The following is a 372604-nucleotide window of genomic DNA, read 5'->3' as shown; positions in this document are numbered from 1 at the left end:
GAGCCGGTCGGTGACGGCGGAGCCGCTGTGGAACGGCGGGTTCAGCGCGATGAACGACGCGCTGCCGTCGGGTCGGCGCGCGAGGGCATCGTCGCGCACGACCGTGATACGGTCGGCGACCTCGCTCGCGATCGCGGTCTCGCGAGCGGAGCGGACGGCCGCGGCGGACTGGTCGCTCGCGTAGACGAAGGCGGACGGATGCCGCAGGGCGAGGTGCGTCGCGACGGCGCCGCTGCCGCACGCGAGGTCGATGAGCGGGTCGTCGGCCGAGCCGCCGGAGAGGTCGGCCGGGAGGTGCGCGAGCAGGAGGCGCGTGCCGATGTCGAGCCCGGCACCGGCGAACACGCCGCCGTAGGCGCGGAGGAAGAGATCGCCCTCCTGCGCGGCGGCGGCGACGGGGTCGGCTCCCCCGGTCGGCGCGGTGGCGATGAGGACGCGGGACTTCTGCCGCGCGTGGGTGACGTCGACCCGCGCGAAATGCGCGCCGAGCACGTCGTTCATCGCGAGCGTCATGTGCTTGATGCGCCCGCCGGCGAAGACCCGTACGGCGGGGTCGGCGTGCGCGGCGACGAGACCGGCGATGTCGCGGAGGGCATCGAGGGACCGGGGCAGGCGCAGCAGCACGACGCGCGCGCCGGCCACGAGCTCGGCCGTCAGGGGGAGCGGGGTCGTGCGGCCGGCGAGACCGAGGCGGTCGGCGTTCGCGGCGAGGGCGCGCTCGCCCAGCAGCGCATCCTGGTGCACGCGGACGCGCTCGGCCCCGTCGGCGACGGCGCCCAGCGCGAGCGCGCCGTACGCGTCGCCGACGACGACGACCTCGTCCGGCCCCGCTCCGGCGCGCGCCGCCGCCGACTCGTCGAGGATCAGCCGGTCCGCGGCATCCACCGCCGCGAGATCCGGCGCCTCGACGTCCGGCCAGCGGCGCAGCTGCTCGAAGGGGATGCTCATTCGTCGTCGTCCCCGTCGTCCGCGTAGCGCAGCCGTGCGTCGGCGGCGTCGCACTCGTCGCCGATCCGGATGCCGTCCGCCAGGCGCCCCTCGGCGCGCAGCTGTGCGAGGGCGGCGACGGCGCGCCGTCGCAGCTCCCACGGGTCGATCGTGTTGACGTACACCTTCGTGCCGCCCTCGAAGCCGGCGGGCGTGGAGATCCGCCATTTCAGGACCACGCGCCAGGGCATCGGCCACGGTGCGCCGGGCGGCCGGTAGTGCCACTCCTCGTTCGTCGGCACGTGGACGCCGGTCGCGGCGTGCAGCGCGTGCACGAGGTCGGAGACGGCGCGGATGCCGGCATCCGAATGCTGCTGCGGCAGGTTCGCGGCGCTCGTGGAGAACACCTCGAACGCGGGATAGCGGTGTCCGATGCCCGCGAACGCGACGGCGCCGTCGTTCGCGGCCACGACGAGCCGCTCCGCGACGGCGAGGTCGGCGATCTCGTGCTGGTAGAGGCGCCGATCGGATGCCAGCATCCGCAGTTCGCGGTCGACCTGCGGGCCGGACTCGTCGATCGCGACGAGCTGCTTGTGCAGATGCTCGAAGGAAGCCCCGGCGGGGCGGAGCCAGTTCTGGAAGACGGCGACGTACGCGGCGTGCGGCTGCGCGGACTGGATCTCCGCGAGCGAGCGGACGGTGAAGGCCATGTAGGCGGCGTGCTCCCCGGGGGTCAGCGCGCCGGAGGAGACGAGCTGATCGTCGGTCTCGGCGCCGTCGACGACGTGGCGGCGCGCGACCACGACGTCGTGCGAGCCGCCGAGGAGGTCGAGGGCGGCCTCCTCGATCGAGGTCGCCTCGCCGGAGGCCTGCGCCCGGATGGCGGCGAGCCGCTCGATGTGGGCGCGCCCCACCGGGTCGGAGAGGTACGCGCGGGCCCACTCGAACACCGAGGCGGGCTGGCGGAAGCCGTGGTTCTCCCGCCAGTACTCCGCCGAGACGATCTCGAACAGGTTGCCGAAGCGGCGGAACTCGGCGACCGTGTCGCCGAGCTCCGCGGCGGGGACGCGGCGAAGCTCGGTGAAGTCGGGGCCGACGAGCCGCGCCTTCTCCGGCGTGGTCTCCAGCTGCCGGTCGGCGCAGAACCCGCACAGCCGGTGCTCCTCACCGCGCGCCAGGCGGCGGGGTGCGGCGGGCGGCACGTCGATGGGCCGTCCGGCGCGGCCGGGGACCGTCCAGACGCGGGTCCCCGTCAGGGGACCGACCTGTTTCACGGTGCCGTCCGGCATCCGCACGATCGCCCGTGCTTCGCTCACCTCGCCAGCCTACTCAGCCCGGCACAATGGACGGCATGCGCATCGTCGTGCTCACGGGGGCGGGCATCTCCGCGGAGAGCGGGGTGCCGACCTTCCGCGACGCGGACGGCCTCTGGGAGGGGCACCGCGTCGAGGACGTCGCGACGCCCGAGGGGTTCGCGCGGGATCCGGACCGGGTGCAGCGCTTCTACGACGAGCGGCGCCGCGCCCTGGCGGCCGTCGAGCCGAACGCCGCCCACCGGGCGCTCGCGCGGCTGGAGGGCGCGCTCGGCGACGATGTCCTGGTCGTGACCCAGAACGTCGACGACCTGCACGAGCGCGCCGGGTCGGTGAACCTCGTGCACATGCACGGCGAGCTGCGCCGTGCCCGGTGCGCGGCGTGCGGGGCGCGGCCCGCGTGGGAGGGCGATCTCGTCGGGCGGCCCGCGTGCCCGGCGTGCGGGCGCCGGGAGCTGCGGCCGGATGTCGTGTGGTTCGGCGAGCTGCCGTACGAGCTCGACCGCATCGAGAGCGCCGTCCTGGCGTGCGATGCGTTCGCCGCGATCGGGACCTCCGGCGCCGTCTATCCGGCCGCCGGCTATGCCGCGCTGGCGGCGGCGTTCGGCGCGCGGACGATGGAGCTCAATCTCCTGCCGACGGCCGCGGACGTGCCGTTCGACGAGGTGCGCGCCGGCCCCGCGAGCGTGATCGTCCCGCGCTGGGTCGATGACCTCCTGTCCTGACCGCCGCCGCGGCGCGGCGTGACCCATACTCGGATGATGAAGACCACCGCTCGCTGGATCCTCGCCGCCGCCATGATGTTCGCCGGAACCAGTCACCTGTTCTGGGCCGGCGAGGAGTTCCAGGCGCAGGTCCCGGATCTCGTCACGGAGGTCCTCCCGATCGACAAGGACGCCGTGGTCGTGGCGTCCGGCGCCGTGGAGATCATGCTGGGCGCCGCGCTCATCGCGCTGCCGAAGGAGCGCCACCGCGTCGGCGCGATCCTCGCCGCGTTCTTCGTCGCGATCTTCCCCGGCAACATCGCGCAGGCCCTCGGCAAGCGGAAGGGCTTCGGCCTCGACGACGACCGGGCGCGGTTCGTCCGCCTCGCGTTCCAGCCCGTCCTCGTGGCCTGGGCGCTGTGGAGCACGCGCCGTTAGGTGCGGATACCGCCGCCGCGCAGCCGCGAGACGGCATCCACCGTCGCCGCGAGGATGAGGACGCCGCCCGTGACGATGAGGTAGACGCCCGCGTCCAGGCGCAGGAGCGCCAGGCCGTTGATGATCGTCGCGATCATGAGCGCCCCGATCGCGGCATGCACGAGCCGGCCGCGTCCGCCGAAGAGGCTGACGCCGCCGACGACGGCCGCCGCCACGCCGGAGAGGACGATGTCGCGTCCGGCCGCGCCGTCCACCGACCCCAGGCGCGTCTGCGCGAAGAGGCCCGCCACGACGGCGAGGCCGGAGCAGATCACGAAGCAGCCCCACTTCACCCACCGCACCTTGATGCCCGCGCGGCGCGCCGCCTCGGCGTTGCCGCCGATCGCGTAGACGTAGCGTCCGAACGTCGTCCGGTCGAGCACGAACGTGCCGACCCACAGGATCGCCAGGACGATCGGCACGATGATCGGCACGCCCTCGATCGGGATGACCGACTGCGAGCGGTTGAGGTTGAGGATCGCCACGGCGATGCCGCCGAGGATCGCGATCGCGGCGAGCTTGATCCACACGAGAGAGATCGCCCGGTTGGGGACACCGGCGCGCGTGCGGCGGCGACGGTCCCAGAACGACATGCCGCCGGAGATCGCGAGGATGACGGCGAGCATGACCCAGCCGCCCCAGACGGGGAGCCGGCCGTTCTGCAGGGCGATGAGCTCCGGCGCGTTGATCGGATACAGCCCGCCGGCGCCGATGATGAGGAGCGCCAGACCCTGATAGCCGAGGAACAGCCCCAGCGTGACGACGAACGACGGGATGCCGACCCGCGCGACGAGGAAGCCGATCAGCGCGCCGGTCGCGAGGCCCACACCGAACCCGATCAGGAGGGCGAGCGGCCACGGGTAGCCCTGCTTGACGTTGAGCACGACGAAGGTCGCCATCGCGACGCCGCCCGTGACGCCGGCGGACAGGTCGATCTCGCCGAGCAGCAGCACGAACACGAGCGCCATGCCCAGGACGACGAGCGGCGCCGCCTGGTTCATGAGGTTCGCGAAGTTGATGGGCGTGAGGAAGAACCGGTTCAGAATGCCGAACAGGATGACGAGGACGATGAGACCGGCGATCGCGGGGAGAGCGCCCATCTCGCCGCCGCGCACGCGCTGCAGCCACGCGCCGATCTGATCGCCGAGCCCGCCTTCGACGCCGGAGCCGATCGCGTCGCCGGCGAGCGGGTCGGGCCCCGCCGCCGTCCGGGTGCTGGTGTCCACGCTCACAGGTCGCCTCCGGTCGGGATGGTGCTGGTGCCGACGAGTTCGACGCCGGGCGGGGTCTTGGTTCCGGTGATGTAGCCGACGATCTCGTCGCGGTCGGTCTCCGCGGTCGGGACCTGCGCGACCATCTGGCCGAGATAGAGGACGGCGATGTCGTCCGCGACGGCGAAGACGTCCGCGAGGTTGTGGCTGATCAGCACGACCGCGACGCCCTGCTCGGACAGCCGGGTGACGAGGTTCAGCACCTGCTCGGTCTGCGCGACGCCGAGCGCGGCGGTCGGCTCGTCGAGGATCACGACCCGCGCCTTCTTCAGGACGGCGCGCGCGATCGCGACGGTCTGGCGCTGCCCGCCGGAGAGGCTCGAGACCTTCTGCCGGACGGACTTGACGGTGCGCACGGAGAGCGAGCGCAGCGTGTCGGACGCGTCGCGCTCCATACGGCCCTCGTCGAAGGTGCCCCCGGAGGTCTCCTCCCGGCCGAGGAACATGTTCTGGACGATGTCGAGGTTGTCGCACAGCGCGAGGTCCTGGTAGACGACCTCGATGCCGAGGTGGGACGCGTCGCGCGGCGTGTGCAGGACGGCGGGCTCCCCGTCGAAGAGGACCTCGCCCTCGTCGTAGGGCTGGACGCCCGCAAGGCCCTTGATGAGGGTGGACTTGCCGGCGCCGTTGTCGCCGACGAGCGCGGTGACCCTGCCGGGGTGGACCTTGAGGCCCACGCCGCGGAGGACGCTGACCGGACCGAAGGACTTCTTCACGTCCCGCAGTTCGATGATCGGTTGTGTCATGTTCGCTTCCTTGCGCTGGATGGTGTGCCCTCTGCACCGGTGCGCGCGTGGGGCGCCGCGTCGGTGAGGACGCGACGCCCCGGCGCCGGGACGGGTTACTCGACCCCGAACTCCGCGCACTTGTCGGCCATGCTGACCCCGGCGATGTCGCCGGAGCAGATCTCCGACGCGGACGCGTCACCGGCGGCGACGACATCCTTCACCTGCTCCGGACCGACCAGCTGAGGCGTGACGGCGATGTAGGGCGTGCCGTCCTCGAGCTCCTGGTCGGCGGTCGGCGTCTCGCCCTTCAGCAGGGCGACGGCGATCTCGACGGCCTTGTCGGCCTCGAGCTTGACCGGCTTGTAGACCGTCGCGGTCTGCCAGCCGGCGAGGATGTTGCGGAGCCCCTCGAGGTTCGCATCCTGACCGGAGACGGCCACTCCCGTGATGCTCTTGTCCTGCAGGACCTTGATGACGCCGTCGGCGTTGGTGTCGTTGGCCGCCCACACGCCGTCGACCTTTCCGTCGTTGGCCGTGAGCGCCTGCTCGAAGTTGGTCTGGGTGACGCCACCGTCCCAGACGCCCTTGGGCTCGGCGACCGCCTTGACGCCCGCCGCCTCCATGACCTCGACGGCGCCGTCGTGGAACATCTTCGCGTTGCCGTCGGTCGGGTCGCCGCCCATGTAGAACACCTGCGCCGTCTTCGGGTCCTTGCCGGCGGCCTCGAGGCCGTCGAGCACCGTCTGGCCCTGCAGGCGACCCACCTCGACGTTGTCGAAGGACACGTAGTAGTCGGCGCCCTCGAACGGGCGGTCGTACGCGATGACCGGGATGCCCTGGCCCTTGGCCTTGGCGGCGACGCCCTTGGCCGCGCCGTTGTAGTCGACGAGCAGCATGACGCCGCAGCCCTGCGTGAGCTGCTGGTCCGCGATCGTGGCGTACTTCGAGGCGTCACCCTGGGCGTTCTGGATGTCGACGTCGAAGCCGGCGCCCTCCAGGCCCTCCTGCAGGTACTTGCGGTCGAAGTTCTCCCAGCGCGGCGAGGACGCGGCGTCGGGCAGGATCACGCAGGCGCGCTGCGCGTCAGCGGGCTCTTCGGGATCGCCGCTGCCGGTGGGGGTCGTGCTGCCGGAACAGCCGGCCAGGAGGAGGGCCGCGGCGCTGCTGAGGGCAGCCACCGCGAGCAGGGAGCTCTTCTTCATGATTCGCCTTTCGTCATCGAATTGCGTTCGGCTAGTGCACCATCGCGCTGTGGATGATCATTCATCCGTTCACGTCTTGTCGTCAAGACTTGAACATAACGGATTGGCATCCGTGCCGAGACGTCCGCGACGTGGATACCGGGTCGGTGCCGCCTCAGGCTCGTCCGGCGGCCACCCGCGTGCGGCGGGAGAGCGAATCGACCGTGACGGCGAGGACCAGCACCACGCCCGTGACCATGAACTGCACCGAGGAGTTGAGGTTCAGCAGGGTCAGTCCCGACGAGATCGACTGGATGACGATGACGCCGAGGAGCGCCGCGAAGGCCGTGCCACGGCCGCCGAAGAGCGACGCTCCGCCGATGACGGCGGCCGCGATGGCGTTGAGGTTCGTGTCGCCCGCGCCGGAGCTCTGATTGGCTGCGGCGAGCCGGGCGGCGGCGAGCACGCCGCCCACGGCGGCCAGGCTCGAGCACAGGGCGAACACCGAGAGGTAGATCCGCTCGACGCGGATGCCGGCACGCCGGGCCGCCTCGACGGAGCCGCCGACCGCATAGACGGCGCGCCCCCAGCGGGTGCGCGTCAGGGCGAGGTGCAGCAGCACGACGAGGGCGAGGAAGAGCAGGAACATGACCCCGACGCCGCGGGACTGGTTGAGGTACCACGCGGCGGGGAGCAGGACGGCGAGCAGCAGTGCCCCGCGCAGCGCGATGGCCCGGTAGCTCTGGCTGTCGAGGTTCGCCGCCGCCCGCCGCCGCGACCGCCCGGCGAGCGTCCAGGCGAACGCGGCGGTCGCCGCGACGACGAGCGCGTACGAGGCCCAGTCCGGCAGGAAGGCGTGCTGGGCGAACTGGACGATCCACGAATCGAACGGGAGGTTGATCGATCCGGCATCCCCGAGCACCCACAGCTGCAGGCCCAGGAAGCCCAGGAGCCCCGCGAGGGTGATGACGAAGCTCGGCAGCCCGAACCGCGTGTACAGCAGCCCGCACAGGATGCCGACGACGCACCCCGCGGCGACGGCGATGAGCACGGCGACCAGGAGCGGCCAGCGCAGCTGCACGAACGCGACGGCGAGGATCGCGGCGGCGAGCCCGGACACCGACCCGACCGACAGGTCGATCTCGCCGAGGAGCAGCACGACGACGATGCCGAGCGCGATCGTGCCGATCGCGGCGCACTGCATCGTCAGGTCGACGAGATTGCGGCTGGAGAGGAACACCGGGTTCAGGATCTGGAAGACGGTCCAGATGAGGGCGAGGCCCACGATGACGGGGAGCGCGCCGAGGTCACCGCCGCGGACGCGGCCCCACACCCGGACCGCCGCGGCGCGGACGCCTTCGCGCTCCGGCTCGTCGAGGCTCACGGGGCGCCGCCGTCCGGGCGGCGACGGCCCCGCGGGGTCAGCGGGGTCACGGTGGCGTCCGTCGTCGTCGCCGGCTCCTCGCGCCGCAGCGCCTGCCTCCGGCTGACGGAGTTGTCCACCGCGCCCGTGATCGCCGCGATGAGCAGCTCGCTCGTCACGTCCGCCGCGTGATACTCGCCGTTGTTGCGCCCGAGCCGCAGCACGACGACGCGGTCCGCCACCGCCATGACGTCGGCCATGTTGTGGCTGATGAGCACGACCCCGTGCCCGCGTTCGCGGAGCCGCTCGATGAGGTTCAGGACCTCGGCGGTCTGCGCGACGCCGAGCGCGGCGGTCGGCTCGTCCAGGATCACGACGCGCGGCTCCCCGACGAGGGACCGCGCGATCGCGACGGTCTGCCGCTGTCCGCCGCTGAGCGAGGCGACCGGGGTCCGGACGGAGGGGATCTTCGCGGCGAGTTCGCGCAGCAGCGCCCACGTGCGCTGCTCCATGCCGACCTCGTCGAGCCGGCCCTCGGTCGTGAGCTCGCGCCCGAGCCAGAGGTTCGCGACGACGTCGAGGTTGTCGCACAGGGCGAGGTCCTGGAACACCGTCGCGATGCCGAGTTCCTGCGCGTCGGCGGGGCTCGTGATGTGGACGGGGTCGCCGTCGAAGAGGATCTCGCCGGCATCCGGGGGGTGCACCCCCGCGAGGACCTTCACGAGCGTCGACTTGCCGGCGCCGTTGTCGCCGACGAGCGCGACGACCTCGCCCTCGCTGACCCAGAAGTCGACGTCGGTGAGGGCCTTCACGGCGCCGAAGTGCTTGTCGATGCCGCGCATGGTCAGGACGCGGTCGCGGGGTCGGCCGCTGCGCGGCGGGGTCACGGTGCTCAGCGTCGGATCCTCACTGGAGGCCGGCGGCGGCGCACGCGGCCGCGTAGTCCGGCGTACAGATATCCTCGACGCTCCAGAACCCGTCCGCAACGACGGTGTCGAGGATATCGGCGACGGTGACCGCGACGGGGGTCAGCAGCGTCGCGGGCGTCCCGTCGACCTCGATCTCCCCGGTCACCGTGCGCCCGTGCAGGAGGTCGACGGCGACCTCGGCGGCGCGCTCCGCCTGCGGCTTCAAAGCCTTGTAGACCGTCATGTACTGGTCTCCGGCCACGATCCGCTGCAGCGCCGACAGCTCGGCATCCTGTCCCGTCACGACGGGGAACGGGGAGACGTCGGCCGCGCGCAGCGCCGCTACGGCGCCGCTGGCGGTGCCGTCGTTGGCGGCGTAGACGCCGGCGATGTCGGCGCCGTACTGCGAGATCTGGCCCGCGACCCAGGACTGGGCCTTGTCGGGGCTCCAGTCCGGGGTGTCGTACTCGGCGAGGACGCGCAGCCCGCTCTCGTCGAGGATGCGCCGCGCGCCGGCGCGGAAGAGGGCCGCGTTGCTGTCGGTGGGGGAGCCGTTGACCATGAGGATGCCGGCATCCGCCTGCCCCCGGTCGGCGAGCGCCGTGACGAGGGCGGTGGCCTGCAGCTCGCCGACCCGCTCGTTGTCGAAGGAGATGTAGTACGCCAGGCCTCCGCCGGAGATGAGGCGGTCGTACGCGATGACCGGGACGTCCTGGGCCCGGGCGGCGGCGACGATCGTCGCCGCGGCGCGCGCGTCGACCGGGTCCAGGACGAGCACCTCGGCGCCGGCCGCGAGGGCGGACTCCGCCTGCTGCTGCTGGCGCGCGGCATCCTGGTCGGCGTTGGCGTAGAGCACGTCGTAGTCGCCGAGCTCGGCGACCCGCGCCTCGAAAAGGGGGCGGTCGAACGTCTCGTAGCGGGCGGTCTTCTTGTCCGGCAGGAGCATCGCGATGGGGCCGTGCGCGCTCGTGGAACCGGGGACGCAGGCGGTGAGCGCGCCCGCGAGGACGCACAGCCCGAGCAGCAGGATCGGCAGGCGCCTCATGCCGTGATGGACAGGACGTCGGCGTCGACGCGGACGTGGTCCAGGGCCGTCGCGATGGCGCCGCGGCACTCGGCCCATTCGCCGAAGGACGCGCCGACGATCTCGGGCAGGCCGCCGGTCGCGGCGAGGGCGGAGCGCTCCAGCGCATGCCGCATCGGCGCCATGAGGATCTCGCCGGCCTGCGCGAGCTCGCCGCCCACGACGATGAGCTCCGGGTCGAAGAGGTTGCAGAGGCTCGCCGCCGCGATGCCGATGTGCCGGCCCGCATCGGCGATCACCCGCTGCGCACCGCCCACGCCGTCCTCGGCCGCGGCGATGAGGTCGCCCAGTCGCTGCATCCCCTCGCTCTCCGGGAAGAGGGCGAGCAGCGCGGGACCCGCGGCGTACGTCTCGAGGCAGCCGCGGTTGCTGCACCGGCAGAGCGGGCCGTTCTCGTCGATCGTGACGTGGCCGATCTGCCCCGTCTTGCCGCTCGCCCCGCGGAAGAGGTCGCCGCCGACGATGAGGCCCGCGCTGATCGTGTGCCCGACGCGGATGTAGACGGAGGACGACGCGCTGCGACCGCTGCCCTCGCGCGCCTCGGCGAGGCCGCCCAGATTGGCCTCGCTGTCGACGTAGACGGGCCGGTCGATGCGGGCGCTGAGGCTTTCGGCGATGTCGATGCCCTCCCAGCCGGGCAGGAGTCCCGGCGTGGAGACCATCCCGGTGCGCGGGTCGATCGGGGCGGGGACGGCGAGCCCGACGGCGAGGAGGTCGGCGAGCGTGCCGCCGAGGGTGTCCATCATGTCGCCGAGGATGATGCTCAGGCGGTCGAGTTCGGCGTCATGGCGGTGACCCGGCGCGAGCGGCACGGTGTTCTCGGCGACGATCGTGCGCGTCGCATCGGCGATCGCGATGCGCAGCTGACGGCTGGAGAAGTGCACGCCCGCGACGAGGCCGACCTGCCGGGCGAAGGAGACGAGGGTCGCGCGGCGGCCGCTGCGCGACGTGAAGGACGTGTGCAGGATGCCGGATGCCGTGAGCTCCTTGACGATGTTCGACACCGTCGCGGGCGAGAGCCCGGTGTTCCCGGCCAGCTCGATCTGGGTCAGCCGCCCATGGCGCTTGAGCGAATCGAGCAGGCGGGCTCGGTTCGCCTCTCGCAGCGAGGACTGCGATCCGGGTGGGGTGCTCCGGCGTACCACGATCGCCACTGTACCCGTTCGCACCCCACCCGGCCCCCTGTTCGTCAGCGCGTGCGGGCGACGGTGACCGTGCCGGTCTCCTCGTCCAGGCGCGCGCGGTCGACCTCGTCGACGTCGTGCAGCGAGATGCCCCGCGTCTCGCGCAGCGAGATGACGGCCACGAACGTGATGGCGGCGGCGATCGCGAGGTAGATCGCGATCGGCACCCAGCTCCCGAAGCCCTGCAGCAGCGCGGTGGCGATGACGGGCGCCAGCGAGCCGGCGACGATCGACGTCACCTGGTAGCCCAGCGAGACGCCGGAGTACCGCATCCGGGTCGGGAACATCTCCGACATGATCGACGGCTGCGGCGCGTACATGAACCCGTGGATGACGAGACCCAGGCAGATCGCCAGGATGATGATCAGCGGCTCCTTCGTGTTGAACATCGGGAACGCGATGAAGCCCCACCCGGCGGCGAGGATCGTGCCGATCATGTACACGGGGCGCCGGCCGATCCGGTCGGTGAGCCCGCCGAGGAGCGGCACGACGATCATGTGCACGATGTGCGCGATGACGAGCCAGCTGAGGATGGCGGTGGTGTCCATCTCGAGCGCGAGCTTGAGGTAGGTGATCGAGAACGTCACGACGAGGTAGTACATGATGTTCTCCGCGAACCGCAGGCCCATGGCCGTGATGACCAGGCGGGGGTAGCGGCGGAGCACCTCGAAGACGCCCACGCGCACCTCGGGGCGCTGCGCGACCTCCTGCTTGGACTGCTCGAAGATCGGGGCATCCGTGATGCGGGTGCGGACGTAGTACCCGATGGCGACGATGACGACCGACAGCCAGAAGCCGATGCGCCAGCCCCACGAGAGGAAGTCCTCGGCGGAGAGCACGCTGTTGAGCACGAGGAGCACGATCGTGGCGAGCAGGTTCCCGATCGGGACGGCGGCCTGCGGCCAGGATGCCCAGAAGCCGCGGCTGTGGTCGGGGGAGTGCTCCGCGACGAGCAGGACGCCGCCGCCCCATTCGCCGCCGACCGCGAAGCCCTGCGCGAAGCGGAGCACGACGAGGAGCACGGTGGCCCAGATGCCGATCTGGTCGTAGGTGGGCAGGCATCCCATGAGGAAGGTGGCGACGCCGACCAGGATGATGGCCAGCTGAAGCAGCTTCTTCCGGCCGTACTTGTCGCCGAAGTGGCCGAAGACGATGCCGCCGAGCGGACGCGCGACGAAGCCGACGGCGTAGGTGAGGAAGGCCTGGATGACGGGCGTGTACGGGTTGTCCGCCGGCGGGAACATGATCAGGTTGAACACGAGCGTCGCCGCGGTGGCGAAGAGGAAGAACTCGTACCATTCGACGACGGTGCCGGCCATCGATGCGGTGACGACGCGGCGCAGACCCGAGTCCTTGGACCGGGGATTCTGTGCGGTGGGGGTGGCAGATGCCATGGCGCTGTTACCTCCTTGTAGAGCGCGGAATACGGCAGGGGGCTGCCGCGCGCCAGGAACGCTACCTGAGAGTTGATTCAGGTACAAGGAGGGTCTGTGCACAGAGAGTGTGCGTTCACGCACACCGCGTTTCAGGCGGGGTCGGCGGGATCCGTCCGCAGCCGGACGCGCACGATGTTCGTGGACTCGTCGAGTTCGGCGACCGTCGGGTGCGCCTTGACGAAGTCGGAGAAGGAGCGGTGCCCGAGGGCCTTCTCGCTGAACGACGGGTCCATGCGCTTGAGGAGGTTCTTGACGGCCGAGAGGTGCACCCAGTCCTCGTCGGTGCGCTCCTGCTCGAGGCGCAGCGCGCGGCCCAGCAGCTCGGGGGTCGGGTCGTCGGCCTTCTTCGCGCGTCGCCGACCCGTCGTGGTCGCCGTCTCCGCCTTCTTCTCCGTCACGGGCGCGGAGACGCCGGGAAGGCCGTCGTAGGAGTCGAACTGGTCGCACGCCGCCGCGAGCGACTTCGCGGTCGAGCCGGCCACGCCCACACCGACGACGAAGCGCCCGAGCCGCTTGCAGCGCTGCGCGAGCGGCACGTAGTCACTGTCGCCGCCGACGATCACGACGTGCGTGAGGTCGGGCAGGCGGAACATGTCCTCGACGGTGTCCACGGCGAGGCGGATGTCTGCGCCGTTCTTCGCGTACGCGGCGGCCGGGAACAGCTGCACGAGGTCGACGGCGCGTGCGACGACCTGCGGCCGGTACACGGCGTTGACGGGGGAGGACCAGTCGGCGTACGCGCGGGTGAGCACGAGCGTGCCGAACGAGGCGGCGTAGTCGATGATCGCGCCGACGTCGATCATGGCCGCGGAGAGGCGCTCCGCGATCTCCGGCTCCGCGGGGTTCTCCGCGATGCGCTGGCGATCGCGGGAATAGGAGTTTCGACCGTGCACGCGGTCGTACCAGGACATGACGATGTTGTCGAAGTCGAGGTAGACGGCGACGCGGGGGTTCTGCAGGTCGGGCATCTCCCCAGTGTGTCAGTCCCGGGGGCGCTCAGCGCTCCTTCGGGTAGGTCACGCCGACCTGTGCGCGCACCTCGTCGAGGGTGCCCATGATCAGCACGCTCTGCTCGAAGGTCAGCAGGTCGCTGTCGGTGCGGCCGTCGGCGATGATCTGCTCCGCGGCGAGGGCCTGGTACTGCATGCCGCGCCCGTCGACCTCGGAGCGGTACTCCTCCCGCACGGTGCCGTCCGGGGCGATGAGCCGGAACGATGTCGGCGTGTACCAGACGCTGTCGATCTCGATCCGGGCCTCCGTGCCGATCAGGTGCGCGGTGTTCGGCCCGGCGGCGCGGGAGGAGGTGAGGAGCGAGGAGACCGCTCCCGACGCGTGCGTCAGGGCGATCGAGACCTCCGTGTCGGCGCCCGTCTCGCCGAGGCGTCCGAGCGCGCGCACCTCGACGGGTGCGCCGAGGATGTCCCACGCGAACGACACCGGGTAGATCCCGAGGTCCAGGAGCGCTCCGCCGCCCAGCTCGAGCGCGTTCAGGCGGTGGGCGGGGTCGGCGGAGATCTGCTGCGTGTGGTCGGCGGCGAGCGCCCGCACCTCGCCGAGCGCGCCGGAGCGCACGAGCTCTCGGATGCGGATCATGTGCGGCAGGTAGCGGGTCCACATCGCCTCCATGGCGAGCAGTCCCCGACCGGCGGCGACGTCGCGGATGGCGGCGGCCTCATCGGCGTCCAGGGTGACGGGCTTCTCGATCAGCACGTGCTTGCCGGCCTCGAGCGCGGCGACGGCGGGCTCGAGGTGATGGCTGTGCGGTGTGGCGATGTAGAGGATGTCGACCTCGGGGTCGGCGATGAGGTCCGCATACGAGCCGTGGGCGCGCGGGATGCCGAACTCGTCGGCGAAGGCCTGCGCCGACGCGGTGCTGCGCGAGCCGACCGCGGCGACGTCGAGGCCCGCGGTGCGCAGGTCGGAGGTGAAGGCGTGGGCGATGCCGCCCGTGGCGAGGATGCCCCAGCGAAGTCCGGTCATGGCCCGAGCCTAGCCGGGCCCGGGATGCGTCTCGGCGCCGTGCGCGGCCGGGTCGTAGGCTCGGGGCGTGGCACCCGAGAACACGACCGACCCCGCGGCCTCCGTCGCGCGCTTCCGCGAGCTCCTGCGCATCCCGACCGTCTCGGATGCCGACGACAGTCGCACCGATCCCGCGCCGTTCGACGAGTTCCACGCGGCCCTCGCGCGCCTCTACCCGGGCCTGCACGGGGTGCTCGAGCGGGAGGTCGTGGCGCGGCACTCGCTCCTCTACCGCTGGCGCGGGACGACGGACGGCGATCCCCTCGTCCTCGTGGCCCACATCGACGTCGTGCCCGTCGTCGAAGCCGAGTGGGATCACCCGCCCTTCGCCGCTGAGCTCATCGGCGCCGGCGCCGACGCCGCGATCCACGCCCGCGGAGCGATCGACGACAAGGGGTCGCTCGTCGCGATCCTCGAAGCGGTCGAACAGCTCGTCGCGGAGGGCTTCACCCCGGTCCGCGACGTCTACCTCGCGTTCGGGCACAACGAGGAGACGGCCGGCGACGGTGCGCAGCAGATCGTGGCCGTGCTCGAACGCCGCGGCGTCCGCCCCGCACTCGTGCTCGACGAGGGCGGCGCCGTCGTCGACGGCGTCGTCCCCGGGGTCGCCGTGCCGACCGCGATGGTCGGGGTCGCCGAACGCGGCGTCATGACCCTGCTGCTGACGGCCCGCGAGGCCGGCGGGCACGCCTCGACGCCCCCGGCGACCCCCGCGACGGCGCGCCTCGCCCGCGCGATCGACCGGCTGCACCGGCATCCGTTCCCCACCCGGATCGCCCCGCCCGTCCGCGCCCTGTTCGCCACGATCGCCCCGTACGCGCAGCCGCCGCTGCGCTGGGTGTTCGGCAACCTGGCCGTCACGGGCCCGCTGCTGGCGAAGGTGTTCCCGCACCTGGGGCCGGAGATGAACGCGATGGTCCGCACGACCGCGGTCGCCACGTCGCTCTCCGGGGCCCCCGGGGAGAACGTCCTCGCGACGACGGCGCAGGCGGCCGTCAACATCCGCCTCCTCACCGGCGACACCGTCGCGTCCGTCACGGCCCGCGTCCGCCGGGTCGTCGCCGATCCGGAGGTGGAGATCGAGGTGCGGCACGCATCCGACCCGTCGCCGGTGTCGCCGTGGAAGGGAGAGGCGTGGCGGCGCATCGCGTCCGCCGTCGCCGAGGGCCTCTCCGGAGACATCGTCACGACCCCGTACATCCAGCTGGGCGCGAGCGACAGCCGATGGTTCACGCGGATCAGCGGGCACGTCTACCGCTTCACCCCGTTCCATCTCACCCGGTCCGAGCGCGATGCGCTGCACGCGCACAACGAGCGCATCCGCGTCGAGGTGTGGCTGCGCGGCATCGGGTTCTACCGCGCACTGCTCCGCGCGAGCTAAGGTGGCGATGTGACCGGTAACATCATTGATTCCGCCCGCATCGCCTCGGCGATCGAGACCGTGCGCCGCGACGTCGCGGCGCTGCACGGGGAGCTCGTGCGCTCCGGGCTCGTCGTGTGGACCGGCGGCAACGTCTCGGGCCGTGTTCCCGGCGCCGACCTCTTCGTCATCAAGCCGTCCGGTGTCTCGTACGACGACCTGGCGCCGGAGAACATGATCCTCTGCGACCTCGACGGCAACGTCATCCCCGGCACGCCCGGCAGCGAGCGGTCGCCGTCGAGCGACACCGCCGCCCACGCGTACGTGTACCGGCACATGCCCGAGGTCGGCGGCGTCGTGCACACGCACTCCACCTACGCCGTCGCATGGGCCGCGCGCGGCGAGGAGATCCCGTGCGTCATCACGGCGATGGCCGACGAGTTCGGCGGACCCATCCCCGTGGGACCGTTCGCGATCATCGGCGACGACTCGATCGGCCGCGGCATCGTCGAGACGCTGAGCGGCCACCGCTCGCCCGCCGTCCTCATGCAGAACCATGGCCCGTTCACGATCGGCCGGACCGCGAAGGATGCCGTGAAGGCGGCCGTCATGCTGGAGGACGTCGCGCGCACCGTGCACATCGCCCGGCAGGGCGGCACGGTGGTCCCGATCCCGCAGGAGAAGATCGACGCCCTCTACGACCGGTACCAGAACGTCTACGGCCAGCCCGCGGACGACCGGGACTGAGCCGGCTCAGGGCAGCAGCACGACCTTCCCGTCCACCCCCGCCTCCACGAGAAGGTGCGCCGCGGCGGCGTCGGCGAGCGGCAGCCGGGGGCCGACCTCCACGGCGAAGCGGCCCGCCGCCATGAGATGCAGGGCCACCGGGATCGCCTCGGCGCGCCACGCCTGCTCCTGCGCGTTCAGGGGGCGGGGGCTCCCGCCCAGGAACGCGCGGATGCCGAGGCCGGCGGCGTCCTTGCCGCGGACGAGGGTCACGATGCGGTGCCGGTCGGCGACGAGGTCGAGGGAGGTCTGGATCGCCTCGTCGGTGCCGGCGATGTCGATGACGGCGGTGACCCCGCCGGGCGCCGCCGCGCGCACCCGCTCAGTGAGCGTGCCGCCCTCCGGGTCGTCGTAGCGCAGGGCGGTGCCGCCGAGCGCCGTCACCCGCTCCGCACGGCGGGTGCTCGTCGTCGCGAGGACCGTGACCCCCCACAGGACGGCGAACTGGATGACGGCCTGACCCACGGAGCCGGACCCGCCGTGCACGAGCAGCGTGTCGCCCGCGCGCACGTCGAGGGAGCGCAGCGTCTGGTAGGCCGTGCCGATCGGGACGCCGAGCGCGGCGCCCTCGGCCGCGGACACCTGCGGAGGGCGCGGCGCGAGCTGGGCGGCGGGGACGACGATGTCGGAGGCGTAGACGCCGGCGGCACCGAAGACGACGACCTCGTCGCCGGCGCGGAAGCCCTCGACGTCCGCGCCGACGGCCGTGACGACACCCGCGCCGTCGCTGCCGACGCGGCGCGGATCCGTGATGGGTCCGGACGCACGGGCGCCGGAGCGCAGCTTGTGGTCGAGCGGATTGACGCCCGCCGCCGTGACGCGCACCGCGACCTCGTCCGCCGCGGGTGCGGGCACCTGGATCTCGGTGAGGGTGAGGACCTCGGGTCCTCCGAACGCGGTGTAGGTGATCGCCGTCGCCATGGCGGGTCCTCTCGGTCGTCAGTCCTTGCCGGACAGGGCCTTCGTGATGCGCTGGATCGACACCGGCTGCGCCGTGCCGAGCTGCTGCGCGAACAGGCTGACACGGTACTCCTCGAGAAGCCAGCGCGCGGCGTGCAGGGTCGCAGGGGCGTCCGGGTCGAGCGGGATCGTGCCGCCGGCATCCGTGTAGAGAGCGGCGGCGCGTTCGTACTCGGTCTGCCGCTGCCGGTCGCGGCCAGGGTTGTCGCCGAGCCCGCGGACACGCTCGAGCGCCCCCTGCAGATACCGGGGCAGGTGCGCGAGCCGCGCCGTGCCGGTCCGGGAGAGGAAGGCGGGATGCAGCAGGCCCGCGACCTGCGCCTTCACATCGCCGAGGGCGGAGAGGAGCGTCATCGAGTTCTGCGCGCGGACGGCCCGGTCGACGTCACGCTGCAGCGTGAGGATGCGGGCGGCCAGTGACACGGTCCGGAACAGGTCGTTGACGATCACGGCCGACAGGCGGTCGCGGGTGGCCTCGAAGGCGGCGGTCGTGCGCACCTCGGCTCCCGCCAGGACGGCGTCGGCGACGGCGACGCGGGCGTCCTCGATGAGCGCCTTCGCGGACGGGTAGGGAGAGGTCGCGAGGGCGAGCTTCTCCGCCGCGGTGAGGTGCTCGAGCACGTACGCGGCGGGCGAGGGGACGGCCAGCAGCAGGAGGCGGCGGACGCCGTCGTGCGAGAGGCGCGCGGCGCGCTCGGCCGTCGCCTCGATCCGCAGGGCGACGCCTGCGCCCTCGTCGACGAGGGCCGGGTAGCCGCGGACGACGCCGCCGGCGACCTTCGTGTCGACGACGGCGGGGAGGTCGCCGACGTCCCATGTCGTCACGCCCGAGCGCTCCAGCGGCGCGGCGGCCGCCGGTGCCGCGGGTGAGGGTCGCGCGGTCCGCGCCGGGGCGCTCAGCGACCGCGCGACGGATTCCCGCGCGCGACCGGACAGCCGGTCCTGCAGTTCGCGGAGGTCCCGCCCGGAGCCGACGGCGCGCCCGCGCTGGTCGACGGCGCGGAACGAGACCATCAGGTGCGGGGGCACGCGGGAGAGGTCGAAGTCGGCCGCCGACACGCGCTGGTTCGCGACCGGCTGGATGCGGGCGGCGAGGGCCTCGAGGAGACTGGCCGGGGGAAGCCCGTCGTGCGACTCCGGACCGGCGCCGGCGAGCTCGTCGCCGAGCTTGGCGGCCCAGTCCGCGGCCGGGACGACGTGCCGGCGGATCGCCTTCGGCAGCGCCCGGAGGAGCGCTGTGATGAGCTCGCCGCGGAGTCCCGGCACCTGCCAGTCGAAGCCATCCGGGCGCAGCTGGGCGAGGAGGGCGAGCGGCACGACGACGCTGACGCCGTCGTCCGGCGCTCCCGGCTCGAACCGGTAGGCCAGGGAGAGCACCTGATCGCCCTGCGTCCAGCGGGTCGGGAAGTCGCGCTCGTCCGCGCGGGAGGCGTCGTCGATGAGGTCGGCCGCGGTCATGTCCAGGAGCCGCGGCGTCCGCGCCGAGGTCTCCCGCCACCACGTCTCGAAGGACCGGACGTCGAAGACGTCGCGGGGCACCCGCGCGGCGTAGAACGCGTACACGGCCTCGTCGCCGACGAGGATGTCGCGTCGGCGCTCCCGCTCCTCGACCTTCTCCAGGTTCCGGCGGAGCTCGAGGTTCCGGCGCTCGAACGCCGTCAGCTTCTTGTCCAGGTGGTGCGTGTTCCACTCGCCGTCGACGAGCGCGTGCCGCAGGAACAGCTCACGGGCGAGGTCCCGGTCGATCCGCGCGAGCTGCACGCGGCGGCGCGGGATGATCTCGACCCCGAAGAGCGTGACCTTCTCCGCGGCGACGGCGGCGCCGGCATCCTTCGACCAGTGCGGGTCGCTGATGCTGCGGTGCGCGAGGTCGCCGGCGAGCTCCTCGGCCCACGCCGGGTCGATCGCGGCGACCGTCCGGGCGAACAGGCGCGAGGTCTCCACGAGCTCGGCCGCCATGACGGCATCCGGTGACGCCTTCCGCAGCCCCGAGCCGGGGAAGATCGCGAACCTCCCCCCGCGCGCGCCGCGGTACTCCGCGAGGGGCCGCCGCTTCGGATCGGGCTTCGCGCCACCGGTCTTCCCGGCGCTGCGCGTGTCGAGGATGCCGATGTGCGAGAGCAGCCCGGAGAGGATCGCGCGGTGCACGGCGGCCGGGTCGGCGGCGGCCCCCTCCGTCGTGGCGCTCCGCCGCTCCCCGTCGCGCCCGCCGCGACGCTCCCCGCTCAGCTGGCGCAGCTGGCGGTGCACGTCGAACCACTCCCGCACCCGCACGTAGTTGAGGTGCTCCGCGCGGCACAGGCGCCGGAAGGCGCTCGAGCCGAGTTCGGCCTGCTGCTCCTGCAGGTGGTTCCACAGGTTCAGCAGCGTGAGGAAGTCGCTCGTCGGGTCGGTGAACCGGGCGTGGAGGCGGTCGGCCTCCTCGCGTCGCTCCTCGGGGCGCTCCCGGACGTCCTGGATCGAGAGCCCGGCGACGATCGCGAGGACGTCGGGAGTGACGTTCAGGCGCCGCGCCTCCAGCAGCATCCGGGCGAACCGCGGGTCGATGGGGAGGCGCGCGATCTCCCGGCCCATCTTCGTCAGCTTCGGGGTCGAGCCGCCGGTGATCGCCTGCAGCTCGGTGAGGAGTTCGAGCGCCGCCTTGACGCCGCGGGAGTCGGGCGGGGTGAGGAAGGGGAACTCCGAGATGTCGCCGAAGCCGAGCGCGAGCATCTGCAGGATGACGGAGGCCAGCGATGTGCGGAGGATCTCCGGCTCGGTGAACTCCGGCCGGGCAGCGAAGTCCTCCTCGGCGTAGAGGCGGATGGCGATGCCGGGCGAGGTGCGCCCCGCGCGGCCGGAGCGCTGCTGCGCCGACGCCTGCGAGATCGCCTCGATCGGGAGCCGCTGGATCTTCGAGCGTGCGCTGTACCGCGAGATGCGCGCGGTGCCGGCGTCGACCACGTATCGGATGCCGGGGACGGTGAGGCTCGTCTCGGCGACGTTCGTCGCGAGGATGATGCGGCGGCGGACGCCCCGCACGGTCGACGGCTCGAACACGCGGTGCTGCTCGGCGGCGGAGAGCCGGCCGAACAGGGGCAGGACCTCGGTGGGCCGCGCGTCCTTCGCGTACCGGCCGCGGACGGCATCCATCGCGTCGCGGATCTCCGCCTCGCCGGGCAGGAAGACGAGTACGTCGCCGTCGGACTCGCGGTCGAGCTCCCCGAGCGCGCCGAGCAGGGCATCCACGTCGTCGTCTGTGTCGTCGTGCGCGCGGTAGCGGATCTCGACGGGGTAGGTCCGGCCGGACACCTCGATGACCGGGGCGGGCGTGCCGTCGGGCGCGGCGAAGTGGCGCGCGAAGCTCTCCGGGTCGATCGTCGCGGACGTCACGATGACCTTGAGGTCGGGGCGCTCGGGGAGGATCCGCGAGAGGTACCCGATGAGGAAGTCGACGTTGAGCGAGCGCTCGTGCGCCTCGTCGATGATGATCGTGTCGTAGCGGCGCAGCAGCCGGTCGCGGTGGATCTCGTTGAGGAGGATGCCGTCGGTCAGCAGCGCGACCTTCGTGTCGGCGGAGACCTGGTCGGTGAAGCGGACCTTGAAGCCCACGGTCGAGCCGAGCGGCACATCCATCTCCTGCGCGATGCGCTCGGCGATCGTCCGGGCGGCGATGCGGCGCGGCTGCGTGTGCGCGATGGACTGCCGGCCGAGCTCGAGGCAGATCTTCGGCAGCTGCGTCGTCTTGCCCGACCCCGTGGCGCCGGCCACGATGACGACCTGGTGCTCCGCGATGGCGCGCGCGATCTCCTCCCGCGCGGCGCTGACGGGCAGCTCCGGCGGGTAGAGGATGCGGGGTTCCGGCGCGGGCATAGCGTTCCATCGTATGACGGTCCGGGCCGCGGCCGGGTTCCTTAGGCTGGACCCATGACGATCCCCGCGCTCACGCTCAACGACGGCCACACCATCCCCCAGCTCGGCTTCGGCGTCTTCAAGGTCGACCCCGCCGAGACCGAGCGGATCGTCTCGGAGGCCCTCGCCGCCGGCTACCGGCACATCGACACCGCCGCGATCTACGGCAACGAGGAGGGCGTCGGCCGCGCGATCGCCGCGAGCGGCATCCCGCGCGAGGAGCTCTTCGTCACGACGAAGCTGTGGTTCGAGGACCAGGCCGGCGACAAGCCGCTCGCCGCGATCGATACGAGCCTGGACAAGCTCGGCCTCGACCGCGTCGACCTGTACCTCTCGCACTGGCCGGCACCGAAGAACGGCCACTTCGTCAACGCCTGGGAGCGCATGATCGAGATCCGGGATGCCGGGAAGGCCACGAGCATCGGCGTCTCCAACCACCTGCCCGAGCACCTCGAGAAGGTCATCGCGGCCACCGGCGTGACGCCCGCCGTCGACCAGATCGAGCTGCACCCCGCCTATCAGCAGCGCGACGTGACGAGCTTCGCCGCCGGCCGCGGCATCCTCATCGAGGCGTGGGGGCCGCTCGGCCAGGGCAAGTACCCGCTGTTCGAGGAGGAGCCCGTCGCCGCGGCGGCCGCCGCGCACGGCAAGACCCCCGCGCAGGTCGTGCTGCGCTGGCACCTGCAGCAGGGCCACATCGTGTTCCCGAAGTCGAGCACGCCGGAGCGCATCCGGGAGAACCTCGACGTCTTCGGGTTCGCGCTCACCGACGACGAGCAGGCCGCCATCACGGCGCTCGAGCGGGGCGGGCGGGTCTCCGCGCACCCCGACGAGGTGAACTAGACCCAGCCCTGCATCCAGTTGTGCAGGCGGTAGAACTCGTACGGCACCTGCATCGCCGACCACAGCGGATACCAGAAGACCGAGAGCGCGAGGGCGACCGCCAGCACCACCAGGACGACCCGCTGCCCCGCGAGCCGCCGTGCCGCCGAGGCGTGGGCGGGCCCGGCGATGTCGCGGAGCGCGAAGGTCAGCGCGAGGAGCAGGAAGGGCAGCAGGGCGATCGTGTAGAACTGGAACACCGTGCGCTCCGGGAAGAGCAGCCACGGCAGCCAGGTCGCCGCGATCGCGGTGAGGAGCACGGCGTACCGCCAGTCGCGGACCACGACGAAGCGGTACCCGATCCACACCGTCGCGGCGACGCTCGCGTACCAGAGCAGCGGGTTGGGCATCGAGTAGAGGATCTGCAGGCAGCCCTGCGCGCTCGCGCAGCCGTCCTGGCCGTCCGGGACGCTGCCGGTGAACATCGCCGTCGGGCGCCAGAGGAACGGCCATGCCCACGCCGGCGACATGTAGCTGTGCGGCGTCGACATGCCGGCCATCGAGGTGTAGATCGTCTCGTGGTAGCGCCAGAGGCTCTGCAGCGACAGGGGGACCCAGCTCCAGACGCCCGTCGCGGGCTGCGCGTCCGCGTCGTGGCGGCCGTAGCCGCCGTCGGTCAGCAGCCACCCCGCCCAGGAGGACAGGTAGACGACGAACGCGACGGGGACGAGCAGGACGAAGGATGCCGCGCCCTGGCGGACGGCGTCCATCGGCCAGAACGCGACGCCGAGGCGCCGCCGCTCGAGGGCATCGGTGATGACGAGGTAGAGGCCGACGGCCGCGAGCACCCAGACGCCGGACCACTTCACGGCGCACGCGGCGCCCGCTGCCGCGCCGGCCGCGACGACCCACGGCCGGTTCCAGCGCACCGGGCCCCACCGCGGGGGTGCACCACCGTCGGTGCGCGCGCGCACGATCCCGGCGAGCCGGTCGAGGTGCGCGCGGCGGTCGAGGACCATGAACCACACCGCCAGCAGGATGAAGAACGCCAGGAAGATGTCCAGCAGGGAGACGCGGCTCATGACGATCGCCTGGCCGTCGATCGCCAGGAGCCCCGCGGCGATCGTCGCGAAGACGACCGAGGGCACGAGCGCCTTGGCGAGGAAGTACAGCACGAGCACGCATGCCGTGCCGATGAGGGCCGCCGCGATCCGCCAGCCGAACGACGAGTCCGCGCCGAACAGCGCCATTCCCGCGCCGATGAGGTACTTCCCGAGCGGCGGGTGCACGACGAAGCTCGGGTCCGTCGTGAAGATGTCGGTCTCCCCGGCGGCGAACCGCGCGTTGGCGTCCTCCGGCCACGTCGCGGCGTACCCCAGGACCCACTGCGACCAGGCGTCCTTCACGTAGTAGGTCTCGTCGAAGACGAGGGCGTGCGGGTGGCCGAGGTTCACGAGCCGCAGCACGGCGGCGAGCAGGGTGACGAGCAGGGGAGCGAGCCACCCGGCGACGCGGCGGAGGCGGGGCTCGCCGGACAGCCGGGCGCGCCAGCGCTCGTAGGGGGTCGGGGGTGCCGTCGGCAGGAGGGTCTCGACCGTCGTCGTCACGTCGACCAGCCTATGCTGGGGCGGGTGATCATCCTCGCCGCGACGCCCATCGGCAACCTGGGGGATGCCTCGCCCCGCCTCGTCGCGGCGCTCGAAGCCGCCACCGTGATCGCGGCGGAGGACACCCGCACGGCGCAGCGGCTCCTGCAGGCGCTCGGCGTCGACAACCGGCCGCGGCTCGTCGCCCTCCACGAGCACAACGAGCGCCAGCGCGCCGCCGACCTCGTGGAGCGGGCGCGGGAGGAGGACCTCCTGGTCCTCAGCGACGCCGGCATGCCGACCGTGAGCGACCCCGGCTACGCGCTGGTCGTGGAGGCCGTCTCGCAGGGCGTAGCGGTCACCGCGATCCCCGGCCCGAGCGCCGTCGTCACGGCGCTCGCCGTCGCGGGACTGCCCACGGACCGCTTCACTTTCGAGGGGTTCCTCCCACGCAAGGCCGGAGACCGGCGATCGACGCTCGCCCCACTGTCCGCAGAGCGGCGCACCATGGTCTTCTTCGAGGCCCCGTCGCGCATCGCGGAGAGCCTCGCCGCAATGGCGGGCGCCTTCGGCGCCGACCGGCCCGCGGCCGTCTGCCGCGAGCTGACGAAGCTGCACGAGGAGGTCGTGCGCGGACCGCTCGGCGAGCTCGCGACGTGGGCAGAGGGCGGCGTGCGCGGTGAGATCGTCGTCGTCGTCGCCGGGGCCCCGGCGCGCGAGGTGTCCGCCGAGGATGCCGTCGCCGAAGTGCAGCGGCTCGTCGCCGACGGCATCCGTCTCAAGGATGCCGCCGCCGAGGTGTCGGCGCAGACGGGCCTGTCGTCGCGGACGCTGTACCAGGCGGCTCTCGCCGCCCGGTCAGCGACCTCCTGAGGCGCGCCCGATCAGCCCTTGACGGAGCCGGCGGTCAGGCCGCCGATGATGTAGCGCTGCAGCGCGAGGAACAGCACGAGCACCGGGATGGCGGCGAGGATCGCTCCGGCCGCGAACAGCCCCCAGTTGCTGGAGAGCTGGTTGGACACCCACTGGAACATGCCGACGGCGAGCGTCCAGTTGTCCTCGGAGACCAGGATGATCTTCGAGATGATGTAGTCCCCGAACGCCGAGATGAACGCCAGCAGCGCCACGACCGCGAGAATCGGAGTCACGAGCGGGAAGATCAGCCGCCAGAAGATCACGGCGTGCGAGGCGCCGTCGATCTTCGCGGACTCGTCGATCTCGATCGGGACCGTGTTGAAGAACCCGTACATGAGGAACGTGTTCACGCCCAGGGCGCCGCCGAGGTACACGCAGATCAGGGCGATCTTCGAGTTCAGGCCGAGGGCGGGGAAGACCTCGCCGAGAGCCAGCAGCATGAGGAAGATCGCGACGAACGCGAGCGCCTGCGGGAACATCTGGATGATGAGCAGCGCGGTGAGGCTCGTCCGGCGGCCCTTGAAGCGGAACCGGGAGAACGCGTAGGCCGCCGCGGCGCCCATCATGACGGCGCCGATCGCCGAGACGCCGCCGACCAGCAGCGTGTTGCCGTACCAGGTCCAGTAGCGGGTCTCCGACAGGGCGGCGTAGTTCCCGAGGTCCAGCACGCTGAAGATGGCGTTGCTGGCGGCCAGGTTGCCGTTGGGGTTCAGCGACGCGGACAGCACGTACACGAGCGGGAAGATCGCGTAGAAGAGGATCACGAGGGCGACGAGGTACTTCCAGCCGACCTCGGTCAGCCAGCGTCGCCGCCGGGCCCTCGTCCGGTCCTGGGCCGGGCCGTGGTCCGAGGTCGTCGCGGTCGACGCGCGCGTCTGAGTGGGAGCGGACATCACTGGTACTCCTCGAGCTTCTTGGTCTGGCGGAACGCCAGGGCGGAGATGAGGCCGACGACGATGAACACGAGGATCGACAGGGCGCTGGCGAGGCCGTAGTCCGCCTTGCCGCCGGAGACCCCCGAGATGTCCCAGATCGCGGAGATCAGGATGTCGGTGGATCCGAGCGCGTACGGGGCGCCGGGTATCGCGGGGCCGCCGTTGTTGAACATGTAGATGATGGTGAAGTTGTTGAAGCTGAAGGCGAAGGACGAGATCAGCAGCGGCGCCGTCGCGACGAGCACGAGCGGAAGGATGATGGAGCGCAGCTGCCGGAAGCGGCCCGCCCCGTCGATCGACGCGGCCTCCAGGGCGTCCGCGGGCAGCGCCTGGATCGCGCCGGTGCAGACGAGGAAGTAGTACGGGTAGGTCAGCCACACGTTGACGAACAGCACGGCCCCCCGGGCGAGCCAGGGGTCGCCGAGCCAGTCGATGTTCGCCCCGCCGAAGAAGAACTCGTTGATGACGCCGAACTCGGCGTTGAACATGCCCCGGAACAGCAGCGCCGACATGAACGCCGGGAAGGCGTAGGGGAGGATGAACAAGGTCCGCAGGATCTTCCGGCCCTTGACCCGTTCGTCGTTGAAGATGATCGCGAAGACGAGCCCCATCGCGAAGGGGATCAGCACCGAGAGGATCGCCCACGCGAACGTCCACACGGTCACGAGGCCGAGCGGCTCGAAGAGGTCCGGATCGGTGAAGAGGCGGACGAAGTTTGCGAAGCCGACGTTCGCGGTCCAGCCCGTGGCGAGGGTCGTCCCGTCCTCGGCGGCGAAGGTGCCGTCCGCGGTGGCGGAGTAGACCGTGCCCGTCGCCGTGTCGGTGATCGTCTGCGCGTCCGGGTTCCACTCCATCGTGGAGAGGTAGACGGCGCCCGTCGTGCCTTCACGCGTGCGGATCGAGCCGTCGTTGGGGTCGTCGGAGATGGGCACCCGCAGCTCGACGACGGCGTCCTGCATGGCCGGGTCGCTGATGAGCGTGTTGCGCGGCACGACGTTCCAGCCGGGCACCTCGGTGGCGGCGCCCGATCCGGACGCGTCGCCGACGACCTGCAGCGGCTGGTCGGCGGTGCCGGCCTTGATCTCGCCGTCCTCGACGATCGCGAACCCGAGTTCGCCGTTCTGCTCGATGACGGTGAGCGGGTAGGAGGGGGAGCCCTCGACGCGGCGCTCGCCCTGGCTGAGCGCGGCGTTGACGGCCTGCTCCTGCGAGCCGACGTGGCCGGCGCCGTAGTTGGTGAAGGCGATGTACGCCGTGTAGCCGAAGATGAAGACCTGGAAGATCAGCAGGAACGTCAGTCCCGGCAGGAGGTACTTCAGCGGCAGAGCGCGCTTGGTGAAGTAGATGATGTCGGCTGCCACCAGGACGAGGACCGCGGCGGCGAAGATCAGCCACGCTTCCGCCCGGAACGCGGCGACGATGCCCATCAGCCCGAAGGCGTTGATCACGGCCATGATGGCGAGCTTCACGAGGAAGCCCCAGCCGAGGCCGCGCCAGTCGCGGCCGTGGGGTTCCTTCGAGGGGGCCGGTGACAGCGGCGCCTTCGGCGGCGTCGTGTCAGCGGCGATCGTGCCCTGCGGGACCGACATGTTCATCTCCTTCGACGAGGCGAATGGTTCCGGGGGCGGGCGGCGTGCGCCGCCCGCCCCCGGAGGGGATCAGCCGATCGTGGCCTCGAGGTCGGCGACCATCTTGTCCCACGTCGACACGGGGTCGGCGCCCTTGATGATCTGCACCTGAGCGGCGTTCCACAGGTCCCAGACGGAGCCCATCTGGGGGATGTTCGGCATCGGGACGCCGTTCTGCGACGACGCGAGGAAGCCGGCGATCACCGGGTCGGCCGAGACCTCTTCGGCGATGGTCGACCACGCGGGGATGCGGGGGTCAGCCTCGTAGAGGGCGCGCTGCGCGTCCTCGGTGGCGAGGTAGTTCACCAGGAACTCCTGCGCGACGAGGGCGTTCTCGCTCTCCGCGCTCAGGTAGAAGCCCTGCACGCCGACGAACGGCGATGCGGTCTCGCCACCCGCGGACGGGATCGGGTTGACCTTGACGTTCGCGCCGTTCGCGGTGAGCGCCTCGATGGCCCAGGGACCCTGGATCGTGTAGGCGGCCTTGCCGGAGGCGAACAGCTCGTTGTTCGTGTCGTAGTCGACCGTGGTCGAGATGTTCCCGGTGCCAGTCTCGCCCTTCTCGCCGAGCCACGTCGCGAAGGCCTGGCCGGCCTCGCCGCCCATGCCGACCTCGGTCGTGTAGCTGCCCGAGTCGTCCTGGACGAACACCGGCGCGCCGAACGAGGTCTGGAAGCCGTACATCGTGTACGCGTCACCGGTCTGACCGGCCGTGTTGATCACGAACGGGCGCTCGGCGCCGGACGCGGTGCCGGCGGCGATCATGTCGTCCCACGTCGCGGGGGCGTCCTCACCGACGAGGTCGGTGTTCTGCACGAGCGCGATGGTCTCGAGGGAGTAGGGCAGCGCGTAGAGCTGGCCGTCGTAGCTGAACGCGTCCAGCGCGACCTGCTCGAACTCGCCCGCCACGTCGCCGAGGTCGAGCGTGGAGACGACACCGGCTTCGACGAGGCCGCCGAGCCAGTCGTGTGCGCCGATCGTGATGTCGGGGCCCTCGCCGGTCGGGACCTGGTTGGTGAAGTCGGTGCGGATGTCGTCGAAGTTCTTCTCGACGAGCTCGATGGTCGCGCCCGTCTCCTCTTCGAACGTCGCGGCGGCCGCCTCGATGGCCGGCTGGCGGTTGGCGTCCGTCCAGATGGTGAGCGTGACGCCGCTGGCGTCGATGGGCCCGGCGTCGGTCTCGTCCGGGGCCGGGGTGTTGCCGCCGCCGGAGCAGCCGGCGAGGAGGATGGTGGTCGCGGCGAGTGCGGCGACTCCGATTCCCAACTTGCGCATGGATTTTCCTTCCATAGGGTGGTCGATCCTGCGGGGCCTCTTACGAGGTCGCGCCCTTACGACCGATGGTGGTTGCTGCGGCCAGCCGGCCGCAACGGGTGTTTCTCAGTGCGATGTGCGCGGGAGGGTGCCCGCACACGGTGTGGTGATGTGGAGTGTCAGGACTGCGCACTCCGATCTGCTGTGTGCGGCGAGCGGATGACGGCGACGTCGCCGCCCGCAAGCTCCAGCATGCCGTCGGTTGCGGTCTGCGTCAGCAGATCCACCCCCGAAACTGACAACGAAACGGTCACGGCGGAATGGTTGATCGCGACGAGGAAGTCGGCGTCCGCACTCGTGCGCCGGACGACCTCGACGCCGGCCGGGAGACCGGCGGGGGTGATGCCGGCGTCGGCGTAGACCTCGGCCATGACGGCCGCGAGGCCCTCGGCATCCGGGCGGGTGCTGATGTACCAGCCGGTGCCGGCCCCGTGACGGTTTCGCGTGATGGCCGGCTCACCGGCGGCGGGGCCGTCGACGTACACGCCGCGGACGTCGGCCCCGGAGAGGACGAGGTCCTCCTGCCAGACGTCGGCCGTGACGGGGCGGCCGGCGAAGTCGACGGTGCACGTCGCGCCTTCGCGCAGCGGCAGGTGCTCCTCGACGCGCAGCCCGAGCGCGGGCTCGAGGGGAGCGGCGAAGCCGCCCGCGTGCACGGCGTCGTTCTCGTCGACGACGGCGGAGAAGAACGAGACGACGAGTGTGCCGCCCTGCGCCACGTAGCGGTTGAGGTTGTCGGCATCCGCGGTGCGCAGCATGTACTGGGCCGGCGCGAGGACGAGCTTGTAGCCGGAGAGGTCGTGGCCCGGCAGCGCGAAGTCGGCGGTGATGCCGTCGCGCCACAGGCGCTCGTAGAAGGCGCGGATGCGCTCGCCGTGGTCGACGTCCTCGGAGGGGCGCCATTCGAGGTCCTGCGCCCAGAACGACTCGAAGTCCCACAGGATCGCGACATCGGCCTGCACGCGCGAGCCGCGGACCTCGTTCAGCGTCGCCAGCTTGTCGCCGAGGTCGACGACCTCGCGCCAGACGCGGGAGGTCGTGCCGGCATGGGGGAGCATCGCGGAGTGGAACTTCTCCGCGCCGGAGCGGGAGGCGCGCCACTGGAAGAACAGGATGCCGTCGGCGCCGCGCCCGAGGTGGGAGAGCGAGTTGCGTGCCATCTCGCCGGGGCGCTTCGCGACGTTGCGGGGCTGCCAGTTCACGGCCGAGGTGGAGTGCTCCATGAGGATCCACGGCGCGCCGCCGCCGACCGATCGGGTGAGGTCCGCGGCGATGGCGAGGCCGATCTCGCCCTCCTCGTCCGCCGCCCAGAGGTAGTGGTCGTCCGAGACGATGTCCACCTCCCGCGCCCACGCCCACAGGTCGCAGCCGTTGTGCTGGTTGGCCATGAAGTTCGTCGTGATCGGGCGGTCGCTGTGCGCGCGGATGGCGTCGCGCTCGGCGATGTAGCACTGGCGCAGCTGGTGGTCGGTGAAGCGCGCGAAGTCGAGGCGCTGTGCGGGGTTCACGACGCTGGGCGCGGCGGCGGGGGCGCCGACGTGCTCCCAGTCGCCGTAGTGCTGGCCCCAGAACGCGGTGCCCCACGCGGCGTTGAGCGCGTCGAGCGACCCGTAGCGCTCCTGCAGCCAGAGCCGCCAGGCGCGGACGGCGTTCGGGGAGTAGTCCTCGCCGACCGGGACGCCGTACTCGTTGTGCACGTGCCACAGCACGACGGCCGGGTGGTTCCCATAGCGACGGGCGAGCTCGGTCGCGATGCGGACGGCGGCCGCGCGGTACGCGGGGGAGGAGTGCGACGCCATGCCGCGCGCGCCGAAGCCCATCGTGACGCCCTCGCGCGTGAGGACGCGGGCGTCGGGGTGGTTCGCGAAGAACCAGGCCGGCGGGGAGGCCGTCGGGGTCCCCATGTCGACGGAGATGCCGTTCTCGTGCAGGAGCTCGACCACCTCGTCGAGCCACGTGAAGTCGAAGACGCCCTCGCTCGTCTCGATGAGCGCCCAGGCGAAGATGCCGATGCTCACGAGGTTGACGCCTGCCTCGCGCATGAGCGCGACGTCCTCGCGCCAGGTCTCGCGGGACCACTGCTCCGGCGTGTAGTCGCCGCCGAACGCGATCGCGTCGAGCTTCGGCCAGCTGGGAGCGGTCATTGCTTCGGGTCCTCGAGAGTCTCGGGGGCTGTGACCGGTCACAGCCTGTGCCGTCAGTTTACGTGCCCGAAACATGCGCCGCGGGGACTCGTTACCGAACTGTGACCGGTCCCATCTTCATGCGCGCCGGGCCGGGCGGCGTGGAGGCGCAGGGGTAGAGTCTCGACCGTGGCATCCCCCGACAGCGTGCGAAAGCCGACGATCCGTGACGTCGCGCGCGTCGCGGGCGTCTCGCACGGGACGGTGTCCCGGGTCATCAACGGCGGTCACTGGGTCTCGCCGGAGGCGCGGACCGCCGTCGAGGAGGCCATCGCCCGCACCGGGTACACCGTCAGTCACGCCGCGCGGAGCCTCGCGACGGGCCGGGCGAACTCGGTCGCGTTCCTGCTCACCGAGCCGCACCACCTGCTCTTCAGCGACCCGACCTTCGCCCTGCTGCTGCGCGGGGCCACCGAGACGCTCGCGCAGCGCTCGATGACGCTCGTGCTGCTCGTGGCGGACACGGCCGCGGAGCGGGCGAACATCGAGCACTACGTCCGCGCCGGTCACGTCGACGGTGTCCTCCTCATCTCCTCGCACGAATCCAACCCGCTGCTCGCCTCGCTCATCGCGGCCGGCATCCCGACCGTCTGCAGCGGCGTCCCGCTCGGCGATCGCGCGCATGTGCCGACGGTCTCCGTCGACGAGGAGGGCTCGGCGCGGGAGATGACGCGGTACCTGATGACGCGGGGATACCGGAAGATCGCCGTCATCACCGGCCCCGACGACACCCCGGGCGGTCGCTTCCGGCTCATCGGGTTCCGCGAGGAGATGGGCGACGGTTTCGACCCGGATCTCGTCGAGCAGGACGTCTACTCGAGCGAGGCGGGCGCCGCAGCCATGACGCGGCTGCTGGAGCGCGCCCCCGACATCGACGCCGTCTTCGCGGCATCCGACGTCATGGCCGTCGGCGCGATCGCCGCGATCCGCCGCGCCGGCAAGCGCGTGCCCGAGGACATCGCCGTCGCCGGCTTCGACGACTCCGGGCTCGCCGAGACGCACGACCCTCCCCTCACGACGATGCGCCAGCCCTGGGCGGACATCTCCCGCACGATGGTCGACATGGTGCTGGACGTGATCAGCGGCACCCCGCGCGAGTCGGTCGTGCTCCCGACGACCCTCGTGGTGCGCGAGAGCGCCTGAGCGTCGGCGCGGTCCGGGTCGTCCGGGTCTGCCCGCGTCTGCCGGCGGCGTGTCACACCACCGGCGGGTGACCTGCGACCGCATTCGCCGTTCCTGTGACACGGCACGAGGGCGTGTCACACTACGCGCGGGTAGCCCCTGCCCGGACCCGCAGATTCTGTGACACCCCGGAACGGTGGGGAACGCCGGACGGTGACGGCGGCGGGTGCGGGCGGCGCCGGCGGAGGACGAGAAGGGGTGGGCGTCATCTGACCCTGCGGCATCCGGCGCCCCGCCTAGAATCGACGGGTGACTTCCGGCGGCTCGTTCTACATCACCACCCCGATCTACTACCCCTCCGACCTGCCCCACATCGGACACGGGTACACGACGGTGGCCGTCGACGCGCTCGCGCGCTGGCACCGGCAGGCCGGCGACGACACCTGGATGCTGACCGGCACCGACGAGCACGGTCAGAAGATGCTGCGCGCCGCGGCCGCCAACGGCGTGACGCCGCAGGAGTGGGTCGACAAGCTGGTTCAGGAGTCGTGGTTCCCGCTGCTGGAGACCCTCGACGTCGCCAACGACGACTTCATCCGCACGACGCAGCCGCGCCACGAGGAGCGCGTCCAGCAGTTCGTGCAGGCACTGTACGACCGCGGTTACATCTACGCGGGCGAGTACGAGGCGCTGTACTGCGTCGGCTGCGAGGAGTTCAAGCCCGAGTCCGAGATCGTCGACGGCACCGGCGCGTTCGAGGGTCTCAAGGTCTGCGCCATCCACTCCAAGCCCCTGGAGCTGCTGCAGGAGAAGAACTACTTCTTCAAGCTCAGCGAGTTCCAGGACCGCCTCCTGGAGCTCTACAAGACCGAGCCGGACTTCGTCCGTCCCGACTCCGCGCGGAACGAAGTCGTCTCCTTCGTCCGCAGCGGCCTGAAGGATCTGTCGATCTCCCGGTCCGCGTTCGACTGGGGGATCCCGCTGCCGTGGGACCCGTCGCACGTCATCTACGTCTGGGTCGACGCCCTCCTGAACTACGCCACCGCCGTCGGCTACGGCACCGACCCGGAGCAGTTCGACCGCCGCTGGCCCGCGTACCACGTGGTCGGCAAGGACATCCTCCGCTTCCACGCCGTCATCTGGCCCGCCATGCTCATGGCGCTGGGTCTCGACGTGCCGCGCGGCGTGTTCGCGCACGGCTGGCTCCTCGTCGGCGGCGAGAAGATGTCCAAGTCCAAGCTGACCGGTATCGCGCCCACGGAGATCACCGACGTGTTCGGCTCCGACGCGTACCGCTTCTACTTCCTCTCCGCCATCCCGTTCGGGCACGACGGCTCGTTCTCTTGGGAGGACCTGTCCGCGCGCTACCAGGCCGAGCTCGCCAACGGCTTCGGCAACCTGGCATCCCGCACCACGGCGATGATCGCGCGCTACTTCGACGGCGTGGTCCCCGCGCCCGGCGAGGAGAACGACGACGACCGCCGCATCCGGCAGGTCGTCGCGGATGCCGCCACCGCCGCCGACGCGGCGATGGCCCGCTTCCGCCCGGACGAGGCCATCGCCGCGATCTGGACGATCGTCGACGCCCTCAACGGATACATCACCGACAACGAGCCGTGGGCGCTGGCGAAGGATGACGCGCAGCGCGCGCGCCTCGGCACCGTCCTGTACACGGCCGCCGAAGGTCTCCGCGCGCTCGCCGTGCTGCTCTCGCCGATCATGCCGGAGGCGACGCGGAAGCTCTGGACGGCGCTCGGCTCGACCGAGGCGCTCGAAGGCCAGCTGCTCCGCGAGGCCGGCCGCTGGGGACGCCTGCAGCCCGGCACGACCGTGAGCGCGCTCGCGCCGCTCTTCCCCCGCGTCGAGCAGACCGCCTGACGCGCGCGGAGCGAGAACGCATGGCCCTGCCCGCCGAGAACACCGATCCCAGCCAGTACGTGCGTCAGCGCGAGAAGGGGTCGCGTGACGTCAGCTATCCGGATGCGCCGGAGGCACTGCGCATCCCGGTCTACGACAACCACGCCCACCTCGAGATCGAGGACGGCGAGGAGGGGCTGAGCCTCGACGAGCAGCTCGACCGCGCGGCCGCCGTCGGTGTGCACGGCGTCGTGCAGGCCGGCGGTGACATCGAGTCGAGCCGCTGGTCGGCGTGGGCGGCGGCCAGTCATCCGCGCGTGCTCGCTGCCGTCGCCATCCACCCGAACGAAGCGCCGGCGTATGCCGAGAGCGGCATGCTGCCGCAGGCGATCGAGGCGATCGACGAGCTCGCGGCGCAGCCACGCGTCCGCGCGATCGGGGAGACCGGCCTCGACTTCTTCCGCACCGACGAGGCCGGCCGCCCCGCGCAGTTCGAGGCGTTCGAGGCCCACATCGCGCTCGCGAAGGAGCACGACATCGCGATGCAGATCCACGACCGCGACGCGCACGACGCGGTCCTGGAGACCCTCGAGCGGGTCGGGGCGCCGGCGCGCACCGTGTTCCACTGCTTCTCCGGCGACGAGGCCATGGCGCGGTACACCGCGGAGCGCGGCTACTGGCTGAGCTTCGCCGGCAACATCACGTTCAAGAACGCCCAGAACCTCCGCGACGCCCTCGCCGTGACGCCGCTCGAGCGCATCCTCGTCGAGACGGACGCGCCGTTCCTGACCCCGGTGCCGCACCGCGGCCGGCCGAACGCGCCGTACCTCATCCCGGTGACGGTGCGATTCATGGCCGCCGAGCTCGGCCTCGATGTGGACGAGCTCTCCGCGCAGCTGGCGGCGAACACCCTCGAGGTCTACGGCTCGTTCGACTGACCCCGCCGTCCCCGCACCGGGAGGACCGGGCTCAGCGGGTCGTCGACCCGCGCACGAGCTCCCACGGCAGGTCGACGACGGTCGTGCCGACGAGGCCGCCGATCCGGCCCAGCGTCTCGAAGACCGCCTCGGCCGCCTGCTCGGGGTGCACGCACACGTGCGTCACGCCGAGCCGGGAGTTCAGGGCGCACTCCGTCGTGCAGAGCGCGATGAGCTGGATGTCGCGCGGGATCACGAGCGACGTGGCCTCGAGCTGCAGATAGATCTCCGGGCCTTCCTCGCAGAACGCGAAGACGGCGTCCGCGCCGGCGTCGACGACCTCGCGCAGGCGACGGTTCAGCGAACGGCGCCCGGCGTCGACGCGGGCGATCCGCCCGTCGAGGCCGCGCACCGTCATCCACGCGCGGTAGGCGGTCTCGCCGATCTCGTCGCGCGGGTGGCCGCCCTCGTCCACGAGGAAGGCGATCCGCTCCGCGCCGCCCGCGGCGAGGAGGTCGAGCCCGGCGCGGACGGCGGCGTCGTAGCCGGTGCGGATGCTGAGACCGCGGTCGGTGTCGATGAGGAGGTCGTTCGCGACGATCGGGATGCCGCGGGCCACCGCCTCCCGCAGGACGGCGTGCGTGCCGTGCGCGTCCGGGAAGTAGAGGACGTCGATGTGCGCGCCGGCGAGGAGGTCGGGGCGCGACTCCGGCAGCACCGTGACGGTGAACCCGTGCGCGGCCGACGCGCGGACGAGGGCGTTGAGCTGGCGGGTCCGGTGCAGCGCCCAGCGCTTCGCGGAGTCGTCGTCGGCATCCTCGGCCATGACGAATCCGACCGACATCGTCCGCCCGCTGCGCAGGGCCGCGGCATACTTGTTCGGGACGTAGCCGAGTTCGGCGGCGACGGCCTTGATGCGGTCCCGCGTCTCGGGGCGGAGGTTCCCGCGGTCGTTGAGGGCCTGGCTGATGGCGGCCGTGGAGACACCCGCCTTCAGGGCGATGTCCTTCAGGGTCACCGTGCGGCTCACTGTCCGGGCGCCCCTTCGCCGCGGTCATCGGATGCCGTAGCCCGGTCGGGGAAGACGGTCCGCACCGACTCGGCCCAGGCCGTGCCCGACCCGGTCGAAGCGAGCGTGTGGCCCTGCGCGATGAGGTGGTGCAGGACGACGCCGGAGAAGTGCCGGAGCGCCGACTCGACCTCGGCCGCGGCGTCGCTGCGGCGCGCGCGGGCCAGCTCCTCCTCGAGAATCCCCTGCACATAGGTGCGCATGCGCACGACCTCCGGCGACACCTCGTGCACCCGTCGCGCGGCCGCGTGCCGCTGCGCCGCGCTGTGCACGATCTCGCGTGCCTCGCCGATGAGCGTGAACTCGTCGACCGGCGCGTGCACGCGGATCGTGTCGAGGTCGAGCAGCTCGATGCCGGGCAGGTCGGCGATGCGGGGGTCGACGTTGCGGGGGAGGCCCAGGTCGATGATGATCTGCCGCCGGGTGCCCTCACCGCGTGCCGCGGCGTGGGAGTCCGCCGCCAGGACGAACGCGTCGGTCGTCGAGGTGCACGTGACGATGAGGTCCGCCGCGGCGGCCTCGGCCTCGTAGTCCTCGATCGGGACGGAGATGAGGTGCTCCTGCCGGGCGAAGCGCTTGCGGCCCGACCGGGAGTGCACGCGGATGTCCTCGGCGCCCGCGGCGCGGAGGGCGGCGAGGGCTGCGGCGGCATACCGGCCGGTGCCGACCAGCAGCACCCGGGCCGTCGCCCACTCGAGGCGCGAGGAGACGAGATCGACGGCGAGGCGGACGAGCGAGCGCCCGGACTCGCCGAGCCGCGTCTCGTTCTTCACGGTGCGGGAGGTCTCCGTCGCGCGCTGGAAGAGGTGCTCCAGCGAGGTCGTCGTGGAGCCCTGCGTCCGCGCGGCGTCGAGCGCGCGCTTGACCTGGCCGGCGATCTCGTCCTCGCCGACGGCGACGGAGTCCAGGCCCGCGGCGACGGAGAACAGGTGCTGCGCGACCCGGTTCCCGTGCGCGAAGTCCACCGCGTCGCGGACGTCGCGGTAGGACAGGTCGGCGAGGTCGGAGATCTGCTCCATCGCGGCATCCATCGCCGGAATGGGGGAGGGCAGGTCGGGGTCGTCGTGCAGGTCGAAGTACGCCTCGAAGCGGTTGCAGGTCGCGAGGACCACGGCGCCGCGGATGGACTCGTGGGCGTCGCGCAGCCGTACCGCGACGTCGTCGCCGATGAGCGACAGGCGCTCGAGCGATTCGAACGGCGTGGTGCGCTGATGCGCGGTCAGGCAGACGAGCACGGTGCGGGAACCCCCTCGGATCAACGGCTAGTATAACGATTAACTGATTCGAGGAGCGTCACCATCTCCACGTCCACGCACCCCCTCACCGCGCACGGCACGGCCCAGTCCCGGCTCGTGCGCGCGCTGCTCGGCGACCGTCCCGCCGTGACCCCCGTCTGGTTCATGCGCCAGGCCGGGCGCTCCCTGCCGGAGTACCGCGCGCTCCGCTCGCAGGGCACGATGCTCCAGGCGTGCCTCGACCCGGCGCTCGCGAGCGAGATCACGATGCAGCCGGTGCGCCGGCACGGCGTCGACGCCGCGATCTTCTTCAGCGACATCATCGTGCCGCTCGCGCTCCTCGGCATCGAGGTCGAGATCGCGCCGGGGCGCGGACCGGTGTTCTCCCAGCCGCTGCGCACGTCCGCGGACATCGCCGCCGCCGTCCGCATCGACCCGGCCGGCGTGCGGGAGCGGGGCGAGGCGATCGCGGATGCCGTCGGCCGGACCACCGCGATGCTCGCCGACCTGTCCGCCGAGCGCGGCGAGGCGATCCCGCTCATCGGCTTCGCCGGCGCCCCGTTCACCCTCGCCGCGTACCTCGTCGAGGGCGGTCCCTCGAAGGACCACATGGCCGCGCGCCGCCTCATCCACGAGGACCCCGCCGCGTGGGAGGCCCTCACGATGTGGCTCGCCGAGGTGACCGGCCAGTTCCTGGCGCTGCAGGTCTCCGCCGGGGCGAGCGCCGCGCAGCTGTTCGACTCGTGGGCGGGCGGCCTCGCGCCGGCCGACTACCGCAACAGCGTCCTGCCCGCCTCGGCCGCGGCGCTGGACGCCGTGCGCGCGCTGCCGGTGCCGGACGGCGTCGACCACATCCCGCTCGTGCACTTCGGCGTCGGCACCGGCGAGATCCTCGCCGACATGGCGACCCTCGACATCGACGCGCTCGGCGTCGACTACCGCGTGCCGCTCGATGAGGCCCGCCGCCGCATCGGCCGCGACCTCACGATGCAGGGCAATCTCGACCCCGCCCTCCTCTTCGCGCCGGAAGCGGTGCGCCGGGCTGCGGTGGAGCGGATCCTCGATGAGGGCCGCCTCTCCCGCGCCCACGTGTTCAACCTCGGCCACGGCGTGCCGATGGATGCCGACCCCGACGCGATCTCGTCGGTCGTGCGCATGGTCCACGAGTGGCAGGCCGCCTGACGATGGTCCCCGTCACGGCTTCCGCCAGCGACATCATCGTGGTCGGCGGCGGGATCGCCGGCCTCGTGATCGCGTGGGAGGCCGCGCGCGCCGGCCGTCGCGTCATCGTCTGCGAGAGCGGCGACGATACCGGCGGGATGCTGCGCCGCGGCCGCGTGGCAGGCGTCGACGTCGACCTCGGCGCCGAGTCGTTCGCGATCCGCACGAGCGGTGTCGCCGACCTCGTCGCCGACGCGGCCCTGCCCCTGCAGATCGTGGAGCCGCGGCCGGAAGGAGCCCACCTCGTCCTCCCCGGCGCGTTCGGACGGGTGCGCCGGATGCCGCTGCCCCGCCGCGCCGTCGTGGGGATGCCCGCCGAGCCCGAGGCCGGCGACGTCGTGCGGGCCATCGGGCGCGCCGGGGCGCGGCGTGCGGCGCAGGAGCGCGACCTTCCCGCCGGCATCGGCAGGGAGTCCGGCGTCGAACCCTCGCTGTTCGACCTCGCGACGGCCCGCTACGGCCGGCGGGTCGCGGAGCGCCTCGTCGACCCGCTCTGCCAGAGCGTCTACTCGCAGCCGTCCTCCGCCGTCCGCCTCTCCGCCGTGCACCCGAGCCTGTGGGCAGAGTTCGAGCGGCGCGGGTCGCTGACCGCCGCGGCCGGCGCGGTCGCGCCGGCCGCCCGCGCGGGCTCGGCCGTCCGCGGCATCGACGGCGGCATGTGGCGCCTCGCGGCGGCCCTGCGCGACGCCGCAGAGGCCGCCGGCGCCATCATCCGCACCGGGGCGGCCGTGCAGGCGCTCCGACCCGCGGCTTACGGCGTCGAGGTCGTGCTCGCCGGCGAGACCCTCCGTGCCGGGCACGTCGTCGTCGCGACCGGACCGGCCGCGGCCGGGGCCCTCCTGCGCGTGGACGCCGCCGCGCCCGTCGGCGGCGCCGTGCGCCTCGTCACGGCCGAGGTCGTCTCCCGCGCCCTCGACGCGCGTCCGGTCGGGTCGGGCGTCATCGTCCCGCCCGCTGCCGGCGGCCCCGCGAAGGCGCTCACCCACGTCGACGCGAAGTGGGAGTGGGCAGCCCGCGCCCTCCCGGTGCACACCCACGTCGTGCGCCTCTCCGCCCGCGACGCCGACGCCCCCGGGCTGGACACGCCCGCCGCCGTTGCCGGGGAGCTGCGCCGACTCACCGGCGCGCGGATCCGTCCCGCCGACGTGTGGGCGCTGACCGAGACCCGCTGGACCGACGCGGTCACGTCCGCGTCCGCCGCAGCCGCCGCGTGGCGCACCGCCGCGCGCGCAGCGACCCCCGCCGGCATCCACCTCGCCGGTGCGACCGTCGCCGGGACGGGGCTCGCCTCCGTCATCCCGCACGCCCGTGAGCTCGCCCGCGAGCTCGTCGCCCGCACGTCCCACCCCGCCACCGCCTGAAGGAGCACCCCATGTCCGACGACACCGCGCTCGGCTACACCCTCTTCGCGATCCTCGCCGGCCCGCGCCCCCGCGGGGCCGCCCCGACGCCCGCCGACCTCGACGCTCTGACCGCCGTGACCACGTCGCTCCCCGGCGACGGCGTGACCCTCCGCGGTCTCTACGACGTCACGGGCATGCGCGCCGACGCCGACCTCATGGTGTGGCTGCACGGGGAGGACCCCACCGCCCTGCAGCGCGCGCTCCGCGCGCTCCGCCGCACGCCCGTCCTCGCGGGCTTCGACAACATCTGGAGCGCCATGGGCGTGCACCGGGAGGCGGAGTTCAACAAGCGCCACGTGCCCGGCTACCTCCGCGGCGAGCACGCCCGCGGGTGGCTGTGCCTGTACCCGTTCGTCCGCAGCTACGAGTGGTACCTGCTGCCCGAGGAGGAGCGCTCCCGCATGCTCGCCGAACACGGGCGCAAGGGGGCGAGGTTCACCGACGTCGTCGCCAACACGGTGTCGACCTTCGGGCTGAGCGACTACGAGTGGCTGCTGCCGCTGGAGAGCGACGAGCTCATCAGCCTCGTCGACATGATGCGCGACCTCCGCGCCACCGACGCGCGCCGTCACGTGCGCGAGGAGGTGCCGTTCTACACCGGACGGCGCATCGAGGTCGCCGAGCTCGCCGAGGTGCTGTCCTGATGAGCGAGCAGTTCCGTCCCAAGCCCCCGCGGGCGGCGAGCGCCGAGTTCGCACCGGGCTGCGCGGTCGCCGGTGCGACGGCGGCGACGTGCGGCGGCGACGCCTACGCGACGCAGCCGATCGCGTACGACGGCATCCTGCTGCTCGGCTTCGGGGGACCCGAGGGCCAGGACGACGTCATCCCATTCCTCCGCAACGTCACTGCCGGCCGCGGCATCCCGGACGAGCGTCTCGAGGAGGTCGCGCACCACTACCGGCACTTCGGCGGCGTCTCGCCGATCAACGAGCACAACCGCGAGCTGAAGGCGGCCCTGGATGCCGAGCTGTCCGCGCGGGGCCTCGACCTGCCGGTGTACTGGGGCAACCGCAACTGGATGCCGTACGTCACCGACGCGCTGACGGCCGCGCACGACGCCGGGAACACGACCCTGCTCGCGATCGCGACGAGCGCGTACAGCTCCTACTCCTCCTGCCGGCAGTACCGCGAAGACCTCGCCGACGCCGTCGCCGCGACGGGACTGTCCGGACAGGTGCAGATCGACAAGGTCCGCCAGTTCTTCGACCACCCCGGCTTCGTGGCGCCCTTCGTCGACGGCATCCGGTCCGCGCTCGCCGAGCTCGCGGAGCGCGGCGTCACCGACCTGGAGCGGGACGTCGAGATCCTCTTCTCGACGCACTCCATCCCCACCGCCGACGCCGACCGCTCCGGCCCGCCCGAGCGCGGGTTCGGTCCCGGCGGCGCGTACGTCGCGCAGCACACCGCGGTCGCGACCGAGATCATGGCGCAGCTCGGGATCGGGAGCGCCTGGCAGCTCGTGTACCAGAGCCGGTCCGGCCCGCCCTCCGTGCCGTGGCTCGAGCCCGACATCAACGACGCGATGCAGGAGCTGCCCGCCCGTGGCCGCCGCGCCGTGCTCATCGTGCCGCTCGGGTTCGTGAGCGATCATATGGAGGTGCTCTGGGACCTCGACACCGAGGCGCTCGAGACCGCGGAAGGGCTCGGTCTCGTCGCGCTGCGGACGGCGACGCCCAGCACGCACCCCGCCTACGTGAGCGGCCTCGTCGACCTCATCGAGGAGCGCCTGCGGGCGACACCCGCGGCAGACCGCCCGCGCGCGACGGACCTGGGACCCTGGTACGACGTCTGCCGGCCGGGATGCTGCGAGAACAAGCGCCTCGGCTTCCAGCCCGCCCTCGCCGGGGTCGCGCCGTGACCCGTACGGCTCTGCGCCTCGGCACCCGGGCGAGCCTGCTCGCCACGACCCAGTCCCAGCTCGTCGCCGACGCGATCACCGCGGCGACCGGCGTGCCCGTCGAGCTCGTCCGCATCACGAGCGAGGGCGACGTGCTCACCGGGTCCCTCGCGCAGATGGGCGGCACGGGAGTCTTCGCGACGGCGCTCCGCGACGCGCTGCTGCGCGGGGAGTGCGACCTGCTGGTGCACTCCATGAAGGACCTGCCGACCGCGCCGTTCGCCGGCATCGTCGTCGGCGCCGTGCCCGTCCGCGCCCCGCAGCGCGACGTGCTGTGCGCGCGGGACGGGCTGACCCTGGCGACCCTCCCGCCGGGCGCGCGGGTCGGCACCGGTTCGCCCCGCCGCGTCGCGCAGCTGCGCGCCCGCCGCCCCGACCTCGACGTCCGCGACATCCGCGGCAACGTCGACAGCCGGCTGCGGAAGGTCACCGACGGCGAGCTGGATGCCGTCGTCCTCGCCGAGGCGGGCCTCCGCCGCATCGGGCGGGACGCCGCGATCACCGAGATCCTCGACTGGCCGACCTCCGCCGCACAGGGGGCTCTCGCCGTCGAAGTGCGCGCCGAGGATGCCGAGGGGGAGATCGGCCGCGCCGTCCGTGCCGTGAACGACGCCGACACGCAGCTGTGCGCCGAGCTGGAGCGCGCCGTCCTCCGCAGCCTGGAGGCCGGGTGCGCCGCACCCGTCGCGATCGACGCCGTCCGCGTCGGCGACGAGGTGACCCTCGTCGCCGACGTGCACGCCCCGGACGGCGCCCGCTCGGTGCGCGCCGAGCGCCGCGTCGCGATGGCTGACGCCGGCTCCGACGACGCACGCGCGGCCGTGGCCGCCGACGTCGTCGCCGAACTCCTCGCCGGCGGCGCCGCCGACTTCGCCGACCTGCCCGGGACGGCCCGGTGAGCCTCGCGGGAGCCCGCGTCCTGGTCCCGCGCGCGGGAGCCTGGGGGGAGCGCGTCCGTGCCGACCTCGTCCGCCGCGGCGCCGAGGGCGTCATCGCCCCGCTGATCGCCTCCGCCCCGCCCCGCGACACCGAGGCGCGCGACCGCGCCTTCGCGGCGCTCGCGGCGGGGGAGTACGCGTGGCTCTTCGTCACGAGCGCGGCGAGCGTCGAGCAGCTCGTCGCGCACGGGGTCCGCATCCCCGCCGCCACCCGCATCGCCGCCGTCGGCCGAGCCACGGCGCGCGCCGTCGCCGACGCCGGGTTCGAGGTCGAGTTCGTCCCCGTCGGGACGTCGTCGGCCGCCACGATGATCACCCAGTGGGTCGCCGGCCGCACGGCCGCCGGCACCGGACGCTGCCTCGTCCTCCGCTCCGACCTCGCCCAGGCCGTCATCAGCGACGAGCTCGAGCTGCAGGGCTACGCCGTCGACGTCTGCATCGGCTACCGCACCGTCGGCATCGACATCGACCCGGCCGTCGCCGAGGACCTCCGCGCCGGCCGGATCGACGTCGTCCTCCTCACCTCGCTCAGCGTCGGCCGCGAGCTGCGCCGCCAGGTCGGCGCCCTGCCGCCCACGACCCTCGTCGCCACGATCGGCCCCGGCACGACCCGCGACGCCATCGCGCTCGGCTTCACGGTCGGGTACACCGCCCTCACCCAGAGCGTCGACGCGCTCCTCGCCGAGCTCGACGACGCCGACATCCGCACCCTCACGCGTCAGGAGACCCCGTGACCGCCGCCTTCCCCACCCGCCGCCTCCGCCGCCTCCGCGCGACCCCGGCGCTGCGCCGCCTCGCCGCCGAGCACGCCCTCGTGCCGGCGCAGCTCGTCCTCCCCGTGTTCGTGAAGGAGGGGATCACCGCAGCGCAGCCCATCGCGAGCATGCCCGGCGTCAGCCAGCATCCGCTCGAGGCGCTGGCCGGCGTCGTCGACGAGGCCGTCGCCGCCGGGATCGGCGGCATCATGCTGTTCGGCGTCCCCGCCACCCGCGACGCCGTCGGCTCGGGCGCCGTCGACCCGGACGGCATCCTCAACCGCGCCATCACGCTCGCACGGGATGCCGCGGCCGGACGCCTCACGGTGCAGGCCGACCTGTGCCTGGACGAGTTCACCGACCACGGCCACTGCGGCGTGCTCGCCGGCGACGGGTCGGTCGACAACGACGCGACCGTCGACGTGTACGCGCAGATGGGCGTCGCGCAGGCGCGCGCGGGCGCCCACATCCTGGGACTGTCCGGCATGATGGACGGTCAGGTGGCCGCCGTCCGCGCCGCGCTGGATGCGGCGGGCTTCGCGCACGTCGTGATCCTCGCGTACTCCGCGAAGTACGCCTCCGCGTTCTACGGGCCGTTCCGGGATGCCGTCGAATCGACCCTGCAGGGCGACCGCCGCACCTACCAGATGTCGCCCGCGAACGCCCGGGAGGGCATCGAGGAGGCGCTCTCGGACATCGACGAGGGCGCCGACGTCGTCATGGTCAAGCCCGCGGGGCCGTACCTCGACATCCTCGCCCGCGTCGCGGACGTCTCGAGCGTCCCCGTGTGGGCCTACCAGGTGTCGGGGGAGTACGCGCTCATCGAGACCGCCGCCGCGGCGGGTCTCATCGACCGGGAGCGCGCCATCGGGGAGTCGCTGCTCGGCATCCGGCGCGCCGGCGCCGACGCCATCCTCACCTACTGGGCCCTCGAGGCGGCCGGCTGGCTGCAGGACGGGAAGGACCTCGCATGACCGGCAACGACGACCTCTTCGCCCGCGCGCAGGCTGTCATCCCGGGCGGCGTGGACTCGCCGGTCCGCGCCTACGGCTCGGTCGGCGGGACGCCGCGGTTCATCGCGTCGGCCTCCGGCCCGTACATCACCGACGTCGAAGGGCGCGAGTACGTCGACCTCGTCGCGAGCTGGGGCCCGGCGCTCGTCGGGCATGCCCACCCCGTCGTCGTCGACGCCGTCATCGAGGCGGCCCGGCGCGGCCTGTCCTTCGGCGCCCCGACGCGCGGCGAGACCGAGCTCGCCGAGGAGATCCGCCGCCGCGTCCCGGCCGTGCAGAAGCTCCGCCTCGTCTCCACCGGCACCGAGGCGACCATGACCGCGATCCGGCTCGCGCGCGGCGCGACCGGCCGCGACCTGCTCGTGAAGTTCGCCGGCCACTACCACGGGCACTCCGATGGGCTGCTCGCGCAGGCCGGCTCCGGCCTCGCGACGCTCGCGCTGCCCGGCTCGGCCGGCGTCCCCGCGGCGATCGCCGCGCAGACCCTCGTGATCGGCTACAACGACCGCGCCGCCGTCGAGGCGGTCTTCGCCGCCCACCCCGGCCGGATCGCCGCGATCATCACGGAGGCCGCCGGAGCCAACATGGGCGTCGTGCCTCCGCATCCCGGGTTCACGGCGTTCCTCGCCGAGATCGCGCACCGCGAGGGCGCGCTCCTCATCAGCGACGAGGTGCTCACCGGCTTCCGCGCCTCGGCGTCCGGCTACGCGGGCGTCCTCTCCGCCGCGGGGGAGGACGTCACGCCCGACCTCGTCACCTTCGGCAAGGTCATCGGCGGCGGGCTTCCCGTCGCCGCCGTCGGCGGTCGCGCCGACATCATGGACCTCCTCGCCCCGATCGGCCCGGTCTACCAGGCCGGGACCCTGTCCGGGAACCCGGTCGCCGTCGCGGCAGGCCTTGCGACCCTCCGGCTGGCCGACGCGGACGTGTACCGGCGGATCGACGCCGCAGCGCACGTCGTCGCCGACGCGACGTCGGCGGCGCTCGCAGAAGCCGGTGTGCCGCACGTCCTGCAGTGGGCGGGGACGCTGTTCAGCGTCTTCTTCGGGGACGCCGTCGCGGCCGGCGTGCCGGACTATGCGACCGCGGTGACCCAGGACGCGGCGGCGTACGGACGCTTCTTCCACGCGATGCTCGATGCGGGGGTGTCGTTGCCGCCGTCCTCGTTCGAGGCGTGGTTCCTCACCGCCGCGCACGATGAGGCGGCCCTCGCGCGGATCGTCGAGGCGCTGCCGCGGGCTGCGCGGGCGGCAGCTGCGTCGGTGTGATGGACATACGAATGTGAGTAGCATCCCCCTCCGACATCCGTACCGCTCGGAGGGTCGCGTCTCCCCAGAAAATCGCCGGTGAGGATGAGAAAATCCTCATGATGCGTTCGTAGCTTTGTTCGAAGGTGGGCGCTAGAATCGACGCATGAGCAGCACTCTCCCCGACCTCACCGCCGCGGTGGCGACGGTGTGCGAGCTGTGGCCGGGAGAGCACGTCGAGGGCACGGACGCCGCCCGGCTGGTGGCGCTGAACGACGCGCTGGGGAAGGTGCGGCGGCTCGCGGATGCCGCCACGGTCCAGGTGGCCGCGGAGATCTCCCGTCAGTCCCGCCCCGAACTGGGCGCGGACTCGCTGGCGAAGAAGCAGGGGTTCCGCAACGCCAACGTGCTGCTGGCCAGCGAACTCGGCATCGCCAACGGCGAGGCCGCCCGGCTCGTGGAGGTCGGTGAAGCGACCGCTCCGCGGGTGCTGCTGACAGGTGAGCACGCCCCGGCGAAGCACCCGCACGTCGGCGACGCTGTGGCGGCAGGACGGATCGGGATGCCGGCGGCGTCCGCGATCATCCGGATGCTCGACCGCGTCGTGATGACAGCCGGTCGCGCCGCGACGGATGCGGCCGAGCGGACGCTCGTCGACCAGGCGCCCGGGCTGACACCGGACGCCCTGCTCAAGGTGCTCGCGCGTGCCGAGGCCCACCTCGATCCCGACGGCGTCGCGCTGCGGGAGGACGAGATGCGCTCGAAGGAGTCGCTGCGGATGCGCGAGGATCGCGACGGGATGCTGCACCTCACCGCGGTGTTCGGCCCCGAGCGCGGCGCACCGATCAAGGCGGCCCTCGAGGGCTACGTCACCGCCCGGCTCTCGGCCCAGCGTGACGCCAGGGTGACCCGCGAGACAGTCGACGCCGGCCGCGAGGCCCTCGGCTCCCGTCATGAGAGCGTCGACGGTGCGGCAGGCGAGGCTGCGCCGGAGAGCGCGGGCCCATCGGGAGAGGCCCGGTTCGCCGACGACGTCGACGCGCCGCGACCGTCGATCCCGCAGCTGCACGCGGAGGCCCTCGCGCTGATCTGCGAGCACCTGCTGGGCTGCACGGACAAGGACGTCCCCGTCCAGGGCGCGACCGTCGTGGTCCGCCTCAGCCTCGACGACCTCCACAACGGCACCGGGCAGGCTCTCATCGACGGCCTGACCGCCCCGGTCTCGGTCGGCACCGCCCGTCGCATGGCCGCCGACGCCGGGATCATCCCGTGCGTCCTCGGCGGCGAGAGCGAGATCCTCGACTGGGGGCGGCAGAAGCGCCTCTTCACGGCGGCGCAGCGCCTCGCGCTCGGCGAACGCGACGGCGGCTGCGCCGGCTGCGGCGCACCGCCCGCGCACTGCAAGGTCCATCACATCGACTGGTGGAAACGCGACCGCGGCCCGACCGATCTGTCCAACGGGATCCTGCTGTGCACGTCCTGCCACCATCGGATTCACGACAGCGGCTGGACGATCCGCATCGACGGTCCCGGTGTCACCGCGCGGGTGTGGTTCATCCCGCCGCCCTGGATCGACGCCGCCCAGACGCCGCGGCTCGGAGCCCGCCGCAGATTCGACTACATCGCCGCGTGACCCCGCCGCGGCGGCCGTGCGCCGGCAGCCGGGCGTGCAGGCAGGCGGGCGCCGAGCAGGCGGGCATGCACGACCTCGCCGGTCATCCGCTCCGGAGCCGGACCGCAGCCAGCCACGCGAGCGCGGCCGAACGGGAGAGGCCGTCATCCCACGACGCACGCTCCCGCGCCAGCTCCTCCGCGCGGTCGAGCGCGGCGGGACCGGCCAGCGCCGAGTACAGCAGCACGTAGTCACCCAACGGGCCGCCGAACGCCGACTCACCGCCGGCACCCGCCACGTTCAGCGCCACGCGTCGCGGGTCCCCGGCCAGATACTGCAGACCGATCGGGGAGACCGGCAGCAACTGGATGCCCAAGATCGCCGACGGCTCGTCGCTGAACCACGTGGCATGGTCGCGCTTGGCCCCCCACGTCAGCGAGACGACGGTGTGCGCGTAGCCGTCGGGGAGCCCCGTCGGCTCGAGCCACAGCCGGCGGGCGCTGTCGGCCTCGCCCGACAACAGCCACTCCGCACGCTCACGCAGGTCGGCATTGCCCGCCGCCGCCGCCCACAGCGCGAGGCCGTTCCACGCGGCCACGGCCTCGGAGCTGGACTCCTGGTTGTTGCCGTCCGCGAACGGCGACAGTCCCGACGCCCACGAGTGCCCGCGGTACGGGTCGAACACCCGCAGACCCGGCAGGGGATCTCCGCCGGCCGCGATGTCCGCGGCGAGCAGGTCCATGACCGGACGCAGCATCTCGACCGCCTCGGGACGCTCCTCGGCCAGCACCCCCGCAGCGAAGAGGAAGTGGCCGTAGTGGAAGTGATGGTCGTTGCCCTCCTCCGAGCCGAACGAGGGCTCCCTGCCGACGACCGTGTGCAGCCGGGCGTCGTAGGCGAAACAGCGCTCGTCTCGCGCCGCGCAGCCATCGACCTGGGCCCACGGTCCCAGGCCCGCCTCGAGCAGATCGGCGGCCCGCTCGGCGAGGTCGTCCTCACCCAGCGAGCGGGCGAGGGCCAGCAGGGTGGCGAGGCGTGCCAAGGCCTTCCCCCCGAAGTACGTGTCCTCCGGAGCGTCGCCCGTCCCTGCGAGATCAGCCGACAGCTGGTCCACCAGCTCCCCGTGCGCCTCGCCGTCGAGGCCGGTCAGGTCGAACGACGCGCGGGGCGAGATCCGCGCCACGCGGCGCTCCAGCGTCGTGCCGCGACAGGCGTCGACCTGCCCGTAGGCGGTGTCGTACGAGCCGAGATCGCACGCACCCGCCGCCGCCATGCCCGGGAACGGCACAAGGACGGTCCCGGCCGTTCCCGTGTACTCCAGCCGGGTCGAGGCGGCCTCGCCGCCGCGGGTTGCGGAGGCCTCGAACGAGGTGACCGCTCCGGCCACCGGGTCGCCGAACGCCGCGATCCAGGTCGCCGGTTCCGCATCGACCGGCAGGGCGGACACCTGTGCGCTCTCGCCCGCCGGGATCTCCAGCGCATCGCCCCGCGCCTCGGCGTTCGCGGCGACGACCGCGAACGCCGTGCCGTCGGCTTTCATCGTCCATGCGCCGTCGCCCGCGGAGGCCAGGCTGCCGCCGAAGGCGATGGGGAGAGCACGTCGCGCCGTCACCCCGACCGCCGGCCAGCCCTCCGCGATCGTCACATCCGCGATCGCCGCCCCGTCGGCGTCGGCATACGTCAGCGTCACGGCCACCTCGTCGTAGGCGGTCACCGTGAACGTCGCCGCACCGAGGTCGACCGCCAGGCCGCCCGAGAACGGGGTCGCGATCGAATCCGCGGTCACCGCGACCGTGGGCAGGTCGAGCGAGAAGCCCGTCGGGGTGGGCGCGAACGCGAGCGGGAACGGGAACACCGGCAGGGGAACCTCGGAGAACACCAGGCTGGAGAACCAGCGGTTCGTCGGGGGGATCAGATCCTCCGCAAGACGCAGGGGTGCGGCGGCCGGGTTCCGTTCCGCCGGCAGCAGCTCCACCGCGGCCGGCGTCGTGGCGGCGACCGGCGGGGGCGCGGACGCGGTGCAGCCGGTGAGCGCCGCCACCACGACGACCAGTGCGGCGATGAAGGGCCGCCGCGTCATAGACCCACCTGGCGCAGCAGGTCGCCGAACGCGTCGGCGACCCCCGCCCACGGTCCGTCGTCACGCAGGTGCAGCGTGGCGACGACGGGCGTACCGGGCCGGTGCAGCCCTCCGATGGGGCGCGCCGCCAGGACGGCGCTGTCGATCGTGATGACCGAGGTGGCCTCTCCCGCGACGGTGTCGACATCGATCTGCACCACCTTCCCGGCGATCGTTCGGTCGTCGGGAAGGCGGAGGTCCACGGTCGCGCCGGAGACGATCCGGCCGTAATCGCGTGCCGTGAGGGTGAACTCCGCGGTCGCCCCCATGGTGTCGTCCCGATCGATCCGCGAGAGCACTTCGCCGGCCTGCACGAAGTCGCCGACCGGCGCGAGGCTCTCCGCCACCGTGCCGTCGACCGGCGCGGTCACGACGAAGGTGCCCTCGGCGGTCACGGCGACTCCCAGATCGTCGGCGGTCACCGACTCGGTGGCCAGGTCGCGGGCCAGAAGGGGGCTCCGGATCTCGAAGAGCACGTCGCCCGCGCGCACAGCAGCGCCTGGCGTCACGTTCGACGCACTCACGATGCCGGGATACGGGGCACCCACCGCGAACTGCTCGGCCGTGATGGCGGCGGTGTCGCTTTCGACACGTGCCTGCCGCTGCGTGAAGACGAGCGTGCCGCCGCCGACGAGGGCGAGGACCGCGAGAAGTCCGACGAACAGCCGGATCCGGTTCGGCCAGGTCATCGGGCGTCCTCCGCCCGGAGTCCTGAGGGCGCGGGCGACCTCGAGGAATCGGATGCCGGCAGCGGCCGGGCCACCACGGTGATCGGACGGGGCGCGTCCGCCGTGGGGAGCGCGGCGAGAGGCCGCGGCGGCCGACGCCGTTCGCGGAAGGCGGCACCGATGAACGCCGCGAGGATCAGCGTGTTCGTGAGGTTCCAGGCCGTCGCCAGCGCGAGGGTGCCGTTGTGCACGTCGCGCGCGATCGCCACGACCGACGTGAGGCCGAGGAACGCGAAGAACAGCAGCTGCGGCACGATGAAGTCGAACGGCGACCGGCGGGAGCCCGAGCCCGTCACATGCCACCCGACATCCCGCCCGCAGATGACGTTCCACAGTGCCTTCGCGTAGATCGGGAAGGACACCGTCGCGAGGGTCAGCGTCTCCCAGCGGAAGGATCCGACGACGAACCAGGCGAGCACGACCTGCACGAGGTAGAAGCCGGCGTAGAAGACCGCCCAGGTGACGGCCGTGACGCCGATGTTCATCGGCCGGAGGTCGAAGTAGATCTCCAGAGGCGGCACGAGCAGCAGCAGCGCGGGGACGATCCCGGTGAGATAGAAGGTCGCGGTGACCAGGTACTGGATGCGCTGGTCACCCGTCAGGCGGCGCCGCGGGCTGAGCGGGTTGTGGGTCAGAAGGATCTCGAATCCGCCGGTCGCCCAGCGCAGCTGCTGCTTGCTGTACGCCTCGATGGTCTCCGGTGCGTCGCCGACCGCGAGGATGTCGGCGATGTAGACCGAACGCCATCCCCGTTCGTGCAGGGTGAGGGCGGTCCACACGTCCTCGGACTTCGAGTCGGTGTGGATGCCGCCGATCTCGTCGACGGCTGCCCGCCGGAAGATGACGTTCGTCCCGACGCAGAACGCCGCGTTGAACCGGTTGCGGCCGCGCTGGATGAATCGGTAGAACACCGACTGCATGTAGGCGGCGCCACGCGAGATGACCGTGTGCAGGTTGTTGTACGCCTGGGGCGTCTGCACGAAGGCGACGTTGCTGTCCGTGAAGAACGGCACGGTCTCGATCAGGAAGTCGGGGTCGGGGGTGAAATCGGCGTCGAAGACCGCGAACAGCTCGCCCTTCGCGATCGTCAGCGCATGGTTGATGTTACCCGCCTTGGCGCCGTGGGAGCTCAGTCGTCGCACGTACCATGCCCCGTGCTCCGCGGCGATCCGGCGGATCTCATCGGACTGGCCGTCGTCGAGCACCCACGTGCGGTGCGCTCCCCGCAGTGCGACGGCGGCGAGGACCGTCCGGGCGACCACGTCCGGCGCCTCCCCGTAGACGGTGATGAACACGTCGATGAGCAGCGGGCGAGAATCCAGGTGCAGGGTGTCGTCGCCGCGGCCGTCATCCCGGGCCATCAGTTGCCGCTTCGCCTCGTGGTAGGCGAAGTCGCGCGGCTCGTATCCCGAGGCGAGGATCGTCCACATCGACAGGAGCGCCTGGAGCACGAGGACGGACTCGGCGACGATCACCATCCCGTACGGCAGCAGGTCGCCCCGGTTGGCCGGATTGAGCAGGAAGAGCATGTAGGCGATGACGCCGATGGTCGCGCACACCGCGACCAGGACGAACAGTGCGGAGGTCTCGGCCGCGCGCACCGCGTGCCCGCGGCCGTCGAGCCTCGTGAGATTGCTGGGCAACGCCGAAATCGTCATGCGGACCCCCCGGACCGTTCATGGACGCGTACACGTGTGCGGCGACGGCGGCGCGACATCCAGTCTCCGCCGCGCGCGCGACGGGGTCGTTCCGAGCCCGTGAACAGCGTGTGACGATCGCCTGGATGCCGCTCGGTACTGTTGAGGCATGCCCGTCACGCTCCTCGGCGCCACCGAGATCCGCTCGCTCGCCGCCGACCTCGACGTGACCCCGACGAAGAAGCTCGGTCAGAACTTCGTCGTCGACGCCAACACCGTCCGCAAGATCGTGCACACCGCGCGCGTGACCGGCGCCGACCGCGTCGTGGAGGTCGGGCCCGGCCTCGGCTCGCTGACGCTCGCCATCCTGGAGACCGGAGCGATCGTCACGGCGGTCGAGATCGACCACCGGCTCGCCGCGCGCCTGCCCGGCACGGCCGCCGCGCACGGCGTCCCCGACGGCGCCCTCACCGTCGTCGACGCCGATGCGCTCCGCGTCACGGACCTTCCCGGTGACCCGAACGTCCTCGTGGCGAACCTGCCGTACAACGTCAGCGTGCCGGTCCTCCTCCACTTCATGGAGACGTTCCCGCACCTCGCGCGCGGTGTCGTCATGGTGCAGGCGGAGGTCGGCGAGCGCCTCGCCGCCCCACCCGGATCGAAGGTCTACGGCGCCCCCAGTGCGAAGGCGGCCTGGTACGGCCGCTGGCGTCTCGCCGGCACGGTCTCGCGTCAGGTGTTCTGGCCCGTCCCCAACGTCGACAGCGTCCTCGTCGCCTTCGAACGCGATCCGCAGCCACGGGGGAGCGAGGAGGAGCGCCTCGCGACCTTCCGCATCGTCGACGCGGCCTTCCAGCAGCGTCGCAAGATGCTCCGGCAGGCCCTCGCCGCCGTCCTCGGCGGCACCGCCGCCGACGCCGTCACAGTGCTGGAGGCCGCGGGGGTCGCACCCACGGCGCGCGGGGAAGAGCTCAGCATCGACGACTTCACGCGTATCGCAATCGCCGCGTGGCGTTCACCCGGCGTACAGGAAACCTCCCGGTAACATTGGCGCGACCGCGGATCGGCCCGCTCGATCCGTCCCGACGGGAAGGGAACCCATGCGCCGCGCCGAGCACCCGGCTGCCGAACGCATCCTGCTGCACATCAGCGACACCCATCTGCGGGCGGGAATCCCGCACCTGTTCGACAGCGTCGACGGGGCCGCCAGCCTGACGAGGGCCCTTGACGGGATCGAGGCCTCGGGTCTCCGTCCCGACGCGGTCGTCTTCACCGGCGACCTCGCCGACCTCGGCGAGCCTGCCGCGTACGGCGTCCTCCGCGCGCTCGTCGAACCGTTCGCGCAGCGCCTCGGCGCCCGCCTTCTCTGGGTGATGGGCAACCACGACGACCGCGCCGCGTTCCGGGCGCGCCTCCTCGACGACGACGGCAGCGCCGACCCGCTGCGTCCCGTCGACCGCGTCGACGAGCTCGACGGCCTCCGCGTCGTGACGCTCGACACCAGCGTCCCCGGACACCATCACGGCGAGGTCACGCCCGCGCAGCGGGAATGGCTGCGCGATGTGCTGGCCACCCCGGCTCCGCTCGGCACCATCCTCGCGATGCACCACCCGCCGATCCCCAGCGTCCTTCCGCTGGCCTCCACCGTCGAGCTGCGCGATCAGGCCGGCCTGGCCGAGATCATCCGCGGCACCGACGTGCGCGGCATCATCGCGGGTCACCTGCATTACTCCACGTTCGCGACGTTCGCCGGTGTCCCCGTGTCGGTCGCCTCCTCGACCTGCTACGCGCAGGACCTCACGGTCCCCGTCGGCGGCACGAGGCCGCAGGACGGTGCGCAGGCGTTCAACCTCGTGCACGTCTACGACGACACGATCGTGCACTCTGTCGTACCGATCGACGCGCCCCGGCCGCTCGAGCACATCGACGCGGGCGAAGCCCTCCGGCGCCTTCAGGCCGCCGGCATCCAGACGTCGCTCAGCGCGTCGCGGATTGCTCCGCCGACCGAGCCGCTGACCGTGCTGCGCTGACGTCCGCGGCCTCCCACGGCGGCCGCGCCGGGAACAGGCGCTCCAGGAGCGACGTGACCGCGCGCACCCGCACCTTCTCGGGCACCTCGGTCTCGCCCCCGTCGTTGAGGCAGAACATGTCGACGTCCTTGCGGTTCGCGAGGCGCTCCATGCGGCCGAGCGACGCCGCGGCGGTCGTCTGGTAGTACCGCACGCGCGGCGCCGTCGACGCGATCGCGCGCCCGGTCGCCTGCGCGTAGTAGTGGTACAGGCAGTTCGTCACCGACACGTCGGTGGCCGACCGGAACCGGGATGCCGCCGTGCGGGCGATCTCCTCCGGGAATTCCCGCTCGAGTTCGAACATGACGCTCCGCCGCAGCGGCGCCGCGCAGTGCTCCAGGTCGCGCACGATCGTCCGGCCGAACCGCTCCTGCAGCAGCGCGCGGTTCACGCGCAGCGCATTGTCGTGGCCGCTGCGCGCGACGCGGGTCGGACCCGTCCCGATGCGCACGTCGCACTCGACGAACGACGAGATCCCCGCGGGGGAGAAGAACAGCTCCGGCGCGACGGGACGACCGAAGAACATGTCGTCGTTGGAGTACAGGAAGTGCTCCGACAGCCCCTCGATGCGGTGCAGCTGCGATTCGACGGCGTGCGAGTTGTGCGTGGGCAGCACCGACGGGTCGGCGAAGAACTCCTCGCTCCGCACGATCGTCACGCGCGGGTGGTCCACGAGCCACGCCGGGGCGGGGGAGTCGGTCGCGATGAAGATGCGGCGCACCCACGGGGCGTACATGTAGACGCTGCGCAGGGCGTAGCGCAGCTCGTCGACATGGCGGTAGCGGGCGGGCCCGGCATCGCCCTCGCCGACGACGTACTCGGACAGCTGCGCCGCCCGCTGACGCTGGAAGTCCGTCGACGACCCGTCGACCCAGGAGAAGACCATGTCGATCTCCCCGGTGAACTCGCCCGGGTGCGGGTCGAACATGCCGCCGACGGTCCGCCACGTGCGGCCGTAGCGCTCCACGGTGCCGGCGGAGAGGTCTTCGGCGGGGAAGGTGCGGCGCGTGAGCGCGTTCGCGTGCGGGGCCTCGACGAGCTCCTCGCCGAACCGCCAGAACTCCAGCCGCGCACCGTACGACGCGCCGTACCGGAGCCCGCCGGTGCGCGCGACGCGCGGCCGGAAGACGCGGACCGCGGAGGGCCCGGTCGCTGTGCCGGCGAACTCCATCGCGGGAACGGCCGAACCGGTCGTGGGCTTGATGTAGAGCGGCTCGTCCGCGCCGCGCGCCGCCAGGGCCGTCATGGCCCGGTCGCGGTCGGCGATGTCGACGACGAGGGCGGGCACATCGGAGGTGTGCCGGATGAGGAGGTGCGCCACACCGGCGCCGTCGAGGGCGTCTGCCGTCAGCAGCAGGTCGGCGATGCGCGCCTGACCGGGGGTGACGTCGTCGTGCGCGAGGTGCAGCATCCCGCGGTGCAGGACGATGTCGTCGCGTTCGAGCAGAGCCGCCCAGAGGTCGGGCTGGGCGGGAAGGGCGGAAAGACGCGCCATGGATGCCTCCGTTCGATGTATCGGGTTCACATGCGGAACCACGGGGTTACGGTGACGTTTCCGGGACACGCGTATGGGACGGCGGATACGCTGGGACGGTGACCGACGATGACCGCTTCCCGCCTACGCGGGGAGGAGACCTGCACCGACCCTACACCGCCGCAGACGGGCGCTACCTGGGAGCTTCCTTCCGACAGGTGGGCGACAGCGGCCTGTATCTGCCGCCGATCTCGCTCGGTCTGTGGTGGAACTTCGGTGACAACATCCCGTTCGACGACCAGCGCGCGCTGCTCCGCCACGCGTTCGATCGGGGCATCACGCACTTCGACCTGGCGAACAACTACGGACCCCCGTACGGGTCGGCGGAGACGAACTTCGGCCGCATGATGCGGGAGGACTTCGCCCCCTACCGCGACGAGCTGATCGTCTCGTCCAAGGCCGGCTGGGACATGTGGCCCGGCCCGTACGGGACGCAGGGGTCGCGCAAGTACCTGCTTGCGAGCGCCGACCAGTCACTGCAGCGGATGGGCCTGGACTACGTCGACATCTTCTACTCGCACCGCGTCGACACCGTCACGCCGATCGAGGAGACCATCGGCGCCCTCGACACCCTCGTACGGCAGGGGAAGGCCCTCTACGTCGGCATCTCCTCGTACAGCGCCGAGCGCACGGCCGCGGCCAAGGCCGTCGCCCGTGACCTCGGCACGCCGCTCGTCATCCACCAGCCGGCGTACTCGATCCTCAACCGCTGGGTCGAGGACGGCCTGACCGGCGTGCTCCGCCAGGAGGGGATGGGCGCGATCGCGTTCACGCCGCTCGCGCAGGGCCTCCTCACCGACAAGTACCTCGGCGACGGCACCGCCGAGCGCGCCCAGCAGCGCTCCTCGCTGCCGGGCGGCCGGCTCAGCGACCACGGCCTGTCGGCGCTGCGCAGCCTCGACGTCATCGCGAAGGAGCGCGGGCAGACCCTCGCGCAGATGGCGATCCAGTGGGTGCTCCGCGACCCGGTGGTCGCCTCGGCCCTCATCGGCGCATCCCGCCCGGCGCAGCTGGACGAGAACCTCGCGGCCCTGCACGGCCCCGCGTTCGACACGGCGGAGCTCGAGCGGATCGACGCCCTCTCGGACAGCATCGAGGTCGACCTCTGGGCGGACTCGGCGACCGCGTGAGCCTCCTCGGTGTCCGCGACCGGGTGCACGTGCGTGCCCCCGGAAAGCTCAACGTCTTCTTCGACGTCGGCGACGTGCAGGACGACGGGTACCACGACGTCGCGTCGGTCTACCAGGCCGTCTCGGCCTACGAGGATGTCATCGCCACCCCGGCCGACGACTTCCGCGTCACCGTGACCGGCGCCGTGGACGTCCGCGATGTGCCGCTGGATGACCGGAACCTCGCCGTCCGCGCCGCGCGGATGGTCGCCCGCGAGCTCGACCAGCCCGGCGGCGTGCACCTCGAGCTGCGCAAGGGCGTGCCGGTCGCCGGCGGCATGGGCGGCGGGTCCGCGGACGCGGCCGCGGCCCTCGTCGCGTGCGACGCGCTGTGGGACGGGGGCCTGTCGTCGGCCCGCCTGCACGAGTTCGCCGCCCGGCTCGGCGCCGACGTCCCCTTCGCCCTCCTGGGCGGCACCGCCGTCGGCACGGGTCGCGGCGACGAGCTCGCCCCCGCGCTCGCCCGCGGCCGGTTCGACTGGGTCCTCGTGACGAACGCGGAGGGTCTGTCCACGCCGACCGTCTACGCCGAGCTCGACCGTCTGCGGGCGCAGCCCGACATCACGCCGCCGCGCGGGACGCCCGCCGTCGACCCTGCGGTGCTGCAGGCGCTGCGCGCCGGCGACCCGGTCGCCCTGGCCGCCGCGGTCCGCAACGACCTGCAGGCCGCGGCCTGCCACCTGCGTCCCGAGCTGAACACGCTCATCGAGACCGGCGTCGGCTACGGCGCGCTCGCCGGTCTCGTGTCCGGCTCCGGCCCCACGGTCGCCTTCCTCGCGGCCTCCGACGCCGCGGCCCGCGACCTCCGCGCCGACCTCGTCGCGGCCGGTCACGACGTCCTGCATGTCCACGGCCCCGTGGCCGGAGCGAAGGTGGTGTCCTTCACATGACCGATACCTGGCAGCAGGCCCCCGTCGACGAGGCGTCCCGCCAAGGCCTCCACGACCGCGGCCTGGACTACCGCACCGTCGCCGGAGACGAGGTCGACGGCTGGCTGCAGTCCGTGGCCCGAGGTTTCCAGGACGGCGAGCGCACCGCCGCCCACATCGCGGCCGGCCGCGACCGCAACGCCGGCAAGCGACTCACCGGCGTGTACGACCCCGCCGCCCCGGCCGCCGCATCCGCCGGGCCCGTCGCGACGATCGCGTCCTGGATCGGCGACCTCACCCTCCCCGGGGAGACGGCGGTCCCGGCGTGTGCGATCAGCGCCGTCACCGTCTCCCCGACGCATCGTCGTCGCGGCGTCGCCCGTGCGCTGCTGGAGGGCGAGCTGCGCACGGCCGCCGCGCAGGGGCTTCCCGCCGCGATGCTCACCGTGTCCGAATCCACGCTCTACGGGCGGTACGGCTTCGGCGTCGCGACGGAGAGCGCCGACCTGAAGATCGACACCAAGCGGGCGAACTGGATCGGACCCCGCCCGGAGGGGCGCGTCGACTTCGTCACCCGCGCCCACGCGAAGGACCTCATCGCGCGGCTGCACGAGCGCACCCGCCGGGAGGCCCCCGGCGAGATCGCGCTGCCGCCGGGGCACGAGGACCGCTTCACCGGCACGGCACCCGACGCGCACGAGGGCGGGGACGTGCGCTGCGTGCAGTACACCGACCCGTCCGGCGCCGTCCGCGGCGTCCTCGCGTACCGCATCCGCTCCCACCAGGACGATTTCACGAAGGGCACCGCGGTGCTCTCCCGGCTCGTTGCCGACGGTGCCGACGCGTACGCGGCCCTCTGGCGGTTCGTCCTCGAGCTCGACCTCGTCGGCGAGGTGCACGCGGATCTCGCCGCCACCGACGAGCCGGTGCTGTGGATGATCGACGACCGGCGCGCGGCCACCGTGACCGTCCGCGACCACCAGTACGTCCGCATCCTGGACATCCCGGCCGTCCTCGGCTCGCGGCGCTACGACGCGCCCGGCGCCGTCCTGCTCGACGTCGAAGACCCGCTCGACCTCGCCGGCGGGCGGTTCCTCCTCGAGGTCGACGCCGACGGCCGCGGCGCGGTCTCCCGGGCGGAGGGCGCCGCGCCCGCGGGCGTCCCGCACGTGCGGCTCGGCATCGCAGAGCTGTCCGCAGCCTGCCTGGGCGGCGTGTCGCTGCTGACGCTTTCCCGCGCCGGACGCGTGCAGGGGGCGGATGCCGCCGCCGCGCGTCTGCTGTCCTGGCACGTCGCACCGCGACTGAGCATCTGGTATTGACCCGCCCGGTTCAGGCTTCCAGGCGGTCGCCGAGCTCCAGCCACTCGTCCTCGAGCCGGCCGATCTCCTCGGTCAGCTCGTCGCGCCGCCGGTACAGCCCGGTCAGGTGGTCGTACCCGGCATCCTGACTCGACGTCAGCTCGACGTCCAGCGTCCCGATCTCCTTCTGCAGCCGCGCGATCCGTCGCTCGAGGGCGGACTGCTCCTTCTCCGCCAGGCGGCGATCCGCGCCGGACAGGCCGGGCGCCGACGCCGAGGACGCAGCGGAGGCGACGGGGGTGACGCTGTCCTGCGCGCGGCGCAGCCGCAGGTACTCGTCGACGCCGCCGGGCAGGTGCCGGAGACGTCCGTCGAGGATCGCGAACTGCTGGTCGGTGACGCGCTCGAGGAAGTACCGGTCGTGCGAGACGACGAGGAGGGTCCCCGCCCACGAGTCCAGCAGGTCCTCGATCGCGCCGAGCATGTCGGTGTCGAGGTCGTTGGTGGGCTCGTCGAGGATGAGCACGTTCGGCTGGTCGAGCAGGATCAGCAGCAGCTGCAGGCGTCGCTTCTGCCCACCGGAGAGGTCCTTCACGGGCGTGGACAGCTGCTCCGAGGAGAACCCCATCCGCTCCAGCAGCTGACCGGGGGTGAGGTCCTGCGCCTTCGAGCCCGTCCCGATCGTATAGCTCGTGCGGAGCCGGGAGATGACGACGCGCACCGGGTCTGCCATGTGCTCGTCGAGCTCGTCCATCCGCTGCGTGAGAGTCGCGACCTTCACCGTCTTGCCGCGCTTCACGCGGCCGGCGGTCGGCTCGACGGTGCCGGAGACAAGACCCAGGAGCGTCGACTTGCCGGCCCCGTTCACGCCCAGGATGCCGGTGCGCTCGCCGGGCGCGATCCGCCACTCGACATCCCGCAGCACCGCGCGCTCGCCGTAGGAGACGCCGACGTCGAGGAGGTCCACGACATCCTTGCCCAGCCGCGAGACGGCGAGGGACTGCAGCGACACGCGGTCGCGGATCTCCGGCACATCCGCGATGAGCGCGTTGGCCGCGTCGATCCGGAACTTCGGCTTCGACGTGCGGGCGGGCGCCCCGCGCCGCAGCCAGGCGAGCTCCTTGCGGGCGATGTTCTGCCGGCGCGCCTCGATCGTGGCGGCCTGCCGGTCGCGCTCGACGCGCTGCAGGATGTACGCGGCGTACCCGCCCTCGAACGGCTCCACGAGACGGTCGTGCACCTCCCACGTCGCGGTGCACACCTCGTCGAGGAACCACCGGTCGTGCGTGACGACGAGGAGCCCCCCGGAGCCCGCGCTCCACCGGCGCTTCAGGTGCTCCGCGAGCCAGGCGATGCCCTCGACGTCGAGATGGTTCGTCGGCTCGTCGAGGAACAGCACATCCCAGTCGCCGGTGAGGAGGCGCGCCAGCGCGACGCGGCGCCGCTGCCCGCCGGAGAGCGAGGAGAGCGGCGCATCCCACGGCAGGTCGCCGACGAGCCCCGAGATGACCTCGCGCACGCGGGCGTCCCCGGCCCACTCGTGCTCGGGGATGTCGCCGACGACCGCGTTGCCGACGGTGTCGTCGTCGTCGAGCGTCTCGGCCTGGTCGAGGACGCCGACGGTCACCCCGCCGCGCACCGTCACGCGGCCGGCGTCCGGTGCCTGCAGGCCCGCGAGCATGCGCAGCAGGCTGGACTTGCCGTCGCCGTTGCGGCCGACGACCCCGATGCGGTCGCCTTCGTCCACGCCCAGCGAGACGGAGTCGAAGACGACGCGGGTCGGAAATTCGAGGTGCAGGGCCTCGGCCCCCAGAAGATGCGCCATGTCCCTCCCAGCGTAGAGGGCGCTCAGGTGTCGAAGCTGAGACTCAGCTTCCGCAGGAGGCCCGCGAGGCGGTCGCTGTCCGAGCGCGACAGGACGCCGAGCAGCAGCGCCTCGGCGTCGACGAGGCGCGTGATCGCGGCATCCACGCGCGTGCGGCCCTCCTCGGTGAGGGTCACGAGGATGCTGCGCCCGTCGCCGGGATCGGCTTCGCGGCGCACGAGCCGGCGGCCCACGAGCCGGTCGATGCGGTTCGTCATGGTGCCGCTGGAGACGAGCGTCTGCTGCAGCAGCTGCTTCGGGCTCAGCTGATACGGCTCCCCGGCGCGGCGGAGCGCCGAGAGCACATCCCACTCCCACGGCTCCAGGTCGCTGCGCCGGAACGCCTCGCGGCGCGCACGGTCGAGGTGCCGGGAGAGCCGGTCGACGCGGGAGAGGACCTCGAGCGGGGAGAAGTCCAGGTCGGGGCGCTGCCGGCCCCATGCCTCGACGATCCGGTCGACTTCGTCATGCTCGCTGGTCACCCGGCCATTATCGCGAAGGGGCATGGACCTCCGCGCCGACGCCTGTTACTGTGACCGGTAACAGGCGGGGTGGACGGTGGCGTCGACCCGCGATCGAAGGGGATCGACAGCATGCGCGCACGACTCACATGGCGGATGACGGCCGTCACGGCCGCCCTCGCACTCGGGCTCGGGACGCTCGCGGCGCCCGCCGCGGCAGACGACGGGCCGGTCCAGGCCGGCATCGTCGTGCAGAAGGTCGAGAATCTCCCCGCCGACTTCATCAACGGCGTCGACGTGTCGTCCGTGCTGTCGCTGGAGGAGTCCGGCGTGGTGTTCCGGGATGACGCGGGGCAGCCCGCCGACCTGTTCGACGTGCTGGCCGATCACGGCATCACCGACGTGCGCGTGCGCGTGTGGAACGATCCCTTCGACGCGGACGGGAACGGCTACGGCGGCGGGAACGTCGGCGTCGACCGCGCCGTGCAGATCGGGGAGCGCGCGACGGCCGCGGGACTGGGCGTCCTCGTCGACTTCCACTACTCCGACTTCTGGGCCGACCCCGGCAAGCAGAAGGCGCCCAAGGCGTGGGCCGGGCTGTCCGTGGCGGACACCGCCGCCGCCGTCGGGGCGTTCACGACCGACGCGCTCGAGCAGTTCGCCGCCGCCGGCGTGGACGTGCGGATGGTGCAGGTCGGCAACGAGACCAACAACGCCGTCGCCGGGGTCACGGGCTTCGCGAACATGGCGCAGATCTTCTCGGCGGGCTCCGCCGCCGTCCGCGCCGTCTTCGCGGACGCCCTCGTCGCCGTGCACTTCACCAACCCCGAGACGACCGGGCGCTACGCCGGGTACGCCGCGAACCTGCAGACCTACGGCGTGGACTACGACGTCTTCGCGTCGTCGTACTACCCGTACTGGCACGGCACGCTCGGCAACCTCACGCGCGTCCTGTCCCAGGTGGCATCCACGTACGGCAAGAAGGTCATGGTCGCCGAGACCTCGTGGGCGCGCACGCTGGAGGAGGGCGACGGGCACGGCAACACGATCGACCTGCCGGGCGAGGCCACGCAGTACCCCCTCAGCGTCCAGGGGCAGGCGACCGCCGTCCGTGACGTCATCCAGGCCGTCGTCGACGTCGGCGCGGCCGGCATCGGCGTCTTCTACTGGGAGCCGGCGTGGCTGCCGGTCGGCCCGGCCGCACAGCTCGAGCAGAACAGGCTGCTGTGGGAGGAGTTCGGCTCCGGCTGGGCATCCAGCTACGCGGCCGAATACGACCCCGACGACGCCGGCGAATGGTACGGCGGCTCCGCGTGGGAGAACCAGGCCATCTTCGCGTACGACGGCACGCCCGTGGAGTCCCTCAACGTCTTCGCCTACGCCCGCACCGGCGCCGTCGCGCCGCGCGAGGTGACCGCGGTCGAGAACCCCGCCGTCGATCTCGTCGACGGCGCCCCCATCACGCTGCCGGCCACCGTGGGGATCACCTACAACGACGGCTCCACCGAGCAGGAGGCGGTGACGTGGTCGGAGGCCGCCGCGTACATCTCCGGCCAGGGCGTCTACGAGATCTCCGGCGAGACGGCATCCGGTCACGCCACGACCGCCACCGTCACCGTCCGCGCCGTCAACCATCTTCGGAACCCCGGCTTCGAGGACGCCGACGTGTCGATGTGGACGCGCACGGGCGCCGCCCTCACGCTGCGCGCCACGGACGACCCGCACTCCGGCACGCGCTCCGCGCACTTCTACTCCGGCTCGGCGTACTCCTTCACGCTGTCGCAGCAGGTCACCGGGCTCGACGCCGGGTCGTACACGGCATCCGTCGCAGTCCAGGGCGACGGGGAGGATGCCGCCAGCACGCTGCGCCTGAGCCTCGCCGCGACCGGCGGTGCCACCGCGACGACGCCGCTCGAGCTCAACGGGTGGCGCACCTGGCACACGCCGACAACGGATGCCGTGACGGTCCCGGCCGGCGGCACCGCCACCGTGACGATCACCGCCACCCTGCCCGCCGGTGCGTGGGGGACGGTCGATGACATCGTGCTGTCGCGCGCCGCCGCCGCTCCGGCGGACACGTCGGCACTGCAGGCCGCCGTCGACCGGGCGGAGGCACTGGACCGCAGCATCATCACGCCCGCCTCGCTCGCCGGGCTCGACGACGCCCTCGAGATCGCCGGCGTCGTGCTGGCCTCGGCGGCCCCCGCCGCGGACAAGGTCGCCGCCGCGCTCGCCCGCCTGGAAGGAGCCCTCGACGACCTCGAGCTGGTGGGGGAGGAGCCGGCGCCCGTCGTCCTCCCCGTCGAGGTCACGGTCGTGGAGGGCGAGCCGGTCGACCTTCCCGCCACCGTCCAGGTGCGTCGCTGGAACGGCGCCCTCGACGAGCAGGACGTCCGGTGGTCGGACGCGGTGGACTGGATCCACGGCGCCGGCGCCTACACCGTCACGGGGACGACCGAGGACGGCCTCGCCGCCCGCGCCACGGTGACCGTGACGCCCCGCCAGTGGGTGCAGAACCCCGGCTTCGAGGCCGCGGACACGTCCATGTGGGAGGTCACCGGCACGGGCGCCTCCATCGGGGCGACGGCCGACGCGGCCGCCGGCGCGCGCGCCGTCAGCTTCTGGAGCGACACGCCCTACACGTTCGCGGTCACGCAGCGGATCACCGGCGTCACCCCGGGCACCTACGCGCTCTCCGCCACGACGCAGGGCGACGGGGAAGCCGCCGGCGACCGGCTGACACTCGCCGCTACCACCACGGCCGGCACCGCGACGGCGCCGCTGGCGCTGGACGGCTGGCAGGCGTCGCGGACGGGCACGACGCCCGCGGTCACGGTCGAGGCCGACGGCTCCCTCACGGTCGCGGTCCGGGGCACCCTGTCCGCCGGCGCGTGGGGCACGATCGACGAGGTGCGGCTCACCCGCGCCGGCGACCGGGTCGACACCGCCGCCCTCGCCGCCGCCGCCGATGCGCTCGCCGCGCTCGACGCCGCCGACTACACCGACTGGTCCTACGCCCCCGTCGGCGCAGCCCTCGAGAAGGCCCGGATCGTCGTGGCCGCCGACTGGCCGAGCGCACAGCTCGTCGCCGACGCCACGGCGCTCCTCGCCGAGGTGCGGGCGGGACTGGTCCGGACGGATGCCGACACGGCCACCGCGGCGCCGGCGAAGGGCGTCCTCTCGCACGACAACGGGTGGGACACCGGTCTCCTGGACGGCGACTACCGCATCACCATGAACCTGTGGTGGGGACAGAACGCCTCGTCGCTCCGCCTCTACGAGAACGGCGTGTTCGTCACGGCGGTGCCGCTGACCTATAACGGGATGACGGCGCAGAAGGCCGTCATCCCGGTCACGGGCCGCGGCAACGGCACCTACCGGTACACCGCGGTGCTCGCCAACACGGCGGGGGAGACCACCCTCGCCCCCCTCACCGTCACGGTGACGGCGGCGAACCCCGGCACCCCCGTGCTCAGCCACGACAACCACGACCGGGACGGCGCGTACACCGTGACGGCGAACATGTGGTGGGGGACCAACGCGACCTCGTACCGCTTCTACGCCGACGGGGTCCTCGTGTCCGAGGGGACGCTCACCGCACGGACCCCCGCCGCGCAGACGGCGAACCTCGCCGTCACCGGCGCCACGCAGGGCACGCACGTGTACCGCGTCGAGTTCCGCAATGCCGCCGGGGCCACCTCCAGCGCCCCGCTGACGGTGAAGGTCACCCGGTAGCGCGCCGGGTGCATGGCAGACTTGACGGGCGGTCCCGGGCAGAGTCCGGGGTCGTGGTCCGCCGTGGTGTAATGGCAGCACGACAGCCTTTGGAGCTGTGAGGTTCAGGTTCGAGTCCTGGCGGCGGAGCATGACGGAGAACACACTCGACGACGCGCTCGCCGTGGTCATCCTCGCCGCGGGGCAGGGCACGCGGATGAAGTCCGCCCTTCCGAAGGTCCTGCACCGCATCGGCGGTCGCCCGCTCGTCGGGCACGTGCTCGACACGGCGCGCGACCTCGCCCCCGCCCACGTCCTCGTCGTCGTGCGCCACGAGCGCGACCAGGTCGCCGACGCCGTCCTCGGAGTCTCGCCGGAGGTCGTGGTCGTCGACCAGGACGAGATCCCCGGCACCGGCCGTGCCGTCGAGGTGGCACTGGACCGTCTCCCCGGCTTCACCGGCGACGTCCTGGTCCTCAGCGGCGATGTCCCGCTGCTGGACTACGACACGCTCGAGGCGCTCGTCCGCAGCCACCGGGACGGCGCCGCCGCGGCGACGCTCATGACCGCCATCGTGGAGGACCCCACCGGCTACGGACGCGTCATCCGCGACGCCGAGGGCGGCGTCGACCGGATCGTCGAGCAGAAGGATGCTACCGCGGACGAGGCCGCCACCCGTGAGATCAACGCGGGTGTCTACGTCTTCCAGGCGACGGCGCTGCGCACCCAGCTGGCCCGCGTCGGCACCGACAACCTGCAGGGGGAGAAGTACCTCACCGACGTCATCGGCCTGCTCCGCCGCGACGCGCTGGCCGTCGCCGCCTCCATCGCCCCCGATGTGTCGCTGACCCTCGGCGTCAACGACCGCGCCCAGCTCGCCGAGGCCGGTCGTCTTCTGAACGCGCGCACCGTCCGCCGCTGGCAGCTCGAGGGCGTCACGATCCAGGACCCCGCCACGACCTGGATCGACGTCACCGCGACGCTCGCCGCGGACGTCACGGTGCTCCCCAACACCCACATCCTGCGCGCGACCGTCGTCGCCGCCGGCGCGACGATCGGACCCGACACGAGCCTTGTGGACTGCGAGGTCGGCGAGGGCGCCACGGTCCGGCGCACCGACGCGACGCTCGCCGTGATCGGCGCCGCGGCGACCGTGGGTCCCTTCGCCTACCTCCGCCCGGGCACGCAGCTGGCCGCAGGCGGCAAGATCGGCACGTTCGTGGAGACCAAGAACGCGACCATCGGCGAGGGCAGCAAGGTCCCGCACCTGAGCTACATCGGCGACACGACGATCGGCCGCGGAGTGAACCTCGGCGCCGGCGCCATCACGGCGAACTACGACGACATCGCCAAGCACCGCACCGAGATCGGCGACGAGGTGCACTCCGGGTCGCACAACGTGTTCGTGGCGCCCGTTAGGATCGGAGATGGCGCGAAGACAGGCGCCGGTGCGGTCATCCGCAAGGATGTTCCGCCCGGAGCGCTCGCTTTGAGCGTCGCCCCTCAGCGCAATGTCGAGGGGTGGGTCGAGAACCACCGACCGGGGACGGGCGCTGCGGATGCGGCGGCCCGGGCTCGCTCAGCACAGGAAGCGGACGATGTCGCGCAAGAAGAACAAGGTTGATCTCGACGTGGAACGCGGAATCGCCCCCGGCCTCGTCGCCAAGACCAAGAAGCGCCTCGTCGTCGCCTCGGGACGCTCGCACGAGGCGCTCTCCGTGGCCGTCGCCGACGCCCTCGGCACGGAGCTCGTCCCCACGGAGCACCGCACGTTCGCGTCCGGGGAGATCCTGACCCGGTTCGAGGTCTCCATCCGCGGCTGCGACTTCTTCCTCATCCAGTCGTTCGGCCCGCCGGTCAACGAGTGGCTCATGGAGACGCTCATCATGCTCGACGCCGCCAAGCGCGCGTCGGCGAAGCGCATCACCGTCGTCGCCCCGTACTACCCGTACTCCCGACAGGACAAGAAGGGCCGCGGCCGCGAGCCGATCAGCGCGCGCCTCGTCGCCGACCTGCTGCGCACCGCCGGCGCCGACCGCGTCATGAGCGTCGACCTGCACGCCGCGCAGATCCAGGGCTTCTTCGACGGCCCCGTCGACCACCTCTTCGCCAAGCCCGTGCTGCTGGAGTACTTCCAGAAGAACCTGTCCGCGGCCGACCGCGCCAAGCTCACCGTCGTCTCTCCCGACACCGGCCGCGTGCGCGTGGCCGACACGTGGTCGGACAGCCTCGATGCGCCGCTCGCGATCATCCACAAGCGCCGCGACCCGAACGTCGCCAACCAGGTCACCGTGAACGAGATCGTCGGCGACGTGCAGGGGCGCGTGTGCCTGCTCGTGGACGACATGATCGACACCGGCGGGACGATCGTGAAGGCGGCGCAGGCGCTGAAGGCGAACGGCGCCGACCGTGTCATCGTCGCCGCGACCCACGCGATCTTCAGCGACCCGGCCGTCGAGCGTCTCCAGGATGAGGCCATCGACGAGGTCGTCGTCACCGATACGGTGCCGATCCCGGACGAGAAGATCTTCCCCGGCCTCACGATCCTCCCGATCGCACCGCTGCTGGCGCGCGCGATCAAGGAGGTCTTCGAGGACGGCTCCGTCACGAGCATGTTCGACGGCGCCGCGTAGCCGGTCCTAGACTCCGGGCATGGCCACGGTCCCCACCGACCTCTCTCTCACCAGAGCCCACGCCCGCCCGATCGCCGACGTCCTCACCTCCCTGCGGGCGGAGGACACCGGGCTCACCGGCGACGAGGCCGCCGCGCGCCTCGAGGCGGTCGGCCGCAACGTCCTGCCGGAGCCGAAGCGCACGCCCGCGTGGCTGCGGTTCCTCGGACACTTCAACGACACCCTGATCTACATCCTGCTGGCCGCCGCCGCGATCAAGGCCATCATGGGCGACTGGCTGGACTTCTGGGTCATCGTCTCCGTCGCGATCATCAACGCCGTCATCGGGTACGTGCAGGAGGGGCGCGCCGAGAAGGCGCTCGCCGGCATCCGCGGGATGCTGTCGGCCGACGCGAGCGTCCGCCGCGACGGCGGGTGGACGACGATCCCCGCCGCGGAGCTCGTCCCGGGAGACCTCGTACGGCTCGCGCCGGGCGACAAGGTCCCCGCCGACCTCCGGCTCACGCAGGCGCACCAGCTGCGGATCGACGAATCCGCGCTGACCGGCGAATCGGTGCCGTCCTCGAAGCAGGACGAGCCGGTCGCGGAGTCCGCCGGCATCGGCGACCGCGCCTGCATGGCCTTCTCCGGCACGATCGTCTCGGGCGGTCAGGGGCGGGGCATCGTCACGGGCACCGGCGCCGGCACCGAGATCGGGAAGATCCAGGCCCTCGTCGGCGACGCCGGCAGCCTCGCGACGCCGCTCACCAAGCAGCTGGCCGCGTTCGGGAAGGTGCTGACGCTCGTCATCCTCGGGATGGCGGTCGTCATGCTGCTCATCGGCAAGTACCTCCACGGCATGGAGCTCGGCGAGCTGACGTCCGCGACCATCGGCTTCGCGGTCGCCGCGATCCCGGAGGGCCTGCCGGCTCTCGTCACGATCACGCTCGCGATCGGCGTGCAGCAGATGGCGCGCCGCCGCGCCATCACCCGCAAGCTCCCCGCCGTCGAGACCCTCGGCTCCGTCACGACGGTGTGCTCGGACAAGACCGGGACGCTCACGAAGAACGAGATGACGGTGCGCCGCCTCGTCACCCCGCTCGGCCGGTACGAGACGACCGGTCTCGGCTACCAGCCCGACGGCGACATCCTCGACGAGGACGGCGACCTCGCCTCCGGGCGCGACCTCGCCGCACTCCTGGCAGCCGGAACCCTCTGCAACGACGCGCACATCGTGGCGGACGGCGAGGGCTGGATGCTGGTCGGCGAGCCGACGGAAGGGGCGCTGAAGGTCGTCGCGCTCAAGGGCGGCGCCACCGGGGAGGCCGCGCGCCGCATCGGCGTCGTCCCGTTCGACTCCGCGCACAAGTTCATGGCGACCCTCAACGAGTCGCCGGACGGCGCGCGCGCCATCCTCGTCAAGGGCGCGCCCGACCGGCTGCTGGATCGCTCGCTCACCCAGCGCGGCGCCGACGGCTCCGCGCCCCTGGACCGTGCGTTCTGGGAGCAGGCCGTCGACGAGCTCAGCGCGCAGGGCCTCCGTGTGCTCGCGGGCGCCCGCAAACCCACCCGCGCGGCGGAGGTCGCGATGGACGACCTGCAGGACCTGGAGTTCCTGGGGTTGTGGGGGATCCTCGACCCGCCGCGACCGGAGGCCATCGAGGCGATCGCGGACTGCCACGCCGCCGGCATCCGGGTCAAGATGATCACCGGCGACCACGCCGGCACGGCGCTCGCGATCAGCCGGGAGATGGGCCTGGTCGGCGCGGAGGGCGACGTGCGCGTCCTCACCGGCGGGGAGCTGGAGGCCCTCAGCCAGGAACAGCTCAAGGATGTCGTCCGGGACGTCGACGTGTACGCCCGCACGAGCCCGGAGCATAAGATCCGAATCGTCCGCGCGCTGCAGTCGCACGGCGAGGTCGTCGCGATGACCGGCGACGGCGTGAACGACGCCCCCGCCCTGACCCGGGCCGACGTCGGCGTCGCGATGGGCATCAAGGGAACCGAGGCGACGAAGGAGGCGGCGGAGATCGTCCTGGCCGACGACAACTTCGCCACCATCCGCAGCGCCATCCGCGAGGGCCGGCGCATCTACGACAACCTCCGCAAGTCGGTGGTGTTCATCCTCCCGACCAACGGCGCGCAGTCCCTCGTCATCCTCATCGCCGTCGTCTTCGGACTCACCCTGCCGCTGACCCCGGTCCAGGTGCTGTGGGTCAACATGGTCACCGCCGTGACCCTGTCGCTCGCCCTCGCCTACGAGCCCGCCGAGGCGGGCATCATGACCCGCCCGCCCCGCCGCCCCGGCGGCTCGATCATCTCGATGCGGGAGCTCGGCTTCGTGCTCGCGGTGTCCTTCCTCATCGGCGGGGCGACGCTCGCGATCTTCGGGATCGTCGTCGCGGCCGGCCACGACGTCGTCTACGCCCGCACGGAGGCCGTGACGATGCTCGCCCTCGGGCAGCTGGCGTTCCTCTTCAACTGCCGGTTCCTGTCGCGCTCCAGCCTCACGACACAGGTGCTCCGCGGCAACCCGGTGATCTGGTGGTCGGCGTTGGCGCTCATCGTCTTCCAGCTGATCTACACCTACGTCCCGTTCATGAACGCGCTGTTCGACTCCCGGCCGCTCGCGGCACAGGACTGGCTCCTGCCGCTCGCGCTGTCCGTCGTGATCTTCCTCGTCGTCGAAGTGCTGAAGTGGCTCCGCCGGCGGTGACCGCCGCCGACCTCGCCGCGTCCGCGTTCCGAGGAACCGCATAGGTTGGTCCGTGAGGATGCCGGAACCGCCTGCCGAGAGGACCGCCATGATCCGTACCACCGCTCTGCCCCGCCGCGCCGCCGTCGCCGCAGCCGTCTCCGTCGCCGGCCTCGCCGCACTCGCGGGCTGCGCCGGCACGACCTCCGCCGCGACGGACGACCCGAGCGACGCCGGGAGCACCCCGCGGGAGACCGGCAGCGCCGGCGCCGCGACGTACGCCGACGGCACCTACTCCGCGGACGGTTCCTACATCGACGGGGGCGGGACGCTGGAGACCATCGCCGTCACCGTCACCCTCGCCGGCGACGTCATCACGGACGTGGAGGTGACGGGCGACCCGCAGAACCCGGAGTCCGGGCGGTACCAGTCCGAGTTCATCGGCGGCATCGCCGACGAGGTGCTCGGCAAGGACATCGACGAGATCTCCGTCGACCGCGTCGCCGGCTCGTCCCTCACCAGCGGCGGTTTCAACGACGCGCTGGAGGCCATCCGGTCCGAAGCGTCGGCGTGACGCCGGGCGCCTCCTCCGGCTGGGAGTTCGAGGCGATCGGCACGCGGTGGCACGTGCAGACCGCTGCGCCCGTCCCGGAGGCGGTGCGCGCCGAGGTGCGCGCGCTCATCGAGGAGTTCGACCGCGCGTGGTCGCGGTTCCGCGCCGATTCGCTCGTGACGGCGCTGGCCCGCGGGGCCGGAGCCGTCCCGCTCCCACCGGACGGCCCCGCGATGCTCGACCTCTACGCGGCGCTCTCCGCGACGACCGCCGGCGCCGTGAACCCGCTCGTCGGCGCCGCGCTCGCTCGGCGCGGCTACGACGCGTCGTACGGCTTCGACGACGCGGGGGCGGAGGCGGCGCCGGCCGACTGGACCGACCGGCTCGGGTGGGCGGACGGGATGCTGACCCTCACCGTGCCGGCAATCGTCGACGTCGGCGCGCTCGGGAAGGGCCGCCTCGTCGACCTCGTGGCGGCGGCCGTCGACGGCCCCGTCGTCGTCGACGCGAGCGGCGATCTCGCCGTGCGGGGGACGGCCCAGCGGATCGCGCTCGAGCATCCCTACGACCCCGCCCGCGCCATCGGCGTGTGGGAGGTGACCGATGCCGCGCTCTGCGCGTCGGCCGTCAACCGGCGCGCGTGGGGCGCGGGCCTGCACCACGTGCTGGATGCGCGGACGGGGGAGCCGGTCCGGACGATCGCGGCGACGTGGGCGGTCGCCGGTGCGGCGATGACGGCGGATGCCGCGGCGACGGCGCTGTTCTTCGACGGCGGGCCCGCGTTCGCCGCCGCACAGGACGTGTCCTGGGTGCGGATGACGACCGACGGGCGCGTCGAATGGTCGCCGGGATGCCGCGCCGAGCTGTTCCTGAGGGCCGATAGCGTGGACTCATGAGCGGACTGACTGCCCTGTGGAACCGTGCGTTCGCCGTCATCGGACGCGTGTCGATGTATCGCCTCGTCGTGTTCGCGCTCGCCGCCCTGGGCGCCATCGCCCTCGTCCTGACGTTCTTCGGCGTCGTGGCCCCGACGCCGCTCGAGCTCGTCGTGACGTGGCTCGTGCTGGGTGCGGCCTGCGCCGCCACCGACGCCGTCGCGCACCGCATCCTGCACCGCTCGTGGCGGTGGGAGTCCTCGCTCATCACCGTCCTCATCCTGCTGTTCGTGCTGCGCCCGACGCTCGAGCCGTGGGAGCTCGTCGGAATCGCGATCGCGGGGATCGTCGCCTCCGCCTCGAAGTACGTCCTCGCCTGGCAGGGCCGGCACATCTTCAACCCCGCCGCCGTCGGCGCGGCGTTCCTGACGATCCTCAGCGTGTGGCTCCCCGCGCTCGGTGCATCCTCGTGGTGGGTGGGGTCGCCGTTCCTCGCCGGTCCCGTCATCGTCTTCGGGCTGATCGTGCTGCTGCGCACCGAGAAGATCCGCGTCATCGCCGTCTTCCTCGTCGTCGCGGTCGCCGTCGCCGTGATCCGGGCGTCCGCCGAGTTCCAGCAGGCCGGGCTCGCCTTCGACCTCGGCACCGTGTTCTGGCAGATCCTGTGGTCCTCGCCGTTCCTGTTCCTCGGCGCCTTCATGCTCTCCGAGCCCCTCACCCTGCCGCCCCGCCGGAGGCAGCAGTTCCTCGTCGCGGCGGTCGTCGGTGTGCTCGCCGGCTGGCCCCTGGCGATCGGCGAGGTCACGCTCGGGCAGGAGCGGGCGCTCCTGGTCGGCAACCTGGTCGCGTTCGCCTTCGCCGTCCGCTCGGCCGTGCGCCTCACCCTCGTGGAGCGTCGCGCCCTGACCCCGACCGTCCGGGAGCTGACGTTCCAGGCCAAGCGAGGGCTGCGGTTCGCGCCGGGTCAGTACCTCGAGCTGGAGGTGCCGCACCCCCACCCGGATGCCCGCGGGACGCGCCGGGAGTTCAGCATCGTCAGCTCCCCGGAGGAGCTGCCGCTCGTGAAGATCGCACTCCGCGAAGGGTCGCAGTCCAGCTACAAGAAGGCCCTCGCCGCCCTCGGGACGGGGGAGACCCTGTCGGTGACGGGGGTGTGGGGTGACTTCGTGCTGCCGCAGCGCGCCGGCGCGCCCGTGCTCATGGTCGCCGCCGGCATCGGCGTCACGCCGTTCGTCTCGCAGCTGCGACACACGCGGCTCGCTCAGGAGGACCGGGACATCGTGTTCGTGTACGTCGCGTCGGATGCCGAGGAGCTGGCGTTCCGCGACGATCTCGAGGCCTCCGGGGTCCCCGTCATCGTGTTCACCCGCACCGAGCCGGCGCACCTCCCCGCGCACTGGCGCTGGGCGAAGGGCGTGCGGCTGGACGCCGACGGACTGCTGCAGGTCGTGCCGGACATCGCCGCCCGGCACGCCTACATCTCCGGCCCGCCCGCGCTCATCGCCGACCTGGCGCCGGCGCTGGAGAAGGCCCGGTCGATCACGACCGACGCGTTCTCCGGCTACTGACCGGCTGACCGGGCGGTCAGGCGGGCGGGTCGGCGGGACGCGCCGGGAGGCGCACCTCGAACGTCGTCGATCCCGGGACGCTCTGGACCGTGATGGTGCCGTGATGGGCGTCCACGATCGCCTTGGCGATGGAGAGCCCGAGACCCGTGCCGCCGGTCTGCCGGGCGCGGGAGGCGTCGGCGCGGGCGAACCGCTCGAACAGGCCGCCGGCGAACGCCGGATCGATGCCGGGCCCGTCGTCGTGCACGCGGAGCACGGCGCTGCCGCCGGAGGCCGTGACGGTCGTCGTGACGTGCGTGCCGGCCGGCGTGTGCACGCGCGCGTTCGCGAGGAGGTTCGCGGTCACCTGATGCAGCCGTGCGGCGTCGCCGGCGACGACCACCGGCGCGTCGTCGACCTCCAGCGCCCACTCGTGGTCGGGGCCGGCGGCCCGTGCGTCCGCGACGGATTCCACGGCGAGACGCGTGAGGTCCACGGCCCCGTACACGAGCTCCTTCCCCTCGTCCAGGCGCGCCAGCAGCAGCAGGTCCTCCACGAGCGTCGTCATCCGCAGCGACTGCGCCTGGATGCGCTCGAGCGCCTGCTCGGTGTTCTGCGCCGCGGCCTCCGCGAGGGCGCGGCTCTCGCCGGTGGCCTCGCGGCTCTGCCGGATGCCGCGCAGCGACAGCTCCGAGTAGCCGCGGATGGAGGCGAGGGGCGTCCGCAGCTCATGACTGGCGTCTGCGACGAACGCCCGCATCCGCTCCTCGTTGCGCTGGCGCGCCGTCAGTGACGAGCCGACGTGGTCCAGGAGCGTGTTCAGCGCGGCGCCCACCCGCCCGATCTCGGTGCGGTCGTCGGCCTCCTCCGCGGGCACCCGCTCGGCGATCGTGACGTCGCCTTCGGCCAGCGGCAGCGCCGCGACCCGCGTCGCGGTGTCGGCGACGGCGCGCAACGGCGCGAGCGAGCGCCGGATGACGAGGGCCACCGCGACGGCGAGCAGCAGGAGGCCGCCGATCGTGACGAGGAGGATCGTCGTCAGGATCTCCGCGAGGGTCGATTCCAGCTCGCTGAGGGGGAGCCCCGCGATCCCGGTCACCGTTCCCGCCGTGAACGGGGTGACCCGGTAGCTGCCCAGTCCGGGGACCCGCACGGTGGAGAACCCGCGCGTGGCGGCCTCCGCTCGGAGCGCGTGGATCTGGGTGGAGGTGAGGGGCGCGACCTCTAGGTCGTCGTCGGCGACGATGACGGCGCCGGAGACCCCGTCGAACGGCGAGTCCACGAGGAGCAGGTAGCCGTCGGTCTGGGGGCCCTGTGAGAGGGCCTCGTCGGCGCGGCGCACGTTCTGCAGGGGGCCGGGCTCGAACAGCTGCAGCTGGCGGGTTGTGGCCTCCAGGTTGGCGTTCAGCGACTTCGACAGCGCGTCGCCCACGCCGGCGCCGATCGCGACGGCGCTCCCCACGAGGATGAGGGCGACGATGCCGATCACCGTCGCCATGAGACGCGCCTGCAGGCTCCAGGGCCGGCGCGGCGTCCTCGTGCGGGTCCGCTCGCTGACCGGGTCGTTCACTGCGGCGCTTTGATCATGTAGCCGACGCCGCGCACCGTGTGGATGAGCGGCTCCCGGCCGGCATCCAGCTTCTTGCGCAGGTAGGAGATGTACAGCTCGACGACGCTCGAGCGTCCGCCGAAGTCGTAGTTCCAGACCCGGTCGAGGATCTGCGCCTTGGATACGACGCGACGCTGATTGCGCATGAGGAAGCGCAGCAGCTCGAACTCGGTGGCCGTCAGCTCGATCTCGGTGCCGGCGCGTTCGACCTCGTGCGAGTCCTCGTTGAGGGACAGGTCGCCGACGCGCAGGATCGGGTCGGCCCCGCCGGCGGTCGCGGTGCCGGCGCGGCGCATGAGGCCGCGGAGGCGCGCGACGACCTCCTCGAGGCTGAACGGCTTCGTGACGTAGTCGTCGCCGCCGGCCGTGAGACCGGCGACCCGGTCGGCGACGGCATCCTTGGCGGTGAGGAAGAGCACCGGCACGTCGTTGCCGGAGTGGCGCAGCCGCTGCAGGACCGCCATCCCGTCGAGGTCCGGCATCATGATGTCGAGCACCATGGCGTCCGGGTCGAACTCCCGCGCGGCAGCCAGCGCCTCGAACCCGGAACCGGCCGCCTTGACCTCCCAGCCCTCCATCCGCAGCGCCATGGAGAGCAGGTCGGTGAGCATCTGCTCGTCGTCGACCACGAGGACGCGGAGGGCGGAGCCGTCGGCGCGGCGGAGGGCAGGGGCGGCGGTGGTCATGTCCTCCATTGTGACCGCGACGCTATGGGGTTCCTATGGGCGTCGCTATGCGCTCACTGTGAATCTCGGGTTCCCCACCGGGATTTCCATAGGCGGTTCATGAAATGCGCTGGGGGATCCCATGAACGCCGTCCCTAGCGTCGTCCCGGCGGCGTGCGGTGCGCCGAGAAGGAGACCCATGTACTGGACGTATCTGCGCCGGGAGCTGTCCGGCCGGAAGAAGCAGACCGTGATCGTCGCGACCGGACTCGCGATCGCGATCGCGCTCGTCATCCTCGTCAACGCCCTGTCGGCGGGCGTGCGGGACGCGCAGGCCGAGGCGTTGGCGTCGGTCTACGGCGTCGGCACCGACCTCACCGTCACGGGCGCGCCGACCGAGCCCGGAGAGGGCGGCCGCGGCGGTCCGCAGTTCGACTTCGACGAGGATGCCGGCGCGACCGGGGAGGACGGGACGACGAACCTCCGTCAGTCGCGGCTGAGCGTCGGGTTCGGTCGCAGCACACTGGACGCGGCCACGCTCGACACCGCCGCCGGCGTGGACGGCGTGGCGGCCGTCGCGGGGGCGCTCAGCCTCACGAACTCGACGTTCTCCGGGGAGCTTCCGCAGCGGCCCGCCGACGGCGCCGACGCGGGGCAGGCCCCGGCCGAGGGAGACCAGCCGCCGGCGCAGGACGGCGGGGGCGGCTTCGGCGGCGGCTCCTTCGGCGTCGACTCGTTCAGCGTGCTCGGCGTGGACGCATCCACGGCCGTCGTCGGCCCGCTGTCGGCCGTGACGGCGACGGACGGGCGGATGCTGGACGCCGGTGACGACGGTCAGAACGTCGCCGTCGTCGACGCGACGTACGCGGCGTCGGCCGACCTGGCCGTCGGCGACACGATCGACGTGGCCGGCAGCGAGGTCGAGATCGTCGGCATCGTGTCATCGTCCACCTCCGCGGCCGACACCGCCGCGAACGTCTACCTCCCGCTCGATGTCGCGCAGGAGCTCGCAGGCGCCGGCGACGTCGTCTCCACGATCTACCTGCAGGCCGCCTCGTCGGAGGACATCTCCGGCGTCCAGGAGGCGCTGCAGGAGGCACTGCCGGACGCGACGGTCAGTTCCCAGTCCGACCTGGCCGCCACCGTGTCGGGGTCCCTCGCCAGTGCCGGGTCCCTCATCTCGAGCCTCGGCACGTGGCTATCCGTCATCGTCCTGGCCGTCGCCGTCGCACTCGCCGTGCTGCTGACCCTCTCCGGCATCTCCCGCCGCACGCGGGAGATCGGCACGCTCAAGGCCATCGGCTGGTCCGACCGGCGCGTCATCGGACAGATCGCGGGGGAATCCCTCGTCCAATCGCTCATCGGTGGGGCAGCGGGCATCGTGCTCGGACTCGCCGGGGTCGCCGCCGTCAACCTCCTCGCGCCGACCATCTCCTCGGCGCCGGCCGCGACCGGTATGGCCGGGGGACCGGGAGGGATGCCCGGCGGTCCGGGCGGCGCGATGCCGGGCGGGGCCGCGCTCACCCAGGGGGCGAGCGACATCGTCCTGTCGGCCCCGCTGTCGCTCGGCATCATCCTCGTCGCCCTGGGGCTGGCGGTCGCCGGCGGCCTCGTCGCCGGCGCCGTCGGCGGCTGGCGCGCCGCACGGCTCCGCCCCGCCGAAGCGCTCCGCGCGATCGCCTGACCCCTCGCATCCCCGAAGAAGGAACAGCACATGACCAGCACCGACACCGTCGAACCCGCACCGGCGTACCGCCTGACCGGCGTCACGAAGACCTACCGCGCGAAGGGACGCATCGTGCACGCGCTCACGGGCGTGGACGTGGAGATCGCCACCGGCGACTTCGTCGCGATCCTGGGTCCGACAGGCGGGGGCAAGTCCACCCTCCTGCAGCTGCTCGGCGCGCTCGACACCCCCACCGACGGCCACGTCCTCCTGGACGGCACCGACCTCGCCGCCGCCCGGCCCGGGGCGCTCGGCGCTGTGCGCGCGGCAGAGATCGGCTTCGTCTTCCAGGGGTTCAACCTCATGCCCACGCTCACGGCTGCGGAGAACGTCGACATGGGACTGGAGCCGCTGCGGCTGGACCGCGCGGAGCGCGACGAGCGTGTGCGGGAGGCGCTCGCCCGCGTCGGTCTCGCCGACCGCGCCGATCACCGGCCGGGGGAGCTCTCCGGCGGGCAGCAGCAGCGCGTCGCGATCGCCCGCGCGATCGCCAAGCGCCCGCGGGTGCTCCTGGCCGACGAGCCGACCGGCAACCTCGACGAGTCGATGCGCGACGAGATCCTGACCGTCCTGGAGCAGCTGAACGCGGAGGGCCTCACCCTCGTCGTCGTGACGCACGACTCCGCCGTCGCGCGGCGTGCGCGGCGCCGGCTGCGGCTGGACCGCGGGACGCTCACCGACATCACGCGCTGACGCGCGGACCGCCCTCGCCCCGCGCGTAGGGTGTGCGTATGGCGACAGCGCGCACCGTGGTCTACGTCCGCGGCGAGCGGGTCCGGGAGGGGATCTCCCCGGCGGAGGGTCTCGCCCTCGCCCGGGAGCAGGACGGGATGCTGTGGGTCGGCCTGCAGGGGCCGACGCCCGAGGAGGTCGTCGCCCTCGGCGAGGAGCTGGGCCTGGACCGTCTCGGCATCACGGAGATGACCCGTACGCACCAGCGCTCCAAGCTCGACCACTTCGGCGACCTGCTGTTCCTCGTCCTGCAGCCGGCGGAGTACGCCGACCGCACCGAGAGTGTGCACTGCCACGAGGTGGATGTCGTCGTCGGCGACCATCTCGTCTTCGCGGTCTCCGCACATCCCGCCGTGGACCTCGAGCGCATGCGGGCTCTCCTCGAGCAGTACCCGGACATCGTCACGCGGGGGCCGTACGCGGTCCTCTGGGCGGTCTGCGAGTACGTCACCCGCGGGTACCGCGACGTCATGGACGGCATCGAGAACGACATCGACGAGATCGAGGAGGAGCTCTTCGGCGACGAGGAGGATGTCTCCCACCGGATCTTCGCGCTCCAGCGCGAGGTGATCGACCTCCACCATGCGACGGCGCCTCTCGCCGAGATCATCGAGCGCCTCGGACGCGTCGTCGCGAAGAAGCAGGGTGTCTCGTCGGTCGCACCGTTCGCCGAGGTCGCCGACCGCGCCCGCTACATCGACGGACGCGTCGCGGCCTTCCGCAGCACCCTGGACAGCGCGCTCACGATCCACGCGACGCTCGTCGAGCAGCGCCGCAACGAGCAGATGCGCGAGATGACCCGGGTCAGCCTCGAGCAGAACGACCAGGTCAAGAAGGTCTCCTCGTGGGCCGCCATCGGGTTCGCGCCCACGCTCATCGCCGGGGTGTACGGCATGAACTTCCGCTTCATGCCGGAGATCGACCAGCCCTGGGGCTATCCGTTCGCCCTCGCGCTCATGGTCGGCGTGAGCGTGGCCCTGTACGTCGTCTTCAAGAAGCGCGACTGGCTCTGACGCCGGCGGTCACCGTCGCCTTCTCGCGGGAGCGCTCGTGAGCAGGAACCACAGGAAGACCATGGCGGCCGCGCCGAGGACGGCCCCCGTCGTGTTCGCGACGAGGTCGCGCGGATCGGCGAACCGCGACGGCAGGAGCTGCAGCTGCGCGATCTCGATCGCCGCGCTCAGGGCGAAGCCGGTGGGCGGCGCGAGCCACCAGCGCCGGACGCCGAACCACAGCACCACGAACACGCCCAGCGGCACGAACATCGCGATATTGGCGAAGAACTCCAGCCACCGGAACGTCACCCACTCGGTGACCGGGCGTCGCGACAGCCATTCCAGGAGCCGGTCCACGACGCCGCCGATGTCCTCGCCGTATGGACGCACGCTCAGCGTCATCCACCCGACCGCGACGAGATAGCCCAGCGACAGCGGAGCCAACAGCAGGCGCGCGATCACCGTGCGCGCCTGCAGGCTCGTCGTCAGTGCGTGTCCTCGGCTTCGACCTCGGTGCGGTCGCCGGACCACTGGGTGTGGAAGGTGCGGGGCTTGTCGGTGCGCTGGTAGGTGTGTGCGCCGAAGAAGTCGCGTTGGCCTTGGATGAGGGCGGCGGGGAGGCGTTCGGCGCGGAGTCCGTCGTAGTAGGCGAGGGAGGAGGAGAACGCGGGGGCGGGGATGCCGGAGGCGGCGGCGGTGGCGACGATGCGCCGCCAGGCTCCTTGGGCGCGGGTGAGGGCGTCGACGAAGTACGGGGCGGTGAGCAGGACGGGCAGGTCGGGGGTGGTCTGGTAGGCGTCGGAGATGCGGTTGAGGAATTGGGCGCGGATGATGCAGCCGCCGCGCCAGATCTTCGCGATCGCGCCGAGGTCGATGGTCCAGTCGTATGCGGCGGCGCCGGCGCGGATCTCGTCGAACCCCTGCGAGTACGCGACGATCTTCGATGCGTACAGGGCGAGGCGGACGTCTTCGATGAACGCGTCGGCGTCCTCGACCTCGAGGTCCTCTTCCGCGCCGGGCAGGTCCCGGGACACGGCCCGCTGTTCCGGGTGGGAGGACAGCGACCGGGCGAACACGGCTTCGGCGATCCCGGAGACCGGGACCCCGAGGTTCAGGGCGGTCTGCACGGTCCAGGCGCCGGTGCCCTTCGCGCCGGCCTGGTCGAGGATCACGTCCACGAGGGGGAGCCCGGTGGCGGCGTCGGTCTGGCGGAGCACCTCCGCGGTGATCTCGATCAGGTAGGACTCCAGTTCGCCGCGGTTCCACTCCGCGAACACGTCGGCGATCTCGGCGGGGGTCTTGGAGGTGCCGCGGCGGATCAGGTCGTAGGCCTCGGCGATGAGCTGCATGTCGGCGTACTCGATGCCGTTGTGCACCATCTTCACGAAGTGCCCGGCGCCGTCGTGTCCGACGTGCGTGACGCACGGCTCACCCTCCGCGACCGCGGCGATCGAGCGGAGGATCGGGCCCAGGGTCACCCAGGACTCATCCGACCCGCCGGGCATGATGGACGGGCCGGTCAGGGCGCCCTCCTCCCCGCCGGAGATCCCCGCGCCGACGAAGTTGATCCCCGTCGCCCGGACGGCCTTCTCCCGGCGGATCGTGTCGGTGAACAACGCGTTCCCGCCGTCGACGATGATGTCACCCGGCTCGAACACCCCCGTCAGCGCATCGATCACCGCATCCGTGCCGGCCCCGGCCTTGACCATGATGATCGCCGTCCGCGGCTTCTGCAGCGACGCGGCGAACTCCTCGTAGCTGAACGCGGGGACGAACTCCGCCTCCGGGTGCGCCGCCACCAGCTCATCCGTCTTGGACCGCGACCGGTTGAACACCGCGACCGTGTTCCCCTCCCGGGACGCAAGATTGCGGGCCAGGTTCGAACCCATGACGGCCAGACCGACCACTCCGATGTTCGCGCTTGCTTCGGGCACTGTGAGACTCCTCGAGGTGTGCGGGGGACCGTTTCAGCGTACCCGTGCTGCCGGATCGCCCGCCGCCGCGTGACAGGATGCGATCATGCGGATCGTCGTCATGGGGCCCAGCGGCTCGGGGAAATCGCTCGTCGGAGCGGCCTTGGCCGCGCAGGTGCGTGCGCGATTCGTCGACGGCGACGACCTGCACCCCGCGGCCAACGTCGCCAAGATGGCGGCCGGGATCCCGCTGACGGATGCCGACCGGGAGCCGTGGCTGGACGTCGTGGGCCGCGTCCTCGCGCGGGAGTCGCACCTCGTCGTGGCCTGCTCCGCGCTGCGCCGCGTCTACCGCGACCGGATCCGGGTCGCTGCCCCGGATGCCGTGTTCGTCGAGCTCGTCGTGCCGGTGACCGAGCTCGCGCACCGCATGTCCCGCCGCGACCACTTCATGCCGCCGGCGCTCCTGGACTCGCAGCTCGCGGTGCTCGAGCCGCTCGCGGCGGACGAGCAGGGCGTCCGGATCGCCAACGATGCCGACCTCGTGGCGGTCGTCGATCGTGCGGCGTCGCTGCTCAAGCGCCGCCTCGGCGGCGAGGCCGCCGGCTGACCGGGGCTCAGTCCTTGCGGTAGGCGGTGCGGCCCATCGAGAACAGGGCGCCCGCGGCGCCCAGGGTGGCGGCGACGGTCATGATGCCGATGATCCAGCCCAGCGCGTGCGACATCCAGCCGTATTCCATGGGTTCCTCCGTCGTCCGATGTGACGTCCTCATCGTATCGGGCGCGCTGATAGACTGAGGGACAACTTCGGCGAGGGGTGCAGCAGGCATCCGTGATCGACGCGGTGATGCAGGCTTCGCGGCTTTCCTCACGCGCATGCGTTCGAGTCGAAACACAGACCACATCTGGGCCGCGAAGGCCCCGCAAGGAGAACAACCATGTCGACCGAGACCGACACCAAGGTCCTCGCCGAGCTGCGCGACAGCTTCGGCAAGGGCTACGCCCGCCGCCTCCGCGCCGCCGGCAAGATCCCCGCCGTCATCTACGGCCACGGCACCGACCCCGTCCACGTCGCCCTGCCCGGCCACCAGGTCGCGCTGCTCATCCGCCGCGCCAACGCGGTCCTGGAGCTCGAGGTCGACGGCACGCAGCAGCTCACGCTGGTCAAGGACGTCCAGAAGGACCCGGTGCACCAGATCATCGAGCACATCGACCTCCTCGTCGTGAAGAAGGGCGAGAAGATCCAGGTCGACGTGCCCATCGTCGTCACGGGTGAGTCCTTCGCCGGCACGATCGTCAACCTCGACAACACCACGGTGCTGCTCGAGGTCGAGGCCACGCACATCCCGCAGCACATCGAGGTCGACATCGAGGGCCTCCAGGAGGGCGCGCACATCACCGCCGCCGACCTGAAGCTGCCCAAGGGCTCCTCGCTCGTCACCGACGCGGAGACCCTGATCGTCGCGATCACGACCCCCTCCGGCCCGTCCGCCGACGACGAGGCCGCCGACGCCGCCTCCGCCGCGGCAGGCGAAGAGGCCGGCGCCGAGTCCGGCGACGCGGCCGCCGAGTAATCCGCACCGCACGTCCCGGGGCCCGTCTCCACCGATACTGGTGGCGGCGGGCTCCGTCGTCGAAGGGAGAGGGCGCCATGGCCGACACCTGGCTGGTCGTGGGACTGGGCAACCCCGGTCCGCGGTACGAGATGACCCGGCACAACGTGGGCCAGATGGTCGTGGACGAACTCGCCGCGCGACGGTCGGAGACCCTCCGCGCGCACAAGGCCAACGCCCGGGTCGCGGAGACCTGGCTGCGTCCCGGCGCCGCGAAGATCGTGCTGGCCAAGCCCAACTCGTTCATGAACGTCTCCGGCGGCCCGGTCTCCGCGCTGGCATCGTTCTACGGCGTCCCCGCCGAGCGCGTCGTCGTCATCCACGATGAGCTCGACATCCCGTTCGACTCGCTCAAGCTCAAGGTGGGCGGCGGTCACGGCGGTCACAACGGCGTCCGCGACGTCGCGAAAGCGCTCGGCACCGCCGACTTCCCGCGCGTCCGGGTCGGCATCGGGCGTCCGCCCGGTCGGCAGGACCCCGCCGACTGGGTCCTCGACGCGTTCGGCGGGAGCGAGCGGAAAGACCTTCTCCTCGTCCTGTCGGACGCGGCGGACGCCGTCGAGCAGCTGATCGCCGAGGGCCTCGTCGCCGCGCAGCAGAAGCACCACGCGCCCCGCCCGTGAGGCCCGTGTCCGCACCCGGGCATAGACTCATCCGGTGACAGTTCCCGGGATCGTGCGCGCCCTCGAGCAGGCGGAATCCTTCCGGGATGCCATGGGCGATGCCGTCGTCGACGGCGAGTTCTCCCTCACTCCGGGCCTGGACGCCCCCGTGCTCGCGGGCCTCCTCGATCGCCGCCGCGCGGCCGGCCTGCCGGCATCCCTCCTCGTCATCGCCCCGACCGGTCGCCGGGCCGAGAGCGTGGGGACGGCGCTGGAGTGCCTCGTGCCCGGGGCCCTCGTCCTGCACTTCCCGGCGTGGGAGACGCTCCCGCACGAGCGGCTGAGCCCGAGCGCCGAGACCGTCGGCAAGCGCCTCGAGGTGCTCCGGCAGGTCGCCGCCTGGGACGGCACGGTGCCCCTCATCGTGACGGCCTCGGTCCGCTCGGCCACCCAGCCCCTCGCGTCCGGTCTCGACCATGCCGGCGTCGTCGAGCTGTCCGTCGGCGGGCGCGGCCATGACCTGGATGCCGTCATCCGGCGCCTCGTCGAGCTCGCCTATCACCGCGTCGACATGGTCTCGCGGCGCGGCGAGTTCGCCGTCCGCGGCGGCATCCTCGATGTCTTCCCGCCCGTCGCCGACCACCCGTACCGGGTGGAGTTCTTCGGCGACGAGATCGACCAGATCCGCGCGTTCTCCGTCGCCGATCAGCGCTCGCTTCCCGGCGAGATCTCCCACGTCCTCATGACGGCGAGCCGCGAGCTGCTGCTGACCCCCGAGGTGCGCCGCCGCGCCGCGGAGCTCCGGGACCGTTTCCCCGGCCTGCGCGGCATGCTGGAGAAGATGTCCGAAGGCATCCCCGTCGAGGGGATGGAATCGCTCCTCACGGCGGTCGCCGACGCCGTCGTCCCGCTGGTGGACTACCTGCCCGCCCGCACCGCCGTCGGCCTCGTCGACCCGGAGCGCGCCGTCGCACGCGCCGTGACCCTCACCGAGACCAACCGGGAGTTCCTGGAGGCGGCGTGGAGCGCCGCGACCGCCGGCGCCGACACGCCCATCGACCTGGGGGAGGGTGACTTCCTCACCCTGCCCGCCCTCCGCGAGGCCTCCGCCGCCCGCGGCGGCGTGTGGTGGAGCTTCAGCACCTTCGACTCCGGCTCGGCGGAGATCGCCGCCGACGGCGTCGAAGGTGCGCCGGACGGCGCCGTGCGCGTCGCCGGGTCGGCCGTGCCGTCCTTCCACGGGAACGTCGACGGCGCGTCCGGGCACATCGCCACGCTCCTCGCGGATGGGTGGCGCGTCGTCGTCGCCGCGTCCGGCACCGGGCTCGTCGACCGCGCGCGGGATGTCCTCGCCGAACGCGGCATCGCCGCCCGCACCGTCGAGCGGGTCGAGGAGCCGCCGCCGCCCGGCATCGCGGTCGCCGTCGTCGCGACCCTGGAGAACGGGTTCCAGGCACCGGACGCGAAGCTCGCCGTCTTCACCGAGAGCGACTTCTACGGGCGCACGATCGGGTCGGACTCCCGGGTCGTGAAGAAGCTCGCCTCCCGCCGTCGCAACGTCGTGGACCCGCTGCAGCTGAAGGCCGGCGACTTCGTCGTGCACACGACGCACGGCATCGGGCGCTTCGTGGAGCTCGTGCAGCGCGAGGTCTCCACGGGCGGCCGGAACGCCGTCAAGACGACCCGCGAATACCTCGTGCTGGAGTACGCGCCGTCCAAGCGCGGGTACCCCGGCGACAAGCTCTTCGTCCCCACCGACCAGCTCGACCTGCTCTCCCGGTACGTCGGCGGGGAGGCCCCGACCCTGTCGAAGATGGGCGGCAGCGACTGGGCGGCCACCAAGGGCAAGGCCCGCCGCGCCGTGCGGGACATCGCCGTCGAGCTCGTCAAGCTGTACTCGGCGCGCATGGCCGCGAAGGGGCACGCGTTCGGGCCGGACACGCCGTGGCAGCGTGAGCTGGAGGAGGCGTTCCCGTTCGCGGAGACGCCGGACCAGCTGCAGACGATCGACGAGATCAAGGCCGATATGGAACGCCCGATCCCGATGGACCGGCTGCTGTCCGGCGACGTCGGGTTCGGCAAGACCGAAGTGGCCGTCCGTGCGGCATTCAAGGCGATCCAGGACGGCAAGCAGGTCGCCATGCTCGTGCCGACGACGCTGCTCGTCAAGCAGCACCTCGAGACCTTCACGGAGCGGTTCGCGGGTTTCCCCGTCAAGGTCCGGCCGCTGTCGCGCTTCCAGACCGACAAGGAGGCGCGCGACACGCTCGACGGCGTCCTGGACGGCACCGTCGACATGGTCATCGGCACCCACCGCATCCTGACCGACCAGGTGATCTTCAAGGACCTCGGCCTTCTCATCATCGACGAGGAGCAGCGCTTCGGCGTCGAGCACAAGGACAAGCTGAAGAAGCTGAAGATGAACGTCGACATCCTCGCGATGAGCGCGACGCCGATCCCGCGGACGTTGGAGATGGCGGTCACCGGCATCCGGGAGATGTCGTCACTGCAGACGCCGCCGGAGGACCGGCATCCGATCCTCACCTACGTCGGGCCCCGCAGCGACAAGCAGGTCGCCGCCGCGATCCGTCGCGAGCTGCTGCGCGAGGGGCAGATCTTCTACGTGCACAACCGGGTGCAGTCGATCCAGCGCGTCGCCGCGCAGCTGGCCGAGCTCGTCCCGGAGGCGCGCATCGCCGTCGCGCACGGCCGGATGGGGGAGCACGCGCTCGAGCAGGTCGTCGACGACTTCTGGGAGCGCCGCGCCGACGTGCTCGTCTCGACGACGATCATCGAGACCGGCCTCGACATCGCCAACGCGAACACCATCATCATCGACCGCGCCGACAAGTACGGGCTCAGCCAGCTGCACCAGCTGCGGGGCCGTGTCGGACGCGCCCGGGAGCGCGCGTACGCGTACTTCCTCTACGACGAGATGAAGCCGCTCAGCGAGACGGCCGCCGACCGCCTGGAGACCATCGCGGTCAACAACGATCTCGGCAGCGGCATGCAGGTGGCGCTGAAGGACCTCGAGATCCGCGGCGCCGGCAACATGCTCGGCGCCGAGCAGGCCGGGCACATCGCCGGCGTGGGCTTCGACCTGTACCTGCGGATGATCGGGGAGGCCGTCTCCACGTTCCGCGGGGAGGAGACCGAGGGGCCCGCCGAGCTGCGGCTCGAGCTGCCCGTGGACGCCCGCATCCCGGAGTCGTACATCGACAGTGAGCGCCTGCGCCTGGAGGCCTACCAGAAGCTCTCCGGCGCGGCCTCCGCCACCGCGAAGGACGAGACCATCGACCTCGTCGTGGAGGAGCTCGTCGACCGCTACGGCGACCTGCCGCGCGAGGTCGAGGGCCTCATCGCGGTGGCCCGCCTGCGGCGCCGCGCCGCACGCTCCGGCCTGACCGACGTCGTCGCGATGGGACCGAACCTGCGGATCGCCCCCGCGCACCTGCCCGACTCGCTTCGCGTGCGGATGCAGCGCCTGCACCCCAAGGCGAAGATCCTCTCCGGCGGGGAGGCCATGATCGTCCCGCTCCCGACCGCCGGCGGGGAGAGCGTCGTGGACGCCGACCTCATCACCTGGACGGCGCAGCTGCTCGACCAGCTCTTCCCCCTGCCGGCCGCCGAGACACCGGCACCCGCGGACGGGGCGACCGGCTCCTGAGCCTCAGAGCCCGAGGGCCCCGGTCGCCAGCAGCGCCGCCGCGGTGACCGCCCCGGCGACGGCGAGCGCGAACACGACCCACTCGGCCGGCGTGAACACCCGCTCGCCGCGCTCCCGCTTCGCCGCCGCGAACAGGGCGGTCGCGGGCACCAGCACGATGAGCGAGAGCAGCACGTACGTCGCCCCGGCGGCCAGGAGCAGGAACGCCGTGTACGCCGTCGCGAGCGCCGCGACCACCACGGCGCCCACGCGCACCGGGCCGGGCGTCGTCAGCGCGAGCTTGAGACCGAACGCCGCGGACAGGACGTACGGGATGAGGATGAGCGCGCTCGTGAGGTCCAGCGCGATGTCGAACGCGTTGTCGGAGAAGAGCACGACGATGAGCATGAGCTGCGCGATCGCCGTCGTGATGGTGAGCGCCCCGACCGGCACGTCCTTCGCGTCGACGCGCCGCAGCGGGCGCGGAAGCACCCCGGCGCGCGCAGCCACGAGGAGCACCTCGGCGGCCATGAGCGTCCAGGCGAGGTAGGCGCCCAGCACGGCGACGATGAGGGCCACCCCGACGAACACGGAGCCCCATGGGCCGACCGCCTCCTCGAGGATCGCCGCCATCGAGGGTTGCCGGAGCTGCGCGATCTCGGCGCGCGGCAGGACGCCGTAGGACACGAGCGTCACCGATGCGAAGACCGCGAGGACGCTCAGGAACCCGAACAGCGTCGCACGCCCGACATCCCGTCGGCGCCGCGCGTGGCGCGAGTACACGCTCGCCCCCTCGATGCCGATGAAGACGAACACGGTGACGAGCAGGGTCGAGGTGACCTGGTCCCACAGCGGCGGGGCGTCGATGCCGCCCGTCCAGTTCGCGGCGAACACGGCCGGGTCGAAGACGAACAGGCACAGCACGACGAACAGCACGATCGGGGCGACCTTGGCGATCGTCACGACGCGGTTCAGGGCCGCGGCCTGCGTCACGCCGCGGCGGATGAGGGCGTAGAACAGCCACAGCCCCGCCGAGGCCACGAGGATCGCGGCCGGGGTATCGCCCTCGCCGAGGGCGGGGAAGACGGCGCCGAGCGTCGTGGTCACGAACACCCAGTAGAAGACGTTGCCCGCGACGGCGCTCGCCCAGTACCCGAACGCGGAGACGAAGCCGAGGTAGTCGCCGAAGCCGGCTTTCGCGTACGCGAACACGCCCGCGTCCAGGTGCGGGGCCTGCACGGCGAGACGCTGGAAGACGAGCGCCAGCATGAGGGTGCCGGTGCCGGCGAGCGCCCAGGCCAGCAGGGCGCCCGCAACGCCCGCCGAGCCGGCGAACTGCCCGGGCAGGGAGAAGACGCCGGCCCCGACCATCGACCCGACGACGAACGTCGAGAGGGTGAGGGTGGAGACCTTGGCGGGCGAGCCGGCCGCGGTGGGCGTGGTGGTCACGCTGTCATCCTGCGCTTCAGATGACGCCCTGCGCGAGCATGGCGTGCGCGACGCGCTCGAACCCGGCCGAGTTGGCTCCCACGACGTAGTCGCCGGGAGCGCCGTAGCGCTCGGCGGCCTGGAACGAGGCGCGGTGCACATCCCGCATGATGGCGTGAAGCTTCCCCTCGCTGTCCTCGAAGCCCCAGCGCTGGCGCGCCGCGTTCTGGCTCATCTCCAGCGCGGACGTCGCGACGCCGCCGGCGTTGGCCGCCTTGCCGGGCCCGAACAGCACGCCGGCGGCCTGCAGGGCGGCGACGGCGGCGGGCGTGGAGGGCATGTTCGCGCCCTCGGCGACGGCTCGGACGCCGCCGTCGATCAGGGCGCGGGCGTCGTGCTCGTCGAGCTCGTTCTGTGTCGCCGACGGGATGGCGATGTCCACCGGCACCTCCCACGGGCGGGCGCCCTCGACGAAGCGGGCCTGCGGGCGGTGGGTGACGTACTCGGAGATCCGGAGGCGGTTCTCCTCCTTCAGGTGACGGAGGAGATCCAGGTCGATCCCGGCGTCGTCGACGATGTAGCCGGAGGAATCGGATGCCGTGACGGGCGTCGCGCCGAGCTGGCGGGCCTTCGCGATCGCGTAGATCGCGACGTTGCCCGAGCCGGAGACCGCGACGCGCTTGCCGTCGAGGCGCTCGCCGTGCACCGCGAGCATCTCCTGCGCGAAGAAGACGGCGCCGTACCCGGTCGCCTCGGTGCGCACCTCCGCGCCGCCCCACTGGACGCCCTTGCCGGTGAACATGCCGGACTCGTGCCGGTTCGTGATCTTGCGGTACTGGCCGAACAGGTAGCCGATCTCCCGCGCGCCGACGCCGATGTCTCCGGCCGGCACGTCGGTGTGCTCGCCGAGGTGGCGGTACAGCTCGTTCATGAACGACTGGCAGAACCGCATGATCTCGCCGTCGGAGCGCCCGTGCGGGTCGAAGTCGCTGCCGCCCTTGCCGCCGCCGATGCCCTGCCCGGTGAGGGCGTTCTTGAAGATCTGCTCGAAGCCGAGGAACTTGATGATCGAGAGGTTGACCGACGGGTGGAACCGGAGGCCGCCCTTGTACGGGCCGAGGACGGAGGAGAACTGGATGCGGTAGCCGCGGTTGACCTGCAGCTTCCCGCCGTCGTCGACCCACGGCACGCGGAACATGATCTGCCGTTCCGGCTCGACGATGCGCTCGAGGATGCCGCCCGCCACGAACTGCGGGTGCGCCTCCAGGACCGGGGTGATGGAGTGCAGCACCTCGTGCACCGCCTGCTGGAACTCGGGCTCGTGCGGGTTGCGGGCCACGACCCCCTCGAAGACGGAGCGCACCGAGTCGGGCAGCGGGGAGAGGGGGGTTTCAGGCACAGCGGTTTCGGACACAGCGGTTTCAGGCACAGTGGAGCTTCCTGCCGGGAGAGGGAATGTCGGCGCGAGCGGCCACTACAACTTTAGTCCCGGTCGCGCGGGCTTCCGTCCAGATGACGGGCCGATACGCTGGCGGGGACGCGAGGGAGCAGCCATGCGATTCGAGCACCTCGGGGCGCAGCCCCGCATCCACCCGGACGCCGTCGTGGCGCCCACGGCCGTCATCTCCGGCGATGTCACGATCGGCGCGGGCAGCCAGGTGCTGCACGGCGCCGTCATCACGGCGGAGGGCGGACCCGTCATCCTGGGCGAGAACGTCATCGTCATGGAGAACGCCCTCATCCGGGCGACGTCCGTGAATGCGGTGCGCATCGGCTCGCACGTGCTGGTGGGGCCCATGGCGAGCATCTCGGGCGCCACGATCGCCGACGAGGTGTTCCTGGCCACCGGGACCCGCGTCTTCAACGGGGCGCGGGTGGGGGAGCGCTGCGAGGTCCGCATCAACGCGGTCGTGCACCTGCGCACGGTGCTGCCGCCGGAGACCGTCGTGCCCATCGGCTGGGTGGCGGTGGGCGACCCTGCCCGGCTCCTCTCCCCGGACCGGCATGAGGAGATCTGGGAGCTGCAGCACGACCTGGACTTCCCCGGCTACGTCTTCGGCCTGGACCGGGAGACCCCCGACCTCATGATGCAGCTCACGGAGCGGTACGGCTCCTCGCTCGCGCGGCACGCCGACGACCGGCGCGTCGACTGACGGCGCTCAGGTCCAGCTGAGGCCGCACTCCCGGCACGCGAAGTCGATGTGCTCCGCCCACCCGCGGTCGAGTTCCGGGCGCCGGTCGATGTCGACCTGGAACCACCGGGGCTCGATCGCCCGTACGTCGAAGGAGCCGCACGAGGGGCAGACCTCCGCGGATACCGCCGTCTTCCCGTCCATGCGCACACGATAACCCCGCGTGGGCCCGCCGGGCGGCTGATCAGCCCGTGTTCTGCAGGCCGGCCGCGACCCCGCTGACGGACAGCAGCAGCAGGCGCTGCCAGCCCTGCACGTCCTGACCCTCCGGGGCGGTCCGCAGGGCCCGGAGCGCCCGCAGCTGCAGGAGCGACAGCGCGTCCACGTACGGGTCGCGCATCTTCACGGCCCGCTGCAGGACCGGCTTGTTCGCGAGCAGGTCGCCGCCGCCGGTGATCCGCACGACCCATCCGCGGGTGAGCGCCATCTCCGCCATCACGAGGTCGGCGAGATCCGGGCGGTCGCCGAGGGCGAGGTAGCGGCGCGCGATGCGCTGATCGGCCTTGGCGAGGCTCATCCCGACGTTGTCGATGACGGTCCGCAGCAGCGGCCACTCCTCGTAGGCGCGGCGGAGGAGGTCCTCGTCGCCGACGGCGTCCAGCGCCGTGCCCAGCCCGAACCAGCCGGCGAGGTTGATGCGGGCCTGCGACCACGCGAACACCCACGGGATCGCGCGGAGGTCCTCGAGGGACTCCACCGACAACCCGCGGCGGGCGGGCCGGGAGCCGAGCGCGAGCAGCCCGATCTCCTCCATGGGGGTGACGGTCGCGAACCAGGGGGCGAAGCCGGGCGCTTTCACGAGCGAGAAGAACCGGTGCCGCGACGCGGTGTCCATCGTCGCGGCGATCTCCGCGTACCGCTCGGCGGCGGCGCGGTTGCGGTTCTCGATCGAGGGCGCCGATGCCAGGAGCGTGGCCGCGGCGACCTGGTCGATGTGCCGCATGGCGATCGCGGGGTCGCCGTAGCGCGCGAAGATGACCTCGCCCTGCTCGGTCAGCTTGAACCGGCCGTCGACCGAGTGCGGGGGCTGCGCGAGGATCGCGGAGTTCGCCGGTCCGCCGCCGCGGCCGAGCGCGCCGCCCCGGCCGTGGAAGAGGGTCAGCGCGATGGCGTTGTCCTGCGCCCACGCGGCGATCTTCGCCTGCGCCTCGTAGAGGGCGAGGTTCGCCGCGACCGGGCCGACGTCCTTCGACGAGTCGGAGTAGCCGAGCATGACCTCCAGCCGCCGGCCGGTCGCCTCCAGGCGGGCCGCGAAATCGGGGTGCTGCACGATCTCGGCGAGCACTCCGGGGGCTGCCTGAAGGTCGGCGAACGTCTCGAACAGCGGGATGACGTCGAGCACCGGCATCCGGCCGGACGGGCCGACGGCGTGCCGGGCCAGCGCATGCACGGCGGCGAGGTCGGCGGCAGTGCGGGTGAACGAGACGATGTAGCGCCCCGCGGCGCCGGGGCCGTAGCGCTTCTGGATCTGCGCGATGGCGCGGAAGACCTCGAGCACCTCCTCGGCCTGCGCGCTGAGGGTGCCGCCGGCCTCGCATTCCGCGAGGACCTTCTCGTGCACGGCGGAGTGCTGACGCACCTCCAGCTCGGCGAGATGGAAGCCGAACGTCTCGACCTGCCACAGCAGCTGCTGCAGGCCGCCGTAGGCCTGCCGGGCGGCGCCGGCGGCCACGAGCGAGCCCTGGACGACCCGGAGGTCCGCGAGGAGATCGGCGGGATCCTGGTAGGCGAGGTCCGCGTCCCGGGCGCGCGTCGCGGCGATCCGGCGGGCGAGGAGCATGAGGACGCGCTTGTGCGGCTCGGCGGCGGCGCGCTTGAGGGCATCGGCGGCGCCGTCCTCGTCGGCGGCGGCGAGCCGCTGCCACAGGGCGGTGAGCTCGGCGCTCGGCGGCGTCGTCTCCGCCGACAGCGTGAGCGCGCGCGCCACGGTGTCCGCCGTGCGCTCCAAGCCCCGCAGGATGTGCTCGGAGGCGATGGCGGCGGCCTTCTTCGTGACGGCGGCGGTCACGAACGGGTTGCCGTCACGGTCGCCGCCGACCCACGTGCCGAGCCGCACGAACGGGCGGACGACGGGCGCCCGGCCGCCGGCGGCGGGACCCTGCAGGGCGTCGTCGACGCGTCGGTACACGTGCGGCACCGCGGTGTAGAGCGTCTCGTCGAACACCGCCATGATGGCGCGCACCTCGTCGGTGGGCGAGGGCTTCTCGGCGCGGAGGGGAGCGGTTCGCCAGAGGATGTCGATCTCCTCCAGCATCCGGCGGCCGGCGCGGCGCTCATCGGCCCCGCCGCGCAGCGAGGCGTCGTACTCGCGCAGGAGTCCCGCGAGGCGCCGGATGCTCGTGGACACCGCTCGGCGGCGGGCCTCCGTCGGATGCGCCGTGAAGACGGGGTGGAAGCGCAGGGCCTGCAGGCGCCGGAGCGCCGTGTCGTCGCCGACCTCCGCGGCGAGGCGGACGAACGCGGCGGCGACGGAGTCGGTGGCGTCCTCCCGGTCGGGGCGTCCGTCGCGCTCACGCAGCACGCGCACGCGCTGGAACTCCTCGGCGAGGTTCACGAGGTGGAAGTACACCGTGAAGGCGCGAGCGACCTCGTCGGCGCGCTCGACCGTGAACGACTCGGCGATCTCCGCCGCGCGTGCGTAGGCCTCCGGCGACTCGTCCGTGTAGGCCGCGATCGTCGCGAGGCGCAGCCGCTCCACGTCGTCGTACAGGCCCGGCGAGCCGCTTTCGCGCAGCACCTGCCCCAGGAGACCGCCGAGCAGCCGGACGTCGGCCCGCATCTGCTCGGGAAGCTCCTGCTCGGCGTCGGCCCGGCCGACCAGATCGATGGCTTCGGTGCGCGTGGGTTCTCGCATCCTTTTACGCTAACGGCCCGGCGCGCCCGTCGTGACGCGTATAGGATCGCGGGCAGGTGAGCCGGGAAGTCTGGTCGGCGCTCATCAGCCGACCCCCGAAAGGCCCGCATGCCACTGCTGCGCTCTGCACGCTTCCCCGCCGTCCTCCTCCTCGCCGCCGCGGCGGCAGGACTGCTCCTGGCCAACAGCCCGCTCGGCGACGCGGCGTTCGCCGTGCAGGGCGCGCATCTCGGCATCCCCGGCACGCCGCTGGACCTGTCCGTCGGGCACTGGATCTCCGACGGCCTCCTCGCCGTGTTCTTCTTCACCGTCTCCGTCGAGCTGCAGTACGAGCTGACGCAGGGGGAGCTCGCCGACAAGCGCCGCGCCGTGCAACCGGCGATCGCGGCGGCCGGCGGCGTGCTCGTGCCGATCGCCGTGTACCTCGCCGTCGTCGCCGCGAGCGGTCAGAGCGGCCAGGCCGCAGGATGGCCCATCCCCACCGCCACCGACGTCGCCTTCGCGCTCGGCGTGCTGGCGGTCTTCGGGCGAGGGCTGCCGAGCGGGGTGCGCGTCTTCCTCCTCGCCCTGGCGATCCTCGACGACATCATCGGCATCGTCTTCATCGCGGTGCTCTTCGCCGACGGAGTGCAGGCCGGCTGGCTCCTCGGAGCGCTTCTCGCTGCCGCCGCCGTGGCCGTGCTCACCCGGGCACGGGACGACCGGATGACGGTGGGCGTATGGGCCGTCGTCGTCGTGCTGTCGGTCGCGACCTGGGTGTTCGTGCTGGCCTCGGGGGTGCATGCGACGATCGCCGGCGTCCTCCTGGGCCTCGCGATGGCGCAGCTGCCGGCACTGCGTGCCCGGCACATGCTCGAGCCCGCGGTCAACGGGCTCATCCTCCCGCTGTTCGCGCTCTCCGCGGCGCTCGTCGTGATCCCCGCGGTCGGCGGCGCGCTGTCGGCATCCTTCTGGGCCGTCACCCTCGCGCTGCCCGTCGGCAAGCTGATCGGCATCGTCGGCGGCGGGCTCCTCGCCCAGCGGCTGTTCGGCGGGGGGTCGGACCGGCTCTCGTTCGGCGACTTCGCGGCGGCGGGCGCGCTGGGCGGCATCGGCTTCACGGTGTCCCTGCTGCTGGCCGGGCTGGCGTTCGCGGGGGACGCCGCCGTCCGCGATCACGCGACCCTCGGCGTGCTCGCCGGATCCGCAATCGCGCTCGTCGCCTCGTCGGCCCTCGTCGCCTGGCGGGCCGCGTACCATCGTCGCCTGAAGGCCACCGCCGCCTGACGATCGAGGGAGCCGCCGCATGACCGACGCCGCCGCCGACCCGCTGCGCGCCGCCGCCGACCCGCTGCGCGCCGCCGCAGACACGATGCGCGCGGTCCGCGACCGGTGCGTCTGGTCGCAGCAGATCGACCATCGCGCGCTCGTGCCGTACCTCGTGGAGGAGGCGGCCGAGCTCATCGACGCCGTCGAGGGCGGCACGCGCGCCGAGCTCCGCGAAGAGCTCGGCGATCTGCTGTGGCAGGTGCTGTTCCACGCCGAGATCGCGTCGCGCGACGAGGCGGAGCCCTTCGGCATCGACGACGTCGCACGCGGGCTCACCGAGAAGATGGTGCGCCGGCATCCGCACGTCTTCGGCGACGCCGTCGCGCGCACGCCGGAAGAGGTGCTCGTGCACTGGAACGCGGCGAAGGCGGCGGAGAAGAGTGCGCGCACGAGCGTTCTGGACGGCGTCTCGCCGCACATGCCCGCCCTCGCGCTGGCGCAGAAGATGCTCGGCAAGGCCGCTCAGGCGCGCGTGCCCGCACCGCCGGTCGCGGACGGCGCGGAACCGGTGCTTGCAGACGAATCCGCGCTCGGCGATGCCCTCCTCGCCCTCGTTGCGACGGCCCGCGCGCAGGGCTGGGACGCCGAGCGGGCGCTGCGCGAGCGGCTGCGGATCCTGGAGGCGGAGATCAGGGAGACCGAGGCCTCTTCCGCCACCTGAGAGAATCATCCTGTGGCATCCGTGAACCCGCCGCGCGGCATGCGCGACTTCCTCCCCGCCGACAAGGCCCGCCGCGAGCGCGTACTCGCCGTCATCCGGGAGCGCTACCGCGCGCACGGGTTCGACGAGATCGAGACGCCTGTCGTCGAGGACTACGCGAAGCTGCACGCCGGCATCGGCGGCGACAACGAGAAGCTGGCCTTCAACCTGCTGCGCCGGGGCCTGGATGCCGACGGCATCCGCGCCGCCGCCGAGGACCCGGCCGCGCTCAGCGACCTGGGGCTGCGCTACGACCTGACGGTGCCGCTCGCCCGGTTCTACGCGACGCACCGCGGCGAGCTGCCGACGGTCTTCCGTTCCATCCAGATCGCGCCGGTGTGGCGCGCCGAGCGCCCGCAGAAGGGCCGCTACCGGCAGTTCGTGCAGTGCGACATCGACATCATCGGGGATGCCACGGCCCGCGCGGAGGCGGAGCTCATCGTCGCGAGCCTCGACACCCTCGACGCGCTGGGGTTGACGGGCGGCAGCATCCGGATCAACGACCGCCGGGTGCTGGACGGGATGCTGGACGGCTTCGGCTTCACCGGTGACGAGCGGCCCGGCGTCCTCATCACGATCGACAAGCTCGACAAGATCGGCCCCGACGGGGTCATCGCCGAGCTCGCCGAGCGCGGCGCGACCGCGGACGCCGTCGCCGCATTCGGGGAGTTCCTGCGCCGCCCGCAGACCCGCGAGTTCCTCCCGTACGGCGAGGCGCAGATCCGCAGGGCGCTGCCCGAGGGCGCCGCCGACGACGTCGTCGCGCACCTCGTCGGCATCGGCGAGGCCGCGGCCGCCGCACGCGGTGGAGCGGACGAGATCCCGCTGGTCTTCGACCCGTTCCTCGTCCGGGGCATGGGGTACTACACCGGCACGATCTTCGAGCTCGCGCACCCCTCGGTGGAGTACTCGCTCGGCGGCGGAGGCCGGTACGACGGGATGATCGGCCGCTTCCTCGGCCAGGATGTGCCCGCCGTCGGCTTCTCGATCGGCTTCGAGCGGATCGTCGACCTCGTCCCGGACGCCGCGGACGCCGGCGCGTCCGCCGTCGTCCTCGTGCACGACCGCGACGTGCCGGTCGCCGAGCTCGTCGCGCTCAAGGCCGCCCTCGTGGCAGACGGCGCACGCGTGCGCCTGGAGCAGCGCACCAAGAACCTCAAGGCGCTCCTGGAGCGCGCGGCATCCGATGGGTACACCTCGTTCGCGACCGTCGCCGCCGGAACGCCCCGCGACGCGGTGGAGCTCAAGCCGCTCTCCTGAGGCCGCCCCTCCCGGGTCGGGGTCTCCAAGGCGCCCGGGCCGAGCCCGCCCGCGCTTCGCGCTGCCGAAAGCGGCACGCGCTGCGGAAAGTTCGACAGCGTGTGCTGCTTTCGACCGCACGACGGGCTGCACCGGCGGTTTGGTGGATGCGGTCAGGGCCGCGTCGAGGCCGTGACGCGACGCTTCTCGCGGACATAGACCTCGCGCCGCACCCGTGCGACGACCGTGCCGGAGCGATCGGTGATCTCCGTCTCGAACCACTCCAGCACCTTCACGCCGCCCCGGGCGCGCTCGCGCAGCTCCTCGGCCTTCTCCCGCGACACCGCGAACTCGGCGGTGAGCACGCCGCGCCCCGGCGTCAGGAACTCGATCTCCCCGCGCGTGTCCCACACGACGTAGTCGCGTCCGAGCTGGTGCATGACGAGCATGAAGAAGTACGGGTCGGTCATCGCCGACAGCGACCCGCCGAACGCCGTTCCCACGTAGTTGCGCGTGAGCACGTTGACGTGCAGCTCGACGCGCGCGTGCGTCCAGTCCTCGGAGAACTCGCGCACGCGGATGCCGCTGAAGAGGTTCGGGAACCACAGGCTCATGCCCAGGGCCAATCGGCGGGGAGTCACACGCATGCCCGGCAGTGTGCCGGAACCTCACAGTCCCGCGCACATCGCTTGTCTGCATCCGACAATCGCATCCGCCTCTGGCGCGCGGCGCGGCGGTGCGGTTGGCTGGGCGGATGACCGATCCGCTGCCCCGCCGCGACGCCTGGCTCGCCGTCGACGGCTACCTCGCCGACGAACTGGTCGGCCACGACCCCGCCCTGGAGGAGGCCGTGCGGCGTCAGAACGCCGCCGACCTCCCCGCCATCGAGGTCGCGCCCGTCAACGGCAAGCTCCTCCACCTCCTCGCCCGGATCGCCGGCGCCCGCCGCGTGCTCGAGATCGGCACGCTCGGCGCGTACTCGACGATCTGGCTGGCCCGCGCCCTGCCTGACGACGGGCGGGTCGTGACGATCGAAGCCGAGCCGCGCATCGCCGCGCTCGCGCGGGAGAACCTCGACCGTGCCGGCGTCGGCAGCAGAGTCGAGATCAAACTCGGCCGGGCGGCAGAGGTCCTCCCGACCCTCGCGGGGGAGGAGCCCTTCGATCTCGTCTTCATCGACGCCGACAAGGAGTCGAACACGATCTACCTCGACTGGGCCGCGCGGCTCGGCCGCCCGGGCACCGTCGTCGTCGTGGACAATGTCGTCCGATCGGGTCGCATCGCGGATGCCGGGGACGAGGACCCCCAGATCGTCGGCGTGCGGGCGGGGCTCCGGATGCTGGGGTCCGATCCGCGGTTCGACGCGACGGCGCTGCAGACGCTGGACGCGAAGGGGTGGGACGGCATCGCCGTCGCCCTCGTCGTTTGATCCGGCCGGTGCCCTGTGGCCCCGGCACCGGCATCACTAGACTCGACCACGGACCGACGACGCTCCGTGATCCATCCTCCACAAGCAAGGAGTACCCCTGTGGCACTGATCGAGGCTGTAGGCGCACGCGAGATCCTGGATTCGCGTGGCAACCCGACCGTCGAAGTGGAGGTGCTGCTCGACGACGGAATCGTCCAGCGTGCGGCTGTCCCCTCCGGCGCATCAACCGGAGCGTTCGAAGCGTATGAGCTGCGCGACGGCGACAAGAGCCGGTACGGCGGCAAGGGGGTCCTCAAGGCCGTCGCGGCCGTCATCGACGAGCTCGGCCCTGCCATCGAAGGCGTCGAGGCTGCCGAGCAGCGCATCATCGACGAGATCCTCATCGAGACCGACGGCACGGAGAACAAGTCGCGCACGGGCGCGAACGCCATCCTCGGCGTGTCCCTCGCCGTCGCGAAGGCCGCTGCCGACAGCGCCGACCTCCCGCTGTTCCGCTACCTGGGCGGCCCGAACGCGCACATCCTGCCGGTCCCGCTGTTCAACGTCATCAACGGCGGCGAGCACGCCGACAACGGCATCGACATGCAGGAGTTCTTCCTCGCCCCCCTCGGCGCGGAGAGCTTCTCCGAGGCGCTGCGCTGGGGCGCCGAGGTCTACCAGGTCCTCAAGGGCGAGCTGAAGGCCGCGGGCTACGCGACCGGCCTCGGCGACGAGGGCGGCTTCGCCCCCGACCTGCCCAGCAACCGCGAGGGCCTCGAGTTCCTCGTCAAGGCGATCGAGAAGGCCGGCTTCACGCCCGGCACCGACATCGCCCTGGGCCTCGACGTCGCCGCGACGGAGTTCTTCAACGACGGCGTGTACCGCCTCGACAAGAAGGACTGGAACGCCGACCAGCTCACCGACTACTACATCGACCTCGTCGACTCGTTCCCGATCGTCACGATCGAGGACGCCCTCGCCGAGGACGACTGGGAGAACTGGACCGCCCTCACCGAGAAGCTCGGCAAGCGCGTGCAGCTCGTCGGCGACGACCTGTTCGTCACCAACCCGGAGCGCCTCGCGCGCGGCATCGAGCTCGGCGCCGCCAACTCGCTGCTGGTGAAGGTGAACCAGATCGGCACGCTGTCCGAGACGCTGGATGCCATCGACCTCGCGCACCGCTCGGGCTACACGACGATGCTCTCGCACCGTTCCGGTGAGACCGAGGACACCACGATCGCCGACCTCGCGGTCGCGGTCAACTCGGGTCAGATCAAGAGCGGCGCGCCCGCTCGCAGCGAGCGCGTCGCGAAATACAATCAGCTTCTGCGCATCGAAGAGGAGCTGGGTGACGCGGCGGAGTTCATCGGCCGCGCCGCCTTCCCGCGCTACAAGGCCTGACAGATCGAGGAGAGGGGGAGCCGTGCGCAACACGACGGCTCCCCCTTCCCCTGCCCGCCGCACGGTCGACGTCCGCGACTGGGTCGGGGGAGTGCGCCTCTCGGCGTTCTCCGGCATAATGCTGGGGCTCGTCGTGCTGGCCGCGTTCGCACTCGTCCCGACCCTCGGCACGTACCTCGATCAGCGGCAGCAGATCGCCGCGCTGCAGGAGAGCGTGCGGTTGAGCGAGGAGCAGGTGGTGGCCCTCGAGGCCGAGCGCGACCGGTGGGCGGACCCCGCCTACATCACCTCCCAGGCGCGTGAGCGGCTCTACTACGTCCAGCCCGGCGACGTCGTCTACCTCGTGGACGACGACCTGCCGCAGGGCGTGATCCCGCCCGAGCAGGCCCCCGTCAGCGAGGACGTCGAAGAGACGACGGGCGACTGGATGACGCAGTTCGTGCGCTCCGTCGCGAACGCCGGCCTCGCCCGCACCGTCGCCGTCGGCGGCTGACCTCGCCGGCCGGCGCGGCGTGCGCGACCCAGCGTCCCGCCAGGCGACGGCCGGTACCCTGGAGGGGTGCCCCCTCTGACGCCTGCGACACCCGCCGACCTCGACGTCATGCGGGAGCAGCTGGGTCGCCCCATGCGCGGTGTCGTCGGCATCGCGGCGCGGTGCGTGTGCGGCAATCCCACGGTCGTGGCCACGGAGCCGCGGCTTCCGGACGGCACCCCGTTCCCGACGTTCTACTACCTGACGCACCCCGGGGCGACCGCGGCGATGTCCGCCCTCGAGGCCACGCAGGTCATGCGGGAACTGGCCGACGAGCTGGCCGGTGATGAGCAGCTGCAGGCGGAGTACGCGGCCGCGCACGCCGCGTACCTCGCCGATCGTGCCGCCTACGGAGAGGTGGAGGAGATCGCGGGCATCTCCGCCGGCGGGATGCCGACCCGCGTGAAGTGCCTGCACGCGCTCGCGGGTCACGCGCTGGCCGCGGGCCCCGGGGTGAACCCGATCGGGGACCGCGCGCTGGCCCGCGGCGACTGGTCACCGGAGCGCTGCACATGCGCCCACCCGCGGACGGCGACGTGACGGGGCGCCTCACGCGGCTCGCCGCCGCGCTCGTCGTGTCGCTCGCCCTGGGTGTCACGACCGTCGGGGCGACCGCCGCCGCCGCCGCGCCGGTCGGCGAGCGGCCCGGGACCGCCCAGACCGACCCGATCCGCGCGGCCGAGTACTGGCTCGACGACTACGGCGTGCGCGAGGCCTGGAAGACCTCCCGGGGCAAGGGCGTCACGATCGCCGTCATCGACACCGGCATCGGCCGCACGCCGGTCGAGTTCGCCGGTGCCGTCACCGGCGGCAAGGACTTCTCCGGCGTCGGCTCGCCCGACGGCCGCACGCCCGTCGGCGCCGTCGACGCGAACCACGGCAGCTGGGTGGCGTCCCTCGCGGCGGGGCGCGGCACGAGTGCGGATGCCGGCATGATCGGCGTCGCGCCGGAGGCGAGCCTGCTGTCGCTGTCGATCGGCTTCGGCGCGTCGGCATCCGTGCCCTTCGTCGACCAGGTCGCCGACGCGATCCGCTGGGCCGTCGACAACGGCGCCGACATCATCAACATGTCGTTCACGACGAACACGCTGGACTGGGACGAGAGCTGGGATGACGCGTTCCTCTACGCGTTCGAGCACGACGTCGTCGTGGTCGTCGCCGCCGGCAACAAGGGGAGCGGCACCGACATCGTCGGCGCTCCCGCGACCATCCCGGGCGTGCTCACGGTCGCCGGCGTCGACAAGGCCGGCAACGCCAGCCGCGAAGCCTCGACGCAGGGCATCACGATCGGCATTGCGGCGCCCAGCGAAGAGCTCCTCGGCGTCTCCGCCGATGGCCAGATGGTGCTGTGGAACGGCACGAGCGGCGCGGCACCCATCGTCGCGGGGATCGCCGCGCTCGTCCGCTCCGCACACCCCGACCTGGACGCCCCCAACGTCATCAACCGGCTCATCCGCACCGCCAAGCAGGTGCCCGGGGTGACGCGGCTTCCGAGCGCGCTGTACGGGTACGGGCTCATCGACGCCGCCGCCGCCGTGGAGACGCCGGTCGCGGCCGTGAGCGCCAACCCGATGGGCAGCCTCAGCGAATGGATCCGGGTGTTCCGGAGGGCGGAGGCAGCACCGGCGCCGACACCCACGGTCGCCCCCGTGGAGATCCCGCCGCTGCCCGCCGCGGACCCCGTCGCACAGCCCCGTTCACCGCTGCTGCCGAGCCCCGAGACGCTTCGCTACGGGACGGTCCCGCTCGTGGCCGGAACCCTGGCGGCTATAATGGTGGCGCTCGGCGTCACCGCTGCTGTCCGACGCATCAGATCGGCGCGCGACTCGCGTACGCCGAGCCGTTGATACAAGGAGTTCTTCCGACTGTGACTAGCACTGTGCCCAAGATTCTCATCGTCGGAGGCGGCTATGCGGGGTTCTACACCGCCTGGAAGCTCGAGAAGCACCTGCGCAAGGGCGAGGCCGAGGTCACGATCGTCGACCCGCTCTCGTACATGACCTACCAGCCGTTCCTGCCGGAGGTCGCGGCCGGTGAGATCGAGGCGCGCCACGTCATCGTCGGGCTGCGCCGTCACCTGAAGAAGACCCGTGTCGTCACGGCGAAGGTGACCGGGATCGACCACGCGAACCGCGTCGCGACGATCACGCCTGAGATCGGCGACTCCTGGGAGGAGCCGTACGACCAGATCGTCGTCACGGCCGGTGCCGTCTCGCGCACCTTCCCGATTCCCGGCATCGCCGACAACGCGATCGGCCTCAAGACGATCGAGGAGGCCGTCGCGATCCGCGACCGCATCCTCACGAACTTCGAGCGCGCCTCCAACCTGCCCGCGGGCCCCGAGCGCGACCGCCTCCTCACCGTCGTCGTCGTGGGCGGCGGTTTCGCCGGCATCGAGGTGTTCGCCGAGGTCCGTGCGCTGGCATCCTCGCTGCTGAAGGACTACCCGCAGCTGCGCTTCGAGGACACGCACTTCCACCTCATCGAGGCGATGGGGCGCATCATGCCCGAGGTCTCGCTGAAGACGAGCGAGTGGGTCCTGAAGGACCTCGCCAAGCGCGGCGCGTACGTTCACCTGGACACGCAGGTCACCGGCGCCGTCGACGGCAACGTCGAGCTCTCCACGGGCGAGGTGCTGCCGACCGACCTCATCATCTGGACCGCGGGCGTCATGGCCAACCCCACCGTCGTGCGCGGCAGCGACCTGCCCGTCGAGGAGCGCGGCCGCATCCGCACCCGCGCCGACCTGCGGGTCGGCACGCCGGAGGAGATCGTCGAGGGCGCCTGGGCGGCCGGCGACGTCTCCGCCGTCCCCGACCTCACCGGCGGCGGCGTCGGCGGGTACTGCGTGCCGAACGCCCAGCACGCCGTACGCCAGGCGAAGCTTCTCGCGAAGAACCTCGTCGCCGTCCTCCGCGACGAGCTGCCCAACGAGTACGTCCACAAGAACCTCGGCGCCGTGGCCGGCCTCGGGCTCTACAACGGCGTCTTCCAGTCCGGCAAGCTCGCGCTCAAGGGCTTCATCGCGTGGGTCGCGCACCGCGGCTACCACGGCCTGGCGATGCCGTCGTGGGAGCGCAAGTTCCGCGTCGTCGGCGACTGGTGGCAGAACTTCTGGCTGACGCGCGACAACGTGTCGCTGCAGACGGTGCAGAACCCCCGGTACGTCTTCGAGGAGTTCGCCGCGCGTCCGCGTCCGGCGGCGCCCGAGGCTCCGGCCGTCGCGCCGGAGAAGAGCAGCCCGGCCAAGAAGGCCCCCGCCGGGAAGCTCCCCGCCACGGCGAAGTCCGCCGGCTGACCGGCTAGCGTGGTGGCGTGACCGGCGGTGACGCCACCACGCCCCCATAGCCCAATGGCAGAGGCAGGCGACTTAAAATCGCTTCAGTCTGGGTTCGAGTCCCAGTGGGGGCACGTCGCCGCCTGAGGATCCGTTCGCGCGGCGGGACTGTCCGACTCCTGACGCCCGGAGTACCCTCACGACCATGGTCGATGAGGATCCCGTGTCGACGAACCCCGAGCATTACCGCACGCTGTTCGAGAACGACGTCGTCCGCGTCCTGGAGTACCGGGACGAGCCGGGGGATCGGACGACGCCCCATGTCCATCCGAACAGCGTCATGGTGACGCTCAGCGAGGTCCGGCGCCGGCTCACGACGGAGGCCGGTCAGCGAGACGTCGACATTCCCGCGCATCGGGCGGTCTGGCTCGCGGCTCAGCGTCATGCGGGCGAGAACATCGGGCAGACGACGACGCACGCGATCTTCGTAGAGCTGAAGGGCTCCGCCGCCGGCGACGCCGGGCCAAGTGCCCTCGGGCCGGATCTCTGAGCGGGGAGCTCATCGACACGGGTGACCGGCATCCCCGACGCACGGTCCGAGATCATCATGCGGCGCCTACGAGGGCGTGTGGCGGATGGCGTACGTGCGCGGCCGCGAGGGGATCATCGTGGCGCTCGCGGAGCGCCTCGGCTGACGGGCGGCGCTCAGTCGTACCCGAGGACGACGCACACGGCCGTTTCGGTCGAGGGCTCCTGGGATCGCGGGGGGTCGGTCTGGTCCACGAGTGCGACGATACCGGGCGGTCCCCCTTGGATGCGGGATGCACGCGCCGTGCAAATGGCCCCGCCGCGCCGTCCCGCCCGGGCGGTAGTGTGGCCGCACGGACATGTCCGACACCCGGAACCATCGCGGGTGGGACCCGGTCCGACCCGCACCCCACCGCCGCACCGCCGAGGAGCCCCCCGCCATGAGCCTCGACCTCCTCGGCCGACCCGCCGGCGCCGAGCCGTGGACGCAGCCCGCGGACTACTGGGCGGCCCGGACGGCGGCGATCTCCGACCTGTCCGGACCCATCGCGACGATCGATCTCGACGCGCTGCGCTACAACGCCCTGGACCTCGTGATCCGCTCCAGCGGCGTTCCCATCCGGGTGGCGAGCAAGTCCATCCGGGTGCGTGAGGTGCTCGCCGCGACGCTCGCCCTCGCCGGGTACCGCGGCATCCTCGCGTTCACGCTGCCGGAGGCGCTCTGGCTCGCCGAGACGCACGACGACGTCGTGCTGGGCTACCCGAGCGTCGATCGCGCCGCGATCGCCGCGCTGGCCGCCGACGAGGTCGCGGCCGCCCGCATCACGCTCATGGTCGACGACCTCGCCCAGCTCGACCTCATCGACGCCGTCGTGCCGGCGGGGCGGCGCCCGGCGCTCCGGGTCGCGATCGACGTCGACGCGTCCTGGCGGGCCCCGATCCTGGGGCACATCGGCGTCCGGCGCTCGCCCGTGCACGATGTCGCCGACGTGCAGCGCCTCGCGCGCGCGATCGTCCGGCGGGAGGGGTTCTCGCTCGTCGGCCTCATGATGTACGAGGCGCAGATCGCCGGACAGCCGGATGCCGCAGGCTCCGGTGACACCGTCGTGCGGTGGATGCAGCGGCGCTCCGGCCGCGAACTCGGCGAACGGCGCGGGGAGATCGTCGCGGCGCTGCGGGGCATCGCGCCGCTCGCTTTCGTCAACGGCGGCGGCACGGGCTCCCTCGAATCCACGGCATCCGACCTCGCCGTCACCGAGACGACGGCCGGCAGCGGCCTGCTCGCGGGGCACCTCTTCGACGGCTACCGCGCCTTCACGCCGGCGCCCGCCGCGGCGTTCGCCCTCGAGGTCGTCCGCAAGCCCGCGCCGGACATCGTCACGGTCCTCGGCGGCGGCTGGATCGCCTCCGGCCCGGCGCTCGCCTCCCGCCAACCGCTTCCGGTCTGGCCGGAGGGCCTGCAGACCCTCGGCCGGGAGGGCGCCGGCGAAGTGCAGACGCCGCTCCGCGGCGAGGCGGCCCGGGGGCTCACCGTCGGCGACCGCGTGTGGTTCCGGCACGCCAAGAGCGGAGAGCTGTCGGAGCGCGTCGACCGGTTCCACCTGGTGGCCGGCGGCGCACGCGTCGGCGAGGTCCCCACGTATCGAGGCGAAGGGAAGAGCTTCCTGTGACACGACCCGGCGGCACCTGGGAGAACTGGGGGCGCACCGAACGGGTCCGCCCGGTGCGCGTGGAATTCCCCTCCACGGTGGCCGCGGTGCGCCGCTCGGTGAGCGCCGCGGCGGCGCGGGGACTGCCGCTCAAGGCCATCGGCGCGGGGCACAGCTTCAGCGGCATCGCGGTGGCGCCGGGCGTCCTGCTCGACCTGGCCGACCTCTCCGGCCTCGTGCACGTCGACCGTGAGCGCGCCCGCGTGCGCCTCCTCGCCGGCACGCGGCTGCACCGCATCCCGGCGCTGCTGAAGCCGTACGGGCTCGCCATGCCGAATCTCGGCGACATCGACCGCCAGTCGATCTCCGGCGCCATCTCGACCGGCACGCACGGGACGGGGCTGGGCTTCGGCGGCATCGCCACGCAGGTCGTGGCCGCGACCCTCGTGACAGCCGACGGCGCGCTGCTCACGGTCTCCGAGGACGAGAACGGCGAGTTCCTCCCCGCCGTCGCACTGAGCCTCGGCGCCCTCGGCGTGCTCGTGGACGTCACGCTGCAGTGCGTCCCCGCGTTCGGCCTGCGCGCCGTGGAGCGGCCCGAGCCGATGGCCGACGTCCTGGGCGCCCTACCCGCGCGGGCTGCGGCTGCAGACCACTTCGAGTTCTACTGGTTCCCGCACACGGATGCCGCGCTCACGAAGACCAACACGCGGCTGCCCGGTGACGAGCCGGTGGCCCCGCAGCATCCCGTGCGCGCGTGGATCGACGACACCCTGCTCGGCAACACCCTCCATCAGGCCGTCTGCTCCCTGGGGCGAGCGCTGCCCCCGCTCGTCCCCACGATCAACCGCGTCTCCGCCTCGGTATGGGGGAACCGCACCTACTCCGACCGTTCGCACCGCGTGTTCGCCACCTCACGTGGCGTCCGATTCCGCGAGATGGAGTACGCCGTCCCGCTGGACCGGCTGCCCGACGCCTTCCGGGCTGTGCAGCGCGTCATCGCCGACAACGGCTGGCGGATCGAATTCCCTGTCGAGGTGCGCACGGCCGCCGCCGACGACCTGTGGCTGTCGACGGCGCACGGCCGCGCGTCCGGGTACATCGCCGTGCACCGCTACGCGAAGGTGGACCCGGCCGCCTACTTCACCGCCGTCGAGGAGGTCCTCTTCGCCCACGAGGGACGTCCGCACTGGGGCAAGATGCACACCCTCGACGCCGCCGCGCTGCGGGATCGCTACCCCCGGTTCGACGACTTCGTGGCGCTCCGCGACCGCCTCGATCCCGCCCGCCTCTTCCGCAACGTCTACCTCGACCGCGTCCTCGGTGGGTAACGCCTGGGAGTACCCGGGCGGGAGTGGGGCGCCTGTCGTCCCGGTGGCTAGGATGAACAACATATCGATGGGAGTGCTATGGAATGGCTGATCCCGGTAGTCATCGTCGTCGGTCTGATCGTGATCGTCGGGATCTACCTGTGGGCCACGTACAACTCGCTGGTCGCGCTCAACGTGCGCGTGGACGAGGCGTGGAGCGACATCACGGTGCAGCTCAAGCGTCGCGCCGACCTGCTGCCCAACCTCATCGAGACCGTGAAGGGCTACGCGGCTCATGAGAAGGCCGTCTTCGAGAACGTGACCCGTGCCCGCGCGGAGACCCTCGCCGCCGGCTCACCGGCCGACGCGGGCGTCGCCGAGGGCCACATGCAGCAGGCCCTGAAGTCGCTGTTCGCGGTCGCCGAGGCGTACCCGCAGCTCCAGGCCAGCCAGAACTTCCTTCAGCTCCAGCAGTCGGTCGTCGACACGGAGGACAAGATCCAGGCCTCGCGCCGGTTCTACAACGGCGGCGTGCGCGAGCTGAACACGAAGATCAAGGTCTTCCCGAACAACCTGTTCGCCCGCAACCTCGGATTCTCCGAGCGGGAGTTCTTCGAGGTCGTCGACGGCGCCGCCATCGCGGAGCCGCCCCGCATCCAGTTCTGACGCCGGCGCGGCGGAGTCCGGGTCGGGATGCGGCACCTCACCGCCGTCGATGCGCGGCGGATCGCCGTCGCGGCGCAGCTGCTCGACGATCACCGGCCCGCCGGGATCGTGGAGACAATCTACGCGCTCACGTCGGTCAACATCGACCCGGCCGCCACCATCGCGCCCAGCGCCGACCACATCCTGTGGAGCCGCCTGGGGTGGCCCTATCAGCACGCCGATCTCGTGCGCGCCGTCGAGGTCGACCGGGACGTGTTCGAGTGGCGCGGGGCCTACCGCATCATGAGCGATCTGCCGCTCCTCCGCCACGAGATGGCGGCGTACCCGCGCTATGCGCAGCCGCGGGAGTGGCTGAGGGTGAACGAGTCGTTCCGCCGCGAGGTGCTCGCGCGCCTGCGCGACGAGGGTCCCCTCCGCGCCGCGCAGATCCCGGACACCGCGCAGGTCTCGTGGCGCTCGACCGGCTGGACGCACAGCCGCAACAGCACGCAGATGCTCGAGATCCTCGTCGCGAACGGGCAGGTCGCGGTGTCCTCCCGGGACGCGAAGGGCCGCGTGTTCGACCTCGCCGAGCGCGTGTATCCGGCCGGGCTCCCGGACATCCCACCCGCCGACGCCGCCCGCGAGCGGGTGGAGCGCCGGCTCGGCGCCCTCGGCATCGCCCGTGCGAAGGCGCTCGTCACGGCGGAGGAGGACGTCGATCCCGCGACTGTGGGGGAGGAGGCGGTCGTCGACGGAGTCGACGGGACGTGGCGTGTGGATGGCGCAGCGCTCGAGCGCCTCGACGGCTTCGCCCCGCGCACCGCCCTCCTCTCGCCGATGGATGCGCTCGTCTTCGACCGCGAGCGCCTGCAGGCCCTCTTCGGCTACGAGTACCTCCTGGAGATGTACAAGCCCGCCGCGCAGCGCCGCTGGGGCTCCTTCGCCCTCCCGATCCTGCACGGCGACCGCTTCGTCGGGAAGCTCGACGCCAAGACCGATCGCCGAGCGGGCGTGCTCCGCGTCCATGCCGTGCACGAGGACACGCCCTTCGACACGGCCACGGCCGAGGCCGTGGACGCCGAGATCGCCGAGCTCGCCCGGTGGCTCGGGGTCGAGGTCGTCGGTCGCTGACCCCGGCCCGGCGGGGCATCCCGCATTCCCGACAGGGAACGTGAGCACGCCTAGACTGACGAGGTGACCGGTCCAGAAGACAAGCCCCGCGGCGGATTCTTCGATGCTCTGCGCCCCCGGACCGTGATCTCCGACGCCGCCGACAGCGTCCCCCGGGGTCTCCGCGTCGCATCCGCCTACTCCTGGCGCTTCCTCCTCATCGCCGGCGCGATCGGCGTCGCGATCTGGCTCGTCATCCAGCTGAAGCTCCTCGTCATCCCGCTCCTCGTCGCGATCCTCGTGACGGCGCTCGTGTGGCCCGCGTTCGGCTTCCTGCTGCGGGCGCGCTTCCCGCGCTGGCTCGCCATCGTCATCACGGTCCTCGGCACGCTCGCCATCGTCACGGGCCTCATCTGGCTCGCCGTGTGGCAGATCACACGGGAATGGTCCGCCGTCCAGGCCCGCACGGTCGGCGCCGTCGCCGATTTCCGCCAGTACCTCATCGCCGGACCACTGCACCTCACGCCCGCGCAGATCGACGACCTCCTCGATCAGGGCTGGGCCCTCCTGCAGGAGCAGGCATCCCTCCTCTGGTCGGGGGCGCTCGCGATCGGCTCGACCGTGGGTCACGTCGCGACCGGTGCGCTGCTGACGCTCTTCATCCTGCTGTGCGTGCTCGCCGACGGCGCCGGGATCTGGCGCTGGACCGTGCGCCTCTTCCCCCAGCGGGCGCGGCCGGCCGTCGACGGCGCCGGCCGGGAGGGCTGGGTCACGGTCGTCAACTACGCCCGCACGCAGCTGCTCGTCGCGACGATCGACGCCACCGGCATCGGCCTCGGCGCGTTCCTCCTCGGCGTGCCGCTGGCGATCCCCGTCGCCGTCCTGGTGTTCCTCGGCGCGTTCATCCCGTTCGTCGGCGCCGTCATCACCGGCGCCCTCGCCGTCTTCCTCGCCCTCGTCTACAACGGGCCGTGGATCGCCCTGTGGATGCTGATCATCGTGCTCGGCGTGCAGCAGATCGAGGGTCACATCCTGCAGCCGCTCCTCATGGGATCCGCCGTCAAGGTTCACCCGCTCGCTGTCGTGCTCGTCGTCGCCGGCGGCGCCATGATCGCCGGCATCCCCGGCGCCCTCTTCGCCGTGCCGCTGGCCGCCTTCTTCAACGTCGTCTGGATCTACCTGTCCCGCCGCGGGTGGGAGACGGGCCTGCGGCCACCCCCGGACGACCTCATCTGGAGCACCGTTCCGCGCAGCAGAAAGGCCCCCGCGTGACGGAGGTAGTGAACATGACCCATCCCACCCTGGCGGAGTTCGAGGACGCGGCCGCGCTGCTGCGCGACGTCATCGTGCACACGCCCCTGGAGGATTCCGAGCACCTCTCCGACGTGCTCGGGGCCCCCGTGCACCTCAAGCTCGAGAACCTGCAGCGCACCGGTTCGTTCAAGATCCGCGGCGCCGTCTACCGGCTCTCCCGCCTGACACCGGAGGAGATGGCGCGCGGCGTCGTGGCGGCGTCCGCGGGCAACCACGCGCAGGGGGTCGCCCTGGCGGCGCAGAAGCTCGGCATCCCCGCGACGATCTTCATGCCGCTCGGCGTGCCCGTGCCGAAGCTGCTCGCGACCCGGGGGTACGGCGCGGAGGTGATCCTCGAGGGTGCGACGGTGGAGACCCCGCTGCGGCTCGCGGCGGAGTTCGCGGAGCGCACCGGCGCGATCCTCATCCCGCCGTACGACCACCGCGACATCATCATCGGCCAGGGGACGCTCGGCCTCGAGCTCATGGACGAGGTGCCGGGCCTCGACACCCTCGTCGTGGGAATCGGCGGCGGGGGACTCATCGCCGGGGTCGCGGCGGCCGTGAAGGCCCGCGCCGCACAGGAGGGCCGCACCGTCCGTGTCATCGGCGTGCAGGCGGAGAACTCCGCCGCCTACCCGGCCTCGCTCGCCGCCGGCACCCCGCTGGAGGTCGCGACGACACCGACGATCGCCGACGGCATCGCCGTCGCCCGCCCCGGCGACATCCCGTTCGAGATCATCCGGGATCTCGTCGACGAGGTCGTCACGGTCACCGACGACGACATCGCCCGGGCCCTGCTCGTGCTCCTGGAGCGCGCCAAGCAGGTCGTCGAGCCGGCCGGCGCCGTCGGGGTCGCGGCGATCCTCGCCGGCAAGGTGACGGCGACCGGACCCACCGTCGCCATCCTCTCCGGCGGCAACATCGACCCCCTGCTGCTGCAGCGGGTCGTCGCGCACGGCCTCGCGGCATCCGGTCGGTACATGACGCTGCAGGTGCCGCTGCCCGATCGTCCCGGTCAGCTCGCGCGTGTGTCGGAGCTGCTCGCGATCGCCGGCGCGAACGTCATCGAGGTGCTGCACACGCGGCACGGCCAGGGGATGCAGATCAGCGAGGTCATCCTGCAGCTGAGCGTGGAGACGCGCGGCGAGGAGCACCGCGCGCAGGTGATCTCGATCCTGCAGGATGCCGGCTACGCGCCGCGCGTCGTGCGGGACTGACGCCTACTGCCCGGTGTAGGTCTCGACCTTGACGACCTCGACGGCGATCTCCCGGCCGTTGGGCGCCGTGTAGGACGTCTTCTCGCCCTCCTTGAGCCCGAGGATCGCGGCGCCCAGCGGGGAGGCCTCGCTGTAGACGTCGAGGTCGGAGACGCTCGCGATCTCCCGGCTGCCGAGGAGGAAGACCTCCTCGCCGCCGGCGACGACGGCGGTGACGACGGTGCCGGGCTGCACGACACCGCCCGCCTCGGGGGCCTCGCCGACCTTCGCGTCCTTCAGGAGCTGCTGGAGCGTCCGGATGCGGGCCTCCTGCTTGCCCTGCTCGTCCTTCGCGGCGTGGTAGCCGCCGTTCTCCTTGAGGTCGCCCTCCTCGCGGGCGGACTCGATGCGCTTGGCGATCTCCTCGCGGCCCGTCGTCGACAGGTGCTCGAGCTCGGCGGCGAGCCGGTCGTAGGCGTCCTGAGTGAGGAAGGGGGCGTTGCTGTCGCTGGACACGTCATCTCCTTGCGTCGCGGGGCGTAAACCGAACGCCCCGGCAAGCAGCCGGGGCGCGAAGGTGGGTCTCAGACTACGGGATCCAGCAGGAGGTCGCCAATCCCGTCGTCGCCTCGGCGGTCGTCGGGATGTCCTCGCTGAAGGCGCGGCTGCGGGTCGGCTCCGCGGCGTATTCGATCACCCGCCAGCCGACGACGCCGTGCTCCTCGTCGCGTGCCTCCACGGCGCAGGCGAAGGCGGTGTCGGGGTCGGCCGTCACCTGGAACGTCACCGTGACGCGGTGGGCGTCATGCACGACGAAGCCGGTCGTGTCGTAGTCGACCGAGCCGGCGGCGCTGCTCCAGGTCGTCCACGCGACGTAGCCGAACAGCGCCGCGGCCACGAGCCCGATGACGACCCAGCGGGCGCGCCGCGACCCCGGGCGGGAGCGCCCGTAGCGGTCGGCGAGCTTGCGGTCGATCGCGGCGGTGGTCATGCGGCATCCGATCTAGGCTGGGATTCCAGGCTATTCGCTTGCGACGAGGAACGAGGACCCATGGACGTGCTGATGTGGCTGGCGACGACTCCGACGCCGTCGGGGACCTCGGGCGTCGACCCGGAGGACGTCACCCCCGGTTTCATCGGCTTCGTCGCCATCGCGGTGATCGCGGTCGCCGTGGTCTTCCTGCTGATCGACATGCTGCGCCGGATCCGCCGCGCGGGGTACCGTGCCGACGTCAACGAGCAGCTGGATGCCGAGGAGCAGGCCGCTGCGGAGGGCCGCGCCGCCGACCGCGCCACCGACGTCGACGACCAGGACGTCGACCCCGCCCGCTGACGGCGGGGTCAGCCGCCGAGCGACGGGACGACCGGGTCCAGCGCGATGAGCAGGCTCGCGGTCCAGTGGCACAGGAACGCGAGCACCGTGCAGACATGGAAGATCTCGTGGAAGCCGAAATGGCCGGGCCACGGGTTCGGCTTCTTCAGGGCGTAGACGATGGCCCCGGCCGTGTAGAGCAGGCCGCCGACGACCACGAGGAGCATCATCGCGACGTTCGCCTGCAACAGGTCGCCCGTGTACATGACGGCCGCCCAGCCGAGCAGCAGGTACAGCGCGACGTACAGCCAGCGGGGCGCGCCGATCCAGAAGACGCGGAAGAGGATGCCGGCCAGCGCACCCGACCAGACGAGGGTCAGCAGCAGGCTGCCCTTCTCGGGCGGCAGGGCCAGCACGGACAGCGGCGTGTACGTCCCGGCGATGAGCAGCAGGATGTTCGCGTGGTCGATGCGCTTGAGGATCGCCTTGGTACGGGGGCCCCAGTCGAAGCGGTGGTAGAGGGCGGAGTTGCCGAACAGCAGGAGCGAGGACACCGCGAACACGACGCACGCCCAGGTCGCGGCGGCGCCTTCCGCAGCGAAGACGAGGACGATGCCCGCGACGATCGCGACGGGGAACGTGCCGGCGTGGATCCAGCCGCGCCAGGTCGGCCGCAGCTCGACCTGGGCATCGACGGCCGCGGCTTCGATGAGCGGAAGCTCCGGCATCTCGGCGCCGGCGTCCGATGCAGGTCGGGTCACGGCCCGACTCTACGCGTCGGCGTATGCCTGCCACTACATACGGCGGACGGCGCGATAGCGTAGGGGGGTGACACGCTCAGGCGCTGCAGACGGACGGGGACTGCTCTACCGTCTCTACAGTTCCCGCCTGCGGCGCAGGCTCACGCCGGAGACCGTCCCGCACCACGTCGCGATGATGATCGACGGCAACCGCCGCTGGGCCCGCCAGGCCGGGTACCCCACCGCCGCCGACGGGCACCGCGCCGGCGCGGCCAAGATGCACGACTTCCTGCGGTGGTGCGATGACCTCGGCGTCCGCGTCGTCTCGCTCTACCTCCTCTCGACGGACAACCTCAGCAAGCGCGACTCGAAGGAGCTCGCCGATCTCATCGAGATCATCGCGGAGCTCGCCGACGAGCTCTCGCACGAACCGGGCTGGCGCGTCCAGCACGTGGGACGCGCCGAGATCCTGCCCGCGGAGCTGGCCCGCGTGCTCGCGACGGCGCAGGAGCGCACCCGGGAGAACACCGGCCTGCACGTGAACCTCGCGGTCGGCTACGGCGGGCGCAGCGAGATCGTCGACGCCGTGCGGAGCATCCTCGCGCAGCACCACGAGAACGGCGGATCGCTCGAAGACCTCGCGGCGAACCTCACCCCCGAGCAGATCGGCGAACACCTGTACACGGTCGGCCAGGCCGATCCCGATCTCGTCATCCGCACGTCGGGGGAGCAGCGGCTCAGCGACTTCCTCCTCTGGCAGTCGGCGCACTCCGAGTTCTACTTCGTGGAGGCCCTGGGGCCCGACCTGCGGAAGGTCGACTTCCTCCGCGCCATCAGGGATTATGCCTCCCGCGACCGCCGCTACGGGGGCTGATCGCCGGACTCCGCGTGCCAGAATGGACATGTGAACGACCTGGAGCCCTACCTCGAGACCTTCGACGCGGAATCCGGGTATCTCAACTGGGCGTCCTTCGGCCCGCTCTCGCCCGCGGTCCGCGCCGAGGCGCAGGCCGACGCCGAGCTGCTCGGGACGGGCCGGCGCAGCGGCATCGACCTCGTCTCGTCCCGCGTCCCGGAGGCGCAGGGGCTCCTCGCCGCCCTGCTCGGCGTCGCCGCCGACGAGGTCACGCTGCAGCCGTCCACGACGCACGGCCTCATGCAGGCGCTGTACGGCGTCACCGGCGAACTGCTCCTCTCGCCGCGGGAGTTCCCCGCGCTGACCGTCACGGCTCGGCGCGCCGCCGACGCCCGCGGCATGCTCCGTGTGCACGACCTGCCGGGCGGCCCGGTCACGGCGGATGCCGTGCGCGAGGCGCTGACCGAGGAGACCACGGCCGTCGCGGTCAGCCTCGTGGACTACCGGACCGGCTACCTCGCCGACCTGGCCGCGCTGCGCGACGTCATCGGCGACCGGCTCCTCATCGTCGACGCCGTGCAGGCCTTCGGCGTCGTGGAGGCCGACTGGACGGCCGCGGACGTCGTCTGCGGGAACGGCTACAAGTGGCTGCGCGCCGGCCGCGGAACGGGCTTCGCCTGGTTCTCCGCGCGCGCCCGAGAGCGCATCGAGCCGGTCCTGTCCGGGGTGGCCGGCATGGACGGCGATCTGTCCACCATCGGCGTCCCGGCTCCGCTGGGCACCGCCGCCGCGTACACCGTCTCGCCCGCTGACCCGCTCGCCGCCGCACGGCTCGCGACCGCGCTGCGCGAGATCCAGACCGCCGGGGTCGCCGGGATCGCGGCGCAGCTGCGGGAGCGGGCGCGCGACATCATGGCCCTCGCCGACCGCTACGGCGTGCCCGTCCTCACCGACCGCGAGCGTCACGCCGGCATCGTCGCGCTGGAACCCGAGCCGGCCGAGGCCGGGCATCTCGCCGCGGCGCTCGCCAACCACGGCGTCACGGCCACGGCGCGCGGCGGCACGATCCGCCTCTCCCCGCACATCGGCACCGGCGCGGACACGTTCCTGCTGCTGGGCGACGCGCTGGCCGAGGCCTCCGCGGCCCGCATGGCGCTGGAGGCGACCTCCGGCGCGACGGACGTCGTCGTCTCCGGAAGTTAACCTGCGCGCCACACGGCGCGGCGTGTCGCTTGCGCTGCGCGTCGCACCCCGGACGTACGGTCATCACATCGGGCATGGTGCCCGGTCGGGTCGGCCTCTCCACTGACTCGTGGCCAACGGTCGACTCGTGACTGCCGGGTGAAACCACCCGGGGCGGGAGTGGGTTGTGACCACACGAGCACCAGAGAAGCAGCGCCGTGTCACTCAGGAAGGCGCGTCCGCACACGGACGGGCCGCCGACCAGGATCTCCGCACGTATGTGCTGGACACCTCGGTCCTGCTGAGCGATCCGCGGGCCTTCTTCCGTTTCGCCGAGCACTCCGTCGTGGTCCCCGTCGTGGTGATCACGGAACTGGAGGGCAAGCGCCACGACCCGGAGATCGGGTACTTCGCGCGCCAGGCGCTGCGGCACCTCGACGAACTCCGGGTCGAGCACGGGCGCCTCGACTTCCCCGTCCCGGTGGGGGAGGACGGGACGCTCCGCGTCGAGCTCACCAACACCGATCCGACGGTCCTCCCCGCCGGCATGCGCCTGGGCGACAACGACACGCGCATCCTCTCCGTCGCGATGCACCTCTCCCAGGAGGGGCAGTCGGTCACGGTCGTCTCCAAGGACCTTCCCATGCGCGTGAAGGCCGCCTCGCTCGGCCTGCACGCGGAGGAGTACCTCGCCGAGCAGGCCGTGGACTCCGGGTGGACCGGGATCGCGGCGATCGACGTGTCGGGCGACGACGTCAGCGACCTGTACGAGAGCGAGGTGGCCTCCAGCGCCGACGTCATCGGGCTGCCGGTGAACACCGGCCTCGTGATCCACTCCGAACGGGGATCGGCCCTGGGCCGGGTGACCGGCGACGGGGAGTACCGGCTGGTCCGGGGGGATCGCGACGTCTTCGGGCTGCACGGCCGCTCGGCCGAGCAGCGCATCGCGATCGACCTGCTGCTGGACCCCGAGGTCGGCATCGTCTCGCTCGGCGGGCGCGCCGGGACCGGCAAGTCCGCCCTCGCCCTGTGCGCCGGGCTCGAGGCGGTCCTGGAACGTCAGCAGCAGAAGCGGATCCTGGTGTTCCGCCCCCTGTTCGCCGTCGGCGGCCAGGAGCTCGGCTACCTGCCCGGCGACGCCCAGGAGAAGATGAACCCGTGGGGTCAGGCGGTCTTCGACACGCTCGGCTCCGTCGTCTCCGGCAACGTCGTCGAGGAGATCGTCGACCGGGGCCTCCTCGAGGTGCTGCCGCTGACCCACATCCGCGGACGCTCCCTGCACGATGCGTTCGTCATCGTCGACGAGGCGCAGTCGCTGGAGCGGAACGTGCTGCTGACGGTGCTGAGCCGCATCGGCCAGAACTCGCGGGTCGTGCTCACGCACGACGTGGGCCAGCGCGACAACCTCCGCGTCGGTCGCCACGACGGCATCGCGTCGGTCATCGAGACGCTCAAGGGCCACGGTCTGTTCGGGCACGTGACGCTCATGCGCTCGGAGCGCTCCGCCATCGCGGCGCTCGTGACCGAACTCCTCGAGGCCGCCGAGCTCAGCTGACCATCGGGAAGGCGGGATCCCCGGGGCGCCGCCCCGGGGATCCTTCCGTCAGTCCCAGCGGTATCCCTCGCCGCGAACCGTGACGATGTTGTCGGCGCCGAGCTTGGAGCGCAGGTACCGCACGTACACGTCCACGACGTTCGAGCCGGGGTCGAAGTCGAGCCCCCATACGCGGCTCAGCAGGACCTCGCGGGTGAGGACCTCACCGGGGTGGCGGAGGAACTGCTCCGCCAGCGCGAACTCGCGGGCGGACAGGTCGACGTCGCGGCCGCCGACGCTCGCGTGCCGGCCGAGGATGTCGAGGGTCACGTTGCCGCGCGTGAGGATGACGGGCGCCGTCGAGGACGTGCGCTCCCGGAGCCGTGAGCGCACGCGGGCGAGGAGCTCGGCGACCGCGAACGGCTTCGGCACGTAGTCGCTCGCGCCGGCATCCAGCCCCTCGATCGCGTCGCGTGTCGAGCTGCGCGCCGTCAGCATGATCACCGGGATGCCGCTGCCCCGGGCGCGCAGGTGCCGCAGCACCTCGAAGCCGTCCATGCTCGGCAGGCCGACGTCCAGCACGATGAGGTCGATGTCGCCCTCCAGGGCGCGGTCGAGGGCGGCCTGACCGTCGTCGGCGGTCACCGTCTCATACCCCTCGACGTGGAGGCCGCGCGTGACGAGCGAGACGATGTGCGGTTCGTCGTCGACGACGAGGATGCGTGTCATCCGGTGGCCTCTCTCTGCATGACGACGTCCCCCGCGCGCACGGGCGTCGGCAGTGCCGCCCGCGTGCCGATGGGGACCTCGAGGGTGAAGGTGGCTCCGCCGCCGGGGGTGTCCGAGACGGCGCAGTGCCCGCCGTGCGCCTTCGCGATCGCGTCGACGATCGCGAGGCCCAGGCCGGAGCCCCCGACGGTGCGCTTGCCCGACCCGCGGTCGAACCGGCGGAAGATGCGATGCCGCATGGACGGCGGGATGCCGGGCCCGTGGTCGCGGACCCACAGCTGCGCGCCGCCGGCGTTGACGGCGCTGCCGAGCTCGATGGCGGTGCCGACCGGGGTGTACTTCGCCGCGTTGTCGGCCAGCTGCAGCCAGGCCTGCAGCAGCCGATCGGAGTTCCCCCGGATGACGGCGTCCGCCGTGCTCTCGATCCGCCAGACGTGACCGGGGATGACGCCGACGAGCTCGGAGATGCGCTGCGTCATCGTCGCCACGTCGACCTCCCCCATGGGCAGGCGATCCATCTCGACGTCGGCGAGCAGGTCGATGTCGCCGATGAGGCGGGTCATCCGGTCGAGCTCGGCGATGCCGATCTCCCGGATCGCGGCGACGTCCTCCGCGTCGGTGGGGTCCATCACCTCGAGGTGGCCGCGCACGATCGTGATCGGCGTCTTCAGCTCGTGCCGGACGTCGTCCAGCAGCCGGCGCTGCGCGTCGAAGAAGGTCTCCGCCGAGTCCCCGCCGCCGGTGTCGGCGGGATCGGCGGCGAAGACGGTCCAGCCGACGATCCCGACCACCAGCACGCTGAGCGCGGCGATCAGCGCGTACACCGCGACGACGCTCCAGCTGATCGGCTGCCCGATCACGGCATGGACGACCCCCACGCCGAGCGCGGCCACGGCGTAGCCGGCGCACACGACGGCGAGGACCAGGCCGAGGGTGCGGGAGCGACGGGATTCGTCCGCCGGTGAGCGGTTCACACCTTGATTATCAACCCGGGTGGGTCATCGAGAGGAGATCCAGCTTCTCATCCAGCTGCGCCTCGGTCAGTTCGCCTCGCTCGAGGTAGCCGAGATCGATGACCGCCTCGCGGACGGTGATGCCGCGGGCGACCGAGTGCTTGGCGATCTTCGCCGCCGCCTCGTAGCCGATGAGCTTGTTCAGCGGCGTCACGATGGACGGCGACATGCCCGCGTACGCGGCGCTGCGTTCGAGGTTCGCCTCGAGGCCGTCGACGGTCTTGTCGGCGAGGACGCGCATGGCGTTGGAGAGCAGGCGGATGGACTCCAGGAGCGCCGTGCCCATGACGGGGATGGCCACGTTGAGCTCGAACGAGCCGGAGGCGCCGGCCCACGCGACCGTCGCGTCGTTGCCTATCACGCGCGCGCAGACCATGAGGGTCGCCTCGGGCACGACGGGGTTGACCTTGCCCGGCATGATCGAGGAGCCGGGCTGCAGGTCGGGGATGTGCAGTTCGCCGAGACCGGTGTTGGGGCCCGAGCCCATCCAGCGGATGTCGTTGTTGATCTTCGTGAGCGACACGGCGATGGTGCGGAGAGCTCCGGACGCCTCGACGAGGCCGTCGCGGTTGGCCTGCGCCTCGAAGTGGTCCTTGGCCTCCGTGATCGGCAGCTCCGTCTCCGCCGCGAGCAGGGCGATGACCTTCTGCGGGAAGCCGAGCGGGGTGTTGATGCCGGTGCCGACGGCCGTGCCGCCGAGCGGCACCTCGCCGACGCGGGGGAGGACGGACTGCACGCGCTCGATGCCGAGGCGCATCTGGCGGGCGTAGCCGCCGAACTCCTGCCCGAGGGTGACCGGGGTGGCGTCCATCAGGTGGGTGCGCCCGGACTTCACGGCGTCCTTCCACAGCTCCGCCTTGGCCTCCAGGGCCACCGCGAGGTGGTCGAGCGCGGGGATCAGGTCGTCGATGAGCGCCTGGGTCACGGCGATGTGCACCGACGTCGGGAACACGTCGTTGGAGGACTGCGAGGCGTTGACGTGGTCGTTCGGGTGCACGGGGGCGCCGAGCTTCTGCGTCGCGAGGTTCGCGAGGACCTCGTTCATGTTCATGTTCGACGACGTGCCGGAGCCGGTCTGATACGTGTCGACGGGGAAGTGCTCGTCGTACCGCCCGGTGACGACGTCGTCCGCGGCCGCGGCGATGGCATCGGCGATGGCGCCGTCGAGGGTGCCGAGCTCCTTGTTCGCGAGGGCCGCGGCCTTCTTGATGCGCGCGAGCGCCGCGATCTGCGTCGACTCCAGGCCGGTGCCCGAGATGGGGAAGTTCTCCACGGCCCGCTGCGTCTGCGCGGCGTACAGCGCATCCTTGGGAACGCGCACCTCTCCCATCGTGTCGTGTTCGATGCGGTACTCGATCTCGGCCATGGCGGTCACGTCCTCGTTTCCTGGGGGTGGGTGGGATGAAAAAAGCGGTCAGGCGGCGGAGTCGGAGATCCCGACCATCACGTCCGGCACGGCGGTGCCCTCCGCGAGGCGGTAGTTGGCCCCGACGATGCCCACGCGCCCGGCGGCGACGGCGTCGCTGATGAGCTCGGAGGAGTGCAGCAGCTCGGTCACCGTGTCCCGGAGGTGCTCGCGGCCCACCTCCTCGGCATCCACCGAGGCGGTCGTCACGTCCTGGTCGGCGCCCGCGCGCAGCACGCGGCGGACGGCGGGGACGATGGGCGCGATCTGGCGCCAGATGGCGGCCGGGAGATCGGGGGCATCCAGCGACGTCGAGTCGATCGCGGCGCGGACGGCGCCGCACTCGTCATGGCCGAGCACGACGATGAGGGGCACGTCGAGCACGGCGACCGCGTACTCGAGGCTGCCGACGACGGAGTCGGAGATGACCTGGCCGGCGTTGCGGATGACGAAGAGGTCGCCGAGGCCCTCGTCGAAGATGATCTCCGCCGCCAGGCGCGAGTCGGCGCAGCCGAAGAGGGCGGCCCGCGGCGTCTGGGTGTGCGCGAGCTCGTGACGGCGCTCGACATCCTGGCGGGGATGCCGCGGCTCGCCCGCGACGAAGCGCGCATTGCCGCGCTGCATTTCGGACCAGACCTGGGCGGGGGTGTGGCGATCGCTCACGGCGTCTTCTCCTGCAGTCGGCGGATCTGGTCGGCGACGCCCTCCGCGGCGAGGGCGGCCGTGTCGGCGTCCGTCGCGCCGTAGATGAGGACGGTGTCGTCTCCGGCGCGGGTGGCGAGGGCATAGGAGATGTTGTCGGCGCGGGCCGACGCGGGGATCTCGTACACCTCCCAGTCGATGTCGTCGATCGCGATGTCGCCGGACGGGGCGAAGCCGCCGAGCGTCTGCGACACCCAGGCTTCGTCGACGCCGATGCCCTGCGCGACGCGCACGAACCCCTTCTCCGGCGCGTAGACGACCCGCCACGCGCTGCCCTCCATGCGCGCGGAGTTGGCGCGCCAGTCGTCCGGCACCTCCGGGACGAGGAGGGCATGACCCACCCGCTCCTCCGCCTGGGCGGCGGCCGCCGCCACATCGACCGGCTCCGGCTCGGCGAGCGACCCGCGCGGGACGGCGAGGATGATGACGACGACGACGGCGAGGGTGACCAGGAGCGCCGTGATGAGGTTGCGGAAGGTCTTGCTGGAGCGGTAGGCCTGCGAGGAGGCGGCTTTGCGGTCCGTGGTCTCCTGGGGCGTCTCGGGGCGGCCCAGCTCGGCCACGATGCGTGGTGTCGTGGCCATCACGACACCGCGTCGGCGGCGGGGCGGGACTCGTCGAGGCGGCGCTTGGCGCCGCGCAGCCACTCTTCGCAGCGGGCCGCGAGGGCTTCTCCGCGCGTCCACAGCAGGAGCGATTCCTCGAGCGTCGGAGCGCCCTGCTCGAGCTCGGCGACAACGCGCACGAGCTCGTCGCGGGCCTGCTCGAACGTGAGGCTCGAGACGTCGGCGGCGCCTTCGCTGGTCATGTCTTCCATCCTAGAGCGGCCTCGCGGACGCCTCGTCGACGGCGGCGGGGGTCGCGGACTCGGCGACCTCCCCCTCGGAGCGGGCGGCGAACGACCCGCGCGCGACCGTCACGACGACCGGCGCACCCGCCGGTGCCTGCGCCGCGTCGCGCAGGATGACGCCGTCACCGATGTGCGCGATGGCGTACCCGCGGGCGAGGGTCGCACCGGGGGAGAGCGCCCGCAGCGACGCGCGCAGCTCCGCCGTCGCCCGGGTGGCGGCATCCATCCGCCGGCGCGACTGGTCGCGGCCGCGGCTGAGCAGCGTCCACACCTCCTGTGCGCGGGCGGAGAGCATCGACTCCGGGTCGCGGAGGACCGGACGGGAGCGCAGCTGCTCGAGCTGGGCGATGTCGTGCGCGACGCGCTGCGTCAAGCGCGTCCGGGCGCGGCTGCGCAGCTGCTGCACGAGGGCGCGCTGCTCCGACACGTCCGGCACGACCCGTTTCGCGGCATCCGTCGGGGTCGACGCGCGGACGTCGGCGACGTCGTCGAGGAGGGGATGGTCGTTCTCGTGGCCGATGGCCGAGACGACGGGGGTGGATGCCGCGGCCACCGCGCGGAGGAGGCGTTCGTCGCTGAAGCCGAGCAGGGTCTGCGGGTCGCCGCCGCCGCGCGCGATGACGATGACGTCGACCTCGGGATCGGCATCCAGCGCGGCGAGGGCCGCGAGGGTCTCCGGGACGCACCGGTCGCCCTGCACGGCCGCGTGGATGGTGCGGAACCGCACCTCCGGCCAGCGCAGCTCGGCATTGCGGTGCACGTCCTTCTCGGCGTCGCTGCGTTCGCCCGTGATGAGGCCGATGACGTGCGGGAGGAAGGGCAGGGGACGCTTGCGGGCGGGGTCGAACAGCCCCTCGGCGCGCAGTGTCGCGCGCAGTCGCTCGAGCCGCTCCAGCTGATCGCCGAGCCCCGTGTGCCGCATCGCGGAGACGGTGTAGCTGAACTCGCCGCTCTTGACGTAGTAGTCGCCCTTGACGCACGCGATGACGCGATCACCGACCGCGAGGTCGTCGGGGAGGCGCTGCAGCGTCGAGGACCAGAGCCGGAAGGAGATCGAGGCGTCGCCGGTGGCGTCCTTCAGACGGCCGAAGACGTGACCGCCGCGCTTGTTCCACGCCGTGATCTCCCCCTCGACCCACACCGCGCCCCAGCGCTGCACGAAGTCCCGGACCGTCTCGCCGAGACGCGAGACCGACGTCGGCGTCTGCGGTGACGAGTCGCGCGGGTGCACGGCATCCGGCGGCGGGGTCTCCCCGGCGGCAGCCTGGAACGACGTCATGAGCACCCTTCGGCCCGCGCTCAGCGGGGCATCCGTAGAATCGACGTGTGAGCACAACCGCCGTCCGTCTGCCTTCGCCCCGTATCCCGGGGCCCCGCGGGCGGCTCCAGGATAACCCCGTCAACGGACACAAGAAGATCCTGCTCGCCGCCCCGCGCGGCTACTGCGCAGGCGTGGACCGGGCGGTGATCGCGGTGGAGAAGGCCCTCGAGCGGTTCGGCGCGCCCGTCTACGTGCGCAAGCAGATCGTCCACAACATCCACGTCGTCACGGAACTGGAGGCGCAGGGCGCCATCTTCGTCGAAGAGGTGGATGAGGTGCCGCCGGGCGCGCATGTCGTCTTCAGCGCCCACGGGGTCTCGCCCGCCGTCGTGACGGCCGCCGCCGACCGCGGACTGCAGGCGATCGATGCGACCTGCCCGCTCGTGACGAAGGTGCACCGCGAGGCCGTCCGCTTCGCACGGGACGATTTCGAGATCCTGCTGATCGGGCACGACGGCCACGAAGAGGTGGAGGGGACAGCCGGTGAGGCGCCCGAGCACATCACGGTCGTCAACTCTCCCGATCACGCCGATGTCGTCGAGGTGAAGGACCCCTCGAAGGTCGTCTGGCTCTCGCAGACCACGCTGTCCGTCGACGAGACCATGGAGACGGTGCGCCGGCTCCGGGTCCGCTTCCCGCAGCTGCAGGATCCGCCGTCCGACGACATCTGCTACGCGACGCAGAACCGTCAGGTCGCGATCAAGAAGGTCGCGAAGGATGCCGACCTCGTGATCGTCGTCGGCTCCGCCAACTCCTCGAACAGCGTCCGGCTCGTCGAGGTCGCCCTGGAGTACGGCGCCCAGGCGGCGTACCGCGTCGACTACGCGCACGAGATCCAGCAGTCCTGGCTCGACGGCGTCGAGACCGTCGGCGTCACGTCGGGCGCCTCGGTCCCCGAGGTCCTCGTGCGCGAAGTGCTCGACGAGCTCGGCGGCGCCGGCTACCGCGATGTCGAGGAGATCCGCACCGCGGAGGAGGACCTTCTGTTCTCCCTGCCCAAGGAGCTGCGGCAGGACTCGTCCGGGCGCCGTGACGAACGCGCCCTCGGCGGGCGGGTCAGCGGCCGTGCAGGCGAGGGAGAGGCCCCGGCGTGAGCACGCCGGAGGAGCCGCGCCCGCGCCCCCAGTACGGCGAGTACGCCACCCCGGAGGAGCAGCGGGCGCGCATCCGCCGACCCGAGCCCGCCGCGGTGCCGCAGGCGCCCGCGCCTGACCAAGCCCCCTACGTCCCGCACCCGCCGACCCCGCGTCCCACCACGACGGCGGCGCGGCCCTCGCGGACGGCGGACCGGGCCATCACCCTGGCGCTCCTCGCCTACGGTCTCGTGACGGTGCTGACCGCCGTGCCGCAGCTGCTCGATTTCGCGGCGTTCGCGGAGGCGTGGATGGAGATGGCGGGGATCGAGGAGGAGTTCAGCAACACGGCGCAGGGCGCCCAGTTCGGCGCGATCGGCGCGGTCGTGTTCGCGGCCGGGTGGGTGCTGACGGCGCTGATCTCGTGGCGGTCGCTCTCCCGTCGCCGGCTGACCTGGTGGATCCCGCTCGTCGGCGCGATCGTCACCTTCCTCGCGGTGAGTTCCCTGCTGACGGTCCCGCTGCTCGGCGACCCGGCGATCGCGCGGCACTTCTCCGGCCTCGGCGGCTGAGCCGCGACCTCGAACAGGACGGAGCGCTGATCCGATGGCACATCTCCTCGCCGTGTGCGCCGTGCACCGGCTGCACCCCGACAGCGGGACCAACGGGGTGACCGCGATCGACAAGCGGCCCCTGGAGACGCCCGTGCGGATCGGACCCTACGGCGTCCGCAGCGATGTGCAGGCGAACCGCAAGCACCACGGAGGACTCGACAAGGCGCTCTACGCGTACGCGCAGGAGGACGCCGAGTACTGGGAGCGGGAGCTCGGCCGCGATGTGCCGCCGGGTTTCTTCGGCGAGAACCTGCGCACGACGGGCATCGACGTCAACGCCGCCCGCATCGGGGAGATCTGGCGGATCGGCGCGGTCGTGCGGGTCGAGGTCACGATGCCGCGCACCCCCTGCCAGACCTTCGCGCGCTGGATGGGCGGCGCCGAGCAGCGCGGCTGGGTCAAGCGCTTCTTCGCGGCGCAGCGACCGGGGCCGTACCTGCGGGTCGTCAAGGGCGGCACCGTGCAGGCGGGCGATGAGATCGTCGTCGAGCACCGGCCCGACGAAGCACCGGCCCTCCTGGACGGCTATCGCGCGCCGTAGCGGACCGGACACGACGATGCCCCGACCGCCGGGGCCGGGGCATCGAGGTGGTGCGGGTCAGGCGCTGATCGAGTGCCCCGCCGAGCCGAGCTGCTGCGTCGCCTCGACGACGCGGGCCGCCATCGCCGTCTCGGCGATCTTGCCCCAGGCGCGCGGGTCGTAGGCCTTCTTGTTCCCGACCTCGCCGTCGACCTTCAGGACGCCGTCGTAGTTCTGGAACATGAAGCCCGCCACCGAGCGCGTGAAGGCGTACTGGGTGTCGGTGTCGATGTTCATCTTCACGACGCCGTTCGCGACCGCAAGGGCGATCTCCTCGGGGGTCGAGCCGCTGCCGCCGTGGAAGACGAGGTCGAGGGGCTTCTCGCCCGTGCCGAACCGCTGGGCGATGCCGGCCTGGATCTCGCCGAGCAGCTCCGGGCGGAGCTTGACGTTGCCGGGCTTGTACACGCCGTGCACGTTGCCGAACGTGAGCGCCGCGATCCAGCGACCCTGGTCGCCGAGGCCGAGCGCCTCGACGGCCTTCGCGACGTCTGCGGTCGTCGTGTAGAGCGCCTCGTTGGAGCCTTCGTGCTTGACGCCGTCCTCCTCGCCGCCGACGACGCCGATCTCGACCTCGAGGATGGCGTTGATGGCCTTCAGGCGGGGGAGCAGGTCCTTCGCGATGGCGATGTTCTCGTCGAGGGGTACGGCCGAGCCGTCCCACATGTGCGACTGGAAGAGGGGCTCGCGACCGGCCTTGACCTCTTCCTCGGATGCCGCGACGAGCGGCAGGACGAAGTCCTCGAGGGCGGGCTTCGGGCAGTGGTCGGTGTGCAGGGCCACCGTGATGGGGTAGTTCTTGGCGACCTCGGTCGCGAACTTCGCGAATGCGATGGCGCCGCGCGCGCGACCCTTGACGGTGTGGCCGGCGAAGTAGTCGGCGCCGCCGGTCGTGACCTGGATGATGCCGTCGGATCCGGCCTCGGTGAGTCCCTGGAGGACGGCGTTGATCGACTGCGAGCTCGCCGCGTTGATCGCCGGGAACGCGAAGCCACCGGCCTTCGCGCGGTCCAGCATCTCGGCGTACTGATCGGGGGTTGCGACGGGCATGTCAGCTCCTCATATGGGCATTGCGTGCGGTTCGGTGTTCCACGGTCACTCTAGCGAAGCGGGGTTGCCCGGGTCAGCGGGGGAGCCGTGCAAACCCCCACCGCGGTCCTGCCGATCTGGCAAGAATCGCGAATCCTTCGCACCGGCGGGGCACGAATCCTCCGTTCCGCGTCGCGGCGGGTCGTAGGCTGACGACATGGTGAGCCTGACTGCAGACATGAGTCCCCTTCATCCGGACCGCAACCTGGCTCTCGAGCTCGTGCGTGCGACGGAGGCCGCGGCGATCCGCTCGGTTCCGTTCATCGGACGGGGCAAGAAGGAGCTCGCCGACGGAGCCGCCGTGGACGCGATGCGTGCGTTCCTGTCGACGGTGAACTTCGACGGCGTCATCGTGATCGGCGAGGGCGAGAAGGACAACGCGCCCATGCTCTACAACGGCGAGCATGTCGGCACGGGGCGCGGCCCGCAGTGCGACATCGCCGTCGACCCCATCGACGGGACGACCCTGACGGCCGAGGGCCGCAACAACGCGCTGTCGGTGCTCGCGGTCTCGGACCGCGGGACGATGCTCGACGCGTCCGCCGTCTTCTACATGGACAAGCTCGTGACAGGCCCCGCCGGGGTCGGCGTCGTCGACATCCGCCTGCCGATCGGGGAGAACATCCGCCGCCTCGCGAAGGCGCTCGACAAGCCCGTCGATGAGCTCGTCGTGTCCGTCCTGAACCGTCCGCGGCACGCGAAGCTCATCGATGAGATCCGCGAGGCCGGCGCCGGCACCCGTCTCATGAGCGACGGCGACGTCGCCGGTGGGATCAACGCGGCGCGCTACAACGCCCGCACGGACATGTGCGTCGGGATCGGCGGCAGCCCCGAGGGCATCGTCACGGCGTGCGCCATCAAGGCGCTCGGCGGGCACATCCAGGGCCGGCTGTGGGCGCGGGACGACGAGGAGAAGCAGCGCGGTATCGACGCGGGACTCAAGCTCGACGACCACGTCTACGAGGCCGACGACCTCGTGAAGGGCAGCAACACGATCTTCGTCGCGACGGGCGTCACCAACGGCGAGCTCGTCGCCGGCGTGCGGCGCGCCGGCGCGGACTACCTCTTCACCGAGAGCGTCGTGCTGCGCGGGGCTTCGGGCACGATGCGACGGATCACCTCGGAGCACCTCACGTCGAAGTGGCTGTAGCCCCGACGCGGTGATCCTCGTTCCGTGATCGGATCGAGACGACCGCCTGCGTGCCGACACAGGGAATGTGCATCCGCCTCTGGCACAATGGTCAGCGTGTCAGCGGCGACATTGTTCGCCGTCCATGCACATCGGGAGACCTAATGACCGCAGCTTCGAGCAGTCCGAGGACCGGGCAGCTGACCGTCCCCATCGACCCGGCGCGTCGTCCCGACGTCCTGCTGCGCCGCCGTGCTCCCGAGGGTCACCAGGTCAGTGCATGGTGGATGATCGGCGCCTTCGTCGTCGTCTCGGCCGCCGTCGTCGGTCTCATGAACTTCTTCCCGGGCGGCTGAGCCCCTCCTCTTTCTCGAGCCGGGCCCGCAGTTCGCCCACATCCGCGACGAGCGAGGGCTCCTCCACGGTTGTCTCGGGCATCGTCAGCTCCGGCGCCGTGACGCGCTTCGGCGTCTTCTCCACGAACGCCGGCGCCGCCACGGCATCCAGCTTCGTCTCATCGATCCCCGGGAACCGGCGGGCGCTGACGAGCACCCGCGTCTCGAGCGACCCGACGAGCCGGTTGTAGCTGTCGACCGTGCGCTCCAGCGCGCGGCGCAGGTCCTCCGCATGTCCGGCGAGCCCGCCCAGGCGGTGGTACAGCTCGTTGCCGAGCTCGAAGAGGGTCCGGGCCTCGTCGCTGACGTCCTGCTGGGTCCACGTGTAGGCGACGGTCTTCAGCACCGCCCACAGGTTCACCGGCGACGCGAGCGCCACGCGACGCCCGAACGCGTAGTCCAGGAGTGACGGGTCTTCCTCCAGCGCCGCGGCGAGGAGCGACTCGCTCGGGATGAAGCAGACGACGAACTCGGGGCTCGAACGCAGCCCCGCCCAGTACGACTTCTTCGCGAGCGCGTCCACGTGCGCGCGCACCGCCTTCACATGCTTCTCCAGGAGCGTCTTGCGCCGCGCGCCCTCCTCGCCCTGCGCCGTCACGGGGATGGCGCTCGCCTCGAGGTAGGCGTCCAGCGGCACCTTCGCGTCGACCGCGAGCGCCTTGTCGCCGGGAAGGCGCACGACGAGGTCGGGGCGGCCCGCGCCGGCATCCGAGCTGATCGAGGACTGCGTCTCGAAGTCGACGAAGCGCGTGAGGCCGGCGGACTCGACGATGCGCCGCAGCTGCGTCTCGCCCCAGACGCCCCGCGCGGAGCTCGAGCGCAGCGCGCCGGCGAGCGATTCCGTCGTCGCCCGCAGGGCCTCGTCGGACTGCTGTGCGCGGCGCAGCTGCTCGGCGATGGACCCGTACTGCGACTGCCGTTCGCGCTCGAGCTCGTCGACCTTCTGCTGCATGGTCTGCAGGGTCTCCTGGACGGGCGCGAGGGCCCGCAGCACCAGCTGCTCCCGCCGCTCCCGCTCCTGCGCCGCCAGCTGGTCGGCGCGGGACTGGGCGCCGAGCTCCCGATGCAGCGCGCGCTGCTGATCCAGCTGCGCAGCCAGGGCCTCGCGCGCCGCCTCCGCGGCGGCGAGGCGCGCGGTCAGCGTTTCGCGGGCGGCGGCGGAGCGCTCTGCGGTGCGCGCGCCGCCGGCGAACCAGCCCGCGAGCAGCCCGGCGACCAGGCACGCGATCGCGACGACGGTGAACATGGCGGCATCCATACCGTCAGGATGCCGTGGGGGTGCGACACCGGCCGTGCGACACTCAGACCGCGGCGGGGAGCAGCGCCTGGACCGGCGCCTCGGCGGGCACCGGGATCTGCGGGACGCGCAGGCCCAGCAGCATGGCGAGCTCGACGACATCCACGGCGCCGGCACGCTGCGCGGCGTCGATCATGATGTGCGCGCATGCGGCGGCATCGGCCGTCGCGTCGTGGTGCGCGAAGTCGAGGTAGCCGGCGGCGGAGGCGACGAGGGGGAGCCGGTAGGACGGGAGGTCGTAGCTCTTGCGGGCGACCTGCAGGCTGCACACGTAGCGGTAGGGGGCCACGGTGTCGCCGGTGACGTCGCAGGCGCGCCGGAGGACGGCCATGTCGAAGCCGGCGTTGTGCGCCACGAGCACGTCGTCGCCGACGAACGCGGCGAGATCGGGCAGCTGCTCGCTCCACGTCTTCGCGCCGACGACGTCCTCCGCCCGGATGCCGTGGATGCCGGTGTTCAGCTCGAAGAAGCGATCGTGGCCGGCGGGAGGCCGGATGAGCCAGCCCGTCGTCGCGACGATGCGACCGTCACGGACCCGGGCGAGCCCGACGGCGCAGGCCGAGGCGCTGGAGGAGTTCGCCGTCTCGAAGTCGATCGCGGTGAAATCCAGGGCCACGACTTCACCCTCGCCCCGGTCGGGCGCCCCGGCCGGGAGGCGCGCCGAGGTCGCGCCACGTAGGGTCGGATGGTGACCAGCGATCGGGAGATGTCGACCTCGTTCGGCCGTGCCGCCGGAGCGTACGAGCAGGGCCGTCCGGAGTACCCGTCCGCCGCCGTGACGTGGATGCTGGCGCCCGCCGCCCGGGACGGACGGGCGACGCGCGTGGCGGATGTGGGCGCGGGGACCGGGAAGCTCACGCGCGCGCTCGTCGAGCTGGGTGCCGAGGTCGTGGCCGTGGATCCCGACCCCGAGATGCTCGCGGCCCTGCGGGGCGCCGTGCGGGGCGTGCCGACCTTCACCGGCACGGCCGAGCAGCTCCCGCTCCCGGAGGCGTCCGTCGACGCCGTCGTCCTCGGCCAGGCATGGCACTGGGTGGAGCCCGTCGCGGCCTCGGCCGAGGTCGCCCGCGTGCTGCGCGCCGGCGGCGTGCTGGGCCTCATCTGGAACATCCGCGACGAGAGCGTTCCCTGGGTGGCGCGCCTGACGGCCATCATGCAGGGCAGCAATGCGGAGAAGATGCTCGCGGCGGGCGATCCGCCCGTCGCGGCGCCGTTCACCGGACTCGAGGCGCAGGAGTGGCGGTGGTCCCGCCCGATGACGCGGGCGACCCTGACGGCGATGGTGCGCTCGCGGAGCTACATCATCACGGCGGGCGAGGAGGAGCGCGCCCGCATCGATCGCGGGATCGCCGAACTGTTCGACGACATCGGAGCGGTGGGGGATGCCGCCGTCGAGCTGCCGTACGTGACCCGTGCGTATCGGGCGGTCCGTCCGTAGCGACGGATCGGGCGGTCCGTCCGTAGGGACGGGGCGGGGCCGCGCGATCCCGCCACGTAGACTGGATGCCCGTGGCTCTTACCATCGGAATCGTCGGTCTCCCCAACGTCGGCAAGTCGACGCTCTTCAACGCCCTGACCAAGAATCAGGTGCTCGCGGCGAACTACCCGTTCGCGACGATCGAGCCGAACATCGGGGTCGTGAACCTCCCCGACCCCCGGCTGGAGAAGCTCGCCGAGATCTTCGGCAGCGAGCGGATCCTGCCCGCCGCCGTCTCGTTCGTCGACATCGCCGGCATCGTGCGCGGCGCGAGCGAGGGTGAGGGTCTCGGCAACAAGTTCCTCGCGAACATCCGTGAGGCGGATGCCATCGCGCAGGTCGTCCGCGGCTTCTCCGACGCCGACGTCGTGCACGTCGAGGGCGCCGTGAACCCGCGCAACGACATGGAGACCATCAACGCCGAGCTGCAGCTGGCCGACCTCGAGACGCTCGAGAAGGCGATCACGCGGTACGAGAAGGAGGTCAAGGGCCGCAAGCTCGACCCGTCCGTCCTCGAGGCCGCCGTCGCCGCGCGCGACGCGCTGCAGCGCGGCGAGCTGCTGTCGGCGTCCACGCTCGACCTCGCCCCCATCAAGGAGCTGGGCCTGCTGACGGCGAAGCCGTTCATCTTCGTCTTCAACGTCGACGAGGCCGTTCTCACCGATCCGGCGCGCAAGGCCGAGCTGGAGGCGCTCGTCGCGCCCGCGAAGGCCGTGTTCCTGGACGCGAAGATCGAGTCGGAGCTCATCGACCTCGACCCGGCGGATGCCGCCGAGCTCCTGGCATCCACGGGTCAGGAGGAGTCGGGACTCGACCAGCTCGCCCGCATCGGCTTCGACACCCTCGGCCTGCAGACGTACCTGACCGCCGGCCCCAAGGAGTCGCGCGCGTGGACGATCGGCAAGGGCTGGAAGGCGCCGCAGGCGGCCGGCGTCATCCACACCGACTTCGAGAAGGGCTTCATCAAGGCCGAGGTCATCTCGTTCGAGGACCTCGTCGCGACCGGCTCGGTCGTCGAGGCCCGCGCGAAGGGCAAGGCGCGCCTGGAGGGCAAGGACTACGTCATGCAGGACGGCGACGTCGTGGAGTTCCGCTTCAACGTGTGACGCCGCGGATCGGCGAAGGCCCGGTGCGGGGCCGGCGTCCGGCTCCCGCACCGGGCCTTCGATGAGGCCCTAAAGACCGGCTCCGCTGGGCGAGACGAGGATCTTCACCGCGGTCTCGTTGTGGTGGATCAGCGTGTCGAAGCCCTTGGACACCAGATCGTCGAGGCCGATCTTCCCGGTGATGAACGGCTTGAGGTCGATCTTGCCGTCTTCCACCAGCTTGATCGTGGCGGGGTGGTCGTTCACGTAGGCGATCGTGCCGCGGACGTCGATCTCCTTGAGCACGAGCTTCTGCATGTCCAGGCTCGCCGGGTGCCCCCAGATCGAGATCACCACGACCACGCCCTGCGGGCGCACCGCGTCGAGCAGGGTGTCGAACACCGCCTGCACGCTCGTCGCCTCGAAGGCGACGTCCGCGCCGCGACCGTCGGTGAGCCGCTTGACCTCGGTCACCACGTCCACCTCGAGCGGGTTCAGCGCGACGTCGGCGACACCGGCATCGAGCGCCTTCTGGCGGCGGAGCGAACTGATCTCCGAGATGACGACGTTCACCCCCTCCGCCTTCAGCACGGCAGCGGTGAGCAGGCCGATCGGGCCGGCACCCCCGACGAGTGCCCACTGGCCGGCGCGCGCCCCCGAGCGGATGACCGCATGGTGCGCGACCGAGAGGGGCTCGATGAGCGCGGCTTCGTCCAGCGGAACAGAGCTGTCGACCGGATGCACCCAGCGGCGCTCGACGACGATGTTCTCCGAGAGGCCGCCCCCGCGTCCGCCGAGACCGATGAAGTTCATGTTCTCCGACAGGTGGTAGTCCGTGCTCTCCGGGCCGGTGTCGACTGCGGAATCGATGATGTACGGCTCGACGACGACATGCTGGCCGACCTCGAGGTCGGTGACGCCCTCGCCGAGCTCACGGACGACGCCCGGGAACTCGTGTCCGAGGGTGATCGGGGCCGATTCGCCCGAGATCGGGTGGGGATGGCCTGCCGGCGGCACGAAGATCGGACCGTCGAGATACTCGTGCAGGTCGCTCCCGCAGATCCCCGTCCAGGCGACGTCGATGCGCACGGTGCCGGGCTGCAGCGGCTGCTGCTCGATGTCCTCGATGCGAATGTCCTCGCGACCGTAATATCTCGCGGCTTTCATGGGTTCTTCCTCTCTCGAACGGAAGACGGCGTCTCCGGTCGATTCCGAGTTCGTTCACCCGTCCTCCGTTCCCAGCCTAAACCTCGGCGGGTCGTCCCATCCGGGGTTGTACTCTGGCGTGAGGCAGGAGGTCTGAGGATGCCGTTCAATCTCACCGGACCCGGCCACAGCGAACTCCTCGTCAAGCGGAGTCGCTTCCTCGGATGCGTCGAGCCCGTCTCCGGTCGGGACCAGGCCGTCGCGCGCGTCGCCGGGCTGCGCGCCGAGCACCCGGGTGCGCGGCACGTCTGCTGGGCGCTCATGGCAGGCGGGCACTCGGCGGCCCACGACGATGGCGAGCCGAGCGGCACCGCGGGGCGGCCCATGCTCGAGGTGCTGCGGCATCAGGAACTCGAGGGCGTCCTCGCGACGGTCGTGCGCTATTTCGGGGGAGTGAAGCTCGGCGCGGGCGGGCTTGTCCGCGCCTACACGGATGCGGTGGCGCAGGCGCTACGGGGCGCCGACCGCGTGCCGCTCATCCGGATGCGGATGGTGCGGATCACGGTGCCGTACTCCGTCGAGGGGGCGGTGCGCCGCGAGCTGGAGGCGCACGCCGCGACGCTCGAAGCCGTGCAGCACGGCACCGAGGCGGGGATGACCGTGCAGGTCGCCGAAGACCGCGCCGCGGCGCTAATCGCGCGCGTGAACGACGCATCGCTGGGGCGGGCGGTCTTCGGCTGAGCCGCTCGCGCCGGAACCCGCACACGGCCGTCGCTCGCGCACTACCGTGGAGTGGAGCGCGTGCAGCGACGGAGGTACAGACATGACCACGAAGAAGACGGACCTTTCCCCTGCGGCGAAGGTCGGGCTCGGCATCATCGGCGTCGCGCAGATCGCGTTCGCCTTCCTCGCGTTCTGGGATCTGGCCCTGCGCTCGGCCGCCGACGTGCGCGGGCCGAAGCCGGCCTGGATCCCGGCGATCCTCGTCAACTGGATCGGGTCGGCCGCGTACTTCGTGTTCGGCATCCGGCACCGCCGCTGACTGTCGGTGCCGCGACCTACGCTGGCACCATGCCCTCCCTCGACGACGTCCGGCGCATCGCGGCGACGCTTCCCGGGAGCGAGGAGCGGTCGACCACGGGCGGGGCGGCATGGTTCGTGCGCGGCAAGCTCTACGCCTGGGAGTGCCACCCGTGGCCGAGCATCGCGCCCGAGGTCCGTGCGGTCATCTCCGCCGAGCTCGTCGTCGGCGTGAAGGTCGCCGACCCGCTCGATGCGCTCGCGCTCCGCGAGATGGCGCCCGAGGTCTTCCTGCCGCGCACGACGGGCTGGGGCGAGCCGAAGATCGCGTTCCGCATGGCCGCCATCGACGCGGACCATCTCGGCGAGCTCGTGACGGAGGCGTGGCGTTCGCAGGCGCCGAAGTACCTGCGCGCCGGGATCGACGAGGCTGGCTGAGGCCGCCTCATGCCCGGCCCTGCAGGATCAGGTGCCAGTAGACCTGCGGGAAGACGTAGCGGTCGATGATCCAGTTCCGCCGGCTCTCCCGGTACGACGTGCGCCACAGGGTGGGGGTCAGGCGACGCTGGCCGTCGAACTCGGCGAAGACCGCGGTGGAGCGGGTGACCGTGAACGGGCAGACGCCGTACCCGTCGTAGCGTGCCTCCGGCTCCCGACCGCGCAGCACGGCGACGAGGTTCCGGGCGAGCACCTTCGTCTGCGGGCGGAGGGCGCCGCCGGACTTCGAGTTCGTCGTGCCCGCCGCATCGCCGAGCGCCCAGACGTTCGAGAACCGCGCGTGCCGCAGCGTCCGCACATCGACGTCCACGAACCCGCCGGAGTCCGTGCCCGCGAGCCCGCTCTCCGCGATGAAGGGCGGTGCCGACTGCGGCGGCTCGACGAGCAGCGCGTCATAGGCGATGGTCTGCGCGTGGCCGGCGCCGGTCGTGAAGATGAGGGAGCGGGCCTCCGCGTCGATCTCGGTCACCCGCGCCGCGGTGTGCACCTCGATGCCGTACTCGGCGACCTTGCGCTCGAGCTCGGCATCGATCTCCGGGATGCCGAAGATCGTCGGGTCCGGAACGAGGAGGACGACCCGGATGCCGGGCAGCACGCCGAGGCGCTGCCAGTACGCGCACGCCTGGTACATCGGCTTCTGGGCGGCACCCGCGCAGGAGGCGGGGCCGGGCGGCTGGACGAAGACGACCGTCCCCGCGCGGAGATCGCGCAGGAGAGGGGATGCCTTCGCGGCGAGGTCGAACAGGTAGTTGGAGGCACCGGCGGGGGAGAGCATGGCGGCCGCGAGCCCGGGAACGGCATCCCAGTCCTGCCGGATTCCCGCCGCGACGATGAGGTGCTCGTATTGCAGGCGGCCGCCGTGGCCGAGGGTCACCTGGTTCTCCTCGGGCAGGACGGAGGCGACGGCATCCTGCACCCACTCCACGCCGCGTGGCGTGACATCTGCCTGCGGGCGCACCGCCTCGCTCGCGCGGGCCGTGCCGCCGGCGACATGCGAGAAGAGGGGCTTGTAGTAGTGGTCGGTCTGCGGTTCGACCACGACGATGTCCGTCACGCCGGCGCGCCGGAGGCGCCCGGCGACCGACAGGCCGCCGTTGCCGCCCCCGATCACGACGACGTTCACGCGGCGGGCAGGGGTCGTGCCGGAATCATCCATGCCGGTGAGGGTAGGTCGCCGCTCCGCCCAGCGCGCCCGCCTTGACAGGCGGGGGCGGGGATGGCAGGGCCGCGCCACCCTCGATGGGAGGATGGAGGGATGTCCGCAACACTCGTGGCGCAGAGCCTGGCCGGCGGGTACGGTCACCGCACTCTCTTCGACCGGCTCGACCTCACGGTCGCCCCCGGCGACGTCATCGGGGTCGTCGGCGCGAACGGAGCCGGCAAGTCCACGCTGCTGCGCCTGCTGGGCGGCGTCGACGAGCCGCAGGGCGGCACGGTGTCACTCGCCCCGGCGGACGCGTTCGTCGGCTGGCTTCCCCAGGAGCACGAGCGCCTCGCGGGAGAGACCGTCGCGGCCTACATCGCGCGCCGGACGGGCTGCGCGGACGCGACGAAGGACATGGATGCCGCAGCGGCGGCACTCGGCGACCCCGCCCTGACCGCGCCCGGTGTCGACCCCGCGGACGCCTACTCGACGGCGCTGGACCGATGGCTCGCGAGCGGTGCCGCCGACCTCGACGAACGCCTCCCCGTCGTGCTGGCCGACCTCGGGCTCGACCTCGGCGACGACCCGGCCGACGCGCTCATGACCTCCCTCTCCGGCGGAGAGGCGGCCCGCGTGGGTCTCGCCGCCCTCCTTCTCTCCCGCTTCGACATCGTCCTCCTCGACGAGCCCACCAACGACCTCGACCTCGACGGGCTCGAGCGCCTCGAAGCGTTCGTGCGCGGACTCCGCGGCGGGGTCGTGCTCGTCAGCCATGACCGCGAGTTCCTCGCCCGGTGCGTCACGCGCGTCCTGGAACTCGATCTCGCCCAGGGCTCGAACCGCGTCTTCGGGGGTGGCTACGACTCGTACCTGGAGGAGCGCGCGACGCTCCGCCGGCACGCCCGGGAGAAGTACGACGAGTTCGCCGACAAGAAGGCCGACCTCGTGGCGCGTGCGCGGGTGCAGCGGGAATGGTCGAGCCAGGGCGTGCGCAACGCGATGAAGAAGTCGCCGGACAACGACAAGATCCGCCGCAAGGCCGCGACGGAATCCAGCGAGAAGCAGGCGCAGAAGGTGCGCCAGATGGAGAGCCGCATCGCCCGCCTCGACGAGGTGGACGAACCGCGCAAGGAGTGGCAGCTCCAGTTCACGATCGGCTCCGCGCCGCGTTCCAGCTCGGTCGTCTCGACGCTGAGCGGCGCCGTGCTCCGGCAGGGCTCCTTCACGCTCGGCCCCGTCTCGCTGCAGGTCAACGCGGGGGAGCGCATCGGCATCACCGGGCCCAACGGCGCCGGCAAGTCGACCCTGCTGCGGGCGCTCCTCGGCCAGCAGGCGCCGGAGGAGGGAACGGCGGGTCTCGGCGCGAGCGTGCAGATCGGCGAGATCGACCAGGCCCGCTCCCTGCTGGCCGGCGCCCGGCCGCTCGCCGACGCGTTCGAGGCCGCCGTCCCCGAGATGCCCTCCGCCGAGGTGCGCACCCTGCTGGCGAAGTTCGGGCTCAAGGCCGACCATGTGACCCGGCCGGTCGACGAGCTGTCGCCGGGGGAGCGGACGCGGGCGGGACTGGCCCTCCTGCAGGCGCGCGGCGTCAATCTGCTGGTGCTCGACGAGCCCACGAACCACCTCGATCTCCCGGCGATCGAGCAGCTCGAAGAGGCGCTGGAGACGTACGAGGGGACGCTGCTGCTCGTCACGCACGACCGGCGGATGCTGGAGACCGTGCGCACCGACCGCCACTGGCGCGTCGAGTCCGGGCGGGTGACCGAGCTGTAGGCGGTCAGCGCCCCTGGCGCTTCTTGTACGGCTTCGGCTGTCCCTTGACGACCGGTGCGCGCCCCTTCCCCTTCGACGCCTTCGCCTTCCCGCCTGCGGGCGCGGTCGGCTTCTGCTCCGGTGCGGGCTCCGCCGCGATCCGCTCCTTCGCCTCGACGAGGAGGAGCGTGCCGGCGGGGGTCAGCCGCGGGGTGGCGCCGTCCCGCGTGAAGAGGGCGTGGCCGACCTCCGCCTCGAGCTTGTCGATCGAGGAGTAGAGCGCGGGCAGGGGGATGCCGAGGGCCTGCGCCGCGCGCGGGAAGTGCAGCTCCTCGGCGGCGGCGACGAAACGCGTGAGCGCGGTGATGTTCACGGGGCGTTCCTCGGGTCGGCGGTCGTCACCTGCTCAGGATAGGCGTTCCCACGGCGGGCGATTCCGCTCCCGGCTCGGACGGTCCGCCGGGGAACAGGCGCGGACGCAGCCACAGCGCGACGTAGACGAGCCCGACGAGCACCGGCACCTCGATGAGCGGACCCACGATCCCGGCGAGCGCCTGGCCGCTCGTGGCGCCGAAGGTGCCGATCGCCACCGCGATGGCGAGCTCGAAGTTGTTCCCCGCTGCGGTGAAGGCGAGGGTCGCGGTGCGCTCGTAGCCGAGACCGGCGAGCCGACCCGTGAGGAATCCGACGAGGAACATGGCCGCGAAGTACGCCAGCAGGGGCAGCGCGATGCGCGCGACGTCGAGCGGCCGCGCGATCACCTGCTCGCCCTGCAGCGCGAAGAGCATCACGATCGTGAAGAGCAGCCCGCCGAGGGCCAGCGGGGTCACCCGCGGCAGGAACACCGATTCGTACCAGTCGCGACCGCGCCGGCGCTCGCCGAGGGTCCGGGACAGGTACCCCGCGAGGAGCGGAACACCCAGGAAGACGAGGACGCTGACGGTGATCGCCCACACCGAGAACTCCGCGCTCGTCGTCGGCAGGCCGAGCCAGGTCGGGAGCACCTGAAGGTAGAACCAGCCCAGCGCCGAGAACGCGAGCACCTGGAAGACGGAGTTGAGCGCGACGAGGAACGCCGCCGCCTCACGGTCGCCGCACGCGAGATCGTTCCAGATCAGCACCATCGCGATGCACCGCGCGAGCCCCACGATGATGAGGCCCGTGCGGTACTCGGGCAGGTCGGGCAGGAGCAGCCACGCGAGGGCGAACATGAGGGCCGGCCCGATGAGCCAGTTCAGGACGAGCGAGGTGACGAGCAGCCGACGGTCGCGGGCGATCACGCCGGCATCCGAGTACCGCACCTTCGCGAGCACGGGGTACATCATGACCAGTAGGCCGATGGCGATCGGGATGCTGACCGACCCGATGGATGCCGCGTGCAGCAGGTCGCCGAAACCCGGCGCGAAGACGGCCAGGGCGATGCCGACGCCCATCGCGAGGAGGATCCAGACCGGCAGGAAACGGTCCAGCGGTCCGAGGCGCGCCGGACGGGCGGAGGTCGTGCTCATCGCCCGCACCTCAGGCCGGCGTCGACAGCACGTGCGCCACGCGGTCGATGGCACCCGGCACGAGGGCGAAGTAGGCCCACGTGCCGCGCTTGCTGCGCGTGAGGAACCCGGCGGTCGTGAGGATCTTGAGGTGGTGCGAGACCGTCGGCTGGCTGAGCCCGAGCGGCTCGATGAGATCGCACACGCACGCCTCGGCGTCCTTCGACGCGGCCACGATCGACAGGAGGCGCAACCGGGCGGGGTCGGCGAGGGCCTTCATCGTCTTCGCGAGCGTCTCCGCCTCGTCGGCTGACAGCGGCTCCCGCAGCAGCGGAGCGCTGCACGTCGCCGCGGTGATGTCCGTCAATTCGAGGGTGACCATGCATTGATGCTAGTCGATATTGACAACTGTCGATACCCCGGGTAGAACTGGACATCGAAGACCATCGATGTCCTCTTCCTGTCCCTTTCCCGTCTTTTCGGAGTCCGCATGACCCTGCTCGATCTCACCCCCCGTGTCGCCACCGGCGACCGGCTGGCGACCCTTCCCGTCGCGGTCATCGGCGCCGGGCCGATCGGCCTCGCCGCGGCCGCGAACCTCCTCGAGCGCGGAATCGACGTCGTCGTGTACGAGGCGGGCGACGACGTCGCCGCGAGCATCCGCGCGTGGTGTCACATCCGGCTCTTCTCGCCGTGGAAGCACCTCGTCGACCCGGCATCGCATCGCCTGCTCGCGGCCGGCGGATGGGTGCTCCCGACACCGGAACGGGCACCCACCGGGACGGAGCTCGTCGAGCAGTACCTCGTCCCGCTCTCCCAGGTCGACGAGATGAAGCGCCGCATCCGCACCGGCGTCGAGGTCGTCGCCGTCGCCCGCGAGGGGATGGACCGCACCCGTACCCGCGCCCGCGCGGCGACGCCGTTCGTGCTCCGGCTGCGCGACGCATCCGGAGCGGTCACCGAGGAGACGGCGCGCGCCGTGATCGACGCGTCGGGGACGTACACCTCACCGAACCCGCTGTCCTCGAACGGACTCGACCTGCTGGGGTTGGACGCGATCGCCGACCGCGTCACGGCGGCGCTGCCCGACGTGCTCGACGGCGACCGCGCGACGTTCGCCGGCCGCCGCGTCACGGTCGTGGGCGCCGGGCACTCCGCCGCCAACACGCTGCTCGCCCTCGTGAGGCTGGCGCGCGACGAGCCGGGGACGACGGTGACGTGGCTCATCCGGGGCGCACGGGCGGTGCGCGTGTCGTCCTCGCCCGACGACGAGCTCGCCGGGCGTGCCCACCTCGGCAGCCGGGTCGACCGGGCGGCGGCGCGCGGGGAGATCGCGGTGCTGGACGGGTTCGAGATCCTCCGCGCGGAGCGCGACGGCGACGCCGCCGTGCTGATCGGACGCCGACGCGGTGAACTCGTGCGGCACCAGACCGACGTCATCGTGAACGCGACGGGCTTCCGCCCCGATCTGGATATGCTCCGCGAGGTCCGGCTCGACCTCGACGACATCGTCGAGGCGCCGAAGCGCCTGGCTCCGCTCATCGACCCGAACGTGCACTCGTGCGGCACCGTCGAGCCGCACGGATTCCGTGAGCTCACGCACCCCGAGCGGGGGTTCTTCATCGTGGGGATGAAGTCCTACGGGCGGGCGCCGACCTTCCTGCTGGCCACGGGGTACGAGCAGGTGCGCTCCGTCGTCGCATGGCTCGCCGGCGACACCGCCGCGGCATCCACCGTGACGCTGACGCTCCCCGCGACCGGCGTGTGCTCCACCGACCAGGCCGGGGGATGCTGCTCGTGATCCGTGTGCGGACGATGAGGCGTGCGGACTGGGAACGCGTCGAAGACATCTACCGGCAGGGGATCGAGGAGGGCGAGGCGACGTTCGAGTCGGACCCCCCGACGTGGGACGACTTCGATGCCGGCCGGCTGGCGGCGCCCCGCCTCGTCGCCGTCGACGAACACGACCGCGTGCAGGGCTGGGCGGCGGCGTCCGTCGTCTCGGCCCGCGAGGCGTACCGCGGCGTGATCGAGCACTCCGTCTACGTTGATCGCGCTGCCCGCGGGCAGGGGGTCGGGCGGCTCCTGCTGGCAGCGTTCGTCGCGGCGGCGGAGGAGTTGGGCGTATGGACGATCCAGTCGAGCATCTTCCCCGAGAACGCAGCGAGTCTGCGACTGCACGAGTCCGCCGGGTTCCGCGTGGTGGGCCGGCGCGATCGGATCGCCCGCTCCGTACGCGGCCCCCACGCCGGGACGTGGCGGGACACCATCCTCATCGAACGCCGCCGCGCCGAACAGCGCACCGACCCTCACCAGGAGACCTCATGACCGACAAGCCCACCGTCCTCTTCGTCTGCGTCCACAACGCCGGTCGCTCGCAGATGGCCGCCGGCTACCTGCGCGCGCTCGCCGGCGACGACGTCGAGGTGCTGTCCGCCGGCTCGGAGCCGAAGGACCAGATCAACCCCGTCGCCGTGCAGGCGATGGCCGAGGAGGGGATCGACATCGCCGGGCAGGCGCCGAAGATCCTGACGGTGGATGCCGTCCGCGAATCGGACGTCGTCATCACGATGGGCTGCGGCGACGCGTGCCCGATCTTCCCCGGCAAGCGCTACGAGGACTGGGAGCTCGACGACCCCGCCGGACAGGGGATCGACGCCGTCCGCCCGATCCGCGACGAGATCCGCCGGCGCGTCGAGGCGCTCATCGCGGAGGTGCGATCGGGAGGATGATGGGGGTATGCCCCGCACCCCCTACGCCGACCGGCCGTGGCTCTCCGCGTATGCCGACGGTGTTCCCGCCGACATCGACGAGCCGTCGCAGACCCTTCCCGAGATGATCGCGCTGAGCGCGAGCGCGTACGGCAAGCGCACGGCGCTGGAGTACTTCGGCGCCACGACGACCTACGCCCGTCTCGGTGAGCAGATCGAGCGCGCCGCGGAAGGACTGCGGCGTCTGGGCGTCGTGAAGGGCGACCGCGTCGCGATCGTCCTGCCGAACTGCCCGCAGCACGTCGTCGCGTTCTACGCCGTGCTGCGCCTGGGAGCGATCGTCGTGGAGCACAACCCCCTCTACACGGCACGGGAGCTGCGCCACCAGTTCGAGGATCACGGCGCACGGCATGCCATCGTGTGGGACAAGACGGCGGATGTGGTGGCCGGCTTCCCCGACGACGTGCGACCGGCGCACATCATCAGCGTCGACCTCACGACGGCGCTGCCGCTCGGGATGCGTCTCGCGCTGCGCCTGCCGGTGCCGAAGGCGCGGACCGCTCGGGCGCAGCTCACCACCCGACCGCGTGCGAAGCACCTGCACGCGTGGAGCGGGGTCGTCGACCAGCGGCGGCTGTCGCGCCGTGTCCGCGGGCCCGTGCTCTCCGACATCGCGGTGCTGCAGTACACGAGCGGGACGACCGGGATGCCGAAGGGTGCGATCCTCACGCACGCGAACCTCCTCGCGAACGCGATGCAGGGGCGGGCGTGGGTGCCGGGCCTCGTCGACGGCGAGGAGACCTTCTACGCCGTGCTGCCGCTGTTCCACGCGTACGGGATGACGCTCTGCCTTACGTTCGCGATGAGCATCGGCGCCAAGCTCGTGCTGTTCCCGAAGTTCGACCTCGACCTCATGATCGACGCGGCGCGGACGAGCCCGCCGACGTTCCTCCCGGCGGTGCCGCCGATCTACGACCAGCTGGCGCGCGCGGCGTCCCGTGGGAAGATCGACCTCTCCGGCGTCCGGTTCGCGATCTCCGGCGCCATGAGCCTGCCCGTGTCGACCGTGACCCGGTGGGAGGAGGCGACCGGAGGTCTGCTCGTCGAGGGGTACGGGATGACGGAGACCTCGCCGGTCGCCGTCGGCAACCCCATGGGCCCGTCACGCCGCCCCGGCACGGTGGGTGTGCCGTTCCCGAGCACGGAGATCCGCGTCGTCGACCCCGAGAACCCCACCGTGGACCGGCCCCTGGGGGAGACCGGCGAGCTCCTGGTCCGCGGGCCGCAGGTGTTCCAGGGGTATTGGCAGCGCGAGGAGGAGACCAAGGCGGCCCTGATCGACGGCGGATGGCTGCGCACGGGCGACATCGCCTCGGTGTCGCCGGACGGCTTCGTCACGATCGTCGACCGGCTCAAGGAGCTCATCATCACGGGCGGATTCAACGTGTCGCCGAGCGAGGTGGAGGCGACGCTCGATTCGCATCCGGACGTCACGGCCGCCGCCGTCGTCGCGCTCCCGCGGTCGAGCGGAGGCGAGGAGGTCGCCGCCGCGGTCGTCCTGCGCGAGGGCGCCGTCCTCGACGTCGAAGCGCTGCGCGACTTCTGCCGCACCCGCCTGGCCGCCTATAAGGTCCCGCGCCGGATCGTGGCGATGGACGACCTGCCGCGCTCGCTCATCGGCAAGGTGCTGCGCCGCGAAGTGCGGGACCGGATGCTGGAGGGTCAGGCGAAGGGCGGCGGCGGGGGAGCCTAGAACGGCGGCGGATCCACGCCGGCCCGAAGCCCGCTGGGACTGACCCAGACGAGATCGCCGGATTCCTCCTCGCAACGCCACAGCGTCTCGTGCTTCACGCGATGATGGCTCCGGCAGAGCGGTGCGGTGTTGTCGGCCGCGGTCCGTCCGCCGTGGGCCCAGGCCTGTCGGTGATCGATGTCGCAGTCGGCGGACGGGCGCCCGCATCCGGGGAAGATGCAGACCGGATCGCGGACGCCGAGCCATCGCCGGAGCGCGACGGGGACCCGGTACGTCGTGCGGTCGAGGTCGAGGACCGTGCCGTCGATCGGGTGGGTGAGGATGCGGGTCCACGAGGTCGCCTCGCCGGCGAGGCGTCGCGCGGTGTCGAGATCAATCGGTCCGTAGCCGTCGAGCGTCGCGGGTTCGTCGGAGGCGCCCAGCAGGGTCAGCACCGGCACCGTCACCGACACGGCGGGCTTGCCGGGGCCGGCGGGTGCGTCCGGTGACGTGAGGTCGCACAGTACGTCGGCCCGCAGCTGGGCGAGGGTGCGCGTCTCTCCGTCGACGCCCGCGAGGTGCGCGGCGGCGGTGTCGAGCGTATGCAGGAGGTGCTCGCCCTTGTCGGCCGGAACAAGGGCCGTGAGTTGCGACATCCCGTCCAGCAGCGGAGTCAGCCTGACGTCGCGGTCTTCGCGTGCCCGCGCATGCCGTTCCTCCAGGGATTCAGGATGCACGCGCTCACGGATCGTCCGAGCGCGCATGCGGAAGCGGCCCGGAGCGAGTGAGACGGCGGCGGGCGACGCGGTGGAGTCGAACGCTGCCCACGTTTCCGGGGCGTCGGGCGGGAGGGTATCGGCGAGCACTGCGGCCGCCGCCATGTTCTGCTCGGAGACCGTGCCCGCCACGCACAGCGACCACAGCTGCGGGCAGCGCTCCTGCAGCACGCTCGCGCGGTGTCCGCGGCCGCGCACGCCCAGCTCCGAGAGGCGGAGTCGGACGGCGATGTCGGCGACCGCGGCACGTACGGCGAACTCGCGACGTCGCGCGCGGAAAGCGTGGACGGTGTCGTGCGGCGGCAGCTTGAAGGCGGGGTCGAGGGTCGGATCCGGTCCGACCCACGGGCCGGGATCCGCGGCCGCGTCATCCAGGATCGCGGCGATCGCCTGGTCCTGCGCGGCGCTCAGGGCCCGTGCCCGCATCGCGGCATCCTCCAGAAGAGCCAGCGCCGATCCCTCCGCGGGCGAGTCGCATACCTCGTCGAAGACGCCGTCGTCCGGTTCACCGAGGACGCGGGCCTGGCCGGCGAACCGGCCGTCGGCCTCGTCGCACAGCGCGGCGAGGTACTCGTCGACGAACGCGGGGTCGCTCCACAGGTCGCCCTGCGGATCCACGTCGGTCGAAGAGAACTTCATATCCCAACGGTAGGGAGGGCCTCCGACATTCCGACGTCTATCCGTCGTGCGAGGACCGCTCGGACCTCAGGCCGGCGCGTCCTCGTCTTCCTCCGGCTCGAATGTCGAGGTCACCCCCGTGTGACCGGCCGCGACGCCGTCCGCCTCTGCGGGGATCGTCCCGTCCTCGCCGAGACCGCCGGCCTTCGGCTCGGCGGTGTCCCGCTCCGCATCCGAGGCGTTCTCCAGTTCGTGATCCTGCTCGTTGTCGTGGTGCATCTTCCGATCCCTTCTCGATGCCCCGAGCGTAAGCACGGTCCCCGCCGCACAGCGAGGGGTTGACAGCGCCGCGTCAACCCCCTTCGCCGCGCCACCGGCGACGCCTAGCGTGAACATCCGGACCACCCCGGCCACCCCCGACCACAGGAGAACGCCCATGAGCACCCCCGCCGGCGACACCCCGCAGGACCCCCGCACGAAGTACCCCGAGGGCGGCTTCCCCGCGCAGGAGCAGGAGCAGCCCGGCCTCACCGACGAGACGATGCCCGAACCCGACCACGGCGAGACCAGTTACACCGGCTCGGGGCGCCTCGAGGGCCGGCGGGCCCTCATCACCGGCGGCGACTCGGGAATCGGCCGCGCCGTCGCGATCGCCTTCGCGCGCGAGGGAGCCGACGTCGCGATCGTGCACCTCCCGGAAGAAGCGGAGGATGCCGCCGACACGGTCGCGCTCGTCGAGGCCGAGGGGCGGCGGGGGCTGGCTCTCGCCGGCGACATCCAGGACGAGTCGTTCGCGACGCGGATCGTCACCGACACGGTCGATGCGCTCGGCGGCCTCGACATCGTCGTGCTCAACGCCGCGTACCAGAAGGACCGGGACAGCCTCGAGAGCCTCGAGACGGCGGAGTTCGACCGCGTCTTCCGCACCAACCTGTACGGCATGATCTTCACGGCCCGCGCGGCGGTCCCGCACCTGGCCCCCGGAGCGTCCATCATCGTCACGTCCTCCATCCAGGCCTTCGACCCGTCGCCCGGTCTCATCGACTACGCCATGACGAAGGCCGCCCAGGTCGCCTTCGTCAAGGCGCTCGCGCAGCAGCTCGGCGAGCAGGGTATCCGCGTGAACGCCGTCGCGCCGGGCCCGATCTGGACGCCGCTCATCCCGGCGACGGGCTGGGACGCGGAGCGCATCGCGAGCTTCGGGAAGGACACGCCGCTCGGCCGCCCCGGCCAGCCCGCCGAGCTCGCGGGCGCCTACGTCTACCTCGCGTCCGAGGCCGCGTCGTATGTGTCCGGCGCCGTCCTCCCCGTCACGGGCGGAAAGGGGCTGTAGCCGCCGTGCCGCGTGTGCTGCGCATTCTCGCCGTCGCCTCCCTGGCGCTCGCCCTGACCGGGTGCGGCATCCCCACCGACCCGGAGGGCACGCTCGCGCGCATCGACGCGGACGGGACGCTCCGCGCGGGCGCCTCGCCCAGCGGCGCGCTCGTCCGGGTCTCCGGCGACGATGTCGCGGGGAGCCTCGTCGACCTCGTCGAGGGATTCGCGCGCTCACGCGGCGCGGAGGTGACGTGGGAGGTGGACAGCGAGGAGGCGCTCGTGGACGCCCTAGAGTCCGGCGCGCTCGACCTCGCGGTCGGGGGGATGACCGACCAGACGCCGTGGAGCGACCGCGTGTCGGTCACGCGTGGCTTCACCGGCATCGACGGTGCCGAGGACACGCCGGTCGTGTTCCTCCTCCCGATGGGGGAGAACGCGACGCAATCGGCGCTCGAGGCGTATCTGGATGAGGAGCTCCGGCGATGAAGAGCATGGGGCGCACCGATCTTCCCCCCGAGCAGCAGCGGGCTCTGCGCTCGGCGGTCCGCTGGGAGTGGTTCACGATCGGGTACACGGTCGTCACGATCGTGCTGATCGCCTTCGTCGTCGGCGGCTCTCAGGCGATGAAGACGGCCTGGATCGAGGACATGCTCTCCCTCATCCCGCAGATCTCCTTCCTCGTCGCCCTCCTCCTCATCCGCCGCAAGCCCACCCGCGCGTTCCCCTACGGCCTCCACCGTGCGATGGGCGTCGGGCACCTCGTCGCGGGCGTCGCCCTGCTCGCGATCGGCGGCAGCCTCGCCGTCGAGTCGGTCCTGGGGCTCCTGCGCGCCGAGCACCCCGCGATCGGCACCGTCTACCTCTTCGGCCAGACGATCTGGCTCGGCTGGTTCATGGTCGCCGTCATGACCCTGATCGTCGTGGGGCCGTTCTTCTACGGACATGCCAAGGCCAAGCTCGCCCCGACCCTTCACAACAAGGTCCTGTTCGCGGATGCCGACATGGCCAAAGCGGACTGGACGACCACGGTCGCGTCGGTCGTCGGCGTCCTCGGGATCGGCCTCGGGTGGTGGTGGCTCGACGGCGCGGCGGCCCTGTTCATCTCGGCCGGGATCGTGTGGGACGGGTACAAGAACGCGCGCTCCGCGATCCTCGACCTCATCGACCAGCGGGCGCGCACGCACGACGACGCCGAGGCGCAGCCGCTCATCGGGCGGATCGTCGACGCGCTCGAGGCGCAGCCGTGGATCGGCGAGGCCGGCGTGCGGATGCGCGACATGGGCCAGGTCTTCCATGTGGAGGCCTTCGTCGTGCCGCACCGACGGAAGGTCACCGTCGCGCAGCTGGAGGCCGCACGGCATGCGATCAGCGAGATGGACTGGAAGATGCAGGACGTCGTCGTCATCCCCGTCACCGACCTCCCGGACGAGACCGAACGTCGCAGCCGCGTGGCAGGATGACGGCATGCCGGAGTCGCCGGAGGTCCAGGCGCTCGCCGAGTTCCTCGCCGAGCACGCGGTCTCACGCCGCATCGAGACCGTCGACCTCGACGAGTTCCGCGCGCTGAAGACGCGTGACCGTCCCCTCACGGAGCTCTCGGGTGCCACGATCACGGGCGTCCGGCGGTTCGGGAAGCACCTCGACCTCCAGACCGACGCCGCGCATCTCGTGATCAGCTTCGGCCGCGCCGGCTGGGCGCGCTGGGATGGGGAGGCGGCGCCCGATGAGGCACCCGTCATCGCCCGTCTGCCGCTCGACGGCGCGCTGCTGGAACTCACCGACGCGGGTGACTGGCTCTCCCTCGGCCTGTCCGTCGTGGACGATCCGCTCTCCGTGCCGGCGCTCGCCAAGCTCGGTCCCGACCCGCTCGACCCCGCGTTCGGCCAGGCCGACCTCGACCGCGCGGTCTCGGGGCGACGCAAGCAGCTCAAGGCCCTCCTGCAGGAGCAGGAGACGCTGGCCGGCATCGGCAACGCCTACTCCGACGAGATCCTGCACGCCGCGAAGCTGTCCCCGCTGGGCCACGGCTCCGCGCTCGACGAGGGAGAACGGGAACGCCTCTTCGGCGCGGTCACGACGACACTCCGGGACGCCGCCGCGGCACGCCGCGGCGTTCCGCCGCACCGCCTGAAAGAGGCGAAGGTCGCCGCCATGCGGGTACACGGCCGCGGCGGACAGACGTGTCCGGTGTGCGGCGACACGATCCTCGACCACGATGCCGCGGCCTCGTGGCAGTACTGCCCGACGTGCGAAGCGACCCGATGACCGGATCGCCGGGTAGCATCGAGACATGGCCACTTCGAACCTCCCGACTCCGACCCTGCAGCCCGTGCCGGACGAGAAGAACCTCCTGACGGTCGCCGAAGAGGGCGCCTCCTGCTGCGGCGGCGGCTGCTGCAGCTGACGCAGACCGCGTGATGCGACCCGCTCAGCGGGTCAGCGGCGACAGCAGCGCGTCCGTCACCCGCCCGGTCAGTCCGGGCACCTCGTCGACGTCGACCGACAGCGCCAGCAGGGCCCGGCTGAAGTAGTTCCGCGCCGCGGCCGCCAGCGTGATGTCGACGATCTGCCGGTCCGTGAAGCCTGCATCCCGCAGCTCCTGGCTGTCGGCATCCGTCATCTCGCCCGCAGCCGTCGACAGCTTGACGGCGAAGCGCATGACGGCGACCTCCGCGGGGTCCAGTCCCGCGTCCTCGGGATCACGCGCGAGCCGGATGAGCTCCTCCTCGTCGATCACCCCGCCGCGCAGCGCCTTCCGGCCGTGCGCCAGCAGGCAGTGCGGCGACCCGATCGCGCCGGCGGCCGCAAGGGTCACGAGCTCGTAGATGCGCGGTCCGATCGAGGGCGTGATCGCATGGACGAGATCCTCGAACGCGGCATGCGCCTCCGGGTTCACGGCCATCGCCCGCGTGTGCCGGTAGACGAATCCGTCGGTCTCGATATCGCCCGCGTACATCGCCGCCACGTGGCCGACGGCGCTTTCCGGTGCCGGTGTCGTGATGATCATCGCCTGCCCCTCCCTGATCGGTGGGACTCAGGATGCCACCGCCGCCGCCCGGCGTCGAGGGAGCGTCAGTGCATCGCGGGTGTCGCGCCCTCGAGGTCGTCGGCGGGCTTGCGGATGAGGAACGCGCCGATCAGGAGCGGCAGCGCGACACAGGCGGAGAGCAGGAACGCGGCGTGCGCGCCGGCGGCGCCGGCGACCTGCTCGGCGACCCCCGCCTCGCGCTGGGCGGCCGTGACACCGGCCATGACGGTCACCAGGACCGCGATGCCGGCGGCGCCGGCGACCTGCTGCACCGTGCCGAGGATCGCCGAGCCGTACGCGTAGAACTTCGGCGTGAGCGAGGCCAGCGACGCGGTGAAGAGGGGCGTGAACGACAGTGCGAGGCCGAGGGACAGGGCGGTCTGGGCGGGGATGATACTCCACAGTGTCGTGTTCTCGTCGAACGTCGTGAACACCCACAGCATCGAGATCGCGATGATAGATCCGGGCACCAGCAGGACGCGGGTGCCCTTGGCGTCGTAGATGCGGCCGATGACCGGACCGGCGAGTCCCATCAGCAAAGACCCGGGGAGGACGGCGAGCCCGGTCTCCAGCGGGGAGATGCCCAGGACGCTCTGCATGTACAGCGGCAGCACCGTGATGGTCCCGAAGAACGCCATCGACAGCAGCGTCATCTGCGCGATGGAGAGGGAGAAATTGCCGCTGCGGAAGACGCGGAGATCCAGCAGGGCATCGTCCACGCGCTGCAGGAGCAGCTGACGCCACACGAAGAGCGCGAGCGCGAGCACCCCGACGCTCAGCGACACGACGAGCGACACGGTGGACAGGCTCTGCGCGGCCGCCTCGGCCGCCGTCCCGCCGTGCGTCTGCGCCCCGCCGATCTGGCTGAGCCCGTAGACGAGTCCGCCGAACCCGAATGCGGAGAGGATGATCGAGAGCACGTCGATGGGTGCCCGCGTCGCCTGGCCGAGGTTGTGGATCCACCGCGCCCCCATCGCGAGCGCGACGAGCGCGATCGGCAGCACGATCCCGAAGATCCACCGCCAGCTGAGGGTGTCCAGCAGGAAGCCGGACATCGTCGGCCCGATCGCCGGCGCGAGCGACATGACGATCGAGACGCGGCCCATCATCCGGCCGCGGGCGTGCGGCGGGACGATCGTCATGAGCGTCGTCATCAGCAGCGGCATCATGATCGCCGTGCCGGAGGCCTGCACGACACGGGCGACCAGCAGCACCTCGAAACCGGGGGACAGGAGCGCCGTCAGCGTCCCGAGCGAGAACAGGCTCATCGCGGCGATGAACACCTGACGCGTCGTGAACCGGCGCAGCAGGAACCCCGTGATCGGGATGACGACGGCCATCGTCAGCATGAACGCCGTCGTCAGCCACTGCGCCGCGACGGCCGTGATGCCGAGGTCACCGATCAGGTGCGGGATCGCGACACCCATCGTCGTCTCGTTCAGGATCGCGACGAACGCCGCCGCCAGCAGCAGCCAGACGACGCGCCCCTCCTCGGGACTCAGCACACCCTGCGATGGGCGGGCGGTGTCGGTGTCGGTCGCCAAAAGGGCCTCCCAGTCGGGCGGAAAGTGCGGGGATCCCTGCCGTATCCGGCACGGGTTCTCACGATAACCGCCGGGTCGGACGTCGCATTCCCGTACCGGGTGCCACCATTCGGTCATGGCGCATCCGGCCCGTCGTTCTCCCGCGCTCGTCCGCGGTCTCATCGCCCTCGCCGTCGGCGCGGCCGCCGCCGTCCTGCTGGTCCCCGTGCTCGGCTGGGCGGGTGCGCTCCTGGCGGGCTGGTCGGTGCTGGCCCTCACCGACGTGATCTGGGTGCTCGTGCTGATCTGGCCGATGGATGCCGTGCGCACGCGGGCGCACGCGACCGCGGAGGATCCGGGCCGCCCGATCGCACGTCTCGTCGTCCTCGTCGGCGGGTTCGCGAGCCTCGGCGCGGTCGTCATCGTTCTGTTGCAGACCGGCTCGGCGCATCCCGCCCGCGCCTTCGTGCTCGCGGGCGTCGCGGTGATCGCGGTCGCCGCGTCGTGGGCGCTCATCCAGGTGGACTACCTGCTGCGCTACGCGCACGTCTACTACACCCCGCCCGAGGGCGGCATCGACTTCAACCAGGACGAGGACCCCGTCTACTCCGACTTCGTGTACTTCTCCGTGGGGCTCGGCATGACCTACCAGGTCGCGGACACGAGCGTCCGCACGAACGCCATCCGGCGCATCGTCGTCGCCCAGACCCTCCTGGCGTACCTGTTCGGCGCCGTCATCCTCGCCACCGTGATCAATCTCGTCACGAGCCTGCGCTGACGCCGGTCGCCTAGGCTGACCGGATGAGCATGGGAGGCCCCGGCGGTCGCGGCGCCGGATTCCGCGGTGTCGACGAGGCGGCGCAGAAGAAGCTCAACGCCGACGCGCCGCACGTGCCCGATCTCGGGCCGCGTGTCATCGCCCTCTTCCGCCCCTACCTCGGGCGCATCGCCGTCACGGCGGTGCTCGTCATCCTGGGCGCCGCCATCGCCGTCATCCCGCCGCTCATCGTGCAGCGGATCTTCGACGACGCGCTCTTCCCCGTCGACGACTCCGGGCCGGACCTGCCGCTCCTCATCCGCCTCGTGCTCCTCATGATCGGGTTGTTCCTGCTCTCGGCCGGGCTCGGCGTCGCGCAGACGTGGTTCACCTCGACCGTCGGCAACCGCGTCACGGGCGACCTGCGGGTGCGCCTCTTCGAGCACCTGCAGTCGATGGAACTCGGCTTCTTCACGCGCACGAAGACGGGCGTGATCCAATCCCGCCTGCAGAACGACGTGGGCGGCGTCTCCGGCGTGCTCACGAACACGGTGACGAGCATCCTCGGCAACGCCGTGACCGTCGCGTCGGCCCTCGTCGCGATGATCATCATCGACTGGCGGCTGACGATCATCGCCGTCATCCTCATGCCGTTCCTCATCGTCGTGCAGCGACGCGTCGGCCAGGTGCGCGCCCGCATCGCCGGGCAGACGCAGGAGTCGCTCTCGGAACTGACCTCCATCACGCAGGAGACGCTGAGCGTGTCCGGCATCCTGTTGTCCAAGGCGTTCAACCGGCAGCGGGCGGAGTCGGCCCGCTACCAGGACGAGAACGCCAACCAGGTCGTCCTGCAGGTGCGCCGCGCGATGAGCGGCCAGGGCTTCTTCGCCGTCGTGCAGGTGCTCATGGCCTCGGTCCCCGCGATCATCTACCTGGTCGCCGGCTACCTCATCGCCGGGGGCGAGGGCGCCGTGACGGCCGGCACCGTCGTCGCCTTCACGACCGTGCAGGCGCGGCTCCTCATGCCCCTGATGGGACTCATGCGCGTGGCCCTGGACCTCCAGACCTCGGCCGCGCTCTTCGCCCGCATCTTCGAGTACCTCGACCTCGTCCCCGCCATCCAGGAGCGCCCGGGCGCGATCCCGGTCGCCCGCGCGCCCGGGCCGATCGGACGGATCGAGTTCCGGGATGTCGTGTTCCGCTACCCGGATGCCGCCCCGGAGACGCGCCCGACGCTCGGCGGGGTCTCGTTCACGGCCGAGCCCGGCGAGCACATCGCGTTCGTGGGACCGTCCGGCGCAGGCAAGACGACGATCCTCTATCTCGCGCCGCGACTGTACGAGGCGTCGGAGGGCGCCGTCCTCTTCGCGGGTGCCGACGTCCGCGACCTCACGCAGGAGTCGATCATCGACCACATCGGGATCGTGTCGCAGGAGACGTACCTCTTCCACGCCACGATCCGCGAGAACCTCCGCTACGCCAAGCCCGATGCGACCGACGCGGAGCTGGAGGCCGCGTGCACCGCGGCGAACATCCACCACATCATCGCCGGGTTCGAGCGCGGCTACGACACCGTCGTGGGGGAGCGCGGCTACCGGCTCTCCGGTGGGGAGAAGCAGCGCATCGCGATCGCCCGCGTCCTGCTGAAGGACCCTCCGGTCCTGCTGCTGGATGAGGCCACCTCGGCCCTGGACACGGTCTCGGAGCGGGTCGTGCAGGACGCACTGGAGGAGGCCGCCCGGGGACGGACGACCCTCTCGATCGCGCACCGCCTGTCCACGGTGATCGGCGCCGACGTCATCCACGTCATCGAGGCGGGCGAGATCGTCGAGTCCGGCACGCACGCCGAACTCCTCGAGCGGGGCGGCCTGTACGCCGAGCTCGCCGCGCAGCAGATGGCGGCCTCGCGCATCGAGGGCTACGAGGAGACCGCCCCGGCGCCCCCGCATCCCGAGCGCCGCGCCGACAAGGCGCCCGACGACGGCGCCGCGGCCCCCGCCGTCCGGCTCGCGGCCGATCCGCTGCCCGGGCGGGTCTGGCCCGACCTCAGTTGAGGGAGCCGGTCACCACAGTCGCGCGGCGGCGAGGGCCGCAGCGGACGCGTCCGCGAGGGTGACGGACTCCTCCTCGGCGCGGTCGTCCAGCTCGCGGATGAACGCCCCCAGCAGGCGCCGGTACGCCGCGTCCGGGTGCGTGCGGGCGATCTCGATGAGCGGCGGCACATCCATGTCGAGGATGAGACGCACGCGCGCCCGCGCGGCGGCGCGCTGACCCGCCGCGTCGAGGACGGCGATCCCGTTCCGCATCGCCGCCAGGTAGTCCGTCAGCACGCCGAGATAGTCCTTGTGCTGCGTGATCGACGAGCCGTCGGCGCGCTCGCGCCACAGCACGACGACATCCGGCACGACATCGAACGCCCGTGCGCCGCTGTACATCTGCTGGGCGACGACCTGGTCCTCGTAGGCGCGCCCCTCCGGGAAGCGCAGGCCGTGCCGGCGCCAGAACTCGATCCGGCTGACCTTCGACCACGCGACGATGTTGCCGGATGCCTCCGGATGCTCCGCGAGCGTCGTCCCCTGGCGCGCCGGCGACGTGGATGCCGCCACCCACGGCTGCACGACGCCCGGGGTGTACCCGCCGTCGTCGTCCGGCCGGAGCCGCACGTACGCCCCGACGGCGAAGTCGCTGCCGCTCGCGGTGAGGGAGCCGACGAGCACCTCGAGCGCGGTCGCGGTGAGGACGTCGTCGGCGTCGAGGAACGCGACGAGAGGCGTGTCGACGAGGTCGAGCGCGGCGTTGCGCGCGGCGCCGAGCCCGCGGGACCGCTCGTGCCGGACGAGCCGGAACCGGGGGTCCGTGTCCGCCGCCGCCGCGAAGATGCCGGTGGTGGCATCCGCCGACCCGTCGTCGACGAGGATCGCGCGCCAGTGCGGGAAGGTCTGGGCGCGGAGGGAGTCCAGCGCCTCCGCCGCGTAGGCGGCGACGTCGCGGCCGGGGACGATGACGGTGACCGTTGCGGGGACGGCGGGCGAGCTCACCTGCCCGATCGTACCGTCGCGACGGAGGCGGCCACCGCGTCGGCCAGCGGCGCGGCGAGGTCGCCCGGTGCCGCCGCGTGCCCGAACGTGAAGCGCACGGCGGTCTGGGCCACCTGCGGCGGGATGCCGAGCGCGAGGAGCACGTGCGAGGGCTCGTCGCTGCCCGCGGCGCACGCCGAGCCGCTCGAGGACACCACGCCGCGCCGTTCGAGCTCGAGGAGCACCGCCTCCCCGCTCGTCCCCTCGAAGGTGAAGCTCGCGGTCCCGGGCAGCCGCCGCACCGGGTCGCCGGTGAGCCGCGCCTGCGGGACGAGGTCGAGCACCCGCGCGATGAACGCCGTCGTCAGCGCGCCGACGCGTGCGGCGTCCGCGGCCCGCTCGCGCTCGGCCGCCTCCAGCGCGACGGCGAACCCCACGGCGCCGGCGACGTTCTCCGTGCCGCTGCGGCGCTCGCGCTCCTGCCCGCCCCCGTGCAGCAGTGGCTCGAGGGGGATCCGTCCGCGCACCGCGAGCACGCCGATGCCCGGCGGGGCACCGATCTTGTGTCCCGCGATGGACAGGGCGTCGGCGCCGGTGCCGGCGAGCGGCAGCGAGCCGGCCGCCTGCACGGCATCCAGATGCAGCGGAACGCGTCCCCCGGTGGCGACGGCGGCGAGACCCGCGACGTCCTGCACCGTCCCGATCTCGTTGTTGGCGTACCCGACGGTGAGGAGGGCGGTGTCATCCCGGAGCGCCCCCGCGACCTCGTCCGGGTCGACGCGGCCGTGCCCGTCGACGGGCACGCGCGTCACCGCGAAGCCGTGCACCCGCTCCAGGTAGGCGCAGGAGGCGAGCACCGACTCATGCTCGATGGGCGTCGTGACGACGTGCGCCGGTCTGCCGGACCGCAGCGCCGCGGCGATCGCGATCCCCTTCACGGCGAGGTTGTTTGCCTCCGTGCCGCCGGAGGTGAACACGACGTCGCCCGCGCGCATCCCGAGCAGCGCCGCGACGCGCGCGCGGGCGTCCGCGAGGGCCGCCGCGGCCGCCTCGCCCACCGTGTGGTGGCTCGACGGGTTGCCGAACCGCTCGCCCAGGTAGGGGAGCATCGCGTCCCGCACTTCGGGGCGGACCGGTGTCGTCGCGGCGTGGTCGAGGTAGAGCATCACGCCTCGATGCGCACGTCCAGGCCGAGGTCGAGGGCCGGTGCGGAGTGCGTCAGCGCGCCGACGGAGATGACGTCGACGCCCGTCTCGGCGATCGCGCGGACCGTCGCCAGCGACACCCCGCCGGACGCCTCGACCGTCGCGCGTCCTGCGATCCGCTCCACACCGGTGCGGAGGTCCGCCAGGGAGAAGTTGTCGAGCATGATCGTCCCCACCCCCGCCGCGAGGACGGCGTCGATCTGGTCGAGCCGGTCGACCTCCACCTCGACGTGCGTCGTGTGCGGCAGGCGCGCGATGGCGGCCTGCAGGGCCTGCGTCACCGACGCCCCGCGCGCCGTGAGCACCGCGAGGTGGTTGTCCTTGGCCATCACGGCGTCCGACAGCGAGTGTCGATGGTTGTGCCCCCCGCCGGAGCGCACGGCGTGCCGCTCGAACGCCCGCAGTCCGGGCGTCGTCTTGCGGGTGTCGGCGATGCGTGCGCCGGTGTGCGCGACCTCCGCGACGTAGCGCGTCGTCAGCGTCGCGATGCCGCTCATCCGCTGCGTGAAGTTCAGCGCGACACGCTCGGCCGTGAGGACCGCGCGGGCGGGGCCGTGCACGGAGGCGAGCCGGTCGCCGGCGGCGAACGCGTCGCCGTCCCGCACCGCGAGCTCGACCCGCGTCGCCGGATCGGTGAGCGTGAAGGCGGCCGTGAACACCTCGCCGCCGCTGAAGACGCCGGCCTCGCGGGCGACGAGCTCCGCGGTCGCGACCGCGTCCTCGGGGATGAGGTACGCACTCGTGACGTCGCCCCACGGGGCGTCCTCCTCGAGGGCGGCGGCCACGGCGCGCTCGATCTGCACCCGGGCGAGCATCAGGCGGCCCCCTCCAGGACGACGGCTTCGAGGACGGTGTCGCGCCGGAAATGGGCGCCGACGCTCTCCCGCCGCGCGCCGGCCGCGGCGACGAGGTGCTCGGCGACGAGCAGGAGGTTCTCGTCCTCCAGCTCGGCCTCGGTGCGCGCGGCGCGGTGCTCCCCGCGCCAGCTCGCCAGGACGGATGCCGCATGTGCGAGCCCGTCGGCATCCCGCACGAGGCCGGCGTCCTCCCACAGCAGGTGCTGCAGCGCCGCGCGGGAGAACGGCGGCGCGGAGCGGGCCGGGGCCGTGGCGCCGACGGCCGCCGGTACAGCGGCGGGGCGGACGGGCCAGGCGCCGCCCGCGGCATCCGCGGCGATCACGTCGCCCGTGCGCGCCCCGAACACGGCGCCCTCCAGGAGCGAGTTCGACGCGAGGCGATTCGCGCCGTGCACGCCGGTGCGGGCGACCTCGCCCACGGCGTAGAGGCCCGGCAGGCTCGCCCGGCCGGCGAGGTCGGTGGCGACGCCGCCCATCAGGTAATGCGCCGCCGGGACGACGGGGATCGGCTCCCGCGCCCAGTCGAGGCCACGCGCGCGGACGGCGGCATCGATCGTGGGGAACCGTCGGGCCAGGAAGGCGGCGGTCTGCTCCGGGTCCGCGCGCAGGTGCGTCGCGTCCAGGCGCACCGGGCGCCCGTCCTGTCGCTCCATCTGCTCCGCGATGGCGCGCGCGACGACGTCGCGCGGCGCGAGCTCGCCGTCGGGGTGCGCGTCGAGGGCGAAGCGGCGCCCGGCGTCGTCGAGCAGGGTCGCGCCTTCGCCGCGCACGGCCTCGGACACGAGGAACGCCTCGTCGCCGGGGAGGACCGTGGGGTGGAACTGCATGAACTCGAGGTCGGCCACCGCCGCCCCGGCCCGCAGCGCCGCCGCGATCCCGTCTCCGGTCGCGACCGGCGGGTTCGTCGTGTGCGCGTAGAGCTGCCCCGCGCCCCCGGTGGCGAGGACGACCGCGTCGGCGTCGATACGCGCACGCGCACCCGCCCGGCCGGGCGCCTCGCCGACGAGGAGGTCGACCCCCGCGACGCGGCCGCCGGTCACGACGAGATCGACGAGGAACGCGTGCTCGATGACGCGCAGGCCGCCGTCCTGGGCGCCGCGGAGGCGGGCCACGAGCGCCTTCTCGATCGCCGTCCCGGTCGCGTCGCCACCGGCGTGCAGGATGCGCGGGTAGGAGTGCGCCGCCTCCAGGCCCTTCACCCACTCGCCGTCCGCCCCCCGGTCGAAGGCGACGCCGAGCGCGACGAGTTCGCGGATCCGCGCGGGCCCCTCCTCGACGAGCACCCGCACGGCGGCGGGGTCGCCGAGGCCCGCGCCGGCGGTGAGGGTGTCGCGCTCGTGGTCCTCCGCGCGGTCGTCGGAGAACATGACGCCCGCGATGCCGCCCTGCGCGAAGCGCGTGTTGGCGTGCTCGAGGACGTCCTTCGTGACGAGCGTCACGCGGCAGCCGGCGTCCGCGGCGTGCAGCGCCGCCGTGAGCCCGGCGATCCCGGAGCCCACCACGACGACGTGCACGCTCATGACGCGTTCTCCCAGCCGGCGGCCGGCGCTGCCGGGGGCTTGGCGGCCAGCATCCGCTCGAGGGCGACGCGGGCGGGCTCGGCGACGTCCGCGGGGACGGTGATGCGGTTGCGCACCTCGCCGGCGACGAGCCCTTCCAGCACCCACGCCAGGTAGCCGGGATGGATGCGGTACATCGTCGAGCAGGGGCAGACGACGGGGTCGAGGCAGAAGATGGTGTGCTGCGGGTGGGCGGCGGCGAGGCGCTGCACGAGGTTCACCTCGGTGCCGATCGCGAACGTCGTCGGCTCCGTCGCGGCCTCGATGGCCTTCCGGATGTAGTCGGTCGACCCGGACTCGTCGGCCGCGTCGACGACGGCCATGGGGCACTCGGGGTGCACGATGACGCGGACCCCGGGGTGCTCGGCGCGCGCCTGGTCGATCTGGTCCACGGTGAACCGGCGGTGCACGGAGCAGAACCCGTGCCACAGGATCACGCGGCTGTCCGCGAGCTCCTCCGGCGTGCTCCCGCCGAACGGCTTCCGCGGGTTCCACATCGGCATCTGCTCGAGCGGCACGCCCATGGCCTTCGCGCTGTTCCGGCCGAGGTGCTGGTCGGGGAAGAACAGCACCCGGCGGCCGCGCGCGAACGCCCACTCCAGCACCGTCCGGGCGTTCGAGGACGTGCAGACGATGCCGCCGTGCCGCCCGACGAAGCCCTTGATGGCGGCCGAGGAGTTCATGTAGGTGACGGGGATGACGGGCAGGAGCCCCTCGGCATCCGGCGTGTCGAGGTCGCCGAGCGCATCGGCGAGCTGCTCCCAGCACTCCTCGACCTGGTCGATGTCGGCCATGTCCGCCATCGAGCAGCCGGCGGCGAGGTTCGGCAGGATGACGGCCTGTTCGGCGCCGGAGAGCAGATCGGCGGTCTCGGCCATGAAGTGCACGCCGCAGAAGACGATGGCCTCCGCCTCGGGATGCGCCTTCGCGGCGTTCGCGAGCTGGAAGGAGTCGCCGACGTAGTCGGCGTGCACGATGACCTCTTCGCGCTGGTAGAAGTGGCCGAGCACGACGACGCGGTTGCCGAGGAGCGCCTTCGCGGCCCGGATGCGCTCCGCGAGCTCGGGTTCGGAGGCCTCGCGGTAGGCGGCGGGCAGCTCGCCTTGGCGGGGCGCGCCGGTGGGGATGACGTCGCCCATGGACGAGCCGGGACCGTAGCCGGGCCGCGCGTCGAAGGTCCAGGGCGCGGCGGCCAGATCGGTGTTGCAGGTCGCGCCGAGCGTGCTGCCGGCCACGATGGCCTGGATCTCGTGGTCGACGCTGGGGTCGGGGGCGCTCCCCGGACGGCGGTCGAGGGTGAGGGGTGTCGTGGTCATGACGGTTCCTTCAGGAAAACGCGGTGGGGGAGCGGGCCGCGATCGGCCAGCTCGACGTCGTGGTTGTAGCGGTAGAGGCGGGCGGGCCGGTGGCTGCCGGTGCGGAAGGCCTCGGTGGGGATGAGGGTGCCGGAGTTCTCGACCTGGCGTCGGAAGTTCGCCGGGTCGAGGCGCCGGTCGAGGATCGCCTCGTACACCTCGCGCAGCTCTGCGAGGCTGAACTCGTCATCGAGCAGGCCGTGCGCGATGCGGCTGTAGCCGACCTTGTTGCGCAGCCGCCAGAGCGCGTACTCGACGATCTGGTTGTGGTCGAACGCGAGCCGGGGGAGCGCGGTGGCGTCGAACCATGCGACGTTGTGCGGGGAGGCGGTGCGGGAGATGTCCTCCCGCACGAGCGCCCAGTACACGATCGACACGACCCGCGAGGGGGAGCGGTCGGCGTCGCCGAACGCGTACAGCTGCTCGAGGTAGCTGGGCGAGAGGTCGGTCGTCTCGCGGAGGGTGCGGGAGGCGGCGACCTCGAGGTTCTCCTCCGCGCCCAGCCAGCCGCCGGGGAGCGCCCAGCGGCCCTCGTGCGGGTCGCGCGTGCGGCGGACGAGCGGCAGGACGACGGTGGGTCGCGTGTCGCCGCCGTGGCGGCGCAGGCTGAAGATCACCGTCGAGACGGCCAGGCGGATGCCGGTTTGTGTCATGGTGACCCTAACTGATCGCCGCCATCTTATAGTCACGCTGACACGAAGCGCAAGAAGAGCTCGCAATCAGGTGCACCCCCTACGCTGGCGGCGTGGTCGACATCCTCATCGTGCTCGTGCTGATCGTGGCGCTGCTCGCCGGCATCCTGCGCGGCTTCGTCGCCACCGCCGGCACGATCGCGGGAATCGTCGCGGGCGCCGTCGGGGCCCTCCTGCTGGTGCCCCTCCTCGGCAGGGTGATCCGGGTCGCGGAGTGGCGCGGCGCCGCCCTCGCCGCAGCGGCCGTGGGCATCGTGGTGCTCGGCGGCGTGGCGGGATCCGCCGTCGGGCGGGCGCTGCGTCGCGGCGTGGAGCGGTCGAAGCTGCGGATCCTCGACCGCGGGCTCGGCGCCGTCCTCAACGTGCTGGCGGCGACCGTCGTGCTGCTGCTCGTGTCGGCGTCGGTGACGGCGGCCGGCATCCCCGGCCTCTCCTCCGCGGTCGCCTCCTCCCGCGTGCTCGACCTCATCGACCGCATCACGCCGCCGGCCGTGGATCAGGCCGTCGCGCAGCTGCGCTCCCTCGTGATCGACGAGGGCATCCCGCGGGTCGGCGAGCAGCTGGCCGAGCTCATCGGCCCGACCGTCGCGCCCACGGCGCCGGCGGTCGCCCTCGACGACCCGGAGCTCCAGGCGGCCGCCGCCTCCGTCGCGCGGATCAGCGGCACCGCGTACGCGTGCGGCGTCAGCGTCACCGGCTCGGGGTTCGTCGCGGAGGACGGGCTCGTCATCACGAACGCGCACGTCGTCGCGGGGGTCGACGCGCCGCTCGTGCAGCTTCCCGGCGGTGCCGCCCGCGACGCGCGCGTCGTCTACTTCGACCCCGTCGACGACCTCGCCGCCCTCGCCGTGGAGGGGCTCGACGCCGCGCCGCTGCCGACGGTCGAGACGCTGGCGGCCGGGTCTGCCGCCGTCGTGCAGGGCTACCCGCTCGGCGGACCGTTCACGAGCACCCCCGCCCACGTCCTCTCCGCCGGCGTCGTCCCCGTGCTCGACATCTACGAGGAGGCCGCGACCCCCCGCGAGATCTTCGCTCTCCAGGCCGCGGTGCAGCCGGGCAACTCCGGCGGCCCGCTCCTCACGGCGGACGGTCAGGTCGCCGGCGTCGTCTTCGCCCGCGGCGACGACGGCAGCGGCCGCGGATTCGCCATGACGAACGCCGAGCTGCTGCCGGTCCTCGACCGCGTCTCGAGCGCGGACGATGCCGTCTCCACGGGGCGGTGTCTGGGGTGATCCCTGCCGCTATGCTGAGCAGGTAACTGAAGACAGGCCGCATGACGTGTGCGGGAGAGCCCCGCACCGCCGCGCACGCGGGTCGGGCACCGAAGGAGCAAGCCTCCCCGCCAATCTCTCAGGTCCGCGTACCGCCCACGTCCGGCCGCTCTGAAAAGCGATTCTTCGAATCCGCCGACGGTGAAAGCCGGGCCTGTGCGCCCGGTGAAGCTCTCAGGCCCATGACAGAGGGGGAGTTCACGGATGCCGATCCCGGCGTCCGCCCGTCCGCGTCGGGAGAACTCATGACATCGCCCCGCAGTACACCGCTCCGCGAGCGCCACGAGGCGCTCGGCGCGTCCTTCACCGACTTCGGCGGGTGGGAGATGCCCGTCCGGTACACCTCCGACCTCGCAGAGCACCACGCCGTCCGCACCGCCGCGGGCCTCTTCGACATCTCGCACATGGCCGAGTTCATCGTCGAAGGCCCCGACGCCGGAGCGTTCCTGGACTACGCGCTCGCCGGACGGCTTTCCACCCTCGCCCTCGGCAAGGCGAAGTACAGCCTCGTCCTCGCCGAATCCGGCGGCATCCTCGACGACGTCATCGTCTACCGCCTCGACGAGGGCTGGTACCTCGTCATCGCCAACGCCGGCAACCGCGAGCCCGTCGCCGCGGCGCTCGCCGAGCGGGCGCAGGCGTTCGCCGGAAGCGTCGCGGTCGAGGACGCGAGCGACAGCTTCGCCCTCCTCGCCGTGCAGGGTCCGCTCGCCCGCTCGGTCGTGGAGGCCACGGCGGGGATCGAGGGGTGGGAGTCGCCGCTGGCCGACCTGCCGTACTACGCCGCCGTCCGCGCGACGTTCGAGGGCGAGCCGCTGCTCGTCGCCCGCACCGGCTACACCGGCGAGGACGGGTTCGAGCTGCTCGTCCCGGCGGCCGCCGCCGTGGCGCTCTGGGACGCGCTGCGCGCCGCCGGGGCCGACCGCGGACTCGTCCCCGCCGGGCTCGCCTCCCGCGACACGCTCCGCCTCGAGGCCGGCATGCCGTTGTACGGCCATGAGCTGTCCCTCGACGTCCGCCCCGCACAGGCCGGCCTCGGCCGCGTCGTCGCCGCCGGCAAGGAGTCCTTCGTCGGGCAGAGCGGCCTCGCCGCACCGCTCCCCGAGGACGCGCCCGTCCTCGTCGGCCTCGTCTCCGAGGGCCGCCGCGCCGGCCGTGCCGGCTACCCGGTCCGCAGCGCCGACGCCGTCGTCGGTGAGGTCACGAGCGGGGCCCTCAGCCCGACGCTCGGCCACCCGATCGCGATGGCCTACGTCGCGCCGGGCCTCAGCGCGCCGGGCACCGAACTGACCATCGACGTGCGGGGGACCGCCATCCCCGCCACCGTGACCGCCCTTCCCTTCTACCGGAGGACAACATGACCGATCTCACCGCCCTGAAGTACACCGCCGAGCACGAGTGGGTCGCCGTCGACGGCGACATCGCGACCGTCGGCATCACCGATTACGCCGCCGACAAGCTCGGCGACGTCGTCTACGTCGACCTGCCCGCCGTGGGTGCGACCGTCACCGCCGACTCGGTGTGCGGCGAGATTGAGTCGACGAAGTCGGTCGGCGAGCTCTACGCGCCGCTGACCGGCGAGGTCGTGGAGATCAACGACGCCGCCGTGGACGACCCGTCGCTCGTGAACGCCGCGCCGTACGAGGCCGGCTGGCTCATCAAGGTCAGGGTCGACGCGGCCGCCGTCGACGCCCTCCTGGACCGCGCCGCCTACGTCGCGCTCACGGGCGGCGATCAGTGACCGTCCCCTTCACCGCCCGGCACATCGGCACCGACGCCGCCGCGCAGCGGCAGATGCTCGACGGTCTCGGGTACGACAGCCTCGACGCGCTCGTGCAGCGCGCGGTCCCGGCATCCATCCACGTCGCGCCCGTGCGCGACAGCGTCATCCCGCCGGCGGCGAGCGAAGCCGAGGCGCTCGCCGAGCTCCGCGGTCTCGCCGCGCTCAACCGGCCCGCCCGCAGCCTCATCGGCCTGGGCTATTACGACACCGTCACGCCGTCGGTGATCGCCCGGAACGTGTTGGAGAACCCCTCCTGGTACACCGCGTACACGCCGTACCAGCCGGAGATCTCGCAGGGGCGCCTGGAGGCGCTCATCAACTTCCAGACCATGGTCACCGACCTGACCGGTCTCGCGACGGCGGGCGCGTCGATGCTCGACGAGTCCACGGCCGTCGTGGAGGGGATGCTGCTCGCCCGCCGGGCGTCGAAGTCGCGCTCGGACGTCTTCCTCGTCGACGCCGATGCGCTCCCGCAGACGAAGGCCCTCCTCGCGCACCGGGCGGCGGCCCTCGGCATCCGGCTGCACGAGACGGCGTACGACCAGTCGCCGCCGCCGGAGGACATCGACGTGTTCGGCGCGTTCGTGCAGTACCCCGGCGCCACCGGCCGCGTGTGGGACCCCTCCGAGGTCATCGCCGCCGTGCAGGCGCAGGGCGGACTCGTCGTGGTCGCCGCGGACCTGCTCGCACTGACGCTCCTGCGCTCGCCCGGATCGCTCGGCGCCGACATCGCCGTCGGCACGACGCAGCGCTTCGGCGTGCCGATGGGCTTCGGCGGCCCGCACGCCGGCTACCTCGCCGTCCGTGCGGGTCTCGAGCGCCAGCTGCCCGGCCGCCTCGTCGGCGTCTCGCAGGACGCCGCAGGCCACCCCGCCTACCGTCTGTCGCTGCAGACCCGCGAGCAGCACATCCGCCGCGAGAAGGCCACGAGCAACATCTGCACGGCGCAGGTGCTGCTGGCCGTCATGGCGTCGATGTACGCCGTGTACCACGGCCCGGACGGGCTCCGCGCAATCGCGCAGGACGTCGCCGGCAAGGCGGTCCTGCTGCGCGACTGGCTCGTCGCGGCGGGCCACGAGGTGCTGCACGACGACTTCTTCGACACCGTCGTCGTCCGTGCGCCCGGACGCGCGGGGGAGCTCGTCGAGCTCGCCCGCGGCCGCGGTTTCCAGCTGTGGTTCCGCGACAGCGACTCCGTCGGCATCTCGGTCGACGAGACGACGACGACCGACGAGCTGCACGTCCTCGTGCAGGCGTTCGACGGCCAGGACATGCGGGCGTTCGCCGTCGCCACGGAGACGGCCGTGCCGGCGAACCTGCGCCGCGACGACGAGTACCTCACGCATCCCGTCTTCAACACCCACCGCTCCGAGACGGCGATGATGCGCTATCTCAAGCAGCTCGCCGACCGCGACTACGCGCTGGACCGCGGCATGATCCCGCTCGGGTCCTGCACCATGAAGCTCAACGCCGCCACCGAGATGGCGGCGGTGTCGTGGCCCGAGTTCGCCCGCGTGCACCCGTTCGCGCCCGCCGAGGACGTCGCGGGCTACCTCGTCATGATCGAGCAGCTCGAGTCCTGGCTCGCCGAGGTCACCGGCTACGACGCCGTCTCGCTGCAGCCCAACGCCGGCTCGCAGGGCGAGCTCGCCGGACTCCTCGCGATCCGCGGCTTCCATCACGCACGCGGCGAAGCGCACCGGGACGTGTGCCTCATCCCGTCGTCCGCGCACGGCACGAACGCGGCGTCGGCCGTGCTGGCCGGCATGAGCGTCGTCGTCGTCGCCTGCGACGAGGCGGGCAACGTCGACCTCGCCGACCTGCGCGCGAAGATCGCGGCGCACGCGGACCGTCTCGCGGCGCTCATGATCACCTACCCGTCCACGCACGGCGTGTACGAGCACGACGTGCTGGAGATCACCGGCGCCGTCCACGACGCCGGCGGCCAGGTCTACGTCGACGGCGCGAACCTCAACGCCCTCCTCGGCTTCGCGCGCTTCGGCGACCTGGGCGGCGACGTGTCGCACCTCAACCTGCACAAGACGTTCGCGATCCCGCACGGCGGCGGCGGCCCGGGCGTCGGCCCCGTCGCGGCCAAGGCGCACCTCGCGCCGTACCTGCCGAGCCACCCGCTCGCGCAGCGCGCCGAGCACGCCGGCGGGTTCGTCTTCGACGGCGGACCCGTCTCGGCGGCGCCCTACGGCTCCGCATCCATCCTGCCGATCTCGTGGGCGTACGTGCGGATGATGGGGGCGGACGGACTGCGGGACGCGACCGGCGCCGCCGTGCTCGCCGCCAACCACATCGCGCACCGCCTGCAGGCGCACTACCCCGTGCTGTACGCCGGTGCGGGCGGGCTCGTGGCGCACGAGTGCATCCTCGATCTCCGGCCGCTCAAGGAGCAGACCGGCATCACCGTCGACGACGTCGCGAAGCGGCTCATCGACTACGGCTTCCACGCGCCGACGATGTCGTTCCCGGTCGCCGGTACGCTCATGGTGGAGCCCACCGAATCGGAGAACCTCGGCGAGATCGAGCGGTTCATCGAGGCGATGATCGCGATCCGCGCGGAAGCGGATGCCGTCGCCGCCGGCGAGTGGCCCGCGGATGACAACCCGCTCGTGAACGCCCCGCACACGGCGGAATCCGTCGTCGTGGGGGAGTGGGCGCACCCGTACAGCCGCGAGCGCGCCGTCTTCCCCGTGCGGGCCCAGATGCGGTCGAAGTACTGGCCGCCCGTCCGCCGCATCGACAACGCGTACGGCGACCGGAACCTCGTCTGCGCCTGCCCCCCGCCGGAGGCCTTCGCGTAGTCGCGGCGCCGGCGGGTTTGACGCGGCGCGGAATCCTGTGTGCAATACATCGCATGCCCATCCCCGCGACGTCCGGCTCGCTCGGCCGCTCCCTCCTCCGTGACGACGTGTACACCCGCCTCCGGGACGCGATCGTCGACGGCACCTTCGCGCCGGGGGAGAACCTCAAGGACGGCGACCTCGCGGAGTGGCTCGGCGTGAGCCGCACGCCCGTCCGGGAGGCGCTGCTGCGTCTCGCCGAGAGTGGGCTCATCGTCGCGCGCCCCGGCCGGTCGACGGCCGTCGCGGAACTCGAGGAGGACGCCGTCCGCGACGCCCGCGACGTCGTCGCGGCGATGCATGCCCTCGCCGCCCGCACCGCCGTCCCCGCCCTGTCGGAGGAGCACCTCGACCGGATGCGGGACGCCAACGCCCGGTTCCGCGCGGCGCTCGCGGCGGAGGACGCCGTCGCGGCCGTGGCCGCCGACGACGACTTCCATGACGTGCTCGTGCGGGCGTCCGGCAACGACGCGCTCGTCGCCGTCCTCGACCGGTACAGCCCGGTCCTCCGCCGCGCCGAGGTGCTGCGCTTCGTGTCGCTGGACCGCTTCACGTCGCTCGAGCGCCACGAGCAGCTGATCGCGGTGTGCGCCGCCCGTGACGCCGATGCGGCATCCGCGCTGGTGTTCCGAACGTGGCACAGCCTGCCGGTGCCCGGCGGGGGCTCAGGAGGATGACGGCGTCGGGGACGGTGTGGGGCCGACCGGCGGAGCGAACACGCCGGGCAGCAGCGCGGCGGCGAGGGGATACCCCACGAAGGCGACGACGTCGATGACGACGTGTGCGATCACCAGCGGCATGACCCGGCCCCAGCGCTGGTAGGCCCATCCGAACACGATGCCCATCGCGGCGTTGCCGATGATCGAGCCGAACCCTTGGTACGCGTGGTAGGCGCCGCGCAGCGCCGCCGTGGACAGGATGATCGTCCACGTGCCCCAGCCGAGGCGTCGCAGCCGATCGAAGAGGTAGCCGAGGAGGATCACCTCCTCCGTGAGGCCCGCCCGGAGCGCGGCCAGCAGCAGCAGCGGGATGGTCCACCACGAGGGGTCGAGCGGTGACGCGTCGACCTGCACCGTGATCCCGAGCGCACGACCCGCCGCGTAGAGCGCGAGCCCTGGCACCCCGATCACGAGGACGAACAGGAGGCCGGCCCCCAGATCGCGCCCGAACATGCGGAAGTCGAGCCCGATCCGGCGCAGCGCCGAGACGCCGGGCTCCCACAGCAGGTAGACGGCGAGCACGATGGGCGCGAACGCGAAGAGCTGGCTGAGGAACTGGGAGAGCACATCCCAGAACTCCTGCGCGCTCGCCCCCGGGTTCAGCGAGGTCTGCTGATCGCCCAGGGCGACGTCGCGCGTGAGGGCCTGGACGAGCGCGACGACCGAGTAGACCGCCGAGCGCCCGATCGAGAGCGCGAGGACGATCGCGATCTCCCACCACAGCCGCGTCCGGCCGGTACCGACGGGCCAGGCGGGGGCGAACGGCGGTGCGGGCACGTTGTCAGATTGCCACATCATGCGCACGCTGAGTAAAGAGCATGTAACGCTTTGCGCTTTGGTTTTGATCAGTGATGCCGCTTTGCCTATGGTTTCCTCATCCGTGTTCAGCGAATGCCACAGGCCTTCGCAGAGAACACATATCCCTGCACAGGAGGAATCAGAGTGAAGATCACACGTCTGGTCGCGGGTGTGGGCGTTGTGGCTGTGGGAGCTCTCGTGCTCTCCGGCTGCACCCCGCCGCGCGAGTCGGAGGTCATCGAGGGGACGAGCATCACCGTCGCCTGGAACGACTTCTATTACGCATGGAACGACGGGCTCGCCGACACCAACGCGACGTCGAACGCCGTCGTCAACTACATGGCCAAGTCGGGCTTCTCGTACTACGACGCCGACAGCGAACTGGTGCAGGACACCGAGTTCGGCACGTACGAGCTCGTCTCCGAGGACCCGCTGACGGTCAAGTACACGATCAACGACGGCGTGAAGTGGACCGACGGCACCCCCGTCGACGCCGCCGACCTCCTCCTGCAGTGGGCCGCCAACACGACCCACCTCCAGGACGGCGAAGGCACCATCGACGAGGAGACCGGTGAGCTCACCGGCCAGAGCGGCACGTTCTGGAACACGGGCGCGTCCGAGGACTACGGCCTGGACCTCGTCTCGGAGACCCCGGAGATCGGTGACGACGGCCGCTCGCTGACCACGGTCTACGACGAGTTCTACGTCGACTGGGAGCTCGCCCTCACCGGCGCCGAGGTCGCCGCGCACGGCACCGTCATGCTCGCCTACCCGGACGAGTACAAGGAGGGCGACGAGCAGAAGGCCAAGGACGACCTCGTCAAGGCCATCCAGGAGAAGGACCTCGAGTGGCTCGCGCCGGTCTCGAAGTCGTACAACCAGGACTACAAGTTCTCCTCCGGCACGCCGGAGAACCCGCTGCAGCTCCTCGGCAACGGCCCGTACATGATCACCGAGATCAACGCGACGGACGGCTACACGACCCTCGAGGCGAACCCCGACTACACGTGGGGCCCGTCGCCGAAGTACGAAACCATCACGGTCCGTGTCATCCCCGACATGCAGGCGCAGATCACGGCGCTGGAGAACGGCGAGATCTCGATCGCGTCCGGCCAGCCCACCGCTGACATCGCCAGCCTGCTCGAGGCCGGCGTCCCCGGCGTCGAGTACGAAGGCTCCCCGGAGGGCACCTACGAGCACATCGACCTCCAGGTCACCAACGGCGGCCCGTTCGACCCGGCCACCTACGGCGGCGACGCTGAGAAGGCCCTCAAGGTCCGTCAGGCGTTCCTCTCGATCATCCCCCGCCAGGAGATCCTCGAGAAGCTCATCCAGCCGCTGCAGCCGGACGCCGAGCTGCGCAACTCGCAGATCTTCCTCCCGGGCACGCCCGGTGCGGAGGCCGCTGCCGAGGTCAACGGCTACCCGGAGATGACCGAGCCCGACGTCGACGGCGCGAAGGCGCTGCTGGCTGAGGCCGGCGCCACCAACCCGACCGTCCGTCTGCTGTTCTCGAACACCAACGAGCGCCGCAAGCAGGAGTTCCTGCTCATCCAGCCGTACGCCGAGGCAGCGGGCTTCACGCTCGTCGACGCGTCGCGTCAGGACTGGGGTTCGGCGCTCGGCACCGCGACGAGCGAGTACGACGCAGCCCTGTTCGGCTGGCAGTCCACCTCGACCGCCGTGGGCGAGTCGGCGGCGAACTACCAGACCGGTGGCCTGAACAACTACTACGGCTGGTCGGTCCCCGAGCTCGACGACATCTTCGACGAGCTCGCCGGCACGGCGGACGTGGACAAGCAGGTCGAGCTGCAGGCCGAGGCCGAGCGCATCATCGGCGAGCAGGCCTGGTCGGTTCCGATCTTCCAGTTCCCCGGCATCACCGCCTGGAGCGAAGAGACGACCGGCGTGGTTCCCGGCTTCCTGAGCCCGACCTACTTCTGGAACTTCTGGGAGTGGGCTCCGGCGGACGCCGCAGCGGAGTAAATCCTGAGGACCATCAGGTAAAACCCCTACAGGAGGGGGCGCCGGCACGCCGGCGCCCCCTTCCCCTGGGCATGAGGCATCGCGACCCGGTGCCGTAATGTCTTACGTTGGGCCTTCACCCGGGCTCACGAGAGAGGGAACCACTCGAACGTGTTCAGCTACATCGTCCGCCGCCTCATCGCAGCGGTGCTCATCGTCTTCGCGGCGAGCTATCTCATCTACATCCTCGCCGCCTACGCCGGCGACCCCCTCGAGGACCTGCGCCAGTCCACCGCGCCGAACCGTGACGCGCTCATCGCGGCGAAGATCTCGCAGCTCAACCTCGACGTGCCACCCCCGCTCCGCTACTTCATCTGGCTGGGCGGCGTCCTGAAGATGTTCGTCGGCGACATCGACCTCGGATTCAACATCAAGGGCCAGGAAGTGGCGGCCCAGGTCGGCATCGGCATCGGCCAGACCGTCCAGCTCGTGACCGCGGCAACGGTGCTCGCGATCCTGCTGGGCATCTCGATCGGCATGGCCACGGCCCTGCGGCAGTACAGCGGCTTCGACTACTCGGTCACCTTCGTCGCGTTCCTCTTCTTCTCCCTCCCCGTCTTCTGGGTCGCGCAGCTGCTGAAGATGTACGTCGCCATCGGCTTCAACAACTTCCTCGCAGATCCCGTCCTCGCGCCATGGGTCGTGGTCATAGCGGCGGTGGTGCTCGGATTCGTCTGGGCGAGCATCGTCGGCGGGGCGGCGCGGAAGTACTTCCTCAACTTCGGCGTCGCGACCCTCGTCGTCGGTGCCGGCCTGTTCTTCGTCCTGTACACCGGCTGGCTCGACACGCCGCAGCTCGGCATCCTCGGCATCCTGCTGATCGGCGTCGCGGCCGCGTTCGCCGTCGTGTTCGTGACGGCCGGCTTCTCCAACCGCAAGGTGATCTACACGGCGCTGACCGTCGCGGTGGCCGGCGCCGCCCTGTGGTTCCCCTTCAACTACCTCTTCTTCTACGTCCCGAACTACCTGTCGTGGCTCATCGTGTTCGCCGTCATGATCGGCATCGCGATCGGCGCGGCCTACATCTTCGGCGGCGACGAACGCGCGTCCTCGGTCCGCGCGGGCATCATCACGGCGGTCGTGTCGTCGATCCTGATCCTCGTCGACCGGATCATGCAGTACTGGCCGGACTACGTCTCGCTCACCAAGGGGCGTCCGATCGCGACGATCGGGGCCTCGACCCCGAACCTCAAGGGGTCGGTCTGGATCCAGACGCTCGACCAGTTCACGCACCTGCTGCTGCCGACCCTCGCGCTCATGCTGCTGTCGCTGGCCGCGTGGAGCCGCTACTCCCGCGCGAGCCTGCTGGAGGTCATGAACCAGGACTACGTGCGCACGGCGCGGGCCAAGGGCCTGAGCGAGCGCACCGTCATCATGCGGCACGCCTTCCGCAACGCCATGATCCCGATCACGACGCTCATCGCGTTCGAGATCGGCGGCATCATCGGCGGTGCGGCGATCACGGAGACGGTGTTCGGCTGGAACGGCGTCGGACGCATGTTCGTGCAGGCGATCCTCCAGGTCGACCTCAACACCGTGATGGCGATCTTCCTCATCACGAGCATCGTGACGATCGTCTTCAACCTCATCGCCGACCTCACGTACTCGGCGCTCGACCCCCGGATCCGGGTGAACTGACATGGCACGCAAAGAACCGACTCCCACGTCCTCGATCAACGAGGTCCTGACGATCGAGCAGCGCGAGGTCGAAGGCCTCAGCCAGGGCACGATCGTCCGCCGCCGCTTCTTCCGGCACCGCGGCGCGCTGTCCGCGATGGTGGCGCTCGGCCTCATGGCGATCCTCATCTACTCGTCCGTCGGATTCGACATCTTCGGCCTGAAGATCCCGGGCTGGTACCCGCACACCTACCTCGACCGCTTCGACGTCGCCCTGCCGGGTGGGGCGCCGACCTGGGTGCTCCCGTTCGACTTCGGCGCGTTCCCGTTCGGTCAGGATGAGATCGGCCGCGACATCTTCGCGCTCGTCATGCGCGGGGCGCAGCAGTCCATCATCGTGATGCTCCTGTACGGGCTCGTCGCCGGCGTCCTCGGCATCGTCATCGGCGCCGTCGCCGGCTTCTACCGGGGCTGGGTCGACGCGGTCCTGATGCGCTTCACCGACATCATCATCATCGTCCCGTTCCTCATCCTCGCCGCAGTCATCGGCCGCGCCACGGGTGAGTTCGGCGCCCCCGTCCTCGCGATCGCGCTGGGCCTGTTCGGCTGGACGGCGCTCGCGCGACTCGTCCGCGGCGAGTTCCTCTCGCTCCGCGAGCGCGAGTTCGTCGACGCGGCCCGGGTCGCCGGCGCCGCGAACACGCACATCCTGTTCAAGCACATCCTGCCCAACGCCATGGGCGTCGTGATCGTCGCCATCTCGCTGCTCATGTCCGGCGCCATCCTCACCGAGGCGGCCCTGAGCTTCCTCGGCGTCGGCGTGAAGAGCCCCGACGTGTCGCTCGGCCAGATCCTCAACCAGTACCAGGGCGCCTTCGCCTCGCGGCCGTGGCTGTTCTGGTGGCCGGGTCTGTTCATCATCGCGATCGCGCTGTGCGTCAACTTCATCGGCGACGGCCTCCGCGACGCGTTCGACCCGCGTCAGCGCCGCATGCCCGGGAAGAAGGGCCCGTACCGCCAGGTCTTCGACAAGGTCTTCCGCCGCGACGCGGATGCCGTCGAGCCGGACGCCGACGCGGCGGAGCCCGTGCTCGGTGCGAAGGGGCGGGGCTAGTGTCAGCCGCCCAGCAGCACCGCGGCGGCGGCGAGCACCAGCACGACCGCGCTGACGGCCGTCAGCACGGGATGCCGCGTCACCGTGACGCGCGCGGTCTCGTCGCGGCGGATGCCGTGGCGCTCGCGACGCTCCAATTCCCGGCGGATCACCGTGGCGGGCGCGCCGGAAGCCGTCGTCACGGCGTCGCCGGCGCGAGCCGACCCGGCCTCGCGCACCGCGCGGGGAGTGTCGCGCCACGACTCGAGGTCGCCGGCGCGCGGACGCCGCGTGCCGGAGCGGATGGCGGACGCGCCGCCCGGCGCGGGTGCGCCCCACGCCGACCAGACGCGGCCGTCGGCGCGCACCTGCAGCGAGTAGCGCGTGTCGACGTCCTCGATCGCATCGAACGGGATGTCCACGTCGCTCAGCAGGTTCCGCAGGACCACGCCGCGCGCATCGGTCACGACGCACGGCCGCCAGTAGGCGAGCCACACGAACCAGGCCAGGGCGCCCAGCAGGGCGACGGGGACCGCACCCGCGCCGGTGAGCACCGAGGCGACGATCCCCGCGGCGGCGATCGCCCACATCACCACCGTCAGCACGATGCCGAACGTCGATCGGAAGACGATGGGCTCGGCCGGCTGCTGCACACTCATGACTTCATGCTTTCACGACCCACGGGAGAGGACGGTGCCTCGGTATGAGCACGGTCGACATCACTGACGAGCTCGCGCACACCACGGAGAAGGATGCGCCGATCATCGAGGTCTCCGGCCTCGCGGTCGACTTCTGGGTCAACGGCGAATGGGTCAATGCGGTCCGCGACATGGACTACGTCGTGCACCCCGGCGAGGTGCTCGCCATCGTCGGCGAGTCCGGCTCCGGCAAGTCGGTCAGCAGCATGTCCCTCCTGGGGCTGCTTCCCCCGAACTCCCGCTCGCGCGGCAGCGTCAAGCTCAACGGGCGCGAGATCCTCAACGCCCCGACGGAGAACCTCCGGAAGGTGCGCGGCAACAAGATCGCCGTCATCTTCCAGGAGCCCATGACGGCGCTGAACCCGGTGTACCGGATCGGGTTCCAGATCGTCGAGTCGATCCGCGTGCACAGCCACATGCCGCCGCACCAGGCGAAGGAGCGCGCGCTCGAGCTGCTGCGCCTCGTGGAGATGCCCGACCCGCAGAAGGCGTTCGACTCCTTCCCGCACCAGCTCTCCGGCGGCCAGCGCCAGCGCGCCATGATCGCGCAGGCCATCTCGTGCGACCCCGACCTGCTCATCGCGGACGAGCCGACGACGGCGCTCGACGTCACGATCCAGGCCGAGATCCTCGAGCTGCTGCGCAACCTCCACAAGCGCCTCAACAGCGCCATCGTGATCATCACGCACGACCTCGGCGTCGTCGCCGACCTCGCCGACAACGTCATCGTCATGCGCACCGGCGACGTCGTCGAGCGCGGCACCGTGCACAAGATCTTCGACGAGCCCGAGCACCCGTACACGCAGGAGCTGCTCGCCGCGGTCCCGCGCCTGGGCTACACGAGCGAGGGCAAGACGGTCCGCGCCGGCGCCCCCGTCCTCGAGCTGCGCGACGCGGTCATCGAGTACCCGGGCCGCCGCCGCGTCCCCGCCTTCCGCGCGGTCGACCAGGTCAGCTTCTCCATCCACCCCGGCGAGATCGTCGGCCTCGTGGGGGAGTCGGGCTCCGGGAAGACCACGGTCGCCCGCGGCGCCATCGGCCTGCTGCCCTTCAAGGAGGGTTCGGCGAAGGTCGAGGGCGTGGAGATGGTGGGCATCAAGCCCGGCGACCTCCGCGAGCTCCGCAAGAACATCGGCATCGTCTTCCAGGACCCGGGCTCGTCGCTGAACCCGCGCTGGCCCGTCGGGGAGTCCATCGGCGAGCCGCTGAAGCTCCTCGGGGACTTCACCGACAAGGAGATCGGCGTCCGGGTGGAGGAGCTGCTCGACCAGGTCGAGCTGCCCCGCTCCTTCCGCAACCGCTACCCGCACGAGCTGTCCGGCGGCCAGCGTCAGCGCATCGGCATCGCCCGGGCGCTCGCGCTCAAGCCGAACCTGCTCATCGCCGACGAGCCCACGAGCGCGCTGGACGTGTCGGTGCAGGCGCGCGTGCTCGACCTCCTCGAGGAGATCCAGGCCGAACTCGGCTTCGCGTGCCTGTTCGTCAGCCACGACCTCGCCGTCGTCGACCGCCTGGCCGACCGCATCGTGGTGATGAACCACGGCAAGCTCGTCGAGGAGGGGACGCCCGACCAGATCCTCCGGAACCCGCAGCAGGCGTACACGAAGCGCCTCATCGCGGCGATCCCGGTCCCGGACCCGACCGAGCAGGCCGTGCGCCGCGAGGAGCGGCGCCGCGTGCTGGACGAGCTGAAGGCCTCCGGGGTGCAGGTCGATGACGACGAGACGCCCTCGCGGCCCGTCGCCGGCGGCGTGTCGGGAGAGCCCGGTCTGCCGCCGGAGCTGCCGCACGCGTAGTCGCTGACGGCGGATTCAGCATCGCCGAGTAGAATGGAACGTCGGCATCCCGGCGCACCCCCATTCTGCTTAGGAACATCTTCATGGCGCATGCCCTCCGTCCGGACCTCCGCAACGTCGCAATCGTCGCGCACGTCGACCACGGCAAGACGACCCTCGTCGACGCCATGCTGCGCCAGACGGGCTCCTTCGGCTCGCACGAGCACATGGAGGAGCGCGCCATGGACTCCAACGACCTCGAGCGCGAAAAGGGCATCACGATCCTCGCCAAGAACACGGCGATCACCTACTCCGGCCTCCACGCGACCGACGGCCCCGTCACGATCAACGTGATCGACACGCCCGGTCACGCCGACTTCGGCGGCGAGGTCGAGCGCGGCCTGTCCATGGTCGACGGCGTCGTGCTGCTCGTCGACGCCAGCGAGGGTCCGCTGCCGCAGACCCGCTTCGTGCTGCGCAAGGCCCTCGAGGCGAAGCTCCCCGTCATCCTGCTGGTCAACAAGACGGACCGCCCCGACGCCCGCATCGCCGAGGTCGAGGAGGAGGCGCACGACCTGCTGCTGGGCCTCGCGTCCGACCTCGTCGACGACGTGCCCGACCTCGACGTCGACGCGCTGCTCGACGTGCCCGTCGTGTACGCGTCGGGCCGCGCCGGCGCCGCATCGCGCAACCGCCCCGCCAACGGCGAGCTGCCCGACAACGGCGACCTCGAGCCGCTGTTCGAGGCGATCCTCCAGCACGTGCCGGCTCCCGCGTACGACGACGAGGCGCCGCTGCAGGCGTGGGTCACGAACCTCGACTCCTCGCCGTTCCTCGGCCGCCTCGCGCTGCTGCGCGTCTTCAACGGCACCCTCAAGAAGGGCCAGACCGTCGCCTGGGTGCGCTCGGACGGCACGACCAGCAACGCCCGCATCACGGAGCTGCTGAAGACCCGTGCCCTGGACCGCTACCCGGCGGAGAGCGCCGGCCCCGGCGACATCGTCGCGATCGCCGGCTTCGAGGACATCACGATCGGCGAGACCATCGCCGACCCCGACGACATCCGTCCCCTCCCGGCCATCACCGTCGACGACCCCGCCATCTCCATGACGATCGGGACGAACACCTCCCCGCTCGTCGGGAAGGTGAAGGGCCACAAGCTCACGGCGCGCATGGTGAAGGACCGCCTCGACCGGGAGCTCATCGGCAACGTCTCGCTCAAGGTCGTCGACATCGGCCGTCCGGACGCGTGGGAGGTGCAGGGCCGCGGCGAGCTCGCCCTCGCGATCCTCGTCGAGAACATGCGCCGCGAGGGCTTCGAGCTCACCGTCGGCAAGCCGCAGGTGGTCACGAAGAAGGTCGACGGCAAGACCTACGAGCCGTTCGAGCACCTCACGATCGACGCGCCCGAGGAGTACCTCGGCGCCATCACGCAGCTGCTCGCCGCCCGCAAGGGCCGCATGGAGAACATGACGAACCACGGCACCGGCTGGGTGCGCATGGAGTTCGTCGTCCCCTCCCGCGGCCTCATCGGCTTCCGCACGGAGTTCCTCACGACCACGCGCGGCACCGGCATCGCCAACGCCATCTCGCACGGCTACGAGCCGTGGGCAGGTCAGATCGTGACGCGCCAGAACGGCTCGATCGTCGCCGACCGCAGCGGCGTCGTCACCCCGTTCGCGATCATCGCGCTGCAGGAGCGCATGTCGTTCTTCGTGCAGCCCACGCAGGAGGTCTACGAGGGCATGGTCATCGGCGAGAACTCCCGCGCCGACGACATGGACGTCAACACCACGAAGGAGAAGAAGCTCACCAACATGCGCTCTTCCACCTCGGACTCCTTCGAGTCGATGACGCCCCCGCGGCAGCTGTCCCTCGAGGAGAGCCTCGAGTTCGCCCGCGACGACGAGTGCGTCGAGGTGACCCCGGAGATCGTGCGCATCCGCAAGGTCGAGCTCGACGCGACCGCCCGCGGCCGCGCCACGGCGCGGCTGAAGCGCCAGGACGCGAACGCCTGATCGGGGATGCCGGCCGAACGCGACGAGGCACGCCGCGCCTGGCGTGACGGTCTCGGCGTGGCGCTCGCCACGAGCGCGTACGGCGTGTCCTTCGGCGCGCTCGCGGTGGCATCCGGACTCGATGTCTGGCAGACCTGCGTCCTGAGCCTCCTCATGTTCACGGGAGGGTCGCAGTTCGCCTTCGTCGGCGTCATCGGCGCGGGCGGCCTCGCCGCCGCGCCCGCCGCGATCGCGTCGGCGGGTCTCCTGGGGGCCCGCAACATCGCCTACGGGCTGCGGATGTCGCCGGTCGTCGGGGAGGGCTTCTGGCGGCGCGCGGCCGCGGCGCAGTTCACGATCGACGAGTCCACGGCGGTCTCCCTCGCGCAGGTCTCGCTCCCCGCCCGGCGGATCGGGTTCTGGGTCACCGGCATCGGGATCTACCTCGGCTGGAACCTCTCGACCCTCGCCGGCGCCCTCCTCGGCGACGTGCTGGGCGATGTGCGCGCGTACGGATTGGATGCCGCCGCCGCGGCGGCCTTCCTCGCGCTGCTCTGGCCGCGCCTCCGACGCCGGCAGGCGATCGCCGTCGGGGTCGCCGCGGCCGTCGTCGCGACGGCCGTGACGCCCGTGCTGATGCCCGGGCTGCCGGTCCTCCTCGCCGCCGTCGTCGCCGTCGTCGTCGGCTGGACGAACTGGCTGGGAGCGGGGGAGCCGCCCGGCGCCGAGCCGGACGACGTCCCGGAGCGGGAGGGGCTGCCGTGACCCTCTGGAACGCCGTCCTCGTGGCGTCCATCGTGTGCGTCGCCCTCAAGACGCTCGGCTACCTCATCCCGCCGCGCTGGTTCGAGGCGCCGACGCCGTCGCGCATCACCGACCTGCTCACCGTCGCCCTCCTCGCGGCCCTCGTGGCCGTCCAGACCCTCGGCGCCGGCCAGGACGTCGTCGTCGACGCGCGCGTCCCTGCCCTGCTGGCCGCGGCGGGCCTCCTCCTGCTGCGGGCGCCCTTCCTCGTCGTCGTGATCGCCGCCGCCGTCGTCGCGGCGCTCCTGCGGCTGTGGGGATGGGCGGCCTGAGCGCCGCCTAGACTGACGCGGTGGGTGTGTCGATGAACGGGTCGGTGGCGCGTGTGGGGACCTGGGCCGTCGCCCTCCTGACCGGCGCGGTGTACGGCGTGGCGGGCACCGTCGGCCAGGCCGCGCAGTGGGGCTGGTTCCCGCTCGGACTCCTCGTCGCCGTGCTCGGCATCGGCGCGCTCCTGCTCGCGGTGCGTCTGCTGACTTCCGACCGCTGGGCGGCGCTCGCGACCGGCCTCGGGGCCATGGTCGCGACGCTCGTCTTCTCCGGGCGCGGTCCGGGGGGCTCCGTCGTCGTCCCCGCGCCGGAGGACGGGCAGCTCTCCACCGGCATCGTCTGGACCCTCGCCGTGCCGATCATCGTCGCGATCGTCGTCGCGTGGCCGTCGACGACCCGCCCCTCGACCACGAACTAGACTGGTCCCCGTGACGTATGTGATCGCCCTCCCGTGCGTGGATGTCAAGGACCGAGCCTGCATCGACGAGTGCCCCGTCGACTGCATCTACGAAGGCGAACGGTCGCTGTACATCCACCCCGACGAGTGCGTCGACTGCGGCGCCTGCGAGCCCGTGTGCCCCGTCGAGGCGATCTACTACGAGGACGACCTGCCCGACGAGTGGCAGGACTACTACACCGCCAACGTCGAGTTCTTCCAGGACATCGGCTCGCCGGGCGGCGCCGCCAAGGTCGGCGTCATCGCGAAGGATCACCCCGTGATCGCCGCGCTCCCTCCGCAGAGCCACTGAGTCCCGCCGTGGCCGTCAGCGACCTCGCCGACTATCCGTGGGATGCCGTCGCCCCCTACGCCCGCACCGCGCAGGCGCACCCGGACGGCATCGTCGACCTCTCGATCGGCTCACCCGTCGACCCGACACCGGATGTCGTGGCGGGCGCCCTGCGCGCGGCCACCGACGCGCACGCCTATCCGCAGACCGTCGGCACGCCCGCCCTGCGTGAAGCCGTCGTCGCCTGGTACGCGCGGCGCCGCGGCGTCCCCGGGCTGAGCGTCGACCAGGTCCTGCCCACGGTCGGATCGAAGGAGCTCGTCGCGCTCCTGCCGCTCCTCCTCGGGCTCGGCGCCGGCGACGTCGTCGTGCACCCCCGTGCCGCCTACCCGACCTACGAGGTGGGTGCGCGTCTCGTCGGCGCGACGCCCCTCCCCGGCGACGACCCTGCCGACTGGCCCGCCGGCACGCGCCTCGTGTGGCTGAACTCCCCGGGCAACCCCGACGGCCGGGTCCTCGGCGTGGCGGACCTCCGCGCGGCCGTCCGACGTGCGCGGGAACTCGGCGCGGTGCTGGCCTCCGACGAGTGCTATGCCGAACTCGGCTGGGACGGGGAGTGGGCGCGGACGCCGGTCCCGAGCATCCTCGACCCGCGCGTCACGGACGGCGATGCCACCGGCATCCTGTCGGTCTACTCGCTCAGCAAGCAGTCGAACCTGGCCGGCTACCGCGCGGCCTTCCTCGCCGGCGACCGCGCCATCGTCGCGCGCCTGCTGACGGCCCGCAAGCACCTCGGACTCATGCTGCCGGCGCCCGTGCAGGCCGCCATGACGGCGGCGCTCGGCGACGACGCCCACGTCGCGGCGCAGAAGGAGCTGTACCGCGCCCGCCGCGCCGTCCTCCGCCCCGCCGTCGAGGCCACGGGGCTGCGCATCGACCACAGCGAGGGCGGGCTGTACCTCTGGGCGACCGCGGGGGAGGATGCCTGGGCCACCATGGGGCGCCTCGCCGAGCGCGGCATCCTCGCCGGCCCCGGCCACTTCTACGGCACCGGCTTCCCGCAGCACGTGCGCTTCTCGCTGACCGCGAGCGACGAGCGGATCGCCGCGGCAGCGGCGCGGCTGACCGCATCACCCCTCCGCGATTCGTAGGGAATCCACTACGCAATCGGCGTTCCTTTGGCGCCGAACGGAGTAGGCCCGCACGCGGACTAGGCTGTAATGAACCCCATCGGACGATCCAAGGAGGCTGCGTGAGCAACGCGGACACCCCTCAGATGGTCACCGTCACCGTCGGTGACCGGACCGCGCAGCTGCCGGTCCTGCCGGGTACCGCGGGTGTCCCGAGCGTCGACTTCTCCACCTTCACGAAGCAGACCGGGCACACGACCCTCGACTACGGGTTCGTGAACACCTCGGCCACGAAGTCGGCCATCACCTACATCGACGGTGATCAGGGGATCCTCCGCTACCGCGGCTACCCGATCGAGCAGCTCGCGAAGAACTCGACCTACCTCGAGATCGCCTGGCTGCTGCTGTACGGCGAGCTGCCGACGGCCGACGAGCTCGGCGAGTTCGACGAGAAGATCCGGCGCCACACCCTGCTGCACGAGGACCTGAAGCGCTTCTTCTCCGCCCTCCCGCACACGGCCCACCCCATGTCGATGCTGTCCGCCGCGACCGCCGCCCTCTCCACGTACTACGAGGGCCAGTCCGACCCGAACAACCCCGAGCACGTCGAGCTGAACACCATCCGCCTGCTCGCGAAGCTGCCGGTGATCGCCGCCTACGCGCACAAGAAGAGCATCGGCCAGGCGTTCCTGTACCCGGACAACTCGATGAGCTTCGTGGACAACTTCCTCAAGCTCAACTTCGGCGTCCTCGCCGAGCCGTACGAGGTCGACCCGGTCATGTCCCGCGCCCTGGAGCGCCTCCTCATCCTGCACGAGGACCACGAGCAGAACGCGTCGACGTCGACCGTGCGGCTCGTCGGCTCCACCGGCGCGAACCAGTTCTCCTCCGTCTCGGCCGGCATCAACGCCCTGTACGGCCCGCTGCACGGCGGCGCCAACGAGGCCGTGCTCGACATGCTCGCGCGCATCCGCGACTCCGGCGAGAGCGTCCAGCGCTTCGTCGAGCGGGTCAAGAACAAGGAGGACGGGGTCAAGCTCATGGGCTTCGGCCACCGCGTCTACAAGAACTACGACCCGCGCGCGAAGCTCGTCAAGGAGTCCGCCGACGAGGTCCTCGAAGCCCTCGGCGTCAACGACCCGCTGCTGGACCTGGCGAAGGAACTCGAGGAGCTCGCGCTCAGCGACGACTACTTCAAGGAGCGCCGGCTGTACCCCAACGTCGATTTCTACACCGGCGTGATCTACAAGGCGATGGGCTTCCCCACGCGCATGTTCACGGTGCTCTTCGCGATCGGCCGGCTCCCGGGCTGGCTCGCGCACTGGCGCGAGATGCAGTACGACCCGCAGACGAAGATCGGCCGCCCGCAGCAGCTCTACGTGGGCGCGCCCGCCCGGGACTACCCCGGCGCGGTCTGACTCAGTCCGCCGCGGCGTCGCCCCGCAGGAGCGCCGCCCGGTCCGGGACGTAGCCGGACAGCTCGATGGGCGGCCGCACGTAGCCCCGCGGCTCGGGGCGTGGCGGGATCTCGATCGGCGGCCGGGTGACCTCGCGGTACGGGATCTGGTCCAGCAGGTGCGTGATCATGTTGATCCGTCCGCGCCGCTTGTCCTCGTTGTCGACCTCGTGCCAGGGGGCCTCGGGGATGTCGGTGTGCACGAACATGGCGTCCTTCGCCCGCGAGTAGTCCTCCCACTTCGTGATCGACAGGACGTCGTTCGGGCTCAGCTTCCAGCGGCGCATCGGGTCGTCGTTGCGCGAGCGGAACCGGCGCTCCTGCTCGACGTCGGAGACGCTGAACCAGTACTTCAGCAGCAGGATGCCGTCCTCGATGAGCATCCGCTCGAAGATCGGCGCCTGGTGGAGGAACCGGTGGTACTCGGCGTCGGTGCAGAACCCCATGACGCGCTCGACACCGGCCCGGTTGTACCAGGACCGGTCCATCAGCACGATCTCGCCGGCGGCGGGCAGGTGCGCGATGTAGCGCTGGAAGTACCACTGCGTCCGCTCCCGCTCGGTGGGGGTCGGGAGCGCGACGATCCGGGTGACGCGCGGATTGAGGTACTGCGCGACGCGGCTGATCGTCGAGCCCTTGCCGGCGGCATCGCGTCCTTCGAAGATCACCACGACGCGCGCGCCGGTGTCCTGGACCCAGGCCTGCATGTCCACCAGGCGGGCCTGCAGGCGCGCCAGCTCCGCCTCGTACAGGCGCTTGGGCAGCCGTCGTCTGGTGGTCATGCCCCGAGCATAGGGCGGGGCGGCTCAGGCGTGCAGGGCCTCGTTGAGCGTGACGCCCACGCCCTCGCGGCGCACCGCCTCGACGGCGCCGGTCAGCGAGTTGCGGCGGAACAGCAGGCCGTTCTGCCCGGACAGCTGCGCGCCCTTGACGACGGGCCGGGAGCCGTCGTGCAGCGGCGGCTCGGCGCTCAGCACGATCTTCGTGCCGGCCGTGACGTACAGCCCCGCCTCCACGACGCAGTCGTCGCCGAGGGAGATGCCGATGCCGGCGTTCGCGCCGAGGAGCGTCCGGGCGCCGATCGACACGCGGTGCGCGCCCCCGCCGGAGAGCGTCCCCATGATGGATGCGCCGCCGCCGATGTCGCTGCCGTCGCCGACGACGACGCCCTGCGAGATGCGTCCCTCGACCATGGAGGCCCCGAGCGTCCCGGCGTTGAAGTTGACGAAGCCCTCGTGCATGACGGTCGTGCCGGGGGAGAGGTGGGCGCCCAGGCGCACGCGCGAGGCGTCGGCGATGCGCACGCCCGGGGGCGTCACGTAGTCGGTGAGGCGCGGGAACTTGTCCAGCCCCTGCACCTGGATGCCGGCGCGCTGCAGCCGCGGGCGCAGGCGCGCGGCGTCGTCGGGGTGCACGGGTCCCGCATTGGTCCACGCGATGTTCGGCAGGTGCCCGAAGATGCCGTCGAGGTTGACCTCGTTCGGGCGGACGAGGAGGTGCGAGAGGGCGTGCAGCCGGAGGTAGGCATCGCTCGTGCCCGCGGGCGCGGCATCCAGGTCGATCTCCAGGACGACGACCTCGGTGACGACGGCGCGGCGCTCATCCGGCCCCGCGAGCGCCGCGAGGGAGGCCGTGTCGACGTCGGCGGGGGCGCGGCCGGCGGCGGGCTCCGGGAACCACGTGTCCAGGACGGTGCCGTTCGCACCGATCGTCGCCAGTCCCGCGCCCCACACCCAACGTCCCTCGCTCATCCCTCCAGGGTATCGGCCGCGGGAGCCGGGCACGCCCTCGGTAGACTCGACGCCATGCCCCGGCTCGACCTCACCGCCTCCTCCGTCGACCTGACGCGCGCGATCTGCGACATCCCGAGCGTGTCGGGGGAGGAGACCCCCCTCGCTGACGCGATCTTCGACGCCGTGAGCGCACTGGGGCACCTCGACGTCTTCCGCGACGGCGACACGATCGTGGCGCGCACGCAGCTCGGGCGGGCCCGGCGGGTCGTGATCGCCGGTCACATCGACACCGTCCCGATCAACGCGAACGTCCCCACGCGCGACGTGACGGAGGACGGCACCGCGTACCTCTGGGGCCGCGGCACCGTCGACATGAAGGCGGGCGTCGCCGTGCAGCTGAAGCTCGCCGCCGAGCTCGCCGCGCCGCGCGTCGACCTCACCTGGATGTGGTACGACCACGAGGAGGTGGATGCCGACCTGAACGGCCTCACCCGCCTCGCCCGCACGCGGCCGGACCTGTTCGAGGGCGACTTCGCGATCCTCGGCGAGCCCTCGAACGGTCAGGTCGAAGGCGGCTGCAACGGCAACCTGCGCGCCCTCGTGCGCACGACGGGCGTGCGCTCGCACAGCGCCCGCGCGTGGATCGGCGAGAACGCCATCCACAAGGCCGCCCCCATCCTCGCCCGTCTCGCCGAATACCACCCGCGCGAGGTCGAGGTGGAGGGCCTCGTCTACCGCGAGGGCCTGAACGCCGTCCGCATCTCCGGCGGGGTGGCCGGCAACGTCATCCCCGACCTCTGCGAGGTGGAGGTCAACTACCGCTTCGCCCCGAGTCGCAGCGGCGAGGAGGCCGAAGCGCACGTCCGGGACGTGTTCGCCGGCTTCGACGTCGAGATCACCGACCTCGCCGCCGGCGCGCGCCCGGGCCTGGACGCGCCGCTCGCGCAGGAGTTCGTGGCCGCCGTCGGGGCCGAGCCGCGCCCGAAGTACGGCTGGACCGATGTCGCGCGGTTCTCCGCCATGGGCGTTCCCGCCGTCAACTACGGCCCGGGCGACCCGCACCTCGCGCACCACGACGAGGAGCGGGTGCCGCTCGCGCAGATCGAGGACGTCGAGCGGGGCCTGCGGGCGTGGCTGACGGCGCCCTGACGGCGTCGCCCCCCGCCGGGACCCGGCCGGCGCTGCGCATCGCGATCGTCTACCTCGCGGCGCGGGCGCTCACGACCCTCTTCTTCCTCCTCGCCGCGGAGATCTCCGGCCCGGCATCCCGGTTCGGCGCGGACGCCACCGTCGGCTCCCTCTCGATGGGCTGGGACGCGCAGTGGTACTGGCTCGTCGCGACAGGCGGGTACCCGTCCGAGCTGCCGCGCGACGAGTCCGGCGCCGTCGCGGAGAACGCCTGGGCGTTCATGCCGGTCTACCCGGCGCTGGCCCGCATTCTCGGGCTCGTCACCGGCTACCCCGTCGCGGCCGTCCTCATCTCGCTCGTCGCGGGCTACCTCGCGTGCCTCGCGCTGCACGCACTGCTCCGCGGCCGCCTCGACAGCACCGCCGCGCTGTGGGCCGTCGCGCTCTTCGCGAGCGGCCCCCTCGCCGCCCTCTTCCAGATGGGCTACGCCGAGTCGCTGTTCCTGCTCTGGCTGCTCCTCGCGCTGCGGGCGCTGCAGCGGCGCCGGTTCGGGTGGCTGTACCTGCTCATTCCGCTGATGGGATACACCCGGCCGGGCGTGCTCGCGTTCGCGCTGCTGCTGGCCCTGTACGGCATCGCCCGGTGGGCGCGCCGCCGCCGCGATGCCCTCGGAGCCCGCGAGATCGTGCACATCGTCGCGCTCGGGCTCCTCGCCGCCGCCGTCGGGTTCTCCTGGCAGGCGATCGCGGGACTCGTCACGGGCGAGCCGGGGGCGTATCTGGAGACGGAGCTGTCCTGGCGCCGGTCCTGGACAGGTGACCCGGACGCCGCGTTCCGGCCGTTCGACGGCTTCGTGCAGGCCTCGGCGCTCTGGTTCCGGCTGTGGGGGCTGCCGGAGTGGTGGGGCTGGATAGCCCTGGCGGCATGCGTTCTCGCGGTGGCCGCGGCGCTGCTGTTCGCGCCGCAGGTGCGCGTTCTCGGCACGGAGATCCGGCTGTGGTCGGCGGCGTACCTCGTCTATCTGCTGGCGGTCTTCTTCCCGCAGTCGAGCCTCTTCCGCCTCCTCCTGCCGCTCGCGCCGCTGTACGGCGCCCTCGCCGTCCCCCGATCGTGGGCATGGCGGGGCGGGATGCTGGCGCTCGGCCTTGTCGGGCAGTGGTGGTGGATCTACAACATGCTGGCGCTCGGGAACACCTACTACCAGATCCCCTGACGGCCCGCAGAGCGGCTGCCCGGGTACCCCGCGCGGCCGGTGTCCGCCATTCCCGCTAAACTTGACTGGGTAGTCCTACGACGAAAGGGAGCCGCAATGGCAGCCATGAAGCCGCGAACCGGTGACGGACCGATGGAGGCCGTGAAGGAGGGGCGCCTCATCATCGTGCGCGTCCCGCTCGAAGGCGGCGGCCGTCTGGTCGTGTCGGTGAACGACGAAGAGGCACGCGAGCTCCACGGCGTACTGGGTGGCGTCGTCGGAGCCGTCTGACAGAATCCGCACGCGACGGCCGGTCCTCGGACCGGCCGTTTCGTCATTCCCGGAGGTGCTTCCGGGATGCCGGTCAGCGCGGCGTCGTGGTCGTCAGCTGCAGGAGACCCTCGCCGACGATCGACAGGGCGCCCAGGACGGCGGGCGAGGACTGCGTCTCCTGGATGAGCGAGCGGTAGGCGCTCGTCAGCGGGTCGCGCTTGACGGGGTCGGCGACGGCGCCGCCGGCGAGGACGCGCGGGACCAGCACGGTGCCGCCGGCGCGCACGAGGCGCAGGCCGTGCTCGACGTACTCGATGACCCCGTCCGCGTCGGCGTCGACCAGGACGATGTCGTAGGACGCCTCGTTCATGCGGGGGAGGACCTCCGCGGCGCGGCCCGTGATGAACCGCGCGCGGGCGGGCGGGATCTTCGCGTCCGCGAACGCGGCGCGGGCGAGCGCCAGGTGCTCCGGCTCCTTGTCGATCGTCGTCAGGGTCGCGCGCGGCGAGCCGTGCAGGAGCCACAGTCCCGACACGCCGCCGCCGGTGCCGATCTCCACGATGTTGAGGGCGTTCGTCGCTGCCGCGATCACGGCGATCTGTGCGCCGACGGGTGCGCTGATCGGGTCGGCGCCGATCTCGAGGGCGTGCGCACGCGCCCGCCCGATCGCGTCGGGTTCGATCGTCGCCTCTTCGGCGAACCTGCGGATCGCGTCGTTCTCGGCCATGCCTGGACCTCCGTGTTCAGCCTATGGCGCGCGCGGCGCTCGGGCCGAGAGGCGCACGGGTAACCTGGAGGCATGTTCTTCGGGCTCGACTGGGAGAAGTTCCTCCTCATCCTGGTCGTCGCCGCGCTCCTGGTCGGGCCGGAGCGGCTGCCGCGCTACGCCGAGGCGCTCGCCCGCCTGACGATGCGCGTGCGCGAGTGGCTGCAGGGCGCGAAGACCCGCGTCAAGGAGGAGATGGGCGAGGAGTTCGACGACGTCGAGTGGCGCAAGCTCGACCCGCGGCAGTACGACCCGCGACGCATCATCCGCGATGCCCTGCTCGAGGACGCGCCCGTCCCGACCGTCAAGGCGGTCAGCGCGGGGGCCGCGATCGCGGCCACCGCGCCCGCGCGCCCCGTGTCGGAGGTCACCGGCGACGTGCCGTTCGACTCCGAAGCGACCTGATCAGCGCGGCGCGACCGGCAGGGAGCGTCCCGCGAGCCCGCGCGGCGTCGCGGCGAGGACGGCGGCGATGCGGGTGATCTCCTGCGCGGCCGGATCGTCGGGGTCGGAGGCCACGACGGGTCTGCCGGCGTCGCCGCCCGCGCGGAGGGCCGGGCTCAGGGGGACCGAGCCGAGGAGCGGCACCGTCTCGGCATCCGTCGACAGCGCCGCCGCGACGGCGTCCCCGCCGCCCGAGCCGAAGAGGTCCAGCCGCGACCCGTCCGGGAGCGTCAGGGCGGCCATGTTCTCCACGACCCCGACGACCCGCTGGCCGGTCTGACGGGCCACGACACCGCTCCGCACCGCGACGTCGGAGGCCGCCGCCTGCGGCGTCGTGACGACGAGGACGTCGGCGTGCGGGAGGAGCTGGCCGACCGAGATGGCGACGTCGCCGGTCCCGGGCGGCATGTCCAGGAGCAGGATGTCGAGGTCGCCGAAGAAGACGTCGGTGAGGAACTGGTTGACGGTGCGGTGCAGCATGGGCCCGCGCCACGCGACGGCGCCGGAGGCGGCGGGGGAGTCGCGGGGCAGGAACATGCCGATCGAGATGGTCTTCACGCCGTACGCCACCGGCGGCAGCATGAGGTCGTCGATCCGCGTCGGCTGCGGGGGGCGGCCGTCGTCGCCGACGAGGCCGAGCAGGGCGGGGATGGAGAAGCCGTGCAGGTCGGCGTCGATGAGCCCGACCGCGAGCCCCCGGGCGGCCAGCGCGACAGCGAGGTTCGCCGTGAGGGTGGACTTGCCGACGCCGCCTTTGCCGCTCGTCACGGCGACGACCCGGGTCAGGGAGTCCGGGCCGAACGGCATGGCCCGCGCCGGCCGGCCGGCGCGGAGGCGCTCCGTGAGCGCGGAGCGCTCGGCGGGCGTCATGACGCCCAGCGCCACCTCGACCTCGTCGATCCCCGGGACCGCGGCCGCGGCGGCGCGGACGTCGCGCTCGATGCGGTCCGAGGCCGGGCAGCCCACGATCGTCAGCGCGACCTCGACGCGGGCCCGGGTGCCGGTCACGGCGACGCCGCGGATCATGTCGAGCTCCCCGAGCGGACGGCGCAGCTCCGGGTCGATGACCGCGGCCACCGCGCGCCGGACGGCGTCGCCGGGCGCCGTCATGGCCGCGCGGGGCGTTCGGTGCGCCCCGGCGCCGCGTCGCGCTCGTCCAGCTGCTCGAGGAGGCTCCGCAGCTCCTGGCGGAGGGTGTCCTTCGTGACGAGCTCGTTCGTCAGATCGCTGAGGCCCATGCGCAGCGCCACGACCTCGCGGGCCAGGTACTCCGTGTCGGCGAGGTTGCGCTCCGCGCGCTGGCGGTCCTGCTCGATCTGCACGCGGTCGCGGTCGTCCTGGCGGTTCTGCGCGAGGAGGATGAGGGGCGCGGCGTAGGAGGCCTGCAGCGACAGGATGAGGGTCAGCAGCGTGAAATTCGTCTCCGCCGGGTCGAACTGGTACGCGCGCGGCATGAGGATGTTCCATGCCAGCCACACCACGACGAAGAGCGTCATCCCGATGAGGAACCCGGACGTGCCCATGCCGCGTGCGAACGCCTCGGAGAAGCGACCGAACCGGTCGCGGGAGGGCTGCGACGAGCGGGTCAGCATCCCGGTGCGCCCGCGCGGCGCGTCCAGCGACACCTGACGGGGGTTGCGGGCCATCAGCGCCTCCTCGCCTTCGCGGCGGTGGTCCTCGGCGGCGTCGTCGCGGGGGCGAGGGCCTCCTCGTCGCCGTCGTGCGACCGCCAGTCCTCGGGCAGCAGGTAGTCCAGCACGTCGTCGACGCTCACGGCGCCGACGAGGCGGTGCGCCGGATCGACGACGGGCACCGAGACGAGGTTGTAGCTCGCGAGCAGACGTGCCACCTCCGCGGCGGAGGCCGTCGAGGGCACCGCGTCGAGGCTGTCGTCGATGATCGCGCCCAGCCGCTCGTGCGGCGGGTAGCGCAGCATCTTCTGGAAGTGCACCGTCCCCAGCAGCCGGCCGGTGGGCGTCTCGTACGGCGGGAGCGTCACGAAGACGGCGGCGGCGAGGGCGGGATGCAGCTCGTGCCGGCGGATGAGCGCGAGCGCCTCGGCGACCGTCGCGTCGGCGGAGAGCACGATGGGCTCGCTCGTCATGAGACCGCCCGCGGTCTCCGGGGCGTACTTCAGGAGGGCGCGGACGTCCTCGGCCTCCTCGGGCTCCATGAGCTCGAGGAGCTCCTCGCGCTGCTCCTCGGTGAGCTGGGCGAGCACGTCGGCGGCGTCGTCGGGCTCCATGGCATCGAGGATGTCGGCGGCGCGCTCCTCGCCCAGGGCTTCCAGGATGTGCACCTGATCGTCCTCGGGCATCTCCTCCAGCGCGTCCGCGAGCCGGTCGTCCGGGAGCTCCTCGGCCACTTCGAGCAGCCGCTCCTCCGGGAGGTCGAGAAGCGTGTTGGCGAGGTCGGCGGGCTTCAGCTCGGAGTAGGTCGCGACGAGCTGCTCGGCGGACTGGGCTTCGCCGGGCACCTGGCTCTCCCGGACGTCGGACCAGGCCGCGAACGTCGTGGGGCCCTTCGCGAAGGGGGAGGCGCTCGTCTTGGGCTTGCGCAGGAACAGCTGGCCGATGTCCCACTCGCCGAGGCGGTCGCGCTCGATCCCGACGTCCTCGATGACGGCCTCGCCGGACCCGTCGGTGAAATACACGCGGCGCCCCAGCAGTTCGGACATGACGCGCACCTCGCCGCCGCGCTGCTGGAAGCGGCGCACGTTGATGAGGCCGGTCGTGATGACCTGACCCGTCGCGATCGAGGTGACGCGTCCGATGGAGAGGAAGACGTGCCGGCGGCCGGGGATCTCCACGACGAGCCCGACGACGCGCGGCGGATCGTCGCGGCGATAGATCACCACGACGTCGCGGACCTTGCCGAGCCGGTCGCCCGCAGGGTCGAAGACGGTGCAGCCGGTCAGGCGCGCCACGAAAACCCTCTGCGTACTCACCTCACCAGCGTAGACCGCCGCACCCGGTGAGCACCGGCGGGGCGCGTGACAAGATGGACCCCGTGAGCATGATGGGCGGGACCCCGCAGCAGCACGGCGAGACGATCGCGGACTACCCCTCCTACGAGGGTGCCCAGAAGGCGGTGTCGAAGCTCATCGAGGCCGAGATCCCGGCGAAGGACATCGCGATCGTCGGCCGGGGGCTGCGCTCCGTCGAGACGATCACGGGCCGGCTCGGCTACGCCGCGGCGGCTCGCACGGGCGCGATCAACGGCATCCTGCTGGGTCTGCTGTTCTCCGCGATCTTCGTGCTCGGCAACCCCAGCGCCGTCATCCAGCTGTTCATCGGCGTCATGCTCGTGGGCATCGCGATCGGGATGCTGATGAGCATCATCAGCTACTCGATCCTGCGCCGCCGGCGCGACTACACGTCGGTCACGCAGGTCGTCGCCGACCACTACGAGGTGACGGTCCTGCCGCGGAGCCTGCAGAAGGCGCGCGAGGCGTCCGGCCGTGCCGCGTCGTCGGTGACGACCCTGCCCGCGCCGGTCGCGGGCACGGCGGTCATCCCGCCCGCCGTGCCGCCGCAGTCGCCGCCGCATGTCTCCCCGGCGGAGCCGCCGCGGTACGGGGAGCGCGTCGACCCGGCACCGGACCCCACCGCCGAGCCCGCGCCGCCCGCCCCGGCACCTGAGCCGCCCGCCGACCCCCCGCTCGCCCCCCGACCATGAGCGGCATCCGCGTCGCGCTGCCCGCCGGTGAGGTCGAGGTCTCGGCCGCGTTCGAGAGCCCCGACGAACCGTGGGCGGCGGTCGCGATCGCGCACGGCGCCGGCGCCGGCATGGACCACCCGTTCCTCGCGGGCCTCGCCGCGGGACTCGTGGAGGCCGGCATCGCCGCCCTGCGGTTCACCTTCCCCTACCGGGAGGCGGGACGGCGGATGCCGGGACCCGCGCCGCACGCGATCGCGACATGGGGCGCCGCCCTGGCCGACCTCGCCGAGCGTGCGCCCGAGCTGCCGCGGTTCGCCGCCGGCAAGTCCTACGGCGGCCGGATGGCGTCGACGGCGGCCGCGGCCTCCACCATCAGCCCGGCCGGGCTCGTGTACCTCGGCTACCCGCTGCACCCGCCGGGGGAGCCCGCGAAGGCCCGCACGGCGCACCTGCCGCACGTCGTGCCGCCGCAGCTGTTCGTCGCCGGCACCGGCGACCCGTTCATCCACCCGCTGACGCAGCTGGAGGAGGCCGTCGCGTCCTGCCAGGACGCCGAGATCGCGTGGATCACCGGCGGCGGTCACTCGTTCGAGATCAAGGGCGCCAAGCGCCCCGCCGACGAGGTCGGCGCGGGACTGGCACCCCTCCTGGCCGAGTGGATGCGCGGCGTGATTCAGCGCCCGGTGGCGTAGCCCTGCATCCCGCGGGGGTTCGCGGCCGCCCACACGGTGTCGCCGTCGACGCCCACGGCCGAGAGGCGCCCGAGCGACCAGTCCCCGGCCCGCAGGACGTCGTGCCCCCGGGCGCCGAGACCCGCGATCGCCTCCTCGCCCACGCGGTCCTCGACCACGACGCCCGCCGGCGTCCAGGTGCGCGGCCAGAACGAATCGACGAGCGCCGTCGTGTGCAGGGTGGGCGCGTCGATGGCTTCCTGCGCCGAATAGCCGCCCGCGAGCATCCGCAGCAGCATCGGCAGCTGCCACTGGTCCTGCTGGTCGCCGCCGGGCGTCCCCATCGCGATGACCGCCGTGCCGCCGCGCAGCACGAGCGTGGGGCTCAGCGTCGTCCGCGGCCGGATGCCGGGACGGAGGGCCCCGGGCGACGCCTCGTCCAGCCAGCACATCTGCAGCCGCGTCCCGAGGCAGAAGCCCAGTTCCGGGATGGCCGGCGAGGACTGCAGCCAGCCGCCGGACGGGGTCACCGCCACGATGTTGCCCCAGCGGTCCACGACGTCGATGTGGCAGGTGTCCCCGCGGGTCTGTCCCGTCCGGCTCACGGTGGGCTCGCCCGTGCCGGCGACGGGCGCGGGGGTGCCGTCCTCGGTGTGCAGCGGCGGGCGGAACGGGGTGCGGCCGGGGAGTGAGCCGGGGCGCCAGGCGCGGGATGCCGTCTCGCCGATCTCGCCGCGGCGCTGCGCGGCGTAGTCCTCGGTGAGGAGTGCCGCGACGTCGGCCCCGTCGCCGAAGTAGGCGTCGCGGTCGGCGAGGACGAGCTTGAGCGTCTCGACGATCGTGTGCGCGCCGAGCGGCGTCTGCGGATCCAGGTGCTCGTCGTCGAACGGCTCGAGGATGCGCAGCGCCTCCAGCAGCGCCGGCCCCTGGCACCACGCGCCCGCCTTCGCGACGGTGTGCCCGCGGAACGGGACGGTCAGAGGCTCCTCGTAGCCGGCGTCGAACGCCGCGAAGTCCGCCGCCGTGATGACGCCGGCGTGGTCGGTGCCGGTCGCGTGCCGGTGCGGCTGGGACAGGAAGTCCGCAGCGGCGTGCGCCACGAGGCCGGTCTTCCATTCCACGCGCGCCGCGTCGATGCGTCCCTCGCGGGAGGCGGCGCCGCGGCCGGCGGCGACGAGCGAGTCCAGGACGGCGGCGTACGCCGGGTTCCGCACGAGCGCTCCGGCATCCGGGACCTCGCCCTCCGGCATCCACAGCGCCGCCGACGACGGCCAGGCCTCCCGGAAGAGGCCCGCGACGCGCCCGATCGTGGCGGCGGCGGCTGCGAGGAGCGGGTGCCCGTCGCGCGCGTACCCGATCGCGTAGCCCAGGACGTCGGCGAGCTCCCACGTCCCGTGGTCGCGGAGGAGCAGAAGCCAGGCGTCGACGGCGCCGGGGACGGCGGCGGCGAGGCCCCCCGCGCCCGGGACGAGGTCGAGGCCCTCCGCCTGGAAGTGGGCGATCGTCGCGCCGGCCGGCGCCGGGCCCTGCCCCGCGAGCACCGTCGCGGGGCCGCCGGCGGCCTGGAAGAGGCCCACGAGATCCCCGCCCGGGCCGTTGAGGTGGGGTTCGACGATGTGCAGCACGAACCCGCCCGCCACGACGGCGTCGAATGCGTTGCCGCCGCGTTCCAGCACGGCCTGCGCGGTCGCCGTGGCCGTGGCATGCGTGGACGCCGCCATGCCGAACGTGCCGGTCAGCTGCGGGCGGGTCGTGAACGCCGGCGGCGGCGTGAAGGCCGTCACCGCGCGCTGCGCGCGATCCAGGCCTCGACCTCGTCCGCCGTCCGCGGGATGTCCGCGGAGAGGTTGACGGGGCCGTCCTCGGTCATGAGGATGTCGTCCTCGATCCGCACGCCGATGCCGCGGTACTCCTCGGGGACCGTGAGGTCGTCGATCTGGAAGTACAGGCCCGGTTCGATCGTGAACACCATGCCGGGTTCGAGGAGGCCGTCGTAGTACATCTCCCGCCGCGCCTGCGCGCAGTCGTGCACGTCGATGCCGAGGTGGTGGCTCGTGCCGTGGACCATGTACCGGCGGTGCTGGCCGCCGGTGTCGGCATCCAGTGCCTCTTCGGCCGTCACCGGCAGCAGGCCCCACTCGGCGGTGCGTCGCGCGATGACGGCCATCGCGGCCTCGTGCACGGCGCGGAACTTCACACCCGGATGGGCCGCCGCGAATGCCGCGTCGGCGGCTTCGCGCACCGTCTCATAGATCTTCCGCTGGATGTCGGTGAACGTGCCGGAGACCGGGAGCGTGCGCGTGATGTCGGCGGTGTAGAGGCTGTCGACCTCCACTCCCGCGTCGATGAGGATGAGGTCGCCGGGGACCACGGCGCCGTCGTTGCGGGTCCAGTGCAGGTAGCACGCGTGCGGCCCGGAGGCCGCGATCGTGTCGTACCCCTCGCCGTTGCCCTCGGTGCGGGCCCGCAGGTGGAAGACGCCCTCGACGGCGCGCTCTCCGCGCGGCGTGGCGATGATGCGGGGCAGGTCGGCGACGATGTCGTCGAACCCGCGCGCGGTCACCTCGACGGCGAGGCGCATCTGCGCGATCTCGTACTCGTCCTTCACGAGTCGCATCTCCGACACGAAGCGCGTCAGGTCGGCGTCCTCGTCGAGGACGAGCTCGCCGTCCACGTGCGCGAACGCGTCGATGTGCGCGGTCGCGATGCCCACCTCGGCCGCGACGCCGGCCAGCGCGGGCCGCGGGCCGATCCAGAACTCGCCGATCGACGCGTCGCCGTAGAACTCCGCCGTCGTGCGGTCGGCGCGCTCGCGGAGGTAGAGGGTGACGTCATGGCCCGTGTCGGTCGGCTCGAACACCAGCACCGAGTCGGGGACGGCGTCGCTGGCCCAGCCGGTCAGGTGCGAGAACGCCGAGTGCGCGCGGAACGGGTAGTCGGTGTCGTTGGAACGCTGCTTGTACGACCCCGCCGGGAACACGAGCCGGCGGCCGGGGAAGGCGGCGGACACGACCTCGCGCCGGGCCGCGGCGTACGGCGCGGCGTCCCGCTGCGGCGGATGCTGGTCGGGGCGCTCGGCCCAGCCCGTGGAGATCGTGTCGAGGAAGCCCTTCGGGAAGGGCTGCTTGCGGTTCGTGGTCGCCTCGGTCTCGGCGATCGTGTCGCTGTCGCTCATACGACCAGTCTCCCACCGTCGCGGCGCGGCGTCGCCCCTCAGCCTGCGGGCTCGAGCTGGACGACGAGCGGACGGTGGTCGCCGCCGGCGCCGTCGAGCGAACGCAACACGACGGAGCCCGTCGCGCGCCACGCGTCCGTCGCCATGACGTGGTCGATGGGGGTGCCGAGGAGGCTCGGGTACGCGGCGGACCACGTGCCCACGGCGCCGTTCCCCGTCGCGACGGCTGCATCGTGGCAGCGTCCGAGCGTGCCGCCGTCGACGCCCAGGCGGCCCATGTTGTCCACCGTCGCGTTGAAGTCGCCCGCCATGATCACGCTGTCGGCGGCGCACTGGTCGGCGAGCCAGGTGAGGTCCGCGCGCCACTCGGCCGTGTCGTCGCGGCGGGGTGCGATGGCGTGCGCGCCGACCACGACCGGGCCGGAGCCGTCCACCGGCATCGCCACGACGGTGGGCACCGTCGTGGTGTTGGTGGTACCTCCCGCGTTGGACTCCACGACGGAGTACTCGCCGAGGTCGGGGGAGATCAGCAGGGTCGTGGAGTTGGCATCCCAGCCGTCGAACTCCTCGTGGTGCGCCCACATCGGCCGGCCCATCTCGCGCATCGCGATCGCGACCTTCTCGCCCGTCTCGATCGTCGTCTCCGGCAACGACACGATGTCGGCCTGCATCGCGACGGCGGTCTTCGCGACGAGCTGCGGGTCGGTCGCCGCGCCGGCGGTGTTCCAGGTCATGACCCGCACGGCGGACGCCGTCTTGGCGGGCAGCGTGTCGGTGCCGAGCCCCCGCACCGTGAGGACGCCGGCGTTGGCCACGGCGCCCAGCAGGGCGATGACGGCGAGGGATGCCGCGAACGCGCGCATCGGACGGATGAGGCACAGCAGCAGCGCCACGGCGAGGAGCACGAGGAAGGCGAGGACCACGACGCCGCGGAGCGAGACGACCTGCGCGAACGGGAACGTGCGCTCGAGGCGGAAGAACTGCGGCCATGTCACGACGGCGGTCGCGATCGCCACCAGGAGGGTGACGAGGATCCCGAGCAGGCGCAGCACGTCGGCGACTCTATGACAGCTGTCTGGGAGTTCTCGGCGCCGCGCGCGCCCGCTCCGGCATCCGGACGCGCGCTACCCTCGGAGCATGGCGGCGGGAGCATACGGCGGGCGCGGCGGGGCCGATCTGCACCTGCACTCCGACCACTCCGACGGCACCGAGCCCCCCGCGATGGTCATGGCCGCCGCGCACCGGCATGGCCTGCGCACCGTCGCCCTCACCGACCACGACACGACGTCGGGGTGGACGGAGGCCGCCGAGGCGGCATCCTCCCTCGGCATGACCCTGCTGCCGGGCATGGAGCTCTCCGCGAAGCACGAATGGCGGAGCATCCACGTGCTCGGGTACCTCTTCGACCCGGACGACGAGGGCCTGCGCGCGCTCACGGACCGCATCCGCTCCTCGCGCGTCACCCGGGCCCGCACGATGGCGGATCGCATCGGGCAGGACTACGACCTGGAGTGGGACGACATCGTCGCGCAGACGGCGGTCGGGGCGACGGTGGGGCGGCCGCACATCGCGGACGCCCTCGTGGAGAAGGGGCTCGTGCGCGACCGGGGCGAGGCGTTCGCCGGCATCCTGAGTCCGCAGAGCGACTACTACGTGTCCCTGTACGCGCCGGACCCCGTGACGGCGGTCGCGGCGATCGCGGACGCCGGGGGCGTGCCGATCATCGCCCACCCGGCGGGGCGGGCGGGGCTGCTGCCGGACCGCCTCGTCGAGCGGATGCTGGACGCCGGTCTCGCCGGCTTCGAGCTCGGGCACCGGGAGAACGTGGAGCCCGCGCTCGGGACCCTCCGCGACCTCGTGCGACGCCGGGGCCTCATCGCGACGGGATCGAGCGACTACCACGGGCTCGGCAAGCCGAACCTGCCGGGCGAGAACACCACGAGCCCCGAGATGGTCGCCCGCATCATCGCGCGGGCGACGGGCAGCGAGCCCGTCTACCCGTGAGCTGAGCCGAGCTGGGCTGAGCCGACGACCCGGCGGGTCAGGCGCCCGCGACGGGAGCGCCCGCGCCGGAGCCGCCGCGGCGGCGGCGGCGACGGCGGGCCGGGGCCGGCTTGCCGTCGTGGTGTTCCTTGCCGGCGCCGTCGTGCGTGCCCGCGCCGTCGGCCTCGCGCGACTCCCCGCCGGTGGCGGATGCGGCGGCCGGCGCCGCGGCGTCTTCCGCGCCGTCCGCGAAGGTCGCCCCGACGCGGTCCTCGCCCGAGCGACGACGGCGACGGCGGCGCGTGCCGCCCTCGGTCGTGTCGCCGCTTGCGACATCCGCCGCGCGGGCGGGCGGCTGCGTGCGGACCGTCTGGGTCTTCGGGGCCGTCACGATGCGACCCTTCGTGCCGGCCGGGATGTCCAGGTCCGTGTACAGGTGCGGGCTCGACGAGTAGGTCTCGACGGGCTCGGGCTGGCCGAACTCGAGGGCGCGGTTGATGAGCGCCCACTTGTGCATGTCGTCCCAGTCCACGAACGTCACGGCGATGCCGGTCTTGCCGGCACGGCCGGTGCGGCCCGCGCGGTGCAGGTACGCGTGGTCGTCGTCGGGGATGGTGTGGTTGATGACGTGGGTGACGTCGTCCACGTCGATGCCGCGCGCGGCGACGTCGGTGGCGATGAGGACGTCCTTCTTGCCGGCCTTGAACCCGGCCATCGAGCGCTCGCGCGCCTCCTGGCTCATGTCGCCGTGCACCGCGCCGGCGTTGAAGCCGCGGTCGTTGAGCTCGTCGACGAGCTTCTGCGCGGCCCGCTTGGTGCGCGTGAAGACGACGGTCTTGCCGCGGCCCTCGGCCTGCAGGATGCGGGCGATGATCTCGTCCTTGTCCAGCGAGTGCGCGCGGTAGACGAGGTGCTTGATGTTCGCCTGCGTGAGCCCCTCGTCGGGGTCGGTGGCGCGGATGTGGATGGGGTTCGACATGAACCGCCGCGCGAGCGCCACGATCGGGCCGGGCATCGTCGCGGAGAACAGCTGCGTATGCCGGACGGCGGGAAGCTTGGAGAAGATCTTCTCGATGTCGGGGAGGAACCCGAGGTCGAGCATCTTGTCGGCCTCGTCCAGGACCACCTCGGTCGCGTGGGAGAGGTCGAGCAGGCGCTGGTTGTTCAGGTCGATGAGCCGGCCGGGGGTGCCGACGACGATCTGGGCGCCGGCCTTGAGCTGGTCGATCTGCCCCTCGTACGCCTTGCCGCCGTAGATCGCGACGATGCTCGTGGAGCGGTTGGAGGTGAGCATGTCCATGTCCTCATAGACCTGGACGGCGAGCTCGCGCGTGGGGACGACGATGAGCGCCTTGACGCCGGGCTCGGGGTTCAGCCCGAGTCGCTGGACGACGGGGATGCCGAACCCGAACGTCTTGCCGGTGCCGGTCTTGGCCTGGCCGATGATGTCCTGGCCGGGAAGGCCGAGCGGGATCGTCTGCTCCTGGATGGGGAACGAGTCGACGATGCCCTTGGCGGCGAGGGCGTCGACGATGTCCTGATCGACTCCGAGGTCGGTGAAGGTCGTCACGATGAAAGCCTGTCTGGCGGTGAGAGCCGCCGGGGGTGAGAGGGTCCACGCCCTTTACTCAGCCACAGGCGCGGTGGTCCCGATCCGTCGCCGGGACCCGACCAGCCTACCCGAGCCGACCCGCGCTTCCCGGATGGCGATGCCCGCGCCTCTAGGCTGGGGGCGTGGTCACCTGGTTCTGGCAGCGCAGCTCGCCCGCCGCACGCACCCTCAAGGTGCGCTCCCGCGGGGATCACGGCGATGTGCGCCGGGTCGACTTCGAAGAGCTCGCGCCGGACATCGACACGTTCCTCGGTCAGGCCGCGTACCTGCAGCTCGGCTACTTCGAGACCCTCAGCGAGCTGATCGCGCCGACGCCGGAGCTCTCCCAGAAGGAGTCGCTGTCCCTCGCCGCCGGCGCAGCGCTGAACAAGCATCGTGAGCTCGTCGGGCTCATCCGCGATCGCGGCGACGACCCGCTCGGCCTCATGCTCCCGTTCCGGGAGCCGCTGGACGCGTTCCGCCGCGCGACGCACGGCGCGCGGCAGCTGGAGACGATGCTGTCGGTGCACATCACTGCGGGCATGCTCGACGACTTCTACCTCGCGCTCTCGGCGAGCTACGGGTCGACGGGGAGCCGGGTCGCCGGCATCCTGCGCGGGGACGACGACCGGCAGGCGATCGTGGAGATCGTCACGGCCGCCCTCGCGGCGGATGCCGAGTGGAAGTCGCTGCTGAGCATGTGGGGGCGCCGGCTCGTCGGTGACACGCTGCTCATCGCCCGCGCGGCGCTGCGCCCCCTGTCCCTCGACGCGGCGGGGGAGAAGAAGGTCGAGCCGGTGTTCACCGACCTGCTGGCCGCGCACTCGCGCCGCATGGCGCAGATGGGCCTCGACGCCTGAACCGGGCGCCGCGACGTGCTCCGAGCGCCGATCGGGGTCGGTCCGCGTCGCTTCGGCGCGCCTGAGGCGGCGCGAAGCGCCCCCGATTCGCGGCTTCGCAGCCCGCGGCGCGGGATGGGGGTCGGTTCGCGTCGCTTCGGCGCGCCCGAGGCGGCGCGAAGCGCCACCAAGACGGGATGCCGCGGGCGCCGACCCGGGACGCCGCCGGCGCGGTCAGCTCAGGCGCAGGCGGGCGCGCTCGTGCGCGTCGTGCGCGGTGCGGCGGCGCGACAGCAGCGTGAGGACCAGCGGCACGACGAGCGCCGTGACGGCGATCGTGGCGAGCCAGATCCAGACGGTCTCGGCCAGGCCCGCCCACGTCAGGACGGCGTACACCAGCCCGGCGGCCACGGTCCCCAGGAGCGGCGCCAGCGCCACGCCGCGCGAGGCGCGCCCGCGCATCGTGAAGTGCAGCACCGCCCCGTACACCGCCCCGAAGATGAGGGCCAGCAGGATCAGCACGTCACGCCACGAAGCCGATGCGGCGGGACTCCTCGGTCCCGATCTCGATGAACGCGATGCCGGCCGTCGGGACGACGTAGCTGTTGCCCTTCGTGTCGGCGAAGGTCACGATGGCCGCGCCCTCGGCGAACGCGTCGGCGACGGTCTTCTTCAGGATGTCGGCCGACTGGTCGGACTCGAAGTTGAGCTCTCGTGCGGTGTTCGTGATGCCGATGCGGATGTCCACGGATGACTGCCTTTCCGGCCCGCAGGGCGGGCGCATCTCGATGCTACGACACCGTGCACAGGGGTCGACGCGCGGCGCGGGCGCTGCTGCACGCTGTCGGCGAACGGTGTCCGCGGCGGCCGCTAGCGTGAAGGGCATGGGTCATCCGCCGCTCCCCGTCGACACCGACGAGGCGCAGCGCACCGTGCTGACCCTTCCGCCCGAGGCGTCCGGCGTCGTGGTGGGCGCGCCGGGCACGGGCAAGACCCGCACGATCGTGGAGCGGGTCGCCCGGCTCGTCGCCGACGGGATGCCCCCCGAGGCGCTGATCGTGCTCACACCGACCCGGCAGGCGGCCACCTCCCTGCGCGACCGGCTCGCCCTCGCCGTCGGGGTCGCCACGACAGGACCGCTCGCCCGCTCCGTCGCCGCATTCGCGTATCAGCTCGTGCGCGCCGAGACGGTCCGCACGGCCGCGGAGCCTCCGCAGCTGCTGACGGGACCCGACGAGGATCAGCTCGTCGCCGACCTCCTCGCCGGCGACGCGGAGGACGAGCAGGCGGGCCCGTCCCGCTGGCCCGACTGGCTGCCCGCCGAGGTCCGCGCGACCCGCGGGTTCCGCACCGAGGTGCGGGCGTTCCTCGCGGAGTGCACGACGCTCGGGATCGAGCCGGACGCGCTCGCGGCGCGGGCCGCCGCGGAGGAACGGCCGGTCTGGGCGTCGATGGCGTCGTTCGCACGGGAGTACCACCGCGTCCGCGCCGACATGCGCGGCGCGCACCGGGATGCCGCGGGCCTCGTGCGCGAGGCCGTGGGTCTCGCGCGGGCGGGCGGCGCGCAGGGCGCGTTCGCGCAGCTCCGCGCGATCCTCGTCGACGACGCACAGGAGCTGACCCTCGGCGGCGTGGAGCTGCTCGAGGCCTGCCGCGACCGCGGCATCGCCGTGCTCGCCTTCGGCGACCCCGACGTCGGATCGGGCGCGTTCCGCGGCGCGACGCCGGAGAACTTCGCGCGGCTCGCGGCATCCGGTCGGGTCCGCGTCCTCCCCGTGGTGCACCGCGGCACTCCCGGGCAGCGCGACCTGACCGCCGAGGTGACATCGCGGATCGGGGCGGCGGGCGTCGTCGCGCACCGGCAGCGCCCGACGGCCGCGGAACCGGACGGCACGGTGCGAGCCCTCGCGCTGCGATCCCCGGCCGAGGAGCACGACGCCATCGCGCGGCTGCTCCGCGAACGGCACGTGCACGCCGGGGTCCCGTGGTCGGACTGCGTCGTCATCGCCCACGACACGCGGCAGGTGCTGACCCTGGAGGCCGAGCTCGCGGCACGCGAGGTGCCCACCCGCGCGACGGGACAGGGGGCACCGCTGGCCGGCGCCCGCGCCGTCCGCGACCTGCTGCGCCTGGTCCTCCTCGCCGCCCGCGACAGCGCCGAGTGGACGAACGACGAGGTCGGCGATGCGCTGCGCGGCGCGGGCCTGGACCCCGTCGAGCTGCGGCGCCTGCGCACCGCCCTGCGTCATCAGACCCTGCGTCATCAGACCCTGCGCCAGGCCTCGGGCGCTCCGGCGGCGCCCGGCACCGTCGAACCGACCGGAGCGGCGCTCCTCGCGTCCGCGCTCGCGCACCCTGCCGAGTTCGCGCTCGTCGACACGCGCGAGGCGCGGCGCGCCGCGCGCATCGGCACCGCCATCGCGGCGCTGCGCGCACAGCTCGAGTCCGACGCCACCGCGCACGAGCTGCTGTGGACGGCGTGGGAGAGCCTCGACGGGCAGCGCGCCTGGCAGGCCGCGGCAGCCGGGCACGGTCCGCTCGCCGAGCAGGCCGGGCGCGAGCTCGACGCCGTCGTGGCCCTGTTCCAGGCCGCGAAGCGGCACGGCGAACGCGACGACGGCACCGCGCCGCTGGCCTTCCTCCGCGGCGTCCTCGACTCCGACGTCGCGGAGGACCGCCTCGGCGGCCCCGCCCCGGACGGGGTCGTGCAGGTGCTGACGCCCGCGGCCGCGCTCGGCACCGAGTTCGACACCGTCGTCGTGGCCGGCGTGCAGGACGGCGTGTGGCCGAACCTGCGGGCGCGCGGCAGCCTCCTGGAGACGTGGCGGCTGTCGGCGCCGGGGGATGCGGATGCCGTCGACCGGCGCCGCGGCGTGCTGCACGACGAGCTGCGGCTCTTCGCTCGTGCCGTCTCGCGGGCCCGCGCGTTCCTGGTCGTCACGGCCGTGGACGACGACGACACGGGACCGAGCGCCCTGTTCGAGCTGCTGCCGCCCGCGGACGGCGTCGGCCCCGAGCACCCGCTGTCGCTGCGGGGCCTCGTCGCCCAGCATCGCCGCGTCCTCACCGAGCCGCGGTCGAGCGCCGCGGCGCAGACGCATGCCGCGGGGCAGCTCGCGCTCCTCGCCGCAGCCGGCGTCGCCGGCGCCGACCCCGCGGAGTGGTACGGCATCCGGCCCCCCACCTCCACGGCGCCGCTGCGCGATCTCGACCGGGAAGACGTGCGGGTCTCGCCGTCCCGCCTGCACACGCTCGACGAGTGCGAGCTGAACTGGGTCATCGGCGACCTCGGCGGCGACAGCGGCGGCGCCGTCGCCGGCCTCGGCACGATCGTGCACGCCGCGCTCGAGCATGCCGAGGGCATCGACGAGGAGTCGCTGTGGGCCGTCGTGGAGGCGCGCTGGGGCGAGCTGGACTTCGAGTCCGCGTGGCGCGACCGCGCCGAGCGCACGCGGGCCCGCGAGCTCGTCCGGCGCCTGGCCGTGTACCTCCGCCGGTTCGAGGCGTCCGGCGGGCGCCTCATCGGCGTCGAGCCGCACTTCGAGATCCCCATCCCCGTCGAGGAGGGCGCCGCACACGGCGCGATCCTCAGCGGCTACATCGACCGCGTCGAGCTCACCGGCGACGGGAGCGTCGTCATCGTGGATCTGAAGACCGGCAAGCGCGAGCCGCAGACCGATGAGAAGGTCGGCGACCACCCGCAGCTCGCGGCGTATCAGCTCGCCTTCGAGTCCGGCGCGATCCCGGAGGCGGCCGGGCACCCCGGAGGCGGCGCGAAGCTCCTCGTGCTGCGCCCCACGGCGACGAAGAAGGACTATGCGGAGCCGCGCCAAGCACCGTTCACCGAGGAGACGCGCGCGGTGTTCCTCGGACGCGTGCAGGATGCCGTCCGCGTCATGCGCGGCACGACCTTCACGGCGCCGTACGAGGAGCACTGCCGCGACGACCACTCGTACGGGCTCTGCCGCATCCACACGATCGGGGCGGTGAGCGCGTCATGACCGCCTCGGCCCGCACCCTCTCCCCGGAGACCATCGCGGCGGCGCTCGGACAGTTCCCGCCGACGGCCGAGCAGTCCCGCGTCATCGCCGCGCCCCTCGCCCCCGCGCTCGTCGTCGCGGGCGCCGGGAGCGGCAAGACGGAGACGATGGCGGGGCGGGTCGTCTGGCTCGTCGCCAACGGGCTCGTCCGCCGCGACCAGGTGCTCGGCCTCACCTTCACGCGCAAGGCCGCGGGGGAGCTCGCCGAGCGCATCCACCTGCGCCTGCAGCGGCTCGCCGAGTTCGAGGCGCGGGGGCTCCTGCCGCTCCTGCCCGACCTGCACGCCGCGGGCCGGCTCGACGTCTTCGCGCGACTGGAGCGCGCCGGCGCCGGCGCGTCCTCGCGGCGCCTCGCGCTCGACGAGCTGGGCGGCAGCACCCCCGCCGCCCCCGACGGCGATGCCCTCCTGCACCGGCCGACGGTCGCGACCTACAACGCCTTCGCCGACCAGATCGTGCGGGAGAACGCCGTCCGGGTCGGCCGGGACGCCGAGGTCGCGGTCCTGAGCGAATCGGCGGCGTGGCTGCTCATGCGCCGCGTCGTGCTCGACTCCGACGATCCGCGCCTCGAGGAGCGGGAGGAGGCGCTGCGCACCGTCATCGACGCCGCCCTGCGGATCGCGCGCGACGCCACCGACAACCTCGTCGACCTCGACGAGCTCGCCGCGTTCCCCGCCCGGTTCGCCACGGTGCGGGGCCGCGAATCGACGTCGGCGCGCGTCACCGTGTACGCCGACGTCGCGAAGGCGGCGACGGCGGTCGGCGGACTCGCCGTGCTCGTCGACCTCGCGCGGGAGTACGCCGCGCAGAAGCGCCGCCTCGGGGTCATCGACTTCTCCGACCAGGTCGCCGGTGCCGTCGAGATCGTCCGCGGGCACGCGGCTGTGCGGGATGAGCTCCGCGACCGCTACCGCGTCGTCCTCCTCGACGAGTACCAGGACACCTCGGTCGTGCAGACCGACCTCCTCGGCACCGCGTTCCGCGACACCGCGGTCATGGCCGTCGGCGACCCGCACCAGTCCATCTACGGGTGGCGCGGGGCGAGCGCGGGAAACCTCGGGGACTTCGCGGCCGCGTTCTCGGCGGCGGGGGCCAGCGCCCGGTTCTCACTCATGACGAGCTGGCGCAACAGCGACGACGTCCTGACGGCGGCGGGCGCCGTGCTCGCCCCGCTCGCGGATTCCTCGCCGGTGCCGGTCGAACCGCTCCGGCCCCGCCCCGGTGCCCCGCGCGGACGCGTCGACATCGCATTCGAGGCCGACATCGACGCCGAGGCCGAGCGGGTCGCGGCGTGGTTCGCCGACATCCGCCTGCAGCGCACCGGCGAGGCGACGACCGGCGCCATCCTCTTCCGCAGCAAGAAGCACATGGTCCGCTTCGCCGACGCCCTCGGCCGGCGCGCGATCCCGCACCGGATCCTGGGACTCGGCGGTCTCCTCAGCACCCCCGAGGTCGTCGACGTCGTCGCGGCGCTGCGCGTCATCAGCGACCCGCGGGCGGGGTCCGCGCTCCTCCGCCTCCTCGCCGGCCCCCGCTGGGCGATCGGTCTCGCCGACCTCCGCGCGCTCGCGCAGCTCGGACGGAGGATCGCGCGGCACGACGCGGCCCTGCAGCCCCTCGAACCCGAGATCGCGGAGCGGATGCGGGCATCGGCCGGCGACGAGGAGGGCTCCCTCATCGACGCGCTCGACTTCGTGCTGCGCCATCCCGCCGATCACGGCTGGCTCGCCGAGCTCACCCCCGCGGCGCGGGAACGCCTGCGCGATGCGGCCGGGGTCTTCGCGGGTCTCCGCCGGGCGGCGGGGATGCCGATCCCCGAGCTCGTCCGGCTCATCGAGCTGGAGCTGCGGCTGGACGTCGAGCTCGCCGCAAACGAGGCGCGCGGCCCGGCGCGGATCGCGGGCGACCAGCTGCGCGCGTTCGTCGACGAGCTGCACGGCTTCCTCGCGACCGACGAGAGCGGGTCGCTCACGAGCCTGCTCGCCTGGCTCGACCATGCGGAGCGCCTCGACGAGTTCGCACCGCGCACCGAGCCCCCCGAGGACGATGTCGTGCAGCTCCTCACGATCCACGGCAGCAAGGGGCTGGAGTGGGATGCCGTGGCGGTCGTGCGGCTCGTGGAGGACGAACTGCCCACCCGCTCCAAGGACAGACAGGGCTGGCTCGGCTTCGGCGTCCTGCCGTACTCGTTCCGCGGCGACGCCCGGTGGCTGCCCCGCCTGGCGTGGGAGGCGCACGAGGCTCCGACGCAGCAGCACCTCCGGGACGCCCTCGAGGCGTTCGGCGAGGAGAATCGGGCCCGTCAGATCGCGGAGGAGCGCCGTCTCGCCTACGTCGCCGTCACACGCGCGCGCGACCGCCTGCTGCTCACCGGCTCCAGCTGGTCGGGCACGAAGAAGCCGCGCGAAGCGAGCCCGTTCCTCCGGGAGATCGCGGACGCCCTCGGCGCGTCGCTTCCCGAGATCGAGCCCGGCGAGAACCCGTTCGAGGGGGAGCGGCGCCTGCTGCAGTGGCCCCTCGACGCCCTCGGCGGTCGCCGACTGGCCGTGGAGCGCGCCGCGGCGGCCGTCGCGGCGGCCCAGGCCGCGCCCCCCGCGGAGCCGTCCCGCGATCTCGCGCTGCTGCTCGCCGAGCGGACGTCCCGGGCCGCCGGCGGGACGGGACGCGCCCCCACCCGCATCCCCGCATCGCGGTTCAAGGACTTCGCCACCGACTACGCCGTCGCCGTCGCCGCCGCCGCCGCGACCCGGCCGCTCCCGGAGCGGCCCTACCGGCAGACCCGGCTCGGCACCCTCTTCCACGCCTGGGTCGAGCAGCGGTCCGGGCTCACGGGGCTCGGGATGTCGATCGACGACGCGCTGTGGGAGTCCGAGGACGACACGCCGGGCGCCGCGCACCCGGACGCCGACGCCCTCGAGCGGCTCATCGCGAACTTCCTCGCCTCGGAGTGGGCGTCGCTGCAGCCCATCGAGGTGGAGACCGAGATCGACTTCGCCGATGAGGACGCCCTCGGCGACGGGCAGCCGCACGTCATCATCTGCAAGCTGGATGCCGTGTACCGCCGGGCGGACGGCCGCATCGAGATCGTCGACTGGAAGACCGGGCGACCGCCGCGCACCCCGCAGGAGCGCCGGGAGCGGATGATGCAGCTCGAGCTGTACCGTCGCGCGTATCACGCCAAGCACGGCGTCCCGCTCGAGCAGATCGACGTCGCGCTGTACTACGTCGCGGACGACCTCGTGCTGCGCGGCTGAGCCGGGCGCGCGGTCAGGCCGTGCCGGTCCAGCGGCGGAGGGCGTTGCGCGCCGACGTGCCGGGGTCGTCGCCGTCGTCCTCGGCCTCCGCGGCGCCGGCCTCCGCAGCGCGCGCGCCCGCCGTGCGGGCGACGTCGCCGGTGTCCGCGGCGACGCTCTGCGGCGACCAGTCGGACAGCTCGATCGGCATCGTCTCGATGTCGGGCGCCGGACCGTCCGCGTCATCGGCGTCGTCCATCGCGAACGCGGACATCGTGCCGGCGTCGTACGTGTCGGTGTGCATCGACGTGTCGACCTCGCCGGTGGCGTCCGGCACGCGACGGATCGCGGCGAACGCGTCGTCGACGGTCACCCGCGGCTGCGTCAGCGGCGGCTCGTCGCGGACGTTCTCGTCCAGCGCCTCCAGCAGCGCGACGGCGTCGCCGACGACCGACTCCGCGCCCACGGCGTGGCCGTGCACGAGCCACTTCGCGAACTCCAGCTCGGCGTGCAGCCGCGCCCGCTCGGCGATGAGCGCATCCGGCGCGCGGTGCGAGGCGTGCGTGTAGGCGTCCAGGACGTCTTCGCGTGCGTCCGTCGCCGATGCCAGCCAGCGCAGGTCGGTCGCCGGGTCGCCCGCGCTCAGCCCACCCCAGGTGAGGAGCCCCGTGACGGCGGGGACGCCGTCCTCGTCGTCCTCGAGGACGAACGATGCCGGTTCCACGCCGCCGAGGACGACCGTGGTCTCGAAGCGCCACAGGACGTCGGCGGCGACGGCGGTGCTCCAGCGGCGGAGGAGCCCGAAGGGCAGGCGACCGGTGGCCTCGGCGCGGTCGAGCAGGCGCTCGACCTCATCGCGCACCTGCATCGCGGTGAGCACCGGGAGACCGGCGTCGCGGACGACCGTGACCGGCAGGTCGTGGACGGCGGCGAGGGCGAGGCCGATCGCGGTGGCGACGCCGGGGCCGGCGGGGATGTGCGCCGCATCGACCCGGTAGCCGGGGAGCATGGTCTGCACGAGGGCGTGCATGCCGTCCACCGTCGTCTCGCCCAGCACATCGGGGGCACGGAACGGCAGGACGCCGCGGACGCCGGCCGACAGGGCGCGCAGCGCCCGGGCCTCCGCCCGGAGGTCGCCGTCGGCGTCGACGTCCACGGGCACGCGGACGACGACCCGGCGGCCGTCATCGAGGGTCGCGACGGCACTGTCGTACCGTCCCGACGAGCCTTCGGTGAGCGCGCCGACCCTCACGACCCCGATCCGGGGGAGGGCGGACGTCACCGACGCGGCTAGAGTGAGAGGTGAGCGTGCCATGCCCCCAGGGTAGGCGGGGCACGCCCCGGCGCCCACGCGCCACGCCCGGCAAGAGAGGTCCTCGATGACGTCGCAGGAGTCTTTCCCGCCGCCCGCTCTGGCGCGGGCGAGCCTGGACCGGGCCGCCGACGAGCGGCTCGAGGACGCACTCGTCGACCGCCTGCGCGCGGCGCGCGACACGCACGTCCTCGTCGTGCACGGCGACCGCGCCCCCGTGGCGGGAGCCGCCCTGCACTACGTCACCCCCGCCGAGGTGCGCGGCGACGGGGAGTGGGCCTTCCTCGGGCGCGATGACGCCGGTGCCCCCGTCCTCGTCGCCGCGTTCCCCTCCGCTGCTCCCGCGCCCGTTGACGCGCCGGGCTGGGAGTCGCTGCGCGTCATCGGCGGCGAGCTGTCCGCCTCCGATGCGGGCGCCTTCGTCGAAGCGCTGAGTCTCGGCCGCTGGCTGCTGGACGCGCCGTTCTGCCCGGCATGCGGAACGCGTGCCGTCATCCGCTCCGCGGGCTGGGCGCGCACGTGCCCCGCGTGCGGGCGCGAGCACTTCCCGCGCACCGATCCCGCCGTGATCGTTGCCGTGCTGAGCGCGGACGGCGAGCGCATCCTGCTCGGCAAGAACGCCCTGTGGGCGGCCCAGAACCGGTACTCGACGTTCGCCGGCTTCGTGGAGGCGGGGGAGTCCCTCGAGTCCGCCGTCGGGCGGGAGATCTTCGAGGAGGCCGGCGTGCACCTCACGGACCTGCGCTACCTCGGTTCGCAGGCCTGGCCGTACCCCCGCTCCCTCATGCTCGGGTTCCACGCGACGGCCGTCGACGCCGCCGCCGCGCGGGCGGACGGCGAGGAGATCGTCGACGTGCGCTGGTTCACGCGCGACGAGATCGGGGTGGCGCTGCGCGGCGAGGCGGACTTCGGCCTCCCGGGCACCGCGTCCATCGCGCACCGGCTCATCCTCGATTGGCACGCCGGATGAGCGATCGCGCCCTCGAGGGCCTGGACGAACGCCAGCGGGAGGCGGCATCCGTCCTCCGGGGACCGGTGTGCGTGCTCGCCGGCGCCGGCACCGGCAAGACCCGCGTCATCACGCATCGCATCGCCCACGGCGTCGACACCGGCGCGTACTCGCCGGGCCGCGTCATGGCGGTGACCTTCACGGCGAAGGCGGCGGGCGAGATGCGCGGCCGTCTCCGCGCGCTCGGCGTCGAGGGCGTCGCCGCCCGCACCTTCCACGCGGCGGCGCTCGCGCAGCTGAACTTCTTCTGGCCGCAGGTCGCGAAGGACACCGCGCCCAGCATCGTCGACAACAAGGTGCGCCTCCTCGGGCAGGCCGCCGATGCGCTGCGCATGCGGCTGGACGGCGCGACCCTCCGGGACGTCGCGAGCCGCATCGAGTCGCGCAAGGTGACGATGCGGACGATCGAGCAGGACGCCGCCGCACGCCCGCAGGGTCTCGGCCGCGTCGAACTCGGCGCCCTCGTCGACCTGCAGCGCGCCTACGAGAAGCTCAAGGACCAGCGCCGTCAGCTCGACTTCGAAGACGTCCTCCTCGCGTGCGCCGGGATGCTGGAGTCCGAGCCGCGCGTCCAGGCGGCCGTCCACGAGCAGTACCGCCATTTCACGGTGGACGAGTTCCAGGACATCTCGCCGCTGCAGCACCGCCTCATGGAGCTGTGGCTCGGCGACCGTCAGGACTTCTGCGCCGTCGGCGACGCCAGCCAGACCATCTACTCGTTCGCCGGCGCCGACCCGCGCTACCTGCTGGAGTTCGCCGACCGCTACGAGGACGCGCACGTCGTGCGGCTGGAGCGCAACTACCGGTCGGATGCCGCCGTCCTCGCCGTCGCCAACGAGCTCATGCGGGGCCGTCCCGGCGCGCTCGAGCTCGTCTCTGCGGCCCCGCCGGGACCGGCGCCGGAGGTCCGGGCGTACGAGGACGACGCGGCCGAGGCCGACGGCGTCGCCGCGGCGGTCGCGGCGCAGACGGCGGCGGGCGTCGATCCCCGCCGCATCGCCGTGCTGTACCGCGCGAACGCGCAGTCCGCGCCGCTCCTCGCGGCGCTCGCCGCCCGCGGCGTCGCGGCGACCGTGCTCGGCGGCAAGCGGTTCTTCGACATCCCGGAGGTGCGGCAGGGGCTCCTGGCGCTGCGCGGCGCGTCGGTCGCGCCCGTGGAGACCACGTTCGTCGCGGCCGTCCGCGACGTGCTGCGCTCACTGGGGCTCACCGACGAGCCGCCGCCGGCCGGCGGCGCGCTCCGCGACGCGTGGGAGGCCCGCGCGGCGCTGCTGCGGCTCGCGGAGGAGGCGCCGGAGGGCACCACCCTCCGGAGCTTCACCGACACGCTCACGGCGCGCGCGAAGGACCAGCACGAACCGTCCATGCGCACCGTCACGCTCGCGACCCTGCACGCCGCGAAGGGACTCGAGTGGGATCACGTGCACCTCGTCGGCCTCGCCGAAGGGCTCCTGCCGATCTCCTACGCGACGACCTTCGAGCAGGTGGACGAGGAGCGCCGCCTCGCCTACGTCGGCATCACGCGGGCCGCGCGAACGCTGACGCTGTCGTGGGCGCGCACGGGCGGGCATCGGGAGCGTCAGCCGTCCCGCTTCCTGCGGGAGATCGGCACAGGCACGCTGCGTGCGGTCGATGGGCGTGCCAGCTCCGCCGCACGCTCCCGCCGCTGAGGGTGACAGACGCCCCCGGGACGCCGCCGCCGACGAGCCGGGCGGCCAGCAGCGCGGCCTCCAGGAGCAGCGCGGGCTCGGTCGGCACCGGCCCCCGCGCGAGCAGCTGAGCGGCCACGAGCGGCCAGGTCGGGTCGCCGTCGCGGCGGTGCGCGTGCAGGCACGCGAGGCACGCCGTGACACCCGGGATCACGAGCGGCCCGACCCTGACCCGGTCCCCGGCCAGCTCGACCGGGATGTGCGGCGCATCCCGGGAGACGAGCCGTGCGGCGCGCAGCGGATCGAGCAGCCGGAAGGCGACCGCCACGACCGGGAGGCGCGGGCCGCCGTCCTCGACGGGCCACGCCGTGCAGCCTGTGACGTCGAGGCCGCCGCCGCGGAGCCCTGCCAGCAGGATCTCCGTCTCGTCGCGCCCGAACGCCTCGGGCACCTCGACGCGCACGCGCGGAGCCGTCGCGGGGACCCGTCCGAGGGCGCCGCCGATGCGCCGGAGGAACGCATCCGCCTCGCCCGGCGCGGCGCCGAAGCTCGCCGCGAGGGGCAGCAGCATGGCATCCGGGATGCCGTCCACGAGCGCGTCGAGCAGGCGCTCCTGCCACGGCGCGACATCGTCGACGCGGGCGACGGACTCCGGACCGAGCTGGATGCTGGACGGGCTCCGCCACAGCGGCGGATGGGAGGGGGCGAGGCGCAGCATCTGCCGATTGTGCGCCCGATGATCCTCCCGGGTGCGGATGCTCCACAGCCGACGCCCACGGCGCAGCCGGCACCTCGCTGGGGAGGAGGCGCCGCAGCCCCGCCGCGTCAGACCGGTCGCGGGTCCTGGGGAGCGTCGTCTCCGGGGTCCCCGTCGTCCGCGCCGTCGTCCGCGGACGTCTCGGCATCCCGTCCCGCGGCCGCCTCGTCCAGCAGCGCGTCCAGCGCGTCGTCGAACGCATCGCGCGCGGGCTCCTCGCCGCGGGCGCGGGCCTGCAGCCGCGCGACGAGTCCGGCCGGGTCGTCGATGTCCTCCGCGGTCGGCATGAGGTCGGGGTAGTCCCACAGGCTGTCGCGCGCCTCGGTGCCGACGGCATCCGTCACCGCACGCCACATGGCCGCCGCCTCGCGGAGGCGGCGCGGTCGCAGCTCGAGGCCGACGAGGGAACCCATCGCCTGCTCGGCCGGTCCGCCCACGGCCCGCCGGCGGCGCACCGCCTCGGCGATCCGGTCCGCGGCGGGCAGGCGCTGCGTCGCGTCGGCCGTGACGACGTCGACCCAGCCCTCGATCGTGGCGAGGAGGTTCTCCAGCCGCGTGAGGGCCGTCGTCTGGGACTCGGAGCGCTGCGGCAGCAGGGCGCCGCTCTCCAGCGCCGCCTTCAGCTCCTCCGGCGCCGACGGGTCGAAACGCGACGCGAGCTCCTCGAGCGCGTCCATGTCGACGTGGATGCCGCGGGCGAAGTCGGTCACCTGCGAGATCACGTGCAGCCGCAGCCAGCGTGCGTGCCGGAACAGCCGGGCGTGCGCGAGCTCACGGGTCGCGAGGTACAGGGCGAGCTGCTCCTCGTCGATCTCCAGGTCGCGGCCGAAGTCCGCGAAGTTCTGCGGCAGGATGGCCGCGTCGCCGTCCGGCATGACGGGGATGCCGACGTCGCCGCCGGAGACCACCTCGAGCGAGAGGCGGCCGATGACGGCGCCGAGCTGCGCCGCGAACAGCGACCCGCCGACGGTGCGCATGAGGCGTCCGGCGCCCGCGACGATCCCCTTCATCTCCTCGGGCGTCTGCGCGTCGATGGCCGCCGTCATGGCATCGGCGATGGAGTTCGCGACGGGCTCGGCGAGCTCCTGCCACACCGGCAGCGTCGCCTCCACCCACTGTCCGCGGGTGAGCGCGCGCGCCGGGGCGGCGAGGTCGGAGATCGACGTCGCCTCGCTCAGCCACAGCGTCGCGAGCGAGAACGCATGGTCGAAGTCCTGGCGGTCGCCGGCGGAGATGCTGAGGCCGTCCTTGTTGGCGAGGTGCAGCGCCTGCGTCTTCGCCGCGTTCCAATCGATGCCGTCCGCGCCGGAGGCGAAGACGCCCTGCATCTGCCGCATCATCTGCTGCAGCATCGCCGGGTCGACGCCGAGGCCGGAGAGGCGCTGCAGAGCCTCGGGGTCGAGGCCGCCCTGACCTCCCAGGAGGTTGCGCAGCAGCTCCTGGAATTCGTCTTCGGGGGAGCGGTCGTCCTCAGCCATGTGCAGGGGCCTTTCAGCAGGGAGCAGGCGTCTCGCTCTACGCTAGTCGGGGTCTTCGCCGCGCAGTCCGCGCACGGGGACCTCGCGCTTACGCCGGCCGCGAACGACCGGCTCAGGAAGGTCACCCGTGGCACTGTTCGACGAGAACGTGACGATCACCCCCGCGCCGCGCCGTCGGATGTCGCGCACGGTGACCACGGGGATCTGGGCGCTCACCGTCGCGCTGATCGCGCTCCTCGCCCTCACGGTCCTGCCGACGACGTACGTCATCCAGCGACCCGGCCCGGTCTTCAACACGCTGGGCACCGCCACCGGCTCCGACGGCGCCGACGTGCCGCTCATCTCCGTCGACGGGGCGAAGACCTTCCCGACCGCGGGATCCCTGGACCTGCTGACCGTGCAGGTCGTCGGCAACCGCGAGCGCACGCCGTCCTGGTTCGAACTGGCCGTCGCCTGGTTCGACTCCTCGCGGGCAGTGCTGCCGCTGGACGAGGTGTTCCCGGAGGGCCAGTCCACCGAGCAGCGCAACGAGCAGAGCGCCGTGCAGATGGTCGACTCGCAGAAGGAGGCGACCGCCGCGGCGCTCGTCGAGCTCGGCTACGACGTCCACCCGATGGTGCGGGTGCATTCCCTCACGGACGACTCCGCGGCGCAGGGCATCCTCCAGCCGGACGACATCATCCGCGCGGCCGAGGGCACACCCCTCACCGACACCGAGACGCTCCGGAAGATCATCAACGCCGGCGACGGCGCCCCCGTCGAGCTCACCGTCGAACGGGACGGCGAGGAGCTGACCGAATCGATCACGCCGCGCGAGGGCGAGATCGAGGGGGAGTCGACATGGCTGATCGGCGTGAGCACGCTGCACGACTACGACTTCCCGATCGACGTCACGATCCAGCTCAACAACGTCGGCGGGCCGAGCGCCGGGATGATGTTCGCGCTCGGGATCATCGACACGCTCACCCCCGGCGAGCTCAACGGCGGCGCGGACGTCGCCGGGACCGGCACGATCGACGCCGCAGGCACGGTCGGCCCCATCGGCGGCATCCGCCAGAAGCTCTACGGCGCCCGGGACGCCGGGGCCGAGTGGTTCCTCGCGCCCGCGGACAACTGCGACGAGGTCGCGGGGCACGTCCCGGCCGATCTGCAGGTCTTCGCGGTCGCGACGCTCGACGACGCGCAGGACGTGCTGGCGGCCATCCGGAGCGACGGCGACCTGGCGGACCTGCCCACCTGCGACGCCGGCTGAGCGTTCGCCGGGTGCGGCGCCCGCCCTCCGGCCCCCGCCTAGGATGGACGGGTGACCACGACCTCTGCGCCGACCCAGGCCACACCGAGTCCGTTCCGCCGTGCAGTGACGATCACGCTCGTCGTGATCGCCGCGCTCGTGGTGGCCTTCTTCGTCTTCGCGAGCCTCTTCGCCGACTGGCTGTGGTACCGCCAGCTCGGCTTCGACGGCGTGCTCGTGACGCAGTGGACCGCCCGGATCGTGATGTTCCTCGTCGGCTTCGTCGCGATGGCCCTCCCGGTGTTCGCCGCGATCCAGCTCGCGTACCGCCTCCGCCCCGTCTACGCGCGGCTGAGCTCGCAGCTGGACCACTACCAGGAGGTCGTCGAACCGCTCCGCCGGCTCGCGATGTGGGGCATCCCGGTGTTCTTCGGCTTCTTCGCCGGGTTCGCCGCCTCCGCCCAGTGGGAGACCATCTGGCTGTGGCGCAACGGCGTCACGACCGGCGACGCCGACCCGGAGTTCGGGCTGGACACCGGGTTCTACCTCTTCCAGCTGCCGGCCTACAGTGCGGTCCTCGGCTTCGCGTCCGCCGTCCTGCTGGTCTGCCTCGTCGTGACGGCCCTCGTCGCGTACCTCTACGGCTCCGTCCGCATCGGCCAGCGGGAGCTGCGCATCTCCAAGGCCGCGCGCATCCAGCTCGCGATCATCGCCGGCGTCTACCTCCTCGTGCAGGCCGCGAGCCTGTGGCTCGACCGCTACAAGACGCTGCTCTCCGAGGGCGACCGGATCACCGGTGCCGCCTACGTCGAGGTCAACGCGATCATCCCCGGCCAGACGATCCTCGCGATCGCCGCCGCGATCGTGGCGCTGCTCTTCTTCGTCACCGCCCTCATCGGCCGGTGGCGGTTCCCGCTCATCGCGACGGGCCTCCTCATCGTCTCCTCCCTCGTCGTCGGCGTCGCCTACCCGTGGGTGCTCTTCAACATCCAGGTGCGGCCGAACCAGCAGAACCTGGAGAGCCAGTACTACCAGCGCAACATCGACGCCACGAAGCTCGCGTACGGCATCGACGGGCTCGAGAAGAGCGACTTCCAGGCCGTCACCGACGCCGCCCCCGGCCAGCTGCGCGCGGACGCCGAGACGACGGCGTCCATCCGCATCATGGATCCGGCGATCATCAGCCCGACGATCCGGCAGCTCGAGCAGTACCGCGGCTACTACCAGTTCACCGACCCCATGGACGTCGACCGCTACGAGATCGACGGGACGTCGCAGGATGCCGTCGTGTCGGTGCGCGAGCTGGACATGACGCAGCTCGGCCAGGCCGCGTCCTGGTACAACACGACCCTCGTGTACACCCACGGCTACGGCATGGTCGCGGCCAAGGGCAACGCGCGCACGGCCGACGGCAACCCGCAGTTCCTCGAGCGCGGCATCCCGACCGCCGGTGAGCTCACCGACGGCGAGAAGTACGAGCCCCGCGTGTACTTCGGCGAGACCTCGCCGCTGTACTCGATCGTGGGCGCGCCGGACGGCACCGACGACATCGAGCTGGATTACCCGCGCGGCTCGGACGGCGCCGCGCAGACGAAGACGACCTTCTCCGGAGACGGCGGCCCCGAGGTGGGGAGCGTCCTGAACCGCCTCATCTACTCGATGAAGTTCCAGTCCACCGACATCCTGTTCTCAGACGCCATCAACGACGAGTCGCAGATCCTCTACGACCGCGACCCCGTGACGCGCGTGAAGAAGGCGGCGCCGTACCTCGAGCTCGACAACGACCCGTACCCGTCCGTCGTGGACGGCCGGATCGTCTGGATCGTCGACGGCTATACGCTCAGCGCCAACTACCCGTACTCCTCGATCGTGAGCCTCCGGGACGCGATCAGCGACACGACGAACACGGCGCCCCGCGTGGCCCTCGACGACGTCAACTACATCCGCAACTCCGTGAAGGCCACCGTCGACGCCTATGACGGATCGGTGACCCTCTACGCGTGGGACGAGGAAGACCCGCTGCTGCAGGCGTGGCAGAACATCTACCCCAACACGGTCGAGCCGATCTCGGAGATGTCCGGCGACCTCATGAGCCACGTGCGGTACCCGACCGACCTCTTCAAGGTGCAGCGCGCCATGCTCGGCACCTACCACGTCGACGACGCGGCCTCCTTCTACGCCCGGGACAACGCCTGGAAGACGCCCGATGACCCGGTGTCCAAGACCACGGTGCTGCAGCCGCCGTACTACCTGACGATGCAGATGCCGGGCCAGGACGCCCCGAGCTTCTCCATGTTCACCTCGTTCATCCCCGCCTCGGTGGGCGACAACGCGCGGAACGTCCTGATGGGCTACCTCGCCGTCGACTCGAACGCCGGCAACGCCGACGGCAAGAAGGCGGAGGGCTACGGGAAGCTCCGGATGCTGGAGATCAGCGCCGACGTGAGCGTTCCCGGCCCCGGCCAGGTGCAGAACACGTTCAACTCCGACGACACGATCTCCTCGCAGCTGAACCTGCTCAAGCAGGGCCAGTCCGAGGTGCTCAACGGCAACCTCCTGACCCTCCCGGTCGGCGGTGGCCTGCTGTACGTCCAGCCCGTGTTCGTGCAGGCCTCCAGCGGCACGCAGCTGCCGACGCTGCGGAAGATCCTCGTCGCGTTCGGCGACGAGGTCGCCTTCGAGGACACCCTGCAGGAAGCGCTCGACGAGCTCTTCGGCGGCGATTCCGGCGCGAGCGCCGGCGACGGGGAGGTCACCCCGAGCCCCGACCCGTCCGAGACGCCGACACCCGACGATCCGGCCGACCCCGGCATCCCGGTGGATGAGATGCAGGCGGCGCTGGACGAGGCCCGCCAGGCCCTCCTCGACCGCGCGGCCGCGCTGCAGGACGGCGACTGGGCCGCGTACGGCGAGGCGGACGCCCGCCTGACGGCCGCGCTCGAGAAGCTCCTCGCCCTCGAGGAGTGACCCGCCTGATCCGAGGGTGGTGGACGCTCACGCGGTGAGCGTCCACCACCAGATCAGCAGCAGCGTCACGAGGAAGCCCGCGAGCTGATTGATCCAGAGGAAGCGGCGCCATCCTGCCGTCGCCGCCGCGGAGTCGGCATCCGGGATGCTGCGGTACGGCCAGACGGCGACCAGATACGGGATGACGGCGACGGCCGCGAGCGGCCCCGGCCAGGCCGTCCCGAGCATCGCGATGCCCGCCGCGGCGTAGCAGACGAGCGCGAACCGCGACGTCCACGCGGCGCCGCGCGCCGTCGCGATCGAGGCGATGCCCGCCTCCCGGTCGGCAACGACGTCCTGGACGGCGCCGAACGCGTGCGAGGCGACGCCCCACAGCGCGAAGGCCAGCAGGATGAGACCCAGCTGCCACGTCCACGTCGCTCCGGCCAGGACCAGCCCGTACACGGCGGGGGAGAAGAAGTGGATGCTGCTGGTCATCGAGTCGGCGAACGGCCGCTCCTTCAGCCGCAGGGGCGGCGCACTGTAGAAGACGACGAAGAAGAGGCTCGCGGCGAGGACCAGCCAGCTCGCCGGTGAGCCCACGACGACGAGGAAGACGACGAACGGCAGGCACGACAGGCCCGCGGCCCACAGGGTCACGGGGTGCATGCGGCGATCGAGCACGGCGCCGTGCGCGCCGCCCTTGCGGGGGTTGCGGAGATCGGACTCGTAGTCGAAGACGTCGTTGATCCCGTACATCGCGAGGTTGTACGGGATGAGGAAGAACAGCGTCCCGATGACGAACGTCGCGTCGATCTCGCGGGACGTGAGCAGGGAGGCCGCCGCGAACGGGTACGCCGTGTTGATCCAGCTCACGGGGCGGGAGGACACGAAGAGCTCCCGGGCGGCGGTCAGCGCCTTCACTCGGCCTCCCGCGGCTGCAGCAGCACCCAGAGCGCCGGCAGCAGGAACGCCGCGCAGAGCGGGTAGGCGAAGTCCTCGACGGGCGCCAGTCCCACGCGGATGCCGCTGATCCGGTCGGCGGGATACGTGAACAGCCCCGCCGCGATCATGACGTTGTCGAAGATCGCGGTGAGGATGCCGAGGATCACGGCCGCGATGCCCGAGGCGCCCATCCGCCGCGCGAAGCGCGGGCGCCGCAGGGTCGCGAGGGTCACGGCCGCGGTGAGCGCGACGAACGGCAGGACGATCCAGAGGTAGGTCATGCCCGGCGCCCCCGGGTGGCCCGCGTGTGGAGGCGGCGGAGCGCCGCGGCGTGGACGACGAGGGCGAGGTAGCAGAGGAAAGCGAGGAAGACGGGCTCCTCCAGCGGCAGGTGCGGCGCGAGGTCGATCCCCAGCAGCAGCGGGCTGCCGCCCTTCACGAACACGCCGGTCGCGATGCCGACGGCATCCCAGATCAGGAAGAACGCCGTCCCGATGAGGATCGCGACCGCGGCACGCCGGGGACGCCGCCACAGCACGAGCCGGCCGCGGGCGTCCAGGGCGGCGACGCCGGCGGCCGAGACGAGCAGCGCGAGCAGGTACGCTCCGGGCACCTCAGCCGCCCGTCCGCGCAGGCTCGGCGAGCGGGCCCGCACTGCGATCGCCGCGGAGCCGCTTGACGACGAGCTCCGCGGAGATGAGGCACATCGGCAGCCCGATGCCGGGCAGGGCCGACCCGCCGGAGTACAGGAGCGCGTCGACCTTCGCGGAGGCGTTGCGGGGCCGGAAGAGCGCGCTCTGGCGGAGCGTGTGCGCGAGTCCGAGCGCCGTGCCCTGCCAGGCGCCGAAGTCGTCCGCGAAGTCCCCCGGCGCGATCGTGCGGCGCACCCGGATGCGCGCCGCGAGGTCGGGGACGCCGATCCACTGGGCGATCTGCGCGATGGCGGCGTCGGCGAGCTTCTCGATGCGGGCATCGCCGTCGCCGTCGACACCACCGTGGCCGAGCCCCGGGTCGGCGGGGACGGGGACGAGGACGAAGAGGTTCTCCGCCCCGGCGGGTGCGACGGTGTCGTCGGTCGCGCTCGGCTTGCAGATGTACAGCGACGCCGGGTCGGGCACCGTCCGGGTGCCGAAGATCGCCTGGAAGTTCTCCTTCCACGCATCCGTGAACAGCAGCGTGTGGTGCGGGAGCTCGGGCAGCTCGCCGTCGACGCCGAGGAGGAGCAGGAGCGCGCCCGGCCCCGCCGTGCGCTTGCGCCACCACGACTCCGGGTAGGTGCGCTCGTCGTCCCGGAGGAGTTTCGTCTCGGTGTGGTGCAGGTCGGCGGTGGACACGACGACATCGGCTTCGAGCACCTCGCCGTCCCGCAGCCGCAGTCCGGTCGCCCGGCCGCCCTGCGTGCGGATCTGCGCCACCGGGGTGCCGGTGCGGATCCGCACGCCGCGGGCCTCCGCGAGCCGCTGGACGGCCGCGATGACCTCCGTGAAGCCGCCGCGCGGGTACAGCACGCCCTCGTCGAGGTCGAGGTGGCTCATGAGGTGGTACAGGCTCGGCGCCTCGTAGGGGGAGGTGCCGAGGAAGACGCCCGGGTAGCCGAGGATGCGGCGCAGCAGCGGGTCGCGGAAGCGCTTGTCGATGACGGACTGCAGCGACCGGGTGAGCATGGGAGCGAGGGCGGGGAGCCGGCGCAGGAGCGTCCGGTCGCGGAGCCCGGCGTACGACTCGTACGTGTCGTACAGGAACCGCGTGACGGCGAGCTCGTACGCGTCGGCCGCGGAGTCCAGGTAGGCGTCCAGCTGCGCGCCGGCACCGGGCTCGCGGGATTCGAACAGCGCGCGGGCGTGGTCGCGGCCGGACACGACATCGACGTGCTCACCGGCGCCGGGACCCTGCGGCTGGGCATAGACGCGGTACGCGGGGGTGAGCGGGACGAGGTCCAGTTCGGCGTCGGCGGTCGTGCCGAGGAGGCGGAAGAAGTGGTCGAAGACCTCCGGCATGAGGTACCAGCTGGGGCCCGTGTCGAAGCGGAATCCGTCGCTCTCCCACGATCCGGCCCGTCCGCCGGTGACGTCGCGGGCCTCGACGACCGTGACGTCGTACCCCTCCTCCGCGAGCAGCGCGGCCGTCGCGAGCCCGGCGATGCCGGCGCCGACGACGGCGGCCGTGGGCCTCACGAGTCCGACCGCCGCGGCCGGCCGAACGCCGCGGCGCGCACCGCGATGCCCGCCTTCCGTGCGTTCGGGACCCGCACGCGAGCGTCCGGGTCGGGCTCCTGCCGGAGCCGCTTGGCGAGCTCGGCGAACAGGTCGTGGGCCGTCGTGACGGCGCGGCGGCAGTCCGCCGGGAGATCCGGGATGACGGCGGCCGCGGCGGCGAGGTCGCCGTCGATGCGGGCGAGGACCTCGGCCCGCGAGGTCGTTCCCGCCTCGACACCCAGATAGTCGCGGCCGAGCCGGTGCGCGTCGTCGACGTGGTCGCGGAGGAAGTTGATGTCCTGGAAGGCGGCGCCGAGCCGCCGCGCACCGCTCACGAGCGCCGGGGCGGCGGTGGCGGGAGCGGGCGCCCCCGCGGAGACGAACACCTGCAGGCACATGAGCCCCACCACCTCGGCGGATCCGTAGACGTAGGCCTCGTGCGACTGGGCGTCGTGGACCGTGCGGTCCAGGTCCGTCCGCATGGAGGCGAAGAAGGGGCGCACGAGGTCGGCGCCGATGCCGCACTCGCGCGCGGTCTGGGCGAACGCGTGCACGATGAGGTTCACGCTGAAGCCGCGGGCGATCGCCGTGAGCGTCTCCGCCTCGAGCTCGTCCAGCACGAGCCGCTGCGTCGCGGGCGCGAGGCCGGCGTCGGCGGCGGTGCCGTCGACGATCTCATCGGCGATCCGCACGAGCGCGTAGACGTTCCGCACGTGCGGGCGCACGCGGGGCCCCAGGAGGCGGGACGCGAGCCCGAAGGACGTCGAGTAGGCGGCGATGACGGTCGCCGCCGCCTCCCGGGCCACCCGGTCGTAGCGGTCGAGGTCGGGGATCTCCGCGCTCACGGGATGCGCTCGTCGATCGCGGTGGCGAGCTGGGCGAGCAAGCTCACGACGGGAGCGCCCAGCGACGTCTCCGCCCCGAGCCGCTGCGCCTGCGCGAGCGTCTCGCGCACCAGCGTGATGAGCTCTTCGCGGGCTCCGCTCGCGTCGAGCTCGCGCTGCGCGGCCCGCAGCGCGATGGGGCCGGTGTGCGCGACGGCGAGGGCGGAACTCACCCGCGGCCACGCGGGGGAGTGCTGGGCGAGCGCGATGAGCGGCGTGCGCTTGGCCTCGCGCAGGTCGGCGCCGGGCTCACGACCGGCCTGCTCCGCCGTTCCGAAGGTGCCGATGAGGTCGTCCACGAGCTGGAAGGCGAGGCCGAGCAGCCCGCCGATCGTCTCCACCGCCGTGCGCTCGGCGGCCGTCGCATCTGCCATGAGGGCGCCGGCGGCCAGGGGTGCGCGGAACGAGTAGGCCGCGGTCTTATCGTGCGCGGCGTTCAGGAGCGCGGGGGTGTCCGGGTAGTCCGGGAGTACGGCGTGCTCGACGTCGGCCAGCTCGCCGATGGCGGAGACCAGGATCGCGTCGTCGAGGAGCTCCAGCAGCGCGGCGCGGGTCGCGTCGGGCAGGGCGGCCGTGGCCACCATGCGCGTGGCCTCGAAGAGGAGCAGGTCCCCGGAGAGCACGGCGGCGGCGTCGCCGAGGAGGGCGGCGCCGTCGGCGGTGGCGCCGGCATCGCCGGCGCGCGCCCGGAACTCGCCGCCGACGTTCGGGGCGCCCCGGCGCTGCGTGTCGCGGTCGATGAGATCGTCGTGCACGACGAACGCCGTGTGCAGCAGCTCGAACGCCGCGGCGACCTGCGAGACGCCGCGGGTTTCGGCGGCGCTCCCGCCGAACGCCTCGAAGGAGGCCACGACGAGGGCGGGACGCAGGCGCTTCCCGCCGGCGGCGGCGCGGGCCGTCGCGTCGGCGAGGGCCCGCGCGGACGGGCCGCGGCGGGCGGTGCGGGCCTGCAGTCGCGACAGCGACGCGTCGATCTCGACGTCGACGGCCTCGCGGGCGGCGGGGGAGACGGTGATCATGAGGCGCGGCGGACTTCGGGAGACCGGAAGAGGTGGAGCTGCTCGGCCTGCAGGACGAGCCACGGGCTGAACGCCCAGGGGGTCGTGACGAGCGACGAGCCGAGGTCGGCGGGGTGCACCCAGCGGGACTCGACGACCTCGAGCGGGTTCGGCACGAGCTCGTCGTCGGTGACGGCCGTGTAGACGGGGCAGATCTCGTGCTCGACGATCCCGGACGCGTCGACCGCGCGGTACCGGAAGAGCGGGAGGGCGAGCCGCACGTCCTGCAGCGTGATGCCGAGCTCGTACTCGGCACGGCGGTGCACGGCGTTCAGAACCGGCTCGGCGGGCTTGGGGTGACCGCAGAACGAGTTCGTCCAGACACCCGGCCACGCCGTCTTGCCCAGCGCGCGACGGGTGACCAGGAGCTCCCCGCTCCGGTTGTAGACATGGCAGGAGAAGGCCAGGTGAAGGGCCGTATCCGTGCCGTGCACGCTCGACTTGGGTGCCGTGCCGACCTCGCGGCCGTCTTCGTCCAGCAGGACGACGTGTTCTGTGTCTGACATCTCGCCTCGTTTTTTGCTAGTTTAGCTAGCGATTGCGATTGAGCATACCGAACCGACCCGGAGGTGTCCACGTGACGCAGCGGTGGGTCCCGCAGACAGATCACGATCACCTCATGATGGAGGCGATGAAGGCCGTGCGCGCCTTCACCGACGCGATGGACCGCATGCACGGCGATCTGCGCGGTGACATGGGCATGAACGCGACCGACCTCGCGGCCATGCGGATGCTCATCCTCCGCGAACAGCGGGGGGAGCTCGTCAAGCCGCACGACATCGCGAAGCACCTCTCCATCACGTCGGCGTCCACGACGAAGCTGCTGGAGCGGCTGGAGGAGAGCGGGCACCTGCAGCGCCTCCCGCATCCCACCGATCGCCGCGCCCGCATCGTCGTGCTGACGGAGGATGCCCGGGCGGAGTTCTACCGGCGCTTCGGCGAGCGGATGCGCAAGATGCGCGGGGCGATGTCGGGATACGAGGTCGACGAGCTGAAGGTCGTCGTGCGCTTCCTGTCCGAGATGGAGGAGGCGCTCGTCGGACGGTGACCGGGCCCCGGATGCCGACGGGCCGGTGGGGAAACGAAGAAGGCGCCCCGATCGGGACGCCTTCTTCATCTGGTTGCGGGGGCAGGATTTGAACCTACGACCTCTGGGTTATGAGCCCAGCGAGCTACCGAGCTGCTCCACCCCGCGGCACATGAAAAGCCTAACACGCCTTCCGGGGGCCGGGCGCACGCGTTGCCTGCCGAGGTCGTGGCGGGGGAGGATGGGCACATGTCAACGCAGCCGCACCCGCACGGGGCCCGCTCGCGCGACGACACCGGCGACGACAGCGCCGACGACACCGCGGACGGCCGCGCGGAGACGCCGAATGAGCGCGCCGACCGCAACTGGAACGACGTCCTGCAGGAGCTGCGGGTCCTCCAGACCGGCACGCAGATCATCACGGGCTTCCTGCTGGCGCTCGCCTTCCAGCCCGCCTTCGCCGACCTGACCGCCGGTCAGCGCACCTTCTACCTCACCCTCGTCGTGGGCTCCGCCCTCAGCGCGATCGTCGCGCTGGCTCCCGTCGCGCTGCACCGGTTCCTCTTCCGGCACCGCGCGAAGCAGACCGTCGTCGCGTACGGCCACGCCGCGCTCATGACGGCGCTCCTGACCGTCTCGCTGCTGCTCGTCGGAGTCGTGGCCTTCATCTTCGAGGTCGTCGTCGGCGACGCGGCATCCTGGACCGCCGGGATCGTGCTCGGCGTCATCATCGCGGTGCTGTGGGTCGCCATCCCGCTGGTGCTCCGTGCGCAGAAGGGACGGGACACGTGAGCGCCTCCGTCGTGCCCGTCGCCGTCGCCCAGTTCGGCCCCACGGCGGACGTCGCGGCGAACCTCCAGCTGATCGAGGAGCTCGTGGCGCGGGCCGCCGATCGCGGCGCACGCGTCGTGCTCTTCCCGGAGTACTCCAGCTACTTCACCGACCCGTTCGACGAATCCCTCGCCGCTCATGCCGAGCAGATCGACGGCCCGTTCACGCAGGCGCTCACGACGATAGCCGGGCGGTACGGCGTCGTCGTCGTCGCGGGGCTCCTGGAGCGCGCCGGCGACGGCCGGCGGGTGCGGAACACCGTCGTCGCGGTGGGGGCGGACGGCATCCGCGCGACCTACCGCAAGCTGCACCTCTATGACGCGTTCGGCCAGCGCGAGTCGGACTGGGTCGAGCCCGGCGAGATCGCCGTGCCGGAGACGTTCGAGGTCGACGCGCTCCGCTTCGCCCTCATGACCTGCTACGACCTGCGCTTCCCGGAGGTGGGGAGGGTCCTCGCCGACACCGGCGCGCATGTCCTCCTCGTCGCGGCGGAGTGGGTGCGGGGACCGCTCAAGGAGCACCACTGGCGGACGCTCCTGCACGCCCGGGCGATCGAGAACACTGTGTTCGTCGCGGCGGCCGACCACCCGCCGCCGCTCGGGGTGGGCGCGTCGATGATCGTCGACCCCCAAGGTGTGGAGATCGCCGCCATCGGGACGACGAGCGACGTCGCGGTGGCGTACGTCGATGCGGATGCCGTGACGCGGGTGCGCCGCGTGAACCCGTCGCTGGCGCTGCGCCGCTTCCGCGTCACTGCGCGCGACTGAGGCGCGCCGCGGCCTCCTCGAGCACGTCGACGCGCTTGCAGGCGGCGAATCGGACGAGCGTGCGGTACTCGTCCTGACGCTCCGGTGTCGCGAACGCCGTGAGCGGGATCGCGACCACCCCGGCGCGCGCGGGGAGCGTGCGGCAGAACGAGGCGGCATCCTCGACGCCGAGCGGTGCGGCGTCGGCGACCGTGAAGTATGACCCCGCCGGCCGGGACACGGCGAAGCCCGCCGCGCGGAGGCCCTCGCCCAGGATGCGGCTCTTGGCACGCATCGTGGCGGCGATGCCGGTGAAGAACCCGTCCGGGAGCCGGAGCCCCGCGGCGATGGCCGGCTGGAAGGGTGCCCCGCCGACATACGTGAGGTACTGCTTGACGGTGAGGACCGCCTCCACGAGATCGGCGGGACCCGTCACCCACCCGATCTTCCATCCGGTCGTGGAGAACGTCTTCCCGCCCGAGGAGATCGACAGCGTCCGCGCCGCGGCACCGGGGAGGGTCGCGAGCGGCGTGTGCGGCCCGTCGAAGACGAGGTGCTCGTACACCTCGTCGGTCACGATGATCGCGTCATGCCGCTCGGCCAGCTCCACGACGAGATCCAGCACGTCGCGGGCGAAGACGGCGCCGGTGGGGTTGTGCGGGTCGTTGACGAGGATGAGACGCGTCCGGTCCGTGACCGCGCGGCGGAGCTCGGCCGGGTCGGGCTGGAAGTCGGGCCAGCGCAGCGGCACGGTGACGAGCCGGGCGCCGGCGAGGGCCACGCACGCGGCGTACTCGTCGTAATACGGCTCGAAGACGACGATCTCGTCGTCGGGGGAGTCCACGAGCGCCAGGATCACGGCGGCGAGAGCCTCGGTGGCACCGGCAGTGACCAGCACCTCGGTCTCCGGATCCAGGCGGAGGCCGTAGAAGCGCTCCTGGTGCTCGGCGATCGCGGCGCGCAGATCCGGGATGCCGCGCCCCGGCGGGTACTGGTTCGCTCCCGCCGCGATCGCCTGCCGGGCGGCCTCGAGGACCTCCGCGGGACCGTCCTCGTCGGGGAAGCCCTGGCCGAGGTTGATGGCTCCCGTGCGGGCGGCGAGGGCGCTCATCTCCGCGAAGACGGTGGGCGCCGCCGAGCCGTCCTCGCCGAGGAGTCCCGCCCCGCGGGCGGTCCGCCGCCAGGCACCCGGAATCGCTCGCATCGCGCTCACGTTACACGCATAGGGTCGCCGGGGGCCTGGCATAAGAAACGCACAGAAACCCGAGGCATCCTGAAGGGGCTTGGGAAAGAGGACCATCATGAGCGACAACCCCGCATCCACCGACGAACCGCAGAACCCCGCGCAGCAGCCCGATCCGCAGCCGGATCCGCTGCGCGCCGCCGACGCTTCCGGGATCCCGCCGCGTCCCCCGCTGCCCCCGCAGGCCCCCGACTATGCGGCGCAGCCGCCGTACACGGCGCCGCAGGCACCCGCCTACGGCGCGGCGTCGCCCCAGGCGTCCGGCCAGCCGGCGTCCCCGACCCAGCCGACCCAGCCCTACGGCGAGCGGGCGCCGGAGCCCGCCGCTGCGGCGCCCGCCGAGGGCGGGAAGGTCGGCGCCGGCAAGATCGTCGCGATCATGGTCGCCGCGGCCCTCGTGGGCGGGGCATCCGGTCTCGGCGCCGCCGCCGCCGGCGGGTCCCTTTTCCCGGCCGCGCAGACGGTCGTCCAGAGCGGTCCTACCACCGTGACGGTCAACGATCCCGACAGCGTGAACCGGACCACCGCGATCGCCACCAAGGTGCTCCCGAGCGTCGTCACGATCTCGGCGAGCTCGTCGTCGGCCGGCGGTACCGGCTCGGGCGTCGTGCTCTCGGCCGACGGCTACGTCGTCACGAACACCCACGTCGTCACCCTCGACGGCGCCACCGACTCGCCCGACCTGAAGGTCACCACGAGCGACGGCAAGGTCTACTCGGCCGAGGTCGTCGGACTCGACCCGATGTACGACCTCGCCGTCATCAAGCTCGACGGCGCCGAGGATCTCACCCCCATCGAGATCGGCGACTCCGCCGGTCTCAACGTCGGCGACGGCACGATCGCGATCGGCGCCCCGCTGGGCCTGTCCAACACGGTCACGACCGGCATCGTCAGCGCCCTGAACCGCTCCATCCAGATCGCCTCGTCGGCGGTGCCGGAGACCGAGCAGGACACCGAGCAGAACCCCGACGACGAGAACGGCAACGGTCCCTTCCAGTTCGACTTCGGGCAGGGCCGGCAGCAGTCCGGATCGGCCGGCACGATCTCGATCGCCGTCATCCAGACCGACGCGGCGATCAACCCCGGCAACTCCGGCGGCGCGCTCGTGGATGACGAGGGCAAGCTCATCGGCATCAACGTCGCCATCGCGACCGCCGGCGGCTCCTCCTCCAGCCAGTCCGGCTCCATCGGGGTCGGGTTCTCCATCCCGTCGAACATCGTCGAGCGCGTGACGGACGAGATCATCGCCGACGGCGCGGCCACCCACGGTCTCCTCGGCGCGATGGTCGGCGACGCGGCGAGCCAGGAGGATGCGACGACGGCCGGCGCGTACATCAGCGAGGTGACGAACGGCGGCGCGGCGGATGCGGCGGGCCTGAAGGCCGGTGACGTCGTCACCCAGTTCAACGGCGTGCCGATCTCGGACGCCACCGACCTCACCGCCCAGGTGCGGGCCCTCGCGGCCGGCAGCTCCGCGAAGGTCGTCTACCTGCGGGGCGGCAAGACCGCGTCCGTGGAGGTCACCCTCGGCGAGCTCGCGCCGTAAGCGCTCTGCTCCCGGACCAGGACGCCACCCCGCGATAGGCTCGCGGGGTGGCGTCCTTCTCGTTCGGCGCGGGCAACGCCGGGAAGCTCGTGCGCATCCCGCTGTACCTCCTCGGACGCCTCGCCACGATCCTCATCCCGCGGTCCCGCGACGAGTGGGTGTTCGGCTGCGCCGTCGGCATCGCCGACGGCGCACTGGCCCTGTGGGACCGTGCCGCCGTCGCGGGCGAGCGGGCCGTGTGGCTCACCGGCGGCGCCCGCGACGCCGCCGAGGCGGCGGCCCGCGGCATCCCGCACGTCCCGAAGCAGTCGCTCCGCGGCTTCTGGCGGACGGCGCGCGCGCGGGTCGTCGTCGTGACGCACGGACTCGGGGACGTGAACCGGTACGCCGTCACGGGCGCATTCATCGTGCAGCTGTGGCACGGGATCCCGCTCAAGCGCATCGGCCTGGACTCCGCGGAGACGACGCGCAGCCCGGTGCCGGTCGCCTCGGGTGCCGTCAGCCGCCTCCTCGCGGTCCTCTACCGGCGTGCGCAGCGCGGGATCCGCCTGCTCCCGGCCGCGTCCGAGCTCGTCCGCGGGCGGCTGGAATCCGCGTTCGGGCTCGACCACGAGAGCGTGCTGGTGACCGGCGAACCGCGCGTGGACGTCCTCTCCCGCGGCACCGCGGAGGAGCGCCGCGCCCGCGCCCGCGCGGCGATCGGCGAGGTCGCCGGCCCGCTCGGCGCCGGCACGCGGCTCATCCTGTACGCGCCCACCTGGCGCGACGGCGAACCCGACCCGGCCGTGCCGACCGCCGAGCAGTGGACGCAGCTGACGGAGGTGCTGACGGCGCAGGATGCCGTGCTGCTCATCCGCTCGCATCCCCTCGGCGCCGGCGACTACACGCCGCCGGCGGCGACCGATCGCATCCGGCTGCTCGGCAGTGACCTCGTGGCCGACGTCACGCCGCTCCTGCCGGGACTCGACGTGCTCGTCACCGACTACTCCTCGCTCGCGTTCGACGCCGCGCTGGTGCCGCTGCCGTGCGTCTTCCTCGCGCCCGACATCGAGGCGTACGGCGCACGCCGCGGCTTCTACGGCACGTATGCCGACGTGGCCGGCGACGAGGTCGCCCCGTCCTGGACGCAGGCGACCGGCCGGCTCGAGAGGCTGCTGGCCGATCCGGGGGAGCGGGACCGGGCGCGGGCCGAGGCGGCGGCCCTCAGCGCACGCATGCACGCGCACCGCGACGGGTGCAACACCGAGCGCGTCTATACGGCCGTGCGCGCCGGACTGACGCGAGGGAGGACGACGTGAACGCCGAGTTCGACGTGGCGGGCGGTGCGCTCGTGGTGACGGGGAGGGGGGCCGCTCCGCGGGCCCTCGAGGCGGTCGGGCCGCGCGCGCGGAGCACGGCCGAGGTCACCTCCGACCCGGCCGGGTGGCGCGCCGTCCTGCCGCTGCGCGCGGCACGCTGGGGCGGGCCGGAGCTGCCGCTGCCTGCCGGCGACTACCGCGTCGGGCTCACCGACGCCGACGGACGGCCGGCCGAGGTCACGGCATCCGTCCCCCTGACGATGTTCCCGGACCTCCGCGCCGGCCTCGACGGCGCGACGCTCCGCATCGGCCCGCCCATCGACCCCGCCTACGACTCCGGCGACGGGCAGGCCGCCCTCGAGCGCCGGTACGCGACCCGCCCCGGAGGGCTCGAGAACGCCGTGTTCTTCGAGAGCTTCTACGGGCGAAACGCCAGCTGCAATCCGCTCGCGATCGACCGGGAGCTCGCCCGCGTCGCGCCCGGCGTCACGCGGTACTGGAGCGTCGTGGACCGCTCCGTCGCCGTCCCGGACGGCGCGATCGCCGTGGTCGAGGGGAGCCCGGAATGGTGGCGGGCACGGGGCTCGTCGCGTCTCCTCGTCGTCAACGACTGGCTGCGTCGCCGCTTCGCCCGCCGCACCGGGCAGGTCGTGCTGCAGACGTGGCACGGGAGCCCGCTCAAGCGCCTCGCCCTGCACCGTCCCGGCTTCGACCCGCGGCGCGCCGCCGCCGTCCTCAAGGAGAGCCGCCGCTGGGACGTGCTCCTCGCGCAGAACCCGTACGCCGCGGGCATCCTGCGGAAGGCGTACGCGTTCCTCCGGCGCCCCGTGTGGGTCGAGGGGTACCCCCGCAACGACGTGCTCGTGACCGGCGACGGCGCCGCGACCCGCGAGCAGCTCGGCATCGGGGCCCAGGAGCGGGTGCTCCTGTACGCGCCGACCTGGCGGGACGACCGCGCCGAGATGGTGGACTTCCTCGACCCTGCGGCGCTGGCCGCCGAGGCGGATGCCGTCGTGCTCGTCCGCGGGCACTCGCGGACCCTCGCCGCGGGGGCGGACGCCACCGGTCCGCGGGTCCTGGACGTCACGACGTTCCCCGACATCGCCCGGCTGCTCCTCGTCGCCGACGCACTCATCACCGACTACTCGTCCGTCATGTTCGATTTCACCGCGACGGGGAAGCCGATCTACTTCCTGACACCCGACGTCGAGCACTATCGCGGTGAGCTGCGCGGCTTCTACTTCGACCTGGCCGCGCACGCGCCCGGCCCCCTCGTCGCGACGCAGGGAGAGCTCGTGGCGGCCCTCGCCGATCCCGGCGTGACGGACCGCTTCGCGGCGGCGTACCGGGACTGGCGGGCGCGGTTCAACGCGCGCGACGACGGCCACGCGGCCGAGCGGGTGGTCGCCCGCATCCTGGACCAGGGGTTCGTCGACCGCGCCTGAGGTCGCAGGTCAGGGCAGCGGCGTGTTCCGCCGCAGCCGCGACGTGTCCACGTTCTCCTTCGCGCCGCGCGTGATGCCGATGAGGAAGCCGACCCCCCACGCGAGGTGCATCGACGGCAGCACGACGAGGCTCCACAGGCGTTCCCGCACGCCCCGCGTACCGGCCGGCGCCAGGGAGACGACGAGGACCAGCACGAGATATGCCACGACGGGCACATGCACGAGGGATGCCGCGAGCGCGGCCGTGCCGGTGAGGACACCGCCCAGCTGCAGCCCCGCCACGACCAGCGAGGCCACGAGGGCGACGACGAGCAGCGGAGGCGCGAAGAACCGCAGCGCGTTGCGGCGCCCGTAGCGGCGCACCAGTTCGCCGCGCCACGTGCCGGTGGAGCGGAACTGCCGGACGAGCCGCGCCCAGCTCTCCCGGGGCCAGTAGGTCACCGCGAGGGCGGGGTCGAACCAGACGCGGTACCCCGCGCGGCGGATGCGCAGGTTCAGCTCCCAGTCCTCGCCGCGACGGATCGTCTCGTCGAAGAGACCGACCTCCTCCAGCACGCTGCGGCGCATGACTCCGAGATAGGCGGACTCGGCCGGACCCTCGGCGCCCCCCGAGTGGTACGCGCCGCCGCCGAGCCCGATGGGGGAGTTGTACCAGCGGGCGACGGCGCGCTGGAAGTCCGTCCTGCCGTCGGCGCGCATGACGCCCCCGACGTTCGCGGCGCGAACGCGGGTCAGCGTCTCCATGGCGCGGCGGGTGTACGCCGGGACGAGTTCGGAGTGCGCGTCGACGCGGACGATCGTCGGGTACCGGGCGGCGCGGATCGCGAGGTTCAGCCCCACCGGGATGTGGGCGGCCGGGTTCTCCACGACGAGGATGCGCGGGTCGGCGGCCGCCAAACGGTGGGCGAGGGCCGTCGTCCCGTCGGTGGAGGGACCGATCGCGAGGATGAGCTCGCCGGGCCCGTCGTGCTCCTGCGCGAGGACGGTCGCCACGGCCCGCTCGAGATAGTCGTGCTCGTTGAGCACCGGCATGACGAACGTGACGCCGGAGCCGGGCGCGGGGATCGGGGCGTCCCGGTCCGCGGGCTCGTCGTCGTGCACCCGTCGATCATCCCATGGCCCGGATACCCTGGGAGGATGTCGATTCTCGGGGATGCTCGCAAAGTCGTCCGACTCCTCTCCGGGGCGCTGCGCTCCCGGGGGGCGATCGCGGAGGCGGAGCGTCTGGACCGGGAGCGCGGTCCGCTCCCGCGGCGGCACTTCCGGGTCGCGGTGTACTTCGCCGACGGACCCGTGAACCTGTACCAGATGCGGCAGTGGTACGCCCCGCTCGCGAAGCTCGCCGAGACCTGGCCGGTCGTCGTCATCGCCCGCGCGGCGAGCGGCGCGGCGGCGCTGCTGAAGGAGTCCCCGCTCCCCGTCGTGTACGCCCGCACGATCGACGACGTCGAGAGCGTCCTGGCATCCCAGCAGATCCGCGTCGTGCTGTACGTGAACCAGAACACGCGGAACTTCCAGATGTTCCGGTACGGCCACCGGTGGCACGTCTTCATCAGCCACGGCGAGAGCGACAAGGTCTACATGCGCAGCAACCAGATCGGCGCGTACGACTACGCGTTCGTGGCGGGGGATGCCGCGCTCGCGCGCCTGCGCGGGGCGCTGTGGGACTACGACATCGACCGCCGCGCCCTGCCGATCGGCCGCCCGCAGGCCGACTACTTCGGGGCACGGCCCGCCCCGTACCCCGCCGACGGACGCACCACGGTGTTCTACGCGCCGACGTGGGAGGGGGACCGGGCCTCGATGTCGTACGGCTCGATCGTGACGCACGGCGAGGCGCTCGCGCGCGCCGTGCTCGCGGACCCGCGGCTGCGGCTCGTCTTCCGTCCGCACCCGCGCTCCGGGGTGTCCGACCGGGAGTACGGCGTGGCCCTCCGCCGCATCGTCGCCGCGATCGCGGCGGCGAACGCGGCCGACCCGGCCGCGCACCACATCTTCGACGAGTCACCCGACCTCGACTGGCAGCTGCTGGCGCCCGACATCGCGGTCATGGACGTCTCCGCGATGGTCTACGACAGGCTCGCGACGGGGAAGGCGCTGTTCGTGACGCGCCCCGTCGACGCGTCCGCCGTGATCGACGACGAGGGGTACCTGTCGGAGTGCGAGTGGCTGGACGCGCGGGATGCCGCCGACGTCGGCGCACTCGTCACCCGCGCACAGCAGCCCGACGTGACCGCGCGCCTCGCGCACTGGTCGCAGCACTACTTCGGCGACACGTCGCCCGGCGCCGCGACCGCGCGTTTCGAGGAGGCCGTCGGGCATCTCATGCGCGAGTGGGAGATCTGGCACGAGCGGACCGGCGCGGAGGGCGCCGACGACGAAGGCGTCGAGTCGTTCGCGGACGCCGACGATGAGGAAGAGCCGGACGCCTGAGCGCGGTCAGACTCCGGCGGTGAGCGCCACGATCGCGGCGATCGCCGAGGCCAGCGCGATCAGCAGGGCCAGCCCGATCAGGACGGCGTGCACGATCAGGAACGACGTCGGCTTGCCGGCGTCATCCCGTGCCCGCGGGTCCGTCGCGACGCGGCCGTAGAACCGGGGCCAGACGACGACGTTGAAGACGGCGTTCAGCAGAAGCAGGGCGATGAGGACGGGGACCACCCGTCGAGCCTAGCCGCGGCGGGGCGCCCGCCCCCGCAGCGCCGAGAAACCACATCGAGCACGAGACATCACGACTGCGAGCACGAGACATCACGACTGCCGTGGTGTCTCAGGCCGAAGCTGGTTTCTCAGCGTGTTCGGGTCGCGGTTGCTCAGTCCCCGTCGCCGCCGTCGGCGGACTCCACGGCGGCGGGCTCGGCGGGCGTCAGCGCGATCGCGATCGTCTCCACGCCGACCGGCTCGCCGAAGATCGTGTACTCGACGTTCGGCGCGTCGCCCAGCTGCTCGACCGGCGACCGCGGCTGCCACGGCTCCGACGGGAGCCCGGTCCACTCGGTCGGCTCTTCGGGGCGCGTCTGGAAGATTCCCATGCGCCCATTGTGCGCCTGAATCCGGCATCCGTCTCCGTCATCCGTCTCGTCAGACGCGCACCGATCCCAGGAGGGCGAGGAACCGCCGCACCGCGTCGGCCCGCTGCATCAGGCCGTGCGCACCGACAGGCTCGATCGACGCGAGGAGGCGTGCGACGCCGCCGGCTCCCGCCGACACGGTCCCGGCATCCTCGTCGATCACGAGCATCGCCTCCGTGAAGTCACCCCATGCATCGGGGCCGGGATCGTCCCGCAGCGTGCGCGTGCACCGCAGATCCACCTCCCGCCCGCCGCGGCGCACCGTCCCCGCGTAGGTCAGCGCGCCCGCGGCGAGCGTCACGGCGCCGTCCGCGAGGTACACCGTCCCCTCGCCCGGGATCGCGAGCGCCCCGACGAGAGACCCCTCCGACACCGGGGCCGCCAGCGGAACCTCGACCGTGAACGTCACCTCGACCTCGTCCGCGCCGACGCGGCCGCGCAGCGGGTCGGTGATCCGCACCGACACGGGCGGATCCGTCATCCGCGTGCACGTCGCATCCTTCGGCACGCCGTCCGCCGATCGACCCGCGAGGTAGGCGTGCGCATCCCGGTAGCCCATCGCGAGGAGGGCGTCGGAGGAGATCCGGCCCAGGTAGAACTCCGGGTCCAGCGGCAGCGGATGCCGCGGCGCCACGACGTGCAGCGTGAAGTCGCGGCCGAGCGCCCGGGCGAGCTCGAAGTCGGCGAGGAGCGCGCCCATCGCGCTCATCTCGATCATGTGCACGTACTGCTCGAGCGGTCCGTCGCCGTAGGACGGCGTGTTCCCGATGCACCAGACGAGCCAGATCTCATCCGCCCCGCGGCGCACGGCCTCGGCGACTCCCGCGTCGCGCACCCACACGGCATCCGTGAACACCTCGTCGCCGCGGCGCAGCGGGGTGAGCCAGCCGGGCAGCGACATCCCGGCGGCCAGCAGCTCGAGATCCACGTCGGCGGGCTCGAGCGCCCGGCACTCCTTCGTCGTGAACTCCACGATCTGGAACGTGCCGGCCATCTCGCTCCGCCGCATCCGCTCGACGTCGACGCCGAGCCGGGGGAGCACCGTCTGCACGATGGCGTCCGCGTCGCCGATCGCGGGGAGCCGACCAGGGACCCGTGAGGTACTCGTGCAGCGGCAGCAGCGATGTGAAGGCGGATGCCGACAGCCCGCGCCACCGGTCGCACATCTCCACCCCGGAGACCCCGGAGAGCATCATCGCGGCGGTCATGATCCCGCCGGATGCGCCGTCGACGTGGTCGAAGGCGAGCCCCTCCTCCTCGAGCGCCCGGACGACGCCGGCCTGCCACGCGACGCGCATCCCGCCGCCCGCGAGCACGAGGGAGCGCATCAGCGCACGCGGCTGCGATAAACGGCCAGCAGCACCGCCGTCACCGCGTCGAACGCCGCCACGAGCAGCGCGACGGGGGAGAACACGCGTCGCGCGACCCCCAGCCCGACGGCGAGCGCGGCGCCGGCCTTCTGCGCGGCGCCCCAGCCGAGCGCCGCCCGGTCCGGCGACCCGGCGCGCAGCGTCCCGACGACGAGGCCGCCGACGACGACCATGAACATCCCGACCGTGCCGAAGAGGTGCCGGGTCGTCTTCTCGTCCGCGCCGCCGATGGCCCGCAGCACGAAGCCCGGGGCGACGACCTGCAGTGCACCCGTCCCCACCGTGCCCCACCCGATGGCGGCGAGCACGCCCCGGAGCGTCATGTCAGGGCTCCGACGAGGTCGCCGCGCACCACGAGGTACCCGATGATCACGGCCCACGTCGCCGTCGCGCCGTAGAAGCGGACGCTGTTCAGCGCCATCCAGCGGCGGAGCAGCTCCTGGAGCTCCGCGACATCGGTCACCTCGCCGCTGCGCACCCGTTTGTTGATCGGGATGATGAGACCCTGCCCGACGAAGGTGAGGACGAAGATCCCGACGAGGCAGCCGACCCCGAACCACACGAGCGGGCTGCCCCACTCGACCACGATGAGCCAGAGCGCCGCGAGGAACATCACCGGCACGATCCACGTGAAGAAGACGGTCGCCAGCCGCGTCGGGATGCCGAAGTGCACGTCCACCTGGTCGGGCGTCAGCGACCGCCACGTCGGGAAGAGGAAGAGCCGCAGCGTCCACATCGTGCCCATGTACAGTGACGCGCCGAACGCGAAGTACAGCGCCGCGATGAGCGTCACCCAGCCCGCCCAGCCCGCCCAGCCCGCCCCGCCCATGTCACACCCCCTCGGACACGCGCGAGCGGTCCGGGGGCGCCGGCCACTCCTCGCCGCGGCCCAGCCCGACCACCGTCTCCAGCCCCTCCATGGGCACCGCGTCGGCCGCGTGCTGCGTCGGAGCCGTGAGGAACCACGACTCGAAGTGGTCGTCGAGCACTCCGGTGGCCTTCTCGATCCATACCGTCGCGATCGGCTTCCGGCCGATCTTCAGGTGCGCCAGGCGCTGCCCGAGCTCGCCGCCGAGCACGAGCCGCCCGCGTGCCGCGGTGCCGACGGCGATGTCGGCGGCGCCGGAGAAGTAGATGCTCGACTTCATCAGCATCCCGCGGTACGCGCAGTAGTTGTCGGCGGCGAGCCCCAGCGGCAGCGCCGTGCGCGGCGGGCGGGCGATCTCCACGAGGCACGCGGTCTGCCCGTCGTGGTCGTAGAGCGCGGAGACGGCCCGCTCCGAGATGCGGAAGTCGAGGCTGTCCTGGTGCTTCGGCATCCCCCAGATGCCCTTCCCGCCCTTCACGGAGATCTCGGTGCTCACCGGCAGGTCCACGACGTACTGGCCGAGGCCGGCCGCGCGCTGCAGCACGAGCGGCAGGATCGGGAGCCGCGCACGACGGCCGTGGGTCACGGCGATGGCGATGGAGTACTCGATGTACGCGCCGATGTCGGTCTTGCGGTAGTCGACGACGGTGATGAGGAGCACCCCGACGCCGAAGCCGATCGTCGCCGGGTGCAGTTCGGTGCCCGGAAGCAACCGCTTCGCGGCGGCGGCGGAGATCGGGAACGCGGCCATGAGGCAGGACGCGTCCTGCGTGTCCACGGGCATCGTGTACGGGATGCCGTCGACGCGGGCGTGGGTGCCGCGGAGGCGCCTCTGCCGCCCCGGCACGGGCGAGGGCAGTAGGGAGAGGACGGCGCGCACGGGCGCCCACAGCGAGGTCATGAGGCCAGCTCCTTCAGGATGATCGGATACGTGTCGCGCCAGGCGTTGCGCGCCCAGAACACGTCGAGGTGCCCGTAGCCGGGGACGACGTGCAGGGCGTGGCGACCGGGCTGGTGGTGGTCCAGGTGCGCGTAGGTGAGCGCCTGGCCGTCCGGCAGGAAGCACCGGTTGTCCTTGCCCGCGATGAGGGCGAAGCGCGCCTGGGTCTGCGGCGGCGCCGTCGCGAGGTCGTCCGGCAGCTCCGGGTGCTCCCGCACCGGTACGAGGTGCCCGGCGCGCACGCTGCGGCTCATCTGCGCGAAGAAGCTCATCGGCACCCGCCCGAACTCCCCGGTGATCCAGTCGTGCGTCGCCCGGTCTATGTTGCGGTGCGCCCACAGCGCGGGGTGCCCCGACCCGTAGGTGAAGCTCACCATGCGGCAGACGAGGTTCCGGCACTCCGGATGCGTGATGTCGACGGTGCGGCGGACGAGGCGCGAGAAGTAGCCGTCCGACCGGTACGCCCACGCCGGGGACAGGTACGGCGTCACGCGCGTGATGAGGGGCGCGAGCCGGTGGATCTTGAACTCCGAGAAGGTCGGGATGACGGGATGCAGCGACACCGCGTTGCTGACGATGCGGTCCACGCGGGGGAGGAGCCCCGCGACGGCGGCCATCGCGAAGGACGTCGAGCCCTGGCAGTGCACCACGGCGGCGAGGGTCGTGGCGCCGGTCTCCGCCAGCACGCGCTCGACGGCAGCGGGGTGGTCGAATGCGGCGGCGTCGCACAGCGTCCAGTCCGTCGGCTCCAGGTCGATCGAGGCGCGCCAGTTCAGCATCCACACGTCCCAGCCGGCCTCCAGGAGGACGTCGACGAGGGTGCGGGGGATGGGCGGGCGGAAGATCTCGGCACGCACCCCCGCGCCGTGGACGAGCAGCACGGGCCCGCGGTGCGGCTCCTGCGGCCCCCGCAGGTGCACGAGCGTGAGGGCGCGGCCGTCCCGCGCGGTGAGGGGGAGCACCTCGGTGCGGTGGTCGGCGCGGGAGAGGGTGGCGGTCAGTGTGTCGCTCATGCGGGTGCCTTTCCGGTGTCCGACGTCGCGCCGCGGTTCCGGGTGACGGTGATGGGCCCGTCGAGGAGCCGGACGCCGGTGATGCGCGTCGCGGGGACGACGCGCAGGGCGCCGTCCGGCGCGGTCGTCGTGGCCCAGTCGGTGCAGATGCGGTCGACGACGATCGCGTGGATCTCGATGCTCCCGTTCGGCTGCAGCCGCATCCGGAGGAAGCCCTTGTGGTCGGCGATCGCCTGCGCCGACATGCGCCAGGAGGCGACGGTGCCGGACGGCTGCGTGAGCAGGAAGAGGCCGAACATCGCCGTGCCGAGCAGGGCGCCGATGCCCCAGGACCCGATCGCGGCGACCCCGAGCAGCACGATGCCCGGCAGCGGCGGCATCCCGAGGGACCGCGCCGCGAGGAGGAGACCCACGAGCGCGAGGAGGGTGAGGCAGCCGGCGACCAGCTGGAAGACGATCGCGCGCGTCGCCACGACGCCGCCCCAGCCGAACAGGACGCTCGTGAGCCAGTGCAGCAGCCAGCTGCCCAGCGCGATCGCGACGACGAGGGCCAGCGCGCTCGCCGTCGTGGGGACGGGGCCGCGGAGGACCGCGCCGATGCTGTCCGGCGCGGGCTGCACGAGGCCCACCACTGCGCCCAGCAGCCAGGCGAGCACGAACTGCACCCAGCCGATCCCGACGAGGAGCCCGGGATTGCGCCAGCCGAGCCACCACCGGGAGAGCGGGTTCGCCACGCGACGGTACAGGCGGCGCGACGTCGCGGCGTCCGGATAGGTGGGCCCCACGCGGCGCATCGGCATGCCGGGGACGTCCTTCGTGCGCATGCGGGACGTCGCCGGAGGCAGCTCGAGGGTCTCCGGGAGGCGGTGGGTCTCGGCGAGGTACGCGCCGCCCAGTCCGCACGTGATCGCCTGGATGCCGTACGCCTCGTCCGGCTCGCCGTCCGGGCCGAGCTGCACGTAGCGGGAGTAGTGATGCTGGTCGCCGGTGAGCCACAGGCGGATGGCGGCGCCGGTCGGCTCGGTCCCGGCAGCACCCTCGCGGTTCCGGACGATCGTGCGGTCGAAGAAGTGCAGCTGGTTGAAGCCGTCCGGCCCCTTCGAGGCGGTGTGCACCCACGCGGGCGCGGCCGTGCACACGATGACCCCGTCGCCCGGCTGCAGATGCGCCGTCAGGTGCTCCCGGAAGTAGTCCAGCTGCGGTTCATCGATGTATTCGCCGAGCTGCGAGTCGAGCCCCACGAGCCACCACCCGGGCGCGACGGCGACGACGAAGTAGCTGCGCGTCTGCGTCGTCTGCCACCCGCCGATCCGCGCGCCTCGGGCGAAGACGCGCAGGAAGGAGGTCAGCCCGTCGTACCAGTCGTGGTTGCCGGGCACCGCGAGCATCGTCGGCCGGGGGATGCCAGGCTCGGCGGGGAACGCCGTCGCATACGGGCCGATGGTGCGGTTCTCGTACGCCCGGGCCGACGCCGCCGGATACACCTCGTCGCCGCCCAGCACCAGCACGTCGCCGCGGGGCAGCTCGAGGTCGTTCCCACCGGGCGTGTCCACGAACAGGGTGGGGGCGCCGAGCAGCGTCGCAATGGTCGTCGTGGCGTCGAAACCGTCGCCGAGGTCGGCGGCGAAGTCGATCCACACGTCTCCCTCGACGGGGGATGCCAGCGGCGCCGGGCCGCTCGGCAGCACGGCCTGGACTTCGCGCTTGTCGCCGTAGTCGGCGAACACCTTGGCCATCCCGGCCTTGATGGCGGTGCGCGCGAGGGCGGGCGGGTCGAGCCAGCGGGTCATGCCGGCCGGCGCGAACCCCAGGACGCTCTCCAGGGCGAGGAGCTCGCGCCGCTTCATCGCCTCGCCCCGTCGCGGTCGTGGGCGAGGTAGACCCGCCACAGCTCGCCGAGGAACAGGCGCCCGAACGCGGCGAGCGCCGCGACTCCCGCGGGGCCGTCGGTGCGGAAGGTCGTCAGCTGCTTCGCGAAGTCGAGGGGCTTGATGACCAGCACCCCCGCGCCGCGGACGTCGGCGCCGGCCGGAAGGTCGCCGGCGGCGGCGCGGGCCGCGGCGCGCTCGGCCGGGGTCTGCGCGGCGGGCGGAGGCACGTGCCCGGCGAGCAGATGGATGTACAGGGTCGAGGTGTCGCGCCACAGGTCGAACCCGTCGTCGTCGGCGACGTCCTTGACCCCCACGAGCGTGACGGGATCCCCCGCGGCGTCGCGGAGCCACAGCCGGTAGAGCATGCGACGGCCCGGCCGGGCGGGCGGGTCGACGAAGAGGTGGAACCAGCCGTGCTCGACCTCGCAGCGCCCGCCCAACGCGACCCCGTCGACGTGGCCGGTCGCGGCGCCTTCGTGCAGCGGGTCTTCCGTGAAGGCGTCGATGTCGGCGGCCGTGATGGTCAGGACGAACTCGAGGTCGTCGCCCCGGTAGCGGGCGCGCTCCGCGCCGCGCCGGGGGTCGGTCTCGCCGAGCGCCACGTGGCCCACCATCCGCTCCGTGAACGACACCGACGTCGCATCCGCCCGGACGGCGGACGGGGGCGGGGCGGCGCCGGCGGCGGCGACGGCCGGTTCGACGCGGCGCGCGCGCTCCGGCCACGGCTGTGCCAGCATCCGCGTGCACGCCCGGTCGGCGAGCGCGGCGATCGTCAGCGACGGATTGGCGCCGACCGGACCGGGGAGGGCCGCGCCGTCGAGCACGTGCAGGCCCGGGTGGCCGAACACCTCGCCGTAGGGGTCGCAGACCCCTTCGCCGGGGTGACGGCCGATGGGCGCCCCGCCGACCGGATGCACCGTGATGACGCGGCCGAGCCACCAGAGGGGATTGTCGCTGACGTCGGCGCCGAGCTCGGCGCCGATCCGCTTCATGACCTCGCGCATCCGGGCGAAGTAGGGCCGGGAGGTCGCGACCGTCCAGTCCACCGCGAGCCGCCCGCGGCGCAGCGACATGCGGCCGTCCGGCGTGTCGCGTCCCATGCCGAGGAGCGGCAGCGAGCTGCCGGAGAGGTGCCCGTCGCCGAGCAGCTGCGCGATGCTCGCGGAGAGGTTCGAGCGCCCCTCGGTGAAGAGGCGGTTGCGCACGGACTCCCAGCCGAACCGCGCCCCGCGCCGCGCCATCGCGCGCAGCTGCGCGACCTCGACGAGCCAGGTGAGGAACGCCGGGAACCCGGCATCCTCGATGTAGAAGCCGCGCCCGCGTGCGCCGTCGCCGTCCTGACCGTCCGGCATGCGGATCGCGGAGGTGATGACGGTGCCGCGGCCGCCGTCGACCCGCAGCGGCGCGCCGTCCCGCGTGCAGCCCAGGAGGAACGTGAGCAGGTCGCCGTTGCCGCTGAACCGCGACCCGAGGGCCGGGCCGAGGCCGGCGAGGGCGGCGCGGCTGCGCAGCAGGAGGTACGTCGTTCCGAAGCTCCCCGCGCCGAGGATCACCCGGCCCGCCCGGATCGTGTGGACCGGGAGCGCGCTCGTCGAGGTGTCGCCCGCGGCGCCCGGCTCGTGGACCACGTAGCTGACGAGGTAGCCGCCGCCGCCCTCCGGCCGGATGCCGCGCACCTCGTGCAGCGTCCGGATCTCCGCGCCGTGATGGCGGGCCGCGGAGAGGTAGGTGTGGTCGAGGCTGTTCTTCGCGCCGGTGTTGCAGCCCACGTCGCACTCCGCGCACAGCGTGCACGTGACGCGGCGACGCCCGTGCAGATTCCCGTAGCCGGGGGTGGGCAGCTCGGCTCCCGGCTCGGGCGCCTCACCCGGGCGGGCGAAGGTGACCGCGAGGGGTGGGCGGAACGCCGGCATCCCGATGTCCACGGCGGCGCGTTCGAACGCCACCGTCTTCGCCGTGTCGCGGTACGGGTACGGCGTCGCGCCCATCATCTGCTCGACGGCCTCGTAGTGCGGCTCGAGGTCGTCGTAGCCGACCGGCCAGTTCTCGTACCCCCCGCCCGGCAGCGGCGCATCCTTCACGAACCAGGCCGGGTCCTTGCGCAGCAGCACGTTGGCGTAGATGAGGGAGCCGCCGCCGAGGCCGCTGGAGACGAGCCCCTCGAGGCCCCGGAACGTCCACGCATCGAACAGGCCGTACATGCCGGCGCTCGGATCCCAGAAGTTGCCGGCCATCTCGGCGGGTGTGCGCGCGAAGTCGCCGGGTCCCCAGGCCTTCCCGCGCTCCAGGACGACGACGTCCTTGCCCGCCTCCGCGAGGCGGTACGCGGCGACGGACGCGCCGAAGCCGGAGCCGACCACCAGGACGTCGGTGGCGTCGGGGAGCTGATGAGGCACGGCAACCTCCTGCAGGGGTCAGAGCGAGCGCATCCGATCACCCAGAGGAGCGCCGTCGCCCCGCGGTGATACACCCCCAGACGTCCCCCCGGATCGATCTACCGAGGCAGAGCGTACGCCGCAGGTCGCGTCGGCGACAGGTCAGTCGTCGGCGAGATCGTCGGCGTCCGAGGCGGGCAGCACGCGCCCGCCGCGACGGCGCGTGAACGTCGACGCCGCGGCGTCGGCAGCTCCGCGACCCGCCGCCGCGATGGCTCCGCCCACCCGGCGGACGCCCGACAGGGCGGTGTGCTCCACACGGCTGGCGCCGGGTTTCGGCTCCAGCTCGACGGGGTACGCGACCGGGGGGATCCCGAACGCACGCCGGGAGTTGACGAGGACGCGCCGGCCGAGCACGTGGTTGCCGGCGCCGCCGACGGCCGCGCCGATGCCGAAGGGGAGCGCCTTGCCGAAGAACGATGCCCCGCCGCGGGCGGCGAACTGCCGCACGAACGCGGACTTCAGACGATCCACGAGCGGGGCCATCGCGGCGCGGGGGAGCGACTTCGTGACGATCTCGCCCCAGTACTTGTCCCGCGGGGTGCCCTTGCCGGTCGCCTGGCGGGCGAGCTGCGACACGAGATCGACGCCCTCCTGGCCGAGCATGAGGGTCAGCACGAGCGCGCGGGCACGGTCCGGATCGGTCATGTGGATGCCGTGCACCTCGGCGAGCGACTGCGCGTACAGGGCCGTCGCCTCCAGGAACGCGACGGTCTCCGCGCCGCTGAGCACGAGGGTGACCCCCGTGCCGATGCCCGGTACGACGGCGGTGGCGCCGACGGCGGCACCGCCGGTCGTCACGGTCGCGAGGTAGCGTCGCTCGAGGATCCGGATGATCTCGGCCGCCGTCGCGTCCGGGTGGCGGAGGCGGACGCTCCGCAGGTGGGCGATGACGGCGGGACGCTGGATCGCCAGGACGCGATCGAGCGCGCGCACGGCGAACGGATGCTCCGCGGCCCCGGGCGGGGGGAGCGGGCCCTCCCACGGGGCGTCGGCGGGAAGCGAGTGGATCCGGTGCACCTTTGCCATGACAGCGTCGATCCTAAGCGCGGCCGCTGAGCGACCCCTGAGGACGGGCGGGATCAGACGAAGAGGTTCGCCCGCTCCAGGTCTTCCGCGAAGTCGACCTCGACGGCGTAGAGGTCGGAGATGTCCATGGGCTCCAGGCGCAGGCCGTTCTCGACGATCGCGAGCTCGAGGCCGCGCTCGAAGTAGTCCTGGTCGTCGACGCGCCCGAGCTGGGCGATGAGAGCCGGCTTGTCGGCGCGGGAGATGTAGTTGATCCCCACGGCTTCGCCGATGCCGCCCGTGACCGTCTTGGACAGCTCCTGGATGAAGCCCTCCGCGTCGACGGTGTACTTGACCTCTTCGTCGCTGACCTTGGCGGTGTTGACGGAGACGAAGGACTGGTCTCGCTCGATGAACTCGACGGCGCGGCCGAGCACGCGCGGGTCGAAGACGACGTCGCCGTTCATCCAGAGGACGGCGTGCTTGCCGGTGGCCTTGAGGGCGCGCAGCAGGCTCTTGGACGTGTTGGTCTCGTCGTAGCGGTCGTTGTAGACGTACTCCGCCTCGGGGAACGCCTCCACGATCGTCTCGGCGCGGTAGCCGACGACGGCGGTGATGCGCGCGTCCGAGCCGAACGCGGCGCGGATGTTGTCGTGCTGCTGGCGCATGATGGAGCGACCGTCGCTCAGCGCGGTGAGGGGCTTCGGCAGGCTGCGCCCGAGCCGCGAGCCCATACCGGCCGCGAGGATGACGGTCTGAAGAGTCAAAAGGTGCTCCTGAAAGGTGTTCACTGTCCGTTAGACGAAATGACACTCCTTCGTGCCTCGTCAAATGGTAGCGAAGCCACCTGGGAGGGCGCAGGAAGTCGGTCCTCCGTTGTGGATTCGTGACAATCCTGCGGCCTGTGACGCCGCGCGCTCATTCCCGACCGGGGATTGAGGGCCTTGCTAGGTTGGGTCGCGTGACCGCCTCGCTGCCACTGCCTGACGACGACCGGGACGCCGTTCCCGGCGTCTCCGGGGTCGTGCCGCCGCTGCCGCCGCTCCCGGCCGCGGACGCCGCGGCGGCCGCGAAGGCGCCGCCTGCGAAGGCGCCGGGGGCGAAGGTCCCGGGAGCGAAGGCGGCGAAGGCCGCGGGAGCGCAGGCGCGGCCGGTCAAGGCGGTGCCGCCGCGCCCGCCGAAGCCCCGCACGGCCACGCCGCCCCCCAAGCCGCCGATCCCGGCGTCCGTCGCCGCGGCGCGGTTCGACGTCGCGGAGCCCGCCCCGGTCGAGCCCGCCCCGGTCGAGGCGGAGCCGGTCGAGCCCGCGCCGGTTGCCGTCGTCGCGCGGGCGGAGCCGCCGCTCATCGTCCCGCCCGTCCCGCCGCTGCCGGTCCTCCCCGTTCCCGAACCGGAGCCGGAGCCGGAACCACAGCCGGAACCCGCACCAGAGCCCGAGCCCGTCCCGGTGCCGGAGCCCGAGCCCCAACCGGAACCGGAGCCCGACCCCGTCCCGGAGCCCGAGCCCGAGCTCGTCCCTGAGCCTGAGCCCGAGCACGCCTTCGTCTTCGAACCCGACCCGGAGGGGGCGACGGAGGTCGAGGGGATGGTGGCAGCCGTCCGCCTGGCCGGCGTGACGAAGGTGTTCGGGGCGACACGCGCCGTGGACGCGGTCGACCTCACGATCCCGCCGGGCACGTTCTACGGTCTCGTCGGGCCGAACGGCGCCGGGAAGACCACGACGCTCTCGATGATCGCCGGGCTCCTCCGCCCCGATGCCGGACGCATCGAGGTCGGCGGCGTGGATCTCGCCCGCCATCCCGCGCGGGCCAAGAAGCTGATGGGCGTGCTGCCCGACCGGCTCCGCACCTTCGACCGCCTCACCGGGCGGCAGCTCCTGCACTACTACGGCGTGCTCCGCGGGCTCAAGCCCGGGGTCGTGGCGAGCCGCACCGCGGACCTCGCCCGCGCCTTCGACCTCACCGACGCGCTCGGACGCCCCGTGGCGGACTACTCCGCCGGCATGACCAAGAAGGTCATGCTCGCCGGCGCCATGATCCACTCGCCGCGGGTGCTCGTGCTGGATGAGCCGTTCGAAGCCGTCGATCCGCTCTCCAGCTCCGTCATCCTCGACATCCTGTCGACGTACGTCGACCACGGCGGCACCGTCGTGCTCTCCAGTCACGGGATGGAGCTCGTCGAGCGCGTCTGCACCGGGATCGCCGTCATCGTCGGCGGTCAGGTGCTCGCCGAGGGCACCGTCGCGGAGGTGCGGGGGGAGCTGACGCTGGAGCAGCGCTTCGTGGAGCTCGCCGGAGGCCTCAGCGACGTGGAGGGCCTCGAATGGCTGCACACGTTCTCCGGCTGAGATTCGACCTGCTGCTCGGCGCGTTCCGCGGCGACGCCCGCCACGTGGCCCGCACGGTGCTGGGCGCGGCGGCGTTCCTGGCCATCGTCGCCGTCGGGTGCGCCGGCATCCTCGCGCTTCGGGGCGCCTCGGATGACGTCGCGCGCGCCGTCACGGTGCTCGGGGGTGCGGCGGTGACCCTTGGGTTCCTGATCGCGCCGCTCGTCACGGGCCTCGCCGATCCCCTCGACCCGCGCCGTTTCGCGGTGCTCGGCGCCGATCCGCTCCGCCTCGCCGGCACGATCCTCCTCGCGAGTCTCATCAGCGTCCCCGTGCTCGCCCTCGCGGCCCTCGGGGCGTGCCTCGTCGTCCTGTGGAACGCGCACGGCGTCCCCGCGGGCACCGGCATCCTCGCCGTCGTCCTCGGCGGGGTGATCTGCGTCCTGTTCGGCAAGGTGTCGGCGGCGCTCGCGGGGCTGGTGCTGCGCCCCCGGCGTTCCCGCGAGCTCACCGGTCTCTTCCTCGTCGCGGTGCTCGTGGTCGTCGTCCCGATCGTCGGGTACCTCGCCTCGCGGCAGTGGCGCGGACGGGTGCCCGCCCCGGTGGAGCGCGCCGTCGACATCCTCGCCGTCACGCCCTTCGGGGCGGCCCCCGCCGTCCCCGCACTCGCGGTCGATGACGCGCACCTCGCGCCGCTCGCCGTCGCCGCCGTCACGGCCCTCGTGCTCGCGGGGCTGTGGTTCTGGCTCGTCCGGCATCTGCTGACGACGACGCCGCGACCGCGGTCGACCCGCGTGCGAGGCGGTCTCGGCTGGTTCGCCTTCCTGCCCGGCACTCCTGCCGGAGCCGTGGCCGCCCGGAGCCTCACCTACTGGTCCCGCGATGCGCGGTACATCGTCAACGTCGTGGTGGTGCCGATCGCCGCGCTCATCACGGTCGTCCCGCTGCTCCTCGTGGGCGTGCCGGTCGAGGTCGTGGCGCTCGTGCCGGTGCCGCTCATGGCCCTCTTCTTCGGCTGGCTGGCCCACAACGACCTCGCCTACGACTCCTCGGCGCTGTGGATGCATCTCGCCGGGGCCGTCCGCGGCGCCGCCGACCGCGTCGGACGGCTCGTCCCGGTCAGCCTCGTCGCGGTGCCGCTCCTCGCGGTCGCCATCCTGCTCTCGGTCCGGCTGCACGGGAACCCCGAGATCCTGCCGGCGATGGTCGGCGTGTGCACGAGCCTCTTCCTCTGCGGCCTGGGGCTGTCGTCGATCTCGTCGGCCGCGGCGCCCTACCCGGTCTCCAGCCCGGGCGACAGTCCGTTCCAGCAGCCGCAGCGCACCGGCGGCGGGCTCGCGCAGGGCCTCGTGCTCGTCGGAGCGATGATCCTGAGCGCCCCGGCGCTGTGGTTCGCGTGGCTCGCACTCACCGATGACCCGACGCACGCGCAGACCGCGCTGTGGGCCGGGGTGGGGGTCGGCGTCTTCGTCCTGACGGTCGGGATCCTCCTCGGCGGCTGGATCTTCGACCGCGGCAGCGGACGCCTCATGGAGTTCGCGGAGTCGGTCTGACGGCCCCGGCCGCGACCCGCCCCGGCTACACTCGCAGGCATGAGTACGCCTCTCGACAGCCCCGACCAGGGGGGTCTTGCGACCCTCGACCGTGAGCTCGAGGAACTCCTCAAGGAGGAGCATTTCGAGCCGGGCGATCACGAGCGCTTCTCGCACTACGTCAAGAAGGACAAGATCCTCGAGTCGGCGCTCACCGGCAAGCCGGTCCGCGCCCTGTGCGGGAAGAAGTGGACGCCGGGCCGCGATCCGGAGAAGTTCCCGGTCTGCCCGACGTGCAAGGAGATCTACGACTCGATGATGGCCTGAGGGCTCAGCCCTCGACGTCGACGAAGACCGTGGGGATCGCCGGGTCGGACCGGCTGAGCGCGAGCGCCCGCACGGGCAGCTCCTCCCGCGCCCGCAGGTGGTGCGCACGGGCCGTCTGCACGCCCGCGGGGCCGAGCGCGCCGGCATCCACCTCGCCGCCCTCGACGAGCGTCACCTGGAGGGCGCGCGCGTCGGGCTGATCCGCCGCCGTCTGCACCTCCTCGAAGCCGTCCGAGACGACGATGAGCTCGCGGGTCGCGGTGCCGTGCTCGAGGGTCCGGAACGCGGCCTTGCGGCCGCCCTTGGACGCCTTGTCGCTCGACGCCTTCGCCACCGACACCCACCCGCCGGCGGCATCCTGCCGGGCGACGAGCTTGTAGACCATGCCCGCCGTCGGGGCGCCGGAGCCCGTCACGACGGACGTGCCGACGCCGTAGGCGTCGACGGGGGATGCCGCGAGGGCGGCGATGGCGAACTCGTCGAGGTCGCTCGTCACGGTGATCTTCGTCCCGGTCGCGCCGAGCGCGTCCAGCTGCGCGCGGACCTCGGCGGCCACCGTCGGCAGGTCGCCGGAGTCGATGCGGACCCCGCCGAGGCCCGGCCCGGCGACGCGGATCGCCGTGGCGACGCCCTCCTCGATGCCGTACGTGTCGATGAGGAGGGTCGTGTCCAGGCCGAACGCCTCGATCTGGCTGCGGAACGCCTCCTCCTCGGTGTCGTGCAGGAGCGTCCAGGCGTGGGCGGCCGTGCCCATCGTCGGGATGCCCCACAGCCGCCCGGCCTCGAGGTTGCTGGTGGCGCCGAACCCGGCGATGTAGGCGGCGCGGGCCGCCGCGACGGCGGAGTGCTCGGCCGCGCGCCGCGAGCCCATCTCCGCCAGCGGACGGTCGCCGGCCGCGATGCTCATGCGCGTCGCCGCGTTCGCGACCGCCGAGTCGTGGTTCAGGACGCTGAGGGCCAGGGTCTCCAGGACCACGGCCTCGGCGAAGGTTCCCTCGACCGTGAGGACCGGGGAGCCCGGGAAGTAGAGCTCGCCCTCCCGGTAGCCCGTGACCGTCCCGGTGAACCGGTAGCCCTCCAGGAAGGCCAGGGTCTCGGCATCCACGACGTGGTTGTCGCGCAGGTACCGCAGCTCGTCGTCGCCGAAGCGGAAGTCGCGGAGCATCTCCAGCAGCCGTCCCGTGCCGGCGACGACGCCGAAGCGGCGCGCACCGGGCAGGCGGCGGCCGAAGAGCTCGAAGACGCACCGGCGCTGCGCCGTGCCGTCGCGGAGCGCCGCGTCGATCATCGTCAGCTCGTAGCGGTCGGTGAACAGGGCCGTGCTCTCGAAGCCGTCGACGCTCATGCCGGTCACTCTACCGAGGACGGGTAGGGTGGACGATCGTGGATGACGCGCCGATCGGGATCTTCGACTCCGGTGTCGGCGGGCTCACGGTGGCTCGCGCCGTCTCCCAGCTCCTGCCGAGCGAATCGGTGCTGTACATCGGCGACACGGCCCACTCGCCGTACGGTCCGAAGCCCATCGCCGACGTGCGCCGCTACTCGCTCGAGGTGCTCGACACGCTCGTCGACGAGGGCGTGAAGATGCTCGTCATCGCCTGCAACACAGCATCCGCCGCGATGCTGCGCGATGCGCGGGAGCGCTACGACGTGCCGGTCGTCGAGGTCATCGGGCCCGCCGTCCGCACCGCCGTCTCCACGACCCGCAACCGCCGCATCGGCGTCATCGGCACCGCCGGGACGATCGGCTCGGGGGTGTACCAGGACATGCTGGGGGTCGATCAGACCCTCACCGTCTTCGCGCAGGCCTGCCCCCGGTTCGTCGAGTTCGTCGAAGCCGGTGTCACCGGCTCGCCGGAGGTGCTCGCCGTCGCGGAGGAGTACCTCGCGCCGCTGCGCCACGCCGGCGTCGACACGCTCGTCCTCGGCTGCACGCACTACCCGTTCCTCGAGGGCGCGATCAGCTATGTCATGGGCCCCGACGTCTCGCTCGTCTCCAGCGACACCGAGACGGCGAAGGACGTCTACCGCCAGCTCGTCTCCCGCGACCTGCTCGCGAGCCCCACGGCCGTCCCCACCCACGTCTACGAGGCCACCGGCGACTCCGCCGACGACTTCCTGAGCCTCGCGCACCGCCTGATGGGGCGCGAGGTGTCCGCCGTCCGCCTCGTGCAGACCGGCGCCATCGACCTGCCGCCCGCCCGGGCCTGAGAGGAAAACATGACCGAGATCACCCGCGCCGACGGCCGCGCCGTCGACGACCTCCGCCCCGTCACGATCGAACGCGGCTGGAGCGCGCACGCGGAGGGCTCGGCGCTCATCTCGTTCGGCGGGACGAAGGTGCTGTGCACGGCGTCGTTCACGAACGGCGTCCCGCGCTGGCTCACCGGCAAGGGCAAGGGCTGGGTCACCGCCGAGTACGCGATGCTCCCGCGCGCGACGAACTCCCGCAACGACCGGGAGGCGGTCAAGGGCCGCATCGGGGGCCGCACGCACGAGATCTCCCGCCTCATCGGCCGGGCCCTCCGCGCCGTCGTCGACACGAAGGCGCTCGGCGAGAACACGATCGTGATCGACTGCGATGTGCTGCAGGCCGACGGCGGCACGCGCACCGCGGCGATCACGGGAGCGTACGTCGCCCTGGCCGACGCGATCGAGTGGGGCCGCGCGAAGGGCTTCGTCGGCAAGAACGCCAAGGCGCTCATCGACTCGGTCGCCGCCGTCTCCGTCGGGATCATCGACGGCGAGCCCATGCTCGACCTCGCCTACGTCGAGGACGTGCGCGCCGAGACCGACATGAACGTCGTCGTCACCGGCCGCGGCCTGTTCGTCGAGGTGCAGGGCACCGCGGAGGGCGCGCCCTTCGACAAGCGCGAACTCGACGCGCTGCTCGAGCTCGGGGTCGCCGGCTGCGCGACGCTGCGTGATGCGCAGACCGCGGCCCTCGCGGTGGACGCGGCGTGACGCTGCTGGATGCCACGGCGGGACGCCAGATCGTCCTGGCGACGCACAACCTGCACAAGGTCGCCGAGTTCCAGGCGATCGTCGCCGCGACGCGGCCCGACCTGGAGGTCATCGGCTACGACGGCCCGGAGCCCGTCGAGGACGGCGTGACGTTCGCGCAGAACGCGCTCATCAAGGCGCGCGCGGCGGCGGCGCACACCGGCCTACCCTCCCTCGCCGACGACTCCGGCATCTGCGTGGACGCGCTCGGCGGGGCTCCCGGGCCGTTCTCCGCCTACTGGGCGGGGCACCGGAAGGATGCGATGGCGAACCTCGAGCTGCTGCTGGACCAGCTGTCCGACATCGCCGACCCGAACCGCACCGCGCAGTTCGTCTCCACGATCGCGATCGTCCACGGCGAGTCGGAGCAGGTCGTCGAAGGCATCTGGCCGGGCCGGCTCGCGACGGCGCCGGCCGGTGAGGGCGGGTTCGGCTACGACCCGGTCTTCATCCCGGACGGGCAGGAGGCGCCGGAGCGCACCGTCGCGCAGTGGTCGGCGGAGGAGAAGAACGCGGTTTCGCATCGCGCCCGCGCGTTCGCCGCGCTCACGCCCCTGCTGACCGAGCTGTCCTAGGCGCCGGCGGCCTCGCGGGCGGCGCGCCCCAGGTGAGAACCGGACTCATTCCCGATTGGCGCGCAATGCGCTCGCGGAGTGCGCCGCGGGCATAGCCTCGGAGCATGCACGACCACGCGCCGAACGGCATCCGCGGGGCGAGCAATCAGCGGCTCCTCGCCATGTCGCTCGCGCTCACCGCGACCGTCATGATCGTGCAGATCGCCGGCGCCGTGCTCACCGGGTCGCTGGCGCTGCTGGCCGACGCGGCGCACATGTTCACCGACAGCTCCGCGCTCGTCATCGCGCTCATCGCGAGCGTCATCGCGGCGCGCCCGGCGAACGACCGGCACACCTACGGGTTCCAGCGCGCCGAGGTGTTCGGCGCGCTCGCGAACGCCGTCATCCTCATCGTCCTGTGCGCGTGGATCGTCGTCGAGGCGGTCGGCCGGCTCGTGCGGGCGGACAACGCGGTCGTCGACGGCGGTCTCATGCTGATCGTGGCCGCCGTGGGCCTCGTCGCGAACGGCGTCTCGATGTACCTGCTGAGCGCGGCCCAGCGCCGCAGCATCAACGTGCGCGGTGCCTACCTCGAGGTGCTCGGCGACCTGATCGGTTCGGCCGTCGTCATCGTCGCGGCGATCGTGATCGCCCTGACGGGGTGGATGCCGGCGGACGCGCTCGCGTCGCTCGTCATCGCGGCGATGATCCTGCCGCGGGCCGTCGTGCTGCTGCGCGAGGTGTTCGAGGTGCTGGGGGAGCGCGCCCCCAAGGACACCGACCCGGCGCTCATCCGCTCGCACCTCCTCGGCACCCCCGGCGTCGTCGACGCGCACGATGTGCACGTGTGGCAGCTGACGCGCGGGGCGCCGGTGTTCACGGCGCACGTCGTCGTCGCGCCGTACGTCATGGCGGAGGGGCGTTCCGGGGAGCTGCTGACGCGCCTGCAGACCTGCCTCGCCGATCACTTCGACGTGGAGCACTCGACGTTCCAGCTCGAGCCGGCGGGACACGAGGACCACGACGCGCACACGTGAGGCGCGCTGGCGATCCGGGTGTCGATCGCGATGTCGGAGGGGGTCCCTACTCTGGAGACAGAACATCCCGCACGTGCCCATCCGCGGGAGCCGCTGACGCGAGCGACGCTCGCAGGAGGTCGCCATGGGGCACGAAGAGGATCCGGTCCAGGACCCGGTCGGTGACGCGCTCGGCTGGCCGGCGCTGGACGCGCTGGTGCCGACCCTGATCGACACGCGACGCCGCGTGGCGGCGCTGCAGGCCGCGGAGGCGCGGCTCCTCGCCGACGCGACCGAACTCGTGATCGCCCGGACGGCCGAGTCCCGCGCGCAGGGACGATCGCAGGCCGACCTCCCGCTCCGCGAGGTGGCGCTCGAACTCGGCATGGCCATGCGGGCCAGCGACCGCACCGTCCAGGGGCGGATGAGCGACGCGGCGATCCTTGTCGGACGGCTGCCGCGGACCCTCGCAGCCTGGGAGGAGGGCCGCATCGACGCGCCCCACGCCTGGGCGATCGTGCGGGCGGGCCTGGCCATCGGTGATCCCGACCGGCTCGCCCGCTACGAGGATCTCGCCCTCGCGGCCGCCGAGACCGAATCGCCGGGACGGCTCGTCCCCATCGTGCGGGCGCTGGCCGCCGCCGTCGACCCCGACACCTTCCAGGACCGGCTGACGCGCGCCGCCGATGACCGGTCGGTGCGCGTCTACGACCTCGACGAGGGGATGGCGCGGCTCATCGCCGACCTGCCCGCCCCGCTCGCCTACGGCATCCGCGACCGCCTCACCGAGATGGCCCGCGCGGTGCTCGCACCTCAGCAGGGCGAGGAGGGCGATCCGGCGGGCGCCGCCGACCCGGCGGGCGCAGAGAGCGCCGACGTCGCGGCGCCCGCCTGCGTTCGCACAGGGCCCGGGATCCGCCGCGAACGCCTGGCCCAGGGCGGGAACGGGGCCGACCCGCGCACGATGGACCAGGCGCGCGCCGACGTCCTCGCCGACCTTCTGCTCGGCGGAACGCCGATCGCGCACGGCACCGACCTGGGCGCGATCGCCGCGCGCATCCACATCACGGTGCCGGCGTTGACGCTCGCCGGCGTCGGGAGTGAACCCGCTCTGCTCGCGGGGTACGGCCCCATCGATCCGGAGCTCGCCCGGCGACTGGCCTTCGCGGCGCCCGGCTGGGATCGCGTCTTCACCGACCCGCATACCGGCGCCGTCCTCGCCGTGGATCGCTACCGGTCCTCCGCGGAGCTGCGGAGATACCACGCCGTCCGCGACGAGCGCTGCCGGACGCCCGGATGCCGGCGGGCGGCGCACCGCTGCGACCTCGACCATACGGTGGACGCCGCGCGCGGCGGCGCGACCGCCGTCGGCAATCTCGCCCTGTTCTGCCGCCGGCACCACACCGACAAGCACGCCACCGCCTGGCGGGTGCGGCAGCTCTCCGGCGGGGTCATCGAGTGGATCGCGCCGACGGGGCGCCGGTATCGCGACCGACCGCCGGCGACCGTCCGGTTCGTGCCGGAGGGTGTCTCCGTCGAGCACGATCCGCCCCCGTTCTGATCGGTGGGCGTGCTCGCGTCGGATCGGGGCCTCAGACGTCCTCCCGCACCACGTCCTCGGGACGCACGTCGGGGCGCAGTCCGCGCCACCGCGCGTGACGCAGTGTGCCGCCCGGGGTGAACTCGGCGAACTCGACCTCGGCGACGAGTTCCGGGCGCACCCACAGGGCGTCCGACGCGTCCGCCCGCGGGACGCCGACCATCGGGTTCTCGTCGGTCCGCAGCGGCTGAAGCTGCGACTCCAGCAGCCGCAGCGTGGCCTCGCTGAATCCGGAGCCCACTCGGCCGACGTACTGCAGGCCGTCCGGGCCGGGGATCCCGAGCAGCAGCGACCCGATGGTGCCCGTGCGGCCGCCCTTCCCGGGGCGGATCGCGCCGATCACGACGTCCTGCGTGCGGGTCAGCTTCACCTTGAGCCACTCCTCCGACCGGGACCCCGGACGGTAGCGCGACCGCGGATCCTTCACGACGACGCCCTCCAGCTCCAGCGCCGTCGCCGTCGCGAGCGCCGCGTCGAGGTCGTCGGCCACCGGCGGGACGACGACGGCCGCATCGGCGCCCGCGACGAGGTCCTCGAGCAGAGCGCGGCGTTCGGTGAGGGGCCGGTCCATGACATCCAGCCCGCCCACCGACAGCACGTCGAACAGGACGTACGTGACGGGGGTTCGACGCGCCTCGCGCTCGATTTCCCGCGGCCTCGTCAGGTGCATGCGGCTCTGCAGCCGATGGAAGCTCGGTCGCCCGCGCTCGTCGTACGCGACGACCTCGCCGTCGACGACCGCAGGCCCGGGCCCGAGACCGACGTCGACGCCGGTCAGCTCGGGGTAGCGGGCCGTGATGTCGGTGCCGCTGCGCGCCCGCATCCGCAGGCGCTCCCCGTCCCACACGCCGATCGCGCGGATGCCGTCCCACTTGAACTCCACCCACGGCTCACCCCAGCGCCGCGCGGCCTGCGCCGCCCGGGTAGAGGTGGACGGCGTCGCGAGCATGGGTGCCGCGTCCGGGGCGGCGCCGCGCGACCGGGGCCGTGCGCGCCCGGGCACCGCCGCAGCCACAGGCACCGCGGCAGCCACGGGCGCCGCAGGCGCGGCATCCTTCATGCGGTGCAGCAGCCACTGCGACTTCTCGCCCGCGCCCTGCGTGCGGATGAGCGCGAGCCGCACGGTGCCGAGCGGCCCGCCCTCGGCGCCCGCGGCGGTGAAGATCACCTCGTCGTCGCGCCACTTCTCCGCGTCGTAGACGCCGCGGTCCCAGATCGTCATCGTGCCGGCGCCGTACTCGCCCTTCGGGATCTCGCCGGAGAAGTCGAGGTAGCTGAGCGGATGCGGCTCGGTCATGACCGCGAGGTTGTTCTTCTCCGTCGTGACCGGGATGCCGCGCGGCACGGCCCAGCTGACGAGCACGCCGTCCCGCTCCAGACGCAGGTCCCAGTGCAGCCGGCTCGCGTGATGCTCCTGGATGACGAACCGCGCCGCGCCTGGGCCGGGGTCGCCGCCCGGAGCGGGGGAGGCCGGGACCGGCTCGGGCGTGCGTGCCGCGTCGCGCTTGGCGATGTACGAGGCGAGGCTCCCGGTCGACCCGGCCGAGGCCGCCGAGGCGGCCACCGGAGCGAGAGGCGCGAGGAGGTCGCCGACCTCGTCCGTGCGCTCGAGCATCTCATCGAAGCGGAGATGCCGGAGGCCGGGGTCTGCCAGCTCCTCCCACGACCGGGGCGCGGCGATCATCGGGTGGTCCCGGCCGCGCAGCGAGTACGGCGCGATCGTCGTCTTCGACCCGTTGTTCTGGCTCCAGTCCAGGAACACCTTGCCGGGCCGGGCGCTCTTGGACATCTGCGACACGACGAGGTCGGGGTGATCGGCCTCCAGGAGCCGGGCCAGCTCCTTCGCGAACGCGGAGATCTCGTCGCTCGTCCGCGTCCCGTCCAGGTGCGCGTAGAGGTGGATGCCCTTGCTGCCGCTCGTCACGGGGAAGGGGTCGAGGCCCATCCCGGTGAGGATCTCCCGCGACCAGCGCGCCACCTCCGCACACTCAGCGAGCCCGACGCCGGGGCCGGGGTCGAGGTCCAGCACGATCCGGTCGGGGTTGCGCCGGGCGCCGTGCGCGTCGAACCGCCATTGCGGCACGTGCAGCTCGAGGCTCGCGACCTGCGCGAGGTAGACGAGGGTCGGCACGTCCTCGACGAGCGGGTAGTCCTTCGCCCCTGTCGAGTGGTCGATGGGATGCCGGGGGATCCAGGCCGGCGCGCCGGGCTCGAGGTCCTTCGCGAAGAACGGGGGCGCGTCGACCCCCTCGGGCCAGCGCTTCCGCGTCACGGGGCGGCCGCTCACGTGCGGGATCAGCAGGGGGGCGATGCGGGTGACGTAGTCGATGACCTCGCCCTTGGTCGTCCCGGTGTCGGGGTAGAGCACCTTGTCGAGGTTCGTCAGTCGCAGGCGGCGGTCGCCGACGCGCACGAGCTGTCCCTCACCTGCCATGACGAAAGGCTAGTGCGCAACCTCTGGCCCGAATCGGTCCACGCGGTGTGTACTGGGGGAATGAGAGCGATCTGGAAGGGTGCCCTGACCTTCGGCCTCGTCAACGTGCCGGTCAAGGTCTACTCCGCCACCGAAGACCACGACGTGTCGCTGCACCAGGTGCACGCGGCCGACGGAGGGCGCATCCGGTACCAGCGGATCTGCGAGATCGACGGCGAGGTCGTGCCGTACGCCGAGATCGACAAGGCCTACGACGACGGGGAGCGCACGGTCGTCCTGACCTCCGACGACCTCGCCTCCCTGCCCTCCGAGCGCAGCCGGGAGATCGAGGTGGTGGAGTTCGTGCCGAGCGAGCAGATCGACCTGCTCACCCTCGACCGTGCGTACTACCTCGAACCGGATTCCGCATCGCCGAAGGCCTACGTGCTGCTGCGGAAGACGCTCGAGCAGACCGACCGCACCGCCGTCGTGCGCTTCTCGCTGCGGCAGAAGACGCGGCTCGCGGCCCTGCGCGTCCGCGGCGACGTGCTGGTGCTGCAGACGCTGCTCTGGGCGGATGAGGTGCGCGAGGCCGCATTCCCAGGGCTCGACGCGCCGGTGAAGATCTCCGAGAAGGAGCTCGAGCTGTCGGCATCCCTCGTGGAGAGCTTCTCGAGCGACTTCGATCCCGACGAATTCGTCGACGAGTATCAGAAGGAGCTGCGGACCCTGATCGAGGCGAAGCTCGAGCAGGGCGACGCGCTGGACACGTCGGAGACCTTCGGCGACCGCGAAGAGGCCGACACGGGTGGCGAGGTGATCGACCTCATGGCGGCCCTCCGAGCGAGCGTGGAGCGCAGCCGCGCGGCGCGCGGGGAGAGCACCGCGAAGCCTGCGGCGGCGGAGGACCCGAAGCCGGCGGCGAAGAAGCCGGCCGCGAAATCCGCCGACAAGACCGCGGAGAAGGCCCCCGCCAAGAAGAGCACGGCGAAGACGCCTGCGAAGAAGGCGACGAAGAAGGCGTCCTGAGTCAGACCTGCGCGCGGGGCGGCTCGGTGCCGTCGCCGTCGTGCCGGCCGAACTCCGGCTCCTTGTCGAAGACCTCGGGGTCGAGGACCAGCGCCTCGGCCTCGTCGTGGTCGACGACGACGTCCTCGCCGGCGGCGGCGGCCTTGCGGGCCTTGTACCGCTCGGAGAAGTAGTGCCAGACCGTGATCAGCGCCGTGCCGCCGACGGCGGCCAGCAGGATGAGGTCGATGTACTCCGACACGAACCATGCCACCGGCGGAATGAACCCGATGAGGTAGCCGAACATCGTGAGGCCGAAGCCCCAGAGGACCGCACCGATGAGGTTGTACAGCGTGTACTTGCCCTTGTGCATGTGCCCGACACCGGCCGCGACCGGCGCGAACGTGCGGACGATGGGCACGAAGCGGGCCAGGATGATCGTCAGCCCGCCGTACCGCTCGAAGAACGCGTTGGTGCGCTCGACGTTCTTCCGGCTGAACAGGCCGGACTCCTTGCGCTCGAAGATCGCCGGGCCGCCCTTGTGGCCGATGAAGAACCCGACTTCACCGCCGACGAACGCCGCGAGTCCGATGAGCAGCGCCACCCACCAGACGCTGATGCCGAAGACGCCGTTGGGGGCGTAGTCCTGCGGGTGCGAGAGCAGACCGGAGATGACGAGCAGCGTGTCGCCCGGCAGGAGGAATCCGATCAGCAGACCGGTCTCGGCGAAGACGATGAAGCACACGACGACGAGGGCCCAGGGGCCCGCCGTCGTGATGATCAGTTCGGGGTCGAGCCAGGGGATGAGAGCGATGGAGTGCACAGGGGTCCCGTCGGTCGTGCGTGCGGTCGGCGGTCAGCAGATTCCAGCCTAACCGGCTCGTGCGGAAGGTGGGACTTGAACCCACACGCCCGAAGGCACAGGAACCTAAATCCTGCGTGTCTGCCGATTTCACCACTCCCGCGGAAGCCTCAGTCTAGTGAGCGCGTCAGGCCTCGACGGCGGCGTCGTCGGGGCGGGGGAGCGCCTGATCGAGCTGACGGTCCCAGCGCGGCGAACCGCCGACGAACCAGTACGCGGCGCCGATGAACACGGCGCCGCCGATGAGGTTGCCGAGACCGACCCAGAGCAGGTTCCCGCCGAAGAGCCCCCACGTCGCATGCTCGTAGCCGCCGAAGAGGCCGATGGAGTACGTCGTCATGTTCGCGACGACGTGCTCGAAGCCGGAGGCGATGAAGGCGAGCAGCGCCCAGAAGATGACGGCGAGCTTCGGTCCGTCGGTGGTGAGGCGGTTGCACATCCAGATCGCGAGGCACACGAGGATGTTGCAGAGGATGCCGCGGACGAACAGCTCGGCGGGCGATTCGGTCGCCTTCGCGGCCAGGAGGTCCTGGATCATCTCGCCCGCGGCGGCGTTGGAGTGCAGGACGCCGGAGGCGACGACGAGACCGCCGAAGACCGCCGAACCCAGGATGTTCGCGCCGAAGGTGAACAGCAGCGCCCCGAGGGCAGGGAGGGGGCGGACCGCCCGCATGAGCGTTCCCTGGGCGAGGATCATCATCGCGGACGTCACGAGCTCCGCGCCCGCGAAGACGACGAGCGTGAGCGCGACCCCGAAGACGAGGCCGCTCACGAGCTTGACGGCGGGTTCGCCCGCGGCGGCGAAGGGCCCCGCAGCGCTGACCATCAGGACGACGGCCACGCCCACATAGGCGCCGGCGAGCATCCCCGAGACGAGGAAGCGCACGGGAGCGCGCAGGCCCTCGGTCTTGTGGATCGCGGCATCGGCCTGCGCCGTCAGAGTCTGCGGAACGGTGAGCACACTCCATTGTCGCTGTGGTCGGACCACAAAGCAAGCACCGGAAGATGTGGATAACTTGCTCGGGCGTGCCCAGGGCTTGTCAGGATGCCTCGGGTGAGCCTGGCGTCGCTGTCTCCGAACGTCGCGCCGGCGACCCGGACCGTCGCCGAGCGCGTGCGCGAGCGCCTGCGCGCCGAGCAGATCGATCCGGCGCGGGAGCCGGACCGGGCTGCCCTGATCGTGCGCGCCGAGGTGCGGCGGCACAACGACTATGCGCTCGGGCGCGGCGGCGAGCTCATCGACGACGAAGCGGCCTGCGTCCGCGACGTGCTCGCGAGCGTCGCGGGATACGGCCCGCTGCAGGCGCTCCTCGACGACCCGGGCGTCGAGGAGGTGTGGATCAACGCGCCGGACCGCGTGTACGTCGCACGGGCCGGTCGCAGCGAACGCGCCCCCGTCGTCCTGACCGACGACGCCGTCCGCGATCTCGTCGAGCGGATGCTGCACGCCACCGGCCGGCGCGTCGACCTCAGCCAGCCGTTCGTCGACGCGTCCCTGCCCGACGGCTCCCGGCTGCACGTCGTCATCCCCGACATCACCCGGCGGCACTGGGCCGTCAACATCCGGAAGTTCCTCCCCGCCTACCGCGGGCTCGACGACCTCGTCGCGATCGGCTCCATGCCGCCGGAGATCGCCGACCTGCTGCGGACCGCGATGGCGGACGGCCGCACCGTGCTCGTGTCGGGGGCGACGGCGGCGGGCAAGACGACCCTCCTCGGCGCGCTCATCGCGGCGTGCCCCGCCCACCACCGCATCGTCACGGTCGAGGAGACGTTCGAGTTGGCCGTGCGCGCCCCCGACATCGTCGCGATGCAGGGACGCCAGCCGAGCCTCGAGGGGACCGGGGAGGTGACGCTCCGTCGCCTCGTGAAGGAGGCGCTCCGGATGCGACCGGACCGGCTCGTGGTCGGGGAGGTCCGCGACGCCGAGGCGCTCGACCTGCTCCTCGCGCTCAACACCGGCGTGCCGGGCGCCGCGACGCTGCACGCCAACTCCGCCGGGGAGGCGCTGCGCAAGCTCGCTGCCCTGCCGCTGCTTGCGGGCCGGAACATCGGCGCCGGGTTCGTCGTGCCGGCGATCGCCTCCTCCGTGCACCTCGTGGTGCACTGCGCGCGTGCCGCCGACGGCCGGCGCTTCGTCTCCGAGGTCGTCGCCCCCACCGGCCGCGTCGCCGACGGGGTCGCCGAGACCGAAACCGTCTGGGCCTGGGCATGACGGCGCGGACATGATCATCGTGTGGGGCGCGACCCTCGCCGCCGGGCTGCTGCTGACGCTGTCCCCGTGGCTCTGGCCGCCGCGGACGACGGCGGCGCCGCCCCGCGCCCCCGGGCGCGTCGCCCGCATGCTCGAGGCCGCCGGGTTCGCGCATACGCCCGCCGGTCGCCTCCTCGTCCTGTCCGCCGGCGCCGCCGTTCTCGCGGCCGCCGTCGCCTGGCTCCTCACCGCGCTGGCGGCGGTGGCGCTCGTCGCGGCGCTCGTCGGGGCCGCCGCCCCCACCGTGTGGCTGCGCGGCCGGGCTCGCCGGCTGCTCCGGTCGCGCCGGGCGCTGTGGCCCGATGTATGCGACCTCCTCGTCGCGTCCGTCCGTGCCGGCATGTCCCTGCCGGATGCCGTCGCCGCGCTCGCGACGTCGGCACCGGCGCCGCTGCGTCCGGCCTTCTCCGCATTCGCCGGCGACGTCGCGGCATCCGGTCATTTCGACTCCAGCGCCCTGCGCCTGAAGTCCGCGCTCGGCGATCCGGTCGGCGACCGCATCATCGAGACGCTCCGGATGGCGCGCCAGGTGGGCGGGACCGAGCTCACCACCGTGCTGCGCGCGCTGTCGTCATCCGTGCGCGCCGATGCGGCACTGCGCGCCGAGGTCGAGGCCCGCCAGTCGTGGATCCGAGGAGCCGCCGTCCTCGGCGTCGTCGCGCCGTGGATCGTGCTCGTGCTGCTGTCGATGCGGCCCGAGGGCGCGGCGGCGTACTCCAGTGCGCAAGGCGTCGTCGTGATCCTCACCGGTGCGGCCGTGTCGGTCCTCGCCTACCGCCTCATGCTCCGGGTCGGCCGCCTGTCCGAGCCCCGGCGGTGGTTCGGATGATCACGCAGGCGGCCCTCGCGATCGTCCTCGGCGGCGCGTTCGCAGCCGGCGTGCTGCTGGCCGCCCAGCGGGTGCCGCGCTGGGCGGCGCCGAGCCTCGCGCGGCGCATCGCGCCCTACGTGCGCGACGTCGCGGATCCGCTCGGCCTCACCCCGCTCGCCCCGCCCGTCGGGCTCGGTGTGTGGCGGGTCCGGCGTGACCGGCTCATCGCCGGGCTCGGTGGGGCGGAGGCGCTCAACCGCCGGCTCCGGCAGGCCGGCTGGGCGCAGGATGCCGTCGCCTTCCGCGCCCGGCAGCTCGCGTGGGCGGTGGCCGGCGTCGCGGTCGGGGGAGCGCTCGCCGTCGCCGCCGTGCTGAGCGCGGGCAATCCCGCGGCCGCGGCGCTCGCGCCGCCGATCCTCGGATGCGCGGGCGCCGTGCTGTGCGACGTGCACCTGACCGGCGCCGCACGGCGGCGGGTCGCCCGCGTCGAGGAGCAGCTGCCGACCGTGCTGGAGTTCCTCGCCCTGTGCCTCGCGGCCGGGGAGAGCCTGCTGGATGCCCTGCGCCGCATCGGCGAGGTGGGCTCGGGGGACCTCACCGCCGAGATCCGGCGGGCCGTCCTCGCGACCGGTACGGGGTCGAGTCTCACGGACGCGCTTGGCGAGCTGTCGCAGACGCTCGACGTGCCCGCCCTGTCGCGGGCCCTCGATCAGCTCATCGCGGCCCTGGACCGCGGCGCCCCGCTCGCGCAGGTGCTCCAGGCGCAGGCGTCCGACGCGCGGGAGGACGCCAAGCGCACCCTCATCGAGCAGGCCGGGCGCAAGGAGATCGCGATGCTCCTCCCGCTGGTGTTCCTGATCCTCCCGCTGTCGGTGCTGTTCGCCGTGTTCCCCGGCATCGTCATGCTGCGGCTGGGTATCGGATGACGGGTGAGGGGACCGGATGACCGGTCGGAAAGGAGGCGGATGATGATCCGCACAAGCTGGGGCCGTGTGAGGGCGGCATGGGAGGACACGCTCGTCGACGAACGCGGCGACGTGCCCGGCTGGGTGCTCGTGACGCTCATGACGGCGGGACTCGTCGTCGCGATCTGGGCGCTCGCCGGGCCTGCGCTGGCCGACCTGTTCCAGCAGGCGATCAGCCGCGTCTCCGGCTTCTGAGGTCGGCGATGGACGACCGCGGCTCGAGCCCCGTGGAGTTCGTCCTCGTCGGTGCGCTCCTGACGGTGCTGACGCTCGCCGTCGTGCAGCTCGGCCTCGCCGTCTACGTCCGCAACGTCGTCCACGATGCGGCCGTCGAGGGTGCGTACCACGCGGCGCTCGCCGACACGTCCCTGCGGGACGGTGCCGAGCGCACGACCGCGATCATCGCCCGCACGGTCGGGGACGTGTTCGTCCAGGACGTGAGCGCGCGGGACGCATCCTCGGGCGGTCAGCCGATCATCGAGGTGACGGTCACGGCGACCCTGCCGCTCGTCGGGCTGCTCGGCATGACCGGAGGGCTGGAGGTGACCGGTCATGCGCCCGCAGAGAGCCTGGACTGACGAGGACACCGGCGCGGCCGCGCTCGAGTTCATCCTCGTGGGCCTCGTCCTGCTCGTTCCGGTCGTGTACCTCATCGTCGCCCTCGGCTCGATCCAGGCTCACGCCCTCGGCGTCGAGGCGGGGTCGCGGCACATCGCGCGGGCGATCGCGACGGCCCCGGATGCCGCCACCGCGGACGCCCGCGCGCGGGAGATCCTCGCGTCGGTGACGCAGGAGTACGGCATCGATCCGGGCGCCGTGCAGGTCTCCGTCGGATGCCGCCCGGCCGGCGCCGCGTGCCCGTCCGCCGGCGCGACGCTCCTCGTGACCCTGACCACCGCAGTCCCGCTTCCGCTCGTCCCGCCGGTGCTCGACCTGGACCGCGTCGCCCGGGTGCCCGTGGAGGCCGTGACGGCGCAGAAGGTGTCGCGCTTCTGGGGGACCGGATGACCCGGCGACCACGGGACGATGAGGGGAGCGTGCTGCTCCTCACGATCGGCTACGCCGTGCTGGCGCTCGCCCTCGTCTTCGTGTGCGTGGACGCCACGAGCCTGTATCTCGCGCAGAAGCGGGTGGATGCCGTCGCCGACGCGGCCGCACTCGCCGGCGCCGACGGGTTCACCGTGACGGTCGAGGGCGGCCAGGCGTCCGCGACGCTCACCGACGCCGGTGTCCGCGACCAGGCCGCGGACCTCGTCGCGGCGCTCGGGACGGCCACGCTCGTCTCCGCGGAGACCCCCGACGGCGTCTCGGCGCGCGTCACCGTCACCGCGACGTGGCATCCGCCCATCCTCGCGCTCTTCGTTCCCGACGGTGTCGTGCTGCGGGCGACCGCCACGAGCCGCAACGCGCTGCGCTGACCCGCCGGGTCAGGCGCGGGGGACGAACCGCGGCACCCAGCGCAGGAACGCGCCGGCGCCGAGGAGCCCCACGACGCCCATGACGGCGGTCGCGAGGCCGAGCGTCGACACGGCCGCGACGGCGGAGACGAGGAGCGGGGCGACGGCGCCGCCGGCATCCGTCAGGGTGCGCCACGACCCGAGGAACGGCGCCGGGTCGGCGGGTGGGGCCACATCGGCGCCGAGGGTCAGGAGGATGCCGCTGGACAGGCCGTTGCCGACGCCGAGGACGGCAGCGAACATCGCGAACCACATGGCGGCGGAGTCCAGGTCGTGCGTGACGGACAGCGCGAGGAAGCCGGCGCCCATCAGGATCATCGCGGGCAACGCCGCCCACAGGCGCCCGAAGCGGTCCATGACCTGTCCGCTCGCGTAGAACAGCGCGAAGTCGATGGCGCCGGAGATGCCGACGACGAGGGCGATGCTCTGCGCATCCAGGCCGATGGACACGCCCCACAGGGGCAGGACCACCTGACGCGTCGACCGGACCGCCGACAGCGACGCGGCGGCGAGCCCGAGCCGCGACAGGACGCCGCGATGCCGCCACATGGTGCGGAAGACGCCGGCCCGCTCGCTCGTCGGAATGGACCCGGTCACCGCCTCCCCGGTGTCCTCCGCGAAGCACGGGTCGCCCGTCGCGGCGGGCTCCCGCACGGCCGCCATCTCGGTCTCGGGGTCGGCGCCGACGAGCACCAGGATCACGGTCGCGACGAGGCATCCGCCGAAGAACCAGAACGCGGCATGCTCGTCGGCGAACACGGCGAGCAGCCCCGCCGCGACGAACGGCCCGATGAACATGCCCAGGCGGAACGTGCCGCCCAGGAGCGACAGCGCGCGGGCGCGGAAGCCCAGCGGCACGCGCGTCGTCATGAACGAATGCCGGGCGAGGCCGAAGACGGCGGCGCAGAAGCCGATGAGGAACACGGATGCCGCCAGCACGGGCAGGCTGGGCGCCGCGAGCAGGCCCGCGACCCCCGCGATCGCAAGGGTACCGCCGCCTGCCATCGTGACGCGCTCCCCGAACCGGGCGACGGCCCACCCCGCCGGGATGTTGCCGCACAGCTGGCCGACGACGAGGGCGGAGGCGATGAGCGCCGCGGTCGGGACGTCGGCGCCGAGCTCGGCGGCGATGACGGGCAGGAGCGGGATGACGGCGCCCTCGCCGAGGGCGAACAGCAGCGTCGGGCCGTAGATCATGGGGGCGAATCGCCACAGCATGGCCCGGATCGGTTCGGAGTCGGCGGCGGCGGTCACCGCATCCACGTTAGTCTGGACTGTCATGCTCGAACTCGATCTCTCCGCCGACATCCAGGCCCTCCGCGCCACCTTCGCCGACATCCAGGCGGTGGTCGACGTCGAGGGGCTCACCGCGGAGATCGCGCGCCTGTCCGAGGAGGCCGGTGCACCCGACCTCTGGGATGACGTCGAGAAGGCGCAGAAGGTCACGAGCGCCCTCAGCCACCGGCAGACCGAGCTGCGCCGCATCACCGAGATCGAGCAGCGCCTCGACGACCTCGACGTGCTCATCGAGCTCGCCGTCGAGATGGAGGACGAGGACTCCGCCGCCGAGGCGCGCACCGAGCTCGCCGACCTGGAGAAGGTCATCGGCCAGCTCGAGGTGCAGACGCTCCTGGACGGGGAGTACGACTCCCGCTCCGCCGTCGTCACGATCCGCTCCGGCGCCGGCGGCGACGACGCCACCGACTTCGCCGACATGCTCCTGCGCATGTACCTGCGCTGGGCGGAGCGTCACAAGTACCCCGTGAAGGTCATGGACACCTCGTACGCGGAGGGCGCGGGCATCAAGTCCGCGACCTTCGAGGTCGACGCGCCCTACGCCTACGGCACGCTGTCGGTCGAGGCCGGCACGCACCGTCTCGCCCGGATCAGCCCCTTCGGCTCCGCCGACAAGCGGCAGACGAGCTTCGCCGCCGTCGAGGTCATCCCCGTCATGGAGGAGGCCGTCGAGGTCGAGGTCCCCGAGGGCGACATCCGCGTCGACGTCTTCCGCTCCTCCGGCCCCGGCGGGCAGTCCGTCAACACGACCGACTCGGCCGTCCGCATCACCCACCTCCCGACCGGCCTCGTCGTCTCCATGCAGAACGAGAAGTCGCAGATCCAGAACCGGGCCGCCGCCATGCGCGTCCTGCAGACGCGCCTGCTGCTCCTCAAGCGCGAGGAGGAAGCGGCGAAGAAGAAGGAGCTGGCCGGCACCATCACCGCCAGCTGGGGCGACCAGATGCGCTCCTACTTCCTCTATGGACAGCAGCTCGTGAAGGATCTCCGCACCGGATACGAGGTCGGCAACCCCGCCGCCGTGTTCGACGGCGACCTGGACGGTCTCATCGCCGCCGGCATCCGCTGGCGCAAGCGCAAGACCGACGACTGAACTTTTTTCATTCGCCTGCATCCAAATGACGGTGTGCGGGGGAATCCCTTGATGAAGCGCGAAACAGGTCGCGCCCCATCGATAAGGAGTTCCTCGTGCGTAAGACACTCACTGCGGGCATCGCCGTCGGCGCTGTCGCCGCTCTCGCCGCATTCGCTCCCGCCTACGCCATCTCGGACACCACGGCCGATCTGTCGGTCCTGCACGGCATCCCGGACACCCCGGTCGACGTCTACGTCAACGGAGAGCTGACGCTGGACGACTTCCAGCCCGGCGATCTCGCCGGCCCGCTCGACCTTCCCGCCGGCGACTACGTGGTCGCGCTGACGGCGACGGATGCCGCGGACGACTCCGCCCCGGTGCTCGGTCCCATCACCCTGACGCTCGAGGCGAACAAGAGCTACACCGCCGTCGCCCACCTGGACACCGACGGGGCGCCCACCGCGAAGCTCTTCACCAACGACATCTCCGCCACGGATGCGGGACAGGGTCGCCTCACCGTCCGGCATGTCGCCGCGGCCCCGGCCGTGGACATCCTGGCGGGCGGCCAGCCCGTCGTGTCGGGTCTCGCGAACCCCGATGAGGCCTCGCTCGACCTCGCAGCCGGCACCGTGTCGGCGGCCGTCGCGCTGGCCGGCACCACCGACCCCGTCATCGGACCGGCCGATGTCACCGTCTCGGAGGGCGCCCTCACCATCGTGTACGCGTGGGGCAGCGCCGCGGATGAGAACCTGGCCCTCGCCGTCCAGACCGTTTCGGGCCTCCACTCCGGCCCCGACGGAGTGAACACCGGTGAGGCCGGCCTTGCCGCCGAGAACGGCTCGACCGGATGGCTGTTCGGCGCCGGCGCCGCGCTGCTGCTCGCCGTCGCGGCCGGCTCGGTCCTCTCCGTCCGCGCGGCCAACGCCCGCCGCTGACGCCGATGGCCATGTCGCGTCTGCTCCCCGCCCTCGTCGCTGTCGCGATGATCGGGACCCTCGCGGCCTGCACCACCCCCGACGCGGAGGGCGGGATCCCCAACCCGCCCTCCGCCTCGGCGACCGCGGCACCGGCACCGACCCCGTCGGCGTCGGTGCCGGTCGTCCGGGCGACCCCGACGCCCCCGCCCGTACCCTCGCCGGAGCCGACCGCGCTCGTGCTGCCCGACCTCGGCGTCGACATGCCGGTCGATCCCGTCGGCGTCCAGGCGAACGGGGCGATGGAGATACCGACGGATCCCGCCGTCGCGGGGTGGTACCGGTTCGGCCCCGCCCCGGCCGACGCGGCGGGCGCCACCGTCATCGCGGCGCACGTCGACTCCCGCGTGTACGGGCTCGGGCCCCTCGCGCGGCTCCGCGACGCGCAGCCGGGTCAGCAGGTCTCGGTCACCGATGCCGCCGGCACGATCACGACGTACATCGTCGAGAGCGTCACCTACATCCCGCGCGCGCAGCTCCCCGTCGACGAGCTGTTCTCCCGCGAGGGGCCGCGTTCCCTCGTCGTCATCACGTGCGGCGGCTCGTTCGACGAGCGAACCCGCAGTTACAGCGATAACGTGGTGCTCGTCGCACGGGAGGCATGATGACCCTCGTCGCCCCGCCGCCCGCCGCCTTCCGGAAGGAGCCCGCCATCGAGGACGATGCCGAACTCGGCGCACGCTTCGCCGCGGGCGACGAGCGCGCGCTGAAGGAGATGTACGACCGCTGGTCGCGGCTGGTCTACACCCTCGCCGTGCGCTCGCTCGGCGACCGGGCGGAGGCGGAGGACGTGACGCAGCGCACCTTCGTCTCGGCGTGGACCTCACGGGCTTCGTTCCAGTCGGGCAAGGGCCCCCTCGGCGGATGGCTCGTCGCCCTCGCGCGGCGCCGGATCGCCGACGCGCACGAAGCCCGCTCCCGCACGGCGCGGATCGAGGAGGCCATGCGCGCCGTGGCGGAGGAGCCGGTGGCGGCACCTGTCGACGTCAGCGATGCGATCGTCCTCGCCGACGAGATCGAGCAGCTCGAGCCGGACGCCCGCGCCGTCGTGACGCTCGCGTTCTACCAAGACCTGACCCACGCGCAGATCGCCGAGCGGCTGGCCATGCCACTGGGTACCGTGAAGAGTCACATCCGCCGAAGTCTCACCCGTCTGCGATCCCGATTGGAGGCCGCTCATGTCGCATATTGACCCGGACGTCGCGGCGCTCATCGCGATGGGCGAGCCGGTCGCCACCCCGGCCGAGCGTACGCACCTCGCCGAATGCGCGTCCTGTGCCGCCGAGGTGGCCGCGCTGGCACGCACCGTCGCCGTGGGCCGCTCCGTCGGCGGCGACGCCGCGCTGCTCACCCCGCCGCCGCGGGTGTGGGATGCCATCAGCTCCGAGCTGGGCTTCGACGAGGCCGTCGCGCCCGAGCCGGCAGCCGCGCAGCACGCCGTGCGGCGCGGAAGCCGCGGAAGCCGCCCCCGTCGGCGCCTCCTGCTCGCCCTGGTGGGCGCCGCGGCCGCCGTCGTCATCGTCGCGGGCGTCTGGACGTCCGTGAGCCTGCTGACCCCGCGCCCGCAGATCGTCGCCGAGGCCACCCTCGACGGGTTCCCCTCCTGGCAGGGCGCGGCCGGTGAAGCCGTCCTCGAGAAGGTCGACGGGCACCGGCGGGTCGTCGTGACCCTCGACGCCTCCGTCCCCGCCGACGGCTACCGCGAGGTGTGGCTCATCGCCTCCGACGGGTCCGCGCTCGTCAGCCTGGGGGTGCTCGACGGCGCCACCGGCGAGTTCGCGGTGCCCGACGACGTCGACCTGTCCACCTTCACGCTCGTCGACATCTCCCAGGAGGAGACCGGCGGCGACCCCGGGCACTCAGGGGACTCCATCGTCCGCGGTGAGCTCACCGCGGCCTGATCCACGGCACGCGGGTGTCGCTCGGCCCGCGCCGCGGGAGCGCGCATAGGCTCATCAGGTCATGATCCGGTTCGAGCACGTCAGCAAGCGGTACCGCGGGACGAACAAGCCGGCGCTCAGCGACGTCGATTTCGAGGTGCAGCGCGGCGAGTTCGTGTTCCTCGTCGGCGCGTCCGGCTCCGGGAAGTCCTCCTGCCTCCGCCTCATCCTGCGCGAGGATTCGCCCTCCGACGGGCGCGTCGTCGTCCTCGGGCGCGACCTGCGCACCCTGTCGAGCCGCAAGGTGCCGTACTTCCGGCGCCACATCGGCTCGGTCTTCCAGGACTTCCGGCTGCTGCCCAACAAGACCGTCTTCCAGAACGTCGCGTTCACGCTGCAGGTCATCGGGTCTTCCCGCGCCTTCATCCAGCAGGCGGTGCCGGAGGTGCTCGCCCTCGTGGGCCTCGAGGGGAAGCACAAGCGGTTCCCGCACGAGCTCTCCGGCGGTGAGCAGCAGCGCGTCGCGATCGCCCGCGCACTCGTGAACCGGCCGCAGATCCTCCTCGCCGACGAGCCCACCGGCAACCTCGACCCCGCCACCTCCGTCGACATCATGCAGCTCCTCGCGCGCATCAACGCCGGCGGCACGACCGTCGTCATGGCGACGCACGAGGCCGGGTTCGTCGACCAGATGCAGCGGCGCGTCATCGAGCTGCGCGGCGGAGTCATGGTGCGCGACGACCGCCACGGCGGGTACGGCGACACCTCGTCGCTGCCGAGCCTCGCGCCGGAGCCGGAGCGGGGTGCCGCGGCCGTCGCGGCACTCACGGCCGTACTCGAACTGCAGCGGGAGATCGCCGCCGCCGCTCCCGCGCCGGAGCAGCCGGCATCCGCCCCCGCGGTCGTCACCGACCCTGCACCCGTGGACGAGCCGCAGCCGCACACGCGCCCGATCATGATCGACGCGCCCGAGGTCGACCTCGACGACCTCGGCCTGAAGGGGATCGACGTGACCGGCAAGCTGGGGCTCGAAGGCCGCGACGACGAAGTGGGTCCGACGACATGAGATTCCGCCTCATCCTCGCCGAGGCCCTGTCGGGACTGCGGCGGAACGCCTCCATGGTGATCTCCGTCGTGCTCGTCACCTTCGTCTCGCTCACCTTCGTCGGCGCCGCGATGCTCATGCAGATGCAGATCGGCAAGATGCGCGACTACTGGGTCGATCGCGCGCAGGTCGCCGTCTTCATGTGCCGCGCGGACGCCGCCACCACGACGTGCGTCAACGGCGTCGCGTCGGAGGATCAGGTCGCCCAGGTGCGCGAGAAGCTGGAGAGCCCCGCGCTGGCGGGTGTCGTCCGCGACATCCGTTTCGAGACCCGCGACGAGGCGTACGCGAACGTGCTGGCCCTCATGGGGGAGGACTACGCCGACTTCATCACCCCCGAGCAGCTCAACGAGACGTTCTGGGTCAACCTCGTCGACCCCGGCCAGACCGACGTCATCGCGGAGGCGTTCGGCGGCATGGACGGCGTCGAGGAGGTGAAGGACCAGATGCAGTACCTGGATCCGCTCTTCTCGGCCCTGACGATCGCGACGTACATCGCCGTGGGGATCGCGGGGCTCATGCTGATCGCTGCCGTCCTGCTCATCGCCACGACGATCCGCCTGTCGGCCTACGCCAGGCGGAAAGAGCTCGGCATCATGCGGCTCGTGGGCGCGTCGAACAGGTTCATCCAGACACCGTTCATCCTGGAAGGCGTCTTCGCGGCCTTCATCGGCTCGGTGCTCGCGAGCGCCGCGATCCTCGCGGGGGTGGAGTTCGGCGTGCAGCAGTACCTGCGCGGCCGGGTGGACTTCGTCACGGACTGGGTGAACATGCGCGACGCCGCGGTCGTCATCCCCCTCGTCATCGTGATCGGGCTCGTGCTCGCGGCCGTGTCGGCCGGGTTCGCGATCCGGCGCTGGCTGCGCGCCTGAGCGCCCGGTCGGGATAGACTGACAGGCTGTCGCGCGCCGCCCGGGCGCAGTGCGGCTATCCGAGGAGAAGAAATGGTCAAGGAGCGCGGCGAGAAGGTCGTTGCGACCAATCGTCGCGCGCGCCACGAGTACGCCATCGAGAAGACGTACGAGGCGGGCCTCGTGCTCACCGGAACCGAGGTGAAGTCGCTGCGCCAGGGCCGTGCGAACCTCAGCGACGGGTACGCGTACATCGACGGCGGCGAGGCGTACCTCGACGCCGTGCACATTCCGGAGTACTCGCAGGGGCACTGGACCAACCACGCCACGAAGCGCACCCGCAAGCTCCTCCTCCACAAGGACGAGATCGTGAAGATCTCGCACGCCGTCAGCGCCGGCGGCTACACGATCATCCCGCTGAAGCTCTACTTCTCCGACGGCCGGGCCAAGGTCGAGATCGCCATCGCGAAGGGCAAGCGCGAGTTCGAGAAGCGACAGACGATTCGCGAACGCGAGGACAAGCGTGAAGCAGAGCGCGCCATGCGCTCCAAGAACCGCCTCGGCGACTGAGTCCGGCGACTGAGTCCGGCGGGCCTGGTCAGCTCGCGCGGAACCGCGCTTCCACGCCGGCGGAGATCACGATGTCCTCCGGATGGAACTCCGCCATCGCGGAGCCGACGGCATCCCGCCCCATCGACGCCTTCATCATCTGCATCGCCCCGCCCGCGGGGGCGACGCCGTCGGTGAGGAGGCCCAGATCGGCGATCTCGACGGGGGTGAGGGTCGCGCGTCCGATCGCCTCGGCATACGCCGTGGCCCGCTCGACGGCGACCGACACGGCCTGCGTCGCGACCTCGCGCTCGACGCGCGCACGGGTCTCGGGCGCGAGTTCCCACGACACCGACCCCACCTGCATCCCCTCCCGTGAGGCGATGTCGCTCAGCCAATCGGAGAGGAGCATGAAATCGGTGAACGTCGCCCGGAGCTCGACCGATGCGTGGTGCACGAGATCGAGTTGACGACCCTCGCTGTTCCACGGGCGGTCCGCCCACACCGAGACACGCTGGCTCGTCCAGTCCGCGATCCCACCGGACGCCTTCCGGGCCGTCAGGTCGTCGCGGACGGGGGCGACGAGCGCCGCGATCCTCTCCACGACGGCCCCGCGCTCGGCTCCGTCGACGGACGCCGAGACATGGGCGATGGCGTGCTCGGGCGCGATGCGCGCTTCGTGTTCGCCGCGGACCGTGATCGTGACCTCGCTCATGCCGTGAGTGTATCCGGGCGGTGCGGGGGTGGCCCGAGCGAGCGTCGATCGTGGTAAGCTGTAATGTTCGGGCGCCTCGGCTCCCGGCAGCACAACTCCACAGCGTGACAACGGCCGCCTTCACACGAAGGTCCACGGGGATGATCGGTTTCGACATCGCCTGTGAATCTGCGGGAAGCGGGCCGAGGATGCAGGGTTATCTCGTAAACGATCTCTGCAAAACTATAAGTGCCGAATCCAAGCGCACTGAGTTCGCCCTCGCTGCCTAAGCGAGCCTGAACTCCGTCAGACCGTAGGCGATCCCGCTACGGACCCTGGCGTCATCTAGGGATCTTGCTGCGTGACGGCGTCTGGACGTCACGCGGGACTCTTCCCAGGCTGGGCTCGTCGACTTAGGTGTCTGTGACAAAGGTCGGAGCCGAGCAGAACGTCTGCACAGACTGCGCCCGGAGAAGACGCAGTATCTCAGCGATGGACGGGGGTTCGATTCCCCCCATCTCCACGAAGCCGTTGTCACAGAGGAGGCCCGGCCCTCGCGCCATGTGCGCGGGGTCCGGGCCTTTTTCGTTGCCGGCTCGCGCCATTGACGATGCGGCGCGACAGGGCCAGAATGAGCGCCGGGTCGTCATCGGCGACGATCTTCATCACCGGACGGCGGTACGGGGGGCAACCGGCTTCCGCCCGGATTCCCGCTGCTCGGCCGCACCGCCGGGCCGGATTCGGAGGTGTCATGAAGCAGTTCCGCGCGCTCGGGGCCGGTATCGCCGCTCTCGCGCTCATCCTCGCCACGCCGACCATGGCGTCGGCCGGTCAGAAGCCGAAGCCGGCGCCCGGCCCGGTCGTGAAGTCCTCGCAGGTCGTCGCGCCGTTCAACCTCGACATCGACGGGAGGGACGTCCACGTCGCGGACGGGTTCGCGGGCATCGTCGGCACCCTCGCCGCGGACGGCTCGATCACGCCGACCGTGAACCCGGCTCCGGGCGCATCGGGCGTGGAGGTGTCTCAGAACGGCAGGACCCTCGCGTTCACGACGACCGAGGGTGAGATGGAGATCACCGCCAGCGGCTTGAACCTGTGGGGCCCGCGCGGTTCGAAGGTCTACGCCGACACGCTCGCGTACGAGCAGGCGAACAACCCCGACCAGGACGTCGCCTACGGCGTCGAGAACCCGAGTCAGTGCGTCAGCGACGCGCTCACGGCCGCCGGTTTCCCGGTGAGCTATACCGGGCTCGTCGACTCGCACGCGTACTCGGTGACGCAGTGGGGCAGGCAGTGGGTGATCGCGGATGCCGGAGCCAACGCGCTGCTCGCGGCGGACAGCGCCGGCCGGGTGAGCACGCTGGCGGTGTTCCCCGCGCAGCCGACGACCATCACGTCCGAGATGGCCGCGGCGCTCAGCCTCCCGGACTGCGTCGTGGGCATCCCGTACCGGTTCGAGGCGGTCCCGACCGACGTCGAGGTCGGGCGTGACGGGATGCTGTACGTCACGACGCTGCCGGGCGGTCCGGAGTCGCCCGTGCTGGGAGCGCGCGGGGCGCTCTGGCGGGTCAATCCGTGGAACGGCAGCGCCACGCAGATCGCGACCGGCTTCCTCGGTGCGACCAACCTCGCGATCGGTCAGCGCGGCGAGATCTATGTCGCGGAGTACTTCGCGAGCGCCATCTCCGTCGTCCGGAACGGCACGAAGTCGCACTTCCTCGACCTGACCAACGTCGTCGCGATCGAAGCGGGCCGCGGCGGATCGCTCTGGGCGGGGACGACGATCTCGCTCGACCCGGCTGGGCCCCAGGTGCCCGGCACGATCGTGGAGATCGTGAACGGGAAGTGGCACAAGAAGGCCTCGTTCCGGCACTGACGAATCACCTGCGCGGCCTCTTCCCGGGCGAACGGATCGTGTTCCGGCCGGTCAGGGGCGATGCCGTGCGACGGCAGGCGCGCCGAAGAGCGACCATGCGGTGGTCGCCGTCAGGCTCGCGACCGTCACGGCCATGAGCATCCCCGCGATGACGTACAGGGTGGCGATGAGCCAGACCGGGCTGGCCTCGTCGACGAGCGGTGAGGGCGCGGCGGTCCACAGGACGGCGACCGACCAGGCACCCATCGTGACCGGGACCCATCGCCGCGCGCCCTCCCGGCGGAGCGCCAGCCACTGCGCGACCGGGATCGTGGCCAGGAGGACGAGCCCGCCGACGACGAGCAGGGGGATCGCCGCGGCGGGGTCGAGGTCCAGTCCGAGCGTGCTCGGCAGCATCCCGATGAGCCACGCGAGGGCTGCCGCGCCGGCCGTGGCGCCGATCCACAGCGCCCGCCGCGGGCGGCGGGCGGCCATCGCGGCGTACTGGCCGGTCGCGAGGGCCGCTCCCTCCACGGCGCCGGCGACGACGATCAGGAGGAGCCGCCACGGTTCCGGCGTGCCCCAGACGATCGTGAGGACGGCGACGGCCGCCGCGACGGCGAACCCCGTCGCCTCGCCGATCGACACGAGGAGGATCCAGCGGCCGAGGAAGCGCGCGCGCATGCTGGTCACCACGCCGACGTCAGGCCTCCAGGTCGGCCCAGCCGGCGATGTCGACCTTGTGGTTCTCCGGGGATGCGATCGTCCAGGAGTTCATCGACACGTTGTCGTCGACGATGCGGCCTCCGGCGCGCACGGCGGCGCGCACTCGCTTCTCGGCCTGATCGGCCGGCACCGAGACGTCGATGTGGGTGCGTCCTCGGCCCGGGCGGGGTGGCGTGAGCTCGTGGAACCACAGGTGCGGGCCGCGGCGCACCGGGTCCACGAGATCCTCGTCGCCGACGCGCGTATACCCGAACGCCGCCTCCCAGAAGGGGCGTGTGTCGGTGCCGGCATCCTGCGCGACCGCGATCCCGACGACCTGCAGCATCGAGGGATCGGGCTCGAGTCCGAGCCGGTGCGCCGCGGCGCTGACCGCCGCGGCGAGTTCGGCGTCCTTCCGGCTCAGCGCACCATCCTCGTGCGTGAAGGTGCGGACGGTCACGCCCTGCGGGCGGACATCGACGTCCGGCTCGTGGCCCACCGCAGCGGATGCGGCGGCGATCGCGGCGACGAATTCCGCTGCGTGCGCGAACGAGTCCGTGCGGTAAAACGCATGAGCACCCCAGAACAGGACGCGCCAGTCGCCCACGCCGGGGGTCGCGTGGAAATCCCGGGGGTGCAGCCGGCCCTCTTCGTCGTCCATGCCGGCGACCCTAGCGGCCACGTCCGACGGTGTGAAGGCAGGACGAGGTTGCGTAGCCTGCACTCATGAACCGCGCCGTGCCGATCCTCCTCAGCCGCGATCTCCCCGAGACCCTCGGGTTCTATACCGCGCTCGGCTTCGAGAACCGCGGTGCACCGCTGCCGAGCTGGGAGTACCTCATCCTGGGCCGTGGTGACATCGAGCTGCACTTCTCCGGCGATCCCACGGTCGACCCGCTCCGCTCGGCCTCGATGTGCTATCTCTACGTCGACGACGCGCGGGCGCTGCACGACGAATGGGCGCGCATCGTCGTGCCCGACCCGACCACGGGAAGCCGGATCACACCCCCCGTCGACACGGACTTCGGATTGCGGGAGTTCGCGGTCGTCGATCGCAGCGGGAACCTGCTGCGCGTGGGCTCCTTCCTCAGCGAGGCGGTGCCGCCGATCCCGGAGTCCGACGCCGCCCTGGCGCGGCGCGCGCAGATCCTCGCCACCGAGCACTGGGGTCTCCTCGCGGCCCGTGGCACGGCGCAGAGTGAGGTACTCACGCGCATCACGATCTTCCTGACGCTCGTCTCCGCGGGTCTCGTCACGATCGGGCTCCTGGGCCAGGCGACCGCATTCGAGGGCTGGTTCGGCGGCGCCGCCATCGCGATCCTCGCGTTCCTCGCGCTCGTGGGCCTCATGACGCAGACGCGGGTGATGAACGTGTCGGAGGAGGACATGATGTATGTCGTCGCGATGAACCGGCTGCGCAGCGCCTACGTCGACCTCGACCCGACCGTCGCGGACATCTTCCTCGCCGCCGTCGCCGATGACCGGCCGGGGATGGAGCGGACCTATTCGTTCCTCCGCCGGCGCAGCGCCAGCGTGCTGCTCGGCAGTTCCATGATGCTCATCATCGTCGTGAACGCCTGCGTCCTCGGTCTCGTCGCGGGGGCGGTCATCGGCACGGCCGGCGGCTCGTGGGGGTGGGCCGTCGGGGTCGGCACGGCGATCGGCCTGCTCGCCGCGATCGCGTTCTTCGCCTACGGCGGATGGACCTTCCGGCACACCTGGCAGCGGTACGTCCCCCGGCGGAGGACCGCCGACCAGCCGCCATGGCTGCGGGACTGAGCCGGCGGCGCGCGGTCAGCCTCCGAGCAGCTGCGCCTCCAGAGTGGCGGCGAGCCAGCTCTCGAACCGCTCGGGAGACCAGCCCGACGCGGTGACGAGCTCGCCGTACACCCCGGCGGCCGCATACGCGCGGAAGACCGCCTGCGCATCGGCCCGGGGGATCGCCAGGTCGTCGCCGAGCGAGGCGATGAGGGCGTCCATGACGCGGTTCCGGCCGCGGAGCTTGCCGCGCAGGAGGGTCTGGGTCTCGGCGTCCTCGTCGATCGCCGCGTCGAGGATGCGCACGACGTCGAAATCGGTCGAGTACAGCGTCGTCAGCCAGTGCGCGGCGCCCCGGAGCCGCGCACGCGCGTCCGGCTCGGCGAGGATCGTCTCGGCGAGCTCGCGCGCCCCCGCCCGTGCGAGCCAGAGCTCGCAGATCAGGTTGAGGATCTCCCGCTTCGCGCCGAACGCCGTGTACACCGTGCGGTCCGCGACGCCCGCCGCCTTCGCGATGGCATCCATGCTCGTCGAGCCGTAGCCGTCCCGCGCGAACAGGCGCCGCGCCGCCTCGGCGATGCGGACACGCGTCGCCTCCGCCTGTTCGCGGCGGTACGCAGAAGCCGGGGGCTTGACGTCGGAGGTCACGAGGTCCACAGTAGCTATCGCACTCGATGCAGTGCCACTGCAGTCACTGCGGGGATGGTGCACGACAAGGGGGACGACATGAATGAGCGGACGAACGTGCTGGAGCGGATGCTGCAGGAGGGGTTCGCCACAGGGAACACCGACATCGTCGACGAGCTCTGCGATCCCGGCATCGTCGAGCACCAGTTCGGGCTCGCCGGTGTCGGAGCCGAGGCGATCGGCAAGATCAAGCGCGCCATCGCCGAGGTGCACCGCGGCATGCCCGATCTGAGGTTCACGATCGAGGATGCCGTGGAGAGCGGCGACACCGCGTGGGTCCGCGCGGAGGGCATGGCGACCAACACCGGCCCGTTCCTCGGGCCGCCGACGGGCAGGCCGGTGCGCTTCACGGTCATCGACATCGCACGGATCCACGACGGGCGCATCGTCGAGCACTGGGGCGTGCCCGATCGCTTCGCGATCCTCATGCGGCTCGGCCGCATCCCGGTGCCCGTGTGGTGAGGCCGCTAGGCGATCACGACGACCTTGCCGACGGTGTGCCCGGCGTCGACGTGCGCGAGGGCCGCTCCGGCGTCATCGAGGGGCCACGTGCGCTCGATGTGAGGTGCCAGGTCTCCCGCGGCGGCGAGCCGGGCGAGGTCCGCCGTGATCTCCGGGTGGGCGGTGGCGGCGAGCGGGCGGATGCGGGCTGCCGGGCGGGAGAGGAGCATCCCGCGGACGATCGTCCCGATCGGCCCCCACACCCGATGCGCGCCGCCGCTGACGAGCACGAGGATCCCGCCCGGCGCGAGGAGGCGCCGCAGCGGTCGCAGGCGGTCCTCGCCGGCGATGAGCACGACGACGTCGAAGGATGCCGCGGGCAGTGCCCCGATGTCGGCGGCGCGGTGCCGGAGCACCGTGCCGGCACCGAGGTTCGCGACGACGTCGGCGGATCGGTCCCCGGCGACGGCAGTGACCGTGGCCCCGCGGAGCGCCGCGAGCCGGACGGCGAACGTGCCCACGCCGCCGCCGGCGCCGAGGATGAGGATCCGCTTCCCCGCCGCGTCGTCGTCGGCGCCGACTCCGGCGAGCGCGAGCGCCTGCCACGCCGTGCCGCCGGCCATCGGCAGGGCCGCCGCCGTCACGGCATCCACGCCCGCCGGACGACGGACGAGCCGGTCCGCGCGCGCCGCGGCGTAGGGCGCCAGTCCGCCGCCGGTGATCTCGCCGACGACGTCATCGCCGATGCGGAGGCCGGCGGGATCGGCGGCGACGTCGGCGCCGACCGCGACGACGGTGCCGGCGACGTCGCGTCCCTGCACCGCGGTGCGGGGTCGGCGGAGCCCGAAGGCGAGGCGCAGCAGCAGGGGGTCACCGCGCATGACGCGCACGTCCGCGGAGTTGAGGCCCGTCGCCTGAACCCGGAGGAGGACCTCGGCGGGTGCGGGGACCGGCACGGGCGCGGTCTCGGGGCGCACGGCATCGGGTCCGCCGTAGCGGTGCTGGGTCCAGGCGGTCATGGTGGCGGTCGGCGGGGTCATGAGGAGCTCTCCTGCGGGTAGTGGAAGACGTCGTCGAGTCCGCGCGCGAACTCGCGCGCGATCTGGAATGCCAGCTCGAGGCTGGGGGAGTACCTGCCCTGCTCGATGGCGATGAGGGTCTGCCGGGTGACGCCGAGTCGCCGCGCGAGCTCGGCCTGCGTCATCCCGGCGGCCTCGCGGTGCGCACGGATGTCGTTCGTCACCCGGGTCGGCTTGACCATCAGACGAGTCCCCGGCGATAGGCGACGACCTGTGCGACCCCGCCGACGAGGGCGGAGACCGCGAACCCGAAGAACATCGTGTGCGCGACCCAGAACGGCTCCGCCCGCACGGCGCAGAGCACGATGACGCCGAGCCCCGCGATCACGAGGAACGCCTGCCCGACGCGGTCGCCCATGCGCGCGATGTCGCGATCGCGGTCGTCGGAGCGTCCGGCGCCGTCGGGGTCGCGCATCCCGGCGAGGATTCCCCAGACGATGCTCACTGCGATGGCGGCGACGATGCTGATGCCGATCGTCCACGCCATCATCGGCCACCACTCGATCTCGGATGCCGGCTGCTCGCCCAGTGCGCGCAGGAGCGCGATGACATACGCCGTCATGGCGATCAGCGTCACGATGAGCCCCGCCCACGTGTTGCGCTCCTGGTAGACCATGTCACCCTCCGATGTCGCATCCTGTGTAAAGAAAACTTGACATTCGAAGTGTGCGGCAGTCCCGGGTGGATGTCAAGGATTCTTTACATGGGTTGCCGATGTCGGCGCAGCACGGGACGCTGTCGGGACGTGACGAGGAGGCGGCATGACGCAGCACGACATGTTCGCGGAGCGTCACATCCTGCATTCTCGGGACGGCAGGCTGGCCGAGTCCGGCCCGCCCACGACGCGCGCGCAGGTGCGTGAGATGGTCCGCCGTGCCGGGGACTCGCCGCGCGGGCTCGTTCTCTACATCCACGGCGGGCTCGTCACCACCTCGGCCGCTCTCACGACCGCGGAGTGCCTGGCCCCGGAGATCGCGGGCTCCGGCGGCTACCCGGTCTTCCTCGTCTGGGAGACGGGACTGCTCGACAGCCTGCTCGATGCGTTCGCGGGTCCCGCGCGGGTGATCTTCGGCGCTCTCGCGGACGCCGTGGCCGAGATGCCCGAGGAGGGCGAGCCGCGGCCGGTGCTGGAGCGCCGGCTGCGGAGCGATCCGCTGCTCGTGGCCGAGGTCGAACGCGCCGCGCGCACGCCCCCGCGGCGCCGGGCGGGCGGAGTGGACGCACTGAACGGGGACCTGCTCCGCGCCGCGCTCACGCCGGAGACCTACCGGGCCGTCTTCGGGATCGCAGGCGATCGTCGCGGCGCGCTGCCGCTCGAGCCCTTCGACAGCTTCCTGGCCTTCGCGTTCGGTGTCCTCGACGAGCTCCCGGCGCGCGAGCCGTACGGCTGGCTCCACGGGCCACGGCAGAGCGTACTCGAGGAGTGCGTGCGCGCCGTCGGCGTGGGTGCCGCGGCGTGGGACGAGATGACGGCGGACGCCGGCCGCAATCTCGGGCCGACGGGCGCGGTGACGGTGCTGCTCGAGGCGATCCGGGACCGCGAGGCGGCCGGCGCGCCGCCCCTCCCGGTCACAGTGATCGCCCACAGCGCCGGGAGCATGATCGCCTGCGACCTCATCGACCGGTGGCGGGCGGTGCCCGGCGCCGGCCGGCTCGACGTCGTGCTCCTCGCCCCCTCCGCGAGCGCGGAGCGGTTCGCGCTGACCCTGCGAGCGGATGCCGTGGCGCCGGTGCTCGCCGGGCTGCGCATCTTCACGATGACCGATGCCGCCGAGCGGGCCGACGCGCTGCCGCGGATGACGCAGCGGGTCTACGAGCACAGCCTCCTCTACTTCGTCAGCGGCGCCTGCGAGTCCCGGGCCGACCGCCCGCTCTCCGGTATGCGGCGGTTCGCCGATGCGGAAAAGCTGACACCGTCCTCCCGGCGCCGGTCGGGATGGGCGGACCAGACCCCGCTCGTGACGGCCGCCGAGCACGCCGCCATCCGCACGATCGAGCGGTACCTCGCGGCGGACCCGGATCGCCTCGTCCTCACCCCGACGCCGGCGGACGCGCCCGCCGGGCGGGCCAGTTCGGCGCGGTCGCACGAGGGATTCGTCTGGGCGACGCGGGAGAGCATCCGTCACATCGTCGCGCACGGACTCGCGGACGGCCGCTAGCGCCGCCGCGGCGCCGTCGGCGCCGGGCGGCTACCGGGCGGGCTGCTCGATCAGCAGCAGGCCCTGCTGCGTGTCGGACATCGTCACCCAGCCGTCCCCGAAGAGGTAGGTCGTCCCGACGGCATCCGGATTCTGCGCGTCCGCCTCGCTGAGGTAGAGCCCCTCGGCGCTCTCCTGCGCGGTCCACCCCACCGATTCGAGCTGCTCCTGCGCCTCCTGGGCCTCGTCGGCGGTGATCGGCGCCCAGCCGAAGACGACGAGATCGTCGAACGTGTCGCCGGGCCGGGCCCATGTGCAGGAGATGCCGTCGAGCACGAGGTCGTTGATGGCGAACTCGCCCTCCTCCGAGGTCCAGCCCTCCGCCTCCAGTCCGGCCACGGCGTCCGGGGCGATGAGGTTCTCGCAGGTCAGGTCGGCCGGGTCCACGGGCGCTGTCGTCGGCACCGCCGAAGGGCTGGGATCGGCCCCCGGCGCCGGTGCGGTGGGGACCTCGGTCGGCTGCGCGCCCGGCGTCCCCGTGCACGCGGTGAACAGGAGCGCGCCGAGGGCGAGCGGGAGCGCGGCGCGGGAGAGGCGGGGGAGAGGCATGCGTGCGGGCTCTCGATTCACGGGGTGCGGATGAGGGAGAGGAACGCGTCGTGCAGGATGCCGTTGGTCGCGAGGGACGAGCGGGACGCGAGGGAATCCCGCCCGTCGATGTCGGTGAACCGTCCGCCGGCCTCGGTCACGATGGGCACGAGGGCGGCGATGTCGTACTCCTGCACGCCGAACTCCGCGACGAACTCGAGCCGGCCTTCGGCGAGCAGCATGTACGGCCACGTGTCGCCGTAGCCGCGGTCGCGCCAGACGGCCCGGCTGAGGCGGAGGAGGTCGTCGCTGCGTCCGACCTCGTCCCACTGCGCGATGCTCTGGAAGCTGACGCTCGCGTCGGCGACGTCCGACACGGTCGAGACGCCGAGCCGGCGCGGGGTCCCCTCCGGCGTGTTCGTCCAGGCGCCGAGGCCGGTGGCCGCCCACCAGCGTCGCCCGAGCGCCGGCTGACTGGCGACGCCGACGCGGGGCACGCCGTCGATCGCGAGCGCGATGAGGGTCGTCCACATCGGGATGCCCTTGAGGTAGTTCGCGGTGCCGTCGATCGGGTCGATGATCCACTGGCGGGCGGTGTCGCCCGTGACGCCGTACTCCTCGCCGAAGACGCCGTCGCCGGGCCGCTCCTCCGCGAGGACCTCGCGGATCGCGCGCTCGGCGGCGAGGTCGGCTTCCGTGACGTGGGTCGCGTCCGCCTTCGTGCGGATGTCGAGGTCCGCGGCGTCGAAGCGGCTCATCGTGACGGCGTCGGCGGCATCCGCGATCCGCAGTGCCAGGGCCAGATCCTCCGCCAGGTCACCGTCTATGGGCGCGCTCCAGGACGGCGAGGGGGAGGGGGAGGTCACGTCTCCCAGGATAGACGGCCGGGGTGGCCTCGATTGGCGATCGACCGCATCGGGATGATAACGTTGATCCTCGTTCGCCTCGTGTGAACGGCACGCACCTCTAGCTCAATCGGCAGAGCAACTGACTCTTAATCAGTGGGTTCAGGGTTCAAGTCCCTGGGGGTGCACGGAACAGCCCCGGAGACTCTCGCCAGTCACCGGGGCTGTCCCTTTTCCGCCGCGGAATGCGGCGCCGGGCCTCTCAGGCGGCGTCGCCCACCAGCACCGCGGCCGCCTCTTCCGCCGCGTCCGCCCGGTGCGCGTCGACCCGTGCGAGCGCCTTCCGGCCGAGGAGGATCGTCAGGGCCGCGGCGCCGCCGAGGAACCGCACGGCGGAGTACGCGGCGCTGGCGACCGAGCGTGGCTGGTCGGTGGCCTCCATCACCGACTCGGTGAGGATCGTGTTCATGACGCCGAGGAGCAGCCCGCCCACGATGATGCACACGACGAGGGCTCCCGGGTTCGCGGCGAAGAGGCCGGCGAGCACGAGGTCGATCGCGAGGAGGGGCAGGACGGTCATCATGGCGGTCGTCCGGCGCATGCCGCGCAGCAGCAGGGGAGCGACCCAGACGCTCGTGATGGCGAGGGCGACGCCCCACCCGAAGAACGTGAGTCCGATGCCCATGGCGCCGAACCCCAGCGGGAACGGCGAGAAGGCCAGGAGGACGAAGAACCCGATGTTGTAGAACAGGGCCGTCACGGCGAGGACCGCGAGCGCGGGCTGGCGGAGCGCCTGGAACGGCGCCGACAGCGCCGTGGGGGTGCGCGTCTCGTTCGGCGTGCGCAGCAGCACGACGATCGCGACGAAGGCGATCGCCATCAGCGCGACCACGCCGAAGAACGGGCCGCGCCAGCTCACTTCGCCGAGGATGCCGCCGACGAGCGGGCCGATCGCGATCCCGAGGCCGAGGGCGGCCTCGTAAAGCACGATCGCGGCGGCGCTGCCGCCGGAGGCGGCCCCCACGATCGTCGCGAGCGCCGTCGAGATGAACAGCGCGTTGCCGAGACCCCAGCCGGCGCGGAAGCCGATGACGGCGTCGACGCTGCCGGAGAGGGCGCACAGCAGCGCGAAGACGATCACGAGGGCGAGGCCGATGAGCAGTGTGGCCTTCGCGCCGATGCGGCTGGACAGCCAGCTCGTGACGAGCATCGCGAGCCCCGTGACGACCAGGTAGCTCGTGAAGAGCAGCTCCGTCTCGACGGGCGAGGCCTCCAGCGATTCGGCGATCGCGGGGAGGATCGGGTCGACCAGCCCGATGCCCATGAAGGCGACGACGCACGCGAAGGCGACCGCCCAGACCTGTGCGGGCTGCCGCCAGATGCCGGGCGCGGTGGGCGGTGTCGGGGTGGTGGTCATCGGCTCTCTTCCGGGGTTGCGGTCTTGCGGGCGAGGATGGCGGCAGCGCGGCGCAGGATCTCCCAGTCCTCGTCGCTCAGGTCGCCGAATCGCGGCGTCAGCGCGGCCCCGAGCTCCTCGAGCCATGCCTCGAGGGCCGCGAGTCCGGCGGGGGTCGCGGACAGCACGGTGGCCCGCGAGTCCGCGGGATCGGCGCTGCGCTCGAGCAGACCGGCCTCCGCCAGCTGACCGGCGAGGCGCGTCATGCCGGGCTGGCTGATGCGGCTCCGGCGCGCGAGATCGCCGAGACGCTGCGGGCCGTGGTCGCGCAGGAGGCTGAGCGTGCGCCACTGTGCCGCGGGGGTCTCGGACCGGGTGTCCAGCGCCGCCATCCGGGTCAGGGCGTGCGCACCGAGCATGAGATGGAGGACGTCCTCGGATCGGGTCACCCGAAAAGCATATCCAAGATATATACCTCATGCATGTGTTGTTGACATCTCCGCGCGGCACGCCCAAGATGGCAATACCTGAATCACATCTCAGGTCTGACTCCCTTCCAATGGTGAAAGGCACGCACATGCGGGTTACGAAGAAGTTGCTCCTGGGGTCCATGGTCGCCACGGCCGCCCTCGCTCTGGCGGCCTGTGCGCCGTCGACCGCCGCCCCGAGCGCATCGGGCACGGCGGATGCCGGACCGGAGGAGATCACGGTCGGCGTCATCACGAGCGAGACCGGCCCGCTGGCCGGATACGGCAAGCAGTATCTCGACGGCTTCAAGGCCGGGCTCGACTACGCCACCGACGGCACCAACGAGGTCGGCGGCACGACCATCACGGTCGACTACCGCGACGACGCGGGGGACCCCGACACCGCCGTCAACCTCGCGAAGGAGCTCATCGGCGAGGGCGTGAACATCCTCGCCGGCAGCGCCTCCTCCGGCGTCGCGCTGGCCGTGGCCGAGCAGGCCGCGCAGAACCAGGTCCTCTTCCTCTCCGGCCCCGCCGCCGCCGACGCCGTCACCGGCATCAACGACTACACGTTCCGCACCGGCCGCCAGTCCGCGCAGGACGTCGCGACTGCCGGCACCTTCCTCGACGACATCTCCGGCAAGACCGTCACGGTCTTCGCGCAGAACAACGCGTTCGGGCAGGGCAACGAGGCCGCCGTCAAGGCGATCCTCGGCGGCAAGGGCGCGACCGTGAACAGCGTCCTCGTCGCGGAGGACGTGACCGAGTTCACCCCGTTCGCGCAGCAGGTGCTGACCGCCCAGCCCGACCTCGTCTTCGTCGCATGGGCCGGCGCCACCTCCGGCGCGATGTGGCAGGCGATGAGCCAGCAGGGCGTCCTCGACGACATCCCGGTCGTCACCGGGCTCGGCGACACCGCCACGTTCGGCGCGTACGGCGAGGCGTCCGAGAAGATCAGCTTCCTGAACCACTACTTCGCCGGCGCCCCCGACAACGACGTGAACGCCGCGATGGTCGAGGCCGTGGAGGCAGCCGGCGGCACGCCGGACCTGTTCACGCCGGACGGGTTCAACGCGGCACTCATGCTGGTGCACGCCATCGAAGAGGGCAAGGGTGACGTGGATGCCATGATCTCGGCGCTGGAGGGCTTCGAGTTCGACGGCCCCAAGGGCGCCATGACGGTGCGCGCGAGCGACCACGCCCTGCTGCAGGAGATGTACCAGGTCAAGCTCGTCGCCGACGGGTCCGGCTTCGTCCCGGAACTCGTGGACACCGTCGCCGCCGACGAGGTCGCACCGGCCGAGGCACCGTGAGTCCCGTCCCGTCCGCGCTCCGCATCGAGGGCCTCGGCCTGCAGATCGGCGGAGCCACCATTCTGAAGGATGTCGACCTCGACGTCGCGCCCGGCTCCCTGGTCGGCGTGATCGGCCCGAACGGCGCCGGCAAGACCACGCTCTTCAACGTGATCTCCGGCGTCGCACGGCCGACGGCAGGCCGCATCCTGATGAACGGCGACGACGTCACCCGCTCGTCCGTGCCCCAGCGGGCGCGGGCGGGACTGGGGCGCACCTTCCAGACCTCGAGTCTGTTCCCGCGGCTGAGCGTCCTGGAGAACGTGCGGCTCGCGGCCCAGGTCTCCCTCGGCGGCAACTACTCCCTCCTGCGCTTCCCGCGGCGGACGGACGCCGCGACGGCCCTCGCGCTGGAGAAGCTGACCCTGGTGGGCCTCACCCACAAGCTCGACACCCCGGCCGGCGACCTGTCGCACGGCGACAAGCGAAAGCTCGAGATCGCGGTGATCCTCGCGACCGACGCCGCCATCGTGCTGCTGGACGAGCCGATGGCGGGCGTCGCGTCGGGGGACGTCGCGGGACTCGTGGAGAACATCCGCGACATGCAGCGCGACAAGCAGTGCACCGTGCTCATGGTGGAGCACCACATCGACGTCCTCATGGGGCTCGTCGAGAAGGTCGCCGTCATGTACGCCGGCTCGATCATCGCGTTCGACACGCCCCAGAAGATCATGGAGAACCCCACCGTGCAGAGCGCCTACCTCGGGACCGCGGCATGACGGCGCCGATCCTCACCGTCGAGCATCTGTCGGCCTCCATCGCGGGCCAGCAGGTCGTGGAGGACGTCACCTTCGCCGTCCCGGCCACGGGCATCACGGCGGTCCTCGGACGCAACGGCGTCGGGAAGACCTCGACGCTCCGCGGCATCCTGGGCCTCATCAGCCGCCGTGGCGCGGTGACGCTCGCGGGGGAGCGCATCGACTCTCTTCCCACCCACCGGATCGTGCAGCGCGGAGTGGGGTACGTCCCGGAGGACCGCGAGGTCTTCGCCAAGCTCACGGTGGCCGAGAACCTCGCGCTCGCCGAGCGCACCAAGAACCCGCGCCGCGAGTTCGTCGCCGAGCTCTTCCCCGACCTCGTGGCCCGTCGGGGTCAGATGGCCGGGACGCTCTCCGGCGGCCAGCAGCAGATGGTCTCCCTCGCGCGGGCGCTCCTGAACGAGAACGTCCTCCTGCTCGTCGACGAGCCCACGAAGGGCCTCGCGCCGCGCATCGTCGCCGAAGTCGCCGACGCGCTGCAGGAAGCCGCCAAGATCGTCCCCATCCTGCTCGTCGAGCAGAACCTCGACGTCGTCCGCCAGCTCGCCGACGACGCCGTCGTGATCGCCGGCGGCCGGGTCGTGCACACGGGGCCTGCCCGGGAGATCCTCGACGACCGCGCCCTCACGATGCGCCTCCTCGGCGTCAGCGCGGAGGTGCACGCGTGAGCAGCCTCGTCCTCATCCTCCTCACCGGCATCGGTCTCGGCGCGCTGTACTTCCTCGTCGCATCGGGCCTCAGCCTCATCTACGGACTCATGCACGTGCTGAACTTCGCGCACGGCGCGTTCCTGACCCTCAGCGCCTTCATCGGCTGGCAGGTCGCGCAGGCCCTCGGCACGGCATCCTGGGGCTCGTTCCTCGTCTCGATCCTCGTGGGCGCCGCCGTCGGCGCGGTCTTCGCGACGCTGACCGAGCTCATCCTCATCCGCCCGCTGTACGAGCGGCACATCGAGCAGGTGCTCGTCACGGTGGGCCTGTCCTTCGCCGCCGTCGCGCTGTTCGAGGGCATCTGGGGGACGGACGCCATCAACATCGCGGGACCCCCGTGGCTCAAGGGCACCACCGAGGTGCTCGGCGCGAAGATCCCGAACACCTACTGGGTGCTCATGATCGCCGCCGCCATCGTGCTGGCCGCGCTCGTGCTGTTCCTGCAGAAGACGCGCTACGGCATGATCATCCGCGCCGGCGTCGAGAACCGCGCCATGGTGACGGCCCTCGGCATCGACGTGCGGAAGAGCTTCACGCTCGTCTTCGCGATCGGCGGCGCCGCGGCCGGCATCGGCGGCGTGCTCGCGATGCACTATTCGACCTTCGTGTCGGCCCACCTCGGGGCGACGCTGCTCATCTTCGCGTTCATCGTGACCGTCATCGGCGGCCTCGGCTCCCTCACCGGCGCCGCGATCGCGTCGGTGCTCGTCGCCGTGCTCCAGCAGTTCGCGAACTTCTACCTGGAGGGCACCGGCGACTTCATCGTCGTCGTGCTGCTGGCCCTCGTGCTGCTGGTCCGCCCGCGCGGACTCATGGGGAGGACCGCATGACCGTCACCACGGGCGTCCCGACGCTCATCCCCGGCCGGAAGGGCGCCGCCCTGCCGTTCGTCATCGGCGCGGCACTCGTCGTGGTCATGGCGGTGCTGCCGCTCCTGGACATCTCGCTGCCCGGGATCCTCCCGGGGCCGACCTACACCCCCGGCAGCCTCGCGCTGCTGTCCCTCTGCATGGTGTTCGCCGCCCTCGCGCTGTCCTACAACCTGCTCCTCGGCACGGCCGGGATGCTGTCCTTCGGCCATGCCCTCTACTTCGGCGCCGGCGCCTACGGCCTGGGCATCGCGCTGAAGTACTTCGAGGTGCCGCTCTGGCCCGGCATCCTCATCGCCCTCGTCGGCGGGCTCCTCATCGCGGTCGTCACCGGCGCCGTCTCGATGCGCGTCGCCGGCATCCCGTTCGCGATGGTCACGCTCGCCTTCGCGCAGGCCGGTTCGGTCCTCGTCCGCCGCAATCAGCAGGTCACCGGCGGCGAAGAGGGGATGCGGCTGCCTGTCGCGCAGGTTCCGGAGTGGCTCGTCGGGGTCGTCAACACGCGCAACCTGTACTGGTTCGCGCTCATCGTGCTCGTGATCGTCTACCTCGTGGTGCTGTGGGTGGACCGGTCACGTCTGGGCCACCTCGCCGAGGCGACGCGGGAGAACGAGCTGCGGGTGCAGGTGCTGGGGCTGCGCCCGTACACGGCCAAGCTCATCGTCTTCGTCGTCGCGGCGGGGTGCGCCGCCCTCGCCGGCATCGCGTACATGCTCCTGCAGTCCGGCACGCAGCCGAGCGCCGTGGGCGCCGACCTCACCATCACGGTCCTCGTCATGGTGGTCCTCGGTGGCGTCGGGTTCCGCTGGGGTGCGATCGTGGGGGGCGTGCTCTACACGATCCTCGACCAGCGGCTCACGGCGCTCGCGCGGGCGGAGTGGATCGAGACGCTGCCGGACGTCCTCCGCATCCCGTTGTCCGAGCCGCTCTTCCTCCTCGGCGTGCTGTTCATCCTCGTCGTGATGTTCCTGCCCGGCGGCATCGCCGGCACCGTCGACGCCGCGATCCGCCGGCGCCGGGGCGAGCGGACGCGGACGCAGCTGCGCCAGCTCGACGACGCCCCCGCGGAAGCCGACGCCCCCGTGGAAGCGCGCGCATGACCGACCTCGGGATGGATCAGGGCGGCGACGGGCCGCACACCGTGGGGCGCTGGCTCGCCGACCGGGCGGCGGCGGCGCCGGATCGCACGGCGATCGACGACCGCGGCGTCACGATCGGGTACGCCGACCTCGATGACCGGGCCCGCGAACTCGCCCTGCGCCTCCGCCGTGCCGGGTACGGCCCCGGCGATCGCCTCGCGACGATCTCCGGGAACTCCATCGACCATGTCGTGGTGTTCTTCGCGTGCGCGCGCGCCGGGGTCGCCTTCGTCCCGCTGTCCTGGCGGCTCGCGCCGCGGGAGCTCGGCGAGGCATTGGACCGATCCGACCCCGCGCTCGTCCTCGTCGAGGACGAGTACGTCGGCGTCGCCGCCGAGGCGCTCCGCCGCCTGGCGGTCAGGCCGCCCGTCGCCCTCCTCGGCACGACCGAGATCGAGGCCGCGGTCCCCGCGAAGCACGGCCCCGCGGCGCCGCTCCGGCCCGTCCGCGACGATGACCCCCTCCTGGTCATCTACACCTCGGGCAGCGAGTCCGCGCCGAAGGGCGTCGTGCTCTCGCACGCGAACTGCTTCTGGAACAACCTCGCCCTCGCCGGGGCCATGCAGCTCACCGCCGACGACGTCGTCCTCGCCATGCTCCCGCAGTTCCACGTGGCCGCCTGGAACGTGCAGCCCCTCCTCGCCTGGTGGGTCGGGGCGACCGTCGTGCTGGAACGGTCGTTCCAGCCGAGCCGCGTCCTGCAGCTCATCGCCGAGCGGGGGGTCACGGCCATGATGGGCGTCCCCACCCAGTACCGGCAGCTCGCGGACGATCCGCGCTTTCGGGGCTCTGCCCTCCGGAGTCTGCGCGTCGCCCTCGTCGGCGGTGCGACGATGCCGCTCGATCTGGCGACGGCGTGGGCCGACGCCGGGGTGCCGCTCACCCAGGGCTACGGGCTCACCGAGGCGGCGCCCAACGTCCTCTTCCTCCCCGGCGCCGAGGCCCTCCGTCATCCCGGCGCCGTGGGCCGGCCCTACCCGCACGTCGACGTCTGCGTCGTCGACCCGTCGACCCTCCTTCCGCTGGACGGCGCGGCGACGGGGGAGCTCTGGGTGCGGGGGCCCAGCGTCTTCACCGGCTATCTGCACGACGAGGACGCGACGGCGCGCGCCCGGCACGGGGAATGGCTGCGCACGGGCGACATCGTCCACCGGGGCGCCGACGGCGTCTTCACGATCGTCGACCGGTTGAAGGACGTCTACATCTCCGGCGGCGAGAACGTCGCGCCGGCCGAGGTCGAGCGCGCCCTGCGGCTGCATCCCGGGATCGCCGATGCGGCGGTGGTCGGCGTTCCCGATCCCGTGTGGGGGGAGCGCGGCGTCGCGTTCGTGGTCCGGCGCCCGGGCGTCGCGCTCGGCGAGGACGAGGTGCTCGCCCACGCGCGCGCCGAGCTCGCCGGCTTCAAAGTGCCCGTGCGCATCGGCTTCCTCGACGAGCTGCCCCGCTCGACCATCGAGAAGATCGCCCGGGCGGCGCTGCGCGAACGCGCGATCGCCCTGATCCAGGAGGACGCCCATGAGCGCCGCTGACCACGTCGAGACCCTCGGCCAGGTGCCCGCCACGCTGTCGGCGACGACCGGCAAGCCGCTCACCAAGCGGGGCGAGGCGACACGCCGGAAGCTGCTGGAGGCCGCCGAGGTGGTCTTCGCGGCGGTCGGCTACCACGAGGCCTCCATCGTCAAGATCACCGAGCGCGCGGGCATCGGCCTCGGCACCTTCTACCTCTACTTCGACGGCAAGCAGCAGATCTTCGAGGAGCTCGTCGTCGACCTCAACCGGCGCGTCCGCCACTCGATGGCCGAGGCGATGGCGGGAGCCGCGAACCGCATCGACGCGGAGCGGGCGGGCTTCGAGGGGTTCTTCCGCTTCACCGCGGCCCACCCGGCCCTGTACCGGATCGTGCGAGAGGCCGAGTTCGTGTCCCCGGAGACGCTGCGCCTGCACTACACGCGCATCGTCGAGGGGTACGAGGCGGGCCTGCGCGCCGCGCAGCAGCACGGCGACGTCGACGACCGGCTCGACCCCGAGGTGACGGCATGGGCGCTCATGGGTGTGGGAGAGCTGATCGGCATGCGGTTCCTGCTGTGGGAGCGGGATGCCGACGGCAAGCCCCCGGCGACGATGCCGGCCGAGGTGATCGACCACATGATGCGGTTCATCCAGAACGCGCTGGCGGCGCGGACGAGCAAGGGAGCAGAGGATGACTGAACAGGATCTCGCGGGGCGGCGCGCCCTCATCACGGGCGCGGGCAGCGGCATCGGCCTCGCGTGCGCGCACGAGTTCGCCGCGCGCGGTGCGCACGTGATCGTCGCCGACTTCAACGCGGAGGCCGCCGCGGACGCGGCAGCGGCCGTCGCGGGGGAGTCGTGGGTCGTCGACCTGTCCGACACGGCGGCCCAGGAGCGGCTCGACCTCGATGTCGACATCCTCGTCAACAACGCCGGAGTGCAGACGGTCGCCCCGATCCACGAGTTCGACCCGGAGCGGTTCCGCTTCATGCACCGCCTCATGGTCGAGTCGCCCTTCCTCCTCATCCGCGCCGTGCTGCCCCGGATGTACGAACGCTCCTGGGGGCGGATCATCAACATCTCCAGCGCCCACGGCCTGCGAGCGAGCGCCTACAAGTCGGCGTACGTCTCGGCCAAGCACGCCCTCGAGGGGCTGTCCAAGGTGACGGCGCTGGAGGGCGGGCCGCACGGGGTCACGAGCAACTGCATCAACCCGGCCTACGTGCGGACGCCGCTCGTGGAGAAGCAGATCGCCGACCAGGCGACGCTGCACGGCATCCCGGAGAGCGAGGTCGTGGAGAAGATCATGCTCACCGAGACCGCCATCAAGCGCCTCGTCGAGGCCGACGAGGTCGCCTCCCTCGCCGGCTGGCTGGCGTCGGACCGCGCCGGCATGGTCACGGGCGCGAGCTACACGATGGACGGCGGGTGGACGGCGCGATGACGCGGACCTATCGCACGCTCGACGTGCCGGTCCGCGGCGGCGACCTGCGCGTGGGGGTCTGGGAGGACGGCACCCCCGGCGCCCCGACGGTCGTCGCGGTGCACGGCGTCACGGCGTCGCATCTCGCCTGGCAGCTCGTCGCGGAGGCGCTGCCGGGCGTCCGGATCGTCGCCCCCGACCTGCGCGGCCGCGGCCGCAGCAACGAGCTCAGCGGACCGGCCGGCATGGCCGCCCATGCCGACGACCTCGCGGCGGTCTTCGCGCACCTGGACATCCCGGCCGGGCTCGTGGTCGGGCATTCCATGGGCGCGTTCGTGTCGCTCGCGTTCGCGCACCGGCATCCCGGCCTGCTCGCGCGCCTGCTGCTCGTCGACGGCGGCCTCCCGCTCGCGACCCCGCCGGGGCTCTCCGGCGACGAGCTCGTCGCCGCCATCCTCGGACCCACGGCCGAGCGCCTGTCGATGCGCTTCCCCGACGTCGCCGCCTACCTCGCCCTGTGGCGTGCGCACCCGGCGTTCGCGGCGGACTGGACGCCGGAGCTCGAGGAGTACCTGGCGTACGATCTTGTGCCGGACGGCGGCGGGTCGCTGCGTCCCGCGACGAGCTACCGGACGACCCTCGAGGACACCGTCGACCTCAACACCGGCACGGCGGTCACCGACGCCCTCGCGGCCCTCGGCCACCCGACGCGGTTCCTCACCGTGCCGCGCGGTCTGCAGAACGAGGCGCCGGGGCTGTACTCGCCGGAGCACGCGGCGCGCCTGGTGGCGACCTATCCCGCCGTGCGGCACGAGCGCTGGGACGACCTCAACCACTACACCGTCGTCATGTCCGAGCCCGGCGCCCGCGGCGTGGCGGCTGTCATCCGGGAGGAGCTCAGCGCGCTCGGCTGACGCCGCGCCGGGCAGACGCGATGCGGGTCGTCAGCTGGTGCGCGTGGGCCAGCAGCGTGCGACCGAGGAGCGTCAGCCGGTCGGGCCCGAACCGGAATCCGACGCCCGTGAGGCTCAGCGCCCAGGCCGGGCTGCCGGACTGGTCGAACACGGCCGCGCCGATTCCCCAGCTGCCCTCCACGATGAGACCCGGGTTGACGGCGTAGCCCCGGTCGCGGGTCTCCGCAAGGCGCGGGCGCAGCGCGTCCGCATCGTGGGACGCCCCCCAGCTCGTGGCGAGCTCCGGATGACGCGCGAAATAGGCCTCGCCCTCCGCCTCGGGGAGGAACGCGAGGATCGCGAGTCCCGCCGAGGCGACGCCCAGCGGGAAGCGCACGCCCTCGCTGAGCACGAAGGAGCGGATGGGGAACGACCCCTCCTCGCGCAGCAGGCACACCGTCTCATCGCCGCGCCGCACCGAGAGGAAGGCGCTCTCCTCCGTCCTGACGGCGAGCGAGCGGACGATGTCGCCGGCGAGGTGCGTCACGTCATAACGCGCCGCGGCCACCGAGCCCATGAGGAACAGCTCGGGTCCCGGCATCCACCGCGACGTGCGCTCGTCCTGATCCACGAGGCCCTCCGCGCGCAGGGCCGTGAGCAGCCGGTGCGCGGTCGACCGGGAGAGCCCGGCGTCCCGGGCGAGCTCCTGCACGCCGCGTCCGTGCTCGCCGCCCGCCGTCACGAGCCGCAGCAGCGCGGCGGCGCGGGCGATCGCCTGCGCGCCGGGCACGGTCCTGGTCGGGGTGTCCACATGATGGACACTAGGCGGCCCGGCTCCCACATGGCAAACCCCGCCTTGTCGTACCCTCGGCGCGGCAGGATGCTGGGGGGACGACACGAGGGAGTGCAGTGTGATCGACAAGACGTTCGCGTCGGCGGCCGAGGCCGTCGCCGACATCCCGGATGGGGCATCCCTGGCCGTCGGGGGCTTCGGGCTCTCCGGCAATCCCATCGCGCTCATCGAGGCGCTCCTGGCGCAGGGGACGACCGATCTGTCGATCGTCTCGAACAACTGCGGCGTGGACGACTGGGGCCTCGGGGTGCTGCTGAACGCGAAGCGCATCCGCAAGATGACCTCCTCCTACGTGGGCGAGAACAAGGAGTTCGAGCGGCAGTTCCTCAGCGGCGAGCTCGAACTCGAGCTCACCCCGCAGGGCACGCTCGCCGAGAAGCTCCGCGCCGGCGGGTCGGGGATCGCCGCGTTCTACACGCAGACCGGTGTCGGCACGCAGGTCGCGGAGGGAGGCCTCCCGCGCAAGTACGACGGAACCGGCGGCGTCGCCGTGGCCTCGCCCGCCAAGGACGTCCGCAGCTTCGAGCTGAACGGCCGTGCCGGCGACTACGTGCTGGAGGAGGCGATCGTCACGGACTTCGCGCTCGTGCACGCCGCTGCAGGCGACACCCACGGGAACCTCATCTTTAACAAGGCGGCCCGCAACTTCAACCCGCTCGCGGCCATGGCCGGCCGGACCTGCATCGTGCAGGTCGAGCATCTTTTCCAGCCGGGCGAGCTCGACCCCGACCGCATCCACCTGCCCGGCATCTATGTGCACCGCATCGTCGAGGTCGGCGGCGACATCGAGAAGCGGATCGAACGCCGGACCGTCTCCGTCGCCGAAGCGCTCGGCCGCGACATCCCGGAAGGAGCCTGACATGGCGCTGTCCCGCAACGACATGGCCGCGCGCGCCGCGGCCGAGCTCGCCGACGGCTCGTACGTGAACCTCGGCATCGGCCTGCCGACCCTCGTCCCGAACTACGTGCCGGATGGGGTCACGGTCGTGCTCCAGTCCGAGAACGGGATCCTCGGCGTCGGTCCCTACCCGACCGAGGATGCCGTCGACCCCGACCTCATCAACGCGGGCAAGGAGACCGTCACGGTGCTCCCCGGCGCGGCGTACTTCGACTCCGCGACGAGCTTCGGGATGATCCGCGGCGGCAAGATCGACGCCGCGATCCTCGGCGCCATGCAGGTCTCCGCCACGGGCGACCTCGCGAACTGGATGATCCCCGGGAAGATGGTCAAGGGTCCCGGCGGCGCCATGGACCTCGTGCACGGGGCCGCGAAGGTCGTGGTGCTCATGGAGCACACCGCGAAGGACGGCTCGCCCAAGATCGTCCACGAATGCACGCTGCCCCTCACCGGCCGGGGGGTCGTGGACCGCATCATCACCGATCTCGCCGTCATCGACGTCACGCCCGATGGGCTCGTGCTCGTGGAGACGGCGCCCGGGGTCACCGTGGACGAGGTCGTGGCGGCCACCGAGCCCGATCTGCGGGTGCCGGACCAGCTCAGGAGGAACGCATGAACACCGACGACGTCGTCATCGTTGCCGCTGCGCGCACCGCGCAGGGCCGCCTCAAAGGTCAGCTCGCCTCCTTCACGGCGCCGCAGCTCGGCGGCTTCGCCATCGCCGGGGCGCTCGCGCAGGGCGGCATCCCCGCCGACGCCGTGGACGCCGTGATCATGGGCCAGGTGCTCCCGGCCGGCTCCGGCCAGAACCCCGCCCGCCAGGCCGCCATCGCCGGCGGGATCGGGTGGGACGTGCCGGCATCCTCGGTCAACAAGGTCTGCCTGTCCGGCCTCACCGCCATCATCGACGCGAAGCGCATGATCCAGACCGGCGACGCGACGGTCGTCGTCGCGGGCGGCATGGAATCGATGACCCGCGCGCCGCACCTGCTGATGGGGTCGCGCGACGGCTGGGCGTACGGCTCCGTCGAGGTGCTGGACCACATGGCCTTCGACGGCCTCACCGACGCCTACGACAAGGAGAGCATGGGCGCCTCCACCGAGCGGCTCAACGCCTCCTACGAGGTCACCCGCGCCGGGCAGGACCGCGTCGCGGCGCTCTCGCATCAGCGCGCCGCGGCCGCTCAGGAGGCGGGGCTGTTCGACGCGGAGATCGTGCCGGTCGACGTGCCGCAGCGCAAGGGCGACCCGATCCGCGTGACGGCGGACGAGGGCGTGCGCCCGGGGACGACCGAGGAGACGCTCGCCGGGCTCCGGCCCGCGTTCAGCTCCGACGGGTCGATCACGGCCGGCAACTCCTCGCAGATCTCCGACGGCGCGGCCGCCGTCGTCGTGACGAGCCGAGCCCACGCCGACGCGCAGGGCTGGACGGTCCTCGCCGTCGTCGGGGCCTCCGGCCAGGTGGCCGGCCCCGACAACTCGCTGCACGCGCAGCCCGCGCGCGCCATCGAGCAGGCGCTCCGCAAGGGCGGCCTCACGGCGGCGGACCTCGACCTCGTCGAGATCAACGAGGCCTTCGGCGCCGTCGTCGCCCGCTCGCAGGCCGAGCTCGGGCTGTCCGAGGACATCGTCAACGTGCACGGCGGCGGCATCGCGATCGGGCACCCCATCGGGGCATCCGGATGCCGGCTCGTCGTGCACGCCGTGCACGAGCTCGTCCGGCGCGGCACCGGCACGGCCGCGGTGGGCCTGTGCGGGGGCGGCGGTCAGGGAGAAGCGCTTATCCTGAGTCGGTGAACGCTCACCGCGAGCGTCGACGATCCTCGAGGAGCCTCCATGTGCCGACCCGTCTCCTGCGACAGCTGCGGCAAGACCACGTGGGCCGGCTGCGGCGAGCACATCGAGCAGGCTCTCGCGGGGGTCGGCCCCGCCGAGCGCTGCACCTGCGCACGCGGCTGACCGCCGTGCGCGGCTGACCGCGGCGCCGGCCTTAGCGCTGCAGGCGGCGCTTCAGGAGCTTCTGCTCCTTGCCGGCGACGGGCGAGTCCTGGGCGATGAGCTTGCCGCGGGAGGCGCGACGCGTGTCGACGATGGCGCCGACGGACAGTGCCAGGGTGATCCCCCAGCTGAGCCAGGCGAGGGCGATGCGCCACGTGAACGGCTCGTTGCCGCGGATGCCGCGCAGGAGCGCGAGGCCGCTCGTGACGGCGGAGATGATCCCGGTTCCGAAGAGGTACTTGCGCATGCGCTCCACGCTACCCGGCGGACACGCGGGACGCGCGGCTTGTTAGCCTGGACGTTCGCACCGCCGAGAGGATCATCGTGACCGACCACGCTGCCGTGTCCGATTTCGTCGTCGTCTCCAACCGCCTCCCCGTCGACCGCACCGACGACCCCGAGGAGCCGTGGCGTCGCTCGCCCGGCGGCCTCGTGACGGCGCTCGCCCCGTTCATGCGGCGCACCGACGGCGCGTGGGTGGGATGGCCGGGACAGGCCGGTGTGGAGCTCGACCCGTTCGAGACCGACGGGATGCAGCTGGTCCCCGTGACGCTGTCCGCAGAGGACGTGGAGCTCTACTACGAGGGCTTCTCCAACGACACCATCTGGCCGCTCTACCACGACGTCATCTCCCCGCCCCGCTACCGCCGCGAATGGTGGCAGGCCTACGTCCGCGTCAACCGCCGCTTCGCCGAGGCCGCCGCGGCCGCCGCGGCCGACGGTGCGACGGTGTGGGTGCACGACTACCAGCTGCAGCTGGTCCCGAAGCTCCTCCGGGAGCTGCGGCCCGACCTCGTGATCGGCTACTTCCACCACATCCCGTTCCCGGCCTACGGCCTGTACTCGCAGCTGCCGTGGCGCCGTCAGGTGCTCGAGGGGCTCCTGGGGGCCGACGTCATCGGCTTCCAGCGCGTCGCGGACGCCAGCAACTTCGCGCGGTCCGTGCGGCGTCAGCTGCGCTACGACACGAAGGCGACCGGCATCACGGTGCCGCAGCCCGGCGGGGGAGAGCGGCTCGCGCTCGCGAAGGCGTTCCCGATCTCCATCGACGTCGACGACTACGTCCAGCTCGCGCACAGCCCGGCCGTGCGCGCGCGCGCCGCGGAGATCCGGGAGAGCCTCGGCAACCCGAAGAAGGTGCTGCTGGGAGTCGACCGCCTCGACTACACGAAGGGCATCGGCCACCGGCTCAAGGCCTTCGGCGAGCTCCTCGACGACGGCAGGCTCGACGTGGAGGACGTCACCCTCATCCAGGTCGCGAGCCCGAGCCGCGAGCGGGTCGACGCCTACATGCAGCTGCGCGACGAGGTGGAGCTCGCGGTCGGCCGCATCAACGGCTCCGTCGACACCGTCGGGCACACCGCCATCCGCTACCTGCACCAGTCCTTCCCCCGGGAGGAGATGGTGGCCCTCTATCTCGTCGCGGACGTCATGCTCGTCACGGCCCTCCGCGACGGCATGAACCTCGTCGCGAAGGAGTACGTCGCGAGCCGCATCGACAACCGGGGCGTCCTCGTGCTGAGCGAGTTCGCGGGCGCGGCCGACGAGCTCGGCAGCGCGATCCGCATCAACCCGCACGACATCGACGCCCTCAAGGACGAGATCGTCCGCGCGATCGAGATGACCCCCGCGGAGCAGGGCCGCCGGATGCGCGCGCTCCGCCGCCGCGTGAGCGACCACACCGTCGACGACTGGTCCCGCGACTTCCTCGCGGCGCTGGATGCCGCGCGGCAGGCCCGCTCGTGACGCTCGACGCCGACCTGGCCGCGCTCGCCCGGACCCCCAGGCTCCTCATCGCCCTCGACTTCGACGGGACGCTCGCGCCGCTGCAGGACGAGCCGATGCGCTCCCGCATGCTGCCGGAGGCGCGGACGGCGCTGGAGCGCCTCGCCGCCCTCCCGGACACCGTGGTCGCCCTCGTCTCTGGGCGGACCCTCGCGCACCTCGAGGAGATCAGCGAGCACACCGCCGACTCCCGCATCCACCTCGCCGGCTCGCACGGCGCCGAGTTCTGGCACCCGGACGACGACGGCGCCTCGCACGCCGCGGAACCCGGCGCGGACGCCGACGAAGACGCCACGCTGCGCGACGACCTCATCCGGCGCGCGCAGGAGATCGTCGCGCCGCTGCCCGGTGCGTGGATCGAGGCGAAGATGTTCGGGTTCGGTCTGCACACGCGTCTGGCCTCGGAAGCGGATGCCGCGGCGGCGACCGCCGCGATCGACGCGCTCGTCGCGGAGCGGGCGCCGGCGTGGCGTCGCCGCACCGGGCAGGACATCCTCGAGTTCGCCTCCCGGCAGGAGGGCAAGGACTCCGCCGTCCGGGCGCTGCGGGCGCAGGCCGAAGCGACGGCCGTGCTGTTCGCCGGCGACGACGTCACCGACGAGGACGCACTGGCCGCGCTGGAGCGGCAGGACCTCGGCATCCGCGTCGGCCCGGGGGAGACGGCGGCGCGCCACCGTGTGCCGGATGCCGCGGCCCTCGCCGCCCTCCTCGCCAGGCTCGCCGAGCTGCGCGCGACACGGTGACCCCGCGCGGACGGGAATAGACTTCGAGAATGCCCGTACCCGACGAATCCATCGACATCAAGCCCCGCAGTCGCGTCGTCACCGACGGCATCGAGGCCACCACATCCCGCGGCATGCTGCGCGCCGTCGGCATGGGGGACGCGGACTGGGACAAGCCCCAGATCGGCATCGCCTCGAGCTGGAACGAGATCACGCCCTGCAACCTGAGCCTGGACCGCCTGGCACAGGGGGCCAAGGAGGGCGTGCACGCCGGCGGCGGCTACCCCCTGCAGTTCGGCACCATCTCCGTCTCCGACGGCATCTCGATGGGCCACGAGGGCATGCACTTCTCGCTCGTGAGCCGCGAGGTCATCGCCGACTCCGTCGAGACCGTCATGATGGCCGAGCGCCTCGACGGCAGCGTCCTGCTGGCCGGCTGCGACAAGTCGATCCCCGGCATGCTGATGGCCTCCGCGCGCCTGGACCTCTCCAGCGTCTTCCTCTACGCCGGCTCCATCGCGCCGGGCTGGGTCAAGCTCTCCGACGGCACCGAGAAGGACGTCACGATCATCGACTCGTTCGAGGCGGTCGGAGCGTGCATGGCCGGGAAGATGAGCGAAGCCGACCTCAAGCGCATCGAATGCGCCATCGCTCCGGGCGAGGGCGCGTGCGGCGGCATGTACACGGCGAACACGATGGCCTCGGTCGCCGAGGCGCTCGGGCTCAGCCTCCCCGGCTCGGCCGCGCCGCCCGCCGCGGACCGCCGCCGCGACTACTTCGCGCACCGGTCCGGCGAGGCCGTCGTGAACCTGCTGCGTCAGGGCATCACGACCCGCGACATCCTCACGAAGGAGGCGTTCGAGAACGCCATCGCCCTCGCGATGGCGCTCGGCGGCTCCACGAACGTCGTGCTGCACCTCCTCGCGATCGCGCGCGAAGCCGAGGTCGAGCTGACCCTGCACGATTTCAACCGCATCGGCGACAAGGTCCCGCACGTGGCGGACATGAAGCCGTTCGGGAAGTACGTCATGAACGACGTCGACCGGCACGGCGGCATCCCCGTCATCATGAAGGCGATGCTCGACGAGGGCCTCCTGCACGGCGACGCCCTGACGGTGACGGGTAAGACACTCGCCGAGAACCTCGCGGAGCTGAACCCGGACCCCATCGACGGCACCGTCATCCACACCTTCGACAACCCGATCCACGCCACCGGCGGCCTCACGATCCTGCACGGCTCGCTCGCGCCGGAGGGCGCCGTCGTCAAGACCGCCGGCTTCGACGCCGCCGTCTTCGAGGGGCCCGCCCGGGTCTTCGAGCGCGAGCGCGGCGCCATCGACGCGCTGGCCGCGGGGGAGATCGAGGCGGGGAGCGTCGTCGTCATCCGCTACGAGGGACCCAAGGGGGGCCCCGGCATGCGGGAGATGCTCGCGATCACCGCCGCCATCAAGGGCGCGGGGCTCGGGAAAGATGTACTACTGTTGACGGACGGTCGATTCTCAGGCGGCACAACCGGACTGTGCATCGGCCACATAGCACCCGAAGCGGTGGACGCAGGTCCCATCGCCTTCGTGCGCGATGGTGATCTGATACGGGTCGATATCGCGGCTCGCACTCTCGACCTACTCGTCGACGACGCAGAGCTGAGCTCCCGCCGCTCCGGCTGGGAGCCCCTTCCCCCGCGCTATACCCGTGGCGTCTTGGCCAAGTACTCGAAGCTCGTGCGCTCCGCTGCGGAGGGCGCGACGACCGGCTAGGCCCTCCCACACTCGCCCATCGATCACGAGGTCTCACACCCATGTCATCCGACACTGCGGCCGTGCCCCGGCCGCCCGCACGCAGTTCGTCCGCGCCCCTCCTCACGGGAGCCCAGGCCGTCGTCCGCTCGCTCGAGCTCCTCGGGGTGACCGATGTGTTCGGGCTCCCGGGCGGCGCGATCCTGCCGGTCTACGACCCGCTCATGGACTCCACGGAGCTCCGGCACATCCTCGTCCGCCACGAGCAGGGCGCCGGCCACGCGGCCGAGGGCTACGCCGCGGCCTCCGGGAAGACGGGCGTCGCGATCGCGACCTCCGGCCCCGGCGCGACGAACCTCGTCACCGCGATCGCCGACGCCTACATGGACTCCATGCCGATCGTGTGCATCACGGGCCAGGTGTTCTCGACCCTGATGGGCACCGACGCCTTCCAGGAAGCAGACATCGTCGGCATCACGATGCCGATCACGAAGCACTCGTTCCTCGCGAAGGATGCCTCGGAGATCCCCGGCGCCATCGCGGCGGCGTTCGAGATCGCCTCCACCGGCCGCCCCGGGCCCGTCCTCGTGGACATCACGAAGGATGCGCAGCAGGCCGAGGTGCCCTTCATCTGGCCGCCGAAGATCGACCTGCCCGGTTACCGGCCCGTCGTGAAGGCGCACGGCAAGCAGATCCAGGCCGCCGCACAGCTCCTCGCCACGGCGAAGAAGCCCGTGCTGTACGTCGGCGGCGGCGTCATCCGCTCCGGCGCGTCGGCCGAGCTGCTGCGCCTGGCCGAGTCGACCGGCGCCCCTGTCGTGACGACGCTCATGGCGCGCGGCGCGTTCCCGGACTCGCACCCCCAGCACCTCGGCATGCCCGGCATGCACGGGACCGTCCCCGCCGTCCTCGCCCTGCAGGAGGCCGACCTCCTGATCGCGCTCGGCGCACGGTTCGACGACCGCGTCACGGGCAAGGCGGCGCTGTTCGCCCCCGACGCCCAGGTCGTGCACGTCGACATCGACCCCGCGGAGATCTCCAAGATCCGCACGGCCGACGTCCCGATCGTCGGCGACCTGCGCGAGGTCCTCGTCGACCTCGACGCCGCCTTCTCCGGCGCGACGGGCGCCGCCAAACCCGACATCGCGGAGTGGTGGTCGTACCTCGACGGCCTCCGCGACGAGTTCCCGCTCGGCTACAGCCAGCCCAGCGACGGCCTCATGTCGCCCCAGTACGTCATCCAGCGCATCGGCGAGCTGACCGGGCCGGAGGGCATCTACGCCGCCGGCGTCGGCCAGCACCAGATGTGGGCGGCGCAGTTCATCAAGTACGAGCGTCCCAACGCGTGGCTCAACTCCGGCGGCGCCGGCACGATGGGCTACTCGGTCCCGGCCGCGATGGGCGCCAAGGTCGCCGAACCCGACCGCGTCGTCTGGGCGATCGACGGCGACGGCTGCTTCCAGATGACCAACCAGGAGCTCGCGACCTGCGTCATCAACCAGATCCCGATCAAGGTCGCGATCATCAACAACTCCTCGCTGGGCATGGTCCGGCAGTGGCAGACGCTCTTCTACGACGGCCGGTACTCCAACACCGACCTGAACACGGGCCACGACACCGTCCGCATCCCCGACTTCGTCAAGCTCGCCGAGGCCTATGGCTGCCTCGCGCTGCGCGTCGAGAAGGAGGAGGACGTGGATGCCGCGATCCAGACGGCGCTGGAGACCAACGACCGCCCCGTCGTCATCGACTTCGTCGTCAGCGCGGACGCCATGGTGTGGCCGATGGTGCCCCAGGGAGTCAGCAACAGCTACGTCCAGTACGCGCGGGAGCACTCGCCCGCGTTCGACCAGGAGGCCTGAGCGATGAGCAAGCATGTCCTGAGCCTCCTCGTGGAGGACAAGCCCGGTCTGCTGACCCGTGTCGCGGGCCTGTTCGCGCGCCGCGGGTTCAACATCGACTCCCTCGCGGTGGGCGTCACGGAGGTGCCGGGGCTCTCCCGCATCACCGTCGTCGTCGACGTCGAGGAGCTTCCGCTCGAGCAGGTGACGAAGCAGCTGAACAAGCTCATCAACGTCATCAAGATCGTCGAGCTCGAGCCGTCGGCATCCGTGCAGCGCGAGCACATGCTCGTGAAGGTACGCGCCGACAACCAGACCCGCTCCAACGTCATCGAGGTCGTGAACCTGTTCCGCGCCTCCGTCGTGGACTACGCCACCGACGCGCTCGTCGTCGAGGTGACCGGCGACCGCGGAAAGGTCGAGGCGCTGCTGCGCGCGCTCGAGCCGTTCGGCATCAAGGAGCTCGCCCAGTCCGGCATGGTCGCCATCGGCCGCGGCGGCAAGTCCATCACCGAGCGCGTCCTGCGCGGCTGAACTTTTCGAACCCCTACCAAGGAGAAACACACACCATGGCTGAGATCTTCTACGACTCCGACGCCGACCTCTCGCTCATCCAGGGCAAGAAGGTGGCCATCGTCGGCTACGGCTCGCAGGGCCACGCGCACGCGCAGAACCTGCGCGACTCGGGCGTCGAGGTCGTCATCGCGCTCAAGGACGGCTCCAAGTCCAGCGCCAAGGCGCAGGAGGACGGCTTCGAGGTCAAGTCCGTCGCCGACGCCGCCGAGTGGGCGGACCTCATCATGATCCTCGCGCCCGACCAGCACCAGCGCGGCATCTTCAACGAGTCCATCAAGGACAAGCTGACGCCCGGCAAGACGCTCGCCTTCGCGCACGGCTTCAACATCCGGTTCGGCTACATCGAGGCGCCCGAGGGCGTCGACGTCATCCTCGTCGCCCCGAAGGCCCCCGGCCACACGGTGCGTCGCGAGTTCGTCGCAGGCCGCGGCATCCCCGACATCATCGCCGTCGAGAAGGACGCGTCGGGTCAGGCGTGGGACGTCGCGAAGGCGTACGCGAAGGCCATCGGCGGCACCCGCGCCGGCGTCATCAAGACGACCTTCACCGAGGAGACCGAGACCGACCTGTTCGGCGAGCAGGCCGTCCTCTGCGGCGGTGTCTCGCAGCTCGTCCAGTACGGGTTCGAGACCCTGACCGAGGCGGGCTACCAGCCGCAGATCGCCTACTTCGAGGTGCTCCACGAGCTGAAGCTCATCGTCGACCTCATGTGGGAGGGCGGCATCGCCAAGCAGCGCTGGTCGGTCTCCGACACGGCCGAGTACGGCGACTACGTCTCCGGCCCGCGCGTGATCGACCCGCACGTCAAGGAGAACATGCAGGCCGTCCTCGCGGACATCCGCTCGGGTGCGTTCGCGGAGCGCTTCATCGCCGACCAGGACGCCGGCGCGCCGGAGTTCCAGGAGCTGCGCGCGAAGGCCGCCGCCCACCCCATCGAGGCGGTCGGCAAGGACCTGCGCGCCCTGTTCGCGTGGAAGCAGCAGGACAGCGACTACGTCGAGGGCAGCGCCGCACGCTGAATGACTCTCGGCTACCCGCCGAGTACGGCTTGAAACGAGCCACGGAGGCCCGGTCCTGACAGAGGACCGGGCCTTCGGCGTGCTGGCACCTCACCTGCGTGCAGCACGTCCGGTGAGAGCACGCGCCGATACGGTGGGGGACGTGAGCACACCGCGGGTCGCCGTCGAGATCGCCGTCCAGGATGCCGCGGGCGCGCGGCTCGCGATCGCCGCCGGCGCCGACCGCCTCGAGCTCTGCCAAGGGCTCGCCGTCGGAGGACTCACGCCCTCGATCGGCCTCGTCCGGGCCGTCTGCGACGCGGTGGACCCGGCGCTCGTGAACGTCCTCGTTCGACCGCGGAGCGGAGGCTTCGTCTACTCCCGCGAGGAGATCGACCTCGCCGCCGCCGACATCCGTGCCGTCACGTCGCACGGGGTCGGCGGCGTCGTCGTCGGAGCGCTGACCGCCGAGGGGCGACTCGACCTCGCCGCCCTCGCGCGCTGGCGGGATGCCGCGGGCTCTGCGGCCGTGGTCTTCCACCGCGCGATCGACGCGTCGCCCATGCCGGACGCCGTCTTCGACGCGCTCCGCGCCGCGGGCGTCTCGCGCGTGCTGACCTCGGGTGGGGCGGCGCGGTCGGTCGAGGGCATCGCGCGGCTCACCGCGTTCGTGGAGCGCGCCGAGGGTGTCGAGGTGATGGCGGGCGGCGGCGTCGCGCCCGCGGACATCCCCGCGCTCCGCCGGGCGGGAGTGGGCGCCGTGCACCTGTCGGCGCGGAGGCGCACGGGCCGGGAGGCGCCGGCGGGCCCGGGCGGCGGGGAGGAGGGACACGACACGACCGACGCGGAGCTCGTTCTCGCCGCCGTCGCCGCGGCGCGCTCCTGACGCGCTGCGTCGCCCCCGGCTACGCTGAACGCGTGAGCACCGGACGCGACGACGACGCCCTCAGCTGGCAGGGCGACGACGACCCGACGCTCGACGTGGGCGCGAGCCCGGTCGACGAGCGCGATCCGGCGCCGTCCGCGCCGGCGGCGGAGCGCCCGGCGCTGCCCGACGGCTACCGGGCCGTGGGCCTCGGCAGTGACGAGGTGGGACGCATCGACGCCGACGGGACCGTGACGCCCGCCGGAGCCCCCGTGCCGCTCGGCAACGCGATGCTCATCGCGCTCGGCATCCTGGGCGGCGTCTACCTGCTGTACACGATCGGCTGGGTGATCGGCGCCCTGCGCCTGGACACGGTCGCGCCGATGCTCATCGTCTCGCCGGCGGCGTACGTGCCGGCGTTCTGGCTCGCCGTGCTCGCGCCGGCCCTGTGGTTCGGGGTGTCCCTCTGGCTCACGCGCGGCTCGGCCGCGTGGGTGCGCCTCGCCTGGCTCATCGGGGGAGCGGTGCTGCTCATCCCGTGGCCCTTCATCATGATCGGGGCGGTGGGACAGTGACCGAGACGACCGCATCCCGGGCGAGCATGCCGACGTGGCTCGCCGCCACGATCGCCGGCGCGTTCGGCCTCTTCTACGCCTACGCCGTGTGGAACGCCGTCGCGTTCCTCATCGACAAGGCGACGAACCCGGGACTGAACAGCCTCGGCTGGGCGGTGCTGCTGTTCGCGGTGCTCTTCCCGCTCATCGTCTTCGGCGCTGCCCTGGCACTCGGACTCCGCCGCCCGCCCGCGCACTTCGCGGCCCTGCTGCTCGCCGGGCTCGGGCTCACGGCCGTGTTCTGGCTGAACATCATCTCCTACGTGTTCTCCAGCGGCGCCTCGCTCATCGCCTGACCGCCGACGTCACACGGTCGGGGGGCTCTGCGCGCGGCGGGTAGGCTGGTCCTGCCACGCCCCGACGCTGTGCGGCGCGGCATCCCACCCCGCCGTCGCAACCGCGAGCCCCCGAAGGTCTGCCACCGTGTCCAAGCCTGTCGTCCTCATCGCCGAAGAACTCTCTCCCGCCACGATCGACGCGCTCGGTCCAGACTTCGAGATCCGCAACGTGGACGGGGCCGACCGCTCGGCGCTCCTCCCCGCCCTCGCGGAGGCGCACGCGGTCCTCATCCGCTCGGCCACGAAGATGGATGCCGAGGCGATCGCCGCCGCCCCCGCGCTCAAGGTCATCGCCCGCGCCGGGGTCGGCCTCGACAACGTCGACATCAAGGCCGCCACGACAGCCGGCGTCATGGTCGTCAACGCCCCGACCTCCAACATCATCTCGGCGGCGGAGCTGACGATCGGCCACATCCTGAGCCTCGCCCGCCGCGTCCCCGCCGCGCACGCGTCGCTGGCCGCCGGCCAGTGGAAGCGCAGCGCCTACACGGGCACCGAGCTGTTCGAGAAGACGCTCGGCATCATCGGACTCGGCCGGATCGGCGCGCTCATCGCCGCGCGCCTGCAGGCGTTCGGCATGAACGTCATCGCCTACGACCCGTACGTCACGAGCGCGCGCGCCCAGCAGCTCGGCGCCCAGCTCGTCACGCTCGACGAGCTCCTGCAGCAGAGCGACTTCATCACGATCCACATGCCGAAGACGCCCGAGACCACCGGGATGATCTCCACCGACCAGTTCCGGCTCATGAAGCCGAGCGCGTACATCGTCAACGTCGCGCGCGGCGGCCTGATCGACGAGGAAGCGCTGCACAAGGCGCTCACGACCGGCGAGATCGCCGGTGCGGGCCTCGACGTCTTCACGAGCGAGCCGCCGGCCGCCGACGGCTCCGCGGCCCTCCTGCTCGACCTGCCGAACGTCGTCGTGACGCCGCACCTCGGCGCGTCGACGGACGAGGCGCAGGAGAAGGCCGGCGTCTCGGTCGCGAAGTCGGTGCGCCTCGCCCTCGGCGGCGAACTCGTGCCGGATGCCGTCAACGTCGCCGGCGGCATCATCGACCCGTACGTGCGCCCCGGCATCCCGCTCGTCGAGAAGCTCGGTCAGATCTTCTCCGCCCTCGCGCACAGCCCGCTCACGAGCCTCGACGTCGAGGTGCACGGCGAGCTCAGCGGCTACGACGTCAAGGTCCTCAAGCTCGCCGCGCTCAAGGGCGTCTTCACCAACGTCGTCAGCGAGACGGTCTCCTACGTCAACGCGCCGCTCCTCGCCGAGCAGCGCGGCATCGAGGCGCGCCTCCTCGTCGACGACCAGTCCGACGAGTACCGCAACGTCATCACGCTGCGCGGCGCGCTCTCCGACGGGTCGCAGCTGTCGGTCTCCGGCACGCTCACCGGCACGAAGCAGATCGAGAAGCTCGTCGGGATCAACGACTACGCGCTCGAACTGCCGATCGAGAAGCACCACATCGTGATGCTGTACACCGACCGCCCCGGCATCGTCGCGGTCTACGGTCAGAAGTTCGGCGAAGCGGGCATCAACATCGCCGGCATGCAGATCGCGCGCCGCGCGGCCGGTGCGCAGGCGCTGTCGGTCCTGACGGTCGATTCCCCGGTCTCCGACGACCTCCTCGACGAGGTGCGCTCGGCGATCCAGGCCGACCTGTTCCGTCAGATCGAGATCACCGAGGCCTGACCCTCACGCGCTCGCGGCACGCTCCACGAGCGCGATGAGCGCATCCATCTCCGCGCCCTCCGGCACGGGGCCGGGCACGGCACCCGTGCCGAGCGCGTTGTTGAAGTAGAGCCCGTCGCTCACGAGCAGCACGAGCTGCACGGCCGTCTCGTCGCGCGTGTGCGGGCGGAGGGCGTCCGCCCAGAGCTCCCGCACGCGCCGCAGCGCATCGACGGCGGCGTGGCTTCCCGCCTGGGCGAGCTTCGACCCGGCGACGAGCGCGCGGTCGATGGGGGAGTCGTCCATGACGGAGGTCCGCAGGAAGGCCGCCACGAGCCCGCCCGGCGCCGCCGACATCTCGTCGAGATCGGTGCGCGCCAGCTGTTCCATGCGCCCCAGGAGCCCGGCATCCAGCGCCTCCTTCGAGGCGAAGTGGTAGAGCAGGCCGCCCTTGGACACTCCCGCCGCCGCGGCGGTGGCCTCGAGGGTCGCGTGCCGCGGTCCCTCGTCGATGAGAAGGCGCTCATACGCCTCCAGGACGCTGTCGCGGGCTCGTGCGGGTCTGCTCACAGCTGTTACTATACCGGCTGGACGGTATAGAAACATGATGACACTGACAGAAGAGATCGCCCTCGCCGACAGCCGCGGAGCGCGGGTGGGATGGCGCGGCTGGGCGGCGCTCGTCGTGCTCATGCTGCCCGTGCTCCTCGTCTCGGTCGACAACACCGTGCTGAGCTTCGCGCTGCCGGACATCGCCCTGGACCTGGCGCCCTCGAGCGCCGAGCAGCTCTGGATCATCGACGCCTACCCCCTCGTGCTCGCGGGCCTCCTCGTCACGATGGGGACGCTCGGCGACCGGTTCGGCCGCAGGCGCATGCTGCTGATCGGCGCGACCGGCTTCGCCGCCATCTCGGTGCTCGCCGCCTTCGCGCCGTCCGCGACGCTGCTGATCGCAGCCCGCGCGGGGATGGGCGTCTTCGGGGCCATGCTCATGCCGTCGACCCTGTCGCTGCTGCGCAGCATCTTCACCGACCGCGACCAGCGCCGGTTCGCGATCGCGGTGTGGGCCGCGATGTTCTCGGCCGGTTCCGCGCTCGGCCCGATCGTCGGCGGCATCCTGCTCGAGCACTTCTCCTGGGGCTCGGTGTTCCTCATGTCGGTGCCCGTCCTCGTGCCGCTCCTGGTCCTCGCGCCGCTCCTCGTGCCGGAGAGCCGCGACCCCCGCCCCGGTCGCATCGATCCGCTCAGCATCGTGCTGTCGATGCTGACGATGATCCCGATCGTGTACGCGATCAAGGAGTTCGCGGTGCACGGCGCCGGGGTGCTGCCGCTCGTCCTGGTCGTGGCGGGCCTCGGGTTCGGGATCGTCTTCGTGCGGCGCCAGCTCACCTCCGCCTCCCCGATGCTCGACATGCGCCTGTTCGGCCGGGGAACCTTCACCGGCGCGCTGCTGGTGAACCTGCTGAGCATCGTCGCGCTTGTCGGCTTCCTCTTCTTCGTCGCGCAGCACCTGCAGCTCGTCCTTGGCATGTCGCCCCTGGACGCCGGTCTCGCGCTCGTCCCGGGCATGCTCGCGATGATCGTCGCCGGGCTCGTCATCGTCCCCATCGCGCGGCGGGTCGACGCCCGCATCGTCGTCCCCGCCGCCATGCTGTTCTCCGTCGCCGGGTACCTCCTCGTCGCCGTGTCGACGGCCGAAGCGTCTCTGGCCCTTCTCGTCATCGCGTTCGTGCTGCTCGGACTCGGGATCGGCGCGGCCGAGACGGTGTCCAACGAGCTCATCCTCGCGAGCGCCCCGCCCGCGAAGGCCGGCTCCGCGAGCGCCGTCTCCGAGACGGCGTACGAGCTGGGCGCGGTGCTCGGGACGACGGTCCTGGGCGGCATCCTGACGGCGCTGTACCGGTCCGGGATCGTCCTGCCCGAAGGGCTTCCCGCCGCAGCAGCCGGCGCCGCACGGGAGACGCTCGCCGGCGCCATGGCCGCCGCCGCCGGCCTCGACGCCGCCCTCGGCGCCGCGCTGCGAGAGGCGGCGGCCCATGCGTTCGACGCCGGCGTCGGCGTCACGGCGCTCATCGGGGCGGGGCTGGTCGTCGTGGCCGGGGTCATCGCGGCCAGTACGCTGGGAGGGACCCCCACCCCGACCGAGGAGAGCAATGTCGCGCGTCATCAAACTGGCACTCATTCCGGGTGACGGCATCGGCCCCGAGGTCGTCGTAGAGGCCGAGAAGGTGCTCGACGCCGTCACGGCCGACGCCGGCGTGACGTTCGACAAGACCCGCTTCTCCCTCGGCGCCGCGCGCTACCTCGAGACCGGCGACACGCTGACCGATGAGGACCTCGCCGCGATCAAGGGCCAGGACGCCATCATCCTCGGCGCCGTGGGGGGCCTGCCCGGCGACCCGCGCCTGAAGGATGCCAACATCGAGCGCGGGCTGCTGCTGAAGCTGCGGTTCGAACTCGACCACTACGTCAACCTGCGCCCCTCGAAGCTGTACCCGGGCGCGCCCGGCCCGCTCGCCGAGCCCGGCGAGATCGACTTCCTCGTCGTCCGTGAGGGGACGGAGGGCCCGTACGTCGGCAACGGCGGCTCGATCCGCACCGGCACACCGCACGAGGTGGCCAACGAGACGTCCGTCAACACGGCGTTCGGCATCGAGCGGGTCGTGCGGTACGCGTTCGCCCAGGCGGAGCGGCGCCGGAAGAGGTTGACGCTCGTGCACAAGACGAACGTGCTCGTGCACGCCGGCGGGATGTGGAAGCGCATCGTGGATGCCGTGGCATCCGAGCACCCCGGCGTCGCCGTAGACTATCTGCACGTCGACGCGGCGACGATCTTCCTGGTCACGAACCCGGGCCGCTTCGACGTGATCGTCACCGACAACCTCTTCGGCGACATCCTCACCGACTTGGCCGGCGCCGTCACCGGAGGCATCGGCCTCGCCGCTTCGGGGAACATCAACCCCGACGGCGCGTTCCCGTCGATGTTCGAGCCCGTGCACGGATCGGCGCCGGACATCGCGGGCCAGCAGAAGGCCGATCCCACGGCCGCGATCCTCTCCGTCGCCCTGCTGCTCGATCATCTCGGGCTCGGGGCGCAGGCCCAGCGCGTGACCCGCGCGGTCGAGGAGGACATCGCGAACCGCGGCGGCACCGCCCGCACGACCGCGCAGGTCGGCGACGCGATCGCGGCGCGCGTTCAGGCGTAATCTGGATGCGCCCGTCGTCCCTCGTCGACGGAGCGCGTGGAACAGGACTGACATGACCCTCACAGAGACCGACCTCGCCCCGCTCGAGTTCGCCGTCACCAAGAACCTCGCCGCGAAGCCGGCGGCCCAGCGCGAAGAGATCCTGCGGAGCCCCGGCTTCGGCACGAGCTTCACCGACCACATGGTGGACATCTGCTGGTCGACCCGCGGCGGCTGGCACCGCCCCCGCGTGCAGCCGTACGGCCCGATCTCGCTCGATCCCGCCGCGGCCGTCCTGCACTACGGGCAGGAGATCTTCGAGGGGATCAAGGCGTACCGGCACGCGGACGGCTCGATCCACACGTTCCGGCCCGAGCAGAACGCCCGCCGCCTGCAGCGCTCCGCGCGCCGGCTCGCGCTGCCCGAGCTGCCCGTGGAGTACTTCCTGCAGTCGCTGCGCGAGCTCATCGCCGTCGACGGCGACTGGGTGCCCTCCGGCGAGGACCAGAGCCTGTACCTGCGGCCCTTCATGTTCGCCAAGGAGGCCTTCCTCGGCGTCCGGCCCGCCGAGAAGGTCGCGTACTACGTCATCGCGAGCCCTGCCGGCGCCTACTTCAAGGGCGGCGTGCAGCCGGTCACGATCTGGCTGAGCGAGGACTACGCGCGCGCCGGCAAGGGCGGCACGGGCGCCGCGAAGACCGGCGGCAACTACGCCGCGAGCCTCCTGCCCCAGGCCGAGGCGTACGAGAACGGCTGCGACCAGGTCGTCTTCCTGGACCAGGACCGCAACGTCGAGGAGCTCGGCGGCATGAACGTCGTCTTCGTCCGCAAGGACGGCACGCTCGTCACCCCGCACTCCCCGTCGATCCTCGAGGGCATCACGCGCGACTCGATCCTGCAGCTCGCGGAGGACCGCGGTCACGCCGTCGAGCGCCGCGCGGTCTCGCTCGACGAGTGGCGCGAGGGCGTGGCATCCGGCGACATCGTCGAGGTCTTCGCGTGCGGCACCGCCGCCGTCGTGACGCCCATCGGGACGCTCAAGGGCAAGGGCTTCGAGGACGCCCAGCCCAGCGGCACCCTCGCGCTCGAGCTGCGCCAGCAGCTCACCGACATCCAGTACGGTCGCGCCGAGGACACCCACGGCTGGCTCGTCCGGCTGGACGGCTGAGCCGTGCGGATCGCCCGTTTCAGTCACCACGACGCCATCCGCTTCGGAATCGCCGATGAGACCGACCTCGTCGTGCTCTCCGGCGACCCGATGTTCGCCGGGTTCGACACGACGGGGGAGCGCGTGCCGCTGTCCGAGGTCACCCTCCTCGCGCCGGTGATCCCGCGCTCGAAGATCGTGTGCGTCGGCAAGAACTATCGCGACCACGCCGCCGAGATGGGCGGGGAGGCGCCGGCCGAGCCGATGCTCTTCCTCAAGCCCAACACCTCCGTCATCGGTCCGAACGACGCCATCGTGCGGCCCGTGCAGTCGCAGCGCACCGACTTCGAGGGCGAGCTCGCCGTCGTCATCGGCCGGATCGCGAAGAACGTGCCGGCGGAGAACGCGCTGGACTACGTCCTCGGCTACACGATCGGCAACGACGTCACGGCCCGCGACCTGCAGCGCAGCGACGGCCAGTGGTCGCGCGCGAAGGGGTTCGACACGTTCTGCCCCCTGGGCCCCGCGATCGAGACCGACTTCGATCTCGACGGCGGCGCGCGCGTCGTGACGCGCGTGAACGGCGAGGTGCGTCAGGACGGTCCGATCAGCGACATGGTCCACTCGGTGCCGGACATCATCGCCTACGCGTCGGCAGCGTTCACGCTGCTGCCCGGCGACGTCATCCTGACCGGCACGCCCGCGGGCATCGGCCCGTTCCAGGCGGGGGATGTCGTCGAGGTGGAGATCACGGGACTCGGAGTGCTGCGCAACACCGTGCGCGATGCCTGACGCTTCCGCCGTCACGACACCGGAGGCCGTCGCCGCCCTGCAGCGGCGCACCGTCACGGTGCTGGCGGCCGGTCAGGTGCTCGGCGGCATCGCGTTCGGCGCGACCGTGTCGCTGGGCGCACTGCTGGCCGCCGACCTGTCCGGGCAGGACTCGCTGTCCGGTCTCGCGACCGCATCCGTCACCCTCGGCGCTGCTCTCTGCGCCATCCCGCTCGCGCGGCTCGCGGGTCGCCGCGGACGCCGCTTCGCTCTGACGCTCGGGAACCTGTTCGCGCTCGTCGGGATCGCGACGGTCATCACGGCGGCCGCGGTCCGGTCGTTCCCGCTGCTGCTCGTCGGCGTCATCCTCATTGGCGCCGGCAACGCCGGCAACCTGCAGTCGCGGTTCGCGGCGACCGATCTAGCCGCGTCCGGCCGGCGCGGACGCGCCCTCGGCACCGTCGTGTGGGCGACCACGGTCGGCGGGGTCATCGGCCCGCTCATGCTGACGCCGGGGGAGGCGCTCGGGCAGGCGATCGGGATGCCGCCGCTCACCGGGTCGTATGCGTTCTCGCTCGTGGCGCAGGTGGCCGCGTTCCTGCTGTACCTGACGGCGCTGCGGCCCGACCCGCTCCTGACGGCGCAGCGCCTCGCGCGCAGCGGCGAGGCCGGCCGCGAGCACATCGTCGAGACCGACCGCCCGATAGCCGCCCGGTACGCGATCTTCGCCGTGGCCGGTTCGCACGTCGTCATGGCCTCCGTCATGGCCATGACCCCCGTGCATCTCGCCCACCTCGACCCGGCGCATGTAACGACGATCGTGGGGGTCACGATCGCGCTGCACGTCTTCGGCATGTACGGGCTGTCGCCGCTGTTCGGCATCCTCGCCGACCGGTGGGGACGGATGCCGACGATCCTGCTCGGCCAGGGGATCCTCGCCGCGTCGCTCGTGACCGCCGCGATCGCGCCGCGATCGCAGGTCGCGGTGCTCATCGCCCTGTTCCTGCTGGGTCTCGGCTGGAGCGCGGCGACCGTCAGCGGCGCGGCGCTGCTGACCGAGAGCACGCTCACCGCGATGCGGCCGAGGAGACAGGGACGCAGCGACACCATCATGACGCTGTCCGCCGCCGTCGGTTCGATGCTCGCCGGGGTCGTGCTGGGCTGGATCGGCTACGGGGGGCTCGCGCTCGTCGCGCTCGGCATCGTCGTCATGGTCACGGTGCTGTCGCCGTACGCTCGGCGCTGATCCCGGCCGCCGGACCTGCCGACGCGCGGTTCAGAAGGGTGGCGGCTCGTCGCTGGTGAAGCCGGTCGGGGTGACCACCTGCACCGTGCCGTCGGTCCGGGAACGGAACCTCATCGCCGTGGAATGTCGCCGGGCATGGTCGGCGGGGCAGAGCGGGCGGAGCGAGTGGAGGTTCGTCGGGCCGCCCCGGCTCCATTCGGTGATGTGGTCGATGTCGGCGTCGAGGGCCAGGCGTGTGCAGCCGTCTCGGCTGCAGGTGCCGTGCTGCAGGATGAGCCATTCGCGCTGCGCCTTCGACGGACGGTAGCGGCGCCGGTCGAGATCGACGATGACACCGCGTGCGGGGTCGTGGATGACACGGCGGAAGCTCCTCGCGTCGAGGAACAGCTGCTTCGCGGTCAGCGGGTCGACGGTGTCACCGCCGACGATTCGGGCCTGCTCGGCGACGCCGGATCCTCCGCACATCGTGCAGCGGCCGTGCTCATCGGCGGTCCGGCTCGCCATGACGCCGACCGGCACCGTCACGAACACTTTCGTCTGGACAGCGGTGGGCGTGCCCACGCCGCGCAGCCAGGCGGAGGCGAGGTCGGCGCGGATCTGATCGCGGTCACGGCCGTCACGCTCCGTCTTCTGCAGGTGCTTCGCGGTCGCGGTGAGCCGGCGTTTGGCGGCGAGGGCGTCGGCGCTCGTCATGAGCACCGCGAACCATGACATGCCGTCGACGTCCTCCTCGACGACGACGCGGCGCTCGGCGAACGCGTCCCGATGGCGCGCACTCGCATCGCGCGGGTCGAGCCGATCGAGGAGGATGCGGAGGCGCCGCCGGAAAGCAGCGGGCGTCAGCGTGAGCACCCATGCGCTCGTGGCCTCGTCGACGAGGGCGATCGCCTCGGCGGCGACGGCGCGCGCGGCCGGGTCGGCATCCACGGCCGGCAGGAGGCGGACGATCGCGTCCGTCGTCGCCTCGACGAGGGGGAAGGGCGCGAAGCCCTCGCGGGCGCGGCGCCACAGCGCAGGCAGGTGGCGGTGGGCGCTGCGGGCCACCGCGGCATCCGAGCGGATGCGGTTCTCGGAGATCTGCAGACGCAGCGAGATGTCGAGCAGGACGGCGAGCTCCGCCGCATGCGTGCCCGCAGCGCCCTCGAGCGGCGTGTACACGTAGGGGTGGCTCAGGGCGTAGTCGATCGCGTCGCGGATGCCGTCGGCCCGCAGCGCGGCGCGACGGTTGACCTCCATCTGATCGGCGAGGAGATCGTTCAGCACGCCCGCGAGCGCCCGGTGTGCCAGCGTCTCCTCGAACGTGTCCATGGCTCCACTGTGCCAGGGGGTTCCGACATCGGTCTCCAGCCATCCCGCATAGTGGTCGGGCCCACCGGCGTGCGGCCCACCCAGGAAGGCCAGATGGTTCACTCCCGCGCGTCGCCGGTCGTGCTCCCCAGGGCCGAGCCGCTCGAGCAGCCATCCCCACTCCGCGGCGGCGGCATCCAGGTCGGCGACCCACATCTCGACGTGATGGAAACCCGGCGTCCACCGACTCTCGCAGCCCGAAGCCCGCTCGCCAAGTCGCCGCACGCGCGCGAACTAGACTGGACCGGATGTCTTCTGCACCCGATCCCCGCACCACGACCGCCACCGGCTCCGATATCCGCGCGCGCTTCTGCCCCTCTCCGACGGGGCTGCCGCACGTGGGAATGGTCCGCACGGCGCTCTTCAACTGGGCGTACGCGCGCCACAACGGCGGCAAGCTGGTGTTCCGCATCGAGGACACCGACGCCGCCCGCGACAGCGAGGAGAGCTACCGCCAGCTCCTCGACGCGCTGACCTGGCTCGAGATCGACTGGGACGAGGGCGTCGAGAAGGGCGGCCCGCACGCCCCGTACCGTCAGTCGCAGCGCCACGACATCTACCGCGGCGTCCTGGACAAGCTCATCGCCGCCGGCGCCGTGTACGAGTCGTACTCGACGGCGGAGGAGATCGACGCGCGCAACGAGGCCAACGGCCGCGCGAAGCAGCTCGGCTACGACAACTACGACCGGACCCTCACCGAGGAGCAGAAGGCCGCCTTCCGCGCCGAGGGGCGCGAGCCCGCGTGGCGCCTGCGGGTGCCCGACCACGACCTCACCTACGTCGACCTCATCCGCGGCGAGGTGACCTTCCCGGCCGGCTCCTTCCCGGACTTCGTGATCGTCCGCGCCGGCGGCATCCCGCTCTACACCTTCGTGAACCCCGTCGACGACGCCCTCATGGGCATCACCCACGTCCTCCGCGGCGAGGACCTCATGCCCTCGACGGCGCGTCAGCTCGCGCTCTACAGCGCCCTCATCGACGCCGGCGTCACGACGTTCGTGCCGCGCTTCGCGCACATGCCGCTCGTCCTCGGCGAGGAGGGCAACAAGAAGCTCTCCAAGCGCGACCCGAAGGCCGACCTCTTCCTGCAGCGCGAGAAGGGTTTCATCCACGAGGGCCTCCTGAACTACCTCTCGCTCCTCGGCTGGTCGATCGCCGCCGACCGCGACGTGTTCTCCCGTCAGGAGCTCATCGACGCGTTCGACATCGTGAACGTGAACCCCCACCCGGCCCGGTTCGACCAGAAGAAGGCCGAGTCGATCAACGGCGACCACGTGCGGATGCTGGAGCCCGCCGACTTCGCCGGCCGCCTCGTCCCGTACCTCGCTGCCGCGGGTCTCATCAGCGAGCCGCCGACGGCTTCGCAGCAGGAGATCCTGGACGCCGCCGCTCCGCTCGTGCAGGAGCGCATGCAGCTCCTGGGCGATGCCCCCGGGCTCCTCGGCTTCCTGTTCCGCGACGCGGTCGTCTACGACGAGGATGCGCTCAAGGGCCTCCCCGCGAACGCGGGAGAGGTGCTGACGGCATCCGTCGCGGCCCTCGATGCGGTTCCGGACGACGGCTTCGCCGCGGCGGCGATCCAGGACGCGCTGTCGGCGGCCCTCATCGACGGACTCGGGCTCAAGCCCCGCGTCGCCTACGGGCCGCTGCGCGTCGCCGTGAGCGGCCGCCGCGTCTCGCCGCCGCTCTTCGAATCGATGGAGCTGCTGGGCAAGCCGGAGTCGCTGCGACGCCTCGGAGCGCTCGTCGCGCACCTCGGCTGACACGCCGCTCGGTTTGGCGCGGCCCGCGGAGTGGGCTAAGCTTGATCTTCGGAACGGCTTCGGCCGGACCCCTTGGGGTATGGTGTAATTGGCAACACGGAGGTTTCTGGTACCTTTGTTCTTGGTTCGAGTCCAGGTACCCCAGCAAGGAAAAAACCCCCGCTCAGGCGGGGGTTTTCCTGTTTTCGGGACGCGCGCGTGCCGGTCGCGGTTCAGTCAGCGCATCGCGTCGCCGATGTAGGAGTACTTGACGAACACCTCCGACGCCCAGCCCGCCTCGTCGAGGACGCCCTGCACCGCGGTCAGCATGTACTTCGAGTCCCAGCCCATGTAGAGATACTGGCCCTCGGCGATCTCATCCCACGCGCCGTTCCACGCCATCGCGGGATAGACCGGTCCGCCACGACGCGCGCTGAAGTCGACGACGCTCTGCCGGGAGTCGGCCCAGAGCCGCTTGAAGATGCGGTTGAAGAGGTACTTGACGTCCTTGACCTCCCAGTGCTCGCCGCGGTACTCGACGTAGTCGAACTCCCGCTGCCACCCGCGCGGCCAGCCGCGGCGGCGCTTGGCATCCAGCACGGGGGTGAGGTTGTCGTCGTCGATGCTCACGACGGCCGGTCGTTCCCAGACCCGCACGAAGAGGTCGGTGAGGTGCTCGGTGCGGGCGGCGATGGCCGCCGTGCCCCACGCCTCGACGTCGGCCAGCTCGCGGGTCGGGACGACGCGGCTCCGGGCGTACAGGTCGCGCTTCACGGCGAACGATGCATCCAGCGCCCGGTCGGCGAGACCCTCCTCCAGGAGCGCGAGGTTGCCGAGCGTCTGCGCGAGCGCGCGGTGGCTGTTCTGCTCGTCGTCGGTGTACTCGGCCCAGCGCCGCGCGCCGTCGCCGCTCCAGTCATCCGGCGGCGCGAGCGGGAACACGTGCTCCACGTCGAGCCCCTCGACCTCGTCGACCCCCGACAGCCGCCCGAGGACGTACGGCGCGTGCGGCAGGTCGCCGTACTTGAGCCCCACGCGCACGCGCTCGTCCGAGGGGGTGATGCGCGCGATCGCCCGGACGAGCGCGTCGCGACCGTCATCCATCGCGCGGCACAGCCGGGCGACGAGGCGGTCGGTGGAGATCCCGACGATCTTCCTCCGCAGCAGCAGCGACTGGAGGTGCTCGAGGGCCGAGATCAGCTCGTCGACTCCCAGCACGCCGTGCCGGTGGTCGCGGTAGAGCCGCATGACGAGCGGATACATGCCGCGCCCGAACGTGTTGAGGTAGCCGAACTGGCGTCCGACCTCGGCGTCCGGAGCCTCGCCGGGCTCCAGGAGCAGGCGGTAGATCTCGGAGAACTCCCGCCACTGCGTCGCCCGCTCCCGGAGCGTCTCGACGTCAAGACGCGGGAACTCGTGCCGGAACGCGTCGTAGACCCCGCGCTCCCCGGTGACGGTCACCTCGCGCCCCGTCAGCATGACCAGGTAATGGCGCCAGAAGCCGCCGATCTGCTCGCCGGTGTTGCGCTCGATGGGCAGCCAGAACTGCTCCTCGATCTCGCTCTGCTCGGCGTGCGAGAGGCCCATCAGGACGTAGTTGTGGATCAGCTCGTGGTCGCGGAGCGGCTCGCCGGTGGAGTTCAGGCTCTCGAAGATCTGCTGCGCGTTCGCCTCCGCGCCGAGCGTGATCGACACGTGCTCGAGCTTCTGCAGGCCGCGCCAGATGTGCGCCGCTTCGCCCGGGCGGATCTGGCTGCGGAAGAAGGCGTAGTTGTCGTCGAACCGCGACGCGCGCTCCTCGCGGGCGGGGGAGCGGTCGCCCAGCACCACGCTCTCGAATACGTCCGCCCACGCGCGGTGGGGGCGCAGCTTCGTGCGTGCCGGGTCGTCGGTGCGCACGAGGACCCGTTCGAGCTCGGCGGCCGTCGCCGGATCGTCCCCCTGCAGCGTGTGGTGCAGGGCCGCCACGAGGAGCATGAGCGTCGTGATGCGCTGCTGGCCGTCGATCAGCACGAGCTGCGCGTCATCCTCATCGGAGGTGCTCGCCGTGGAGAGGATCGAGCCGATGAAGTGGGTCTGACCGGCATCCGCCGCGGCGACGGCGCGGATGTCACCCAGCAGCTGCTCGCACCCGCCGATGTCCCACCGGTACTGGCGCTGATACACCGGGACGACGATCGTGGTGTCGGATGCCGAGAGCCAGCCGATCGTGTTGACAGCGGTCGCTTCGACATTCGTGGCGGTGCTCATATGCTCCGAATCGCTCCTCACCGGACCCGATCGAGTTTAGTCGCCGCGCTCCAGAAGCCTCGCAGGACGCCTCGGTAGGCTTGCCGCAGTTGGACCTGTAAAAACGTGCTGGTCCTCTACGAAAGGGCATGATTCAGATCATGGGTTACATCAAGTCTGCGGCGCTGGAAGAGACCGGCTACGTCGTCCTCGACCGCTACAACAAGGAGATCGACCCCAAGGAGTGGCTCGACATCGAGTACGTCGACTGGAAGTCCTCCGGCGACACCCGGTTCGCGCCGCTCGCGTCCGCCAAGGGCGAGATCGAGTGCAACGGCTTCTGGAACCACAAGCCGCCGCGCACCGACAAGGACGGCGTGTGGATCCCGTCGCAGACCGAGAAGGCCCCCACGCTCACCGAGCGTGCGCAGGAGCCCGGCGCCAACGTCGGCCGCTGCCGCATCATCGAGCTGCAGCCGAACACCTACGCGGACTGCCTCTACAACCTGCACCAGGATGACAACAACCGGCTGAACCCGGACGGCACCGGCTGGGTGGTCCGCGGGTTCTTCAACCTCACCGACGACAAGACGAGCTACTTCGTCCTCCGTGAGAACCGCACCGACCCGAGCGAGGAGACGCGCATCGCCCTCCCCGCCGGCGCGCAGCTGATCGTCGACACGCAGCGCCTCTGGCACGCCGCCGCGCACTACGGCGACGAGCCCCGCTACTGCCTCATCACGTCGTGGACCTCGGGCCCCGAGCTCGACGCCTACATCGAGAAGTACAACGGCGTGAACAAGGTCGAGAGCTACCCCGTCGACCAGGAGACGCTGGATGCCGGTCAGGCCGAGCAGGCACGCCGCATCGCCGCGCGCGCCGCGGCCCTCGCCGCGCGCGGCCAGGCCGAGGTCATCGCGATGAGCGAGGCCTGAGCCTCTCCCACTCCACGCACAGAAGGTCCCGGCCGATCGGCCGGGACCCTCTGTGCGCTGTGCCGCGTCAGGCGCTGACGAGGCCGCGCACGCGGTTGCGGTGCGCGATGCGGTGCGCGATCCAGAGCGCGATGCCGATGAGGCCCGCGATGGCGACGCCGAACATCCACGGCAGCAGCGACGGGGTGAGGCCCGACGTGCCGGCGGCGAGCTGCCCGGTGCCGTCCGCGATCTTCGTGTTGCCGTCGCTGAGCTCGGTCGAGCCGGCGGCGAGCGTGCCCGCGCCGTCCGCGAGCTGCGTCGTGCCGTCCGCGAGCGTCACGGTACCCGTCGAGAGTGTCCCGAGGCCGGTGGCGAGGCTGCCGGCGCCCTGGGCGAGCGTGCCGGTGCCGTCCGCGAGCGAGGTCGCACCCGTGGCGAGCGATCCGGCTCCCGTGGCGAGATTCTGCGCGCCGGTCATGAGACGGAGCGAGCCGTCGTTGAGGCGCTGCGTGCCCGCGTTCAGCTCGGAGAGTCCGCTCGCGAGCTCGCTCGTCTTGCCGGCGAGCGTCGTGCCGCCGGAGGTCAGCTCACCCGACTTCGCGCGGAGCGTGGACAGACCGCCGGAGACCTCCGCGGCGCCCGCGTTCAGCCTGCCGAGACCCGCCGACAGCTCCGCCGACTTGGTCTTGGCCGTCGCGAGGCCGGTCGCCAGTTCGCCGCTCTTCGTCGCGAGTGTGTCCAGACCCGTCGACACGCCGGAGGCTCCCGCGCTGAGGGTCGCGGTGCCGGTCTTCAGGGTCGTCAACCCGTCTCGGAGGTCGGCGACGCCGTCCCGTACCTGGGCAGCGCCGCCGCTCACGGCATCCGCCCCGGTCTTGATGCTCCCGGCGGCAGCGGCGAAACTCTGGAGGTAGCCGACGATCGTGGCGTTCGCGGGGTCGGCCGACAACATGGTGGCGAGTCCGGCGATCTGGTCGCGGAGTGAGCCGAGGTTGGTGGCGACGTCGGCTGCGCCGGCGGCCACCGGCACGGCGCCGGCGGCTGCGGTGGTCGCGCCGGTGAGGGCGCCGGCGACGCCGGCGTCGACCCCTGCGGCACCGGACTTGACGCTCTGCGCGCCGGTCGCCGCGCCGCTGATCCCGGCGGCGAGCTGGGATGCGCCGTCTGCGGCGCCGCCGAGGCCCGTGGCGAGCTGCGCGCCGCCGTCGGAGGCCGACGTCATGCCCGCGGCGAGCGTCCCCGCCCCGGAGTCGAGGCGGTCGATGCCGGCCTTGGCGGTGTCGATGCCCGCGGAGAGGCGTCCGGCACCCTCGGCGATCTGGCTCGCGCCGCCCGCGGCCTTCGTGGCGCCGGCGTGCAGCCGCACGGCACCGTCGCGGTTCGCGATGGTGCCGTCGGCGAGGGTGACGGCGCCCGTGGCGAGGGTCTGGGCGCCCGTGGACAGGGCGACGGCGCCGGCGGCGGCGGACGTGGCGCCGTCGGCGAGCTTCGTGGCGCCGTCGGAGGCCGTGGTCGCCCCGTCCTTGAGCTTCGCGGCACCGGCGGTCAGCTCGGAGGCGCCCGCGGCCAGGCGCTTCGCGCCGTCGGCGACGTCGGAGGCGCCCGCCTGCGCGCGCGCGGCCCCGGAATCGAGTTCCGCGGCGCCCGCGGTCAGCTTGGCCGCCGTCAGGAAGTAGAGGATCGTCATCGCCGCCAGCAGCACGCTGAGGGTGATGACCGTGATGCGCATACCCAACCCGTGGGTGTGTGCGTGGGTACTCGTCATTGAGACTCCGTTGTTTCGCGCCTGCGGGGCAGGCGTGGCGGGCACTCCGGCTGGCGCCGGCCGACACGTGATCGGGGATGGATCGCCGCCACCGGCGGTCCGCGAACGGATCGCCCGCGACGGCTGTGTCGCGGAAGTGCCCTGAAGCTAACAGGTGTTCACACGTTCCTGAGGGCCTGCCGCACGGGTCTATCAGTGACACTCAGTCTCACATTCAGAGAGCCTCCGTATCTTGTAGGCATCCTACAAACGCCTGCGCGCGCTCCTCGGTGCTGCGACGGCACGGGCCGTTCGGGCTTGCGCACTGCCACCAGAAACAACATTGCGAATAGTTGACAGTGTGTTGTACTGTGTTGCCGATCGGGAGGTCATCTTGTACGCAATGGAGCGCCAGCAGCTCATCGAGCAGCTCATCGTCGCGGACGGTCGGGTCGCCGTCGTGGAGCTTGCCGACCGGTTCGCCGTCACGACCGAGACGGTCCGACGCGATCTGGCCCTCCTCGAAGAGCGCGGAGTCCTCCAGCGCGTGCACGGCGGCGCCGTCGTGGCGTCGCGCACCAGCACGATCGAGCCGTCCCTCGCAGAGCGATCGGAACGCCGCAGCGCGGCGAAGGAGGCCATCGCACGCCGCGCCCTGGACGCCCTGGCCTCCGGCGCCACCGGCTCGGTGTACCTCGACGCAGGGACGACCACCGCGGCGGTCGCCCGGCTCCTCGCGGGCCGACCCTCCGGGCGCCCCCTCGAGGTCGTCACGCACGCCATGACGATCGGACACGTCCTCGCCGGTGCCGCGGGCGTGAATCTCACCGCCATCGGCGGCCGGGTCCGGGGGCTCACCGCTGCCGCCGTCGGGGCCCAGGCGGTCGCCGCCATCGGGCACCTCCGACCGGACGTCGCCTTTCTCGGCGCCAACGGGATCTCCGCGGACTTCGGCGTGAGCACCCCCGATCCGGACGAGGCCGCGGTCAAGCGCGCCATCGTCGCCTCCGCGCGCCGCGTGGTCCTCGTCGCCGACGCCGACAAGCTCGACGCAGAGCTCCTCGTCTCCTTCGCCGCCCTCGACGAGATCGACGTCCTCGTGACGGACGCCGCGCCGTCCACGGCGCTGGCGGCTGCGCTGGACGAGGCGGGAACGGAGGTGTGGCTCGCATGATCGTCACACTGACCGCCAATCCGTCCCTCGACCGCACGATCACGCTCGCCGAGCCGCTGCAGCGCGGTGCCGTGCAGGCGGCGTTGTCAGCCCGGGAGGATGCCGGCGGCAAAGGCATCAATGTGACCCGCGTCGTGCACGCCGCGGGCGTGGAGAGCCTCGCGGTCCTGCCGCTGGATGCGGAGGACCCGTTCGCCTCCGCCCTCCGGCACACCGGCATCCCGGTGCTCCCGGTGGACACGGCGGGCGTGGCGCGCGCCAACGTCACGATCACCGACCCGGCGGGGGAGACCACGAAGCTGAACCTCCCCGGGTCCGTGCTGTCCGCGGAGGACGCCGGCCGGCTCGTCGCCGCGGTCACCCGCGCGGCGGAGGGCGCCGAGTGGGTCGTTCTGGCCGGTTCCCTGCCCCCCGGCCTCCCAGATGACTTCTACGTGACCGTCATCCGCGCCGTGCGTGCGCGGTGGGGCGAGCGCGCACCGCGGATCGCCGTAGACACGTCCGGCCCCGCGCTGCGCGCCGTCGTCGACGGCGGCGCCCCCGACCTCATCAAGCCGAACGACGAGGAGCTCGTCGAGCTCACCGGCGGCCACCTCGACCCATCGGCCGACCTGGCCGACGCGGTGCACACGCTGGCTCGCACGCTCGTGCCCGAGCGGGTCGCCGCGGCCTTCGTGACCCTCGGCGGCGCCGGCGCGGTGCTCGTCGACGCGACCGGCGCCTGGCACGGCGCTCCGCCGCCCACCCGCGTCCGCAGCACCGTCGGGGCGGGGGACAGCTCGCTCGCCGGGTTCCTCCTCGCGCACGTCACCGGCGCCGGATCCGAGGAGTGCGTGCGCTCCGGCATCCGCTACGGCTCGGCCGCCGCCGCGCTCCCCGGCACGCAGGCACCCACCCCCGCAGACCTGCCCGCCGGCGACGTGCCGGTGCGGGCGCTCACTCCTTGACGGCGCGCGGCCGCGCGACGACACCCATCGACCTGGACAACGACAACGACCACTGGAGGTCACCGTGGCAGAGACCATCACGCCGGCACTCGTCAGCCTCGACGAGTCGCTCGGCGACGACAAGCGCGCCGTCATCGGCGCCCTCGCGGCCCGCGTCGCGGCGGAGGGGCGGGCCACCGACGGTGCCGCCCTCGCCGAGGACGCGTGGGCGCGCGAGCAGAAGGACGAGACCGGGCTCCCGGGCGGCATCGCCATCCCGCACGCCAAGAGCGCCGCGGTGACGCAGGCCAGCCTCGCGTTCGCGCGGCTGAAGCCCGGTGTCGCCTTCGGAGCACCGGACGGACCAGCCGACCTCGTGTTCCTCATCGCGGCGCCGGACACGGCGGCCGAGGAGCACCTCGCCGTCCTGTCCACACTCGCCCGGAGCCTCATGCGCGAGGACTTCCTCGCCGGCCTCCGCGCCGCGACGACCCCCGATGAGGTCGTCGCGATCGTCCGGGGCGCGATCTCGGACGTCCCGGCCGCCCCGGCATCCGCCGCGGTGTCTGCGACGACAGCCGCCCCCGCGACCGTCCCGGACGGCTCGACGATCGACGGCCGGCCGGCGCGCATCGTCGCGGTGACCTCGTGCGCGACCGGCATCGCGCACACCTTCATGGCCGCCGATGCCCTCACCGCCGCGGGCGCTGCCGCCGGCGTCGACCTCGCCGTCGAGCCGCAGGGCTCCAGCGGCTACCAGGCGCTGCCGCAGCAGGTCATCGACGATGCGGATGCCGTCATCTTCGCCACCGACGTGGACGTCCGCGAGCTCGGGCGCTTCGCGGGCAAGCCCGTCGTCCGCTCCGGCGTCAAGCGGGGGATCGAGCAGCCCCGCCAGCTCATCGCGGAAGCCGTCGCGGCCGCGGCCGACCCGGCCGCCGCCCGGGTGACCGCCGGCGGCGCGACCACGGGGACGAGTACGACCTCCTCGGCGCAGCTGTCCTGGGGAGCGCGCATCCAGCGCATCCTCCTCACGGGCGTCAGCTACATGATCCCGTTCGTCGCCGGCGGCGGCCTGCTCATCGCCCTCGGGTTCCTCCTGGGCGGCTACCGCGTCACCGACGATGCAGCGAAGGTCATCATCGACAACTCGCTGTGGAACCTGCCGACCGAGAACATCACGTCCGACCTGGGGCCGCTCGGCCAGTACCTCGGCTCCGTCGCGTTCATGATCGGCGCCACGTCCATGGGCTTCCTCGTCGCCGCCCTCGCCGGCTACATCGCGTTCGCGATCGCCGACCGGCCGGGCATCGCGCCGGGCTTCGTGGCGGGCGCCATCGCCGTCACCATGAACGCGGGCTTCATCGGCGGCATCATCGGCGGGCTCCTCGCGGGCGTCGTCGCGTGGTGGCTCGGCAGCCTGTCTGTGCCCCGGTGGCTGCGCGGGCTCATGCCCGTCGTGATCATCCCGCTCGTCGGGTCGATCGTGGCATCCGGCCTCATGATCCTCTTCCTCGGCCGTCCGATCGCGACCCTCATGACCTGGCTCACGGACGGCCTCACGGCGCTCACCCAGAGCGGGGCCGGCGTCATCGGCGTCGGCGTGATCCTCGGCCTCATGATGTGCGTCGACCTCGGCGGTCCCGTCAACAAGGTCGCCTACGTCTTCGCCACGACCGGTCTCGCTGCGGGATCGGACGCCAACACAGCGCCCTACCTCATCATGGCGGCGGTCATGTGCGCCGGCATGGTGCCTCCGCTCGCCCTCGCGCTCGCCTCGACGGTTCTGGCGCGACCGCTGTTCACTCCCGTGGAGCGGGAGAACGGCAAGGCGGCGTGGCTGCTGGGCGCCGCCTTCATCAGCGAGGGCGCCATCCCGTTCGCCGCTGCCGACCCGTTGCGCGTCATCCCGGCCTCGATGGTCGGCGGTGCCGTCACGGGGGCGCTCAGCATGTGGTTCGGCGTCACGAGCTTCGCCCCGCACGGCGGCATCTTCGTCCTCTTCGCGATCGGCCCGGTATGGGGTTTCCTGGTCGCGCTCGTGGCGGGTACGGTCGTTTCAGCGGTCCTGATCGTCGTGCTCAAGAAGTTCGTCGGCCACAGGAACCCCATCCAGGCCGAGGCAGCCGTCGTCGCCCCGGTCGCGGCATAACCGAACAGGAGAACGACATGGCAGAACGTACCGCCACCATCGCGAGCAGCTCGGGTCTGCACGCCCGCCCGGCGAAGCTCTTCGTCCAGAAGGTGCAGGAGACCGGCGTCCCGGTCACCATCGCTGTCCCGGGCGGTGCCGACCTCAACGCGGGCAGCATCCTGAGCCTCATGGGCCTGGGCGCCACGCAGGGCACCGTTGTGACCCTGAAGGCGGAGGGCGACGGCGCGGAGGCGGCTCTCGACACGCTCGCCGCCTTCCTCGAGGTCGACCACGACGCCGAGGCCTGAACCGAGCCACGCACCGACGACGGATGCCGCGGAGCCCTGAGGGCCCGCGGCATCCGTCGTTGTCGGTCGGGAGGTCAGAGGTCGACGGATTCGCCCGGGTCGAGCGCGACGAACTCGCCGCCGTCCTGCTCCGTCGCCCAGCGCAGGCGCTGCCGGCCCATCTCCCGCCCGACCTGCGACAGCGTCATGTCGTGCGTGCCGAACGCGCGGCGCGGTGCCACGGCGAGGACGAAGTCCATGGCCTCGCCGATCTTCAGCCAGGGCGCTCCGACCGGCGCGGCGAGGAGCCGCACGTCCCGTCCCTCCGGCACGGCGTAGGAGTCGCCGGGGTAGTAGAACTCGTCGTTCACGAGCACGCCGACGTTGTCCACGATCGGGATGGTCTCATGGATGACGGCGTGCCGCCCGCCGAAGAACTCCAGTGTGAACGGCTCCAGTGCGACCGTCTCCCCGGGGGAGACGGTGATGACGTCGAAGCCGGCGGCGGCAGCCGCGACGCCGGCCGGCCCGTAGATGGGGGTGCCGGGCGCCGCCTTCAGCAGCCGGTCGAGGTGCTCGGGCGTCCAGTGGTCGGGGTGCTCGTGCGTGAGGACGATCCCGATGAGATCCTGCAGGTCCGCCAGAGGCAGCGTGAAGGATCCGGGGTCGACGATGAGGGTCTTCCCCTCGCGTTCGAGGCGGAGGCAGGCGTGTTCGTGCTTGGTGACGCGCATGCCCCCAGTCAACGCGTCCGGAGGGCGTCGAGGCAAGCTCGGGCCTCGATTTGGCCGAGGCGCGGACGGCATGGCATAATCGAACGGTTGCGTGAAACGGCCCCATCGTATAGCGGCCTAGTACGCCGCCCTCTCACGGCGGTAACGCGGGTTCGAATCCCGCTGGGGTCACCAACACGAAAACCCCCGGTCTCCCGGGGGTTTTTTCGTGCGCCGAGGGGAACCTAACGGGCGCGGATCAGGGTGGCCTCGGTCGTGGAGCCGTCGGGCACGACGAATTCGATCCTGGCGTCGCCGTCGACGATCTCGATGATGCGCAGGTCGGCGAAGCGCGGGTGGGCGCGGTGCTCGATGCGCGCCGTCGGACGGGGGAACAGGAACGTGTGGAACGAGGGAGAGGTCGGTCGTCTTCCCGGTGTCGACATGCCTTCTGCGGTGCAGGACGTGGCATCCGTCCGGGGATGTCCCCACGACCGCGGCCGTCAGCATGCTCGGTCGCAGCCGGTCCACGAGGCGTGCCACCAGACCGCCCGCCGGCGGCAGAAGCCGGGAGCCGTGGGCGCCTGCCAGCGTCACGGCGGGCTCCCGCCCGGCCAGCTCCCGCCAGGCGCCCAGGAGGGCGTAGTCCCGCTCGCCGTCCAGCGCACCGATGTCGCCGGTGGGGTGGCCGGCGGAGGCGACGACGGACGACCCGTCGCGCTCCGTCGGGGAGAGGCGCCGCAGCACGGTGGCCAGCCGGCTCATCACGCCCTGTGACGAGCCGTTGTAGGTGATCTCGAGCGGCTCGCCCTCGTCGACGTGGAGGACGAGACGCCCGTCGAGCAGGAGGACGGAGTCCACGATCGCCACGAGTGCCGCATGCGGCACCGTACGCGTCGTGTAGGTGTCGTCCTGCCGGGAGAGGACCGTGGTCGCCTCCGCGTCGACGATCAGGAGCGCGTCGTAGAGGTCCATGCCGGGATGGGCGTCGCGTCGTGCGATGTTCCGCGGCACTTTCAGCACCAGTTCCGCCTTCGCGAAGTCCAGCGGGAAATCGCGGTAGAGACGGGGGACGCCCGCCGCATCGGTGACGTCGTCGACCCAGGGGCCGAATGCCGTGAACTCGGCCGTTTCCGCGGTCGACATGATTCGTCTTCTTGTCTCGAGGGGGAGCCCTCCGGGGTTGCGGGCGCCGCTGTCTGCACACTATCGGTTCCGTGGCGCCTCGCTCTCCGCGTCCGCGTTCAGGCCTCCGGCGGCGTCGTCGCGGAGGCCCTCGCGGCGGCCGTCCGCCGGCGCCGCGCCGTCCGCACGGCCCACACGACGAGCGCCGCACCGGCCAGCACGACGAGCCAGGGGAGCAGGAATCCGAGCCCGATGACGATCCCGTTGACGGTCGCCACGAGACCGTTCCAGCCCGCCGCGAGGCCGTCGCCGAACCCCGCGGGATCGGCCTTCACGACCTCCTGCGGCTCGGACAGCGTCACCGTGAGCGTCGACATGGACACCTGGTCGTCGAGCGCCGTGAGCTGCTGCTGGTAGGACTCCAGCTCCGCCTGACGCTGCGCCAGCGCGCTCTCCGCCGACAGCAGGTCGGCCGTCGACGTCGCCTCCGCCATGAGAGCCGTGAGCCGCGTGACGGATGCCTCGAGCGCCTCGATGCGCGCGCGAAGGTCGACGACCTGCGTCGTGACGTCGCGCCGCTCCAGCTGCGACGCCATCACCTCCCCGACCTCCGCGAGCCCGCGCGTCTGCGCCGTCAGCTCGTCGGCGGGGACCCGCACCGTGATCCACGAGCCGGAGGGCGATGGCCAGACGTCGCCCCCGTCTCGGATGACACCCGGGGCGGGCTGCCCCTCGCCCGCGAGACTGAGCGTCTCGACGTACCCGCCCGCCCGCTCGGCGGCCTCGCCGATCTCCCGGGCCGCCGTCGCCGCGTCCTCCACCTGCACCGACGCGGACGCCGTCGCGATGATCTCCCGTGCGAGGGAGCCGTCGGCCTGCGCACCGTCCTCCGACGCCGCGCCGTTCTCCGCTGCCGCGCCGGCATCCACGCCGGACAGCCGTCCGTCCTCGCTCCCTCCGTCCCAGGCCTCGGGGGCGCCCGCCTCGTCGGCCGTGCTCGACGCGCCGATGCCGCCGAGCCCGCCGAGCTGCGGCCCGACGACGGCCGCGACGATCACGACAGTCGCCGCGGCTGCAGCGCCGACCCACCAGCGTCCCCGCCGTGCGCGCCGCCGGGCGTCGATGGCGTGCCGCTCCGCCGGCGCGCCCCGCTCGGCGGCGATCGCGGCGAACAGCGCCTTCTCCATCTCGTCGACGCGGTCGTCGGCGAGCTCGGGCAGCGTCACATCCTCGACGTTCATGTCCCCTCCGTTCCGATGGCGGTCCGCACCTGGGTGCGGATGCGGGAGAGACGATTGCGGACGACCCCGTGCGACACGCCCAGCTGATCGGCGGCCGCCTGATAGGCGTAGCCCTCGGTGGCGCACAGCCGGAAGATCTGCTGATCGAGAGGACTGAGCGCCGACACCTCGGCGAGGATCCGCTCGGCAAGCGCCGCCGTGATGACCTGCTCCTCCACGTCCACCGTCGCCGGCAGCGTCTCGTCGGCCGCAGCCGCCGTGTGGATGCGGTCGCGCTGGAGGCGCCGGACGCGGTTGGCGCACTGGAACCGGCAGATCGTCGCGAGCCAGGGGAGGAGCGATTCCCCCGCCAGCTCCATCCCGGGCAGCTTCCGCCATGCGGCCAGGAACGTCTCCTGGGTGACGTCCTCCGCATCCACGACGTTGCCGAGGATGCCGTGCGCCAGCCAGTACACCGGCCGCACGTACGCCCGGTACAGTGCGCGGAACGCCTCGTCGCTGCCGCCCGCCGCCGCAGCGACGAGCGCGGCGTCGGTGCGCGCGGCCGGCTCGGTCATGGTCTCCTCATCGTCTCTCACCCCAGGAGTGTCGTCCACGGTCACACCGTCTCATGACCTCATGACGCCGGCCGGCGGCGCCCCCTGTATCCTTGGACGCGCGAGAGGGAGTATCCCGACCTCGCGCGTCCGTCATCACGGGTTCCGTCGCTGAGACCCCGGGCGCGCGCCGCAGTCCTGCGGGGGAGAGACTTTCGACGTTCCGTCACCCCTCCTGAAAGGCCCGAATGGACCTCCCCGTCTGGTTCGAGATCGGCTCCATGGCCGTCCTCCTCATCATCCTCATCGCGGATCTGCTGCTGATCATCAAGCGGCCGCACATCCCGTCGAACAAGGAGTCCACCCTCTGGGTGCTCTTCTACGTCCTGCTGGCGCTCGTCTTCGCCGGGCTCATGTGGATGTTCGCAGGCGGCGAGTACGCGGGGCAGTTCGTCGCCGGCTGGCTCACGGAGTACAGCCTGTCGATCGACAACCTGTTCGTGTTCGTGCTGATCATGTCGCAGTTCTCGGTGCCGCGCCGCTACCAGCAGAAGGTGCTGATGGTCGGCATCATCATCGCGCTCGTCCTCCGCGGCATCTTCATCCTGCTGGGCGCCGCGATCATCGAGAACTTCCTGCCGATCTTCTACCTCTTCGGCGCGTTCCTCATCTGGACCGCGTGGAAGCAGGCCTTCCCCGGCGGCGACCACGACGAGGACGTCAAGCAGGAGACGTTCATCGTGCGGCTGCTGCGCCGCACCGTCGACATCAGCGACACGTACGACGGTGCGAAGGTTCGCACGGTCGTGGACGGCAAGAAGATGTTCACCCCGATGATCATCGTCTTCGCGGCCATCGGCGTGACCGACCTCCTCTTCGCGCTCGACTCGATCCCGGCGATCTTCGGCATCACGCAGAACGCCTTCATCGTCTTCGCGGCCAACATCTTCGCGCTCATGGGCCTCCGCCAGCTCTACTTCCTGCTCGGCGGGCTGCTCGACCGGCTGCGCTACCTGCACTACGGCATCGCGTTCATCCTCGCCTTCATCGGCGTGAAGCTCATCTTCCACGCGATGCACGAGAACGAGGTGCCGTTCATCAACGGCGGGGAGCACATCGAGTGGGTGCCCGACATCTCCACCTGGATGTCGCTCGGCGTCATCATCGTCTCGATGGTGGTCGCCACGGCCGCGAGCCTCATCGCCTCGGCCCGCGAGAGCCGGCGCGACGAGCCCGGAACGCCGGTCGCCGCCGCGGCCGCCGTGGCGGAGGAGAAGGGGACCCCGGCGTCCGTCGAGCAGCCGCACGTCGAGCAGCGCGACTGACGCCCGGCAGGCGGCACGGGACCTTACCGGACGGTGTCGCCGGGTTACACCCCGGTGCCCCGTGTCCCCACCCTGTGCTTGAGTGGCACGTGGGGCCTGAGCGGCTCCGGGAGGGACGCCCGTGATCGAGTTCCGCGATGTGACGAAGCAGTACCCCGACGGCACGCTGGCGGTCGACGGATTCAGCCTCGTGCTCCCGGCGCACAAGACGACGGTCTTCGTCGGCTCCTCGGGATGCGGGAAGACGACCCTGCTGCGGATGATCAACCGGATGGTGGAGCCGACGTCGGGGGAGATCCTCATCGACGGCGATCCCATCCGGGGCCAGGATGCCGTGCGCCTGCGGCGGAGCATCGGCTACGTCATGCAGAACAGCGGGCTGCTGCCGCATGTCTCGGTCATCGACAACGTCGCGACGGTGCCGCTCCTGCAGGGCACGCCGCGGCGCGCCGCGCGCGAGCGGGCCCTCGAGCTCCTCGACGTCGTGGGCCTGGACCGGTCTCTCGCGCAGCGGTATCCGAGCCAGCTGTCCGGCGGCCAGCAGCAGCGCGTCGGCGTCGCGCGGGGCCTCGCCTCCGACCCCAACATCCTCCTCATGGACGAGCCGTTCGGCGCCGTCGACCCGATCGTCCGCGCCGAGCTGCAGCAGGAGGTCAGCCGCCTGCAGCGTGAGCTCGACAAGACCGTGGTCTTCGTCACGCACGACATCGACGAGGCGTTCCTGCTCGGCGACCAGGTCGTCATCCTCGAAAAGGGCGCGGCCATCGCGCAGGTCGGCAGCCCGAGCGAGATCATCGAGGCGCCTGCGAGCGCTTTCGTCGCCGACTTCATCGGCGCCGATCGCGGCAAGCGCGCGCTGCGCCTGAAGGAGACGGCGAACGGCACCGTCGTCGTCGACGCCCTCGGGCGCACGCAGGGAGCGCTCCTGCGCGGGGAAGCAGGCCCGTGAACTGGGTCCTCGACAACCTCGACCTGATCGTCGAGCTCGCGCTCGTGCACGTGCGGCAGAGTGTGCCGCCGCTCGTGTTCGGGCTCCTCGTCTCCCTGCCGCTGGGCTGGCTGGCGTGGCGCTACCGCGCGGCTCGGGGGACCATCCTCAGCATCACGGGGCTCCTGTACACGATCCCCTCCCTCGCGCTGCTGTTCATCCTCCCGGTCGTGTTCGGCATCAGCGCAACGAGCGAGGTGAACCTCATCACGGCGCTCACGATCTACGCCGTGGCCCTGCTGACGCGGTCGGTGGCGGAGGGGCTGGCCTCGGTCGATCCCGACGTCCGCCTCGCGGCGACTGCCGTCGGCTACGGCACGGCGCGCCGGTTCTGGGCCGTCGACCTGCCGCTGTCCGGGCCGGTCATCCTCGCGGGGCTGCGCGTGACCGCCGCCAGCACCGTGGCGCTCGCGACCGTCGGCATCCTCATCGGTGTCACCAACCTCGGCTACCTCTTCACGAACGGTCTGCAGCGCCGCATCATCCCGGAGGTGGTCGCGGGTCTCGTCGCGGTGGGCCTCATCGCCCTCCTGATCGACCTCGCCCTCGTCCTGCTCGGTCGCCTCCTCATGCCCTGGACGCGGCGGACGGCCACGTCCCGCATCTCGGCGCAGCGGGAAGTCGTCCGCGCGGAGGTCACGGCATGAACCTCATCATCGACGCCATCGCGTGGCTGCTGAGCGGGGACCGGTCGAAGTCGGACTCGATCCCGGAGGCACTCGGCCAGCACCTGCTGCTCACCGTCATCTCCGTGCTCATCGCCGCCGCCATCGCCATCCCGATCGGCTGGCTCGTCGGACACACCGGCCGGGGGCGCGACGCGGTCGTCGCCCTCTCCGGGGCTGCGCGGGCCGTCCCCTCGTTCGGGCTCATCATCCTGCTGGTGCTCCTCCTCGGCGTCCTGCACAAGCCCGAGGCCGCCGTCATCACCTTCGTGCTCCTCGCGATCCCGTCGCTCCTGGCAGGCGCCTACACGGGGTTCGAGGCGATAGACCGGGCGACGATCGACGCCGGACGCGCCGTCGGGATGACCGAGTTGCAGGTGCTGTGGCGCATCGAGGTGCCGCTGGGACTGCCGCTCCTCGTGGGCGGCATCCGTGCGGCGACGCTGCAGGTGATCGCGACCGTGACGCTCGCCGCCTACGTGAACGTCGGGGGACTGGGGCAGTACATCATCACGGGCCTCCCGCTCCGCCGGTTCGACATGGTGCTGGGGGGCGCGCTGCTCGTCGCGGCACTCGCCCTCGCCGTCGACGGCCTGTTCGCCCTCACGCAGCGGCTCGCCGTCCCGCGGGGCGTCCGTGCGGCATCCGATCGCCACTCCGCTCCGAAGACCTCCCGGCGCCGTCCGGTTCCGGCCTGACCCCATCACCACAGAAAGAGAGAGACGCACATGTTCACAGCACGGAAGAAGCGCGTGCTCGGCATCGCGACCTTCGCCCTCACCGCATCGCTGGCTCTCGCCGGCTGCGGGACGAGCGATCCGCTCGCCGAGGAGACCACGTCGCCCGGCGGCGAGACCGACGCGATCGTCATCGGCTCGCAGGCCTACTACTCCAACGAGATCGTCGCGGAGATCTACGCGCAGGCGCTGGAGGGCGCCGGCTTCGAGGTCGAGCGCTCGTTCAACATCGGCCAGCGTGACGCCTACCTGCCGTCGCTGGAGAGCGGCGAGGTCGACCTGTTCCCCGAGTACAGCGGCAACCTGCTGCAGTTCTACGACCCGGAGACCGAGGCGCGCAGTCCCGAGGACGTGTACAGCGCCCTGGTCGACGCGCTTCCCGAGGGGCTCACCGTCCTCGAGCAGTCGACCGCCAGCGACCAGGACTCGTACACCGTCACAGAGGCCTTCGCCGAGGAGAACGACCTCACCACGATCGCCGACCTGGCGGACGTCTCCGTGCCGCTGACCCTCGGCGGCCCGCCCGAGCTCGCCGAGCGGCCGTACGGGCCCGAGGGTCTCAAGGCGACTTACGGCGTCGACGTCGCCTTCGAGGCAACGGGCGACACGACCGTCGAGGAGCTCGTGGCCGGCACGGTCAACGTGGCGAACGTCTTCACCGCCGACCCGCGCATCGAAACGCAGAAGCTGCGTGTCCTCGAGGATCCCGAGGCGCTGTTCCTCGCCTCCAACGTCGTCCCGCTCGTGAACGCCGACATCGCCGAGGAGATCGCCGATGTCATCAACGCCGTCAGCGCGGCGCTCACCCCCGAGGGACTCGTGTCGCTGAACGTGCAGTCCCAGGTCGACGAGAAGTCGCCCGAGGACATCGCGAGCGCGTGGCTCGCGGAGAACGGCCTGGACTGAGGACGGCGGGTGGGGGCCGGTCGACCGGCCGGCCCCCACCCGTGGTTCGGTTCCGGGGTGCCTCTGCCTGCGTGGTCAGAACGAGCGGAGGTTCGCGCGCAGACCGCCGTCGGCGTACTCCGCACGCAGGATGCCGCGCCGCCGGAGGATCGGCACGAGCTCGTCCAGCATCCGGTGCACCGTGACGGGGTGCAGGTCGCCCCACAGCAGCACGCCGTCGTTGCCCCAGGTCCCGAGCTCCTCGATGCGGTCGGCCAGTTCGCCCGCCGTGCCGACGAACCCGCTGCCGTCGCTCAGCCGCCCGAGGCGGGCGTGCGCCGTCAGGATCTCGCGCAGCGTCGCGTCCGGGGCGTGCGCGCCGACGAGTCGTCGGATGCTGCCGTGCGACACGTGCTCGCCGAACACCGCCGTATCCAGCGGCGCGTCGAGGTCCAGGGCCGTGAGGTCGGTCTCCAGGTCGCTGGACTGACGTTCGGCGATCTGCCGCAGCGTCGCCTCATCCGGGTGCGCCGAGGCGGCGACGAGCCGGTCGGCCTCCTCCGGCGAGGACACGAGCACCGGCTGGATCGCGAAGAGGACCTTCACATCCTCGGGCCGGCGGCCCGCCGCACGCGCGGCGTCGTGGATCTTCGCCCGGTACGCGCGGATGCTGGATTCGTCCAGGGGTGCGAGGGCGAGCTGGATGTCGGAGTTGTGGCCCGCGAAGCCCAGTCCGCGTCCCGAGCCGCCGGGGGAGACGATGACGGGTTCGCCGTCCGTGAACGGCACGAAGTTCAGCGGACCGTCGAAGGCGAAGTGCTCGCCCCGGTGGCGGACGGCCTCCAGGCGGGTCCCGTCGGCGTAGCGTCCGCGCGCCGGGTCGGCGATGAGCGCGTCGTCCGGCCAGCTGCGCCAGAGGTCCCGGATGCCCCCGAGCCACTCCTCGGCGCGGTCGTACGCGGCGTCGTGGCCGAGCGGGGGCGCGGCGCCGAAGTGCCGCGCGCTCCCGGTGTCGGTGACGACGTTCAGGCCGAGGCGGTTCCCGCTCAGGTGCTGCAGCGTCGCGAACTGGCGCGCCGCCGTGTACGGCAGGTACGCCGCAGGGTTGACGGTGGGCGCGACCCCCAGGTGCCGCGTCGCGGCGAAGAGGTACGGCGCGAGGAGCAGCGGGTCGAGCTTGGGGCCGCCGAACGCCTGGCGCACGCGGAGGTCGATCGTCTCCGCGGAGCCGAGCGAGGGCGCGTCCTCGATGATGAGGAGGTCGAAGCCGGCCTGCTCGAGGGCGCGGACGGCATCCTGGTAGAGCGTGGGCTCGGTCCAGCGGTAGTTCCAGTCGAGGTACGGATGCCCCCAGCCGTGCGGTCCGAAACCCCGCGCGAGGAACCATCCGAAGTGCTGGAGACGGCTCACGCGACCACCGGATCCGCGCGGTCCGCCGGGACGGGCTCCGCTCCGGTCGCGGAGACGGCGTCGAGCGCCCGGCCGAGGTCGGCGATGAGGTCGTCGACGTCCTCGATCCCGATCGACAGTCGGAGCGTCCCCGGCTCCACGCCGTGCGCGCGCTGCTGCGCCGCCGTGCGGTGGGTGTGGCTCGTCGATGCGGGGTGCAGCACGAGCGAGCGGACATCACCCAGGTGCGTCATGTGCGTGATGACGCGCAGGCCGTCGACGACCGTCCGCGCCGCGGGCAGTCCGCCGCGGAGCGTGACCGTGAAGACCGAGCCGAAGCCGCCGCGGAGGTACCGGCGTGCCGTGTCGTGCGTCGGGTGCGACGCGAGTCCGGCGTGGTCGACGCGGGCGACCTCCGGCCGGCCCTGGAGCCACCGGGCGACGGCGAGCGCGTTCTCGCTCTGCCGCTGCACGCGCAGGCTCAGCGTCTCCACCCCCTGTCCGATGAGGAAGGCGTTCAGCGGAGAGGGGGTCGGTCCGAAGCGAGGCGCGACGCTCTCCCGCAGGTACGCGATGCGGGCCCGTCCGCCGTGCCGCTCCCACAGGCTGGGGCCGGATGCGGCATCCGTCAGGTGCGGGAAGCGTCCGGCGGCCGTGGCGGCGTCGAAGCGGCCGTCGTCGACGACGACGCCGCCGAGCACCGCCCCCTGGCCGGCCAGGAACTTGCTCGCCGAGTGCACGACGACGGCGGCGCCGTGCTCGAGAGGTCGCACGAGATAGGGCGTCGCGAACGTGTTGTCCACGACGAGCGGGATGCCGTGCTCGTCGCCGACGGCCGCCACCGCGGCGATGTCGAGGACGTCGTTGCGCGCATTCGCGATCGACTCCGCCAGCAGCGCGCGCGTCGTGGGGCGGATGGCGCGCCGCCAGGCGTCCGGGTCGGCGATGTCGTCGACGAAGTCCACGGTGATCCCGAGCCGGGCGAAGTTGTCCAGCAGCAGACCGCGGGAGCCCTCGTAGATGTGCGTCGAGCTGACGATGTGCTCGCCCGCGGCCACGAGCCCCAGCAGGGCGACCGTGAGCGCCGCCTGGCCGCTGGCCAGCAGCAGCGCCTCGGCGCCGCCCTCGAGGGAGGCGAGCTTGCGTTCCACGGCATCCACCGTCGGGTTGCCGGTGCGGGTGTAGCCGAAGCCGTCACCGACCCCGAAGTGCGCGGCGGCGTCGTCGAACGAGCCGAACGTGAAGCCCGCCGTCAGGTGGATCGGAAGGGCCCGCGGCGTGGCGGGGACGGCATCCGACCCGATGTGCACCTGCCGCGTCGTGAACCCGGCGTCCGTTCCCGCTCCCACAGCGTCCTCCCGTTGCTTCCGGCCCTCAGCGTCGCACGCCGCCGCCTGCGGAACCCGCGATTGCGACGCGGTGTTACGCCCGGGCCGGGGCGGGCGCCCGGTCGCGCGGTGGTAATCTGGCCGCGTGCGGATCACTCGCCTCCTCCTTAGCGGCCGCGACGAGACCTCGTTCTGAGCCCGTCCTCGTCGCGGAGTGAGTCGCGGGCGTGATCCCCTTTCTGGAGAACGAGACACCATGAGCACTGCGATTCCCGATCGTCCTCGCACCCTGGCCGAAAAGGTCTGGGACGACCACCTCGTCGTCAAAGGCGAGGGCGGTGAGCCCGACCTCATCTACATCGACCTGCACCTCGTGCACGAGGTGACGAGCCCGCAGGCCTTCGACGGCCTCCGCGCCGAGGGGCGGCCGGTGCGGCGCCTCGACCTCACGATCGCGACCGAGGACCACAACACGCCGACGCTCGACATCGACAAGCCGATCGCCGACCTCACGAGCCGGACCCAGATCGAGACGCTGCGCCGCAACGCCGCCGAGTTCGGGGTTCGGCTGCACTCGCTCGGCGACAAGGAGCAGGGCATCGTCCACGTCGTCGGCCCGCAGCTGGGGCTCACGATGCCGGGAATCACGGTCGTGTGCGGCGACTCGCACACCTCGACGCACGGCGCGTTCGGCGCCATGGCGTTCGGCATCGGCACGAGCGAGGTCGAGCACGTCCTCGCGACCCAGACGCTGCCCCTGAAGCCGTTCAAGACCATGGCGATCACGGTCGAGGGGACGGTCAAGCCCGGTGTCTCGGCGAAGGACGTCATCCTCGCCGTCATCGCGAAGATCGGCACGAACGGCGGCCAGGGCTACGTCCTGGAGTTCCGCGGCTCCGCGATCAGAGCCCTCTCCATGGAGGGGCGCATGACGATCTGCAACATGTCGATCGAGGCCGGCGCGCGCGCCGGCATGGTCGCCCCGGACGACACGACCTTCGCGTACCTCAAGGGCCGCCCGCACGCGCCGGCCGGTGCCGACTGGGACGACGCCGTCGCGTACTGGCGGACGCTCCCCTCGGACGAGGGCGCCGTCTACGATGCGGAGGTCTTCCTCGACGCCGACGAGCTGGAGCCCTTCGTCACGTGGGGCACCAACCCGGGTCAGGGCGTGTCGCTGTCCGGCGTCGTGCCGGCGCCGGAGGACTTCGCCGACCCCAACGAGCGGGTCGCCGCGCAGCGGGCGCTGGAGTACATGGACCTCGTCGCCGGCACCCCGTTGAAGGAGGTGCCCGTGGATGCCGTGTTCATGGGCTCGTGCACCAACAGCCGCATCGAAGACCTGCGCCAGTTCGCCTCGATCATCCGCGGACGGACCAAGGCGGACGGCGTCCGCGTCATGGTCGTGCCCGGGTCGGCGCGCGTGCGCCTGGAGGCCGAGGTGGAGGGCCTGGACAAGGTGTTCACCGACTTCGGCGCCGAATGGCGCTTCGCCGGCTGCTCCATGTGCCTCGGCATGAACCCCGACCAGCTGGCACCGGGGGAGCGCTGCGCCTCCACGAGCAACCGCAACTTCGAGGGCCGGCAGGGCAAGGGCGGTCGCACACACCTCGTCTCGCCCCTCGTCGCCGCGGCCACGGCCGTCCTCGGCCGGCTCGCGAGCCCCAGCGACCTGCCCGTCCTGACCGCAGCGGAGGCCTGACATGGAGAAGTTCACCACGCACACCGGTGTCGTCCTGCCGCTGAAGCGCTCGGCCGTCGACACCGATCAGATCATCCCGGCCGTGTACCTCAAGCGGGTCACGAAGACCGGGTTCGAGGACGCCCTGTTCGCCAACTGGCGGCAGGACCCCGACTTCATCCTGAACCAGCCCGCCTACGCCGGCGCGTCGGTCCTCGTCGCCGGGCCGGACTTCGGCACCGGCTCGAGTCGGGAGCACGCCGTGTGGGCGCTCCGCGACTACGGGTTCCGGGTGGTCCTCAGCCCCAAGTTCGCCGACATCTTCCGCGGCAACGCGGGCAAGCAGGGGCTCGTCACGGGGGTCATCGGGGACGCCGACCTGGAGGCGATCTGGGCGGCCGTGGATGCCGACCCGGGCGCCCGGATGACGGTCGACCTGCAGGAGCGCACCGCCGTTATCGGCGATCTCCGAGTCGCTTTCGACATCGACGATTACACTAGGTGGCGGCTCCTCGAGGGACTCGACGACATCGGGCTCACACTGCGCAACGAAGAGAAGATCTCGCAGTTCGAGGCGCGCCGTGAGGCGTGGCGGCCGCGGACGATCCCCGTCCCGTAGCCCGAACAGCCCGTCCCACATCCTGCGGACGCGGCCGAGTTCCCTCGAACAACAAGTGAGGTCCACCGGATGAACACACTGCTGAGTGCGTCGGCGACGCCGAACCCCGGGGACGGGGACAGCGAGCTCGGAGAGGTCCTCTCGATCCGGGGCGGCCGACCGCTCACCGGTCGTGTCGACGTCAAGGGCGCGAAGAACCTCGCGACGAAGGCGATGGTCGCCGCCCTCCTCGGGGAGGACGTCAGCGTCCTCCGCGACGTCCCGGACATCAGCGACGTGCAGGTGGTCCGCTCGCTCCTGGAGGTCCACGGCGTGACCGTCGAGGACGACGGCGAGGGCGTCCTCCGGCTCGACCCGCGCGGCGCCGTCTCGGCGCACATGGAGGAGATCGACGCCCACGCCGGTGCCTCCCGCATCCCCATCCTGTTCTGCGGGCCGCTGCTGCACCTGCTCGGCCAGGCGTTCATCCCCGACCTCGGCGGCTGCCGCATCGGCGACCGTCCCATCGACTTCCACCTCGATGCCCTGCGCGCCTTCGGCGCGATCGTGGAGAAGCTGCCGAGCGGCATCCGCCTCTCCGCACCCGAGGGGCTCCGCGGCGCCGACATCGAGCTGCCGTACCCGAGCGTCGGGGCGACGGAGCAGGTGCTGCTGACGGCGGTGCGCGCCAAGGGCACGACGGAGCTGCGCAACGCCGCCATCGAGCCCGAGATCATGGACCTCATCGCGGTGCTGCAGAAGATGGGCGCCATCATCTCCTACGAGCCCAACCGCGTCATCTTCATCGAGGGCGTCGATTCGCTCCGCGGCTACGACCACCGCTGCATCTTCGACCGCAACGAGGCCGCCTCCTGGGCGTGCGCAGCGCTGGCCACCGACGGCGACATCTTCGTCGGCGGGGCCAAGCAGCAGGAGATGCTGACCTTCCTCAACGTGTTCCGCAAGGCCGGCGGCGACTTCGACATCGCCGAGGACGGCATCCGCTTCCGCCGGGGCGGGGCGCTGCGGCCCGTCGTCGTGGAGACCGACGTGCACCCCGGCTTCATGACCGACTGGCAGCAGCCGCTCATCGTCGCGCTGACGCAGGCGGAGGGCGAGTCCATCGTCCACGAGACCGTGTACGAGAACCGGCTCGGCTTCACCCGCGCGCTCGTCCAGATGGGCGCCGACATCGTCGTGCACCCGGATGGCATCGCGAGCCCCGACCGGCGCGTCCCGCGCCGCGCACTGGAGCAGGCCGCCGTCATCAACGGCCCGACGCCGCTGCACGGCGCCGACGTCGTCGTCCCCGACCTCCGTGGCGGGTACAGCTACGTGATCGCCGCCCTCGCGGCCGAGGGGCAGTCGACCGTCCGCAACATCGGGATCATCCGCCGCGGGTACGAGAAGTTCCTCGACAAGCTCGCCGCCGTCGGCGCCGACTTCGACGTCATCGGATAATCGGTGCCGCGCTCCCCACGGCGGCGGGCCTCCGCCGAGAAGTCCGCGCCCAGCGTCTTCTGGCCGGCCGCAGCCATCGTCGTCCCGGTCGTCGGGCTGATCGCGAAGATCGAGATCACCGGCGGCGAGCACCTGCCGCAGGAGGGCCCCTACGTCCTCGCGCCGAACCACTACAGCGAGTTCGACCCCGTGATCGTGGCCGTCGCGACGTGGCGGCTCGGGCGGGCCCCGCGGTTCATGGCGAAGGAGAGCCTCTTCCGGGTTCCGGTGCTCGGTCCGCTCCTGACCTCGATGGGCATGGTCCCCGTCGCGCGGGCGTCCTCCGCGTCCGCGGCGCGCCAGACCATCGTGCAGGCCGCGTCGCTGGTCGAGAAGGGCCGCGGCGTCATCGTGTACCCGGAGGGCTCGCTCACCCGCGACCCCGACCTCTGGCCCATGCGCGGCAAGACCGGCGCGGTGCGGCTCGCGCTCGAGGGCGACATCCCCGTCATCCCCGTCGCCATGTGGGGCGTCGAGAAGATCCTGCCGCGCTACGGCAGGCTCAGCCTCTGGCCGCTCCGCAAGCGCGTGCAGGTGCGCCTCGGCCCGCCCGTGGACCTCGACGCGTACCGCGCGAAGGCGACACCCACGAACCTCGTCGCCGCGACGGATGTCGTCATGGCCGACATCTCGCGGCTCCTCGGCGAGCTGCGCGGCGAAACGCCGCCCGCGCAGCGCTGGAACCCGTCCGATCACGGGCAGAAGGAGACGGGCCGCCTTGAGTCGTAGGCAGGATGCCGCCATGCCCCGCGTCGCCGTCATCGGCGCCGGCAGCTGGGGGACCACGTTCGGCAAGGTGCTCGCCGACGGCGGCGCGCAGGTCGTCATGTGGGCCCGCCGGTCCGAGCTCGCGCAGGAGATCAACGAGGGCAAGCGCAACAGCGAGTACCTCCCGGGCGTCAACCTGCCCCGGTCGATGACCGCGACCTCCCACCTCTCCGATGCGCTCGAGGAGGCGACACAGGTCTACCTGGCGATCTCCAGCCAGGCCCTGCGCCAGAACCTGAAGGCCGTCCGCCCGCTGGTCGCCGCCACCGACGCCCCCATCGTGTCGCTCATGAAGGGCGTCGAGAAGCGCTCCGGCCTGCGGATGAGCCAGGTCATCGAGCAGGAGCTGCACTGCGATCCGTCCCGGATCGCCGTGGCATCCGGCCCCAACCTCGCCTTGGAGATCGCGCGCGAGCAGCCGACCGCCGCCGTCATCTCCTCCACGAGCCAGGAGACCGCGGAAGCCGTCGCCCGCCGCGCCCGCAACGCCTACTTCCGCACCTTCGTGAACACCGACGTCATCGGCACGGAGTTCGGCGGGGTCCTGAAGAACCTCATCGCCGTCGCCATCGGCATCGTCGACGGCGTCGGCTACGGCGAGAACACGAAGGCGTCGATCATCACGCGCGGCCTCGTGGAGATGACGGACTTCGCCGTCGCGCAGGGCGCGCAGCCGGAGACGCTGCAGGGGCTCGCCGGGCTCGGCGACCTCATCGCGACGTGCCAGTCGCCGCTCAGCCGCAACAACACGGCGGGCCGGCTCCTGGGCCAGGGGTACAGCTTCCAGGACGTCGTGAAGCAGATGGACCAGACCGCGGAGGGGCTCGCGTCCGTCGCGCCGATCCTGCAGCTGGCCCGGGATGCCGGCGTGCACATGCCGATCGTCGAGCAGGTCAAGATGGTCCTGGACGGCACCATGAACCCGCGCGACATCGCGCCCCACCTGACGACGGACGACGACCAGCCCAAGGGCGAGAGGACGCAGAATGGACAAGGCGGCAGTGGCGGTGCTCTTTGGAGGTCGCTCCAGCGAGCATTCGATCAGCTCCGCAACGGCCGGGGGAGTGCTCCGCGCGATTGACCGCGAGCGCTACCGCGTCATCCCCATCGGCATCACCCGCGAGGGGGCGTACGTCCTGGAGGACGACGAGCCGGACAAGTTCTCGCTCGACCCCGCGCACCTGCCGGAGGTCGTCGACAACGGCACCCGTGTCATCTGGCCGGACTCCGCGGCGTCCCGCGAACTGCGCGTCCGCGACGCCGACGGCGAGCGGTCGCTCGGCGAGGTCGACGTCGTCTTCCCGATCCTGCACGGCCGGTTCGGCGAGGACGGCACGATCCAGGGCTTCCTCGAGCTGCTCGACCTGCCGTACGTCGGTGCGGGCCTGCTGATGTCCGCGATCGGGATGGACAAGCACACCACCAAGAGCGTCCTGAAGGCCGCGGGCGTGCCCGTCGTGCCGTGGGTGACGGTCACCCGGCGCGACCTCGCGCGCGACCGGGACCTGTGGCTGCGCCGCATCCGCGCCCTCGACCTGCCCCTCTTCGTCAAGCCCGCCCGCGCGGGATCCAGCGTCGGCGTGTCGAAGGTCTCGGACCTCGGCGAGCTCGACGCCGCGCTGGAGACCGCCTTCGCGGAGGACGGCACCGTGCTCGTCGAGCAGGCCGTCGTCGGCCGCGAGATCGAGTGCGGCGTGCTGGCCGCGCGCGACGGCGGGCTCCCGCGCGTGAGCGTCGCGGGCGAGATCGTGCTGGACGGCCGGGAGTTCTACGACTTCGAGGCGAAGTACCTCGACGTTCCCGGCGTCGCGCTGACCTGTCCCGCCGACCTCGGCGACGGCGAGCTCGCGGAGATGCAGCGGATCGCCGCCCGTGCGTTCGAGGCGATCGGCGGCGAAGGGCTCGCCCGGGTGGACTTCTTCTACACCGGCACCGAGTTCTTCGTGAACGAGCTCAACACGATGCCCGGCTTCACCCCGATCTCGATGTTCCCGAAATGCTGGATCGCCTCCGGGATGACCTACCCCGAGCTCATCACGGAGCTCATCGAGATCGCCCGCGCCGCCTGAGCGGACGGGGGATCCGGCGTCAGCGGTCGCCCGTCAGGGCAGGACCGACGACGTCGAGGTGCACTGCCGCTGGGCGGGGACCTGCTGCAGCGCCGTCGCGAGGCCATCCAGCACCGTCGTGGGCGCGACGATCTCGTTGTCGGTGAGCACCTCGACCGCCGGCGTCCGGCCGTAGCTCGTGATCCGGTAGCGCGGCGCGGCGGAGTCGTCGACGATCCAGTCGATGCCGGCCACCGTGATGCACTGCGCCTCGGTGGGCCCGGGCGGCACGACCCCGCAGGACACCAGGACGGCGGACGGGTCGCCCCACGCCGCCGTGGACTGCGCGTCGGTCCACCGGCGTTGCTGGCCGTCGAGCGTGTCGGGGAGGCGGACCATGACCTCCGCGCACAGCGGATCGTTCGCCTCGTCGGCGGGCTGCATCGAGACCGTGGTGGCGCAGCCGGTGAGCGTCAGCGCCGTCAGCACGGCCAGGAGGACGGCGGTCGGGCGCGGGCGGGGCACCACTCCAGGCTAGCGTGGAGGCATGCCAGGCGATGACGGGGAGACGGTCGGCGGATCGAGCGAACGCGCGGTGCTGGCCCGCATCCTCGGCGCGCTGCGGGGCTCCTCGCGAGCCCTCGTCGGGCCGGGCGACGACGCCGCCGTGCTCGCCGCGCCGGACGGCCGTGTCGTCGTCACGACGGACACGCTCGTGCACGGCCCCGACTTCCGCCTCGCCTGGTCGAGCGGCCGCGATCTCGGCTTCAAGGCCGCCGCCGTGAACCTCGCCGACATCGCCGCGATGGGCGCGCGGCCGACCGCGCTGTTCGTCGCCCTCGCGGCGCCCGAGGCGACGCGGCTGCGGTTCCTGGAGGACCTCGCCACGGGGCTCCGCGAGGCCTGCGACGAGCTCGCCCCGGTCTGCGCCGTCGAGGGCGGCGACCTCACGGTCTCGGACACCCTCACGGTCGCCGTGACGGCGGTCGGGGTGCTGGACGGGCGGGAGCCGGTCCTCCGCTCCGGAGCCCGGCCCGGCGACGTCGTCGCGGTCGCCGGCGCGCTCGGGCAGGCCGCGCGGGGGCTCGCCGTGCTGTTCGACCGGTTCCGCGACGATCTCGGCGAACCGGTTCCCGTCGACCTCGCCGCGCTGTCACCGGACGAGCGTGCGGCGCTGACGGCGCAGCTGCGGCCCTCCCCGCCCATCGCGCTGGGGCCCGTCGCGGCGGATGCCGGCGCGACGGCGCTCATGGACGTCTCGGACGGCCTCGTGCTCGATGCGACCCGGATGGCGGAGGCCTCGGGCGTGACGATCGCGCTCGAGAACCCCGGCGATCCGCTCGCGCTCTCCGGCGGCGAGGACCACGCCCTCCTCGCGACGTTCCCGGCCGGCGTCCCCCTGCCGGAGGGCTTCCGCCCGGCCGGCGTCGTGGTGCCGCGTGGCGCGCACTCCGTCACCGTCGGGGGCACCCCGCCCGTGGGCCGGGGCGGCTGGGACCCCTACCAGGACTGGGACGCGCACCGCGGCTGACGCGGCCGGGCGTCCGGCTCGCACGCCGGGCGCCGCATGCGGCTCGCGGCCGCGAGAAACCACATCCGGCGTGAGAAACCACGCCAGAGCCGGTTTCTCATGCTCGATGTGGTTTCTCGGGCGGGTGGCCGGGCGGCCGGGCCGGGCGGGCCGCCGCGGCGTCAGGGCGTGGTCGCCCACCAGACGGCGGTGTCGCCGTAGCGCTTCGACCGCTCCCGCACGAGGCCGGGGGGAAGTGCCGGCTCGGACGAGCGCGCGGCGCGCTCGATGACCACCGTGGCATCCTCGGCGAGGCGGGGGACGAGCAGGGCGAGGGTCGCGGCGAGCGCCTCGTCGTCGACACCCTCGTACGGCGGATCGAGGAACACGAGGTCGTAGGGGCCGCGCGGCAGCTGCAGGAAGGCGTCCGCCGTCATCCGGTGCACCCGGGCGGCGGCGCCCGGCACCGCCTTCGCGACGGCGCGGGCGTTGCGCTCGGCGACCGCCGCGGCGCGCGGCGCCTTCTCCACGAGATCGGCGGATGCCGCGCCGCGGCTGAGCGCCTCCAGCGCGAGGGCGCCCGAGCCGGCGTACAGATCCAGCACGGCGGCGCCGCGCAGTCGGTCGGCGGACTCCAGCGAGCCGAACAGCGACTCGCGGACCCGGTCGCTCGTCGGCCGGGTCCCGGCATCCGGCACCGCCAGGGTGAGCGACCCGGCGAGCCCCGCGATGATCCTCGTCACCTGTTCACGATATCGGCGCGCCGCTCTCGTCGCGCAGCCGCGGTTCGGTGCGCAGGTGCGGGCGCAGGCCCGCCTTGTCGGCGTAGAAGGCGCGGATGCGGTCCATGTCGGCAGCTACGTCGCCGGTCAGCTCGATCGTCGGGCCGAGGCCCGTCGTCATCGTCGTCCGGTCCACGAAGCCCAGGGTCACCGGCATCCCCGTCTCGCGCGCGATGCGATAGAAGCCGGACTTCCAGTACGTGTTGCCGCCGCGCGTGCCGTCCGGGGTCACGACGAGGCCGAAGACCTCGCCGGCGTGCACACGGTCCACGACCTCGGTCACGACGCCCGCGGCGTCGGATCGGTCGACGGGGATGCCGCCGAGCCGCCGCATGATCGGTCCGCGCCACCCCCGGAACAGCGAGTCCTTGCCGAGCCAGCGGATCGGGATCTCCAGGCGCCACGCGAGGGCGAGCATGAGGACGAAGTCCCAGTTCGAGGTGTGCGGTGCCCCGATCAGGAGCGTCGGGCGCTGCGGGGCCGGCTCCGTCTGCAGGGTCCAGCGACTGAGCGACCAGTAGAGGCGGGCGACGGCGCGGCGGATCATGCTCACACAGTACGCGGCCGCGGGGGAGTGGCGTCCCCGACCGCTCGTAGACTCGGGGCATGCCGTCCGTGAGCCTCGAGTCCCGTCTGGACGGCGTCGTCGGAGGCAAGACGGCGTCCGCCCTGTCACGGGCGTTCGGGATGTCCACGGTCGGCGACCTCCTCGACCACTACCCGCGCCGGTACGCGCGGCGCGGCGAGCTGACGCCCATCGCCTCGCTGCCCGTCGGGGAGCAGGTGACGATCGTCGCCGAGGTGCGCTCGGTCTCCGTCCGCCCCATGCGCGCCCGGAAAGGGACGCTGCTGGAGGTCGTCATCAGCGACGGCCACGGCACGGTGAGCCTGACCTTCTTCAACCAGGCGTGGCGGCAGAGCGAGCTGAGAGTCGGGCGCCAGGGCATCTTCTCCGGCAAGGTCGGCGACTTCAAGGGCCAGAAGCAGTTCGCCCACCCCGACTATGAGATGTTCGACGACGAGGAGCAGGCGCGCACGAGCGCCGAGGCGAAGCAGAACCTCCCCATCCCGATCTACCCGGCCACGAGCACCGTCACGAGCTGGCAGATCGCGAAGACCGTCGAGATCGTCCTCGCCGTCCTCGGCGACGTCCCCGACCCGCTCCCCGACGACCTCCGGCAGCGCCTCGGGCTGCTCGATGCCCGCACCGCCCTCCTGCGCATCCACGCCCCCGAGCTTCCCGACCAGATCGAGCAGGCCCGCGAGACCCTGCGGATGCACGAGGCGTTCGTGCTGCAGGTGGCGCTCCTGCAGCAGCGCCAGTTCGTCCGCATGCTCTCCGCGACCTCCCGGCCGGCCGGCGACCTCCTCGCCCGCTTCGACGCGGCGCTGCCGTTCGAGCGCACCCCCGACCAGGTGTCGGTGGGCGACACGATCGCCGCCGACCTCGAGGGAGCGTGGCCGATGAACCGGCTCGTGCAGGGCGAGGTCGGTTCCGGGAAGACCCTCGTCGCGCTCCGCGCGATGCTGCAGGTCGCCCAGTCGGGCGGGCAGTCCGCGCTCATCGCGCCGACCGAGGTCCTCGCGGGCCAGCATGTGCGCTCCATCGCGCGGATGCTGGGCCCTCAGCTCGCGCCGGAGCTCATGCCGACGCTCCTCACCGGCCAGCAGCCCGTCGCCGAGCGCCGCAAGGCGGCGCTGCGCGCGGCGGCGGGGCAGGCGCGCATCATCGTGGGCACCCACGCGCTGCTGAGCGAATCGACGACGTTCGCCGACCTCGGCCTCGTCGTCGTCGACGAGCAGCATCGGTTCGGCGTGGAGCAGCGCGAGACGCTCCGCGCGAAGGGGACCTCGCCGCACGTGCTCGTGCTGACCGCGACGCCCATCCCGCGCACCGTCGCCATGACCGTCTTCGGCGACCTCGACGTCTCCACGATCCGGACGCTCCCGGCCGGGCGCGCCGGCATCTCGAGCTTCGTCGCCCCGCTGGATGAGAAGCCGGGCTGGTTCGCGCGCGTGTGGGAGCGCGTCGCGGAGGAGGTCGCGCAGGGGCGACAGGCGTTCGTCGTCTGCGCCGCGATCGACGCCGAGGCGAACGCGAAGGACGCGAAGGACGACGGCGCGGAGCCGCCGACGCTCGAAGGGGAGCAGGAGCGCACCCGCTGGGGGGTCGTGCAGGTGCACGAGATGCTCGCGGGGCACCCCGCGTTCGACGGCATCCGGGTGGAGATCCTGCACGGCAAGATGCCCTCGGATCAGAAGGACGTCGTCATGCAGGCGTTCAGTCGCGGGGAGATCGACGTGCTCGTCGCCACGACCGTCGTGGAGGTCGGTGTCGACGTCCCGAACGCCTCGACGATGGTGATCCTCGAAGCCGACCGGTTCGGCGTCTCGCAGCTGCACCAGCTGCGCGGGCGGGTGGGCCGCGGCGCGATCCCGGGCCTCTGCCTCCTCGTGACCGAAGCGCCGCAGGGCACGCCCGCCCGCGCACGGGTCGAGGCGGTCGCCGCGACGACGGACGGCTTCCAGCTCGCCGAGGTCGACCTCGAACTGCGCGGTGAGGGCGATGTGCTCGGCGACGCGCAATCGGGTGCACGATCGTCGCTGCGCCTCCTCCGCGTCGTCGCCGACGCCGACCTCATCGCGCTCGCCCGCGCCGCGGCGGAGCAGGTCCTCGACGAGGACCCGGCGCTCCTCCGCCACGCCGGCCTGGCCGCGGCGATCGGGCGCCGCGTCGGTCAGCAGGAGCGCGCGGCGCTGGCCAAGAACTGACCCGCCCGGCCGATAGGCTCGATGGCATGAACAACCGGATCGCCGTCGTCCCGGGATCGTTCGATCCGCCGACGCTGGGTCACATCGACGTCATCCGCCGGGCCGCGGCGCTGTACGACGAGCTGCACGTCCTCGTGGTGCACAACCCCGGCAAGGAGGCCATGCTGCCGATCGCGCAGCGGCTGAGCCTGCTGGAGCAGTCCATCGCCGAGGAGAACGTCGACGGCAACGTCATCGTCGCCTCGTGGAGCATGGGCCTGCTCGTCGACTACGCGACCGACGTGGACGCGGGGGTGCTCGTCAAGGGCATCCGCTCCCAGGTGGACGTCGCGTACGAGACGCCCATGGCGATCGTGAACCGGCATCTCGCGCAGATCGAGACGGTGTTCCTCCTGCCCGACCCCGCCCACGCCCTCGTCTCCAGCAGCCTCGTCCGCCAGGTCGCGGCGCTCGGCGGCGACGTGTCGCCGTTCGTGCCGGGCCCGGTGGCGCGCTTCCTGGATACCGGCGCGCGGGGACTCTGAGCCGGCGCACCTGCGCGGCGGGCCCCGGTGGTCCCGGCGCCGACTAGCATTGACGACCGTGGTCAGAAAGCATATGAACGGTCCCTTCGTCCTGTCGGTGCGCGACATCTCGCACCGTGCGGGCGAGATGCGCGAACACGACCTCGAGGTCGCCGCGCCCGCCAAATGGGGCGAAGGCCTGGTGTCCGTCCCGCAGGGGGAGCCCATCGACATCGCCGTCCGGCTGGAGTCCGTCCACGAGGGCATCCTCGTCACCGCCGACATCGCGACCCAGTACTCGGGCGAATGCGGACGCTGCCTGACCGAGATCACGCAGCCCGTCGAAGTCGAGATTCAGGAACTCTTCGGGTATCCTGGATCGGAAGCGACTGACTTCGAGGTTCAAGACGACCACGTGGATCTTGAAACTCCGGTCAGGGATGCGATCGTCCTGTCGCTTCCTTTCCAGCCGGTGTGCCAGCCGGATTGCCCCGGCCTCGATCCGGCCACGGGCGTGAAGCTGGCGCCGGATGCCGTGCCGGAAGCTCCGATCGACCCGCGTTGGGCCACGCTGAAGGCCCTCACCCCAGACCACGACGACGAGGCAGCGCGCCCCGCCGCCGACGACACAGAGAAGAGCTAGCCATGGCAGGTAACCCCCCGAAGCGGAAGGTCTCCCGCTCCAACACCCGTTCGCGCCGCGCCCAGTGGAAGGCGGCGCCCATCACGCTGACCACCACCGTGGAGAACGGCAAGGTCGTCTACAGCCGTCCGCACCAGGCCAAGGTCGTCACCGACTCGCAGGGCACGGAGCTGTTCCTGGAGTACAAGGGCCGCAAGGTCGCCGACGTCTGATCCTCGCGGCCCGCGCCGTGACTGAGGTCTCGCTCGAGCACCAGCTGCTCACCGACAAGCTCGGGGTCGACATCGACCCCGAGCTTCTGTCGCTTGCGCTCACGCATCGCTCGTTCGCGTACGAGAACGGCGGGATCGCGCACAACGAACGCCTCGAGTTCCTCGGGGACTCGATCCTCGGCCAGGCCGTGACTGTGCACCTGTACACGCGTCACCCGGGCCTGGAGGAGGGTGCGCTGGCCAAGCGTCGCGCGAGCGTCGTCTCGACGGTCGCGCTGGCCGAGGTCGCCCGCGGCATCGGGCTGGGTGCGCACCTGCGTCTCGGGCGCGGCGAGGACCAGACCGGCGGACGCGACAAGGACTCGATCCTCGCCGACACGATGGAAGCCGTCATCGGCGCGACGTTCCTCTCCGCCGGCCCCGATGCCGCGACGGCGCTCGTCCTCCGCCTCGTCGCGCCGCTCATGGCCGACCCGGAGCGCTACGGCGCCGCGATGGATCCGAAGACGAGCCTGCAGGAGCTCGCGGCGCGCATGAACCTCGCGCCGCCGCAGTATGTCGTCGTGGCCGCCGGCCCCGACCACCACCGCGTGTTCACCGCGACCGTCACGGTCGGCGACGTGGAGCGCGACGGCCGCGGCAGCAGCAAGAAGCAGGCCGAGATGGCCGCCGCTCTCGCCGTGTGGCGCGAGCTGTCCGCCCGTGCCTGAGCTGCCGGATGCCTGAGCTGCCCGAGGTCGAGGTCGTCCGCGCCGGTCTCGCGCCCGCCGTCTCCGGCGCCACCGTGCTCGGTATCACGGTCCTCGACGAACGGGCGCTCACGCGGCACACCAGCGACGGCGTCGACTTCGAGCGCGCGCTGACCGGGCGGATCATCGAGACCGCCGCCCGCCGCGGCAAGTTCCTGTGGATGCCGGTGCGCGGCGCCGACGAGGCGGTCGTGGCACACCTCGGGATGAGCGGACAGCTCCTGCTGCGTGCGCCCGGCGCTGCCCAGGAGCGGCACGAGCGGATCCGGCTCGACATCGCGCATCCGGAGCACGGCGATCTCGCCGTCGTCTTCGCCGACCAGCGCACGTTCGGCTCGCTCGCCCTCGACGCCCTCGTGCCGACCGCCGACGGCGCCCCGGGCGGGTGGGGGACCGACGCGGCGACGGTGCCGACCCAGGTCGCGCACATCGCCCGCGACCCGCTGGATCCTGCCTTCGACGACGCCGCGTTCGTCACGGCGACGCGGCGGAAGAAGTCGGCGGTCAAGCGCGTACTGCTGGACCAGACCGTCGCGAGCGGCATCGGGAACATCTACGCCGACGAAGCGCTCTGGGCCGCCCGCATCCACCCGGAGACATCCGCAGCAGGCATGTCGCCGCGGACGGTCCGGCGGCTCCTCGCGGAGGTCCGCACGGTGCTCGAGAAGGCGCTGGCGGAGGGCGGCACGAGCTTCGACGCGCAGTACGTCAACGTCAACGGGCAGGCCGGCTACTTCGCGCACTCGCTCAACGCCTACGGTCGCACGGGTCAGCCGTGCCCGCGGTGCGGGCACCCGATCGTGCGGGTCGGGTTCATGAACCGGTCCAGCCACTATTGCGCGCACTGCCAGCGACGCCCCCGCGCGGTCAGCTGACCCGCTGCCACGCGCCGGCGACGGTGAGCGGCGTGAAGCCGAGTGCCTCGTTCACGTCCAGCATCGGGCGGTTCTCCTCCGCGTTGAACGTCGTGATCACGGGCGACTGCGGCACGAGCTCCCGCCAGCGCAGGATGTTCGCGCATTTCACGAGCGTCCCGAGGCGGTGACCGCGATGCTCGCGGAGCACGAGGGTGCCCCACTGGTTCGTCGGGCGCGTCCGGTCGGCGCCGATCGTCAGCTCGTTGTAAGCGACGAGCCGGCCGGTCGGGACGTGCTCGACCACAGCCACCGAGACGAGCAGTCCGCCGGCACGGAGCCGCTCGTCACGACGCGCGACGCGCGCGGCATCCCACGTCTCCTCCGTCATGGTCAGCCCGGCGAAGGGCGCATCCGTCGACATCCGCGAGATGACGTGCGCGAACTCCGCGCGCCACGGCGCGGGGGTCGGCGACGTCCACGTCCGCAGACGGTAGTGCGGGCCGGCCGCGGCCGCGGCCTCGGCGGTCGCGAGCAGCTCCTGCACGCGGTCCAGGGGAGCGGTGAGATCCAGGATGCTGTTGCGCTCGACCTGCTGCAGCGTGAAGCCGTGGTCGCGGTAGAACCGCGAGTACCGGTCGACCGGGACGGAGCCGAAGCCCGTGGGGGAGCCGATCCGCTCGCCGCCGGCATCCGCGCGGTGCAGTGTGTAGGTCTGCACGTGCGTGCGTCCGAGGCGCGCGGCCTCGGCGAGGAGCCGCTGCAGCAGTGCGTCCTCGACGGCGCCGTCGCGCCGCGCATCCGGCAGCGCCAGCAGGTCGAACTCCAGTTCCGTGGCGCCCTCTTCCCGCGGCGCGGTCAGTGCGAGGGCTCCCGCCGGGCGGCCGTCCTTCCAGGCGAGGAACGCCGCCTGCAGGCGGTCGGTCTGGTCCTGCCAGGCGGGCAGCATCTCGGCGGCATCCCAACGGAGATGGTCGAGGCCCAGGTCGTGGTGCAGCGCGGTGTTGAAGACGTCGGCCAGCGCGCGGAAGTCGCGCGCGTCGTCCCCGTCGATGTGCCGCGGCACTCCGACGGGGACGACGACCGGACGCTCCGTCCCGAGGACGGTCACGGCAGGACCTTCTTCCAGGCGCCGTTGTAGGACACCGGGACGAACCCGATCGCCTCGTTGATGTCCAGCATCGGCCGGTTCTCCTCGGCGTTGTAGGTGATCACCTTGGGGGACTCCGGCGCGATCTCGGTGCGCCAGCGCGCCAGGCCGGCGCACTTCACGAGCTGCCCGAGCCTGTGGCCGCGGTGCTCCTTGAGCACGAGGGTGTCCTCCTGGCTCGTGGCGAGCGTCCGGTCCGGGCCGATGGCCAGTTCGTTGAACGCGACGATGGCTCCCGAGTCGATGTGCTGAGCGACCGTGACGAGCACCGTGCGGCCGCCGTCGAGGTAGCGCTGGTCGTGCAGCCGAACGCGCTCGGCATCCCAGGTCTCCTCGTCGAACTCGAGTCCGGCGGCGGGTGCATCCGTCGACATGCGCGACTTCGTCCAGGCGTACCCGTCGATGTACTCCTCCGGCGTGGGCGGGCTCCACTGGATGACCCGGTAGCCCGTCGCCTTCGCCTCCGCCTCGGCGAGGAGGCGCCGCACCGTCGGGGCGGACGTCACCAGGTCGAGCTCGCTCTTGCGCTCGATCTGCTCGAGCGTGTAGCCGTTGCGGAGGTAGAACCGGGCGACGTCGTCCTCGGGGATCTCCCCGAAGCCCGTCGGCGGCGTGAGGCGGCGGCCCGGCGCGTCGGGGTGCGTCGCCCACGACTGCAGCACGGTCCGGCCGTGCTCCCGGGCCGCCTCCTCGACGAGGGCGTACCCCGCCGTGCCGATGCCGCGCCCGCGGTGCGAGCGCTGCAGCTCCACGAGCCAGTAGGCGTTCTTCGACCCGTCCTCCAGGGGAAGGTCGACGCCGACGCGGCCGACGATCGCACCGTCGGCCACGACGAGCCACATGAGCCGGATCTCGTGCGGGTCCGGCGCGTAATGCGGCAGCAGCTCCTGCGGCGTGAGGTCGTCGTCGGCGTTGCCGTTGATCTCGGCGTAGACGGCGTTGCGCACGCGCACCATCTCGACGAAGTCGGCGTCGTCCGCGTCGCCGATCGCGGCGGGGACGGTCAGGCGCCGGAACTCGACGCCCGTTGTCGTCGTCTGCATGTCATTTCCGTTCTGTGGGATGCCGGGGTGACCGGTCATCGGCTGTTCGGGAGGAGGAGGCGCGCTCGCGCCCACTCCTGCTCGCGGATCCGGCGGTCGCGCAGGAGCCGGTGCGCCTGCGCGCCGGCGGCGCGGTCCCGGTTGTCGGTCGGCCGTGTGCTCCACAGGAGCAGAGCCAGGGCGATCCGCATGGCGATGCGGTCGGGGAGGGACGTGCGCGGCGCACGGCCCGGAAGCTGCAGCGGATCGGGGATGCCCGACGGGCGCTGCGGCGCAAGGAGAGTACTCATGGTGGTTCTCTTTCGGAGTGGGTGAAGGATGCCGCGAACGCGGCGGAGATCGTGCCGCAGCACGAAGGGGAAGGCCGAGCGCCGATCAGGACGAGGCCGGATGGGCGGAGACCGCGAGCCCGAAGAGGACGGAGTCCTCCTGTGCGGACGTCAGCAGGCGCCGCGAGCGCTCAGGCTCGGGAAGGCGCCGAAGGAGCCGGTCCCCGGACGGATGAACGCCGGAGCGAACGCTCCGGTGGTGGCGGTGATGGTCATCATTTCGGGGACCTCCTTTCTCGACTTCAGACGCGATCAGTGACGATAGACCCGACTCGCCCTCCGCGTCAAGAGGGCACGGCGTGCGGTGGGCTACGGTGGACCGGACACTCATGTCGGGAGGCTGGCCGGATGCATCTGAAGAGCCTGACGCTCAAGGGCTTCAAGTCGTTCGCGCAACCGACCACGTTCGCCCTCGAGCCGGGCGTCACGTGCATCGTCGGACCCAACGGATCGGGCAAGTCGAACGTCGTCGACGCCCTCGCCTGGGTCATGGGCGAGCAGGGCGCGAAGACGCTCCGCGGCGGCAAGATGGAGGACGTCATCTTCGCCGGGACGGCGACGCGCGGTCCCCTCGGCCGCGCCGAAGTGCAGCTCACCATCGACAACAGCGACGGCGCCCTGCCGATCGAGTACAGCGAGGTGACGATCAGTCGCACGCTGTTCCGCAACGGAGCGAGCGAATACGCGATCAACGGCGACACGTGCCGGCTGCTGGACGTGCAGGAGCTGCTCAGCGACTCCGGTCTCGGCCGGGAGATGCACGTCATCGTCGGACAGGGGCGCCTCGACACCGTCCTCCAGGCCTCGCCGGAGGAGCGTCGCGGGTTCATCGAGGAGGCCGCCGGCATCCTCAAGCACCGCCGACGCAAGGAGAAGACCCTCCGCAAGCTCGACGCCATGGAGGCGAACCTGACCCGCCTCAGCGATCTGGCCGGCGAACTGCGCCGGCAGCTGAAACCCCTCGGCAAGCAGGCCGAGATCGCCCGCGAGGCGGCGACCATCGCCGCGGTCGTCCGCGACGCGAAGGCCCGGCTCTACGCCGACGACCTCGTCTCGCTGCGCACCCAGCTCGCCGATCATGCCCGCAACGAGCAGGAGCGGCACGGGGAGCGCCTCGTCCTGCAGGACGAGGCCGAGCAGCTCAAGGTCCGCATCGAGTCCCTCGAAGCGCAGCAGCGATCGGAACTCGTCGACAAGGCCCGCGCCGTCGCGTTCTCCCTCGAGCAGGTCCAGGAGCGGCTGCGGAGCCTGCACTCCCTCGCCGGGCAGCGTCTCGCGCTGCTCGAGGACGACGGGCAGCTCGCGATCGAGGTGGCCACGGTCGGCCAGGCCGCGATCGACGAGGCCCGCGCCGAGATCGACGAGATCGCGAGCGGGCTGGGTGCCGCACAGGATGCCGCCGCGGCGGGGTCGCGTGACGTCATCCGGGCGCGTGCCGAGCTGGACGCCCTCGACGTCGACATCGCCGCACAGAGCGCCCTGGTCTCCGAGCACGACATGCGCCTGGCGGCATTGCGGGGCACCGCGGAGGCCGCCGCCTCCCGCCTGGACGCCGTCCGCGCCGCCGTGGAACGGCAGCAGCGGGCACTGGATGCGGCCCTGCAGCGCCGCGACGAAGCCGCCGAGGTCCTCGCCGGCGTCGACCCGGACCTGGTGCCGGAGAGCTCGTCGGCCGAGCATGCCGCCGGCTACGAGCGCAGTCAGCGCGAGGCCACCGACCTCGAGGCGAAGGTCGGCGGTCTGCGGGAGCGGCTGCACGCCGCGGAGCGCGAGGTCGAGTCGCTCACGGCCCAGACCGCCGCGCTCGGCCGGGCCCTCGACATCCGCAACGCCGCCGCCGAGCTCATCGCGCGCGGCGGGCGCGGCATCCGCGGACTCGTCGGCGACGCCGTCAAGGTCACCCCCGGCTACGAGGCGGCCATCGCCGCCGCCCTCGGCTCGCTCGCCGAGGGCGTGCTCGTCGACGACGTCGACGCCGCGCTCGAGATGGCGCGCACGGCCCGTGACGCCGACCTCGGCTCCGTCGACATCGCCGTCGCGGCCGGTCGCGCTGTCGCCGACCTGCCGTCCGGCGTACCGGGGGTCGTCCTGGCCCGTGACGTCGTGACGGCGCCGGAGGGTGTCCTCGGCGTGCTCGCCGCCGTGGGGATCGTCGACGACCTCGACGCCGCGCACGCCGCCGGGCGCGCACTGGCGGATCAGGGCGCCGGTCCGGTCACGATCGTCACCCGCGCCGGGGAGATCGTCACGGAGTACACCGTCCGTGCGGGATCGGGTGCGGGACGCTCGCGCCTCGAGCTCGCCGCGGAGCGGGTCGCTGCCGCCGAGCGCCTCGGCGAGATCGCCGTCGTCGCCGACTCGCTCCGCGAGGCGCTGGCCGACGCGCAGGCCGCCTGGGACGACGCCCGCCGCCGCACCCGCGAGGCGCTGGAAACCCTCCGCGCCCACGACGCCGCGCTGGCGGCGCACACCGAGCAGGTCAACCGCGCGACCCTCCGCCACGAGGCGGCCCTGGCGGAGTGCGAGCGGCTGGAGGCCGGCGTCCGCCAGGCACAGGCCGCCGTCGCCGACGCCGAGGCCTCCGCGCGCACCGCGGACGCGGCGCTCGCGAAGGCGCAGGACGCGCCGCGTCCCATCCTCGACGCCTCCTCCCGCGACGAGCTCCTCGGGGCGCTCGAGGCCGCCCGCGACGCCGAGATGCGCGCCCGGCTGGACGTCGAGACGCTCAAGGAACGCGTCCGCGCCGGCGAAGCGCGCGTCGCCCAGCTGGAGCGGCAGCGGGAGCGCGAGCGCGCCGCCGCCGAGGAAGCGGCCCGGCGCGCCGTCATCCGCCGCGCCCAGCGCGAGCTCGCCGCCGAGCTCGCCGATCAGCTGCCGCCGCTCCTGGAGTCCGTCGACCGGTCCGTGACCCAGGCACGCGTCGAGCTCGCCCTCGCCGAGCAGTCCCGCACCGCCGTGACGGCGGAGCTGGCGCAGCTGCGCGCGCAGGACGCCGTCGTTCGCGAGCGGCTGAGCCGGCTCACCGAGAGCGTCCACGGCCTCGAGCTCCAGATGCACGAGAAGCGCTTGCACGTCACGAGCCTGCTCGAGCGCGTCGCGTCCGAACTCAGCCTCGACGAGAACATTCTCGTTTCGGAATATGGTCCCGACCAGCCGATTCCGGCCGACACCGAGGACGGTGACCCCGTCCCGTACGACCGGGACCGTCAGCGCAAGCGCCTGGCCGACGCGGAGCGGAAGCTCGCCCAGCTCGGCCGCGTCAACCCGCTCGCGCTCGAGGAGTTCGCGGCGCTGGAACAGCGGCACGCGTTCCTCACGGAGCAGCTCGCCGACCTGACGCAGACCCGCACGGACCTGCTCACGATCATCGACGAACTCGACGAGCGGATGCAGACGATCTTCCTGGCCGCGTTCGAGGACACCAAGACCGCCTTCGGCGAGGTCTTCCCGATCCTCTTCCCGGGCGGCGCCGGGAGCATCTCGCTGACGAACCCGGACGACCCGCTCACGACCGGCATCGAAGTCGCCGTGCGTCCGGTCGGCAAGAAGATCGAGCGGCTGTCGCTCCTCTCCGGCGGCGAGCGGTCGCTGGCGGCCGTCGCGCTGCTGACGGCGATCTTCAAGGCGCGGCCGAGCCCGTTCTACATCCTCGACGAGGTCGAGGCGGCGCTCGACGACGCGAACCTCGGTCGCCTCCTCGGCGTCTTCGAGCAGCTCCGCGAATCGAGCCAGCTCATCGTCATCACCCATCAGAAGCGGACGATGGAGATCGCCGACGCCCTCTACGGCGTCTCGATGCGGCAGGACGGCGTCTCCGCCGTCGTCGGGCAGCGCGTGCGCGAGCGCGAAGCCGTCTGAACCGTAGGCTGGAGACATGGCGGAGAACTCCTGGTCGCTCGGTCGCGCGCTGCGCGGCATGTTCGTCAAGCCCACGATCGACGAGACGACCTGGGAGGACCTGGAGACCGCCCTGCTGACCGCGGACTTCGGCCCGGATGTCACCGAGCGCCTCATCGACGAGCTGCGCGAGAAGGTGGACCGGTTCCGCACGACCGACCCGCGCGACCTGCAGCGGATGCTGAAGGAGACCCTCGAGGAGCACTTCGCCAAGTTCGACACGACGCTGCGCCTCACCGAGCGCCCCGCCGTCGTCCTCGTCGTCGGGGTCAACGGCGTCGGGAAGACGACCACGATCGGCAAGTTCGCGAAGTACCTGCAGCGCTTCGGCCGCACGGTCGTCGTCGGCGCCGCCGACACCTTCCGCGCGGCGGCCGTCGACCAGCTCGCGACGTGGGCCGAGCGCGGGGGAGCGGCGATCGTGCGTCCGCAGCAGGAGGGCCAGGACCCGGCATCCGTCGCCTTCCAGACCATCGACTACGCCAAGCGCACCGGCACGGAGATCGTCCTCGTCGACACGGCGGGGCGTCTGCACACCAAGGGCGGGCTCATGGACGAGCTCACCAAGATCCGCCGCGTCATCGAGAAGCAGGCGCCCATCAGCGAGGTGCTCCTCGTGCTGGACGCCACGACGGGTCAGAACGGCGTCATGCAGGCGGAGGCCTTCCTCCAGCACGCCGGCGTCACGGGCCTCGTCCTGACCAAGCTCGACGGCTCCGCCAAGGGCGGCTTCGTCCTCGCGGTGCAGGAGCGCACCGGAATCCCGGTGAAGCTGCTCGGCCAGGGCGAGGGCATCGGCGACCTCACGGGCTTCACTCCGCACGTCTTCGCCGCCGCGCTCGTGGACTGATCCGGCGATTCGGCGTGGCCGGGGTCGCGTCCGGGTCGCGAGGCTGGTTTCATGGGCGTATGGCGATCGAGCACGACTACTTCGGACTCCTCGAGTCCGGACCCGACGGATCGATCTTCTGGTCCGAGAGCGTCGACCTCGGCGACCAGAGTGTCACCGTCGACCTGACCGCGCCCGATCAGGACGACGTCTCCGCCGCCGCGCTGGACGTCGCGGCGGCCATGATCTCCTCGATCGAGGACATCGACATGCAGGCGCGCAACGCGATGGTCGACGAGCTCGACGATCGCACGAGCGAGGTCATCGAGTACATCCTGCAGCAGCAGGAGCAGCTGGGCGAGGGCATCGAGGATGTCCTCGTGGACATCTCCGGCGACGTGCACGTGGACATCATCCGGTCGCTGCAGCTGGTGAGCATGACGATCCTCGCCGACGAGCACGGCGGCTCGGACCCCTTCGCGGTCCTCGAATACGCGCTCGACCCGGACGCGACCGACGAGGTCCTCCTCGTCAACCTCACCTCCGACGGCGCGGTCCAGTCGGTCACGAGCGCCGACTGAGCCGCACCGCCCGAGTTCAGACCGCCTGCGCGAAGGTCGCCCCGTCGCGGGCGATGTCGGTGGCGAGGTGGGCGAGGTCCTCGGGGATCTCGCGTCCCTTGGAGAGCATCGACTGCGCCCAGAGACGGCCCGCGCGGTAGGAGGAGCGCACGAGGGGGCCGGCGAGGACGCCGAGGAAACCGATCCGCTCGGCCTCGTCCTTGAACGCGACGAACTCGTCGGGCTTGACCCAGCGGGCCACCGGCAGGTGCCGGGGCGAAGGCCGCAGGTACTGCGTGATGGTGATGATGTCGGTGCCGGCGTCGTGCAGGTCCTGCAGCGCCTGCACGACCTCCTCCGGCTCCTCGCCCATCCCGAGGATGAGGTTGGACTTCGTGATGAGGCCGGCGTCGCGCGCGCGGGTGAGGACGCCGAGGGAGCGGTCGTAGCGGAACGCGGGGCGGATGCGCTTGAAGATGCGCGGGACCGTCTCGACGTTGTGCGCGAAGACCTCGGGACGCGCGTCGAAGACCTCGTCGAGCAGCACCGGGTCGCCGTTGAAGTCGGTGGCGAGGATCTCCACGCCGGTGCCGGGGTTGTCGGCGTGGATGCGCCGCACCGTCTCGGCGTGCAGCCACGCGCCGCCGTCCGGCAGGTCGTCCCGCGCCACACCGGTGACCGTGGCGTAGCGCAGCCGCATCCGCCGCACGCTCTCGGCGACCCGGCGGGGCTCGTCGGTGTCGTAGTCGGCCGGCTTGCCGGTGTCGATCTGGCAGAAGTCGCACCGGCGCGTGCACTGCGAGCCGCCGATGAGGAACGTGGCCTCGCGGTCCTCCCAGCACTCGTAGATGTTGGGGCAGCCCGCCTCCTGGCAGACGGTGTGCAGCCCTTCCTCCTTCACGAGAGAGTGCAGGGCCTGATACTCGGGGCCGAGCTTCGCCTTCGTCTTGATCCATTCCGGCTTCCGCTCGATCGGCGTCTCGGCGTTGCGGACCTCGAGGCGGAGGAGCTTGCGTCCGCCCGGCGCGGCCGCCGCCGGCGACGCCGGACCGGTGCCGCAGGCGCTCACGCGGCGACCTCCGCCGCGGAGACGCCTGCCGAGACGGCTGACGAGGCGGCTGACGAGGCGGCGCGGAAGGCGGAGGCGACGGCATCCACGACGTCGGCGGGGGAGAGGTGGGCGCCCGCGGCCTCGCTGAGCGTCGTGACGCCGGCATCCGAGATCCCGCACGGGACGATCCGGGAGAACGCGGCGAGGGAGTTGTCGCAGTTCAGGGCGAAGCCGTGCATCGTGACGCCGCGCTGCACGCGCACCCCGATCGCGGCGACCTTGTCCTCGGACAGCGGCCGGCGCACCCACACGCCGCTGCGCCCCTCGACCCGGTGCCCCGCCACGCCATAGCCGCGCAGCACGCCGATCAGCACCTCCTCGAGCATCCGGACGTGCGCCACGACGTCGACGGGTTCCGGGAGCCGCACGATCGGGTAGCCGACGAGCTGGCCGGGCCCGTGCCACGTGATCTTTCCGCCGCGGTCGACGTCCACGACCGGTGTGCCGTCGGTAGGACGCTCGTGGCGCGCCGTGCGGGCACCTGCCGTGTAGACGCTCTCGTGCTCCATGAGCAGCAGGGTGTCGGGCCGTTCGCGGGCGACGACGGCGGCGTGGACCTCGCGCTGCAGCGCCCAGCCGTCGAGGTAGGGGACGAGGTCCGGCGCGAGGCCGACCGTCTGGACATCGAGCATGACGCTCCTCCGGATCGCGGGGATGGGCATTGATAGACCGCGTCCAACAATACCTGCTCGCTACGATGGGCGCGTGACCAGCGGACGACCCAGGGCCTCCTCGCGCGACACGCTCGCCGACGCCGCCTGCGAGCTGTTCCTCGAGCAGGGTTACGACGCCACGACGGTGACGGACATCACTCGGCGAGCCGGCGTCAGCCGATCCAGCTTCTTCAACTACTTCGGGTCGAAGGCCGACATCCTGTGGGGCGGGCTCGACGAGCGGATCGCGGAACTCGAGGAGCGGCTGCGCGCGGGGGGCGGAGCGGATGCGCCCGGGGACGTCCGCGCCGCGCTGACCGCCCTGGGCGCGACCGTCGCGGCGGACAGCCTCGCCCTCGCCGTGGCCAACAGCGAGGCGATGGGGCTCGTCGACGAGCTGCGGCGGGAGGCCGCGCTCCGGCAGGCGCGCATCGCCGTCGCCGTCGCCGACCGGCTCGAGCGGGCGGGGACGCCCCGCCTGGCCGCCGCCGTGGCGGGATCCGCGCACGCCGGCGCCGTGTGGGCGGCGATCGCGCAGTGGGCCTGTGTCGGCCCGGGGCGGACGGCGCTGCCCGCGCTCCTGGGCACGGCCCTCGCGGCCGCCGCCGTCACTGTGCCCGGCCCGGTCCGCCAGCTCCGCGTCGTCGCCTGCGCGGAGGATTTCGAGGACGCCCTCACCTTCTACCGCGACACGATGGGCATGCGCGAGCAGGACGCGTACGAGGGACCCGCGGGCGCGCGCGTCGCCATCCTGGACGCCGGGCGGGCGACGCTCGAACTCGCCAACGCCGCCCAGGTCGCGCTCATCGATGCCGTGGAGACCGACGGAGACGCACCGAGCGAGCCGATCCGCATCGGGTTCGAGGTCTCGGACACCGCCGTCGTGACCGACGCGCTCGTCTCCGGGGGCGCCCGGCTGGAGGCGGCGCCGCGCGTGACGCCGTGGGGTTCCGTCAACGCGCGCCTCCGCGCCCCGGCCGGACTGCAGGTCACGATCTTCCAGGAGCCCGCAGCGGAATCGGGCGCCGACGCGCGACGGTAGAATCGTCGGATCATGGCGACTTTCGGCACCCTCTCCGACCGGCTCACCGAGACCTTCCGCAACCTCCGCAAGAAGGGGCAGCTCACGCCCGCGGATGTGGACGGCACCGTCCGCGAGATCCGTCGCGCGCTCCTGGACGCCGACGTCGCGCTGACCGTCGTCAAGGAGTTCACGGCCAAGGTGCGCGAACGGGCGCTCGGCGACGAGGTCAACCGCGCGCTGAACCCGGCGCAGCAGGTCGTCCAGATCGTCAACGAGGAGCTCGTCGCGATCCTCGGCGGCGAGCAGCGGCGCCTCCAGTTCGCGAAGAACCCGCCCACGGTCATCATGCTCGCGGGCCTGCAGGGCTCCGGAAAGACCACCTTCGCCGGCAAGCTCGCGCGGATGCTGCAGAAGGACGGCCACACGCCGCTCCTCGTCGCCGCGGACCTGCAGCGCCCGAACGCCGTGAACCAGCTGCAGGTGGTCGCCGGGCAGGCCGGCGCCGCCGTCTACGCACCGGAGCCGGGCAACGGCACCGGTGACCCCGTCCGCGTCGCCCGCGACGGCGTCGAGACCGCGCGCCGCCAGCAGCACGACGTCGTCATCATCGACACGGCGGGCCGGCTCGGCGTGGACGCGGAGCTGATGAAGCAGGCCGCCGACATCCGCAAGGCCACCGACCCCGACGAGGTCCTCTTCGTCATCGACGCGATGATCGGCCAGGATGCCGTCAACACGGCCAAGGCCTTCCAGGACGGCGTCGACTTCACCGGCGTCGTGCTGAGCAAGCTGGACGGCGACGCCCGCGGCGGCGCGGCGCTGTCCGTGGCATCCGTCACGGGACGTCCCATCATCTTCGCGTCCACCGGCGAGGGCCTGGACGACCTCGAAGCGTTCCACCCGGACCGCATGGCGAGCCGCATCCTCGACCTCGGAGACATCCTCACCCTCATCGAGCAGGCGCAGGCCGCGTTCGACGAGGAGGAGGCGCTCAAGGTCGCCGAGAAGCTCGCGACGGAGCAGTTCACCCTGGAGGACTTCCTCGGCCAGCTGCAGCAGATGCGCAAGATGGGCTCGATGAAGAAGATGCTCGGCATGCTGCCGGGCATGGGGCAGATGAAGCAGCAGCTCGAGGACTTCGACGAGCGTGAGATCGACCGCACCGAGGCGATCATCCGCTCGATGACCCCGGGGGAGCGCCGCAACCCGAAGGTCCTCAACGGCTCGCGGCGGCTGCGCATCGCCCGCGGCTCGGGCATGACCGTCACCGACGTCAACGCGCTCGTGAACCGCTTCGAGCAGGCCGCGAAGATGATGAAGACCGTCGCGCGCGGCGGCGTCCCCAACATCCCCGGCATGGGCCCCATGGGCGGCAAGCCCGGCGCGTCCAGCAAGCGCGGCAAGCAGGCGAAGAAGAAGTCGGGCGTCTCGCGGTCGGGAAACCCCGCCAAGCGCGCGGCGGAGAACGCCGGCATCGCGGCGGCGGCACCCACGGGCTCCGGCTTCGGGCTCGGCGGCGGTGCGCCGCAGCCGACCGAGGCCGACCTCGCCGAGATCCAGAAGCTCTTCGGCAAGGGCTGAGCCTCGGCCCGCCGGCGTCAGGGACGCAGCGTCGCCAGGTGGTCGCGCAGGGTCGGGCCCGCGCGGAACTCGCGGATGAGGTGCTGGACGACTTCCCGGAGATCGCCCTCCGCGGCGTCGGCCACCCGCAGCTGTCGCGCGTAGCTCGCGCCCTGCTCGACGATCGCGCCGAGGCCCGCGAACTCGCGTGCGCAATGCAGCTCCTCCGCGACCGGCATGAGCCGATCCATCGTCTCGCGCAGGTGATCGGTGACGAGACGCTGCGTGCCGTCGTGGTCCACGATCACGCGGGCGTCGAGTCCGTACCGGGCAGCCCGCCACTTGTTCTCCCGGATGAACCAGGGCTGGATGGTGGGGAGTTCGCGGCCCTCGTCGAGCTCACGCGAGAAGTGCTCGACGAGCACCTGGACGAGGGCGGCGACGGCGGCGAGTTCGGGAAGGGTCGACATGCCGTCGCACGCACGGATCTCGATGGTGCCCCAGCGCGGGGCCGGCCGGATGTCCCAGCGGACCTCCGTCGCGTCCTCGATGACCCCGGTGCGCACCATGTCCTCGAGGTAGCCCTCGTACTGGCTCCAGTCGGCCAGGGGCCAGGGGAGCCCCGCCGTGGGCAGCTGCTGGAAGACGAGGGCGCGGTTGGAGGCGTATCCGGTCCGGTCGCCGGCCCAGAAGGGGCTGGATGCCGAGAGGGCCTGCAGATGCGGGAGGTACACCGCCAGCGCGTTGATGATCGGGAACACCTTGTTGACGTCGTCGACGCCCACGTGCACGTGGATGCCCCAGATCATCATGTTGCGCCCCCACCACTGGGTGCGCTCGATGAGCTTGTGATAGCGCGTCTTGTCGGTGATCTGCTGGTCGTACCACTGCGCGAACGGATGGCTGCCGGCGCACAGCAGCTCGAGTCCCATCGGGTCGGTGACCGTGCGGACCGTGGCGATCGCGTCGGCGATGTCGTCGACGGCCGCCGCGACCGTGTCGCCGACGCCGCTCGTGACCTCGATGGTGTTCGTCAGCAGCTCGCCGGTCACGGTGTAGCGTTCCAGCGCGGTCGGCTCCTCGACCTGCGCGATGAGGTCGGGCGCGCGAGGCGCGAGGTCGCCCGTCGCCCCGTCGGCGAGCATGATCTCCCATTCGAGCCCGACCGTGGAGCGGGCGGATGTCGCAAACGGCACCGTCATCCGCTCAGTCTGACACGGCGCGCGGCGGCCGGTTCGCGGCATCCGTCCGGATCTGGCAAAATGGATCCTTGGACCACCCGCTCGACCCTCTAATCCGGCGGGGCGCGTCCACCCAGAGCTCCCCGCCGGGTGTGCACCCCACGCTCCAGGCGACGTTCATCACCTCTTACACATTCAGGAGAATTGTGGCTGTCAAGATCCGTCTCAAGCGCCTCGGCAAGATCCGTGCGCCGTACTATCGCATCGTCGTCGCGGACTCGCGCACCAAGCGCGACGGTCGCGTCATCGAGGAGATCGGCAAGTACCACCCGACCGAGGAGCCCTCGTTCATCGAGGTCGACTCCGCGCGTGCGCAGTACTGGCTCTCCGTGGGCGCCCAGCCGACCGAGCAGGTCGCGGCGCTCCTCAAGCTCACGGGCGACTGGGGCACCTTCAAGGGCGACGCGAACGCCGTCTCGACGGTGAAGACCGCCGAGCCGAAGGCGGCCTTCTCGGTCGACGCCGGCAAGAAGTCGGTGCTCAAGCCCCAGGCCAAGAAGGCCGAGGCTCCCGCCGAGTCCAACACCTCCGACGCCGAGGCGCCCGCCGCCGAGGCCGACGCAGAGTAATCCGTTGCTGGCCGCCGCGCTCGAGCACATCGTCAAGGGGATCGTCGATCACCCCGACGATGTCACCATCAACGCCTCCTCGTCGCCGCGAGGCGACGTCCTCGAGGTGCGCGTGCACCCCGATGACCGGGGGCGTGTGATCGGGCGCGGCGGACGCACGGCCAAGGCGCTGCGGACGCTCGTGTCCGCACTGGCCGACGGAAAGCGCGTCCGCGTCGACGTCGCGGACGACTGAGATGTCCGCTGCGAAGCCGGCCCGCACGCAGCTGCGTGTCGGCCGTCTTGTCAAGGCGCACGGGCTCAAGGGCGCCCTCAAGCTCGAGCTGTACACCGACGACCCGGACGGGCGCTTCGTACCCGGCGCCGAGTTCACCCTCCAGGTGCCGGAGTCCTCGCCGTGGCACGGCAAGATCGTCACGGTCCGCGAGTTCCGCTGGATGAACTCGCACCCCGTCGTCTTCTTCGAGGACATCGACGACCGCGACGGCGCCGAGTCGATCGTGCGCGCGATCCTCTGGATCGATCAGGACGACGCGTCCGCGCCGGCCGAGGAGGACGCCTGGTACGACCACCAGCTCGTCGGACTCGACGTCGTCCGCGACGGTGCGGTCGTGGGGCGCGTCGCGCGCGTCGATCACCTGCCGGCGCAGGACATGCTCATCGTCGCGCCCACCGGCCGCGACGGCGAGATCCTCGTGCCCTTCGTGAAGGCGATCGTGCCCGAGGTCGACCTCGCCGCCGGTCGCGTGACCGTCACGCCGCCTGCCGGTCTCTTCGAAGAGCTGCCGGACGACGAGGACACCGCCCCCGCCGAGGAACCGGCCGACGAGGACTGACGTGCGCATCGACGTCGTCACGATCTTCCCGGCGTTCTTCGACGTCCTCGAGGTCTCCCTCCTCGGCAAGGCCCGCGGCAGCGGCATCCTCGACGTCCGCGTGCACGATCTCCGCGACCACGCGCACGACCGTCACCGCAGCGTCGACGACACCCCGTACGGCGGCGGCGCCGGCATGGTCATGAAGCCGGAGCCCTGGGGCGAGGCGCTCGACGCGATCGCCGCGGACTCCGCCGCCCGCCCCGTGTTCATCTTCCCCTCGCCCGCCGGCGAGCAGTTCACGCAGGCCACGGCCCGCGAGCTCGCCGCGGTGCCCCACCTCGTCTTCGGCTGCGGTCGCTACGAGGGCATCGACGAGCGCGTCTTCGCGTACGCCGCGACGCTCGGCGAGGTGCGCCTGGTCAGCCTCGGCGACTACGTGCTCAACGGCGGCGAGGTGGCCGCGATGGCCATGATCGAGGCGGTCGGCCGGCTCATCCCCGGTGTCGTGGGCAACCCGGAGAGTCTCGTGGAGGAGTCCCACGAGGACGGCCTGCTGGAGTACCCGTCCTACACCAAGCCCGCCTCCTGGCGCGGCCGGGACGTGCCGGACGTGCTCCTCAGCGGCCACCACGGCCGCGTCGCGCAATGGCGCCACGACCAGCAGGTGCAGCGCACCCGCGAGCGACGGCCCGACCTCCTGCCGGAGTCAGTCGACGCCGAGGAATGAGCGGTCGGTCAGGACGATCGGTCCCGCATCGGTGATCGCGACGGTGTGCTCGGCGTGCGCGCCGCGGGAGCCGTCGACGCTGCGCAGCGTCCAGCCGTCCGGGTCGGTGACGAGCTCGTCCGTCGTCTGCAGAAACCACGGCTCGAGCGCCAGCACGAGGCCCGCGCGCAGCGGGTAGCCGCGGCCCGGCTTGCCGTCGTTGGCCACGTGCGGGTCGCCGTGCATCTCCCGGCCGACGCCGTGCCCACCGAAGTCGGTGTTGATGGCGTAGCCGTCCGCGCGCGCGACGCCGGCGATCGCATGCGAGATGTCGCCGATGCGGTGCCCGACGACCGCCGCGTCGATCGCGGCCGCCAGGGCCCGCTCCGCGGTGTCGATGATGGCGAGGTCCTCGTCGCGGGGTGTCCCCACGACGAACGAGACGGCGGAGTCGGCGACCCACCCGTCGACGGACACCGCGAAGTCCAGGGAGACGAGATCGCCGTCCCGGAGCGCGTAGTCGTGGGGGAGGCCGTGCAGCACGGCGTCGTTGATGGACGTGCAGATGACCTTGCCGAAGGGACTCGCGCCGAAGGACGGGTGGTAGTCGATGTAGCAGGACTCGGCACCCGCGCGGCGGATGAGGTCGTGCGCGCACCGGTCGATCGCCAGCAGGTTCGTGCCGACCGTGGTCTCATCGCGAAGGGTCGCGAGGACCTCCGCCACGAAACGGCCCGCGGGCCGCATCGCCTCGATCTCGGCAGGCGTGCGCAACTCGATCATCCTGATCCTTTCCTCAGAGACCATTCTGACGGACCGGCGTAGCATCGAAGGCATGTGGCTGAGACGTGCGTTCTACCAATGGCTCCTGCCGGCGGCGCTGATCCTGCCGCTGTGGCTGCTGATCGGCTGGATCGCGTTCAGCGCGAGCGGCTGGGCGCTGCTCTGGGTCATCGTCATTGCCATCCCCTCCGTGCTCGTCGGCCAGGTGCTGCTGACGCTCCTCGCCCGCGCGCGCGGCACGGTCCGGCACACCCGCACCCTGTCGTGGTGGGATGTCGCCGGCTTCGGGCTCTGGCACCTCCTCACGATCGCGGTCGGATTCTTCTCCCCGGCCGCCTTCTGGCCTTTGCTGACCGCCGCGATCGTCGTCTTCATCGGCCTCGTCTGGCTCATGCTGTGGCAGCTGTTCCGCGAGGCGAAGCCGGGCGCCGTGCTGCAGCGCGCGACGGACGGCGCCCGGTACATCCCGCCGCCCGCGCCGTCCCAGACCCCGCGGGAACCGCACGAGGTGATCGTCGTGACCGAGAAGCGGAGCACCGGCGACGCCTGAACCGGTTTTGAGCGCACCGTCATCCATGGCAGAATGAATCTTTGTGCCCTGGACAGGCTCTGCCTCAGGGGAGCACGGCGCCGTCTCGGCTGCCAGGGGCACACTCCATCCTTTTCCCTCAACTCTCGCGATCGACCTGTGGCGGTCGCAGGAAGTGACGATCATGCAGATCCTCGACTCCGTCGACGCAGCATCCCTGCGCAACGACATCCCGGTGTTCGCGCCGGGCGACAACGTGAAGGTCCACGTCAACATCACGGAAGGCAACCGCTCGCGCGTCCAGATCTTCCAGGGCGTCGTCATCGGCCGCTCCGGCGACGGCGTGCGCGAGACCTTCACCGTCCGCAAGATCAGCTTCCAGGTCGGCGTGGAGCGCACCTTCCCGGTGCACAGCCCGGTCATCGACCACATCGAGGTCGTCACCCGCGGTGACGTGCGTCGCGCGAAGCTGTACTACCTCCGCAACCTCCGCGGCAAGAAGGCCAAGATCAAGGAGAAGCGCGACCGCTGAGACGCGGCGCGATTCACGTCGTGATGCCCCGGGACCGTTCGTCGGTCCCGGGGCATCACGCTGTCCGAGGTGCGCGCGGCGGCACGCGCGGCGGCGCGGATGTGGGACCCTGGTAGGGCGGTCGCGGGGCGACCGGCGGATGTGTGTGCGTGTGAAGGACGGGAATGACTTCGGAGACGACGGCCCCGGCCGCTGATGCCGCGGGCGAACCCGCATCCCCGCGCCGGAGGCACCGGTTCTGGCTGCTCGTCCGCGACGTCCTCGTGATCGTGCTGATCGCCGTCGTCGTGTCCTTCCTCGTCAAGACCTTCCTCGTCCGCTCGTTCTTCATCCCGTCCAGCTCCATGGAGCAGACGCTGCAGATCGACGACCGGATCCTGGTGGACGAGCTCACTCCGCGGTTCGGCGGCTACGACCGCGGCGACGTCGTCGTCTTCCGCGACCCGGGCGGCTGGCTGCCGCAGACGCCCGCCCCCGACCGCTCCTTCGCCGTCGAGGCCGTCGACTGGGTGCTCGCCCTCGTCGGGATCTCCGCACCGGACAGCAAGGACCACCTCATCAAGCGGATCGTCGGCGTCGCCGGCGACCATGTGGTGTGCTGCAACGTCCTCGGGCAGATCGAGATCAACGGCGTCCCCGTCGACGAGTCGGCGTACCTCAACCTCGCGGAGGGTCAGAGCGCTCCGGAGGACGTCCCGTTCGACGTCACGGTGCCGGACGGCTCGCTGTGGGTGCTCGGTGACAACCGCGACCACTCCCGCGACTCGCGCTACAACGTCGATCAGCCCTCGCGCGGCTTCGTGCCGGTCGACAACGTCGTGGGGCGCGCGTTCCTGCTGACCTGGCCGCTCTCGCGGTTCGGGTTCATCGACGCGCATCACGATGTCTTCGCCGGCATCCCGGACCCCGGGACGCCATGACCGTCGCGACCCCGAAGCTCACCGTCGAGCGGCGCCTGCTCAAGGAGCACGCCGTCGTCGTCGCCTGCGACGAGGTCGGGCGCGGGGCCCTCGCCGGGCCCGTCGCCGTCGGTGCCGCCGTCGTGGACGCCGCGGGCGCCCGCCGCCGGATCCCCGAGGGCCTCCGCGACTCGAAGCTCGTCGCAGAGCACCACCGCGCCGCCGTCGCGGACCGGGCCGCCGGCTGGGTGAACGCCTCCTCGGTCGGGTGGGCGAGCGCCGCCGAGATCGACAGCGTCGGCATCATCCGCGCCCTGGGGCTCGCCGCGCTCCGCGCGATCGCCGACCTGCGCGCCCACGGCATCGTCCCGGAGGACGCCATCGTCATCCTCGACGGCAACCACGACTACATCACCCCGGCGGGCGGTGCCGGGCTGCGCGTCACCCCGATCATCAAGGCCGACCGCGACTGCGCGTCGGCGGCAGCCGCATCCGTCATCGCGAAGGTCGCGCGCGATGCCCTCATGACCCGGCTGCACGACGAGGTGCCCGTCTACCAGTGGGCGCGCAACAAGGGCTACGCGAGTCTCGAGCACCGCGAGGCGATCCGCTCGCACGGGCTGAGCGACCACCATCGCGCATCCTGGGCGATCGCCGACGCCCCCACGCTCTTCTGACCCGCCCGGCGATGCCGGCGCCGCGACCGGGCGGTGACCTTGCCCTCCCGCGACCCTAGGATGGAAGAACCATGGACGACGAAGTATTCGAGGACTATGACCGCGAACTCGAACTGGCGCTCTACAAGGAGTACCGGGATGTCGTGTCGCAGTTCCAGTACGTTATCGAGACCGAACGGCGGTTCTACCTCGCCAACGAGGTCAACGTCGTCCGCCGGGACACCGAGCACGACTTCTACTTCGAGATCTCGATGCAGGACGTGTGGGTGTGGGACATCTACCGCGCCGACCGGTTCGTGAAGTCCGTGCGCGTGCTGACGTTCAAGGACGTCAACGTCGAGGAGCTGCAGCGCCGCGACTTCCAGCTCCCTGAGGAGCTCTCGCTCGACTGAGCATCGCCTCCTGCACAGGATGCCGCCGCATCGGCCCCCTGCACGGATCCGGGACCGCACGCCCTGACGAGGTGACGCGCTCGGGACGATGCCGTCATGGCATTGAAGGACGAGCGGGGCCGAGCCGGTGAGGACCGTGCGGCGTCGTACCTGCGGGGCGGCGGGTACCAGATCCTCGACCGCAACTGGCGCTGCCCCGCGGGCGAGATCGACATCGTCGCGGCGTCGCGGGAGGACCTCGTCGTCGTCGAGGTCAAGACGCGGCGGACGGAGTGGTTCGGGCATCCCTTCGAGGCCGTCGACGCGCGCAAGCGCGCGCGGCTGTGGCGGCTCTCCTGCGCGTGGATCGCCGCGCATCCGGCTGCCGCGCGGGGCAGGCGGCTGCGCCTGGACGTCATCGCCATCACGGGAGAGGATCCCGCCACCGCTGTCCTCGAGCACATCGAGGACCTCGCGTGAGCCTCGGGCGGACGTGGTCGGTGGCGCTCACCGGGCTCGTCGGCGACGTCGTCGAGGTCGAAGCCGACCTGTCGAACCAGACCCCGGGGTTCGCGATCATCGGGCTGGCCGACAAGGCGATCTCCGAAGCGCATCAGCGGGTGCACAACGCGTGCGCGAACAGCGACCTCGCCCTGCCGCGGCGCCGGCTGACCGTGAACCTCTCGCCGGCGAGCCTGCCGAAGCAGGGCACGGGGCTCGATCTCGCGATCGCCCTCGCGGCGCTCGCGACCGAGCACCCGATGGACCGGGACTCGCTCGCCGGCGCGGTGCACCTGGGCGAGCTGGGCCTCGACGGGCGTCTCCGGCCGGTGCCCGGCATCCTGCCGGCCGTCCTGGCCGCCGCGCGGGCGGGCTTCCGCCGTGTCGTCGTCCCGCATGCCTGCCGCTCCGAGGCGGAGCTGGTCGACGGCGTCGAGGTGTTCGGCGCCGTGAGCCTCCGCGACGTCGCGCGCTGGCACGGCCTCGACGTCGCGGAGGTGGAGGAGGAGCCCGTCCCGTCCGCCGCCGCCGCACCGGAGGCGGAGACGGAACCGCCCGAGCTCGCCGAGGTGGTCGGGCAGCGCGACGCCGTGGATGCGCTCGTCGTCGCCGCGGCGGGCGGACACCACCTCCTGATGAGTGGGCCGCCCGGCGCCGGCAAGACGATGCTGGCGCGGCGGCTCCCCGGCATCCTTCCCGATCTCGACGACACCGCCGCGCTGCAGGTGGCCTCGATCCGCTCGCTCGCGGGGCTTCCGGTCACGGGGGGGCTCCCGCGCACGCCCCCGTTCGAAGCCCCGCACCACAGCGCGAGCGTCGCCGCGCTCGTGGGCGGCGGGAGCCGCGTCGTCCGCCCCGGCGCGATCGCCCGCGCCAGCGGCGGGGTCCTCTTCCTGGACGAGGCGGGGGAGTACAGCGGTCACGCCCTGGACGCCCTGCGTCAGCCCCTCGAGTCCGGCCGGATCGAGATCCACCGTGCGGGCTTCCGCGCCGCGTTCCCCGCTCGGTTCCAGCTCGTCCTCGCGACGAACCCGTGCCCGTGCGGCGTGTACGGGGTGCCGGGTGGGACCTGCGTCTGCCCGCCGATGGCGATCCGGCGCTACCTCTCGCGGCTGTCCGGTCCGCTGCTTGACCGCATCGACATCGAGCTGGCCATGCAGCGGGTGTCCCTCGCGCAGATCACCGGGGCGGGCGGCGGCACGGAGACGACCGCCTCGGCGCGGGCACGCGTCGCGGAGGCGCGCTCCCGCGCCGCCCACCGGCTCCGTGAGACCCCGTGGCGGACGAACGCCGAGGTGTCCGGGGCGTGGCTGCGATCGGGACCGCTCGCGCCGGAGCCGCTCATCCGTCGCCCGCTGGATGCCGCGCTGCACCGCGGGTCGCTCACGCTGCGCGGGTTCGACCGCGTGCTGCGCGTGGCGTGGTCGGTGGCGGACCTCGCGGGGCGCGGCCGGCTCGAGGTGCCGGACATCGGCCGAGCGCTGTACCTGAAGAGAGGGACGCACGCATGACGGGTACCGATCTGTCCAGCGCCGCGGCGCGTGCGGCGCTGCGGGGGAGCCCCGGTGCACGCGGGGCCGGGGAGGACGAGGACGCCGCGCGGGACCGGTTCGCGCGGGGCATCTGGTCGGCGCTCGCCGAGCCGGGCGACGGCACCGGCGGCGCGTTGCGCGACCGGTGGGGCGCCGCCGAGGCGCTCGCCATCGCAGTGCTGACGGACGGGCGCGAGGCGGAGGCCGCGGAAGCCGGCGTCGAGCCCGCCAGCCTGAAGAAGGCGAGGGAGCGCTGGCATCCCCGCGTCGAGGGCGTGGGCGAGACCTTCGCCGCCGCACGGCGCGCCGGAGCCGTCCTGCTGACGCCCGCCGATCCGCAGTGGCCCGCGGGCTTCGACGACCTGGGACCGCACGCGCCCGTCGCGCTGTGGACCCTCGGTGCGCCGGAGCGCCCGCTGACCCCGGGATCCGCCGTCGCGCTCGTCGGGGCGCGGGCGGCGACGGCGTACGGCGAGCACGTCGCGATGGAGCTCGCCGCAGAGCTGGGCGCGACGGGGACGACGATCGTGTCCGGCGCCGCGTACGGGGTCGACGGCTCCGCGCATCGCGCCGCCCTCCGCGTCGACGGGCTGACGGTGGCGCTCCTCGCCGGCGGCGTCGACCGCCCGTATCCCGCCGGCCACAGCGACCTGCTCGACCGCATCGCCCGGACGGGCGTCGTGGCATCCGAGGTGCCCTGCGGGTCGACGCCGACCAAATGGCGCTTCCTCGCGCGCAACCGCCTCATCGCCGCCGCGGCACAGGCGACCGTCGTCGTGGAGGCGGGATGGCGCAGCGGCTCGCTCAACACCGCGCACCACGCGGCGTCCCTCGGGCGACCGCTGGGAGCGGTGCCGGGTCCGATCACGAGCGCGGCGTCCGCGGGATGTCACCGGCTGCTGCGGGAGGCCGACGCGCAGTGCATCACCGCCGCCGACGACGTACGGGAGCTCCTCGGGCTGCCCGTGACGATGTCAGCGGACGACGGGGGACGCACCGACGACCGGACGCGGGTCGTCGACGCGCTGGGCGTGCGCGTCGCCCGCTCCGCGGAGGAGGTCGCGCGGCGCGCGGGCCTCTCCGCCGGTGACGCCGCCGCGCTCCTCGGGCTCCTCGAGCTCGAAGGCCGCGCATCGCGCGGCGTCGACGGGTGGCGGCGGTGCTGACCGGCGCCGGAGGGTCGCCGTTCGCGCGCCGGGCGGGCGGGGCATGCTGGACGCATGCGCATCTCCGCCGCGGTCGCCGCGTACACGGGACACCTCGCCGACGTGCGCCGCCTCTCGCCCGCGACGGTCCGCGCCTACCGCGCCGACCTCGCCGACCTCACCCGCTCTTGCGGTGACCTCGAGATCGCCGACGTCGACCTGGAGACGCTGCGTGAATGGCTGTGGACGGCGACCAAGCGCGGCGATGCCCGCGCGACGATCGCGCGCCGCACGGCGTCCGCCCGCGGGTTCTTCGACTGGGCTGTGGAGACCGGACTGCGGGGGACCGACCCGAGCCTGCGCCTCGTCGCACCCAAGCGGGGCCGCACCCTCCCGCACATCGCGACGGCGGGGGCCATGGCATCGCTGCTCGACGACGCCCGCACCGTGGCGGACGAGGAGGGCGATCCCCTTGCGCTCCGTGACGCCGCGATCCTCGAGCTGCTGTACGGCGCGGCGCTGCGCGTATCAGAGCTCTGCGGTCTGGACCTCGACGCGGTCGACCGCGACCGCCGCACCGTGCGCGTCGTCGGAAAGGGCTCGA

Annotated in this window: 353 protein-coding genes, 7 tRNA genes, 1 other RNA gene, 1 pseudogene and 2 riboswitches (1 of these 364 running past the window's edge); of the genes and pseudogenes, 220 read left to right on the top strand and 142 right to left on the bottom strand. The window is 72.2% G+C overall.

What is annotated here, in order from left to right:
* The coding region (locus MSA03_RS02095; protein WP_147049451.1) for a class I SAM-dependent methyltransferase at window positions 1-948 on the bottom strand (948 nt) is incomplete at its 3' end.
* A complete protein-coding gene (locus MSA03_RS02090; RefSeq protein WP_276523460.1) occupies window positions 945-2216 on the bottom strand; it encodes a DUF4921 family protein in 1272 nt (423 codons plus the stop codon). The genes MSA03_RS02095 and MSA03_RS02090, both read right to left, overlap by 4 nt.
* Window positions 2217-2278: 62 nt before the next feature.
* Here MSA03_RS02090 and MSA03_RS02085 point away from each other — a divergent pair, with 62 nt between their 5' ends.
* Window positions 2279-2965, top strand: coding sequence for an NAD-dependent deacylase (locus MSA03_RS02085; protein ID WP_174799831.1), 687 nt, complete (start codon window positions 2279-2281; stop codon window positions 2963-2965).
* A gap of 36 nt (window positions 2966-3001) precedes the next feature.
* Window positions 3002-3382, top strand: coding sequence for a DoxX family protein (locus tag MSA03_RS02080; protein WP_147049449.1), 381 nt, complete (start codon window positions 3002-3004; stop codon window positions 3380-3382).
* On the opposite strand, the gene MSA03_RS02075 is transcribed toward MSA03_RS02080, so the two are convergent.
* From MSA03_RS02075 to MSA03_RS02030, 10 genes are all read right to left on the bottom strand, one after another.
* Complete coding sequence (locus MSA03_RS02075) at window positions 3379-4647, bottom strand: sugar ABC transporter permease (protein WP_147049448.1); 1269 nt, start codon at window positions 4645-4647, stop codon at window positions 3379-3381. The genes MSA03_RS02080 and MSA03_RS02075 overlap by 4 nt on opposite strands.
* A 2-nt stretch (window positions 4648-4649) precedes the next feature.
* Entirely contained in the window at window positions 4650-5438 is a 789-nt protein-coding gene (locus MSA03_RS02070) for an ATP-binding cassette domain-containing protein (RefSeq protein WP_147049447.1), read from the bottom strand.
* A 95-nt stretch (window positions 5439-5533) separates the two neighbouring features.
* Window positions 5534-6622, bottom strand: a complete 1089-nt coding sequence (locus tag MSA03_RS02065) for a sugar ABC transporter substrate-binding protein (RefSeq protein WP_147049446.1) — start codon at window positions 6620-6622, stop codon at window positions 5534-5536.
* Window positions 6623-6776: 154 nt separating this feature from the next.
* A complete protein-coding gene (locus MSA03_RS02060; protein ID WP_218028788.1) occupies window positions 6777-7985 on the bottom strand; it encodes a sugar ABC transporter permease in 1209 nt (402 codons plus the stop codon).
* Window positions 7982-8806 (bottom strand): ATP-binding cassette domain-containing protein, encoded by an 825-nt coding sequence (locus MSA03_RS02055; RefSeq protein WP_081782698.1) that lies wholly within the window; start codon window positions 8804-8806, stop codon window positions 7982-7984. The genes MSA03_RS02060 and MSA03_RS02055 overlap by 4 nt, the downstream gene beginning before the upstream one ends.
* A 64-nt stretch (window positions 8807-8870) precedes the next feature.
* A complete protein-coding gene (locus tag MSA03_RS02050; protein ID WP_147049445.1) occupies window positions 8871-9917 on the bottom strand; it encodes a sugar ABC transporter substrate-binding protein in 1047 nt (348 codons plus the stop codon).
* Window positions 9914-11101 carry an ROK family transcriptional regulator gene (locus MSA03_RS02045; protein WP_028495118.1) on the bottom strand — a complete coding sequence of 396 codons (1188 nt, stop codon included), beginning with the start codon at window positions 11099-11101 and terminating at the stop codon, window positions 9914-9916. Before MSA03_RS02045 ends, MSA03_RS02050 begins: the two co-directional genes overlap by 4 nt.
* A gap of 44 nt (window positions 11102-11145) precedes the next feature.
* Window positions 11146-12534 carry an MFS transporter gene (locus MSA03_RS02040; RefSeq protein WP_147049444.1) on the bottom strand — a complete coding sequence of 463 codons (1389 nt, stop codon included), beginning with the start codon at window positions 12532-12534 and terminating at the stop codon, window positions 11146-11148.
* Window positions 12535-12665: 131 nt separating this feature from the next.
* Complete coding sequence (locus MSA03_RS02035; protein ID WP_147049443.1) at window positions 12666-13544, bottom strand: NYN domain-containing protein; 879 nt, start codon at window positions 13542-13544, stop codon at window positions 12666-12668.
* Between the two features lie 28 nt (window positions 13545-13572).
* The gene (locus tag MSA03_RS02030) at window positions 13573-14556 is read right to left on the bottom strand and encodes a Gfo/Idh/MocA family protein (protein WP_028495121.1); all 984 of its coding nucleotides are present in this window, start codon (window positions 14554-14556) and stop codon (window positions 13573-13575) included.
* 67 nt (window positions 14557-14623) lie between these two features.
* Here MSA03_RS02030 and MSA03_RS02025 point away from each other — a divergent pair, with 67 nt between their 5' ends.
* Both MSA03_RS02025 and MSA03_RS02020 read left to right on the top strand, forming a co-directional pair.
* Window positions 14624-15976, top strand: coding sequence for a M20/M25/M40 family metallo-hydrolase (locus MSA03_RS02025; protein WP_147049442.1), 1353 nt, complete (start codon window positions 14624-14626; stop codon window positions 15974-15976).
* Between the two features lie 9 nt (window positions 15977-15985).
* Window positions 15986-16702, top strand: a complete 717-nt coding sequence (locus MSA03_RS02020) for an L-ribulose-5-phosphate 4-epimerase (RefSeq protein ID WP_371863050.1) — start codon at window positions 15986-15988, stop codon at window positions 16700-16702.
* Window positions 16703-16708: 6 nt separating this feature from the next.
* On the opposite strand, the gene MSA03_RS02015 is transcribed toward MSA03_RS02020, so the two are convergent.
* Both MSA03_RS02015 and hrpA read right to left on the bottom strand, forming a co-directional pair.
* Window positions 16709-17662: a quinone oxidoreductase family protein gene (locus MSA03_RS02015; RefSeq protein ID WP_147049441.1), complete on the bottom strand. Its 954-nt coding sequence runs from the start codon at window positions 17660-17662 to the stop codon at window positions 16709-16711.
* An 18-nt stretch (window positions 17663-17680) separates the two neighbouring features.
* Entirely contained in the window at window positions 17681-21553 is a 3873-nt protein-coding gene (hrpA, locus tag MSA03_RS02010) for an ATP-dependent RNA helicase HrpA (protein WP_147049440.1), read from the bottom strand.
* Between the two features lie 54 nt (window positions 21554-21607).
* Between hrpA and MSA03_RS02005 the strand changes: the two genes are divergently transcribed.
* Window positions 21608-22435 (top strand): aldo/keto reductase, encoded by an 828-nt coding sequence (locus MSA03_RS02005; RefSeq protein ID WP_147049439.1) that lies wholly within the window; start codon window positions 21608-21610, stop codon window positions 22433-22435.
* Here MSA03_RS02005 and MSA03_RS02000 read toward each other — a convergent pair.
* A complete protein-coding gene (locus MSA03_RS02000) occupies window positions 22432-24021 on the bottom strand; it encodes a dolichyl-phosphate-mannose--protein mannosyltransferase (protein ID WP_244946275.1) in 1590 nt (529 codons plus the stop codon). The genes MSA03_RS02005 and MSA03_RS02000 overlap by 4 nt on opposite strands.
* 24 nt (window positions 24022-24045) lie before the next feature.
* On the opposite strand from MSA03_RS02000, the gene rsmI reads away from it, so the two are divergent.
* Window positions 24046-24873: a 16S rRNA (cytidine(1402)-2'-O)-methyltransferase gene (rsmI, locus tag MSA03_RS01995; RefSeq protein WP_147049438.1), complete on the top strand. Its 828-nt coding sequence runs from the start codon at window positions 24046-24048 to the stop codon at window positions 24871-24873.
* 11 nt (window positions 24874-24884) lie between these two features.
* Here the strand turns inward: rsmI and MSA03_RS01990 are convergent, their stop codons facing one another.
* From MSA03_RS01990 to MSA03_RS01975, 4 genes are all read right to left on the bottom strand, one after another.
* Window positions 24885-25808: a sugar ABC transporter permease gene (locus tag MSA03_RS01990; RefSeq protein WP_147049437.1), complete on the bottom strand. Its 924-nt coding sequence runs from the start codon at window positions 25806-25808 to the stop codon at window positions 24885-24887.
* Window positions 25808-27439 carry an ABC transporter permease subunit gene (locus MSA03_RS01985; RefSeq protein WP_028495134.1) on the bottom strand — a complete coding sequence of 544 codons (1632 nt, stop codon included), beginning with the start codon at window positions 27437-27439 and terminating at the stop codon, window positions 25808-25810. Before MSA03_RS01985 ends, MSA03_RS01990 begins: the two co-directional genes overlap by 1 nt.
* 69 nt (window positions 27440-27508) lie before the next feature.
* Window positions 27509-28753: a sugar ABC transporter substrate-binding protein gene (locus tag MSA03_RS01980; RefSeq protein ID WP_147049436.1), complete on the bottom strand. Its 1245-nt coding sequence runs from the start codon at window positions 28751-28753 to the stop codon at window positions 27509-27511.
* A gap of 158 nt (window positions 28754-28911) precedes the next feature.
* Window positions 28912-30936, bottom strand: coding sequence for a beta-galactosidase (locus MSA03_RS01975; protein WP_147049435.1), 2025 nt, complete (start codon window positions 30934-30936; stop codon window positions 28912-28914).
* Between the two features lie 168 nt (window positions 30937-31104).
* On the opposite strand from MSA03_RS01975, the gene MSA03_RS01970 reads away from it, so the two are divergent.
* From MSA03_RS01970 to MSA03_RS01960, 3 genes are all read left to right on the top strand, one after another.
* Entirely contained in the window at window positions 31105-32118 is a 1014-nt protein-coding gene (locus tag MSA03_RS01970; protein WP_147049434.1) for a LacI family DNA-binding transcriptional regulator, read from the top strand.
* Between the two features lie 288 nt (window positions 32119-32406).
* Window positions 32407-33975, top strand: coding sequence for a methionine--tRNA ligase (metG, locus tag MSA03_RS01965; RefSeq protein WP_147049433.1), 1569 nt, complete (start codon window positions 32407-32409; stop codon window positions 33973-33975).
* Window positions 33976-33995: 20 nt separating this feature from the next.
* Complete coding sequence (locus MSA03_RS01960) at window positions 33996-34892, top strand: TatD family hydrolase (RefSeq protein WP_174799830.1); 897 nt, start codon at window positions 33996-33998, stop codon at window positions 34890-34892.
* A gap of 31 nt (window positions 34893-34923) precedes the next feature.
* Here the strand turns inward: MSA03_RS01960 and MSA03_RS01955 are convergent, their stop codons facing one another.
* Together MSA03_RS01955 and MSA03_RS01950 are read right to left on the bottom strand one after the other, a co-directional pair.
* On the bottom strand, window positions 34924-35901 hold the full coding sequence (locus tag MSA03_RS01955) for a LacI family DNA-binding transcriptional regulator (RefSeq protein WP_147049432.1): 978 nt from the start codon (window positions 35899-35901) through the stop codon (window positions 34924-34926).
* Complete coding sequence (locus MSA03_RS01950) at window positions 35898-37199, bottom strand: glutamyl-tRNA reductase (protein WP_244946274.1); 1302 nt, start codon at window positions 37197-37199, stop codon at window positions 35898-35900. Before MSA03_RS01950 ends, MSA03_RS01955 begins: the two co-directional genes overlap by 4 nt.
* Before the next feature lie 93 nt (window positions 37200-37292).
* Between MSA03_RS01950 and hemE the strand changes: the two genes are divergently transcribed.
* The 9 genes from hemE to MSA03_RS01905 all read left to right on the top strand — a co-directional run bounded on the left by hemE (window position 37293) and on the right by MSA03_RS01905 (window position 47282).
* Entirely contained in the window at window positions 37293-38357 is a 1065-nt protein-coding gene (hemE, locus tag MSA03_RS01945; protein WP_244946273.1) for a uroporphyrinogen decarboxylase, read from the top strand.
* Window positions 38342-39757 (top strand): protoporphyrinogen/coproporphyrinogen oxidase, encoded by a 1416-nt coding sequence (locus MSA03_RS01940; RefSeq protein WP_244946272.1) that lies wholly within the window; start codon window positions 38342-38344, stop codon window positions 39755-39757. The genes hemE and MSA03_RS01940 overlap by 16 nt, the downstream gene beginning before the upstream one ends.
* 11 nt (window positions 39758-39768) lie before the next feature.
* Window positions 39769-40443 carry a hydrogen peroxide-dependent heme synthase gene (gene hemQ, locus MSA03_RS01935; RefSeq protein ID WP_147049430.1) on the top strand — a complete coding sequence of 225 codons (675 nt, stop codon included), beginning with the start codon at window positions 39769-39771 and terminating at the stop codon, window positions 40441-40443.
* Window positions 40443-41657, top strand: coding sequence for a ferrochelatase (locus MSA03_RS01930; protein WP_147049429.1), 1215 nt, complete (start codon window positions 40443-40445; stop codon window positions 41655-41657). Before hemQ ends, MSA03_RS01930 begins: the two co-directional genes overlap by 1 nt.
* Entirely contained in the window at window positions 41654-42595 is a 942-nt protein-coding gene (gene hemC / locus MSA03_RS01925; protein ID WP_244946271.1) for a hydroxymethylbilane synthase, read from the top strand. The genes MSA03_RS01930 and hemC overlap by 4 nt, the downstream gene beginning before the upstream one ends.
* Window positions 42592-43368, top strand: a complete 777-nt coding sequence (locus tag MSA03_RS01920) for a uroporphyrinogen-III synthase (RefSeq protein WP_147049427.1) — start codon at window positions 42592-42594, stop codon at window positions 43366-43368. Before hemC ends, MSA03_RS01920 begins: the two co-directional genes overlap by 4 nt.
* Window positions 43365-44363, top strand: coding sequence for a porphobilinogen synthase (gene hemB, locus MSA03_RS01915; RefSeq protein ID WP_147049426.1), 999 nt, complete (start codon window positions 43365-43367; stop codon window positions 44361-44363). The genes MSA03_RS01920 and hemB overlap by 4 nt, the downstream gene beginning before the upstream one ends.
* Complete coding sequence (gene hemL, locus MSA03_RS01910) at window positions 44360-45670, top strand: glutamate-1-semialdehyde 2,1-aminomutase (RefSeq protein WP_147049425.1); 1311 nt, start codon at window positions 44360-44362, stop codon at window positions 45668-45670. The genes hemB and hemL overlap by 4 nt, the downstream gene beginning before the upstream one ends.
* Before the next feature lie 145 nt (window positions 45671-45815).
* Window positions 45816-47282, top strand: a complete 1467-nt coding sequence (locus tag MSA03_RS01905) for an HNH endonuclease signature motif containing protein (RefSeq protein WP_147049424.1) — start codon at window positions 45816-45818, stop codon at window positions 47280-47282.
* 82 nt (window positions 47283-47364) lie between these two features.
* On the opposite strand, the gene MSA03_RS01900 is transcribed toward MSA03_RS01905, so the two are convergent.
* Genes MSA03_RS01900 through MSA03_RS01890 form a run of 3 tightly spaced genes read right to left on the bottom strand, consistent with a single transcriptional unit; the run spans window position 47365 to window position 51751 of the window.
* On the bottom strand, window positions 47365-49341 hold the full coding sequence (locus MSA03_RS01900; RefSeq protein WP_147049423.1) for a glycosyl hydrolase: 1977 nt from the start codon (window positions 49339-49341) through the stop codon (window positions 47365-47367).
* Entirely contained in the window at window positions 49338-50069 is a 732-nt protein-coding gene (locus MSA03_RS01895) for an HlyD family efflux transporter periplasmic adaptor subunit (RefSeq protein WP_147049422.1), read from the bottom strand. Before MSA03_RS01895 ends, MSA03_RS01900 begins: the two co-directional genes overlap by 4 nt.
* Window positions 50066-51751 carry a glycosyltransferase family 2 protein gene (locus tag MSA03_RS01890; RefSeq protein ID WP_231478557.1) on the bottom strand — a complete coding sequence of 562 codons (1686 nt, stop codon included), beginning with the start codon at window positions 51749-51751 and terminating at the stop codon, window positions 50066-50068. The genes MSA03_RS01895 and MSA03_RS01890 overlap by 4 nt, the downstream gene beginning before the upstream one ends.
* Before the next feature lie 163 nt (window positions 51752-51914).
* Between MSA03_RS01890 and rsmA the strand changes: the two genes are divergently transcribed.
* Together rsmA and MSA03_RS01880 are read left to right on the top strand one after the other, a co-directional pair.
* Window positions 51915-52790 (top strand): 16S rRNA (adenine(1518)-N(6)/adenine(1519)-N(6))-dimethyltransferase RsmA, encoded by an 876-nt coding sequence (rsmA, locus tag MSA03_RS01885; RefSeq protein WP_028495151.1) that lies wholly within the window; start codon window positions 51915-51917, stop codon window positions 52788-52790.
* A 55-nt stretch (window positions 52791-52845) separates the two neighbouring features.
* The gene (locus tag MSA03_RS01880; protein ID WP_028495152.1) at window positions 52846-53775 is read left to right on the top strand and encodes a phosphodiesterase; all 930 of its coding nucleotides are present in this window, start codon (window positions 52846-52848) and stop codon (window positions 53773-53775) included.
* On the opposite strand, the gene MSA03_RS01875 is transcribed toward MSA03_RS01880, so the two are convergent.
* The gene (locus MSA03_RS01875; RefSeq protein WP_028495153.1) at window positions 53723-55309 is read right to left on the bottom strand and encodes a stealth family protein; all 1587 of its coding nucleotides are present in this window, start codon (window positions 55307-55309) and stop codon (window positions 53723-53725) included. The two genes, MSA03_RS01880 and MSA03_RS01875, sit on opposite strands and share 53 nt — an antisense overlap.
* Before the next feature lie 98 nt (window positions 55310-55407).
* Here MSA03_RS01875 and MSA03_RS01870 point away from each other — a divergent pair, with 98 nt between their 5' ends.
* Genes MSA03_RS01870 through MSA03_RS01860 form a run of 3 tightly spaced genes read left to right on the top strand, consistent with a single transcriptional unit; the run spans window position 55408 to window position 58708 of the window.
* Window positions 55408-56478 (top strand): aldo/keto reductase, encoded by a 1071-nt coding sequence (locus MSA03_RS01870; protein WP_147049421.1) that lies wholly within the window; start codon window positions 55408-55410, stop codon window positions 56476-56478.
* Window positions 56475-57407, top strand: a complete 933-nt coding sequence (locus MSA03_RS01865; protein WP_036272169.1) for a 4-(cytidine 5'-diphospho)-2-C-methyl-D-erythritol kinase — start codon at window positions 56475-56477, stop codon at window positions 57405-57407. Before MSA03_RS01870 ends, MSA03_RS01865 begins: the two co-directional genes overlap by 4 nt.
* Window positions 57404-58708: a GNAT family N-acetyltransferase gene (locus MSA03_RS01860; RefSeq protein WP_147049420.1), complete on the top strand. Its 1305-nt coding sequence runs from the start codon at window positions 57404-57406 to the stop codon at window positions 58706-58708. Before MSA03_RS01865 ends, MSA03_RS01860 begins: the two co-directional genes overlap by 4 nt.
* Window positions 58709-58718: 10 nt before the next feature.
* Here the strand turns inward: MSA03_RS01860 and MSA03_RS01855 are convergent, their stop codons facing one another.
* Together MSA03_RS01855 and MSA03_RS01850 are read right to left on the bottom strand one after the other, a co-directional pair.
* A complete protein-coding gene (locus tag MSA03_RS01855; protein WP_028495157.1) occupies window positions 58719-60512 on the bottom strand; it encodes an ABC-F family ATP-binding cassette domain-containing protein in 1794 nt (597 codons plus the stop codon).
* A 23-nt stretch (window positions 60513-60535) separates the two neighbouring features.
* Window positions 60536-61033: a MarR family winged helix-turn-helix transcriptional regulator gene (locus MSA03_RS01850; protein ID WP_028495158.1), complete on the bottom strand. Its 498-nt coding sequence runs from the start codon at window positions 61031-61033 to the stop codon at window positions 60536-60538.
* Between the two features lie 111 nt (window positions 61034-61144).
* On the opposite strand from MSA03_RS01850, the gene MSA03_RS01845 reads away from it, so the two are divergent.
* From MSA03_RS01845 to MSA03_RS01810, 8 genes are all read left to right on the top strand, one after another.
* Window positions 61145-64747, top strand: a complete 3603-nt coding sequence (locus tag MSA03_RS01845; protein WP_174799829.1) for a glycosyl hydrolase 53 family protein — start codon at window positions 61145-61147, stop codon at window positions 64745-64747.
* Between the two features lie 57 nt (window positions 64748-64804).
* Window positions 64805-64876, top strand: a tRNA-Gln gene (locus MSA03_RS01840).
* Between the two features lies 1 nt (window position 64877).
* A complete protein-coding gene (glmU, locus tag MSA03_RS01835) occupies window positions 64878-66350 on the top strand; it encodes a bifunctional UDP-N-acetylglucosamine diphosphorylase/glucosamine-1-phosphate N-acetyltransferase GlmU (RefSeq protein ID WP_147049419.1) in 1473 nt (490 codons plus the stop codon).
* Entirely contained in the window at window positions 66325-67359 is a 1035-nt protein-coding gene (locus MSA03_RS01830; protein ID WP_147049418.1) for a ribose-phosphate diphosphokinase, read from the top strand. The genes glmU and MSA03_RS01830 overlap by 26 nt, the downstream gene beginning before the upstream one ends.
* A gap of 19 nt (window positions 67360-67378) precedes the next feature.
* Window positions 67379-70054: an HAD-IC family P-type ATPase gene (locus tag MSA03_RS01825; RefSeq protein WP_028495162.1), complete on the top strand. Its 2676-nt coding sequence runs from the start codon at window positions 67379-67381 to the stop codon at window positions 70052-70054.
* Between the two features lie 88 nt (window positions 70055-70142).
* Window positions 70143-70607 (top strand): FMN-binding protein, encoded by a 465-nt coding sequence (locus MSA03_RS01820; RefSeq protein WP_147049417.1) that lies wholly within the window; start codon window positions 70143-70145, stop codon window positions 70605-70607.
* The gene (locus MSA03_RS01815) at window positions 70604-71482 is read left to right on the top strand and encodes an FAD:protein FMN transferase (protein WP_147049416.1); all 879 of its coding nucleotides are present in this window, start codon (window positions 70604-70606) and stop codon (window positions 71480-71482) included. The genes MSA03_RS01820 and MSA03_RS01815 overlap by 4 nt, the downstream gene beginning before the upstream one ends.
* Window positions 71479-73029: an FAD-dependent oxidoreductase gene (locus MSA03_RS01810; protein ID WP_147049415.1), complete on the top strand. Its 1551-nt coding sequence runs from the start codon at window positions 71479-71481 to the stop codon at window positions 73027-73029. The genes MSA03_RS01815 and MSA03_RS01810 overlap by 4 nt, the downstream gene beginning before the upstream one ends.
* A 16-nt stretch (window positions 73030-73045) precedes the next feature.
* On the opposite strand, the gene MSA03_RS01805 is transcribed toward MSA03_RS01810, so the two are convergent.
* Together MSA03_RS01805 and MSA03_RS01800 are read right to left on the bottom strand one after the other, a co-directional pair.
* Window positions 73046-74578, bottom strand: coding sequence for a sensor histidine kinase (locus MSA03_RS01805; protein ID WP_307725220.1), 1533 nt, complete (start codon window positions 74576-74578; stop codon window positions 73046-73048).
* Complete coding sequence (locus tag MSA03_RS01800; RefSeq protein WP_028495166.1) at window positions 74575-75303, bottom strand: response regulator transcription factor; 729 nt, start codon at window positions 75301-75303, stop codon at window positions 74575-74577. The genes MSA03_RS01805 and MSA03_RS01800 overlap by 4 nt, the downstream gene beginning before the upstream one ends.
* A gap of 178 nt (window positions 75304-75481) precedes the next feature.
* Between MSA03_RS01800 and MSA03_RS01795 the strand changes: the two genes are divergently transcribed.
* Genes MSA03_RS01795 through MSA03_RS01785 form a run of 3 tightly spaced genes read left to right on the top strand, consistent with a single transcriptional unit; the run spans window position 75482 to window position 78753 of the window.
* Window positions 75482-76966 carry an ABC transporter permease gene (locus MSA03_RS01795; RefSeq protein ID WP_147049414.1) on the top strand — a complete coding sequence of 495 codons (1485 nt, stop codon included), beginning with the start codon at window positions 75482-75484 and terminating at the stop codon, window positions 76964-76966.
* A gap of 30 nt (window positions 76967-76996) precedes the next feature.
* Window positions 76997-77701 carry an ABC transporter ATP-binding protein gene (locus MSA03_RS01790; RefSeq protein WP_147049413.1) on the top strand — a complete coding sequence of 235 codons (705 nt, stop codon included), beginning with the start codon at window positions 76997-76999 and terminating at the stop codon, window positions 77699-77701.
* 38 nt (window positions 77702-77739) lie between these two features.
* The gene (locus tag MSA03_RS01785) at window positions 77740-78753 is read left to right on the top strand and encodes a magnesium and cobalt transport protein CorA (RefSeq protein ID WP_170245435.1); all 1014 of its coding nucleotides are present in this window, start codon (window positions 77740-77742) and stop codon (window positions 78751-78753) included.
* Between the two features lie 9 nt (window positions 78754-78762).
* Here MSA03_RS01785 and MSA03_RS01780 read toward each other — a convergent pair whose 3' ends face one another.
* Together MSA03_RS01780 and gnd are read right to left on the bottom strand one after the other, a co-directional pair.
* A complete protein-coding gene (locus tag MSA03_RS01780; RefSeq protein ID WP_244946270.1) occupies window positions 78763-79197 on the bottom strand; it encodes a VanZ family protein in 435 nt (144 codons plus the stop codon).
* Window positions 79198-79220: 23 nt separating this feature from the next.
* Window positions 79221-80669: an NADP-dependent phosphogluconate dehydrogenase gene (gnd, locus tag MSA03_RS01775; RefSeq protein WP_147049412.1), complete on the bottom strand. Its 1449-nt coding sequence runs from the start codon at window positions 80667-80669 to the stop codon at window positions 79221-79223.
* 85 nt (window positions 80670-80754) lie between these two features.
* Here gnd and MSA03_RS01770 point away from each other — a divergent pair, with 85 nt between their 5' ends.
* Window positions 80755-81258: a gluconokinase gene (locus MSA03_RS01770; RefSeq protein WP_036272174.1), complete on the top strand. Its 504-nt coding sequence runs from the start codon at window positions 80755-80757 to the stop codon at window positions 81256-81258.
* Window positions 81259-81265: 7 nt separating this feature from the next.
* Here the strand turns inward: MSA03_RS01770 and MSA03_RS14615 are convergent, their stop codons facing one another.
* Complete coding sequence (locus MSA03_RS14615; RefSeq protein ID WP_261798689.1) at window positions 81266-81388, bottom strand: hypothetical protein; 123 nt, start codon at window positions 81386-81388, stop codon at window positions 81266-81268.
* Window positions 81389-81586: 198 nt separating this feature from the next.
* On the opposite strand from MSA03_RS14615, the gene MSA03_RS01765 reads away from it, so the two are divergent.
* From MSA03_RS01765 to mfd, 3 genes are all read left to right on the top strand, one after another.
* Window positions 81587-82222 (top strand): 50S ribosomal protein L25/general stress protein Ctc, encoded by a 636-nt coding sequence (locus MSA03_RS01765; protein ID WP_147049411.1) that lies wholly within the window; start codon window positions 81587-81589, stop codon window positions 82220-82222.
* A 77-nt stretch (window positions 82223-82299) separates the two neighbouring features.
* Window positions 82300-82884, top strand: a complete 585-nt coding sequence (pth, locus tag MSA03_RS01760) for an aminoacyl-tRNA hydrolase (RefSeq protein ID WP_147049410.1) — start codon at window positions 82300-82302, stop codon at window positions 82882-82884.
* Window positions 82885-82918: 34 nt separating this feature from the next.
* The gene (gene mfd, locus MSA03_RS01755; protein ID WP_174799827.1) at window positions 82919-86530 is read left to right on the top strand and encodes a transcription-repair coupling factor; all 3612 of its coding nucleotides are present in this window, start codon (window positions 82919-82921) and stop codon (window positions 86528-86530) included.
* A gap of 3 nt (window positions 86531-86533) precedes the next feature.
* On the opposite strand, the gene MSA03_RS01750 is transcribed toward mfd, so the two are convergent.
* Together MSA03_RS01750 and gdhA are read right to left on the bottom strand one after the other, a co-directional pair.
* On the bottom strand, window positions 86534-87958 hold the full coding sequence (locus MSA03_RS01750; protein WP_147049409.1) for a basic amino acid/polyamine antiporter: 1425 nt from the start codon (window positions 87956-87958) through the stop codon (window positions 86534-86536).
* Window positions 87959-87974: 16 nt separating this feature from the next.
* Window positions 87975-89336, bottom strand: coding sequence for an NADP-specific glutamate dehydrogenase (gdhA, locus tag MSA03_RS01745; RefSeq protein ID WP_147049408.1), 1362 nt, complete (start codon window positions 89334-89336; stop codon window positions 87975-87977).
* Between the two features lie 154 nt (window positions 89337-89490).
* On the opposite strand from gdhA, the gene MSA03_RS01740 reads away from it, so the two are divergent.
* Window positions 89491-90090 (top strand): gamma carbonic anhydrase family protein, encoded by a 600-nt coding sequence (locus MSA03_RS01740; RefSeq protein WP_028495176.1) that lies wholly within the window; start codon window positions 89491-89493, stop codon window positions 90088-90090.
* Window positions 90091-90096: 6 nt separating this feature from the next.
* Here the strand turns inward: MSA03_RS01740 and MSA03_RS14300 are convergent, their stop codons facing one another.
* Complete coding sequence (locus tag MSA03_RS14300) at window positions 90097-90273, bottom strand: hypothetical protein (protein ID WP_155947949.1); 177 nt, start codon at window positions 90271-90273, stop codon at window positions 90097-90099.
* Window positions 90274-90313: 40 nt separating this feature from the next.
* Window positions 90314-92983, bottom strand: a complete 2670-nt coding sequence (locus MSA03_RS01735; RefSeq protein WP_147049407.1) for a phosphoenolpyruvate carboxylase — start codon at window positions 92981-92983, stop codon at window positions 90314-90316.
* A gap of 108 nt (window positions 92984-93091) precedes the next feature.
* Here MSA03_RS01735 and MSA03_RS01730 point away from each other — a divergent pair, with 108 nt between their 5' ends.
* From MSA03_RS01730 to hisS, 3 genes are read left to right on the top strand one after another with little or no spacing between them, the layout of a single operon-like run.
* Complete coding sequence (locus MSA03_RS01730) at window positions 93092-94249, top strand: Na+/H+ antiporter NhaA (RefSeq protein ID WP_147049406.1); 1158 nt, start codon at window positions 93092-93094, stop codon at window positions 94247-94249.
* Window positions 94250-94268: 19 nt separating this feature from the next.
* Window positions 94269-94952, top strand: coding sequence for a nucleoside triphosphate pyrophosphohydrolase (locus tag MSA03_RS01725; RefSeq protein ID WP_147049405.1), 684 nt, complete (start codon window positions 94269-94271; stop codon window positions 94950-94952).
* Between the two features lie 39 nt (window positions 94953-94991).
* Entirely contained in the window at window positions 94992-96251 is a 1260-nt protein-coding gene (gene hisS, locus MSA03_RS01720; RefSeq protein ID WP_218028791.1) for a histidine--tRNA ligase, read from the top strand.
* A 152-nt stretch (window positions 96252-96403) separates the two neighbouring features.
* On the opposite strand, the gene MSA03_RS01715 is transcribed toward hisS, so the two are convergent.
* Window positions 96404-96877, bottom strand: a complete 474-nt coding sequence (locus MSA03_RS01715; RefSeq protein WP_147049403.1) for a DUF4442 domain-containing protein — start codon at window positions 96875-96877, stop codon at window positions 96404-96406.
* 107 nt (window positions 96878-96984) lie between these two features.
* Between MSA03_RS01715 and MSA03_RS01710 the strand changes: the two genes are divergently transcribed.
* The 14 genes from MSA03_RS01710 (at window position 96985) to ilvA (ending at window position 110606) form a co-directional block, all read left to right on the top strand.
* Window positions 96985-97659 (top strand): O-methyltransferase, encoded by a 675-nt coding sequence (locus tag MSA03_RS01710; RefSeq protein WP_028495182.1) that lies wholly within the window; start codon window positions 96985-96987, stop codon window positions 97657-97659.
* 99 nt (window positions 97660-97758) lie between these two features.
* Window positions 97759-99039: a phosphopyruvate hydratase gene (gene eno / locus MSA03_RS01705; RefSeq protein ID WP_028495183.1), complete on the top strand. Its 1281-nt coding sequence runs from the start codon at window positions 97759-97761 to the stop codon at window positions 99037-99039.
* Window positions 99040-99061: 22 nt separating this feature from the next.
* A complete protein-coding gene (locus MSA03_RS01700; protein ID WP_028495184.1) occupies window positions 99062-99532 on the top strand; it encodes an FtsB family cell division protein in 471 nt (156 codons plus the stop codon).
* 108 nt (window positions 99533-99640) lie between these two features.
* The gene (locus MSA03_RS01695) at window positions 99641-100111 is read left to right on the top strand and encodes a DUF501 domain-containing protein (protein WP_051526229.1); all 471 of its coding nucleotides are present in this window, start codon (window positions 99641-99643) and stop codon (window positions 100109-100111) included.
* Window positions 100084-101418, top strand: a complete 1335-nt coding sequence (locus MSA03_RS01690) for a S8 family peptidase (RefSeq protein WP_147049402.1) — start codon at window positions 100084-100086, stop codon at window positions 101416-101418. Before MSA03_RS01695 ends, MSA03_RS01690 begins: the two co-directional genes overlap by 28 nt.
* A 32-nt stretch (window positions 101419-101450) precedes the next feature.
* A complete protein-coding gene (locus MSA03_RS01685) occupies window positions 101451-102869 on the top strand; it encodes an NAD(P)/FAD-dependent oxidoreductase (RefSeq protein ID WP_147049401.1) in 1419 nt (472 codons plus the stop codon).
* 40 nt (window positions 102870-102909) lie between these two features.
* Window positions 102910-102982, top strand: a tRNA-Leu gene (locus MSA03_RS01680).
* Window positions 102983-103053: 71 nt separating this feature from the next.
* Window positions 103054-103398 carry a cupin domain-containing protein gene (locus MSA03_RS01675; RefSeq protein ID WP_028495188.1) on the top strand — a complete coding sequence of 115 codons (345 nt, stop codon included), beginning with the start codon at window positions 103054-103056 and terminating at the stop codon, window positions 103396-103398.
* A 418-nt stretch (window positions 103399-103816) separates the two neighbouring features.
* Complete coding sequence (locus MSA03_RS01665; RefSeq protein WP_147049400.1) at window positions 103817-105046, top strand: alanine racemase; 1230 nt, start codon at window positions 103817-103819, stop codon at window positions 105044-105046.
* Complete coding sequence (locus MSA03_RS01660) at window positions 105043-106356, top strand: D-arabinono-1,4-lactone oxidase (protein ID WP_147049399.1); 1314 nt, start codon at window positions 105043-105045, stop codon at window positions 106354-106356. Before MSA03_RS01665 ends, MSA03_RS01660 begins: the two co-directional genes overlap by 4 nt.
* 78 nt (window positions 106357-106434) lie before the next feature.
* Entirely contained in the window at window positions 106435-107001 is a 567-nt protein-coding gene (locus tag MSA03_RS01655; protein WP_028495191.1) for a LemA family protein, read from the top strand.
* A gap of 27 nt (window positions 107002-107028) precedes the next feature.
* Window positions 107029-108114 (top strand): DNA glycosylase AlkZ-like family protein, encoded by a 1086-nt coding sequence (locus tag MSA03_RS01650; RefSeq protein ID WP_147049398.1) that lies wholly within the window; start codon window positions 107029-107031, stop codon window positions 108112-108114.
* A 63-nt stretch (window positions 108115-108177) separates the two neighbouring features.
* Window positions 108178-109365 (top strand): AI-2E family transporter, encoded by a 1188-nt coding sequence (locus tag MSA03_RS01645; protein WP_028495193.1) that lies wholly within the window; start codon window positions 108178-108180, stop codon window positions 109363-109365.
* A gap of 14 nt (window positions 109366-109379) precedes the next feature.
* Complete coding sequence (gene ilvA / locus MSA03_RS01640) at window positions 109380-110606, top strand: threonine ammonia-lyase (protein ID WP_028495194.1); 1227 nt, start codon at window positions 109380-109382, stop codon at window positions 110604-110606.
* A 3-nt stretch (window positions 110607-110609) separates the two neighbouring features.
* Here the strand turns inward: ilvA and greA are convergent, their stop codons facing one another.
* Together greA and MSA03_RS01630 are read right to left on the bottom strand one after the other, a co-directional pair.
* Window positions 110610-111101, bottom strand: coding sequence for a transcription elongation factor GreA (gene greA, locus MSA03_RS01635; RefSeq protein WP_028495195.1), 492 nt, complete (start codon window positions 111099-111101; stop codon window positions 110610-110612).
* 73 nt (window positions 111102-111174) lie between these two features.
* Complete coding sequence (locus MSA03_RS01630; RefSeq protein ID WP_147049397.1) at window positions 111175-111576, bottom strand: DUF4307 domain-containing protein; 402 nt, start codon at window positions 111574-111576, stop codon at window positions 111175-111177.
* Window positions 111577-111636: 60 nt separating this feature from the next.
* Here MSA03_RS01630 and MSA03_RS01625 point away from each other — a divergent pair, with 60 nt between their 5' ends.
* The gene (locus tag MSA03_RS01625; RefSeq protein WP_036272182.1) at window positions 111637-111918 is read left to right on the top strand and encodes a hypothetical protein; all 282 of its coding nucleotides are present in this window, start codon (window positions 111637-111639) and stop codon (window positions 111916-111918) included.
* 8 nt (window positions 111919-111926) lie between these two features.
* Here MSA03_RS01625 and trhA read toward each other — a convergent pair whose 3' ends face one another.
* Entirely contained in the window at window positions 111927-112625 is a 699-nt protein-coding gene (trhA, locus tag MSA03_RS01620) for a PAQR family membrane homeostasis protein TrhA (RefSeq protein ID WP_147049468.1), read from the bottom strand.
* 100 nt (window positions 112626-112725) lie between these two features.
* Here trhA and MSA03_RS01615 point away from each other — a divergent pair, with 100 nt between their 5' ends.
* The 3 genes from MSA03_RS01615 (at window position 112726) to phoH2 (ending at window position 116230) form a co-directional block, all read left to right on the top strand.
* Window positions 112726-113511 (top strand): isoprenyl transferase, encoded by a 786-nt coding sequence (locus MSA03_RS01615; protein ID WP_028495199.1) that lies wholly within the window; start codon window positions 112726-112728, stop codon window positions 113509-113511.
* 30 nt (window positions 113512-113541) lie between these two features.
* Window positions 113542-114696, top strand: coding sequence for an aminotransferase class V-fold PLP-dependent enzyme (locus MSA03_RS01610; protein WP_147049396.1), 1155 nt, complete (start codon window positions 113542-113544; stop codon window positions 114694-114696).
* A gap of 166 nt (window positions 114697-114862) precedes the next feature.
* Entirely contained in the window at window positions 114863-116230 is a 1368-nt protein-coding gene (gene phoH2 / locus MSA03_RS01605; protein WP_147049395.1) for an RNA 5'-3' helicase PhoH2, read from the top strand.
* A 48-nt stretch (window positions 116231-116278) separates the two neighbouring features.
* Here phoH2 and MSA03_RS01600 read toward each other — a convergent pair whose 3' ends face one another.
* The 7 genes from MSA03_RS01600 to xseA are packed head-to-tail and all read right to left on the bottom strand — an operon-like array spanning window position 116279 to window position 122187.
* The gene (locus MSA03_RS01600; RefSeq protein ID WP_028495201.1) at window positions 116279-116938 is read right to left on the bottom strand and encodes a response regulator transcription factor; all 660 of its coding nucleotides are present in this window, start codon (window positions 116936-116938) and stop codon (window positions 116279-116281) included.
* The gene (locus MSA03_RS01595) at window positions 116935-117912 is read right to left on the bottom strand and encodes a sensor histidine kinase (RefSeq protein WP_147049394.1); all 978 of its coding nucleotides are present in this window, start codon (window positions 117910-117912) and stop codon (window positions 116935-116937) included. The genes MSA03_RS01600 and MSA03_RS01595 overlap by 4 nt, the downstream gene beginning before the upstream one ends.
* Window positions 117913-117922: 10 nt before the next feature.
* Window positions 117923-119317: a class II fumarate hydratase gene (locus MSA03_RS01590; protein WP_147049467.1), complete on the bottom strand. Its 1395-nt coding sequence runs from the start codon at window positions 119315-119317 to the stop codon at window positions 117923-117925.
* Between the two features lie 48 nt (window positions 119318-119365).
* A complete protein-coding gene (locus MSA03_RS01585) occupies window positions 119366-119980 on the bottom strand; it encodes a carbonic anhydrase (RefSeq protein WP_170245437.1) in 615 nt (204 codons plus the stop codon).
* Between the two features lie 35 nt (window positions 119981-120015).
* A complete protein-coding gene (locus tag MSA03_RS01580; RefSeq protein ID WP_147049392.1) occupies window positions 120016-120642 on the bottom strand; it encodes a DUF4245 family protein in 627 nt (208 codons plus the stop codon).
* Complete coding sequence (locus tag MSA03_RS01575) at window positions 120642-120866, bottom strand: exodeoxyribonuclease VII small subunit (protein ID WP_147049391.1); 225 nt, start codon at window positions 120864-120866, stop codon at window positions 120642-120644. The genes MSA03_RS01580 and MSA03_RS01575 overlap by 1 nt, the downstream gene beginning before the upstream one ends.
* Window positions 120867-120876: 10 nt before the next feature.
* On the bottom strand, window positions 120877-122187 hold the full coding sequence (xseA, locus tag MSA03_RS01570; RefSeq protein ID WP_028495207.1) for an exodeoxyribonuclease VII large subunit: 1311 nt from the start codon (window positions 122185-122187) through the stop codon (window positions 120877-120879).
* Window positions 122188-122270: 83 nt separating this feature from the next.
* Between xseA and MSA03_RS01565 the strand changes: the two genes are divergently transcribed.
* The 3 genes from MSA03_RS01565 to MSA03_RS01555 are packed head-to-tail and all read left to right on the top strand — an operon-like array spanning window position 122271 to window position 124457.
* On the top strand, window positions 122271-123323 hold the full coding sequence (locus MSA03_RS01565; RefSeq protein WP_371863051.1) for a 4-hydroxy-3-methylbut-2-enyl diphosphate reductase: 1053 nt from the start codon (window positions 122271-122273) through the stop codon (window positions 123321-123323).
* Window positions 123320-123874: a DUF6264 family protein gene (locus MSA03_RS01560; protein WP_147049390.1), complete on the top strand. Its 555-nt coding sequence runs from the start codon at window positions 123320-123322 to the stop codon at window positions 123872-123874. The genes MSA03_RS01565 and MSA03_RS01560 overlap by 4 nt, the downstream gene beginning before the upstream one ends.
* A 34-nt stretch (window positions 123875-123908) precedes the next feature.
* Entirely contained in the window at window positions 123909-124457 is a 549-nt protein-coding gene (locus tag MSA03_RS01555; protein WP_147049389.1) for an MOSC domain-containing protein, read from the top strand.
* Window positions 124458-124514: 57 nt separating this feature from the next.
* On the opposite strand, the gene fbaA is transcribed toward MSA03_RS01555, so the two are convergent.
* Window positions 124515-125546: a class II fructose-bisphosphate aldolase gene (fbaA, locus tag MSA03_RS01550; RefSeq protein ID WP_147049388.1), complete on the bottom strand. Its 1032-nt coding sequence runs from the start codon at window positions 125544-125546 to the stop codon at window positions 124515-124517.
* 196 nt (window positions 125547-125742) lie between these two features.
* On the opposite strand from fbaA, the gene glpX reads away from it, so the two are divergent.
* Entirely contained in the window at window positions 125743-126735 is a 993-nt protein-coding gene (gene glpX, locus MSA03_RS01545) for a class II fructose-bisphosphatase (RefSeq protein WP_028495212.1), read from the top strand.
* A gap of 143 nt (window positions 126736-126878) precedes the next feature.
* Entirely contained in the window at window positions 126879-127070 is a 192-nt protein-coding gene (locus MSA03_RS01540; protein WP_051526125.1) for a hypothetical protein, read from the top strand.
* Here MSA03_RS01540 and MSA03_RS01535 read toward each other — a convergent pair.
* Entirely contained in the window at window positions 127045-128367 is a 1323-nt protein-coding gene (locus tag MSA03_RS01535; protein WP_147049387.1) for a DNA recombination protein RmuC, read from the bottom strand. The genes MSA03_RS01540 and MSA03_RS01535 overlap by 26 nt on opposite strands.
* Window positions 128368-128410: 43 nt before the next feature.
* Window positions 128411-129022, bottom strand: a complete 612-nt coding sequence (locus tag MSA03_RS01530; protein WP_147049386.1) for an exonuclease domain-containing protein — start codon at window positions 129020-129022, stop codon at window positions 128411-128413.
* A 69-nt stretch (window positions 129023-129091) separates the two neighbouring features.
* On the opposite strand from MSA03_RS01530, the gene MSA03_RS01525 reads away from it, so the two are divergent.
* Window positions 129092-129844 carry a class I SAM-dependent methyltransferase gene (locus MSA03_RS01525; RefSeq protein ID WP_147049385.1) on the top strand — a complete coding sequence of 251 codons (753 nt, stop codon included), beginning with the start codon at window positions 129092-129094 and terminating at the stop codon, window positions 129842-129844.
* 71 nt (window positions 129845-129915) lie between these two features.
* A complete protein-coding gene (gene ychF, locus MSA03_RS01520; protein ID WP_147049384.1) occupies window positions 129916-130989 on the top strand; it encodes a redox-regulated ATPase YchF in 1074 nt (357 codons plus the stop codon).
* A gap of 69 nt (window positions 130990-131058) precedes the next feature.
* Here ychF and MSA03_RS01515 read toward each other — a convergent pair whose 3' ends face one another.
* Entirely contained in the window at window positions 131059-132135 is a 1077-nt protein-coding gene (locus MSA03_RS01515; RefSeq protein WP_147049383.1) for a 2,3-butanediol dehydrogenase, read from the bottom strand.
* 138 nt (window positions 132136-132273) lie between these two features.
* Here MSA03_RS01515 and MSA03_RS01510 point away from each other — a divergent pair, with 138 nt between their 5' ends.
* The 3 genes from MSA03_RS01510 (at window position 132274) to MSA03_RS01500 (ending at window position 133572) form a co-directional block, all read left to right on the top strand.
* Entirely contained in the window at window positions 132274-132855 is a 582-nt protein-coding gene (locus tag MSA03_RS01510) for an IMPACT family protein (protein WP_147049382.1), read from the top strand.
* Window positions 132856-132937: 82 nt separating this feature from the next.
* Window positions 132938-133156, top strand: coding sequence for a PLDc N-terminal domain-containing protein (locus tag MSA03_RS01505; RefSeq protein WP_147049381.1), 219 nt, complete (start codon window positions 132938-132940; stop codon window positions 133154-133156).
* Window positions 133157-133185: 29 nt separating this feature from the next.
* Window positions 133186-133572, top strand: coding sequence for an MmcQ/YjbR family DNA-binding protein (locus MSA03_RS01500; protein ID WP_147049380.1), 387 nt, complete (start codon window positions 133186-133188; stop codon window positions 133570-133572).
* Between the two features lie 7 nt (window positions 133573-133579).
* On the opposite strand, the gene MSA03_RS01495 is transcribed toward MSA03_RS01500, so the two are convergent.
* A complete protein-coding gene (locus MSA03_RS01495) occupies window positions 133580-134788 on the bottom strand; it encodes an NAD(P)/FAD-dependent oxidoreductase (RefSeq protein WP_147049379.1) in 1209 nt (402 codons plus the stop codon).
* 99 nt (window positions 134789-134887) lie between these two features.
* Between MSA03_RS01495 and MSA03_RS01490 the strand changes: the two genes are divergently transcribed.
* Window positions 134888-136549, top strand: a complete 1662-nt coding sequence (locus MSA03_RS01490; RefSeq protein WP_147049378.1) for an ABC-F family ATP-binding cassette domain-containing protein — start codon at window positions 134888-134890, stop codon at window positions 136547-136549.
* Window positions 136550-136553: 4 nt separating this feature from the next.
* Here the strand turns inward: MSA03_RS01490 and MSA03_RS01485 are convergent, their stop codons facing one another.
* Genes MSA03_RS01485 through MSA03_RS01475 form a run of 3 tightly spaced genes read right to left on the bottom strand, consistent with a single transcriptional unit; the run spans window position 136554 to window position 138397 of the window.
* The gene (locus tag MSA03_RS01485; protein WP_028495221.1) at window positions 136554-136901 is read right to left on the bottom strand and encodes a LysR family transcriptional regulator; all 348 of its coding nucleotides are present in this window, start codon (window positions 136899-136901) and stop codon (window positions 136554-136556) included.
* A 25-nt stretch (window positions 136902-136926) separates the two neighbouring features.
* Complete coding sequence (gene arsB / locus MSA03_RS01480; RefSeq protein WP_147049377.1) at window positions 136927-138036, bottom strand: ACR3 family arsenite efflux transporter; 1110 nt, start codon at window positions 138034-138036, stop codon at window positions 136927-136929.
* Between the two features lie 10 nt (window positions 138037-138046).
* Window positions 138047-138397 (bottom strand): ArsR/SmtB family transcription factor, encoded by a 351-nt coding sequence (locus MSA03_RS01475; protein WP_028495222.1) that lies wholly within the window; start codon window positions 138395-138397, stop codon window positions 138047-138049.
* A gap of 108 nt (window positions 138398-138505) precedes the next feature.
* Here MSA03_RS01475 and MSA03_RS01470 point away from each other — a divergent pair, with 108 nt between their 5' ends.
* From MSA03_RS01470 to MSA03_RS01455, 4 genes are read left to right on the top strand one after another with little or no spacing between them, the layout of a single operon-like run.
* Entirely contained in the window at window positions 138506-139816 is a 1311-nt protein-coding gene (locus MSA03_RS01470) for an NAD(P)-binding domain-containing protein (RefSeq protein WP_147049376.1), read from the top strand.
* Between the two features lie 14 nt (window positions 139817-139830).
* A complete protein-coding gene (locus tag MSA03_RS01465) occupies window positions 139831-140343 on the top strand; it encodes a GNAT family N-acetyltransferase (RefSeq protein ID WP_081782703.1) in 513 nt (170 codons plus the stop codon).
* Entirely contained in the window at window positions 140340-140747 is a 408-nt protein-coding gene (locus MSA03_RS01460; RefSeq protein ID WP_028495225.1) for an arsenate reductase ArsC, read from the top strand. The genes MSA03_RS01465 and MSA03_RS01460 overlap by 4 nt, the downstream gene beginning before the upstream one ends.
* 7 nt (window positions 140748-140754) lie before the next feature.
* A complete protein-coding gene (locus MSA03_RS01455) occupies window positions 140755-142479 on the top strand; it encodes a long-chain-fatty-acid--CoA ligase (protein WP_147049375.1) in 1725 nt (574 codons plus the stop codon).
* Here MSA03_RS01455 and MSA03_RS01450 read toward each other — a convergent pair.
* Complete coding sequence (locus MSA03_RS01450; RefSeq protein WP_147049374.1) at window positions 142476-143873, bottom strand: HNH endonuclease signature motif containing protein; 1398 nt, start codon at window positions 143871-143873, stop codon at window positions 142476-142478. The two genes, MSA03_RS01455 and MSA03_RS01450, sit on opposite strands and share 4 nt — an antisense overlap.
* Window positions 143874-143939: 66 nt before the next feature.
* Window positions 143940-144131: a hypothetical protein gene (locus tag MSA03_RS01445; protein ID WP_036272191.1), complete on the bottom strand. Its 192-nt coding sequence runs from the start codon at window positions 144129-144131 to the stop codon at window positions 143940-143942.
* A 157-nt stretch (window positions 144132-144288) separates the two neighbouring features.
* Between MSA03_RS01445 and MSA03_RS01440 the strand changes: the two genes are divergently transcribed.
* Genes MSA03_RS01440 through MSA03_RS01425 form a run of 4 tightly spaced genes read left to right on the top strand, consistent with a single transcriptional unit; the run spans window position 144289 to window position 147434 of the window.
* Window positions 144289-145185 (top strand): SDR family oxidoreductase, encoded by an 897-nt coding sequence (locus tag MSA03_RS01440; protein ID WP_147049373.1) that lies wholly within the window; start codon window positions 144289-144291, stop codon window positions 145183-145185.
* A 14-nt stretch (window positions 145186-145199) separates the two neighbouring features.
* Entirely contained in the window at window positions 145200-145655 is a 456-nt protein-coding gene (locus MSA03_RS01435) for a transglycosylase SLT domain-containing protein (RefSeq protein WP_028495228.1), read from the top strand.
* Window positions 145652-146629: a cation diffusion facilitator family transporter gene (locus MSA03_RS01430; RefSeq protein WP_028495229.1), complete on the top strand. Its 978-nt coding sequence runs from the start codon at window positions 145652-145654 to the stop codon at window positions 146627-146629. Before MSA03_RS01435 ends, MSA03_RS01430 begins: the two co-directional genes overlap by 4 nt.
* Window positions 146630-146633: 4 nt before the next feature.
* A complete protein-coding gene (locus MSA03_RS01425; protein WP_147049372.1) occupies window positions 146634-147434 on the top strand; it encodes a DNA-formamidopyrimidine glycosylase family protein in 801 nt (266 codons plus the stop codon).
* 163 nt (window positions 147435-147597) lie between these two features.
* Here the strand turns inward: MSA03_RS01425 and MSA03_RS01420 are convergent, their stop codons facing one another.
* The gene (locus MSA03_RS01420) at window positions 147598-148176 is read right to left on the bottom strand and encodes a carboxymuconolactone decarboxylase family protein (protein ID WP_147049371.1); all 579 of its coding nucleotides are present in this window, start codon (window positions 148174-148176) and stop codon (window positions 147598-147600) included.
* 65 nt (window positions 148177-148241) lie between these two features.
* Window positions 148242-149741, bottom strand: a complete 1500-nt coding sequence (locus MSA03_RS01415) for a DHA2 family efflux MFS transporter permease subunit (protein ID WP_244946269.1) — start codon at window positions 149739-149741, stop codon at window positions 148242-148244.
* 115 nt (window positions 149742-149856) lie between these two features.
* Between MSA03_RS01415 and MSA03_RS01410 the strand changes: the two genes are divergently transcribed.
* Window positions 149857-150498 (top strand): DUF1345 domain-containing protein, encoded by a 642-nt coding sequence (locus MSA03_RS01410; RefSeq protein WP_147049369.1) that lies wholly within the window; start codon window positions 149857-149859, stop codon window positions 150496-150498.
* 23 nt (window positions 150499-150521) lie between these two features.
* Complete coding sequence (locus MSA03_RS01405; RefSeq protein WP_174799825.1) at window positions 150522-152531, top strand: ABC transporter ATP-binding protein; 2010 nt, start codon at window positions 150522-150524, stop codon at window positions 152529-152531.
* A gap of 9 nt (window positions 152532-152540) precedes the next feature.
* Here the strand turns inward: MSA03_RS01405 and MSA03_RS01400 are convergent, their stop codons facing one another.
* From MSA03_RS01400 to MSA03_RS01375, 6 genes are read right to left on the bottom strand one after another with little or no spacing between them, the layout of a single operon-like run.
* Window positions 152541-153515, bottom strand: a complete 975-nt coding sequence (locus MSA03_RS01400) for a glycosyltransferase family 2 protein (RefSeq protein WP_147049368.1) — start codon at window positions 153513-153515, stop codon at window positions 152541-152543.
* Window positions 153512-154660 carry a cysteine desulfurase family protein gene (locus MSA03_RS01395; protein ID WP_147049465.1) on the bottom strand — a complete coding sequence of 383 codons (1149 nt, stop codon included), beginning with the start codon at window positions 154658-154660 and terminating at the stop codon, window positions 153512-153514. Before MSA03_RS01395 ends, MSA03_RS01400 begins: the two co-directional genes overlap by 4 nt.
* A complete protein-coding gene (gene nadC / locus MSA03_RS01390; protein WP_028495237.1) occupies window positions 154660-155514 on the bottom strand; it encodes a carboxylating nicotinate-nucleotide diphosphorylase in 855 nt (284 codons plus the stop codon). Before nadC ends, MSA03_RS01395 begins: the two co-directional genes overlap by 1 nt.
* Complete coding sequence (nadB, locus tag MSA03_RS01385) at window positions 155514-157076, bottom strand: L-aspartate oxidase (protein WP_147049367.1); 1563 nt, start codon at window positions 157074-157076, stop codon at window positions 155514-155516. Before nadB ends, nadC begins: the two co-directional genes overlap by 1 nt.
* The gene (gene nadA, locus MSA03_RS01380) at window positions 157073-158431 is read right to left on the bottom strand and encodes a quinolinate synthase NadA (RefSeq protein ID WP_147049366.1); all 1359 of its coding nucleotides are present in this window, start codon (window positions 158429-158431) and stop codon (window positions 157073-157075) included. Before nadA ends, nadB begins: the two co-directional genes overlap by 4 nt.
* A complete protein-coding gene (locus MSA03_RS01375) occupies window positions 158428-159123 on the bottom strand; it encodes an NUDIX hydrolase (protein ID WP_147049365.1) in 696 nt (231 codons plus the stop codon). The genes nadA and MSA03_RS01375 overlap by 4 nt, the downstream gene beginning before the upstream one ends.
* A 92-nt stretch (window positions 159124-159215) precedes the next feature.
* On the opposite strand from MSA03_RS01375, the gene MSA03_RS01370 reads away from it, so the two are divergent.
* The 5 genes from MSA03_RS01370 to MSA03_RS01350 all read left to right on the top strand — a co-directional run bounded on the left by MSA03_RS01370 (window position 159216) and on the right by MSA03_RS01350 (window position 165745).
* Complete coding sequence (locus MSA03_RS01370) at window positions 159216-160394, top strand: MarP family serine protease (RefSeq protein ID WP_147049364.1); 1179 nt, start codon at window positions 159216-159218, stop codon at window positions 160392-160394.
* Window positions 160395-160435: 41 nt separating this feature from the next.
* A riboswitch (glycine riboswitch) is annotated at window positions 160436-160538 on the top strand.
* Window positions 160539-160632, top strand: a riboswitch (glycine riboswitch). It begins immediately after the preceding riboswitch.
* Window positions 160633-160678: 46 nt separating this feature from the next.
* Window positions 160679-161794 carry a glycine cleavage system aminomethyltransferase GcvT gene (gcvT, locus tag MSA03_RS01365; RefSeq protein ID WP_028495242.1) on the top strand — a complete coding sequence of 372 codons (1116 nt, stop codon included), beginning with the start codon at window positions 160679-160681 and terminating at the stop codon, window positions 161792-161794.
* Complete coding sequence (gene gcvH, locus MSA03_RS01360) at window positions 161791-162174, top strand: glycine cleavage system protein GcvH (RefSeq protein WP_147049363.1); 384 nt, start codon at window positions 161791-161793, stop codon at window positions 162172-162174. The genes gcvT and gcvH overlap by 4 nt, the downstream gene beginning before the upstream one ends.
* 53 nt (window positions 162175-162227) lie before the next feature.
* Window positions 162228-165029: an aminomethyl-transferring glycine dehydrogenase gene (gcvP, locus tag MSA03_RS01355; protein ID WP_218028790.1), complete on the top strand. Its 2802-nt coding sequence runs from the start codon at window positions 162228-162230 to the stop codon at window positions 165027-165029.
* A 53-nt stretch (window positions 165030-165082) separates the two neighbouring features.
* Complete coding sequence (locus tag MSA03_RS01350) at window positions 165083-165745, top strand: GntR family transcriptional regulator (protein WP_147049361.1); 663 nt, start codon at window positions 165083-165085, stop codon at window positions 165743-165745.
* On the opposite strand, the gene MSA03_RS01345 is transcribed toward MSA03_RS01350, so the two are convergent.
* Window positions 165734-166582: a CPBP family intramembrane glutamic endopeptidase gene (locus MSA03_RS01345; RefSeq protein WP_147049360.1), complete on the bottom strand. Its 849-nt coding sequence runs from the start codon at window positions 166580-166582 to the stop codon at window positions 165734-165736. The genes MSA03_RS01350 and MSA03_RS01345 overlap by 12 nt on opposite strands.
* A gap of 147 nt (window positions 166583-166729) precedes the next feature.
* On the opposite strand from MSA03_RS01345, the gene MSA03_RS01340 reads away from it, so the two are divergent.
* The 3 genes from MSA03_RS01340 to MSA03_RS01330 all read left to right on the top strand — a co-directional run bounded on the left by MSA03_RS01340 (window position 166730) and on the right by MSA03_RS01330 (window position 171341).
* A complete protein-coding gene (locus tag MSA03_RS01340; RefSeq protein ID WP_147049359.1) occupies window positions 166730-168571 on the top strand; it encodes an ABC transporter family substrate-binding protein in 1842 nt (613 codons plus the stop codon).
* A 150-nt stretch (window positions 168572-168721) separates the two neighbouring features.
* Window positions 168722-170248, top strand: a complete 1527-nt coding sequence (locus tag MSA03_RS01335) for an ABC transporter permease (protein ID WP_147049358.1) — start codon at window positions 168722-168724, stop codon at window positions 170246-170248.
* Window position 170249: 1 nt separating this feature from the next.
* Window positions 170250-171341, top strand: a complete 1092-nt coding sequence (locus tag MSA03_RS01330; RefSeq protein WP_147049357.1) for an ABC transporter permease — start codon at window positions 170250-170252, stop codon at window positions 171339-171341.
* Between the two features lie 2 nt (window positions 171342-171343).
* Here the strand turns inward: MSA03_RS01330 and MSA03_RS01325 are convergent, their stop codons facing one another.
* A complete protein-coding gene (locus tag MSA03_RS01325; RefSeq protein ID WP_147049356.1) occupies window positions 171344-171979 on the bottom strand; it encodes a hypothetical protein in 636 nt (211 codons plus the stop codon).
* Window positions 171980-172023: 44 nt separating this feature from the next.
* On the opposite strand from MSA03_RS01325, the gene MSA03_RS01320 reads away from it, so the two are divergent.
* The 8 genes from MSA03_RS01320 to MSA03_RS01285 all read left to right on the top strand — a co-directional run bounded on the left by MSA03_RS01320 (window position 172024) and on the right by MSA03_RS01285 (window position 180140).
* A complete protein-coding gene (locus tag MSA03_RS01320) occupies window positions 172024-173814 on the top strand; it encodes an ABC transporter ATP-binding protein (protein ID WP_147049355.1) in 1791 nt (596 codons plus the stop codon).
* Window positions 173815-173897: 83 nt separating this feature from the next.
* Window positions 173898-175811: a translational GTPase TypA gene (gene typA, locus MSA03_RS01315; RefSeq protein ID WP_147049354.1), complete on the top strand. Its 1914-nt coding sequence runs from the start codon at window positions 173898-173900 to the stop codon at window positions 175809-175811.
* 6 nt (window positions 175812-175817) lie between these two features.
* The gene (locus MSA03_RS01310) at window positions 175818-176555 is read left to right on the top strand and encodes an AzlC family ABC transporter permease (RefSeq protein ID WP_147049353.1); all 738 of its coding nucleotides are present in this window, start codon (window positions 175818-175820) and stop codon (window positions 176553-176555) included.
* Complete coding sequence (locus MSA03_RS01305; RefSeq protein WP_028495252.1) at window positions 176552-176866, top strand: AzlD domain-containing protein; 315 nt, start codon at window positions 176552-176554, stop codon at window positions 176864-176866. Before MSA03_RS01310 ends, MSA03_RS01305 begins: the two co-directional genes overlap by 4 nt.
* 20 nt (window positions 176867-176886) lie before the next feature.
* Window positions 176887-177282, top strand: coding sequence for a DUF6113 family protein (locus MSA03_RS01300; protein WP_307725219.1), 396 nt, complete (start codon window positions 176887-176889; stop codon window positions 177280-177282).
* Between the two features lie 10 nt (window positions 177283-177292).
* Window positions 177293-177613, top strand: coding sequence for a ferredoxin (gene fdxA, locus MSA03_RS01295; RefSeq protein ID WP_028495254.1), 321 nt, complete (start codon window positions 177293-177295; stop codon window positions 177611-177613).
* Between the two features lie 8 nt (window positions 177614-177621).
* Entirely contained in the window at window positions 177622-178743 is a 1122-nt protein-coding gene (gene dapC, locus MSA03_RS01290; RefSeq protein ID WP_147049352.1) for a succinyldiaminopimelate transaminase, read from the top strand.
* Window positions 178744-178844: 101 nt separating this feature from the next.
* On the top strand, window positions 178845-180140 hold the full coding sequence (locus MSA03_RS01285; RefSeq protein WP_147049351.1) for a citrate synthase: 1296 nt from the start codon (window positions 178845-178847) through the stop codon (window positions 180138-180140).
* A gap of 1 nt (window position 180141) precedes the next feature.
* Here MSA03_RS01285 and ppk2 read toward each other — a convergent pair whose 3' ends face one another.
* Both ppk2 and dapD read right to left on the bottom strand, forming a co-directional pair.
* Entirely contained in the window at window positions 180142-180960 is an 819-nt protein-coding gene (ppk2, locus tag MSA03_RS01280) for a polyphosphate kinase 2 (protein ID WP_174799823.1), read from the bottom strand.
* A 24-nt stretch (window positions 180961-180984) separates the two neighbouring features.
* Window positions 180985-181929: a 2,3,4,5-tetrahydropyridine-2,6-dicarboxylate N-succinyltransferase gene (gene dapD / locus MSA03_RS01275; protein ID WP_147049350.1), complete on the bottom strand. Its 945-nt coding sequence runs from the start codon at window positions 181927-181929 to the stop codon at window positions 180985-180987.
* A gap of 54 nt (window positions 181930-181983) precedes the next feature.
* Here dapD and dapE point away from each other — a divergent pair, with 54 nt between their 5' ends.
* The 3 genes from dapE to MSA03_RS01260 all read left to right on the top strand — a co-directional run bounded on the left by dapE (window position 181984) and on the right by MSA03_RS01260 (window position 184523).
* On the top strand, window positions 181984-183060 hold the full coding sequence (gene dapE / locus MSA03_RS01270; RefSeq protein ID WP_147049349.1) for a succinyl-diaminopimelate desuccinylase: 1077 nt from the start codon (window positions 181984-181986) through the stop codon (window positions 183058-183060).
* A complete protein-coding gene (locus MSA03_RS01265; RefSeq protein WP_147049348.1) occupies window positions 183042-184253 on the top strand; it encodes a hypothetical protein in 1212 nt (403 codons plus the stop codon). The genes dapE and MSA03_RS01265 overlap by 19 nt, the downstream gene beginning before the upstream one ends.
* A gap of 96 nt (window positions 184254-184349) precedes the next feature.
* Window positions 184350-184523, top strand: coding sequence for a DUF3117 domain-containing protein (locus MSA03_RS01260; protein WP_081782650.1), 174 nt, complete (start codon window positions 184350-184352; stop codon window positions 184521-184523).
* A 73-nt stretch (window positions 184524-184596) separates the two neighbouring features.
* Here MSA03_RS01260 and MSA03_RS01255 read toward each other — a convergent pair whose 3' ends face one another.
* Complete coding sequence (locus MSA03_RS01255; protein WP_028495260.1) at window positions 184597-185232, bottom strand: O-methyltransferase; 636 nt, start codon at window positions 185230-185232, stop codon at window positions 184597-184599.
* Between the two features lie 72 nt (window positions 185233-185304).
* Between MSA03_RS01255 and MSA03_RS01250 the strand changes: the two genes are divergently transcribed.
* Window positions 185305-185676, top strand: coding sequence for a twin-arginine translocase TatA/TatE family subunit (locus MSA03_RS01250; RefSeq protein ID WP_147049347.1), 372 nt, complete (start codon window positions 185305-185307; stop codon window positions 185674-185676).
* On the opposite strand, the gene MSA03_RS01245 is transcribed toward MSA03_RS01250, so the two are convergent.
* From MSA03_RS01245 to MSA03_RS01235, 3 genes are read right to left on the bottom strand one after another with little or no spacing between them, the layout of a single operon-like run.
* Window positions 185677-186825 (bottom strand): Mrp/NBP35 family ATP-binding protein, encoded by a 1149-nt coding sequence (locus MSA03_RS01245; protein WP_147049346.1) that lies wholly within the window; start codon window positions 186823-186825, stop codon window positions 185677-185679.
* Window positions 186822-187361 carry a DUF1003 domain-containing protein gene (locus MSA03_RS01240; RefSeq protein ID WP_028495263.1) on the bottom strand — a complete coding sequence of 180 codons (540 nt, stop codon included), beginning with the start codon at window positions 187359-187361 and terminating at the stop codon, window positions 186822-186824. Before MSA03_RS01240 ends, MSA03_RS01245 begins: the two co-directional genes overlap by 4 nt.
* Window positions 187361-188662, bottom strand: a complete 1302-nt coding sequence (locus tag MSA03_RS01235) for a magnesium transporter MgtE N-terminal domain-containing protein (protein ID WP_036272196.1) — start codon at window positions 188660-188662, stop codon at window positions 187361-187363. The genes MSA03_RS01240 and MSA03_RS01235 overlap by 1 nt, the downstream gene beginning before the upstream one ends.
* A gap of 68 nt (window positions 188663-188730) precedes the next feature.
* Between MSA03_RS01235 and MSA03_RS01230 the strand changes: the two genes are divergently transcribed.
* Together MSA03_RS01230 and MSA03_RS01225 are read left to right on the top strand one after the other, a co-directional pair.
* Window positions 188731-189393, top strand: coding sequence for a YflT domain-containing protein (locus MSA03_RS01230; protein ID WP_147049462.1), 663 nt, complete (start codon window positions 188731-188733; stop codon window positions 189391-189393).
* Window positions 189390-190067 (top strand): alpha/beta hydrolase family protein, encoded by a 678-nt coding sequence (locus tag MSA03_RS01225; RefSeq protein WP_147049345.1) that lies wholly within the window; start codon window positions 189390-189392, stop codon window positions 190065-190067. Before MSA03_RS01230 ends, MSA03_RS01225 begins: the two co-directional genes overlap by 4 nt.
* Here the strand turns inward: MSA03_RS01225 and MSA03_RS01220 are convergent.
* From MSA03_RS01220 to MSA03_RS01210, 3 genes are read right to left on the bottom strand one after another with little or no spacing between them, the layout of a single operon-like run.
* Window positions 190049-191767 carry a gamma-glutamyltransferase family protein gene (locus MSA03_RS01220; protein ID WP_147049461.1) on the bottom strand — a complete coding sequence of 573 codons (1719 nt, stop codon included), beginning with the start codon at window positions 191765-191767 and terminating at the stop codon, window positions 190049-190051. The genes MSA03_RS01225 and MSA03_RS01220 overlap by 19 nt on opposite strands.
* A 59-nt stretch (window positions 191768-191826) precedes the next feature.
* Window positions 191827-193221: an aminopeptidase P family protein gene (locus MSA03_RS01215; protein ID WP_147049344.1), complete on the bottom strand. Its 1395-nt coding sequence runs from the start codon at window positions 193219-193221 to the stop codon at window positions 191827-191829.
* 38 nt (window positions 193222-193259) lie between these two features.
* Window positions 193260-194273 (bottom strand): endonuclease/exonuclease/phosphatase family protein, encoded by a 1014-nt coding sequence (locus tag MSA03_RS01210; protein WP_147049343.1) that lies wholly within the window; start codon window positions 194271-194273, stop codon window positions 193260-193262.
* An 85-nt stretch (window positions 194274-194358) separates the two neighbouring features.
* On the opposite strand from MSA03_RS01210, the gene MSA03_RS01205 reads away from it, so the two are divergent.
* Entirely contained in the window at window positions 194359-195225 is an 867-nt protein-coding gene (locus MSA03_RS01205; RefSeq protein ID WP_147049342.1) for a PHP domain-containing protein, read from the top strand.
* 37 nt (window positions 195226-195262) lie between these two features.
* Here the strand turns inward: MSA03_RS01205 and MSA03_RS01200 are convergent, their stop codons facing one another.
* Entirely contained in the window at window positions 195263-196774 is a 1512-nt protein-coding gene (locus tag MSA03_RS01200; protein WP_147049341.1) for a DEAD/DEAH box helicase, read from the bottom strand.
* A gap of 164 nt (window positions 196775-196938) precedes the next feature.
* Between MSA03_RS01200 and MSA03_RS01195 the strand changes: the two genes are divergently transcribed.
* On the top strand, window positions 196939-197655 hold the full coding sequence (locus tag MSA03_RS01195) for a ferritin-like fold-containing protein (protein WP_028495271.1): 717 nt from the start codon (window positions 196939-196941) through the stop codon (window positions 197653-197655).
* A 213-nt stretch (window positions 197656-197868) separates the two neighbouring features.
* Here the strand turns inward: MSA03_RS01195 and MSA03_RS01190 are convergent, their stop codons facing one another.
* A complete protein-coding gene (locus MSA03_RS01190) occupies window positions 197869-198156 on the bottom strand; it encodes a hypothetical protein (RefSeq protein WP_028495272.1) in 288 nt (95 codons plus the stop codon).
* 1 nt (window position 198157) lies between these two features.
* Window positions 198158-198382, bottom strand: a complete 225-nt coding sequence (locus tag MSA03_RS01185; RefSeq protein WP_028495273.1) for a DUF3107 domain-containing protein — start codon at window positions 198380-198382, stop codon at window positions 198158-198160.
* A gap of 136 nt (window positions 198383-198518) precedes the next feature.
* Between MSA03_RS01185 and MSA03_RS01180 the strand changes: the two genes are divergently transcribed.
* Entirely contained in the window at window positions 198519-201635 is a 3117-nt protein-coding gene (locus tag MSA03_RS01180; RefSeq protein ID WP_147049340.1) for an ATP-dependent DNA helicase, read from the top strand.
* Complete coding sequence (locus MSA03_RS01175) at window positions 201632-204928, top strand: ATP-dependent helicase (RefSeq protein WP_147049339.1); 3297 nt, start codon at window positions 201632-201634, stop codon at window positions 204926-204928. The genes MSA03_RS01180 and MSA03_RS01175 overlap by 4 nt, the downstream gene beginning before the upstream one ends.
* Window positions 204929-204941: 13 nt before the next feature.
* On the opposite strand, the gene MSA03_RS01170 is transcribed toward MSA03_RS01175, so the two are convergent.
* Window positions 204942-206222 carry a phosphotransferase gene (locus MSA03_RS01170; RefSeq protein WP_147049338.1) on the bottom strand — a complete coding sequence of 427 codons (1281 nt, stop codon included), beginning with the start codon at window positions 206220-206222 and terminating at the stop codon, window positions 204942-204944.
* A gap of 64 nt (window positions 206223-206286) precedes the next feature.
* Here MSA03_RS01170 and nudC point away from each other — a divergent pair, with 64 nt between their 5' ends.
* Together nudC and MSA03_RS01160 are read left to right on the top strand one after the other, a co-directional pair.
* On the top strand, window positions 206287-207189 hold the full coding sequence (gene nudC / locus MSA03_RS01165; protein WP_147049337.1) for an NAD(+) diphosphatase: 903 nt from the start codon (window positions 206287-206289) through the stop codon (window positions 207187-207189).
* Window positions 207186-208898, top strand: a complete 1713-nt coding sequence (locus MSA03_RS01160) for an ATP-dependent helicase (protein WP_147049336.1) — start codon at window positions 207186-207188, stop codon at window positions 208896-208898. Before nudC ends, MSA03_RS01160 begins: the two co-directional genes overlap by 4 nt.
* 804 nt (window positions 208899-209702) lie before the next feature.
* On the opposite strand, the gene MSA03_RS01150 is transcribed toward MSA03_RS01160, so the two are convergent.
* On the bottom strand, window positions 209703-211112 hold the full coding sequence (locus tag MSA03_RS01150; protein WP_147049335.1) for a zinc-dependent metalloprotease: 1410 nt from the start codon (window positions 211110-211112) through the stop codon (window positions 209703-209705).
* A gap of 127 nt (window positions 211113-211239) precedes the next feature.
* Between MSA03_RS01150 and MSA03_RS01145 the strand changes: the two genes are divergently transcribed.
* Together MSA03_RS01145 and MSA03_RS01140 are read left to right on the top strand one after the other, a co-directional pair.
* Entirely contained in the window at window positions 211240-212364 is a 1125-nt protein-coding gene (locus tag MSA03_RS01145; protein ID WP_028495280.1) for a YlbL family protein, read from the top strand.
* 51 nt (window positions 212365-212415) lie between these two features.
* Window positions 212416-215310, top strand: coding sequence for a UPF0182 family membrane protein (locus MSA03_RS01140; RefSeq protein ID WP_147049334.1), 2895 nt, complete (start codon window positions 212416-212418; stop codon window positions 215308-215310).
* A gap of 27 nt (window positions 215311-215337) precedes the next feature.
* Here MSA03_RS01140 and MSA03_RS01135 read toward each other — a convergent pair whose 3' ends face one another.
* From MSA03_RS01135 to idi, 7 genes are read right to left on the bottom strand one after another with little or no spacing between them, the layout of a single operon-like run.
* Entirely contained in the window at window positions 215338-216213 is an 876-nt protein-coding gene (locus MSA03_RS01135) for a prenyltransferase (protein WP_147049333.1), read from the bottom strand.
* Window positions 216210-216515 (bottom strand): lycopene cyclase domain-containing protein, encoded by a 306-nt coding sequence (locus MSA03_RS01130; protein WP_028495283.1) that lies wholly within the window; start codon window positions 216513-216515, stop codon window positions 216210-216212. The genes MSA03_RS01135 and MSA03_RS01130 overlap by 4 nt, the downstream gene beginning before the upstream one ends.
* Entirely contained in the window at window positions 216512-216847 is a 336-nt protein-coding gene (locus MSA03_RS01125; protein ID WP_028495284.1) for a lycopene cyclase domain-containing protein, read from the bottom strand. The genes MSA03_RS01130 and MSA03_RS01125 overlap by 4 nt, the downstream gene beginning before the upstream one ends.
* 1 nt (window position 216848) lies before the next feature.
* A complete protein-coding gene (gene crtI, locus MSA03_RS01120; protein ID WP_147049332.1) occupies window positions 216849-218408 on the bottom strand; it encodes a phytoene desaturase family protein in 1560 nt (519 codons plus the stop codon).
* Window positions 218405-219274, bottom strand: a complete 870-nt coding sequence (locus MSA03_RS01115; protein WP_244946267.1) for a phytoene/squalene synthase family protein — start codon at window positions 219272-219274, stop codon at window positions 218405-218407. The genes crtI and MSA03_RS01115 overlap by 4 nt, the downstream gene beginning before the upstream one ends.
* Complete coding sequence (locus tag MSA03_RS01110) at window positions 219271-220332, bottom strand: polyprenyl synthetase family protein (RefSeq protein ID WP_147049331.1); 1062 nt, start codon at window positions 220330-220332, stop codon at window positions 219271-219273. Before MSA03_RS01110 ends, MSA03_RS01115 begins: the two co-directional genes overlap by 4 nt.
* The gene (gene idi / locus MSA03_RS01105) at window positions 220329-220877 is read right to left on the bottom strand and encodes an isopentenyl-diphosphate Delta-isomerase (protein WP_147049330.1); all 549 of its coding nucleotides are present in this window, start codon (window positions 220875-220877) and stop codon (window positions 220329-220331) included. Before idi ends, MSA03_RS01110 begins: the two co-directional genes overlap by 4 nt.
* Before the next feature lie 71 nt (window positions 220878-220948).
* Between idi and MSA03_RS01100 the strand changes: the two genes are divergently transcribed.
* Window positions 220949-221419: a MarR family winged helix-turn-helix transcriptional regulator gene (locus MSA03_RS01100; RefSeq protein ID WP_028495289.1), complete on the top strand. Its 471-nt coding sequence runs from the start codon at window positions 220949-220951 to the stop codon at window positions 221417-221419.
* A 70-nt stretch (window positions 221420-221489) separates the two neighbouring features.
* Here the strand turns inward: MSA03_RS01100 and MSA03_RS01095 are convergent.
* Window positions 221490-221566, bottom strand: a tRNA-Met gene (locus MSA03_RS01095).
* Window positions 221567-221647: 81 nt separating this feature from the next.
* Here MSA03_RS01095 and MSA03_RS01090 point away from each other — a divergent pair.
* Window positions 221648-222190 carry a DUF6328 family protein gene (locus tag MSA03_RS01090; RefSeq protein WP_218028787.1) on the top strand — a complete coding sequence of 181 codons (543 nt, stop codon included), beginning with the start codon at window positions 221648-221650 and terminating at the stop codon, window positions 222188-222190.
* Window positions 222187-222996, top strand: a complete 810-nt coding sequence (locus MSA03_RS01085; RefSeq protein WP_147049329.1) for a carbon-nitrogen hydrolase family protein — start codon at window positions 222187-222189, stop codon at window positions 222994-222996. The genes MSA03_RS01090 and MSA03_RS01085 overlap by 4 nt, the downstream gene beginning before the upstream one ends.
* Here MSA03_RS01085 and MSA03_RS01080 read toward each other — a convergent pair.
* Window positions 222980-224179, bottom strand: coding sequence for an aminotransferase class I/II-fold pyridoxal phosphate-dependent enzyme (locus MSA03_RS01080; RefSeq protein ID WP_147049328.1), 1200 nt, complete (start codon window positions 224177-224179; stop codon window positions 222980-222982). The genes MSA03_RS01085 and MSA03_RS01080 overlap by 17 nt on opposite strands.
* A gap of 97 nt (window positions 224180-224276) precedes the next feature.
* Here MSA03_RS01080 and MSA03_RS01075 point away from each other — a divergent pair, with 97 nt between their 5' ends.
* Genes MSA03_RS01075 through MSA03_RS01065 form a run of 3 tightly spaced genes read left to right on the top strand, consistent with a single transcriptional unit; the run spans window position 224277 to window position 228507 of the window.
* Window positions 224277-225764, top strand: a complete 1488-nt coding sequence (locus MSA03_RS01075; RefSeq protein ID WP_147049327.1) for a S1C family serine protease — start codon at window positions 224277-224279, stop codon at window positions 225762-225764.
* 47 nt (window positions 225765-225811) lie between these two features.
* Window positions 225812-227062 carry a CDP-glycerol glycerophosphotransferase family protein gene (locus MSA03_RS01070; RefSeq protein ID WP_147049326.1) on the top strand — a complete coding sequence of 417 codons (1251 nt, stop codon included), beginning with the start codon at window positions 225812-225814 and terminating at the stop codon, window positions 227060-227062.
* Window positions 227059-228507, top strand: coding sequence for a CDP-glycerol glycerophosphotransferase family protein (locus MSA03_RS01065; protein ID WP_147049325.1), 1449 nt, complete (start codon window positions 227059-227061; stop codon window positions 228505-228507). The genes MSA03_RS01070 and MSA03_RS01065 overlap by 4 nt, the downstream gene beginning before the upstream one ends.
* Window positions 228508-228516: 9 nt before the next feature.
* Here MSA03_RS01065 and MSA03_RS01060 read toward each other — a convergent pair whose 3' ends face one another.
* Window positions 228517-229608: a glycosyltransferase family 2 protein gene (locus MSA03_RS01060; protein WP_503826264.1), complete on the bottom strand. Its 1092-nt coding sequence runs from the start codon at window positions 229606-229608 to the stop codon at window positions 228517-228519.
* 36 nt (window positions 229609-229644) lie between these two features.
* Here MSA03_RS01060 and MSA03_RS01055 point away from each other — a divergent pair, with 36 nt between their 5' ends.
* Window positions 229645-230940, top strand: a complete 1296-nt coding sequence (locus MSA03_RS01055) for a membrane protein (protein WP_028495296.1) — start codon at window positions 229645-229647, stop codon at window positions 230938-230940.
* Window positions 230941-230946: 6 nt separating this feature from the next.
* On the opposite strand, the gene MSA03_RS01050 is transcribed toward MSA03_RS01055, so the two are convergent.
* From MSA03_RS01050 to MSA03_RS01000, 12 genes and pseudogenes are all read right to left on the bottom strand, one after another.
* Entirely contained in the window at window positions 230947-231168 is a 222-nt protein-coding gene (locus MSA03_RS01050; RefSeq protein ID WP_147049324.1) for an SCO4848 family membrane protein, read from the bottom strand.
* 152 nt (window positions 231169-231320) lie between these two features.
* On the bottom strand, window positions 231321-231539 hold the full coding sequence (locus MSA03_RS01045; protein ID WP_147049323.1) for a hypothetical protein: 219 nt from the start codon (window positions 231537-231539) through the stop codon (window positions 231321-231323).
* A 49-nt stretch (window positions 231540-231588) separates the two neighbouring features.
* Window positions 231589-232629: a patatin-like phospholipase family protein gene (locus MSA03_RS01040; RefSeq protein ID WP_244946284.1), complete on the bottom strand. Its 1041-nt coding sequence runs from the start codon at window positions 232627-232629 to the stop codon at window positions 231589-231591.
* Window positions 232630-232663: 34 nt separating this feature from the next.
* Window positions 232664-232876: pseudogene (locus MSA03_RS14520) on the bottom strand (patatin-like phospholipase family protein); the annotation flags it as partial.
* A gap of 29 nt (window positions 232877-232905) precedes the next feature.
* Window positions 232906-233271: a hypothetical protein gene (locus MSA03_RS01035; RefSeq protein WP_147049322.1), complete on the bottom strand. Its 366-nt coding sequence runs from the start codon at window positions 233269-233271 to the stop codon at window positions 232906-232908.
* Window positions 233268-233777 carry a DUF1772 domain-containing protein gene (locus MSA03_RS01030; RefSeq protein WP_147049321.1) on the bottom strand — a complete coding sequence of 170 codons (510 nt, stop codon included), beginning with the start codon at window positions 233775-233777 and terminating at the stop codon, window positions 233268-233270. The genes MSA03_RS01035 and MSA03_RS01030 overlap by 4 nt, the downstream gene beginning before the upstream one ends.
* A gap of 1 nt (window position 233778) precedes the next feature.
* Window positions 233779-234717 (bottom strand): acetoacetate decarboxylase family protein, encoded by a 939-nt coding sequence (locus MSA03_RS01025; protein WP_147049320.1) that lies wholly within the window; start codon window positions 234715-234717, stop codon window positions 233779-233781.
* Entirely contained in the window at window positions 234714-235769 is a 1056-nt protein-coding gene (locus MSA03_RS01020) for an esterase/lipase family protein (RefSeq protein WP_147049319.1), read from the bottom strand. Before MSA03_RS01020 ends, MSA03_RS01025 begins: the two co-directional genes overlap by 4 nt.
* Window positions 235766-237616: a metallophosphoesterase family protein gene (locus tag MSA03_RS01015; RefSeq protein ID WP_147049318.1), complete on the bottom strand. Its 1851-nt coding sequence runs from the start codon at window positions 237614-237616 to the stop codon at window positions 235766-235768. The genes MSA03_RS01020 and MSA03_RS01015 overlap by 4 nt, the downstream gene beginning before the upstream one ends.
* A complete protein-coding gene (locus tag MSA03_RS01010; protein ID WP_147049317.1) occupies window positions 237613-240036 on the bottom strand; it encodes a GMC oxidoreductase in 2424 nt (807 codons plus the stop codon). Before MSA03_RS01010 ends, MSA03_RS01015 begins: the two co-directional genes overlap by 4 nt.
* A gap of 141 nt (window positions 240037-240177) precedes the next feature.
* Entirely contained in the window at window positions 240178-241104 is a 927-nt protein-coding gene (locus MSA03_RS01005) for a hypothetical protein (protein WP_244946266.1), read from the bottom strand.
* Between the two features lie 53 nt (window positions 241105-241157).
* Window positions 241158-241850, bottom strand: a complete 693-nt coding sequence (locus MSA03_RS01000; RefSeq protein WP_028495302.1) for a phosphocholine cytidylyltransferase family protein — start codon at window positions 241848-241850, stop codon at window positions 241158-241160.
* Between the two features lie 194 nt (window positions 241851-242044).
* Here MSA03_RS01000 and MSA03_RS14450 point away from each other — a divergent pair, with 194 nt between their 5' ends.
* From MSA03_RS14450 to MSA03_RS00980, 3 genes are read left to right on the top strand one after another with little or no spacing between them, the layout of a single operon-like run.
* Window positions 242045-243430 (top strand): ABC transporter ATP-binding protein, encoded by a 1386-nt coding sequence (locus tag MSA03_RS14450; protein WP_307725218.1) that lies wholly within the window; start codon window positions 242045-242047, stop codon window positions 243428-243430.
* Window positions 243406-244962, top strand: a complete 1557-nt coding sequence (locus MSA03_RS00985) for a hypothetical protein (protein ID WP_147049315.1) — start codon at window positions 243406-243408, stop codon at window positions 244960-244962. Before MSA03_RS14450 ends, MSA03_RS00985 begins: the two co-directional genes overlap by 25 nt.
* A 39-nt stretch (window positions 244963-245001) precedes the next feature.
* A complete protein-coding gene (locus tag MSA03_RS00980; protein ID WP_028495305.1) occupies window positions 245002-245268 on the top strand; it encodes a DUF3039 domain-containing protein in 267 nt (88 codons plus the stop codon).
* A 4-nt stretch (window positions 245269-245272) separates the two neighbouring features.
* Here the strand turns inward: MSA03_RS00980 and MSA03_RS00975 are convergent, their stop codons facing one another.
* Complete coding sequence (locus MSA03_RS00975; RefSeq protein ID WP_028495306.1) at window positions 245273-246613, bottom strand: nicotinate phosphoribosyltransferase; 1341 nt, start codon at window positions 246611-246613, stop codon at window positions 245273-245275.
* A 38-nt stretch (window positions 246614-246651) separates the two neighbouring features.
* On the opposite strand from MSA03_RS00975, the gene murI reads away from it, so the two are divergent.
* The 5 genes from murI to MSA03_RS00950 all read left to right on the top strand — a co-directional run bounded on the left by murI (window position 246652) and on the right by MSA03_RS00950 (window position 251402).
* The gene (gene murI / locus MSA03_RS00970; protein ID WP_147049314.1) at window positions 246652-247479 is read left to right on the top strand and encodes a glutamate racemase; all 828 of its coding nucleotides are present in this window, start codon (window positions 246652-246654) and stop codon (window positions 247477-247479) included.
* A gap of 9 nt (window positions 247480-247488) precedes the next feature.
* Window positions 247489-248232 carry a ribonuclease PH gene (gene rph, locus MSA03_RS00965; protein ID WP_028495308.1) on the top strand — a complete coding sequence of 248 codons (744 nt, stop codon included), beginning with the start codon at window positions 247489-247491 and terminating at the stop codon, window positions 248230-248232.
* A complete protein-coding gene (rdgB, locus tag MSA03_RS00960; protein ID WP_244946265.1) occupies window positions 248229-248846 on the top strand; it encodes an RdgB/HAM1 family non-canonical purine NTP pyrophosphatase in 618 nt (205 codons plus the stop codon). Before rph ends, rdgB begins: the two co-directional genes overlap by 4 nt.
* Window positions 248847-248950: 104 nt before the next feature.
* Window positions 248951-249862, top strand: a complete 912-nt coding sequence (locus tag MSA03_RS00955; RefSeq protein WP_147049313.1) for a cation diffusion facilitator family transporter — start codon at window positions 248951-248953, stop codon at window positions 249860-249862.
* A 124-nt stretch (window positions 249863-249986) separates the two neighbouring features.
* Window positions 249987-251402: an HNH endonuclease signature motif containing protein gene (locus tag MSA03_RS00950; protein WP_147049312.1), complete on the top strand. Its 1416-nt coding sequence runs from the start codon at window positions 249987-249989 to the stop codon at window positions 251400-251402.
* Window positions 251403-251433: 31 nt separating this feature from the next.
* On the opposite strand, the gene MSA03_RS00945 is transcribed toward MSA03_RS00950, so the two are convergent.
* Complete coding sequence (locus MSA03_RS00945) at window positions 251434-253875, bottom strand: ATP-dependent DNA ligase (protein WP_147049311.1); 2442 nt, start codon at window positions 253873-253875, stop codon at window positions 251434-251436.
* Between the two features lie 60 nt (window positions 253876-253935).
* Between MSA03_RS00945 and ku the strand changes: the two genes are divergently transcribed.
* Window positions 253936-254883: a non-homologous end joining protein Ku gene (gene ku, locus MSA03_RS00940; RefSeq protein ID WP_147049310.1), complete on the top strand. Its 948-nt coding sequence runs from the start codon at window positions 253936-253938 to the stop codon at window positions 254881-254883.
* A 1-nt stretch (window position 254884) separates the two neighbouring features.
* On the opposite strand, the gene MSA03_RS00935 is transcribed toward ku, so the two are convergent.
* The 3 genes from MSA03_RS00935 to MSA03_RS00925 all read right to left on the bottom strand — a co-directional run bounded on the left by MSA03_RS00935 (window position 254885) and on the right by MSA03_RS00925 (window position 256685).
* Window positions 254885-255685 carry a DedA family protein gene (locus MSA03_RS00935; protein WP_028495314.1) on the bottom strand — a complete coding sequence of 267 codons (801 nt, stop codon included), beginning with the start codon at window positions 255683-255685 and terminating at the stop codon, window positions 254885-254887.
* Window positions 255686-255745: 60 nt separating this feature from the next.
* Window positions 255746-255827, bottom strand: a tRNA-Leu gene (locus MSA03_RS00930).
* Window positions 255828-255851: 24 nt separating this feature from the next.
* Window positions 255852-256685 (bottom strand): formate/nitrite transporter family protein, encoded by an 834-nt coding sequence (locus tag MSA03_RS00925; RefSeq protein WP_028495315.1) that lies wholly within the window; start codon window positions 256683-256685, stop codon window positions 255852-255854.
* A 93-nt stretch (window positions 256686-256778) separates the two neighbouring features.
* On the opposite strand from MSA03_RS00925, the gene MSA03_RS00920 reads away from it, so the two are divergent.
* Genes MSA03_RS00920 through MSA03_RS00890 form a run of 7 tightly spaced genes read left to right on the top strand, consistent with a single transcriptional unit; the run spans window position 256779 to window position 261172 of the window.
* On the top strand, window positions 256779-257939 hold the full coding sequence (locus tag MSA03_RS00920; RefSeq protein WP_244946264.1) for a TadA family conjugal transfer-associated ATPase: 1161 nt from the start codon (window positions 256779-256781) through the stop codon (window positions 257937-257939).
* 10 nt (window positions 257940-257949) lie between these two features.
* Window positions 257950-258807, top strand: a complete 858-nt coding sequence (locus MSA03_RS00915; RefSeq protein WP_147049308.1) for a type II secretion system F family protein — start codon at window positions 257950-257952, stop codon at window positions 258805-258807.
* The gene (locus MSA03_RS00910; RefSeq protein WP_147049307.1) at window positions 258804-259715 is read left to right on the top strand and encodes a type II secretion system F family protein; all 912 of its coding nucleotides are present in this window, start codon (window positions 258804-258806) and stop codon (window positions 259713-259715) included. The genes MSA03_RS00915 and MSA03_RS00910 overlap by 4 nt, the downstream gene beginning before the upstream one ends.
* A gap of 42 nt (window positions 259716-259757) precedes the next feature.
* A complete protein-coding gene (locus MSA03_RS00905; protein ID WP_028495319.1) occupies window positions 259758-259949 on the top strand; it encodes a hypothetical protein in 192 nt (63 codons plus the stop codon).
* 8 nt (window positions 259950-259957) lie between these two features.
* A complete protein-coding gene (locus tag MSA03_RS00900; RefSeq protein ID WP_028495320.1) occupies window positions 259958-260332 on the top strand; it encodes a TadE/TadG family type IV pilus assembly protein in 375 nt (124 codons plus the stop codon).
* On the top strand, window positions 260307-260762 hold the full coding sequence (locus tag MSA03_RS00895; protein WP_028495321.1) for a hypothetical protein: 456 nt from the start codon (window positions 260307-260309) through the stop codon (window positions 260760-260762). Before MSA03_RS00900 ends, MSA03_RS00895 begins: the two co-directional genes overlap by 26 nt.
* Entirely contained in the window at window positions 260759-261172 is a 414-nt protein-coding gene (locus MSA03_RS00890; protein ID WP_147049306.1) for a pilus assembly protein TadG-related protein, read from the top strand. Before MSA03_RS00895 ends, MSA03_RS00890 begins: the two co-directional genes overlap by 4 nt.
* A 9-nt stretch (window positions 261173-261181) precedes the next feature.
* On the opposite strand, the gene MSA03_RS00885 is transcribed toward MSA03_RS00890, so the two are convergent.
* A complete protein-coding gene (locus MSA03_RS00885; protein WP_147049457.1) occupies window positions 261182-262429 on the bottom strand; it encodes an MFS transporter in 1248 nt (415 codons plus the stop codon).
* Window positions 262430-262490: 61 nt separating this feature from the next.
* On the opposite strand from MSA03_RS00885, the gene prfB reads away from it, so the two are divergent.
* From prfB to smpB, 8 genes are all read left to right on the top strand, one after another.
* Entirely contained in the window at window positions 262491-263600 is a 1110-nt protein-coding gene (prfB, locus tag MSA03_RS00880) for a peptide chain release factor 2 (protein ID WP_028495324.1), read from the top strand.
* Window positions 263601-263695: 95 nt separating this feature from the next.
* Complete coding sequence (locus MSA03_RS00875) at window positions 263696-264517, top strand: DUF4397 domain-containing protein (RefSeq protein WP_147049305.1); 822 nt, start codon at window positions 263696-263698, stop codon at window positions 264515-264517.
* 11 nt (window positions 264518-264528) lie between these two features.
* On the top strand, window positions 264529-265161 hold the full coding sequence (locus MSA03_RS00870) for a class F sortase (RefSeq protein WP_147049304.1): 633 nt from the start codon (window positions 264529-264531) through the stop codon (window positions 265159-265161).
* The gene (locus MSA03_RS00865) at window positions 265161-265748 is read left to right on the top strand and encodes an RNA polymerase sigma factor (RefSeq protein ID WP_147049303.1); all 588 of its coding nucleotides are present in this window, start codon (window positions 265161-265163) and stop codon (window positions 265746-265748) included. Before MSA03_RS00870 ends, MSA03_RS00865 begins: the two co-directional genes overlap by 1 nt.
* Complete coding sequence (locus MSA03_RS00860) at window positions 265735-266457, top strand: anti-sigma factor (protein WP_147049302.1); 723 nt, start codon at window positions 265735-265737, stop codon at window positions 266455-266457. The genes MSA03_RS00865 and MSA03_RS00860 overlap by 14 nt, the downstream gene beginning before the upstream one ends.
* Window positions 266458-266518: 61 nt before the next feature.
* Window positions 266519-267502: a cell division ATP-binding protein FtsE gene (gene ftsE / locus MSA03_RS00855; RefSeq protein ID WP_028495329.1), complete on the top strand. Its 984-nt coding sequence runs from the start codon at window positions 266519-266521 to the stop codon at window positions 267500-267502.
* A complete protein-coding gene (gene ftsX, locus MSA03_RS00850) occupies window positions 267499-268413 on the top strand; it encodes a permease-like cell division protein FtsX (RefSeq protein WP_028495330.1) in 915 nt (304 codons plus the stop codon). Before ftsE ends, ftsX begins: the two co-directional genes overlap by 4 nt.
* A gap of 72 nt (window positions 268414-268485) precedes the next feature.
* Window positions 268486-268962, top strand: a complete 477-nt coding sequence (smpB, locus tag MSA03_RS00845; RefSeq protein WP_028495331.1) for an SsrA-binding protein SmpB — start codon at window positions 268486-268488, stop codon at window positions 268960-268962.
* Between the two features lie 28 nt (window positions 268963-268990).
* Here the strand turns inward: smpB and MSA03_RS00840 are convergent, their stop codons facing one another.
* The gene (locus MSA03_RS00840; RefSeq protein ID WP_147049301.1) at window positions 268991-269656 is read right to left on the bottom strand and encodes an SIMPL domain-containing protein; all 666 of its coding nucleotides are present in this window, start codon (window positions 269654-269656) and stop codon (window positions 268991-268993) included.
* A 136-nt stretch (window positions 269657-269792) separates the two neighbouring features.
* On the opposite strand from MSA03_RS00840, the gene ssrA reads away from it, so the two are divergent.
* Window positions 269793-270161: a transfer-messenger RNA gene (gene ssrA / locus MSA03_RS00835) on the top strand.
* 225 nt (window positions 270162-270386) lie between these two features.
* On the top strand, window positions 270387-271511 hold the full coding sequence (locus tag MSA03_RS00830; RefSeq protein ID WP_147049300.1) for a ScyD/ScyE family protein: 1125 nt from the start codon (window positions 270387-270389) through the stop codon (window positions 271509-271511).
* A 51-nt stretch (window positions 271512-271562) separates the two neighbouring features.
* Here MSA03_RS00830 and MSA03_RS00825 read toward each other — a convergent pair whose 3' ends face one another.
* Together MSA03_RS00825 and MSA03_RS00820 are read right to left on the bottom strand one after the other, a co-directional pair.
* Window positions 271563-272183, bottom strand: a complete 621-nt coding sequence (locus MSA03_RS00825) for a hypothetical protein (RefSeq protein WP_147049299.1) — start codon at window positions 272181-272183, stop codon at window positions 271563-271565.
* A gap of 10 nt (window positions 272184-272193) precedes the next feature.
* Window positions 272194-272856 (bottom strand): VOC family protein, encoded by a 663-nt coding sequence (locus tag MSA03_RS00820; protein WP_028495334.1) that lies wholly within the window; start codon window positions 272854-272856, stop codon window positions 272194-272196.
* A 65-nt stretch (window positions 272857-272921) separates the two neighbouring features.
* On the opposite strand from MSA03_RS00820, the gene MSA03_RS00815 reads away from it, so the two are divergent.
* A complete protein-coding gene (locus MSA03_RS00815; RefSeq protein WP_147049298.1) occupies window positions 272922-273974 on the top strand; it encodes a bleomycin resistance protein in 1053 nt (350 codons plus the stop codon).
* A 15-nt stretch (window positions 273975-273989) separates the two neighbouring features.
* On the opposite strand, the gene MSA03_RS00810 is transcribed toward MSA03_RS00815, so the two are convergent.
* Complete coding sequence (locus MSA03_RS00810; protein WP_028495335.1) at window positions 273990-274601, bottom strand: TetR/AcrR family transcriptional regulator; 612 nt, start codon at window positions 274599-274601, stop codon at window positions 273990-273992.
* A 78-nt stretch (window positions 274602-274679) separates the two neighbouring features.
* On the opposite strand from MSA03_RS00810, the gene MSA03_RS00805 reads away from it, so the two are divergent.
* Window positions 274680-275102: an ester cyclase gene (locus MSA03_RS00805; protein ID WP_147049297.1), complete on the top strand. Its 423-nt coding sequence runs from the start codon at window positions 274680-274682 to the stop codon at window positions 275100-275102.
* A gap of 5 nt (window positions 275103-275107) precedes the next feature.
* On the opposite strand, the gene MSA03_RS00800 is transcribed toward MSA03_RS00805, so the two are convergent.
* Genes MSA03_RS00800 through MSA03_RS00790 form a run of 3 tightly spaced genes read right to left on the bottom strand, consistent with a single transcriptional unit; the run spans window position 275108 to window position 276776 of the window.
* The gene (locus MSA03_RS00800; protein WP_147049296.1) at window positions 275108-276121 is read right to left on the bottom strand and encodes an NAD(P)-dependent alcohol dehydrogenase; all 1014 of its coding nucleotides are present in this window, start codon (window positions 276119-276121) and stop codon (window positions 275108-275110) included.
* Window positions 276118-276342 (bottom strand): helix-turn-helix transcriptional regulator, encoded by a 225-nt coding sequence (locus MSA03_RS00795; RefSeq protein WP_028495338.1) that lies wholly within the window; start codon window positions 276340-276342, stop codon window positions 276118-276120. The genes MSA03_RS00800 and MSA03_RS00795 overlap by 4 nt, the downstream gene beginning before the upstream one ends.
* On the bottom strand, window positions 276342-276776 hold the full coding sequence (locus MSA03_RS00790; protein WP_028495339.1) for a hypothetical protein: 435 nt from the start codon (window positions 276774-276776) through the stop codon (window positions 276342-276344). The genes MSA03_RS00795 and MSA03_RS00790 overlap by 1 nt, the downstream gene beginning before the upstream one ends.
* Before the next feature lie 145 nt (window positions 276777-276921).
* On the opposite strand from MSA03_RS00790, the gene MSA03_RS00785 reads away from it, so the two are divergent.
* Window positions 276922-278319 carry a hypothetical protein gene (locus MSA03_RS00785; protein ID WP_147049295.1) on the top strand — a complete coding sequence of 466 codons (1398 nt, stop codon included), beginning with the start codon at window positions 276922-276924 and terminating at the stop codon, window positions 278317-278319.
* A gap of 30 nt (window positions 278320-278349) precedes the next feature.
* On the opposite strand, the gene MSA03_RS00780 is transcribed toward MSA03_RS00785, so the two are convergent.
* Window positions 278350-278907 (bottom strand): hypothetical protein, encoded by a 558-nt coding sequence (locus MSA03_RS00780; RefSeq protein WP_028495341.1) that lies wholly within the window; start codon window positions 278905-278907, stop codon window positions 278350-278352.
* 17 nt (window positions 278908-278924) lie between these two features.
* Entirely contained in the window at window positions 278925-279752 is an 828-nt protein-coding gene (locus tag MSA03_RS00775) for an inositol monophosphatase family protein (RefSeq protein ID WP_170245434.1), read from the bottom strand.
* 94 nt (window positions 279753-279846) lie between these two features.
* Between MSA03_RS00775 and MSA03_RS00770 the strand changes: the two genes are divergently transcribed.
* Window positions 279847-279919, top strand: a tRNA-Lys gene (locus MSA03_RS00770).
* A gap of 74 nt (window positions 279920-279993) precedes the next feature.
* On the opposite strand, the gene MSA03_RS00765 is transcribed toward MSA03_RS00770, so the two are convergent.
* Both MSA03_RS00765 and MSA03_RS00760 read right to left on the bottom strand, forming a co-directional pair.
* A complete protein-coding gene (locus tag MSA03_RS00765) occupies window positions 279994-281148 on the bottom strand; it encodes an MFS transporter (protein ID WP_147049293.1) in 1155 nt (384 codons plus the stop codon).
* On the bottom strand, window positions 281145-281576 hold the full coding sequence (locus MSA03_RS00760; protein ID WP_147049292.1) for a MarR family winged helix-turn-helix transcriptional regulator: 432 nt from the start codon (window positions 281574-281576) through the stop codon (window positions 281145-281147). Before MSA03_RS00760 ends, MSA03_RS00765 begins: the two co-directional genes overlap by 4 nt.
* A gap of 128 nt (window positions 281577-281704) precedes the next feature.
* On the opposite strand from MSA03_RS00760, the gene MSA03_RS00755 reads away from it, so the two are divergent.
* The 9 genes from MSA03_RS00755 to MSA03_RS00715 are packed head-to-tail and all read left to right on the top strand — an operon-like array spanning window position 281705 to window position 290268.
* Window positions 281705-282907, top strand: a complete 1203-nt coding sequence (locus MSA03_RS00755; protein WP_147049291.1) for a substrate-binding domain-containing protein — start codon at window positions 281705-281707, stop codon at window positions 282905-282907.
* Window positions 282904-283665 carry an ABC transporter ATP-binding protein gene (locus tag MSA03_RS00750; RefSeq protein ID WP_147049290.1) on the top strand — a complete coding sequence of 254 codons (762 nt, stop codon included), beginning with the start codon at window positions 282904-282906 and terminating at the stop codon, window positions 283663-283665. The genes MSA03_RS00755 and MSA03_RS00750 overlap by 4 nt, the downstream gene beginning before the upstream one ends.
* Window positions 283662-284372 carry an ABC transporter ATP-binding protein gene (locus MSA03_RS00745; protein ID WP_147049289.1) on the top strand — a complete coding sequence of 237 codons (711 nt, stop codon included), beginning with the start codon at window positions 283662-283664 and terminating at the stop codon, window positions 284370-284372. The genes MSA03_RS00750 and MSA03_RS00745 overlap by 4 nt, the downstream gene beginning before the upstream one ends.
* Window positions 284369-285244 (top strand): branched-chain amino acid ABC transporter permease, encoded by an 876-nt coding sequence (locus MSA03_RS00740; protein ID WP_028495348.1) that lies wholly within the window; start codon window positions 284369-284371, stop codon window positions 285242-285244. Before MSA03_RS00745 ends, MSA03_RS00740 begins: the two co-directional genes overlap by 4 nt.
* Complete coding sequence (locus tag MSA03_RS00735; protein ID WP_147049288.1) at window positions 285241-286383, top strand: branched-chain amino acid ABC transporter permease; 1143 nt, start codon at window positions 285241-285243, stop codon at window positions 286381-286383. Before MSA03_RS00740 ends, MSA03_RS00735 begins: the two co-directional genes overlap by 4 nt.
* Entirely contained in the window at window positions 286380-287951 is a 1572-nt protein-coding gene (locus MSA03_RS00730) for a class I adenylate-forming enzyme family protein (protein ID WP_244946263.1), read from the top strand. The genes MSA03_RS00735 and MSA03_RS00730 overlap by 4 nt, the downstream gene beginning before the upstream one ends.
* Window positions 287938-288630 (top strand): TetR/AcrR family transcriptional regulator, encoded by a 693-nt coding sequence (locus MSA03_RS00725; RefSeq protein ID WP_147049287.1) that lies wholly within the window; start codon window positions 287938-287940, stop codon window positions 288628-288630. Before MSA03_RS00730 ends, MSA03_RS00725 begins: the two co-directional genes overlap by 14 nt.
* Window positions 288623-289375: a 3-hydroxybutyrate dehydrogenase gene (locus tag MSA03_RS00720; protein WP_028495352.1), complete on the top strand. Its 753-nt coding sequence runs from the start codon at window positions 288623-288625 to the stop codon at window positions 289373-289375. The genes MSA03_RS00725 and MSA03_RS00720 overlap by 8 nt, the downstream gene beginning before the upstream one ends.
* The gene (locus tag MSA03_RS00715; protein ID WP_147049286.1) at window positions 289372-290268 is read left to right on the top strand and encodes an alpha/beta fold hydrolase; all 897 of its coding nucleotides are present in this window, start codon (window positions 289372-289374) and stop codon (window positions 290266-290268) included. Before MSA03_RS00720 ends, MSA03_RS00715 begins: the two co-directional genes overlap by 4 nt.
* Here the strand turns inward: MSA03_RS00715 and MSA03_RS00710 are convergent.
* Window positions 290252-291058: an IclR family transcriptional regulator gene (locus tag MSA03_RS00710; RefSeq protein ID WP_147049285.1), complete on the bottom strand. Its 807-nt coding sequence runs from the start codon at window positions 291056-291058 to the stop codon at window positions 290252-290254. The two genes, MSA03_RS00715 and MSA03_RS00710, sit on opposite strands and share 17 nt — an antisense overlap.
* A gap of 100 nt (window positions 291059-291158) precedes the next feature.
* On the opposite strand from MSA03_RS00710, the gene MSA03_RS00705 reads away from it, so the two are divergent.
* Genes MSA03_RS00705 through MSA03_RS14610 form a run of 4 tightly spaced genes read left to right on the top strand, consistent with a single transcriptional unit; the run spans window position 291159 to window position 293957 of the window.
* Window positions 291159-291959, top strand: coding sequence for a CoA transferase subunit A (locus tag MSA03_RS00705; protein ID WP_147049284.1), 801 nt, complete (start codon window positions 291159-291161; stop codon window positions 291957-291959).
* A 1-nt stretch (window position 291960) separates the two neighbouring features.
* Complete coding sequence (locus MSA03_RS00700) at window positions 291961-292614, top strand: 3-oxoacid CoA-transferase subunit B (protein WP_174799820.1); 654 nt, start codon at window positions 291961-291963, stop codon at window positions 292612-292614.
* Window positions 292611-293795 carry an acetyl-CoA C-acetyltransferase gene (locus MSA03_RS00695; protein WP_147049283.1) on the top strand — a complete coding sequence of 395 codons (1185 nt, stop codon included), beginning with the start codon at window positions 292611-292613 and terminating at the stop codon, window positions 293793-293795. Before MSA03_RS00700 ends, MSA03_RS00695 begins: the two co-directional genes overlap by 4 nt.
* A gap of 39 nt (window positions 293796-293834) precedes the next feature.
* Entirely contained in the window at window positions 293835-293957 is a 123-nt protein-coding gene (locus tag MSA03_RS14610; RefSeq protein ID WP_261798688.1) for a DUF8730 family Cys-rich protein, read from the top strand.
* 31 nt (window positions 293958-293988) lie between these two features.
* On the opposite strand, the gene MSA03_RS00690 is transcribed toward MSA03_RS14610, so the two are convergent.
* Window positions 293989-294243 carry a hypothetical protein gene (locus MSA03_RS00690; protein WP_028495358.1) on the bottom strand — a complete coding sequence of 85 codons (255 nt, stop codon included), beginning with the start codon at window positions 294241-294243 and terminating at the stop codon, window positions 293989-293991.
* A 77-nt stretch (window positions 294244-294320) separates the two neighbouring features.
* Here MSA03_RS00690 and MSA03_RS00685 point away from each other — a divergent pair, with 77 nt between their 5' ends.
* From MSA03_RS00685 to serA, 10 genes are all read left to right on the top strand, one after another.
* Window positions 294321-295742, top strand: a complete 1422-nt coding sequence (locus MSA03_RS00685; RefSeq protein ID WP_028495359.1) for an alpha,alpha-trehalose-phosphate synthase (UDP-forming) — start codon at window positions 294321-294323, stop codon at window positions 295740-295742.
* On the top strand, window positions 295739-296524 hold the full coding sequence (gene otsB / locus MSA03_RS00680; RefSeq protein ID WP_147049282.1) for a trehalose-phosphatase: 786 nt from the start codon (window positions 295739-295741) through the stop codon (window positions 296522-296524). Before MSA03_RS00685 ends, otsB begins: the two co-directional genes overlap by 4 nt.
* A 29-nt stretch (window positions 296525-296553) precedes the next feature.
* Window positions 296554-298260 carry a dihydroxy-acid dehydratase gene (gene ilvD, locus MSA03_RS00675; RefSeq protein ID WP_147049281.1) on the top strand — a complete coding sequence of 569 codons (1707 nt, stop codon included), beginning with the start codon at window positions 296554-296556 and terminating at the stop codon, window positions 298258-298260.
* Between the two features lie 41 nt (window positions 298261-298301).
* Entirely contained in the window at window positions 298302-300101 is a 1800-nt protein-coding gene (locus MSA03_RS00670) for an acetolactate synthase large subunit (RefSeq protein WP_147049280.1), read from the top strand.
* A 3-nt stretch (window positions 300102-300104) separates the two neighbouring features.
* Window positions 300105-300614: an acetolactate synthase small subunit gene (ilvN, locus tag MSA03_RS00665; RefSeq protein WP_028495363.1), complete on the top strand. Its 510-nt coding sequence runs from the start codon at window positions 300105-300107 to the stop codon at window positions 300612-300614.
* Between the two features lie 35 nt (window positions 300615-300649).
* The gene (gene ilvC / locus MSA03_RS00660; protein ID WP_147049279.1) at window positions 300650-301675 is read left to right on the top strand and encodes a ketol-acid reductoisomerase; all 1026 of its coding nucleotides are present in this window, start codon (window positions 300650-300652) and stop codon (window positions 301673-301675) included.
* A gap of 142 nt (window positions 301676-301817) precedes the next feature.
* The gene (locus tag MSA03_RS00655) at window positions 301818-302540 is read left to right on the top strand and encodes a copper homeostasis protein CutC (RefSeq protein WP_147049278.1); all 723 of its coding nucleotides are present in this window, start codon (window positions 301818-301820) and stop codon (window positions 302538-302540) included.
* 32 nt (window positions 302541-302572) lie between these two features.
* Entirely contained in the window at window positions 302573-303094 is a 522-nt protein-coding gene (locus tag MSA03_RS00650) for a hypothetical protein (RefSeq protein ID WP_028495365.1), read from the top strand.
* A complete protein-coding gene (locus MSA03_RS00645; protein ID WP_244946262.1) occupies window positions 303091-303429 on the top strand; it encodes a hypothetical protein in 339 nt (112 codons plus the stop codon). Before MSA03_RS00650 ends, MSA03_RS00645 begins: the two co-directional genes overlap by 4 nt.
* Window positions 303430-303556: 127 nt before the next feature.
* Window positions 303557-305161, top strand: coding sequence for a phosphoglycerate dehydrogenase (gene serA, locus MSA03_RS00640; protein WP_028495367.1), 1605 nt, complete (start codon window positions 303557-303559; stop codon window positions 305159-305161).
* Between the two features lie 3 nt (window positions 305162-305164).
* Here the strand turns inward: serA and MSA03_RS00635 are convergent, their stop codons facing one another.
* Window positions 305165-305710: a TetR/AcrR family transcriptional regulator gene (locus MSA03_RS00635; protein WP_170245433.1), complete on the bottom strand. Its 546-nt coding sequence runs from the start codon at window positions 305708-305710 to the stop codon at window positions 305165-305167.
* 37 nt (window positions 305711-305747) lie between these two features.
* On the opposite strand from MSA03_RS00635, the gene MSA03_RS00630 reads away from it, so the two are divergent.
* Genes MSA03_RS00630 through MSA03_RS00610 form a run of 5 tightly spaced genes read left to right on the top strand, consistent with a single transcriptional unit; the run spans window position 305748 to window position 311489 of the window.
* Window positions 305748-307331 carry an MFS transporter gene (locus MSA03_RS00630; RefSeq protein ID WP_147049276.1) on the top strand — a complete coding sequence of 528 codons (1584 nt, stop codon included), beginning with the start codon at window positions 305748-305750 and terminating at the stop codon, window positions 307329-307331.
* Window positions 307294-308346 carry a 3-isopropylmalate dehydrogenase gene (locus MSA03_RS00625; RefSeq protein ID WP_147049275.1) on the top strand — a complete coding sequence of 351 codons (1053 nt, stop codon included), beginning with the start codon at window positions 307294-307296 and terminating at the stop codon, window positions 308344-308346. Before MSA03_RS00630 ends, MSA03_RS00625 begins: the two co-directional genes overlap by 38 nt.
* Before the next feature lie 52 nt (window positions 308347-308398).
* A complete protein-coding gene (locus MSA03_RS00620; protein ID WP_147049274.1) occupies window positions 308399-309493 on the top strand; it encodes a branched-chain amino acid aminotransferase in 1095 nt (364 codons plus the stop codon).
* A 3-nt stretch (window positions 309494-309496) separates the two neighbouring features.
* Window positions 309497-310264: a fumarylacetoacetate hydrolase family protein gene (locus MSA03_RS00615; RefSeq protein ID WP_147049273.1), complete on the top strand. Its 768-nt coding sequence runs from the start codon at window positions 309497-309499 to the stop codon at window positions 310262-310264.
* Window positions 310257-311489: an MFS transporter gene (locus tag MSA03_RS00610; protein ID WP_147049272.1), complete on the top strand. Its 1233-nt coding sequence runs from the start codon at window positions 310257-310259 to the stop codon at window positions 311487-311489. The genes MSA03_RS00615 and MSA03_RS00610 overlap by 8 nt, the downstream gene beginning before the upstream one ends.
* Before the next feature lie 30 nt (window positions 311490-311519).
* On the opposite strand, the gene MSA03_RS00605 is transcribed toward MSA03_RS00610, so the two are convergent.
* Window positions 311520-312992, bottom strand: coding sequence for an HNH endonuclease signature motif containing protein (locus MSA03_RS00605; protein WP_147049271.1), 1473 nt, complete (start codon window positions 312990-312992; stop codon window positions 311520-311522).
* A 92-nt stretch (window positions 312993-313084) separates the two neighbouring features.
* Between MSA03_RS00605 and gltX the strand changes: the two genes are divergently transcribed.
* Window positions 313085-314599, top strand: coding sequence for a glutamate--tRNA ligase (gene gltX, locus MSA03_RS00600; protein WP_147049270.1), 1515 nt, complete (start codon window positions 313085-313087; stop codon window positions 314597-314599).
* Window positions 314600-314672: 73 nt separating this feature from the next.
* Window positions 314673-314744 (top strand) — tRNA-Gln (locus MSA03_RS00595).
* Window positions 314745-314815: 71 nt separating this feature from the next.
* On the opposite strand, the gene MSA03_RS00590 is transcribed toward MSA03_RS00595, so the two are convergent.
* Complete coding sequence (locus tag MSA03_RS00590) at window positions 314816-316828, bottom strand: DUF262 domain-containing protein (RefSeq protein ID WP_147049269.1); 2013 nt, start codon at window positions 316826-316828, stop codon at window positions 314816-314818.
* 140 nt (window positions 316829-316968) lie between these two features.
* Here MSA03_RS00590 and MSA03_RS00585 point away from each other — a divergent pair, with 140 nt between their 5' ends.
* Complete coding sequence (locus MSA03_RS00585) at window positions 316969-317742, top strand: hypothetical protein (RefSeq protein WP_028495376.1); 774 nt, start codon at window positions 316969-316971, stop codon at window positions 317740-317742.
* A gap of 67 nt (window positions 317743-317809) precedes the next feature.
* On the opposite strand, the gene MSA03_RS00580 is transcribed toward MSA03_RS00585, so the two are convergent.
* Window positions 317810-319453: a YhgE/Pip domain-containing protein gene (locus MSA03_RS00580; protein WP_170245432.1), complete on the bottom strand. Its 1644-nt coding sequence runs from the start codon at window positions 319451-319453 to the stop codon at window positions 317810-317812.
* 409 nt (window positions 319454-319862) lie between these two features.
* On the opposite strand from MSA03_RS00580, the gene MSA03_RS00575 reads away from it, so the two are divergent.
* From MSA03_RS00575 to MSA03_RS00560, 4 genes are all read left to right on the top strand, one after another.
* A complete protein-coding gene (locus tag MSA03_RS00575; RefSeq protein ID WP_147049267.1) occupies window positions 319863-320642 on the top strand; it encodes a DeoR/GlpR family DNA-binding transcription regulator in 780 nt (259 codons plus the stop codon).
* On the top strand, window positions 320639-321589 hold the full coding sequence (locus MSA03_RS00570) for a 1-phosphofructokinase family hexose kinase (RefSeq protein WP_028495379.1): 951 nt from the start codon (window positions 320639-320641) through the stop codon (window positions 321587-321589). The genes MSA03_RS00575 and MSA03_RS00570 overlap by 4 nt, the downstream gene beginning before the upstream one ends.
* Before the next feature lie 64 nt (window positions 321590-321653).
* Entirely contained in the window at window positions 321654-323720 is a 2067-nt protein-coding gene (locus MSA03_RS00565; RefSeq protein WP_147049266.1) for a PTS fructose transporter subunit IIABC, read from the top strand.
* 17 nt (window positions 323721-323737) lie between these two features.
* Window positions 323738-324010, top strand: coding sequence for an HPr family phosphocarrier protein (locus MSA03_RS00560; RefSeq protein ID WP_028495381.1), 273 nt, complete (start codon window positions 323738-323740; stop codon window positions 324008-324010).
* A gap of 74 nt (window positions 324011-324084) precedes the next feature.
* On the opposite strand, the gene MSA03_RS00555 is transcribed toward MSA03_RS00560, so the two are convergent.
* The gene (locus MSA03_RS00555; RefSeq protein ID WP_147049265.1) at window positions 324085-324723 is read right to left on the bottom strand and encodes an MBL fold metallo-hydrolase; all 639 of its coding nucleotides are present in this window, start codon (window positions 324721-324723) and stop codon (window positions 324085-324087) included.
* 98 nt (window positions 324724-324821) lie between these two features.
* On the opposite strand from MSA03_RS00555, the gene MSA03_RS00550 reads away from it, so the two are divergent.
* A tRNA-Glu gene (locus MSA03_RS00550) sits at window positions 324822-324897 on the top strand.
* Here the strand turns inward: MSA03_RS00550 and MSA03_RS00545 are convergent.
* The 3 genes from MSA03_RS00545 to MSA03_RS00535 form a co-directional block, all read right to left on the bottom strand.
* On the bottom strand, window positions 324892-325848 hold the full coding sequence (locus tag MSA03_RS00545; RefSeq protein ID WP_147049264.1) for a hypothetical protein: 957 nt from the start codon (window positions 325846-325848) through the stop codon (window positions 324892-324894). The genes MSA03_RS00550 and MSA03_RS00545 overlap by 6 nt on opposite strands.
* Window positions 325849-325946: 98 nt before the next feature.
* Window positions 325947-327068, bottom strand: coding sequence for a DUF4349 domain-containing protein (locus MSA03_RS00540; protein WP_147049263.1), 1122 nt, complete (start codon window positions 327066-327068; stop codon window positions 325947-325949).
* Window positions 327065-327625, bottom strand: coding sequence for an RNA polymerase sigma factor (locus MSA03_RS00535; protein ID WP_028495401.1), 561 nt, complete (start codon window positions 327623-327625; stop codon window positions 327065-327067). The genes MSA03_RS00540 and MSA03_RS00535 overlap by 4 nt, the downstream gene beginning before the upstream one ends.
* A 227-nt stretch (window positions 327626-327852) precedes the next feature.
* Between MSA03_RS00535 and MSA03_RS00530 the strand changes: the two genes are divergently transcribed.
* From MSA03_RS00530 to MSA03_RS00510, 5 genes are all read left to right on the top strand, one after another.
* Window positions 327853-328929, top strand: coding sequence for a TerC family protein (locus tag MSA03_RS00530; protein ID WP_147049262.1), 1077 nt, complete (start codon window positions 327853-327855; stop codon window positions 328927-328929).
* Between the two features lie 121 nt (window positions 328930-329050).
* Window positions 329051-329878, top strand: a complete 828-nt coding sequence (locus tag MSA03_RS00525; RefSeq protein ID WP_028495403.1) for an ABC transporter ATP-binding protein — start codon at window positions 329051-329053, stop codon at window positions 329876-329878.
* Complete coding sequence (locus MSA03_RS00520) at window positions 329875-330564, top strand: ABC transporter permease (RefSeq protein WP_147049261.1); 690 nt, start codon at window positions 329875-329877, stop codon at window positions 330562-330564. Before MSA03_RS00525 ends, MSA03_RS00520 begins: the two co-directional genes overlap by 4 nt.
* Window positions 330561-331280 (top strand): ABC transporter permease, encoded by a 720-nt coding sequence (locus MSA03_RS00515; RefSeq protein ID WP_147049260.1) that lies wholly within the window; start codon window positions 330561-330563, stop codon window positions 331278-331280. The genes MSA03_RS00520 and MSA03_RS00515 overlap by 4 nt, the downstream gene beginning before the upstream one ends.
* A gap of 30 nt (window positions 331281-331310) precedes the next feature.
* Entirely contained in the window at window positions 331311-332225 is a 915-nt protein-coding gene (locus MSA03_RS00510) for an ABC transporter substrate-binding protein (protein WP_147049259.1), read from the top strand.
* 75 nt (window positions 332226-332300) lie between these two features.
* Here the strand turns inward: MSA03_RS00510 and MSA03_RS00505 are convergent, their stop codons facing one another.
* Together MSA03_RS00505 and MSA03_RS00500 are read right to left on the bottom strand one after the other, a co-directional pair.
* Window positions 332301-333614: an LLM class flavin-dependent oxidoreductase gene (locus tag MSA03_RS00505; RefSeq protein WP_147049258.1), complete on the bottom strand. Its 1314-nt coding sequence runs from the start codon at window positions 333612-333614 to the stop codon at window positions 332301-332303.
* Complete coding sequence (locus MSA03_RS00500) at window positions 333611-334942, bottom strand: O-acetylhomoserine aminocarboxypropyltransferase/cysteine synthase family protein (RefSeq protein ID WP_051526141.1); 1332 nt, start codon at window positions 334940-334942, stop codon at window positions 333611-333613. The genes MSA03_RS00505 and MSA03_RS00500 overlap by 4 nt, the downstream gene beginning before the upstream one ends.
* Before the next feature lie 235 nt (window positions 334943-335177).
* Between MSA03_RS00500 and leuC the strand changes: the two genes are divergently transcribed.
* The 6 genes from leuC to MSA03_RS00470 all read left to right on the top strand — a co-directional run bounded on the left by leuC (window position 335178) and on the right by MSA03_RS00470 (window position 341537).
* The gene (gene leuC / locus MSA03_RS00495) at window positions 335178-336623 is read left to right on the top strand and encodes a 3-isopropylmalate dehydratase large subunit (protein ID WP_147049256.1); all 1446 of its coding nucleotides are present in this window, start codon (window positions 335178-335180) and stop codon (window positions 336621-336623) included.
* 1 nt (window position 336624) lies between these two features.
* Window positions 336625-337221: a 3-isopropylmalate dehydratase small subunit gene (gene leuD, locus MSA03_RS00490; protein WP_147049255.1), complete on the top strand. Its 597-nt coding sequence runs from the start codon at window positions 336625-336627 to the stop codon at window positions 337219-337221.
* A gap of 69 nt (window positions 337222-337290) precedes the next feature.
* Window positions 337291-338661: a UDP-N-acetylglucosamine 1-carboxyvinyltransferase gene (gene murA / locus MSA03_RS00485; RefSeq protein ID WP_028495410.1), complete on the top strand. Its 1371-nt coding sequence runs from the start codon at window positions 337291-337293 to the stop codon at window positions 338659-338661.
* 3 nt (window positions 338662-338664) lie between these two features.
* On the top strand, window positions 338665-339429 hold the full coding sequence (locus tag MSA03_RS00480) for a lysophospholipid acyltransferase family protein (protein ID WP_147049254.1): 765 nt from the start codon (window positions 338665-338667) through the stop codon (window positions 339427-339429).
* Between the two features lie 13 nt (window positions 339430-339442).
* A complete protein-coding gene (locus MSA03_RS00475; RefSeq protein ID WP_147049253.1) occupies window positions 339443-340549 on the top strand; it encodes an NAD(P)H-dependent glycerol-3-phosphate dehydrogenase in 1107 nt (368 codons plus the stop codon).
* Window positions 340455-341537, top strand: coding sequence for a D-alanine--D-alanine ligase family protein (locus MSA03_RS00470; protein ID WP_147049252.1), 1083 nt, complete (start codon window positions 340455-340457; stop codon window positions 341535-341537). The genes MSA03_RS00475 and MSA03_RS00470 overlap by 95 nt, the downstream gene beginning before the upstream one ends.
* A 33-nt stretch (window positions 341538-341570) precedes the next feature.
* Here the strand turns inward: MSA03_RS00470 and MSA03_RS00465 are convergent, their stop codons facing one another.
* Window positions 341571-342041 (bottom strand): DUF3515 family protein, encoded by a 471-nt coding sequence (locus tag MSA03_RS00465; protein WP_174799816.1) that lies wholly within the window; start codon window positions 342039-342041, stop codon window positions 341571-341573.
* Window positions 342042-342063: 22 nt separating this feature from the next.
* On the opposite strand from MSA03_RS00465, the gene thiL reads away from it, so the two are divergent.
* Complete coding sequence (gene thiL, locus MSA03_RS00460; protein ID WP_147049250.1) at window positions 342064-343047, top strand: thiamine-phosphate kinase; 984 nt, start codon at window positions 342064-342066, stop codon at window positions 343045-343047.
* 161 nt (window positions 343048-343208) lie between these two features.
* Here thiL and rsmD read toward each other — a convergent pair whose 3' ends face one another.
* Both rsmD and MSA03_RS00450 read right to left on the bottom strand, forming a co-directional pair.
* A complete protein-coding gene (rsmD, locus tag MSA03_RS00455) occupies window positions 343209-343769 on the bottom strand; it encodes a 16S rRNA (guanine(966)-N(2))-methyltransferase RsmD (protein WP_147049249.1) in 561 nt (186 codons plus the stop codon).
* Between the two features lie 4 nt (window positions 343770-343773).
* Window positions 343774-344355 (bottom strand): 1-acyl-sn-glycerol-3-phosphate acyltransferase, encoded by a 582-nt coding sequence (locus MSA03_RS00450; protein ID WP_147049248.1) that lies wholly within the window; start codon window positions 344353-344355, stop codon window positions 343774-343776.
* A gap of 59 nt (window positions 344356-344414) precedes the next feature.
* Between MSA03_RS00450 and MSA03_RS00445 the strand changes: the two genes are divergently transcribed.
* The 6 genes from MSA03_RS00445 (at window position 344415) to mutM (ending at window position 349562) form a co-directional block, all read left to right on the top strand.
* The gene (locus tag MSA03_RS00445; RefSeq protein WP_147049247.1) at window positions 344415-346580 is read left to right on the top strand and encodes an ATP-dependent DNA helicase RecG; all 2166 of its coding nucleotides are present in this window, start codon (window positions 344415-344417) and stop codon (window positions 346578-346580) included.
* Between the two features lie 26 nt (window positions 346581-346606).
* Window positions 346607-347104 (top strand): pantetheine-phosphate adenylyltransferase, encoded by a 498-nt coding sequence (gene coaD, locus MSA03_RS00440; protein ID WP_028495419.1) that lies wholly within the window; start codon window positions 346607-346609, stop codon window positions 347102-347104.
* A gap of 73 nt (window positions 347105-347177) precedes the next feature.
* Complete coding sequence (locus MSA03_RS00435; RefSeq protein WP_028495420.1) at window positions 347178-347726, top strand: YceD family protein; 549 nt, start codon at window positions 347178-347180, stop codon at window positions 347724-347726.
* 2 nt (window positions 347727-347728) lie between these two features.
* On the top strand, window positions 347729-347938 hold the full coding sequence (gene rpmF / locus MSA03_RS00430; protein ID WP_028495421.1) for a 50S ribosomal protein L32: 210 nt from the start codon (window positions 347729-347731) through the stop codon (window positions 347936-347938).
* Window positions 347939-347955: 17 nt separating this feature from the next.
* A complete protein-coding gene (rnc, locus tag MSA03_RS00425; protein WP_147049246.1) occupies window positions 347956-348648 on the top strand; it encodes a ribonuclease III in 693 nt (230 codons plus the stop codon).
* A gap of 8 nt (window positions 348649-348656) precedes the next feature.
* The gene (mutM, locus tag MSA03_RS00420) at window positions 348657-349562 is read left to right on the top strand and encodes a bifunctional DNA-formamidopyrimidine glycosylase/DNA-(apurinic or apyrimidinic site) lyase (protein ID WP_147049245.1); all 906 of its coding nucleotides are present in this window, start codon (window positions 348657-348659) and stop codon (window positions 349560-349562) included.
* Here mutM and MSA03_RS00415 read toward each other — a convergent pair.
* Genes MSA03_RS00415 through MSA03_RS00405 form a run of 3 tightly spaced genes read right to left on the bottom strand, consistent with a single transcriptional unit; the run spans window position 349555 to window position 352024 of the window.
* Window positions 349555-350652 carry a GNAT family N-acetyltransferase gene (locus tag MSA03_RS00415; protein WP_147049244.1) on the bottom strand — a complete coding sequence of 366 codons (1098 nt, stop codon included), beginning with the start codon at window positions 350650-350652 and terminating at the stop codon, window positions 349555-349557. The genes mutM and MSA03_RS00415 overlap by 8 nt on opposite strands.
* Entirely contained in the window at window positions 350649-351734 is a 1086-nt protein-coding gene (locus tag MSA03_RS00410; RefSeq protein ID WP_147049243.1) for a GNAT family N-acetyltransferase, read from the bottom strand. The genes MSA03_RS00415 and MSA03_RS00410 overlap by 4 nt, the downstream gene beginning before the upstream one ends.
* A 35-nt stretch (window positions 351735-351769) precedes the next feature.
* A complete protein-coding gene (locus MSA03_RS00405) occupies window positions 351770-352024 on the bottom strand; it encodes a hypothetical protein (RefSeq protein ID WP_028495426.1) in 255 nt (84 codons plus the stop codon).
* A gap of 387 nt (window positions 352025-352411) precedes the next feature.
* On the opposite strand from MSA03_RS00405, the gene smc reads away from it, so the two are divergent.
* Genes smc through MSA03_RS00390 form a run of 3 tightly spaced genes read left to right on the top strand, consistent with a single transcriptional unit; the run spans window position 352412 to window position 357370 of the window.
* Window positions 352412-355921 (top strand): chromosome segregation protein SMC, encoded by a 3510-nt coding sequence (gene smc / locus MSA03_RS00400; RefSeq protein WP_147049242.1) that lies wholly within the window; start codon window positions 352412-352414, stop codon window positions 355919-355921.
* A 16-nt stretch (window positions 355922-355937) separates the two neighbouring features.
* A complete protein-coding gene (gene ftsY / locus MSA03_RS00395) occupies window positions 355938-356810 on the top strand; it encodes a signal recognition particle-docking protein FtsY (RefSeq protein WP_147049241.1) in 873 nt (290 codons plus the stop codon).
* A 59-nt stretch (window positions 356811-356869) separates the two neighbouring features.
* Window positions 356870-357370, top strand: a complete 501-nt coding sequence (locus MSA03_RS00390) for a DUF2004 domain-containing protein (RefSeq protein ID WP_147049240.1) — start codon at window positions 356870-356872, stop codon at window positions 357368-357370.
* Window positions 357371-357386: 16 nt separating this feature from the next.
* Here MSA03_RS00390 and lipA read toward each other — a convergent pair whose 3' ends face one another.
* On the bottom strand, window positions 357387-358418 hold the full coding sequence (gene lipA, locus MSA03_RS00385) for a lipoyl synthase (protein WP_147049239.1): 1032 nt from the start codon (window positions 358416-358418) through the stop codon (window positions 357387-357389).
* Window positions 358415-359092 (bottom strand): lipoyl(octanoyl) transferase LipB, encoded by a 678-nt coding sequence (gene lipB, locus MSA03_RS00380; RefSeq protein ID WP_147049238.1) that lies wholly within the window; start codon window positions 359090-359092, stop codon window positions 358415-358417. The genes lipA and lipB overlap by 4 nt, the downstream gene beginning before the upstream one ends.
* Window positions 359093-359165: 73 nt before the next feature.
* On the opposite strand from lipB, the gene MSA03_RS00375 reads away from it, so the two are divergent.
* Window positions 359166-360155 carry a TetR family transcriptional regulator gene (locus MSA03_RS00375; RefSeq protein ID WP_147049237.1) on the top strand — a complete coding sequence of 330 codons (990 nt, stop codon included), beginning with the start codon at window positions 359166-359168 and terminating at the stop codon, window positions 360153-360155.
* 12 nt (window positions 360156-360167) lie between these two features.
* Window positions 360168-361718 (top strand): signal recognition particle protein, encoded by a 1551-nt coding sequence (gene ffh, locus MSA03_RS00370; protein WP_147049236.1) that lies wholly within the window; start codon window positions 360168-360170, stop codon window positions 361716-361718.
* A gap of 17 nt (window positions 361719-361735) precedes the next feature.
* Here the strand turns inward: ffh and MSA03_RS00365 are convergent, their stop codons facing one another.
* Window positions 361736-362899, bottom strand: coding sequence for a glutamate--cysteine ligase (locus tag MSA03_RS00365; protein ID WP_147049235.1), 1164 nt, complete (start codon window positions 362897-362899; stop codon window positions 361736-361738).
* Window positions 362900-363084: 185 nt separating this feature from the next.
* On the opposite strand from MSA03_RS00365, the gene rpsP reads away from it, so the two are divergent.
* From rpsP to trmD, 4 genes are read left to right on the top strand one after another with little or no spacing between them, the layout of a single operon-like run.
* Complete coding sequence (gene rpsP, locus MSA03_RS00360; protein ID WP_028495434.1) at window positions 363085-363507, top strand: 30S ribosomal protein S16; 423 nt, start codon at window positions 363085-363087, stop codon at window positions 363505-363507.
* Window positions 363508-363511: 4 nt separating this feature from the next.
* A complete protein-coding gene (locus MSA03_RS00355; RefSeq protein WP_028495435.1) occupies window positions 363512-363742 on the top strand; it encodes an RNA-binding protein in 231 nt (76 codons plus the stop codon).
* 1 nt (window position 363743) lies between these two features.
* A complete protein-coding gene (gene rimM / locus MSA03_RS00350; protein WP_147049234.1) occupies window positions 363744-364343 on the top strand; it encodes a ribosome maturation factor RimM in 600 nt (199 codons plus the stop codon).
* A gap of 1 nt (window position 364344) precedes the next feature.
* Window positions 364345-365052, top strand: a complete 708-nt coding sequence (gene trmD, locus MSA03_RS00345; RefSeq protein ID WP_147049233.1) for a tRNA (guanosine(37)-N1)-methyltransferase TrmD — start codon at window positions 364345-364347, stop codon at window positions 365050-365052.
* Here trmD and map read toward each other — a convergent pair.
* Complete coding sequence (gene map, locus MSA03_RS00340) at window positions 365032-365814, bottom strand: type I methionyl aminopeptidase (protein ID WP_147049232.1); 783 nt, start codon at window positions 365812-365814, stop codon at window positions 365032-365034. The two genes, trmD and map, sit on opposite strands and share 21 nt — an antisense overlap.
* 52 nt (window positions 365815-365866) lie before the next feature.
* Between map and MSA03_RS00335 the strand changes: the two genes are divergently transcribed.
* From MSA03_RS00335 to MSA03_RS00295, 9 genes are all read left to right on the top strand, one after another.
* Window positions 365867-366364 (top strand): MFS transporter permease, encoded by a 498-nt coding sequence (locus MSA03_RS00335; RefSeq protein WP_147049231.1) that lies wholly within the window; start codon window positions 365867-365869, stop codon window positions 366362-366364.
* Between the two features lie 163 nt (window positions 366365-366527).
* Complete coding sequence (gene rplS, locus MSA03_RS00330; RefSeq protein ID WP_028495440.1) at window positions 366528-366875, top strand: 50S ribosomal protein L19; 348 nt, start codon at window positions 366528-366530, stop codon at window positions 366873-366875.
* A gap of 164 nt (window positions 366876-367039) precedes the next feature.
* Window positions 367040-367795, top strand: a complete 756-nt coding sequence (gene lepB, locus MSA03_RS00325) for a signal peptidase I (protein ID WP_147049230.1) — start codon at window positions 367040-367042, stop codon at window positions 367793-367795.
* Window positions 367792-368451, top strand: a complete 660-nt coding sequence (rnhB, locus tag MSA03_RS00320) for a ribonuclease HII (protein WP_147049229.1) — start codon at window positions 367792-367794, stop codon at window positions 368449-368451. The genes lepB and rnhB overlap by 4 nt, the downstream gene beginning before the upstream one ends.
* Window positions 368452-368522: 71 nt before the next feature.
* Entirely contained in the window at window positions 368523-368843 is a 321-nt protein-coding gene (locus MSA03_RS00315) for a DUF2469 family protein (protein WP_028495443.1), read from the top strand.
* Window positions 368844-368939: 96 nt separating this feature from the next.
* Window positions 368940-369302 (top strand): YraN family protein, encoded by a 363-nt coding sequence (locus MSA03_RS00310; protein ID WP_028495444.1) that lies wholly within the window; start codon window positions 368940-368942, stop codon window positions 369300-369302.
* Window positions 369299-370834: a YifB family Mg chelatase-like AAA ATPase gene (locus MSA03_RS00305; RefSeq protein ID WP_147049228.1), complete on the top strand. Its 1536-nt coding sequence runs from the start codon at window positions 369299-369301 to the stop codon at window positions 370832-370834. The genes MSA03_RS00310 and MSA03_RS00305 overlap by 4 nt, the downstream gene beginning before the upstream one ends.
* Window positions 370831-372021, top strand: coding sequence for a DNA-processing protein DprA (gene dprA, locus MSA03_RS00300; protein WP_147049227.1), 1191 nt, complete (start codon window positions 370831-370833; stop codon window positions 372019-372021). Before MSA03_RS00305 ends, dprA begins: the two co-directional genes overlap by 4 nt.
* Before the next feature lie 54 nt (window positions 372022-372075).
* Window positions 372076-372604, top strand: the 5' portion of a protein-coding gene (locus MSA03_RS00295) for a tyrosine recombinase XerC (RefSeq protein WP_147049226.1). It continues 392 nt past the right edge of the window; the window shows 529 of its 921 coding nt (coding positions 1-529); the start codon lies at window positions 372076-372078; the stop codon falls past the right edge of the window.

Origin of the sequence: Microbacterium saccharophilum, from assembly GCF_007992455.1 — a bacterium.
Lineage (GTDB): Bacteria > Actinomycetota > Actinomycetes > Actinomycetales > Microbacteriaceae > Microbacterium > Microbacterium saccharophilum.
The sequence above is the reverse complement of the archived record's forward strand: the minus strand, read 5'-3'. Positions and strand labels throughout refer to the sequence as shown.

What these genes read in the sequence shown, in the direction of transcription:
- MSA03_RS02090 (WP_276523460.1), bottom strand. Translation starts at nt 2,216, where the DNA reads ATGCCGGACGGCACCGTGAAACAGGTCGGTCCCCTGACGGGGACCCGC.
- MSA03_RS02085 (WP_174799831.1), top strand. Translation starts at nt 2,279, where the DNA reads ATGCGCATCGTCGTGCTCACGGGGGCGGGCATCTCCGCGGAGAGCGGG.
- MSA03_RS02080 (WP_147049449.1), top strand. Translation starts at nt 3,002, where the DNA reads ATGAAGACCACCGCTCGCTGGATCCTCGCCGCCGCCATGATGTTCGCC.
- MSA03_RS02070 (WP_147049447.1), bottom strand. Translation starts at nt 5,438, where the DNA reads ATGACACAACCGATCATCGAACTGCGGGACGTGAAGAAGTCCTTCGGT.
- MSA03_RS02065 (WP_147049446.1), bottom strand. Translation starts at nt 6,622, where the DNA reads ATGAAGAAGAGCTCCCTGCTCGCGGTGGCTGCCCTCAGCAGCGCCGCG.
- MSA03_RS02055 (WP_081782698.1), bottom strand. Translation starts at nt 8,806, where the DNA reads ATGCGCGGCATCGACAAGCACTTCGGCGCCGTGAAGGCCCTCACCGAC.
- MSA03_RS02050 (WP_147049445.1), bottom strand. Translation starts at nt 9,917, where the DNA reads ATGAGGCGCCTGCCGATCCTGCTGCTCGGGCTGTGCGTCCTCGCGGGC.
- MSA03_RS02040 (WP_147049444.1), bottom strand. Translation starts at nt 12,534, where the DNA reads ATGGCATCTGCCACCCCCACCGCACAGAATCCCCGGTCCAAGGACTCG.
- MSA03_RS02035 (WP_147049443.1), bottom strand. Translation starts at nt 13,544, where the DNA reads ATGCCCGACCTGCAGAACCCCCGCGTCGCCGTCTACCTCGACTTCGAC.
- MSA03_RS02030 (WP_028495121.1), bottom strand. Translation starts at nt 14,556, where the DNA reads ATGACCGGACTTCGCTGGGGCATCCTCGCCACGGGCGGCATCGCCCAC.
- MSA03_RS02015 (WP_147049441.1), bottom strand. Translation starts at nt 17,662, where the DNA reads ATGGCGACGGCGATCACCTACACCGCGTTCGGAGGACCCGAGGTCCTC.
- hrpA (WP_147049440.1), bottom strand. Translation starts at nt 21,553, where the DNA reads ATGCCCGCGCCGGAACCCCGCATCCTCTACCCGCCGGAGCTGCCCGTC.
- MSA03_RS02005 (WP_147049439.1), top strand. Translation starts at nt 21,608, where the DNA reads ATGACGATCCCCGCGCTCACGCTCAACGACGGCCACACCATCCCCCAG.
- MSA03_RS01990 (WP_147049437.1), bottom strand. Translation starts at nt 25,808, where the DNA reads ATGTCCGCTCCCACTCAGACGCGCGCGTCGACCGCGACGACCTCGGAC.
- MSA03_RS01985 (WP_028495134.1), bottom strand. Translation starts at nt 27,439, where the DNA reads ATGTCGGTCCCGCAGGGCACGATCGCCGCTGACACGACGCCGCCGAAG.
- MSA03_RS01980 (WP_147049436.1), bottom strand. Translation starts at nt 28,753, where the DNA reads ATGCGCAAGTTGGGAATCGGAGTCGCCGCACTCGCCGCGACCACCATC.
- MSA03_RS01975 (WP_147049435.1), bottom strand. Translation starts at nt 30,936, where the DNA reads ATGACCGCTCCCAGCTGGCCGAAGCTCGACGCGATCGCGTTCGGCGGC.
- MSA03_RS01960 (WP_174799830.1), top strand. Translation starts at nt 33,996, where the DNA reads ATGGCCCTGCCCGCCGAGAACACCGATCCCAGCCAGTACGTGCGTCAG.
- hemQ (WP_147049430.1), top strand. Translation starts at nt 39,769, where the DNA reads ATGTCCGACGACACCGCGCTCGGCTACACCCTCTTCGCGATCCTCGCC.
- MSA03_RS01930 (WP_147049429.1), top strand. Translation starts at nt 40,443, where the DNA reads ATGAGCGAGCAGTTCCGTCCCAAGCCCCCGCGGGCGGCGAGCGCCGAG.
- hemL (WP_147049425.1), top strand. Translation starts at nt 44,360, where the DNA reads ATGACCGGCAACGACGACCTCTTCGCCCGCGCGCAGGCTGTCATCCCG.
- MSA03_RS01905 (WP_147049424.1), top strand. Translation starts at nt 45,816, where the DNA reads ATGAGCAGCACTCTCCCCGACCTCACCGCCGCGGTGGCGACGGTGTGC.
- MSA03_RS01900 (WP_147049423.1), bottom strand. Translation starts at nt 49,341, where the DNA reads ATGACGCGGCGGCCCTTCATCGCCGCACTGGTCGTCGTGGTGGCGGCG.
- MSA03_RS01895 (WP_147049422.1), bottom strand. Translation starts at nt 50,069, where the DNA reads ATGACCTGGCCGAACCGGATCCGGCTGTTCGTCGGACTTCTCGCGGTC.
- rsmA (WP_028495151.1), top strand. Translation starts at nt 51,915, where the DNA reads ATGCCCGTCACGCTCCTCGGCGCCACCGAGATCCGCTCGCTCGCCGCC.
- MSA03_RS01880 (WP_028495152.1), top strand. Translation starts at nt 52,846, where the DNA reads ATGCGCCGCGCCGAGCACCCGGCTGCCGAACGCATCCTGCTGCACATC.
- MSA03_RS01875 (WP_028495153.1), bottom strand. Translation starts at nt 55,309, where the DNA reads ATGGCGCGTCTTTCCGCCCTTCCCGCCCAGCCCGACCTCTGGGCGGCT.
- MSA03_RS01860 (WP_147049420.1), top strand. Translation starts at nt 57,404, where the DNA reads ATGACCGATACCTGGCAGCAGGCCCCCGTCGACGAGGCGTCCCGCCAA.
- MSA03_RS01855 (WP_028495157.1), bottom strand. Translation starts at nt 60,512, where the DNA reads ATGGCGCATCTTCTGGGGGCCGAGGCCCTGCACCTCGAATTTCCGACC.
- MSA03_RS01845 (WP_174799829.1), top strand. Translation starts at nt 61,145, where the DNA reads ATGCGCGCACGACTCACATGGCGGATGACGGCCGTCACGGCCGCCCTC.
- glmU (WP_147049419.1), top strand. Translation starts at nt 64,878, where the DNA reads ATGACGGAGAACACACTCGACGACGCGCTCGCCGTGGTCATCCTCGCC.
- MSA03_RS01830 (WP_147049418.1), top strand. Translation starts at nt 66,325, where the DNA reads ATGTCGCGCAAGAAGAACAAGGTTGATCTCGACGTGGAACGCGGAATC.
- MSA03_RS01825 (WP_028495162.1), top strand. Translation starts at nt 67,379, where the DNA reads ATGGCCACGGTCCCCACCGACCTCTCTCTCACCAGAGCCCACGCCCGC.
- MSA03_RS01820 (WP_147049417.1), top strand. Translation starts at nt 70,143, where the DNA reads ATGATCCGTACCACCGCTCTGCCCCGCCGCGCCGCCGTCGCCGCAGCC.
- MSA03_RS01810 (WP_147049415.1), top strand. Translation starts at nt 71,479, where the DNA reads ATGAGCGGACTGACTGCCCTGTGGAACCGTGCGTTCGCCGTCATCGGA.
- MSA03_RS01800 (WP_028495166.1), bottom strand. Translation starts at nt 75,303, where the DNA reads ATGACCACCGCCGCCCCTGCCCTCCGCCGCGCCGACGGCTCCGCCCTC.
- MSA03_RS01795 (WP_147049414.1), top strand. Translation starts at nt 75,482, where the DNA reads ATGTACTGGACGTATCTGCGCCGGGAGCTGTCCGGCCGGAAGAAGCAG.
- MSA03_RS01790 (WP_147049413.1), top strand. Translation starts at nt 76,997, where the DNA reads ATGACCAGCACCGACACCGTCGAACCCGCACCGGCGTACCGCCTGACC.
- MSA03_RS01785 (WP_170245435.1), top strand. Translation starts at nt 77,740, where the DNA reads ATGGCGACAGCGCGCACCGTGGTCTACGTCCGCGGCGAGCGGGTCCGG.
- MSA03_RS01770 (WP_036272174.1), top strand. Translation starts at nt 80,755, where the DNA reads ATGCGGATCGTCGTCATGGGGCCCAGCGGCTCGGGGAAATCGCTCGTC.
- MSA03_RS14615 (WP_261798689.1), bottom strand. Translation starts at nt 81,388, where the DNA reads ATGGAATACGGCTGGATGTCGCACGCGCTGGGCTGGATCATCGGCATC.
- MSA03_RS01765 (WP_147049411.1), top strand. Translation starts at nt 81,587, where the DNA reads ATGTCGACCGAGACCGACACCAAGGTCCTCGCCGAGCTGCGCGACAGC.
- pth (WP_147049410.1), top strand. Translation starts at nt 82,300, where the DNA reads ATGGCCGACACCTGGCTGGTCGTGGGACTGGGCAACCCCGGTCCGCGG.
- MSA03_RS01740 (WP_028495176.1), top strand. Translation starts at nt 89,491, where the DNA reads ATGCGATTCGAGCACCTCGGGGCGCAGCCCCGCATCCACCCGGACGCC.
- MSA03_RS14300 (WP_155947949.1), bottom strand. Translation starts at nt 90,273, where the DNA reads ATGGACGGGAAGACGGCGGTATCCGCGGAGGTCTGCCCCTCGTGCGGC.
- MSA03_RS01735 (WP_147049407.1), bottom strand. Translation starts at nt 92,983, where the DNA reads ATGCGAGAACCCACGCGCACCGAAGCCATCGATCTGGTCGGCCGGGCC.
- MSA03_RS01730 (WP_147049406.1), top strand. Translation starts at nt 93,092, where the DNA reads ATGCCACTGCTGCGCTCTGCACGCTTCCCCGCCGTCCTCCTCCTCGCC.
- MSA03_RS01725 (WP_147049405.1), top strand. Translation starts at nt 94,269, where the DNA reads ATGACCGACGCCGCCGCCGACCCGCTGCGCGCCGCCGCCGACCCGCTG.
- hisS (WP_218028791.1), top strand. Translation starts at nt 94,992, where the DNA reads ATGCGCGACTTCCTCCCCGCCGACAAGGCCCGCCGCGAGCGCGTACTC.
- MSA03_RS01715 (WP_147049403.1), bottom strand. Translation starts at nt 96,877, where the DNA reads ATGCGTGTGACTCCCCGCCGATTGGCCCTGGGCATGAGCCTGTGGTTC.
- MSA03_RS01710 (WP_028495182.1), top strand. Translation starts at nt 96,985, where the DNA reads ATGACCGATCCGCTGCCCCGCCGCGACGCCTGGCTCGCCGTCGACGGC.
- MSA03_RS01695 (WP_051526229.1), top strand. Translation starts at nt 99,641, where the DNA reads ATGCGGGAGCAGCTGGGTCGCCCCATGCGCGGTGTCGTCGGCATCGCG.
- MSA03_RS01690 (WP_147049402.1), top strand. Translation starts at nt 100,084, where the DNA reads ATGCGCCCACCCGCGGACGGCGACGTGACGGGGCGCCTCACGCGGCTC.
- MSA03_RS01675 (WP_028495188.1), top strand. Translation starts at nt 103,054, where the DNA reads ATGGTCGATGAGGATCCCGTGTCGACGAACCCCGAGCATTACCGCACG.
- MSA03_RS01665 (WP_147049400.1), top strand. Translation starts at nt 103,817, where the DNA reads ATGAGCCTCGACCTCCTCGGCCGACCCGCCGGCGCCGAGCCGTGGACG.
- MSA03_RS01655 (WP_028495191.1), top strand. Translation starts at nt 106,435, where the DNA reads ATGGAATGGCTGATCCCGGTAGTCATCGTCGTCGGTCTGATCGTGATC.
- MSA03_RS01650 (WP_147049398.1), top strand. Translation starts at nt 107,029, where the DNA reads ATGCGGCACCTCACCGCCGTCGATGCGCGGCGGATCGCCGTCGCGGCG.
- ilvA (WP_028495194.1), top strand. Translation starts at nt 109,380, where the DNA reads ATGACCCATCCCACCCTGGCGGAGTTCGAGGACGCGGCCGCGCTGCTG.
- MSA03_RS01630 (WP_147049397.1), bottom strand. Translation starts at nt 111,576, where the DNA reads ATGACCACCGCCGCGATCGACCGCAAGCTCGCCGACCGCTACGGGCGC.
- MSA03_RS01625 (WP_036272182.1), top strand. Translation starts at nt 111,637, where the DNA reads ATGGACGTGCTGATGTGGCTGGCGACGACTCCGACGCCGTCGGGGACC.
- trhA (WP_147049468.1), bottom strand. Translation starts at nt 112,625, where the DNA reads ATGCCGGAGCTTCCGCTCATCGAAGCCGCGGCCGTCGATGCCCAGGTC.
- MSA03_RS01600 (WP_028495201.1), bottom strand. Translation starts at nt 116,938, where the DNA reads ATGACACGCATCCTCGTCGTCGACGACGAACCGCACATCGTCTCGCTC.
- MSA03_RS01590 (WP_147049467.1), bottom strand. Translation starts at nt 119,317, where the DNA reads ATGGCCGAGATCGAGTACCGCATCGAACACGACACGATGGGAGAGGTG.
- MSA03_RS01585 (WP_170245437.1), bottom strand. Translation starts at nt 119,980, where the DNA reads ATGCAGCGCGGCAATGCGCGCTTCGTCGCGGGCGAGCCGCGGCATCCC.
- MSA03_RS01580 (WP_147049392.1), bottom strand. Translation starts at nt 120,642, where the DNA reads ATGGCCACGACACCACGCATCGTGGCCGAGCTGGGCCGCCCCGAGACG.
- MSA03_RS01575 (WP_147049391.1), bottom strand. Translation starts at nt 120,866, where the DNA reads ATGACCAGCGAAGGCGCCGCCGACGTCTCGAGCCTCACGTTCGAGCAG.
- xseA (WP_028495207.1), bottom strand. Translation starts at nt 122,187, where the DNA reads ATGACGTCGTTCCAGGCTGCCGCCGGGGAGACCCCGCCGCCGGATGCC.
- MSA03_RS01555 (WP_147049389.1), top strand. Translation starts at nt 123,909, where the DNA reads ATGGCACATCTCCTCGCCGTGTGCGCCGTGCACCGGCTGCACCCCGAC.
- fbaA (WP_147049388.1), bottom strand. Translation starts at nt 125,546, where the DNA reads ATGCCCGTCGCAACCCCCGATCAGTACGCCGAGATGCTGGACCGCGCG.
- glpX (WP_028495212.1), top strand. Translation starts at nt 125,743, where the DNA reads ATGGTGAGCCTGACTGCAGACATGAGTCCCCTTCATCCGGACCGCAAC.
- MSA03_RS01540 (WP_051526125.1), top strand. Translation starts at nt 126,879, where the DNA reads ATGACCGCAGCTTCGAGCAGTCCGAGGACCGGGCAGCTGACCGTCCCC.
- MSA03_RS01535 (WP_147049387.1), bottom strand. Translation starts at nt 128,367, where the DNA reads ATGGATGCCGCCATGTTCACCGTCGTCGCGATCGCGTGCCTGGTCGCC.
- MSA03_RS01525 (WP_147049385.1), top strand. Translation starts at nt 129,092, where the DNA reads ATGGTGACCAGCGATCGGGAGATGTCGACCTCGTTCGGCCGTGCCGCC.
- MSA03_RS01515 (WP_147049383.1), bottom strand. Translation starts at nt 132,135, where the DNA reads ATGAAAGCCGCGAGATATTACGGTCGCGAGGACATTCGCATCGAGGAC.
- MSA03_RS01510 (WP_147049382.1), top strand. Translation starts at nt 132,274, where the DNA reads ATGCCGTTCAATCTCACCGGACCCGGCCACAGCGAACTCCTCGTCAAG.
- MSA03_RS01505 (WP_147049381.1), top strand. Translation starts at nt 132,938, where the DNA reads ATGACCACGAAGAAGACGGACCTTTCCCCTGCGGCGAAGGTCGGGCTC.
- MSA03_RS01500 (WP_147049380.1), top strand. Translation starts at nt 133,186, where the DNA reads ATGCCCTCCCTCGACGACGTCCGGCGCATCGCGGCGACGCTTCCCGGG.
- MSA03_RS01495 (WP_147049379.1), bottom strand. Translation starts at nt 134,788, where the DNA reads ATGGATGATTCCGGCACGACCCCTGCCCGCCGCGTGAACGTCGTCGTG.
- MSA03_RS01490 (WP_147049378.1), top strand. Translation starts at nt 134,888, where the DNA reads ATGTCCGCAACACTCGTGGCGCAGAGCCTGGCCGGCGGGTACGGTCAC.
- arsB (WP_147049377.1), bottom strand. Translation starts at nt 138,036, where the DNA reads ATGAGCACGACCTCCGCCCGTCCGGCGCGCCTCGGACCGCTGGACCGT.
- MSA03_RS01475 (WP_028495222.1), bottom strand. Translation starts at nt 138,397, where the DNA reads ATGGTCACCCTCGAATTGACGGACATCACCGCGGCGACGTGCAGCGCT.
- MSA03_RS01470 (WP_147049376.1), top strand. Translation starts at nt 138,506, where the DNA reads ATGACCCTGCTCGATCTCACCCCCCGTGTCGCCACCGGCGACCGGCTG.
- MSA03_RS01465 (WP_081782703.1), top strand. Translation starts at nt 139,831, where the DNA reads ATGAGGCGTGCGGACTGGGAACGCGTCGAAGACATCTACCGGCAGGGG.
- MSA03_RS01460 (WP_028495225.1), top strand. Translation starts at nt 140,340, where the DNA reads ATGACCGACAAGCCCACCGTCCTCTTCGTCTGCGTCCACAACGCCGGT.
- MSA03_RS01455 (WP_147049375.1), top strand. Translation starts at nt 140,755, where the DNA reads ATGCCCCGCACCCCCTACGCCGACCGGCCGTGGCTCTCCGCGTATGCC.
- MSA03_RS01450 (WP_147049374.1), bottom strand. Translation starts at nt 143,873, where the DNA reads ATGAAGTTCTCTTCGACCGACGTGGATCCGCAGGGCGACCTGTGGAGC.
- MSA03_RS01445 (WP_036272191.1), bottom strand. Translation starts at nt 144,131, where the DNA reads ATGCACCACGACAACGAGCAGGATCACGAACTGGAGAACGCCTCGGAT.
- MSA03_RS01440 (WP_147049373.1), top strand. Translation starts at nt 144,289, where the DNA reads ATGAGCACCCCCGCCGGCGACACCCCGCAGGACCCCCGCACGAAGTAC.
- MSA03_RS01430 (WP_028495229.1), top strand. Translation starts at nt 145,652, where the DNA reads ATGAAGAGCATGGGGCGCACCGATCTTCCCCCCGAGCAGCAGCGGGCT.
- MSA03_RS01425 (WP_147049372.1), top strand. Translation starts at nt 146,634, where the DNA reads ATGCCGGAGTCGCCGGAGGTCCAGGCGCTCGCCGAGTTCCTCGCCGAG.
- MSA03_RS01420 (WP_147049371.1), bottom strand. Translation starts at nt 148,176, where the DNA reads ATGATCATCACGACACCGGCACCGGAAAGCGCCGTCGGCCACGTGGCG.
- MSA03_RS01410 (WP_147049369.1), top strand. Translation starts at nt 149,857, where the DNA reads ATGGCGCATCCGGCCCGTCGTTCTCCCGCGCTCGTCCGCGGTCTCATC.
- MSA03_RS01405 (WP_174799825.1), top strand. Translation starts at nt 150,522, where the DNA reads ATGAGCATGGGAGGCCCCGGCGGTCGCGGCGCCGGATTCCGCGGTGTC.
- MSA03_RS01395 (WP_147049465.1), bottom strand. Translation starts at nt 154,660, where the DNA reads ATGCTCTACCTCGACCACGCCGCGACGACACCGGTCCGCCCCGAAGTG.
- nadC (WP_028495237.1), bottom strand. Translation starts at nt 155,514, where the DNA reads ATGCTCGCCCGGGTGCAGATCGAGCGCGCCGTGGCCGCCGCCCTCGAG.
- nadB (WP_147049367.1), bottom strand. Translation starts at nt 157,076, where the DNA reads ATGAGCGTGCACGTCGTCGTGGTGGGCTCCGGGATCGCCGGGCTCACG.
- nadA (WP_147049366.1), bottom strand. Translation starts at nt 158,431, where the DNA reads ATGACCACGACACCCCTCACCCTCGACCGCCGTCCGGGGAGCGCCCCC.
- MSA03_RS01375 (WP_147049365.1), bottom strand. Translation starts at nt 159,123, where the DNA reads ATGACACAAACCGGCATCCGCCTGGCCGTCTCGACGGTGATCTTCAGC.
- gcvT (WP_028495242.1), top strand. Translation starts at nt 160,679, where the DNA reads ATGACATCGCCCCGCAGTACACCGCTCCGCGAGCGCCACGAGGCGCTC.
- gcvH (WP_147049363.1), top strand. Translation starts at nt 161,791, where the DNA reads ATGACCGATCTCACCGCCCTGAAGTACACCGCCGAGCACGAGTGGGTC.
- gcvP (WP_218028790.1), top strand. Translation starts at nt 162,228, where the DNA reads ATGCTCGACGGTCTCGGGTACGACAGCCTCGACGCGCTCGTGCAGCGC.
- MSA03_RS01350 (WP_147049361.1), top strand. Translation starts at nt 165,083, where the DNA reads ATGCCCATCCCCGCGACGTCCGGCTCGCTCGGCCGCTCCCTCCTCCGT.
- MSA03_RS01345 (WP_147049360.1), bottom strand. Translation starts at nt 166,582, where the DNA reads ATGTGGCAATCTGACAACGTGCCCGCACCGCCGTTCGCCCCCGCCTGG.
- MSA03_RS01330 (WP_147049357.1), top strand. Translation starts at nt 170,250, where the DNA reads ATGGCACGCAAAGAACCGACTCCCACGTCCTCGATCAACGAGGTCCTG.
- MSA03_RS01325 (WP_147049356.1), bottom strand. Translation starts at nt 171,979, where the DNA reads ATGAGTGTGCAGCAGCCGGCCGAGCCCATCGTCTTCCGATCGACGTTC.
- MSA03_RS01320 (WP_147049355.1), top strand. Translation starts at nt 172,024, where the DNA reads ATGAGCACGGTCGACATCACTGACGAGCTCGCGCACACCACGGAGAAG.
- typA (WP_147049354.1), top strand. Translation starts at nt 173,898, where the DNA reads ATGGCGCATGCCCTCCGTCCGGACCTCCGCAACGTCGCAATCGTCGCG.
- MSA03_RS01310 (WP_147049353.1), top strand. Translation starts at nt 175,818, where the DNA reads ATGCCGGCCGAACGCGACGAGGCACGCCGCGCCTGGCGTGACGGTCTC.
- ppk2 (WP_174799823.1), bottom strand. Translation starts at nt 180,960, where the DNA reads ATGACCACCAGACGACGGCTGCCCAAGCGCCTGTACGAGGCGGAGCTG.
- dapD (WP_147049350.1), bottom strand. Translation starts at nt 181,929, where the DNA reads ATGAGCGAGGGACGTTGGGTGTGGGGCGCGGGACTGGCGACGATCGGT.
- dapE (WP_147049349.1), top strand. Translation starts at nt 181,984, where the DNA reads ATGCCCCGGCTCGACCTCACCGCCTCCTCCGTCGACCTGACGCGCGCG.
- MSA03_RS01260 (WP_081782650.1), top strand. Translation starts at nt 184,350, where the DNA reads ATGGCAGCCATGAAGCCGCGAACCGGTGACGGACCGATGGAGGCCGTG.
- MSA03_RS01255 (WP_028495260.1), bottom strand. Translation starts at nt 185,232, where the DNA reads ATGGCCGAGAACGACGCGATCCGCAGGTTCGCCGAAGAGGCGACGATC.
- MSA03_RS01250 (WP_147049347.1), top strand. Translation starts at nt 185,305, where the DNA reads ATGTTCTTCGGGCTCGACTGGGAGAAGTTCCTCCTCATCCTGGTCGTC.
- MSA03_RS01245 (WP_147049346.1), bottom strand. Translation starts at nt 186,825, where the DNA reads ATGACGGCGCCCGGCGACGCCGTCCGGCGCGCGGTGGCCGCGGTCATC.
- MSA03_RS01240 (WP_028495263.1), bottom strand. Translation starts at nt 187,361, where the DNA reads ATGGCCCGCAACCCCCGTCAGGTGTCGCTGGACGCGCCGCGCGGGCGC.
- MSA03_RS01230 (WP_147049462.1), top strand. Translation starts at nt 188,731, where the DNA reads ATGATGGGCGGGACCCCGCAGCAGCACGGCGAGACGATCGCGGACTAC.
- MSA03_RS01225 (WP_147049345.1), top strand. Translation starts at nt 189,390, where the DNA reads ATGAGCGGCATCCGCGTCGCGCTGCCCGCCGGTGAGGTCGAGGTCTCG.
- MSA03_RS01220 (WP_147049461.1), bottom strand. Translation starts at nt 191,767, where the DNA reads ATGGCGGCGTCCACGCATGCCACGGCCACGGCGACCGCGCAGGCCGTG.
- MSA03_RS01215 (WP_147049344.1), bottom strand. Translation starts at nt 193,221, where the DNA reads ATGAGCGACAGCGACACGATCGCCGAGACCGAGGCGACCACGAACCGC.
- MSA03_RS01205 (WP_147049342.1), top strand. Translation starts at nt 194,359, where the DNA reads ATGGCGGCGGGAGCATACGGCGGGCGCGGCGGGGCCGATCTGCACCTG.
- MSA03_RS01180 (WP_147049340.1), top strand. Translation starts at nt 198,519, where the DNA reads ATGGGTCATCCGCCGCTCCCCGTCGACACCGACGAGGCGCAGCGCACC.
- MSA03_RS01175 (WP_147049339.1), top strand. Translation starts at nt 201,632, where the DNA reads ATGACCGCCTCGGCCCGCACCCTCTCCCCGGAGACCATCGCGGCGGCG.
- MSA03_RS01170 (WP_147049338.1), bottom strand. Translation starts at nt 206,222, where the DNA reads ATGGCACGCTCACCTCTCACTCTAGCCGCGTCGGTGACGTCCGCCCTC.
- nudC (WP_147049337.1), top strand. Translation starts at nt 206,287, where the DNA reads ATGACGTCGCAGGAGTCTTTCCCGCCGCCCGCTCTGGCGCGGGCGAGC.
- MSA03_RS01160 (WP_147049336.1), top strand. Translation starts at nt 207,186, where the DNA reads ATGAGCGATCGCGCCCTCGAGGGCCTGGACGAACGCCAGCGGGAGGCG.
- MSA03_RS01150 (WP_147049335.1), bottom strand. Translation starts at nt 211,112, where the DNA reads ATGGCTGAGGACGACCGCTCCCCCGAAGACGAATTCCAGGAGCTGCTG.
- MSA03_RS01130 (WP_028495283.1), bottom strand. Translation starts at nt 216,515, where the DNA reads ATGACCTACCTCTGGATCGTCCTGCCGTTCGTCGCGCTCACCGCGGCC.
- MSA03_RS01110 (WP_147049331.1), bottom strand. Translation starts at nt 220,332, where the DNA reads ATGATCACCGTCTCCCCCGCCGCCCGCGAGGCCGTCGACGTCGAGATC.
- idi (WP_147049330.1), bottom strand. Translation starts at nt 220,877, where the DNA reads ATGTCAGACACAGAACACGTCGTCCTGCTGGACGAAGACGGCCGCGAG.
- MSA03_RS01090 (WP_218028787.1), top strand. Translation starts at nt 221,648, where the DNA reads ATGTCAACGCAGCCGCACCCGCACGGGGCCCGCTCGCGCGACGACACC.
- MSA03_RS01080 (WP_147049328.1), bottom strand. Translation starts at nt 224,179, where the DNA reads ATGCGAGCGATTCCGGGTGCCTGGCGGCGGACCGCCCGCGGGGCGGGA.
- MSA03_RS01075 (WP_147049327.1), top strand. Translation starts at nt 224,277, where the DNA reads ATGAGCGACAACCCCGCATCCACCGACGAACCGCAGAACCCCGCGCAG.
- MSA03_RS01055 (WP_028495296.1), top strand. Translation starts at nt 229,645, where the DNA reads ATGTCGATTCTCGGGGATGCTCGCAAAGTCGTCCGACTCCTCTCCGGG.
- MSA03_RS01045 (WP_147049323.1), bottom strand. Translation starts at nt 231,539, where the DNA reads ATGGGAATCTTCCAGACGCGCCCCGAAGAGCCGACCGAGTGGACCGGG.
- MSA03_RS01035 (WP_147049322.1), bottom strand. Translation starts at nt 233,271, where the DNA reads ATGACGCTCCGGGGCGTGCTCGCCGCCATCGGGTGGGGCACGGTGGGG.
- MSA03_RS01030 (WP_147049321.1), bottom strand. Translation starts at nt 233,777, where the DNA reads ATGGGCGGGGCGGGCTGGGCGGGCTGGGCGGGCTGGGTGACGCTCATC.
- MSA03_RS01025 (WP_147049320.1), bottom strand. Translation starts at nt 234,717, where the DNA reads ATGACCTCGCTGTGGGCGCCCGTGCGCGCCGTCCTCTCCCTACTGCCC.
- MSA03_RS01020 (WP_147049319.1), bottom strand. Translation starts at nt 235,769, where the DNA reads ATGAGCGACACACTGACCGCCACCCTCTCCCGCGCCGACCACCGCACC.
- MSA03_RS01015 (WP_147049318.1), bottom strand. Translation starts at nt 237,616, where the DNA reads ATGAAGCGGCGCGAGCTCCTCGCCCTGGAGAGCGTCCTGGGGTTCGCG.
- MSA03_RS01005 (WP_244946266.1), bottom strand. Translation starts at nt 241,104, where the DNA reads ATGGCAAAGGTGCACCGGATCCACTCGCTTCCCGCCGACGCCCCGTGG.
- MSA03_RS00985 (WP_147049315.1), top strand. Translation starts at nt 243,406, where the DNA reads ATGGCTGCACACGTTCTCCGGCTGAGATTCGACCTGCTGCTCGGCGCG.
- MSA03_RS00980 (WP_028495305.1), top strand. Translation starts at nt 245,002, where the DNA reads ATGAGTACGCCTCTCGACAGCCCCGACCAGGGGGGTCTTGCGACCCTC.
- MSA03_RS00975 (WP_028495306.1), bottom strand. Translation starts at nt 246,613, where the DNA reads ATGAGCGTCGACGGCTTCGAGAGCACGGCCCTGTTCACCGACCGCTAC.
- rph (WP_028495308.1), top strand. Translation starts at nt 247,489, where the DNA reads ATGACCGAGATCACCCGCGCCGACGGCCGCGCCGTCGACGACCTCCGC.
- MSA03_RS00955 (WP_147049313.1), top strand. Translation starts at nt 248,951, where the DNA reads ATGCACGACCACGCGCCGAACGGCATCCGCGGGGCGAGCAATCAGCGG.
- MSA03_RS00950 (WP_147049312.1), top strand. Translation starts at nt 249,987, where the DNA reads ATGGGGCACGAAGAGGATCCGGTCCAGGACCCGGTCGGTGACGCGCTC.
- MSA03_RS00945 (WP_147049311.1), bottom strand. Translation starts at nt 253,875, where the DNA reads ATGGCAGGTGAGGGACAGCTCGTGCGCGTCGGCGACCGCCGCCTGCGA.
- ku (WP_147049310.1), top strand. Translation starts at nt 253,936, where the DNA reads ATGAGAGCGATCTGGAAGGGTGCCCTGACCTTCGGCCTCGTCAACGTG.
- MSA03_RS00915 (WP_147049308.1), top strand. Translation starts at nt 257,950, where the DNA reads ATGATCATCGTGTGGGGCGCGACCCTCGCCGCCGGGCTGCTGCTGACG.
- MSA03_RS00910 (WP_147049307.1), top strand. Translation starts at nt 258,804, where the DNA reads ATGATCACGCAGGCGGCCCTCGCGATCGTCCTCGGCGGCGCGTTCGCA.
- MSA03_RS00905 (WP_028495319.1), top strand. Translation starts at nt 259,758, where the DNA reads ATGATCCGCACAAGCTGGGGCCGTGTGAGGGCGGCATGGGAGGACACG.
- MSA03_RS00900 (WP_028495320.1), top strand. Translation starts at nt 259,958, where the DNA reads ATGGACGACCGCGGCTCGAGCCCCGTGGAGTTCGTCCTCGTCGGTGCG.
- MSA03_RS00895 (WP_028495321.1), top strand. Translation starts at nt 260,307, where the DNA reads ATGCGCCCGCAGAGAGCCTGGACTGACGAGGACACCGGCGCGGCCGCG.
- MSA03_RS00890 (WP_147049306.1), top strand. Translation starts at nt 260,759, where the DNA reads ATGACCCGGCGACCACGGGACGATGAGGGGAGCGTGCTGCTCCTCACG.
- MSA03_RS00885 (WP_147049457.1), bottom strand. Translation starts at nt 262,429, where the DNA reads ATGCTGTGGCGATTCGCCCCCATGATCTACGGCCCGACGCTGCTGTTC.
- prfB (WP_028495324.1), top strand. Translation starts at nt 262,491, where the DNA reads ATGCTCGAACTCGATCTCTCCGCCGACATCCAGGCCCTCCGCGCCACC.
- MSA03_RS00870 (WP_147049304.1), top strand. Translation starts at nt 264,529, where the DNA reads ATGTCGCGTCTGCTCCCCGCCCTCGTCGCTGTCGCGATGATCGGGACC.
- MSA03_RS00865 (WP_147049303.1), top strand. Translation starts at nt 265,161, where the DNA reads ATGACCCTCGTCGCCCCGCCGCCCGCCGCCTTCCGGAAGGAGCCCGCC.
- MSA03_RS00860 (WP_147049302.1), top strand. Translation starts at nt 265,735, where the DNA reads ATGTCGCATATTGACCCGGACGTCGCGGCGCTCATCGCGATGGGCGAG.
- ftsE (WP_028495329.1), top strand. Translation starts at nt 266,519, where the DNA reads ATGATCCGGTTCGAGCACGTCAGCAAGCGGTACCGCGGGACGAACAAG.
- ftsX (WP_028495330.1), top strand. Translation starts at nt 267,499, where the DNA reads ATGAGATTCCGCCTCATCCTCGCCGAGGCCCTGTCGGGACTGCGGCGG.
- smpB (WP_028495331.1), top strand. Translation starts at nt 268,486, where the DNA reads ATGGTCAAGGAGCGCGGCGAGAAGGTCGTTGCGACCAATCGTCGCGCG.
- MSA03_RS00840 (WP_147049301.1), bottom strand. Translation starts at nt 269,656, where the DNA reads ATGAGCGAGGTCACGATCACGGTCCGCGGCGAACACGAAGCGCGCATC.
- MSA03_RS00830 (WP_147049300.1), top strand. Translation starts at nt 270,387, where the DNA reads ATGAAGCAGTTCCGCGCGCTCGGGGCCGGTATCGCCGCTCTCGCGCTC.
- MSA03_RS00820 (WP_028495334.1), bottom strand. Translation starts at nt 272,856, where the DNA reads ATGGACGACGAAGAGGGCCGGCTGCACCCCCGGGATTTCCACGCGACC.
- MSA03_RS00815 (WP_147049298.1), top strand. Translation starts at nt 272,922, where the DNA reads ATGAACCGCGCCGTGCCGATCCTCCTCAGCCGCGATCTCCCCGAGACC.
- MSA03_RS00805 (WP_147049297.1), top strand. Translation starts at nt 274,680, where the DNA reads ATGAATGAGCGGACGAACGTGCTGGAGCGGATGCTGCAGGAGGGGTTC.
- MSA03_RS00800 (WP_147049296.1), bottom strand. Translation starts at nt 276,121, where the DNA reads ATGACCCCGCCGACCGCCACCATGACCGCCTGGACCCAGCACCGCTAC.
- MSA03_RS00795 (WP_028495338.1), bottom strand. Translation starts at nt 276,342, where the DNA reads ATGGTCAAGCCGACCCGGGTGACGAACGACATCCGTGCGCACCGCGAG.
- MSA03_RS00790 (WP_028495339.1), bottom strand. Translation starts at nt 276,776, where the DNA reads ATGGTCTACCAGGAGCGCAACACGTGGGCGGGGCTCATCGTGACGCTG.
- MSA03_RS00785 (WP_147049295.1), top strand. Translation starts at nt 276,922, where the DNA reads ATGACGCAGCACGACATGTTCGCGGAGCGTCACATCCTGCATTCTCGG.
- MSA03_RS00780 (WP_028495341.1), bottom strand. Translation starts at nt 278,907, where the DNA reads ATGCCTCTCCCCCGCCTCTCCCGCGCCGCGCTCCCGCTCGCCCTCGGC.
- MSA03_RS00765 (WP_147049293.1), bottom strand. Translation starts at nt 281,148, where the DNA reads ATGACCACCACCCCGACACCGCCCACCGCGCCCGGCATCTGGCGGCAG.
- MSA03_RS00755 (WP_147049291.1), top strand. Translation starts at nt 281,705, where the DNA reads ATGCGGGTTACGAAGAAGTTGCTCCTGGGGTCCATGGTCGCCACGGCC.
- MSA03_RS00745 (WP_147049289.1), top strand. Translation starts at nt 283,662, where the DNA reads ATGACGGCGCCGATCCTCACCGTCGAGCATCTGTCGGCCTCCATCGCG.
- MSA03_RS00735 (WP_147049288.1), top strand. Translation starts at nt 285,241, where the DNA reads ATGACCGTCACCACGGGCGTCCCGACGCTCATCCCCGGCCGGAAGGGC.
- MSA03_RS00730 (WP_244946263.1), top strand. Translation starts at nt 286,380, where the DNA reads ATGACCGACCTCGGGATGGATCAGGGCGGCGACGGGCCGCACACCGTG.
- MSA03_RS00725 (WP_147049287.1), top strand. Translation starts at nt 287,938, where the DNA reads ATGAGCGCCGCTGACCACGTCGAGACCCTCGGCCAGGTGCCCGCCACG.
- MSA03_RS00720 (WP_028495352.1), top strand. Translation starts at nt 288,623, where the DNA reads ATGACTGAACAGGATCTCGCGGGGCGGCGCGCCCTCATCACGGGCGCG.
- MSA03_RS00715 (WP_147049286.1), top strand. Translation starts at nt 289,372, where the DNA reads ATGACGCGGACCTATCGCACGCTCGACGTGCCGGTCCGCGGCGGCGAC.
- MSA03_RS00700 (WP_174799820.1), top strand. Translation starts at nt 291,961, where the DNA reads ATGGCGCTGTCCCGCAACGACATGGCCGCGCGCGCCGCGGCCGAGCTC.
- MSA03_RS00695 (WP_147049283.1), top strand. Translation starts at nt 292,611, where the DNA reads ATGAACACCGACGACGTCGTCATCGTTGCCGCTGCGCGCACCGCGCAG.
- MSA03_RS14610 (WP_261798688.1), top strand. Translation starts at nt 293,835, where the DNA reads ATGTGCCGACCCGTCTCCTGCGACAGCTGCGGCAAGACCACGTGGGCC.
- MSA03_RS00690 (WP_028495358.1), bottom strand. Translation starts at nt 294,243, where the DNA reads ATGCGCAAGTACCTCTTCGGAACCGGGATCATCTCCGCCGTCACGAGC.
- ilvD (WP_147049281.1), top strand. Translation starts at nt 296,554, where the DNA reads ATGCCCGTACCCGACGAATCCATCGACATCAAGCCCCGCAGTCGCGTC.
- MSA03_RS00670 (WP_147049280.1), top strand. Translation starts at nt 298,302, where the DNA reads ATGTCATCCGACACTGCGGCCGTGCCCCGGCCGCCCGCACGCAGTTCG.
- ilvN (WP_028495363.1), top strand. Translation starts at nt 300,105, where the DNA reads ATGAGCAAGCATGTCCTGAGCCTCCTCGTGGAGGACAAGCCCGGTCTG.
- ilvC (WP_147049279.1), top strand. Translation starts at nt 300,650, where the DNA reads ATGGCTGAGATCTTCTACGACTCCGACGCCGACCTCTCGCTCATCCAG.
- MSA03_RS00630 (WP_147049276.1), top strand. Translation starts at nt 305,748, where the DNA reads ATGACACTGACAGAAGAGATCGCCCTCGCCGACAGCCGCGGAGCGCGG.
- MSA03_RS00625 (WP_147049275.1), top strand. Translation starts at nt 307,294, where the DNA reads ATGTCGCGCGTCATCAAACTGGCACTCATTCCGGGTGACGGCATCGGC.
- MSA03_RS00620 (WP_147049274.1), top strand. Translation starts at nt 308,399, where the DNA reads ATGACCCTCACAGAGACCGACCTCGCCCCGCTCGAGTTCGCCGTCACC.
- MSA03_RS00610 (WP_147049272.1), top strand. Translation starts at nt 310,257, where the DNA reads ATGCCTGACGCTTCCGCCGTCACGACACCGGAGGCCGTCGCCGCCCTG.
- MSA03_RS00605 (WP_147049271.1), bottom strand. Translation starts at nt 312,992, where the DNA reads ATGTGGGTCGCCGACCTGGATGCCGCCGCCGCGGAGTGGGGATGGCTG.
- gltX (WP_147049270.1), top strand. Translation starts at nt 313,085, where the DNA reads ATGTCTTCTGCACCCGATCCCCGCACCACGACCGCCACCGGCTCCGAT.
- MSA03_RS00590 (WP_147049269.1), bottom strand. Translation starts at nt 316,828, where the DNA reads ATGAGCACCGCCACGAATGTCGAAGCGACCGCTGTCAACACGATCGGC.
- MSA03_RS00585 (WP_028495376.1), top strand. Translation starts at nt 316,969, where the DNA reads ATGGGTTACATCAAGTCTGCGGCGCTGGAAGAGACCGGCTACGTCGTC.
- MSA03_RS00580 (WP_170245432.1), bottom strand. Translation starts at nt 319,453, where the DNA reads ATGCGCATCACGGTCATCACCCTCAGCGTGCTGCTGGCGGCGATGACG.
- MSA03_RS00570 (WP_028495379.1), top strand. Translation starts at nt 320,639, where the DNA reads ATGATCGTCACACTGACCGCCAATCCGTCCCTCGACCGCACGATCACG.
- MSA03_RS00560 (WP_028495381.1), top strand. Translation starts at nt 323,738, where the DNA reads ATGGCAGAACGTACCGCCACCATCGCGAGCAGCTCGGGTCTGCACGCC.
- MSA03_RS00555 (WP_147049265.1), bottom strand. Translation starts at nt 324,723, where the DNA reads ATGCGCGTCACCAAGCACGAACACGCCTGCCTCCGCCTCGAACGCGAG.
- MSA03_RS00545 (WP_147049264.1), bottom strand. Translation starts at nt 325,848, where the DNA reads ATGTCGACCGCGGAAACGGCCGAGTTCACGGCATTCGGCCCCTGGGTC.
- MSA03_RS00540 (WP_147049263.1), bottom strand. Translation starts at nt 327,068, where the DNA reads ATGAACGTCGAGGATGTGACGCTGCCCGAGCTCGCCGACGACCGCGTC.
- MSA03_RS00535 (WP_028495401.1), bottom strand. Translation starts at nt 327,625, where the DNA reads ATGACCGAGCCGGCCGCGCGCACCGACGCCGCGCTCGTCGCTGCGGCG.
- MSA03_RS00530 (WP_147049262.1), top strand. Translation starts at nt 327,853, where the DNA reads ATGGACCTCCCCGTCTGGTTCGAGATCGGCTCCATGGCCGTCCTCCTC.
- MSA03_RS00515 (WP_147049260.1), top strand. Translation starts at nt 330,561, where the DNA reads ATGAACCTCATCATCGACGCCATCGCGTGGCTGCTGAGCGGGGACCGG.
- MSA03_RS00510 (WP_147049259.1), top strand. Translation starts at nt 331,311, where the DNA reads ATGTTCACAGCACGGAAGAAGCGCGTGCTCGGCATCGCGACCTTCGCC.
- leuC (WP_147049256.1), top strand. Translation starts at nt 335,178, where the DNA reads ATGAGCACTGCGATTCCCGATCGTCCTCGCACCCTGGCCGAAAAGGTC.
- leuD (WP_147049255.1), top strand. Translation starts at nt 336,625, where the DNA reads ATGGAGAAGTTCACCACGCACACCGGTGTCGTCCTGCCGCTGAAGCGC.
- murA (WP_028495410.1), top strand. Translation starts at nt 337,291, where the DNA reads ATGAACACACTGCTGAGTGCGTCGGCGACGCCGAACCCCGGGGACGGG.
- MSA03_RS00475 (WP_147049253.1), top strand. Translation starts at nt 339,443, where the DNA reads ATGCCCCGCGTCGCCGTCATCGGCGCCGGCAGCTGGGGGACCACGTTC.
- MSA03_RS00470 (WP_147049252.1), top strand. Translation starts at nt 340,455, where the DNA reads ATGGACAAGGCGGCAGTGGCGGTGCTCTTTGGAGGTCGCTCCAGCGAG.
- thiL (WP_147049250.1), top strand. Translation starts at nt 342,064, where the DNA reads ATGCCAGGCGATGACGGGGAGACGGTCGGCGGATCGAGCGAACGCGCG.
- MSA03_RS00450 (WP_147049248.1), bottom strand. Translation starts at nt 344,355, where the DNA reads ATGATCCGCCGCGCCGTCGCCCGCCTCTACTGGTCGCTCAGTCGCTGG.
- MSA03_RS00445 (WP_147049247.1), top strand. Translation starts at nt 344,415, where the DNA reads ATGCCGTCCGTGAGCCTCGAGTCCCGTCTGGACGGCGTCGTCGGAGGC.
- coaD (WP_028495419.1), top strand. Translation starts at nt 346,607, where the DNA reads ATGAACAACCGGATCGCCGTCGTCCCGGGATCGTTCGATCCGCCGACG.
- MSA03_RS00435 (WP_028495420.1), top strand. Translation starts at nt 347,178, where the DNA reads ATGAACGGTCCCTTCGTCCTGTCGGTGCGCGACATCTCGCACCGTGCG.
- rpmF (WP_028495421.1), top strand. Translation starts at nt 347,729, where the DNA reads ATGGCAGGTAACCCCCCGAAGCGGAAGGTCTCCCGCTCCAACACCCGT.
- mutM (WP_147049245.1), top strand. Translation starts at nt 348,657, where the DNA reads ATGCCTGAGCTGCCCGAGGTCGAGGTCGTCCGCGCCGGTCTCGCGCCC.
- MSA03_RS00410 (WP_147049243.1), bottom strand. Translation starts at nt 351,734, where the DNA reads ATGCAGACGACGACAACGGGCGTCGAGTTCCGGCGCCTGACCGTCCCC.
- MSA03_RS00405 (WP_028495426.1), bottom strand. Translation starts at nt 352,024, where the DNA reads ATGAGTACTCTCCTTGCGCCGCAGCGCCCGTCGGGCATCCCCGATCCG.
- smc (WP_147049242.1), top strand. Translation starts at nt 352,412, where the DNA reads ATGCATCTGAAGAGCCTGACGCTCAAGGGCTTCAAGTCGTTCGCGCAA.
- ftsY (WP_147049241.1), top strand. Translation starts at nt 355,938, where the DNA reads ATGGCGGAGAACTCCTGGTCGCTCGGTCGCGCGCTGCGCGGCATGTTC.
- MSA03_RS00390 (WP_147049240.1), top strand. Translation starts at nt 356,870, where the DNA reads ATGGCGATCGAGCACGACTACTTCGGACTCCTCGAGTCCGGACCCGAC.
- lipB (WP_147049238.1), bottom strand. Translation starts at nt 359,092, where the DNA reads ATGCTCGATGTCCAGACGGTCGGCCTCGCGCCGGACCTCGTCCCCTAC.
- ffh (WP_147049236.1), top strand. Translation starts at nt 360,168, where the DNA reads ATGGCGACTTTCGGCACCCTCTCCGACCGGCTCACCGAGACCTTCCGC.
- MSA03_RS00365 (WP_147049235.1), bottom strand. Translation starts at nt 362,899, where the DNA reads ATGACGGTGCCGTTTGCGACATCCGCCCGCTCCACGGTCGGGCTCGAA.
- rimM (WP_147049234.1), top strand. Translation starts at nt 363,744, where the DNA reads ATGTCCGCTGCGAAGCCGGCCCGCACGCAGCTGCGTGTCGGCCGTCTT.
- map (WP_147049232.1), bottom strand. Translation starts at nt 365,814, where the DNA reads ATGATCGAGTTGCGCACGCCTGCCGAGATCGAGGCGATGCGGCCCGCG.
- MSA03_RS00335 (WP_147049231.1), top strand. Translation starts at nt 365,867, where the DNA reads ATGTGGCTGAGACGTGCGTTCTACCAATGGCTCCTGCCGGCGGCGCTG.
- rplS (WP_028495440.1), top strand. Translation starts at nt 366,528, where the DNA reads ATGCAGATCCTCGACTCCGTCGACGCAGCATCCCTGCGCAACGACATC.
- lepB (WP_147049230.1), top strand. Translation starts at nt 367,040, where the DNA reads ATGACTTCGGAGACGACGGCCCCGGCCGCTGATGCCGCGGGCGAACCC.
- rnhB (WP_147049229.1), top strand. Translation starts at nt 367,792, where the DNA reads ATGACCGTCGCGACCCCGAAGCTCACCGTCGAGCGGCGCCTGCTCAAG.
- MSA03_RS00315 (WP_028495443.1), top strand. Translation starts at nt 368,523, where the DNA reads ATGGACGACGAAGTATTCGAGGACTATGACCGCGAACTCGAACTGGCG.
- MSA03_RS00310 (WP_028495444.1), top strand. Translation starts at nt 368,940, where the DNA reads ATGGCATTGAAGGACGAGCGGGGCCGAGCCGGTGAGGACCGTGCGGCG.
- dprA (WP_147049227.1), top strand. Translation starts at nt 370,831, where the DNA reads ATGACGGGTACCGATCTGTCCAGCGCCGCGGCGCGTGCGGCGCTGCGG.